Below are 461,373 nucleotides of genomic sequence, written 5' to 3' on the forward strand. Positions count from 1 at the left end.
CGGAACAGCACCAGAAACATCAGCAGGATACCGGCAAAAACCGCACCCAGTGTGAGGATCTGGGATTTGAACAGGCTCTGCAGCATGTTGTTGTACAGCACCAGCATCCCGGTCTGGCGGATGTTGTCAGGCGCGATACCCATTTCATTTTCCGCATAGGCATAGATGCGCTGAATAAGTTCATCCCGGCTCAGGTCGGGATCGGTTTCCATCACGCGCATCGTGATCCGTGCCTCCTGCTGCCCGGGAGACCAGTACGGATTCACCAGTACCTGATTGATCTCCTCCGGCAGGCTCTGGCGTGCCACCGCCAGCTCGAAATCATTCAGGCCACCACCGTTCAGGTCCTGCGCCACCTTGTACAGGGTGGCGAGGGATTGAACTTTGCCGATTTCCGGCTGGGCATCCAGAAAATCGTGTAACTGCTCGATCTGATTCAACCCGGCTACGGTAAACCAGTAGGCATCCGGCGCCTCACTGTCACCGCCGCTGGCGAAGGGATCATCGGACGCGAAGGGGTCCTCTGCGGCAAACGGGTCGGTCTCGTCCATTCCCGTTTCGTCGCTGCCAAAGTCCGCCGCAAACGGATCTTCCTCACCTTCGAATGCCGGCTCCGCCTGCTCCGGCTTACTCAGGACGACATCCAGGTTGATAGTGCCGCCGAGGCGCTGATCGATTACCAGCATGCCCTGGTGAATCTCGGTGGAATCGTCGAAATAATCGATAAACCGGTTTTCCACCTTGAGGCGACTGATACCCACTGCACTGATGACTGCCGCAAGCACCGCCACGCCGAGGACGAGGGCCTTATGGTTTTCTGCAAACCGGGAAAACACCTGGGTAAATGCATGGGACTTGTCCCTACCCTGACCTGCATCGCGCTTCTTCAACAGCATCAGGCTCGCGGGAATAATCAGGAACGACAACACCAGTGCCATTGTTACGCCTATGGTCATCATCCAGCCGAAGTCGATCACCGGGCGAATACCGCTCACCACCAGAGAAATGAACGCGACCATGGTGGTCAGCCCGGTGTACAGGCAGGGCTTGGCCATAAACGCCACGGTGGCGGAAGCCAGCTGAAAACGATCCCACTCCGGGTACTCGGAAAAATACTCCCGATAGCGCACGGCCAGGTGAATGGTAATCGCGAGGGTAATGATCAGCAGCAGTGCAACAAAGTTTGCGGAGATGACCGTCAAGCGCCAGTCGAGCCAGGAAAGAAAACCAAGCATCATCACCGCGGTGGTCACGCAGGTAATCAGCGGCAACAGCACCCAGCGCGGCTGGCGGAAAATGATCAACAGGGTGATGACGATGAATGCCAGGATACCCGCGCCGAACACCACCAGGTCACTTTCGATAAACGAAATCATATCCGAAGTGATCATTGTGAGACCACCCAGGAACAGCTCGGCGTTGTCATCGTACTGGGAGAGGATTGCACGGACTTCTTGCACGCGTTCCCGCGCCGCAGCCTCCTGAGCGGTTCGATGCTGCAGGTACTCTTCACTCACGACTTCCAGCCGCTGGGACTCGGCCTCGCTCAGCTCCCCTTCATTACGCTGCCGACGCAGGGCATCCCGCTCGCGCACCAGGTCAAGACCCTCCTTGTCGAGCTCGAGGTTGAGCATCATGGCGGAGGTCTCGCCGTCCGGGCTCAGGATCAACTCTTTATAAATCGGGCTTTCCAGAAACTCCTTGCGAGCAAGGTCCTTGTCGACACCCGGCGACGAAAGCGTGCGGATGCCGTCCGCCACGTCGGAGATGGAAAGTTTCGGGCTGTAGAGCAGCGGCACATTCAGAATCGACTGCACCCCGGCAACACCGTCCACCATGGCGAGCTCATCCTGCAGGCGACGCAGGGTCGCAAGAGAGTCATCGCTGAACAGGTCGCCATCCTTGTAGCGGTAGGTGACCACCAGGAAGTCACCGGAGTTATAACGCTCGGAAACCTCGCGGAAAAAGTCCAGCGAGTCGTCAGCCTCCAGGGTCAGGGAATCCGCAGATGCATCCAGTTTGAAACGCGGCAGCCCCGCAGCAGCGGCTAGAGTGAGCAATGCCACCAGCGCCAACACCATTTTCGGGTGTCCGAGCACCAGCTTTTCGTACCAGGTCTTCAAGCCCAACAACATAATCAGTTCACTTATATTCGTAATGAAACGTGTGCTCTGCACACGGTGTTTTCCAACGCGGTTATTTGTCGACGTGGCCCAGATCGCGCTCGGGGAATAGTACGTCGCGCACTTTCTGCTTGAGCTCTTTCGGACCGGGGAAGCCGCCATCGCGCTTGCGCTCCCAGATCAGCTCATCCCCCACCTTGATCTCGAAGACGCCGCCGCTACCGGGCTTGAGCGCGACCTGCTCAAGGTCCTCCGCGAAGGTGTAAAGCAGTTCCTGAGCCATCCAGGTGGCTCGCAGCATCCAGTTGCACTGTACGCAGTAGTGAATGGTGACGATTTTTTGCATAGATCTCGCCGGACGAAAACGGTTCAATACTCGCCCCAGGGGGGCAGCAGTGTCTGGTCAATACCGAGTTGGCTCAGGATTCTGGCCACCACAAAATCCACCAGGTCCTCCACCGTGCGCGGCTTCTGATAAAAGCCGGGACTGGCCGGCAGAATCACCGCACCCATACGCGTGAGCTTCAGCATATTTTCCAGGTGGATCTCTGAATAAGGTGCCTCTCGCGGCACCAGGATCAGCTGCCGGCGCTCTTTCAGCGCAACATCCGCCGCGCGCTCGATCAGGTTGTTGGAGGCCCCGCAAGCGACTGCCGACAGTGTGCCACCACTGGCCGGGCACACGACCAGACTGTTGGCGGCGCCCGTGCCGGAGGCAACTGGCGAGAACCAGTCACGCTTGCCAAACAGGGTCAACTGCCCCTCTTCCGCGCCATACAGCTCACGCAAAAATGCCTCAGTACGGCTTTCGTCCTCCGGCAGGGACACATCGGTTTCGGTGTCGATCACGATGCGTGCGGCATCCGAGAGCAATAGCCATACCCGCACTCGCGCCGCCAGCAGGCACTGCAACAGACGCAGCCCATACTGGGCACCAGAGGCACCGGTCATCGCCAGAGTTACTGTTTTGGGAAAAGTCGGCTCAGCCAAAGAGGTATCCGTATTCGCCCCGGGTAAGGGGCTATTTGCCGTATTTCTGTTCCAGCGCCTGGAGCAGGCGCTGGTGCACACCGCCGAAGCCACCATTGCTCATCACAATCACGTGACTGCCGGGGGCTGACAGCTCGAGTACGGATTCTACCGCAGCGTCGATACTGTGGAGAACCTTTGCGGGCACCGTGGAGTGGTGGACCACCTCATCCAGAGACCAGTTCATTCCCTCGGGCTGGTACCAGAGCACAAGATCCGCCCCCGCACAGGCCCGCGCAAGCTGGCCCTGATGGTGCCCCATACGCATGGTATTGGAGCGCGGCTCGATCAGGGCGATGATCTTTTCGTCCCCAACCTTGGCCCGCAAGCCGTTCAGGGTGGTCTCGATGGCCGTTGGGTGGTGGGCAAAATCGTCGTAGACACGGATCCCCTGGATATCCCCCAGACACTCCATACGGCGCTTTACGCCACCAAACTTACCCAGCGCTTCCGCCGCGGTTGCCGGCTCGACGCCAACATGGCGCGCTGCCGCCATGACCGCAAGGCCATTCTTCACGCTGTGCAGCCCGGTCTGCTGCCACTGTACGCTGGCAACCGTGCTGCCTTCCAACTGCACATCAAAGCGGCTACCGTCCGCGGCAATATTCACCGCACACCAGTCACCCAGGCGCACACCATCTTCCGTCTCCACGTCAAAGCGCTGGACCTCGCTCCAACAGCCCTGCTCCAGTACCTGTGAGACCGCGTCTTCCTGAGCTGCGACAATCAGGCCGCTGCCGGGTACGGTGCGCACCAGGTGGTGAAACTGTCGCTGGATGGCCGCCAGGTCATCGAAAATGTCCGCATGGTCAAATTCGAGATTGTTGATAATCAGGGTACGCGGGCGATAGTGGACAAACTTGGAGCGCTTGTCGAAGAACGCCGTATCGTACTCGTCCGCCTCTACCACGAAAAACGGAGTAGTCCCCAGCCGCGCGGAAACATCAAAGTTCTGGGGCACGCCGCCGATCAGGAACCCCGGGTCCATACCCGCGTAATCCAGTACCCAGGCCAACATGCTGGCCGTGGTGGTCTTGCCGTGGGTACCGGAAACCGCCAGTACCCAGCGCCCACCAAGAAAGTGATCACACAGCCACTGGGCACCGGAGGTATAGGCCAACCCCCTTTCCAGTACCGCCTCCACGGCGGGGTTCCCCCGTGACAGTGCGTTGCCAACAATCACCAGGTCCGGCGCGGGCTCCAGCTGGGCCGGGTCGTACCCCTCGGTCAACGCGATACCAGCGCGCTCCAGCTGGGTGCTCATCGGCGGATAGACGTTCGCATCCGAGCCGGTCACTTTGTGCCCCTCGGCTACGGCCAGCTGGGCCAGACTGCCCATAAAGGTTCCGCAGATACCTAGAATATGAATATGCATGCCAGTAGGGTCGCCCTGATTGGTGGAAACAAGAGTCTGTCGAAACAGGTGCCAGATGAGACCGCGCACTCACGCAATCATTCCCACCTGCTCACCTGTATTTTGGCACTTTGGATGCTCCGGCCCGCTTTTTGCTGGCCTTTTCAGGGAGAAAAGGCCGGGAACGAGGCGCCGACAGCAATTGTCGTCAAACCCCGCACACTTAGCGTCGCGCCAGCTTATCACGGGTTTTAACCACAGTAAGTGTCGAATGTCCGCAATTCCATGCAATTGCCATATGAATACATTAGACTTCGCGCCGCGTGAGGTAGCCACCAGAAGCCGCCCGCCGAGACCACGCCCACACGTGACCATTAGACGAGAAGCCATAGGATAGACATGTCGAAGAAGAACGCTTTTTACGCGCAATCCGGCGGGGTTACCGCCGTCATCAACGCCTCCGCCTGCGGTGTCATCGAGACCGCCCGCCAGCATAGCGACAAGATCGGCAATGTCTATGCCGGACTCAACGGTATCGTCGGCGCCCTCAAGGAGGAACTGATCGATGTCAGCCAGGAAAGCCGCGAAACAATTGCCGCGCTGCGTCACACGCCTTCCGGTGCCTTTGGCTCCTGTCGCTACAAACTGAAAAGCCTGGAACAGAACCGCGCAGAGTACGAGCGACTGATCGAGGTGTTCAAGGCGCACAATATCGGCTACTTCTTCTATAACGGCGGCGGCGATTCGGCCGACACCTGCCTCAAGATTTCCCAGCTGTCGGAGAAGATGGGCTACCCCATCCAGGCCATCCACATCCCCAAGACCGTGGACAATGACCTGCCGTTCACCGACAACTGCCCGGGCTTTGGCTCAGTGGCAAAATATGTCGCGGTATCCACCAGGGAAGCCGCTCTGGATGTGGCCTCCATGTGCGCCACGTCCACCAAGGTTTTCATTGTCGAAGTGATGGGACGCCACGCGGGCTGGATTGCCGCCGCCGGCGCCCTTGCCCAGGAGCAGGAAGGTGATGCCCCGCATATCATCCTGCTGCCGGAAGTCGCCTTCGATAAAGACAAGTTCCTGAAGAAGGTGCAACAGACCGTCGACGACAAAGGCTACTGCGTGATCGTTGCCTCCGAAGGCGCCCAGTACGAAGATGGCACTTTCCTCGCTGACGCGGGCAGTGTCGATGCCTTCGGCCACAAGCAGCTGGGCGGCGTAGCGCCGACCCTCGCGCAAATGGTCAAGGACGAGCTGGGCTTCAAATACCACTGGGCCCTGGCCGACTACCTGCAGCGTGCCGCGCGCCATATTGCTTCCGCCACCGATGTGGAGCAGGCGTACGCCGTGGGCAAGGCCGCAGTAGAAGCGGCAGTTGCCGGCAAGAACGCAATCATGCCCACAATCGAGCGCAACGGCAGCACAACCGCCGACTACAGCTGGAGCATCGGTGAAGCGCCGCTGTCCGAGGTGGCCAACGTCGAGAAGTTTATGCCCGAGGAATTCATCTCCGAGGATGGCTTCGGTATCACTCAGGCTGCCCGCGACTACCTCGAGCCGCTGATTCAGGGCGAAGATTACCCGCCATATAAAAACGGGATCCCGCAGTACGCGCGCCTGAAGAAAGTACTGGTCGAGAAGAAGCTGAAAGACGGCTTCGACGTGTAATCACGGCAGCGCAACCAAAAAAAGGCCCCCACCCGTTCCCGGGTGGGGGCCTTTTTTGTTTCCACTGCGGTTGCCTCCCGCACGGACAGGGTGAACTAAACGTTCAGCAACAGGTGCTGCCGCTCCCAGGGCGAAATTTCCCGGTGAAACAGCCGCATTTCTTCATTTTTTACCGCCGCGTAAAGCTGGCAGAAATCCTCTCCGAGCGCATCGCGAACCTCCCCGGCGGCCTCAAAAATACGCAACGCCTCATCAAAGGTACCCGGGATATAAAAGCTGGACTCCTGCTCTTCATCCAGTTCCGATGCCGCCGGTGCGCTGGGCTCCACACCATTCAGCATACCCAGGTAACCACAGACCAGACTGGCGGCGATGGCCAGGTAGGGGTTTGCGTCCACTCCGACCACGCGATTTTCCAGACGGCGATCCTGGACGCCGGAATTGGGCACGCGCAATCCCGTGGCCCGATTGTCGTAGCCCCATCCGGTATTGGTTGGTGCACTGGAATTGTCGGCTCCTTCAAATCGGCGATAAGAATTCACGTTGGGCGCGATAAACGGCATGATTTCCCGTAGGTGCTTCTGGGTACCGCCGATAAAGTAACGGAACAGGTCCGAGGCACTGCCGTCATCCGCGGAAAAGATATTTTTACCACTGGCAATATCCACCACACTCTGGTGAATATGCATGGCACTGCCGGGCTGGTCGCGCATGGGCTTGGCCATAAAGGTCGCGAACATACCGTTTTTCAGCGCCGCTTCGCGAATGATGCGCTTGAAATAAAAAACCTGATCGGCAAGTAGGAGCGGGTCACCGTGAGTCAGATTGAACTCCACCTGCCCGGCACCGTCCTCCTGGATGACAGAATCAATATGCAAACCGGCGGCTTCTGCGTACTCGTAAATCGTGTCGATTACCGGGCCATATTCATCGATAGCGGTCATCGAATAGGACTGCAACGAATTCCCCGAACGACCACTGCGGCCAATCGGCGGCTGAATGGGTTCATTGGGGTCAATGTTTGGCCGGGTTAGGTAGAACTCCAGTTCCGGCGCCACGATCGGCTGCCAGCCCTTGTCCCGGTACATTCCGATCACCCGCTTCAGCACATTACGCGGTGCGCAGGAAATGGGATTGCCATCGAGATCCTGCAGGTCGTGAATAATCTGCAGCGCTGGCGTTTTCGCCCAAGGCACCGCCATCGCGGTGGACATGTCAGGCACCAGTGCCATATCGCTTTCCGCCCACTGGTTTTCAATGTCCATTTCCACATCCTGGCCGGTAATGGTCTGGTAAAAAATGGAAATAGGTAAAAAGATCGGCGTTTGCGGGGAAAACTTGCTAAGTGGCATCGCCTTGCCGCGGGACATACCATTCAGGTCCGGGACAATGCACTCTACCTCGTCCAGGCGGCGACCATTCAGGTATTTCAGGAAGGCTTCGGGCAGGGTATCCAGCCAGGAAGTTACATCGGGCTGAGTCATGCAGGCTCCGGAAAATTGGATTGGGACTCGCAGTGTAAAGGAAACGGCAAGCGGGAAGAACGCATCTTTTCAGACAATACGTGTGCGCGTTCTTCGCGAAGGCACACTGACACCTGAGAGTGCCACATGCGTTGCCAGGTGATCCGTTTCTTTTTAAGAGAGCATGCAAACTGGCACATCGACGTACATGCAATGGCAATGGTTAGCCAACAGAGGGGCCAGCTATTCATGAGTGACCCTGTCGTTTGCCGCCTTTTTTGTCAAAAAGCGTTGCTCGTCTGCTTTATCGGGTACAACGCAAACATCACGTTTACCGAACAGACGATAACGATTGCGCGCAACGCGATCGTAAACCCAGTCCCGCACAGGGCGAGGGATCAGGCGGAAACAGCCCAGTATCGGCCAGGGGAAGGGGAGCTGTTTGATGATGCGCAGCAGCCCATCGGACTTTCCAAACACCTGATTGCCCTCGACCAGGAGCATGGTTTCATATTGATCCAGTGGCAACCCGAAAAAAGATAGGATCGCCTGCCCTTCCTCCGACTGCACGGTGGCCAGCTTGAATCGACATTCGCAGTCGAACCTCAACAGGAAGCGCGCCCAGGCGGAGCACAGACGGCAAACACCATCAAACAGAACCACCCGATCTCCCTCCTGGAGGTAGGGTGCAAGATCTTCCTCATTTCCACTCGACATATAACGCGCATTCCTGATCAAACAACACCGCATTTGTCGAAGCACTTTAAACAAAAAGACCGCTCCGGATAACCCGGGCGGCCTTTCTGTTCAGCGCGTATTCTATGCACTCACTACTGTTTCACTCAGGAGTCCAGCACACTGCGAACGAAGTCGGTCAGTTCCTGATCCTGGCTGTTCTCGAAGAAACAGGCCTGGAAGCGCTCGCCGGACACTGCGGTTTTCACCAGTTCAGGATCGATCGCCTTGAGGCCGTCGAGGTAACTTTTCGCAGTAGCTTCCTTGATATGGTTGAGAATACCAGCGTTGGCTACCTGGGACTCTTTGCGCTCTGGCGGATATCCCTGGCCTTTATCACCGGTAAAGGCTTTCTCGAAGATGTAGCGGATATTTAGCTCCGCACCCCAGCCAAAGCCCTTGGCATAAGGGATTGCCAGCGCATTGCCGTTATTGATCTGGGCGAACAGGTAGGCGTCGGCAGGATCTATACAGTAACCACAGTTCACGCCCGGGTAGGCATTCAGGGACATCAGCGCGCCCTGGCCGGTGCCACAACCACTCACAACAAAATCTACGGCCTTCGAGTTCAGCAGCAGGCTACCCATGATACCCAGGTGGATGTACGTCAGGCGGTGGTCGTTGTCGTCGCTCATACCGGTGTTGTATACGGTGTGGCCCAGCTCGCCGGCGACATGTTGCAGCTCTTTCAGCACGATGGCGTTCTTGGATGCCTGACTGAATTCGTTCATCAGTGCGATTTTCATGAATCGGTCTCCTGTTGCCCTGCGGCGCAGGGGACGGAAAGTATTTCGCCACCGAGGCTGTACGATTTTCATACCAGCCGAGTTCGGTGCGGCTTGTTATCTGTCCGCGCATTATAAGTGTTTGGCCGATTATTAAAACCGGTCAGGCAGGTTTGACACACTGGCGACGGGAGATCAGCGGGCAGTACGCGGGCGATAGCTGGCAACGCTCCCGGTAACCGCCACAGCCACAATCACCAGCAGTGCCGGATACCATGCAGCCCCAAGCACCTTGAGGGTCAAGGCGGATACGCACAACCAGAGTGTCGGCACCAGTGCGGTGAACCACAATGCGCTCCCCCTGAATCCAACAAGCAGCAATCCAAGGGTGACCGCAGCAGTGGGATCAGGGTGCAAACCGAATACCTCTACCGCCGGCCAGCCGTTGCCCATCGCCACTCCCAGTAAAGGGAAGCCAAGCAGGCCACACAGCGCGATCAACAATCCCGCCTGTACCGAAGGGGTCAAGAGCGTGCGGAGCAGCGCTGTGCGCCAATCAGCTCCTGTATCTCGCTCCAAAGCTGTCCCCCACCCGGTCACGGCCAGTAACAGCAGGAGCAAGCCCTGACACAACCATATCCAGCAGATATGGGTACCCGCCCAGTTCAGACCGGAATATCGCTGGGCAAAAAACGCCACCCCGACAAAAGCCCAAAGCGGCGCGAGCAACCCGAGGGCGATCCGCACCCTACCCGTCAGTGACAGGAACAACGCCAGGAATCCCACCAGCAAGGTGACAGACTGCAGTGGCCAAAAGGCTTCCCCCATTCGCGCCAGCAGACGAAAGTACACGTCTGCGGTGAAAGGGATAAAGTCCTGCAGGCTGTAGCTGGCCAGGTCCATCACGGGCACGCTCACAGGGACTCGATAAAGCTGACCATCTGGCGACGGGCGGCAGCATCGGGCATGGAGCCGGTGCCCGCCTGCATGTTTTCGTTCATGTGCGCCACTTGGGACGTGGCCGGGATGGCACAGTTTACGGCGGGATGGCTGACAATAAATTTGAGCAGGAAGTCCGCCCAGGTGCGACACCCGAATTCTTTCTTCGCCCACTCGGGCACCTGCTCCCCCCTGCGCTTCAGTCCCTTGATCAGGCTGCCGCCGTCGTATGGCCTATTGGCAATCACCGCAATCCCTTTTTCCCGCGCCAGGGGCAACAGTCGCTGCTCGGCTTCGCGATGGGTAATGTTGTAGGTGAGCTGACAGAAATCGACTTCTTCGTTCGCCAGTATCTGCTCGAACTCGGAATGACGGCGCCCGTGGGAAGTGGTAATCCCCACATAGCGGAGGTCTCCGGCTGCTTTCATCTCCCGCAATACCGCAAGATGATCGCGCCAGTCGTCGAGATTGTGCACCTGAACCAGGTCGAACTTATCCACACCCCAGCGACGGGCAAGACTCGCGATCTGCTCCCGGGTACTGCCCCCCGCCGGGCTCCAGACTTTTTCCGCAGAAAACAGCGATTCAGGTTTCCCCAGCTGTTTCAGCGCATAACCGATGGTATCCGCAGCGGAACCATACATAGGAGAGGAATCGATCAGGCCGCCGCCGTGGGCAAAGAACGCCTTGACCACCTGCGTGCGCGCGGCGAGCAACTGCGGATCGTCGCCGACATTGAAGGTGCGCCAGGTCCCCATCCCGATAAGCGGCAACGCTTCGCCGCTGTCCGGGATCGGTTTTGCAATCAGAGTGCTCGCCTGTGCATTCGCCTGCCCAGGCAACCCCCAGATACAGGCAGTTCCCGCGGCAAGCAACTTGAGAAAATGTCTGCGCAGATAGCGACCATCCATGGCTTTCTTCCGTCATTCAGTTTGTCGTTTCAGGTCGACGATTCAGGTAATCGGCGCGCCCGGAATGCCCCTGGACGCATCAGCGCCGTGACAAGGATCAGTATAAAACAGCCCAATACGAACACCTTGTTGACGAACCAGTTGGTTCGCCAGATGGTCCACTCGGGCGCGGACAGAAACATCGCAAGCTTGCTGACGATGATAACGATCTCGATCACCGACATGATAATGGCCAACTGCCGCGCATACGCAGCCTGCCTCAGCAGTGCCCAGCCGAGCCACAGGTGTGCCAGCGGCCACAGATCCCAATAGACATGGGTATTCCAATGTTCACCGTTACTGAGCGCATAAGCGACGGGAAACAGGTATTTGATAAACCCTGTCCACGCCGCCAGTACAAACAGAAAGTGGGCGAGAAATTCGTTCCAGCGACTTGGCAAATCAGGCATCGACCCGATCCCGCAATACTTCCGCCGCCAGCTCAAACGAACGCAAGCGCGCGCGATGATCGTAGATGGCACCGGTCACAATCAACTCGTCCACCCGGGTGCGCTCGAGGAAATGATCGATCCACGGGCCGATGGTCGCCGCAGTACCCACAGCACTTTCCGCGAGAGCCTGCGCCACCTGTGCGCGCTCGCTGGGCGAGGCGATCGTGGCCGGATCTGCCACCGGCGGTTTCAGCGGCCCCGGCGTTCCCCGGCGCAGGGCGACGAACTGCTGTTCGATCGAGGTCATCAATTTACGCCCGTCTTCATCGCTGTCGGCGGCAAAGACATTGATCGCCGCCGCCACATAAGGGGTATCGAGATGTTCGGAGGGCTGAAACTGCTCGCGATACAGATGCAGAGCCTGATCCAGCATGGCGGGGGCAAAGTGGGAGGCGAAGGCAAAGGGCAGCCCCAGCGCAGCCGCCAGCTGGGCGCTGTACAGACTGGAGCCCAGTAACCAGATGGGCACCCCCAGTCCGACACCGGGCACCGCGCGCACCCGCTGTCCGGGCTTTTCCGGGGCAAAGTAGTGCAGCAACTCACGCACATCCTGGGGAAACTGGTCCGCCGCACGCAACGGATCGCGGCGCAGTGCGGTCATGGTGGCGCCATCGGTGCCTGGTGCTCGCCCCAAACCCAGGTCCACCCGATCAGGATAGAGCGCCGCCAGGGTACCGAACTGCTCCGCAATCACCAGCGGGGCATGATTCGGCAGCATCACGCCGCCGGCGGCCACGCGGATTTTTTCCGTGCCCGCGGCGATATACCCCAGCGCCACCGCCGTGGCAGCACTGGCAACCCCGGCCATATTGTGGTGTTCCGCCATCCAGAACCGATGGTACCCCTGAGCTTCCGCATGCTGGGCCAGATCGCGGGAATTCTGCAATGCCTGGCGGGCACTGCCAGTGTCGGTGATGGGAGAAAGATCCAATAGAGAGTAGGCGCGCACATCGGCTCCTTACTTTTGGTATATGTTTCAATTTCTCGAGACTAGCTTCTACAAGCTCTGCAAACCATGGTATGACGCAATGTGAACGACAGAAAGTAGGCTGTCGCTTGGACCGCGGGTTTCAGTTTCCGACCCCAGCGTCATCTGGTACCATCGCGCTCGCAACGGCATTGGCAACAGCAGTAGCCAATTGCAGCAACACCTAAGGGGTGGCCTCGGCCTGAGATGCCGCCGGATCGAAAGATCCCGCGCGCAAACCCTTGAACCTGATCCGGTTAATACCGGCGTAGGAATAGGTAGTCCTTAACTAGCCCTCCTTTTCACGTCGCACACCGGGTCTCTCACAGCGTTTTTTACGAGAGAGAGAGCCATGAACTCCAAGCACTGCAGCAAACCATTAGCCCGCTGGATCGATCTGATCACCTGTTCCGCCGCACTTTTTGCCCCTGTCGCAATGGCAGAGACCGCGCTAGAAGAAGTGGTGGTGACCAGCCAGCTGCGCGAAGCAGCGCAACTGGATACCTCCACCAGTGTCAGTGTATTGGACAGTGCCATTATTGAGGCCCGCGGCGCCACCAATCTGGAACAATTGCTGAACCTGGCGCCCAACGTGAATTTCTCCGCCGGAGCTTCCCGCGGCCGCTTCGTGCAGATCCGCGGTATCGGTGAGCGCAGCCAGTTTATCGACCCGGTGAATCCGTCCGTAGGTCTGCTGATTGACGGCATCGACTTTACCGGCCTTGGCCTCGCTGCCAGCACCCTGGATATTGATCAGGTGGAAATCCTGCGTGGCCCCCAGGGCACGGTGTACGGAGCCAATGCCCTCGCCGGCCTGATCACCATGACGAGCAATGCGCCCAGCGAATCCGCGTTTGCCAAGGTCTCAGCAGAAGTGGCGGAATACGGCAGCCATACCCTGTCTGCGGTCAGTAGCGGTCCCCTTACCGACAAGCTCAGTTACCGGGTCGCGGCACAAAACCAGCAGTCCGATGGCTATGTGCAAAACCGACACCTGGGCCGCGACGACACCAACAATATTGATGAATCCGTTGTGCGCGGCAAACTGCGCTACCAGGCGAGTGACGACCTGCACCTGGATTTCTCCCTGCTGCACCTGAATATCGACAATGGCTACGATGCCTTTACCCTGGACAACTCCCGCAACACCCTGTCCGACGCACCGGGATGGGACCGACAGGACACCCTTGCCGGTGCCGTGAGCGGGCTGTGGTCTGGCAGCGACTTGTTCAGCGTAAAATCCGTGCTCAGCGTGGCCAATTCCGACACCGAATATGGTTATGACGAAGACTGGGTTTACGCCGGTTTTCATCCGTGGGAGTACATGTCTACCGATAACTACCTGCGCGACAGAGACAATGTGAGTGTGGATGTGCGCTTTATTTCCACAGAGCAATCACGCTTGTTTGCTGGCAGCACCAGCTGGGTGGCAGGTATCTATGTGCGCAGCGAAGAAGAAGCGCTTGAGCGCAACCAAAGTTTCAACAGTCAGTTCGATACAGAAAACACGGCGCTTTACGGGCAGTTAAACACGGTACTGAGTGATCGCGTCACCGTGATCACCGGCCTGCGTTTCGAGCAACGCGCTGCGGATTACAGCGATTCCCTGGCCGTGTCCAGCAACACCGACGAAGATCTGTGGGGCGGTAATCTCACGCTGGAATACAGCACAGCCGACAACACGCTGCTTTACGCTACCGTATCCCGCGGCTACAAGGCGGGCGGCGTAAACGGGCGTATTATTTCCGCCTCCGCCGGCAACCCGCAGATCGGCAGCGATGTGTTCACTTTCGATACCGAACGTATGCTCAACTACGAGCTGGGGGTCAAAGGTAGCTGGTTCGAAGACCGCCTGCAGGCGCAGGTCGCCGCGTTCTATCAGGACCGCAGCGATGTTCAGGCCAAACAGTCCATCTTCAACCCCGATGACTTTTCCTTTGACGACTTCCTCGCCAATGCCGCCGGCGGCACCGGTACCGGCCTGGAACTGGAAACCAGCTATCAGGCCAGTGACACCCTTCGCCTGTTCGCATCGGCCGGCTGGCTGAACACGGAGTTCGACGATTTCATCAGCACTTCCCATGTGGACGCCCGCAATGACTATACCGGCGAAGTGACGCCGCTCGCTCTCGACGGCCGCGATCTGGCCCACGCACCCAACTATCAGTTCTTCACCGGCGCCGAATACGCAATCACCGCAAATCTGGTGGCGCGACTGGAGCTGGAAGGCAAAGACGACTTCTACTTTTCCAACAGCCACAACGAGAAGTCCACAGCCTATGAGCTGGTCAACGCACGCCTGACCTATCGCGGCGACGACTGGAATATCGCGCTGTGGGGAAGAAATCTCACCGACAAAACGATTTATACGCGGGGTTTCTATTTCAGTAACCAGTTCGGCAACAACCCGGCCAAAGACTATGCCCCGGAAGCCTATTATCAGCTGGGTGAGCCCCGTGTCGCCGGTGTTTCCGCAAGCTATACTTTCTGATTTCCGAAAAAGAACCGGAGCCGAATACGATGGAAACCGCCACTGAACCCACCCTGAAACTGTCCGTGGACATCAGTATGTACCCGCTGCAGGAGGAATACCTGCCGGCGATCAAGGACTTTATCGAGCGCCTGCACAACCATCCGGAGCTGCAGGTCATCAGCAATACCATGAGTACCCAGGTATTCGGCGATTACGATCCGTTGATGGACATGCTGAAGACAGAAATCCGCACTTCCTACGAGCAGTTCGGACGCGCGATTTTCGTGTGTAAATTTATCGATGGCGACCTTAACCCCAGCCTCGGCGTGTAACGGCGGAGTGCAATGATGTTCAGTCCCCAAGTGCGCGAAGCCATCACTACGTCACTCGCGGCCATGTCTCTGTGGGAAGTGGCCGCTGTAGTACTCGCGCTCGCCTACCTGTTACTGGCCATGCGGGAAAACATCCTGTGCTGGTACGCGGCGTTTGCCAGCACCGCTATCTACCTGTTCCTGTTCTGGGATGTCAGCCTGTTGATGGAGTCTGCATTGCAGATCTTTTACCTGCTGATCGCGGTTTACGGCTGGTGGCAGTGGCGAAACCGCACGGGTAGTGGGGAGCCCCTGCATATCCACCGCTGGCCCCTGCAAAGGCATCTGCTCGCCTTCACGGGGATCGGTATTCTCACATTGACGGTCGGCTATCTTCTGGACAATTACACCAGCGCCGCACTGCCCTATCTTGATTCCTTTACAACCTGGGGTGCCGTCGTCACCACCTATATGGTTACGCGCAAGGTACTGGAAAACTGGCTTTACTGGATCGTAATCGACGGCGCCGCGATTTACCTCTATATCGATCGAGAACTGTATCTCACCGCGCTTTTGTTTGTTTTGTACGTAATTCTGGTAATCGTTGGTTTCTTCCAGTGGTCAAGCCTTTATCGAAAACAATCCGGCAACCACACACACCGAGTACCAGCTGTAAATGACGCCCATGCCGGCTGAAGTTTTTCCCGATGACTGGCATCGCTGGAGTGCTGATCAGCCAGTATTGATCCGGCCGCTGACCCGTGGCCTGACAAACCGTAGTTATCTGTTGGCGACGAAGGATACGAGAGTGGTACTGCGCTGGAACTCGCAGATCAGTGCGGAACTCGACCTCGACCGCCGGGCCGAAGAGCAGGTACTGTACCGGGCAGACAAGGCAATGCTGGGTGCACCACTAATCCACTGTGACCCGGATTACCGCTATCTGGTTACCGGGTTTATCGAAGGTCAACCATGGGACACGCGGCGCTCTGGTACCGAAACCGCATTGACACAACTCGCACGGCTAACGAGGAACATTCATCAGCTACCGGTGATCAGCGCGCGGCTGGATATTCACCGCAAGGTATCCAGCTACTGGCAATCCATACCAGCCGATGTAAAGCACTTCCGGCGACTGACGCTACTGGACCAAAAAGCTCGCCCACACATCCACGCCGCTGAAACCATGAACAGCAACGATGTGCTCTGCCATAATGACTTGCAGGCAGCGAACCTGATCAGCGGGAAGGACGGAAAACTTTATGCGATCGACTGGGAGTATGCCGCCACCGGAGACCCTTTTTATGACCTTGCGGTGATTACTGAAGAACACCAGCTGCGCGACGAGGAACTGCAGCAGTTTCTCGCCGAATACCTGCAGCGCCCCCCGTCGGGTATGGACCTGAAGCGCCTGGCCCACTGGAGAATCATCTACGTCTATTTATCGATACTCTGGTACGCAATACAGCACGCCAAAGGCAACCTGCCCGATATTGACCTCGACGCCACGATCACAGCGCAAGGCCAATATCTATCCACGTTGCTCGCAGGTTTTTGATGTGCGAGATACTTTCCTGCCTACATAGTCGAAGTAAACAAACTTCGACCAAATAGCGTCTCACACCTTGATAGAACTACCCGCCCGGTTAGTACCCGCCGCGCCGGAACCGTAGTTCAACTTGCCGTTAAACAGCAAAGACGTCAGTTTGAACCTCTTCACGACGGCAAAGTGAAATAGCATTCCTCCCAGACAAGCACCTACCGCTGACAGCAACATCCTGGCATCCATCGGCATACCTATTCTTTGGAGAACAAACAACAGGAAAGCCACTATGACAAAGTGCACGACATATACCGTGTATGCGGACTGAGCCATTGCTCTGACAATCCAAAAATCCTTATCCAGGAAGCGCGCCCCGAATGCGCAGAGGAAAATAGATAACAGGATAGCGAGCAGGTACTCGTAGATGATTGCAAAAAACTCGATGAAGTGCAGTTCCACACCAGCACCCCGGTAATAATCCTCGACAAGACTCAGCACCACCGACCCGGCGATACAAACCAGCGCCACAAGACCCCAGGTGATATACCCGCTGTTAAATTTCTCGTAAACATCCCGCCAAAGGAACATAAATACGCCCAAAAGGAAGTACGGAAAATGCTGAACTGAAATCAAAATGAATAGGCCAACCAGGTGGATATAGGGGATATCCCACATGAAGCTCGGGAGAATTACTTTGTACGAAAGTGCACATACAACTACAACCGCAGCAAACAGCACAATTCGGGCGGAATTCTCCGGCATAAATTTTGTCAGCCAGCCCACAGATGCTTTCGAAAAACGTACGGTATAAGTCAACACCAGCGTGTACGCCAGCAGGGAAAACAAAAACCAGGCGTGGTACATCCAGAACATCTTGAAGTCTTTACCCGTATTCACTTCACTGTAATATGATGCCATCCACTCGGCAGTAAACGGGGCCAACAGTATGACGCATACCAGAGCGGGAACCGTCAGCATTACCAGCCGCCCCTTCAGGAAAGGAAGCGTTCCCTTACGCTCAATCAATGCCACAGAAAAATAGCCCGATATAAGAAAAAAACAGGCCATTCTGAACGCACCGGATGCATCTCTTACAAAATCGTAATCGCCTGCACCTGCGTCTGCATGTGCTGAACGATAAAAAACCCCGATAAAGAGTGCAAAAGCCCTGAGAAAATCCAGGTGGTATAAGCGACGTTCCATGTCTCCCCCAAAATAACAGCTTAAAAAATAGTGCGACAAGACGCACGTGATCGCGCCAATTCTATAGAAACATCCACATAAAACAGCAACCTGAACCGCATCTTGCCCCCGCAAAAGTGACTTCTGCGCCAATTTTCGGCGGCAAGCCGACCCGCGTCCCCTGAAAGCCCCCCAATGGTTTTACCACAGCCGTGGATGCACTGAATTGCATGCACAATTCCTACCAGAACGTCCAAGCTAGTGCCAGATTTGGCGGTGGGACTCTGATGCGCCACTCACAGCGGGCTCTCAAATGTAGAAATAACGGTTATTTATCCACATGGCGGGTACACGAAAGATGAAAGTGGTTACAGGTTACCCTCACAGGCACTTTCAAAAATTCGGCGGTAGGCACTGGCATCAAAGGTTATCGGGTTACTGCCAGCAGAGGGATCCACGGCGGCCATCTCACCAATTCGCTCTGCCTGTCCGGTATCGATACCGATCTCCGCCAGCGTGTGCGGTATACCCAGATCCCGCCGCAGAAAGAGTACCCAGTCGAGAATGCCGGTAAAGCCTGCACTTGGCAGGGCGAGGTAGCGCGAAAGACGGCTCATTGGCTCCTCGATAGCCTCGCGGTTTGCGCTCAATACATAGGGCATCAGGATCGCATTCAGCAACCCGTGGTGTTTGTCATAAAGTGCACCCAGTGGGTGCGCAAGGGCGTGCATCGCACCGAGGCCTCGCTGGAAGGCTGTTGCACCCATGCTCGAGGCAGTGAGCATTTGCATTCGCGCCTCGAGATCGCTTCCGTTGGCCACAGCGCGCGGCAAGTACACTTTGATCAGGCGCATCGCCTCAAGAGCTATCCCTTCTGCCATGGGGTGAAAATTGGCTGCGCAATAGGCCTCGAGATTGTGGGATAGCGCATCCATTCCCGTGGCCGCGGTGATCGGCGCTGGCAGGCCCAACGTCAACTCCGGATCGAGCACAACAATTCCCGGCAACATACGCGGATGAAAAATGATCTTTTTCAGTTTCGCTTGCTCATCGGTGATCACCGAAGAGCGCCCGACCTCCGAACCAGTGCCAGCCGTGGTAGGTACGGCGATAACCGGCACCATACCCGCAGCATTTACCTTGAGATAATTGTCTCCCACATCCTCAAACGTCCAAATGGGGTGTGTCTGCCCCACCATAAGCGCAATGGCTTTGCCCGCATCCAGTGCAGAACCACCACCAAGAGCGATAACCCCATCGCAGCCATGGGCCCTGAATACGCCGACGCCATCCTGCACATTCTCCCCCGTTGGATTGCCTTTTATGCGGCTGAATACGGCCAGTGGTACGCCGGCAACGAGGCAGTTTTCCACCACTGACTGCATAATCGGCAACGCGGCAAGGCCCGGGTCCGTCACCAGCATCGGCGTTGCCATGCCCATTTCCCGACACAGTCCGGGCAGCTCGGAAATTCGACCGGCGCCAACGCGCATCGCGGTGGGATAATTCCAGTTGGTGGTGTAGCTGGAGGTGTAGTTGGAGGTGTAGTTGGTTGCGCTCATGGTCAGCACTGCAATTTGAAATGGAAAGATTTTGGCCGCGTGAGATGTTCAAAACCGATGCCGGACAGCGTGCAACCACGGCCGGATTTTTTCACCCCTGTCCAGGCCAGTGATGGATCCAGATAATCGCAGCGGTTCAGAAACACCGTGCCGGTTTGCAGCTGCTCTCCGAGTGCCAGCGCGGCTTCCGCGTCGGCGGAATGAATCACGGCGGTCAGGCCGTATTCACTGTCGTTCATCAGCGTAACGGCCTCTGCATCGTCCGCCACCGGCATCACCCCCACCACCGGGCCAAAGGATTCCTCGCTCATCACACGCATGTCATGGTGCACATTGGTAAGCAGCTGCGGTGCCATATAGGCACTGCCACGCCGATCCAGAGAGAAGTCACCGCCGTCAATATGGGCCATTGCCCCCTGCTGCACGGCCTCATCGATCTGGTCCCGTACAAAATCCGCTGAGCTTGCACGCACAAGTGGGCCAAGTGTCGTCGCCGGGTCATCCGGACGGCCGAGGCGGTATTCACGAATCAATGCCGACGCCCGCTTTACGAATGTGTCAAACAGTGATTCGTGCACATAGATACGCTCTATACCACAACAGGACTGGCCGGAATTAAAAAAGGCCCCATCGACGGTGGAAGCCACCGCATGGTCGAGATCCGCATCCGCACGCACATAGGCCGGATCCTTGCCCCCGAGCTCCAGCCCCACCGAAAGGAAACGCCCCGCAGCGGCCGCCTCAACCGCCGCCCCCCCGGCCACAGAGCCGGTAAATGCAACGTGCTGCACACCACTGTTGATGATGATCTGCTCCGCGTCCCGGTGCCCGAGGTGCAGGTACTGGAAAACGCCCTCGGGCAGCCCCACTTCGGCAAAAGCTTCCACCAGGCGCTCGGCACACAGTGGGGTTTGCGCCGAGTGCTTCAGCAGCACACTGTTGCCGGCCAGCAATGCGGGCACTATCGCGTTGATCGCGGTGAGGTAGGGGTAATTCCACGGGGCGATGACAAAAGCCGTGCCCAGTGGCTCGCGACGGATGAAGCGTTTGAAACCGGGGATTTCCGCCGGATAAATATCGCTGAGAGGGCCATCTTCTCGCTCCGCCAGCTCCGCCATATACAGGGCGCGCTCTGCCAGGCCATCAATCTCACCCGCCGCGTAGGCGATGGGACGCCCCATCTGCCAGCAGATTTCCTCGGCCAATTCAGCCTTTTTCTGCTGCAGACCATTTACCGCCGCGCGCACCAGCGCCACCCGCTCTGCTACGGGCACCCTGCTCCAACCCTGCTGCGCCCCCTGGGCGCTGCTCAGGGCATTCTGTATTTCATAACCGGTGGCCAGCGGACGCTCCACGTAAACGCTGCCGTCAATGGGGGATAGGCACTGGAGTTTTTGCATGAATATTTCGGCTTCCTGCCATAGCACGCCCGCTCTTGTCTGGGGCGCTCCAAACTAGATAATTTCGAAGTAACGCTGCAGTTCCCAGTCGCTGATATGGCGGCGGAATTCACGCTCTTCCCACTCCCGGCTCGCGGCAAAATGCTCGACAAAGGCATCGCCGAACAGGTCCCGCGCGGCTTCGGAACGCTTCAGGTTTTGTGCCGCATCCCAAAGGGTGCGCGGCAGTGCCAGTTCTGGGGGATGCTGTTCCGCGTAGGCATTGCCCTCTACCGGCTTGCCCGGCTCCCAGCCCTGCTCCACACCGTATAGCCCGGAACCAAGCGCCACCGCGAGAGCCAGGTAGGGGTTGGCATCCGCAGCCCCCAGGCGATACTCCTGACGCTGGGACTTGTCGCTTCCAGGAATCACTCGCAGGGCCGCCGTGCGATTCTCGACGCCCCAGGTAGCATCGGTAGGCGCCCAGAAGCCAGGAATCAGGCGGCGGTAACTGTTGATACTCGGCGCCATCATACAAAGCAGTTCCGGCATCAGCCTCTGCTGCCCGGCAAGAAACTGCCGTTGCACGGCGCTCATGGAGTGGGGCTGCCCCTCGGCGTAAAACGCGGACCGGTTGTCGGCCTTGTTGCGCAGTGACAGGTGGATATGCCCGCTCTGACCGGGATATTCATTCGACCATTTGGCCATGAATGTCGCCATCAGCCCACGGCGCTCCGCCAGCACCTTGATAAACGTTTTGAACAGCGCCGCTTTGTCTGCAGCCGCCGCTGCGTTATCCACCGTGATGGCCGCTTCCAGCACACCAGGGCCGGTTTCCGTATGCAGACCCTCGATGGGGAAATCCATGCGCTCAGCCAACGCGAGAATTTCATGGTAAAGATCCGCATGCACTGAATTGCGAATCACCGAATAACCAAACCAGCCAGGTGTAAATGGTTTCAGGTCCCGGTAGCCCTTGGCACGAGCCGAATCCGGGGTTTCATCAAACAGGAAAAATTCATATTCCAGCGCGGCAAACGGCGCGAAGCCGGCCTTTTCACAGCGCTCAATCACTCGCCGCAGAAGCGCCCGGGGACAAACCGCCTCTGCCGCCCCAGCAAACTCTGCCAGGAACAACAGCATCCCGTCCTCGAACGGCACTTCACGACAGGTCTGGGGAAGAATGCGCACCGGCGCATCCGGGTAGCCGGTGTGCCAGCCGGTATAGTGTGCGTTGTCATACAGCTGGTCCTGAACATCCCAGCCCAACACCACATCACAGAAGGCAAAGCCATTGTCCAGGGCCGAAAAAAACTTCTCTCGGCTCATGTACTTGCCGCGCATCACCCCGTCGTTATCGAACAGGCCCACTTTGATATGGCTGAGCCCGCGGGCCTCAACAATGCACTTGGCATCAGCGACGGTACTGACCTCACGAGGGCTGGGGACAGAACTGCGGCTAATTGAGTCCGGGGATGACAGGGGGTTCGACGCCGCCGACGAGGGTGGCAGCTCGGTGGATTCGTCCATGCTGGGCTCCATTATTGTGACCGTCCCGTCGCCTCCAGCGGCGGGCGGAATCCTGCAATCAGCATAGTTGAGGCTACGCATGTCTGCCCGAGCGCAGAAACCGCCCCCTGATCAAGTTTTGACCGGTCACGGCGGCAGCTATGTTAGCGCACGCTCTGGGTATATAATCCGCGCTCCCGATTTTTAACCCACCATTTAGTCAGGACCCGCAATGAGCTTCGACAAGGTTTCCCCAGGCAAAGAACTGCCGAACGATATCAACGTAATCATCGAGATCCCCGCCAATCACGATCCGATCAAGTACGAAGTCGACAAGGATGCAGACGCGGTATTCGTAGACCGTTTCGTAGCTACCCCGATGTTCTACCCGGCCAACTACGGCTATGTACCCCAGACCCTGTCTGAAGACGGTGATCCCCTGGACGTACTGGTTGTTGCCCCCTACCCGGTGATGGTTGGCTCCGTAATCCGCTCCCGTGTTATCGGCGTGCTGAACATGACCGATGAGTCCGGTGTGGACGCCAAGCTGCTGGCGGTTCCGCATACCAAGCTGACCAAGCTGTACGATCACGTCAATGAAATTGGCGACCTGCCGGAGCTGCTGATCAAGCAGATCGAGCACTACTTCGAAAACTACAAAGCCCTGGAAGCGGGCAAGTGGGTGAAAGTAGACGGCTGGGCCAACGCTGACGCCGCGCGCAAAGAAGTTATGGCTTCCCGCGAGCGCTATCTGAAAGAAGAAGGCTAATAGCGCTTATCTTCTGATAGATCCTCACAGATCTGATAAAAAAGCCGGCCTTGCGCCGGTTTTTTTGTAGCTACTCGTTAGCAGCCACTAAAGCTGACCAGCAGCGCAATCGCTGACTCTGCGCCTGCCTTCTTTTCACCGGCTTTTGTTGATTCGCCGGGTGCCGCCTCGGCATATTTCCACACCACCACACCATCAGGTTGCAGGCTGATACCAACGATTGACCATTGTCAGCAGACTGCCTAACCTCTAACGCCAGTATTTGCTCCCGGGATCAGGAAGCGCTGCGAGATAAGGCTAAGTCATACAGGGAAATTGTCATGCCCAACACTATCAATGGGCCCGATGGAAAACCCCGTTGCGGGTGGTGCGCCGCCGCGCCAGAATTTTTTGAATATCACGACCGCGAGTGGGGCTTTCCAGTAAGCGACGACCGCCGCCTGTTTGAAAAGCTGTGCTTGGAAAGCTTTCAGTCCGGGCTGAGCTGGCGGACAATTCTGGCGAAGCGTGAAAACTTTCGCAAAGCGTTCTGGAATTTTGATTTCAATAAAGTAGCGCGCTTTACCGAGAAAGACGTTGAACGCCTTTTGCAGGACGAAGGCATCGTACGGCACCGCGGCAAGATCGAGGCGGTAATCAATAACGCCGAGCGTGCGAAAGAGCTGGTCGCGGAGAAGGGATCGATCGCTGCCTACGTCTGGCAGTTCGAGCCTGCAGCTGATGAACAGCTGGTACCACAGAGCGTCTCTAGCTCAGAACTCTCCACAGCCCTGTCGAAGGACCTGAAGAAGCGCGGCTGGAAATTTGTTGGCCCCACCACCGTTTATGCCTTCATGCAGGCCATGGGACTGATCAATGACCACCTGGAAGCATGTAAATCCCGCAAAGAAGTGGAACGCGCGCGCAAAGCATTCAAGCGCCCGAACTGATTCTGGCAACGAGCGCACGCAAATCCAGTGCCTGATTGCAAAACCCAAAACGCGACATCAATATGCAGCTGCAAGCCAAACTACTCTCTTCGCCCCATGAGCTTCCCGCCGTAGCCGCAGTGTTGCTGCAGCTTCGCCCCAAATATACGCTGGAGTCGCTACTCGCACAGATCGAAAAACAGCAGGTACAGGGCTATCAGCTGGCTTACGTTCGTGAAGGGGAAGGAAACCAGGTGTTATGCGTGGCGGGCTTTGTAATCAGTGAAAAACTCGCCTGGGGCAAGCATATCTATGTCGACGATCTGGTTACCGACAGCGCCCACCGCTCTGCCGGGGCCGGCAGAGTACTGATCGACTGGTTGAAACAGCACGGAAAATCCCTTGGCTGCGACCAGTTACATCTCGACTCGGGCGTACAACGATTCGCTGCACACCGGTTTTATTTACGCGAGGGTTTCGATATCACCAGCCATCACTTTGCACTCGGAGAACTCTGAGACGCCGGCCCGCAACCAGAGCGACTCGCGGCAGGCTCGGGATGACAGTTGTCCCCGGGGCGTCAGTCGTCGACTTTGAAAGTCGCGACAGTATTGAGCTTCCAATCCGGCACTTCGACCTGAACCGGCGGCACTGCCGTCCGCTCCGACTCTGCCACCAGGTTACCGCCCTCCGGCTGCAGACTCAGATGGCTCACCGACACTTGCGCAGGCTCCACCTTGCGCCGCTCATTCTCTCTCAGCAGATAGCCCTCCATGGGCGCGAGCGTGAACCCGGAACCGGCAGTCTCTTCCTGCGAAGCCTGGGGCTCGGGGCCATGGGCGGGCGTGTTTTCAGGCTCTGACACGTTCGAAATCGGCGCTTCCGGCTCTGTCCCAGGAGACGCAGAGGCTTCCGCGGCGGGTGCCACGGCCTGATGCCCTTCCGGCTTCAGGGAAGACTGCGCTCCCAGCTTGGTCAACGTAGCCTGCAACTGCTCGGCCTGTGCCTGCCCCAGACCTTTCTTGATTGCTAGCGGGCGGCCGCTAAACAGCTTTTCAACCGTATCCGGGCCGGCTTTGAACAACCGGGCAAAATTCGCTTTGACATCGGCAACGGTGTAACCCGGCTGAAGATCACCGCGAAAAATCACACTGTAGGTCGGTGCGGACATGCTGATACCTCGAACGTGTTGCCAGATTGGCTTGTTTTTATCCAGTGGTTATTCAAACGGATTCAGTCCTCGGAATCCAGTGTCTGGTCCATGGTGTAGGCCGGAGCGCCCTCACATTTACCACCAACGACCCGTGCCGGCACACCGGCTACGGTTGAGTGCTCAGGTACATCCCGAAGCACCAGGCTACCAGCGGCAATTTTCACGCCCTCTCCAATATCGACCGGGCCCAGTATTTTGGCACCAGCGCCGATCATCACACCTCGACCAATTTTCGGGTGGCGGTCTCCGCCGCCACTACCACTCCCACCCAGGGTGACCGAGTGCAAGATCGATACGTCGTCTTCAACCACGCTCGTCTCGCCCACCACCAGGCCAGTGGCGTGGTCAATCATGATGCCGCAACCAAAGCGGGCCGCGGGGTGGATGTCTACCGCAAATTGTTCCGATACCCGGCTCTGGAAATACAGCGCCAGGGTGTGACGCCCCTTTTTCCACAACCAGTGTGCAATGCGGTGAGACTGCAGGGCGTGAAATCCCTTGAAATAGAGAAATGGCATCAGGTACTGATCACACGCCGGGTCGCGATCGTACCAGGCACAGATGTCCGCTTGCATACAGCGGGAGATCTCCGGTTCATCCGCCAGCGCCGACGCGATAACTTCCTGCAATGCAGTCGCGGTGAGCGCCGTATGATCCAGCACCGAAGCCAACTGGTAGGCCAGCGCGCGGTCCAGGCTGCGGTGGCGCAGCACCGTGTTGTGGAAATAGCTTGCCAGTACCGGCTCTCCGGCAGCCGCTGCGGTCGCTTCCGCACGCATGGAAGTCCAGATATCCCGATTGTTCAATTCACTGACGTTGATGATTTCACTTCCCGTGTTCGATCCCATTCTATGACTCCCTGATCCCCGGCCATCGCGGGGGCACAGGTTCAGAGCCGATCCCCCAAATTGGCCGGGTAAGCCGCTTCCGGCACCTCAACGAAGCGGGGATAAATGACCCCCATCTCGCTGCATACGGTGTCCGCAAGGGCCAGTTCGCCGCCCGCCTGACACAACTGTAATTGCTCCCGCAGCAAATCGGGGCAAAGCGCCTGCTGGAACTCTTTTGCGCGCGGCGCGTAACTCAAGTGCCAGCGCTCCGGGGCCACGCCACCTCGATCCTCGGCGTAGGGGCGAAAGAGCCCATAACTTCTGCCCGTGGCAATCTTTTCGTCCAGCCAGCAGTGAAACGGGCCAAACACCCCATCATCTGCCACTTCTTCCGGCGTCAGCTGCACCCGGTAATCCTGCGCAACGGCGGCGGCATCGATAACATCAAAGTCTGTGCCCCAGTGGTGGCGAGAGCCACCCGGCAACGCCGACCAGCGCAATATAGCGAATACAATTTCCTCTGGCGACATGCGCGCCACATCCAGTGTGCGGCCCGCGCTATCGAATACCGGGCGCTGCCCTCCGGCCTTGGCGTTCCAGATCGTGCGCTGGCGTTCAAAATCCCGAAAGCCGGATACCACTTTCGGATCGAAACCCGCCTCCCTCGCGTCCCGGCGTAATTGACTGAATGCGGTAAGGGCCTCTGGGTGCATCAGCTGCCCGGAAACCGGCTCGAGGATGACATGCGCATCCGTCAGCCCAAATAGAATGTTCTTCAGAAGTTGATGCATGAAAGTGGGCCTCAAGTCCCGAAAAGCGTATACACCCTGCAACTCAAATACTGCAAAACCGATTAATACAGACTAGGCTTTTGCTGCGGACGTGACTAATTAGCACAAGTGTGCCCCGTGTTGGCAGCCGTCGCAAATACCGACACAGCGCGAAAGTTCGGTCCACAGAACCGTGGCGACGGGCAGCGCGGTTTGGGCTTTTATTTTTTTATGCTATGTTGCACGCCTGTTGTAAACGGCTCAGGGTTGAGCCGAAAAAGGAATCACTTCAGGGCCGGAACATACGTCGAACATCCTCGGACAGGGTTTGACGGGATGCGCTTGCAGGCCGCAGTTCCGACGGCAGGAGTGAAGAACATGTCGCGGCATGTTGCTATCGCCGCCGACCGTCAACAGTTCAGGGAATGAATTTATGCACCCAAGTCAATCAGAGTTGTTACAACTGAAAAACCTGGGACTCGCCTCCGTCAATATTCTTCATTCTATTGGCATCCGTACCCTGGAAGACCTGAACCGTGTCGGCCCCGTCGAGGCATTCGCCAGCATTCGCCGCCGCGGCATCAACGTATCCCGCGTTCTCCTCTACGCCTTGCAAGGCGCCATTCTCGACGTCCACTGGAACGATCTGGATCCAGACCTGAAGGCTTCCCTGGTAAGCGAGGCAGAACAGCTTATCTCCCGCAAAGACAGCGCCTGACCCTATACTCTCCTGAAATTGTGCCCAACCAGACTTGCAAACGGCACAACTGGACCCTATCTAGCCCAGAACACCCTGCCGCACAGGCAGCGGTATTACCCCGTGCGCCACGGCTCGATAAGCGTTGAGCACAACCGTTCACGCGGCACCCGGGATTGATTCGGTTCACGAAAATTTTCTACGGTTTTCCACAATATCTCTCGGAGAAGTCTGATGTTGCGAATAGGGCTTTTTTTACTCACCAACCTGGCGGTGATGGTGCTGGTCGGCATCATTTTCAACCTGTTTGGGATTCAAGGCATTCTCGACGCCAATGGCGTCAATCTGAACCTGCCCGGCCTGCTGTTGATGTGTGCCATCTTCGGTATCGGCGGCGCGCTGATTTCACTGCTGCTGTCGAAAACCATCGCACGGAGGTCTACCGGGACCCAGGTGATCGACCAGCCCCAGACCGCAGACGAACGCTGGCTGGTGGAGACCGTTCGCGAGCTGTCTCAAAAGGCCGGCATCGGCATGCCGGATGTGGGTATCTTCCCGATGCCCCAGGCCAACGCCTTCGCCACCGGCTGGAACCGAAACAACGCGCTGGTGGCGGTGAGCGCCGGATTGCTGCAACGCTTCAACCGCGACGAGGCCCGCGCGGTGATCGGGCATGAAATCGGCCACGTCGCCAACGGCGACATGATTACCCTCGCGCTGATCCAGGGTGTGGTAAACACCTTCGTGATGTTCTTTGCGCGGCTGGTGGGCTTCTTTGTGGACAGAGTGCTGCTGCGCAATGAACAGGGGCTCGGTATCGGCTACTACATTACATCCATCCTCATGGATATGGTGTTCGGTGTGTTCGCAATGATGGTGGTGGCCTGGTTCAGCCGTCGCCGTGAGTACCGCGCCGATGCCGCTGGCGCGCACCTGGCAAGCCCGGGCGCCATGATTGCCGCGCTGGCGCGTATCAAGTCTGAGTCCGAGGCGGGACGCGAACAGCCGCTGCCGGCGAATATGAAGGCCTTTGGCATCTACGGCAACAGCATGGCCGCCCTTCTCGCCAGCCACCCCCCTCTTGAGGATCGGATCCTGGCACTGCAAAATTCTGCCCGTTAATCGTGAAAAATTGGGGAGCGCCCGCCTGCGGGCGCTCCTGCAACCTCAAAAATCATTGCGCAGGAACACACCGACCGCCATGTATTTGACCAAACCCTTTTTCCGAGCCGCCCTCACCCTTCTACTTCTCTGCCCGGCCTTCAGCGCCCTTGCAGACGCCCGCGTTCCCCAGTTCGCTACCGATGACGAAACCAACACCATGCAGGTGTTCACTTTCGCCAGTCCCTCGGTGGTCTATGTGACCAATGAAACCGTGGTGCGGGACCGCTGGACCCTGAGACTGCACACGGTGCCCAAAGGCGCCGGCAGCGGCTTTATCTGGGATGACCTGGGCCATGTGGTCACCAATTTCCACGTCATCGAGAAGGCGCGCAAGATCACCATTACCCTGCAGGATCGCAGCGAGTGGCCGGCGGAACTGGTCGGTTCGGCGCCGGAAAAAGACCTCGCAGTTCTGAAGATCAGCGCTCCACCGGAACTGCTGAAACCGCTGAAACCGGGGCAGTCCGCAGGGCTTTCCGTGGGACGGAAGGTGCTGGCCATCGGCAACCCCTTCGGCCTCGACACCACGCTGACTACGGGCGTGGTCAGTGCCCTCGGCCGGGAGATCGAGGCTGCGGGCAATCGCACAATTCGCAATGTGATCCAGACCGATGCGGCGATCAACCCGGGAAATTCCGGCGGCCCTCTGCTCGACTCCAGCGGTCGCCTGATCGGGGTGAATACGGCGATCTATAGCCCAAGTGGTGCGAGCGTGGGCATAGGCTTTGCGATACCAGTAGATACCGTGAAAAAAATCGTGCCGGAGCTGATTGCCCATGGGCGCCTGGTGCGGCCAATCCTGGGCATCGAGTCGGCGCCGGACCAGTGGGCGAGCCAGTACGACTTCAAGGGTGTGGCGGTACTGCGCACGGCGCCCGGACTTCCCGCCGAGCGCGCCGGGTTGCGCGGCGTGTACCGCAGCAACCGCGGCGGCTGGCAACTGGGGGATGTGATCGTCGGCATCGACGGCCTGCCGATCAGCAATTACGACGACCTGATGAATGTGCTGGAAAACCGGCGCCCGGGAGACAAGGTACAGGTCGATTACCTGCGCGATGGTGAGGCATACCAAACCTCTCTGGTTCTGGCCGCGCCCTGACAACCAGTCCCTGAACACCAGCCCCTGAAAATGCCCGGACACCAATGAAATTCACGTGTCCGAGCGTAATACGAAGGGGCTGATAGCGGGTACCGCCTCGGCCCCCGGTTAAATTCTCCCGGCGTTTCGGTACACTCTCACGCCAAATTTGAATCAGGCCGGGAGGACCGACCTCATGCAAAAACACTTTCTCTGCGGTTACCAAGACTTGAACGAAGGCGAGTCCAGGGGCTTCTCCCTTGGCGACAACAGCGCAGGCATGGACAATGTATTTGCGGTGAAAAAAGACGGCGAGGTGTTTGCCTACAAAAACACCTGCCCGCACCGGGGAATCAACCTGGAGTGGCAGCCGAATCAGTTTCTGGACTCAGAAAAAGCGCTGATCCAGTGTGCCTCTCACGGGGCACTGTTTGAGATTACCACCGGCGAATGTATCGCCGGCCCCTGCGCAGGTGATGCACTGACGCCAGTACCGGTGGAATATGCGCAAGAGGGCCTTTACGTGCTGCTGGCTGACTGAGGAAGGTCAGTCTGCCGCAGGCAGAAATGGCACCGGCTCGAACAGGCAGATTTCGTCGGCACTAAGGCGCGCGCGGTAAGCGATGACTTCCATCCCGGCCGCCACCGCCTCTTTGAGAGCCGCCGCATAAGCGGGATCGATATCCGCGGCAGCTTCCACTGTCTCAATCCCGGAATGCTGGACGCAGTAAAACAGCACCGCGCGCACACCCGACTCCGCCAGCTTCTGCAACTCCCGCAGGTGTTTGGTACCGCGTGCGCTGACCGCGTCGGGAAACAACCCCCTGGCCCCCTCGGCCAGAGTGACGTTTTTCACTTCCACATAGCAGTCACCACTCTGCCCGCTGAGCAGCAGGTCGATACGGCTGTTCTCTTCACCATATTTGACCTCCCTGCGCAGCTGCGCATAGCCCTGCAGCTCGGTAACCACGCCGCTGTTGATCGCCTCTTCCACCAGCGCGTTGGCGCGCCCGGTATTCACACCGGCCAGTGCGCCTTCCGGTGTGGTGGTGATTTCCAGGGTATGGCGGTATTTGCGTTTGGGGTTACCGGAGTCGGAATACCAGCAGGGTGTGTTTTCCTGCCAGCAGTTTTTCATTGAGCCGGTGTTTGGGCAGTGAATGGTTATAATTTCACCAGACAAAGTTTCTACATCGGCCAAAAAACGCTTGTAGCGACGCAGAAGTTTTCCCTCGGTAAGGGCCGGGTTAATTTTCACGCAAGATCCTGGAAAAAGTCAGTTAAGGGCGGATTGAATGCCGCCCTGCCGAAAAAACGGCCGCCAGAATACACCATCGCACCGATTCTTTACCGGAGGATCGTCCCCGGTGGCTCTACAGGACAACATTTTGTGGCGCAGTTCTGAGAGATTTGATAGTTTCCTCGCCTTGGTCGCAATGGCGGCCTGAAGATACAGCCGGCGGTCGCTTAGGCTTTTTGTGCAGCCTGCTAGGCTTGAATTTGGTTGTAGTGCCCCTATAACACAGGGCCCGAATTACGAGAGAGGCAATGACTATGCCCAATACTGCTGCGAAATCCGATTCTCTGCACGGCTTCGAGCCCTATCAGGAACAGAAGGGCGAGGAGTACATGAATGAGAAGCAGCAGGAGCATTTCCGCAAGCTGCTGCTGGCCTGGAAGGCCGAACTCATGGCAGAGGTGGATCGCACCGTAACTCACATGAAAGATGAAGCTGCGAACTTCCCGGACCCGGCGGATCGCGCCAGCCAGGAAGAGGAGTTCAGCCTGGAATTGCGCACCCGCGATCGCGAGCGCAAGCTGATCAAGAAAATCGATGCCACAATCGAACTGATCGACCAGGACGACTACGGCTTCTGTGAAGCCTGTGGCGTCGAGATCGGCATCCGTCGCCTGGAAGCACGTCCCACCGCCACACTGTGCGTGGACTGCAAAACCCTGGCGGAAATCAAGGAAAAGCAGATCTCGGGCTGACGCCTGCTGTCCGGGCGGCGCTTGAGCCGCCCGGTATTCCGCTACCGCACCGTCTGATTCACTCGTCTCCCGGTTTACGGCATGCCCGAACACTACATCGGCCGCTTTGCCCCCTCCCCGACTGGCCCGCTTCACTTCGGCTCTCTGGTGTGTGCCCTTGGCAGTTATTTCGATGCCATTGCCCACGGGGGACACTGGCTGGTACGTATGGAGGACCTTGACCCTCCACGGGAAATGCCCGGTGCCGCCCAGCGCATCCTGAATTCCCTGAACGCGCACGGCCTGCACGGGCATGGGGCTATCGTGTGGCAGAGCCAGCGACACCACCTGTATCACGCCGCGCTGGAGCAGCTACAGGCACGGGACCTGGTTTACCGCTGCCATTGCACGCGCGAACAAATCCGTCGGGCCGGTGGCCATCAGAGGGAAAACTGCGTCCCGCGTTCCGATGGCAGTCCGTTCGCGCTGCGCTTCCACTGCGCCGGCGCCAGTGAAACCTTTACCGACCTCTGGCACGGTGAGCAGACACAGCGGATCGCGGAGGACCCGATCCTCAAGCGCAAGGATGGACTCTATGCCTACCAGTTGGCCGTCGTCGTGGATGACATCCAGCAAGGGGTGACGTGTATCGTGCGCGGCTCCGACCTGCTGGACTGCACCGGGGTGCAACGGCAGCTGTTCGCGGCTCTGGGGGCCAGCGCACCGGCGTTCGGTCACCTGCCACTGGTAATGAATGAAGCCGGGCAAAAGCTCAGCAAGCAGAATCACGCGACAGCGCTGGACGATTCCGCGCCATCCCTTAACCTGTTCCGGGCACTGCACTTTCTGGGGTTCCGGCCGCATCCCGACCTTGTCGAGGAAACACCCGGTCAGATTCTCAGCTGGGCCAGCGCGCGCTGGCAGCGCCGGCAGGTGGATAGACGCAACCGGCTACTGGAACAGCCGCCTTCGCGGTAATTTTGTTCAATCGGCAGCGGTGCAAGGCGCGCGCGAAGGTGCTGTCAATTATTGGCTCGAGGCAGCCGGTAGTTGAACTCCCCCCCGGCCGCGCATTAACATTTTGCGCCAGATTTCTCCCTTACTGCCTCACCGCAGGACAAACCGACAGGTTTTTGATGAGCAACCGTACCCTGTTAATCCTGCTGGTACTGGTGGGCTACGTATTCAGCCCCACCGTATTCACCTGGATGATCAACCCCTCCGGCGCCTGGTATCGTCCGTTTATTCTGTGGTTCGTACTTATTCTGCTGGCGATCTTCATTCAGCGGAGGCGCAAGCCCGATGACCTTTGAGATCGTCAATATTTCGCTGATCGGCGTCGCCTATATTTTCGCGCTGTTTTTTGTCGCCTTCGCCACCTCCAAAGGCTGGCTGCCAACAAACTGGGTGCGGCACCCGTTTTTTTATGTCCTGTCGCTTGGCGTGTCCCTCAGCGCGTGGACTTACTACGGCATCATCGATCTTGCCTGGCAGCACGGTTACGGCGTACTCGCCTACTACCTGGGTACCGGAGCCATGTTCCTGTTTGCCCCGGTGGCTCTCGAACCCCTGGCGCGGCTGGCCCAGCGCTACCAGCTCACCTCCCCCGCGGATCTGCTGGTTTTCCGTTATCACAGTCGCGAGGCGGGGACACTGGCCACCCTGTTTATGCTGCTTGGACTGTTGCCACTGATCGCCCTGCAGATACAGGCCGTCGCGGAAACCCTGGCGCTGCTGTCGCGCGACGATGCGGCAGCGCTGGCAATTCCCGCCAGTGGCGTAACCAGCAAAGACCTGATCGCATTCCTTTACTGTGTATTGCTGGCGGTGTTTACCAGTACTTACGGCGCATCACGCAAGCGCCGGGCGGGCCTGGCCAGCGCCATGGCACTCGAGTCCATGGTGAAACTGTTGGCGTTGCTGGCCGTCGGGCTCTATGCGGTATTCGGCGTCTTTGGCGGTCTGGGGGAACTTGATCAGTGGCTGGTTCAGAACAACGACATGCAGCAGCTGCTGTACTCTCCGATCAAGCAGGGGTCGTCGCATACACTGCTACTGGTGTTTATTGCCACCGCGGTGGCGATGCCACACATTTTTTACCTGAGTATTGCCGAGCGCCCCGCCACCCAGGGACTGCGAACCGCCAGCTGGGGATTCCCGCTGTTTCTGCTACTGATGGCGCTGCCGATTTTCCCGATCATGTGGGCGGGCTTCGCACTGGATGTGTCGGAGCCGGTGCAGTACTTCACCCTCGCCGTGCCCCGCGCCAGCGGATCCGCGCTACTGACTATCGTCGCGTTTATCGGCGGTCTGTCCGCCGCCACCGGCGCGCTGATCATGATCACCCTGGCACTCTCCACCATGGTGATGAACCACTGGCTGCTGCCGGGCACCCGCTGGCAGTCGGATGACAATATGTACCGGCAACTGCTGTGGCTACGCAGGGCTCTGGTCGCTGCGCTGTTCCTGGCCGGCTTCGGGTTTTATCTGCTGCTCAACAACCGGCTGTCATTATCGGATCTTGCAATCATTGCGTTTATCGCGTCACTGCAGTTCCTGCCCGGTATCTTTGCGGTAATTCACTGGCCCCAGGGTAACCGCCGCGGCTTTATCGGTGGCCTGCTGGCCGGCATGCTGGTCTGGGCCGCGGGACTGCTGTTCCCGGCCATCATCGGGAACAGCGGAATCGCGTTTGGCGAATACCGCATTCCGCTGGGTATGGAGATCTGGCCACAGATCACCACTCTGTCACTTTCAGTAAATGTACTGCTGTTTGTGGGGCTGTCGGTGTTTACCCGCGCAAGCAGCCTCGAACGCTACGCCGCGGACCTGTGCAGTGACGACTCGATCAGCCAGGCCCTGCGCCTGGAACTGGATGTGCAGTCGGCGGCGGACTTCCGGTTGCGCCTGTCCGAAAGCCTTGGTGCTGCTACCGCCAGCCAGGAAGTAAGCCGTGCCCTGCGCCAGTTGAACTTACCGGAAAACGAGCGCAGACCCTACGCCCTGCGTCAGCTGCGTGACAAACTGGAAGCCAATCTGTCCGGCCTGCTGGGACGCGTGCTGGCCGGGCAGATACTGGACCGCCACCTGCCCTTCGTCACCAGTGATCAGCCCGCCAACAAAGACATCAATCTGATTGAGACCCGCCTGAGCCGTTACAAGCACCAGCTCACGGGCCTCGCCGCCGAGCTCAACAACCTGCGCCTCTACCACCGGCAGATGCTCGAGGAACTGCCCATGGCTGCCTGCTCCCTCGGGCGCGACGGCGAGATACTGTTGTGGAACTACGCCATGGCGGACCTCACGGGTGTGAGCGCCAGCGAGGTGATCGGCTCCAAACTGGAATACCTGCCGGAACCCTGGCGCACGCTGGTCACCGAGTTTGCGGAATCGGCCGATGGCAGCCGCTTCAAGCAACAGGTGGAAATGAACGGCAACAGTCACTGGCTCAACCTGCACAAAACACGGCTCAAGCAACGCAGTGGAAAATACGGGCGGGAAAACAGGGAGAGCGGTAAAGATACCCGCAGCGACGGCCAGATGCTGCTGATCGAGGACATCACCGAAACCCAGGTACTGGAGCAGGAACTGATGCACAGTGAGCGCCTGGCCTCCGTCGGCCGCCTGGCCGCCGGCGTCGCCCACGAGGTGGGTAACCCGGTAACCGGTATCGCCTGCCTGGCGCAGAACCTGCAATTCGAATCCGACAACCCGGAAGTACTGGAGACCGCGGACCAGATCCTCAGCCAGACCCAGCGCATCAGCCGCATCGTCCATTCGCTGGTGAGCTTCTCCCACAGCGGCAACCAGGACAGTGAAAAGGCGCCGGTCGACCTCCATGCCTGCGTGGAGGAAGCGGTGCAGTTGCTGTCTCTACAACGGGACAAGACCCAGGTGACCTTCGCCAACCGGGTTCCCGATGACCTGTATGCACTGGGCGACAACCAGCGCCTGATCCAGGTGTTCATCAACCTGCTCAGTAACGCCCGCGATGCCAGCCCCGACGGAGGGCATATCGACGTTGAGGGCTACGTTCGCGCCGGGCTCGCCTGCGTGGCGGTCACCGACAACGGCCCCGGTATCTCGGCCGCACACCGAGAGCGGATTCTGGAGCCCTTCTTCACCACCAAGGAGCCCGGAGAAGGCACTGGTCTCGGGCTCGCCATGGTATACAGCATTGTTGAGGAGCACGGTGGACAACTGGAACTGGTCAGTCCGGCCCACGCGGATACTGGCCGCGGCGCACGTTTTATCGTGCAACTCCCCCTGGAAAGCCCCGAAAACAGGTAAGGCAATGCCCCGCTGTTACAGGTTGAGAGCAAAATCTGGACGTTTTTTGAACACAACCCCCGATTTGGGTTGCATCGAAACGCCCAAAAGGTAAAACTTAGCGTCCCCTGAACAATTTGTAACCAGGCGTAACATATGAGCCACATCCTGATCGTAGAAGATGAAGCCATTATCCGCACTGCACTGCGCAAGCTGCTGGAGAGGCACCGTTATAAGATCAGTGAGGCCGGCTCCGTGCGTGAAGCGACCACCAAGTATCGCATCACGGACATGGACCTGATCATCTCCGACCTGCGCCTGCCCGGCGCCCCCGGCACGGACCTGCTGAAGCTGGCGGGCGACGTACCGGTGCTGATCATGACCAGCTACGCCAGCCTGCGCTCTGCCGTGGACTCCATGCGTATGGGCGCCGCCGATTACATCGCCAAGCCCTTCGATCACGACGAAATGCTCGCGACGGTGCGCCGTGTCATCGGCAAGGCCGAGCAGAATCGGGCTGCCGGAGCCGCCGCTGCCGACAGCAAGAACGAAGGCAGAGCCATCGCCGGCATGATTGGCGACAGCCCGGTCATGCGCGACCTCTACGCGCGCATTCACAAGGTAGCACCCACCGACGCCACCGTGCTGGTACACGGCGAAACCGGTACCGGTAAGGAACTGGTAGCGCGCGCGATTCACGAAGAGAGCAAGCGCAACGGCAAGCCCCTGATCTCGGTCAACTGTGCCGCGATTCCGGAGACCCTGATTGAGGCCGAACTCTTTGGTCACGAAAAGGGTGCCTTTACCGGCGCGCAGACTGCCCGCGAGGGTCTGGTTGCCGCTGCCGACGGCGGTACCCTGTTCCTGGATGAAATCGGCGAACTGCCGCTGGAAGCCCAGGCCCGACTGCTGCGGGTTCTCCAGGAAGGTGAAGTACGCCCCATCGGTGCCATTGAATCCCGCAAGGTCAACGTGCGCCTGGTGGCCGCCACCCACCGCAACCTCCGCCAACTGGCTTCCGAGCGCAAGTTCCGGGAAGACCTTTACTACCGGATCAACGTGGTCCAGATGAGTTTGCCGCCACTGCGTGAGCGCGGCAAGGACGTGCTGTCCATTTCCGAGAGCCTGCTCGAAAAGTTCTGCGCCAAAATCAATCGCCAGACACTGAAACTGTCCCCCGAGGCCATTCAGGCCGTGACCACGTACACCTGGCCGGGCAACGTGCGCGAACTGGAGAACGCCATCCAGCGCGCGGTGATCCTCACCGAAGACAGCAGTGAAATCGACCACCGCACCCTGGATATCGACCTCGACCTGGTTCCCATAGAGGAAGCCGATCCCGAACGCCGCCCGCGCAGTAACAGCCTGCACGCCGACCCTCGCGAGGACCTGTCACTGGAGGACTACTTTGCCCGCTTTGTCCTCGAGCACCAGGAAACCATGAGCGAGACGGAACTGGCCAAGAAACTCGGGGTAAGCCGCAAATGTCTGTGGGAGCGCCGTCAGAAGCTCGGTATCCCGCGGAAAAAAGCCAAACGTGTTGCGGAAGCCTGATTTCCGCCTCCCCCCAGCCGTTTTTTTACCGAAAAGCCCCGGACAGTCACGCTGACCGGGGCTTTTTTTCGCAGGCGACCAGCTTTCCGGGCGCGCTCCTGGCTACCCACGCATCTCGCCCACCGTCACCCACCACGCCCCAGCCCGCGCCGCCTTTACCGGCGGAGCAAAAAAAAGGGCTTAAATATCAAACCCTTACGAAGCTCTTGAGCATACGACCGCGCCGGCAACCTGAGCGGTAACGTGGCGCAAATTAGTAACAAGTGAAAGTGTTACCCCCTCTCACAACCAAGTAACACCTACCGCGCCATGCGTAACGCAAAAGTGTGTTTAGGCGACGTAAAAAAGTTCCAAGAAATGTTAAGTTATTGATTTATAAGGGTTTAATAAAGTTGGCACGCTATCTGCTTTGTATAGGTCAAACAACAATAACAGCCAAGAATAAAAATAAATGACTGTTTAAGCCCTAATAACAACTGACAATAAGCGGGCGCATCACAATAAGAATAAGAGAACGGGCAGGTCGACAATAAAAACCAAAGTGATCGATGCCGGAGCAAAAATTGAGCAATAAAAACAATAAGGCTCAGAACAACAATAAAAATAAACAAAAAGTACTATTTAATAACTAAAAACAACAAATAATAAAAATAAACAATAAGAATAAAGAGTAATAACAAAAACAATAATTTGTAGAAGACAACAAAAATAACGACAAGCACGTGACAAACTGACTGATTGTGCCTGGGAGAGGGTTTGCTGAAAAGCAAATTGTTAGCGCAAGGAAGCCGCTGCCTTCATTCCAAATAAGAATAATTCCCTTCTTTTGTTTGATTTCAATGAATGCACACACTTTGCTGGGCCCCGCACGGAGCGGGACCGGCAGCTGTGCATTGCGCTGTGTGTGTTAGAATCCGCCTCACAATAGTCCGGAACCACGCGCTCCCGGTGACGCGCCCGGAGCAACCCCGGAAAAACACAGCCGCCCGACACAAGCGGGCAGCGGATAACACAGTAAGCCGTATGTTCAATTCCCTGATCAGCAGTATCAAGCGCTGGCACAGCAAGCCCAAAGCCAATGAAGGCTCCGATGGAGATTCCCCTTCAGGCAGTGGCCGCAAGTCCCGGCCATCCGGAAAGCCCTCTCGCAAGAATCCTCGCCCTCCCAAGACCTCCCGCGTTGTCGTTTCACGCAGTGACCATTGCCTGTCCCGCCGGGATGTAAGCCGCGCGGCGCTGACGGTCATGAAGCGGTTGCAGGAGGCCGGCTTTGAAGCCTATATCGTGGGCGGCGGTGTTCGCGATCTGCTGCTTGGAGGGCACCCGAAAGATTTTGACGTGGCTACCGATGCCACCCCGGAGCAAGCCAAGGAACTGTTCCGGGGAGCGCGCATTGTTGGCCGCCGCTTCCGCATCCTGCACGCCCGTATCGGTCGCGAGGTGATCGAGGTCACCACCTTCCGGGGTCACCACAGTGATGGCGAGGCCCACGAGGCGCAGCAATCCGAGCACGGCATGCTGCTGCGCGACAACGTCTACGGTGACCTTGAAAGTGACGCGGTGCGCCGGGACTTCACCGTGAATGCGCTCTACTACACCACCAACGGTTTCGAAATTCACGACTACACCGGTGGCATCCGCGATATCGAAAACCGACAGATTCGCATGATCGGTGACCCCGAGACCCGCTACAAAGAAGACCCGGTGCGCATGCTTCGCGCTGTGCGCTTTGCCGCCAAGCTGGACTTCGACATCGAGCCTGTGACCGCCGCCCCTCTCAAAGAACTGGCCCCCCTGCTGCGCAACATCGCCCCCGCGCGCATGTTCGATGAAGTACTGAAGCTCCTGATGAGCGGCCAGGGCGAGCGCACCTTTGAACTGTTGCGCGAGCACGAGTTGTGGCCGCACCTGTTCCCGGACAACGCCCGCCATCTCGACGCCCCGGAAGCACTCGCGCTCACCCGCCAGGCACTGCGTAACACCGACGACAGGATCCGCAATGATCAGCGGGTCACACCCGCATTCCTGTATGCGGCCCTGCTATGGCCGGCGGTCAATTCCGAGCAGCAATTCCTGGCGGAGAAAGGCATTCCTCCGGTGCCGGCACTGGCCCAGGCCGCGCAGAAGATCACCAGTAACCAGCTCACCCACACGGCCATTCCCAAGCGATTCTCCATGCCCATGCGGGAGATCTGGGATATGCAATCGCGCCTGTCCCGCCGTGGCGGAGAGCGCGCCTTCCGCCTCATGGAAATGCCGCGTTTCCGCGCCGCGTATGACTTCCTGTTACTGCGGGAAGACAGCGGCGAGATTCCCGCAGGCCTTGGGCAGTGGTGGACCGAGTTCCAGCAGGCGGACGAAGAGCAGCGCCAGCAGATGATCCGGGACCTTCCCCGCAATGGTCCCCGGGGCGGCAAGGGCCGCAGTCGCCGCAACCGCGGCGGACGCAGCCGGAACCGAAGCAAGCAGCCAAATAACGGCTCGGAACGCCCGTAAAGTTGAGCGGAATTCCCAAGTGATTCGCTGTTATATTGGCCTCGGCAGCAACCTCGACGACCCGGCGGCACAACTGCGCAGTGCGCTCGACCGGATCGCGGAAATACCGCATACGGCACTGAGTGGCTGCTCCGCGTTCTACACCAGCGCCCCTGTCGGTCCCGAAGGACAGCCGGACTACGTCAATGCCGTGGCCTGTGTCGACACCGACCTGGCCCCGGAGGCGCTACTGGACGCGTTGCAGGCGGTGGAGAACCTGCACGGTCGCGAACGCACCCTGCGCTGGGGAGCTCGCACCCTGGACCTCGACATTCTGCTGTATGGGGACCAAGTACTGGATACCGAGCGCCTGAGCGTACCGCACCCCCGAATGGCAGAGCGCAATTTTGTACTGGAACCTCTGGCAGAGCTGGCTCCCGGCCTCTGTCTGCCGGATGGTACACCGCTACAGGAACTGCAGGCCCAGTGCCCGCCCAACCGGTTACATCGACTGTAATCAGGGACCAACAAGGAGTATCCCGGTGACAAGACTTCCCACTTCCGACACTCTTTCTGACGCGATGCCTGACGACGACTACAGTGCAGAAAACCTCGCCCAGGAGCTCGATCTCGAGGGCAGGACACTGCCTCGATTTATTGCCGTGGAAGGCAATATCGGCGTTGGCAAAACCACGCTGGCGAAGAAGCTCGCAGCCACCTTCAACTACGATACGCTGCTGGAACTGCCGGAAGAAAACCCGTTTCTCGAGCGTTTTTACCGAGACCCGAAAAGCGCCGCACTACCCACCCAGCTGCACTTCCTGCTACAGCGCTCACAGCAGATCCAGGCGCTGCGCCAGGACGATATGTTCAAGCCGGTACGGGTATCCGACTTCCTGATCGAAAAAGACCACCTGTTCGCCGAGGTCACCCTCGATAGCGACGAGTTAACGCTATATCAGCAGGTTTACCAGCACCTTACCCTGGAAGCGCCCAAGCCGGACCTGGTGATCTACCTGCAGGCGCCCTTGAGCGTGTTGCAGGAGCGCATCCACAAACGCGGCATTAGCGCCGAGCGCAGCATCAGCAACGAGTACCTGGCCACTCTGAATGAGGCCTACACCAATTTTTTCCATTACTACGACCAGGCACCGCTGCTGATCGTAAATTGTGCCGAAATCGACATCGTCGACCAGCAAAAAGATTACCTGCAACTGGTGGAATACCTGCTGAATGTCAGCAGCGGCCGCCACTATTACAACCCCGGCAAGTAACTGCGGATACGCCGGATACCTGTCAAAGGAATTAACGGGTTGAATGCCCGCAACGTGAGTCATCGCCATGCCCTATGCACCCAGTGAGCTGACCAGGCCGATTACGGTTCAGACCCTGCGAAAAATGAAGGCCGACGGAGAGAAATTCATCTGCGTCGCGCTCTACGATGCCCCCATGGCGGCCATGGCCCAGAAAACCGGAGTGGAAAGCGTCCTCATTGGCGACTCCCTGGGGATGACGGTGCTTGGATATGACAGCACCATCCCCGTCACCATGGAGCAGATGATCTATCACGTGGAAGCCGTAGCGCGGGGTAACAAAAAATCCCTGGTCATGGGTGACTTGCCCTTTATGACCTACGCCACGCCGGAGCAGGCACTCACCAACGCCACCCGCATCATGCAGGCCGGCGCGCACATGGTGAAAATCGAAGGCGGCGCCTGGCTCGCCCCCACGGTGAAAATGCTCACCGAACGCGGTATTCCAGTATGCGCTCACCTCGGCCTGACCCCGCAATCCGTGCACAAACTCGGCGGTTTCCGGGTGCAGGGCCGCGACGACGATCGCGCCGGGGAAATTCTCGACGATGCCGTACAACTGGACGAGGCCGGTGCAGACCTGCTGGTGCTGGAATGTGTGCCCTCAGAACTGGCGAAACGTATTACCGACACCGTATCCATGCCAACCATCGGTATTGGTGCCGGCCCACACACCGATGCCCAGGTCCTGGTGATCAACGATATCCTCGGGCTCACCGAAAAGCCGCCCAAGTTCTCCAAGAACTTCCTGGCTGAAGCGGGAGACATTCCCGGTGCATTGCGTAAATACGCGGAAGATGTGAAAAACGGGGTATTCCCCGACGCCGATCACAGCTTCAGCTGAGCAGGCCCCGGCAGAGTCCGGTAATGGCCGGTAGAGGTAGGTACCCCGATGGAATTCAATAGCATTCTCGAGAGCGCGCGCAACCCGCAAAGCACCGCGACCATACCCGCTGGCTGGACCCAGGGGCGCGCCACGTTTGGCGGCCTCGCTGCAGCACTGCTTTACCAGCCAGTAGAAGCCGTACTGGAAGCCGCCACACAGGGCACCGTCGCGCAGACGCCGCTGCGCTCAATGACGTTTTCATTTGTGGCCCCGGCGGAACCCGGCGCACTGGAAACCCGGGCGCAGGTGCTGCGCGCCGGCCGCTCGGCGGTCCAGATCCAGGCCCATGCCACCCAGGGCGAACAAGTCGTCACCAGTGCACTTGCCAGCTTTGGCAAACCCCGCGAATCCGCGGTTGCCATATCCCCGGCCCCCACACCGCGCTTCAACGCACCCGACCGGTGTGAGGCCCTGCCCTATATCGAGGGACTGGTGCCGGAATTTACCCAGCACTTCGACTACCGTCTCGCCGCGGGCGCCCTCCCCTTTACCGGCAGCAGCGACCCGCAACTGGGTGGCTGGATTCGCTTCAAGCAATCCGCAGGCCCGGTGACCACCGCCCACCTGCTGGCACTCATCGACGCCTGGCCGCCGGCAGTCCTCTCCCAGCTGAAAACCCTCGCCGCAGCGAGCTCCCTAACCTGGACAGTGGAGATGATGCCCGCAGCCCACCGTATAAAGGCTGATGCCAGCGCAGACAGCGGTGACTGGTGGCAGTACCTGGCGGAAGTGGAACAGTCGGAGGATGGCTATGCCGCGATTCGCGCACGCCTGTGGGACGCCAACGGACAGTTGATGGCGCTGTCGCGGCAGACGGTTTCGGTGTTCGGCTGACGCTGATCGGCACTGTGCAAACGCCCGGGAAGGTGTCGATACCGGGGATCGACACAGGGCCCATTCACAGCCATTTTTTCCGGCGAAAAACCACCAGCTGAATGACTACCGTAATCACCAGTAGCACACTGAAGATCAGAAACGCCCAGGGATTCTCCGATCCCGGAATACCCCCCACGTTGACACCCAGTAGACCGGTCAAAAACCCGAGGGGCAGGAAAATGGCGGCAATGATGGAGAGCACATACATGCGGCTGTTGAGCTGCTCGGACATGCGGCTCATCAGTTCTTCCTGAGTCACCGCCGCGCGCTCACGCACTGCATCAATGTCCTCGATATGCCGCAGCAGGCGATCACTCACCTCCCGCAGCTGCAACCGATCCTCATCCGCTATCCACGCCAGCTTCTCCACCATCAGGCGCGCCAGCGCTTCCCGCTGGGGCGAGAGGTAACGCCGCAGGGTAATGGTCTGCTTGCGCAGCATGGCCAGATCAAGCCTCAGACTTCCACTGGCACCCGCCACCACCCGATCTTCCAGTTCGTCGATGGTGTCTTCGAAGGTATCGACGGTATCGCTCATTCGCCACACCAGCAGGTCGGCCAGCGCCACCACCAGTGCCGAACAGCTGCGTGGCCCGCGACCGCTTTCCAGTTGCTGGCACAGGTCGTTGACGGACAGCAGCTGGCGCTTGCGCGTGCTGATCACCCGATACTCTTCCGCCCACAGCCGGATGGAAACCATATCTTCCGGTTGGGATTCCGGGTTCAGGTTCACACCGCGCAGGGCAATCAGCAGGCCGTTATCAATGCCAGTGGAGCGCGGGCGGGTCTCCTCGGTAAGCAGGGCATCGGCCACCAGTGTATCCAGTTGTGCTGCACCTCGGATCCAGGCCTGCGCCTCGGGGTCCGAATAATCCAGGTGCACCCAAAGCCTGCCCTGCCCTGGTTCCCAGCCCTGCACTTCGGGCCAACTAAGGCGACGCCCGCGGCCATGGCCGTCGAGCAGGTAGGCGTGGATCAGTCCGGATTGCATGGGCTTTTCTCCAGTGTCAGCCACCCGCTTCAGCGGCTGAGAGTCAGGCTGGCGCTCGCCGTTTCACCGGCCTGCAACTGCCAGCTGTTTGCAAAGGCATTGCCATGCTCCACGCATACGAAACCGGCGAAAGCCGCACCGATATCGTCGATGGTGGCGGCAAGATCGGCACCCGGGTTCCAGGTAATTACCGTGTGACAATTTTCACTTTCCGCGCTGATCGGGTTGGGGGTAAGGATTTTCTGGCGCGCGGGCGCCTGCTCAAATACCCGATCCACTTCACCGGAAAAGGCCTGAACACCACTCAAGGTATCGCGTGCGAAGCCGCGGGTTTTGTCCAGGTAACTCACACCGGACAACCCTTCAACCTCGACCTCGCCAATATCTGCCACGGCAAAGTAAGAGTGCAGGGCCCAGCTGTACTCCGCCGGAACGTCCGCAGTATTGGTCAACGAAAGGCCGAAGGAGAGATCCTTGCCCAGGCCGATTTTCAATACACAGTCGAAGCTGGCAGCAAACAGGGCATCCCCGGGGTGCCGGAAACAAAACTCAATGACCACGGTACCATCTGCACGCTCCTCGCTGCCGGCCAGCTCCCACAACTGGTTGCGCACCAGCCCGTGCTTGGGCTTGCCCGGGTCGCTGCGGTTTTCACCAAACCAAGGGAGGCACAGAGGAACGCCACCGCGCACGGCGTTACCTGGCGCAAATACCGTCGTAGGGCTCAACCACAGCAGCGGGGCGCGCCCCCGGGCCGTGAACTCCAGCACTTGCGCACCCTGCAACGAGATCACCGCACGGCACAAGCCGGTTTCCACTACCAGCAGGTCCAGCCCCGGCTTGTCGTAGAGGGTGCCGCTATTGGTGCGGGTGAGGTAATGGGAGGTTTGGTCGAGTGCTGCCACGAAATGAAACTCCGTTTCCCAGATTCAAGTTGACAAGGGGCGGTCGCGGACGCGACGCCCCAAAAGGACATTACTCTGCCTTTTCGATCTGCAGCCAGTCAAACCCTTCCTGCTGGCAGGCAAAAATGCAGTTTGCGGCCCGGTCAGCGGCGTCGGCAAGTGCCGCCCGTGCCAGCTCCACGCTGTTATTTTTTTCACTGATATGTGCCACCACGAGGTGCTGCAATCGATCGCTCCCGACCCGCTGCAGGAAGCCCGCCGCTTGCTGGTTGCTCAGGTGGCCGTATGCACCGCCAACGCGGCGCTTTAGCGAGGGGGGATAAGGGCCCTGGGCCAGCATCTGCGGGTCGTGATTGGCCTCCAGCACCAGCGCATCGCAGTCGCCGTAATGGGACTCCACATGCGGGGTTATGGTACCGAGATCGGTAAGCAGGCCGAGGCTGCTACCGCGGCTGCGAAACACAAACTGTGCAGCCTCGCGGGCATCGTGGGGTACCGCTACCGGCGTTACCTGAATATCCCCCACCGCAAACGGTTGATGGCCTTCAATCAGGTGCACTTCAGGCAGCGCGCCGATATCCCGCGCACGCAGTGTGCCCGGCGTCAGATAGACCGGCAGCCGGTACTTGCGCGCAAACGGGCCGACGCCGCCCATATGGTCGCTGTGTTCGTGGGTAACGAGTATTGCGGAGAGATCCGCGGGGGAGACACCGAGCCGCGTCATGCGCCGCTCGGTTTCCTTGATGGTGAAGCCGCAGTCCACCAGAAGGCAGTGGTCGCTGGAGGCGACCAGAGTACCGTTGCCCTTACTGCCGCTGCCCAGGGAGGCAAATCTGATCGCCATGTACGGTATCCGGTACTCTGTTTGCGCTATGGGATCAGATCAGGTTCTGACGAATGGCCATCAGCATCTCGGAGGCTTTGGCGCGCGACAGAGGCAAGCCGCGGGTGCTGCGAATCCGCACCTCGATGACATTATCCACACCGCGCAGCACCACCAGATAGCCCGGGATGTTGGTGTTGGGCGCACCGCCCAGACCCTGCATATTGGCGAACAAAGCCGGCTCTGCGGTCGATGTCATATCGATATTCGCCAGCACCTGCTGCAGGCTGTAGGCATCCGCCGACTTGGCCAGCTTGTCTCCGCCACTGCCGGAACCCCAGCTGGAGAACCAACCACCTTCCTCGTCGGCAAGCTCGCGCTCCGAGTCATAGGTCACATAAAGGATTCCGATATCGGCGTCTTGCTTGTGCAGACGATAGGCACCGGTGTTGAGCGCATGGCTCACCGTCGCCCAGGCGCGATTCATCGCGAGATCCAGCGCGATATAAGGCTCTTTGCCCGCGGGCTCCATCACCTGAACCTTGACCTTGCCACCACCGATGGCCTGGGCCACCAGCGAGGCCGCCGCGCCAGTAGACTCCGCCGCCAGCGCACCGGACATCTCATCGATCATCCAGCCCTCACGCTCGGGGCTGGAGGACTGGGCCGGCCAGCTCACAGCGCCGTCAACGGGGGCATCCATCGGCACCGAGAGGTGACGAACATGGATTTCAGTGGTATCCGGCTGAACACCGGATTCCACCTGCAGGCGGTACTTGTCTTTGGTATCCGGGTTTTCCCCGAAAGTGAGCCAGGTGGTTTCCATGGTGCCAGCACCGGCGTCAGACATGGCAAGCTGTAGCCCGGTCGAGCGCAGGAAGTAATGCAATTGCGGCCAGACCTCATCCGGGGGCTGATTGACCAGCACCCAGCGACGGTTGCCCAGCTTCTGAATTTTTACCCGGTCCAGGCCAACGTTGACGGACAACGCCTGTGGGCGGGGCACCACAAAATCTCCGCGCTCAACTTCACCGCTGATCTGCGGCACTTCGTACAGCTCTTCCTGGTGTTTGGCGGAAACCCCTTCGGGCATCTGTAGCGGAGGCAGTGTATCTGCGAGCTGGTAGTCGTCGCCGCGGTCGCGGAAATAACCGTCCTGGCCAAAGATGCCACAGCCACTCAGGGTGGTAACCGCAGCACAAAGCACGGCTCCGGCGGTAAATTTTGTCATTATTGGTACCTTGTCGAATCAGTCCCGATCGCAATTATCCTGGTGTGGGAATGGCCAGCTGGCCGGGGCATTAGACCCACCGTTCCCACAGAATTTTGTGCCTGTCAGAGCACGCCCGCACTGCGCAGGGCTTCGCGCACCACACTGTGGTACCCGGATGACAGGCTGGTGAGCGGCAGGCGTATACCGCTATCGATGCGCCCCATTTCTTTCAGCGCCCATTTCACCGGTATGGGGTTGGACTCCACAAACAGCGTTTTGTGCAATATATCGATGCGCTGGTTGATTGCGCGCGCGGTTTCCGCGTCGCCGGCCAGTGCCGCTTCACACATCTGGGCAACCGCTGCGGGGGCCACATTGGCGGTGACGCTGATATTTCCGTGGCCACCCAGGAGCATCAATTCAACCGCAGTGGCGTCGTCACCGGAGTAGACAGCGAAGTCCTCCGGCACCAGTTCGATCACCTGTCGCGCGCGCTCCAGGTCACCGGTCGCTTCTTTGATGCCCACAATATTGCTGACCGCAGACAGGCGCTGTACGGTCTCCGGCAGCATATCCACAGCCGTGCGCCCGGGCACATTGTAGAGGATCTGCGGGATATCGACGGCTTTCGCCACGGTCTTGAAGTGCTGGTACAGGCCTTCCTGGGTGGGCTTGTTGTAGTAAGGAGTCACCAGCAGACAGGCGTCGGCGCCACATTTGGCCGCGGTCGCGGTGAGCTCGATTGCTTCGGTGGTGGAGTTGGCGCCGGTGCCGGCAATGACCGGGATACGCCCGGCTACCTGATCCACAACCCGGCGGATTACTTCGAGATGTTCGTGAACATCCAGGGTGGCGGATTCACCGGTAGTACCGACGGCAACCAGCGCGCGGGTACCCTGCTCGATGTGCCACTCCACCAAATCGTGCAGTTTGTCCCAATCGAGGCTGCCATCTGCAAACATGGGTGTGGCAAGAGCCACCATACTGCCGGAAATCATTGCAACTCCTTCTCCAACCGGCAGGGTGCCGGCCTGTACCACCTAAAAATGAATGCGGTATGTTACTGAGCGTGCCAGTTCGATGCCAGCGTAAAAAGGCCATCCGGCCACATGACTTCGAACCCGCCTCACTTTGATCATTTTTTGCGCTTTTTGCGTCTTCTCTTCTGTGCCGGATAAAAACTGTCCTCCCCCTCGGGCCGCGTCTTGAACCGGCGGTGTACCCACATGTACTGGGACGGATTCTCGCGCATACGCGCCTCGACAAACTGATTGACCAGTACCGCGTCCTTCAGTTCGTCTCCTGACGGAATTTCCTTGATCGGCGGAAACACTTTCACCTGGTAGATGCCCTTTTCCTCCAGGCGGGTCACCGTATAGGCCACCACCTGCGCGCGCCCCACTCGGGCGAAGCGTGAAGTACCAGTCACCGTGGCAGTGGGGATACCGAACAGGGGAGCGAATACGCCCTGTTTGATGCCGTAATCCTGGTCCGGTGCATACCACACTGCGCGCCCCTTCTGCAGGGCCCGCAGCATGCCGCGCACATCCTTGCGCTGGAATACATTGGAATCTTCCCCGTGCCGCTCGCGGCCCTTGCGTTGCATGTAGTCGTACACCGGGTTCTTGTGGGGCCGGTACATGCCATCCACCGGGTGACTCATGGACATGAACGCCGCGCCGATTTCCAGCGTGGTGAAATGCATCGCCATCATCACCACACCCTGACCGCGGCTGTGCGGCTCCTGCAGATACTCCAGCCCTTCGATGGTAAAGCGCTTGCGCAGCCAGCGACTGGAACGGAACCAGGCCATGCCGGTCTCCATCAGTGCAATACCGTTGGAGGCAAAGTTGCGACGCAGCAGCTGCTCTCGCTTGCGCGCGGAAAGCTCGGGAAAGCACAGGGCGAGATTGCGTTCGGCAATGATCCGACGGCTTTTGGCGAAGCGCAGCATCAGTTTGCCGACGCCGCGGCCGAGAGAAATCTGCCACCGGTAAGGCAGTTGTGCCACCAGAAACCAGAGCCCGAACAAAGACCAGGTCAGCCAGTAACGCGGGTGTAACAGGGCGACGCGAAAATGCGGTTTTTCCATAAAGAGCGGACAGCTGCGATCAGGGATTGGGTACCGGGAGGCCGAGGCACCCGGATGAAAACGGCGCATTATAGCCGCGCCTGTCGCCCGGTGGGTACCTCCCCGCACAGACCCGGGACATCCCCGACACAGACACCGACGGCGACCGCACAGTTCCCAATCCCGATCTGCAGCGTGCCCGCCGGGACACTAGTGCCTCAGCAGTGCATCCAGCTCGTCGACAACCTCACACCAGTCCGAGTCTTCGGCAATCGCATCGCGCAAAAACTTGCGCTGACTGTCGCTCCAGAACTGCGCCCGGGACAGTTTCTCCTCCCCGGCAAGGTGGTGCCGGCTGAGAAAGTCCTCGATCGCCGGGTCGTCGGAGCCTAACCCCAGCTGGGCGAAGAGATCATTGAGCGTGTGCTGACCGGTTTCCATACTGCCTCCCGTTGGCAAGGTTGAAAGTGAGTCCGCTATCGCGCGGAGCGCTACCTGCAAGTATAGATAGCACTGCAGATTCCGGCGCCAGGCCGGAATCTGCCTCCATAAACCATGCCTGATACCTGCAGTACGCTTTTTCAAGGGCTGGCTTCCGCGGCAGTGGTGCCACAGTCAGCTTCAGGGTGCCGGGCTGGGGTTCTGCTGGTGAACGGACTCAATGGCCTCCAGCTGCTCTGGACTCAGCAGCAGCGCACTGCTGCCGATATTGCTCTTGAGCTGCTCCATGGTGGTGGCACCGATGATATTGGCGGTGACAAACGGCTGCTGGGAAACGAATGCCAGCGCCATCTGCGCCGGGTCCAGCCCGAAATCCCGCGCCAGGCTTAAGTACTGTTCGGTGGCAGATACGGCGCGCTCGCCGGTATATCGCTGAAAGCGTTCAAACAGGGTCAGCCGCGCAGCCGCCGGCCTGGCGCCACCGAGGTACTTGCCGCTCAGCGTACCGAACGCGAGGGGCGAATACGCCAACAGGCCACACTGCTCGCGAATCGCCATTTCCGCCAGCCCCACTTCGAAAGTGCGATTCAGCAGGCTGTACGGATTCTGGATAGAGGCGACACGCGGCTTGTTACCGTGGGCGGCAAGGCGCAGGTAGCGGTGCATTCCCCAGGGCGTTTCATTGGACAGCCCGATATGCCGCACCTTGCCCGCGTCCACCAGCTCCTGCAATGCCGACAGGGTCTCGCTGATATCAATCCCATCGTCATCGCTATGCTGGTAACCCAGCTTGCCAAAGAAGTTGGACTGACGCTCGGGCCAGTGTACCTGGTAAAGATCGATATATTCGGTTTTCAGCCGCGCGAGGGAAGCATCGCAGGCTTGCAGGATTTGTTCACGACTCAGGCGGGGGCCGCCGCGGATATGCCCGACACCGGAGTTGGCCGCACTGCGTCCGGTTACTTTGGTGGCCAGCACCAGTTCGTCTCGCCTGCCTTTTTTTTGCAGCCAGTTACCGACTATCTCCTCGGTACGTCCGTAGGTTTCGGGTTTCGGCGGTACCGGGTACATCTCCGCGCAGTCGATAAAGTTCACACCGTGGGCTGTCGCGTAGTCGAGCTGTTCGAAAGCTTCCGCCTCCGTGTTCTGCTCACCAAACGTCATGGTTCCAAGGCAGATTTTGCTGACCTTGATATCGGTTTTACCGAGTTTACGGGTTTCCATGAAACAGCTCCTGCGCATCAAGTTTTCTCGATTATGCAGATTTGGGGAAAGGAGTTACAGGAGGAGTCGATGACAGAGGGGACGAAAACGTTGAGTAGCGGCGCTACCGGGTGCAGTTTTGTGAGACACGCCGTAAACCCATCCATGGGGGCCCTGCAAAAACATCCCTGTTTTTGAAGGTCTCACTAAGCTGCACCCGGTACCGCCACCTGCTCGGCAGCCTGAGTGCTTTAAAATACGTTCAAGGCTGCCTTATTTAAAATCGGCTTCCACGATCGGGCTGATGTCCGCCTCGTAATCGACACCGTCAACACCGAAGCCAAACAGCTTGAGGAAGTCGTCGCTGTAACCTTTGTAATCGGTCAGCTGGAACAGGTTTTCCTCGGTCACTTCCGGCCAAAGCTTTTCAATCTTGGCCTGGGTTTCCGGCCGCAGCTCCTTGTCGTCCATACGGAAGCGGTTGGTATCGTCCAGGCGCGGGCTGTCGGTATACAGACCTTCGGTGTAAAGACGGTACAACTGCTCGATACAACCTTCGTGCGTGCCCTCTTCCTTCATCACCTTGTAGACGATAGAGATATACAGGGGCATAACCGGAATCGCGGAGCTGGACTGGGTAACCAGTGCTTTCAGTACCGCAACGTTGGCATCGGCTTTACTACTGTCGGTAATGGCCTTGGCCGCGCGGTCCAGGTCTTCCTTCGCCTTGCCGATGGTCGCGTGACCGTAGATCGGCCAGGTAAGTTTTTCACCAATATAGGTGTAGGCAACGGTTTTGCAGTCGTCGGCCAACACCCCGGCGTCGCCGAGCGCCTTCATCCACAGCTCCCAGTCTTCACCGCCCATGACTTTGACGGTGGCCGCGATTTCTTCTTCGCTCGCCGGGTCAACGCTGATATCCGAGATTTCCAGCTTGTCGGTATTGAGATTTTTGGCGGTGTAGGATTCACCGATAGGCTTCAATACCGAGCTGTATAGCTCGCCGGTCTCCGGGTCGGTACGACGCGGGGAAGCGAGGCTGTAGATCACCAGGTCGACCTTGCCGAGGTCCTGCTTGATCAGGTCGATGGCCTGCGCTTTGATTTCATTGGAGAAGGCATCGCCGTTGATGCTTTTGGCGTACAGGCCAGCTTTGTGGGCTTCGTCTTCAAACGCCGCTGAATTGTAATAGCCGGCGGAGGCGGTGCGCTTTTCGCTCGGCGGCTTCTCGAAGAAAACGCCCAGGGTGTTGGCGCCGCAGCCGAATGCCGCAGTGATACGGGAAGCGAGACCGTAGCCGGTGGATGCACCGATAACGAGGACGTTTTTGGGGCCGTCCTGGATGGCGGGCTGGGATTTGATGTATTCGATCTGTTCACGCACATTGGCGGCGCAGCCCTGCGGGTGGGCGTTGGTGCAGATGAATCCGCGTACTTTCGGCTTGATGATCATGCCGGTCTCTCCGTTGGGTGATTCTTCGGTCTTTCTATTCAGACGGGGTTGGCCGACTGGTTGGCCATAAAGCGGCACATTCTAATGGCTGTTTGGGGGAACTCCCATAGCAGCAGGTCACGGATGGGGATTTTGGTGGCCAGAATTTCCCGCTTGGCGGCCAAATTAGCCAAAAGGTGTGACACCTTTTGCCCTCGAAAGGTGCGTAGCGATCAATAAATGCACAACCATGACCAGCCTGACCCCATGAGTCTCGCCCCCCCACCGGCCCCGTCACTGTGGCGAAGAACACCGGATCTCACTGGTAACGTTACTCAAATACCCCTTGGCACACTTAATGCAAAACCTGCTGTGGCACCGCGAGGGAACGTGGGGCCCTTTTATTTTTTATGGAAAAGCAGCGAGGTAAATTCTCATGAAGTACTACTCACGTCATTTCGTTAAACCCGGCGACCTGAATCCGGCCCAACGTCTGTTTGGCGGCCAGGCACTGGCGTGGATAGATGAGGAGGCAGCTATTTTCGCAGGGTGCCAGATGGGCACCGCAAACATTGTCACCAAACTGATGTCGGAGATCGACTTTGTCAGCTCCGCGGTTTGCGGAGATATCGTGGAGTTCGGTTTTGAGGTGACGGATATTGGTCGCACATCGCTCACGGTGCACTGTGAGATGCGCAACAAGCAGACCCGCGAGCTGATCGTAAGGGTGGAGCGGATCGTGTTTGTTGCGCTGGATGCGCAGGGAAAGCCGGCACCGCACAAAAAGGCTGGAATGACCGCGGCAGAGGCCGCGAATACCTCTTCGGAGGTAAGCAAGCTCGCCAGTTGATACCGCGCCCGTCCAGTTGAGCCATTAAAAAAGCCTGTGGCGGGTAACCGCCACAGGCTTTTTTGCACTGGCTGGCCATCGCGCGCTTTAGCGCAGCAGCAGCAGAGGCTGGTTGGTACCAAGCAGCATTTTCGCGGTCACGCTTCCCAACAGGAGATCGCGCAACTTGCTGTGGCTGAAGGCGCCCATCACCGTAAGGTCAATGTCGTGCTCCTGCTGGTAGGCAATCAGTGACTCTACCGTCTTGCCCTGAAGGTTCGCGCTGATTACCGAAACTCCGCCGTGGCTCAATGCCTCAGCGCCCTCGGCCAGAACCGACTCGGCCCCGTCCCCGACATATACCAGGTGGCAATCCACTGCTTTAAACACCGGGCTAGTGGCCACCATATCCAGCGCCTTGCGCGCCGCTTCACTGCCGTCGTAGGCGAGCATGATCGAACGCGGCGCCTTGAACTCACGGTTTACCACCAGGATAGGCTTGTGCAGTGAGCGCACTACAGTCTCCAGCTGCGCCCCCAGCCCGCGGTTGGCCTCACCGTGCTCCTCACCGCGAATCCCCAGCACCAGAACCCGGATATGGTCCTCCAGTTCTACCAGCGACTCGATCAGGCTACCGTGACGCTGACAGGTGACCACACGCTCTGCGCCGCCTTTCAACGCCCGCTCGCGCGCGCCCTCCAGCATCTGCCGCCCCTGCTCCAGCAGCAGTTTTGAACGCTGCTGCTCCAGTGAAGTCAGCTCCTCCAGCAACTCTTCCTGACTACCCAGGCCAATGCTACCGCTCAGGTCCGCCACTGCCGGCGTCGATACGCGTTCAATGTTGTGGAGGAGTTTGATGGGAGCGGATGCGCGGTTGGCAATCCAGGCGGAGTAATCGCAGACGGCGCCGCTAAAACGGGAACCGTCGATGCAGCTGAGTACGTGGGGATCTTTCTGTTCGGTCATTTATTATTTTCTCTCTATCGCTAGAAATTAACCTTGCCTACCGAACAACCATAGGACAAGGCTCGAAACTAGACGCGAAGCTCGAGTGACGGGGGAGGAATTTCAAAAGCGTCGGCGACAGGGATGTCGCCGACGCAGCGTACAAGGATGTATTCACAGTGGTTTTGAAATTCCTCACCCGTTGCTCGAGCGTCACCGGGCGGAACTACGAAGCACTCAACCACGATGCTAAGTCAGTGCCCCCCAAGTACCTTCTCAATTTCTTCCGGCTTGTCGTGCACCCCGAAGCGGTCAACGATGGTCGAGCTCGCCTCGTTCAGGCCGATCAACTCTACCTCGGCACCTTCACGGCGGAACTTCACCACCGCCTTGTCCAGAGAGTACACCGCCGACACATCCCAGAAATGCGCCCGGCTCAGGTCGATCACCACCTTGTCCAGCGCCTCCTTGAAATCGAACGCCGCAACAAACTTGTCCGCCGAATTGAAGAATACCTGCCCCACTACGGTGTAGGTACGGCAATTCTGCTCTTCATCCAGGTCCGAGCTCACGTACATAAAGTGGCTCACCTTGTTGGCGAAGAACAGGGATGCCAGCAGTACGCCCACAAACACACCAAAAGCCAGATTATGGGTAAACACTACCACAATCACCGTGGACAGCATCACCAGATTCGTCGACAGCGGCAGCTTCTTCAGATCGCGGATTGAGCCCCAGTCGAAGGTACCGATGGACACCATGATCATCACCGCCACCAGCGCGGCCATCGGAATCACCGCCACGTAGTCACTGAGGAACACTACAAGCGTCAGCAGGCCAACACCTGCTACCAGGGTCGACAGACGGCCGCGGCCACCGGATTTCACGTTGATCACCGACTGGCCGATCATCGCACAGCCCGCCATACCCCCGAGCATGCCCGCACCAATGTTGGCAATGCCCTGGCCCTTACACTCGCGGTTCTTGTCGCTGTCGGTATCGGTCAGGTCGTCCACGATGGTGGCGGTCATCAGGGATTCCAGCAGGCCGACTACGGCGAGGCCAGCGGAATAAGGGAAGATGATCTTCAGGGTTTCAAAGTTCAGCGGTACGTCCGGCCACAGGAAGATCGGCAGGGTATCAGGCAGTTCCCCCATGTCCCCCACGGTGCGGATATCCAGTCCCAGAACGACCGCAACAGCGGTCAGCACCAGGATGCACACCAGCGGCGACGGCAGCACCTTGCCCACCACCGGAACGTAAGGGAATAGGTAGATGATGCCAAGGCCCGCTGCGGTCATGGCGTATACGTGCCAGGTCACATCGGTGAGCTCCGGCAACTGGGCCATAAAGATCAGAATGGCGAGTGCATTCACGAACCCCGTGACCACGGCCCTCGACACAAAGCTCATCAGACTGCCGAGTTTGAGGTAGCCAGCGATGATCTGTATCACCCCGGTCAACAAGGTCGCAGCCAGCAGGTACTGAAGTCCGTGCTCCTTGACCAGCGTCACCATCAACAGTGCCATGGCACCGGTAGCGGCGGAGATCATGCCCGGGCGCCCACCCACAAAGGCGATCACTACCGCAATACAGAAGGAGGCATACAGGCCCACCCGCGGATCCACACCGGCGATGATGGAAAAGGCGATGGCCTCGGGGATGAGCGCGAGCGCTACTACGAGACCAGCGAGCACATCGCGGCGGATATTGCCGAACCAGTCGTTTCTGGTGGACGACAACAGGGTGTTGGAGAACTGCATAATCAGATGAGCCTGTCTGGGAAGTCTTTTTAGTTGCCAAATTTTCCGCTGGACCGGCAGCATCGACGCCTGCCGAAAGGCCAGAAAAATGGGCGCGGAGTCTACCATGACGGGAATCTTGACTAAAGAACAGCCAAGTGGATTGGCGCACTGGTCCAGCTCTCCGGCCGCGCCGCTGCCGGGTACAGCCGCCCTCGAACATGCCTCCTTGTCGCTCTTTAATACCCCTGTCCGCTCCTTCGGACACCACCTGTCCGGACACATTTTCCGGACACCTCCGGCCCGTCTGGCCAGTATCTTAAAATTATTTTTTATTTATAAATCAATCACTTAAAGAATATTTTCGTATTGGCACGGCGATTGCGATAAGGGCCCTGCAACCGAAATAAACGGTTTGCATCCGGCCGCAGAAAGCGCCGCGTCACAGTGGCATAAGCAGCAAAAACTGATTGCAGAGATTCAAGAAAACAATGATCAGAGATACCTCCGGGCAGGACGTCCAACTCACACCCGCAAGCCCGTGGAAGAACCCGCGCCTGCTGAAGCGCGCCGGACTCGGCGTCGCCGCGGCCGCATTTGTGGTGTGGGGGCTGATGAGCTGGCAGAGCACCAACGCGGTGGACGCAAGCGTTTCCCTTTCCCGCCTCAACATCGCCGCAGTGGAGCGTGGTGACCTGGTGAGAGACCTGGTAGTCCAGGGCAAGGTAGTGGCCGCCAACAGCCCTACCCTGTTCAGTCCCGCCCAGGGCATCGTCAAGTTTGCGGTAAAGGCCGGCGATACGGTTGAGCAGGGCCAGTTGCTGGCAGAGGTGGACAGCCCCCAACTGCAAAACCAGCTCGCCCAGGAAAGCGCCATGTACAACAAGCTGAGCGTGGAACTGGCGCGGCAGAAAATCCAGGCCAAGCGCCAGCGGCTCGAAAACACCCAGAAAGCAGATCTCGCCAAGGTAGACCTCACCGCGGCACAGCGCGAACTGAAGCGTGCCGAGCTGTCGATGGAAAAGCAGATCATCTCCCAGCTGGATTTCGAGAAAGCCAGTGACGACCTCGCCCGCGCGGAGCTGGAGTACAAACAGGCGGTACAGAATTCCCAGCTGGAAAACGAAGCCCTCACGTTTGAGACCCAGACACTCCAGCTGCAGGTGGACCAGCAGCAACTGCAAGTGGAAGAGCTGCAGCGCAAGGTCAATGAACTCAACATTGTCTCACCGGTAGACGGCACCATCGGTAGCCTCGCCGCCACCCAGCGGGCCTCCGTCGCCGCCAATACCCCGCTGCTCACGGTTGTCGACCTCACCAGCTTCGAGCTGGAAGCCGCGGTACCGGAAAACTACGCCGACGACCTGGGGCTCGCCATGGAAGTGGAAATCAACATGGGCGGCAGGAAACTGCCCGGCGAGATTACCGCCATCGCCCCCGAAGTCATCGACAACCAGGTCGTCGCCCGCGTGCGCTTTACCGGCAACCAGCCGAAAAACCTCCGCCAGAACCTGCGCCTCACCGCGCGCGTACTGCTGGAAAACCGCAGCGACGTGATGCTGGTCAAGCGCGGCGCCTTCCTGGATCAGACCGGCGGGCGCTTTGCGTGGAAACTGAATGACCAACAGCAGGCGGTGAAAGTGCCGATCACCATCGGCGCACTGGGTCTGAACCAGGTCGAGATTGTTTCCGGCCTGAACGAAGGCGACCAGATCATCACCTCGGCTGCGGACGAGCTGGAGAAGGCACAGCTGGTTGCGCTGAAAGATTAATCAATCACAACGAAATCAAATGCGAAGGTGCTGATACCGATTGTTGTTTGCGAGACCTTCTGCGAGAGGGACCTCGCAGAAGAGCCCCCATGGATGGGTTCACGGCGTGTCTCGCAAACAACAATCGGTAGCAGCGCCGCCACAAAACAAGACAGAAACCACGAAGACAAGGAAATTCACAATGCTGAAGATGCACAATATCCGTAAAAGCTATCGCACCGATACGATCGAAACCCATGCGCTTCGAGATTTCAGCCTGGAAGTCAACGAAGGTGAATTCGTATCCGTTACCGGTCCCAGTGGCTCCGGCAAAACCACCTTCCTCAACATCGCCGGCCTGCTGGAAACACCCACCGGCGGTGAGTACCTGCTGGACGGCCAGGAAGTCGGCAACCTGTCCGACCGCGACCGCTCGCGCCTGCGCAACGAAAAAATCGGCTTTATCTTCCAGGGCTTCAACCTGATACCCGACCTCAACCTGTTCGACAACATCGACGTTCCCCTGCGCTACCGCGGCTTCAACGGCAAAGAACGCCGCCGCCGTATCGAAAGAGCCCTGGAACAGGTCGGCCTCTCCGCCCGCGCCAAACACCTGCCCGCACAACTGTCCGGCGGTCAGCAGCAGCGCGTCGCCATCGCCCGTGCCCTCGCCGGCGAACCACGCTTCCTGCTCGCAGACGAACCCACCGGCAACCTCGACTCCCTGATGGCACGTCAGGTCATGGAACTGCTGGAATTCATCAACGAATGGGGTACCACCATCATCATGGTTACCCACGACCCGGATCTCGCACGCCGCGCGCAACGCAACATCCAGATCGTTGACGGCCAGGTTTCCGACCTGCGCCAGAGCATTGCCCAAGACGAAGCTGCAATCGCATAAGCTGAATTAGAAAAAGGACACCGAAATGATCGGCTACTACATCAGCCTCGCCGTGCGCAGCCTGCGAGGCACCCCCATATTGAGTACCCTCATGATTGCCGCCATCGCCGTAGGCGTCGGTGCGTCCATGACCGTACTCACCCTGAATTACATGATGTCGCAGAACGCACTGGCGCATAAAGATGACGTACTTTATGCCGTACAGCTGGACAGCTGGGACCCAAACCAGGCCTATGCTCGCAGCAACAACGAAATCCCCTACCAGCTGACTTATCAGGACGCCACCGGACTACTGCGCTCAGACATCCCCACCCGTCAGGTCGCCATGCACCGCTTCGGGTTCACCGTCACCATGGAAGACTCCGAGGTTCGACCATTTGTCGCCGAAACGCGGGTCACCACTCGTGACTTCTTTTCCATGTTCGACGTCCCAATGCAGTATGGCAACACCTGGGGCAAGGAAGCAGACAGCGCCCCAGTCCAATCCGTTGTTTTGAGCAAGGCGATCAATGAAAAGCTGTTTGGTGGCGAAAACAGCGTAGGCAAAACAGTAACCCTGAACGGCCAGCCCTTTACCGTAAGCGGCGTCATCGATTACTGGAACCCCTCCCCCAAGGTGTACGACCTGAACAACAGTCCGTTCAGTGACTCCGCGGAAATCTACATACCGTTTGGCCTGCATCGCAAGTTCGAGATCTATAGCTGGGGAAACAACAACGGCTGGAACAGCCCGGATAACGGCATCGAAGGCTACGAGGGGCACCTCCAGGGCGAAAGTGTGTGGCTGCAGTTCTGGGTGGAGCTCGACAATGACAAGCAAAAGCAGCAGTACGAAGAGTTTCTGACCGGCTATATTCAGCAACAAAAAGAGCAAGGACGCTTCCAACGCCCCCTCAAGTTCGCACTGACACGCCCCTCGGAATGGCTCGTACTGAACGAAGTCCTGCGCGATGACAACCGCGTACTCGGCTGGGCCTCGCTCGCATTTCTCCTGGTGTGTGTGGTGAACGCTGTTGCCCTGCTACTGGCAAAATTTTTGCGCAAAGCACCAGAGGCCGGCGTGCGCCGCGCCCTGGGCGCCAGCCGCAATGCCATTTTCATCCAGCACTTGATCGAGAGCACTTGCATCGGCGCACTGGGCGGTCTGATCGGTATTGGCCTCGCCCTGCTGGGGTTGTCCGGTATACGCCTGCTGTCCATGGGACAGATTGACCAGATTGCATCGATGGACTGGCTGATGATGCTCGCCGCAGTGGCGCTCGCAATACTCGCCAGCCTGCTCGCCGGCCTGTATCCGGCCTGGCGCATCAGCCGCACCAACCCATCTGTCTACTTGAAAACCCAGTGAGCGGAAAAGGAATCCATCATGTTTGAACTGAAACCCATGTTGTCCGCCCTCTGGCGCAACAAAGTGTCGGCCCTGTTGATTGCTATACAGCTTGCACTCACCCTGGCCATCGTCAGCAACGCGACCGTGATCGTACAGGACCGCCTGAAAAACATCGCGCGCCCCACCGGTATGGATGTCGAAAACATCATCGCCATCACCTTCATGCCAGTTCCCACGGACTACGATATGGCAGGCGCCGTGCGCGCTGACCTGGACATGATGCGCGCGATGCCCGGTATTGTGGATGCCACCGTCACCAACCAGATCCCGGTATCCGGCTCTGGCTCCGCCAGTAGTTATTACCTGGAGCCCAATGCTCAAATTGGCGACGTCGATGGCAACTACTACCAGACCGACCCTCATTTCATCAATACACTGGGATTGAACCTGATCGAAGGGCGTAACTTCCGGCAGGATGAAATGGGTGTGTACGGTTCCAATGAACGCTACGAAAGCAACGTGATTGTTGTAACCAAGCAATTCGCGGATCAGGCCTTCCCCGAAGGCAACGCCCTTGGCAAGTTTTTGTACCATGGCAGCGATGACAAGCCGATGGAGATTATCGGCATTGTCGAGCGCCACCTCGGAGCCTGGCCAAGCTGGTCCCTCGCGGGTAATGTGGTATTCCACCCGCTGCTGATCGAAGAGAACCACAAACGCTACCTGGTTCGCACAGAGCCCGGCCAGCGCGACGCGATTTTCAAACAACTGGAAGACAAGCTCGCCGACAGGGACCCGCAAAGGGTGATCCATCTGGAAACCCTGTCAGAAAACCTCGCGAGCACCTACGTTGCGGACAACATCATGGTTAAGGTGCTCGCTACGGTGATGGCCCTTCTGACCTTCATCGTGGCGCTCGGTATCGTCGGCCTCACTATTTTCTGGATCAACCAGCGCGCCAAACAGATCGGTGTACGCCGTGCCCTGGGCGCCACGCGGGCCAACATCGGCCGCTATTTCCTGGTAGAAAATTCGATGATTGCCGGCACCGGACTGATACTTGGTACAGCGGCAGCGCTGATTATCAACCAGCTAATGGTGAGTGAATTTTCACAACCGGCCTTGTCATTGCCCATGCTCGCGGTGTGTGCGCTAATATTGCTTCTGGTCAGCATTGTCGCGGCACTGATGCCGGCGATGCGGGCTGCGAATATTTCGCCGGCGATGGCAACGCGTAGCATTTAAAAATTGCAACAAAGTTAGTTACCTGAAGGGAAGGTCCCGCAAATAACGACCGGCAGCGGGACCGCCACGGACTTAACTTACAAGGGACCTTAAATTGGACAAAGTCCTGATCATCGACGACAACACAGGCATTATTTCGGCCCTGTCCTTGTTGTTGTCCCTGCACGATATACAGACCCTCAGTGCCATCACCCCCCAGGCTGGCCTGCAGCTACTGCGTGAAAACCCGGACATTGGCCTCGTGATCCAGGACATGAACTTCACTGCCGACACCACTTCCGGCGACGAGGGGCGTGCACTGTTCTTTGCCCTGCGCGAGCTGCAGCCGGACATTCCCGTCATCCTGCTCACCGCCTGGACCCAGCTGGAAATGGCGGTCGAACTGGTCAAGGCCGGTGCCGCCGACTATGTCGGCAAGCCCTGGGACGACAACAAACTCATTGCCACCATCAAAAACCTGCTGGAACTGCACGAACTGCAACAGCAACAGCGCCAGGCGAAAAGTCGTGAGCAACAGGCCCGCGAGCAGCTGCATCAGCAATACGACCTGCAGGGTATTGTGTATCGCAGTAGCAGTGTGCAGAAACTGCTGGAGATGGCCACCCAGGTCGCACACGCAGACGTACCGGTACTGATCACCGGCCCCAATGGCGCCGGCAAGGAAAAGATTGCCGATATCGTGCAGGCTAACTCCAGTGTCAAAGACGGCCCCTATATCAAGGTCAACGTTGGCGCCCTGCCCGAAGACCTGATGGAAGCAGAACTGTTTGGTGCCGAAGCCGGTGCCTACACAGGTGCTGGCAACAAGGCTCGCCAGGGGCGATTCGAAGCCGCCGACGGCGGCACACTGTTTCTGGACGAAATTGGTGAGCTTTCCGCCAGCGGCCAGGTGAAACTGCTGCGGGTGTTGCAGACTGGCGAATTCCAGCGCTTGGGCAGTAGCCAGACCCGCAAGGTCCGGGTCCGCGTGATCAGCGCCACCAACAGCAACCTGCAACAGATGATTGCCGACGGCAGCTTTCGCCAGGACCTGTTCTATCGTCTCAACGTGATCGAGCTCAAGCTGCCCCCCCTGAGTGAGCGCCCCGAAGACATTCTGCCTCTCTCCCGTGCTTTTCTTTCCGATAGCGGCAAACGACTCAGCGGCCAGGCACAGCAGACCCTGCTGCGCTACTCCTGGCCCGGTAATGTGCGGGAGCTTCAGAACGTCATGCAACGTGCCGCGGTATTGACTCGGGGTGATACCATCGAAGACGCAACCCTTGCCCTGCCACAGGAAGAGATACAGAAAGTGCCCGAACACAGCTTCGAACCCAGCCGGGAACTGCTCGAGCAAACCCTCGCCCAGTGCAACGGCATCATCGCCCAGGCAGCCCGCGAACTCGGTCTCAGCCGTCAGGCCCTGTACCGACGCCTGGATAAATACGGTATTCCCTACTGATGCCTCGCACATCCGTCGAAGGCAAAATTTTCGGTGTCGTTCTCATCGCCGTTGTCGTGGGAACGGCAATCCCCTTCCTTTTGCAGAAATGGGGTGCCAACCCACTACTCGCGTGGAGCGGTGGGCTACTGATTGCGCTGGTCGCGGCGCTTGCTCTGGTCCGGCCGGTGACCCGCAACCTGAACCGGGGGCTGAACAGCCTCGAGGGCGGCCTGCTGAATTTCCGCGATGGCGACTTTTCTATCTCCCTGGCGCTCGACCGCAAGGACCAGCTCGGCGAACTGGCAGCGCTGTATAACGAAGTCGGGGAAATCCTGAGGCGGGAACGCGCGCATATCCACCAGCGGGAGCTATTGCTCGACACGGTCATCCAGAGCTCCCCTCTGGCACTGCTGTTGATTGATCACAGCGACCACATCATTTACGCCAACACCAGCGCGCGCCACCTGCTGCACGATGGCAAGGCATTGCAGGGACATCTTCTACAGCAGATCTATCCGCATTGCCCTCCCGAGCTGGCTCAGGCCATCGAACAGAAGCAGGATGGCCTCACCAGTTACCTGGACAAAGAGGACAGCCACACGCTGCACATCAGTAACAGCACCTTTGTACTCAATTCACAGAAGCATCGCCTGATCCTGTTGCGGGAAATGACCAGAGAGCTTACCCGTGCGGAAGTGCAGGTCTGGAAAAAAGTGATTCGCCTGATCAGCCATGAACTGAACAATTCCCTCGCCCCCATTTCCTCTATGGCTCACAGCGGCAAATTGCTGTCGGAAAAAATGCACTCGCAACAGCTCGCCGGTGTATTCGATGTCATTGCGGATCGCTGTCGCCACCTGACGGATTTCACCCAGGGCTACGCACGCTTTGCAAAGTTGCCCGCGCCCTCGGCCGAGGAAGTGTCCTGGAGAAAGCTGGTGGAAAGGCTACAACCACTACAGCCGTTTTCCCTGCGAGGTGAACTGCCCGCCCGCCCCGGCTATTTCGACCCAGCGCAACTCGAACAGGCGCTGCTGAACCTGCTGAAAAACGCCGCGGAATCCGGTAGCCCCGAGAAAGAGATTACCCTGCAAATTGAGACCGATGCTCACGGTCAGTTACTCACGGTATCCGACCGCGGCAACGGTATGAGCGACAACGTTCTCCAGCAGGCATTGTTGCCGTTCTACTCGACAAAACCCCAGGGCGTCGGCCTGGGCCTGGCCCTTTGCCGAGAGATCGCCGATGCCCACGGCGGCCAGGTTCGGCTGCACAACCGCCACGGTGGGGGACTGCAGGTTAGCCTGTGGCTGCCCTGGCCAGACACTCCATGAATTTTATGCACGGCCAGTGCGGAAAAAGAGTGCGTAAATACGGGTGAGGAGTGAAAGGGGAAGACAGGTCAGAATAATGATGATTCCCAGCAGCCCGCGCATCAGGTCACTGCCTTCCCGGTGCTCCTCATCCTTGTCGCCGAGGTAAGCGTTGTAGCAGTGGTCGGGGCCGTCGATGGGGCGAAATGTGAAATCGATGATGCGTTCCATCAATCGCCACCAGGGTCGAAATGGGGTTTCCTTAACACGGGCAAAATACCCGGTGCGGGCGGAGATGCTAGCGTCCGGGTTGCCGCCAGCTAAGGCATTGCCCAACTGGTCAATGGCCACCAGCACGCCTTTCAGCCAGATCATGACCGCCCCTGTCTGTCACCTGTAAATCGACGCCAACACGATGGCGAATTCAGACGTCAACCGCGTGACAACGCAGCCCCTCACTGTACATCCAGCACTTGCCCCCTTCCGGACAGGGCGCATCCACGGCCATCGGCGATGCGCCGGGCGGACACTGTGGCGCGCGTCCGGCGGTACACCAGGCACCAGTGTCGAGTTGATAGCAGACGGCATCGTCGACCAGACAGGCACTTGCCGTGTGTACCTGCGTATCACCCGCAAAGCAATCGCGGGGAAACGCGGGCATCAGGTTCGCCGGTAAAGGGGGTTGGTAATAGGTGGCGGGTGAGCCGCTAAGATCACACCAGAAGCCGTCGAGGCTGGCGGCATTTTCGAGGCTGCCACCAGTACTCGAACAGCCTGCCGACAGGGTGGCTAGCAACACGCAAATCAGGCGCAGTTTCATATCACGTCCTCTGTGATAAATGATCCAGATTACCCCACATGCGAAGCTTCACCAGGTCAGGTACGGCTTACTTTTCGTAAACGATGCAGCGGCGCCCGCCTGAAATTTCGTAGCACTGGGCGGTAGCCGGGCAGATTGAACCTGGCGCAAGCTCCTCGGCATCACCGGGACAGCCGTCGTAATTGGTTTTCTGCTCTGCATGCGCCGGCGCACGGGGGATGGGTGCACTGTTAGGGTAGACCACTTGATCGCGCACACTACTGGTACCACAGGCGGAAAGCAGCGTGGCTGCCGCTAACAGGGAAAAAAGGGTCGTTCGTTTGCGCATGGGGCCTCCTCAATACTCACTAACTCTGGATGGTCCAATCCAGATACTGAAACTGTTCGGGTTAATACACCCGCATTACCGGGAAAAACCAGCAGGCTGAACCAACCTTGTTACTGCTCGCTTCCATTGAACACTGGCGGCTGGCTGCAGGTGGTGCGGCAGCATTGGGGAGATAATTACCCACTTCGACAAAGTCTGCACTCTGGCTCTGGTCATCGGGGTTGAAGAAAAACGGGTCGTAGCTGTGCTCGTTCCCATAGGGAACGAATATACATCCCTGCAAACAAAGTGTGGCACTCACGGCCACTGCGGCTATCCCTGTGCGGTTCATGGCTCAACTACCTCGCGATTTAATCACTGCCTGACCATTACCGGAAAGTCCTATCTCCCGGTATTTACTCACTGTTATTTTCAGTTTAGCGCGCAGGAAGGGTTCGACGACGCTGTACAGGATTTAACCAGAATTAAATACGCGGTAATCAACATTAGTCTGAATTTGCCGCCAGGGCCCTACTGTCGGCGCGTTTCATGCCCGAATAACGTGACACACAGCACAAAGGCCGGCACAAAAAAATACGCAAAAAAAAGCGCCGAAGGGTAACCCCTGCGGCGCTTTTTTAACACTGTGAATCCGAGGATTACAGGAGCAGTCGACGTACGTCAGCCAGTACACCGGCCAGATAAGTAAGGAATCGACCGGCATCACCACCGTTAACGGCGCGGTGATCGTAAGACAATGCCAGTGGCAGCATCTTGCGCGGTACGAATTCCTTGCCGTTCCATTCCGGGCGCACTGCCAGCTTGGAAACACCGAGGATTCCCACTTCCGGCGAATTCACGATCGGCGTAAAGCCGGTGCCGCCAATCGCGCCGAGGCTGGAGATGGTGAAGCAGGCGCCCTGCATGTCGCGGGGCTTCAGCTTGCCATCGCGAGCAGCGATGGCCATCGCGGTGGCTTCTTCTGCCAGCTCGTACAGGCCCTTCTTGTCGACGTCGCGAATGACCGGAACCATCAGGCCTTTCGGCGTGTCGACCGCCATGCCGATGTGTACGTAATCCTTTTTAACGATGTGCTCACCATCGTTGTGCAGGGATACGTTGAAGCTCGGCACTTCGCGCAGCGCGGCAGCGGCCGCTTTCAGCAGGAAAGGCACCGGGGTGAGTTTCACGCCACGCTTTTCCGCTTCTGCTTTCATCGCCTTGCGGAAATCTTCCAGCTCGGTGATATCCGCGTCATCGAACTGGGTAACGTGCGGTACGTTCAGCCAGTTGCGGGACATATTGGCCGCGGTCAGCTTGTGGATCTTGCTCATCGGCTCGGTGGTAACCGGGCCAAACTGGCTGAAGTCGATCTCCGGCATGGGTGCGATACCGATACCGCCACCCACACCACCAGCTGCGCCGCTTTCCGCCTTCTTCACCTGCTCCTTGATATAGGCATGCAGGTCGTCTTTGGTGACACGATTACGTGGGCCGGTAGGCTTCACCTTGTTCAGGGTTACACCCAGCTCGCGGGCCAGCTTGCGCACAGCCGGGCCGGCATAAACTTCGGCGGACGGCGTGAGGTCGCGCTCTACATGCGGGTCTTTCTGCGGAGCCGCGGGCGGCTCCTGCGAGGCAGACTCTGCAGGCGCGGGCGCCGCCGCTGGAGCGGGTGCAGGTGCCGCAGCGGCGGGAGCGGGTGCAGGCGCACCACCGCCAGAAACAGTCTTGATCACACCGATCACGTCGCCGGTGGAAACCTTGTCGCCTTCCTTCACAGAGATGGAAACAATGGTACCGGAAGCGGAAGACGGAACGTCCATGGAGGCCTTGTCGCCTTCCACCACGATCAGGGCATCGCCCTCTTCCACTTTGTCGCCAGCGGAGACGGAGATTTCAATCACATCCACGGCATCGGCACCGCCGAGGTCTGGAACCTTGATCTCTTCTTCCTTCTCTTCACCGGCAGCAGCTGCTGGCGCCGGGGCTGCTTCTGCTGCCGGAGCGGGCGCCGGAGCTGACTCTTCCACCGGAGCGGGAGCAGGCTCTTCTGCTGCGCCACCAGCAGCTTCGGTTTCCATTTCACCGATTACATCGCCCTCAGACACCTTGTCACCTTCCTTGACGGAGATGCTCAGGATCTTGCCGGCTACCGGCGCGGGAACATCCATGGAGGCCTTGTCGCCCTCCACCACAATCAGCGCATCCTCTTCCGCTACCGTGTCACCCACGGCCACGGCGATTTCAATTACATCTACCTGATCGGCGCCGCCGAGATCAGGCACTTTAATGACTTGTTTTGCCATGTTTCTTGCCTTCTTCCTTTTCAGCGGACGTTAAACCAGACGCGGATTTACTTTTTCCGGGTCGACATTGAGCTTCTTGATCGCATCCGCCACTTCTTTCGCGTCAATCACGCCCTGATCGGCCAGGCCTTTCAGTGCTGCGATGGTCACGTAGTTGCGGTTCACCTCGAAGAAGCGGCGCAGCTGCTCGCGGCTGTCGGAGCGGCCGAAGCCGTCGGTGCCCAGCGCGATCACATTGCCGTCGATAAATTCGCGCAGCGGTTCAACGTAGGAGCGGATGTAGTCGGTAGAGATCACCACCGGCGTCTCGTTACCTTCAAACTGCTCGCTGATCCACGCCTTGCGGGGGCTCTCGGTCGGGTGCAGCATATTCCAGCGCGCCACGTCCTGGCCTTCACGGGCCGCTTCGGTGGCAGAGGTCAGGTTCCACACGTCGGAGGTGACGCCGAACTGCTCTTCCAGAATATCCGCCGCGGCGAGTACTTCGCGCAGAATGGAGCCGGCGCCGATCAACTGCACGTGCTTCTTCGCGGCCTTGCCCTTGCCCGGCTTGCGGCAGTTGTTATCCAGCTTGTAGATACCGCGGATGATGCCTTCCTCGACACCTTGCGGCATTTCCGGCTGCAGGTAGTTTTCGTTTTCGATGGTCACGTAGTAGAACAGGTTCTTCTGCTCTTCGTACATTTCCTTCAGGCCGTGGCGCATGACCACCGCCAGGTCGTAACCGTAGGCCGGGTCGTAGCTCTTACAGTTCGGGATGGTGGCGGACAGCACGTGGCTGTGGCCGTCCTGGTGCTGCAGACCTTCACCGTTCAGGGTGGTACGGCCCGCGGTGGCACCGATCAGGAAGCCACGCGCCTGCATATCGCCCGCGGCCCAGGCCAGGTCGCCGATACGCTGGAACCCGAACATGGAGTAATAGATGTAGAACGGCACCATCGGCACGCCGTGGTTGCTGTAGGCTGTCGCCAGTGCCATCCATGCGGACATGGCGCCGGCTTCGTTGATACCCTCTTCCAGCACCTGGCCTTTCTTGTCTTCCTTGTAATACATGATCTGGCCGTGGTCGACCGGAGTGTATTTCTGCCCCTGCGAGGAGTAGATACCCAGCTGGCGGAACAGGCCTTCCATACCAAAGGTACGGGCTTCGTCCGGCACGATGGGCGCGACGTTCTGGCCCATCTTCTTATCTTTTACCAACACGGACAGCGCGCGTACAAACGCCATGGTGGTGGAAATTTCGCGGTCGCCGGAGCCCTTGGTCAGCGCGCTGAAGGCATCCAGTTCCGGGATGTCCAGCTTCGCCACTTCGGTGGAACGGGACGGTACTGGGCCACCCAGCGCCTTGCGACGCTCGGCCATGTACTTCATTTCCGGGCTGTCGGGAGACGGGCGGTAATAAGGTACTTCTTCGATTTCCTTGTCGGTAATCGGGATCGCGAAGCGGTCGCGGAAACGCTTCAGCGCTTCGGTGTCCATCTTCTTGACGTTGTGGGTATCCATCGCCGCTTCACCGGCCGCACCCAGGCCGTAGCCTTTTACGGTCTGCGCCAGGATCACGGTGGGCTTGCCCTTGCTGGCCATGGCTTCGGCGTAGGCCGCGTACACCTTGTACGGGTCGTGGCCGCCGCGGTTGAGCTTCATGATCTCTTCGTCGGAGAAGTCCTTCACCATCTCCTCGAGCTCCGGGTATTTACCGAAGAAGTGCTCGCGGGTATAGGCGCCACCGTTGGCCTTGAAGTTCTGCATCTCGCCATCGACAGTCTCGTCCATGACTTTCTGCAGCAGGCCTTTTTCGTCTTTCTCGAACAGCGGATCCCACAGACGGCCCCACAGAACCTTGATCACGTTCCAGCCAGCACCGCGGAATACGCCTTCCAGCTCCTGAACAATCTTGCCGTTACCGCGCACCGGGCCATCCAGGCGCTGCAGGTTACAGTTCACCACGAATACCAGGTTTTCCAGCTTCTCGCGGCCAGCCAGGGCAATTGCGCCGAGGGATTCCGGCTCATCACACTCGCCATCCCCCAGGAATGCCCAAACCTTGCGATCACCGCGCGGAGACAGGCCACGGGCAGACAGGTAGCGCATGATGTGCGCCTGATAGATCGCCTGGATCGGACCCAGGCCCATGGATACGGTGGGGAACTGCCAGTATTCCGGCATCAGCCACGGGTGCGGGTAAGAGGAAAGACCGTTGCCGTTCACTTCGCGGCGGAAGTTGTCCAGCTGCTCTTCATCGAAGCGGCCCTCCAGGTAAGAACGGGCGTAGATGCCCGGCGCGCTGTGGCCCTGGAAGAAAATCAGGTCCCCACGTTCTTCGCCTTCGTTACCGCGGAAGAAATAGTTAAAAGCAACGTCGTACAGCGTGGCTGCAGAGGAGAAGCTCGCAATGTGGCCACCCAGGCTGTCGCTGTTGGAGTTGGCGCGAACAACCATCGCCAGCGCGTTCCAGCGGATCAGGGAGCGGATTCGGCGCTCCATGAACAGGTCCCCGGGCATACGCTTTTCCGCTTCCGCCGGAATGGTATTGCGGTACGGGGTAGTGATGGCCGCCGGCAACTGAACGCCGGTGTTGGTGGCGCGGTCAGACAGCTGCTTGATCAGAAACGCTGCGCGTTCCTTGCCGCTGTGACGGATGACCGCCTGCAGCGCATCAAGCCATTCCTGCGTTTCCTGAATGTCGGTTTCTTCGTGCATCAAGTGCTCCTCGGCGAATATACGACGTCGAGTCGGTGTTTTTTATGGACAGAATTTTTTGCTGCGCAACAGTACCCCAAACCCCAGGATTTCCCCCGGTTATGCGCCCATGTTCGCCAGATCACCACCTGAAATGGCGGAAAAGCAACGAACATTGGCCAACGTTTCCGCAGCACTACCTACAATAGCTGGCTGAAACACGGAGGGACTGTGCGACCTGAATACCGCCGGCCATAAGGAACCTGATTCACGGCTCGTTAATACCGGCTCGACTTTGAATTCGGCGTTGAATTCTCGGCCCGTCAACTGTAGGGCGGGCACCTAACGGCGCACAGGGATGCCCTCAATTAACCGGCTGCAAGTGCTCAAGCGGGGGCGATTGTAGTATTACTACAAACGTTTTTCCAGATAGGACGATTAGTAACAAATAAAACCAATTTGTAAAACAATTATTTGCCAATTAGCGGTTTTGCCGAAACATATCGCGGAGAAAGCGGTAATTTTTATTACAAAATCGAGTCCGAAAAATCGATTCTGGTCACGCTTGAAGCCCCGTCCGGCGGTGGGGAATACTTCGAGGAGAACAGGCGTACCACGCACGAATAGGACCCGAACAGGACTTGGGAGTGCATCCCTGTGGACAAATCCTGCCGCCGAGGTGCCCGGGTCACCAACACGCGGGCGGGAAAATCGGCCTCAGGGACAGGGTCCGGTGAGACAACCGAGCGCTACAACTGCACCGTCGCCACCTCGTCGATATAGTCCGCGTACACCAGGTATCGCAGTGGCCCCCCTGCATCCAGGGCATCAAACGGGTAGCAGGTAACCAGCAGCAGGCCCGGTGCAGCCGCTACCGGGAGGCGCTCGGTTTCACTGTTGACCACTTTTGCCCCCCTTACACGGTAGGAGTGCCAGCGTCCGCGCCGATCCTGCAGCTGAATCACAGCCCCCGGCTTCAGCCTATCCAGGTTACGGAAGTGTGTATCCCGGTGAGCAGCAATCACAGTGGTGCGCGGCTCGGCCAGGTTGCCGGGCTCACCGGAGCCCGCCATCAGGCCGGGGCCGAATGCCAGAGCCTGGCCACTGGTTCCCTGCAACACCACCAATGACTTTTTCTCCCCCAGCTTGAGTTGTGCGACAGGCCAGGTATCTGCCCAGGGCCAGGGCTTGTAAGGCTCGCCGCTGGCGAGCTGGCGCTGCCAGGAATCGCTGATCAGATACTGCGCTAGCTCCGCCTTTACCAGCAGCCAGGCGCCGCCACCCAGCTGCCAGAGCCCCGCGGTAAGCAAAAATGCCGACAGCCAGGGCGCGAGCCGGGCCGCGCGGCTCACAGTGACATCCCCGAACGGGCAGCGTGGCTGCGACGGCGCATATCCGGAATGACCCCGCGCAACCAGCGGCGCAGCGCACGCTCTGCAGCCGCTTTCCACCGGCGCAACGGCCGCCGGCAACGCACCATTTTTACCGCGCTTTTCGGTCCGCGCTGAGCGAATCGCATCAAGCCACCCAGTGCCAGCAATACCGCGGCGAGAATCATCTGTGCGTAAGCACCCGTTGCCGTGGATGGGTAAGTGAATGACTGCATGACCTGCCCCTTGGCCACGGCATTGGGGACCGGGCTCGACTTGAGCGATTCCGATTGCGGGCGCACCGGAGTTTCCTCCACCGCGACGAAACTCGTGTAAGGACTGGCCAGTTGATAGCCCAGCGCCAGGCCGAGAATGTTTTCGCGCAGTGGATCACCCATTTCGGGATCACTGAGCGGGCCCCGTTCGCGCTGTTGGTCGCGCAACGCGGCAATCTTTTCCCGCGCCCACAGACTGCCGATCCCCTTGCCGGACTCATCCACCACGAGCTGGCTCAGGGACAGGCTGCGGGTAAATCGCTTGCCCGCGAGGCGACCGCTGACGACCAAATCACCGCTGGCACTGTTACCCAGTGCATTGCCATCCACCCGCGCCACCAGCCGCACCGGCTCACCGCGATAAAGGTCCGGCAACCGCTTCGGGTAAGACTCCACTTTTATACCCTGCGGCCACTGCACTTGCAGATCGGTGACCAGCGGGCTTTCCAGCTTTTCGAACAGCGCGCCCATTTTCGACTGCACTTCCGCCAGATCCCCAATCTGCACAAAACTACCGCGCCCGTATTGCGCGGCCTTGGTCATAAAGAAACTGTTGGGCGCAGAGCCAATTCCCACGGTAAACAGGCGCGTTTCCCCAAGGCGCTGACGGATGATCTCAAACAGGGCGCGCTCGTTTCCCACCGAGCCATCCGTAATAAACACCACCTGACGCACAAGCTCACCGACCTGTTGATCCAGTTGCTGGGAAAGTGCCTCCTTTAGGGCCGGGGCCATTTCAGTCCCGCCCCGGGCCTGTAAAGATTCCACCCAGCTGCGCGCGCGCTGGATATTGTCCGGCGTCGCCGCCGCCGGGCGAGGAAAGAAGCTGCGGTGATTGCTGTTGAACTCGATAATGTTGAAGCGATCCATTTGCGTCAGACGCGAGAGCGCCAGCAACAGGCTTTCCTTGGCCTGGCGAATGGAGTTGCCGCCCATGGAACCGGACGTATCCACCACATACACGACTTCCCGGGGCAGTTTGCGCGCGGTCAGGTTTTCCTGCGGTGGTAACAGCAGCAGCTGTACATACTGCGCTCCGGGTTCCGCCGGCATTGCGGTTTGCTCGGCAAACAGGGCCGCGGACGGCATGGAGGAAGCTTGCGGGCGCCAGAACAGCGCGAAGTCGCGGTCCATGGGTACCGAGCCGTTTTTCAGGCCAATCCGGTAGTGATTATTTTCTTCGCGGCGAAAGCGCACCTCGTGATACGGGCTGTGTATATCCGCAAGTGGCAGCCCCATCCCCAGATCGATTCGAATCTCCATTTGGTGACTGCCCTGATGACTGGCCAGCTCGGCGTGCGGCATCATCACTGGCGAGATGAGGTCCGCATCCGGCACCTGATCCGTGGGCAGTGACCAGCCGTGGCTGTTCAGCGCAACGCTTTGCGTAGATGCCACCGGTGCCCCGGGCATATAGCGCGGAGTGAGTGTACTGGGCAGGCGCAGGCTGAACTGTCCACTGTCGAAGCGCAGGGTCTGCAGGTATCGAACTTCCACCGAGATTTCCTCACCGGGTGCGATATTGGCGACGCGACTGGTAAACAGGTTCGGGCGCTGCTGCTCCAGCAGTGCTGCGCGCTTGCCCTCTTGCAGCGCTTTTTTATACACCGCTCTCGCCTCTTCACGCTCGCGCACCTTGCCGACGATGCGGCGCTCGCCGATCACAATCTCCATGCCATTGACCGCAGCATTCTCCGGCAGCGGCAGTACATACACCGCCTCCTGCCAGTCGTTGCTGGTATTGCGGAACCGCTGCGCGAGATTGACCTCCGCAACCAGCCCGCGCACCCGGATATCCGCCTCGGTGCCGAGGTGAATGGCCGGAATATAACGGCCAGGTTCGCTGCCCCGGAACAGCAGGTCGCCGCTACCGGCCTCGTCCATGCCGACGCTTTCGGCCAGTGCTGCGCCTTGAGCGTCCGGCGTTTGGGCCCGCGCACCAACCGCTGCGACCAGTACCGCAAATACCGTTACGACCAACAGCAGCCAGCTGCCCGTGCGACTTTTGCGGTAGCGGCGACGGTAATACTCGTCGTTCGGCAGGATCAACAATTCGCGCGGAATGCGCGGTGGGTGGAAAAAGGGACGGTTCACAGAAGCCTCCAGACCATTAAGTTCTGGAGGCATTAAAAGAAAGTAAGCTGGCGAGGTGTGGGCCGAAATCCGGCCCTCTAAAGATCAAATCGGGCGAATTGTGGCAGCGCCCTTTTCCGAGAGGGTTAGCCGGAGAGGGCTAGACCTGGTTGCGCCGTGTCTGCCAGGTGATCGGTCGCGCGTACTGGTCGACCTTGTCTTCGACACCGAGCAGCATCGCAAACAGCGCCATCCGCACCAGCAGGCCGTTATCCGTCTGGCGGAAAATGGCCAGGCTGGGGTGTTCGTTCAGGTCCGAATCCAGCTCGTTGGCCTCGGCGCGGGAGTCCCGCGGCAGCGGATGCATGATCACCGTGTTGGGTTCCGCATGGCGGGTGAAGATATCCCGGTTCAGACGGAAGCGGCCGCGGTAGCGGTCGGCTTCTTCCTGGGATTCGAAACGCTCTTCTTGAATGCGGGTGGAATAGACGATATCCACAGCCTTGATGGATTGCTCGAGCTGATCGGATACCGTCACCCGGTGGCCCGCCTCGCGCAGTTTCTCGATCACCACGTCCGGCATCGCAAGCTCTTCCGGCGACACAAATACCAGCTGCACATTCTTGAACAGGCACAGGAGCTTGCACAGGGAGTGCACGGTGCGGCCGTATTTCAGATCGCCGATCATGGCGATACGGAAGTTGTCCAGGGTGCCGCCCTTGCCTTCCAGCTCCTTGCGGATGGTATACAGGTCAAGCAGTGCCTGGGTGGGGTGCTCATTGGCGCCGTCGCCGCCATTGACTACCGGTACCCGGCTGGCCGCGGCAAACTCCGCCACCGAGCCTGCCTGCGGGTGGCGCATGCAGATGATGTCGGAGTAACCGGAAAGTACCCGCGCGGTATCGTAGAGGGATTCGCCCTTGGCCAGCGCGCTGGCAGAGATGCCCACCGTTTCGCGCACGGTACCGCCAAGCAGGTTGAAAGCACAGCCAAAGCTCACCCGGGTGCGGGTGCTGGGTTCCAGGAACATATTGCCGAGAATTGCACCCTCGAGTACCCGGGTGACTTTTTCCCGGCGGGCGTAGGGAACCATGGTGTCGGCCACGGCAAAAATTCGGTCGATGTCACCCCGTTCGAACTGGCTGACGGAAAGGATATTGGCACCGATAAAGTCCATTGTTTCTCCACTGTTTGCGCCGGGATCGCCGGCTGCTTTACCGGGCGCGTATTCTACGCGGGAGGCCGCGCCCGGAACAGAGAGACTTTGCGTGACGCGCCACACCCGCCAGGGCGATCACCCCAACAGCGCATCGCCCCAGGCCTCAAGCTGGTCCAGCAGCGCCGCACGATCGGGATACTCCTCCCGCAGGCGGGCAATCTCCTCGAAGTAGGATTCCATGGTAATACTGCCCCCAAGGGCTGGGTCCGTCAGGCGCTGATAGCGCCACTCTTCCCAGCGCTCCGCCTCTTCTTCATTCAGCGTTTCCGGGAAGTTGCGCGCCCTCAGGCGAAAGAGTAGCTCGGGCAACCGCGCATCGGTAAACGGCACCAGCCCCGCCAGCGCCTGCGGGCCGCGACTGCCCAGGGCACTGTGCAACTGGCGGCACAGGTCACGATCGGCGTCGTTCATAAAGCCATCGTAGAGCCGCGCTTCCACATCTTTTGCCGGAAATTCCCCGTCCAGGAACACCTTGTGCAGCTTCTCGGTCAGGTCCAGCCCCTGTAGCGCCTGCCAGTTGGCCTCGCAGGCGGCTTTGTCGATCTGCAGGTCGGCGGCGCGCTGATCAGAGAGCATGTTCGCCGGCGCCAGCACCGGGCAGCGGTTCATATGAATCAGCTTCAGGCCCGCCGGCAGCTCGCCCTCACCCAGTTTGTCGCGGGCGGTGTACAGGCGCTCGCGCAGGGCATCGGCGTCCAGGTCGAGGATCGGCTGAGGGTCCATGGCCAGGTTGGCGCAGATGACCGCATTGCGGTTCACCGGATGCATGGCCAGTGGCAGCACATAAGTCAGATGCCCGTGGGTTGCCGGCACCTTGCCGGAGATGTGCAGCAGTGGCTTGCGGTCGCGCGGGTTGAGGATTTTCGCCACTTCCTGCTTGCGGCGCAGGTTGTACACATAGTCGTACAGCTTGGGCTGCCGCTCGCGGATCAGCCGCGCCATATCGATGGTTGCGCGCACATCGGACAGCGCATCGTGGGCACCCTCGTGGCTGATGCCATTGGCCGCGGTGAGCTCTTCCAGGCGGAACGAGGGCACGGTTTCACCCGCGGCCGTTTCCCGCTGCGGCCACTCAATCCCCTCCGGGCGAAGCGCATAGGTAAGGCGCACCATATCGATGATGTCCCAGCGGCTGTTACCGGACTTCCATTCGCGCTCATAGGGGTCGAGCAGGTTGCGGTACAGGGTGTGGCGGGTGACCTCATCGTCAAACCGCAGACTGTTGTAGCCCACGCCACAGGTTCCCGGCGCACCCAACTCTTCGAGGATGCGCTTGATGAATTCAATTTCCGGCAGGCCCTCGGCCAGCGCCTTCTGCGGCGCCAGCCCGGTCACCAGCGCGGCCATCGGCTGCGGCAGGCAATCGCTGGCGGGCTTGGCGTAGATCATCAGCGGTTCGCCGACGACGTTGAGGTCTTCATCGGTACGGATACCGGCGAACTGGGAGGGCTTGTCTGCGCCCGGGTTCACTCCCCAGGTTTCGTAATCGTGCCAGTAAAGCGTGGTACCAGACATGGTTTCCTCCCCTATTCTTTTCACAGCGGGCCATGTTAACCCAGTGGGCAGATAGCGCGCAGGTTGCAATGCCCCCACTGCCCATTAAAATCCCGCCTTCTCCTATATTGTCCAAGAATCCCAATTCGGATCAGCAACCCCCTATGAATATTCGCCAGCAGCTCAACGACATCTTCCAGGCCGCCATGACTGCCGCCGGCATCCCCGCCGACTGCAGCCCCGCCGTCGCCCCGGCCAAGAAAGCCGGCTTTGGTGACTACCAGGCCAACGGTGCCATGGCCGCCGCCAAGAAAGTGGGCAGCAACCCCCGCGAGCTGGCAGCAAAGATCGTGGACAACCTGGGCGACCAGCCCATGATCGAGAAGGTCGAGATCGCCGGCCCCGGCTTTATCAACATCCACCTGAGCGAAGCCTGGCTGGCAGACACCCTCGCCGCCGCCCGCGCCGACGAGCGTCTGAACATCGCCAGGGTGGACCAGCCCCAGACCGCGGTACTGGACTACTCCCACCCCAACCTCGCCAAAGAGATGCACGTGGGTCACCTGCGCACCACCATCATCGGTGACGCGCTCGCCCGCCTGCTGGAATTCCAGGGCCACAAGGTGATCCGCCAGAACCATATGGGCGACTGGGGTACCCAGTTCGGCATGCTGCTGGCACACCTGGCCGACAAGATGGAAGACCAGGACGCCGAAGTGGCGCTCAAGGATCTGGAAGTCTTCTACCGCGAAGCCAAAGTCCGCTTCGACGAAGAGGAAGGGTTCGCCGACCGCGCCCGCGAATACGTGGTGAAACTGCAGGGTGGCGATGCCGACTGCCTGAAATTGTGGCAACGCTTTATCGATATCTCCATCAGCCACGCCGAGGAGATCTATGACAAGCTGGGCGTCACCCTGCAGCGGGAAGACGTGTACGCCGAGAGCCAGTACAACGACGACCTGCCGGTACTGGTAAAAGACCTGATCGATCGCGGTATCGCGGTGGAAGACCAGGGTGCCATCGTCGCCTTCCTGCCGGAAATGGCCGACAAGGAGGGCAACCCCAGCGTGGTGATCATCCAGAAAAGAGGCGGTGGCTACCTCTACGCCACCACTGACCTGGCGGCCATCCGCTACCGCGCCAATGTACTCAAAGCGGATCGCATCCTTTACGTGGTCGACGCGCGCCAGTCCCTGCACCTGCAGCAGGCGTTTACCGTAGCGCGCAAGGCGGGTTACATCGCCGACGACCAGACCCTGGAGCACTGCGCCTTCGGCACCATGATGGGCGACGACGGCAAGCCGTTCAAAACCCGCACCGGCGGCACCGTAAAGCTGGCCGAACTGCTGGACGAAGCAGTGGAGCGCGCCACTGCGCTGGTGGCGGGGAAGAATCCTGACCTGAGCGCGGAAGAACAGGCCGAGATCGGCCGCGTTGTGGGGATTGGCGCGGTGAAATACGCCGACCTCAGCAAAACCCGCACCAATGATTACGTGTTCAACTGGAACTCCATGCTGGCGTTCGAGGGCAACACCGCCCCCTACCTGCAATACGCCTACACCCGTGTGCGCAGCATCTTCCGCCGCGCCGGCGTGGCCCCGTCAGAGTTGCAGGGTGACATTATCCTCGGCACCGATGCTGAACGCGCGCTCGCGATCAAGCTGAATCAGTTTGGTGAGGTACTGGACCAGGTAGCCAAAGACACCTTCCCGCACGTGCTGTGTACATACCTGTACGAACTGGCGAGTGCCTACATGGGCTTTTATGAAGCTTGTCCGGTATTGAAAGAAGGGGTGAGCGAAGAAGATAAGCAGAGCCGCTTGCAGCTGTGCGACCTGGTTGCACGTACGCTGTCTACCGGGCTCGGCCTGCTGGGCATCGAAACCCTGGAACAAATGTAACGAGCGTCGGAAGTAACGGCAGAAATTCAGGCGCTTTCTCTGGAGAGCGCCTGTTGCAAAACCTGCTGGGCGCTGGCGAGATCTGCATCGTGGATCAGCCAGAGCTCGGAATACCAGTCCAGGGTTCCATGGACGCTTTGTATACCTGCCTGGGACACACTTTGCGCTGGTTCCACCCGGGTTTTCTGGGTCAGTACCGAATAGCCGGCAGACTCCAGTAAATTGCGCAGATAACTACCAAGAAGCTGATCGTTGGTGGTGTAAATTTTGCTCGCCATTGTGCGACTGGTTAACCTTTCTACTACCGGGCTTTTGACCCGGCCTGCTGAACACTGTTGATATAACAGCGACTTCTTCTTCCTTTCGACATTTCCGCGCCCGAGGGTATATCGGTGCGAAATTTGTGTGCAGGATCAATTTAAAGATAGACCAGAGACGCAGTGCACGCCGCTAAAATCGGGAACACGTTCCATCAACTGGCGCGCGCAGCACCACACGATGGTCGAGTGGAAAGCAGGAGTGTGTCGATCAGAACAAGGGAAGCCCGGCCGTGCTGGTACTACCGCGGTTTTGAGGTAACCAGCTCCAGCGGCGTCAAAGCCCCCTTGTCAGGGATTGAATGCTTGGCCGAGGCCTTTACCTGCTCTGACAGAGTCGGCAAGTCCGGCGTGTACAACTGATATTTGTTTTTGCCGTGGCGCTTGGCGTGGTACATCGCCATATCGGCTTTCTGCAGAATAGCTTCCAGGGTCTCCCCCGTTTCATCAACCGCCACCACCCCGACACTCATGGTTACCGTAACCAGGCTACCCTCGATCTTGACTGGCTGCGCGACGGTATTCAGCAGTTTTTCCGCGAGTGTCCGATATGCCTCCGGCTCCTTGATATTCCGCACAAAAACACAGAACTCATCCCCCCCAAGCCGCGCGACAATATCACCACAGCGCATAACACTCAGCAGCCTTCGCGCAATGACACCCAGCAATTCATCGCCGCCCTGGTGCCCCAGGGTGTCATTGACCTGTTTAAAATCATCCAGGTCGATAAAGAAGAGATACCCGCGCTCCGGAACCGACAAGGGCTGGTGCCGAGCGAGTTCCAGATAAAACTCCAGCTGCTCCAGCAGGCTGTATCGATTATCCAGGCCGGTGAGGCTGTCGTGCATCGCGATCTGTTCCAACTGCGCGGTCTTGCGACTCACCATATCGTTCATGTCTTCAAGCTGGTCACAGACCATCAAGCCGGTGTTGTCCAACACATCCAGTTCGTCGAATTTGTCCAGTGACTTGCGCACCGGCCGAATCAGCCGGCGGGCGTCGTCAAAGCGACCATTTGTCAGGAGAGGCAACGCTTCCGCCAGACGACGCAATCGTACGATCGGGCGCCACAGGGTACCGGCAACCGCGGCGCTGAAAATCAGTGCGCCGAGTATGGAGAACAGCAGCAGCAGCTTCACCGATTCGTCAATGTGTTCGACCTGGCCCGACACATCCTCGATGAAGACAAACTGTGCACCCTGCTCATCCACGTCCATGCTCATGGTTCGAATATCGAACTGACGGTTGTCGAGCTCATAAACCTTGGTGCGCCGCAGCCCCGATAGCCCGGAAACCTCGCCCGAAACCCGCTTGAGCAGCGGCAGAACCCGCTCCCGCGACGTCAGGGAAAGCACTTCCCGCCGCCAGCCGTCCAGGTATTTACCGCCCGCCTTCTCCGGGGCCTGCTTTCGCACCGCCGAGAGGATACCGATATCCGAACCCGTCATTTCCCGGAAGCGCCGCAACTGGTTCACCAGCGGGCGATCCACCTGCAGCACATAGTCGCCGCCGCGCGCGCGCATCGGCACAGACAGGCTCTGTACACAGGAGTGTTCACAGTGCACCAGCTCCAGTGGCTGGCCGCGCAAAAGTACCTGGCTCACCTGTTCCGGGCTCAGCGTGCTGTGCGGCGACCCCCAGCTCAGAACAGGTTTGTTGGCGGCGTCGTACACCTTGAGCGAATGCAGGTCCCAACTTTGCTGTAGAAGCTCCCATTGCCGGTCCATGGCTTTGCGCAGCTCGTCCCGGGAGGAGATCCGCCCGCGCGGGCTGAGCGCAATCAGTTCCGCCAGGCGCGCCATTTCCTGTCGCGACTGCTGCAACAGTCCAGATACCTGAAACTGGAAGTTGAGGTGGCGGTGTTCGCGATTTTTGGCGAGAAGGGACTGAAGACTGCCGTTGCCCAGCAGAATAAAGAACAGGCACATCGCCACAACCAGCAGCAGCGAAAATAGGCAGGCCTTAAAGCGCAGGGTGTTGAGTCTGGCGGTTTGCAACACGTTGAAGCCCCGAAGTCCTTGGGATTTGATGTAGTCACTGAGGTGATACGCACGCTGGCGCGACGGAGATCCTTCCCGCTACATTTCTTATTCCGTCAGTATGACGCACAGCTATTTTTTCGCCGCTGACTCTCCCGCCTCGCAGAATAAAATAACGCCAAGGGACTCAAAACAGGATATATGTCACATATTTGCTTCGTATCCAGCACAGATTTGACCCCGTTGGACATGAATTGCCCGTAATCTCGACCGTTGCTAAGATGCGCGCCGGCCGGAACCCGCAGGTATCCCGGGTCACATACAGGCCAACGATACCGGGCCAGGTACACCGACTGGGCAAGCAGACTCTGCCACACCAGTATTACCGGATGCCGATTGTCAGGGCTTCCGGCCGCGGCACCGCGGGTTCGCCCCAGATTGGCGCCCTCTATTCGGCCCACTTTGCTATTTTTTACCGGTACTTTGCCTCCACAGCAGCACACCGGCAGCACACTCAGTGTTTACAGGAATCCATCCACCATGACCCAGCCTTCCCTCAAGCAGTTGGAACAGCACGACGCATTTATCCGCCGCCATATCGGCCCCGATGCCGCGCAGACCAAAACCATGCTGGAATCCCTCGGGGTTGCCAGCCTGGACGAGCTGATTGAAAAGACCGTACCCGCCGCCATCCGCAAGTCAGACGACCTGGATCTGGCGGATGCCGTGGACGAGCAGGAAGCACTGGCGGAGCTGAAAGCCCTGGCCGGCCGCAACAAGATCTTCCGCACCTTTATCGGTATGGGCTACCACGACACCATCACCCCCAACGTGATCCTGCGCAATGTGCTGGAAAACCCGGGCTGGTACACCGCTTATACCCCCTACCAGCCGGAAATCGCCCAGGGGCGCCTTGAAGGCCTGCTGAACTTCCAGCAGATGATCATGGACCTCACCGGCATGGAACTGGCCAACGCCTCCATGCTGGACGAAGGTACTGCCGCGGCGGAAGCCATGGCCATGTGCAAGCGCCAGGTGAAGCGCAACAAGTCCAATACCTTCTTTGTTGACGCCGACTGCCACCCGCAGACCATTGCGGTAGTAAAAACCCGCGCCGAGCACTTCGGTTTTGACGTGCTGGTAGGCAACCCGGAAACCGAACTGCCGGAAGAGCTGTTTGGCGCCCTGTTCCAGTACCCGGGTTCCACCGGTGTGGTGCGCGACCTCACCGACCTGATCGCCAAGGTCCACGACGCTGGCGCCCTGGTGACCGTAGCGGCAGACCTGATGAGCCTGGTGGCCCTGAAAGCACCGGGGGATATGGGTGCCGACGTCGTAGTTGGCTGTAACCAGCGCTTCGGTATTCCCATGGGCTATGGCGGCCCGCACGCCGGTTTCTTCGCCTTCCGCGAAGCCTACAAGCGCTCCGCGCCCGGCCGTATCATCGGCGTCTCCGTCGACAGCAAGGGCAAGCGCGCCCTGCGTATGGCGATGCAGACCCGCGAGCAGCACATCCGCCGCGAGAAGGCCAACTCCAATATCTGTACCTCCCAGGTACTGCTGGCAGTGATGAGCGCCTTCTATGCCATCTACCACGGCCCTGACGGCCTGAAGACCATCGCCGCCCGCATCCAGCGCCTGGCCGACATCCTCGCCGCCGGCCTGAAGGAAAAAGGCCTGAGCCTCACCCACGACAGCTGGTTCGACACCCTGACTGTATCCGTGGGCGACAAGCAGTCAGCGCTGTTCGACTGCGCCATCAACGCCGAGATCAACCTGCGCAAGGTAGGTAGCGACGCGCTGGGCATCAGCCTGAACGAAACCTCCACGTTGCAGGACGTGTCCGAGCTGCTGGATATCTTTGTCGGCGGCGACCACGGTCTGGACCTGGGCAAGATCGACAGTGAACTGGCCGCAAGCGGCGTTGCCGGCGTACCGGCTGGCCTGCAGCGTTCCAGCGAATTCCTGACCCACCCGGTATTCAACACGCACCACTCGGAAACCGAGATGCTGCGCTACCTGAAAACCCTGGAGTCGAAGGACATCGCACTGAACCACAGCATGATCCCGCTGGGCTCCTGCACCATGAAGCTCAACGCCACCGCGGAAATGATCCCGGTGACCTGGCCGGAATTCGGCAAGCTGCACCCGTTTGCCCCCGCCGACCAGGCCGAAGGCTACCGTGAGATGTTCAAGCAGCTGGAGCAGATGCTGGCCGCCTGTACCGGTTACGACGCCGTCAGCCTGCAGCCCAACGCCGGCTCCCAGGGCGAGTACGCCGGTCTCGTAGCCATCAAGAAATACCTGGAAGCCAAGGGCGAAGGCCAGCGCGATATCTGCCTGATCCCCGCCTCTGCCCACGGCACCAACCCTGCCTCTGCCATGATGGTGAGCATGAAGGTGGTCGTGGTTGCCTGTGACAACAAGGGCAACGTGGACGTGGAAGACCTGAAGGCAAAAGTCGCCGAGCACGGAGACCGCATCGCCGCGCTGATGGTCACCTACCCGTCCACCCACGGCGTATTCGAGGAAGGCATTCGCGAGATCTGCGAGCTGATCCACAACGCCGGTGGCCAGGTCTACATCGACGGCGCCAACATGAACGCCCTGATTGGCGTGGCGGCACCAGGCAAGTTCGGCGGCGACGTATCCCACCTGAACCTGCACAAGACCTTCTGTATCCCGCACGGTGGTGGCGGCCCCGGCATGGGCCCGATTGCCGTAGGTGAGCACCTGAAGCCCTACCTGGCCGGCCACCCGGTGACCGAGGTACCGGGCAACGATCCAGCCAACGGCACCATCTCCGCCGCACCCTGGGGCTCCGCCAGCATCCTGCCCATCAGCTGGATGTACATCCGCATGATGGGCAAGCAGGGCATGAAGCTCGCCACCGAGACGGCGATCCTGAACGCCAACTACGTGGCCAAGAAGCTGAGCGAGCACTACCCCCTGTTGTACAAGGGCAGCAACGGCTTTATCGCCCACGAGTGCCTGATCGACCTGCGTCCGCTGAAGGAAGCCAGTGGTATCACCGAGGAGGACATCGCCAAGCGCCTGATGGACTTCGGTTTCCACGCGCCCACCATGTCCTTCCCCGTGGCCGGCACCCTGATGATCGAGCCCACCGAGTCCGAGGCCCAGGAAGAACTGGACCGCTTTGTGGAAGCCATGGCGACCATCCGCCAGGAAGCGGAAGACGTGGCCAGCGGCAAATACACCGCGGAAGACAACCCGCTGCACAATGCGCCGCACACCCAGGACGATGTGATGACCGACGAGTGGACCCACGCCTACAGCCGCGAAGTGGCTGCCCGCCCGGCACACTGGCTGAAGCACCACAAGGTTTGGCCGGCATCCAACCGTATCGACAATGTCTACGGCGACCGCAACCTGATCTGCTCCTGCCCGCCGGTTGAGAGCTATATGGACTGATCGTCCGGGACTTTCGTCCGCAACAAAAAAGCCGGGGCATTGCCCCGGCTTTTTTGTTGTTGTGTATCAGTACCGCGTCGTCAGGACGGCTTCACCACCTCGCCTCCGGCAGCGCACCACGCACCCATGGAGCCAAGGAACACGCCCACATTGGCAAAGCCCGCGCGCAGCAGCACAGACGCGGCGATGGTCGCGCGGGCGCCGCTGGCACACATCACCGTGTAGTGGCGGTCTTTGGCAAGGCCATCCAGCTTCTCCTGCAGCTTGCCCACATAAATCGTTTCAGCGCCGGCAACGATGCCATCGCTGACTTCACCCCGGTCGCGCACGTCCAGCAGAGTCCAGCCCTCCGGTTGCTCACTGACCCGCTCTCGCACTTCCCCGGCATCAATGACCGGCACCGACAGAAACGCCTTGCCGGCGGCGGCCCAGCCGGGCATGGCGGTATTCAGGTAGCCATGTATATCGTCATAACCAATCCGCGCCAGGTTGCGCGCGGCAGCCTCCGCCTGCGTAACACCGTCAGCAATCAGCACCAGCGCATCGTCTTCTTGCAGGTACCAGCCGGCAAACGCCGCAATCATATCCACTGGCAGCGCCAGACTGCCCGGGATATGGGCCCCCAGAAATGCGGCGATGCCGCGGACATCCACCAGAACGGCCTTATCCGCAACCGCCTCGAACTCTGGCACATCCAGCGCCGGCGGGACCATCGATGGAGAGACTGGAGATGCCCCCTCCAGATTGAGGCGCTCCATCACGCGGAAATACGGCGGCTGGTTGTGGTGTTCATCCAGCTTTGCCTGCACGAACTTCTCGCGCTGGTCGATCTGCAGCATGGGGTTGTTGCGGCGCTCGTAACCGAGGGTGGAAAAGTCCCGGTCTGCCATCTTGTCGCCACACACGGATCCGGCGCCATGAGCCGGGTAGAGATTGGCCTGATCGCCGAGTGCGATAATTTTCTGCAGGCTGTCGAACAACTTGCCGGCCACCTCCTCCGCGCGCTCGGGATAGAAATCCGTGCGCCCCACGTCCCCCACAAACAGTGCATCACCGGAGAACACCCCCACCGCCTCATCACCGTAATTGTCGTCGTAGATCGCAAATGACAGGCTGTCGTCGGTATGCCCCGGGGTTTCCAGCACCTTCAGGCGCAAATTGCCAAAACTGAAGCTGTCACCCTCACCGACGATATCCGCATAGGCCACCTCGCCCGCGGCATGTGGCCCATGGTGCACGGCAGCGCCGGTCATCGCCGCCAGAATCGGCGCGCCGGAGATGAGGTCTTCGTTGCGGTGGGTTTCAAAGATATGGGTAATGCGGCAGCCGCGCTCCCTTGCCTTCCTTGCGTAGATTTCGCAGTCTCGTCGGGGATCAATTACCGCCGCTTCACTGCCGTCGCCTATCAGGTAAGAAAGCTGAGCCAGCCCCTCTGTCTTGATGCGCTCGACGAACATTGCGTGCTTTTCCTGTCTGCTGGTTTCCGTCATAGCGGGCGAACACGCCCGATTTAGTAAACCTTAGCAGTTGACGCATGTGGCAAGAAAATAGAGGAGCCGGGCATCCATTCATATTTCAGAAAAAGCAGGAATACCCCGTGAGGCGTCGGATTTTCTCTTCCGCGGCAAAGCCGATTCATACCGGCACTGGCGTTCGATTGCGGTACCAGTGATTGACCCGCAGGGCCATGACAATGATCCCGATGCTAATCACGACGGTTACGCCCCCGAGATGATCACCACTCAGCGCTCCGGCAAAGCCCGGTTCCGGAGTAGTTCCGGTGTGCTGGTAGCTGGCCGCGGCCATGCCGGTGTAGTGCATACCACACACAGCAACGCCCATGATCAACGCGCTTCCAAGTTTCTGCCCTACGCCGTGCAGGTGGAACGCCATCCACAATGCGGCGAAGGCAGCCACTACTGCGATCACGATGGAAATAATCAGGATATTGAGGTTGTACTCGATACTGGCGGGCATCAGCATCGCCTCCATGCCCATGTAGTGCATCCCGGCAACACCGGTGCCCATAAGGATGGAAGTGGGCAGAAGCTTGTCGATGGTGAAACGTCCGGTCCCGACGATAGCCAGGCCGCCGGTACATGCGGCTACCGCAAAGACTACGGAAAGCAGTGTTTTAATCACATCGTAAGACATCGGCATGTGCGACTTCAGCGCCATCATGCCGACAAAATGCATTGACCAGATAGCACCGCCTCCCATCGCCAGACCGGCAAACAGGATGGCACGACGACGATCCGCCTTTACCACCGCCTCCGTAATACCAGTGACGAGCTGCAGGGCTGCAAATGAGCCGACTACCGAAATGATGTAGGAAAGCGCTACCAGCGGCAGGCTGTATTGATCAAGCATTGAGAATTCCCCCAGCGATTGTCTGCAATTGCAGAAAACTGGGGGTTGTACGGGCGGGAATCCGAGACGGATCAGTTCTGCTGGAAGATTTCCGGGCTATCGAGTCGCCGGGTCACGACACTCCCCGCGCACTTCGCCGCCGAGCTGGGATACGACCCGATCAATCACAAAATAGCCATCGCGGCAGAAGCCGGTCTCTTTCAGCTTCAGCTCCAGGGCGTATTCGAACTCTCGTTCGGTACCGCGACTTCCGCGATTACTTCGTGCCAGATCCTGCTGCCGTACCATTCCGCCGCGGGCGGTCGGGTCCTGGGTGTAGGGGCCACGAATCTGAGGTGCGGCCATTTCCAGCGAGTAGGTAAAACGCTTGGAGCCGTTGGCAGATATCTCGGTATGGAAGGACTCTTTCAGGCCCGGGTTGGGAGCCCTCGGTTCACTGGCGCAGCCGGCAATCAATAAAACCGCAGAAAGCATGAGGCATTTCACTTGCAAGCAGCTGGACATCTCTCCCCCCAATACAATTTATTTGAACACCACGGTGCGATTGCCGTGGATAAATACGCGCTCTTCCAACACTAGTTGCAGCGCGCGGCTCAGCACCTGCTTTTCCACATCGCGCCCGGCACTGGCCATGGACTCGGCAGAATAACCGTGATCCACATGAATCACATCCTGCTCGATGATCGGGCCTTCGTCGAGGTCATCGGTGACAAAGTGCGCAGTGGCACCGATGATTTTCACTCCGCGCTCGAACGCCTGCTGATAGGGCTTGGCACCGATAAAAGCGGGCAGGAAGGAGTGATGGATATTGATGATGCGCTTTTTGTAGTGTGCGACAAACTGCGGCGTGAGCACGCGCATGTACTTGGCGAGGATCAGATAGTCCGGCTCATAGCCGTCGACGAGCTGCATTACCTGCTCTTCGTGTTGCGCCCGCTCCAGGCCCTCCGCCGGTAGCCAGTGGAACGGAATATCAAACTTCTCCACTAGCGGCTGCAGGTCTTTATGGTTACCGACCACCGCAGCGATCTCGACATCCAGGGCGCCAGAGTAGCACTTCATCAGGATATCACCGAGGCAATGGGCCTCCCGGGTTACCATCAGCACCAGGCGTTTGCGGCCACTGGCCACCAGCTTGCGCGCGGCACCCTCGGGCAGTGCCAGATCCAGGTCTTCCAGCAGGGTGGCATCATTGAAATTGCCTTCCAGGGCTGTGCGCATAAAAAAGCGGCCCTGGGCGCGGTCGACGAACTCGTCATTCTTGGTGATGTTTAGCTGGTGCTTGTAACAGATGTTAGTGATCTTCGCGATCAACCCTTTGGCGTCGGGGCAGTCCGTCAGCAGTATCTTCTTTTCCATGGCCCAAAATCAGACTAACTATTCAGAAAGCTGACTATACACTATGTGCATTCGTGCACCTGCCACGCAGGTTGATATTTGACCAAATTTTCTCGTGAATTCTAGGGGCGTTATGGACAAGCAACTCTTCAGTGAACACCTGGCCACCCTGCGCAAGCGCTACGACGACATCCTTGAACAGTGCGGTTTCGAGACCCTCAACGTATTCAGCGGCGCGCCATCGGTGCAGTTTCTGGATGACAACTATTACCCGTTTCGGGTGAATCCCCAGTTCAAGGCACTGGTACCGGTCACCGACAACCCCCACAGCTGGGTGATCTACCGCCGCGGCCAGAAGCCCAAGCTGCTGTTCTACCGCCCGGTGGACTTCTGGCACTATGTGCCGCCCGCCCCCCAGACCTTCTGGAGCGACGAGTACGATATCGAACTGCTGGCCAAGCCGGATGAAGCCAAGGACTTCCTCAGTGGAGAAAACGCGGCGTTTATCGGCGAGACCGGCAAACTCGAAGGCTGGGACATTGGCCAGCGCAACCCGCAGCACTTGGTCGACCGCCTGCACTGGGAACGGGCCTACAAAACCCCGTACGAGTTTGCCTGCCTGCGGGAAGCCAACCGCATCGCGGTGCGTGCGCACAAGGCTGCGGAAGACGCCTTCCGCGCGGGCGCGAGCGAATTCGAGATCAATCTCGCCTATATGAACGCCGCCGGCCAGGGCGAAAACCAGATGCCCTACGGCAATATCGTCGGTCTCAACGAGCACGGCGCCATCTTGCACTACACCCACCTGTCCACGGAGCAACTGCCGGAGAGCGAGCGCCGTAGTTTCCTGATCGACGCCGGTGCCGACTGCAACGGTTACTGCGCGGATATTACCCGCAGCTATGCGTACCGCGATGGTGAGTTTGCAGAGCTGGTGGCGGCAATGCACGAAAAGGAACAGGAACTGGTAGCCGGTCTCAGACCCGGCGCCTCTTATGTGGACCTGCACCGCGAGTGCCACAACAAGATCGGCCAGCTGCTGCAGCAATTTGGCGTTATCAAAACCTCACCGGAAAGTGCGGTGGAATCCGGTCTCACTGGCACCTTCATGCCTCACGGCCTCGGTCACTTCCTCGGCCTGCAGGTACACGACGTGGGCGGACACCAGAGCGGGCCGGAAGGCGGTACCACCCCGCCGCCCACGGAGTATCCGTTCCTGCGCACCACACGCACCATCGAGGAAAACCAGGTATTCACCATCGAGCCCGGTCTGTACTTTATCGACAGCCTGCTGGCGGACCTGAAAGAGTCCCAGCTCGCCGATGAGGTGAACTGGGACAAAGTGGAAAAACTGCGTCCGTTTGGCGGTGTGCGCATCGAAGATAATGTCATCGTGCACGCAGACCGGGTGGAAAACATGACGCGGGATTGTTACGCCGATTAATGTCTTTGCAGGGGCCTGCCGGCAGGCCCCTGCCCCTGCATCTTCAAGCTACTTCGGCGCGCACCGTGCGCGCCGCTTCCACCATATTCAGCAGCGCCGCCCCCACCTCTGCCCAGCCTCGGGTTTTCAGGCCGCAGTCCGGGTTGATCCAGAGCTTCTCTTTCGGAATCACTTTCAGCAATTCGCGGGTGCGTTCAACCAGCTCCGCGCGCTCGGGTACGTTGGGCGAGTGGATATCGTAGATACCGGGGCCTATCTCATTCGGATAACCGCCCTCCTCGCCGGCCCTCTCCCCTTCCGAAAAGGCCTGCAACAGGCGCAGGTCGGAGCGGGCGGATTCAATGGTGATCACGTCCGCATCCAGTGCCACGATCGCATCCATGATGCTGTTGAAGTTGGAATAACACATGTGGGTGTGGATCTGGGTTTCTGCGTTTACTTCACTGCAGGTGTAACGGAAACAGCCCACCGCCCAGGCGAAGTAGTCGTTGTGGCCGGAGACGCGCAGTGGCACCCCCTCACGCAGGGCCGGCTCGTCGATCTGGATAATACCGATGCCGGCGGCTTCCAGGTCCAGCACTTCTTGCCGCAGCGCTTTGGCGATCTGCAGGCAACTCACCGCGCGGGGAATATCCTCGCGCGGGAAGGACCAGTTGAGGATCGTCACCGGGCCGGTCAGCATGCCTTTAACCGGCTTCTTGCTCAGGCTCTGGGCGTACTCACTCCACTGTACGGTCATCGGATTCCGGCGGGAAATATCGCCTGCGATGATCGGCGGTTTTACACAGCGCGATCCGTAGCTCTGTACCCAGCCGTTGCCGGTGTGAATAAAACCGGCCAGCTGCTCACCAAAGTATTCCACCATGTCGTTGCGCTCGGCCTCGCCGTGCACCAGTACATCCAGGCCAAGGATTTCCTGGCGGCGGATGGCTTCGGCGATTTCCGCACGCAGATGCTCGTGGTAGTCCTGCGGGGTAATTTCCTGGTTGCGAAACTGCTTGCGCACCTGCCGCAACACGTCGGTCTGCGGGAAAGAACCGATGGTGGTGGTGGGCAGTAGCGGCAACTGCCAGCGCTTCCGTTGCACTTCCGCGCGCTCGGGATATTTTTGTGTACGCCAGGTATTGTCCAGTTCCGCACGCACGTCTGCTTCGCTGCGACTCACGGTTTTTTCGGTGACGGGCAGCGCAGCGGCACCGGGTTTCAGAGCCTGTTGCAGGGTGTTCAGCTCATCCAGCTTCTGGCGGCTGTAGGCCAGTTTCTGCCTGTCGGATTCCGCCAGTGTGGTTTCCGTATCCAGGTCTACCGGGGTGTGCAGCAGGGAGCAGCTGGCAGAAAGCCACAAGCGCTCGCCAAGTTGTTCAGACAGTGGCTGCAGTTCACGCTGCCACCGCGCAAGATCTGTGCGCCAGACGTTGCGGCCATTGACCACACCGACAGAGAGCACCTGATCACCCCTCAGCGCCGCTACCGCGGACTGTAATTCTTCTGGCGCGCGTACCGCGTCGATGTGTACACCGTCTACCGGGAGATCAAACACCAGCTCAAGGTTTTCCTGCAGCTGGGAGAAGTAACTCGCGAGCAACAGCTTGCTGCCGCTGGCGTTTGCCAGCGCCTCACAGGTGGGCGCGAACGCCCTGCGCCACTCAATCGGCAGGTCGAGGCCCAGAATTGGCTCGTCGATCTGCACCCACTGTGCGGCGGCACTGGCGAGCTTCTGCAGCAGTTCGATGTAACAGGGCAGAAGTTGCGGCAGCAGGTCCAGCGCGTTGTCGACACCGCGGCCCAGCCACAGGTAAGTTAGCGGACCGATCACCACCGGTTTTACGTTGTGGCCGAGATTCTGGGCTTCCCGCACTTCGGCCAGCAGCCATTCCACATCCAGGCTGAACGCCTGATCGGCAGTGAATTCCGGTACCAGGTAGTGGTAGTTGGTATCAAACCATTTTGTCATGGCACTGGCGGCCACCGGCGCACCGGACGGGGCGCGGCCACGGGCAAGGCGGAAGTACTGGTCCAGCTTGTTGTCCGCCGCGCCGGTGGCAAACCGCTGGGGCACCACGCCAAACATCAGCGAGTGGTTCAGTACCTGGTCGTACCAGGCAAAGTCGCCCACGGTCGTGAGCGCCAGGCCGGCGGCCTGCTGCGCCTGCCAGTTCTTGCTGCGCACCTGCGAGCCCGCTGCCAGCAGGGCCTGCTGATCAATCTCCCCTTTCCAGTAGGCTTCCTGTGCGCGTTTCAATTCACGCTGCGCGCCGATGCGCGGATAGCCGAGAATATGTGTTTGAGCCATGTCCTTCCCCAAATGGTTTACCGCCCGGCGCCATCCGCGCCAGGCCATGAATTTCGGGGTTGATTCTGAAGGCGCAGTGATATTCAATCAATTTCATACTTTTCACGAAAAACATGAATTTAACTAAAGATGATTGAATTACGGCACCTGCGCGCCATGACGATACTGCGGGAAACCGGGAGCATGGTGCGCGCCGCCGAGCGGCTGCACCTGACCCAGTCCGCCCTCTCCCACTTGTTCCGGGAGATGGAAGACCGGCACGAGCAGGCCCTGTTCGTGCGCAAATCCCGCCCGCTGCGTTTTACCAGTGCCGGCCTGCGGCTGCTGCAGCTGGCCGATGACGTTCTGCCCAGAGTCGCGGTGGCACAGCGGGATATCGCACGGCTGGCCTCGGGGCAGGCAGGCCGCCTGAATATCGCCATCGAATGCCACAGCTGCTATCAATGGCTGATGCCCACGCTCGATGCCTATCGGGACGACTGGCCTGAAGTGGAACTGGACCTCTCCAGTGGCTTTCACTTTGCGCCGCTGCCCGCACTGGTGCGCGGCGATCTGGACCTGGTGGTTACCAGCAACCCGGATGAGTCACTGAAAGGCGTGCATTACGAACCGCTATTCAGTTTTGAAATGTGTCTGGCGATGAGCCGCAAGCACGCGCTGGCGGACAAAAAGTGGATTACCCCTGAAGACCTTGCCGACGAAGTACAGATCACCTACCCGGTCGAGCGCGAGCGGCTGGATATCTTCCAGCACTTTCTCGATCCCGCCGGTGTGGAGCCGGCCTCCATACGCACCGCCGAACTGACGGTGATGATGGTGCAGCTGGTGGTGAGCGGACGCGGTGTGTGTGCACTCCCTAACTGGGCACTGCACGAATACCTGCAGAAAGGCTTTGTCCGCCAGCTGCGGCTCGGCAAGGAAGGGTTGTGGAGTACGCTGTATGCCGCCGTGCGCGAGGAAATGCTGGAGCAGGCGTTCCTGCAGGACTTTTTCGAAACGGCACGCAACACCTGCTTCGGCAACCTTAATGGCATCCGCGCGGCGGGCTAATAAGGAACCCTCAGGGTTCCGACCAGCGCCGCAACAGATTGTGATAAACCCCGGTCTGGGCCACGATGGCATCGTGATCGCCAACCTCCTGGCGCAAGCGGTTGATCGACATATCCAGATCAAACAGCAGGGTGCGCTGGCCGTCGTCGCGCACCAGGCTCTGGATCCAGAAGAACGACGAAACACGGCTGCCGCGGGTCACCGGCGTCACCCGGTGCAGGCTGGTGGACGGGTACAACACCATCGAACCCGCCGGCAATTTTACCGAGTGGGCACCATAGGTATCGTCGATCAACAGCTCGCCACCGTCGTATTCCTCCGGCTCGGAAAGAAACACCGTGCAGGACAGATCCGTGCGGATCTGCCCACCCGTAGGCAAACGCCGGATGGCGTTGTCCACGTGGTTGTTGAAATGCTCCCCGCCCTCATAGCGATTGAACAGCGGCGGGAATACCCGCTGCGGCAACGCCGCCGACATAAACAGTCCATTGGCCGGTAACGCCTTCAGGATCATGTCGCCAAGCTCGCGCGCTACCGGCGAATTTTCCGGTAGCTGACGATTCTGCTTGGCCTGCGCAGACTGGTGTCCGGCGGTTACCCGGCCATCCACCCACTCCGCCTGCAACAGCGCCGCCTTCATGTCGGCGGCCTGCTGCGGGCTGAGGATTTCGGGGATTTCCAACAGCACGTTTCGTTTCCCTTTTTAAGAACTGGTGTTAACAATCAGTAATTGAAATTGACGGACAACAGCGCCGTGCGACCGAGGCCCGGAATAAAGTGGCCACCGCCCACGTAGTCGATGTACTCCTCATCCGTCAGGTTCTGCAGGTTCAACTGCGCACTGAGTGTTTCGCTGAAGGCGTAAACCCCGGAGGCTTCATAGACCCAGTAATCAGGCGCCGAAATCAGATTGCTGGTGTTGTTGAAACGATCATCCACATACTGCGCGCCGACACCAAGCTGCAGTTTTTCCGTGACGATGTAATTGCCCCACAGGTTAAAGGAATGCTCCGGGGAATTCGCCAGCGCATTGCCCATTTCCGCGCTGTCCTTGCTATCCAGCACTTCGGTATCGAGATACACATAACCGGCGTTCAGGCTCAGGCGCTCAGTCAGGGAGCCCGCCATGCCCAGCTCCACACCCTGCACCCGTTGCTCGCCTTCGAGTACCAGCACATCGTTGGGATCGTCCGGGTCCTGGGTGCGCGCGTTCACTTTGTCGGTGCGGAACACTGCCGCACTCAGCAACAGGTTGCCGTCGGCTACCTGCCATTTGGTTCCGAGTTCGATACTGCGGTTCTCTTCCGGGTCCAGATCGGCAATACCCGGCTGGCGGCTGCTGGTGGAAATGGACAGCGCTTCTGCCGTCGGGTTAAAGGAGGTGCCGTAACCCAGGTAGAAAGTGCCCTGCTCCACCGGCTTGAGTACCACACCGGCGCGGTAGCTCAGCATGGAATCGGTGCGCTCCATCAGCGGACTGCCATCCGGGGTGTATTCCAGATCGAAACGGTCGTAACGCAGGCCACCGTTCAACTGCCACTGCTCGTTGATTTTCACCGAGTCCGACAGGAAGGCGGCAACGGTGGTGGAATCTGCGGTGCTGAAGGTACCGGTGCGGCGGTAGTCTTCCAGGCTCGGATCATTCGGGTTCGGGTTGAACAGGTCGGTCGTCCCGGAATCGCCACCGACATTTTCCTGGGTGTAGCGTTTTTCCCCTTCGAGGCTCAGCTCCGCGCCGACCAGAACCTTGTGCTCCCAGCTGCTGCCCGGGTTGATGGTCAGCGACAGGTCCGTCATGTTGCTGATGATGTCATCTTTCTGGTCGCGATATTTCCGATCGGTGCGGCGAATGAGCGCTTCGGTGGTGTCCCTCTCAAAACGCGGCGCCGTGATAAAGGAATCGCGGTAGGTGGTGCCGACGCGGGTCACGTTGCGCAGGCTGGCATTGTCACCCAGCTTCTGCTCAACCTGTACGGTACCCAGAGTGGTTTCGGTTTCTTCGAAGTCCCGCGACTTGAGGCCATACCAGTTTTCAAAGTCCACCGGCGGCGCCTGATTGATGTAATCCTCCAGGCCGTCGCGGGTATCGCGCACCCAGGGAATACCGTAATCCGGCACATTGTCCTGCTCCATATGGAACAGGCTCAGGGTTACTTCGGTATCGGTATTCAGGCCAAACGCCAGAGAAGGCGCCACACCCCAGCGGGAGTTGCTCACGCCCTTGCGGCCGGCCACGTCCTGGTCGTGGGTCATCACGTTGACGCGGAACGCGGCATTATCGACGCCATCCAGCGTGCGGTTTACATCCAGGGTCGCACGGCCGTAGCTGTCGGTGCCGGCAAGAATGTTGGCATTGGTGCTGTCTTCCAGGCGCGGCGCCTTGCTCACCAGGTTGACGGAGCCACCGGTAGAGCCGCGGCCGGAATAATCGGAAGACGGCCCCTTCACCACTTCCACCTGCTCGAGGTTGAACGGGTCGCGGGTGTAACCACCAAAGTCGCGCACGTTATCCACAAAAATATCGGTGCGCGCGTTGTAGCCGCGAATCGCAAACTGATCGCCCGCGGGGGTACCGCCCTCACCGGCCTGCATGCTGATGCCGGACACATTGCGCAGTACGTCTCGCAGGGTCGTGGCCGCGCGCTGCTGTATCAAGTCTTCGGAAATGACATTGATGGTCTGAGTAGTATCCAGCAACGGGCGCGGGAACTTGACCGAGCTGGCCGAGCGCTCCTCCAGCCGGTCCGTGACCTCCATAGTCTCCAGCATAGTCTCCAGGGCCCGGGATTCTTCGGCCGGTGCTTCCTCTGCATGCGCCACGCCCATCAGGCCACCGGCGACAGCGGCCGCCAGAGACAACTGGGAAAATCGGGAAAAATATCCGGCAAGAGGCTTGCGCCGGAATGCATCCGTGGTGGCAGGTATAGCGAGTTGGTCCGTTGTACTCGGCAGATCGGTCATGAAGGTACCCCAAGGCAGGTTATCGATTAAATAAGGAATATCAGGCTCCCCACTCCTGAATGCGAACCATTATTATTTAGATGCGCGAAAACAGCAACCCACCACTGGCACTCAGGCGCTTAAAACAACACAAAGTGGTAACACCCGTCAGAAAATTGCCCGCACAACAGCGGCAGCAGGCGACAAAACCGGGTAAGCTTACCCACAAAAAATGAAGGGGAATTTTTATGTCGAACAACGCCAACAGCTGGAGCTCAGCACTCAAAACCCTGCACTGGGTGATCGCATTTTTTATTCTGTTCGCCTGGGGCTCGGTTGAGCTGCACGAGTTCTATGAGAAAAGTGACCCGATGCGCGGCTGGTGGATGGTGATGCACTACTCCCTCGGGTTTTCCATATTGCTGCTCGGTCTGTTTCGCCTTTACTGGCGCGCCACCCACGGCCGCCCAAAACTCTACGGCAGCCGCTTCCAGAAGCCGGTCTCCCTGCTGGTCGAGAGCCTGATGTACATCATCATGATTGGTATGCCGGTGACCGGCCTGCTGATGCGCCAGTTTGCCGGGCGCGACATCACGCTGTTCTGGCTGATCGATGTGCCCGCCTTCGTGACAAAAAACATCGACATAGCCAAGCAGATTGCGTTTATCCACAAGGAGTTTTTGTGGAATGCATTGCTGGTACTGCTGGTACTGCATATTGGTGGTGCGCTGTGGCATCACCTGATCACCAAGGACAATACATTGCGGCAGATGTTGCCTTTTGGGAAAACCAAATAACAGCAAACGAAATTCGCAGACACAAAAAAAGGGCACCAATTGGTGCCCTTTTTTATTTCACTTGCCGCTCAGTCACGCGTTAGTCGCGCGGCTTTTTCGGCTTGCGCTTTTTCGCAGTGAACGGCTTGTCGCCCTTGCCGCTTCCGCCCTCATCGGCGAACTTGGCAATGTTCATCGGCCGGCCATTTACCCGCACTTTCTTCAGGTGATTGAAGATTTCCTTGGGCATGCCTTCCGGCAGGTCCACGGTAGTGTATTCCGGGTAGATCTCGATACGGCCAATGTAGGAGCTGTCCAGGTCTACCTCATTGGCGATGGCGCCAACAACGCTACCCGGGCGTACGCCGTGCTCGCGACCGACTTCAATGCGGAAGCGCTCTTTACCTTCATCGGGCGGCCCAACGTGCTTTTCTTTGTCAAAACTCTTCTTGCCGCGCTTGCGGTCATCGCGATCGCCACGTTCACGGCGGTCACTGCGGCCGTCGCGGTCGCTGAAGTCTCTCTGCTTCGGCTCGCGCTCGTCCAGCAGCAGCGGGCTGTCGCCCTGGGCCATGGCGGCCAGCGCGGCGGCCACGTTCAGCGGGTCGATGTCGTTGTCTGCCAGGTAGCCTTCGATCAGATCGCGGTACGGCGCCAGATCCTGACGGCCCGCCAGGGTATAGGTGATGCGCTGGCGGAATTTTTCCATACGCGATGCGTTTACAGCCTTGGCGGTGGGCAGTTCCAGGCGCTCGATGGGCTTCTTGGTGGCCTTCTCGATCACGCGCAGCATACGGCGCTCACGGGGGGCCACAAACAGGATGGCATCGCCTTCGCGCCCGGCGCGGCCGGTACGGCCAATACGGTGAATATAGGCTTCGGCATCGTAGGGAATGTCGTAGTTGATCACGTGGCTGATGCGTTTCACATCCAGGCCGCGCGCCGCCACATCGGTGGCCACTACGATATCCAGCTTGCCGCTCTTCAGCTTGTCGATCACCTGCTCGCGCAGGTTCTGCGCCATATCGCCGTTCAGGGCGGCGCTGGCAAAGCCGCGCGCGGCGAGCTTGTCGGCGATCTCGACAGTAGCGTTCTTGGTGCGCACAAAGATGATGGTGCCGTCCACCGGCTCCGCTTCCATAATGCGGGTCAGCGCATCCATCTTGTGCAGCCCGCCCACCGGCCAGTAGCGCTGGCGGATGGTTTCAGCGGTCTCGGTTTTCACCTTGATCTTCACGTCCACCGGGTCGCGCAGGTGGTCGCGGGCAATTTTGGCGATCTCGCGGGGCATGGTGGCGGAGAACAGCGCAATCTGGCGCTCTTTCGGGATCTGCTCCAGCACCCATTCAACGTCGTCAATAAAGCCCATGCGCAGCATTTCGTCGGCTTCGTCGAGGACCAGGGTCTTCAGGCCGGACAGGTCGAGGGTGCCCTTGCGCATGTGATCCATCACACGGCCGGGGGTACCCACCACCAGTTGCACGCCGCGCTTCAGCTGCTGGATCTGGCCGCGGTAATCCGCGCCGCCGTAGATCGGTGCAACGTGAAAGCCCTTGAGGTTGGCCGCATAGGACTGGCAGGCCTCGGCCACCTGGATGGCCAGTTCGCGGGTCGGCGCCAGCACCAGTGCCTGGGGGCGCTTGCTTTTCAGGTCCAGGCCCGCCAGCAGGGGCAGTGCAAAGGCCGCGGTTTTACCGGTGCCGGTCTGTGCCTGGCCCAGCACGTCGCGCCCTTCCAGCAGTGACGGAATCGTCTTTGCCTGGATGGGGGACGGGGTTTCATAGCCAAGTTTGGTAACGGCGTTGAGAATTTCAGACGGCAGGCCGAGCTGGTCAAAGCCCAGTTGCGTAGGGGTATCGGTCATGTTGGAGTTCACTTGAATTTACATAGGGGGCCAAGCCGGGCGATGTACCCTCTGGGGTAACCATAGCGCACGGCTGAGGATTGCTGGGCAAGGCGAAGAAGCCCATTAATAGCACCGCTATTTCAAGCTCATTCAACTCTGAGACAGGGGCCTGTGGCGAGGAGGTCTGTTACCCAATACTACTAGTGTCCCGCTCGGGGCCGCACACTGGCGGGGGGACAAGAGGCTGCGCAGTCTACCAGTTTGGCGGCAGACTGCCAGTATATTTTTTAACCAACGGCAATAATATCAGGCCGCGAGGTAGTCTTTCTCGTCTTCCAGCTGTGGAACCGGGCGTTCGATACCAGAGACCAGGACCGGCGCCATACGCAACCAGGACAGCGCGACCGCATGGTCCATGTCCTTGAAGAAGCTCCCATCCAGCTGGGTGCGTTCGTAGAGGTAAGTACGGAAAGCCCGGAAGAACTCCGGGTCAACCGGCTGCGGGGATTGCCAGAATTCGCTGAGAGTACCCTGGTGCGTCAATCCCGGCTGATCGTAGAGCGCCCGGCCAAGGGTGATTGTGGGCACCTTGTGCAACAGCGCCGAGATACCGACGGTGCTGTTGATCGTAACCAGCCCCCGGGCATGCTTCAGCAATGTGGGCAGGTGCAGGTCGTGACAATACACCACCCGCCCGCGGACCTTGTGCTCGCGCGCCAGGCGGTTGATCAATTTGCCGTAGTGGCAAAAACCGCGATCCATCGGGTGGTGCTTGATCACCAGCAGCTCATGCTCGGCAGCACCTTGCGCAAACGAGCGGACTACCTCACCAATGGAGTCTTCGATGTCATCGAAATCCGAGTGCTCGCGCAGCTGGAAATCGTCCTGTGTCTGCAGCGCGTACAGGTAGTACTCACCGCTGTGACGCTCGACCAGGGATGCGGTGTATTTGCGCTGGGTAAACTTGTACAGCCCCTTGCGGTAGAGGCTTTTCAGCCAGCAAAGCGCCTCCTGCACACAATTGCGCGGGCGATGATGTCGGTAACCGGAAAATTCACGGCGGGAAAAGCAGGAAGTTATGTAATAGGCAATCGCAAACCAGGCGCGCTGCCAGAAGGTCTGCCCGATACGTATCGTGTTGCTGCGGTTGTGCGGGGTGTAGTTGTGTACCGCTTCCGGGCTCCAGTCGGTACCGGAAAACCCATTGACGCCACCCTGTTCCAGGGTGACAAAATCCGGGCGCAGATAGCCCTCTTCATACGCCCAGAAGGAAACACCCTGCGCTTCACATACGGCGCGGGCTTCCCGGTGGTAATAGCGGCAATCGCCATAGACAACGACGGCGCGGATATCGTGCTGGCGCAGATAGCCAGCAAAGTATTCCGGCCAGCCAGCCGGGCCACCGCGATAGTCCACCAGATGGTCCGCCCAGCCAAACAGACGGTCACCACCATTGAAATTGATCTTGTGTGTTTGCAGACCGCGCTCGGAAAAATACCGGGCGCAACGCGCAAAGAAAGGACCGAGTGGCCCCTGCAAGAATACGACCCCTGACATTTATCCCCACTTAGCCCCACGGCAAAACTGCCGCCCCCCGGGGCACAACAAGTGTGCAGGTAGCCCCTGCACCCCCAAAAAACACAAATCGGTCAAAAACGACCCAAAATAAAGCAAAAAGCACTACGAAATGTGAACAACAACACACATTTGGCGCGAGACTATACAGAAACTCGTGGCAGTTGTCTTGTGCTAACGACCGGCAAACCTGGGTTATCGGGTGAATTTCCCGCCAAAATTGCGTTGTTCACCACTGGCCAGCTTGGCCTTGTCGAGCTTGCCCAGCACTTTCGACCAACCCCACTCAAATGCCCGTGCGGTCGGCTCCGGCCACAAGGTGAACAGCGGGTTGAACGGGTTGTCTCGCGCCTGCATCCACACCGTCAGCCGATGGGACTTTTCCGCCGCCTCCCCGCGGCGGTGGAAGCCATATACATTGGCGACCACCAGGGTATTTGCCGGCACACGGAAGACCTTGGGCTGGAATCCCATCGCCTCTAGATCTTCTGCGCTGACACGGAACGACCCGTCCCAGTAGCGGCCCGGGTCGCGTTGCTCGCCGCGCTTGCAAGCCTCCAGGCTCTGCCGGTACTCCCATTTCAAACGGCGCCAGCTCAGGCAATGGGAACCGGGCACATACACAAACGGCCCATTGCGCTCATCCACATCGTCCATATACAACCAACCCTTCACACAGGGGTGGAAGGTATCCGCGTGCATGTCACGCTGCGGGTCCGGCCGCGGTGCTACATTGGCCTGGTTGCACAGGTTTTCCACGTAAAAGAGCGGGCGCCGGTTTTTCGACGAGCAATAGCGCATCAGGCGGTCGAGCCGCGGGCTTTCAATCAGCGCGCGCATTTCTGGCAGCCGTGCGCGCTCGGCGCCGGTGATAAACACCCGCTGGGTCAGAGTGGTGCCCTCCACAAACTCCCGCACATCGCCCTCATAGTTCTGCAATTCACGCGCCAATTTGTCGAAGTCGGCGTCAGGCAAAAAGTTGTGTTTGAGGATAAAGCCGTGTTTGCGGAAGTGACGGCGGTCTTCCGCGGGCACCAGTGGCGACAGCAGCAGCAGACGGAAACGGAACAGTCCGTGGGCAAGCACGATACGCGCAACATGCAGTCCACAGCGGTTCAGCCAGTAATTGCCAATAATCGGATTGTTCTTGAAGCTCTTGCCCCACGAAAGCAGCTCCAGCAGCCACTTCGGCAGTAGATAGATTTTCTTGAAGAAATTCGTGTTCACGTAATGCTCGACCGTGATTATTCGTATTTACAGCACCCGCGCGGGCGACCAGCAGTTTATCTGCGGAAAAAGCGATTACGCACCCGGCGGTACAGCCACTGCCACAGCCCGCCGGCCAACGGTTTTTCCCGCTGCGCCTGCAGGATCTCTACCGCTGACTCCACCTCAACCATATCGCCACTTTTGGGGTCCACGTAGGTGGGGTACAGAATCAGTGTCGCCGCCACCAACTCATCCAGCGTCCGTTTGCGGCCGCGGGCTCTCTGACAACGGCGCACCGCAGATAGTTCACCGAGCGCCTCCGGTGCGCCATCCGCCCCGCCACTCAGCAGCCGATCCTCACTGAGGCCCCAGCCCGCATAAAATGGCAGGCCGTAGGTCACCACCTTTAAGCCCCGCAGCAATGCTTCAAACCCGCTCAGTGAACTCAGGGTGTGCAACTCGTCCACCTGTGCGAGCAGTGCCGGCATCGGCGAATCCGTTACCAGGTGGTCATACAGCGCGCCGCCATCGTCCTCCAGCGCACCGATACGACCACCGGCCACAACATCCGGGTGCGGCTTATAAATGATGTAGGCCTTCGGGTTGGCCCGGCGCACCTGTTCCAGCAACTGGCGATTGGTCTTGAGCCAGGGGGACCCGTGGGCAATGGATGCATCGCTCTCCACCTGCCCCGGCACCAGGATAACGGTGCGCCCCTCTGGCAAAATCAGTGATGGCACCCGCTCACCCACGTTGTACTTGCTCAGCTGCCGTGTAACCAACAGTTCGCGCAGCGCCGCCGCGCGGGTACACAGGTCTGAATCGAATTCCGTCTCGTGCAGGATGGATTCAAGATCGGACGGCTGCGAGGCATCGTAGTAAATCCCCTGACGGTCCAGCACCAGCGAGAGCGGGCGCACCAGGTCCGATCCCAGCCCGACCGAGCGCAGGAAACCATCCTCAAGACGCCAGAGCGGCAGTCGCGCTTTTTTACAGGCAGTCACCATGGAATTCGGCAAGCTGCTGGCCCAGGCCACAACCTGCGCTCCCTCTTCCGCATTGGCGAGCTCCACAGGCTCAATCCCGGCGAATTGCATTCGCTGTGGGCGCCCGAGAAAGTCGGGCACAAAGCTCCGCTTCCAGGGAGAAAAGCCCAGCCCCAGCCACGGCCCCGCAAGCTTCTGGTGCCGCTGCTTCTGCTCGGCAATCAGGCGAATGGTGTCTTCCAATTCACAGCGCTTGCCCGTATAGGGGTTGATGTAGCGGCAGTAACGCAGGTAGGCGGCGGCAAATACCTGCTCGAGTGACCGGTTTTGCCCGCGTCGCGCACACGCCTGTTCATCTTCGGTCAGCCCCCATCCCGCAAAGAACGGCAGGCCAAAGCAGTGCACCGGTTTACCCGCCAGCAATGCATCAAATCCGAACTGGCTGGTAGCCACGTATACCCTGTCGACCGCATCCAACAGTGCCCAGGGCGAAATATCCTGCGACCACAAGCGGCAGCCGTGCTCACGCGCCGCGTCGAGAAGGTAACCACGCTTTTTGCCGGCGATCACATCCGGGTGGACCTTCACCACAACTTCCGCATCCGGGTTATCGGCAATGGCCGACTCCAGCATTCGGGTGAAAGTCGATGCATCGGCGCCACCATAGGTAATCGCCGCATCGCCAAAGGTCTGGTCCACCACCAGCACTCTGGGACGCTCGTCAGGCCAGGTAATGGGAAAGTCAGGGGCAGAATTGTATTTCGACAGGCGGTGCCGGCGCAGCAGCGCGATACCGGCCCGTGCGCGGGCGAGCTCTGCATCCATGAATTCGGCGGAGAGGATCAGCTGCTCCAGATCACTCGGTGCCGTCGCATCGTAATAAATACCGGAATAGTCCACCACCAGGCTGTGCAGCCGCGCGCCCGCCACGCCCAGCCCGTAGGAGCGCAGAAAACCATCCTCCAGGCTGACAAATGGCAGGCCGGCCTCCGCCGCAACCTTGCGCGCGCGCGCCGCGGTGGGCTTGCGCCCCCAGCCGGCAATATGCGTCGTACCCTGTGCCGGGCGCAGCGCAAACCAGTAGCTGTGCGCCTCAAGCAGTGCATCCAGGTAAGGGAGCCGCTTCAACCCGCGAACACAATAACCAATCACAGACACGCGCGGGCCTCACTCAACATCTCTCCCCGGCGGGATTCATCCGCAGCCAGCTGCAAAATGCCATCCACCCAGGCGTTCTGATCCATCGGCAGCAACAGGCCATTTTCCCGATGGCGCACCACCTCTCCGTACACCGGCCCGGCCGCATAAATGCCCACCGCACCGGCCATGGTGATATCCAGAAACTTGGTATGGGCGCGGGCGCGGTTAAAGGGGGAATCCAGCAGGGGCGCCAATCCAATGGAGCGCCCCGGGCGCCGGATCAGCGCCTGGTAGGCCGGCCACTTCATCGGATGCAGAACATGCACCCTGGGCAAACCGCGGAACAGCCGGTTCACGGCCGCATTGCCGATCACCTCAAACACCATGCGCTCGTCCGCCGCCAGTACCTTCTCGATTACCGGGCGCAGCCATTTGAGATCCGCACCGTGGGAGGCGGAGCCGTGGTAGAAAACGGTAATCGGGGCAGACTCTGAACTTACATTTTCGGCTCGCGCCATCAACGGCAGCAGTGCCGCCGGCACCTGCGGTGCCAGTAACTGCGGCTGCCACTCGGAATAACGCTGCTGAAGATACGGGGTAGACACCAGCAACTTCGCACCCATCGCCCGCAACCAGGACTGATGTCGCCAGCTCAGGCGCAGCAGTTTCCACTGGTAGCGCAGGGGCATACGGGCGAAGGCCGGCCAGCTGAACAGGTCGTCATCCATAAAGAAGTGCAGGCCCGCGACCTTATCGCGGTTAGCCGCAATCAGGCGGCGCCAGGCACTGGGGATATAGCGGACGAACAGCACATGGGCGCCGCGAAGCTGATCTGACGTGGGGATATCGGCAAACCGGCGGCGCTCTGTCTGGTGGCCCTGAGCCTGTAGGAAAGGCAGTACGAAGTAGTCGGAAGAGGGGTTAGCGCTCTCTTCCACCACTATCCACCGCCCCTCGGATGGGGAATGATCTGCAGCTATCAAAGTTTTTTCAGTGTGTGTCAGATTGATCGGTTCAGGCTGTAAAGCAACCCGGGTCCAGCGCGCCCCGCCGAATGTGTTGCCTAGCGGTAGAGCGGTATATCCCGTTTTTCATTCAGCCCCAGGGAGAAGTCCTCCCCTACATGCGTCAAAAAGGGGCTGTAATAGGGATCCCGGCCCGGATTATCGAGGAATTCTGGCCAGGCCGCACGCAAGTATCTGGACTCGCGCTCGAACCGAGCACGCTTCTCGCGTGTATTGTCGATGCCGCGGCTAACGGACTCATGGTGGTATAGCTTTGCATGGGGTGTCCAGATATTGCGATAACCGGCCTTCTGGACTTTGAGGCACAGGTCAACATCATTAAACGCCACCTGCAGATCCCGCTCATTAAGACCACCAACGGTCTCGAAAACGGATTTGCGCACCAGAAGACAGGCGGCGGTCACCGCTGAAAATGCCTGCGTGGCCTGCAGCCGATTCATATACCCGGGCGCGTCTGCAGGCAGAAACTTGTGCACATGCCCGGCCAGGCCACCGAGGCCAACCACCACGCCCGCATGCTGGATTCGACCATCGCCGTAAAACAGCTTGGCACCAACGCAGCCTACAGTTTCACGCCGCACATGCCCCACCATCTCACCCAGCCATTCCGGATTGATGACTTCGATGTCGTTGTTGACCAGGCCGATGATGTCACCGCGCGCATGGCGTACGCCGAAGTTATTGATCGCCGAGTAATTGAACGGCGCATCGTAGCGCAGGATGCGGATGTTTGGCCGCTGTTCCAGCTCCGCGAAGTAGGCCAGGGTTCCAGGCTCCACGCTCTGGTTATCGAGAATCAGGATCTCGTAATTGCGGTAGGTAGTCTTCTCCAGAATGCTGTCTACACAGAGCTTCAGTACCGGCAGCATATCCCGGGTAGGGATCAACAGGCTCACCAGAGGAGGCTTTTCTCCCACAGGCCAATGCACAGAACGCAGGCCACTTACCTTGTGGGAGTCGACGGCAACCCCTTCCCGACCTGAGGCCGTAAAATGCGCCTCCAGCACTTCGCGCTCGCGCTCCGGTGAAGTGCCAGCTCCACGCCCTATGTCGAAGAAGCGGTGACGTAACACCCGAGGGATATGCAAAATGGACCCTTCGCGCCCATTGGCCAGCCGCTCCACTCGCAATAGAAGATCAAGGTTCCACGCCGGACTGGAAAAGTCCACAGCCCCCAACTCAGAAACACAGCGGGAAGTCAGCAGAAAAAAATCACCGATATAGTTTCCGGAATACAGCAGATCCGGGTTCCACCCCGACTTGAACTGCGGCGCGGCGCGGCGCCCGGCGGCACTGATGGAATCCTCATCGGAATAGATGAGCCGCGCATCCGGCATCTGCGGCAGCACCTCTGCAAAACATCCCAGAGCCGCGGAAGCCAGAACACCACTTGGCGGGCAAATAACGGCGTGTGCACCCGCTGGCAGCAAAGCGGCAAGACTAACCTTGGCAGATAGTTCACCCACAGCAGCACGAGGATACTGCGCGACGAGCGCAGTGACTGCCGCTCGAAAATCCTCACTCACGCCACGGTCCAGCAGTATCTGCGCCGAACAGAGATCTTTCTTGATCCGCTTCTGGGCAAACACAGATTCGAGAGTCCGCGACAGCCCGGAGATTTCGCTCTGCCCCTCACACAACGGGACCACAACGACAAACTGAACCCCATCGGCAGCAATACTTTGCTCCGGCCACAGCGCCGGCTCAATACGGCGCATCCACTCACCGTAGGAAACGCGAGCGCCATTCGGGTGGAAGGTGAGATCGTAGGCGACCCAGCGGTTTACCAGGCGGGAAGGCACGGGGAGGTAGCGACGGGAAAGGCGAGCCCCCATGCGATTGAGCGCAAAAGGCAGCGAGACACGGACCAGGGAAAGCTTGCGTATGGTGACGGCCCCGTCACAGCACATGGGCACAAAGCGCAGCTGCTCATCACGATGACGCAGCCAGATCAGGCGCTTAGCCAGACGACCGCTGCGCAATGGCAAACGGAAAGTGCGCGAGCGGCCAGTCGTAGTGCGCGCAAGCTCAAACGCACCGTCCATAAAGCTCTGGTCAGACTCGACTTCAACCTCGAGCATATACCAGCCGCGGGCCAAGCTTTTACCGGGAATCTCAAATTCCGGGCGATCAGTCTTTCGGTTCTTAAACCCCACGCTACCGTCGGGCCCATAAACCAATGTATCCGACGCAGAACAGCTCCTGATTACCGGGCGCAGGTCGACACGGGAAATATGGGGAACCCCCCTACCCAATCGTTTCACCTGCCTCAAAAGCCTTACCTCGTCGCTATTGAAAGTTATTTTGTTCTGTTCGGAAAATAGCCGGCGATTGTACAAAAAGTTACGAAACTTTACGATTCAATTGTGTGACCACAAAAACGTCCCCCTGTCAGCGCTAAACTGAGGTGAAAGAGGAAATTGGCCGCGGGCAATGGCAGGATCGCAAAATATTTCCTAACCCTCAGCGATCACGCCACAAATGGCAGCATCCTGTGAAAGTGACTTAACGTAGAGTCTGCGCCACCCTCCCGGAATGAATACTTTTCAGTCACTCTGGATCGGGAGGCGCTATCGAGCCGCTCCCACTTATCCGCAATTTCCCCAGCCAGACTGTACTCGGTACTTGGGGGGCGCACCACGAAGCGCCCATTGGTCTGCGCGATCAGATAATCCGGCTTCTCCGCCGCTACGACGTCAAAGTCGATACTACCCGCGGAATGGATAAAAATGACTTCAGAAAAAACCCGGGAAATATAGTCAAAAAAGCTGTATGAGGAAGACGAACCGAAAATCATGCATTTGGCCGGATACGGCGCCCCGGTATTTCTGATGACAATTACCCGACCCATATTCGGCAGAAAATTGTCGTACTCCACCCACTTTCGGTAATGCGCGCCGGTGAGCACCAGCTCTTTGGCCGACTGGCTCGGAAACACCTTACTTCCAAGGTCCCCAGAGTGCATGGTTTCCTTGTATTTGTCGGCCTCAAACACGGCTGCTGCTTCCACCGGATCCAGCCCCAGCTCCCGGAGTACCGCTAGCAGACCAAGCATTGCGCCTTTCGAGGTCCAATGAGTATCGCACATCCGGAAGGTGCGGAACTCACTGCTCTCGAGTTCAGCCACCGGGTGGACCACATGGTGCTCGGGCCGGGTCAATGCCAACACCTGCTCTACCGGTGAGGTCTTGCCTTTTTTGTGAGGATAAAAATCGGATAGCACCATCTCTTTCGCCGGCGCAATCAACAGGGCATGGCGAAGTGAAAGCGCCTGGGCATTTTTACGCAGGTTATCCAGATAGGTCGACCACTCACGTAGCTCCAGCTTGCCGAGCAGCAAGTTACCCTTGTACTGATCCACGCTCTGGTTGGAATCATTGTCCAGAAAAAGCCAGCCTTCGCGACCTTCAATAATCCGGAGGCTTCCGAGAACTTCGACTTTTACGACATCTATCCTGGCACCGTCTACTTCAAACCCAAAAAAGCCACAGGAGCTATTGACCGGAATATTTTCCTGAAAACCGCATCGCACTTTGGGGTTATTCTCAACAGGCTCTTTGAGAACACGCTCTATAACATCTGTGCGGGTCGCCTCCAGTGGAAGGTACCTGGTATGTGCACCCAAACGGAAATAGGGCTTGGCTTCACACCCCTCTTGCGGAAGAACCCAACCCTGGAAGTTCAGGCCTTTTTCCAGCAACTCAGGCTCTTCAAAGGCCTGCCCGGTTTTTGGGAAATCCAGGCACCAGCGGTATACGCCCGGAATCTTGACCGGCAATGCCGTGACAGAAATCTGATACACGAGGCTTTACTCCCCAGCCATACAATAAGTGTTAATCGCTATCACGGCTTGCAATCCTTCTCACGGTGGGACTCAACCCGTTGGAGCACAAGTGATAACTGTGCTGACAACGCCTTGTGGCCGTAGCGCTGAAGCGCAACCCGGTATCCTGCACTACCCATAGCCTGACGCAGTTCTCCGCTTTGGGACAGGTCCAAAACTCGATCTACCGCGGCATCAACATCGCCGAACGGCACCAAATACCCAGTCTTGCCATCCTCAACCAACTCGGAGAGCGCACCCCAGTCATAGGCAACCACCGGTTTCGCCGCAGCCATGGCCTCGAGCACCGTGCGCCCAAACGATTCCTGAAAATGCGACAGGTTCACCACGATATCAGACTGCTCCAGCGCGACTTCCGGTGACGCGGCGTATCCGGCCAGTCGGATATTTCCCGCGATATTTCCTGCCGCAATCTCGCCTTGCAACGCCTCGATATGGGCGTTGTTTGGACCGAAAATCACACACTGGACATTGGCGTTGTTCTCGCTCAATTTCTCTGCAAGCAGCAGGAAATCGGCAAGTCCCTTCTTGGGCAGGTTGCTGCTGATCAGAGCAACATTTACACACCCTCCAGCGCTTTGTCGCGCAGCGCGAGCGCTCTCGAGCACGGAGGGGTCTACCACGTTCGGCAGGACAATAACATCATCCCGTCCCATAGCGCTCGCTGCCGTCGCGGAGTTGGCGACCAGGATATCGGCCGATGCCCGAATTCGCTTTAGCCACTCTGCGGAATCCGTATGCAGGACCTGACAAAGCGCATCATCCCATTGCGGTAGCTCCCGCACATGGACAACCGTGGGGATGCCTTCCTCCCTGGCAGCGGTCAGGGGTTCGTCCAGTACGGAGGTGTTGGCGTATAGCGCTCGTGCATTACTTTCGCGCAGCAGCTTCCGGAACGTATTGACGGTATCCGCACAGCTATCGAGGCCGGACTTCCACCAGAAGTACGGCAATATTGCCAGTGTCTGTGCCCTGGCGGCCACCGCCTGGACATACGGTAAATTTTCCGCACTCGGTAATGTGACAATGACATTCACCCCAACCTGCTGGAAACCTTCCAGGAGATCGAGCAAACTCCGCTCCGCCCCATACAAGTGCGATCCCGCCTGGTGAGCACACACCATAATGGTCACGGCTTCCGGATGCACCGGTAAATCGCCAGCAACTGTGTCCAATGGGCTGTACCCTTTGCTGGCTCCTTCTCGCAGAAAGTGCGCCAATGCCGACTCGTCACTTTGTACTTCGGGATAGCGGTAACGATAACCGGTAGTACTGAAGCCGGGACCGGGGTCGCGCCCTTCTGCATCACCAGTCACCCGGAAATGCTGCAATGGATCCATAGTGCCATACAGCACATCGGGGTTGTGGGTGAGATACCAGTTGCAGTCAAATAGCCGGCTTTTGATCAGCTCCCGTTGAGATAGAGCAAAACAGTCCGACTCATCGCAGTCTGGCTCACCCCCGGGTATCTGCGCGTTTTGTGCGATGCCTTCGCTACCTTTGCGATCGCGCCACCACTCCAATGCCCGGGCCGCCCTGGCACGCTCCTCCCGACTTACCAGCTCACCGCGGCTATCTCGCCCTTCACTAAGCGCCTGCAATTCCGAAAGTACCGGCTGTTCCAGCCCACTCCAGAGTCGATAATGCAGGACCGCCGCCTTATTGCCGCAGGGTAACCGGCCTTCAGCCAGCCCGCGGGTCGTAAAGTGCAACCAGGGGTCCATCCCGGCATCAGCAATGTCCGGGTAAGCTTGCAGATACCAGGCAGCGTCAAAATCCGCTTCAAAGAACCGGGCGGGAGAGCAAACAGGGGGTTGAGGCTTGCGCCGGGTGCTGAGCCCGGCCAGCCACCGCTTGAGACCGGAGACCATAAATAGTGTCTCTAGCGCTCAAAGCGGCGGGAAGACGGGAAAACAGGATACGAAAGCGGCCGAATCATTCGACATCAAACTCCAGCAACTCCGGCTTGAAGTGCGCGATAGCACTCTTGAATGCCTTGCGCTGCAGCCGCTCTGCAATCGGCAAGCCCAGGAATGCATTGTACAGCCGGCGAGAGTTGTAGCCGGCAAAGGTGCGCGCGGTGAGATCGGTCTCGGCAATTGCCAACGCACCCCAGCCACTCATGCGGTGCTCCCAATAGAACACATCGTTGACATCCACTCCGTGGAGATTGGAGAAGTCGGAGCTGTCGATAAAGTGCTGGAAGCTGGCACGAACAAACGACGAACCCTGCATAACATCGTAGGCACGGGAAAAGGCATCCGCCGTAGGGGATTGAATCTCATGCGAGCGCCCCTGATAGAAGCCACGCAGGATTTCGCCACCAAAACCGCGGGAATAACTCAGGGACTCCCCGGGGAACCGCCCCCGGAAATGTGACATAAGCTGCGCGTTGGAAAACGCACTGTTCAGCCGCGCAAACCCGGTATTCTGGCGGATTATCTGGATCGGTGCGGTAAAGTACTCGGGGTTCAAGCGGGTGAAATCAACCTTGAGCGTTTCGTGCTCCAGCCCCAATGACGAAGCAAGGTCCCGCGCCAGAGCGATATCGGTTGCACTGCCACCGTTCTGGTCCCCCCGATACAGGGTAAATGTATGCATCGGCATCTTTTTGGCCGCCAGAGCAGCCAGCAGCGTGCGGCTATCCAGCCCACCGGTAAGGCCGAACAATTCGCGGTCGTACCGGCTGCGAATATAGTCACCGTAACCATCCAGATATTGGATCAGCTCGCCATCAGGTGTATTGGAGCCCACGCAGCCCTCGCGCGGCCAGTAGCGCTGGGCGCGGTTGCGGAAAATGTTCAGCCGATGGTTGGCCGGGCAATAAAAAATATTCTCGTAAACCGTTCGGCAGCCCGGGAGGTACTTTACATCGCGTTTGCGGTAGGCCTCGCTGATGGTGAAGGACATCACATTGAAGTCCACAGGCTCAGCCGTCACTTCGGCCATCAATCCCGCATGGGAAGCAATTACGCCGGGGAGCTGCGCGTTGTAGTACACCGAACGGGATGAGAAGGCATCGTGATATACAAACCATTCCCGGCCGTGCCGGGCAAGGACAACAAACCGTCCGGAGAGCGCATCCAGCCGATCAAGAAACAAAGGCTCATTGGCTGAGAGTTCACACAGGGAATCGGCAATTGCCTGCGCATCAAACTCTTTGGAAAAAGGATCGAACACCTCACCAATGATCGCCAGCTGGCAGCCAGAGGACTCTGCACACACCAGCGAGGTATCCGGATGGTGCGCCACCACCCAGTCGGACCAGGCGCGTGCCGGCCAGCCATTGATGGTCTTGAGCCGCCCGAGATTGGGCTCCGCGGTGCCATTGATACAAGCAACGAACCCGTATTTGTAGAGATCCGATGACACATCCGCGCCGCTAAAAAAAGCCTCATTATCATCGGGTGAATACAGGGGCACCGGATCCACTTCAAAGCGCGTGTCTACGGGCGAAACCGGCTTGCGCACCCGCCCCTGCATCCAATCAAACATTAAACCACCTGATCAAAAGCGGGGACATCGTCCCCACCATTACTGAAATACACTTTCAGCGCTCCCTGCTGCTCGAAAGTTGATCCATCGCGATTATGTACTTGCTCGAGGCCATCCACCTGCACCACCTGGCTGGGGGGATGCGCCCACAACGCCTCGTCCAGCATCACGACCAGTGGCGCCGTAATCGCAAGGCCAACATGGGCGAACCCGATGCCATGCTGCTGACAAAGCGCGAAAACCTCGTCGGCAATAGTGGCGCCATGCCAGCCGTTATAGTCCGGCCAGTGGAACAGGCAAATCCGCTGCCCACCTGTGACGCGGGACGCAATCGCGCTGAGAGTGTAATCAAGCTTTTCGCCACTTACTGCGAAGTCTGCCACTAAAACGCAATCAAATTCCCGGGGTGTACCGCGGCAAATGCCCAGGGGAATCGGGAATGGACGCGCATCATCCTCCGGCATTACCGGCTTGTTGTCGTTCTGGCGGTGCCACCAGCGCGCGGCCTCACGATAAATTCGGCGCAGACCATAATGGATGGTTTTGACGTGAGTGGCCTTGGTACGGGTAAGCGTTGTATCGTCCGACAGTGCAAAAGACAGCGGCGTACCCGGTAACACATGCACGATGGCCTGGTGGCCGTAGTGGTGCTCCAGCCGCCACAGGAATTCAGTATCCGCGGCAACATTCACACTGTCCCACAGGCCGATAACGTCCAGCGCAGAGCGGCGCACGAGGGCGGAGGAATGGTTCTTTTCTATAAAGGTTTCATTCAACAGCCAGGGCCCCACAAACGTGAGGTCATCCAGCACTCGCACCCAGCTGCTGAACGAAGCGACTTTGCTCTCATCCTTCAGCAGCGGCTGCAACTGGCGCTCAAGCTTCTGCGGGTGAGACCAGTCATCACTATCGTGAACCGTGACAAATCTACCGCGGGCCGCCTTCATACCGTTGTTGCGCGTAGGGTAAGCCCCCATATTGACGTCATTCAGCATGTAGCGGACGCGGGGATCCCGCTCCGCGTAGTCACGCGCCACATCCGCCGTATTGTCGGTACTGCCATCGTCCACAACGATGACCTCCAGAGACCGAAGAGACTGCTCCAGCAAACCGTCCAGAGCAATCTGCAACGTCTCGCCAGCGTTGAATACGGGAATGACCACGCTGACCAGCGGATGCTCCGCCAGCGCCGCCCGGCCTTCAGCAGTGTACTGCTCACCGGAACTCAGGTTATCCAGAGCCAGAGGTGTCGAATCGCACTTGCGCACAACATCCGCGAGCCCAGCGCGGTAGAAAATTTCATTGATAGATGCGAGCCGCTTGGCGTCGTCACCGCGCCAGGCGTTCGCTTGCAGGTAAGGCAGAGTCGCGCCGAGGCGCTGGGCATTTTGCGGATCAGAGAGTAGAGAGTGGAGCGCCCCGTACTCACCGAGCACTGAATAGCACTTACCAAGTCCAACCAGGGCCCTGCGCGAAGCGCCATCGGGAGAATGCGCAATGGACTGGCTCACACGCCCTTGCGCGGCCTCCACGTCGCCGTGCGCAAAAAGCCAGGCTGCAAGGTTCCAGGAAGCGCGACCGTCAAACAGTTGATCGGCCCGTCGCTCAAGTGCAGCCCAGGCAACGTGCATAAAGCCATTCCAGAGCCTGCTGTTGTAACCAGCTGTGGTCTGGGGAGTATGACGCTCCTCGACAGCTTGCGCCCCATGCTTTGGAAGCCGCCCCTCATCCTTACCGTGGCGAATATAGTGCAGAAGCGGGTTAACACCACTAGCTCTTACATCGGGATTAGTATCCAGATACCAGTCAGAATCGAAGCTTGCGCTCGGATCCAGCCCAACTCGTCCCCCTATCCTTAGATAATGCCCTATTGGATCCGTCTCCAAATCCATTCCTTGGTCACTGATAGAGCATTTTTGACTTGAATAAAACTTATAATCGAATAAACCGCTGTCAACAATCTCCTGAACTTCCGCCCGCCCCTCGCAAGAAGCTTTAGCGCGACCCAAAACGCCAAATAAATTACGCCAGGATAATCGACGACGATGACTACTCAACAGCTTTAGCTGCTGGGCTTGCTGGGTGAGCTTCAAATTTTGCGCTTCGATGATCTCCAACGCTTCATCGAGAGAGCCCGGACTGCCGATTCTTGTCATGTCTCAGTAAACTCAAGATTCGATAAAATCGTAATATTCCTGAGGAACACCACAAAAAATAACACTCTCGGAGGGTACGACACTGTACTTAACACACCGGCCCTGAGAAATTGCCAAATTATACATTGGCGCAATATAAAGCTCTTGCAACTGCGCATCGGAACCAAAGCCTTCTTGAAACAGTTCAAAGTAGCGCATGTAGGATGCTATAGAGCGCCAATAATACAACCCTGTACAGCAAAACTCAGAAAGCTCTTGCTTTTCACCAGTGAGGGCGACTGTTTGGCTATCCTTATTTTCCGGGACAACATTACTCCAATTTTTTCCGGATCCAACAAACGTTTCTAAATATCCTTCCACACCATCATCTAAAAAATCAGGGAATCGAAACCCCGGACGAAAAGTATCTATATTAAAAATCGTCAGGGACTCATCACTATTAAAAGAGCTCGCCTTAAGCCCCTGATACACAGTATCAGCCTGACCTTTTGTAGGTGAATCCAATATCACAACCTCAAAATTATCGAGCCCCAGCTTTTGGCATTTCTCGGCAACGAAATCCTTGATACCTGGCTGATCCAACGTAACAAAGAGAAACGCCTGAGAGTTGAAATAGTATGAAAACCCCTTGACGCTATGCTCAAACAACGTCTCGCCTTTTGCTTCCAGCATATATTTCGGTTTATCGAACCCAGCCTTGGCGAAACGACTGGAAAGGCCAGCCATAGGAAAAACAATCATGTTAACTAACCCGATTACGTATCTGAATTTCTAGCTTCCGGTACAAACGAAGCGCATTCGCCAGCATCGCTTTCTGACGATCAGGTCTGTCATAATGCAGAGGCAACATTGAGAGGAATAGATGCACGTTAATCGCAAGGATCTCAACCTCATCAAATCGTCCAGAAGAAAAAAATTCATTTCTAAAGTATTTTTCTATATCAATCAATTCACACTGTGTGGAAAAATCTATCTTCCAAACACCGAGATCCCGATCGACATTGAGCGAGTATCTTCCGGCGACAATAAAGTCGTAAAGGCCGACGACAGAATGATAGAATTTTGAAACATCGTACCTGGAGTCTCCAAAAATGGAAAAATTCCCATCGTAATCGATCCCTCGTGGATCAATAACCTTAATCGCTTGGGTGCGGCTATCGAACAAAAGGTTGCTAAAGCAAAAATCCCCATGAGATATGACCACATGTGAATCATTCGCCTCTGATATAAGTTCAGCAGATCGCTCAGCCATTTGCCTAAGGGAAACACCAGACTCGCCCACCTCTGCGCGGAACTCCTGATCTATCGAAATATTGGATGAATCGCAAAACTGCCTCAATCGCTCAAGGGTCTTTGTCAGATATAGCTTATTAAGGGATTCAAGATTAGGGGCATCGGGACGGTAGTTTGAAAAATCGTCTAGTATCGTTCTTGCCGCCCTGAAAATAGATATCCACGACCGGCCACCCAGGGCGCCAAATACAAACAGATCATTCAGCGGCATCCAGTATTGATACTCAAGACTGTAGCCGTCATCATCAGAAACTCCATGCGATGGGCTAAGCAAATTGGGACAATGAATACGCAAACGTGAAGGCAGGTACTCAAACCAATTCTTCTCTGCAAGGATTTTTTTATTATTACTACTCTTCTTTACTACCGATCTCGAGCAAATACTAAGCTCATTAAATGCACGCTCCGTAGTTAACTTACTTCTTGCTCTAAAGTAGCTGTTAATGTGTCCAAAATCCAACCACTCACCTTCGCAAGATATAGTCATTTCGCAATTCGATGAGTAATATTTCAGAGCCTCTGTAAAATTTCCGGAGTTCTCGATAATACCTTTCATTAAGACATGGGGGGAAGAAAAGGAGAAATACCCGGAAAGTACATCTTCTGATTCACCTGCCCAGACATCACTGAGAATAGGAACACCTTCAACGTAACTAAAAGTCGCGCGCTGGTAGAAACCCGAATTTTTATGCACAGAAAGGGCGTCACCTGTAGGGTAGGCCAAATCACGAAACAAAGTATCCCCATGAAGAACAGCAAGAGACTTGTATTGCTTCCCAGTCAGATTCCAACAGTACAGTATCGATTCACCGAGTGAAATACCTTCTGGTACGCGAAGAATAGAGATGCCCGCGCTTTCCAGCCAAGCCTCATCCACAGGATCGATCTTGAAAGAGCTTGGCAACGACAGGTATTTATCACCCTCCAAGCTGGAAATAGATTCAATCTGGTACGAATATAGTCGGCGATTACCAACGGGGAGAAAAGCTGGAGGCAACCGACCAACCTCTGATGCGAAGTCCTGATCAATATAGGAACCTGAAGTGATCAGTATCATCACACTAACTCCACGGCATCTTTCTCTTTGGCCAGGAGCTCTGAAACCTCTTCTCTCGACATATTGAAAAACTCTGATGGTCGAATCGCCCGATCATCCACATAAAAACCCTCATGCCCGCACCAAGGTTTTCCCACATAGATTTCATCAAAGGGGATATCGTGCTCCTTGAGCCAATCGACAATTATGGGAAGAGTGTTAGCCGCTATCTTCCCCACGTTACCCTGATATGTCCGTACGTTTCGACTTGTATTAATGACGATATCGAACCCAAGCGCCTTGTACTCTTTAATTCGACTAACCACACCCTCTACCGGTCTAGCGTTCCGATAGTCCCCGTCAGTGGTTACTGAAATCGTATGGTCCAAATCGATAATCAATCTTTTCACAAAAACCTACCTTCAATCGAAACGCGAACATGGAAGCCTATAACCAAATTTATTGGCTATATAAGATCGAGCACTCTCTGAGAATTCCCTGGGAATCCGCTTGATTGCATATTTATCTTTTCCCACACTACAATCATCTATAAAAACATCAATCTCTGAACGATCCCACTCCAACGATCTATCCCAAGGTAAATAAGTCACTGTATTACCCAGAACGAACCCTGGAGCATTCCTAGAGACTATTTTAATAGCCAATTGGTACCAAACCTCCTCGGTCGGGTATAAGGGGGGATCGGAACTTAAGCTACAGTATTCGTCCAATTCACCAACAGCATGAAACACGTCATCGACAAATTTTTCGCTAAAAAATGCGCCTTCATGACACCCTTTCATTACACCATCTGTGCGGATATCAAACTCCTCTCCCAAAGCTAAAGCCCCAAAGGACTCCAGCGACCTATGCCGTAAAATTGATTCCCGCCAAAAACCAGCTACCTTCCCTTTTCCTATCCCGGCATCAAATCGCTTGATATAGTCTTCCACACCATACCGAACAAACAGAGAGTTACTTGCCTCAAGCATAAAGTAATCAAATCCTACTCCACTATCTCTAAGCGCCCTTAAATTACTCCCATGAGCCTTATGCAAGCTAAAGGAATCCTTCCCCGTAGAAAATCTATCTGCGGTTATATGTATTCTCGATGCCACATCCGGTCGCAAATTCCCCACCCAAAAGATCAGCTCTTGATACACTGATTCGCTATCTTTATTAACATGCATAACGATAAGAGGATCTGCCAAAAAATTTAAAATATTAAGGCATTGATCGATTATCACCGCAGGCTCTTCATGCGCTGTAATACTAACTGCAACTCTCATAAAACCAACCTAAAAATGTCGGATACATCGCCAAAATGCAGCGACGGCACATCTTAAAATCTAAAAACGCTCTTTTTCAAAACGACCGAGTCTTTCATTTAAAAACCGACAACTCACTTCACTAAGACAATTCTAAAATTTGGAAACTTCGAATACATACTTTCTCGATGAATCATCACCTAGATCTTTGGGGATATAACGAAAATCACGAACCCCTTGACGACTTAAATACTCATTCACCACGCGAAAATGGTTTTCCTTTTGCTCGCCAAGCTGTTTTATCGAAGTGTTATCTCCATGCAAAACGCGGTTGTAGCAAATCTTATTGACATGCTTAAACGGGCCAACCTCGGAGAGCTTGAGGTACATATCGTAGTCGACCGCATTTACGATTTTCTCATCAAAACCTTCCGTCAAATTCCAGGCTCTCGCGGTAAACATACGGAAATGATGGCAAATCATCGCCGTGGTCAATTTTTCTCGGGAATATTGAGGCCAGTTATACCCATTGGAAATCAACTTGCCTTCGGCATCCACGTTCCTATTCGTGGTATACACACAAGCGAGCTTCTTGTCCGCAAAGAACTCACGCAAGCATACTTCAACCGCATCGGGCTCGAGATAATCATCGGAATCCAACTGTCCGATATAAAAACCACGGGTCAACTTAACCGCAGTATTCGACGCCGCGCCAATACCACCATTTTCTCTGGACACGAACCGTACACGCGGGTGACCGCTGTATAGAGATCGCAGCAACTCTCCAGTGCCGTCGGTCGAACCGTCATCACAGATGCACACTTCGAGATCTGATACGGTCTGATTCAACGCACTGTTGACACAGCGCTCAATTGTTTCCTTGCAGTTGTACGCTGGAATATAAATTGATACCAGAGGTACCTTTTTCATGACCGATTGCTTCAGGTCTTCTATCTTGCGATAGAAATAAGGCACCTTCTGCTGAACTATCTTAATTGTGATCTGCTTACCTGCTGCACGATCGGTTTCGTTTTCTTTTCCAGGCGGCTCTTGGTGGTAAGCCATACCACCATCCACAGCGCGGAAGTAACAGCCAGCACGGTACAGGCGATAGCCGAACTCGTTGTCTTCTCCTCCCCAGTGGGTAAACTCCTCATCAAACCAGCCGGCTTTATCCAGCCATTTTCGTGCAAACGCGACATTGCCACCGCTAAAATAGCGAAACGGGGAATCGCACAGGCGAAGATTGTCGGTCTTAGCGAAATGCTCCAGGCGCCAGTCCACTGAAACGGTATCTTTGACCGTATTGCCGACGGTGCTATTGGTTCTCACCTCCGGCAGCGAGGCTAGTAAATCAGGATTTTTTTCGATGTCATCCGCAGTCAGCTCTTCGGTGTCGATATACTTCCTGGGGCCAATCAAAGCCACGTCGTCATTGGAGAGCAACAGCTCCATGTATGACTGGACCCAAATTCTGCCAGGCGCCATGTCGCAATCAAGAATGGAAACATAGTCATATTTCGCAGTCCGAAGACCAAGATTTCGCACTGCACAGAGCTGATAGCCATAATCACGTTGGCGAACGAGCTTTATATCCAGCCGGTCTTCGTATTTACGAACAACCTTGGCAAGATCCTCCTTGCTACCGTCATCGGCCACTATCACTTCGTATGGAAAATCTGTAATCTGGGCTGCCAGGCAAGACAACGTGATGTCAAGTATTCGGGACCGATTGAACGTCGGAACCACAATACTCAAGCCCACATTTTCTGCTCCTTTGGACTCCCGGACAGTTACTCTCTCGTCTGCCCAGGAAAAGTCATTTGTCCCCTCCGGCAGTGGGGCCAGCGTCAATCCCTTCGGCCAGTCTGAAGGGATCGGATTAACGGCTTTATCCCCAAGGTCTTCGGATTTCCGCTTTTTCTGCTGCTCGCAAAACTTATGAATCGATGAAACTTCCGTTTCATCCAACACAATTTCACCGGCGTTATGCAGCATCAATTTCGTTACCGGATCCAATACTGCAGCAGCAACACCTTGGTCACTATTGGCCGCAATCGCTTTCTCACATAGCTCGATATTGAACTTTACAACACAGTCTCCATAGACCTTAGAAGCTTTTTTATACAACCCCAAGGCTTCTCCAAATTTTCCTTTGGAAAAAAGATCGTTTGCAGTTTTTATAAGTCTCATACAATTACACTTAAAACAAAGTCAGGTTTTATAAATTAATTGATTTTTAGTAGGGCGGCGCCCTTCTCGAAGGGTAGGCGCTGGAATGAATATGGAATCTCGCGCTTATCCAGGAGCGCCTTCCACTTTTCAACAATCTCATGCTCTTCAGGACGATCATAGTCATCAAGGATCACGAATATTTCGTGTCCTGCCATATAATCCAGCAACACAGGAAGCGCTGGATAACGCGCATTATCACAAGTTGCTCCTGGGGGACCGTCTATAAGCACCACCACCTTTTGCTTAATACCTTTATCAAGCGCTGCCATCTCGAAAAGCTTTTGAGAACAGTCGTAAAAGATATAGCTCTCCGAATCCACGGTCTGCTCAACCAATGGCGCGTGAACCAGATCCACAAACGCTTGCACGCCATGACTTGCCAAAATATCAGCGGTCTTCTTCAAATAGTCGTCATGATGTTCAAAAGTTATTACTTTTGGGGAGCATTCTTTCTGATTTTCGCCTGCGCCACGATTCCGACTATCCGCTAGCGCCTTCATCGCCTTGGCAAATAGGACGGTGGAAGTTCCACTCCCGAACTCAAGCACCAAGTCGGGGCGTTCTGTACTTACCACTTCCACCAAGTACTGTGCAACGTCACTACTGATCGGCCAACCGTGGAAATTCAGCGCTGGCTCACCGGTCTGGAAGAAGTCCTGAATGCCGATAAAAGCTTCAATTTGCTTTACGCTATTCGCAACAGACCTCTGAATCGCACTCTCAATGGAATGCTTGAAAGCTTTAGCATCTTGCCTCTGCGCATCCAGGCTCTCACTAAACAATCTGGTTATTTTGCATTCCAAATCTTTACGCTCAGTTCTTTCCTGCTCGATTTGCGCTTTTAGCTGAATAATCAAATTTTTCAGCTCTTCATTACCGTCTTTAACTTCCATTCTCATGCTTTCCGTATTGATATTATCAAGAGGTGAGTCATAGCGTGATTACCCTCAAGCAGCCTGTTACCTAGGACATGGTCTAGCGAAATCAATCACATCGAACTAAGCTTCCGCCCCTCGGACTTTCCTGCGATCAGATAGTGCAATAGAGGGTTGATCTTTTCTTGCGCAACGTCCGGGTAGGTATTCAGGTACCATTCCGTCGAAAAATGCGGACTTGGATCTCTTCGGTCTTCCGCGCCATAGAGGAAATAGTGCAATGCGGGGTCAATTCCACTTTCCGCAACGTCCTTGTTTTTTTCCAGGTACCAGACTTCATCAAAAAGTGAACATGACTTTATTAATGACAATTCTTTCGAATATAGATCCACTTTCTGAGATCTCTTTAATAGAGCCTTCCCCAGAATATTGAAAGAACGGGATCGCTCCCCCTGAGAATCAGGTTTAACTTCAGTCACAGCACGAAGCTCCTCGATCTCCACCTCAAGGGCCTGAGCTCTTTCCACGGCCTCTCTCTTTCTCTGACTGAGTTTCTGCAGCTTTTTGTTTTTAGACCTTATCTTCTCTTCCTGGTCCTCGATGGTCTTAGCCTGCTCCTGTGACTTAAGGAAGCAAGACTCGAATTGCTCCTGCACCCCATGTAGCTGAGTGAGCAATCTTTCGTTCATACTGGCAACAGTAGTGGCATCCTTTTCCGCCCGAGCCTTCTGCTCCATCAAGAGTTTGATAGCAGACAGCGGGCCATCCTGAGCATCACAAACGGAAGCACTAGCACCTAGCTCTCGCGTGAGATAGTCGACAATCTCGTTATAGACGGGACGAACTTCATTCAATTCAGATACTGCGGAATCCAACTTCTCTTTCAATGAAGCATTGGCAGCTTCACTCTCTGCAATTCTTTTATACTTCTCGCCCGACTCTATATAAAGTTCTTCCAGACGCTCTTGAACATCGTGAAGCTGAGCTATCAACAGGTCTCGCTCTTTCTCGATTTCTTTCTTCTTCACTTCAATTTCCTGCTTATTTCCCCAAAGACCAAATTAAAAATTTGCGCCCCAAATCCAACACGGACAGAGCCTTGCCTTAAATAAAATTCCCTAGTCGGTACCGAAAATATCTCGGGTATAGACTTTATCTTGCACATCATAAATTTCGGAGGTAAGTCGGTTTGCAAGGATCACATCACATTCTGTCTTGAACGCTCCAAGGTCTTTAATAACCCGTGAATGATAAAATTCATCTTCCTCCAGCACCGGCTCATATACGACAACTTCGATTCCTTTCGCCTTGATCCGCTTCATCACGCCCTGCATGGCGCTAGCGCGGAAGTTGTCCGAACCGGACTTCATGATCAGGCGGTAAACACCCACCACTTTGGGGTTGCGTTTGATCACGCTTTCGGCAACAAAGTCCTTGCGAGTGGTATTCGCTTCCACAATGGCCTGAATCAGGTTATTGGGCACATCTTCATAGTTTGCCAGCAGCTGTTTTGTGTCCTTCGGCAGACAGTAGCCACCGTAACCGAAGGACGGGTTGTGGTAGTGCTGGCCAATGCGCGGATCCAGGCCTACGCCGTCAATGATCTGACGCGTGTTCAGGCCGTGGGTTTCCGCGTAGGTATCCAGCTCGTTGAAGTAGGCAACGCGCATGGCCAGATAGGTGTTGGAGAACAGCTTGATCGCCTCGGCTTCGGTGCTGTCGGTAAACAGCACTGGTACATCCTGCTCCATTGCGCCCTGCTTCAGCAGTTCAGCGAAGGTTTCTGCACGGGCGGACTGCTCTCCGACGACGATGCGGGACGGGTGCAGGTTGTCGTACAGTGCGCGCCCTTCGCGCAGGAACTCCGGTGAGAACAGGATGTTTTCTGTGCGGAACGCTTCGCGTACTTTCTTTGTGTAGCCCACCGGTACAGTGGACTTGATTACCATGACCGCACCCGGGTTTATCGCCATTACATCGTCGATCACGGCTTCGACGCTGCTGGTATTGAAGTAGTTGCTATCCGGGTCGTAATCCGTCGGCGTTGCGATGATGACGAAGTCAGCACCCGCGTAGGCTATTTTCTTGTCTAGGGTCGCACGAAAATTGAGTGCGTCATTCTGCAGAAAGCACTCGATCTCGGTGTCTTCAATGGGGGACTGCTTCTGGTTAATCCGCTCGACTTTGGATTCGTCGATATCCAGTGCAACCACTTCATTGTGCTGCGCGAGAAGTAAAGCGTTTGACAGGCCTACATAGCCCGTTCCTGCAACTGCAATTTTCATTTTAACTGTGTACTTTCTTGCTTTAAATTAATTTCAATAACGTTGTTACGACTGCGACTCACCGGTTCCGTGATGGAGATCGCCTTTTTAACGAGACGGGTCGCGTAGAATCCTTCATCGTGACCAGCATCTGACTTCGAGTTTTGCGGTTTTGAAAAGGTGGATACCGGAGCACGACTTTGCGCCCCGGCAGCTGGCTGTCACCTACCGGCCATTAGAATGACAGTACGGCCGCAGTCCCCACGGCTATACGGTAAAGAATCTCGGTGATGTCTTTGGTCACCTGCAGCTCTCCCGCCTGGATCTTGGGCATAATCATTATTTCATCACCCGCGCGCAGCGTGCCGCGTAAACGGTTGTTGAACTTTCGCTCTTTGATGCGGCTGATGGTGCCGTCCAGATGCAGGACGACCAGCTCTTCAGTGTCCGCGTTATTAGAGAAGCCACCGGCCATCTCTATGTAGTCTTCGAGGGTGTTCGCCTCGTCAAATACCAGTGACGTCGGGAAGACCACTTCGCCTACCACGGAAACCGTCGACGCTCTCAGTGGCACCACCAGTTCATCGCCATCTTCGAGAAGCATTTCGCCAGCGCGATCATTATTCGCGAGCACCACCTGACCGCGAGGCTGCGCCTTGCGGGCTTTACTGATGAACTTCTGAATCATGGCCGCACTGTCTTTCAGGGAAGACTTGTCGGACGAGGTAACCGGTTGGCGGGTGAGCGCCTCCATTTCCAGCGCGTCAAGGGAACGGTTCAGGGCAACCTTCTGCTGCTCGGCCACACTCTTCCGGTACAGCTGGATCGCGAACGGGTCCGCATTGTCGCGGTAGCGGATGCGGTCGATCAGGTCGGCAAGCGTTGCGCCGTATGGCAGTACATAGGCTGCGGGGCCTTCCACTTCGCCTTTTACCCGTACGGAGATGGAGCTGATGTCGCTGTCGCTGACCAGTTCAATATGTGCCCCCGGGTACAGGGTGGCCTGCACTGCCTGATCCAGTGGCAGGTAGCTGGCCTGCTGCTGATCATCAATAATCTGGGTAATGCGGGCGTAGTTGGCGCGCGGCTTGGGTTTTGCCACCATGAGCATTTCACTCAGGCTGGTGGACTGGCCAAGAAATTCTATTTGCGCACTCTGCTGCACATCACCCTCAATCGTGATGTGCCCCTGACGCGCGCCGACCACAATGGAATCGCCGTTGCGCAACTGCAATGCGGGCATCTTGCCCGTCACCAGGAACTGGTACAGATCGACGCGCTGCAGCATTTCTCCCTGGCGCAGAACCCGGATATCAATGTAGCTACCGCTTTCACGCTCGATACCGCCGGCGCTGTCCAGGTAGTACAGCACCGAGTCCGAGGAATAGCCGTTATAGAGTCCCGGGCGCACCACGTTGCCGGTAACAAACACCTTGACCGGCTGGCTGGCCTCCAGGTTGGCATAGGCACTGACGTTGCTCTTGAATACGCGCTTTACGTGGCGCAGTACAAATTCGTTGAGTGCGCCGTTCTCCACGCCCGCCACATGCACCGGCCCGACTTCGGGGATGAAGATATTCCCCTGTGGGTCCACCGGCAGGCTCGCACTGAAGCTGTAGGCACCCCAAAGCTGCAGGTTGATCTTGTCACCAATGGTGATGCGGTAGCTCGGATTGAAGCCGCTGAATGGTTGATCGCGGAAGGCACCCTGGAACAGGGACTCACCAAATACCGGGATCCCACCGTCGCTGCGACGCTGCGGACCCGGTAAGGCCGGAGATGTTTCGCCGGCAATGCCCGCGGCGGCAAGCCGCTGTTCGGTGAGTTTATCGATCTGCTGTGTTTCCAGCGCCTGTACCTGCAACCCAAGGCACAGCATGCTCAAGGCGCTGACGCGATAAAGCCAGTTGATCATTTTTCTCGATGTTTTTCTGTTCATGCAAATACGGGAACTCAAAAGTGAACTGCAGGTTATCCGGTGGCTGCGGTATCAGATCCGGTGATCTTTGATACTCGCGATCATCATGCGAATAACGCCATAGATCAGTAGCAGCACGACTGCCAGGCTGATCAGGTTGTATATTTTCCTTGGGAACCTGGCTTCTTCCGCCATGGACGGGCGGGATACCACTATCAGGTGCTTTAATCGGCTGGATGCCTCCATACGCGCAGTTTCCAGTGCTTTCAGCGCTGCCTGATACGCGTCCATGGCAAACTGGAGGTCCAGCTGCAGGTTCTGGAAGTTGGCACTCAAACTGTTGAGACGCACCCCTGTGTGGTCACCGGAAACACCGACGATACGCGCTTTTTCCTGCTCGATTTGATTTTCCAGGGCGGCAATTTCTGTCTCGATCGAGACGATTTGCGAAGAGCCCGCATTGAGGTAGGTTTTCGAGGCCGAGAGCTTGGCTTTCTGTTCAGACAGGCGGGCCTCCAGCCCCTGGATAATACTGCTGATACCGCGGGTCAATTCTTCCGGGCTGACCACCTCATTTTGATTCTGGAAGTCCAATATTTCCTGCTTGGCCGCGCGCAACTTTTCCTGTGCTCGATCCAGCTCGGTACGCACGAAGTTCACCTGCTTTTCGGCAAGCTCGTTGCTGACTGCATTGACAAAATCTTCGGATTTTCTGGTGATGGTCTGGATCAGTTTGCGGGCAAATTCCGGCTCGAAGGCCTGGACTTCTATACTGACAATGCCCGTGACCTCATCGAAGGAGACTCCGATGTGTTCGCGGTAGTAATCCAGGTAGTCCTCACGGGAAGCGTCCGTCTCCAGGCGCGAGAAATAATCGTACCGATCGCTTTTATAGTAGGAGGCAAGCTCCAGCTCTTCATCCAGGTAAAGCGCCATATCCAGCGACTGGATATAGTTCACCACCAAGTGCGCGTCCTGACTACTTCCGGAAATGCCCGGCATCAGCATGCCGAGGGTGCCATCAACGCTCTGTTCCGCGCCATTTTCCTTTACGATCAGTTGTGTGGTACTGACGTAACGCTCAGATACCCAAAACATGTAGTAGGCCGTCATCAGCAGGAGAGGCAATACCACCACCAGGCCGACGCCAGCCACTGTGCTCATGCGGCCAACTCTGTCCGCAAGCTGGTAGCTTCGGGTTTTCAAACGGACACCGACATTTTTTACGGCTTTCAACACTGGGGGGTTACCACTTTTTACCGGCAAGTTTGATGCTTTCTGTTCACTGTTCATTAGGCTTATTGAATCACTGCTTGTGCACGCGCACTGGCTTTTGGCGCGGGCACGTTGTTCTGGTAAATATCAATTGCTGCCTGGACGGTATCGTGCAGCTGCATTCCTTCCGGCCCCAGGTAGATACCCACATCGCAGTTTTCCCGCAGTGTGGACATACTGTGGGCAACGATGATGAAGTTTGCGGTTTTACGCTTCTCGGCAATCACTTCCCGGCACTTGTGCTTGAAGTGGGCATCGCCTACGGACATCACTTCATCCACCAGATACCAGTCAAAATCGACAGCAATACTCAGGCCAAAGGCGAGGCGCGAACGCATACCAGAGGAGTAGGATTTGACCGGCGCATCGAAATAATTGCCGATCTCGGCAAACTCCTGAACCCGGTCCAGTACACGTCGACGTCCGCTGCCCCAGATACCGTGGAGGCCGCAAATAAACGCGGCGTTTTCACGGCCGGTCATGCTGCCCTGGAAGCCGCCCGACAAGCCCATCGGCCAGGAAATGCGCTGATCGGTAATGACGCGACCGTGGTCGGGATAATCGATCCCCCCCATAATCCGCAGCAAGGTGGACTTGCCGGCGCCATTGCGCCCGAGAATGCCGATATTCTTGCCTTCGGGAAACACGGCATTGACACCCCGGAACAGCGTTTTTCGCCCATGCGGGGTGCGGTAGGATTTGGTGAGGTTGCGCAGCTCAATCATCGGCTACGCACCAGGTCTCGCCACTGGCCACGGTACACCAGCAACCCAAAGGCCAGCGTTACCAGGGCGCTCATCGCCAGGTACTGCAAATCGGCGAACTTGCCGTGGTAGTCCGCATAGAGCCCGCTGCGCGTCAGCTCGATCATGTGCAGCACAGGGTTCCAGGACAGATAGGGGTGGAACTTCTCCGGCAGCTGCTCCAGAGAGAAGAAGACCCCCGAGAGGAAGTACATCGGGCGCTGGATGACAGGGGCAAACTTGGCCGCCTCTGGGTAGCGCTCGCCGACCACACACAGTGTCAGCGCCAGCCCCAGGCCAAAGCCAAGAATTGCCAGGTTCGCGACCACCAACAGGAGGAAGCTGTTAAAGGGCGCGGAAATACCAAACCAGCGGAAGCCAAACCAGAATATGGCAAGGCTGCCGATATAGATGGTGAACTCGAGTAGCACTCGGGAAATGACCGCATCAAACGGGCGCAATTGCCGGTAATTGAACAACCCGCGGTTGGCCGAGACCGCCGCCAGACCTTTGGAAAAGCAGTGACTGAAAAACAGGAATGGGGCGATTCCGGCCAGCATGAACAGTGCTGTCGGGATACCCGGATAGAATTCACGGCCGATAAGACTGAATATGGCCACCAGAACGAGCATGTGCATGGCTGCTTCGAGCAACACCCACGCATAACCGAGACGCCACTTGCCAAAGCGGGTCTTCATCTCGCGGATCAGGAGTGCGCGGATCACGTCACGCTGGATCTGCCAGGGGCTGCGGTGGATGTTTGGATGCATGTTGAGCGTTCGGATTCTTATTACTACTGACGTGCCGCCGATATACCCCAAGGCAGCCCCCCTAATTGGGGAAAATTTCTGTCAAGAGATCCTTCTCGACCACCCATCCACCTAAAATGTGACAGGGTTCCGTGCAACAAGCGCGGAATTGTACAAGAACAGGCGTCTAAAAACACCTGTAACTCGATTACATACCATTACAGACAGCATGGACTTGTAACCGGGTGTAACAGGGAAAACAACGTCCCGCGGCCATTTTTTGACCAGGCCGCAGGAGTTCCCGTCACTCCTTGGAAGACTTTACCAACGGGCTCCACCAGGACTCGCCCTGCAGGTACCACTGGATGGTTTTTTCAATTCCGGAGGAAAAAGACTCCACCGGTTCGTAGCCGAGCTCACTTCGAGATTTGGACGGGTCGATGGCATAGCGGCGGTCGTGACCTGAGCGGTCGGTGACGTAGGTGATCAGATCTGCAGAGCGGCCCTCTTTGGCCCGGCTTGCGTGCGGGAACCGGTCAACCAGATCCGGCTTGCCGGCAAACTCTTTATCGACCAGCTCACAGATCAGTTTGACGATGTCGATATTGGCCCACTCGTTGATACCGCCAATGTTGTAGCACTCACCCAGGCGTCCCTTTTTAATCACCAGCTCAATACCGCGCGCATGGTCTTCCACATACAGCCAATCACGGATCTGCTGGCCGTCACCGTAAATAGGTAGCGGCTTGTCATTCAGGATATTGGTGATGACCAGCGGGATCAGCTTCTCCGGGAAGTGGTAAGGCCCGTAGTTGTTGGAGCAGTTGCTGGTGGTGACATTCAGGCCATAGGTGTGGTGGTAGGCGCGCACCAGGTGGTCGGACGCGGCCTTGCTCGCGGAGTACGGGCTGTTGGGCGCGTATGGGGTGGTCTCGCTGAAGGCGGGATCATTGGGTTCGAGTGTGCCGTAGACCTCGTCGGTAGAGACGTGGTGGAAACGGTGACCCTCTTTATTCAGCCCCTCATCCAGCCAGATTTTCTTTGCCGCTTTGAGCAGGCTGTGGGTGCCGATGATATTGGTTTCGATAAAGGCATCCGGACCAGTGATGGAGCGGTCCACGTGACTCTCCGCGGCAAAGTGCACCAGGGTGTCGATGTGGTGCTCTTTCAGCAGGGTCTCCACCAACGGGGTGTCGCAGATATCGCCGTGGCAGAACACGAAGTTCGGGTTATCCGCTACCGGATCCAGGCTGGCTTTGTTGCCCGCATAGGTGAGCGCATCCAGCACAACGACCTTGTCTTGCGGGTAGGTTTTCATCCAGTAGTGGACAAAGTTGGCGCCGATAAAGCCGGCACCGCCGGTGACCAGTAAGTTGCTCATTTTTGCAGTTCCGTTGTGTTGAGGGCAGCCCGGAGTACCTGACGCCAGTGCTTCAGCTCGACGCCCGCCTCTTTTACCAGTCGACTTTTATCCAGCACGCTGTATGCGGGACGCGCGGCCGGGGTCGGGTAGTCGGCGGTGGCGATGGGGCCAACCTTTACCTGTTTGTCTTGTGGCAACAGGCCAGCCGATTTGCCTTCTTCGAAGATGGCCACCGCGAAGTCGTACCAGCTGGCGGCACCGGCATCGGTGCAATGGTATATGCCTTTGGCTTCGCTGTTCTCTGCCAGTGCATAGATACTTTGCGCCAGGGTGCCGGCCCAGGTCGGGGTACCGATCTGGTCGGCCACTACGCCGAGCTGATCCCGCTCATTCATCAGGCGCAACATGGTGGTTACGAAGTTGCCGCCCTCACGGTCGTACACCCAGGCCGTACGCACGATGATGGCTTCCGGCAGGATGGCCTCGATGGCCTCTTCACCGCGGGCCTTGCTCTCACCGTATACACCGAGAGGTTTACGGTAATCTTCTGGCTTGTATGGGTGGGACTGCTGGCCATCGAACACGAAATCCGTAGAAACGTGAATCAGGCGCGCCCCCAGCTCACGGCATGCGAGGGCCAGGTTTTCCGAGCCACGCGCATTGATCGCGTGCGCCTGTTCGATATCGGATTCCGCTTTGTCTACCGCGGTATAGGCAGCGGCATTGATGACAACGTCTGGCTTTGCCCCACCCAGAACAGAGAACACCTGCTCTTTATTGGCAACATCCACGGTGTCGCGACCGTGGGCGACCAGCGTTACGCCAGCAGGCACCTGTTTTTGAAGCTGCTTGCCCAGCTGACCGTTTTTACCGGTGATCAGGATTTTCATTTTTATCGCGCTCCCGATCCATCAAAGATCATCAAAGACAACGGCATCTTTCAGCAGCTTGCCTTCGGCGTCTTTGGCGGAAAGCCTGGGTTGCTCACCATTGACCAGCGGCCATTCGATGCCGATTTCCGGGTCGTCCCAGCGCAGGGAGTGCTCGTGCTCGGGCGCGTAGTAGTCGGTACATTTGTATACAAACTCAGCGGACTCACTGGTGACGTAGAAACCATGGGCAAAGCCTTCCGGCACCCACAGCTGCCGCATATTGTCGCTGTTCAGCAAGACGCCTACCCACTGGCCGAACGTGGCTGAGCTTTTGCGCAGATCTACCGCAACGTCGAACACTTCACCGGCGGTGACGCGCACCAGCTTGCCCTGGGTGCTCTGGGTCTGGTAGTGCAGGCCGCGCAGGATGCCCTGCCCGGATTTGCTGTGGTTATCCTGTACGAACGTGCGTTCGGCACACTCGCGGTTGAAGAAGTCCTGACGGAACGTTTCCAGGAAGAAACCGCGCTCGTCGCCAAAGATTTTGGGCTCGATGATTTTTACATCGGGGATTGTGGTATCGATTACTTTCATATCAACGTGTGAACCGGTGGTCGCGGCCGGACTCGGCGATCAACTGCATCAAATACTCTCCGTAACCACTTTTCATGAGTGGCTGCGCCTGCTTCTCAAGCATCTCTGCATCGATAAAGCCTTTACGGAAAGCCACCTCTTCCGGGCAGGCCACCTTCAGGCCCTGGCGGCGCTCAATGGTCTGCACAAACTGGGCGGCCTCCAGCAGGTTGTCATGGGTACCGGTATCCAGCCAGGCGGAACCGCGCCCCATCAACTCAACGTTCAGCTTGCCCTGCGCCAGATACATGCTGTTGAGATCCGTGATCTCCAGCTCGCCGCGGTGACTGGGTTTGATTTCACGCGCCAGGTCACAGACCTGATTGTCGTAGAAGTAGAGACCGGTAACCGCATAATTGGACTTTGGCTGGGCCGGCTTTTCTTCGATACTGATGACTTTACCGGAACTGTCGAACTCGGCTACACCGTAGGCGCGCGGGTCGGCGACATGATAGCCAAACACGGTGGCGCCCTCTGTTCGCTGGTCGGCATTTTTCAGCACTTCGTTGAAACGTTCCGCGTAGTAGATGTTGTCGCCCAGCACCAGTGCACTGGGGTTGTTGCCCACATGCTCACGGCCAATCAGGAAGGCCTGCGCCAGGCCATCCGGGGAGGGTTGTACTGCATAGGTAAGGTTAATACCCCACTGGCTTCCGTCATCCAGCAGCTTCTGAAAAAGCGACTGCTCTTCCGGCGTGGTGATAATCAGGATATCCCGGATGCCCGCCATCATCAGCGTGGTCAGCGGGTAGTAGATCATGGGCTTGTCGTACACTGCCATGAGCTGCTTGCTGACACCTTTGGTCAGTGGGTACAGCCGGGTGCCGGAGCCGCCCGCCAGTATGATTCCTTTTCGACTGGATGCATTCCCTGTTTCCATCTACTCCCCCAATTGAGATTTTGAGTACTTATTGGTTGGATAATTTACAGTAATTTGAAGGCTACTTACCTCGACGTAATCACTGCTTTTACTTCCGTGTGTTACTCCCACCATTTAACCGGGAGTTCAATTCCCCCCGCAGTGGAATTCTTGTTCATTTGCGCGGGATGATTCGCAGGCTTTGCCTGCTCACCCCTTCGGGGTCGCTGGTGCGCCAGCCCTGCCGCCTACGGGCGCTCTGCGTCGCCTGCGGCTCCTTGTGAACCGGGAGCTTTACCTCGCTCCCGGGCAGTTCTGCCAAATTAAAAAAGGCCGCATCCTTTCGGATGCGGCCTTTTTTAATTTGGTGGAGCTAAGCGGGATCGAACCGCTGACCTCAACACTGCCAGTGTTGCGCTCTCCCAGCTGAGCTATAGCCCCAAAGTTGCTTTCCTGTTTGGGTTTCCCCCGAAAGCGAGGCGCATTTTAACAGCGGCCCCTCGCGTGTCAACCAGAAAAAACAACTTTTTAATCAAATAGTTAGAGGCGTACAGGAGAAGTTCGCCTGCCGCTCTTTGTGGATGCAGGGTCAGCCGCTGGCCCCGCACCCACCCTCAAAGCAGCTCAGGCCACGGCTTCTTCGCGCTGCTGCTGCCCTTCCAGGAACTCTCGGAGCCCAGCACCGATGTCCGCATGGTGCAGGCCGTACTCGAACTGAGCCTTCATGTAGCCCAGCTTGTTACCACAATCGTGACTGTGACCAACAATCCGGTAGGCATCCACGCTCTGGATCTTCAACAGCTCGTCAATCGCGTCGGTCAGCTGGATCTCACCACCGGCACCGGGCTGAGTTTGCTCCAGCAGGGCCCAGATTTCCGCGGGCAGCACGTAGCGGCCTACCACGGCCATATTGGAGGGGGCCGCATCGACGCTGGGCTTCTCTACCATGCCGTCAATCTTGGCTACGCTGCCTACCTTCAGGTCGGCACCCAGGCAATCGACTACGCCGTATTTGCTGACCTCTTCCCAGTCGACCGACTCCACCATGATCTGGCTGGCACCGGTCTGCTCGAAGTTGCGCACCATGGCAGCCAGGTTGGTCTTGGTCAGGTCGGACGCATATTCATCCACCAGCACATCTGGCAGCAGCACCGCGAAGGGGTTGTCACCCACTACCGGGCGCGCGCAGGCGATGGCATGCCCAAGGCCTTTCGCCTCGGCCTGGCGCACAGAGATTACGGTTACGTCGCGCGGGATGATTGCACGTACTTCGTCCAGCAGCTGGCGCTTCAGCCGGTGTTCCAACTGGGCTTCCAGCTCGAAAGAAGTGTCAAAGTGGTTGGCGATGGCGTTTTTACTGGCGTGAGTAACCAGGACAATTTCCTTGATCCCGGCCTTGACCGCTTCATTCACTACGTACTGGATGAGCGGCTTGTCGACAATCGGCAGCATCTCTTTCGGGATGGCCTTGGTGGCCGGCAACATACGAGTCCCCAACCCCGCAACTGGAATGACTGCTTTTTTCACATTAGTCATATTTTTTCCTTTTTCTTGAAATACTGCTCGGTTAATCCATTAATCCTAGATCTGGTGGAATTCTACCGGCGAAATGTGACAGTTGTCACACAAAATCCCCGGATTGCTACATTTTGTTGCATTTTTGTTCAATTGACCGCCGTTTGCGCATAAATATACACACGCAAAAAAAATGCCACTCCGGGCAACCGGGTGGCATGCGGCTGCCCGCACCTCCGATCGACACCAGAGGTGCGAGCAAGTTTAGGCCAGGCTTGCGTACTCTTTCTCCCAGCGCTTCAGCACCTTCTTGCCCGCGCCGCCGAGCACATCGATGGCCTGGCGCAGGCGCGCGCGGCTGAGATCGGGGCCGAGCAGATCCATGGCGTCCATCACCGAGAAGCTGGCGGTGGTGCCGCTGATGGCCACAAACAGCGGCGCGTTAAAATCTTTCAGTTTGATATCCATCTGCGTGGACAGCTCCTTCACGGCGGCGAAGATGTTGTCCTTGCTCCAGCTGCGCAGGGCTTCGAGCCGCCACAGTGCGAACTGCAGCAATTTCTTCTGCTCATCCAGCTCCAGCTTGTTGCCGGCAAAGCTGTCTTCGGTCAGCGGCAGTTTGCCGGCGGCGAGGAAGCTCACCAGTGGCATAAAGTCACCGAAGGTCTCCATGCGGCCCTTGGCCTGGGGCAGCACCTTGAGCAGGTTGTCGCGGTTCAGCAGCCAGCTTTGCAGGCGGTCCGCCAGTTGCTCGTCTTCCAGCTCGCGGATCCACAGGCCATTCAGCCAGCTGAGTTTTTCCACATCGAATACCGGGCCACCGAGGGACACGCGCTGGATGTCGAAGTGCTTGAGCATTTCGTCCAGGGTGAACTTCTCGCTCTCGTCCGGCATGGACCAGCCCATGCGGCCGAGGTAGTTCAGCAGGGCCTCGGGCATAAAGCCGGCGCGCTGGTAGTAAAGGATCGAGGTGGGGTTCTTGCGCTTGGACAGCTTGGTCTTGTCCGGGTTGCGCAGCAGTGGCAGGTGGCACAGCACCGGCATCTCCCAGCCGAAGTATTCGTACAGCAGCTTGTGCTTGGGGGCGGAGTTGATCCACTCCTCACCGCGCAGTACGTGGGTGATTTCCATCAGGTGGTCGTCGACCACGTTGGCCAGGTGGTAGGTGGGCATGCCGTCGGACTTGAGCAGCACCTGGGCATCTACCTGCGCCCAGTCGATCTCGATGGGGCCACGCAGCAGATCCTCTACCACACAGGTGCCGCTTTCCGGCACGTTCATGCGCACCACGTAGGGCTCGCCGGCGGCCTTGCGCTTCTCCACCTCTTCCGCCGGCAATGCCAGGTCGGAGGGCTTGAGAGTTGCCTTGCCAGACTCCTGCAGTTGCGCGCGCAGGTGATCCAGCTCTTCCGCGGTACGGTAACAATGGAAAGCGTGACCCTTGGCGACCAGCTCTTCGCAGTATTTCTTGTAAATGTCGCCGCGTTCACTCTGGCGATACGGCCCGTGGGGGCCGCCCACGTCCGGCCCTTCCTGCCAGTCGAGCCCGAGCCAGCGCAGGCTGTCCAGGATCGCCTGTTCGGACTCCGGGGTGCTGCGGGCCTGGTCGGTATCTTCGATACGCAGCACAAACTGGCCACCCTGGGCCTGGGCGAAGCACTGGTTGAACAGGGCAATATAGGCAGTACCTACGTGGGGGTCACCGGTGGGGGAAGGAGCGATACGGGTTCTTACGGTCATAAGTCGCCTGATTAGGTTGATTTACATCAATGGCTGGATTTGAGGCGCGGCATTATATCGGTCGGATCAAGGGGCGCACAGTGGGCCAGAGGTTCGAATCGCGTTTCGACAGTCCCCTCCGATGCCAAAACCTGCTTGCAACCCCCCCCATAACAACTATTTTTCATGTAGAGATCGCGCAGTACTCCTACCCACCGACCCACACAATAAGGCCACGCCCGGCAGGAACGCACTTCGATGTTGATTGCGCATTTAGGCGACAAAATTCACCACCCCGAAAACACCCTGCCCGCGTTTGAGGCGGCCCATGGTCTGGGTGCCTGTGCGATTGCCACGGAAGTACAGTTCAGCAAGGAGCAGACCCCGTGGTGCTGCGCCGGCGTTGGCGTCGAACTTTCCCATGCGGGAATCTCAACCCCGCTGCACCTTCTCAAAGACAAGGACCTGTACACATTGCCGGTATCAAGTTTCCGGGACCTGGTGGAATGGGCTATCCGGCACCGGCACCTGGAATGGTTTGTGGAGCTGAGCCCGGAGACGTTGCAGGCCACCGGCGCGGAAACGGCACTTCACCGGCTGCTGGATGAAATTCACGGTTCTACCGATCCGTTCGTGGTGCTCACATCGGATCTGCGCAGCCTGCGATTGGCGCGCAACCTCGGCTTTGATCAGGTGGCCCTGCGCGTTCCCAATGTGGCGCGCAGCCTCTCCGTAGAAGTCGTGACTCTGGCGCCGGATTACCTGTTCATTGACCACGCCACCGTCGATTGCCAGGAACTGCCGCCCGGGCCCTGGCAATGGGTGGTGCACGAGATCAACACGGCGCAGGGCGCGGTGCACTGGCGCCACCGCGGGGCCCACCACATCCTGACGGGGAACCTGCCGCTGTTGATGCGCTCCCGGGAGGCCAGCAATGTCTATGGAATATGATGTTCTGGTTGTCGGCGCCGGTATCCAGGGTGCAGGGGTCGCTGAAGCGCTGACCGCTGAAGGCCACCGTGTGGCCATCCTGGAGCAGGAGTCCATCGCCCACGGCACATCTTCCCGCTCCTCCAAGCTGATTCATGGCGGGCTGCGCTATCTGGAAAGCGGGCAGTTCTCACTGGTGTACGAATGCCTGAAGGAGCGCCGCTGGTTGCTGGCCAACAAGCCGGACCTGGTGCACATGGTGCCCTTCCTGATCCCGGTTTACCGGCACAGCCGCCGCCCCGCCTGGAAAATTCGCCTGGGACTCAGCTTGTACGCCCTGCTGGCCGGGCTCTTCTCTTCGCAGTCGCGCTTTCGCTCCATCAGTCTTCAGGACTACGACGCGCTGTGCGGGCTCAACGGCGACGACCTGTTGGCGGTGTACCGCTATTACGACGCGCAGACAGACGATGCCGCACTCACCCGAGAGGTCATCCAGAGCGCGCTGCGCGGTGGCGCCGAGCTGATCTGCCCGGGAAGCCTTGTGGGCGCCGAGGTCACCGACAAGTTTGTGCGCGTGGATTACTTCCATGAGGGCCTGCTCAATACCCTGCACTGCCGCGCACTGGTGAATTGCTCCGGCCCCTGGATCGAAGACACCAACAGCAAGTGCTCCCCCAGCGCCAAGTTGCCGCCGCTGGAACTGGTTGCCGGCACTCATATCCAGGTGCCACTGAAACTCGCCAACAAGATTTTCTACGTGGAAGCCGAGGACGGCCGCGCGATATTCGTGATGCCCTGGCAGGGCGAGACGCTGGTGGGTACGACTGAGCGCCCCTATCACGGCGATCCATCCGAGGTCGCTCCCACGCTGGAAGAAAAGGCGTACCTGCTGCGCACCCTGAAGCAGTATTTCCCGGAAACCCGCCCGCTGCAGTTGAACGAACTGAGCGACAGCTTCGCCGGCCTGCGGGTACTGCCCCTCGCCAACAGCAACCCGTTCTCCCGCAGCCGCGAGACCATGATCTGCAGTGATAATCCCAAACGCCCTCGCATCGTGGCGGTCGCCGGTGGCAAGCTCACCAGTTACCGGGCAACCGCCCGCAGCGTGGTGAAAAAGCTGCGCCCGCTGCTCGCTGACGAAGAAGACTGGGCACCGGCCGTTGCTTCGCAGGAAGCCGATGCCGAGGTCAGCGCCAAAGAGCGCAACCTGTAGCCCGCGGCTGAAAGCAGGCCGGGTCAGCGCTCGTTATCTTGTTATACTGCGCGCAGTTCTATCGCCTGATCGTTGTTTATGCCCCAGTCTCCCCACACCGCATCGCCCCCTACGCCCATCACCTCCGGAACAGCAACCGCGGTCTCTCACCGCTTCTGCACTGCACCGCTGATGGACTGGAGCGACCGGCACTGCCGCTATTTCTGGCGGCAGTTCAGCAAGCATGCGCTGCTCTATACGGAAATGGTCACCACCGGCGCGATCCTGTTTGGCGACCAGGAGAGCCACCTGGATTTCAATGTGGAGGAGCAACCAGTGGCGCTGCAGCTCGGCGGCAGTGATCCGGAAGACCTGGCACGCTGTGCGCAGATTGCAGAACAGTGGGGTTACAGTGAGCTGAACCTGAATTGCGGCTGCCCCAGTGATCGGGTCAAGCGTGGCCGCTTCGGCGCCTGCCTGATGGCGGAGCCGGATCTGGTGGCGGAGTGCCTGGGTGCAATGAAAAGCGCAGTGTCGATTCCCGTCACCGTGAAGCACCGCATCGGCATCGACGACATGGAAGATTACGCCGGCTTGACTCGGTTTGTGGAAGCCCAGGCCGGCGCCGGTATCACCACCTTTATCGTGCATGCCCGCAAAGCCTGGCTGAACGGCTTGAGCCCCAAGGAAAACCGCGAAGTACCGCCGCTCAAATACGATATGGTGTACCAGTTGAAACGGGATTACCCCGAGCTGGAAATTGTGCTCAACGGTGGCATCAACACACTGGACGAGTGCCGTGAACATTTACAGCAACTCGATGGTGTTATGCTCGGACGCGCGGCCTACCAGACACCCGGTCTGCTCGCGGATGTGGATGCGGCGCTGTTTGGTGGCGAGCCCGGGCCAACCCCGGCTGAGGTCATACACAATATGCTGCCGTATATCGAGCGCGAACTCGCACGCGGGCAGCGGCTGAATCATATTACGCGACATATGATGGGGCTTTTCCAGGGGGTTCCCGGTGCGCGGCGCTTCCGCCGGCACCTGAGTGAGCACGCACACACCGCCGGCGCGGGGCCGGAAGTGCTGGAACAGGCACTGGCCCTGGTGACGGTCGCCGCGTAATCAGCGCACAGAAAGAATCAGTCTTCAAAAAGGAAGTGGGGAAAATGAATAAACTTGATCAACTCAAAAAGCGCAGTCTGGTTGTGGCGGATACCGGCGATATTGAAGCCATTCGCCGCTACCAACCGGAAGATGCCACCACCAACCCCTCGCTGCTGTACAAGGCGGCGCAACTTCCCCAGTACGAGCAACACCTGAAAGACTCCCTCGCCTGGGCCGAGCAGAAAGGCGGCGGTGGGATCTCGCTCGCGTCCATGAAGCTTGCCGTGGCCATTGGCCACGAAATTCTGCAGATCGTGCCCGGGGTTGTTTCCACCGAAGTGGACGCACGCCTTTCTTTCGATACCGCGGCCAGTATCGACTACGCCCGCCAGCTGATTGCCCTGTACGAGCAGGCGGGAATCGGGCGCGAGCGCGTACTGATCAAGCTCGCCTCTACCTGGGAAGGTATCAGCGCTGCATCCGTGCTAGAGCACGAGGGTATTCACTGCAACCTGACGCTGCTGTTCAGCGAGAGCCAGGCCATTGCCTGCGCGGAAGCCGGGGTCACCCTGATCTCTCCGTTTGTGGGCCGTATTCTCGACTGGTACAAGGCCAGCACCGGGCGCGATGACTACACTGCGAACGATGATCCCGGTGTACTTTCCGTCACCAGCATCTACGAGTACTACAAGTCGCGCGAGTACCCCACCATCGTCATGGGTGCGAGTTTTCGCAACACCGGGGAGATCGAAGCGCTGGCCGGCTGCGACAAGCTCACCATCAGCCCGCAACTGTTACAGGAGCTTCAGGACGACACCGGCACCCTCGCCGATGGCCTGAGCAGCGACATCGCCAGCCAGGAGCGCCCCGCCAGTACGATGCAGGAGCCGGAGTTCCGCTACCAGCTCAATGCCGACGCGATGGCGACGGAAAAGCTGGCGGAAGGCATCCGCAACTTTGTCGCCGATCAATTGAAGCTGGAGGCGCTGCTGCAACAGTCGCGGTAACGCCCTCGCCTACGGAATGCCAACGCCATCATTCGCTGTTACTGAAGAAGGAACCTCTACCATGCTGCAACAGATTCGCAAACTGTTCGACCAGATTGGCCGTGGGGAGAGTGTGGAAGTACAGACGGAGAAAGATGTGCGCATGATCAGTGCGGCACTGATGGCAGAAATCGCCACGGCGGACCAGAAGGTGGATGAGCGCGAGCGTTCTGCCCTGGTGCGCCTGCTGCGGGAACACTACCAGCTGGACGAAGAGACCGCCCGCGGGATGGTGGAGCAGGCGCTGACAGAGCGGCACGAGGCCACTTCGCTTTACGAGTTCACACAGACGGTCAACGACAACTTCAGTGAGCGGGACAAGTATCTGCTGGTGAAGCAGATGTGGGAGGTCGCCTTCGCGGATGGGGAGATCGACGCGTTCGAGGAACATCTGATCCGGCGCGTATCCGAGCTGATCTACCTGCCCCACGGGCTGTTTACCCGCGCGCGCGCCGAGGCCCGGGATGGTGGTCTCACCGAGTAAAGGTCATCAATTTGAGAAAATGGGGTAACAGCGAGATGCCGAACGGCATTTAGTGATTGACCACTGACTTGGCGTCCTGTGCGTCTTGCTCTGTCTCCAGCGCATGCACCAGGTCCCGGAACGTAGCTTCGTTCTGCTCGTTCATACTCATCAGCACACGGTGCGCTTCCAGCACCATGTCGCGGGCGGTGTGTTCATCCGGCGCATTGCACTTTAGTGGTGCAGGCTCCACCTGGTATGCATCATTATCGGCATCACTGGAAATATCCATCAGCTCTTCGAAGCCCATGGAGTCCAGCAGGTGCAGGAGACCGCGATCTTCACAAAGCACAAGAGGCTTGCCGCCGTTGCGCTCTGCGCTGCGGAAAGCGATCTTAGCCATCAACCCCAGCGTGGTGCTATCGACACCATCTGTGTCGTGCATATCGAACACCACACCGCGGAATTCGCCGTGGGAAAACATCTTGTCGATAAAATTATCAAAAGACGTACATAGATTTAGGCGTACGTCGCCCACCAGTTTCACCACGTAGATGCCCTGGTGGTCGCCAACCATTATCTGCCCGGACTGCATAGTAACCTCTAACGCACCCTGCTCTTGTCCCGAGCCAGGGGCGAGTGGATGATTTGCGGCTTGTGGCCGCGGCACAGTTCCTTGTGCAAGCCTAGCCCAAAAGCCGCCGATCCGTAGATCCGTGCGAAGGGCCAGAAGTTGGGCGGAGCTTACTCCTGCCCACAGGTGCTGACAAGACCAGTGTGAACCAGTTAACAGGTGTGACCGGAAAGTCCGGTAGTTTATGTTTCCGGGCTATCCACACACCTCAGAAAAACCTGTTCACGGGGCCAGTTTCCGATACATTTCATGAACAGCCCATGAATATCAGCACCCCGTACTTACGGCAGGCCGGAATGTATCAGGCGCAATTGCACTGGTCAGGAACGAAAAAGGTCCAGCAAGAAACGGGCCTGTTTGGCGCTTAACGCTCGTCCTGGCGCAGGGTAAGAATGGTAATGTCGTCGGGGAAGGATTCGGCGGTATCGACTTTGAGAGCGGCGCACAGGCTGCCGAGGTCGCCACGGCTGCGGTCGATTGTCTGCAGCAGGCATTCTTCTTTCTGCAGCAGGTCGCCGGGCAACAGCTCCAGTACGCCGTCGGAGCAGGCTACCAGCCGCCAGCTTGCCGGCAGGCTACAGTGGCGCACCTCCCAACCCCCATGCTGAAACAGTCCCAGCGGGCGTCCTTTTCCACCGAGCCATTCGGCGCCGTCACTGGTCACCAGAACGGGCATGGGCACCTGCCCCGCTACCGCATAGTGCAACTGGCGAGCACGGCTATCCACCACGCCCACAAACATACTGGCATGCTTGTCGAGCCGAGTGGAAAGCAACTCGCGGTTGATCATTTCAAGGATTTCGGTGAGATCCTGGTCGAGGGTATTCAGCTGGCTGAACAGCGGACGCTCGCGCAACAGGTGCATGATGCTGTGTTTGATCAATGCGGTGACCAGCGCGGAAGAAACGCCGTGCCCGGATACATCCACCAGGTAAAAAGCGACAAAACGCTCACCGAACAGGCCGTAATCAATGAAGTCGCCACTCAAATACAGCGACGGCAACAACCGGTATTCGGCTTTGATCCCCGCCGGATACTCATAGGGTGTGCGCGGTAGCAGGTGTTGCTGTAACTGCCGCCCGGCCTCGTGGTCCCGCTGTAACAGTTCTATGTGCTCATTCAGCTCGCGGTTGCGCGATTCCAGCTGCTCGCGGTATTTACGATTCTCCGCCGCGAGATCGCGCGCCTCCATGATTCGCGTTACCGCGTGATCAATCACGCCCTCGTCGGCGATGGGTTTGAGCAAGTAATCACTCGCGCCCAGACGCAGAGCCTGCACCACGTCGTCCACTTCACTGTCCGAAGCCAGCACCATTACCGGCGTATCCGGCGACAGGTGTTTCACCTTGCGCAGCACTTCCAGCCCGCCCATATCCGGAAGGTGCAGGTCGGTGACTACCAGCTGGTATTCTTCCGAGGTGAACTCGCCGATAGCCTGGACGCCATTATCTCGCACAGTTACGGCATACCCGAGCCGCTCCAGCGCACTTTGCACCAGCTTGCAGGGCGGAGAATCCGGGTCAATCAGAAGTAAGGTATGACGTTCGCGGTCCGGCTGAGAGGTGCCGGTAGAGGGGGAAGGGTCAGAGGTGCAATCATGCGTCGGGGCGCTCATAACGGCGCCCCTGCGATAGGAAATGGCTGACACCCGCAAGCTATGGGTGACGGTAGCATGAAGTGCGAATCAGAAATCGTATTCATCCAGGTCGCCACCAAAGTCGTCTTCCTGCTCGCCATCGTTGATCAGGAATTCCCGCCGCTGCAAATACGCGTCGCGCATCAGCACGTAGCGATCGCCCTGAAGCAGGGCCTCGGCCTGCAAATAGCTCGCACGGGTTTGCAGCAGATCGACGGTTTTGAACGTGTATTCTACGGCGTTGTCATCAACATAGCTGAGCGGGTTGGTATACCACTCAACCACCTCACCGGGCACATCGCGCACGGTGGACGGCCCCAGGAAGGGCACCACCAGATAGGGTCCGGATGGCATGCCCCATACCGCCAGTGTCTGCCCGAAGTCTTCACCGTCACTGGGTTCCAGCCCCATATGCTGCGCGACATCAAACAGCCCGACAAGGCCGACGGTGCTGTTTACCAGGAAGCGGCCGGTATCATTGCCCGCCTGCCCCCACTTCCATTGCAGGACATTGTTCAGCACGTTATTGATTTCGTGCAGGTTGGAGAAAAAGTTGGAAATCCCGGTCTGCATGAAAATCGGGGTGACCTGACGGTAGCTGATTGCCGCAGGCTTCAGGAACCAACGATCCGCGGTGTCATTAAAGCGGAACATGGCGCGATTAAACCCTTCCCAGGGATCGCGATCTTCCGGCTCCTCTTCGCTGGAAAACTCGCCGGCCGGGTCAAACCCGTACTCATCTTCAAACTCAGAGGCGAAGTCATCTTCGAATTCTGTTCCGGTACCCGCTTCCTCGGCCTCCCCCTCTGAAGGGGCGCCAAAATCATCAACTTCAGCGGCATCGGAAGCAGTTTCTTCGGAAGTGGTTTCACTCTCCGGCTTCTTGGGAGAGGTGGCGGCGGGAGCATCGTCCGGGAGCTCCTCAAATGGATCCGACGCGTCCTGCGCCATGGCCAGGGGCGCCGACAATATGGCGGCCAGCACCCAGGCAATTACGTGTGTGCGCTCAAGCAATTCCCTGCTCCTCGCAAAATTAATTCGATTTTTCAAACCAGAATCTGTATTTCCGTTTTCGCAATATTACCATTGGCCGCCTAGCCAGCATAGCAGGTGGCAGTTTTGGCCAAGCGCGTTGGTCGATTAAATAGCAACGGTCGACTTGTTGCCGTTTATACAGGCCCAGGCCTGGGGTTACCCCCGCCTGAAGCCTGCGAGGATGTCCAGGCTGTGCAGTTTTTTCAAAATGTCCTTGCCAAACGCCACCAACTGCTCCGGTTGAGGATGGTGAATATCCGCAGCGAGACGCTGCAGCAGCGCTTGTCCTGTTAAGGCATCGGATGCCGGCTCGCCACTTCCCTCACCGTGCGACTGAATCAGCGACAACAAGTGCGAAGTGACGGCATTGGCCTCAAGGAACGCGACTGTATCAGCACGGTTGCGGTAAACAACCAGAAATGTGGGGGTTTGCGGCGGATCGACGGGCTGACATGCCGGCCCCAGGTGATGCACCGGGAACTGGTAAGTGAGGTTCCACGCCAGGGGCGAGGCAACCGGCACCCAATTCAACAACTGCTCATCGGTGTATTCACGCGCCAGATCGCCGGGGAATTGCTCTTCGCTTACATCCAGCGCCAACTCCACCCATTCATAGTGCGCAAGCTCGAGCATAAACGGAGGGTCCTGCTTGCTCGCCGGGCTCGTCGCGCGCTCGCTCTGTAGATACTGCAGGAACTCTTCACTGATCTGCAGAAAATACGGGCTGCGGGAATGATGCCGATGCACAAAGTCGCGCACCATCGCGTGCCAGCGCTCATCATCGAAAATACTGCGCAATACTGGAAAGCCGCTTGCGATGAAAGATTCGATGTTGTTGTAAATCAGGTCCCGGTAAATGCCCATACGGCGCTCTTCAATACCCGCCGGTGCCGCCACCTGATCCGGCGCTCGCAGATGCGCGGTAAAGTAGCCCTGCATCAACTGGAAGCCCGCTTCCTTTTCAGCGCCCATGGGACACCTCCGCTGCGGGACGCAGCAGGTTCGCGCCCCGCGCACCGCACGCCGCGGACGCCTGAAAACTGCGAATGCGCGCCACTTCCTCACACAACTCCGGCAGTGGGGGAATATTAAAATCCCGCTCCAATAGAGTCGGGATTGGGCCGAACGCCCGATAAGCGCGCTGAAGCAGCTGCCACACGGGGTCGATCACCGGTGAACCGTGGGTGTCCACCTTGAGATCTTCTGCCTCATCGAAGTGCCCTGCCACATGGGCATAGCGAATGCGCTCCGCGGGCAACCCCAGCAGGAAGGCTTCCGGGTCATAGCGATGGTTGATGGCGTTGACGTAAATATTGTTAACGTCCAACAGCAGGTCGCAATCGGCCTCTTCTAATACCGCATTCAGGAACTCCAGCTCGGACATTTCCTGCCCGGGAGCGGCGTAATAGGAAACGTTCTCCATGGCGATACGCTGCTCCAGAATCTCCTGCACCCGCCGTATCCTGCCTGCCACATAGTGCACAGCCTCCTCGGTAAAGGGGATCGGCAACAGGTCATACAGGTGACCCTGGTCGGAGCAATAACTCAGGTGTTCGCTGTAACAGCGGATATTGTGATCCCGCATAAACTGTTTGATGGCATGCACAAGCTGCTCATCAAGCGGGTCTGGCGCACCAATCGACAGGGAGAGGCCGTGAATGACAAACGGAAAGCGCTCGGTGAATTCACGAAACCAGCGGCCATAGGCGCCGCCCACGCCGATCCAGTTTTCCGGCGCAACTTCGAGAAAGTCGACATGCTCAGGGGTCAGGATTTCTCCCTTCATGGAACGGCGCAGGCCCAGGCCGGCGCCCTGAACGGGGTACTGGTGCGATTCACTCATTGCGGGAGCCCCGGTTCCTGTTCTCTCACCCCATTAACGCGGGGCGTTATTTTTCACTATCATTAATTCGACAACGGCCCGGCACCAGGCCGGACCGTGACCGATACCTATTGAGAAAGGGTGATCAGCCGCCACAAGTCCCCTCTTTCTTTTTACCTTCGCCACAAGTTCCCTCTTTCTTTTTACCTTCTCCACAAGTTCCCTCTTTCTTTTTACCTTCTCCGCACTTGCCTTCTTTTTTCTTACCCTCTCCGCATTTACCTTCGCCGCACTTACCTTCTTTTTTCTTGTTCTCGCCACATTTTCCTTCGCCGCACTTACCTTCTTTCTTCTTACCGTCGTCATCGGCCATTTTCAGGTTGTAGCCGGCGGTCAGCTCGGTCGCGGTGAATGGGTTAGCGGCCGCAGAGGCGCTCATGGTGGCGGAGGCAATAAAGGCAGCGCTCACGGCGGCTGCGATCGGCAGGTTCTTTTTGTTCATGGTTGATCTCCTGTTGGAATTCCAGTTGTTGAGGACTCTTCACTTCACGCATACGGCGCGAAAACCGCCGCTCCCGGATTATAGTTTCCCGAGACTGATTTGCCCCCTCAGTCAGACCAGCGGTTCAGAATACAGGTTCAATGCCTTTCCCCATAGTGTGAACCAGGTCCGAAAGTGGCCATCTCAGCAGCGACCTCTTGTTCAGTCGCTGCTGCAAAGGCTTTCTTACACCGGCAACTTACGAAAAAAACAGCAAACTGGATGATCAACCATTCCGGTCCGCCCAGAACTTGCGCAGGCGCTTGATGGAAACCGGCATCAGGGTTTTCAGCGATTGCGCGAACAGGGATATGCGGAACTCTTCCAGCATCCAGCGGTACTGGACCATTCCGGCATCGCCGGCCATCAACACCGGTTCCGATTTACTCGCAGCGGCCAGGTAGGGCTCCTCCGCCTCCTGGAATTCAGCGGTGAGCACCCGGTCGCGGTTGGGATCAAGTGCGGCTTTTTCCAGCCGCAGCTCGATCCCTTTCAGGTAGCGACCGTACTGACGCAGCATTTCCAGTGGTGTATGGAAGAGTACCCCGCGATAAAACAGGCCGCTTAGCTGGCGATTGATATCACCGACCGCCATCGCGACGGCGAGGTTTTTCTGTTGTTTGATCTGCTTGCGCAGGGGTACCAGCTGGGAAAGCGCCTTAACCAGCAGGTCGGCGAACTCCTGGGCGACACCAACCAACTTTTCCCGCGGCGCCAGCGCAGCGAGAAACGCTTCCTGGGTGCGCGGCCAGTTCTCATCGGCCCAGAAACATTCGCGTACCGCGGCCATCAGGATGTCGTCTGCCACCGCTTCCCGGCGTCCCAGATCGGCAGCGCTCAGGCCGAGTTCCTTGCCCTTCAGCAACTCCTTGCGCAGGTACTTCACTGGCTCCGGCAGGTGCAGGATAGCCAGGCGGCAAATGCCCGCGCGGGTGTGTCTCTGTGCCTCAACGGGGTTGTCGAGCAATTTCAGGTCCACGCTGTCTTTCCCAGCGATCAATGCCGGATAGGCACGCACCTTGAGGCCGCCCTGATCGAGCTGGTGGGTTTCTGGCAGATTGCCGAAATCCCACTCGGTAATACCCTCGCGCTCGAAGTCGTCACCGGCGCTGGCCAGTTCCTGCTGTACCCGGTCGCGGTAGCGCGCCTGCAGAGCTTCCAGATCACGTCCCTGGTCCAGCAGCTGGCCTTTTTCATCCAGCACCTGGATATTGAGGCGATAAAAATCTTCTACGCCCTGCTCTGCCTGAAGCCAGGCGTCTTCCGGTAACTCCTGGGCGGTCTGGCGTTTCAGTTCGTGGGCGAGCGCCTGCCACAGCGGAGTATTCCCGGGCTGCATACGCGGCAGCGCTTTATCCACCGCAGCGGGTACCGGCACGAAATATTTGCGGTATTGCTTGGGCAGGTTTTTTACCAGTGCGATGCACTTGTCGCGAAGAATCCCCGGCACTACCCACTGCAGGCGCGCGGCGGGGACCTGGTGCAGCGCTCCGACGGGCACCTGGATACTGACACCGTCCTCAATACTGCCGGGTTCAAAGTGGTAGCTGAGGGGGTATTCGATACCGCCACTGGTCAGCGAATCCGGAAACTGTGCCTCGCCCACGTGTGCGGCATCCTGCAGCATCATCAGGTCCCGCGGCAGGAATAGCAGCTCCGGGTCTTTCTGTTCCGCCTGCTTGCGCCACTTTTCGAAGCCGGCAAGATTGACCACTTCCGCCGGCACACGCTCGTCGAAGAAGCGGAACACCACCTCGTCGTCCACCACGATGTCGCGGCGGCGGGATTTTGCTTCGAGATCTTCCAGTTCTTCCAGCAGCGCTTTGTAATGCCGGAAAAATTTGCCCTTGCCGCGGTAGCGCTGTTCCACCAGTGCCTCGCGAATGAATACCTCGCGCGCAACCACTGGATCGAGCTTGCTGAAGTGAATGCGCTGTTTATCAACAAGGACCAGGCCGTACAGGGTGACTTTCTCAAACGCCATCACTGCGCCGGAGCGCGGATTGTAGTGGGGCTCAAAGTAGTTGCGTTTGACCAGGTGTGCGGCACAGTCGAGCACCCAGTCCGGCTCGATCTTGCCCACGGTGTGTGCGAACAGGCGGCTGGTTTCCAGCAGCTGAGCCGCCACCACCCAACGTGGAGGTTTCTTGTACTGGCCGGAGCCGGGGAAGATATGGAAACGCCGGTTACGGCAGCCGAGAAACTCCTTGTTCTCATCACGCACGCCGATGTTGTCCAGCAGCCCGGGCAGAATCGCCTTGTGCACACTGGCGTAGTTCGCGGGCTCCCGGTTTAATTTCAGGTCGAGGTCGCGTATGGCGAGACGCAGCTGGTGGTGAATGTCTCTCCATTCGCGCAGGCGCAGCCAGGACAAAAAGTTTTTCTGGCACCACTTGCGCAACTGATTCTGACTCAATTCCTGCCGCTGGGCTTCATAGCCATCCCACAGGTTCACCAGGCTGAGGAAGTCCGATTGTTCGTGCTGCCACTGCTTGTGCTTTTCATCCGAGGCCTGACGTTTTTCTGCCGGGCGCTCGCGAGGGTCCTGCACGGCCAGCGCGCTGACAATAATCAGCAACTCGCGCAGGCTGCCGGCGGGTCCGGACTCCATCAACATACGACCGAGGCGCGGATCCAGCGGCAGTCGCGACAGTGCGCGCCCGAGCTGGGTGACCTTGCCCTTGCCGTCCACCGCTTGCAGTTCCTGCAATAGGTTGTAGCCGTCGTTGATCAGGCGCTGGTCCGGCGGGTCGACAAACGGGAATTCGCGGATATCGCCGATGCGCAGTTGCAGCATTTGCAGGATTACGGCCGCAAGGTTGGTGCGCAGGATTTCCGCATCGGTAAATTCCGGGCGCTGGATAAAATCGGTCTCTTCGTACAGGCGAATACAGACACCGGCACTGACCCGGCCACAGCGACCGGCGCGCTGGTTGGCACTGGCCTGGGAAATGGCCTCTACCGGCAAGCGCTGTATTTTGCTGCGATAACTGTAGCGACTGATGCGCGCGGTTCCGGGGTCAATCACATAACGGATGCCCGGTACGGTAATGGAGGTCTCGGCCACGTTGGTGGCCAGCACAATACGCCGCCCTTTGTGCGGCGCGAACACCCGACTCTGCTCGGCGAGACTCAGGCGGGCATATAGCGGCAGCACTTCCAGGTGGGGCAACTGCGCATCCCGCAGCGCTTTGGCGCACTCGCGAATTTCCCGCTCACCGCTCATAAAAACCAGGATGTCACCGCCGCGACGAGGGGAGGACCTCTCCTCATGCAGTAACTCTTCCACCGCACCGATAATCTGCTCATTCAGGTCCGCATCGCTATCGGCCGGTGGGCGGTAGTGGATATCCACCGGGTAGGTACGCCCGGACACCTCGATGATCGGCGCATCATCGAAGTGTTTAGAAAACTTCTCCAGGTCGATGGTGGCAGAGGTGATAATCAGCTTGAGGTCGGGGCGCCGCGGCAGCAGGGTTTTCAGGTAACCGAGCAGGAAGTCGATATTCAGGCTGCGTTCGTGGGCCTCGTCGATTATCAGGGTGTCGTAATTGTTGAGCAGCGGATCCCGCTGGATTTCCGCCAGCAGGATACCGTCGGTCATCAGCTTGATGTGGGTGTGCTCTGTGCTCTGGTCGGTAAAGCGCACCTGGTAACCAACCGAATCACCGAGCGACTGCCCCAGCTCCTCCGCAATACGGTTGGCGACCGTACGTGCGGCAATCCGGCGTGGCTGGGTGTGACCAATCTGGCCAAAGATGCCGCGCCCCAATTCCAGGCAGACCTTGGGCAACTGGGTTGTCTTGCCGGAGCCTGTCTCGCCCGCGAGCACCACCACCTGGTTGGCGGCAATCAGTTCGGCGATTTCCTTTCTTCGCGCCACCACCGGCAGCGCCTCCGGCCACTCCACCTTGGGGAGCTTCTGCCGGCGCGCCTCGGCGAGCGCCACCGACGCGGCCACCCGGGACTCCAGCTGTGCCAGCATCCGGTCCGCAGGCTTGCCCTCCTTCAGGCGCCGGCGGGCATTCTTGAGGGTGCGCTGCAGCTCAAAACGGTCGCGCCCCATGCACTGGGGAAGCAACTGTTCAACTTGCTGCAGATCGGAATTGGCGGACTCTCGACTCATATGACTGCTTATTCAGAGGAAAACGGCAAACCGGCGATTATACCCGCTGGGGACTACCGGGGTCTGTGCCTAAACTTGCGAACGTTACGCCTGACCTATACTCAGATCAATGGCGCGCATTACACCCCTCATACCGGGCCCTGTGCGCGACACTTTTCCAATTGATGCCAATACGTGAGCCGTGATTACCACTGCTTAACACTCTCTACCAACGTGGGCAGGCTGTCGCCAGCGCGAGCAATCTACAGGAGTACCGATGCAAGACCTCAAGCCAAGACCTCCGGCCAGCGCCGGGGAGATGATGGGGCACCCCAAGGGGCTGTACCTGCTGTTCGGAACCGAGATGTGGGAGCGCCTGAGCTACTACGGTATGCGCGGGATCTTCGTGTTCTACCTCACCTCCACAGCGGCGGCAGCGGCCTTTGGCTGGGATGCGCTTTCGGATACCGAGCTTCAATCCAAGGCTCTGAGCTATCTGGGTACCTACGCCATGCTGGTGTACCTGACGCCGATCATTGGCGGCTGGATGGCGGACAACAAGTGGGGCCAGCGGCGCTGCATCATGTTCGGCGGGGTGCTGATGATGCTGGGGCAGTTCGCCCTCGGCTTCCCCCACAAGTGGCTGCCGGACGGCACCGAGATCTACGGGCTATGGCTCGGGCTCGCGCTGATGATCATCGGTAACGGCTTCTTCAAGCCGAATATTTCCACCATGGTGGGCGACCTCTACGACGAGGGCGACAAGCGCCGGGATACGGCGTTTACGATTTTCTACATGGGGATCAACCTGGGTTCGATTCTTGGCTATCTGGTGATTGGCTGGATCGGCGAGAAGGTGGACTATCAGCTGGCATTTTTTGTGGCCGGCCTTGGTATGTTGCTGGGCCTGATCCTGCAGATGACCCAGGCAGACAAGATGCTCGGCGAGATCGGCAATCAGCCTTCGGCGAAGCTGGGACTGAAGCCGAACCTTGGCGGCGAAGAGAAAAAGCGCCCGCTAACGGTGGAGGAACGCGACCGCATCAAGGTAATCCTGGTACTGGGCCTGTTTACCGTGATTTTCTGGGCCGGGTTTGAACAGGCGGCAGGTTCGATGAACCTGTTTGCCAAGTACAACACGGACCTGCACATTTTCGGTTTTGAAATTCCGGCGAGCTGGCTGCAGATGGTCAACCCGCTGTTCATCATCATCCTTGCGCCGATTGTGGCGAGCATCTGGGTTGGCCTTGGCTCCCGCGAGCCGACCTCGCCTGGAAAGTTCAGCCTGGGCCTGATTTTCCTCGGGCTTGGTTTTCTAGCGATGGTGGGTGCGGCGATGCAGATCGGGGATTCGGAAACCGCAAAGGCGAGCCCCTGGTGGCTGGTGGTGGCGTATATTTTCCACACCATTGGCGAGCTGTGCCTGTCACCGATCGGGCTGTCGATGGTGACGAAGCTCGCTCCGCTACGTTATCTGAGTGTGATGATGGGTTTGTGGTTTGCCTTTATCGGCATTGCCAACAAGGGTGCGGCGGAGATCGGTAAGCTGGTGGGCGAATCCGGTCCGCTGGCGACCTTTGGTGGCGTTGCCGCGGCAGCGATTCTCGCCGGGGTGGTTCTGTTCTTTATCCGTGAGAAACTGGTCGACTGGATGCACGGTGCGGAAGAAGAGCATACCGTGGTGAAAGACACCACCCAGGAAGAAATCGGCATCACCGCCGACCACGATGTGGCGCCTCAACGGAAGTTTGGGGAGTAACACTCCAACCTCCGCGAAGTGCAGGATAGCCCGTGGCGGCCAGGCACCGGAGGAAGGTTTTCAGGACCGCTGTGTATACATCCCTGTACGCTGCGTCGGCGACGTCCCTGTCGCCGACGCTCCTGAAAACCTTCCTCCGGAACCTGGCCTTCAGCAAACCATTTTCCCTGTAATCTGTAAATTTTGGCTCGTAGTGAAGGCTTAGATATGAAGGCGGAGTGCCGGGTACGGGTTTTCAGGAGCGTCGCAAACAGGATGTTTGCGCCGCAGCGCCCAGGGATGGGTTCACAGCGGTCCTGAAAACCCGTACCCGGTGCTTGGCCGCCACTAGAGGAATTCAAGCCACCCACCCAAGGTCCTCAGCGCCCCTTAACCAGGTAAGCAATCGCCCTATCCAGCCCTTCAATCGTCATCGGGTACATATGCCGGTCTACCAATTTCTGGGTCATGCCAATACTGGCGGTGTACTGCCAGTACTCTTCCGCCGTGGGGTTTAGCCACACGAGTTTTTCGTAAGTGTTGGTGACCCGCTGCATCCAGGCCGCACCAGGCTCTTCGTTCATGTGCTCAACACTGCCGAAACGGCTGGTGATTTCGTAGGGGGCCATGGAGGCGTCGCCGACGAATATCACCTTGTAGTCTTTGCCATAGGTCCGCAGTATTTCCACCAAAGGAGTGGACTCTGAATAGCGGCGGTGGTTGTCTTTCCACACATGCTCGTACACGAAGTTGTGGAAATAGAAATATTCCAGATGCTTGAACTCGCTGCGGCAGGCGGAGAAGAGTTCCTCGCACTGTTTCACGTAGGGGTCCATGGAACCACCGACGTCGAAAAAGATCAGCACTTTCACCGCATTGTGGCGTTCCGGTACCATTTTGATGTCCAGCAGGCCGGCGTTGCGGGCGGTGGAGCGGATGGTGTTGTCGAGGTCCAGTTCTTCCGCGGCACCGCTGCGGGCGAACTTGCGCAGCTTGCGCAACGCTACCTGAATATTGCGAGTGCCGAGGCTGACGCTATCGTCCAGATTGCGGAACTGGCGCTTCTCCCACACCTTGGATGCAGACTTGTTGCGACTCTGCCCGCCCACGCGGATACCGCCGGGATGGTAACCGCTATTGCCAAAGGGACTGGTGCCACCGGTGCCGATCCACTTGTTGCCGCCGCTGTGCTTTTTCTTTTGTTCTTCGAGCCGCTTTTTGAATTCCTCCAGCATCTTTTCAAGCCCGCCCATGGACTCGATTTTTGCCTTTTCTTCTTCACTTAGCTGCTTCATGAATTCAGCACGCAGCCAATCTTCCGGAATCATCTGCTCGAGGATGTCGTCCAGCGATTCCAGGTCCTTGAAGTAGGCGGCAAAGGCGCGGTCGAATTTATCGAAATGTTTTTCGTCCTTGACCATGCAGGTGCGGGCAAGAAAATAGAAATCATCCAGGTTGGCGTACACCAGCCGCTGCTGCAGGGCTTCCAGCAACGAGAGCAGCTCGGTGATGGATACCGGAAGGTCATAGCGGCGAAGGTTCAGGAAAAATCCGATCAGCATGGGCTTCCCTGTGCGCGTTAGCGGTTTTCTCTGCGGGCCATAAATGCCAGGCGTTCCAGCATATGCACGTCCTGCTCGTTTTTCAGCAGGGCACCGTACAGCGGTGGAATAGCGGAGCTGGTATCCCGGTTCTTCAGAACCTCTTCTGAAATATCATCGGCCATCAGCAGCTTGAGCCAGTCAATCAGCTCAGAGGTGGAAGGTTTCTTTTTCAGGCCGGGCACATCGCGGATCTGGAAGAAGATATCCATCGCCTCCGCAACCAGCGCGTTCTTGATATCCGGGTAGTGCACATCGACAATTTTTTGCATCGTCGCACGGTCGGGGAAACTGATGTAGTGGAAAAAGCAGCGGCGCAAGAATGCGTCCGGCAACTCTTTTTCATTGTTGGACGTGATGATGACAATCGGGCGCTGCCTGGCCGTAATCGTCTCGCCGGTTTCGTATACATAAAACTGCATACGGTCGATTTCCACCAGAAGGTCGTTGGGGAATTCGATATCCGCCTTGTCGATTTCATCAATCAGCAACACCACTCGCTCGTCGGCCTCAAAGGCCTCCCACAGTTTGCCCTTCTTGATGTAGTTGCCAATATCGTGCACCCGGTCCACCCCCAGCTGGGAGTCCCGCAGGCGCGATACCGCATCGTATTCGTAGAGGCCCTGCTGGGCCTTGGTAGTGGACTTGATATGCCACTGGATCAGCTTCAGACCAAGACTGCTTGCCACCTCTTCCGCCAGCAGCGTCTTGCCGGTGCCGGGCTCCCCCTTGATCAACAGCGGGCGCTGCAGGGTAACTGCTGCGTCCACCGCCATTTGCAGATCGTCCGTGGCAACGTAACTGTCGGTTCCGGTGAATTTCATAGCCGCTCCGAATTCCTGTGGTCGAAAAGCAATCATGGTAAAGGAAGCACGGGGAGGCGCCAAAGGCGGAAACGGTCAGATTAAATGACGGCAGCGGCCGCATCCGGACGAAATGCGACCAAAATAGAATAAGCAGTCACAGACTGCCAGGAATGAAGAACCGGGCGACGATCAGGCGACCTCGGCGCGGCGGCGGCGAACCACCTGGCGGCCCTTGTCGGTGATGTACCAGCGGATGCCCAGATGACTGTGAATTTTACCCACCATCTCCAGCACCAGCAGGCTGTTGAGTGCACGGGCTACGGAGTTGGTCTCCATATTGCCTTCCTGCACCATGCCAGCGAGCGAGCGGAAAACACAGTCGCCGTTATTCAGCAGGCTCAATACATGCAAAGCATTGTCATCCAGCTTACGGATCTGGTTGAAGTCCAGCGTCGGCCCCTGGTCCGGGTCCCCTTCAATCTCGTGTTCGAGCAGCGGCATCATTTCAAGCTGCATCGCGCGGATTTCCTGCTCGAGGTTTTCCACCCGCGCACGCGCAATGCTCGCGTCCCGCAACTGCCGGCGGGCGGCATTGAAAACGAACATACGTGAGGCGATGGCAGCGAGCAGGCAGTACCCGGTGAAGATCAGAAGACGGGATGGGTCGCCCTGAATTTCGATCAACAAGTCACTCTGGGTGAATTTGAGGAAAATGGGCACCATCAGGGCGCCGCACAGGCCCATGATCAGGCAGCGCGCCAGACCTGCCGGGTCTTCCTCGGTAAATAGCATCTGGTAGTAGTTGACCAAGCCACCGAGGATACCGGAAACCAGCATAACGGCGGTCAGTATAAGCAGGTGATCGAGCATCCCTGTCCCTTTATCCCATGCACTGCAGGCACTATTGTGTTTTGTGCGTTTTTCTTCGGCTTCCAGGCCGTTTCCGATTTGTGCGTCCTGGCGTAAGTGCCATTCGGCGCCGCACTGTCGAAGGCTCCAACGGCGAATAAAGGCGGAGGAGATTGCTGCGGGCTCTATTAGATATAGCAGTTAGTGCGATGGTCGGAAGCTGCAGAATACAGCGGAGGAAAGGAATTGGCGCCAGTTATCGCCTACGCGGTTAACTGGCGCCGATTAAAAGATATGGACAATCAGTACTGGTCACTCTCAGTCATTGGGCGGTCTTTGCGTCGGCGCACCATCAGCATCATGATGCCCACAATCAACATCACCGCGAAAGCCCCGGCAGCGGCAAACACCAGGCTGGCGGATACCTCCGGTGTTGCGCCCTCTTCCTCAAACACGGTCTGGTAGACAAACAGGGGCAGAACCGGGGTCAGGGGACCATCGGGCGCGGTACCACGGGCCGGGACCAGTAACAAGGTGGCCGCTTCCAGCAGAATCAGGTTACGCACCCAGGACCAGCTCCAGTTGCGCATAAACCACCAGCCCGCGGCCAGCAGGATAACCACGCCGCCTGCGTATACTGCCCAGGCAATTTTGAATTCTTCCGCCATGCTTTGCTTCGCTTTTGTATTTCCACGTTGGTAAAGGTTTTTCCCGGTAATACGGCCGGGTGCCGTCAGTCGTCGTCTACCCAGGTAATAATGTAATCCTCGAAGTCGTCCGGGTTCACACCCTCTTCGCTGATCACCTTGTCCTGCACCGAAATACCAGCCCTATGCACGCTATCCGGATCACCGGATACCAGTGGATGCCAGTCCGGCAACTGCCCACCCTGCGCAAGTATGCGATAGGCGCAGGTGGCCGGCAGCCAGGTAAAGCCCGCGGCGTCCTCCGGCGTTAGCTGAATGCAGTCCGGGACCTGTTTTTTTCGATGTGGATAATCGCTACAGCGGCAGCTGTGCGTATCCAGTAATTTGCAGGCCACGCAGGTGGTAAACACCTCACCGGATTCTTCCTCTTCCAGACGGTGCAGGCAACAGCGGCCACAGCCGTCACAGAGGGACTCCCATTCCGCCGCGGTCATTTCCGCCAGGGATTTACGCTGCCAAAACGGCCGTTGGCTTACCACAAATAACCCGCTCAGCCCCGGGGGAGCTTGCTGTTCTGCGCGGCAATCGCCCGCATTTCATCGTCCACTACCGGCGGCATCTGCAAATAGTAGCCTTGATCCTGCACCGCATGCATGACCTTTTCCACATCCGCGCGTGCAAGTTTACGTTCGCCAGTGAGCAACATGGTGGTGACGTGCACCGGCTTCCCGAACAGCGCCAGCAATTTTTCCGGCACACCACTCAGCCCCTGCTGCTTTTCCACATACAGGTACATTTCTTGTTCCCGCGGGCTGCGGTAGATATCACAGAGGACTTTCACTGGCTTTGTCTCAGGGATTGCAGTTCTTCAAGCAGGGGCTCGCCGACGATCGCACGGCGCCAGCCTTGCAGGCGGCCTTCCAGCTCAGGCTTATCCGCCTGCACCAGAAGCTCCAGTTCTTTTTTCCGCACCAGGATCTCTGGCGGCAAACCAGCGGCTTCAGCCAGCGCGTTGACCTTGTTGCGCAGTAACTTCAGGACTTCGCCCTGCTCGCGATTGAGCGGTTGCGGCAGGCGCGGCGGCAAATCGTCGCGCTCACTGGCCCGGTTGATGATCTCGAGCAGGGTGTCGCCGTACTTGCGCAAGGTTTTACCTTCCAGCCCCGGCTGCGACAGAGTGGCCAGATATTTGGGCATGGCCTGGGCCAGGCTCATGCACACATTTTCTTTCAGCAGATGGTTGCGAGGCATATTGCGTACGCGCGCTTCCCGCTCCCGCCAGGCACACAGGTCCTGCAGTACCGCCAGCTGATTGGGGCGCAGCCGCCAGGCACCTTTGACCTTGCGGTAATACGACTCCGGGGATTCTGGTGTGTGGGCGGCCTGAACAATCGCGTTACAGTCTTCCCACAACCAGTCCAGCCGATCCTGTTCGCGCAGTTTTTTCAGCAACATGGCATAAACCAGCGGCAGCCAGGCAACGTCTAGTGCGGCGTAATTCTTCTGGGATTCGCTGAGCGGCCGCTGCAGCCAGTCCGATCGGGTTTCGCTCTTGGGGAGGTCGATCTGCAACAACTGGCTGACCGTGGCTGCGTAGCCGAGGCCGGCCCCCATTCCGCTGATGGCTGCAGCTATCTGGGTGTCGAAAATCGGTTCCGGTACCACCCCCAGTAACCGATCCAGAGTTTCCAGGTCTTCGCTGCAGCTGTGCATGATTTTCACCACACGGGAATCCAGCAACAGCGCACGCAGGGGCTCAAGGTCATCGATGGCGAGGTTGTCGATCAGGTAACAGCGCTTGCCATCCCCCAGCTGCACCAATGCCGGCAGCGGGTAAAAAGTACGGCTGCGCATGAATTCCGTATCCAGCGCCACCGCACCCTGCGTATGCAGCCGGTCACACAGCTCTTTGAGCTGTTCATCGCTGTCTATCCAGACTGGCGCGGTATCGACCAGTTTCCGCTCAAACACCGGAGTGCTTTTTTTCTGATCCATCATTACAACACCGTGCGGCTGTTGAAGGCGTGCGCCAGGGTGCCGCCGTCTATGTATTCCAGTTCACCGCCGATCGGTACACCGTGTGCGATGCGGCTGACCGCCACCCCTTTGGCGCGGGCGCGCTCGGCAATGAACTGTGCGGTTGCCTCACCTTCGACCGTCGGGTTGGTGGCAATGATCAGTTCACTGATACCCTGCTCCACTTGTTCCCCAAGCCGTTCACCCAGCAAATCCAGGCCAAGGTCCGCGGGGCCGACACCGTCGATGGGAGAAAGGTGCCCGTGCAACACAAAATACAGCCCGTGATAATTCCCCGCCTGCTCAATCGCGAGCACATCCGCCGGTGTTTCCACCACGCAGAGCAATGTGTGATCGCGGCGGGGGTTGTGACACAACGAACAGACATCCTGTTCCGTCAGTGTACGGCAGCGGCTGCAGCGGCCGACCTTCTCCACTGCCTGCTGCAGGGAACTGGCCAGCAGGCCCGCGGCATCCCGGTCTTTTTCCAGCAGGTACATGGCCATGCGCTGGGCGGACTTGGGACCGACACCGGGAAGGCAACGCAATGCGCGGATCAGGTCTTCAATCAGGGGGCTGAACATAGTGTGTGTTCGATAATAATAAAAAGAAAAAGGGCCCATGCCGGGCCCGGGAATTTCATGGGCAGAGTGCGCTTCAGCCGAAGGGGAATTTAAAACCTTCCGGCAGATTCATACCTGACGCCAGGCCGCCCATCTGTTCTTTCTGCAATTTCTGCGTCACTTCCTCTACGCGGCGCACGGTGTCATTGACCGCAGCGGCCAGCAGGTCTTCCAGCATCTCTTTGTCTTCGCCGAGCAGACTCTGGTCGATACTGACATCCACCACGTCGTGACGACCATTCATGGTGACCTTGATCATACCCGCACCGGACTCACCGGTTACGCGCAGCTCCGTCAGTTCTTTCTGCATTTTTTCCATGCGTTCCTGCATGTCGGCCTGCATCTTCTGGGCCTGCTGCATCAAATCGCCAAAACCTTTCATCTTGGAACCCACCGTTCACTCAACACATTCATAACGTTCATCAATTGCTGTACCCGGGCTACGACTCTGTGCCCGAGACAGAATTCAGCCGAGAAACTCGACCGACTCGGGGACCAGTTGCGCCCCCAGTTCGGTTTGCAACTCATGCACCAGGGGGTCTTTATTCAGCGCATCGCGGGCGGAAAGCAGCTGTGCTTCCCTGGTCGCAGCAATCAGTCGCGCGGGTGTGCCACCGTGCACTTCGCCCACCTGAATCTGGACTGTGACCGGCTGGCCGAAGAAATCCCCGAGCACATCCGCCAGACGGCGCTGGTGGCCTTCGTCGTACAGACTGCTGAAGGACTGATCCAGGGTAAAGGACAGTATATTGTCCTGCCGCCCCAGTAACTCCAGGTGCGAGGCAATGGAGTGGAGGATACCGGTCACACCAACTTGTGGATACATCGCCGGCCAGCTGCCGGGAGACAGCGCATCAAGGCGCGCAGCGGGAACCGCCGGAACCTCTTCAACGGCGGGTTGCGGTGCAACCTCCACTTCCGGCTGAAACGCCTGGCTCGGTGTCGATTCTACATTCGCCACCTGCTGACGCAGGCGCTCGCGCATTGCCGCACGGTCGTCCGCCCGATGCGGGGCAGCACCAACCGCCCCGACATCGGCAGTCGATGCCTCCGCAGGCGCCTCTACTTCCTGAGGCATTCTCTGCGGTGGTTGCGGCACGGGTGCCTCCGCCGCAGCGTACTGCGGCGGAGCATCAGCTACCGGCTTTTTTTCGTGGGCGCCCTCCCCGGAAGACGACATTTGCGGCTCGGGATCCTCAGACCAGGGAGGCGCGTCGTCTACCGGTACCGGAGCAGATACGGGCGCCGCCTGTTCTGCGCCCGGGGGTGCTGCTGGCACTGGCGCCTCGCACGGCGAAATATCTGCGGATGACACCTGTGGGGGCTGGGGAGCCTGCTGCGGCATGACTTGCGCACCAGTATTAGCGGCTTGCGCTGCCGGTGTCATTTCTGGCGATGGTGCGGCACCTTCGGCAGGCCGGGCAGCTGGCGCCGCCTGGGGGGCAGGCTGGCCTGCGCCCGACAACGTTGCCGTGGGTATGTTCGCGACCCCCTGCGGCTTGAACGCGAGCATCCGCAACAGTGCCATCTCAAACCCGCCGCGGGGATCCGGCGCCAGGGGCAGGTCACGGCGTGCCAATAGCGCCATCTGGTAAAACAGCTGTACGTTCTCCCCTGCCATGGAGGCGGCATGATGCTGCAGCTGCTCGGCATCACCCAGCGCATTATCAATCGCCCCGGGCAATACCTGGGCGATTGCAATACGGTGCAGAATGGCGGCGAGCTCTGCCAGCGCCGCACTGTAATCGGGGGCCTGCTGGGAGAGCTCGTCAACCGCCGCAAACAGGGCCGACGGGTTTTCTTCAGCCAGTGCCCTGATCAGCTTCCACACCAGCGTACTGTCGAGGGTACCGAGCATCGCCCGCACCTCGGCCTCACTGATCTTGCCACCACCAAACGCGATCGCCTGATCTGTGAGGCTCATAGCGTCACGCATACTGCCGTCTGCGGCGCGCCCCAGATGCCAGAGTGCGGCCTCTTCAAACGGCACCAGCTCTTTTTCCAGCACGAAGCGCAGATGTTCTACCACACGCTCCGGGCTCATATTCTTGAGGTTGAACTGCAGGCAGCGGGACAGCACGGTCACTGGCAGTTTTTGCGGGTCGGTGGTGGCCAGCAGGAACTTGACGTGGGGCGGCGGCTCCTCGAGCGTCTTCAACAGCGCGTTGAACGAGCTGTTGGAGAGCATGTGCACCTCGTCAATCAGGTACACCTTGTATCGGCCCCGGGTGGGCGCGTACTGGACGTTCTCCAGCAGCTCGCGGGTATCTTCCACCTTGGTGCGGGACGCGGCATCCACTTCAATCAGGTCGACGAAACGGCCGTCGGCGATTTCCGTACACACCGAACATTGACCGCAGGGCTCGGAGCTGACGCCGGTTTCACAGTTCAGGCACTTGGCCAGGATCCGCGCGATGGTGGTCTTGCCCACCCCCCGGGTACCGGCAAACAGGTAGGCGTGGTGCAGGCGATTGTTATCCAGGGCGTTGATCAGGGCCTGTAGCACATGCTCCTGCCCCACCATCTCCCGGAACAGTCGCGGCCGCCATTTACGCGCCAGTACTTGATAACTCATTCGCTCTCCGCACCTGTTGGTGCCACGGTTTAACACGGTTTAAAGGATATGTGCCGGTGCCGGCATCCAAGAAGTCGGCCATTATACCGGCATCAACGCGCAGGAATAGTGACCCGCCACGGGTCCTGCCAAATGCGCTGCCAGACTGGCTGCCGGCCACGCGCCTTGCCATACCCTCTAAATGAAGCAGCTTCTCTGTTCCGGTCATCTCGTCGTGTCTTAACGACCACTCGTCGATTGCTGTACGCCTGTGTTATAACTTGCCCGAGCTCGCAACAAAGCAACCAGAACAACAATCACGACGAGCGCTGTATGGGGATTCCGCTGACTGATGAATAAAGCCCGGAAGACACTTCTGGAGAAGCTGTTTGCCGATCACGGCCAAGCACTGGTGCGCTTCATTACCCGCATTGTGCGCAGCACCGAAGACGCTGAAGATATTGCCCAGCACGCATACTTGCGCCTGCAGAAGCTCAGTGACGAGAAAGATCTCGATAATCCCCGCGCCTACCTGTTCCAGATCGCCAACAATCTGGCTGTGGATCAACTGCGCCGGGGCAAGCTCCATATCGAGTACATTAATCAGCAATTGCCGGCGGAAGGCGCTACTGCCACCGACGACGACCATGCGTTCCATCAGTCGCCCGAGCGGGTCCTGGCCGCCCGGCAACAGCTGCAGGCCATCCATGAGGCCATGGACAGCCTGCCCCTGAAATGCCGCCAGGCATTCCTCCTGCACCGCAGCCGCGGACTCTCCTATTCCGAAATCGCCCATGAAATGAACATTTCCGTGAGCAGCGTGGAGAAGTACATACTGCAGGCCCTGAAGGCGTGCCGAAAAAAAGTCGGAAACTTATAGTCCACTACCGCATCTCAACCATCGATTCATAACGTCACACTACCGGGCCAGGCAAGGCGTTGGCTGCGCGTAAATACGCGCTGAACAACTTTGGCGCACTGAACCAGATGAGTGCACCGCCTTGCAGCAAATAATATGGAAATTGTTTGAGGGAGTAAGGCGATGGTTCGTCTTACTTATGAGCAACGGTATCCAAGCAAGAAAATACGGACTCCGTAGACAATATGTGCTAAATTTTATGGCGATTTATCGCAAAAATTGCACAAGACAGATAAAAAGTTGATTTGAGCGCCACCAAAGAGCACCATATTGGTGCAATTGGTCAAAAAATGGCGTCGGAAAGTGCCGGGAGGCATTAATCCTTCAAATGACAACTTTGACAGGCAGTTAAACTGATTATCGGAACACAAGGTATTAAGTGCGGTGAACTCTCAGGAAGTACAACATGTACCCACGGAAGACAGGCTGGATCAGGCATGCGCCTGGATCGCTCGCCTGCGTTCCGATGCGCCCAGCGCTGCTGACCGCCGTGCCTTTGCCGAATGGATGTCCGAATGCGCCGCCAATCGCCAGGCCTTTGACGAAATGGCGGAGCTCTGGGGCGACCTCGGCGTCCTTTCACACCTTCCGCTGGATGAACTCTATCCCGAAAGCGTACCCAGCTCCGAACACCGCGAGCAGGTGAAACCCGAGCGCCCCGCGCGCGCTTCCCGTGCCGCTAACGATAATACAGGCTGGAACCTCCCCCAGTGGTTGATGGGCGGAAGCGCCGTAGCTGCCTGCCTGGGCATTGCGCTCTGGATCGGCAACCAGTGGCTTCAGCAGGCTCCGGTTCAACAACAAATGTACACCACCGCCATCGGCGAAACCCGCACCATCGCACTGGCCGATGGATCCGAGGTCAAACTGAACACCAACTCCGAGCTGATCGTCAATTTCAGCCGGGATGAGCGCCGCACCCAGCTGCTGCGCGGTGAAGCCTTCTTCGACGTCGCGCGCCAGACCTCGCGCCCATTTACCGTGGCTGCCGGCAGTGCGAACATTCGCGTACTGGGAACCCAGTTCAACGTAGAGCGCAACCCGGACAACACCCGGGTATCCGTCACCGGCGGCACCGTCGCGGTGAGCGAAGCTCGCACCGCCAGCGGCCTGCAGCCTGAGTCCGTCAAACTGACCCGCAACCAGAAAGTGAGCGTGTCCAACAACGGCCTTTCTACGGTAGGCCACACATCGCCGGAGGAAGCGCTGGACTGGACGCACGGCCAGCTGGTCTTCGATGAGACACCACTCAGCGAAGCCCTGGAAGAACTCAACCGCTACCTGAAGGTTCCGGCAGCAGCAGCTCCCGGAGTCAGCGACCAGACCCTGTCCGGCACTTTCGAGCTGACAGACCCGGAAAGCACCCTTTCTGCGATCGCCACGGCGCTCGACCTCGCGCAGGACCACAGCGACCCCAACCTGACTCTCTTGTCAGCCAAGCCCAACTAAGATATAAATCCCACCCCGGGTGATCGTTCTTTTTTTAGCCAAAAGCTTGCCGATCACCCACACCACACTATTAAACAGAAATAAACTGCTGTATCCGGCCGCCGATCGCACCGGATTTGCGGGTGGGATGAGAAGAATTGAACTTCAGGCACTGGGCAGCACTGTCATTGACCGGTCTGCTGGTACTCACTAAGAGTGCCGCTGCTGCCTGCCCGGAATCCGGGGTTCAGATCGCCAAAGGTCCGCTTTCCCGTGCCCTGATCGCCCTCGGCCGCGAATGCCGGGTGTCCCTGGTTGTCCAGGACAACAGCGCCGCCTCTATATATATCCCCGAGCTACACCTCGAGACGCCCGATGGCAGCATCGCCCCCGCACTTCACCAGTTGCTGGAGAGGACGACGCTGACCTTCACCCACACCGGCACCAATGCGATTGCCGTTGTGGCCCGCAGCGAAGATTCAGAGGACGAGGCTGCCGAGTCCCCCCTGCTGCCGGCTGAAGAAGTCACCGTGACCGGCCGCAACCTGACCGGTAGCCACCTTCGCCACCTGAAGCTGGACAGTTACGCCCCTATCGATGTGCTCGCCCAGCCAGAACTGGAAATTACCGGTGCCCAGACCATTGCGGAACTGCTGAAATTCTTGCCCGCGGTATCCGGTAACTCCACCAGCACTTCTGTCACCAACGGCGGCAACGGCACCGCCACCGTGACCTTGCGCGGTCTGCCCGCCAGTAACACACTGGTTCTAATCAATGGCCGCCGTATCGTCAACAACGGCTTCGGAGGCGAAGCGGCCGACCTGAACACCATTCCGCTGTCGGCCGTCGACCGTATTGAAGTTTTGAAGGACGGCGCCTCGGCGGTATACGGATCCGATGCCATTGCCGGGGTAGTCAACATCATCCTGCGCAGGGATTTTGACGGTCTCTCGGTCAACAGTTACTACGGCCAGGCGGAGCGCGGTGACCAGCAGACCAACTCCTACAGCGTGACCTGGGGAGCGGGGGACGACGATCGTCATCTTATGTTCAGCCTGGCGGATTACCGCCAGGGCGAAATTTACAGCCGCGACCGCGCCCTTTCAGCCTCGGCGGACAACCGCGCACGGGGCGGTACCGACCTGCGCTCCTCTGCCTCGCCCCAGGGATATATCGCGCTGTCCGACGGTGTAGTGACCAGCACGGAAAATGGTTACGACACCTGGACCCCGGAAGACCTGTATAACTTTCGCGAGTACACCTCCGCACTGGTGCCGTCAGAAAGGCAATCCCTGTATGTCGCAGGCAACCAGAACCTCAGTGAATCCGTGGAAGCCTACGCGGAGCTGATGGCGATACGCACACGCTCCGAATCCACCATGGCGGCCACACCGGTATTCACCCGATTCGACAATGGCGACCTGACGATATCTGCCGATCAAATCCACAACCCGTTTGGTGAAGAGATCACTGACGTGCGCAAGCGGGTACTGGAGCTCGGCCCACGGGTGCAGTACAACAGCACGGATACCTGGCGCCTGAACACTGGCCTGAAAGGGACGGTGGAAGACTGGCAGTGGGAACTGACTGCAGCGGCGCATTACACCCGCGCAAAAGAACGCCTCAGTAACCTGATCAATCCAAACCGGCTCTCCACTGGCCTGAAAGGCGCCGACGTCTGCAATGCAGACGCCGGTTGCGTTCCGGTAAACCTGCTGGGTCCTTCAGGCAGCATCGACCAGGCGCAGCTGGATTACATTCGCGGAGAAAACCGTGTCAGCGGCGCCACCCGCATGGCCTCCCTCACCTATGTCGCCAACGGCCCGCTGGGGCATAATCGCGCCGGCGATATACTTGCGGCAGCCGGCGTGGAAATTCGGCGCGAAGCCATCGACTTTACCTCGACGGATGCCAGTGGGCTGTCCCTGATTGGCGGTGTCGCCTCCGGCGCGGCACAGGGAGAGCGCCTGATCGGGGAAGCCTTCGGCGAGATCTCCGTGCCGTTGATCGCGAAATCCCTGTGGCTCGATGGCGCCGTGCGCTATTCCGATTACAGCGATTTCGGCAGTACTGCCAATCCCAAAATGGCATTGCGCTGGCGCCCATGGCCATCCCTGCTGTTACGCGCCAGTTACGCAACCGGCTTCAAGGCACCGACACTGGTCGACATGAACCAGACCGGATCACAGAGCCAGGAGTTTCTTTTTGACCCCTGCACCAACAGTAATGCAGCCTCGTTGCCGGGATGCAATGGCCGCGCAGACCAGGCCCGTATCCAATACCTCACCGAGTTTGGTGGTAACCCGGACCTTCAACCGGAAACCTCTGACAACCGCTCGCTCGGCATCGTGTGGACACCGGGAGACTTTACCGGCTTTCACGCGAGTCTCGACCTGTTTGATATCCGCCAGAACGACGTTATTGATACCAACCCCCAGTACCTGATCAACCAGAACGCGCTAAATGGCCTGTTCAGCGATCGCGTGCTGAGGGATGACAAGGGTGACATCACCCGCGTGGTTGCCACGCGCCTGAATATTGGTGCACGCGAAGTCCGGGGTGTGGACGCCAGCATGCGCTACCAGTATCAATCCCGGGAGCTGGGGTTGATCCGCTGGTCTATTAACAGCAGCCACATGGCCAGCTACCTGAACCAGCTGGCCCCCGGGAGCCCTGTCGAAAACCTCGCTGGCACCTTTGTCGATTCCGCCAGTGGCGGCGCCGGTTCCCTGCCGGAATGGAAAGCCAACACCGGCATTTACTGGAAGCGTGGCCGCTGGGAAGGCGGCTACACCGTGCACTACGTCGACGAGCTTGAAGAAAGCTTCACGCTTAACAATGAGTCCGTCACCCGCTCTATCCACAGTTGGTCGACGCACGATCTGCAACTCGCCTATGGCGTCCCCCTCGGATTCCGTTTCGCCATCGGTATCGACAACCTGCTCGATAATGCCCCCCCCTTTGCCGCATCGGCATTCAATGACAATTTTGATGCGCGCACCTATGATTTAGCCGGTCGCTACTGGTACACCACATTCAGCTTCAACATGTGAAGCAAGCACCGCCAATCGATTTCACAACATCCCATTTTCCCCCCTATCCTGATTGCTGACCTCCTTACCCTGGAGCATTCACAGTTCTGCCCGGCCGACGATTTTTCGCCGGTATTTCGCTGATTTCGTTGTTCCGGAGCGATTAAGCGATCGCACAGATACCCAAGCGACGGGCTCAATGGCCTCACTGCCCACCTTCCAATAAAAACCAGCGCACATGCTGTTCGCATTTCTCACCTTTTTTGACGTCACAATCGGCCCCCAAGAACCAAAGGCGCAATTTCATTCACGAATATCCTTGAATGAAGAAAAATTGTTCTAGGGTTGATAGCAAGCCTCTGTTGATAGAAGTGTGCAGTTGTCAGGGAGGGCATGGCCATATTCGGCGAACATCACCGGTATCAGGAGAGGTATACCATGGACAAAACCCGTCTTTCTCGGGCAATCAAGGGCGCGATCGCAGCTGCCGCCGTCACATCCAGCTTTTCTACCGTTACTATTGCTCAGGATGTACAGGCGCAGGTTGAGGAAATTGTTGTAACCGGTTCTCGCATTCAGCGTGCGACGGACGCCAATAGCGCCACCCCGATCAGTGTCTTCGACGCAGCGCAGCTGGAACAGTCAGGCCAGACAACTCTGGAAGACTTCCTGCAGGACATCCCATCCATGACAGGTGGCCAGCTGGGGTCATCCGTCAACAACGGCAGCGCCGGTCTCGCGACCGTATCTCTACGCGGCCTTGGCTCATCCCGTACATTGATTCTGATGAATGGCCGTCGACTCAGCTCATCCGGCGGAGCAACCGGCGTGGTGGACCTGAACACCATTCCCACCTCCATTATTGAGCGTGTTGAAATTCTCCGCGACGGCGCATCCACCATTTACGGTTCCGATGCGATTGCCGGGGTAATCAACATCATCACCAAGAAAGGGTTCGAAGGTGCAGAGTTGACCTTCGACTACGGCTCTTCCACCCACGGTGACGGAGACGAGTATCTGGCGGCGATGACCCTCGGCGCGTCCAATGACCGCGGCCATGTGATGCTCAATGCCCAGTACACCAAGCGCGATGAAATCGGCCAGGGGGATCGCAGGTTTTCAGAGTGCCCGCTGCGAGAAATTGGCGGCAATGTGGTGTGCGGCGGTAGTGCGACCACCACACCGGCGCGCTTCTCTCCTACGGCAAATTCCGATCAGCTGATCGTTGACCCCATTACCGGTGAGGTTCGGGACTTCAATGCCGCCACCGACGCGTATAACTTCGCCGCGGTCAGTTACCTGATCACGCCGCAGGAAGTCGCCTCAATGTACGGCTACGGCACCTACGAACTGTATGACTGGAAGGACGTCACGACGTTTAACGCGTTCAGCGAGCTTTCATTTGTAAACCGCCGCTCAGACCAGCTGCTGGCAGCCGAGGGTACCTTCTGGGGCCCCGAAGTGCCCATCACCAGCCCCTATAACCCGATTGGCGAGCCGGTCAACATCGGTCGCCGCCTGGAAGAGACGGGCGGCCGGGCCTTTTCCCAGGACCTGAACACCTGGCGTGGCGTTGTTGGCCTGGAAGGTGAGTTCTGTAATGAGTGGACCTGGGATCTCTCCTACAACTATTCGCGCTGGGTCGACACCCAGATCGATCGCGGCCGCGGCAATACCGTCCGCTTCCAGAACCTGCTGGATCCCGTCGCCTGCGCGGCAGATGAAGAATGTTCCGCAGCGCTGGCAGATTCTGGCGGTGTACCCGCCTGGAACCCCTTTGTGGAAGGATCGCTGACCCCGGCCATGCAGGATTATGCGCTGGTTACCAACTCACCAGTGGAGCGCTCCAACCTTCGCAGCTTCCAGGCCAACCTGGTCGGCGACTTTGGGGACTGGAGCCTGGCGAGTGAGGCACCGCAGTGGGCAGTCGGTTATGAAAATCGCGCAGAGCGCGCTGAAATTGTTCCGGACGGCGCAGCGCAAATCGGGCAGATCTACTTCGTGAGCGGTGATGCCTGGGGCGGTAACTACAGCGTCGACGAGTTTTATGGCGAGGTACGGGTACCCATTCTGGACGGACGCCCCTGGGCACAGGTCCTGGCCTTCGAAGCCTCCTTCCGCTACTCGGATTACAGTACTATCGGCGATGACACCACCTTTGGTGTTGTACTTGAGTACGCGCCACTGGATCAGCTTCGTTTCCGCGGCACCTATTCAGAGGGCTTCCGTGCACCGGGCCTGGACGACCTGTTCCTGCCCCCCACCGTCTCTGCGGAAACTTACGCAGATCCCTGTAATGAATACGGTGCAGGCGACAACGCCAACGTGATCGCCAACTGTCAGGCGGACGGTATCGCCCCAGGCACCACGATTGCCTCTACCCAGGCCACCGGCCTGTTCGGCGGCAACCCCGACCTGGAAGCGGAAAAGTCCGAAAGCTGGACTCTCGGCATTGTATGGACCCCGACGTGGACCGACGACCTGGGCTTCACCGTGGACTACTTCGATATCAGTATCGACGATGCGATCGGCACCCTGACCACCAACACCATCGTGCAAGGCTGCTACGAAAGTGCCAACTTCAGCTCGCCGCTGTGTGACCTGATTACCGGCGCACCGGCAGTGGGCACCAGCCCGTCACAAGGAGCGCCGACCCGACGCGCCTCTGACCTGACCATTGCAGGCCAGCTGTTGAACAGCCAGAACGTCGCCACCTTTGAAACGTCCGGTGTCGACCTCGGCTTCGACTACAGCATCGACGCAGGACCCGGTGTAGTGACCGTCAATGCAACAGCAACCTATTTGCACGAATGGAAGTACCGTGGCAGCTCCGAAGACCCCACCGTTGACCTGGCGGGCTACTTCGGCGCAGACCCGGTGACCACCGCCATCGTGGCCTTCCCCGAGTGGAAGTTCTACGGCACCGTGGGCTATGAGTACGACTGCTGGAGCGCCTTTACCACCGTGCGCATGCTCGGCGAAGTGGACGACTTCGACCCGTCCCCCGGTGACCTGGCCACTCACATCGATACCACCTGGTACCAGGATGTGAACTTCAACTATTTCCGTTGGGAAAACGTCACCTTGACCGGTGGTATCCGCAACGTATGGAATCAGCAGCCTCCGTACGTCACCAACAATGACGACATGAACACCCTGATGAGAAGCTACGACACCGTCGGCCGCTTCTTCTACGGTAGCGTGTCCCTGAAGTTCTAAAACTCTCCGGCCCCGCCACTCTGGCGGGGCCTCCTTTCTCCCCCTCTCTTACTATTCCCGGCCCCCCTCGATCCAATTCAGAAAATTAGACGATCGTCCCCAGATCAGGAAGGCCATGCATGCCTTACCTGTCATTTGTTCCATGCTTATTATTTTTTGAATTTCTTTTGAGGGAACTTATTCCTCATCCGTTAAATACTCGTTGGGAAGAGAATGACCGCTTGGGGGTAGTCGTTCTCACACACGCCAAATCTGGCAACACAATATAAATCCAACGATCAAGAGAGGATTTACAATGAAAAAGAACCTTCTGTCCGCAGCGGTAACTGCTGCGATCCTGGTTCCTGCTATGCCCACGTTTGCGCAGCAAGACGCACAAATGGTAGAAGAGGTTGTCGTTACTGGTTCACGTATCAAGCGCCAAGACTTGGAATCAGTTAGCCCCTTCACTTCTATCAGCTCAGAAGAATTCAAAATCTCCGGCAACCTGAACGTCGAGCAGAAGCTTGCGGAACTGCCGCAGACCATGCCCAGCTTTGGCCCTAGCTCCAACAACCCGGGTGACGGCACCGCTCGTGTCGACCTGCGTGGTCTGGGCTCTTACCGTACCGTCGTTCTGGTAAATGGCCGTCGCTACATCCCGTCTACCCAGACTGGCGTTGTCGACCTGAACACCATCCCGGGCACCCTGCTCAAAAATGTTGACGTTGTAACCGGCGGTGCTTCCGCGGTATACGGTTCTGACGCACTGGCAGGTATTGTCAACTTCCAGATGGTTGACGACTTCGAAGGCGTACAGATCACTTCTCTGCACGACGTAACTACCGAAGGTGATGGCGCCAAGTCCAACATCGACCTGACCATGGGCGGCAACTTTGCCGATGGCCGTGGTAACGCCGTAGTCTACGCCTCCTGGTCTGAGCGTGAGTCCGTAATGCAGGGCGACCGCGACTTCTCCAGTGTTGCACTGACTGAAAGCGGTGGCCAGCTGATTGCCGGCGGTTCTTCCGGTATTCCTGGCACCCTGGTATTCGACACCGGAACCACCTTCAACTCCGACGGTACTTCCCGCGCTTTCCAAGATCCGGCTGACCGCTTCAACTACGCTCCAGACAACTATCTGCAGCTGCCGCAAGAGCGCTTCCTGATCTCCTCCTTCGCGCACTACGACATCAGCGAAAATGCCACCGCCTACGGTGAAATGGCATTCGCGCACAACGAAGTGCCTCAGGAACTGGCCCCGACTCCGGCGTTTACCACTATTTCTGTAAACCCGAACACTCCGTTCTTTGATGCCGCTTACCAAGACGAGCTGCGCCAGATGAACATCGATGCTGGAGTGGACGTCAACACTCCGGTTGATCTGTTCGTTGGCCGCCGCATGGTTGAGAACGGTTCTCGTCAGTCCCTGGACACCCGTGATGCCTTCCGCATCCTGGCCGGTGTTCGCGGTGACATTAACGATGACTGGTCTTACGACACCTACTACAGCCACAGCAACCTGGAAAATACCAACCTGCTGAACAACGACGTTGCAGCGTCTCGTTTCCGTCAGGCGCTTCTGGTAACCGATGACGGCATGGCGTGTCAGGACACCTCCAATGGCTGTGCTCCGCTGAACATCTGGGGTGCCGGCAACATTTCCCAGGAAGCAATCGACTTCATCAATGTTGGCGCCACCAACAAAACCAGCATCACTCAGGAAGTATTCTCCGCGAGCGTATCCGGTTCCCTGGCAACCCTGCCAACCGCAGATGAGGCGGTCGGCGTCGTATTCGGTATCGAGCACCGTAACGACGAGTCCACCTACCGTCCGGACTCCTTCCTCTCCGCTGGTGACGTACTGGGCTTCAACGCCGGTAAAGCCACCGTTGGTAGCTACAGCGCCGACGAAGTCTTCACCGAAGTTAACGTACCTCTGGTACAAGGCAAGGCGGGTGTTGAGAGCCTGACTCTGTGGGGCGCTGCGCGTTACTCCGATTATTCCAACATCGGCGGCGTAACTTCCTACGCAACTGCTCTGAACTACGCACCGATCGACATGGTGAAAATCCGTGCTGGTTTCCAGCAAGCGGTTCGTGCTCCTAACGTTTCCGAGCTGTTCCTGGGTCAGTCCAATGGCTTCCCTTCAGCTGACGACCCCTGTGCAGCTGGCAACGTGACCGCTGAAACTGATACTGCTCTGTGTTCCGCCACTGGCGTGACCGCTGGCAGCTTCAACCAGGCCAACTCCCAGATTGAAGGTCTGTTCGGTGGTAACCCGGACCTGCAGGAAGAAACTTCCAACACCTTCACCTTCGGTGTTGTGGTTGAACCGATGGACGGCCTGGACGTAGCACTTGACTACTACAACATCGAAATCGAAGACGCGATCGACGTTCTCGGCGGTGGTGTAAACAATGTTCTGGACCTGTGCTACAACGTTGTTAAGGACATCAGCTCTCCGTTCTGTCAGGCGATTACCCGCCGCAGCGATGGCAACGTTCAGATCGTAGAAGTTCTGAATGAAAACATCGGCTTGATCGAAACCAGCGGTATTGACCTCAACGTCAACTACGGTACTGATCTGGCCTTCGGTATTGATGGCGGCTCTTACCTGAGCGTTGCCTTCAACAGCACTTACCTGCTGGACTTCGATCAAACTCCGATCGCTGATCTGCCTGAGCGTGTAAACTACTGTGCAGGCTCCTTCGGCAACACCTGTGGAGCTCCGCGTCAGGAGTTCAACTGGAACAGCCGTATCACCTGGTCCAGCGGCCCGCTGACTCTGTCCGCACTGGTTCGCTACCTGGGTGAAAGCGATGACGATGTGATCGCGAACAGCGACGTTGCTGCTTCCGACCTGGTTGTACCGACTATCGATGCAGAAACTTACCTGGATCTGAGCGTTGGCTACGCCATGAGCGAAAACCTGGACCTGAACGTTGGTATCAAGAATGCCCTGGACACCGAACCGACTCCGCTCGGCGATGCTCAGGAGCAGGCAAATACCTTCCCGTCCACTTACGACCTGCTGGGTCCGCGCTACTTCCTGAGCGCGAGCTACAAGTTCGACTAAGTTGAACCTGTAACCTAAGGTAGTATGGAAACGGCGAGCTTTGCTCGCCGTTTTCAATTCCAATGAACACAATGAAGAATCAACCGATCAATCCAGCGCTACTTAATCAACTGTTTGCACTCATCAACAGCGGACAGTCCAGAGCGGCTCTGCCAGAGATACACCGGCAATTAACGCTGTCGCCCACCGAGCCAAACCTCTTGCACCTGGCGGGAATCGCCAGCGCTGCTACTGGCAGGAACGCTGAAGCCCTTTCCTATTTCAAAAAATCACTGCAATCTGCCCCGAATCAGCCAGCGGTTCTCAATAATTTGGCGAATTTGCTCAAAAAAATGGGAGAGATCTCAAACGCCAAGATCCACTTTCAGAAAGCAGTATCACTTAGCCCGAATTTCCTGGAAGCCCAACTTGGCCTGGCCACCCTTGAGTATGACCAGCAGTCCTACGGCGAAGCACGCAAAATAGCGCTATCGGCACTGGACGCGCACCCAAAGAACCTTCCCGTACTGAACCTACTCGGAAACATCAGCAAGAAGACTGATGAATTCGAAAAAGCGATAACATTTTTTGAGCAGGCGTTGTCGATCAAGCCGGAGTACGTCCCCGCCATTTATGGTCTGGCGGCAACGTATTCAGAAATAGCCCTCGATGAAAAAGCACTGCCACTATTTGAAAAGGCATCCAGGCTACGCCCGAACACAGCAGAGATTGAATACTCCCTTGCGCTCACTCAATTAAATCTGAACAGGTTTGACCAGGCAGAAGCAAACCTTAAGAACCTGATTGCGATTCACCCGCTTTATATCGACGCGCACAAGACCCTTAACGAGATTTACTGGCAACAAGGCAAGAAGAGTGCGTTCTGCGCGAGCTACGTTGCGGCGCGATCCAGTAACCCGAAGAGTACTGAACTGACCATTTCGCACGTTGAAAGCCTGTTAGCTGCGGGCGACGTCGCCGAAGCCGAACATGCCCTTGAGAGTGACTGGGCAGACTCCTCGAACCCCAACATACAGTTCTTAAGGGGAAAAATCGCCGAAGGACGCTCCCAACTTAGAGAAGCCCTTCCGCTCTATGAGTCCTCCTACGAACAACTAAAAACGACAGACATTGCCAAACAGCTGATTACTGCTCAAATCCAATGTCAGCAATTTGACAAGGCCCAGGAATTGCTTACGCAACACCTGCGTCGATACCCTGATGACCAGCTATTATGGGCCCTACAGGGAACATGCTGGAAAATGACGGACTCTGAAAAATACGAATGGCTAATACAAGACAACCGATTCATCCAGGAGTTTGAAATACCGACTCCCGATGGCTTCGCCTCTCTGGATGATTTCCTGGACCAATTGAAAGAACACCTTTTGGCCATACACAATCTTGAAGCCCAACCGTTAAATCAGTCCGTTAGAGAAGGCATTCAGACCCCCGGCAGACTGTTACACAAACCCAACCCGGTCATTCAGGCCCTGAAAGCGAGCTTCACCGAGGTCGTCAGCCATTATATCGAGTCAATGCCTACCGACACTTCACACCCTTTGCTACGGCGCAAATCCAGTGATTTCACGTTTTCAGGGTCGTGGTCGGTGCTATTGAGGGGCGGCGGGCACCACGTTAGTCACGTCCACCCGGCCGGCTGGATCAGCTCCGCGTTCTATGCGGCGGTCCCACCCAACGCATCCAGGGATAAACTGGCTGCGGGCGACATCTATTTCGGGCAATCGCCGTATCAGCTTGGGGAGCGTGACGATATTGAGTGTCATTTAACACCCACTGCAGGAAAACTCGTTTTATTTCCTTCGTTCACCTGGCACGGAACCGTTCCCCTGCCACTGGAAAAGAACGCCCCGAAGAGGATAACAACGCCCTTTGACGTTACGCCAAGAAGCGGTCATTTAAACTAACTGGCATCCGTGTCTCGCCGCAGCCAACCGGTAATGGAGTAGCGGCTGGTTGCGGCAAACGGGGTGACATAGGACACGGAATGCTTTTGGGGGACTTTGAATACATTGATCGCATTAAATGCAGGGACCAAGCTCCCTACAACGTTCTCTTCCCCATCAAAAAGGTGGAACAGCCCACCCCAGTCCGGACTCCAGTTTTTTGTCAGGTTGATTACATATGCAGCAACACGATTTTTCCCCGAGACATTGTCGTCATGGATTTTCAGAAAGTGCCCTCGGTCATAGCTGGTCGCCTGAACGTCAGCAAACGCTATTGACTCTTCACCGGTCAAAATTCTCATGAGCGAAAGGAAGGGCTTGCTGTTCACCAGCTCATATAGATTATTCAGTGGATTGCCTGGCAATATATTATTCTTATAAATATCGAACACAGGGATACTCTTGTAAAAATAGCCAAAGGTATCCGTAGCACTCTGCCAAATATATTCGTTCAGGGCCTTTTTCTGTTCTTCACTCCAGGAACAGTAATCCCGGTAACTAAGATCGACATGCTTCCCCTGGCGATTGAACACCAGGTTCCACTCACTCTGCGATTCCAGCAATTCCCAAAGCGCATTTGCCGATTCATTATTGAGAAATTCAGAGATCTGAACGAACCCCCGCTTTTCAAAATCTGATGAATAGCGCCGAATATCCAAAGAATCACTAATGTGGTACATTTCAGAGTTACACCGAAAAAATAAAAGCACTCAACTTTCGAACATATCAGGGGACTTCCCCGCCTATTCGAAACCGAACCGACCATTCGCATTGTACCAGAGTAGCCACAGAATCATGAACCAGCCCGACTTATTTGAATCGGCAAAACGCGCCATCAAAAGCGGTAACCTCGGAGAAGCTGAGAAGCTACTCAGGGACAACCTCGGGAATCAAGCTCAGTTCGAAGTTACCCGGCTGATGCTCGCTGAAATTCTAATTCAACGAGGTGACAGCAACTCGGCACAATCGCTGCTACTTGATGTGGTGGAAAAAACTCCAGGCAACCCACACAGCCACATATTACTGGCACATATTTCGAGGCTCAAAGAGAATCGTCCCCAGGCCCGGAAACATCTTCAAGCCGCTTTAAAATCAAGCAGCCTGACCCAGGAGAACCTTAAGTTCATTGCCGACGAATGCGTAGCCATTGAAGATTTCCATACTGCTATTCACGTGCTGAATCACGTAAATCCGATGGATGGAAAGAGCTTCCATAATCTGGGCTACTCTTACTTCCGAATTGGCGAAACAGGCAAGGCACTGCCGATATACCGGAAGCTTTTTGCCAGCTACCCGAAAAACCCGAGAATTGCGAGAGAGCTTTCACTCGCAGCGGCCGCATTTCGAGAATACGATACGGCGGTCGAGGCCTATGAAGCCTATATGCGTAATATTCAGCCCTCAGCCGCAGACTACCTCAAGTTTGCCGACCTTGAGTTGATGAACCATAACGTGGAAAAAAGTGAGCGCCATCTCCAGAAGTCGATATCGCTTGGAGAAAACAGCGCGGCAGCCAAGTTACTCCTCGCCAGAATCTCCCGACTGAAGGGTGACTACCCCCTTGCCCTTAACCTGGCAACCGAAGTGACCCAGGCGTCCCCGGGAACTGGGACAGCCTGGAGCCTTATCGCAGAGCTCACTCACAAGGAGGCAGTTGACAGCCAACTGATCGCGTCACTGGAATCCGCGCTCACACTCCCGGAGATATCCCCAGAGGACCTGGAGCTATCTCAATTCGCTCTTGCCGATCTTTATATAAAAGCTGGCGATTTCCCCACTGCATATCACTACATGCATGCGGCAAACCGCACCAAGGCCGCACAGTTAAAGAGACAGGGCACCCAATATAATCCCGATTTAGCCGAACAGCACTTCAACGAACTAAAATCGGCGTTCACCGATAGCAGTGACTTATGCAATTCTGAATGCAGCCACCGCCCGGTATTTGTGGTCGGCATGCCCCGCTCCGGCACGACCATGATCAACCGAGTCCTTGATGCATCCGGAAAATTTAACTGCATCGGTGAAAGTGAGGCACTCCCATATATTTTTGCGCAAACCCGACGTACCGGTGGCCCATTGAGAGACTATCTCACTCAGGCAAGCTCCGAGACTTGGAATAACGCAGCAAATGAGTACCTCAGGCGCATCAAACACAGTGACAGACCGTCCGTGGACAAGATGCCCAGCAACTTCCTGTACGTCGGCTATATATTATCAATGTTTCCTCATGCGCGAATAATCCAGATGCGCAGAAACCCTTTTGATGTCTGCCTGTCAATCTTTTCCAAGCCCTTCCCCGAGGGACACAACTACGCGTGCAGTCCCAATGATGTGGCGCACTACTACTATCAGGCAAATTCACTTATGGATTTCTGGTCACAAAAATTTCCGGAAAACATTTTTGAAATTGATTTTGACCAGTTCCTGGAAAAGCCGAATGCCATCGGAAAAGAGCTCTATGAATTCCTGAACGAAGACTGGTCTGAGGACAACTTGCTGCCACCTGAAAATTCCACTCAGGCCTTCACCTTTAGCGAAATCCAGGTGCGCCGTAAAATCAGCAGGCAGGAGAGTATGAAGTGGCAACCCTTCAAAAAAGTTGCAAACGACCTTATGGATGCCATTAAATTACAAGCTAAACAGTCTAAATAGACCCTTTTCTTCAGACGTTGACCAGCATGATGTACAAACTGCAAGACAACTTAAACCTCGAGCACTGGAGCGAAGTCTTCCAGCAGGATATGCGTTGCCGGGTCATCGACCTGATGCCAGAGAAGTCCGCTCAGTCAATGCTGGAGGCAATCCAGCTACACGCTGAGTTCAAACAGGCTCATATTATTGGCAACCAGTACCGGGAGATAACTAAAGCCGAGTTCTCAGAGCTATCTGTATCTGAGCGCTCCCAACTTGTCCGCGATGTTTACAGGCAAGCACAGAATGGCATTGGCTTCTGGTACGGGCGCAAGGGCCTGGACTCACAAACAAAAACGCCCCTTGCAGATATCTATCGATGGCTAAGCAGTCCTGAGGTGATCGCGGCGGTGCAGGCCATTACCGGGAACCCTAACCTTACGGGCCCTTCGGCACAGATCACATCATTTGCACCGGGAGATTTCCTGACCAGGCACAGGGATGAAGTGACAGCCGAGCGCAGACGTATCGCCTTTGTGCTAAACCTGAGCCAAAACTGGCACCCCGATTGGGGAGGCCTCTTGCAGTTTTTCCGCGATAATGGCGATACGCGGGATGCATGGACTCCGACATTCAACAGCCTCTGCCTGTTCGACGTCAAGCATGTGCACTCTGTGACCGCTATCGCGCCATTTTCTCCAAAGCCCCGCATTGCTATCAGCGGCTGGTTTCACAGTTAATCTCCTCCGCATTGGCTTCCAAGGCCAATAAAACCACTGCAGATAAGCATGCACTTTTTAGTCCTGGCGTGCTTACCTGCCTGCGATTCCCAAGATCCAGACTTAAACTCTAACAGCACGATCTTTCCGTACGCGGTGCAGTCCACGTTACAATTTGACCAGTTCCAACTCAAAAGCGCCGTTTCCCAAAGGGAATTACAACTAACCTCCACTCAAACGCATACTTTATGGATACATTAACCGCCTTCCTTACCCTCCTCTTTGTAATGGATCCACTGGGTAATATTCCGGTATTCCTCGCTGCACTGAAGAACGTGCCGCCGAAGCGCCAGCTGTATGTGATCATGCGCGAGCTGATTTTTGCGCTGATTGTGCTGCTGGTGTTCCTGTACGCCGGCCGCTTTGTACTGGCGTGGCTAGGGCTTTCTCAGGAGGCGATCCGCATTGCCGGTGCCATCATTCTCTTTTTGATCGCGATCCGGATGGTGTTTCCGATAGAGGGCGGAATTATGGGGGAGCGGCTTGAAGGGGAGCCCTTCTTCGTTCCGCTGGCGGTACCTCTGGTTGCGGGCCCCTCCACCATGGCCATTCTTATGCTGATGACTAATAGCGAAGGAGAGCAACTGTGGAACTGGACGCTGGCGCTACTTGGCGCGTGGGCGGTGTCCGCGGTAATCCTGCTCGCCTCGTCTCCGCTCGCCAAGTTGCTCGGCACCCGCGGTCTGATTGCGGTGGAGCGATTGATGGGCATGGTTCTGGTGATGCTCGCGGTACAACTTTTCCTGGACGGGATCAAACAGAGCCTGGCCTGATTCTTTTCGATTTAGAAAGAACAAAAAATAAACAGAATTCATTTTTTTATTTTTCTCTGGGGGCGACGCTCGCCCCTAGCGCTTTAATCTGAAACTTTATTTATGTGCCAAATTAAGTTCGGATTCATACTCTAAAAACCCAGCATCGAACAAAAACCAGCCAACCGAACTCCTTTCTCCTCACCAGAAACCGCCGTTTTAGCTAGACTCATCCTAATAAATAAATGTTTAGTGCAAATATTTTTCGAACGAGCGGCCATCATCAAGATATCAACACTTTCAACCGTTCACAATTTGCCCACAACGATCACAAACGGAACAAATAATCCATTTGCAACAAGATCTCACAATGTCAGGTTAGTTCCACTATCAACAATCATCCTTTAAAGTCAGCCCGCACTAAAAATACAACAAAACCTAAAAAGTGCCTCTAAATACATAAAGGATGCATTTATGATCAAGACCAAGTTGAGCATTGCTATCGCAGCATTCGGCACCATCGCCGCTACCGGTGTTTCCGCGCAGGAAGCCGTTCCCGGCCCGACCGTCGAAGAAGTGATTGTTACTGGTTCCCGCATTGCGCGCGACCCGCTCTCTACTACTGGCCCTATTACTATCGTGGATTCCGAAGCCATCAGCCGCTCCGGCGTTGGCACCATCGACGAACTGCTGAACCAGCTGCCGTCCATGGGCACCACCGGTATCAACGCAAATGACAACAATGGTGGCCAGGGCCTCGCATTTGTTGACCTGCGTAACCTGGGCTCCGCCCGTACCCTGGTACTGGTAAACGGCCGCCGCTTCGTATCTTCCGCTTCCGGCGTCAGCTCTGCGGTAGACATGAACAACATTCCCGTTGAAATGATCGACCGTATTGAAGTACTGACCGATGGCGCATCTGCGGTATACGGTTCCGACGCCGTTGCCGGTGTGATCAACGTGGTCATGAAAGACTCTTTCGACGGCGTTCGCATTAATGCCCGCGCGGGCTCTACCTCCGATGGTGGCGGCGAGAATGGCGATATTTCCCTCACTTTTGGTAACGAAGGTGAGCGCGGCAGCTTTATTGCCAACATCAGCCACAGCCAGCGTGACGAGATCACCTTCAACGATCGCGACTGGGCCGGCTTGACCAGCTCCATGGGTCCGAACGGTAACATCTTCACCAACTACGGCAGCTTCAGTGTTGGCGAAGATGGTGTAACTCTGGGCGACTACGCCGGTTACGACATCGGCCAGCACATGTGGCTGTCTGGCGCCATGGAGCGTACGTCCGCAACCGCATCCGGTAAGTTCTCCATCACCGACAGCGTTGAGCTGTGGGGTGAAGCCAGCTACACCACCAAAACCACCAACCAGCAGCTCGCGGCTCAGCCAATGTACGCTGGCAACGGTTTCGTTCTGGACCCGGAGCAACACCTGCCAGCTGAAATTCAGTCTCAACTGCAGGACGCCTGGCAAGAAGCCTATGATGCCTGGGTAGCGAACGGTTCCGATCCTGAAGACAAAGTGAACCCGTTCCCCGGCGCAACCTGGGTTGAAGGTTTCTCAGACTTCCGTATCCGTCCGGTAGCCGGTGGCACTCGTTCCTATGAGCAGCAAACCGATACCTACCGCCTGGCCGCTGGCCTGGACGGCGATCTGGCAAACGGCTGGAGCTGGGACACCTTCTTCAGCTACGGCAAAAACGAAGGCGATAACGTAACTGCCAACTCCTACAATAAGACTCGCCTGAACGAGATCTTCAGTGGTGAAGCGGGTCTGGACTATGATTTTGCCGGCGGCATGAGCCCGGAAATCATGGACTACTTCCGCTACGACGACCGTGAAAACAACGAATACGAGCTGGTTAACATCGGTGCGTCCCTGTCCGGCGACATTGAAGCAATTCAATTCCAGGGCGGTGCACTGGGCTTCGCTGGCGGTATTGAATACCGTGAAGAGTCCGGCGAATTCAATCCGTCTCCGGAGACCCAGAGCGGTGAGACCTTCGGTAACCAGCAAGACGCCACCGGCGGTGACTTCGACGTTGCGGAAGTATTTGCGGAATTCAACCTGCCGATTCTGGCTGGTGTTCAGTACGCTGAAGAACTCTCTATCGACGCTGCGGTTCGTTACTCCGACTACAGCACTTTCGGTGGTGAAACCACTGGTAAAGTAGGCCTGGTTTACGCGCCTATCGAAGACGTGCGCTTCCGCTCCAGCTACTCTACTTCTTTCCGCGCACCTGGCATCTATGAGCTGTACAGCGGTTCTGCGCAGAGCTACGAGACTCTGACAGACCCGTGTAGCACAGGCACCAGCAACCCTGAAGGGCAAGGCGCCAACTGCGACATGGTCAGCCCCGGCTTCGAGCAGGCAGGTAACCAGGTACCAACCAACATCGGCGGCAACCAGGAACTGATGCCTGAGCAGGCAAAAACCTTCACCGCTGGTATCGTGTGGACTCCGAGCTTCGTAGACGACCTGTCCATCACCCTGGATTACTACGACATCAGTGTCGAGGACGCGATCACTTCCCCGGATCTGCAGCGCATCCTGGATGACTGTTTCCGCGACGGTATCGCCAGTGCCTGTTCCTTCGTAACCCGCGGCGCCGGCGACCAGATCGTTGCACTGGAAGGTGCGAAGATGAACATCGGTCAGATCGATACCCGTGGCGTTGACATCGACGTAGTGCAGAACCTGCACTTCGACGCTGGCCGTCTGGCTATGCGCGCTCAGGCAACTCGCATGCTGGAGTACAAAGAGTTCAACGAGCAGTCCGGTACTGAGTCCGACTACCTCGGCGAAGTCGGTATTACCGGTGGTCTGTACGTAGACTGGCGCGGTCTGGCGAGCGTTACCTGGTACGGCAACGATTGGGATGCAGGCGTTGAAGCCCAGTACTTCGACGGTGGCGTCAGCTCCTCTCCCTACTCCGTTGATATCGACAGCCAGACCTACCTGAACCTGCGTGCGGGCTGGGACGTGAATGACAACCTGCGCGTGTCCACCGGTCTGGACAACGTAACCAACGAGGAGCCGCAAGACACCTCTGGTTACAATGACTGGAACAGCTTCTACGACTTCCAGGGGCGCTACTTCTGGGCTGGTGCTTCTTACCAGTTCTAAGTTGTCGACTCGACGTCGCTGACGTTACGTAGACGAAAAAGGGGGATGCCATTGGCATCCCCCTTTTTTTTAGTACTTACTGCACTATTTTTACCTTTCCCATTTTCAAAATCTTCCTGGCAAGCCCAAGGGGTCAACGTTGATAATGCCCGGATCCCTATGTCGCAGCCTAGACCGCCCTTCTTTTTGATCACCCAATCCGCTTTTATCCATCAGTTCCAGCTTTCGCATATATACCTGCCTGGCCGTAGAATTGCCTGCGAGATGGAATGCTTCAAAGAAGTGATCGCGAGAGTCTTTGTAGTCGCCCAAACGATAGCTGGTCAGCCCCATCAGAAAATGAAAGCGGTGATCGTTTTCATACTGCCAGATGGCGCGCTTCAGCTGCCGCTTGGCACTTTTGAAATCTCCGTGCTCATAGGCGTTACGTGCCTGGTAGTAGAGGTAATAGGGGTTGCGCTGGCGGTGGTAGCGGGCTTTGTCCGCATAATAGTTGGCCAGCTCGAACTGCTTTTGCTTACGATACAGGCGCTCGAGGTTGCTCATGGCGATGGTGTGGCCGCTGTCGAGCTGAAGTGCCTGCAGGTAACTTTTTTCCGCAGCTCCATATTTTTCATTACGACTGTAAAAGGCCCCCAGATTGGCCCACAGGTCGCTGTCCCCGGGACGCAATTCCAGCGCCTTGCGCAGATAGCGGAATGCCTCGCGCATCTCGCCCTGTTGCATCCACTCCAGTCCGCGGTTGCTGTAGTACTGGGCGAAGGCTGCTTTATCGGAGAGACGGCGCTGGTCATAGATCGGGTCGTAGGCGGCGAGGTTGAAGTCCACCACGCGGCGTCCTTGGGGGCTTTCACTCACCATATTGATGTGGCGATAGACCACAAAGGTATGCTCCTCGTCATGCCCCCACACCGGTGGCACCTCTACCTGATTGAAGTAGGCATCCGCACCGAGCTCCCGCGCCATGGCCACCATCATTACTGTAAAGGCCATGCAATTTCCGACTTCCTGGCGGTAGGTCTCCGCGGCGGTTAGGGTCTGATCGGCCCGGTACTCGACGCGGAACTTGCGGCTCTCAAATCCGCGCAGCAGGGCGGCAAGACGCTGCTGCGGGCTGGCGCCCGGCGCCACTTGCGCGAGGTAGGCACGCATCTCGGGTTCCAACCCGAGAATATCGTCTTCCGGCAACTCATCCAGGGATACCGGCCCACCGAAAATGGCGCTGCCAGATAACAACCAGCCGACATCTACCGGCGAGCTTTGCTGCGGAGGCGTACCGGCACAACCACCGATCAGCACCAGACACAGTCCCAAAGCGAGAGATTTCCCGAGCCAACGGCGGGCCAGTGACCGCTTCGCCACTGGCAGCCCAGAATATTCCGGGGTTTTCATCGTCATTCTCCCCATATCGTCTTCCGAATCCCTGATTTTCCACGATTCTTGTCGCGAAGGAATACCTTTCGCAGGTTCATTTCCTGTTTCATCTGTAACCATTCGCCAGTTTTGCAGACCGCTGTTACACTCGGGAGGGTCTCATTTAAAGCTATAACAAGTTAAAGATATAACAATCGGAACAACTGATATGTCGTCACTACCGCAACAGAACAGCGATGGCTTTTTTGGCCATCCTAAAGGGCTCTCGACCCTATTCTTCACCGAAATGTGGGAGCGGATGAGCTACTACGGTATGCGTGCGCTGCTGGTCCTCTTTATGACCGCAAGCCTGCAACAGGAAGGCCTCGCCTTTACCGTAGCAGCTGCCACCGCCATCTACGGCCTCTACACCGGTGCGGTGTACTTCCTGGGTCTCCCGGGTGGCTGGATCGCCGACCGCCTGCTCGGCGGCCAGAGGACAGTCTGGTACGGCGGCATCATCATTATGTGCGGCCATATCGTGCTGGCTATTCCCAGCGACCACACCTTCTTTATAGGCCTGATTCTGGTCGCGACGGGTACCGGTCTGCTGAAACCGAATATCAGCGCCCTCGTCGGCCACCTCTACGCCGAAGATGACGTGCGCCGGGACAGCGGCTACGCGCTGTACTACATGGGTATCAACATCGGCTCCGTGCTGGGCTACATGGTGTGCGGCTACTTTGGTGAAAAAGTGGGCTGGCACTGGGGCTTTGGCGCCGCTGCCGTGGGCATGGCGATTGGCCTGATCCAGTACCGCAAAACGATTGGCAACCTGGGCGACGCCAGCCTCAAGCCGGAACACCCCATGACCACCCAGGGCGCGAAAAAAGCCTGGGGTACCATCTGGACCGTTGTTGCGGCGGTGATTGCAGTTACCGCGCTGACCATGAGCGGCATCATTGCTTTTGACCCGGTCGTTGTGGCCAAGTATGTAGCAGTCGCCTTTACCATCATTTTCTTTGCCTACTACGCCTACATCTATTTCGGAGGCAACCTCAACCAGACCGAAAAGCGCCGCATGTGGGCCCTGTTCCTGGTGTGTGTGGCTTCCGCCTGCTTCTGGTCCGGCTTCGAGCAGGCGGGTTCTTCCCTGAACCTGTTTGGCCGTGACTACACCGACCGCCTTATTGGCTCCTTCGAGATCCCGGCGTCCTGGTTCCAGAATGTGAACCCGATGTTCATCATCATCCTGTCGCCTTTCTTCGCCGCTTTGTGGATCAATCTCGGCAAGCGCATGATCACACCGTCCTACGGCATGAAGTGCGCCATTGGCCTGATCATCATGGCGACCGGCTTTATCGTCATGTTCTTCGCTGCCCAGCAGGCGGCACAAGGCCTGAAAGTAGCGCCGATGTGGCTGGTAACCACTTACTTCCTGCACACCGTGGGTGAGCTCTGCCTGAGCCCGGTAGCCCTGAGTGCGGTAAGCAAGCTGTCTCCGCGCCGCTTTGCCGGCCAGATGATGGGTGTGTTCGTACTCACCTACTCCATCGGCAACATCATTGCCGGCCTGCTGGCGGGCAACTTCGACCCGAACAACGTCTCTGAACTGCCGAATCTTTATATCCAGATCGCCATCTTCAGCATTGGTATCGGTGCTGTGATTGCACTGATCAGCCTGAAGTCCAAGGCCTGGGAGAAAGGTGCAGAAGACGACCATATCGAACCGATCGAGCCGGCCGAGGCGCCCGGCAAGACCGTGTAATCATCGAGATCGTTTGATGTAAAAAAGGCCGCTGCGGGAAACCGCAGCGGCCTTTTTATTTGCTCCCACAATGGGTGTGTCAGCTTGCCAGTACCGAGTAGTTCAACCAGATAAATCGCACGCCGATAATGAACAGCAACCCTGCAAAACAGTTTTTAAGCAGCTGTGGCGACAGCTTGTGTGCCAACAGTGCCCCCAGGCGGGCAAACCAGGTACTGGCGAGGACGATGCCCAGGAACGCCGGCCAGTAGATATAGCCGCTGCTCCATGCGGGCAACTGTGCGTTGCCCCAGCCCTGCACTGCAAAGCTCGCCGCCCCGGCTACCGCAATCGGCAGCCCGCAGGCCGCTGAGGTGGCCACGGCGCGCTGCATGATCACATGGCAGCGGGACAGGAACGGCACGGTAAGCGAGCCCCCACCAATGCCGAAAATAGCGGACGCCCAGCCGATAAAGGCGCCCACAACGGAAAGCCCTACCTTGCCCGGCAGCCGGCTGCCGTCGGTGGGCAGCGCCGCCTTGCGCAAGCCGTCAGCCCACATTTTAAACGCGATACCCACGGCAAAAATTCCAATCAGGAATTGTAGCCAGGCACCGCTCAGCCAGTCTGCAGTCATCCCGCCCAGCCAGGAGCCAAGCAGTATCCCCGGGGCCATGGTGGCGACAACCTTCCAGTCCACGGCGCGCTTGCCGTGGTGTGTGCGGATAGAGCTGATGGAAGTAACAATGATGGTGGCAAGCGATGTGCCCACCGCCATGTGGGTAAGGATTTCCGGGGCGACGCCCTGCGCCGTGAACACCAGCACCAGGGCGGGCACGATGATCAGGCCACCACCAACACCGAACAGGCCGGCGATGGTACCCGCGCCCATGCCCAGTAACAGGTAAATCAAAAGCACTTCCATAACGTCCCCAACAAATTTCAGGCAAAAAAAACGGTGGCATCTAGCCACCGCTTTTCTAATGCAATCCCGCGCCTTTCAATGAAAGCGCGGGGCGGTGAGGATTACTCCTCGCCAGTAGCCTCATCCGCCTGCTCGGCTTCTTCGGCTTTGGCTTCCTTGATGGACAGCTTGATACGGCCGCGCTGGTCCACGTCCAGCACCTTGACCTTCACCATCTGGCCTTCGCTCAGGTAATCGGTAACCGCGTTTACACGCTCTTCGGCGATCTGGGAGATGTGTACCAGACCGTCTTTACCCGGCAGGAAGTTCACGAATGCACCGAAGTCGACGATGCGAACAACCTTACCTTCGTAGATGGCGCCAATCTCGGCTTCCGCAGTGATTTCCTCGATGCGGGTTACCGCCGCTTCCAGGCTCTCACCGTCTTCACCGAATACCTTGATGCTGCCATCGTCTTCGATATCGATGGAAGCACCGGTCTCTTCGGTGATGGAACGGATGGTCGCGCCGCCTTTACCAATCACGTCGCGGATCTTGTCCGGATGGATCTTCAGGGTGGCGTAGCGCGGTGCATTCTCGTTCACCACGGAGCGGGACTCACCGATCACCTTGTTCATTTCCGCCAGGATATGCAGACGTGCGTGCAGGGCCTGCTCCAGAGCGGTTTCCATGATCTCTTCGGTGATTCCTTCGATCTTGATGTCCATCTGCAGCGCAGTCACACCAGAAGCGGTACCGGCTACCTTGAAGTCCATGTCGCCCAGGTGGTCTTCGTCACCCAGGATGTCGGTCAGAACGGCGAAGCCTTCGTCTTCCTTCACCAGGCCCATGGCGATACCGGCTACCGGTGCTTTCAACGGTACGCCCGCATCCATCAGCGCCAGGCTGGAACCACATACGGATGCCATGGAGCTGGAACCGTTGGATTCGGTGATTTCGGAAACCACACGCAGGGTGTAAGGGAAGGATTCCGGATCCGGCAGTACCGCAGCGATACCGCGGCGGGCCAGGCGGCCGTGGCCGATTTCGCGACGACCGGTAGCGCCTACACGACCCGCTTCACCTACCGAGTAGGGAGGGAAGTTGTAGTGCAGCATGAAGTAGTCTTTGCGCTCGCCTTCCAGGGCGTCGATGATCTGGGCATCGCGAGTCGCACCCAGCGTGGAAACGACCAGCGCCTGGGTTTCACCACGGGTGAACAGTGCGGAGCCGTGACCTTTCGGCAGCACGCCCACTTCTACGCTGATCGGACGTACGGTTTTGGTGTCGCGGCCGTCGATACGAGGCTCGCCGCGAACCACGGCACCACGCACGGTTTTCTTCTCAAGCTTGCCGAAGTAGCTCTTGACGGTACCTTCGTCGACTTCGTCGCTCGCCAGGGCTTCCGCCGCTTCGTTGCGCAGCTCACCCAGACGGGTGGTACGCTGCTGCTTGTCGGTAATTTTGTACGCTTCGGCAACTTTTTCGCCAAACTGTGCTTCCAGGGCGGATTTCAGCTCTTCGTTCACCGCTTCCGGCTGCCAGTCCCAGGTAGGCTTGCCTGCTTCAGCCTTAAGTTCTTCACAGACCTTTACCACCGCCTGCATTTCCTGGTGAGCGAACAGCACCGCGCCCAGCATGATGTCTTCAGGCAGCTCTTTGGCTTCGGACTCAACCATCAGTACCGCATCTTTGGTACCGGCCACAACCATGTCCAGCTCGGATTCTTTCAGCTCGCTGTAACGCGGGTTCAGCAGGTAGCCGTCTTTCTCGGAGTAACCTACGCGCGCAGCGCCGATCGGGCCGCTGAAGGGAATGCCGGACACAGACAGTGCCGCAGAAGTACCGATCATGCCGGCGATATCCGGATCTACGTCTTTTTCCGCGGACAGTACAGTGATCATTACCTGTACTTCATTCATGAAGCCATTCGGGAACAGCGGACGGATCGGGCGATCGATCAGACGGGAGGTCAGGGTTTCTTTCTCTGACGGGCGGCCTTCACGCTTGAAGAAGCCACCGGGAATTTTGCCGGCCGCGTAGGCCTTTTCTACATAGTGCACGGACAGCGGGAAGAAGCCCTGGTCTGGCTTGGCTTCCTTGGCACCAACTACGGTACACAGCACTACGGTTTCACCCATGGTGACCAGCGCTGCGCCTGTTGCCTGGCGTGCGATACGGCCGGTCTCGATGGTGACCTGGTCTTTTCCGTACTGGAAGGTTTTGGTTACTGGATTCACTAGTATCTTTCCTGTTTCCTTTGCGTGCTGGCCCATTCCAGCAACGCTTTGCCTACATGTGATGAACAAACTCGCTGTTCATCCTGCGCTGCGTACCCACACTGCGGACCACACAAACGCCAAAATCCGCTGACGGCGGACCGACAGCGGAAATTGTTTCGGGCTTTCGCCCTCGGTTCCCGGGTACATCTGCTGCGTACTTCAGGAACCCGAATTCTATATAGAACAATGCCCGCCGAGGGGCGGGCATTGCAGGGTCTTAGCGACGCAGGCCGAGCTTGGCGATCAGCTGTGCGTAACGGCTCAGATCCTTGCGCTTCAGGTAGTCCAGCAGCTTACGACGCTGGTTTACCATGCGGATCAGACCACGACGAGAGTGGTGGTCTTGCTTGTGGGAAGCAAAGTGACCCTGAAGCTTGTTGATGTTGGCAGTCAGCAGGGCTACCTGGACTTCCGGAGAACCGGTATCACCTTCAGACTGGCCATGCTCTTTCAGGATGGCTGCTTTTTCGTTTGCAGACAGTGCCATAACGAATTACCTCGTTCGTAACATGCTTTGAAAATTCGGCTGGCCCGTGCATGTTTACAGACCAGCTAGTCATGAAAAACCGGATCCACCTGCAAGCAGGCCGTTTCCGGTTTATTTTACCAACCGACGGGGTGCAACCCGTCCGTCATCAGTAATCTCTCCAACGCCTAGAAATTCACCACTTTCCAGGAAGAGGCGCACCATATCACCTTCATCGCCCAAGCGGTAGACCTGCAGATCCATTACCGGCTGTCCCTGACGCAGATAGTAACCTGTGTCATCCGCGAGGATCATCTTGGGCAGGCCTGAGGCGGGTGAATCCGCCGGTAGCAGGTGGTGATCCAGCACTTCCGCGCGGTCTTCACCGCGCTCCTCGGTCAGTTCGTCCAGAGTGACCGCATCTTCCTCCAGATAGGGGCCGGCGGCGCTGCGGTGGAGTTTTTCCACAAACGCGCCCACACCCAGCGCCTTGCCGAGATCCTCGGCCAGGCTGCGGACATAGGTGCCCTTGGAGCAGTGCACCTCGACCTCCGCTCGCGGCAGCTTGTCGGGCGCCTCCGCCGCAGGGATGAACTTCAGCAGCTCGTAGGAAAAAATCTCGACTTCGCGCGCTTCCCGCTCTACCTCAATGCCCTGACGCGCCAGCTTGTACAGCGGCTGGCCATTGTGCTTGAGGGCGGAGTACATGGAGGGCACCTGGCTGATGGTACCGCGAAATGCCGCCATGGCATCCCGCACCTGCTGTTCAGTAAGTCCGGATGCGTCGCTGGTTGCCACCACATTACCATCGGCATCGCCGGTTTCCGTGGTCATGCCGAAACAGAAAGTGCTGCGGTAGCGCTTGTCCGCGTCGAGCAGGTACTGGGAAAACTTGGTCGCCTCACCGAAACAGATCGGCAGCACACCGGTTGCCAGGGGATCCAGCGCACCGGTATGCCCCGCGCGGTTGGCGAAGAACAGGCGCTTGGCTCTCTGCAGGGCGTCGTTGGCAGAAATGCCGGCGGGCTTGTTGAGCAACAAAACCCCGTCGATCTGCCGGCCCCATTTAGGTCTGCGGCCCATCAGTCGTCGCTATCTTGGTCGACATCCTGGTCGCCGTCTTCTGATTTGCTCTTGTCCGACTTGACCGCCTTTTCGATCAGCGCCGAGAGGTGCTGGCCGCGCACGGAGGTTTCGTCATAGCGGAAATGCAGACGGGGGATCGAGCGCATCTGGATCTCCTTGGCGAGCTGGCTGCGCAGGAATCCCGCGGCTTTGTTCAGCGCCTCCATGGAGATATCGATCTTGCTGCGGTCGTCCTCACCTACCAGGGTCACAAACACCTTGGCGGTGGCGAGGTCGCGGCTCACTTCCACATCATTGACATTGACCATGCCAACACGCGGGTCGCGCACTTCGTGCTGAATCAGCCGGGCCAGCTCGCGACGCATGGCGTCGGCTACCCGGTCAGCACGATGAAATTCTTTGGCCATTTTTTACCTATTTACCTACGGAAAAAACCGTTCTCCCGGAACGGTTTTATCGTCGCCTGAAAGCTGCAGGCGCAGTTACCAGGAACTGCTGACAACCGTCAGGCTCACGCCGGCAGCTTGCCGGCGGCGGCACCTCCATGTGCCGCCCATCATCTGAACCTAACCCAGCAAAAACTCAGAGTTCGCGGGCTACCTTGACGATGTCGAAGACTTCGATCTGGTCGCCAGGCTTGACGTCATTGTAGTCCTTAACGCCGATACCACACTCCATACCGTTGCGGACTTCCTGGACGTCGTCCTTGAAGCGACGCAGGGACTCCAGTTCGCCCTGGTAGATCACCACGTTATCGCGAAGTACACGGATCGGCTTGTTGCGGTATACGGTACCCTCAGTGACCATACAGCCGGCAATTGCGCCAAACTTAGGCGAGCGGAATACATCCCGCACCTGTGCGATACCGACGATCTCTTCGCGCAGCTCCGGATCCAGCATCCCGGACAGGGCCTGCTTCACTTCGTCCAGCAGGTTGTAGATCACGCTGTAGTAGCGGATTTCCACGCTCTCGGTTTCCGCCAGCTTGCGCGCGGCAACATCCGCACGGGTGTTGAAGCCGATCACGATTGCGCCGGAGGTCAGTGCCAGGTTGATATCGTTTTCGGCAATACCACCCACGCCACTGGATACCACATTCACGGACACTTCTTCGTTACCGATTTCCGCCAGCGCGGACTGGATGGCTTCCAGAGAGCCGCGCACGTCGGCTTTTACGATAACCGGCAGTACTTTCTTCTCACCGGCTTCCATGTTGGCAAACATGTTTTCCAGCTTGGCGGCCTGCTGGCGCTGCATGCGCTCGCGACGCTCTTTGTCCGCGCGCTGCTCGGCCACTTCACGGGCCTTGCGCTCGTCTGCAACCACCAGGAATTCGTCACCGGCATTCGGCGTGGCATCCAGACCCAGCAGTTCGACCGGGGTGGACGGGCCGGCTTCCTTGACGGATTTGCCCAGCTCGTTGGTCATCGCACGTACGCGACCGTAGCTCTGGCCTGCCAGCACGATATCACCGCGCTTCAGCTCGCCGTTCTGGACCAGCAGGGTGGCAACCACACCGCGGCCTTTTTCCAGGCGGGATTCAATCACCACACCGCTGGCCGGTACTCCGACCTTGGCTTTCAGCTCCAGCATTTCGGACTGCAGGGAAACCGCTTCCAGCAGTTCATCGATGCCCTGACCGGTGTGCGCAGACACCTCGATAAACTGGGTATCGCCACCCCAGTCTTCCGGGATAACGTCTTTCGCGGCCAGTTCGTTCTTCACACGATCCGGATCGGCCGATTCCTTGTCACATTTGTTGATCGCGACAACCAGCGGCACACCCGCCGCCTTGGAGTGGGCAACCGCTTCTTCGGTCTGCGGCATGACACCGTCATCTGCCGCCACCACCAGGATGACCACATCGGTAGCCTTGGCACCGCGGGCGCGCATGGCGGTAAACGCCGCGTGTCCCGGGGTATCCAGGAAGGCGATCTCGCCCTGGCTGGTCTTCACCCGATAAGCACCGATGTGCTGGGTAATACCGCCGGCTTCGCCAGATGCCACTTTGGTCTCGCGGATGTAGTCCAGCAGAGAGGTTTTACCGTGGTCGACGTGACCCATTACGGTCACTACCGGTGCGCGGGACACCTCTTCGCCCTCGATATCCTGGGACTGGGCGACCAGTTTCTCTTCCAGCTCGTTCTCGGAGCGCAGGACAACCTTGTGACCCATCTCTTCGACGATCAGGGTCGCGGTATCGCGATCCAGGCTCTGGTTGATGGTGACCATTTCGCCCATTTTCATCATGCGCTTGATCAGTTCACCGGCTTTGACATTCAACTGCTTGGCAAGATCGCCGACGGTGATCGTCTCACCCAGTTGCACTTCGTACACTTGCTTTCCTGTCGGCCGCTTGAAGCCGTGTGTGTTCTTTACTTTCAGCGTCGGGCGAGACAGCGAGCGGGTGCTGCGCTTCTCTTCCTCGTCACTTTCAAAGGCTTCCAGTGCAGCATCGTACAGAGAAGTCTTGCTGGACTTCTTGGGGCCACTCTTGCTGCGACGGCTGCGGCGCTTGCGCGGCTCGTCGTCGTCGCGATCAGTGGTCGCTTCCGCTTCCACTTTACGACGCAAACCGGGTTTGGCCGCGGCAGCGGTGGTAGCGGCCTCTGCTGCCGGCTTCTGCTTGGCCTGTTCCGCGCGGTCTTTCTGCTCTTGTTCAAGACGCGCACGCTCGGCTTCTACCTTGGCCTTCTTCTCTTCCAGCTCGGCCGCTTCGCGCTCGTTTGCTTTTTTACGACGCTCCATCGCGGCAATACGCATGGCTTCTATATCATCGACATAGGTAGAGCGAATTGGCGTGGGCTCGGGCTTGGCGGGTTTTGGCTTGGGCTCGGCCTTGGCCTCTACCGGCTCTTCGGCCTTCTCAGGTTCGGCGCTCACGGCAGCCTCTTCGGCGGCTTTGGCTTCCGCTTCCTGCTTGGCCTTGGCAGCCTCTTCCGCTTCCTGCTTGGCCTTCGCCTCTTCTGCGGCGCGGGCCTTGGCATCGGCTTCGGCAGCCTCTTGCTCAGCGAGGGCGCGCTCGGCGGCTGCTTTTTCCGCCGCTGCCAGCTCTTCCTCGGCCTTCTGCAGTGCGGAGGTATCCAGTTCAGCCTCGCTTTCTGCACCTGCGCGTTTTACATAGGTGCGCTTCTTGCGGACTTCCACGTTCACGGTCTTTCGGCCGGTGCCAGATCCGGTCTTGAGCGTCGTAGTGGTTTTTCGCTTGAGGGTAATCTTCTTCGGTGCAGCAGCCTGCTCCCCGTGACTACTTTTCAGGAAGTTAAGCAGGACCTGCTTCTCTTCTGCGGATACGGTCGCATCTGCTGAAGTGTGGGGCAAACCCGCTTCCTGCATCTGCTTGAGCAGACGCTCTTCGGTGGCACCTACCGATTTGGCGAGTTCGCTAACTGTTACTTCGGCCATTCTTTCTCCTAAAAAGTCGCTTGTGGCGGAGCAGTATTAGTTCATTTTACTGCTCCACCCTTGGCCTGCTGAGCAGGCAATTCGGGGCGCACACACAGCACAGTGGTGCGCGGGGCCGGGCTCTCGCCCGGCACTCGGGCATTAAGCCTCTTGGTCACTGTCGTCGGCGAACCAGGGTTCGCGAGCTTTCATAATCAGCGCTGCGGCACGTTCCTGGTCCATACCTTCAATGTCCAACAGGTCATCCACGGCCTGCTCTGCGAGGTCTTCCATGGAAGCCACACCACGGCTTGCCAGCTGGAATGCCAGCTGACGATCCATGCCTTCCATATTCAGCAGGTCTTCCTGCGGCTCTGAAGCGTCCAGCTCCTCTTCCGAGGCCAGCGCCTGAGTCAGCAGGGCGTCTTTCGCACGGGCACGCAGTTCTTCGGCGATCTCTTCGTCGAAGCCCTCGATACCGAGCATTTCTTCCAGCGGTACATAGGCCACTTCCTCGAGAGAAGTGAAGCCTTCGTCTACCAGCACGCCGGCGACGTCTTCGTCGATATCCAGGCGCTCCATGAAGACTTCCATGATGCTCCCGGACTCGGCTTCCTGCTTGGCCTGCCAGTCTTCAATGCTCATTACATTGATCTGCCACTGGGTCAGCTCGGACGCGAGGCGCACGTTCTGGCCACTGCGGCCGATGGCCATGGCCAGGTTTTCTTCTGCGACAGCAACGTCCATGGAACCGGCATCTTCATCCACCACGATGGACTCGATTTCTGCGGGCGCCATGGCATTGATCACGAACTGGGCGGGGTTGTCGTCCCACAGCACGATATCGACACGCTCGCCAGACAGCTCATTGGAAACCGCCTGAACCCGTGCACCGCGCATGCCAACACAGGCGCCTACCGGGTCGATACGACCGTCATTGGTGTTCACGGCGATCTTGGCGCGCAGGCCCGGATCACGTGCAGCACCGCGGATCTCGATCACCTGCTCGGAAATTTCCGGCACCTCGATGCGGAACAGCTCGATCAGCATCTCCGGGCAGGAGCGGCTCAGCATCAGTTGCGGACCGCGGGCTTCCGGCTGAATCTCCAGCAGGATGGCGCGCACGCGGTCACCCAGGCGGAAAATTTCACGGCCGACCAGCTGATCACGCGGCAGGCGCGCTTCGGCGTTGTTACCAAGGTCCACCGCAATAAAGTCGCGGGTTACCTTTTTCACGGTACCGCTTACCAGGTCGCCGACTCGATCGCGATATTCATCGACAATTTTGGCGCGCTCGGCTTCGCGTACCTTCTGCACGATCACCTGTTTGGCGGTCTGCGCAGCGATACGACCGAACTCGACGTTTTCAACCTGCTCGCGGTAAACATCACCGGCTTTCAGCTCGGTATCCTTCTCGTGGGCTTCTTCCAGAGTGAACTGGGTGCCCAACTCCGCGAGGGTGTCGTCGTCTACTACTTCCCAGCTACGGAAAGTATCGTAGTCGCCGGTCCTGCGGTCGATGATGACCTCGATGGTGGAATCTTCGTCGTAGCGCTTCTTGGTGGCCGTTGCAAGGGCCGCCTCAATTGCCTGGAAAATAATATCCCGGTCAACGCCTTTCTCGTTGGAAACCGCCTCGGCTACCAGCAAGATTTCTTTGTTCATTCAGCTGCCTCTTCAAAAACGCTACGTACTGACTATCCAATGCTTCGGTGACCGCTGTTACGACAGCGCCGCCGGCTACTAATGCATTGCCCTTACTTCTTTCCGCCCTCGAACGTCGGGACGATATTCGCTCTCTCGATACTATCGATCGGCAACAGATATTCATTTTCGCTGTCGATTCGCAGGACTATTTCATCCCCCTCCACGCCAGCCAGCAGGCCGCGCCATTTACGCTGCCCATCCAGAGGCATGCGCAGTCGCAATTCCACCTGCGCGCCGATAAAGCGCTGGTACTGCTCAAGCTTGTACAGCGGCCGATCCATACCCGGGGATGACACTTCCAGGGTGTAGCGGCTGTTGATCGGGTCTTCCACGTCCATTACCGCACTGACCTGGCGGCTGACCTTCTCGCAGTCTTCCACGGAAATTCCACGCTCCGCATCGATATAGATCCGCAGCAGGGCGTTGCGGCCGTGGGTCTGGTAATCGATCCCCCACAGCTCACAATCCAGTGACTCGACCACCGGAGCCAGAAGCTCTTCCAAAATTTCGCGCTTGCTTGCCATATCACCACTTTGGCCCGGCGATCGGCCGGGGCAGATGTGCAACGGCATCTGCACGTTGCAAAAACAAAAAATGGGCAGCGAAGCTAGCCCCACGGTCCGAATGAGAAACCGCGGCGCCGACTCCCGGCCCATTCGGATGGCAAACCAGGACAGGCCTGTTTGCCGCAGATACGAAAAAGCCCCTAACAGGGGCTTTTACTGCGTAGTCACATATTACTACATGTGGCTACAGAATTTGGTAGCGGGGGCAGGATTTGAACCTACGACCTTCGGGTTATGAGCCCGACGAGCTACCAGGCTGCTCCACCCCGCAACAACTCTAGGGTTTGGCGACCGCTTAGACCTCATGAAGTATAAGCAGAATTTGGTAGCGGGGGCAGGATTTGAACCTACGACCTTCGGGTTATGAGCCCGACGAGCTACCAGGCTGCTCCACCCCGCACCAACGACCCTGGAAACCGCCCCTGGTAAAGTTCGGTTTCCTGCGGTGGGTTGCCCCAACCGCTCAGAGGCTGCGCATTCTATTGACCGCCCCCCGGGGAGTCAAGCCACATTTGTCATTTCTTCCGCCACCCGGTGAATGCGACTCGCGCGTCGTCACACCACACCCTCGCAAGGCCATATATTACGCCACTCTCGCGCTCGTTCGAGACGGTGGAGAGGGCACGAAAAAATATTTACACCATCGCAATTGATATCAATTCTCATTTTCTTTAGTATCTCGCCAAATCATCACAAACGCGACGTCCAGCCACCGGAGCAGCCCGCCCCGAGTGCCGGATACGCCGCAACCGCGGTGCGGCCTGAAGTCCTTGCTGCCCCCGACTTATATAAATTCACACAACATCGTATTAGGAGCCCCGCATGCGCTGCCTGAAGACTTCTATTGCCCTGGCCATTGCGACTGCCAGCACAGCCACCTTCGCCGCGGAAACGGATTCCCTTATAGAGGAAGAAGTTGTCGTAACAGCCAGCCGTACCGAAAAGCCCCTGAGCGCGATCCCCAACACCGTCACCCTGATCGACCAGCAGGAACTGACCAGCCAGATGGCCGCCACCAGCGACCTGTCGACCATTCTCGGCAACCTGATCCCCAGCTTCTCCCCCAGCCGTCAAAAGATGACCAGCTCCGGCGAGAGCCTGCGCGGCCGCAAGCCGCTGTACCTGATCGACGGCGTGCCCCAGTCCAACCCGCTGCGCAATGGCGGGCGCGACGGCCACACCATCGACCCGCTGGTACTGGAGCGCGTGGAAGTGATCCACGGTGCCAACGCGATTCACGGCATGGGGGCTTCAGGCGGCATCATCAACCTGGTTAGCCGCACCCCCAGCGACGAGTTCCAGCAGAGCGTGCGTGTCGAGTCTGCACTTCAGAGTGAGGACTTGGGTGAATCCGCGGGATACAACGGCAGCTACAGCCTCTCCGGCAAAGTGGACGCAGTGGATGTACTGGCGAGCGTTACCTACCGCAGTAGCGGTGTCGGCTATGACGCCAATGGCGATATTGTCGGTTTCGACAATACCCAGGGCGATACCATGGACAGTGAAACTACCAATGCCTTTATCAAGACTGGCTACAGCTGGGACGACCAGCGCGTACAGCTGACCGTCAACCGCTTTCTGGTGGAGGGCAACAACAACTGGTTGAGCGTGGACGGCGATATCGCCGCCGGCATTGCCACCACCGCCGTCGAAGCCCCGGTACCCGGCGATGCGCCCTCCAACGAGGTCACCACCATCAATCTGCAGTACAGCAACGAAGACCTGTTCGGCCAGAAAGTACGTGCCCAGGTATTTTCCCAGGACTTCGCCGGCACTTACGGGGGCGGCACCTTCGGTACCTTCCAGGACCCCGCCTACGGCGATGAAATCTTTGACCAGTCCCAGAACAACTCGGAAAAGCGCGGCCTGAAACTGACCCTGATCAAGGACGATATCGCCGGCAGCGCAATCAGCCTGGCCTATGGTGTCGACCTGCTGCAGGACGAAACCTGGCAGCAGCTGGTACAGACCGGCCGCGCCTGGGTTCCACCAACCAAGTACAAAAGCACGGCACCTTACGCGCAGGCCGAATTCAGCGGGATCGAGCAGGTGACCATCACCGCCGGCGTGCGCCATGAGCGCTCCAAACTGAACGTCGATGACTTCACCACCCTGGCCTCCTATGGCAGCCAGTTTGTGGAAGGTGGCAACCCCGAGTTCAGCGAAACCCTCGCCAATATCGGCGCAACCTACGCGGTAACCGATAGCCTGCGCATCTACGCCAACTACTCCGAAGGTTTCTCCATGCCCGACGTCGGCCGGGTACTGCGCGGCATCAGTGAGCCGGGCCTGAATGCGGAGAGCTTCCTCGAACTGAAACCGATCCTGACCCAGAACCATGAACTGGGCCTCGACTTCAACAACGAGCGCTTTGGAGCGCAGGTCGCGGTTTACTCCTCCGACTCCGATTTTGGACAGCGCCTGGCTCTGGGCGATGACGGCATCTACAGCGTAAAGCGTGAAAAAACCGACATCGATGGCGCCGAGCTGCGTGGCCAGTGGTTTGCGACCGACACCGATACCCTGGAAGTCCGCTACGCCTACACCAAGGGCCGCTACGACAACGATGGCGACGGCAAGGTGGATACTGACCTGGACGGTCGCAATATCTCTCCCAACCGCTTCAACCTGAGCTGGGCACGCAGCTGGACCGAAAACCTCAGCACCCGCCTGCAGGCCAACTGGCTGCTGGACCGGGACTTTGAAAACAGCACCGGTGAAATTACTACCGAATTCAACGGCTACACCATTGTCGACGCGAGCGCACAACTGAAGGCGCTCGGTGGCGAGTTTGCCCTGGGCCTGCAGAACCTGACCAATGAAGACTATTTCACCTACTACTCCCAGACCGCGGGCAACAACACCCGCAACTTCAAGGGACTGGGGCGCAGCGTGAACCTGTCTTACTCCAAGGTATTCTGATCGGCGGTAGCCGCGAAAAATGTTCGCCTGCCCTGCAGGCGAACCAAAACAAGCTCTTATCCATGCGCAAAACATTTTTCATCCTGCACAAGTACGCCGGCCTGTTCCTGGGCCTGCTGCTTTCACTGATCGGAATCACCGGCAGCCTGCTGGTGTTCGATCATGTGCTGGATGAAACCCTCGCGCCGGAAACCGTCACCTTCCGCCCCTCGACACACCCGGCCAGCTACGCGGAAATCCTTGCCGCGGCCCAGGCCGCCGTTCCGGGCAACCCCTCCCCTACCCGGCTGATGATCCAGCGGCAGGCCGGCAGCCCGCATGTGGTCCGCTTCCCGAGGCCGGAGGGCGCTCCCGGACCTGTCGAGGTTACGGTGTCGCCTACGGATGCGGAGGTGCTCGCCGTGCGCGGCTGGGGCACACCCGAGTACACCATGACCTGGATTTATCGCCTGCATTACACCTTGCTGGCCGGTAAAAACGGCAAGACCGTGGTCGGGCTGATGGGGCTGCTGTTGATGGTGTTCTGCGTAACGGGCGCGGTGTTGTGGTGGCCAAAACGGAGCAGGGCAAAAAGTAACGGCAAAAACGGGCAGCGCGACTGGAAGCGCGCCTTCTCGATATCCCGCAGTGGCAACCGCTTTCGCTTCTATTTCGACGTGCACAAAGTGTTTGGAATCTATTTCCTGCCGCTACTGCTGATGATCAGCTTTTCCGGTGTGACCCTGGTATTTCCGCAGCAGGTGGAAGCCGTGGTCGGCAGCCTGTTCGCCACCGAGCCACGTCCGGCCCTGCCGCCATCGCGCACCGACCGCGGCGTGCCACTGACCGCCGACGAAGTGGTTGCCATCGGCGAACGCGCCTTCCCCGGCGGTGTGCTCAAGCGTATCTACCTGCCCCGCAATGAAGGCGACAGCTACGGCCTGACGTTTCGCGCCGATGGAGAGGCGTGGACCAATTATGGTGCGAGTATCGCGCGGGTGGACCAGTACAGCGGCGAGCTGTTGATGACACAGAACGTCACCGAGATCCCCCTCGGCAACAAGATCCTGCGCTGGCAGTTCCCCCTGCACAATGGCGATGCCCTCGGTATTGTTGGACGCTGGCTGGTACTTTTGGCAGGCTTGGTTCCGGCGCTTCTGTTCGCCACCGGCAGCTACCTCTGGTGGAAGAAACGCCGGCTTCAGCGCCAGAAGGCATCGACGGCGTCCGGCAATGCCCGGATACGCCAGACTTCTGCCGCCTGAATCAACGCTGGCAGCGTCAAGGTTCAACTGCTAGTTTGAATCCACTCCCCGAACGAAGATAAGGAAATCCACCGTGAAAGCCATCGGGCTGCATCAGTACCTGCCGATCGACAAAGAAGAGTCCCTCGCTGACCTCAACATAGACCGCCCCACGCCCGGCCCACGCGACTTGCTGGTGTCGATCAAGGCCATTGCGGTCAACCCGGTAGACACCAAGGTACGCGCGCCCAAGGCCACGCCTGTCACCGAAACCACCCCCAAAATTCTCGGCTGGGACGCAGCCGGCGAAGTGGTCGCGGTTGGCAGTGAGGTGAAAAACTTTGCCGAGGGCGACCGGGTTTTTTACGCCGGCGATATCACCCGCCCGGGCTGCAACAGCGAATTCCAGCTGGTGGATGAGCGTATTGTCGGGAAAATGCCCCGCACCCAGGACTTCCAGGCCTCGGCGGCACTGCCACTGACCAGTATCACCGCATGGGAAGCACTGTTCGACCGGCTGGGTATTTCGCCCGAGGGCAAAGACAGCGGGAAAACGATTCTGATCGTCGGTGGTGCGGGTGGAGTGGGCTCGATTGCCATTCAGCTGGCGAGCACACTCGCCAAGCTAAACGTCATCGCCACCGCCTCACGAACAAAATCCAGCATGTGGGTGAAGGAAATGGGTGCCCGGCATGTGGTGAATCACCGCAACCCGCTGGACCAGGAGCTGAAAGACATCGGCTTTGAAAACGTCGATTATATTCTGTGCCTGAACAATACCGACCAGCACTTTCCAGCGATGGCCAGTGCGATCAAGCCCCAGGGGAAAATCTGCACCATTGTGGAAAATACGGCGCCCCTGGAAATCGGCCTGCTGAAAGCCAAAAGTGCGACGTTTGTGTGGGAGTTCATGTTCACCCGCGCCATGTTCCAGACCGAAGACATGGAACAGCAGGGCGTATTGCTCAACCGCATCGCCGAACTGATCGACCGGGAAACGCTGGTGACCACGGTGGGAGAAACCATCGAGCCCATCAATGCCACCAACCTGCGCCTCGCCCATCGTCAGCTGGAGACAGGAAGTACGATTGGAAAGATTGTGCTGGCGGGGTGGGAGTGACCCCACCCCGCACCGTTAAAACTTACCCACCATATTGATAAAGACGCCCTGGCTGTCGTAGTCCAGGTCGGTCAGGTCATCGGAGAAGTCGGTGAAGTTGTAGCCGATGCCCGCCTTGAAGTTACGCCCCATCTGACGATACAGCGCCAGCAGTGCGCCGCTCTTGCGGTCGCCGGCGTCCGGCAGGTCGAGCAGGCGGCCCTCGATGAGCAGGTCCCACTTGTTGACGAAGTGCCAGTCGGCGCGCAGCACATACAGGCTGGCGGCACTGTCGAAGAACTCCGGGTTATCCCGTTCCATACTCAACTGACCGAGGCGATAGGCGTACTTGGCACCGATGGTCCAGCGCTGGGTGAGATCGTAGTTGGTGTCCACCGAGAAGATATGGCTCTTCTGCACAAACTCGGTCGCGCTGTTTCTGCTGTTGGATGTCACCAGCACCTGATCGGTAGTGGGCACATTGTAAAAGTAGGTGTACTTCAGCAATGTGTTCCAGCGGTCGTTCGCCACCGGGCGGTATGCATAGCCCATCACGCCCTCGGTGAACTTGCCGTCGTAGAACTCGCCCTGTGAGCTCTGGCTGTCGGAGTAATTCAGCTTGCCCACAAGGCGCCAGTCCGGGCTGATCTGGAAGCTCAGGGCGTTTTTCAGTAGCCAGGTCTTGCGCTCGTTTTCCAGTACCGTGTCCGGATCGGATAGCGTCTGCATATTGTCCACGCGGTATTCCACCGCACTGGACAGGCGCAGGTCGCCGTCATTGAAGCCCATGCTGGCCCCCACCGCGCGACGCTCGGTTTCAGCACCGGTGCGTGGGTCCTCTAACGTGCCCGCTTCCAGGCTGGTGCCGTAATTCCATTTGTCGCTGGGCGCCAGGTCCACACCGAGGGCGTGGGTCAGGCCGGTGGAGACATCCCCGTGGGTATAGCGCTCCTCACCATAGATACTCGTGGTATCACTGAAGCGGCTGCGGAAACCGCTGTTGAGGTTACCCTTGCGCGCGCGCACACCGGTATCGGTGCGCTCATTGTCGAGGGTGTAATTCAGGTAAAGGTTGGTGCGATCGGTCACCAGGAAGTCGGTGCCGAGGCGTGCCGCGGTGCCGGTATCGCCACCGGAGAGCTCACTGTCCAGGGTCAGGCGCTCGCTCACCCGGTAGGCGCCACCGAAACCGACGCGGTTGTTTTCATCGCGGTTGCCGGAAATCTCGGCGGTACGCTGCACGAATCCGAACGCGCTCCAGTCCGCACCGGAGTCGTAACTGGCCTGCACAGCCACATCGGTACGATCACCCTGCTTCTGGGTAACCGGCACTATGGGCGAAAGGTCCTCACGGGAATCGGAACGAGCGGCAGCGGCGAGACGCCAGCGCTCACTCAGGCGATAACCCAGTTCCACATCGGTCGCTTCCGTCTGCAGGCCCTGCTGCTGCTCGCGGGTGTCGGCTTTAAGGCCCACATCAAAGCGCTCGCCGATCGGAAGGTTCACAGCGGCACCATACTGCTCGGTTTCGCGCGTTGCGAGCATACCGGGACCGGCGAAGCCCGCATCCCGTTGCTGCGCATACACGGACGCCGAACCCCGTGCGCCCTCGAAGAAATCCCCCACCTGCACGGCGGCTTCAAACTTGTTGGCACCCGCCTTGGCGTTGGGATCCAGCGGGGCCTGGTCAAAACTGCCCTGCTCGAAACTGCCCGGGTTGAAACTGTAGCCGCCGTCGAGTGAAGACAGGCTGTCGAGGGTGTTGCCCTGACTCTCGGCAACCTCGATTTTCATCCAGGTTCCGGCGGTTTTGCGCAGGATGAGATCGACACCATTTAAAGAAGATTCATTGTCTTCCTCGTCCTGCTGGCTGGCGCTTACGCCGATCTTGACGTGATCACCGGCCCAGTAATGGGCGCGACCGCCCACGGCAAGGGTGTCGAGATCATCAAAGCCCGGAGTGTACTCGTAGCGGGCCACCAGGTACTGCGGGTTACCGTTGTAGGATCCGTCCTGCACGATCAGGTTGTCATTGGCAATGGCAGACAGTGGGCGGTTCAACAGTACCCGCCCCTGAATGTAATCCACATCGTAGTCGATCACCGGAGTGAGGTTTTTCACCCCGAGCACGATGCCGGAGTTCTTGTCCCGTACCTCCACCCGCAGGCGCTCGGAACCGGTCAGGATATCCTGGTGCCGCATGTAATAGAGGGAGCCACCGGTTCCGCGGAACTCGTCGCGCCCGGCGATGGTGCCCGGCTCCGCGCTGAAGGCGTCGATCTGGAAGCGTTTTTCACCGAAGTCGGTTACGTCATCGGTTTCAAAGTGGAAGTTGGCCCCGTAAAGCGCGCGGTCGATGTGAGCCAGTTCATTGTCGGTGTAGGACGCATTGAAGTTACCCCACAGGCCGTAATCGTCGTAGTTTTCCAGCTTGATATAAAACTTGCCGGACGTGGGCGCATCTTCCACAACGGTGGAGTCGTCACCAAAGGTCGGGTAGTAAAGATCACTGTCCAGACGACGGAAAAGTGCGTCCGGGTTCTTTTCCATAAAGTTGGTAAACAGATCTTCGACCGGCCCCTCTTCGGTATCAGCACTGGCAGAAAGCTGCCAGCCGTCGCCAAAGCTGCCGCTGGTGTAAAACGCCAGGCGGCCATCGTAACTGGCGGAGTTGTCGTAGTGGGTTTCATCCCCGGTAACCAGAGCCGCGGGGCCATTGGTATCGTCGCGGGCAATGGTCACGTCGGCGATACCCACGGTAAACCAGTCGTCGCGATTGAACTCCAGGTCCCGCAGGAACAGCTCGCCGTTGCCACTGTCATCCAGCACCGCCACTTCGACGGTGTGCAGGCCCTTGGCAAAAATTTCTTCGGCAACAAATTCACCGCTGTTGCTCACCGGAATCTCGCGCCCGGCCAGCCACACACTGTGATTGGAGGGAATATCCGCACCGTTCACCAGCACCGCATTGCCGTTCACCGGAATATTCTGCTCGGCAAGGCGATTTTCCCCGTAACCGACCAGCAGTTCTTTCTCAATGGTGGTTTCCTGCAACTGCGGTTCGAAGTTGTCCACCAGCCACAGGGTCTGTGGGCGGGTTTCATCAAAGCGCTGCTTCCAGTCGTACACGCGCAGAACGTACTGCAGTTTTTTCAATGGCGCCTGGTAGGCCTCGAAATCCGCGTCCCAGCTGCCCTCGCCATTCTGGTCCAGGGTGACCACCGCCAGCGGCTCGTCGCGCAGGGACTGGTCTTCCTCGAAGATGCGCACTTCCGCGCGGGTGATGAACGACGGATAGTTGGTGTAGCGCTTGAACTGTACCCGGCTGTCGGCAATTTCCGTTTCCGGATCGTCCGCGTAGCGGATGGTGCTGGGGAACGCGGTGATGTTCAGGCGCGGCTGCATGGTCTGGTTATCGAAGCGGAACTGGATATTGGCATTTTCCAGGGCCACATCAGTACAGCGCTGCAGGTCGGCGGAGTTCTTGTGCGGGTCATACTCGGGCGCACCGTCCACGGTGATCCGCATCAGGTTCAGGGCATAGGGGTTGTGGGCCTCTGCCTCTTGCTGAATACGCTCGATCTCCAGCCGGTCCTTCTCCGCCAGCACGGCCAGCTCGTCGTAGAGCACCTGCACTTCTACCCGCGCGCCGTCCATATGGATAAAGCCGGTCTGCACCACATCCTTGGATTCCACAAAGCCGCGGCCTTCAAATTCCACCTGCGCGTCTTCGAGGCCGAGATGCTGCTGAACCGCGCGCATGGTTTTTTCCGCACGCGCAGAAGACAGACCCACGTCATCGCCATAGACCATGGCCTCGCGGCGCTCCATGCGCTCGTTATCGCTGTAGCCGATAAAACTCAGGCGCACATTCTGTTTGCCCGCCACCTCATCCATCATGCGTTGCATCTGTGCCAGCTGCGCGCCGGAGATCTGGGGCTCGCCGCTGTCCAGGAAGATCGGCGGGACATCACCGGTGGGGGATTCGTGGGCGATGGTAATGGTTTCCGCCGCGGCGGACTCCGGGCACGCCTGCAAACCGTCGGCCGCGGTTTCCAGCAGATCGTCGTACCAGAATTCCACTTCCACACGGTGGTTCAGGGCGCGACCCTTGGCGGTATCGTTGGCGGCAATCGGCTGGCTCGAGCCTTTACCGCTGCTGGTCACCATATAACCCGGCATATTCAGTTGATCGGCTACCGCCAGTGCGACCCGGCGCGCTTCCGCGCGCGACAGCGCCATCTGGTCGTCGTAGAGTTCCGCCGGCCCTTCCGGTAGCGGCTTGCCATCGGTATGGCCGACAAAGTGGATAGTGAGATTGGGCTTGTCCAGAAGGGTGTTGCGCACCTCCTGGATACGGCGCACAAACGCCGCGGGCAGATCCACCTGCCCCGGCTGCAGGCGCAGGGGTGACACCAGGTTTTTCAGGCGCGCGCGCTTGTCCGAGCCCGCGGTATAGCGCAGCTTGCACACGGTTTCCTGACGACAGACCTGCACGCGGTTGAGCTGTGCCGCCTCGGCGCGACGCTGTGCATCGCGGGCTTGCTGGTCCAGTTCAAAATAACGCAGCTTCACGTCGACGCGACGATTCAGCACTCGCCCTTTTTCGGTGATGCTTTCCGTAAGTGGCTCGCTGTCGCCGCGCCCTTCGAACAGTACCGCCTGTTGCGGCAGCTCGAGTACTGTCTGGAAATATTCTGCCACCTGCCTGGCGCGCGCTTCGGTAAACGCCGCCTTGTCTTCGAACGCACCCAGCTGCTCTTCCGACAACGGATCGCTATCCGTGTGACCAGTGAAAATCAGCTGTAGCTCGTGGGCGTCTTCCAGCGCAGCGAGCTTTTCCTTGAGTTGCTCTACCAGCTCCGGATCGATTTCATCATCGACCTCGCGATAGAGCAGCGGTGGTAGCGCGTCGGCTTCCACGACCGGCTCTTCCGGGTCGATAAAGGCTTCCGCATCCTGTACCCACAACTGGCCAGCGGCCGGGATCAGGGTGGTCTCGGTGTTGCTGCCGAGTGGTTTATCGCTGTAATCGCCGTTACGTTCGACCCCGGGTGACAGGCCTGGAATAAGCTGCCACCAGGCGCTTTCCGCCGCGGTCTGCTCACCCGCACTTCCCCCGGGGGTTTCCTGTGCGAACACGGACACACTGGCGGAAAGTGCAATGGCAAACGCGCAACCGGGCTGGATCACTCGCTTCAATTTATAAAAACGGTTAGAAGGACGGGACATCAGTGAAATCCTCCCTGGTCGCCATCATTACCTAATGCGCGATCCACACTGCGTTTAAGGCCATCGAGCAACCCGCCCCGGCTGGGCGGCGCGCCACGGCGCCAGAATATTTCGGTTTCAATATTGAGCGGATAACAGCAGTCGAGCGCTGCCCAGTCCTCTGCTATCCGCGCCTTGATGGTTTCAAGACGCGCGTCTACCAGTCCCGGATCTTCATTTTCCGCCAGGTAGGACAGACGCAGTACGGACGGTGCATCCTGCAGTTTTTCCAGCAGCAGCTCCGTGCGGGAATGCCACTGCGGACGCAGCTCGGTAGAGCCCGGCTCGAACACGGCTTCCGCCAGATCCAGGCGTACGACGCGATGCAGGCTGGTACCGAAATTGAACTCCAGCATCTTGCCTCGGGTGGCGCGCTGTACCCGCGGGTTTTCCGTGGTCAGGCGATAGCCGCTGGGCAGGCTGCGGTCATCCAGTTTCAGTACGAAGTTGGAACCACGGTCCGGGTTCGGCACCGCCGCACAGGTAATGTGGAAACGGCCGTGGGCATCGGTGGTCGCGCGCAGGCCCTGGGCCGTTACCACGCGGGCACCGGGCACACCGCCCTCACCGCTGTCCTGGTAACCGTTCAGGTTCTTGTCGTCGTAGACCTTGCCGATCACATCGGTACAGTCGAAGGTCGGGTCGGGAACCACACGCACCGTGGCAGAAGCTTCACCGGAAGCCTGCTGACCGGAAAGTTCGTTGAACATGCGCGCGCGGTTCACGTATTTGCCTTCACCCACACCGGAACCAACCACCAGCAACAACTTCATGGTGCGGGTCTGCTCGCCTTCGGCACGCAGGTGCGGCCATTGCAATTGCAGACCATTCACTTCCGGTTCCGTCGGTACGCCGTCCAGGTTTGCGGAACCGGCCACGTACTTGAAGCCCGCGGGGAAGTAGTCCACCAGCTGCAGGTCGGTGAGCGGCACCGGCATGGTGTTGGTGAAGGTGATGGTGTACGGCACCAGCTGGCTGCGGGTCACATTGGTCATGGCCGAGGTTTTGGTCAGCGCCAGCGCGCCTTCGAGCTGCGGATCCAGGGCAATGTGGTTGTTGAACAGCTGGCTGCTGCCGGGCTGGTTACTGTCATCCAGGTTGAGGCGCAGGTAGTAGTCCGTTTCACCGGAGCGCGCGTCCATGTCGATGGATGGCGGCAGCTCGGTGAGCTGGATTTCACAATGATCCGGGGTACCGGGAATCACATCCGCGGCGCTGCCGAGGCAAGCACCCACATCAAAGCTGCCGGTCTCGCTGCCGGTCTGCGGCGGGATGATCTGGGACGGGCCGGACATATAGTCTTCGTTCGGCACTTCCACCTGGATCAGGTAGTCCGCATTCACCGCGCAACCAGCACCACTGAAGTTCAGGTCGAACTTGTAGTAACCGCCGGGCAGGGTCACCTGGTTCTGCTGTGCGGGATCCGCGAAGCAGCTGTCCGGTACTGCCTGGCCACTGGAGGCCTGCAGCAGGCTTACCCGGGCACCAGCGATAGGTGCGCGCAGCACGGAATCGTAAATCACCCCATTGGGCGTGATCGGCAGATTCAGGTTCTGCGGGTTGGCACCGGAGCCAATGTAGATATCGCGGATATTCTGCGGACCATTGGTGTAATCGGAGCTCGCCGTACCCAGAGAGGCCGTGGACTCCGCCGCATTCGGGGCCAGATAACGCAACTCGTAGCTGGCACCGGCCATGTCCGCGCCATCCATATTGGGCACCAGACCGGCAAACTGGAAGTAGCCGTTTTCATCGCTCTGTACGGTTTCCAGCAGTGCGTTATTAAAGTACAGGTTCACGGTCCAGTTAGTGAGCAGGCGCTCTTCACTGTCGGCGGTTTCACTGAAGTTCACATCGTGCCAGAGGTAACCGCTGAGGTTCGCGATACCCGGGGTACCACCGATATCGATCGCTACCGTGGCCTCGTTGTAGGCCGGTGGATCATTCCATTTCACCTGCGCGGTGTTTACCACGGAGTAGCCCATGGCCAGGTTTTCGCCCAGCTTGGCTTCAAAGCGCAGGGTGATGGTTTCGCCCGGCTGCAGGTCACCATAGTTGGTGCTGTAGTCGACGGTGATCAGCGAGCCATCCACCATCACGCCGTCGGGCTGGCCGTTCAGGCGCGCGGAGTCTTCCACGTAAGTGAGCACACCCTCACCGGCGGTAAGCAGGTCATCGTAAATGGTGACCAGGCTCGCCGGTACGGCGCTGATGTTGGTGACGCGCACGATGTATTCGAGCACCTTGCCGGATTCCGCAGCACCGCCACCGACCACGGCAACTTCCTTGGTAATGTTCAGCTGCTGCGCGTCGCCCACCACCACTTCAGTGGGCTGCGCTCCATTGCTGCTGTTACCGTCGGCATCCGACAGGGTCAGCGGCAATTCCAGGCTGTACACACTGCCCTGGTTGCTGATGATGGTGCCCCGCTCGGTATCGGCGTTGACCATCACTTCAAACACGATGGTGGCGGTCTGCGCGGTGGTGATCACGCCTTCCCCATCCGCGGGCAGCGGCAAGGTCAGGTCCTCACTACTGATGGCAATACCATTGACCAGTGGCGACGCGTCGCCGTCATCCGGCACCGCGTTTTCGTTCAGCTGAGTACTGCCGGCAACATAGGTGGTGTACTCCGGCACCAGGTCCACCAGACGCGCTTCGCTCGCATCCTTGCCACCCATATTGGTGACGGTAATGGTGTAACGCAGCACGTCTTCCGGATCGACAATACCGGCTGTCATATTGTCCACCGCCAGTTCCACGGTCTTCTGTACCCGCAACAGGGGCACGTTACCGACGATATCGATGGTGGGATCGTCAGCGACTTCGGTGGTGGGGTCATCAGAAGGCTTTTCGTCCAGCGGCATATTTTCACCACCGGCACCGGCGCCGTTGGCGAAACCCTGGTTGGATATCACGGTGCCATCGTTGACGTCATTGATGATCACATCGAAGGTGATGATTGCCGCCTGGCTACCCGAGGCATCCGGATCAGCCAGCAGCTCGCCTTCCTGCGCACCTGGAGTCTGGATCACCAGGGTCTGCGTCAGTGGTGTAGTGCCATCAATGTCATCCAGCGCGGCGCCGTTCAGGGTGGTGGAGCCGGCTACATAGGTGGTATTCGCCGGAACCTGGTCGCGCAGGCTGGCTTCCACGATGTCTTCGTTGCCGATGTTTTCCACGCGCAGGGTGTAGCGCAGGGTATCCCCCGGCATCAGGCTGTCCGGTTCACCGGTGAGGTCCTCTGAAGTTTTCTCCACCTTGAACAGCGGCGCAGACTCAATAATGACCTGGGTCGGATCTTCATCGCCCGCAATCTGCGGGTCCGCAGCATCGTTGATGTTCGGGTCGTCACTGTTGATCAGCGGCTGGCCCGGCAACTGTACCTGGGCCTGGTTCAATACCGCAGTGGCACTGTCGATCACATTGACCAGCTGCACCTGGTACACCAGCTGGACTTCTTCGGTGCCGCTGCCGGCGGCACCCAGGGTCAGCTCACGCACGTCGACCAGACCAGTACCGTTGGCGCCGCCAGCGGCGCTGGTGGCCGTGGAGTCGCCACCGCTTGGTGAACTGATCAGCTGCAGGGTGCCCGCCGCAAAATAGGCCGGTGCATTGAGGCGATCCAGCTCATCGGTGATTGCAATGTTCTGCACATCCAGATCACTGAGGTTGCGCAGTGTCAGGGTGTACTGGAGGACATCGCCGGGCGCGGCGGTAGTCGCCGGGATGTCGCCAGAGGTAATGTTTTCCACTACTTTTTCGAACACCACACTGGGCACTGCCGCAATCACCGTAAACACGTCCTCGTGGTCTTCCACAGACGGCGTGCCATCGGGTGGATCCGCGGCGTAAGTGCGCTCATAAACACGGGCGTCCGGGGCAGTGCTATCCCAGCTGTACCAGCGCTCGGCGCCAGCCACGTTATCCAGCTCGGTACCGTCTACGGTGTTTTCATCCAGCCAGGCATCGTAGGCAAACTGCACATGATGATCCGCAGCCACCGCCGCATTTCCGCCGATGGTGGTGAAGGTCAAGGTGCAGTTTTCCGCATCAAACGCTGCAGTGAAATCACTGCCCTCGCTCAGGGTGGCCACCGTATTGCCGGCGCCATCGACAAGCAGTGCCGCAAAATTGGCCGGTGGCGTTTCACACATGCCCCCCTGCTCGGTGCTGGGCAGGAAGTCGCGCACACTCAGGTCCCACGCGGGGCCGGTGCCGCGGTTGTGCACATCGAGCAGGAAGCGGCCCGGGACACCCGCCGGGACCTGGGCATCGCCGGACTTGGTCATGACCAGCTCGTAGGGCTCGACAATCTCAATGGCTGCCGAGTACTCACTGACTTCGCCCATACCGCGGCCCGCATTCGGGTCGTCGTTGGCGTAGCTGTAGCTGTAACCGGCGCGGGCAGTGAAGGATTTACCGAACTGGTTGAGCGCGGTATCGCGCAAGCGCAGGGTGACATCGATCACCGCTTCATCACCGGCCTCCACATCGATGCCGCTTGTAGAGTCTGTGATCGTCAGCAGTCCGCCATCCACACTCCCCTGCGGATTAAAGGCAATATTGCCGGAGACCTGCTCGGCACTGACATAGGCCAGGTCCACCGGGTCGATACCCGAATCCGCCAGGTCCATCTGTATAGCGACATCGTGAAGCGCACCCACCGCCGGAATCGTCAGGCGATAGACAAACGGCTCGCCAATGGAGGCCTGCTCGCGGGTTGTCGGCTCCACCGCAATCATCAGCGGTTGCGCATCCGGTGTACTGAACAGAACGCTGACCGCATCGCTCGGGCCATAGGGCTGGCGATTATCGAGCACGGCACCCTCGGGGATCGCGCTTTCACCAAACGAGTAGTACCACTCCACGTAGGCATTGTTCGCGACCTGCAGGCCCGCGGCGAGGTCGCTATCAGTGGTCACCCGGTACACCACTTCCAGGGTTTCACCCGCGGCAATTTCATTACTGAACTGCCACAGGGTTTCGCCAGTAGCAGCGTCGAATGTCGGCTGCAGCAGATTGGCGGTACTGCCGTTGATAGAAATAGTTTCCACCCCACCCTTGCGCATACCTGCCGGGATCTGGTCCCGCAGGACGATGTCATAGGCGGGTGCCGTGCCATTGTTGGTAATGGTCGCGGTAAAGGTAATCTCTTCGTCTGGCGTCAGGGCCGCGGTGCCATCGGGCACTGCCGTCAGCGCAAATGCGAGGTCGGGCTGTAACAGATTCAGGGCCTGCTCAGCCAGCAGCGGAGTACTGGGTCCGGCGGCAGTATCGAACTGGAAGCTGGCGGCGTTGCGCAGCTCGATACTGGCGGCGTTCAGCGGCAGAACATCACGCTGCACGCGTGCGCGGTAGGTGATCACCAGCTCTTCGCCAGCCGTGTTTACCAGGGTACCGAAATTCCAGGTGACGGCGCCCGCGGCCTCCGCCATCGGCTCCTCAGCAAGATCATAGGTCATACCACCGGCCGCGATGGAAACCGTATCCACAAACACCATGCCCTCGGGCAAGGTATCGGTGACAACCGCATTGGGCAGGGTGCCGCGCTGCACGCCAAGGCGCAGTTCGTAAGTCACCAGGTCGCCAATACGCAGTTCGCCGTCGTTGAGCGGGGCCGTTTCACTGACCACATTTTTCGCCAGCGTTGCAGTGTTGTTGATCGCCAGCGGCGGCAACTGTTCTGGGCCGAGGAAATAATTGTTCAGTGCAGTCGGGTCAGGGATACCGGAACCATCGCGCTCCACATGTTCAGGGGCACCGGCCTGGCTGGTCCACTGTACGGTGGTGCTGCCGGTGAGTTCCTGGCCGGCGAGCACGCTGTCGAGCACGCGGACATCGAACTCCAGGGTACGCGCTTCACCTGCGGGAATATCGGTGTTGGCGACCGCATTCCAGCTCAGACTCTGGGCAGTATCGATACCGTTGCCGGTAACAGAGGGATCCGCAATCACTGCGCCATTAAAACTGGCGGTGCCGGGCTCATAGGCCCAACCGATGCTCAGTTCTTCCAGTACGGAAAGATCGTAAGCGGCGGAACCATTCGCGCCCTGCTCCGAAAGCGCCAGGCTGAAGCGGTAGATATCACCGGCCACCGGCTCGGCGTTGCCGCTCTGGTTGACTGCGCTCTGGGTCAGCCCCAGTTCCGGCTCGACGATAGTGATCGTCGCAGACTGGCCACCCATTTCAGTGACCACACCGGCTTCTTCGTAGCTGTAAGTAGCGCTGATGTCATAAGTCTGCCCGGACTGGGCAGCCTCGACGTTGGCGATCCAGCCGGAGAACACAATTTCACGCACTTCGTTGGGCGGAATGTCGCCCACGTCGATGGTAAACATCTCACCGTCGGGAACGGTTACCGGCTCACCATTAACGGTGACGGTATCCAGGGCGATCACGGTGTCGCGTCCCTGAAGAACATTCTCGACTTGCACGTTCGCCAGGGTGGAGCTCGCAATCGGGCTTGCCGGCACGGTAATCCGGTAGCTCACCGGCTCACCGATCGGTGCGCGCCCATCGGCCGGCTCCATCAACTGCAGGGTGAGATCTTCAGGATCCGCTACCGAAGTCATCAACTGGAAGCAGTTGGCCGAAAGCGTAGCTTCACAGGCCGGTGCATCGCTCTCGTAAAGGCGACTACTGGTGCTATCGATGTCGGTGGAAACGTATTTATCGATATGGAAGCGGTTGTACCAGGTGTGACCACTGGGAATGCCCTGGTCCAGGCCGACTTCGTAATCGATCTGGATAGTGGCATTTTCCGGTACCACGTCGGTCAGGGTGAATTCGATGATGCCCGCGTTCACGGTGTGCGTGTAGTTTGCGGCCAGACCATCGATCAGCACCTGGGTTACATTCACCGTAGCCTCATCGAACTCCGGGTTTGCCGGATCGATATTCAGGGTATCGGCTATCACCATACCGTAGGCAGGTGCGCCACCTAGGTTCTGCGCCTGTAAGCGGAAGTTCATCACCTCATTGACAATATCCACCACGGTGTGGGGGCTGGTAACGCCGCTACGGGTGTCGGTTTTCTGCAGGTCGGTGATATTTGGCTGAACCACCCAGATACTGGCCTGATCCTGCAGCAATGCGGTGGCGCCGTCGTAGGTCAGCTCGGCGCTGTTGGCGCGCTCGATTTCGCCACCACCGGCAGGGAACACGGTTTCATCGTCGAGCACCACCGCGGTATACACGATGGTGAATGGCGGAGTGGAATCACTTTGCGCGTCGATATCCCCCAGTTGCCACTGCAGTGTGCCGGTGGCACCGGGCGCAGGCTCGACCGGCGTCTGGGAACAGGCAAAGCCGTTCACGCCGCAATCAATACTGTCCACGGACACCAGTTCCAGGCCCGCCGGCAGTTCATCGGTAACCACAACGTTGCGGGTAATACCCGGCTGGATACCGAGGTTCAGGGTGTATTGCACCGTATCGCCGATACGCGCGCGATCCAGCGCACCCCAGGCATCCGAGACCGCCGTTTTGGAGAAATCGGTGCTGTCCTGGGTGGCTACGGTTTCATTGATAAAGGTGCAGTACTCGTTCGGCGCGACCGTATCCGGACACCCCTCACCGTGGCGCTGGTATACGCCGGGATAGGTGTCCTGCCCCGGAACACCGTGATCCAGCGAGGTCCAGTCCACGTGCACGATATTTTCAATCTCGCTGCCGAAGGCCGACAGCACGGTGGTGTTGTAGATCAGCGTGAGGGTTTCACCGGGGGCAATGTCCAGGCTGTTATCGTCATTTTCACGGCCCCAGACAAAGGCACCGTCCGCGCGGGTACCCGGCATATAGTCGGCGCCGTTGATGGTCGCGCTGTCGAGACGCAACTGCTCTGGCAACAGGTCCGAGATATTGACGTCGTACGCGGTGGAAACATTGGCACCGGAGGCGTTGGTGATCGCAATGGTGTAGTCGAGGTTATCCCCGCTCACCGCACTGGCCGCACTCGCAGTTTTGGTTACCGTCAGCGCGGGTTCGGCTACTTCGATCGGGCCGGCATCGGCTGTCAGCGTGGTCGGTGCGTTCAGGTAATCCAGTTCAGCGCTGTTGGAAAGTGCAGTACCGGCGACAATACTGCCGGTGTTCTCGATACGGGCAACATAATAAATGTGGATAACCGGATCGATGGCACTGGTAGCTCCGTCACCGGTGTCGTCCTCGGTTTCGGTCTCGACCTTGCCGATATTCCAGGACAGAACCCCGGTGTCACCGTTCTGCGGCAACGTGCCAGCAAACTGACCGCAGGCGGCATCCGGGGCCACGTCGTTGATGGTGCGGATAGAGCTGTCGTATTCACAGCGGATTTCGTAACCGTGTGCCGGATCGGCAATGGCGTAGCCGGAAGACATGGAGTCCGTCACCACCACATTTTCGGTCACACCTTCCGGCAGGCTGATATCGAGGCGGAAAGTGCGATGGGCACCGATCGCACGGGATTCCGGGGTGGTGCCATTTTCGGTGATATCTTCTTTTACCAGCGCCAGCCCCGCCACATCGGCATTAACGGTATTGCTGTCGGTTTCGTAGTCGTTGATCGCATCGTCGGCGTGGGGCAACGCACCAATGCGCTGGCCATCCAGAGCACCATCAACGCCAATCTGGCCGCTTGGATTCAGCGCGGTATTTTGTCCGGGCAATGACGTCCACACTGCTTCCGCAGTATTTTGCAGCTGCTGATGCGGCTGGGCCGTGTCATCCACCGTCACCTCGAAGGTGAATTCGCGGCTTTCACCGGGCGCCAGCGGGTTTTCCGGGTTCCACACAAATACCGGCTGATTGGGACCGAAGGTGGTGGTATCCACGCTGTCCGGCGGATTGCTGCCGGCATCACTGCCGGAAACAAACGTCATGTCAGTATCCAGCAAGTCGTCCCGGATACGCAGGTTATAGGCGTTGGCGGTACCGTTGTTGGTGGCGGTCAGGGTGATGATAATGGTGTCCGCAGCATCCACATCTCCGCTTGGGGCATCCCAGCTCTTGGTCAGTGCGATCAGAGGCTCGGTAACCTGCACTTCCACCTGGCCATAATCGAGACTGTGATCGGTGCCGCTTTCGTCGCGCCACTCGAGAGTGGCGTTGGTCGCCGGCACCCCATTGATCAGCGGGATGCCATCATTATTGTCTGCGCTGTTCTGTACCCGCGCGATAAATTTCAACTCAAACGTGAAGCGGTTGGGATCGCGATCCGCCGACGGGTTGGAAAGCACCACGTCACCGAAAGACCACTGCACCTGATTATCAGAACAGATCGGCGTGACATCCCCAATATCCGTGAGATCGGGACGCTTGAAGCCGGCCGCATTCCACGGCGCATCATTGGAGAGATCAATGGTCGGCGCATCCGCACAGATCAGCCCGGCAGGCAGTTGATCGGTTACGGTCAGGTTACGCAGCTGGGCTACCGGAAGTTCTGCGGTGAGCGTGTACTCAATTTCCTCGCCAATCTTTACCGGCTGCACGCCGCTGCCAGCCAGCGGAGTTTCCGACAGGGCGGTAATGGTTTTCGGCTCGGTGGCCGGCTCGCTGAAGGTCAGGGAGGCAAAAGCATCGGTACTATCAGCCGGTGCCGGATAGACACGGGCACCACCCAGCTCGCCGCTGCCCGGGGTAACCACGGTCTGATTGCCGTGCTCGTTATCGCTGCTACCTTCCAGAGAATCGTAGTAGGTAACCTGTACAGTATTCGTCAGGGTTTCTGATGGCGCGATGCGATCGTCCGGGTCCACACGGTAGTACAGGGACACACTGGCACCGGATTCCAGACGGCGCAGGCCGGTACCATCGACCCCCTGAGTGTGGGAGAAGGTAATCGTGGTCGGGTTGCCGTCGTTCATGACATTGCCGACGATCACACCTTCTTCGCCGGGCTCGTCGGTGTTGCCGTCGCCGTCATTGTCAATGCCGTCGCTGTCCAGGTCTTCAATAAACAGCAGGTCTGGCAGGGTATCTTCTACGGTCAGGTCATACACCGGCGGACGTGGATGACCGTCTGTCGCGCCTTCACTGGTGACGGTAAGACGATAGATATAGTCACTGGTGGTGACAGCGCCCTGGTAATTGTCTGTCCAGCCGGCACCACAGGATCCAGTGCCGTTATCAAAATCCGAAGCCGCACAGATTTCCTTCACCACACTGATCAGGGGTTCGGTAACGACCACGTCGACCCGGCGGATAGGCTCCTTCGGGTAGCCGACGGTTTCACCACCGCCATAGCTGCCAAACTCGTAGGTTTCCCAAACGCCGGTATTGTTGTTGAAGAAAATCCCCTTGAACGAGGAGTCCAGCACGTTGGCACTGTTGAGACCGTGCGCGTTGGGTGCAGCGCGGTCGTTCAGCATCTTGTTGAGCAGACGGCTGGTGGTGTTGATGGTGAACCACTCGTCGATATCGACAATATAGCTACCTTCATCCGGCGCCCCGCTGTAACCGGAATTCTGATTACCGGTAAAACGCCAGCCAAACGGGCTGAGCTCGCTTAGTGCCGATGTGGTGGGATCATTGGGCGCCTGGGTGGCACCAGAAATTTGCGAAGTGACCTCTGGAGGCGTACTGGAGATAAAGCTCTGCCCGTCCGGAATCAGATCCAGCACCTGGATATCCCGCACACCAATAAAGTTGAAACCGCGGGAATCAAACCCGAACCAGCCGCCGGTCTGGATGCGCACGGTACATTCTTCACCAATCTGCACATGCTCGGCGGGCTTGGTCTGGCCAGGGAAGGTGTCGGCCGGCGCGCTAGTGACCATGGAAGTGTTTTCGTTACACACCCCGAGATCCGGCACACCACCAAAATTGCCCGAGCTGATATCGCCTTCTGCTACCTGGTCCTTTCTCAGGTTAAAGCCGATACCCCGGGACCAGTGCGCGTCGAGAGAGTAGAGGTTGCCGCGATCCACTTCACCATCGGTACGGGTATTGCCCGCACTGCCTGGCGCCGGGAACCAGAGCGGGTTGCCGTTGGTTATCGCCGTGGGGTTATTGGTGGTGACGGAAGAAATAGTGCGGTTACCACCATTGTTCACCTGGTCCACATTGGTAGTGGAAACATTGACCTGGGTTGCCGCAATATCAAAATCACTGAGAGTGAAGATTTCACCGACCACATCTGCACGGAAGGTGAGGTCATCGGCCGCAATCCCCGCGGGGTCCGTTGTCTTGTTAACCTCGAAATTGAAGGTCGCGCTGCTTCCGGCCGGGAGCGCGGCATTCAGTGGTGCACCTGTTGGCTCACACTGGTAAATAGTGCCGTCGCTGGGAAGCAGCATGTGCATCTTGTTGACTTCATCCGGCGCCGGGTTGACCGCCCACACCTTGTAAGGATCGGGGTGCCCCATTGGGCGGCCGTTGCCGTCGGTGCTGGTTTGGTTGACCGTAGTCTGCGCACAGCTAAAGCCTGGCGGCGACGTGGTGCTCACCACATTGATGGTCGCACCGAAGCTGACGAACACACGGAAGTCCCGCGCTTCAGCACCGCCCCGGTTTGACAGGGTGACGGACAGCGGCGTTGTCTGGGTGCGGTCGTCGGTGATGATGAAAGTGGGTTCATTGATATTGACATCGAGGTCTTCCGGAGCGAAATCGACCGGAGCGCCCGCATCATTTGCGGCAAAGGTGTCATTCAGGCCATTGCCTGTCATGGTCGACTGGATTACACCCTGAGTATCACACAGCGTCTTGACCTGCACTTCCAGAGTATTATCCAGGCTGGAGAAGCCGGTCAGGTCGGGATCGGTTTTCTCCGGACGCTGATTCAGATCGATGGTGGGGAGCTCTTCCAGAACATCCAGATCCCCCGCGCGGTCGAAGTAGAGCGCATCCTTCATCACTACGGCGAATCGGATAACGACCACGTCGCCATGACGCATCAGGCCGGTGCTCTCTTCGGCCTGGTCGGCATCGGGGTCTACTGAGCTGCTGGTCAGCTTGAATTGCGGTTGGGAGTTATCCAGGTAACTGGTCGAGTCACTGGTATTGCCCGGAATATCACCATTGGCATTCACCCACTCCAGAGTGTCTACGCGGCCGGGGTAACCGCCGTAGAGCGAGTGTGCACTCTCCATAGTGGGGGCGAAACTCGGGTCCACCACATATTCGCTGGGCAGCGTATTCTGCAGATGCCAGGTCATGTTCGGGTCAAACCAGACAGTGCCACGCCCCTCGTTGCGCAGGGTAATGGTCATCAAACCGCGCGTACCCACTGCCCCGCTTCCGGTAATACCCGTCAGCTGACGCTCCACCTGCAGCGCATTGGTACCACCGCCCAGGCCGTAAAAGGTGTCGAGCAGCGCAGTTTCGCTCTGGCCAGAGTCAATCCCACCGGGCGGTGTCTGCACCGCACAGCCAAACTGCACATCCTCGAAGCTGTTAGTCAGCCGACCCGCGGTACAGGAACCGTCATCGTGAATCTTGCCCACCACGTACAGGTTGATATTGCCACCCACGCGAATATCGATGGCATCAGAAGATGTGCCCGAGCTCACCGCATTCACAGTGTTTGCGTAAGGGGATGGAATATCGTCATTGTGACCAAACGGCGCATCCAGGTCCCAGTTATTCAGCACGGCACCGGTCACCGCATCGGTCGCCACACAAGTAGAACCGGCGGGCAGGGAGCCGTTCTGAGCCGCGATCGCGTCCGCCGCTGCTGCTGTAGGACAGACATAGTTTGCGTCCATCACGTCCGCACGGCTCAGCAGATCGTCGATCCGCAGATCCTGCAGCGGGGCACGGCCAGTGTTCTCGATGTTGATCCGCCAGACGATGTCGTCGTCATTGTGACCAAACACCTGGTCACTGCGGGTACCTTCGCGCTGGCCACTATCGTAGTTCCAGCCCTGTTTATTGAGGGCAATACCCGGCTGGCGGACATCAACACCCGCGCTGTGCTGACCATCGGGACGGCCATAGTCCTGCCAGAAATCCGTAGGGTAATTATCCGGATCCTCTGATCCCGAGCAGCGGTTGCCGCCGCAGCCGTCATACCAGGTGTTGTCATTCCGGAAGTTTTCACTTTGACCGGGGTTATCGCTACAGCCATCCGCCATGGTATAGGCGATAGTGGCAGCGGCCTGGGGAGTGGTACCGAAGAGTGACTCGGGGCTATTGGTGGGTGGACGGTGCACCGGGATACGCAGAGTGACCGTCTGCCCGGGGGGCAGATCCGACATGTTGTTGACGAAAACGGTACTGGTACCACTGAGCGTGCCGCCCAACGGAAGTGATGCGGACGCACCGGTGTAAAGCTCCAAACCATCAGTGAGCTCAAGAGTCAGGCCGCCGGAATTATTGAAATTTAGAGACGGATTAGACGAGCCGTAATCGGAATTGCGACGACTTTGGGTTCTAGTATCGCCATTAATGGTGACCACACGTGTTTCATAGGGCTGATCGCCATCGGCGGCATTCGTGCCCGCCCGATAGGGGTTGGAAATCTGCACCTCTACGTAACCATAGCTACAGAAGTCACAATAGCTGTTCTGCACTGTGACCAGATTGCCTGTCGGGTTCTGCTCGCCGACCACACACATATTGGTGTATGCGGCCAAGGCCTGGCCAGAACTCAACAGCAGCGCAACTGAAAGCAACCACCGCACTGAAAAGCCCAGTGTCGCCAGTGCACTTTTGATGGTTTTTTGTCCTGCTACTTCAGACTTCATCGCTTTCCGCTGCCAGTCAAATGTGATGGTTACGCTCTGCCGCACACGCGGCAGCACCGGGGAGGAGCCGGTCGCGGAACTTTATTGGAAGGGGGGCGTCGGCACCGTGAAGCAAGTCATACTTGCGGCGCCATGAGGGGAACTTTTTCTACGTTTGCCAAACAGTTCTCAAGTAAAGCTCAGGTACTTTCTTAAGAACCGTATGAGCGAGCCACCGCACCGAATGTTCAGTGCAGCGGCTCGCTCGCTACGACTTACGCCGCGGGCAGGAAGTCGATCGGGTACAGGATGGTGATGGTCGGCACACCCTCCTTGGGCCCGAAGTTGAACCGCTTCACACGGGTAACAATCTTGCTGTCGAGTGTGGGCGAGTCCATATCACTGTTCTCAACCTGCGCCAGCGAGACCGAGCCATCGGGCTCGATGGTGATCTTGAGCACCATCTTGCCTTGCAGCGCCGGGTTGTTACGCAGCTCGCGGTTGTAGATCCGGTACAGTGCCGACTTGTAGCGGTCAAACACAATCTGGATCTCTTCGTCGGTACGGGACGGGCCCATACCGTCGCTGAGCGGCCGCTCTTCGCCGGCGAAATCACCCTCGGTACCGATGCCACTGGAAACCCGCGAGAAGCTGACCCCGTCGAGGGCAGTACCCACGCCACCGGCGTTACGACTGAGCGCGGCGGTATTGATGCCGTCCGACCCGGTTTTCGCGGCCGCGGTGATCAGCGAGCGCTGACTGCGGTTTTCCTTCTTGCCTTCAGTGCTCAGCTGAGTCTGCTGACCAAGGCGCTTGTCCAGGTCATCCTGGATCAGATCCTGGAAGTTGTCCTTGAAGGCCAGAACCCCGGAACGCTCAACCTTTTTGCGCACCTGCTTCTTCTCAACATTGGAGGGCTTGGGTTCTTCCTTGGCCACCTCCTGCTTGGGCTTCTCGGGCTCTTTCTTCTTCTCTTCCGGCTTTTTCACCACCTGCTCGGGCGGCGGCTTGGGCTTGGTCTTTTTCTCCAGCACCAACTTGGCCAGGCGCTCGGGCACCTCCACCACCTCGTCTTCATCCGGCTCTGGCAGCTGCCAGACATGGATACCGAAGCCGAGGAAGAAAGCCATCAGCAGACACGCCAGCAAACTGCGGCGGAAGCGCCGCTCATCATCGCCATTGGTGTTCCACGGCATGACGGCGTTGCGGAAGGCACTGTCACCGAGTTCCCGGGTAATTTCATACTCGTAGTGGACATCCTCTTCCGCCTGGCGAATCTCACGGAACTCCGCATCCAGCTCGAACAGATCGTCCCGGCAGTCTTCCATCCGATCCTGGATCTTGCGCTTGCGCTCAAGCAGCAGATCCAGGTTGGCGTGATAGATGCCGACCGTTTTCTGCAGGCGGTGGATCAGCGCCTTGGACGCATCCTGCTTGTAGTGCTCGGCCCAGAAAAGATCCCCCGCACCGGCCTCTTCGAGCTTGCCGAGGCGATCGGAAATCTCGTCGAGCAACTGGTGCTTGGCCTCATCCTCGCGCAGCGAGTCCAGCTTGCCATCAACCTGGCTGTACTCGCTTTCGAGTTCAGCCAACTGCTGGCGCACAGTTTCCTGCTTCGCTGTCAGTGCCTGTTTTTGTTGATGAAAATTATTCACAAAGGCTCACTAACTCTGAGATGCTTTTTGAATCACCGCCAGGGAAATTCGCGTGTATCCAGCATTGGTACAGCTGGACATAACCTTTTTCAGCACACTGAAAGGCACAGTGCGGTCCGCAAGGATATTCACTTCCGGAGGCTCGGCCAGCAGCTCTGCGGCTTCCTCGGTGACATCCTCACCGGCAGCGGCGCGCTCGGCCAGCGCCAGCTTGGCCTCTTCCAGTTCGGTGTCGGCCATGGTGATGGCCTTGCCCACCGCTTCGATCATGCCCTGCTGAATAGCCTCCACCACCAGTTCTTCACTCTGGTAAAGGTCTTCAGTTTTCATGATCGGCTTGGTCTCGATCAGCACCTCGTCGTGGGTAACCATGAGGGTAACGGTTTCCCGCGGCTTGGATTCCACCACCGAGTCGGGCAGCGTAATCACCTTGGGCGCCTCGATGGCCTCATTGCTGGCGCTATTGGTCAGCAGGAAGAACACCAAGATGGTGAACACGTCCATCAGCGAGGTCAGGTTCATACCCGCCGACTTGCGCTTGCCGCTGCGCGCCATGCGCTTCATGCGTCTGCTTTCACGTTTCATGGCGCATCTCCCAGGGAAATATCGGGGAAGAGTTCCAGTGTTTCCGGTGTCGCTTCGGGATCCGGTTGCATGCCCTCTTCCACTTTCGGCATAACCTGCGCACTGCGTACCGCGTCCATAACGCCCACGAGGTGCTCATAGGCCACGTCCTGCTCCATCAACAGAACCGAATCCGTTTTATCCGGGTAGGCCTCCTTGATGCGTATCAGGTGCTCCCGCAGCTTCGCCAGGTCGTACACTTCTTCCGTGGGCAGAATGACCGGCAGACCGTTCTCATCCAAGGGGACGTCTTCTTCGGCAGCGCCTTCGGCGGCAACCGCGGCTCCGGCTTCCGCCCCCTCTTCCCGGTTCAGATTGGGGAAGCGGGCGATGACCTTGTCACCGTCACTGATTTCCAGCACCTCTTTGCGAACAACCACTTCGAGGGTCACTCCCGGGTCCTCTGCTCCACCCCCGGCACCGGCGGGCATATTCAGCTCCAGGATGGTGACCCGGGAAAACACTGCGGAAACCAGCAGAAACGGCACCAGCACCACCATCAGGTTAAGGAAGGCGGTGATATCCAGTTCCGGGGCTTCTTTTGTTCTACCGTGACGCCTGCTTCTCATTACGCAGATTCCGCTTTGGACTTTTCTTCGGTAGCGGCTTCAGTTTTGGATGCTTTCTGCTGAGCCTGCTGAGTCTGCTGCACATCGCGGTTTACCGGCTTGGTGGACTTGGACTCGGCCGCACTCTTCTCGTCTTTGGCCGCGTCGCTGCGACGACGGGTACCGGAAGACATGATGTTGAGCGCCTTGACGGAAACCATTTCGAGACTGTCGACGATCTGCCCGGTCAGGGAGTTGAGCAGCGCGTGGACCACCAGCAGCGCAATACCAACCATCAGGCCAAAGGCGGTGGTGTTCATTGCCACCGAGATACTGGCGGAGAGCAAGTCGGCTTTTTCCGCCGGGTTGGCGTTGGCCACGGCGGTGAAGGCTTCGATAAGACCCATGATGGTACCGAGCAGGCCAAGCAGCGTGGCGATGTTGGAGCCGAGCGCGACGTACGGGGTACGCTTTTCGAGCTGCGGGATGCTCTCCATGATGCTCTCTTCCATGGCGATTTCGATGTCTTCACGGCGGCGTACGGCGCCCTGGCGCTCGAGCCCCATGGCGAGCAGACGGCCTACACCGGTGTTGTCGTCTTTGACCAGATTGCGCGCGCGGTCAAAGTCACCGGCATTGAGTACCGGCTGCACTTTTTCCCAAGTGGCGCGGTTGGTGCTGCGTTCGTACACGAGGCGGATATACCGTTCGATCGCTACCGCGGTGCCGAGCGCGAATACCACCAGAATGGGGTACATGAAAATACCACCAGTCTGAAAAAACGCGATTACGCTGTTAAAGAAATCCATCATTTGCCCTCTTGGTTTTCTTTTGGAAACAACAGTTGCACTGCGGTTTCGATCTACCTTCCTGCGAAGGTTATTGGTTTTTGTTTAGGTTAATCTTCGCCCGGGAGGCTGAGCTCGTAAAACTCAAGCTCCCGCTCAAATACTTCTTTGTCCAGCGGCTGCAGACTCGGATCCAGCAGGCTGGAATTCAGTCCGCTTTCGACACCCACTTCCGAACTTTTCCACGGCACGATATACAGCGACTTGGGCGCTTCCTTGTTACCGATAATGGAGATACCGGAGAGTTCCTTCACTTCCTTATCGACTTTCTTTCCATTATTACTCTCTTCGTCCTGGGCAAACGCGGGCGAGTGCACCAGAGACAAAAGTAACAAGGGAAAGACAAACAATTTTGCGTGTGTGTTTCGAGTCATCAGTTGGCCCGCCGCTTCAGATCTGCCACCCAGATGGAGACTTTGGGATCTTCAGGTTGATAGTTCAGGTACTGCTCGAATTGTGCGAGTGCACAATTCACATCCTGAAGGTACAGGTCGCACAAAATACCGAGATTCTTGATCAATGGCAGATGCGCCGGATGGAGCGCGAGTGAATCGGTATACATTTTGCGAGCCTCATCAAATCGGCCCTGATGGCGGTAAAGCACGGCCAGCTCATTGCTGGCAACCGGATCCAGGGGGGCCGCACGCAGGGCCTCGAGAAACGATTCCTCCGCATGCTTTTCGTCACCGGTTCTGAAATAGGCAATCCCCAGATTTACATAGGGTGCGGACAATCGCTGCTCACGGGTTACCACATCCTGAAGCAGTTCGATGGCTTCCGGATAGCGCTCGCCCTGCATATATTCCACCGCCTGGAGAAAGTCGCGGTTTACGCCACCAGCCACTTTGACGTTCATGGGGTCTACCGGACGGTTGGACGTTTTCGGGCCACTGGCGCAGGCGCTGAGCAGCAAGACCACAACACAGGCGATGCCAGTGAGAAGGTGCCTGGTATTCATCATCCTTTATCCTCCTCGGCTTCATTTTCCGCAATCACGGTGGACTCTGCCGACTCGGGCTGCGCGACCTCAACTTCCGATACGCGGTCTTTCCCGGCCACAGCTTTGTCCTCGGCCACGGCATCGTCCTCGGTCACGGCATCGTCCTCGGTCACGGCGTCTTCCGGCACTTCCGCTACCGGCACGATCGACGTGACGATATTACCGGCGTCTTCCGGTCGGTCGTATCGTGCAGGCACCAGGCCGGCGAGCTGGCCAATACTTTTGCCTACCCAGCGGTTGTAGATACCGGCCGCCATCAGGTCGATGTTTTTCTCGTGCACGGAGATGGCACGCTCTTCAAACGGGTAGATCTGTTCTTCCAGTGCCAGCTCGTACTCTTCCAGCTCCATCGCATTCAGGTTTGTCGGGCGCTCGGAGTCTTTCAGTGCGCGACTGAAGTGCAGGTAGATTTCACCGAGGTAGTAGGTGGCGGCGGCGGTGACGTCGGCAACCTGGTAATCGATCAGGTCACTGAATGCGGCCACGGCCGCTTTCATCCGGGTGCGCTTGGTGTTCAGGTTGCGTTCCAGAGGCGCGACCAGGGCAATCTCGCGGAAGGCTTCGAACTTCGGCTCCGCGAGCTGGAGCGCCGCGCTGCCTGCCAGGTAGCGGGTGCGGTCATTGCGCTCATTGCCGCCGCGGGCTTCGATACGCACCATTTCTTCCAGAGTATTGAAATAGGCTGTGCGGTTACCGCTGTTGTTGTAGATATCGGCAATCCGCTGCCGGGTTTCCAGTGCCGGTTCCATCGGATTCGGGAAGAGTTTGACATAGCGGTTCAGTACCGCGAGCGCCTTGTCGTTACTCTTGGCCGCCGCGTACAGGTCGGCGGCCTGGGTGAGCGCTTCGCGGCGCACGTCTTCATCTTCGGACTCGCGCTCGATGCGTTCAAATTCGGCACCGGCCAGTAGCAGTTGGCCGCTCTCCTGATAGACCACCGCGAGCTTTTTCGTGACTTCTTTCTGCAGCTCATGCTGTGGGTGGTTTGCCCGGAATGCCTTGAGCACACCCGCTGCGCGGGTCCAGTTTTCCAGCTGGATCAGGGCGGCGGCGGCATCGTATTCGGCGGTCGCGAGAATCGAGGCTCCCGGCGCGGCAGTGCGGATACGCAGGAAGTGCTCGGCGGCAGCCAGGTGATCTTCCGCGCGACGGGCCACATCACCCTGCTGATAGATGGCACCGGCCAAATTGTCGATCAAGTCCGCGCGATCCTTGGCATCCACCGCCGTCATGCTGAGTGCTTCGCGGTAGCCCGCTTCCGCTTCTACGTAGGCTTCGGTATCGAAGGAGGCGTGTGCCACCAACAGCCAGGCGGAGCGACGAATTTCAAGTTCCGCAGTGGGGAACTTCTCCAGCAGCACCCGACCGTTCTGGATGGTTTCCGCAAAGCTCTTCAGCTTGTACAGGTCGTCCACCGCACCCAACAGGATCTGCGGCGCCTTGCCGTGTGCGGGGAAGGTTTCTGCAAACGTCAGGGAGGAACGGATGATCTCTTTCTTGATCGCGGTCTTTTGCGCGGTGCTGCCCGTGCCGAGATCGTTCTTCAGGTGCTCGCGGTAAGCAAACACCGCAGCGTAGCCGGCTTCGCTGGCATTTTCGTTGACCGCGTGCCCCGTGTATTGATACGCGGTGCGCTCGTATTCCTGGGCGGCATTAAGAAAATCCTTGTTCTCCAGCATCAGGCCTGCCAGCTGGTAGTTGATCTCCGGCGCTTTCGGCTGATCCGCGAAGGACTTCAGGTAGCGACGATACCAGTGGATCGCCTCTGCATAATTTTCGCTGCGCTTCTCGGCGAACTTCTCATCTTTGGGCTTCACGTTCTGGTAAGCCGCGTGGTAGTGGCTCGCCAGATCGATCAGGTTGGTCTGCAGGAACTCCACCACGGTGGCGTATTCCTGGATCTCAAACACGGTCCAGTACTTCGCATCCAGGGCGTAGGTATTGGCAAACTCTTTTTTCGCTTCCAGCACCAGGCGTGGGAAACCGCCCTTCTGGTATATCTCGATCACGCGGATGGAGAAGTCCGGCGAAACCCGGTGCAGCGGATTGCGCTCGACGAAAGTGTCGTAGGCCTTCGCCGCATCCTGGTAACGGCGCTTGTCGAGATAGTACTCACCCAGGTGACTGTAAACGTAGGACTCGTAATCCCGCGCGCCCTTGCGGGTGAAGTAGTCGACAATCGATTCCGCCCCGCCCAGGTAGGAGAAACTCAGGCTGATAACGCGGAAGGTATCCTCGATATGCTTGCGTTCGGTTTCGTTGCTCTGCTGTTCGAAGTCGTAGCCCTTGGTCACCTTGTAGTCAAGCATGTGCACGAAATCGTCCAGTGCCATCTCGTACATGTCCTGCTTGAACAGTGCCCAGCCGCGCTTGTACAGCGCGAGCTCGTAGAAGCTGGAGCGCTCGCCCATATCGATGACGCGTCCGTAGGACTCTTCGGCATCGAGGTATTTTTTGCGGGTAAAGTAATATTCCCCGAGGCGGAAGAAGGCTTCGTCCAGATGACGGGAGGCCGGGTACTTGGCCACCAGCTGGCGCAGGACGGTCACCGCCTCATCGATCTCACCGGTTTCTTCATAGGCCCGGGACAGCTGGTACATCACCTGGTCGTTGCGCTCGTACAGCGGGTACTGCACCAGCAGCTTTTTATACAGGGCAATGGCCTCGCGGGCATTGGCCGCGAGCAGTGCATCCGGGTCATCCCCGGGCAGGCTGCCGCTGATGTCGGCGCCCTCGATTTCCGCGGATGCCGTTGCGCGCGCTTCGAAATCGGCCTGGCTTTCACCGCCGGTACGGGCAACGCTGTCGAGTGCCGTATCCGCGGCCTCTACGGGCGCAGTTACGGTTGCCGCCTCTGGAGCATCGAGCTCAGCCTGGCCGGCAACTGCCTTGCGTGAACCGGCAGCGCTGACCGCCGATGCCACTTCCTCTTCGGAAAGAATGCGCGTTTCCGTCGAAGACGTGTAAGCGCCCGCTTCCGCTCGGTGCGCCTGCTTGATCTTGAGGTCCGCAATACGGCGGATCGCTTCCGGGGTCAGCGCGGTTTCCGGGGTTTCCTGCAGGTACTTCTGGTAGCTGGCAAGGGCCTTTTCCAGGCTGCCGTCGATGCGGGTCTCCTGGATTTTGATATCCACCTTCTGCAGGCTGCCGATGGTCTTGCCACTGTTGCTGACACAGGCGCTGAGCAGCAGCGCTGCCGACGCTGCGGAGACTATCGCAACACGGTTGATATTCCGACTGAGCAGGTGCTTTCCGGGCTTGCTGTTATTCATCGTCCGCACCCTCCCCGCTTTCTGTTTCGGGCTCCGGGGCTTCCAGTTCCGGCGGGTTGTCGGTGGGCAGGGGCTCACCATCGGGGTTACCGGCGGGCTCTGCCTGCTCTGGCGGGGCCTGCTCGGGCGCAACCTTTTGCAGTTGCTCCACCTGCTCGCGGTACTGCTCGACCTTGCGCTCGTTCTCGCGCTGCTCCTGCAGCTCGTTGGCGCGGTCGTAACTGTCGGCGAGGGCGAAACGGGCTTTAATCTGGTAGCTCTCCAGCTGCGCGCGACGCTGGTCCAGCTCGTGAATGGCGAGCTGTTCGAGCATGCTTCCCTGCCGCGCCATCAGCCGGTCAATACGGTCCTGGGCGCGATTGAGGCCACCGCGCAGGCTGGCGATCTGGTCGGTATAGCCCTCGTAACTGTGCGTGGCCGCCTGGCGGGTACGCACGTAGCGCCGGTAGGTTTCCTGTAGCGTGGCGATCACACCGTCCAGTTCCTGCAGGTTTTTATACGCAGTGGTGAGACGGTCATCGAACTCGCGGGACAGGCGGAATTTCAGCACGCCTTCGAGACGCTCGATACGGTCCCGGGTTTCTTCACTACTCAGGTTGGGGTTGTACGTGAGGATTTCACGCATCTGCTCCAGAATCAGGCGGGCTTCGGTCTCACTGCTTTTGGCCAGCAATTCGGGGCGGCGGTTAACCAGCAGGTTGTCGATACGGGCGGCCAGACGCTGGCGCTGCTCCAGGCGCATCTTGATGCGCGCATCAATCTGGCGGAAGGCCACATCCAGCCCCGGCAGGATCGGTTCGTAGTAGCTGCGGCGCAGGGCGATGATTTCTTCGAACGCATCCAGGCTCTGCAGCCAGTCGCGGTTGCGCTCGAACAGGTTGTTCAGGTCCTGGTAATTGCGCAGGAATTCCTGATAGTCGTTGGAGGCCATCAGGTCCAGCAGGTAATGGGTTTCCGGGGCACCGGGCAGCTTGCGCAGTTCCACCACCCAGTTTTTCACCTGACTGGCCTCTTTGCGGCGTAGCGCTTCCAGCAACTTGCCTTCGCGGATACTGGTAATGGAGTGGGTGAGCACATCAACCTGCTCACCAAACAGATCCAGAGCCTGGCCGTAGTTCACCGCTGCAGTGCTGTGTACATCCAGCTTGCCGTAGGCATAGGGCACCGCCAGCATGGCTTCATGCACCGCCGCGCCGGTGTTGCGGCGCTGTTTCAACATCTGCCAGGGCACCAGTGCGCGGTCGTAGCGCCCTGCATTTGCCTCGACCCAACCGGCACCCAGCAGCGCCTGATCGGAAAATGGACCGGACAGCTGCACACGGTCAAAATAGCTGCGCGCGCGGTCGTACTCTTCCGCCTTCATCAGCTGGTTGCCCAGCAACAGGTTGGTTTTGTCCTGCAGCGCCTGCCTGGCATGGCCATTACCGGCGTCACGACCCAGGCCATCCAGCACCAGCACACCCTTCTCGGTCTCACCGGCCTTTAACAGCGCGATGCCCAGATTGTATTCGACAAAGCCCTGCAGGGATTTTTCGCCCTTCAGGTCTTCCAGCAGCGCCACCGCCTCCTCGAAACGGCCGAGCTGCATATACACGCGCGCGCGCAGAAACAGTTCCTGCGGGCGCACCCGCTCGGGCACGCGCCCCTGAATCAGCTCCAGCGCGTGCAGGGCATTGGCAAACTGCTGCTTCTGGTAGTGGATTTTTGCCAGCCGGTAGGCGGCCTCATTCTTGATTGGCTGCGCCACATTACCCTGCAGCACCTGCTGCATGGCCCGCCCGGCCTCCCGATGCATTCGGTAGGAGAGCTCCAGATCGCCCACGGCAAATTCCGCCTGACCGAAGTGCAGGCTGAACGGGTCCAGCTCGGGGTCATCCAGCAGGCGGTACTGCTTCAATTCGGTATCGAGGCCCGCGATCGCGTCGACATAGTTGTCCTGATAGGCGTTGAACAGCGCCTCACCAAAGAACAGGTCCTTGAGATCGTCGGTATACAGCGCCCCCGGATCCGCAGGCGCTTTGGCCTGCACAGGAATACTGTGCAGAGAGGTCAGTGCCGACAGCGTAACGCCGGCTATTGCGCAGGCCAGACGGGGGAACATGCTTACCAGTCCTTGAAATTGATGGCTGACTGGGTTCCGGCGATCTGGATTTCAACGAATTTAGGCCCTACCGCCTTGTCCACGCTGTAGCTGGCCGTACCGCGATACTCCTTGCCGGACTTGGACTTGCCCAGGTAGCTGACGACCAGTGGGTGTGCACCGGTCTGTACGTTGGCGGTATGGATACGCTGCACGCCGCCCTGCTGCAGGGCTTCGATTTCGCGATAGGTATACAGGTGGTGGGCGACAACCTGATTGCCGAGCTTGACCTCGACGGACTCAAGACTGAACTCTTCCCCGCTGGCACCATCCGCCAGCGAGATAAAGAACGCGGCCTGGGTATTGGAGGGGAACAGCAGCTTCTCTTCCAGCCGGTTGAGCTCGGAAGTCAGGCTGATAACGTCTTTCTTGACGTCCTGGATCTGTTCATCGAGGCCGCGGATTTCCTCACGGCTGACATTCTGGGCACTTGCCAGAACGGAGAGTGACAACAGCCATGCTGTTGCCAGAGCGATCAGAATTCTACTCATATCCCTAATACCTCAAACCCCACCCCTGATTTGGAGATCGCTCCCTGACTGAAGGAAGGAGCGACTAGCCGTGGGATTGTATGGCAATAACGGTAGGGGGATATGTGAGGCGATTCAAAACTCACGCAGAGAGTTGGAGAAGAATTTTTTCTTAAAATTCAAAGGACAAGCGGATAAATCTCGATTATGTGACAGGTTTCACGCACGCCGCGCTGGATGAAAACGTGACCCATTGCACAAAGCCACGTGCATTTCGAGAAACAGGTCAAATTTTGGGCAAACCCAGTAGTTCATATCACGAAAACTCGGGGCTCGCGGAACAGCGAGCACTTACCAACGTTTCATTGCTGCGGGCTCACCATTTTTTTAACGCGGTTTCGTCACTGCTGCGGGCCTCCACCCAGGCCCCGGCTTCGCCGCCCTTGCCCACCTCTTTTTTCCAGAAGGGGGCGCGGCTCTTCAGGAAATCCATGATGAAGGCGCAGGCATCAAGTGCAGCCTGACGGTGAGCGGATGTAGTACCCACAAACACGATTTCTTCACCGGCATCCAGCGGGCCATAACGATGGATCACTCGCACCCGGCCGAGCGGCCAGCGCTCGGCGGCCTGGCTGGCGATCGCAGAGAGTGCGGATTCGGCCATGCCCGGATAATGCTCCAGCTCCAGCACCGCCACCTCCCGGTGTTGTCCGGATTCATCAGGGGAGAAATCCCGCACATTGCCCACAAACATGGCGGTGGCACCGTCGGAACAGTTTTCGCTGCGCAGCCGGTTGTATTCGGCTCCGGGATCGAAGCCTTCCGCCTGAACCGAGATGGAAATTTGCACGGCCATGTTCATGCTCCGCTAACCGCCGGTAACCGGCGGGAAGAAAGCGATCTCATCGCCGTCATGGACCGCCGCGTCCATGCTCGCGAGCTCCTGATTTACCGCGACCTGCAGTTGCGCATGGGACAGCGCGGTGCGCCAGGAATCCCCCTTCCCTTCGAGCTGGCTGCGCAGCTCGGACACGCTGGCGAACTGATCCGCCGGCACTTCAAGCCCGTCACACCCCAGCTGCTCCCGCAGGCTGGCAAAAAACAGCACCTTGATCACGATTTCGTCTCCGCTGCGTCGGATGTCCAGTGGCCGCGTTTGCCTCCGGTTTTCTCCTGCAGTTTTGTCGGCCCGATAACCATGGCTGGATCGACGGCCTTGCACATGTCGTAAATGGTCAGCGCGGCGACGCTGGCGGCGGTGAGCGCTTCCATTTCCACGCCGGTGCGGCCGGCGAGGCGACAGTAGCTGCTGATATGGACTGTGCTGGCTGCTTCGTCCAGCTCGAAATCCACCTGCACTTTGGTGAGTGCGAGCGGGTGGCACAGGGGGATCAGGTCGGCGGTTTTCTTGGCGGCCTGGATTCCGGCAATGCGGGCGGTGGCGAGCACATCGCCTTTTTTGTTGTTACCGGCTTTGAGCTGCGCGAACGCATCCCGGGACATGGCGACGGCGGACTGGGCACGCGCGGAGCGGTCGGTGATGTCTTTGTCGGTGACATCGACCATGCTGGCTTCGCCCTGTTGGTTCAGGTGTGTGAGGGTCATGGCGATCTGGGTACTTGCTTATTTAGTGAGGTAGCCGACGAAGTTGCACGGCATATGGCTTGCGGTGAGCTGTTCCTGCAGCAGTTTGCTCCAGCCGGTTTTGCAGGCGCCGGTGGAGCCGGGCAGGCAGGCGATGAGGGTGCGATTGGCAAGGCCGGCGAGGGCCCGGGACTGGATGGTGGAGGAGCCGATTTCCTCGTAGCTGACTGCGCGGAAGATTTCGCCGAAGCCGTCGATGTGTTTGTCGAACAGGGGGGCGAGGGCTTCGGGGGTGGAGTCGCGTCCGGCGAAGCCGGTCCCGCCGGTGGTGAGGATGACCTGAATTTCGGGGTCGGCGATCCAGGCGGACACTTTGGCGCGCAGCAGGTATTTGTCATCGATGACGATGGCCTTGTCGGCGAGGTTGTGACCGTCGGCCTGCAGGGCTTCTACCAGGTATTTACCGGAGGTGTCGCTTTCTTCGGTTCTCGTATCGGAGACGGTCAGTACTGCGATGTTGAGTTTTTGATTTGGATCTTTTGGGGCGTGGCTCATGGTCTGGTGCTCCGTAGCCTTGAGTGCTCTGTTCTTGGTTTTTTGGCGGCTGGTCACCGGGGGCGGGTTTTCAGGACCGCTGTGGATACATCCCTGTACGCTGCGTCGGCGACGTCCATGTCGCCGACGCTCCTGAAAACCCGCCCCCGGCACCCAGCCTTCTATTACGGGTAATTTACTTCGTAAGTGTTAAAAGCTATCCACCAATGATGGATAAGTTTTGCGTTCCCCCGGTATTTCCCTGCTGCAGATAGTGGCTGACTTCTTTATTGCCAATCAGCGCCCTCACCTTCTCCGCCAGCGCATCGGCGTCGCTGGTGCGGATGGTTTCGCGCAGGTCGAGGCCGGCATCGGAGAACAGGCACAGGTGCAGTTTGCCCTGCGCGGAGATGCGCAGGCGGTTGCAGCTGTTGCAGAAGTCTTTGCTGTAGGGGGTGATCAATCCGATGCGGCCGGCGTAGTCCGGGTGGACGTATTCGCGGGCGGGGCCGGCGTCGATGGGTCTTGGGAGTAGTTGCCAACCGTTTTCGATCAGCTGGCTTTCGATGTCGGCGCCGCGCAGGTGGTTGCTGGCAAAGTAGTCACGGTTGTCGCCGGTCTGCATGAGTTCGATGAAGCGGAGGGTGACCGGGGTGGTTTTGAGCCAGCCGAGGAACTGCTGCAGCCGAGGCTGCGCACCATCACTGAGCAGCACGGCGTTAACCTTGGTCTGGACGCCCAGTTCCAGTGCGCGATCAATGCCGGTGAGAATTTTTGGCAGGCAGTCGTGACCGGTGATGCGGGCGAATTCTGCCGCGTCGAGGCTGTCGATGCTGATGTTGAGCTGGTCGAGGCCGTTCTGTTGCCAGGCGTCGATGACGCCGGGCAGTTTGTAGCCGTTGCTGGTGACGGCGACACGGCGGATGCCAGGGGTTTTTGCTGCGGCCAGGATCAGTTCGGGCAGGTCTTTGCGCAGGGAGGGCTCGCCGCCGCTCAGGCGCACCTTTCTGGTGCCAAGCTGGGCGAAGGCGCGCATGACGGTGGAGGCCTCGGCCACAGACAGGTCTGGCAGGTTGTGGCTGGCCCGGTAGCCGTCTGGCAAACAGTAGTCGCAACGGAAGTTGCACACATCTGTAACCGACAGGCGCAGATAGTAGAAGCGACGGCCGTGACCGTCTTCCAGTATGTTGTTTTGTTTCATCACCTTTCCAAATACGGGAGGCCGTTCGGTTTCCCTCGCGACCCTGGCGGGCTGGCTTAGCCGCCCGCGGCCACATGCTCTTATTCAACGCAAAGGCCGTTGAACTTAGCGCCTGTGGCTCGGTGTTAGTTAGTAGTAAGAGTATCTGTGTGTTGTTTTTCCCAAAGTTGTTCGCTCGCCGCCCCGGCAATGGAGGGCGCGCATTTACGCAAAGATATACAGCACAACGTATCAGGAGTCCCAGACTTTGTGCAAATTGGCGGCCAATTCATCAAGTTGGGGCGAGGGGCCGGTTTTCAGGTTCCGACCTCGAGGATTTTCAGGGTGTTGGTGCCCCCGTGGGACTGCATCAGGTCGCCGCGAATGAGAATGACCTGATCGCCGGACTTTACGATTTCGCGGGCCTTAAGGGTGTCCAGCGCGCGCTGGTTCAGCTCCCGGTCGCCTTCCTTTTCACCAGGCACAAACAGGACGGAGATAACACCGCGGTACAGGGCCATACGCCGCTGAGCGACGGGCTGGTGGGCGAGGCCGACGATGGGAAGGCCGGAGCGGATGCGCGAGGCGATAAGCGGGGTGTAGCCGGTCTGGGTCATACAGGCGATGGCGGTGACGCCTTCCAGATGGTTGGCGGCGTACATGGCGGACAGGGAGATGGTCTCGTCGATGCGGGTAAACCCCTGGTGCATGCGGTGGCCGGATTCCTGTGCGGAGCGCTCGCGCTCGGCGCCCAGGCACAGGCGATGCATGGCCTCCACCGCCTCCACAGGGTAATCGCCGGCGGCAGTTTCTGCGGACAGCATCACCGCGTCGGTACCGTCCAGCACCGCGTTGGCCACGTCAAACACTTCCGCGCGCGTGGGCAGGGGCGCGGTGATCATGGTCTCCAGCATCTGGGTGGCGGTGATCACGGCGCGGTTGAGCTGGCGGGCGCGTTTGATCATACGCTTCTGCACACCGATCAGCGCCGCGTCCCCGATCTCCACCCCCAGGTCGCCGCGCGCTACCATCACCGCCTCGGAGGCGAGAATGATCTCGTCGAGGGTGTCGTCGTCGGCCACCGCCTCGGCGCGCTCCACTTTGGCGACCAGACCGATATCTTTGCCGGCCTCACCGAGCAGCTCGCGGGCCTCGCGCATATCCTCCCCGCTGCGCGGAAAGGACACGGCCAGGTAATCCACACCGATGTCGATGGCGGTTTTCAGATCGGCCTTGTCTTTCTCGGTCAGCGCCGCGGCAGACAGGCCGCCGCCCTGCTTGTTGATGCCCTTGTTGTTGGAGAGGCGCCCGCCCACGGCGACGGTGGTCAGCACATGACGACTGGTCACCTGCTCCACATTCAGGATCACGCGGCCGTCGTCCAGCAACAACACATCCCCGGCGGCCACATCGCGAATCAGGTCCTTGTAATCGCAGCCCACCCGCTTTTCGTCGCCGTCGTCGGTGTCCAGTTCCATATCCAGCACAAAGGATTCGCCCTCGCGCAGGGTGACCTGGTTGTCGCGGAAACGGGCAATGCGGATTTTCGGCCCCTGCAGATCTCCCAGAGCGGCAACGGTACGGCCCTGGCGATCGGCGATTTCCCGCACCTGTTGCAGGCGGCGGCGATGGTCGTCGGCAGTGCCGTGAGAGAAATTAAGCCGTACCACATCCACGCCGGCGTGGATCAGCTTTTCCAGCACTCCGGGTTTGTCGCTGGCGGGCCCCAGGGTGGCGACTATCTTGGTGCGGCGCAGTGGATGGGCGGTGCGCTGGCTGGCGGGGATCTGGGTCATACGACTCTCTTTAGCTCTCGGGCAATTTGTGACCGGGGTTCGGTGTTATAGACACAGCTTAGCCAGCAATCTCATGCCCCAAGGGCCACAGCGTTATTTATGCGCCACAGGTAGCACCAGAATTGCGCGGAAATCGTTGACGTTGGTCCTGGTCGGCCCGGTGACAATCAGGTTGTCCAGCTCGGCAAAAAAACTGTAGGCGTCATTGTTGGCGAGATAGTCGTCGGGGTTCAGCCCCTGGGATTGCACCCTCCCCCAGTCGTCCGGCGAAAAAAGTGCACCCGCATTGTCTTCCGAGCCGTCGATGCCATCGGTATCCACGGCGAGGCCATAAATACCCGCCGCGCCTTCAAGTGCGTTAAACAGCCCCAGCAGGTATTCCACATTGCGGCCGCCGCGGCCGTTGCCGGTTACGGTCACGCTGGTCTCGCCGCCAGACAGGATCACCAGCGGCGCGCTGATTTCGCGCTGGGTATCCAGCGCCAGGCGGGCGTGCTCGGCACCGAGTTCGCGGGCCTCCCCTTCCAGGTCATCGCCCAGTAACCGCACCGCAACACCGGCGCTCTCTGCCGCCTGCTTTGCCGCCGCCAGCGCGTCGGCCGCGGTGGCCAGCATGTGCACCTCGTCGCGGGCAAACGCTTCGTCTAGCGGGTGGGGCGCAGGATTGTTCGCCTCGAGGTGGGCGCGCACGTTTTCATCGATGTCGATGCCATAGCGGCGCAGAACCGCCAGCGCATCCGCCGGGGTGGAGGTATCCGGCAACGACGGGCCGGAGGCAATCAGGGTCGGGTCATCACCCGGCACATCGGAAATCAGGTAGGTCACCACCCGCGCGGGGTGTGCCGCTGCAGCCAGCCGGCCGCCCTTGATCGCCGACAGGTGGCGACGCACGGTATTGATGTCGCGGATGGGCGCGCCGCTGCGCAACAGTGCCTTGTTGATGGCCTGCTTCTGCGCCAGGCTCAGCCCGGGCGCGGGCAAGGTCATCAGCGCCGATCCGCCACCGGAAACCAGTGCAATCACGAGATCCTCGGACGTCATCCCCTGCACGGATTCGAGCATGCGCTGTGCTGCCACCTGTGAGAGGTCGTCCGGCATCGGGTGCGAGGCTTCCAGTACCTCGATGTGCCTGCAGCGGGCGCCGTGGTCGTAACGTGTGACCACCAGCCCGGTGAGCGGCTGGCGGTAACCATGCCGGGCCCAGGCGGCCTCGAGCGCCGCCGCCATCGCCGCGCTGGCTTTGCCCGCACCGATCACCAGGTTTCTGGCGCCGGGGCTGGGCAGGGAATCCGGGATCAGGTTGTTCGGGTGCACCGCGGCCACGGTAACCTCGGCCAACTGGCGTAGCCACCCGGTCACCGACTCCGGGCTGTTGGCGCTATCGGCGAAGTCATCGAGGGAGGGTAAGGGTTTCATTGGCGGTTCTCTGTTTTGTTTTGCTTTGTTTTGCTCTGCTGGGTTCGATTTATTGTATTGCGGCACCACGTTATCAATCGACTTGACCAATACCTGGATCACAGTGGTGCACTGGCAACTGTGTTGCAAAATCGGTTCCCACTGCGAGTGTCGCGGCATCACCATGAAGCAAAACCGATTACAGAAATGCGAATTTCGCGAGAAAAACCGCACTCAGGATATACAGGCTCAATGACACCTGCCGGTGCTGGCCGGTACACAGCTTGAGCGCCGTGTAGGTGAGGAAGCCGAGCGCAATCCCGTTGGCGATGGAAAAGGTCAGCGGCATCATGATCATGGTGACCACTGCCGGTATCGCGTCGGTCAGGTCGTCCCAGCGGATCTGCGCCATACCGCCCATCATCAGCATCGCCACATAAATCAGTGCGCCCGCGGTGGCATAGGCGGGAATCATCCCCGCCAGGGGCGAGAAAAACACGCACAGCAGAAACAGCGCGCCCACTGTCACCGCTGTTAACCCGGTGCGACCACCGGCGGCTACCCCGGCGGCGCTCTCCACAAAACTGGTGACCGGCGGGCTGCCCACAAACGCCCCCAGCACACTGGAGGTACTGTCTGCCTTGAGCGCCCGCGGCAATTTCTCGATCGATCCGTCCGGCTCGATCAACCCGGCGCGGTGTGCCACCCCCATCAAGGTGCCCGCAGTGTCGAAGATATTGATAAACAGGAACGCGAGGATCACGCTCACCATACTCAGGTCCAGCGCACCGCGAATATCCATGGCCATCCAGGTTGGCGCCAGGCTCGGCGGTGAGGACACCAGCCCCTGATAATCCACCAGCCCCAGCGCCCAGCCGATACCAGTGACCACCAGGATACTGATCAGGATTGCCCCGAACACCCGCCAGAAACTGAGCGTGGCAATCATCAGAAAACACAGTGCCGCCAGCAGCTTGGGCGGCTCACGGAAGGAGCCGAGCGCAAGCAATGTCGCCTCACTCGGCACCACAATGCCCGCCGACTTCAGCCCAATCAGCCCGAGGAACAGCCCTACCCCGGCGCCCATGGAATAGCGCAGGCACAGGGGAATACTCTCCATGATCCAGGCGCGCACCCGCGACAGACTCATCAGCACAAACAGCACACCGGCGATCAGCACCGCACCCAGGGCCACCTGCCAGCGGTACCCCATCTCGCCCACCACCGAGTAGGCAAAAAACGCGGTAAGCCCGATACCGGGCGCGAGCCCCACCGGCCAGTTGGCGTAAAAGCCCATCAGGAAACACGCCACCGCGCTGCCAATACAGGTGGCGACAAACACCGCACCGTGGTCCATGCCGGTATTGGCGAGCATGTTCGGGGTAACGAACACCACGTAGGCCATGGTGACGAAGGTGGTCAGCCCCGCCATCAGCTCCTGACGTACGCTGGTGCCGTGGTCGCGCAGGGCGAAGATGCGCTCGATAAGAGGTTGCTGGTGCAATGGCGGCTCCACAGGCCGGGACAAGGTTCAAAGGGAATCGGGTTTGTACCCTATTGTGGCTCACCGGCAGGATTCCGCCCACACAGCCGGCGCGGCGCCCCCTCGCCATGCCGCCGGACCATCAAAGCATCGAACGGCTTCTATTCCCCCCGGGGCCCCAGTAAAATCGCCGATCTAACGGATACCCAGAGATACCGGAGCACCACCCCATGGGCCGAGCCTACCAGAACCGCAAAGAATCAATGGCCAAGACCTCGAACATGAAGGCCAGGGTCTACAGCCGCTACGGCCGCGAGATCTACGTGACCGCAAAGTCCGGGGGCACCGACCCCAACGGCAACCTCGCCCTGCGCAGCCTGATCGACCGCGCCAAGAAAGAGCAGGTGCCCAGTCACGTGATTGAAAAGGCCATCGACAAGGCCAAGGGCGGCGGCGGCGAAGACTTCGCCCGCGCCCGCTATGAAGGCTTCGGCCCCGGCGGCTGCATGGCCATCATCGAGTGCCTCACCGACAACCCCAACCGCACCTTCGGCGACGTGCGTCAGGCGTTCACCAAAACCAAATGCAAGATCGGTACCGAAGGCTCCGTCAGCCACAGCTTCGACCACCTCGCCATCCTCGTATTCAAGCACGACGACGAAGAAGCGGTGCTGGAAGCGCTGATGGAAGCGGACGTGGATGTGACCGACATCGAAAACGAAGACGGCAAACTCTCAGTCTTCGCCCCGCATACCGATTACAACAAAGCAAAGCAGGCCTTGATCGAAGCGTTTGGCGAGATCGATTTTGACGTAGACGAAATCCAGTTTGTGCCTCAGACCTACACCACCGTGAGCGGGGATGATGTGGCGCTGTTTGAGAAGTTCACCGCGATGCTGGATGACCTGGAGGATGTGCAGGCGGTTTATCACAATGTGGAGAATGTGTAACTGACCGCAGGATTGATCCGCTTCACTGGGGGAGCGAACTTGACCGCTCCCCCTCCCCTCCTTACTAGCCCTCCCCACTCGCGGAAATCAAAGTCATCGAATAAGTGCTTTCTGCGCCAACCTCACCAAATTGGTACTGGCGTAAAGGGACTCTCTGCCGTTACGGGTGGTATTTTTCCGATTTTCCACAGGGCCTACTTATGGGAACTCAAAAGCAAGCGCTCCTCATTTTGAGTATCTTCGTGATTTCAGCGTGTAGTAAAAGCACCGCATCAAGTAGTCACGAGACCTCCAAAGAAGCCCAGGATTTTCGAAAGTACGCTACCGCAATCTGCCTCGGTTCCTCTTTTGGTGAAGCATCAGTGAAGGCCGACGCCAATCGTTCAGCCAATGTTTATTTGGGTAATGTGGATCTCCAGGCATACGAATCCCTAAGAAGCCAACTGCAAAGCTGGAGACCAGATGGTTTCGCCACCAAGAATGGTCCTCAAGCCGCTATCGCTCGGTGTATGGAATTTTCCGAATCCGATGCAGTGAATCAGGTTTTTCGGCGGTTTGACCCCTGCAAAAATCAAGATGTCTGGCTCGATCAGAAAGATTTCAAAACCCAGTGCAACTAAACGCTTAAATGTTTGAATGGAATTCGCTGTAGCGATTTCCACGCCTACTTAGTTCCGCTGAATACCACGCCATAATCCCCCCGGCACTACCGTGTTGGTAGAGTGCCGGGAAGCCCTGTGGTAGAACGTATCCAATAACAATAATCAAAGGATTGAAGGCGATGGCGATGAAAGAACCGGGAGAACGTCACGGACGCCCTGCGTTGTGGCTGCTGCCAATTTTGCTGGCGACACTGCTCTCAGGCTGCGGCTCTGATACGCAGCAGAACCCCACCGCGCAAACCGCAGGAGATCCGGTGGTGGCGCGTATCGATGAGAGCGCGATCACCCTGGCAGAAGTAGACCAGAAGATCCGTCTCGAGCGGCACGATCTGGCACTGGACGAGTATCAGCTGCGATTCAACACGTTGAAATCGATGGTAGACGCCGAGCTCACCACTGCTGCCACCACCGACAAGCAGCCCGCCGTCGACTGGCTGCTTCCCCACCCCACTCCTCCCCGACTGGAAATCGACACCGCCGGGCGCCCCCTGCGCGGCAATCCCGAAGCGCCCGTGACTCTCGCGGTATTCTGCTCCTACCAGTCGGTGCACTGCGCAAGCACCAACCTGGTATTGCGTGAATTACTGGAGCGCTATGCCGGCTGGATCGCCGTAGCCCCCTTCGACTTTCCCATGCACTACCACCGGCAGGGCATACAGGCGGCCACAGCGGTGCATTGCGCCAGCCAGCAGGGCACGCCTTGGGGCTACGCGGATGGTCTCTATACCCGGGCCAAAACAATGGAGGCCGACGTCTTCCCCCAGCTCGCATCACAGCTCGGATTTGCGCAGGACGCATTTGACCGCTGCCTTGGCGAACCCGACGGCAACGACCGGATAGCCGCCGATACCGCCCTGGCCCGCACTCTAGGCCTGCAGAGCGTGCCGGTGGTGTTTATCAACGGACTGTACGTGAAGGGCCCGAAGACCTCAGAGCACTACGCCATGTGGATTGACGAGGAACTCGCGCGCCTCGGTCATGATCCCGCAAGCCCTCACGCCGAAGCCGCGCGCTGGCGCCAATCCTCGGACGGTATTGCCGAGACCGACCTGCCATTGCAGCTGAGCGGCACCAGCGTGTCCTCACAGCCCGAACAATCCACCGCGCTCATTCGCATCCGCGATGCGTCTGCCAGCCGTTTCTCACCCGGGGACACCCTGATGCCCGGCGCCACCCTAAAACAGGTGCACGAGCGCCATGTCATCCTGCAGGTCGACGATCGCCTCGAGCGGTTATCCCTCCGTGGCGATGACGGCGATACGGTACACGTGCCCAGAACCGACACCACGCCGCGGGACGAGGCCACCATGCGGCGCATCGAACAGCCGGAAGGCGAATCCCGTAAACTGATCCCGCCTTCCGGGGTGCTGCCGCTGGGGCAGGAGTGGCTGGAAAAACAGCTGGCGAATCGCGCCGAGCTGGAAAAGAAATTCGTTAATGCAGAGCACGTGGTCGATGGGCACAACCTGCAGCGACTCGAAGGCATCGAGAACAGCGAGTTCTTCACCGCACTTGGGTTCGAGGAAGGCGACGTGGTGGTGCGGGTAAACGACAGCTGGGTGCACAGTGGCCAGAACCAGCTCTGGGATGCGCTCACCAGTGGACAGGTAGTTGATGTGACGTTTATGCGTAACGGACTGCCGCAGCGGGTGCAGTATGTGGTGCAGGAGAAAGGTTATTTCGAGGAAAACAACGGCCAGAAGAACTCTGGCAGTGACGACAAAACCGACTGATGCCTCCCCGTCGGCCAGTGTAGGGCTCCCTGAGGAGCCCTGTTCACCGCCCGGGATTTACGTATCCTGAATAATGTCTTTTAAAAGATTTATTTGTCCGGGTTACCGTTCCACATCAGGTTCGCCACGGTGTTCTGCCCACGCACGCTGGGGTGGAAGCAGTCACCACCATCAATATCATCTTTGCCGAACTGGAAGGTACCCACATTGGACTGGTTGGCCCCGGAGTACTCCGCAACCACTTCCACACCATTGGTGCCGTTGTAGGCAGCGGCCTCCTGCTGCAACACCTCGTTGTAGAGCCGCTGCGCCGTATTAATTCCCGCATAGCGTGTGGCAAACGATTCACCGTTCATGGTGCCACCATTGGTGGCGATCCGGCAGATACCAAAGGTAGACCAGACACTGCCGCAGTTAACGCGCCAGTTACCGGACTGCTTGGCAAGACCCGCGGCGCGCAGATCCTGTACCCGCGGCACCGAGCCCAGCACTACCGTGGAGCCATTGGGCAGGCCTCCCACCAGCTTGTCGAGCCCCGCCTTTACCGCCCCGCGCCACTCATTCTCGGTCAGCAGTGGATCCGAGCAATTGGCCGGGTCGACACAGTCGCGATTGCAGATATCGTTGCCGCCGAGGACCACCTCCACATGATCCGCGACCAGGGTTTGGGAAAGAATCCTGTCCGCCTGCACACTGAAACTGTCACCACCACCGCGCATCTCGGCACCGGACCGGGCGGCATTCTTGTTGGCCGCAACGTTGGGGTCTATGGCCTTGTACTTGTCGTGCACACTGTTGACGCGGCTTGAGTAGCCGTCAAACCAGCTGTGCTCCGGCTGGTCTCCGCCCAGAAGGCAGAAAAAACCGCCGGTAAAGAAGGTATTGCCGGTACAGTCCGCCGCGAACCCCATGGTAATACTGTCACCGGCAGCCGTGCCTTTGGCTGGTGCCGCCGTGGTACCCATGGAACAGAGCGCGGATGTAATGGCGAGGGAAACTAATAGACGAGATTTGAGCATTAGGTTATCTCCGATCATCGATTTATGGCTTATTTTTGTTAATGCGGTGAACGGATACAGGTTAGTCGGTCACACTAATACCTAAGGGAATAGACGCGGGATGGAACATTTGGTGTTACAGTCTGAGAGGTAATTCTCAGAATTGTCGCCGGAAGCTTTTGCGGCACCGGCAAGCCCAGGAGCGATTATCGCCATGCGTCTTCACCCTGACCTATCCTCCAAAGACCCTGTGCCCAATCTGCCCCAGCAGTAACAGTCCACGCAGTCTGCCCCATGTCTATTTACCGCAAAATCCAGAAAAATCACGCCGGCAGGGACTTCGTCGTCGGCGATGTACACGGGCACCTGAAACAACTCCAGAAACAGCTGGATGCACTGGGATTCGATACCACCAGCGACCGTCTCTTCTGCCTGGGTGACGTGGTAGACCGCGGGCCCGACAGCATCGCCATGCTGGATTTGATCGACCAGAAAAGCGTGTTCAGCATCCTCGGCAACCACGAAGCCATGATGATTGCCGGCTTCGAAAGCCCGGCGGATGTACAGCTGCACTTTGCCAATGGCGGCGAATGGTTTTACGACCTGAACCGCAGCGAACAAAGCCGCCTGGTGGACAAGGTCCGCCAGTGGCCCTGGGCAATGGCGATTGATACCGGCCAAGGCACCGCCGGGCTGGTGCACGCAGACGTGCCAGACAGCAGTTGGGAAAAGGTAGAAAAACTCACGCAGTTTGCCGCCAAGGCCTGGGCCGCGGGCGCGGCCATGTCTGAGCCGCATATCGCAACCGCGGCGCAGCCATTGCTGTGGAATCGCGGGCTTATTCGGCGGCTGTATCGGGATGTACTGGGGCTGGATCGTGGGAAAATGACCGATGCTGAATATGAGGATGCCTTTCGGCAGTGGACTGCAAAACTGGCGGATGCTGATTCAGAGCAGTGCCGGCCGTTCCGGATATCAGGTATTGACTCCGTGTACCTGGGCCATTCTTATGTGCCGGTTGCTACGAGTATTGGTGACTGCCGGTTTCTCGACTCGTTTCGTGGGGAGGCTGGGGAAGAGTTGAGCGTGGTCTGTATCAATAGCGATTGAAGAGAACTCACCACGGCAGGGAAAGGCGCACACAGTAATGGGAACACGCCCTCAGAAAATAAACTTATTAGGACTCTAATGCAGTCTCTTGAGCCCTGCTTGCCGCTGCCATAGCTTCAGTAGGGGCGAGAATGTACATGCCGTCGACACTACTTTCTTTTGTTAGCCCATCAATGCCCTTGTAAAACGCTGACGGAGTAATCTTGTTTTCGAGAAAGCACTCGTACTGGGATTTGTAGCCCTCCAAAACGGAACTACGCGCTACGAGATTATGCATAAACACAACTTGTTCCTTTTCGCCCTCATCCAACCCGCTACTAAACAAGCCCTTTATGCGGGCTACGCTGGACTCAGAATAATTCGATCTGAGAGTGTCAATCCAGGCAATGCCACGATTCTCTGCATGGGCAAAGTCCATCCATTCGGCAAGCTTTGCCGAAGGCAAAATTTCCACATAGTCTTTCTGTAAAAACCTCTCCGGTCCGTCTCCAAGGATCATACCCTTGGCAATGCGCTGGCCTTCTTTCAACCAATCAGTTGTACCCGCATTGAGTTCCCTCACCGCATTGTCGAACATACCCAGCTCCGCGCTACACCTGGCGCGCATGAGAAATGCCGTACAAAAAAAGTGCTGATAGGCCATTGCTTCCATAAGATCATCGGCACTTTCCAAGTGTTCCCGATAATGCATGGAGGCGTGGCCAAGGCGCTCTCTGGAAGAATGAAGGATATGTGTCCGGTGCGCGGTATCATCCGGCAGTGATGACAGCTCATCTGCAGCGAGCAACAAAGTCGCTCGGCGCTCTGATTCAAGGAAAATCTTTATCCAGGATACTTTCTTATCGATGGCTTTAACCCGCTCATCGACTTTCTTGAGACTGTTATAAAGCACCGCAAAACCGACCGCACTTACAGCGAGGTTAAGACCCGATAGCGCCATCGTAGCCTGACTCATACCAACCAGTTGCTGGGTGGTCTTGGCGATATCACGAAGCTGGAACGTATTAAAAATGTCAAACGGGGCGCTGATTAAACCCATCGGATTAAGGGCGGTACTCGCGGCAGGCACAAGGTGCCGCACGATTCTTCCACCAACATCCCGAATCACTCCACCGTGTATAGAGTATTTTCCGCTCAGAACCCCCATAGCAACGGACTCAGGGATACTGCGCTCGAGAGTAAATAGATTCTCTATCATGGGCCTAAAATCTAATTTTTATTGCTCGTCATCATAACGTGTTAGCCAGACCAAAACATCATCCCGCAATTGTCGTATAAGAAGCAGGCAAGTAAGTGGTGGCGGCTCAGCCCCGACCTTTCAGTTCCCGGCACTTCAGAAGGTATTATGCCTGGAGCTGTCTAGACCAATCAAAAGAACGCTATGAAACAGGCAGCGATTCTGGAATGGTGTCCACCCCGCTTTCGCCAATCGTAGAAGCTCCATCTACAGTAACCCCATCGCAGCCGAGCTTTAGTAGTCAAAAGTGGGGGTACATCAAACTGACTAGCAGGATGCTCAATCGGATCGTGAACATCCCTCGACATGAGTATGACCTAAGCCGGCACTGAGCTGCCCCAGCCTACCAGACACATCCTGCCGCCAAATAGCGCTGGCGCCAACGATCAGAGCAAATGAGGACTGACACCCCAGAAACACGAAAGCCCCGCAATGCGGGGCTTTCCGGGCTGCTTCAGACTTCTGAAGACTTTGATGTGGTGCCCAGGGCGGGACTTGAACCCGCACGAGCATAGCTCACTACCCCCTCAAGATAGCGTGTCTACCAATTCCACCACCTGGGCAAAAACTTTACAGTTTTTGATTTCAGCCTTGCGGCTTACTGAGGCTGTTCCTCAGTCTCCTCTTCGCTACCGGCTTCCGGCAGTTCGGCCTGAGGGGCTTCTTCTGCGGAGGGTAGCTCGCCTGCGGCCGGGGCTTCTTCCTGAACTTCAGGGATGTCGCTGTCGGTCGCGGCTGGCTCGCGGGATTCTACGGTAGCCGGTACTTGCGGCATGCCTTCGACTTCGGGAGCTACGTCACGGCTGGCGAGGATGGCCAGACCGAAACTGGTGACGAAGAATACCGTCGCCATTATTGCAGTCAAGCGGGAAAAGAAATTTCCGCTGCCCTGGCTGCCAAATACGGTGTTGGACGCACCGGCACCGAAGGAGGCACCTGCTTCCGCACCCTTACCCTGCTGCATCAGGATCAGACCGATGATGCTCAGCGCGGTGAGGATGTGTACGATTAAAACCAGTTTTTCCATTGTCCAGAAAACCTGCTAGGGGCGTGTGCCCTTGCTCAAAAAATTTAACCTGATGCGTGGCTCAGTTGGCCGCGCAGCAGATTTTGATAAATTCGTCTGCCTTCAATGAGGCTCCGCCTACCAGTGCGCCATCAATGTCCGCTTTGGCAAACAGCTCGGCGGCATTGGCGGCCTTGACGCTGCCCCCGTAGAGGATCTGCGTTTCGGCGCCCGCTTCGCCCAGTTGCTGGCGAATAAACTGGTGCACTTCCTGCGCCTGCTCCGGGGTGGCGGTCTTGCCGGTGCCGATGGCCCAGACAGGCTCATACGCCACCACGGCGCCCTGCCAGGTATTCGGCAGACCCAGGGCAATCACGGCCTGAATCTGCTCGGCGACCACTTCCAGCGTTTTGCCGGCTTCCCGCTCTTCGAGGGACTCGCCCACGCAGAGAATCGGGATCAGGCCGGCGGCCTTGGCGGCGGCGTACTTGGCGGCGACCAGTTCGTTGCACTCCCCGTACAGGCTGCGGCGCTCCGAGTGGCCGACGATCGCGTAGCGAACGCCACAATCCAGCAGCATCTCCGCAGAGACTTCACCGGTGTAGGCACCGGAGGGCTGCTCGCTGAGGTTCTGCGCCCCCAGCATGGCCTTGCCGATCGCTTCGCCGACCACACCCAGATAAGGGTATGGCGGGCAGATCACCACCTGGGTGGAGCACTCGCCGGACTTGAGTCCGCTGTTCAGCTCGGCCAACAGTTGCTCGGCAAACGCTTTGCTGCCGTGCATTTTCCAGTTGGCAGCTACCAGGGTTTTACGCATCGGTGCTCCTCCAAGGGGCGCAAATCTTAGCGGTATTGCCGGTAACATACAACCAGCGTTTTCGGATATTTCTTGGTTTTTGTGTCGGTTTTTCTATTGATTTTCTATTTACGAATCAAGGGCTTCCGGTGGCCCGCGCTGAGTGCGGGAGCCACCGGCGGCGCATCAGGCATTGCCTACCCGCTCGACGACCTTGGCGATGTCGCCCGCAAGCTGCTTGACGACTTCGGGGTCTTTGCCCTCAACCATGACCCGGATGAGGGGTTCGGTACCGGAGGGGCGCAACAATACCCGGCCGCTGCCCGCCAGTGTTTTCTCTACCTGGGTGACCGCATCCTGTACGTCGGCGTGCTCCAGCACACCGTCGCGGCTGGCGAGGCGCACGTTGATCATGTGCTGCGGCAGCATTTCCATTTTGCCGGTGAGCTGGTCCAGTGATTCGCGGAAGTCACTCACGGCGCGCAGTACCTGTAGCGCGGAGATGATGCCATCACCGGTAGTGGTGACGTCGGTACAGACGATATGCCCGGAGGATTCCCCGCCCAGGGTCCAGCCGTTCTTGTACATCTTCTCCAGCACGTAGCGGTCGCCGACCTTGGCGCGGGAGAAGGGAATGGCGCGGTCTTTCAGCGCCAGCTCGAAACCGTAGTTGCTCATCTGGGTGCCGACCACGCCGCTGCAGCCGCCGAGGAACTGCTGGCGGTGGATGGCGATCAGGAACAGCAGCTGGTCGCCGTCGACCAGGTTGCCATCCTTGTCCACAAACATGACCCGGTCACCGTCGCCGTCGAAGGCTATCCCCAGGTCGGCGCCGCGCTCCACCACTTCTTTCTGCAACTGCTGCGGCTTGGTGGAGCCGCAATTCAGGTTGATATTAAGCCCGTCCGGCTGGATACCGATGGCGTGCACCTCCGCACCCAGCTCGCGAAAGACTTTGGGGGCAATGTGATAGGTGGCGCCGTTGGCGCAGTCGAGCACGATATTCAGTCCCTCAAGGGAGTAGCGCCAGGGGGTGCTGGCCTTGCAGAATTCGATATAGCGGCCCACGGCATCGTCAATGCGCCACGCCTTGCCCAGGTCTTTGGCGGTCTCCATCGGCAGGTCGAGGGCGGCTTCGATATCCGCTTCCACCTGGTCCGGCAGCTTGCTGCCATCGGCACTGAAGAACTTGATGCCGTTGTCCTGGTAGGGATTGTGCGAGGCGCTGATCACGATGCCCGCCTGCGCGTGGAAGGTGCGGGTGAGATAGGCGATGGCCGGGGTGGGCATGGGGCCCAGCAGGCCGACGTCGACACCGGCGTTGATCAGGCCGGCTTCCAGCGCGGCTTCAAACATATAGCCGGAGACACGGGTGTCCTTGCCGATCAGGATACGGCTGCGGCCACTGCCGGTTCTGGCGCCGAGCACCTTGCCGGCGGCATAGCCGAGGCGCAGCATGAAGTCGGGAGTGATGGCTCCCTCACCTACCAGGCCGCGGATACCGTCGGTGCCGAAATATTTTCTGGTCATCTTACTTCTCTTTTCTTTTTACCGGGCGCACTTCACCGTGCCCGGCCTACGGATCAAAATTTAGGCGCAGTCTATAAGCCGGCGCATTTTAAGCACATCTGCAGTGGCTGCAACATCGTGTACACGGATGATGTGGGCGCCCCGCTGGGCGGACAGCATGGCCAGCGCCAGACTGCCGGGCAGGCGTTCGTCCACGTTGCGGTCCAGCAGGCGGCCGATCATGGATTTGCGCGACAGCCCTACCAGCAACGGAATGTCGTCCGGGGCCAACTGCGGCAGGCCGCGCAGCAGGGCCAGGTTATGTTCGTCGGTTTTGCCGAAGCCGAAGCCCGGGTCGTAGATCACCCGCTCGCGCGGGATGCCGGCGTCGATGCAGGCCTGCAGACGCTGATCGAGGTAAGCGCGCACTTCCGCCACCACGTCGGTGTATTCAGGGCTGGACTGCATGGTGCCGGGTTGCCCCTGCATGTGCATGACACAGACCGGCAACCCCGTGGCCGCTGCGGCTTCCAGCGCACCGTGGCGAGTGAGTGCTCGCACATCGTTGATCAGGCCGGCACCGACGGCGGCGGACTCCCGCATTACGGCCGGGGTGCTGGTGTCCACGGAAATCACCACGTCCAGGCGCTGGCTGATGGCTTCCACCACCGGCACCACCCGCTGAAGCTCTTCCGCTTCAGACACCGGCTCCGCGCCCGGACGGGTGGACTCGCCACCGATATCGAGGATGGACGCGCCGTCCTGCACCATCTGCTGGGCCTGCTGCAGCACCAGGTCGAGATCCAGACCGCCGCCGGCATAATAGCTGCCGCCGTCGGAGAAGGAGTCCGGCGTGGTGTTCAGGATGCCCATGACCTGGGGTCGGGACAGATCCAGTGTGCGGGTTCCGCAGAGCAACTTCATAGGCGTGAGGGGCGTATTCTTCGAATGGAATAATTCGGGCAGTTACACAAAGCGGGCCCTGAGGCCCGCTTTGCATTCGGTGTGATGATGTTCACCGCCAGACAGGGACTTCGGTCAGTGGCCGTTAACCGGGCCACCCACCGTGCTGTCGCCGTCTTTGGATTTTTCATCGGCTTCCGGCACTTCGTCTGCGGGGCCGCCACCGGTGTAGTCGTTATCGTGCCAGTCTTTGGGCGGGCGCACCTTGCGGCGGGCCATCAGGTCGTCCACCTGCTCGGCATCCAGGGTCTCGTATTCCATCAGCGCGTCTTTCATCGCCTCCAGAATATCCCGGTTTTCTTCCAGCAGCTTGTTGGCGCGCTCGTAACAGCTATCGATGATGCGGCGCACTTCCTCGTCAATCTCGTTGGAGGTTTTGCCGGAGATCGGGTTGCCGTGGCCGGGCTGGCCGGTCTCGTCTTCACCGTAGTGCAGCGGGCCGAGTTTTTCCGACAGGCCCCACTTGGTGACCATGTTGCGGGCGATATCGGTGGCGCGCTCGATGTCGTTGGAGGCACCGGTGGTCACACCATCTGCACCCAGGGTCATCTCTTCGGCGATACGGCCGCCGAACAGGGAGCACAGCTGGGATTCCAGCGCGCGCTTGGACAGGCTGTACTTGTCTTCTTCCGGCAGGAACTGGGTGACACCCAGCGCGCGGCCGCGGGGAATGATGGTGACCTTGTGCACCGGGTCGTGCTCCGGCACCAGGCGGCCGATGATGGCATGGCCGGCTTCGTGGTACGCGGTGTTGGTCTTTTCCTTCTCGTTCATCACCATGGACTTGCGCTCGGCACCCATCATGATCTTGTCGCGGGCGCGCTCGAACTCGTCCATGGTCACCATGCGGCGGTTGGCACGGGCGGCAAACAGTGCGGCCTCGTTCACCAGGTTGGCGAGGTCGGCACCGGAGAAGCCTGGGGTGCCGCGGGCAATGGTCTGCGGGTCCACGCGCTCGTCCAGCGGCACTTTGCGCATGTGTACTTTCAGGATCTGCTCGCGACCGCGGATATCCGGCAGGCCGACAAATACCTGGCGGTCGAAACGGCCGGGGCGCAGCAGCGCGTTGTCCAGCACGTCCGGGCGGTTGGTGGCGGCGATGACGATCACGCCCTCGTTGCCTTCAAAACCGTCCATTTCTACCAGCAGCTGGTTCAGGGTCTGTTCGCGCTCATCGTGACCGCCGCCCACACCGGCACCGCGGTGACGACCGACAGCGTCGATCTCATCGATAAAGATGATGCATGGGGCCTGCTTCTTGGCCTGCTCGAACATATCGCGCACGCGGGAAGCACCCACGCCGACAAACATTTCCACGAAGTCAGAACCGGAAATCGAGAAGAACGGCACCTTGGCTTCACCGGCAATGGCCTTGGCCAGCAGGGTTTTACCGGTACCGGGAGGGCCCGCCATCAGCACGCCGCGGGGGATGGACCCGCCAAGGCGCTGGAACTTGGACGGGTCGCGCAGGAACTCCACCAGTTCCTGCACGTCTTCCTTGGCTTCATCCACGCCCGCCACATCGGCGAAAGTGGTTTTGATCTGGTCTTCGCCTAAAAGACGCGCCTTGCTCTTGCCGAAGGCCATGGGGCCGGAACGGCCACCGGCGCCGCCCTGCATCTGGCGCATGAAGAACATGAACACGGCAATGATGATCAGGATCGGGAAGCTCGCCACCAGCAGCTGCTGCCAGATGCTGGGAGACTCCGGCTCGCGGCCGTTGAACTGGACGCCACTGCGCACCAGCTCGTTGGTGAGCTCGTCGTCGATGATCTGGGGCTGAATGGTCTTGAAACGGCTGCCGTCCGCCTTTTCACCGGTGATGACCAGGCCATCCACCAGTGCTTTCTTCACCTGGCCGGACTGCACGTCCTGCACGAACTCGGAATAGCTGACGGACTCATCCCGGGATTGCGGCTTGAAGTTCTGGAAGACCATCAGCAGCACCGCAGCGATGATCAGCCACAACACCAGATTCTTTGCCATATCGTTCAAAGGGTTTGCCCTCTTGCCATTGCCTTAGCAGGTAATTCCATTCCACCCAGTATAGGCGGCGAAAATCGTAAATCTGTCGCCCCGGTCATCCCGGCCCCGATGGGGGCGCAAAGCGGGGCCATTCGGCACTTCTGCCGACTCACTTTTACCACAATGGGGCACTTGACCCAAATAGGGAACAGTGGGTAATTCGGGGCCTGTCTCAGCCCTTGAAGCCGCGCGCCACTACGTAGACTTCACGCGAGCGGGGACGGGATGCACCGGGTTTGCGGGTAACTACGGTCTGGTATTGACTGCGCAGGTCGCGGATCAGTTCATCAAAACCTTCGCCCTGAAACACTTTGGCGACAAAAGCACCGCCGGGTTTCAGGACCTGCCTCGCCATATCCACTGCCAGCTCTACCAGATACATGGAAGCTGGCTGATCCACAGCGCGCACTCCACTCATATTGGGGGCCATATCGGAAATCACAAGGTCGGCGCGTTCTTCACCGAGCTTTTCCAGCAACTCGTTAAAGACTTCCTCCTCGGTGAAGTCGCCCTGCACGAATTCCACACCCGCCAGCGCATCCATCTCGAGGATATCCGATGCAAGGACCCGGCCCTTGTGGCCCACCAGCTCCGCCGCCACCTGGGACCAGCCACCGGGCGCGGCGCCAAGGTCCACCACCGTCATACCCGGCTTGATCAGGCGGTCCTTCTGCTGCAGCTCCTGCAGTTTGTAAGACGCGCGCGAGCGGTAGCCCTCTTTCTGGGACTGCTTGACGTACTGGTCATTGAAATGTTCACGCAGCCAGCGGTGGCTGCTCTTTGATCGGCCCATCAGTTACAATACATCGCTGAAATCCGGGAGTACCTGCAGGCTAGCCTTACAGATAACCGGGATTGGGGTTGATAGAGGCGGGCAAACGCAACGCTGCTGCTGACCACATTTTCATATGACAGCGGGCACTGCACCTATCAATAGTGATGCACTGTCTGCCCACATCGGCAGCCTCTGCCGTGTTTAAGGATGGAGTATTGTATGCCTTTAACCGCCGACCGCAAAAAAGCCTTGCGCACACTGGGTCACAACCTCAAACCTGTAGTGACTGTAGCCGACAAAGGATTGACCGAGGGTGTCGCCGAAGAGCTTAACCGCGCCCTTAACGATCACGAGCTGATCAAGGTCAAGCTGGCGGTCAACGATCGCGACGCACGCCGCGAGCTGATTGCCGAGCTGTGCCAGCAGAGTGGCGCCGAACTGGTGCAGGAAATCGGCAAGATCGCGCTGATCTTCCGCAAGGCGGACAAGCCCAACGCGCGCCTGTCCAACCTCCTGCGCCCCTGACGCCCCTGCCGGGCCGGACACCTGATCCGGCCCTACACCCTCGTTATTCCAGCGGCTCCGTCACTCTGAAGCCGCCAGAACCCGTAGACGAAATCAGTATTTGAGCGCCAGATGCTTGGGATCCGGGGTACGCAGGCGCTCGCTCAGCGGGTGTTCGCGCTTGCGCAGTTCCGCCAGCACCAGCTGCGCCACTTCACGCGCGCCCATGTGGTTCAAGTGGGTATCGTCGCGCACGCCCACCGGGTAGTTCGGGTGCATGCCCGGCGCAATATGCATAAAACGCAGGGCGGAATCGCGCTCCCCCATGGCCTGGAAGTATTCCCGGGTCACCACTTCCATATCGATAAATTCGACTTTTTCACTGCTCGCTACTTCGCGCACCAGCGGTGCATACGGGTGGGTGTGCTCAATGGTGTTTTCACCATCGAAGTAGCGACGGGTAATCGGCGACATCAGGATCGGCTCGGCACCGGCCTCGCGCACGTCGCTGATAAAGCGTGACAGGTTCGCCTTGTACTGCTCCGGGGTGGTGTAGCGGTCTTTCTTGCTTTCGGACTCGTCGTTGTGGCCAAACTGGATGATGACGTAATCATCTTTCTTCAGCTCGTCCATGATGCCCTTCCAGCGCCCCTCCTCGATAAAAGTGCGGGTGCTGCGGCCATTCATGGCCCGGTTTTCCACCTTGATGCCATCTTCAAAGAACACCGCGAAGGGGACACCCCAGCCGGTTTCCGGGTAGTCCTTGACCTCCTTGATGGCCATGGTGGAGTCACCGGCCATGAAAATCGTGGTTTCGTTATCTGCAGCGACTGCGCCACCGGCGACAGCGAGGGCGCTCGCGGCCGCCCAGTGTTTCAGGAACCTCATAACATCCCTCGTCATCGTTGGTGGATTACTGTTGATTGAATCCAGCGTTGCTCTCGTGAATCTTTTGTACCCGGTAATCAGAAGCGCGTCGGCGGGATAAAGCTGCGCGGGCGCTCATTGGGCATGGGGACCGTCTGGCTGGGCAGCGGCGCAGCAAAACGCAGCAAGCCGGACTCGCCGACACAGGCCGGGCTCAGGTTGTCTCCCCAGCCCTCACCGGCGCACAACGCCACCGGCGTGAGGTTTTGCAGGTGCGCATTCGCATCCGCCCAGGCTTCCGGCAGCAGCCCCTGTACCGCGGTGCTGGCGCGCGCACGAATGCGCTCGCTACCAATGCGGCCACGCACGCCCTGGTAGACCTGGTAATCGTTCGCCGAGGTGGGGTTGAAGGGCTTGTTGGTTACCGCAATGTCGCGCTCGATGCCGTAGCGAAGGCTCATCATGGTCTCCTCGAACAACATCGCGGTGTCTTCCCACGGCGTGGTGTAGCTGTAGAAGTCGCTGGCAGTATCCGGGAAGAAGAACTCGGAAATATCCCGCGGGGTATATGCGATCTGCTGTGCGGTGGCCTCTTGACCGCGGTAACGTACATCCGCCAGAGCATACAGCTCCTGCGACATCAGCCCGTTCACGGCGCTCACGGATTCGTTAACCACGGCTCCGCTTGCCACCTGGTTGAAGAAAATGTCCTCGCTATCCAGTCCGCCGTTAATTTTCGCCGGAGACAGGGCGTCGTTGGCATGCGCCAGCTCGTGATACATCAGCGAGCCCAGGTCCGCTTCCAGCTCACTGAACAGGCGCGTGTAACGGTCCGCGGCATAGTAGTTGCTGAACGCGTAGCGGTTACCTTTGACGTAGCGCCAAGGCGTTACGAAATTGAGCGAAGAGCCAAACCCGCTGCGGTAGTCCGGCTGCTCGTTGATGACATCGCGCTCTCGCGGGGTCAGCCACAGGCTGTCCGGATCCAGGTAAATGGCGCCGGTAAGCTGCCAGTAAAAAGACGGACGCACATCGCTGGAAATCACCACGGCGGTAGTCGCGCGCAGTAGCCGGGCAAAATCGCCATGCGGGTCCAGCTCGCTGAGGAAACGCTCGAACCGCTCCCCCATCCAGTCGTGAGAAACCAGCACGTGGTCCATGACCTGGTCAACGGTGGGGTCGCTGCTGTACATGCCGATCACCGGCAGCTCACCCAGGGTGCACAGGTTTTCATCGGTGAGCTGGTTGGAGTAGACGCAGTCCGCGAGGTTATCCCGGTACGGACTGTCGGCACGGTAGCTGTACACATTATTCAGCGGTGCACTTTTCGCGCAGTAGTCGCCATCACCATCACAGAAATATTCGCTGGTTACTTCCGGCCGATCCTGCACCACCACGTAGGCAATATCGGAAAAGGACCCGGCAGTGGTATTCAAGGTCGCCTGGAACGTCAGCACCTGGTCACCGGTCACTCTGGGGGCGGTGACAAACAGTACCGGCTGGCCGGAGTCATCCTCCGTCAGCGAGGCCTGCGGACCAGACAACTGTTCGAAATTCCAGGAGTTGACCGTGCCACTGTACTGGCTGGCATTGAGGCGCAGGGAGAACTGGGCCCCCTCACTCACCGCGCGGTCCGCGCGCAGCTGCACACTGGCGTCGGAACTTATGCTGTTCACCGCTATATCGAACGTTTCCACCTGCTGCTCGCCATCCGGTTTGCTGGCGGTGAGCTGGAAGCGGTAACTGCCGGCGAATACCGCATCAAAACTGATGCCGGCAGTGCCATTGCCCGCAAGTGGCTCCACATCCGGCCCGGCCAGCTGTTCCCACTGAAAGCGGTTGTAGCCCTGCTCCGACAGGCTCGCGACGATGCCCACGGAATCGCCACTTTCCGCGGTGCTGTCACCGCTCAGGGTGAGCACTCCCGGTGCCGGGGTAATCGGCGGCGTGCCGCCATTATTTCCCCCATTACCCGACCCTCCGCCATCGCCGCCACCGCAGGCGGTCAGTACAGAGAGTGCAAGGATGCTCAGGGGAGCCTGAAGGTAGCGCAGTACGCGCGAGGAATTTCGGGTGCGGAGTATTCGGGATATGGCGGTCATGCTTGGATCTTTTTTATAGTTGATTGTGCTTATTCGTACTTTGGCGCCATAGGTTACCACCGGCCTGACCAATGGGCGAGAGTCTGGCTCGGTGGATTCCAACTGCCTCCCGCAGCGGCCGGCATAAAAAAAGCGGCCACCTTGCGGGGCCGCTTTTTGACTGTTTTTCAGTCAAATCCGCCTGAAAAATCAGACCGGAGTCAGCTTGCCGAGAACGCTCTGCAGGCTGTCTTTGGCATCGCCGAACAGCATGCGCGAGTTCTCTTTATAGAACAGCGGGTTGGCTACGCCGGCGTAACCGGAAGCCATGGAGCGCTTCAGCACCACCACTTTGCCGGCCTTCCACACTTCCAGTACTGGCATACCGGCGATGGGGGATCCGGGCTTCTCAACCGCATCCGGGTTGACGGTGTCGTTGGCACCGATCACCAGCACCAGGTCGGTTTCCGGGAAATCGTCATTGATCTCTTCCATCTCCAGCACGATGTCGTAGGGCACGTTGGCTTCCGCCAGCAGTACGTTCATGTGCCCGGGCAGACGGCCCGCGACCGGGTGGATACCGAAGCGCACAGTCTTGCCGGCCTTGCGCAGCTTGTCGGTGAGGTCGCTCACGGCCTGCTGGGCGTGGGCCACGGCCATGCCGAAGCCCGGCACGATGACAATGTTCTTGGCCGCTTTCAGGTCGTCCGCCAGCTCGTCGTGGGTGGTGGCTACCGCTTCACCTTCTTCTTCCCCATCAGAGCTGGCCACGGTGCCGTCGGAACCGAAGCCACCCAGGATCACGCTGATAAAGGAACGGTTCATGCCGCGACACATGATGTAGCTGAGGATGGCACCGGAAGAGCCTACCAGGGCGCCGATCACGATCAGCAGGTCGTTGCTGAGCATGAAGCCGGTGGCCGCCGCGGCCCAGCCGGAGTAGCTGTTCAGCATTGAGATCACTACCGGCATGTCGGCACCGCCGATCGCGGCGATCAGGTGGATACCCAGCAGCAGCGCGATACCGGTCATCACCAGCAGGTTGATGATGGTGGCATTGCTCACGTCAGCGGGGATGAACTGGGCACCCAGTACCACACAGATCACCAGCGCGATCAGGTTCAGCCAGTGGCGCGCCGGCAACATCAGCGGCTTGCCGGAGATCAGGCCCTGCAGCTTGCCGAAGGCAACGATGGAACCGGTCAGGGTGATGGCACCAATGAATACGCCAATATAGATCTCGGAGTTGTGCACGATGTGCGCCGCACCTTCGAGGTTGATCCGCGGATCCAGGTAGCCGCCCCAGCCGATCAGCACTGCGGCGAGACCGACAAAGCTGTGCAGCAGGGCAACCAGCTGCGGCATGGCGGTCATTTCGACCTTGCGCGCCAGATGGAGGCCAATCACGGCGCCCACACCCATGGCGATGCCAACGGGCAGGTAGGCGCCAGAGGTGATACCGGCCACGGTGGCGATGATGGCAACCGCCATACCGACCATGCCGTAGTAGTTGCCGCGGCGTGCGGTCTCATGGGTGGACAGTCCGCCGAGGCTCAGGATGAACATCACCGCGGAGAACAGATAAGCCATGGAAATTACACTATTCATGTCTCTTTCTCCTTAGCGACGGAACATTTTGAGCATGCGGTGGGTAACGAAGAACCCACCGAAGATATTGATGCTGGCAAACAGCACCGCGATAAACGCCATGATGGTGACGATGAAGGAACCGGTGGCCCCCACTTGCAACAGCGCACCAATAATCACGATGCCGGAAATGGCGTTGGTCACACTCATCAGCGGGGTGTGCAGGGCGTGGGATACATTCCAGATCACCTGCCAGCCGATAAAGATGGACAGTACAAACACAGTGAAGTGGGCGACGAAGTCCGCCGGAGCGGATTTGCCCAGCGCCAGCAGCAGCGCACCGGCCACGGCCCAGAAGGCCACCAGCGACAGCGGGGAGGTCTTTTTCTCCGGCTTCGGCTCCACTTCAATCTGCGGCTCGGTTTTTTTCTGCGGCGGTGCGGCAGAGATTTTCGGCGCGGGCGGCGGCCAGGTAATTTCACCTTCCTTCACCACGGTGGCACCGCGGATCGCCTCGTCTTCGAAATTGATGTCGATCTCGCCATTCTTTTCCGGTGTCATGTCGGTGAGCAGATGACACAGGTTGGTGGCATACAGCGTGGAAGACTGGGTGGCCGCGCGGCTCGCCAGGTTGGTGTAACCGAGGATGGTTACGCCACTCTTCACTACTTTCTGGTCGGCTTCGGTAAAGTCACAGTTGCCGCCCATTTCCGCCGCCAGGTCCACAACCACGGAACCGTCGGCCATAGTTTCCACCATGTCCGCCAGCCACAATTTCGGCGCCGGTTTGCCGGGAATGAGTGCGGTGGTGATGACGATGTCCACTTCTTTGGCCTGTTCGCGGAACAGGGCCATTTCAGCGTCGATAAATTCTTTCGACATCTGCTTGGCGTAACCGCCAGTACCGGAGCCGTCTTCCTCGATTTCCACGGTGAGGAATTCCGCCCCCATGGACTCCACCTGCTCGCGTACTTCCGGGCGGGTGTCGAAGGCACGCACGATGGCACCCATGCTCTTCGCGGTACCGATGGCCGACAGGCCCGCGACACCGGCGCCGATCACCAGCACCTTGGCCGGGGGAATCTTGCCCGCGGCGGTGATCTGGCCGGTAAAGAAACGGCCAAACTCGTGGGCTGCCTCGATCACCGCGCGGTAGCCGGCGATATTGGCCATGGAGCTGAGCGCGTCCATTTTCTGTGCGCGGGAAATACGTGGAATGGATTCCACCGCCAGCGCGTTGATGTTTTTGTCCGCCAGCTTCTTCAGCAGCGCTTCGTTCTGCGCGGGCTTGAGGAAGGCCACCAGGGTGGCGCCGCTGGGGATCAGATCCAGTTCAGCGTCGTTGGGCTGCTGTACTTTGAGTACGATGCCCGCCTGACTCAGGCACTCCGCTGCGTTGGCACACAGTTTGGCACCGGCCTGCTCGTATTCCGCGTCGGGGAAGCTCGCTGCTTCACCGGCCCCCTTCTCGATGACAACGTCAAAGCCCAGCGACTGCAAACGCTTTACGCTGGCTGGCGATGCCGCGACCCGCGCCTCACCCGGCGCGGTCTCCTTTGGTATGGCAATAATCACCGTTTGTGCTCCCGTTTTATAAATTGTCGTTGTTATAAAGCTCAGCAATTGAGCTGCCCGATTTAATGGGCGATTTGTGTACCGCTGATATTTAATCCCGAATAACGTATCCCGTCATTAGAGTGCGCTTACTTTGGCGCGAAAGCGAGCGCTTCCGGGAAAAATAATTTCTCCCGGAAAAATTAAATCCGTTTCGGTAGGACGATGCATTAAAGAGAATAAATATGGCTAACGGAAATAGAGGATTCTTATTACTCGTTTAGTGGTTTTCTATCAGAAATAATGGAAATCGCTTAAAAAACAGCAGAATTAGTTACTCGAGTAACAAAAAATACCGCCTTACACATGACTTTAATGACAAAACAATAAAACAGATGTCGAACAAGCGCAAAAACGGGAAATAAAAAATACCCCCGAAAATATCGATTCCCGTTCATATAAGAGAATATTTAATTAAGTATTCCAAATAGTTTCCTAATTGAGACTGGGGATAATAACGCTTTGATATGGTAATAATTCAGCATTGGAATAGGTAACAATTAAAACCATTTATGATGACAAATTTAATTGGATTTAATTGAAACCTTTTCTGCTGAAACCGGTTATTTTACGCGCCATTTTCGATGCGCCCGCCAATACCAATCAGCGAACACCCGGCGAAGATGTTTTTGCCGCCAGAAACCCCAGCCCTTCCAGTTTTTTCTGCACTGGCTCCGACTGCAAATACTGCAGCAGGCGGATGGCCAGAGCCCGCTCGCGGGTTTGCCGCAAAATAACCATCTGCTGGTGAATGGGGGGGTGGAAATGAGACGGGATACGCATGAACTGGCCCTGGCTGCCGGTGGCAAGTGCCTGCCCGTAGGGAATAAGGCCCATGTCCCCCTGCCCCTGGTGCAACAGGATCTGGGCGTGGCCCGCGTGGCCGGCGTACACCACCCGCCCACGCAGCCGCGGCCACAATCGCAGCTTTTTCAGCATGCGCACCGCCGCATCCCCGTCCGGGGCCAACTGGGGGTCCGCTACCACCACTTTGTGCTTGCCACGCCCCAATAACAGGATCAACTGTCGCGGTGTGAGCGTGGAGTCGGTACGCGCGAGGTTCGCCGCGAGTACCGAGAACCCGGAAGATTTGTCCGTGGATATCTGCCGGCTAACCCACAACGCCAGCTGCCCGCGCGCGTAAGTCTGGCGGCTCGCCGGCACCGTCAGCCCGGCCTTTTCGAGCAACACCGGGCGCGCGCTATCCGCGGAGAGAAAAAGGTCGAAGGGCTCGCCGGCACGAATCCGGCTATACAGCAGGCCGCTGGCACCGGCGGTGATTTTGAGCCGGCAGCCACATTCGCTTTCGAATCCTTCCCGTAGCGCCTCCACCGCCGGCTGGAAAGCGGCATCAACCGCCAGCCTCAGCTCCGGGGGCTGGCGCTGGCCGCAGCCGCCATGTAGCAGCAGCAATGCGCAAACCAGTAATCCTGCCAATAGACCTGTTAGTCGCCGCGTTGCCATGGACACCTACCTCTCTGTCCCGGGAATCCTGATTCATCCCCCCTGTACCCCGAGACCGTTAACCGTCCGGCTACAACGCCAGGCGCCGAAAGTCCTCCGGCCGGTTCACGTTCAGGTGCCAGTCGCCGTCCGGTACCGGCAACTGCAAGCAGCCGAGGTAGCCAAACAGCGCGCGCATGGAGGCAATGGCATTGCCTGTTGCCGCCGCGTCGAGGTATTTCCTGCAGCGGCCATCCAGGGGCAGCCAACAGGGCAGGTAAAAATCGCCGATACACACCGCCTGTTCCACCGTCTGCCCGGCCACACACAGCTGCCGCAACAGCGCGGGGCTCAACAGCGGCATATCCACCGGCACCACCAGTAAGGCATCGCACGGCAGCTCCCACTGGTCCAGGTGCCCGGCAACCGCATGCAAGCCGCCCAGCGGCCCCGCTGAGGGAACCCGGTCCGGGACGCCGCCCGGTCGCGCACCACTGACCAGCGTTGGCATCAGTTCAACGCCCTCGGGCGGACTGAGTACATCAAACACGCTTTTGGCCTGCTCCAATAACGTGCGCCCATTGGATAATTTTAGCAGTGCCTTGTCTTTTCCCATGCGACTGGACTGTCCGCCGGCCAACACCACCGGACACACGCGCTTGAGGCCCGCCGCATCGCGCCCCTGTCCACTGGATAACTCGGTATTTGCTGTCATCTGATTACATCGTTCCTGTACCGCATCGAGTACAACTGAATGAGATGGATACCCTGTGATGCCCTATCTTGTCACACATGAATGGAGCCATCCCAGTGAATCGCACCACTACGGCGCACCCAGTTACCCTGCCTGCACCTGCAGCGTGCAGGCATCCACCGGGATACGGCCACCATTTCCGGGCATACCAGCTTATGTAGCAGCCTCGCAAAGCCCCCGAGTACTTGGTACGAGTTTTGATTGTCCAATGCCATCGGCAAAGAAGCCTGGTCGCACCATCCGTGCCGCCGGGCTTTTTTTATGCCCACGAAAAATACCCGGGAGCACGTCATGCTTTCAAGTTCGAGGCGAGCACCGCTTCACCGCTGCTTCTGGCATCAAGCTTGCAGCGACCTTTCTTAAATTATATAGCGATCGCAATAGCCTGGATTACGGCAACGGACCGGGCCCAGTCGCGACCTGTGCCATAACAAAAATATCGGGCCGCTCGCCAGATCTGACCCACACCCTGCTGACAACTATCAGCAGAGGCATGAATAAGTTCTGGCTGCAGTCCGAAGTGAAGTTCTAAAGAGCGATGACGACGACACCCATCAGTATCCTGCTGGTCGATGACCAGCCAGAGCGCGCCGCCATGGTAGCCGGGCAGTTAACCGCCGCCGGCTACAATCTACTGGCACAACTCTCCAGCGCCGAAGGCCTGCTCTTCCAGGTCGAAAGACACCGGCCCGATATCGTATTGATCGATATTGAATCTCCCGACCGCGACATTCTCGAGAGCCTCGCGGTCATCAACCAGCATAACCCGACGCCTGTCGCCATGTTCTCCGCGCGCGGCGGAGCCGACTTCATCACCAGCGCGGTGGAAGCCGGGGTCAGCGCCTATATGGCAGAGGGGCTTTCCGCAGACCGGGTCGCCCCAGCGATCGAGATTGCCATGGCCCAGTTCCGCAGTTACCAGCATCTGCGCCAGTCCCTGGAGCGCACCCAGCAACAGCTGGATGAACGCAAGGTGATCGAGCGGGCTAAAGGATTGCTGATGGCCCGTAAAAACATCAGTGAACAGGCCGCCCACCAGACGCTGCGCACCCTGGCCATGAACAGTAACTCGACCATGCGCAATGTGGCCGAACAGATCGTCACACACCTGCAATCGCCAGTGAAATAACGCCTCAACCTTGATTGAGTGCGGCCCGATAAATTGAAGAATTCGAGAGTATTACCGTGAGCAGCCTGCAAGCAGAAAAGCCCAATCTTAAACTCCTGTACCTGCGCCTGACCGACAGCGCCCCGCTGATCATTGCCCATGAACTGGGGTACTTCGAGCGCTACGGCCTGAACGTGAGCCTTCAGCGTGAGACCTCCTGGGCCACCCTGCGCGACAAGCTGATCGGCGGCGCCGCCGATGCCGCAGCAATACTCGCTCCCATGCCGCTCACCCTGAACCAGACACTGCCCAACTGTGACGAGTCCCTGCTCAGCGGGCTGATTCTCAGTTGCAATGGCAACGCCATTACGCTCTCACGCACTCTGTACGAGTCTCTGGGAATCAACGACAGCGATGCTTCCGGCCAGTTGCCTGACATTGGCGCGGCACTCAAGTCACATATCAGAGCCCACGGCGACAACGAATTACCGCTGACCTTTGCCAGCGTGTACCCCTTTGCCAGCCATACCCTGCAACTGCGCCACTGGCTGACCAGTGCAGGCATCAATCCGGATACGGATGTACGCCTGGTCGTACTGCCACCGGAGCAGATGGTGGATCACCTGCGCCGGGGAGACATCGACGGCTACTGTGTGGGCGAACCCTGGAACACCCTGGCGGTGCAACAAGGCATCGGCGTGATTGCCACCCCCAGCAATGCGCTGATGCCGGCCATGCCGGAAAAAGTGCTGGCAGTAACCCGCAGCTGGCACGAAGCCAACCCGGCCACCCACCTGGCACTGCGCGCCGCGCTACTGGATGCCTGTGGCTGGCTCAGCGACCGCAGCCAGCGCCAGGATGCCATTTCGATTCTGGCGCGCCCGGAATACCTGGATTTGCCAGAAGCAACCATTGCCGCATCGCTCAACGATGAACTGATCACGGCGGATGGACAGCCGCCAATCAAGAATCCGGGCTGGCACCTGTTCGCGCACCCACAGTCGGAACACGGCCGCCCCACTGAGAAAAAAGCCCGCGAGTTGCTGACGCTGTGCAATGAAATCGCCCCCACCGACTGCGCCGCGGCGGATGTATTCTGCTCTGACCTGTACCAGCAGACCCTGGACTTTATCCGCCACAAGACCCTGCAGCAGACCCACACCGCCTAGCCCGTATTGAAACAGCGCCGCCGGTCGCACCCGGCGCGCGACAGAGGTGCATCCGTTGCACCGTGGTGCACAGAAAACCCCAAAACAGGGCGCAACAGAAACCGGTTGCGGCCCGGTTGGTGCCTGGCAAAGGGGGGATACCCCCCGAAATGCGTCGGTTTCCCCCTTTTTGCCCCAATAGTTTCCTGCGGCTTGCACCATATTCTCGCCGGCGCCCGGATATGGCACAGAACTTGAATAACTATTTAGTGAGCAGATGGTGTGCCGGTATCGCAGGCATACCCGGAAACGCACGATCGCAGAGACTCGAGCCACCGTTGGCACCAGTTACTCCGGGCCAGCTTTTTCGGCCGCGCTCTGAACTGCAACAAACATCGTTCGGACATCGAAGTCCACCGGCTACAGCCTGACTGTGCCCGTGGGCTTTTTTTATGTCTGTAATTCGGGCTGCGTAACGCACCCGAAAATGCATTTCCTCATCCTGAAATTCGCGAGCCAAAACAAACGGAATTCGACAATGTCCAGTGAGTCCTTAAACCTGTTTTCCTTCAAGGGAAAAATCCGGGTGCTGCACCTGACCTGGATCGCTTTCTTTATTACCTTTTTTGCCTGGTTTAACCACGCACCGCTGTTAATGGCGATTGCGGACAGCCTGTCGCTCACCTCCGAGCAGGTGAAGACCCTGTTGATCCTGAACGTGGCGCTGACCATTCCAGCGCGCGTGATCATTGGCATGCTGACCGACAAATACGGTCCACGCCTGACCTACTCCCTGCTGCTGGCCGTTGGCAGTATTCCATGCTTCATTTTCGCCCTGGCCGACAGCTTTATGGCGGCGGCGATTGGTCGCTTCCTTCTCGGCTTTATTGGCGCCGGCTTTGTAATCGGTATCCGCATGGTGTCCGAGTGGTTTCCGGCCAGGCAGCTGGGTACCGCGGAAGGAATTTACGGTGGCTGGGGCAACTTCGGCTCCGCGGCCGGCGCCATGACCCTGCCGACCATTGCCCTGTTGTTTGGCGGTGAAGATGGCTGGCGCTATGCCATCGGGATCACCGGCATCATCGCACTGGTGTACAGCGTGATCTACTACCGCTCGGTAACCGACACACCCAAAGGTGGTACCTATTTCAAGCCGAAAAAAATTGGCGGAATGGAAGTTTCCAGTCCATCTGACTTTGTCCTACTGCTGATCATGAAAGTGCCGATGTACGCGGCACTGGCACTGCTGACCTGGAAGCTGTCGCCAGCCGGAGTGGGCATGCTGGCAATGCCGGTAGCCATTGCCATTTATCTGTCGCTGACGGTGCTGTACATCTTCGACGCAAAAAAATGCTACGACATCAATAAAGAAATTTTCGTCAAACTTCCGGATCCCATCCACCGCTACAAGTTCAAACAGGTAGCGGTGCTTAATATTCTGTACTTTGCCACTTTCGGTTCCGAACTTGCGGTGATTTCCATGCTGCCGCTGTTTTTCTCGGAGACATTTACCCTGGACCCGGTGAAGGCCGGCCTGCTGGCTTCCGCTTACGCATTCATGAACCTGATGTCTCGCCCCGCTGGCGGGTTGATCAGTGATCGCTTCGGACGCAAAAGCACACTGCTGATCCTGACCGCAGGCCTGGCACTGGGTTATCTGACCATGAGCATGATCGATGCGGAGTGGCCGCTGTATCTGGCCGTCGCTGCGGCAATGGCGTGCTCCTTCTTTGTGCAGTCTGGTGAGGGCGCGGTGTTTGCGGTGGTACCGCTGATCAAGCGCCGCCTTACCGGACAGATCGCGGGTATGACCGGTGCATACGGTAATGTCGGTGCCGTTTTTTACCTGACCGTACTCAGCATGGTGTCCTATGAGACCTTCTTCCTGGTGATTGCCTGCACCGCGTGCCTGGGCTTCGTCACCTTGCTGTTCTTGGAAGAACCGGAAGGCCAGATGGCCGAGGTAATGCCGGACGGTAGTGTTTCGCTGATCGATGTGGCCTGATTTTTGTTAAGGAGTATCCTTTGAGATCGTTTCGAAGTACCGGCACGGGATACTCTTCAGCATTGGGCAAACTATTTTGAACTACACCTGCGAAACCACAGAAGTGTCAGACTCCGACCATCGGGCGTCCAACTCGGAGAGCCTGGAGTTCGCCACCGCCACCGAATGCGGCAAGCGCGACTATAACGATGATGCTGTCGCAGTGTACCGGGCGTCCGGCAACGAATTGCGTTACCGCGGCTCACTGGCGGCGATTGCCGATGGCGTGGGCAGCGCAGAGGCCGGCGGCGCGGCAGCGCGTGCGGCGGTTAGCGGGTTTATTTCCGACTACTACAGCACGCCGGATTCCTGGTCGGTAAAGCAGGCGGCGGCGCGGGTGTTACAGGCTCTGAACAGCTGGCTGTACCGGCAGAGCGGCGGCGCAGATGAGGTACAACGCGGCTGGCTGACAACCTTTTCGGCGGTGGTGCTGAAAGGCTCCACTGCGCACCTGATTCATATCGGGGATTCACGAATCTATCGTCTGCGCGCAGGTAAACTGGAATGCCTGACCCGGGACCACAGCCGTGCGCTCGGGCCGGGACGGACCTTTCTGAGCCGGGCGCTGGGAATGGATGCGCATGTTGAGGTGGATTACCGGCAGGAGCCACTGGAGGTCGGGGACCTTTTCTGTGTGACCACCGACGGCATTCACGATTGCCTGCCGAAAGTGCAGCTTACCGAAATTCTTTGCCAGCATGGGGTTGAAGCCTCGACACCACTGATTACCGCCGCAGTCGAGAACGGCAGTGGCGACAACCTCAGCCTGGCCCTGTGCCAGGTAAACGCGCTGGATGGACTGGAAACAGACGACTTGCTGCTCGCCACGAGCGAGCTACCCTTCCCTCCCCCCTTGCGCCCCGGCAACAAGATTGAAAACTACGAAGTCCTGCAGGAGCTGCACGCCAGCAGTCGTAGCTACCTGTATCTGGTGCGGGACATGGAGTCCGATCGCAACGGGGAAGGTGAAACACTGCGGGCATTGAAGGCGCCGTCGGAAAATTTTATCGACGACCCGGCCTATATCGAGCGTTTTATCGCTGAAGAATGGACCGGACGGCGGCTGGAGCACCCCGCCATTGTCAAGATTTTTCCCCCGCGCAAAGAGCGAAAGTTCCTCTACCATGTGATGGAGTATGTGGACGGCCAGAACCTGCGCCAGTGGATGCAGCTCAACCCGCAGCCACCGCTCGACCAGGTGCGCAACCTGGTGCAGCAACTGGTCAGCGCACTGCGCCGGCTACAGCGGCTGGAAATCGTGCACGGCGACCTGAAGCCGGAAAACATCATGGTAGACCGCAACGGCCGCCTGAAGCTGATCGACCTGGGCGGCGCCAATGCTGCGGGATTGCAGGAACTACTGCGTTACCAGGACAGCGCACCGCCGGGCAGCAAGAATTACTGCGCGCCGGAATATTTCATGGGAGACGCCGCCAGCCACCGCTCGGATATATTTTCCCTCGGCGTGATCGCCTATGAGCTACTCACCGGCCACTACCCTTACAAAGAGCGCTTTGGCAGTAGCCAATACCAGCTGAAAAACTACGCGAGCATGCGCTATATCAGCGCGCGCAAGTACCGGGATGACTTGCCGGAATGGATCGACGGCGCCCTGCGTCGCGCCTGTGCACCGGATCCCAGAAGTCGCTACCCCGCCCTGTCCGAACTGGTTCACGACCTGAGCACACCGAACAAAAAGTTCATCAACCAGAAAAAGCCGCCGCTGATGGAGCGCAATCCTCTGCTGTTCTGGCAGGTGGTCGCCGCTCTCGCGACACTCTCCCACTTTCTGTATTTCCTGTAAGCAGTGCCTGCGCTGAAATACACTGTGTTCCGGCCTCTGCTCTACCGGCACCCCGCACCATGCGCGTGCCAACTTGGGGCGCGCACCACGAAAGCGCACCAATTTGTCGCGCACCTGACTGCCAATTTATACCGCGTTTTCTCTAAAACCCGGTGAACATTGCGGTACCCCCAAGGGCCGGGCTCGAGCCACGAGTTGGCATAGAGATTGAATACCATTAGTCACAACCCGAAATTCTTTTAGCAAGGCAACGGCGCCTGACACTCTTCGACAGAAGAGGGGACGCCCGTGCAGCCTCCAGCTTCCCCGGCCCCCCCAGCGCTTTTCTTCTGTCGCGAACCTCAGGCACCAACACCTGGTACTAGACCTCGCAAAACACGGCAGAGATTATGGTTAAGCAAAAAATCGTCGTCATCGGCAACGGCATGGTGGGTCACCACTTCCTGGAACAACTGGCAAACCGTCCCGAACGGGAATTGTTCGACGTGCTGGTATTCTGTGCCGAGCCCCGCCCCGCCTACGACCGGGTACACCTCTCTGAATACTTTGGCGGCCGCACTGCGGACGACCTCGCCATGGGCAAGGTTGAGCAGTACCGTGAATGGGGTTACGACCTGCGCCTGAACGATGCCGCTGTGGGCATCGACCGCGAGGCCAAGGTGGTCACTTCTGCGAGCGGCGCCACCGAATCCTACGATCACCTGGTACTGGCTACCGGCTCCTATCCTTTTGTTCCGCCGATCCCCGGCCACCAGCACGAGAAGTGCTTTGTTTACCGTACCATCGAAGACCTCGACAAGATCCAGGCCGCAGCCAAAGACGGCAAGGTTGGCGTTGTGGTCGGTGGTGGCCTGCTCGGCCTGGAAGCAGCCAACGCTCTGAAGCAGTTGGGCCTCGACGCCCACGTGGTGGAATTCGCACCGGGCCTGATGTCCGTTCAGCTGGACGAAGGCGGCTCCAAGCTGCTGCGGGAAAAAATTGAAGAACTCGGCGTAACCGTACACACCAGCACCGCCACCGAGCTGATTGAAGAAGTCGACGGCGGCCGCCTGCGCATGAACTTCAAGGGCGACACTTCCCTGGATACCGACCTGATCGTGTTCTCCGCCGGTATCCGCCCGGAAGACAGCCTGGCGAAATCCGCCGGTATCGAACTGGGTGAGCGCGGCGGTATCGTGATCGACAATAACTGCCGTACATCCGACAAGAATATTTTCGCCATCGGCGAGTGTGCGCTGTTCAATAACTTCATCTTCGGCCTGGTAGCCCCCGGCTACACCATGGCACGCACAGCCGTATCCCTGTTGTGTGGTGAGGCAGCAGAATTCAACGGCGCCGACATGAGCACCAAGCTGAAACTGCTGGGTGTAGAGGTAGGCTCCATCGGCGATGCGCACGGCCGCGCGGAAGGCTCTGCGGCGATCACCTTTGTCGACGAACAGACCGGCGTTTACAAGCGCATGATCACCGACAGTGAAGGCAAGAAGCTGCGCGGTGCGGTGCTGGTAGGTGACACCGGTGACTACGACACCCTGCTGCAATATCACCTGAACGATATGGATCTTCCGGAACATCCGGAGCAACTGATCCTGCCGTCTCTGGATGGCGCAGCTCCGGCACTGGGCGCAAACGCGCTGCCAGATACCGCCACCATCTGTTCCTGCCACAACGTGAGCAAGGGCGATATCGTCGGCGCGGTTCAGGGCGGCTGCTGCTCGCTGGGTGATGTAAAGGATGCAACCAAAGCCTCCACCGGTTGTGGTGGCTGCGCGGCGCTGCTGAAAAATGTGGTGGATACCGAGCTGGCGGCACTGGGGGTCGAGGTTAACAACAACCTCTGTCCACACTTCCCTTACACCCGCCAGGAAATTTTCCACATGGTGCAGGTGGAAGAGATCAAGACCTTCGATGAGCTGCTGCACAAGCACGGCAGTGGCAAGGGCTGTGAAATCTGTAAACCGACCGCGGCTTCCATTTTTGCCTCCCTGTGGAACGAGCACATCCACAAGAAGCCGCACGTTGGCCTGCAGGACACCAACGATACCTTCATGGCCAATATGCAGAAAAACGGTACCTACTCCGTGGTTCCGCGTATCGCCGGCGGTGAAATTACCCCCGAGAAACTGATTGTGCTCGGCCAGGTGGCGAAGAAGTACGACCTGTACACCAAGATCACCGGCGGCCAGCGTATCGACCTGTTCGGTGCGCGCCTGGAAGAGCTGCCGGAGATCTGGCGCGAGCTGACCGACGCGGGCTTTGAGACCGGCCACGCCTACGGTAAGTCCCTGCGCACGGTCAAATCCTGCGTGGGCAGCACCTGGTGCCGCTTCGGGGTTCAGGACAGTGTTGGCATGGCGCTGACCGTCGAGAACCGCTACAAGGGCCTGCGCTCCCCGCACAAGATCAAGATGGCGGTTTCCGGCTGTACTCGTGAGTGCGCGGAAGCACAGAGCAAGGACATCGGTGTGATTGCCACCGAGAATGGCTGGAACCTGTATGTCTGCGGCAACGGCGGTATGCGCCCGCGCCATGCGGATCTGTTCGCCACCGACCTGGACGACGTAACGCTGATCAAATACATCGACCGCGTGCTGATGTTCTACGTGCGCACCGCGGACAAGCTGCAGCGGACGTCAGTCTGGCTGGAGAATCTGGAAGGCGGTCTGGATTACCTGCGCGAAGTGGTTATCGAGGACAAGCTGGGTATCTGCGAAGAACTCGAGCGCCAGATGGGCAATGTGGTCGGCACTTACCAGTGTGAGTGGAAAACCGCGATCAATGACCCGGAGATGCTGAAGCGCTTCCGTCAGTTCGTGAACACCGACGAGAAGGACGAGAAAATCGTGTTCGTGGAGGAGCGCAAACAGCGCCGCCCGGCCACCCAGGAAGAAATCGTCAAGATTGCCGAGCCGGCTTAAGTCTTAGAGAAGCCCGCTGGCGGTGGAGCACCGGGCGGGAGGTTTCAGGACCGCGGTGAACCCATCCCTGGGCGCTGCGGCGCAAACATCCTGTTTGCGACGCTCCTGAAACCTCCCGCCCGGCACTCCACCTTCGCATCTACCTTCAGTGGGTAGAGCGCTAGTAAAGAATTATTAATTTTTCACCACCCTTAATTGTGGAGAACCAGAATGAGCGAAGTTGCCATAACCCGCGCCGAGTGGCTGCAAGTCTGCAAGCGATCAGATCTTGTAGCCAATTCCGGAGTGTGCGCTCTTGTGGGCGATCGTCAGATTGCCCTGTTTTTTTTACCCGACCAGGAACCCCAGCTGTACGCCATCGATAACTGGGATCCTATTGCCAACGCCGGTGTGATCGGCCGCGGGCTTGTTGCCGAGATCGACGGTGAACTGACCGTGGCTTCGCCTCTGTACAAACAGCACTACCGCCTCACCGACGGCCAGTGCCTCGAGGAGGAGGAGATCAAACTCGCTTCCTTCGCGATCGCGTTTGAAGGCGACGATGTATTGATCCAGATCGATCAGTAAGCGCAACAAAAAACACAAAAAATAAGCAGTGGAAGATGGCTTTAACAGAACTGTTCTCGGCGCGTAAATCCTGCACGACCTGTCCTTACTGTGGAGTAGGCTGCGGGGTGGCGGCAACACAGGAGTCGCAACCGGGCGGCGGCGAGGCCGTTATTCGCATTCAGGGTGACGAGCAACACCCCGCGAACAAGGGCAAACTGTGTGTTAAAGGCTCCTCCCTGGCGGATACCCTGGGCAATCATGGGCGCCTGTTGAAGCCGCGCTTGCACGGCGAGGATTGTGATTGGGAAACGGCGCTGGATTACGCAGCGTCGCAGTTCCGCGAAACCATCGATACCTATGGGCCGGATTCGGTCGCGTTTTACCTGTCCGGCCAGCTGCTCACCGAAGACTATTACGTTGCCAACAAGCTGATGAAAGGCTTTATTGGCACCGGCAATGTCGATACCAACTCCCGCCTGTGCATGTCGTCTGCGGTGGCCGCTTACAAACGGGCACTGGGCGCGGACGCGGTACCGTGCAATTACGAGGATCTGGACGAGGCGGAGCTGGTGGTGCTGATCGGCTCCAACGCGGCCTGGACCCACCCGATTCTGTTCCAGCGTATGCAGGCCGCACAGGCCAAACTGGTGGTGGTGGATCCCCGCGGCAGTGCCACCAGCGAAATGGCGGATATGCATCTGGCGATCACGCCGGGGAGTGATGCCGCCCTGTTCAATGGTCTGCTGCACTATCTCACCGAGTTCGGTGCGCTGGATCAGGGGTTTATCGACAACCACACCGAAAATTTTTCCGATACCCTCTACGCCGCGGCGGAATGGACACCGGAGAAAGTCGCGGACTACTGCGCGGTCGATCTCGATGAGCTGCTGGCGTTCTACGAGCTGTTCCGGTCGACTGAAAAGACCACCAGTTTCTATTCTCAGGGCGTCAACCAGTCCAGCAGTGGTACCGATAAGAACAATTCCATTATCAACTGCCACCTGGCGACCGGCCGCATCGGCAAGCCGGGTTGCGGTCCCTTCTCCATTACCGGCCAGCCCAACGCCATGGGCGGACGCGAGGTGGGCGGTCTGGCGAACATGCTCGCTGCACACATGGATTTCACCGAAGACAATATCGATCGTGTGGGCCGATTCTGGAATGCCGCAAAAATGGCCCAGGGCCCCGGCCTGAAAGCGGTGGAGCTGTTCAATGCGGTGGAAAGTGGACAGATCAAGGCGGTGTGGATCATGGCCACCAACCCGGCGGTGAGCATGCCGGATGCGCGCCGGGTCGCCGCGGCACTGAAAAAGTGCCCCACGGTGATCGTCTCCGACTGCGTGGCGGACACCGATACTGCGCGCTGCGCCGACCTTCTGCTGCCCGCGACCACTTGGGGCGAAAAATCCGGCACCGTCACCAACTCCGAACGCCGCATCTCCCGCCAGAAAAGCTTCCTGCCCAAACCCGGTGAAGCTCGCCACGACTGGGAAATCATCTGTGACGTGGCCAAACGCCTGGGCTACGGGGAAGCGTTCGATTACCAGGGGCCCGCGGATATTTTCCGCGAGCACGCGGCCCTCTCCGGCTTCGAGAACAATCGCGATCAGGGCCGCCGCGCCTTTGATATCTCCGCACTCGCCACGATCAGCGACCAAGAGTACAACTTTTTCACGCCGCTGCAGTGGCCGGTGAATGCCGCCAATCCCAACGGCACCGCACGGCTGTTCAGTGATGGCGATTTTTATACCCCCAACGGCCGCGCACGTTTCGTCGCGGTCGATCCCCAATGCCCGAAACAGGAAACCCGCGACGAGTACCCGCTGATCATGAACAGCGGTCGCCTGCGCGACCAGTGGCACACCATGACCCGCACCGGGCGCGCGCGCAAACTGCTCGACCACAGCGAAGCGCCGGAGGTGCATGTGCACCCGCAGGAAGCGCAAGAGTTCGGTATTGAGGATGCGCAGCTGGTACGTGTGGAAAGCGAAAAAGGACAGTTCTTCGGGCGCGCCCGCGTCACCGCCAGCCAGAAGCCGGGGCAGCTGTTCGCCCCTATTCACTGGAGCGACAGCCTCGCCCACAATGCCACCGTGAGCGCGCTCGCACTGCCATTCACCGACCCGCTCTCCGGCCAGCCGGAACTAAAACAGGTCGCGGTCAATATCGCCCCACTGAACGCCCACAGCTATGCCTGCCTGCTGCTGCGCACCAAAACCGCCGAGGAACTCCACAGCCGATTGCAGGCCGGAGACAAACCGCTTCGGCAAACCATCCTGCACTGGTACCGGGTACCGGTGGAAGGCGGCTACCGCTTCGAGCTTGCCCTCAGCAAACAACCCGACTGGCAAGCCATCGCCGACAATCTCTTCGCCCTGCACGGCAAGCAACTGAATCGCCAACGGCTTCAGCTGCCCAGCGGCGAACGCTGGCTACTGCACAGTGAGCAGATGGAACTGCTGGTCTTCACCAGCGCCGACTGGCAGACGCTGCCGGACCGCAAAACCCTGGAAGATGCGCTCAACAAGCCGCTCCCGGCAATGCCCGCCCAGCTGCTGCAGAACGTCCCTGCCGGCGCACAGATGGTATGCACCTGCCTGCAGGTTTCGCGCAAGCAAATCGAAGCGGCCATTGCCGATGGCGCGGCATCGGTTGACGAGCTTGGCGAGCTGCTCGGCTGCGGTACCAACTGTGGTTCCTGCAAGCCGGAGATTTCCGCATTGCTGAACACTAACCTCGCGGTAGCCGTCGGTTAGCCCTTCCTGGTCCAGTCATCGCCACCCAACACTTGGCAAACCATCCTCCCGCCAGCTATCTTCCGGACCAAGCAGACAAGAAATAAGGGAATAGCGATGACCGATGCCTGTGCAGAAAATGGCCTCCGTTCCGTAGAAACAGCCAAACAGGAGCTGATCGACAGTATTGCTCCCATCAAGGGCTCCGAATCGATTCCCCTGGCCGAGGCCTGCAGTCGCGTACTCGCAGCACCGGTACTGGCCACACTGGACCTTCCCCCCTGCGATAACTCCGCCATGGACGGTTATGCACTCAGTGGTGAACACGAAAGCTACACCGTCATAGGCAAAAGCCTCGCGGGCCACCCCTTTAGCGGAGCACTGGAACCCGGCCAGGCCATCCGCATCACAACCGGCGCCGCCGTACCTGCAGGTGCCGACCGGGTCCAGATGCAGGAGAACTGCACGCTGGACAGCGACCAGCTCACCATGAGCCGCCCAGCAAAACCCGGCGAGAATATCCGCCGCCGCGGCGAAGACGTGCATATTGGCCAGAGCCTCATTGCCGTCGGCAGCAAAATCAAAGTCCCCCATATCGCCCTGCTCGCCGCCGCCGGCGTGGCGAAAGTGACCGTCACCCGAAAAATAAAAGCCGCGCTGCTCTCCATCGGCGACGAACTGAAACCCATCGGCACTCCCGCCGCGGAACTCGGCGACGGCGACATCTACGACAGTAACCGCATCGCCCTGAACGCGGCGCTGGAACAACTGGATGTGGAAGTTCTGGACCTCGGCTGCTGGCCGGATCAGCCGGATAAAATCCGCGAGGCATTCGTGCTGGCAAGGGACAATGCGGATTTCGTGATCACCAGCGGCGGCGTTTCCGTGGGCGAAGCGGACTACACCAAAACCGTTCTGCAGGAACTGGGAGAAATCGGCTTCTGGAAGCTTGCCATCAAGCCCGGCAAGCCGTTTGCGTTCGGAAGGCTCCCCAGAGCCGATGGCGAAACCGTCTTCTTTGGCCTCCCCGGCAACCCGGTTTCCGCCATCGTTACCCTGTACCAGCTTGTGGTGCCAGCCCTGGAAAAGCTACGCGGTACCGCGGAGGAATATCGCCAGCCGCCCCTGCAGGTGCGCGCACGGCTGTTAAACCCTATCCGCAAAAAGCCCGGACGGACCGATTACCAACGAGGGTTTACCTATCGCGACGAAGATGGGCTTCAGGTCGTCGGCACCCGCGGCATCCAGGGCAGCCATATTCTTTCGGGCTTCGCCCAGGCCAATTGTTTTGTGGTACTACCGCGGGAAGGCGGCGATTGCGAGACCGGTGACTGGGTTACGGTGGAACCATTTCTTGCCCCACTTAAGTAACCAAAGTAACCAAAGTAACCAAAGTAACCAGAGCAATCAGAGCAATCAGAGCAATCAGAGTAACCGGAACACATCGCTCGAAACTGACAGCCCCGGATAGCTCGAAGTCACAAACAAAAACTCGCCCGAAAGAAGGCACCTGCCCGGTCACCAAAGGGGGTTCCGGGTGCGATCGAAAAGAGGAAACCACATGTTGATCAATGCCGATTTCTCCCGTCGCGCTGTCGTCGCCGGTGACCAATATCACTGGACAGCCTCCCCCCAGGAAGGCGTAGAACGGGTCATGCTCGACCGTGTGGGGCGGGAAAAAGCGCGGGCAACCAGCATCGTGCGCTATGCACCGAACTCGCACTTCCCCCGCCATGAACATCCGGGCGGTGAAGAAATACTGGTCCTTTCCGGTACCTTTTCCGACGAAGATGGCCACTACCCCGCGGGCTGGTATCTGCGTAATCCACCAGGTTCCAGTCACCAGCCATTCAGCGATGAAGGTTCCACGATCTTCGTCAAGCTCCGGCAAATGGACAGTGATGAAGACAGCCGGGTGCGTATCGATACCCGTGATCCGCAAGCCTGGCAGCAGCGCGATGGGCGCAATACCTGCCCTCTATACTCTGGACTCCGCGAAATCGTCAGTTTGCAGAAGCTCAAGCCCGGGGAAAGCCTGTTCACCACACCGGTGGATGGCGCCGAGTTACTGATCCTCGAAGGCGAGCTGGTGTCCGAGGGTGGACCCCTGGGCCAGGGCAGCTGGCTGCGCCTGCCTGCGGGGGAATATCCAGCGCTTGCTGCCGGCCCACAGGGCATCACCTATTACCTGAAGACAGGCCACCTCCCCGAGACAGGCAGCGTATAGTCATGCACAGCCTGCGCATTGCCATCGTTGGCGCCGGTCTCAGTGGCTTATACGCCGCCTACCGACTCGAACAAATGGGGATCAGTGACTATGTACTAATCGAAGCACGCGATGTTGTCGGAGGTCGCATCGCCTCTGGAAACCACGGGCAAGATCGCTTCGACCTGGGGCCCACCTGGTTCTGGCCGGATATCCAGCCACAGCTTGACGCGCTGATTCACGAACTGGCCCTCGAGCGCTTTGCGCAATTCGAGGACGGCGACACATTGATCGAGCGCACGCCCGGCGTACCTCCGACGAGAATCCAGGGGTATGTCAATGTACCGGCATCCATGCGCCTCTCTGGTGGTATGGGACAGTTGATCGAAGCCCTTCACCAGCGAATCGACCCAGCACGAGTGGTCACCGGACAGGCCGTGCGCCAATTGAAAGCAACCGATCAATCCGTAGAGCTGCTATGCGAGAACAGCTCGGGGAGCAGCACCCGCTGGCAGGCCGGGCAGGTACTGATGGCCGTACCACCACGCCTGACCATGGAGCACATCGCATTCTCCCCGGCGCTGCCGCAGGCGCAAGCGGAACAATGGCGCGCGACCGCTACCTGGATGGCGCCCCACGCAAAATATATTGCGACCTACACAACCCCGTTCTGGCGGGAACACGGACTGTCCGGCGAGGCCCGCAGCGCAATCGGGCCTCTGAGCGAAATCCACGATGCCTCCACACCCGGTGACAGCGCTGCATTGTTCGGTTTTTTTGGGATACCAGCGGAGGTCCGTAAATCAGTGCCGCCGGCGGTTTTGCGCTCCCACTGCCGCGCTCAGCTTACGCGCCTGTTCGGCCCGCAGGCAGCCACGCCCAGCGCGGAATTTATCAAGGACTGGGCGTGGGATATTTACACCGCGAGTAGCGCCGACCGCAATGAAGCGGGACAACACAGCCAGCCCCCGGTCCCGACGATCCCATCCGGCCCCTGGTGCAATAAAATCGTCGGCATTGGCAGCGAATGGTCGCCACAGTTCCCAGGCTATGTTGCCGGCGCCATCGACGCAGTAAACCGGGCGATGCAAGGATTGTCGAATACCTCCGGCAACGAGTTGAAGTAAACGCGCCCAGCACAGGACCGGCAAAAAAGTGAATATTCCAATCGACGAAAGCAACCTGCTCGACGACGAGCCCGGGGGAAAGCATGATTCTTGAAGTGGCAATTCTGGACGTCAAGCCCGGGCAGCATGAGGACTTTGAAAGCGCTTTTTCAAAGGCACGCAAAATTATTTCATCGATGCCCGGTCACATCGATCACCAGCTACAAAAGTGCCTGGAAAAAGAAAACCGCTACATTCTTCTGGTCACCTGGGAAAAGCTCGAGGACCACACAGAAGGCTTCCGGAAATCTCCCGAGTACCAGGACTGGAAAGCCCTCCTCCACCACTTCTACGATCCCTTCCCTGAAGTCGAGCATTACACACTTGTAGAACACTAAAGCCCCTGATGCTAAGGCAAAGTGCCGGGTACGGGGTTGCAGGAGCGTCGGCGACAGGGACGTCGCCGACGCAGCGTACAGGGATGTATACACAGCGGTCCTGAAACCCGTACCCGGTACTTTGCCGCCACCGGGCTACCCAAGCAGGTACCCCGATTCCGGAGTGCTATAATCCGCGGCCAGAAAAGAATCCATTACGAAAGAAGTACCATGAGCCGCGCCCGCTACGAGAAATTCAAACAGGTGCTCCGTCAGCGCCAGCACGACATGACCCTGCTCACCGACCAGGTGCACAAGGGCCAGAACATCTCCGCCATGCTGCGTACCGCCGACGCCGTCGGCATCCCCGAAATCCACATGGTACAGCCCAGTTACGGCCACCGGATTTACCACAACACCGCCGGCGGTAGCGGCCGCTTTACCGGCAACGCCGTCTATCCCGATATCGAAGCCGGCATGTGCGAACTCAAAAACCGCGGTATGCACCTCTACGCTGCCCACTGGTCTGACCGCGCCATCGACTTCCGCGAAGCTAACTACACCAGACCCTTCGCCCTCATCATGGGCGCCGAGAAACACGGCCTCAGCGACTACGCCGCGGAACACGCCGACGACCATGTGACCATCCCGATTATCGGCATGGTAGAAAGCTACAACGTGAGTGTTGCCGCTGCCATCATCTTGCAGGAAGCCATGCACCAGCGACAGCAGGCGGGCATGTACGACAACAAAACACTCGACGAAGGCGACCCAGCGATCAAAGAAATCCTGTTCCGCTGGATGCATCCGAAAATGGTGAAGTACTGTGAAAAGCACGGGTTGCCGTTTCCGGAAATGGACGAGGATGGGGATATGATTCCGCCAAAGGATCCGAAATATCGTCAGCCTAACGGCTAAGTCGCAGGGCAAATTCAGATTCAGCGATACGAGCTGGGTGATGGATTCGCTTGATGTGAAGGTATAGCCGGTAGCTGTGCCGCCACCCATCTATCCAACAACCGCCCACCTCCTCTGCGCGTTGCGTTGCCACTCCCTCCGCACTAATCTGTGCACACCTAATCAGAAAGCCCTTTCTCCAAGGAGGACACAGTGCATACCGAGAATATCGAATACACCGTCGATGGCGAATCTTTCACCGGCTACCTGGCCTACGATGAAACCATCGACGGCAAGCGCCCGGCCATCCTGCTGGTCCACGAATGGTGGGGCATGAACGACTTCACCCGGGAAGAGGCCGAACGCCTCGCCGCTGAAGGCTTCACCGCCTTTGCCCTCGACATGTACGGCACCGGCGTGGGCGCCGACAACCCCACCGATGCCGCTGCACTGATGAATAAAACCCTGGAAACCGAAGGTGCCCCCCTCAAACGCTTCCAGGCCGCCCTCGACCTCATCAATCAGCACGAAACCGTCCAGCCCGGTGAAATCGCCGCCCAGGGCTACTGCTTCGGCGGTGCCGTCGCCCTCACCATGGCGCGCCTTGGACTGCCACTGAAAGGCGTTGTCAGCTTCCACGGCGATCTGCAGACCGAAGTGAAGATCAAGCCCGGCGACGTCAAAGCCGAGATACAGGTCTACACCGGTGGCGATGACGACATGATCCCCGCCGAGCAGGTGGCCAATTTTGTGCAGGAAATGCAGACCGCCGGTGTGCGATTTGACGTCATCAGCTACCCCGGCGCCAAGCACGGATTTACCAACCCCGCCGCCACCGGCCGCGGCGAAAAGTTCGGTATTCCACTGGCTTACAATGAAGATGCCGCCAACGACGCCTATGAAGGCGCCGTGGCGTTCTACAACAAAATCTTCGACTGGTAATCGTACGGCTTCCCCCTTCCGTCCCAATTGCAGTGGCACCCGGTCCACGCTTCGGGGCACAATGTGTGCCGCAATTTATGGCACTGCCAACAAGGGGGAAGCGTGCAACCCATCATTTCCATTCAGGGCGTGGGCAAAACCTATGCCGGTGATTTTACCGCACTCAATTCCGTCGACCTCGACATCCAGCGGGGAGAAATCTTTGCCCTGCTCGGCCCCAATGGCGCCGGCAAGACCACGCTGATCAGTATCATCTGCGGTATCGTCAATCCCACTCGCGGAACGGTTACCGCCGACGGCCACGATATCCAGCGCGAATTCCGCGCGGCGCGCAGCAAGATTGGCCTGGTCCCCCAGGAACTTTCCACGGATTCTTTCGAGAGCGTGTGGAACACGGTCAGCTTCAGTCGGGGCCTGTTTGGCAAGGCGCCCAATCCCGCGTACATCGAGAAGATCCTGCGGCAACTTTCCCTGTGGGAGAAAAAAGACAGCAGGATCATGGCGCTGTCCGGCGGCATGAAGCGACGGGTAATGATCGCCAAGGCACTTTCCCATGAACCCTCCATCCTGTTTCTCGACGAACCCACCGCCGGGGTGGATGTGGAGCTGCGCCGGGATATGTGGGAAATGGTGCGCGGACTCCGTGAAAACGGGGTAACCGTGATTCTCACCACTCATTACATCGAGGAAGCGGAGGAAATGGCGGACCGTATCGGCGTGATCAATCACGGTGAGCTGGTATTGGTGGAAGACAAGCACACCCTGATGCGCAAGCTGGGCAAAAAGCAGCTGACCATTTACCTGCAGAACCCCGTAGAGATATTGCCGGATCCTCTTTCCCAGTTTGGCCTGGAAATCGCGGACGACGGCAATCAGCTGGTTTACACCTTTGATACCCAGCATGAGCACACCGGCATCGCGGAACTGTTGAGGAATCTCAACCAGCAGGGCATCGAGTTCAAGGACCTGCACTCCAGTGAAAGTTCGCTCGAGGAAATTTTCGTAAACCTGGTGCACCAGAACCAGGATGAAAGGCAACAGGCCGGGTGAGAAAGGAAGTATCGCAATGAATATTTACGGCATCCGCGCCATCTACAAATTTGAAATGGCCCGCACCGCGCGCACCCTCATGCAGAGTATTGCGTGGCCGGTGATATCCACCTGCCTGTACTTTATCGTATTCGGCACTGCCATCGGCTCGCGACTCGGTGATATCGAAGGTGTCAGCTACGGGGCCTTCATCATTCCCGGGCTGATCATGCTGTCGCTGCTGAGTGAGAGTATTTCCAATGCCTCGTTCGGGATTTTCTTTCCGAAATTTTCCGGGACGATTTACGAAGTACTGTCGGCGCCGGTATCCGCGTTCGAGATTGTCGCGGGCTATGTGGGGGCAGCCGCGACCAAGTCAGTGGTCATCGGTCTGCTGATCCTGATCACCGCACGCTTTTTTGTGGATTATGAGATCGCCCATCCTTTCTGGATGTTTGGATTCCTGATCCTGACTGCGATCACCTTCAGCATGTTCGGATTCATCATCGGCATCTGGGCGGATGACTTCCAGAAACTGCAGATTATCCCGCTGATGGTGATTACCCCGCTGACGTTTCTCGGCGGCGCCTTCTATTCCATCAATATGTTGCCAGAGTTCTGGCAGAAGGTGACCCTGTTCAACCCGGTGGTGTACCTGATCAGCGGTTTCCGCTGGGCCTTCTATGGAGTGGCGGATGTAAATGTGGGGATCAGCCTGGGCATGACCCTGTTCTTCCTGCTGCTGTGCATGAGCGGAATCTGGTGGATTTTCCGTACCGGTTACAAGATTCGCAGCTGACCCGCTACCTGAATGCAAAAAAAAGCCCGCTGGTGTTTTCCCCGCGGGCTTTTTTATGGGCAAAGCACAGAACTACGCTGGCACAGGTCGATACGCCCGGGTGAACACCCGCACCACTTCCGCTACATGCAGGCGTATTTCCGGCTTGCCAGGCGGCTCACTACAACCCAGCATAATCTGGATGTGCGTGCAGCCGCCCTGCAACATACCGAAGAACAACTCCGACGCCCGCTCCGTATCTGCCACCTGTAGCTGGCCCAGCTCACAGGCACGGTTCAGGAAACGGATCATTTCATTGCGGGTACGCTGGGGGCCCGCCTCGTAGAACAGGTTCGCCATGGTCTGGTCCTGAGCACCGACAGCGCTGATCAGGCGCATCAGCTTCAGCGAATCCTCGTGGTAGAGCATATCCAGAAAGGCCTCGCCGATCTTCTGCAGCATTTCCGCGACCGGCACCCCCTGCTCCAGGGTAAACATCACCACCGGCATCTGGCTGCAACACTTGGCCTCGATGGCGGCGCTGAACAGCGTCTCCTTATCGGAGAAGTGGCTGTACACCGTCAGCTTGGAGACGCCCGCCTCACTGGCCACCGCATCCATACTCGTGCCGGTAAAACCGTGGGAAAGAAACAGGTGCTTGGCCGCTTCCAGAATCGCCTGCCGTTTGGCGGGGTCTTTCGGGCGGCCACGGCTGGTGGATGCTGGGGTCACGTTGGGTGAAATCTGTTCGCTCATGGGCTTTCATCGTCATTCTGTCGCACTTCAACAATGAAATGTTGAAGCACGCGCTCGCTGCCACTCAATTAGTGGACTCGCGAGTTCATTATACTTACTATACTTTCTAAACCTTCCAGTTCAGTAATAACCAGTATAGCAATGGGCGCCAGTGCGGTGTGGAACACGGTGGCAATGCAGACAACTGTACCAGTTTCCGCATCCGACCCCACCCCCAAGTGCGCTCTGCCCCGTGAACCACAAGGAATGAGGTATCCATGAACAGTGTCCTTCCCTGCCGTCTGGCCACGCTCCGGGTGGCAGCCACGCTTGTCTCCCTTTTCAGTCTTGCCGCCTGTTCGGCACCGGAAGCCGAGAAAACCAAGCCCCCGCGCCCGGCCATCGTGGTCCATCCCACCGCTGCCGGTAGCCAGCTTGCGGTCTACCCGGGTGAAGTACACGCACGGCACGAACCGGCACTCGCCTTCCGGGTAGGTGGCGCGGTCACCCGCCGACTGGTCGAGGAGGGAGACCGGGTCAAGCAGGGCCAGCCGCTGGCGGAACTGGATGCTCAGGACCTGCAACTGCAGCGGGATGCGGCACGCGCGCAACTGGAGGCCGCAAAGACCGAAAACCGCAATGCCAGTAATGAACTGACCCGCTACCGTGGACTGCTGGAGCGCAAGCTGATTGGGGAGTCCCAATTTGACGCGGTAAAAACCCGCTACGACAGCAGCGTCGCGCAACTGGAACGCGCCCGCGCCCAGTGGAAAGTTGCGGACAACCAGGCGCAATACGCGGTATTGAAAGCCCCCGCCGACGGCGTCATCACCCGCCGCAACATCGACGCGGGCCAGGTGATCAGCGCCGGGCAGACGGTTTTTGTGATGGCGGCCGATGGCGAACGCGAGGTGCGCATCGACCTGCCGGAGCAGGAAATGCCACGCTTTGCCGTCGGCCAGCCGGTGACCATTGAAATGTGGTCACAGCCGGGTACGCCGATCGACGGCCAGGTACGCGAACTTTCCCCCGCGGCCGAAGCCGGCCTGCGTACCTTTGAAGCGCGGGTCGCGTTCTCTGCCGATGACCCGGGTACAGCGACAAAGCCCCAGCTGGGACAAAGCGCCCGGGTGTACGCACGCACCGCACAAACCAGTGACAGCCGCCCCGCCCAGCGCCTGCCCATGTCTTCCATTACCGCCGACGGCGTTGACGCGCATGTATGGCGTATGGACCCGGACAATTTCACCCTGCACAAAGTGGCGGTCACCGTTTCCAGCTACGGCCATGAATACGCGGAAGTTCTATCGAGCCTGCGCCCGGAAGACTGGGTGCTCGCGGCCGGTACCCAGCTGGTGCGCGAGGGACAGCGGGTGCGCCCGGTGGATCGCCAGAACAGACCGATCGAATCCGATGACAGGCTGGCGCAAAGCCTTTGAGAAGGATGTGAACCGCCGCTGCGGTTCACAGGATAACAATCCCCAGTCCCTTCACTAGCGAAAATTCCTGTATCTACCGACCACGGACAAACCAAGATGCAATTCAACCTTTCCGAGTGGGCGCTGAAGAATCGCCCGCTGGTGCTCTACGCCATGCTGGTACTCGGCCTTGCCGGCGCGCTCTCCTATACCCAACTGGGGCAAAGCGAAGATCCGCCGTTTACTTTCAAGGTGATGGTGGTCAACACACTGTGGCCGGGAGCCAGCGCCAGCGAGGTATCCCGTCAGGTAACCGAGCGCATCGAGAAGAAGCTGATGGAAACAGGCGAGTACGAGCGCATCACCTCGTTCTCCCGCCCCGGCCAGTCACAGGTGATGTTTGTCGCCCGCGACAGCATGCACTCCGCAGAGATTCCCGACCTCTGGTATCAGGTAAGGAAAAAAGTGGGCGATATTCGACACACCCTGCCGCCGGATATTCAGGGGCCGTTTTTCAACGATGAATTCGGCACTACCTTTGGCAACATCTACGCACTCACCGGCCAGGGTTTCGACTATGCACTGATGAAAGACTATGCGGACCGCCTGCAGCTCGCACTGCAACGGGTGGACGATGTGGGCAAGGTGGAACTGCTGGGCCTGCAGGACGAAAAAATCTGGGTGGAAATCTCCAACGCCAAGCTGGCATCCCTGGGCATTCCACTCTCGGCAGTGCAGTCTGTGCTACAGGCACAAAACCAGATGGCGGACGCAGGCATCGTGGAAGCGGTCAGCGACCGGGTGCGAATCCGGGTCAGCGGCCAGTTCCGCAGTGTGGAGGAAATCCGCCAGTTCCCGATACACGCCAATGGACATACCTTGACGCTGGGTGATATCGCCAGCGTACAACGAGGGTTCAGCGACCCGCCGCAACCGCGCGTGCGGTTTATGGGGGAAGACGCCATCGGTATCGCGGTTTCGATGAAGTCCGGTGGCGACATTCTGCAACTGGGCGAGCGGCTGGACGCCGCGATAGAAACCCTGCAGCAGGACCTGCCGGTGGGGCTGACCCTGAGCAAGGTCTCCGATCAGCCGGCGGCGGTGAAAAGCAGTGTAGGGGAATTCGTCAAGGTACTGGCGGAAGCTCTCCTTATCGTCATGCTGGTGAGCTTTTTCTCGCTTGGGTTCCGCACAGGGTTGGTTGTGGCGCTTTCCATCCCGCTGGTGCTGGCGATGACCTTCGCACTGATGAATTACTTTGATATCGGCCTGCATAAAATTTCACTCGGGGCTCTGGTACTGGCACTGGGGCTGATGGTGGACGATGCCATCATCGCGGTGGAGATGATGGCGATCAAAATGGAACAGGGCCTGAGCCGGCTGAAAGCTGCCGGCTTTGCCTGGAACAGCACCGCCTTCCCCATGTTGACCGGCACCCTGATTACCGCAGCGGGATTCCTGCCCATTGCCACCGCACAATCCGGCACCGGTGAATACACCCGCTCCATTTTCCAGGTGGTCACGCTATCGCTGCTCGCCTCCTGGGTGGCCGCAGTCATTTTTGTGCCCTACCTGGGCAATCGCCTGCTGCCGCAGCGCAACGGCCACGGTGGATCAGCCAGTCATACCGACTCCCACAATCCCTACAGCAAACCGTTTTACCAGCGCTTCCGCCGGGTACTCCACTGGTGTTTGAGCTATCGAAAATCCGTGCTGTTGCTGACCGCGCTCGTTTTTGTCGGTTCGATCTTTCTGTTCCGCTTCGTTCCCCAGCAGTTCTTCCCCTCATCCGCACGCCTGGAGCTGATGGTGGATCTCAAGCTGAATGAAGGCGCTTCCCTGCACGCCACCGAGGAACAGGCCGCCCGCCTGGAGGGCCTGCTTTCGCAGAATCCACTGGTGGAAAACTACGTAGCCTATGTGGGCACCGGGTCCCCGCGTTTTTACCTGCCCCTGGACCAGCAACTACCGGCCGCCAGCTTTGCCCAGTTTGTGGTGCTGACCCGCAACGTGGAAGAGCGGGAGCAAGTGCGGCTGTGGCTGATCTCCGCCCTGCGGGAACAGTTCCCTGCAGTGCGCTCGCGGGTATCGCGCCTGGAAAATGGCCCGCCGGTGGGTTACCCGGTGCAGTTCCGGGTTTCCGGGGAACATATCGGCGAGGCGCGCCGTATCGCCCGCGAGGTAGCGAAAATCGTGCGCACCAATGACGATGTGGCGAACGTGCACCTGGACTGGGAAGAGCCGAGCAAGGTGGTGAACCTGGCGCTGGACCAGGCGCGTATCCGGCAGATGGGCGTGAGTAGCGCGTCCCTCTCCCGCGCGCTGCAGGGATCCCTCTCCGGCACCGCGGTAGGCCAGTACCGGGAAGACAATGAACTGATTACGGTCGCGGTTCGCGGTGAGCAGCGGGAGCGGCAGGCACTGGCACAACTGGGCAACCTGGCGGTACAGACCGACACCGGCGATTCTCTGCCACTGAACCAGCTGGCCACCCTCGATTACGGATTTGAGGAAGGGGTTATCTGGCATCGCGACCGCCTGCCAACCGTAACGGTGCGCGCAGATATCTACGGTAGCCAGCAGCCGGCAACGGTGGTGGCGGATATCTGGCCACAACTCCAGGCGCTGCGCGATACATTGCCGCCGGGCTATTTGCTGGAGATCGGCGGCAGTGTGGAGGCGTCTGCGCGCGGCCAGAAATCCGTCAATGCCGGCATGCCGCTGTTTGTACTGGTGGTGTTTACCCTGCTGATGTTGCAGCTGCGCAGCTTCTCCCTTTCCACCATGGTGTTTCTCACCGCACCGCTGGGTGTGATTGGGGTGACACTGTTCCTGCTGCTGTTCAACAAGCCGTTTGGCTTTGTTGCCATGCTCGGCACCATTGCCCTGGCGGGCATGATCATGCGGAACTCGGTAATCCTGATAGACCAGATCGAACAAGATATCCGCCAGGGGCTTTCCCCCTGGGAGGCCATCATCGAGTCTACCGTGCGTCGCTTCCGCCCGATCGTGCTGACGGCACTGACCGCGGTACTGGCAATGATTCCGCTTTCCGGCAGCGACTTTTTTGGCCCGATGGCGGTCGCGATTATGGGCGGGCTGATCGTGGCTACCGCACTCACCCTGCTGTTTTTGCCGGCGCTTTACGCCGCCTGGTTCCGGGTCAAAAACCCGCTTGATGCAACCGGCAAGCCGGTGACTGCCGGTTCGGATATAGCGCCCGCGCACTGAACCGAACGGCAGGCAAAAAAAAGGGCAAGGTACTAACTATAGGTACCTTGCCCTTTTTTATTTGCGTAGCCTTACTGCTGCTTGAGCGAGTCGTATACGATCCCGGTCCAGACATCCGGTTTCATAAAGCCCTGCCCGTAGTGCTCATCAAATTCTTTCGTCGGCTTTGCGGCGATTACCTGCTCTCTGGTATTCCCCGCGTCCACCAGCGTCTTGATTTTGCTGCGCAGGCGCACCAGCAGATCGTGGTACTGCTGCAATCCTTTTTTGTCGGTCAGCGGACCGTGGCCGGGAATGATCTTGGTCTTGTCATCTGCCAGCTCCAGTACCCGGCGCGCATTTTCGATCACGCCATCGACGCTACCACCCGCGGACAAATCGACGTAGGGATAACTTCCATTAAAGAAGGTATCCCCCATATGAATCACATTGGCCTGTTTGAACAGAATGATCGAGTCGCCATCGGTATGCGCCGGGCCCACATGCTGTACCCGTACTTCATCCCCGTTCCAGTGAAAGGTGGTGACGTCGGTGAAGGTGATGACCGGCAGCGCCGCCGCCGGGGATGGCGGGGTGGTACGGTCCCACAGCTTGGTGAACTGCTCGGTGCTCATACGTTTGCGCACATTTTCATGCGCCACAATCAATGCACCCGCCTTGCCCATGTTTTCATTGCCACCGGTATGGTCGCCATGCCAGTGGGTGTTGATGACAAAACGCAGCGGCTTGTCGGTGAGCGTTGACACCGCGGCGAGAATTTTTTCACTCAGCGGCGCGAACTGGTCATCCACCATAAAGGCGCCGTCATCGCCGGTAAACAGCGCAATATTGCCCCCGGCACCGGTCAACATGTACAGGTTGTCTGCCACTGGCTGGGGCTCGATTTCCACCTGTGAGAAATCCCGCTGCGCCTCGGCCTGCATCGCGGTCGCCGCAAGCAGTCCCACCGTTAGCAGGTGTCTCAGAATCGATTTACTCATTCACTCATCTCCTGAAATTCCTGTATCTCTTCAATTACTTTTATCAGCCGATCGGGACGGTCAGTCATGATGCCGTCGACCCCCATCTCAATCAGGCGACGCATCTGCAGCTCGTCGTTGATTGTCCACACATCGACACGCACCCCGTGGTTCTGTGCCTGCGCGACGGCGTTGGCGCTCACCAGGTTGATACCGTCGTATTCAACCGGAATATGCAACGCCTGGTAGTTGGGGCTCAGAAGCCGAAAGGCGCCCACCCTTGTGGCCAGCGCAAACACTTTTACGTCGTCGCCACCGGCACCGGTGGCGACGTGGCCGCAGTCCCTGCGAAAAGCATCGATGGCTTGCTGGTGGAAGGAAGACACGATGACCTGATTGCTTTTGTTGAACGCCTTGAGCTTGCGACACAGGGATTGCGCCGCATCCTCGCCGGGGCTTTTCAGCTCGATCACCATGGGGTATTTGGGATACTGCCTGAATACCTCATCCACCGTGAGAATACGCTGCGGACTGTCGCGATAAGGGTAGCTTTTCCCGTCCCGGCTCCAGTTATACGCTACGTTGAGTGTTTTCAGATCTGCCAGGGTCTTATCGACGATTGCGCCCTCGCCATCCGTGGTGCGATCCACCGTGGCATCGTGCATCAGCACCAGCTCATTATCCGCAGTGGCATGGACATCCATTTCCAGCACATCCACTTTCATCGCCGCCATCTGTTGCAGAAACACCGGCGTATTTCCCGGGTAAAGCCCGGCCCCGGAGTCATCCGCATGGGCAATAACCAGGGGCCGGCGAAAGCCCTCGGTTTGATGGTGTGGAAACTGCAGCCCGGTATCGGCTGCGGGCCGCGCGGCAAGGTAGCGCCAGCCGACAAAAGCCAGCAGGGCGAGCAGTAACAACAGCAGTAAACGTTTGATCATTCAGTTATCCAGCATCGACAGCAGCCTGTCGGGTCGGTCGGTAACAATTCCGTCCAGACCCAGGACTGTGTATTTTTTCATGGATTCAACCTCATTTACCGTCCACACGGCAATGTGCAGGTGACAGCGGCGCGCCGCGTGCACAAACCGCGCGGTGTACACGGGCAATCCATAGTAACGGGTAGGCAACTGCATGGTTTGGTAGGCGGGCCTGAGCAGCTTCTCGGCAAACACACACTGGGCGGCGAAAAAGAGCAGCGCCTCGGGCAGGGTCGCGCCGGTAGCCACCTGCGGGCACAGGCTGCGGAATGCACGGATCACCCCACCGTGGAAGGACGATACGATCACCCGGTCATGACAGCCGGCCTTCTCGATGGACCGGGCCAGTATTTGTGCCGCGCGGCGGTCTGAATTTTTGAGCTCAATGATCATCGGGGTCCGCGGAAATTCGGCAAAGACCTCGTCGATGGTGACCAGCGGCAGCGGGTTGTCGCGATAGGGAAACCGCTCGCCATCCGGCGACCAGTGGTACGCGGCGTTTAGCCCGCGCAGTTCCTCCAGGGTCTTGTCTTGCACCGAGCCCTTGCCATCGGTGGTACGCTCCAGCGTGGCATCGTGGAGCAATACCAGCCGACCATCGGCCGTGAGATTCAAATCCATCTCCAGTGCGTCCACGCCGAGTGCGACCATTTTCCGCAGGTACAGCAGTGTATTGCCCGGGTAGAGACCGCGCCCGGCTTCGTCGCCATGGGCGATTACCAGCGGGCGCGAACGACCGGGCGTCAGCCAGGAATCAGTGGCGCTCAAGGCTATTCACGGCAGGATTTTTTCCAGCCGTTCCAGGTCGTTGACCACGCGCCAGCTACCCCCGCCCTGCTCAACTTTTTCCTGCCATTGCTGCAGCCGGCCCAGGTATTCACTGGGGTCCACATTGTCGCTGTTGAGCTTGGTTACATTCAGTGCAACCAGATCAAACCCATTCAATTCCAGCGGCAGGTCGCGATTGTAGCCCTGTTTTATCTCTTCCTTGAGGTCCGAGAAAATCAGGATGGTTTTTCGCCCCGGCTTCTTTTCATTGAGGAATTCCACCGCCTGCAGCAGGCCGCCGGTGATGTCCGTGTAGGCCGCCGGTTGTGCGCCCGCAACAAAGGCATCGATACTCTGCTGGAATGCCTGCTTCTGCCGATTGGCGACGCTGGGCCGGTCGTCGAAGGTGACTTTGGCCTGAATATTTTTCTCGCTGAAGCTGCCGGTGTTGATGCTGGCCACGGCAAACGTATCCCCGGGATTCAGTCTGGCCAGGGTGAAATTGATCACCTGCTGCGCCTTGCCGAGTTCCTCGGTGTAGGTGCCCGAGGTGTCGATCAACATATAGACACCCTGGTTACGCGCCACCGGCTCTCCACACCCGGAAAGGATCAGTAACATGCACAGTGCTATCGCTTTTTTCATGTTGTCTGCCCCTCCAGAGTGGAAGCGGTTTTTGAAGATGCTTTTGAAGTCCGCTTAGGTGCCGTTTTTGCAGACGCTTTCGAAGCCGACGGAGAAGCCTGCTCGGCCGATTTCTCGGCGATCTGCTGGCGCCAGCCAATAAAGCGTGCCTCCAGCCAGAGCGGAAGGAAGATGAGGATATCGTAGGCCCGTACCAGCAGGGTTCCGCACCGCAGGAGACCAGTGCCGGTGAGACGCAATACGACCGACAGCAAGCGCAGGGTAAACGCGCTAACAATTCCGATGACGGTGCGTGTGGAGGCGATAAAGTTTTCCAGCGGTATGGCGACGAACGTCAGTGCAAACGGCAGAATGAACCCCATCCCCATCTGTGCGGCAGTGGTAATCCAGTAAACGCCGCCGTCCACCGTCGCTACTTCGGCACCGCGCAGCTGTGCGCTCACCGCCAGGTCTTCCTGCATCAGCACCTCGCGCATAAAGGCCAGCCCGGCCTCCACGGTGGCAAGGAAAAACAGCAGCACCAGGGCCGCCCACATCATCTGTGTTCGGAGCTTGTCACTGAGCGCGCTGATCACCGGGAAAAGGCGCGTGATCCGCAGGCACTCCATCACAAACAGCCCCATGGTGATCTCCACCAGGATAATCACCAGGGCGGATATATCGGCGACCTTGAAATTACCAATATAACTGGTCCCTCCCACCATCTCGGTCATTGGCCGCGCAATCAGGTGGAAGTTGATCAGCGCACCGCCAACGGCGATGGCGAGCACGAAGGCGGAAATAAAAAACTGACTCAGCGAGGAAGACGACAGCATGCGCTGGGCGCGGTCGCTGCCTTGCAGGATTTCCTCGTACCGCTCCATGTGACCATCCACCACCCTGGCGCGCTGCTGTACGGTAGTAACGGTTTTATTCACCTTGCCCAGGCTTTTCAGGATAGAGCGCCACGCCGGCATCATGCGCTTGAGCAGCTGGTGGCGTTCGCGGGCGGATTCCCGATAGGCCTCGAGTGCCTTGCCCTCTGCCTTGCGCATGGACCCGTGAATGGTTTCCAGCACATCGCCAACCACCGGGTCCTGCTTGGCCGGGATCTCGGCCACCGCCTTGATGGCCTTGGCCCAGTTGGTGGGCTCCGGCGGTACTTCGGCGCTGCGTACGTAGTCCTCATCGATGGCGGTGAGCTGCTCGCACAGTTTGCGATGTAGTGCCGGGTACTGGGCCAGCTCCTTTTTCATCGCCGCTTCGATACGGTCAAATTCACGCTCGACATGTCGCTCGGTGGCTTCGCGCCCCGCCGCGAGCAGTACTTCCCGGTTGCGTAATTGCAGGCGCCCTTCCGCGGCGGCCACCGCGTTGGCACCGAGGCGCAGGGACTGATGAAAAAAACGCGCCAGGGCAAGGATTCCCTGGTGAACAGGCTTGCGCGCCAAAAACAGCGCAACCAGTGCGATAACAAACCACAACCACGGTGGCAGGCTCTGGAAGATTCCGGTCATGGTACAGCTTCCTCCCTTGCTGACAGGCAGCAACAGTTAACGTACGTACAGACCCGACCTCAGTCTTGTAGTGGGCTGGTGGCACCTAATGCCACCAGAAATAGAGAAGTTCCTCCACATCCTACCAAGGCTGGGCGGCGGTTTCCTTTATAGAGTCACAAATACGGTGAGAATCGGCACGCCAGTGTGGTGAAAGTGTCTGGCAGGGAGGGGGGTGCGCAGGGAAAGTGGGCTGGACGTTGATATAGGCGCCAACCGGATCAATCCAGCCGTTTGCGAAACCGTAGAATGGCGAGTGTCATCATCAGCAGGATAAACCCGATCAGTGCCACAAGGTCCGGCCACAGCTCAAGAATTCCCGCGCCGCGCAACATCACGCCGCGAATCAGGCGTATAAAGTGCGTCAGCGGCAGCAGCTCCGCCAGCCATTGGGCCGCATGTGGCATTCCGTCGAAGGGAAACATAAACCCGGACAGCAGGATAGACGGTAGGAACACGAAGAAGGTCATCTGCATCGCCTGGAACTGGGACTGGGCGCGCGTGGAGATCAACAGCCCCATGGCCAGGTTGGCGAGAATCAGCAGTAGCGCGGCAATATACACATCCAGCAGGCTCCCCCGGATCGGCACCTGAAACAGAAACTTGCCGAGTAACAGGATCAGGCTGGTCTGGATCAGGCCGATCATGCCGTACGGCAGTATTTTGCCAATCATCAGCTCGGCACTGCTCACCGGCGTGGCGATCAGCAATTCCATATTGCCCCGCTCCCGCTCGCGTACGATGGCCACCGAGGTAAACATCACCATGGTCATGGTGAGAATGATACCGATGAGCCCCGGCACGATATTGATCGCCGATATTCGCTGGGGGTTGTAGAAGCTCACGATGCTTACCGGGCGCTGTGGCAAGGGTATTGAGGACTGCCTGTCCGGCAAGCGGGTGTTGTTTTCCGGTGGCGGCTCGCCCACCGGTACCTGGGCTAGCTGCGCTGCTGCACTCTGCACAACGGTATCGCTGCCATCCACCAGGATCTGGATGGCCTCCTGCCCGCGCGCGAGGCGACGCTCGTAGTCGTAGGGAATCGCAATACCCACGCTGATCTCGCCGCGACGCAGCAGCTCCATCAATTGCTCGGGCGTCTCTGCATCGGCAACCGGCTCGATCACACCAGTGGCCAGCATGTCCATCACTTGCCGGCGGGAAGCACTGGTGTTGGACTGGTCGGCGATTGCCGCCGGCAGGTTGCGCAGGTTGAGGTTGATCGCATAACCGAACAACACCAGCTGCATGATGGGGATACCGATAATCATCGCCAGGGTCATCCTGTCCCTGCGCAGTTGCCGGAACTCCTTGACCAATACCGCGAACAGTCGACGCCAATTCAAGGCCCGGATTCCTTTGCCAACGCATCACTCCGGGCCTGCTGGTGGGTAACGGCGACAAATACATCTTCCAGACTCGGCGTTACCGGCCCTACCCGCGCATCCAGCCCCTCCCGCGCCAGCACCTCCTCGATCTGGTGCTGATCAACCCTTTCCCCATCAATCAGCACACGCAGGCTGTTGCCAATCTGCGCCGCACTGATCACCCCCGGTATTGGCAACAAGGCACGCTTCGCCTGCCGTTGCCGGTCTGTCTCCACCAGCAGGGTGCTGCCATCCAGGTCGCCGGTGAGCTCGGCGGGGCTGCCATCCGCGACAAGCCGGCCACGATCGAGAATGGCGAGCCGGTGGCAGCGCTCGGCCTCGTCCATGTAATGGGTCGATACGAGAATCGTGGTACCCGCGTCAGTAAGTTCAAATAGCTTCTCCCAGAAGTCCCGCCGCGACTCCGGGTCAACCGCACTGGTGGGCTCGTCGAGAAACAGGAGCTCCGGCTTGTGGATGATGGCGCCCGCCAGGGCCAGGCGCTGTTTCTGGCCACCACTCATGGTCCCGGCGAGTTGATTCGCGCGCCCTTCAAAGTGGTATTCGGTTAACAGCTCATCGACGCGGGAACGCGCCTTTTTCGCGGGCATATTCTGCACTGCGGCGAGAAACTCCAGGTTTTCGCGCACGGTAAGATCGGTAAACAGGGAGAATTGCTGGGTCATGTAGCCGATATGCTGGCGCAATACCTCGGCCTGTTGGGGGATGGCCAGGCCCAGGACTTCGATTTCACCCGCGGTTGGCGTAAGCAGGCCGCACAGCATCCGGATACTGGTGGACTTGCCGGAGCCATTCGGGCCGAGAAACCCATACACCTGACGACGGTGCACCGTAAGGTCCAGATCATCGACGGCCTTCAGGCTGCCGAAGTGTTTACTCAGCCCCCGCGCCCTGATCGCGGTGTCACTTTCCGCCATCGTAGGGCCCATATTCGTCGGCGTGCTGATCCGAATCAGAGTGTGTTCCGCGGCCGGCCGGCTGTTGCGGCGGATCCCGGTCGCCCGGGTCGCGCAAGGGTTGAGGCCCGGAGTCTGGACTTCTTCCGGCAGTGGCGACACCGGCATTCAAAAATGTCGCCTTGAGCGGCACCCCCGCCGGCAAGTGCGCAGCATCCTCGCCCAGCTGTATTTCCGCGATATAACTGAGGCGAGTGACGTCGTCCCCGGTGAGGGCATAGTACGGTGTGAAGCTGGGTTCATTACGCACCATGCGGACCTTTCCCGAAAAGGGGCCAACTCGACCAGCTGGCGCACCGCCCTCTCCCCTGCGCTTGCCCAGCCCCTCAAGATGAATCTGCGCGCCCCCGCCGACCTGTACATCCAGTCGCACTCGCTGGGGAACATATACGCGGGCGTAAGGCGTTTCTCCGGTCAACATGATGACGAGAGAACCACCCACCGGCGCTTCGTCGCCCAACTTGAAAGGAATACTGTCGACAACGCCGGGCTGCGGCGCGCGCACCGTGAGTTTTTCCAGCAGCACACGCTGCGCCTGTGCCTGTGCGCGCGCCTCCGCCAGTGCCGCCTGCCCCTGCTCGATATCTTCCACACGCGTGCCGCGCTCCAGCTCCAGCAACTGCTCCTGCGCCACACGCACCTGGGCCTGGGCACTCTCTGCCGAAGCCTGGGCGGCATCAATATCCGACCTGGATGCGTAATTCTTTTTGCCCAGCTCCTGCAGCCGCCGGTAATCTGCGAGCCGGTCCCGGGCCTCGGCTTGTGCCGCTTCGACCTCCGCCCTGGCGCGCGCGATCTCTTCTACCCTGGGGCCGTCGTTCAATTCGTCCAGCGCCGCGGCCTGACGTGCCGCTGCCGCTTCAGCGGAACGCAAGCGTGCACGGGTTTGTTGGGGATCCAACTGCAGCAACACCTGGCCCTGCGCGACACGCTGCCCCTCACGCACGCGAATTTCGACGATTTTCTCCGCCACTGGCGCAGGCAGCGCTATGCGATCCCATTCCAGAGTTCCGAGTGCCACATCTTTCGGCTCGCTGCAGGAGGCGCCGAAAAACAGGACCAACAGGGCAAAGCCATACCAAAAGGATGACCCCAAAAGCGTTCGCATCAAAGATTTCTTCTCAAACCTCCACACAGAGCTCAACAAAGAATCCTACCTTGTCGCGACCATCAGCGAAAAGCCGTTTTACAGCAGCGTAAAAATCCCCCCAGGATTGCACGGTAAAAAACATTCCCAAAAATTATAAAAAAATTAACCCGCGAACAAAGCCTTCTTAAAAGAAGCATTTTTAAGAAAAAAAATTATGTAACGAGTGTCACCTTATTAAGCAGTTCCACCGGGATTCCCGTCTACACTCCATACAAATTTCTCAAGGAATGAGATTTTCCACGTATTCGGGACGGCACAGACTCCTAAAATCGGGAAGAAAAAAATTTTCGGACCAAGAAGTAACAATAGGAGTATTCACAGGGGCTTGAATCCGCCTATTTCTGGAACGCTGGTCTCACCTTGAGCACGCCATTGATTAATTACTGGGGTCATCTATGCCGTTTCTCTTTTTGAGCGATTCCGGCCTTCACGGGGACTTGCTGTTCTCTCTCATTTCAGAGCAACTCCCACTCAACTGGGAAAAATCAGAATTTGGAAAGCAGAAGCACTGCCTCAACACCTACGACGCGATTGTCGTTAATTGCTTTGTGCTTACGTCTAAATCCACACCGTGCGCAGAATTCAACTATATAAGAAACATCAACCACCCGAAAGTCCTACTGATAAATGTTCCCTGCGATTTATCCACCCATATCTCCGGACCACTGGAAGAACGGAAATTCGCATTCCTTTGCGACAGCAATACCGGACAACAGGAATTAATCCACCGGCTCGAGTCAGGACTACGAAGCTCTCGACCACAGGAAGATCCGGGCTACCGCACAAGACTACTACTGACCAAGCGTGAACAGGAAATTCTTGCCCAGCTCACGACCGGGGAGCCGAACAGTATTATCGCCTCGCGCTTGCACCTGAGTGAGCACACCGTAAAAAACCACATGTATAACATTTTTCGGAAAATAGGTGTGAAGAACCGCCTGCAGGCTAGCAATTGGGCAAAACTGCATTTAGAGGTTGAGAGGACATGAAGAGCCTCCTCTGGGTGGTTCTCCTTCTGGGATTAAGCACCCCTCTGGTCACCAGATCGGACGATATCGCGCCACTGGAAGAAGCTCCGGAAAAGCCCAGTAGCGGTCGCATTGAAGATGAAATTAGCGGGTTCAACGTGGATCAAACCATAACCCGAACCGGGCACGATTTCGCACGCTACATGAGTGAGTACCGAAATCTGAATTATCCGGATAGCGAGTACAACCTCACCATCAGGGAGCGCCCCTCGGCCCGCTGGGGAAACCTCATCTGGATTACGTATAACAACGACACCGTCTTTCGGCGCTTTGTCAGCCCCAGCACCAACAACATCAAGGCGCTGGCGGAAGAAGCGGCAACAATGATTCACGAAATGGTGCTGCAGGAAAAAATCCGTCAGGCGTTCACCGATCACTATGACCTAGGCAAGGATGAATTCTAATGAAGAGCAAAATAGCGACCGCCATAACACTGGGTTCTTGCGTGGTCCTCGTCGGTACCAGCGCATTCGCCACAGAGCTCGTGTATGAGCCTCGAAACCCTAACTTCGGTGGCAATCCCCTGAACGGCAACTACCTGATTTCCAATGCCCAATCCCAGGATGATCACAAAGACCCGGATCGCCCCGAAGACCTGTATAAGCAGCCGAGTGCGCTCGACCGGTTTACCGATTCCCTGGAAACCCGACTGCTCAACCAGCTGTTGACCGACGTGGGCAACGGCAATAGCGGCGAACTGATAACCGACGATTTTATTGTCCAGATTGTGGATAACGATGGCGTACTCACGGTACTGGTCACCGATCGCGCTACCGGCGATACAAGTGAAATTGTCGTCAGTGGCCTCAACCCGACCAACTAATACTCACAGGCAAATCAGGCAGACGTACAACGAGGTTTGACTATCAACACCAAGTCCCCATAGAAGCATCCCGGACTGACTCGTTCATCCTGAATAATCGCGAATAAAACTGGAGAAAGCGTGATGTTTAAAAGAGGTTCCATAATCGCTACCGCCTTGGCTTTTTTAGTGACGTCGAGTGGCTGCACCATGGTCAAGAACACCGGCGACGCCCTGTTCGGCCCCGGGCTTGAGGAAGCCAAGCTGACTCCGCGGAATGACACCTATCGCGACTTGCTAAACCTCCCCCAGCCCAAGGGAAAAATCCTTGCTGCGGTATACAACTTCCGCGACCAAACCGGTCAGTACAAGCCCGCACCCGCCAGTAGCTTTTCCACCGCGGTGACCCAGGGCGCCGCGTCCATGCTGATGAATGTACTGAACGAGTCAGGGTGGTTTATTCCGCTGGAGCGGGAGGGCCTGCAAAACCTGCTCACCGAGCGGAAAATCATCCGTGCAGCACTGGCCAAGCCCGATGCACCTGAAAACAACCTGATGCTCCCCTCACTGGTTGCCGCCAATATCCTGCTCGAAGGTGGAATTGTGGCCTATGACACGAATATACGCACCGGTGGCGCTGGCGCCCGCTACTTCGGCATTGGCGCCGATGAGCAGTACCGGGTAGACCAGATCACGGTGAATCTGCGCGCGGTGGACATTCGCTCCGGCCGGGTACTCCACTCCGTATTGACCTCGAAAACCGTCTATTCAAAGGCCATCAGTGCAGACGTATTCCGCTACGTGAAATTCAAGCGACTGCTGGAAATTGAACTGGGAACCACCACTAATGAACCCGCCCAGTTGGCACTGCTTTCCGCGATGGAATCGGCTGTCATTCATTTGATTGGCCAGGGCATCGTCAATAATTCCTGGGCGCTGCAGAACCCGGATGAGATCAACAATCCGGTGCTGCAGTACTACCTGAATGAAAGCATCGCCATTCTGTAATCAATAAAGGGAAATAATTCCCGACTTACGCGAGAGTCAGAGTTTCCATGCCAACAAAAGCTTGCCGCGCCCAAAGAACCTGCGCACTGATCTCACTGATTTACGCATGCACTGCGTTCGCGCATCTTGCTCATTCCGCTGAGGTGAATGAAATCTCTGAACTGGAAGCGAGCAGCGAGCTGGAATTGTTCGGCGCCTATTCCATCGCTAACCTCGCCATCATCAATCAGGAAGGCAATTTCAACCATATTTCCGCAGAGCAATCCGGCACCATCAACTTTCTCTCGGCTCAACAGATAGGCTTCAAGAATCTTCTCTTGATTACGCAGGCGGGCGAAGCGAACAGCGTCATCGCGCAGCAGCTTGGAGACAGCAACATTGCCGCGCTACTGCAGGCCGGATACGAGAACATGATTCTGCTTGAGCAGACAGGATTCGGGCACAAGGCGGGCATTACTCAATACGGCGTGCGGAACTCCGCCACGGTGGAGCAGATTGGGCTGTCAAACCAGGTAACAATCAACCAGCGCGGCAACGGACTTCACACTTCGGTCACCCAGTCCGGGGTTTCCATGAATACCACCATCAATCAGTACGACTGATGGCCGGGCAAGATTCTGAGCAATAGACATGCGCGTATCCAGGTTTCTGAATTCAAAACTGCCTTTCCGCTTTTGCGCAGCACTGATGGTTTCTTTTGCCGCCAGTGAAAGCTCGTCAGAGGAAAACACCGCTTACCAGTATCAGGATGGCCTCGCGAACCTGGCAATATCCGAGCAGGCGGCACCCGACTCCCGCAAGAATATGTTTGAACAGGAACAACAAGGGGTCGGTAACATCGCGGAGGGTACCCAGAAGGGAGAAACCAGTAGCCGAATTTCTCAAGTTCAGGACGGCACCTATAACACTATCCGCTCCCAGCAGCAGTTCGGATCTGCCAATACCATCCAGAACCTGCAGGTGGGCGCAGAGAATACCGCCAACACCTTGCAGTCCGTGTCTTACGACAATGCGGTAACTGCTCGCCAGAGCGGCTTCGGCAACCTTTCCGACGTGAAGCAATTAAACAGTAACTACAACAAAGTACAGGTCACACAAGTCGGTATTTTTAATCAGGCCGACATCTCCCAAAGCACCAGTTTTTACGACCGGGCTTTCGTCGAACAGCGTGGCAATGACAATGAAACCAATGTGGACCAGAGGGGCTTTGTGCTGTTTTCAGCGATTACGCAGCAAGGGGCCTTCAACATGGTCAGCGCGCGACAGAGCGGCACCCAACAGGAGGTAGACATCCTGCAAACCGGGTTTGCCAATCAGACCAATCTGATGCAGGTTGATAACAACAATAATATTAGCGCCACCCAAAGTGGCTCCTTCAACCAACTGGGCGTCATGCAAAGTGGTGCTTTTGGGCTGGGCGGTAGCCACCAGTCGGTGATCAGCCAAGTCGGTAATTTCAACGCCACTGCCATCTTGCAGACAGGCACGTCATCCACTGCGGTCGTCACCCAATTCGGCAATGGCAATTCCGTCTCGCTGACCCACTGATTGCCACATCTCTCCGGGCGTCACTCCCTTTCCTCACGCACTGCACTTTTCCCCAAAAGGGAAAATGTGCGCCATTTTTCGCAATTTCAGTTATGAAACCCAGCGAACGGGAATAAAAACTGATTAAAAATTGTACTTTCTTCCTAGGGTTTCATGACTTCCGTCCTATAGCGCCCCACCCTCTCACCTACAACACTCTATACATCAAGGTTACTTTTCACCCAACCTGATTAAATATCAACCAACTTAAAGCTGTGCTCAGCGAACTCGATTGTCACTGGAAATCGATGAATACAGAGAGTATCGGGAGGCCGTAAGCGCTTGAACAGTCAGCCGCAAACACGACCTACCCCACACGAATATGGCGCTGCCTTCAGCACCATAATTAATCAGCACCCCCGGGGCTGGTTGTATTAACGTCCGAAGTAAAGGAGCAACTCATGAAGACGTTTTCCCCCATCGCCGCAGCAGTCCTACTGGCCGTGAGCGGAGCAGCTTTTGCGGGTGGTAACACCGCAAACCAAACTCAGGTCGGTATTGTCAACGATGCCGACGCAGTCCAGACCGGCCCGGCCACCTGGTTCAACACTATTAACCAAACCCAGTTTGGCTTGTTCAACGACGCCTATGCAGAGCAGGACGTACAGCTGCTCAGCACCATCACACAAACCCAACTCGGTGCCTTCAACGACGCTAACGCATTGCAGCAGGTTGGCGCCTTCAACAGCAGCACCAGTCTGCAGATCGGTATTGGTAACGATGCCTTTACCTTACAGCAGGCAGCCCTGCTGAACAGCGCTTCAATCTTCCAGGCAGGCGCCTTCAACGCGTCAGGCATCGTGCAGCTACTGGCTGTCGGTAACTCCGCCAGTTCTACTCAGGTAGGTGCAGGCAACCTTCAGGGCACACTGCAGGTTGCCAGCTTCGGCTCGAATGCAGACACCACCCAACTGGGATTGTTCAACGTCGCAGGCACCGTACAGACTGGCATCGCACAGGATTCTGACATCCTGCAAGTCGGTGTTGCGAACGTTGCAGGCGTACTGCAGGGTGGCCTGGGCAACTCGTCCAGTGTTAACCAGTTTGGCGCTTTGAACCTGGCCGGAGTGTCTCAAGCTGGCGCATTTAACAGCCAAACCACTACCCAGATTGGGCTCCTTAACGGTGCAGGTACCGCGCAACTCGGTATTGGCCACGACTCTACAACCACTCAGGTTGGCCTGCTGAACGGGCACCTGACCACTCAGGTTGGCCTGTTTGAAAATGCCACTGCTCTGCAGGTCGGTATTGGCAACACCGGCAGCATCATGCAGTAAGCCGGAAGCCTGTCTTTCAAGCTACCGGGGCGGCCGCAAGGCCGCCCATCTTTTAGTGAAGACAAGGCAGCCTCTCCCGCAATCTCCCTTTGAGGTAAGCAGTAAAGGAGATTCTAGTGAAATCCGTAATTCCTCTCACGGCAGCGGTACTTCTCGCCACAAGCGGGATGGCCATCGCTGATGAAAACACCGCGATTCTTAACCAGAATGGCGTAGCCAACAATGCGGTAGCGGACCAGGATGACGCCGGAGCAATCGGCAATACCATTCTGCAAAACCAGACCGGCTTTTTGAATGAAGCCTATGCAGAACAGGTGTCGGTATCCCAAAGCACCATCATGCAAGTGCAGGAAGGCGCATTTAACAATGCCTATTCCCTGCAGTCCGGCGGCACGGACCACACTGCGATCATTCAGCAGGGTGGCGCAGGAAACAGCGCAAATACCTTCCAGTTTGGTGGCAGCGCAAATACGGCGATAATTCAGCAACAGGGCTTCAGCAATGAAGGCACTGTTTTACAAATCGCCGGCTCCGGTAACACCGCAATGATTCAACAGACAGGCACATTGCTCAACGCCTTTATCGGCCAATATGGGAGCCTGGATTCTGATGCGTACATTATTCAAAGTGGGGTCGATAACGAAGCCGAAATCGCCCAGGTCGGCGTCGGTCATATCGCGACCATTACCCAGAGTGGCCTGCTGAATTATGCCGCCGCCAATCAGGCGGGCTTCTACAACAACGTAGACATAATGCAGGATGGTATTGGCAACCGGGCTTTGGTTTTCCAGGCCGGATGGTATCACTCTGCCGTTTTGGATCAGATTGGCCAATTCAACAGTGCCGTAATCAATCAGCTGGGACTCGGGCATTCCGCTATCGTGAGTCAGTCTGGCCTTCTCAACGACGCCTATATTAGTCAGACGGGCATTGCCGAAACGGCAATCATCAATCAGGTGGGCATCGGCAATACTGCCACGGTGTTACAGTAATCTTTTAGACATCTGCAAATAAAATAAGGCGGCCAATGGCCGCCTTATTCTTTAAGAGAGGATCGCAAAGGTCAGATATGCTCTACCGCATCGATTTCATATTCGATGGTACCGGACGGCGTTTGCACCACTACCACATCACCGACCTCTTTACCGATGAGCGCACGGGCAATAGGTGAGTTCACGGAGATCTTTTGTTTCTTCACATCCGCCTCATCGTCACCCACGATCTTGTAGGTCACTTCAGAGTCGTCTTCCGTACGAATGATGGTAACGGTAGTGCCGAAAATTACCTTGTCCATGGGCTCGATGCTTTTGACATCAATAACCTGCGCCATAGACAGCTTGGCTTCGATTTCCTGAATCCGGCCCTCTATGAAGCCCTGCTTTTCGCGCGCCGCATGGTATTCGGCATTTTCTTTCAGGTCGCCGTGTTCACGGGCTTCAGCGATGGCTTGAACGACAGACGGGCGCTGGACTTTCTTCAGGTCGTCCAGTTCTGCTCGCAGGGCTTCTGCGCCTTCAACAGTCATAGGTACTCGGTTCACAGGAACCTCCAGAATCTCGGTTTTCCACGACGGTTCACGGCCAGTCGCGATGGTTATTTAGAGTATTTCTTTAACAAAAAAGCTCCGCCACACGGCGGAGCTTTCAGAATTGGCAGCCCCCGGGGCCACCGTTATAAACGCTCGATCAGTTTTGCAGACGCACTACACGCTGATGTAACTCCTGCAGGCTGCGAACCTTGTGTGGCTCGGCAATCTGCATGGCCATTGCCATGGCGCGGGCCGCAGCCAGGGTCGTGGTGTAGCAAACCTGGTGGTTCTCGGCGCTGCGACGGATGTCCGCAGAATCGCGAATGGCCTGACGCCCCTCAGTGGTGTTTACCACCAGCGCAATTTCGTCGTTTTTGATCATATCGACGATGTGCGGGCGGCCTTCGCTCATCTTGTTTACCGTTGTAACGGTAATGTCCGCTTCTTGCAAGACCTTGGCGGTACCGCGGGTAGCCACCAGGTCAAAGCCGAGGCCGGACAACTCGCGGGCCACATCCACTACGCCGGGCTTGTCCACATCGCGTACGGAGATGAATACCTTGCCGGATTCCGGAAGCGCATCGCCCGCACCGATAAGCCCCTTGTCGAAGGCCTCGGCGAAACTTTCGCCTACCCCCATCACTTCGCCAGTGGACTTCATTTCCGGGCCGAGGATCGGGTCTACTTTCGGGAACTTGTTGAACGGGAACACCGACTCTTTGACGGAGTAGTAATCCGGCACGATCTCGGTCGTGAAGCCCTGCTCTTTCAGGCTGGTACCGGCCTGACAGCGCGCGGCAATTTTTGCCAGGGAGGTGCCGATGCACTTGGACACGAACGGCACGGTACGGGATGCGCGCGGGTTCACCTCGATCACGTAGATCTCGCCGTCCTGGTAGGCCAGCTGGGTGTTCATCAGACCAACCACGCCCAGTTCGCGCGCCATGGCCTTGACCTGCTCGCGCATCTTGTCCTGCACATCGGCAGGCAGACTGTACGGCGGCAGCGAGCACGCAGAGTCACCGGAGTGCACACCACACTGCTCGATGTGCTGCATGATGGCACCGATCACGACATCCTGACCGTCGGACACGGCATCGATGTCCACTTCGATCGCGGAGTGCAGGAAGTGATCCAGCAGAACCGGCGCCTCGTCAGAGACTTCCACCGCTTCCTTCATGTACGTCTTGAGTTCGTCTTCCTTGTAGACGATCTCCATGGCGCGGCCACCCAGAACGTAGGACGGGCGAACCACCAGCGGGTAACCCACCTCTTTCGCCTTCTGGATGGCTTCGTACTCGGAGCGCACAATGGCGTTCTGCGGCTGCTTGAGGCTCAGGCGCATGATCATCTGCTGGAAGCGCTCGCGGTCTTCCGCGCGGTCGATCTGTTCCGGGGTGGTACCGATAATCGGCACCCCTTCGTTGGCCAGGAAGCGCGCCAGGTTCAGTGGCGTCTGGCCGCCGAACTGGACGATCACGCCCACCGGCTTTTCCTTGCGCACGATTTCCAGTACATCTTCCAGGGTTACCGGCTCAAAGTAGAGACGGTCGGAGGTGTCGTAATCGGTGGAAACCGTCTCCGGGTTACAGTTGACCATGATGGTCTCGTAACCGTCTTCGCGCATGGCGAGTGCCGCGTGTACGCAGCAGTAATCAAACTCGATGCCCTGGCCGATCCGGTTGGGGCCACCACCGAGCACCATGATTTTTTTGTTGTCGGTCGGCTCCGCTTCACACTCCTCATCATAGGTGGAGTACATGTAGGCGGTGCTGGTTGCGAACTCCGCAGCACAGGTGTCCACCCGCTTGTAAGAGGGGAACACACCCATTTTGTGGCGGAACTCGCGCACAGTCTTCTGGCTCACGCCCAACAGGTCGGCAAGTCGCTTGTCGGAGAAACCCTTGCGCTTAAGGAAGCGCATGGTCTTCGCGTCCAGAGCAGAAGTTGGCATGGACTTCAGCGGCTCTTCGATGTCCACCAGCTCCTTGATCTGCACCAGGAACCAGGGATCGATACCGGAGAGCTCGTAAACCTCGTCGATGCTCATACCCATACGGAAAGCGTCACCGACATACCAGATACGCTCGGCACCCGGCACCGAGAGTTCGCGGCGCAGGTTTTCCATCGAGCCGACATCGGCCGGGTCGAGCTTCGGCTCAAACCCGAAAGAGCCCACTTCCAGACCGCGCAGGGCTTTCTGCAGGGATTCCTGGAAGTTGCGGCCGATGGCCATGACTTCACCCACGGATTTCATCTGGGTGGTCAGGCGCGCGTCCGCCTCACCGAACTTCTCAAAGGTGAAGCGCGGGATCTTGGTAACGACGTAATCGATAGACGGCTCGAAGGACGCCGGGGTAGCACCGCCGGTGATGTCGTTCTGAAGTTCGTCCAGGGTGTACCCCACCGCCAGCTTGGCCGCCACCTTGGCGATCGGGAAGCCGGTGGCCTTGGAGGCCAGTGCGGAGGAGCGGGACACCCGCGGGTTCATCTCGATCACCACCATGCGGCCGGTTTTCGGATCCATACCGAACTGTACGTTGGAACCGCCAGTTTCCACACCGATCTCACGCAATACCGCAATGGATGCGTTGCGCATCAGCTGGTATTCCTTGTCGGTCAGGGTCTGCGCCGGCGCCACGGTGATGGAGTCACCGGTGTGTACGCCCATCGGGTCGAAGTTCTCGATGGCACACACGATGATGCAGTTGTCATTCTTATCGCGAACCACCTCCATCTCGTACTCTTTCCAGCCGAGCAGGGACTCGTCGATCAGCAGTTCGTTGGTGGGAGACAGATCGAGGCCGCGTTTGCAGATCTCCTCGAACTCCGGCCAGTTGTAGGCGACACCGCCACCGGAACCACCCATGGTGAAGGACGGGCGGATGATCACCGGGAAACCGAACTCTTCCGGCACCTTCTTCGCCTCGTCCATGGTGTGGACGATCTTCGCGCGCGGGGTCTCCAGGCCGATGGACTTCATCGCCTTGTCGAACAGGTCGCGGTCTTCCGCTTTCTCGATGGCGTTCTTGTCGGCACCGATCAGCTCACAGCCGAACTTCTCCAGCACACCATTTTTATCCAGGGCCAGCGCACAGTTCAGCGCAGTCTGGCCACCCATGGTGGGCAGGATGGCGTCGGGACGCTCCTTCTCAATGATCTTGGCAACCGTCTTCCACTCTACCGGCTCGATATAGGTCGCGTCCGCCATGGACGGGTCCGTCATGATGGTGGCCGGGTTGGAGTTCACCAGGATCACCCGGAACCCCTCTTCGCGCAGGGCCTTACAGGCCTGGGCACCGGAGTAGTCAAATTCACAGGCCTGACCGATGACGATGGGGCCTGCGCCGATGATCAGAATGCTTTTAATGTCTGTGCGTTTTGGCATCTTTCTTCCGTATCTAGCCGGCCTTGGCCGGTGGATAAAATTCTGGTCTTCGTTTCAGGAGGCTTTGCTTAGCGGCGCGCTTCCATCATCTCGATAAACTGGTCGAACAGTGGCGCCACATCGTGTGGGCCCGGGCTCGCTTCCGGGTGGCCCTGGAAGCTGAAGGCCGGCTTGTCCTTCAGGCGGATACCCTGGAGCGTGCCGTCGAACAGGGATTTGTGGGTAACTTCCACATTCTCTGGCAGTGAGTCGACATCCACCGCAAAACCGTGGTTCTGCGCGGTGATCATCACCTTGGAGCTGTTCAGGTCCTGCACCGGGTGGTTACCGCCGTGATGCCCGAACTTCATCTTCGCGCTCTTGCCGCCTACGGCGAGACCGAGCAGCTGGTGCCCCAGGCAGATGCCGTAGGTGGGCAGCCCGGTGTCGAGAATTTCTTTGATGGCCTTGATGGCGTAATCGCAGGGCTCGGGATCGCCGGGGCCGTTGGACAGGAAAACGCCGTCCGGATTCATTGCCAGCACTTCGGAAGCAGGCGTTTCCGCAGGCACCACAGTGATGTTGCAGCCGCGATCCACCAGCATACGCAGAATATTGCGTTTCACACCGAAGTCGTAAGCGACCACTTTGTATGGCTGTGCCGCCGGCGCCGGCTTGTGGCCCTGTCCGAGTTCCCAGGTGCCTTCGTTAAAGTCGTACTTCTCTTTGGTGGAGACGACCTTGGCCAGATCCATGCCCTTGAGGCCGGCAAACGCTTTTGCCTTGGCCAGCGCGGCCTCCTCGTCGATCTTGTCGTTAGGAGAGCCTCCGGCGACAATGCAGCCACTCTGCGCGCCCTTATCCCGCAGAATACGGGTCAGGCGGCGGGTGTCGATATCGCCGATGCCGACAATATTGCGCTCCTTGAGATAGTCTTCCAGCGACTGTTCGCTGCGAAAGCTACTCGCCAGCAGCGGTAGGTCGCGGATCACCAGGCCGGCGGACCAGATCTCGGCACACTCCTCATCTTCCGAGTTGGTGCCGGTATTGCCGATATGCGGGTAAGTCAGGGTAACGATCTGGCGGGCGTAGGAGGGATCCGTCAGGATTTCCTGATAACCCGTCATGGAGGTATTGAAGACTACCTCGCCGACAGTTGTGCCTTCGGCGCCAATTGCACGGCCGCGAAAGACACTGCCATCGGCAAGCACCAACAGGGCCGGGGTGGTGCTGGGCATCAGGGATTCCGGTTTGGGAACAGTGTTGTTCAATTCAATCTCCAGTCGTCAGGACAGCTTCCGGGCGGGGTGAGAGGGCGCGCTTTTTGCGAGCACGACCAGTGCAGTTTCAGGTGCAACTTTTTACCAGAAGCCTTTTATAAAAAAGCGAGATGAAACGGCTGCTTCATCTCGCTTTTTTATAAAGTTATTCACGGTTGGCTCACTGAGGCTTTCACCTGGGCTCTCACTGTGTGGCCGGCAGCCAATATTGGGGGCTGTACGGGCGGAACATCCCGCCATCTCCGGCGCTTATTCAAGGCTTGGAAGCCACGGGCCCTGCGACCTGATCCTGTGGAAATTGAAACCTCCAACAGACCTTCAGAGGGTGCGGGCGACTACGGTGGGACCTTTCCAAGCCGGGCGCAGATTCTACGGGAAACTGACGCCGATCGCCAGTATAAATTTACGCCATCTCTCCCGCAGGCGCGGCAATTCATGAATAGGTATTGGGGCGGATAACGCAGGCCTGTGACACGACCGACAACGGAGGGGAAAACGGCGATTGCTGGCCGCCCTGCGCTCTGGAAAGGAAGCCGACGGAACCGGTTTGCGCACTCGTCGCCTAGTTTACCTGCCGACTCAGCCGAAACAGGCTGCTTCCCACTTTCAACTCGGCCCGGTCCAGACGGGTCTTGTTCAGCTGCAGGGCCATATTGGCGCCACTGCCGGCAAACTCAACCATCCCCCCGAGAAGCGCAAAACGGTTTATATCGCTGACCGTCAGCACCGGGAAGAACTCCAGCGCCCCCACGGCGGCCGCCATTTGTTCGGCGCCCATATCCCCCATCACCATGATCTGGCAACGGCGCGCGCGCAACATTTCACCATCGTTTACCCGCTCCAGCTCCACCATCCGCCCCTGTATCCGGTGCCGGTGAAACCGGGCAGTCAGTGGCGCCACCAGCTCATCGCTCCCCATCAGGCAAATCCGGAAGGGGGCACCGGTGCCACTGAACACCTCGATCGGCCATTGCACGTGGTGCGCGAAATGAACGATGTAGTCCACCATCACCTTGCGCCCGAGATCGCTATCCGAAAGGTGGCCGCTGGCCTCAGCGCGCGCGGGGGCCACCGCCAAAAACAGCAGAGGCAGCAACAGGGCGCAGAGGAGAGATTGTGTGTGACGCCGGCTGCCCGAGCCAGCGTTACGCGGCAGGACATGAATTTCGGCGGAATAGGAGCAGGAATCTGACTTCGACATCGTTAAGGGTCACCGGCGCGCTGGAATACCGCCCGCGTCGAGAGCCGACCTCAGGCTGAGATCCCACGGGACTAACCCAAGGTTAGTACCGGGCCCTGCCACCCACCAACGGAGAGCGGCAGCGGCGCGCCAGAATATGTGGGTCAGGTCCCCGTATGTTCAGTCGGAGACCTCGGGGGGCAGGGAATCGCCCGTCGCTATTGCCGGGCGCCACTTCAGCGCCTTTTCAATCGCCATGATCATGGAGCCAGCCACATCTTTGCGGGTAGCGCTCTCGATTCCCTCCAGCCCCGGAGACGAGTTCACCTCCAGCAGCAATGGCCCTTTCTTCGAGCGAATGATATCCACGCCCGCCACTTTCAGGCCAAGCACCTTCGCCGCCTTGATCGCCAGTTTGCGCTCTTCCGGAAGCACCTTGACGATGGATGCAGTGCCACCCTGATGGATGTTGGCGCGGAACTCACCCGGCGCTGCCTCACGCTGGATCGCGGCAAACACCTTGCCGTCCACTACGAACAGGCGCAAATCCTTGCCCTGGGCCTCGCGGATGAACTCCTGCACCAGCAGGTTCACTTTCAGCGACTTGAAGGCATTGATCACCGATTCCGCCGCCTTGCGGGTTTCCGCCAGCACCACCCCGCGTCCCTGGGTTCCCTCCAGCAGTTTCACAATTAGCGGGGCGCCGCCGACCATATCGATCAGCTCGTTGGTGTCCATCGGCGAGTTGGCGAAACCGGAGATCGGTATATTCAGCCCGCCCTCCTGTAGCAACTGCAGGGAATAGAGCTTGTCCCGCGACTGACTGATCGCCTGAGAGCCATTCAGGGCATACACCCCCATACTCTCAAAGTGGCGCGTGAGCGCACACCCATAGAAGGTCTGGCTGGGGCGGATACGCGGAATCACCGCATCCAGGTTGTTGAGAATACGGCCGTCCCGGTAGTGCACCTCCGGCTCCGCGGAATCCAGCTTCATATAGCACTGACGGATGTTCAGAAATGTCATGCGATGCCCGCGCTCGGCGCCGGCCTCCATGATCCGCTGGTTGCTGTACAGGTCCGGATTGGATGCCAGCACGCCAATACGCAGTCCCGTGCCCGCCATATGATGCTCGTCGTGGTAGTACTCCTCCAGCTGGCTGGGAGGAATTTCACCGAGACAGAAGCTTTCGGAGGGATCCACCAGCATGCGTCCCATCATCGCCTCGCGTCCCAGCAGCATTCGGTAGCCCATGGAATCGCGATTGGTCAGGGTGAGTTCGATATCCCACACGCTGCCGCCAATGCTGATGCTGGTCTTGATCACCAGACGCTTTTCCGAATCACCGGAAGAGCTGCGCACCGTGCGCTTGTCGAGCACACGCGCTTCACAGCGCACCCGCGGACGGCGCAGGTTCTGCAGCGGGTGTGCCTCAAAGCTCACCCAGGCCTCACCGCCGCGATTGAATGGCTGAATATTGTATGCGTGCAGGCAGGACGTCTTGGCCCCGGAATCCACCCGCGCCTTGATCGCGGGAATACCAAGCCCCGGAAAAGCGCACCACTCTTCGCTACCAACGATGATTTTCTTGTCCAAGCAAAAGCTCCTGAAAGATTGGCCGTGTTATTTCAACGCCAGAACGTCGCGCATATCGTATTGCCCCGCTGCGCGACCATTTAACCAGACCGCTGCGCGCACTGCGCCGCGGGCGAATGCCAGCCGACTGCTGGCCTTGTGGGTAATCTCGATGCGTTCGCCGTCAGCGAGGAACGAAACCGTATGCTCGCCAACCACGTCACCACCGCGCACGGTAGCGAAACCGATGGTTTCCCGCTCCCGGGCGCCAGTCTGCCCTTCGCGGCCATAGACCGCCACCTTTGCAAGATCCCGGCCGAGTGTATCGGCAATAACCTCACCCATACTGAGCGCAGTGCCCGAGGGCGCGTCTACCTTGTGGCGGTGATGGGCCTCGACAATTTCGATATCCACATCATCCCCCAGAACCCGGGCAGCGGTTTCCAGTAAGTTAAAGCACAGATTCACACCGGTGGAGAAATTGGTGGCGAAACACAGCGGGGTTTTGTCACCGGCACTGAGCATCTGCGCCTTTTGATCTGCATCGAACCCGGTGGTTCCAATCACGATAGCCTTGCCATGCTCGGCGCAGAAAGCCGCATTTTCAAGCGTCGCCAGGGGAGAGGTAAAGTCGATCAGCACATCAAAGTCTGCCTGCGCCAGGCTGTCCACAATAGAAAGCCCGTTGCGCCCGATGCCGGCCACTTCACCGGCATCGGCCCCGACCAGACTGGAGCCCGGACGTACGATGGCGGCAGACAGCTTTGCCGCACCGTCTTTTTCAGCCTGCTTCAGCGCTTCCGCCAGCACCCGGCCCATACGACCGCCAAATCCCGTGATTGCTATATTTACTGCCATGATTCCTCTCCTTACGGCCGGGCTTGAAAGGCGCGGATTCTACCCCGGTTTCGGTAACGGGCAATACTGACATCCCGACGACCCTCGGCCTCCAACATAACAGACCTGTGACTACCGGGTACGCCTTGCGGCGCCGAAATCCTCTACTACGCTTTGGGTAACCCGTAGATTGGAGCGCCAAGCATGCCCCCGGAATCCCGCGACCCATTCTGGTCTTCCCTTTCTGCCGCCCTCTTTGCCCTGCTGCTGTTCACTGTGGTGTCGACCGGCAAGGCCGTGGACACCTCCGGCCTCGGAGATGATTTCTGGGAAAAGTACGATGACATCACCGACTGGGTATCCCTGCGCCTGAAACTGACGCCGGAACAGGAAGACCAGGCGCTACCGCTAATCGAGAACAACTTTGAGCAGCAGCTATCGCTCCTCAGGGAGTATGGTTTCGCGCGCGGCAAAATGCCGAAGCTTACCCGGGAACAGAAGGAAGAGCTCGATGCGAAGATCATTGGCGTGCGCGCCGCCACGCGAGCAGAAATGGTCAAGATCTTGAGTGCAGAACAACTGGAAGAGCTGAAAAAAATCCAGCAGGAGTACCACGACGAATTCCGTCGCAGGTTGGCCAAAAATTGAAGCGCAGAGAAAAGTATCGGGAATTAAAAACCGGGAGCGCGGACGCGCTCCCGGTTTAGCATTCAGCCCTGGATCAGGCCGAGAAGCTCTTCGGTCTTGGCCTTCATCAACGCCTCGTCCCCGCGGGATTCGACGTTCAGGCGAACCACCGGCTCAGTATTGGACATGCGCAGGTTGAAGCGCCAGTCGTCGAACGCGATGCTGAGCCCGTCCACATGCTCAACACTGTTGGCACCCGCCGCATATTTTTCTTCCGCCGCTTGCAGCAGGGCCTTGGGATCTTCCACTTTGGAGTTGATCTCGCCACTACAGGGGAAGGCGGCCATGCGCTCACCCACCAGCTGGGACAGCGTCTTGCCGCTGCGGCTTACCAGTTCCGACACCAGCAACCACGGAATCATGCCGCTATCGCAGTAGGCGAAATCACGGAAGTAGTGATGCGCACTCATTTCACCGCCGTAAATGGCGTCTTCCTTGCGCATACGCTCCTTGATAAAGGCGTGACCGGTCTTGCTCTGCACCGGCTCGCCTCCGGCACTCCTGACGATATCTTCGGTATTCCAGGTAAGGCGCGGGTCATGCACCACTTTTGCACCGGGATGCTTGACCAGGAAGGCTTCCGCCAACAGGCCGACAACATAGTAACCCTCGATAAACTCGCCGTTCTCATCGAAGAAGAAGCAGCGATCAAAGTCACCATCCCAGGCAATACCGAAATCGGCACCACTCTCGCGCACCGCCGCGGCCGTGGATTCACGGTTTTCCGGCAGGATCGGGTTGGGAATACCGTTGGGGAAATTACCGTCGGGCTCGTGGTTCACACGCACGAACTCAAGCGGCAGGCTCGGCGCGAGCGCATCAACCACCGCACCAGCACCGCCATTACCCGCATTGACCACCAGCTTCAACGGCTTCAGTTTGGATACATCCACATAGCCCAGCAGGTGTTTCACAAAATCGTCGCGGTGCGCAAAGGTGTGCAGTTCACCGCGCTTTTCCACCGCCGCAAAATTGTTTTCTTCGGCCAGGCGCTTGATATCCAGCAGACCAGTATCGCCGCTGATCGGACGGCTGCCCGCGCGCACAAATTTCATGCCGTTGTAATCCATCGGGTTGTGGCTCGCGGTCACGCAGATACCACCGTCGAAGTCCCCGTGGAAGGTCGAGAAGTAAATTTCTTCCGTGCCGCATTCACCGATATGAAATACATCGGCACCCGCATCGCGCAGGCCGTTCGCCAGCGCCTCGGTCAGTTCGCCGCTGGTAAGCCGGATGTCGTGCCCCACGACCACGCGCCGGGCATCCAGAAACTGAGCGAAGGCGCGGCCTACACGGTAGGCAACATCGGTGTTCAGTTCGTCGGGCACTCGGCCGCGTAAATCGTAGGCTTTAAAACAGGTTAATTCAGACATCTCAGCCCTTCTCCCCAGGTAAATAGATATTTTTGTAAACGTGATTGGTGGCTTCGACAAAGCCATCCACGGAACCGCAGTCGAAACGGCGTCCCTTGAAGCGGTAGGCCAGCACACAGCCGCGCTTGGCCTGGGTAAGTAGTGCATCGGTAATCTGCACTTCACCATTCTTACCCGGTGGGGTCTCGCGGATCAGATCGAAAATGTCCGGCGTGAGAATATAGCGACCAATAATCGCCATATTGCTCGGCGCATCTTCCGCTTTGGGTTTTTCCACCATGTCGGTGACCTGATACAGGCCCGGCTTGATTTCATTCCCCGCAATGACCCCGAACTTGTGAATCTGCTCTTTCGGCACTTCCTCGACGGCGACGATGCTGCAGCGGAACTGCTTGTAAAGCTGCACCATCTGCCCGAGAACCCCCAGTTCCTCGTTCAGACACAGGTCGTCAGCCAGCACGACACCGAAGGCTTCATCCCCGATCAGGCGCTGCCCCTGCAGGATCGCATCACCCAGTCCTTTCATCTCGCCCTGGCGGGTATAGGAGAAGCTGGCGCTGTCGATGACTTTGCGTACGCTGTCGAGGTAGCGCTCTTTGCCCGTTCCGGCGATCTGCTGCTCCAGCTCAAAATTGGTATCGAAGTGGTCTTCGATGGCGCGTTTGCCACGCCCGGTCACAAATCCGACCTCGGTGAGCCCCGCCTCAATGGCTTCCTCCACGCCGTACTGGACCAGCGGCTTGTTGACCAGCGGCAACATTTCCTTGGGCATCGCCTTGGTTGCCGGCAGAAAACGGGTTCCATACCCGGCCACCGGGAAAAGACATTTTTTGAGCATCGCGCCCCCTTATCAAAATTCGGATCCAGCGCCGTCCTGCACCGAATTGCGGCAAGTTATCACAAAAGTATCGCAAGAATCAGTCCAGCTTTGCACCGCAGCCCACACCGCCGAAAAACCAGAGCATTCGGGCGCTGCACACTGGTCAAGGGCTAATTGGGACAGTTCCGGTCACAAAAAGGGTTATGACCGACTGGACAAGCTATCCTTAGCCCTTAGAATGCCGGCTCGTGTAAAGATTGCCCAGAATCGGGGACCCAATGAGTAATTTCGTTCAAAAAAGCAGCTACACCCGTGAAGAACTCCTGGAATGCAGCCAGGGCAAAATGTTCGGCCCGGGCAATGCACAGCTGCCCGCACCCAACATGCTGATGCTGGACCGCATCACCCACATCGCCAAAGACGGCGGTGAGTTCGGCAAAGGGGAGCTGATTGCCGAACTGGATATCACACCCGACCTGTGGTTCTTCGACTGCCACTTCCCGGGTGACCCGGTCATGCCCGGCTGCCTCGGCCTCGACGCCATGTGGCAGCTGCTGGGTTACTTCCTGGCCTGGAAAGGCAACCCCGGCCGCGGACGCGCCCTGGGCTGTGGTGAGGTGAAATTCACCGGCCAGATCCTGCCGACCAACAAGAAAGTCACCTACCACATCGAGATGAGCCGCCTGGTCGAGCGCAAGCTGGTCATGGGCATTGGCAACGGCTCGGTATCCGTTGACGGCCGTGAAATCTACACCGCCAAGGATCTGCGTGTCGGCCTGTTCACCCGCACCGACAATTTTTGATCCTGCAGGCCGTCATACAGGGCACTGTTAACGACAAACACTGTCACATAAAAAAATAACAATTCACTCTACAAGTTTTATTGGAGATCACTATGCGCCGGGTAGCCATCACTGGAATGGGCATCACTTCCTGCATCGGCAACAACGCACAGGAAGTGCTGGCCTCCCTGAAAGCCGGCCGTAGCGGCATCCGCTACATGGACGAATACGCCGAGCTGGGCCTGCGCAGCCAGGTCGCCGGTGTAGTCGATATCGACTTCAAAGAGCATATCGACCGCAAGCACCTGCGCTTTATGGGCGACTCCGCGGCCTACGCGTACATTTCCATGGCCGAGGCAATCAAGATGTCGGGCCTGGAAGAATCGGACGTATCCAATCCGCGCACCGGCCTGGTGATGGGTTCCGGCGGCACCTCCACCGCAGCCATCATCGAGTCTGCCAACATCCTGAAGACCAAGGGCGTGCGTCGCGTCGGCGCTTACCGGGTGCCCCAGGTTATGGGCAGCACCGTATCCGCGTGCCTGGCCACCCCCTTCAAGATCAAGGGCGTGAACTACTCCATTTCCTCGGCCTGTGCCACCTCCGCGCATTGCATCGGTAACGGTGCGGAACTGATCCAGATGGGCAAGCAGGATGTGGTATTTGCCGGTGGCGGCGAGGAACTGGCATGGAGCCTGACTCACCTGTTTGACGCCATGGGCGCGCTGTCATCCAAGTACAACGATGCCCCCACCACGGCATCCCGCCCCTATGACGCGAACCGCGACGGCTTCGTGATCGCCGGCGGCGGCGGCTGTGTGGTACTGGAAGAAATGGAGCACGCCAAGGCGCGTGGCGCCAATATTCTCGCCGAACTGGTAGGTTACGGTGCAACCTCCGACGGTTACGACATGGTAGCTCCCAGCGGTGAAGGCGCTGCGCGCTGCATGCAGCAGGCGCTGGCCGGCATGGACGGCAATGGACTTGAGGGCGGTGTCGATTACATCAACACCCACGGTACCTCGACGCCGGTGGGCGACGTCGCTGAGCTGCGGGCCATGAAGGAAGTGTTTGGCGACAAGGTGCCGGCATTTGCCTCCACCAAGTCCCTCACCGGCCACTCACTGGGCGCTGCCGGCGTACAGGAGGCCATCTACACCCTGCTGATGATGCAGAACGACTTTATCGCCGCCTCTGCCAATGTAGAGACCGTGGATGAAGCGGCCGCAGGCCTCGACCTGGTCACCGAACTGCGCGAGACCGAAGTTCGCCGGGCCCTGTCAAACAGCTTCGGCTTCGGTGGCACCAACGCCAGCCTGGTTTTCGACAAGGTCTGAGACCGACCAGAAACCAGGCATTAAAAAGGGCGAGTCGCATAGCGGCTCGCCCTTTTTTCTGGCTGGCGGCAATCAGTCACCAGCGTATCATCCCGGAAGCCACGCCTGAGCCTAAACCTCAGCCTAAACCTCCGGCTTCTGCAGTCGCTCGAGCCAGAGCTCAACCTGACGAGTCAGACCCTGCCTCCAGCTACGCTGCTGGATACCGAACACATCCCGTAACCGCCCACAGCTCAGCACCGAGGATCGATCCTCTTCGGCCGGCGCCAGCACCGCCAGTTCTGCAGCAAAGTCCTCGCCGTAGAGCGAGCGCACGCGATCAATCACCTCACGGCCGAACTCCATCGCCGTACAGGTATCCGCCGAGCCGTAGTGGTACAGACCCGATTTGGGGCCGCCGCTGGCCAGCTGCTGGGTAATCGCTACCGCGACCCGCACCAGATCCGCTACGGTCACCGGGTTGCCCTTGCTGGTGTCGTCGAGGATCACCGGCCTGCCCTCCAGCAGGCTTCGCAGGATACGCCCCAGCAAGGCGTCCTCACTGCGATCAACCTGCCAGCCAAGGCGCAGGATACTGACGTTGTCTACCGCAGAAAGTATCTCCTCGCAGGCGAGCCAGTCTCGTCCGCGTTCGGACGAAGGAGAAGGCTCCTCCTCCTCGTCAATTTTCTTGCGGCGAGCACGCCCGAATACACCGTATGACGAGAGGTGCAACAGCGCCGTGAACGGCAATCCCTTCAGCGCTTCGCATACCGCCCGAGCCTCGGCCATCAGGGCGCCGCCACCACAGCTGGCAGCATTGATGACGATGGTGCCCGAGCGGGCGGGAAACTTCTCTGCCGTCAGCTGCTCGCGACCGACCAGCTGAACCCGGAAACCCACTTTCTGCAAACCCTTCTGCAGGGCGCTGTCGATGGCATTGCCGGCGCCGATCAGCGCCACCGTATCCGGCTGATAACCCGTGTGATGCATGGCGCTGTCGCCTCCGATCAGAACGGAATATCGTCGTCGAAGCTGTTATCGAAGCCACCCGCCGGCGGCTGGTTGCCCGCAGGCTTGTTCTGGGGCTGGCCTGGCTGGGGCTGATTGGAAGGCGCCATCGGGGACGGTGCGGAGCGGCCCTGGGAGTACTCGTCCTGGTAGCCGCCACCCTGCGGTCCCTGCTGGGCGTAACCACCACCCTGCTGCTGGAAACCCTGACCGCCACCCTGCTGGTAGCCACCACCCTGCTCACCGCGGCCGTCCAGCATCTGCATTTCGCTGGCGACAATCTCGGTGGTGTAGCGGTCCTGGCCGGAGGTCTTGTCCTGCCATTTGCGCGTGCGCAGGGAACCTTCCAGATACACTTTGCTGCCTTTGCGCAGATACTCACCGGCGATCTCGGCCAGGCGATTGAAGAACACCACGCGGTGCCACTCGGTGCGCTCCTGCTGTTGACCGGTCTGCTTGTCTTTCCAGGTTTCGGAAGTCGCCACGGTGATATTGGTAACGGCGCCGCCGCTGGGCAAATAGCGGGTTTCCGGGTCACCGCCCAGGTTGCCAATCAGAATTACTTTGTTTACGCCCCTGGCCATAAGCCTCTCCTCTACGTGAGCCTCACCCGGGTACAGATGGAGGCCCGTTCTGTATTCAAAAGTTCAAAATCGGGAAAGGCGGCGGTGGACGGACCTTCCGGCCAACCCACCGCCGCCAACAGTGTATTTATATCCAGCAGCATACAACACTCGCCCGGGGGGCGTCACCGCCGCCAGCCGCCAGCATCGCTCGCCGGAGAGATCGCCTATCAGCTGCTCGCAACAGGAAGGGGCTTACCGCGCAGTTGCCACCAGGCCAGCGACCACAGCACCAGTACGCCCAGCGCCAGTGTCGCCACTGCACCCGCGCCACCCTGCCCGAAAACCACGCCGCTGAGGCTGCCGCCGACGAAGGCGCCGAGAAACTGCATGGTCGCGTAGAGGCCGGTGGCAGCACCGCGACATTCCGCCGGAGCGATACGGGTCAGCTGCGCCGGCAGCAGCGCCTCCAGCAGGTTGAAGGCGAGGAAAAACAGCCCCAGGCAAAGAATGATCCAGCCACCGTGCACCTCTGGCATCAGGGCCACGCCGCCAAATACCAGCCCCAGTAACGCCAGGCGCATCGCTGCCGGCACCTTGCTGCGCTTTTCCGCCAGCCGCATCAGCGGCAACATGAGCACAAACGCCCCCAGCATCAGCGGGCCATAGAGCTTCCAGTGCTGCTCGCTGGGGAGCTGGAGCTGGTCCACCAGCAATATTGGCAACGGCACGAACAACATGGTCAGCAGCAGGTGCAGGAAAAACACCCCGCACACCAGCCGCCACACATCACCCTGCGCCAGCAAGCGGGAGAAGTCGCCTTTTCGGGGCGCCCTGCGCGCAGATGCCTGCGGCGTCGGCACCAGCCGCCACACCAGCAGCATGCCCAGCAGGGCCAACAGTGCGGTCAGCCAGAAAATCGCCGACAGGCCGCCGAAACTGGCAATCAGTGGGCCGAGAACCACCGCCAGCACGAAGGCAACGCCGATGGAGGCACCGATCACCGCCATCGCCTTGCCCCGGTTCTCATCCCGGGTCAGGTCGGCGGCCAGGGCCATGGTGGCCGCCGCAATGGCGCCGGCCCCCTGAAGAATTCGCCCGGCGATCAGCCCGAACACCGAGTCCGTCAACGCCGCCACCATGGAACCGAGCGCGAATACCGCGAGACCGAGGAAAATCACCGGCTTCCGGCCCCAGCGGTCGCTCAGCACCCCCAGGGGAATCTGCAGCAGCGCCTGACTCAGACCATAGGCTCCCAGCGCCAGCCCCAACAGGGCCGGCGTGCTGCCCTGGTAATCGGTGCCGTACAGGGACAGCACCGGCAATACCATAAACAGGCCCAGCATGCGGAAAACGTACAGGGAGGCGAGGCCGGCCAGAGCGCGGCGTTCAGTGGGGTTCATGCAAAATTCCGGACACAGCGAAAAAACGGCCCGCATTGTAGCAGCGCAGGCGACGGAGGTTGATCCCCCGTCACCTAACGGCAGGATAGAGCGAATCTATGACTGGCAAGACATCAATTGCGGCCGTATTGGTCCTCGATACGCACGATGTCGTCTTCACCAAGGTAGCTGCCAGACTGCACCTCGATCAATTCGAGGGGAATGGTGCCCGGGTTCTCGAGGCGGTGAACCACACCGAGAGGAATGAACGTGGACTCATTTTCCGTCAGCAGTATCTGATCTTCACCGCGCGTCACCTTGGCGGTGCCGCGCACCACAATCCAGTGCTCGGCGCGGTGATGATGCATTTGCAGGGACAGCTGGCAACCGGGCTTGACCACAATGCGCTTGACCTGGAAGCGGGGACCGGCATCGATGGAGTCGTAATAACCCCATGGACGGAACACCTTGCGGTGGTTTTCCGCTTCGCTGCGATTGCTCTGCTTGAGCCGCTGCACCAGGGTTTTAACCTCCTGGACCCGGCTTTTGTCGGCCACCATCAGCGCATCATCCGTGTCCACGACCACCAGGTCTTTGACTCCCAGTATGCCCACCAGGCGATCACCACCGTGCACCAGGCAGCCGGACGCGTCCTCGGCGAGGACATCACCGCGCAAAAGGTTTTCATTTTCGTCGCGCTCGGCCAGTTCCCACAGCGCCGACCAGGATCCCACGTCACTCCATCCCGCCTGCATCGGTACCACCGCGGCGGATTCGGTTTTTTCCATTACCGCGTAATCCACTGAGTCCGAGGGGCAGCGGCTGAAGGCCTCGGCATCGATACGGGTGAAATCGAGATCCCGCTGGGCACCGGCGAACGCCGCGCGACAGGCTTCGAGCATGTCCGGGTGGTGTTGCGCCAGCTCTTCCAGGTAACGTGAGGCGCGGAACAGGAACATGCCGCTGTTCCAGTTGTATTCGCCGCTGGCGAGGTATTTTTCTGCGGTCGCCAAGTCCGGCTTTTCCACAAACTCTGCGACTTTCCAGCCCTCCGCCACCGCATCACCGCTGCGAATGTAGCCATAACCGGTTTCCGGGCTGGTGGGAACAATCCCGAAGGTCACCAGATGCCCGCTCTCCGCCAGCGCCGTTGCGGCGGTCACCGCCTTGCGGAAGCCCTCGTCATCCGCAACCACATGGTCGGCCGGCAGAACCAGCAACATCGGGTCATCACCCTGCTCAACCGCCGCCAGGGCCGCCAGTGCGATGGCCGGGGCGGTATTTCGCGCACAGGGCTCGAGCAGGATCGACTGGGCAGCCCGATCCACTTCCTGCAGCTGCTCCGCCGCGGCGAAGCGGTGATTCTCGTTACACACCAGTATCGGTGCCTGCACGCCCGCGAGACCGTCGAGTCGCAGGGCCGTGGCCTGCAGCATGGTCTGGCTGCCGGCGAGGGGCAGGAACTGTTTCGGATAGGCTTCGCGCGACAGCGGCCACAGGCGCGAGCCGGTACCACCACAGAGAATGACAGGGATCATGATTTCCGTATCCACACTGAATTATTCATTTGGGTTTATCCCCTCTGGTTGAGAGCACAACATTTTCGCACAGTGGCACGCCAGATTATACTTGACCGTTTTCCCCCGCCCGGTTCAACAACGAACCGGGCCAGCGACACAACAGGACGCCCAGTGGACACGATTTACGTCAGAGGTGCGCGCACCCACAACCTCAAGAATATCGACCTGGATATTCCCCGCGACAAGCTGATCGTGATTACCGGCCTGTCGGGGTCTGGTAAGTCCTCACTCGCCTTCGACACGCTGTACGCCGAGGGCCAGCGGCGCTATGTGGAGTCGCTCTCGACCTACGCCCGCCAGTTCCTGTCGATGATGGAAAAACCGGACGTGGACACCGTAGAGGGCCTGTCTCCGGCCATCTCCATCGAGCAGAAGTCCACGTCCCACAACCCCCGCTCCACCGTGGGCACCATTACCGAGATCTACGATTACCTGCGCCTGCTGTTTGCCCGCGTGGGCGAACCGCGCTGCCCGGACCACCACGAACCGCTGCAGGCGCAGACCGTGAGCCAGATGGTGGATCAGGTACTCGCGCTGCCGGAGGGCAGCAAGATCATGCTGCTGGCACCGGTAATCCGCGACCGCAAGGGTGAGCACCTGCATGTATTCGAGCAGCTGCGCCGCGACGGCTTCGTGCGCGCACGCATCGACGGCACGGTGTGCGACCTGGATGACACCCCCAAGCTGGATAAACGCAAAAAACATACCATCGAAGTGGTGGTGGACCGCTTCAAGGTGCGCGACGACCTGCAGCTGCGCCTGGCCGAGTCCTTCGAGACCGCACTCAATCTCACCGACGGCATCGCCTCCATCAGTTTTATGGACGGCGACCAGGAAGACCGCCTGTTTTCCGCCCGCCACGCCTGCCCGGTATGTGACTACTCACTGGACGAGCTGGAACCGCGGCTGTTTTCGTTCAACAACCCCGCTGGCGCCTGCCCGGCCTGCGACGGACTCGGTGTAAAGCAGTTCTTTGACGAGGACAAAGTGATCCTCGATGCGGAGAGCAGCATCTCCGAGGGCGCCATTCGCGGCTGGGACCGCCGCAACATCTACTACTACCACATGCTGGATTCCCTCGCGGAGCACTACGACTTCGACCTCGACAAGCCGTGGAAGAAACTGCGCAAGCGCGATCGCGAGGTCATCCTGCACGGCAGCGGCGACACCCCTATCGATTTCAGCTATGTCAACGATCGCGGCGACGTCACCATCCGCCGCCACACCTTTGAGGGCATCATCCCCAATTTCCAGCGCCGCTACCGGGATACCGAATCCCAGTCGGTGCGCGAGGAGCTGGCCAAATACCTCAGCACCCAGAAATGCCCCGACTGTAGCGGCACCCGCCTGCGCCGGGAGGCGCGCAATGTGTTTGTCGACAACCGCACCCTGTCGCAAATCACCGAGTTGCCGGTTGGGGATGCCTTCGAATACTTCGCCAACCAGCTGAAGTTCAAGGGCGCGCAGAAGGAAATCGCGGACAAGATCCTCAAAGAGCTGCGCGACCGTTTTCGTTTCCTGGTGGACGTGGGCCTCAATTACCTGACCCTGAACCGCAGTGCCGAGACCCTGTCCGGCGGGGAAGCCCAGCGTATTCGCCTGGCGAGCCAGATCGGCGCCGGCCTTGTCGGCGTGATGTACATTCTCGACGAGCCCTCCATCGGCCTGCACCAGCGGGACAACGAGCGACTGCTGAATACCCTCACGCACCTGCGCGACATCGGCAACACCGTGATTGTGGTGGAGCACGATGAAGACGCGATCCGCGCGGCAGACTTTATCGTGGATATCGGCCCCGGTGCCGGAGTGCACGGTGGCGAAGTGGTCGCCGCCGGCACCCATGAAGAAATCGCAGCCTGTGAACGCTCACTTACCGGCCAGTACCTGTCCGGTGTGAAAGAGATTGCGATCCCGAAAAAACGCAACCCCGCCACGGGCGAGGTACTGCGCATCAAGGGCGCCACCGGCAACAACCTGAAAAATGTGGACCTGGAAATTCCGGTGGGGCTATTCACCTGCGTGACCGGCGTCTCCGGATCCGGCAAGTCCACCCTGATCAACACCACCCTGTACCCGCTGGCGGCCACCGCGCTGAACAAGGCCACCACGCTCAAGGCGTCGGCGCACAAAGACATCGAGGGGCTGGGCCACTTCGACAAGTGTGTGGACATCGACCAGAGTCCCATCGGCCGCACGCCGCGTTCCAACCCCGCCACCTACACCGGTATTTTCACTCCGATCCGCGAGCTGTTTTCCGGAACCCAGGAAGCGCGCTCCCGCGGTTACAAGCCCGGTCGTTTCAGCTTCAACGTCAAGGGCGGTCGCTGCGAAGCCTGCCAGGGCGACGGTGTGATCAAGGTGGAAATGCACTTTCTGCCCGACATCTACGTGCCCTGCGACACCTGCAAGGGCAAGCGCTATAACCGCGAGACTCTCGAGGTGCACTACAAGGGCAAAAATATCCACGAAGTGCTGGAAATGACCGTGGAGGATGCGCGGGAGTTTTTCGACCCGGTGCCGTCGATCGCCAAGAAGTTGCAGACCCTGATGGATGTCGGCCTTTCCTACATCAAACTCGGCCAGGCGGCGACCACCCTGTCCGGCGGTGAGGCGCAGCGGGTGAAACTGTCCCGCGAACTGTCCAAGCGCGATACCGGCCAGACCCTGTATATTCTCGACGAGCCCACCACCGGCCTGCACTTCGCCGATATCCAGCTGCTGCTGGACGTTCTGCACCGCTTGCGCGACCACGGCAACACCATCGTGGTGATCGAACACAACCTGGACGTCATCAAGACCGCGGACTGGATTGTGGACCTGGGCCCGGAAGGCGGCTCGGGGGGCGGCGAGATCATCGCTACCGGCACCCCGGAGCAGGTCGCCAAGGTGAAGGGGTCACATACCGGACGTTTCCTGAAGTCCATGCTCAAGGCCCGCTGATCGCGCAATCTATCCCTTTACAGGCAGAACTATCCATTCGCAGGGACGCAAATGCTGAAAATAAAAAACTCCCTGAGTATCGGCCCCGCCGCCATGGTGGCGGCGGCCTTTATCGGGCCCGGTACGGTGATTACCGCGAGCCTTGCCGGCGCCAACTACGGTTACGCCCTTTTGTGGGCACTGCTGTTCGCCATGCTGGCGAGCATCATCCTGCAGGAAATGGCTGCGCGCCTGGGACTGGTGACCGGCCGCGGGCTCGGCGAAAACATCCGCGACGCGTTGCAGCGGCCACTGTGGCGCTGGCCCGCGATGGCGCTTGTGGTCAGCGCCATCGTTATCGGCAACGCCGCCTATGAAAGCGGCAACCTGGCGGGAGCCAGTGCCGGCCTGAAACTGCTGACAGAAGCCGGCGCGGAGCCCGCCGACACCGGCACCCTGTGGCCTATAGCAGTCGCAGCAATTGCCGCCGCGCTGCTCTGGAGTGGCAGTTACCGGACGATCGAACGGGCATTGATCGCTCTGGTCGCGCTGATGAGCCTCGCTTTTCTACTCACCTTTGCGCTGTCGCGCCCGGATATGGGTGCCCTGTTATCCGGGCTGCTGGTTCCCTCCCTGCCCGCCGGCGCAACACTGACCGCCATCGCGCTGATCGGTACCACGGTGGTGCCCTACAACCTGTTCCTGCACAGTTCGAGTGTCAGCCAGAAATGGCAGTCCGCCGAACAGCTGCCGCTGGCACGCCGGGATATATTTTTCTCCATTCCACTCGGCGGACTGATATCCATCGCGATCGCGTCGACGGCCGCATCGGCCTTTTTCGCCCAACAGCTGTCCATTTCCAGCGCCAGTGAAATGGCGCGCTCGCTGGAGCCCCTGTTCGGCACCAGTGCACGCTACTGCATGGGAGTCGGGTTATTTGCGGCAGGAATATCCTCGGCGCTGACGGCACCGCTGGCGTCGGCCTATGCCCTGTGCGGCATACTCGGCAAATCGCCGGACCTTAAGGCGATACACTTTCGCGCTATCTGGCTGGCGATCATCGTGATTGGCGCTCTGGTGGCGATCCAGGGGATCCGGCCGCTGCGCCTGATCTGGTTCGCACAGATCGCCAACGGACTGCTGCTGCCCATCGTCACCGCCTTTCTGCTGTGGACAATGAACAGCTCCCGACTCGGCCTGTACCGCAACGCCTGGTGGCAGAATGCCCTGGGTCTACTGGTACTGGTGATTTCAGTCGTGCTCGGCGGACGCAGCCTGCTCGCCGCCTTCGGCTGGCTGTGATCGCGCAACCGGAATCACCACCCACGCAAATACGGAGATGTAGACGGAATTACCATGCACACCATTGATATCAACTGCGACCTGGGTGAAGGCGAGACTGCGGAGGACTGCGCGCGGGACGCGCGGATCATGCCGTACCTTTCCCGCTGCAATATTGCCTGTGGCGGTCATGCCGGCAACGCGACCACCATGGCACTGTCACTGGAAAATGCCCGCAAAGCCGGTATCGCCGCGGGCGCGCATCCGGGCTACCCGGACCGGGAAAATTTTGGGCGCATCTCACCCGCGCTTTCGCGAGAGTCCCTGCTGTCCTCCGTGGGAGAGCAGATATACACCCTGCAAAAATATGCGGCGGCAGCGCAGGTAGAGCTTACCCATATCAAACTGCACGGTGCGCTCTACAACGATGCCGAGGCCGATACGGGTCTCGCGGAAGACTTGTTGCGCCTGATCTCCCGGGAGTTCGCCAATCTCAAGGTTCTGGTACTGGCCAATGCCGCCATGGAGCGGGCCGCGAGAAAGTACCGCCACCCGCTGTTGCGCGAGGGCTTTATGGATCGACGCTATCTGGACTACAACCAGCTCGCTCCCCGCAGCATGTCCGGGTCGGTCATCCAGGATTTCGAACAGTGCCTGGCGCAGGCTGTGGCGCTCACAACCGGCAAATCGTTTTTATCCATTGACGGAAGGCCGCTGCAGTTTTCCGTTGACAGTATCTGCCTGCACGGCGATAACCCGGAGGCGGAATCCATCGCCCAGTCGTTGCAGCAGGAGTTGCTGTGTGCCGGAATCCACACATGCTGAAAGAGCGGATGTTTGAAATTCAGCCGAATGGTGACGCGGCGCTGGATATCCGCTTTGACCAGGCCCCCGGCGAGTTGCTCAGTGAACGGATCATCGCCCTCGCCGACGCCATCGAGTCAGCATCGATCAGGGCGGTCACCGAGCTGGTGCCCGCCTACCAGTGCCTCACGGTGTGTTTCGACCCACTGCGACTTCCCGGCGCCGGTTCCGGCGCAGCGGAAATGTCAGAACTGGAAAACACACTGCGCGCGCTGACAAACCAGATACTGTCTCAGGAGACATATGCGCACAGCGGTCGTTCCCTGATCCGGATACCGGTGTGTTACGACAGCGAATTTGCACCGGACATGCACACCGTCTGCGAGCAGTCCGGACTCACCGCACAGGAGGTCGTCAGCCGCCACACGGCGCCCAGGTACCTGGTGCACATGCTCGGCTTTACCCCGGGGTTTCTCTACCTCGGCGGCCTGGATCAAAAGCTGCACTGCCCACGCAAGGCGCGGCCGGCGCTGAATGTCCCGGCGGGGTCAGTGGGTATCGGCGGAGCCCAGACCGGAATCTATCCCCAGGCGACCCCCGGCGGCTGGCAGATCATCGGCCGCACGCCACTCGCGCTGTTTCGCCCGCAGCAGCAGCCCGCCTTCATCGCCCGCCCCCTGGACCGGGTACAGTTTGTCGCCATCAGCGCGGAGCAATTCGCCGCGATCGACCCGCTGACCGCGATGGAAAAATTCCCGCTGGACGCCCCCCTCCCCCCCTCGGAGGCCGGGTGATGGCCTTGCGTATTATCAAACCCGGATTGCAAACCACGGTGCAGAACGGGGGGCGACCGGGCAATCTCCGCTGGGGACTTTCCCGCGGAGGCGCCGCGGATACCTTCGCCATGGCCCTGGGTAACCTGCTGCTGCGCAACCCGGCTTCACACCCCTGCCTGGAGGTGGCGGTGACCGGGCCTGAAATTGACGTTACCGACGACGTGTCGATTGCGGTGACCGGTGCCCGCTTTGATCTGTTCCACAATGACAGCCTGGTGGAAAACGACGAGGTGATTCCACTGCGCGCCGGCGACCGGCTTCGTTTCGGCGCACTCAGATCCGGCGCGCGCGCCTATATTGCGCTGGCGGGGCAAATGGACCTCACTGCCAGCTTTGGCAGTTTTTCCACCCATGTAATCTCCGGGTTTGGCGGACTGCACGGGCGGGCACTTCGCGCCGGTGATCTGTTGGCACTGCATCACTGCCGCGCAGAATCACGGCGGGCACTGCCCGCGCAGTACCGCCTGGACTATCGGGCCCGCCCCCTGTTGCGTGTGGTACCGGGGCTCGAGGCACAGTACTTTTCCACCGCCACACTGGCGCGGTTTTACGGGGGCGGCTTTACGGTTTCCCCCCAGAGCAACCGCATGGGCATCCGTCTCGAAGGCGCGCCCCTTCCGGTGGCGGATCTGCCGCAGCAGATTTCCTCCGGGCTGTGTATGGGGACGGTGCAGGTCCCCCCAAATGGCCTGCCGATTGTCAGCTTTGTGGAAGGGCAGACCATCGGCGGCTACCCGAGAATCGCCCATGTGATCAGCGCGGACCTGCACCGTCTGGGGCAGCTGACGGCCGGTGCGCGGCTGGATTTTGAAGTCGTGTCGCTGCGCAGTGCCCACCGCATCCTCAAGGACAAGTCCCGACTGCTCGACCAGCTCGCAAACCTGCTGTGAAACCCGGCGCATCGTCCTGGCCTCGTCGCCAGTGTCGTGCCAGCGATGTGCCAGCCCGGGCAGCCCGTCACGGAATTGGCGCTCTATCCCCTTCCACCCGGCAAGTGCTTTCGCTAACTTCTCCCACGCGAATGACAGCGCTGTCAAAGCGTTGCTTAAGCGACAAAAGAAATAAAAATAAATGGAGAAGACATGCTCACTCGATCCCGGCCGATGGCCATATCCACAACCAATGTATCAGCAAGAAAACACCGCACGAGCACCTTTTGCGCCCTGCTGCCACTGCTTGCCCTGGTCTCCGTGCCAACCAACGCTGCGCTGCCAGCAGAAGCCTACGAGGCCGGACAAAGCTATTCCGGCGGCAGCCTTGTGTGTTATCAACAGGACCTGTTCCGCGCCCAGTGGTGGGCGGGACCGGGCGACTCCCCGGAAGACGCCTACACCGCCACCAACAGCTGGGATAGCCCCTGGGTTGTCGACAAACCCGGAGCCTGCCTCGATGACGGCAGCAACCGGGCACCCGTCGCCAGCGCCACCGCCACACCCGCGGAAATAACCGGTGCCGGCAGCATCGCGCTGGACGGGAGCCTGTCCACTGACCCGGACGGCGACGCGCTTAACTTTACCTGGGCACAGATCTCTCCGCAGTCCCCGCTCGCGACGATCCACGCTCCGGGTGCGAGCGGCACCCAGGTGGACCTTCCGGAGGTCGAAGCCGACACCCTCTACGAGTTCCGGCTTACCGTGGCGGACGCCACAGAATCCGATTACGCCACGACTACCGTACTGCAGCGAAGCGGCACCACCGTTCCCCGGGTGACCGAAGCTGTGATTACCGCGCCGGGATCCGTTTCCGGCTGTCCGGCCAGTGTCACCCTGAGCGCAGAGGGTTCCAGCTACCCCGAGGGAGAGACCTTCGTCTTCTCGTGGCGCCAGACCGGTGGACCGGCGGCAGAAATCCTTTCACCCAATGCCACAACCACACAGGTGAACCTGCCGGATCCCGGCACGGAAGCGTCCTACAGTTTTGAACTGCAAATGACCAACGGCGAGCTAGTGGCAACCGATTCGGTTGTGATCGAGCAGCGGTGCAGTCAGGATGGCTTCACCATCCCGTTGAGTACGCTCGAGGCCAGGGAATCTGAGCTGACTTCCAGCCCACTGTTTTCCCAGGTAAAGGCATCCATCGTAACGCGGGAAAATTCCGCGGTAGAAGCCGTTGTTCCCGGTAGAGCCGAAAACCCTGCGAATGTGCAGCGAGTCGAATCCATCGTCGACAACTCGGACTGGGACTTCCTGTTTCCGGTGCGCGCGGCAGAGTATTCCTACAGCAACTTTTTACGTGCGGTGGCGAAGTTCCCCGCTTTTTGCGGTGACTATAATGATGGCCGCGATGCCGACGCGATCTGCCGTAAATCCCTCGCCACCATGTTCGCGCACTTTACCCAGGAAACTGGTGGCCACACACCCCACTGGAGCGAGCCCGAATGGCGGCAGGGTTTGTACTTCATCCGCGAACAAGGATGGAGCGAGAGCATGCCGAATGGCTACGGTATCTGTGACACATCTACCTGGCAGGCACAGCAATGGCCCTGTGCGACCTTCGCCGACGGCAGCTACAAAAGCTATTTTGGTCGAGGCGCCAAACAGCTGAGCTACAACTACAATTACGGCCCGTTTTCCGCTGCGATGTTTGACGATGTGGGCGTACTGTTACAGGAGCCCAACCTGGTTGCGGACACCTGGCTCAATCTTGCCAGTGCGGTCTTTTTCTTTGTTTACCCCCAGCCCCCAAAACCCAGCATGCTGCACGTGATCGACGGCACCTGGCAGCCCAACAGCCAGGACTTGAACAGCGGCCTGGTGCCGGGGTTCGGGGTCACTACCATGATCATCAACGGCGGGATCGAATGTGGCGGCAGCAATGAGCATGCGCAATCGCAAAACCGAATTGACTACTACCGCAACTTTGCCGATTACCTCGGCGTCGCGATTGATAGTAGTGAAGTTCTGGGTTGCGCGGGTATGGACCGCTTTGCCGTGGGCGGCGCCGGGGCGCTGGATATTTACTGGGAGCAGGACTGGAGCTGGGATCCGCAGTATCCAAACGGCAAAAGCTATGCCTGCAAACTGGTTGGTTACCAGACGCGCTTTTCTGCATTTATCGAAGGTGACTATGCACGCTGCGTGGATCACTTCTTCGAGGTGAATATCGATTACAGCCGATAACCTCAGCGAATCATCCAGATAGATAAGAGGCCGGTAGCATCCGGCCTCTTTTCTCTATGCAAGTGTAGCGGCGCTGCTGTATTCAAAACTGGACAATCGCTACCGCTCCACGAAGAAATCGTGTTGCGTCAGAGGTGCTTTAGCACAAGCGCTTCGTAGGCGCCTATTGCACCAGTTGAAGGCGTATATGGTTGCAACGCTCGACGCAACCTTCAGGAATCCACCCAGGTAATGCGCTCGTCTTCGTGCTTGTCCGCACAGGGAGTCGCCTTTGGGGGCACATATCCCACGCGGGATTCCGGATCGGCATGGCGCTGCTCCCAGTGTGCAACTGCTTCTCCGCACAACGATCGCTGCTGGTCAGTCAGGGCAACGCCATTTGGCCACTTGCCAAGCTCTATGGCGCGCTTCAAGCTACCAACAACCTGAGGATTCAGGATTTTGAGCAAATCGTCCAGGGAATGGAACATCACCACTTCCTCAAATAAGTATGCTTCTGAAACAAGAAAAGCCGGTCGATGACCGGCTTTCCTTTGCTCGGGATCTGCAACCTGCAAATACCGATAACCTTAAAGCGAGACGCCTCAGGCTTCAGCTGCTTCCGCAGTCTCGTCCGCTACCGGACGATCCACCAGCTCCACGTAGGCCATCGGAGCCTTATCGCCTGCACGGAAACCGCATTTCAGAATGCGGATGTATCCGCCCGGACGGGCTTCGTAACGGGGACCCAGTTCGTCGAACAGCTTGCGCACGGCATCCTTGTCACGGATACGAGCGAAAGCCAGACGGCGGTTGGCAACACTGTCTTTCTTGGCCAGGGTAATCAGCGGCTCAGCAACGCGGCGCAGCTCCTTGGCTTTGGGCAGTGTGGTTTTGATCAGTTCGTGCTCTACCAGAGAGGCGGTCATGTTTTTGAACATGGCCTTGCGGTGAGAGCTGGTACGACTGAATTTACGGCCACTATAACGATGACGCATAACTCAATTCCTCACGACTTCGATTGCTTTCTCAGCAAGTCGTCTGGGAGCGGTGCTTGCAGGTCGCGCACACCACTCGGTTTTCTTCACGCGGGCGGGCAAGGCCCGCGCCACAAACGCTTTACAGGGAGCTCAGCTTGCTGTCGCCCTTGAGGCTGGCCGGCGGCCAGTTCTCGAGGCGCATACCCAGGGACAGACCACGGGAAGCCAGAACGTCCTTGATCTCTGTCAGGGACTTCTTACCCAGGTTCGGGGTCTTCAGCAGCTCTACTTCGGTACGCTGAATCAGGTCGCCGATATAGTAGATGTTTTCCGCTTTCAGACAGTTGGCCGAACGCACAGTCAGTTCCAGGTCGTCTACCGGACGCAACAGCACCGGATCAACTTCCTCTTCCTTCGCTTCCGGCTGGGCATCCTTCTCGCCTTCGAGGTCCACGAATACTGCAAGCTGTTGCTGCAGAATCGTGGCGGCGCGACGGATTGCTTCTTCAGGATCCAGAGTACCGTTGGTCTCCAGGTCCAGAACCAGCTTGTCGAGGTCGGTACGCTGCTCTACACGCGCAGATTCTACGCTGTAGGAAACGCGACGAACCGGGCCGAAGGAAGCGTCGAGCTGCAGGCGGCCGATGGAGCGGGTCTCTTCTTCGTCTTCACGGCGAGCGTCGGCGGGCTGGTAGCCACGGCCGCGCGCGACGGTCAGACGCAGGTTGAGTTCCACGTCACCGGTGATGTTGGCGATCACGTGCTCAGGGTTCACGATTTCAATGTCGTGGTCCACCTGAATGTCGCCAGCAGTCACGGCACCCGGGCCTTTCTTGCTAAGGCTCAGCACTGCCTGGTCCTTGCCGTGCATCACCACCGCAATTTCCTTCAGGTTGAGCAGGATTTCGATTACGTCTTCCTGCACACCCTCAATTGCGCTGTACTCGTGCTCAACACCGTCGATCTCAACTTCAGTGACGGCGCAGCCCGGCATGGAGGACAGCAGGATGCGGCGCAGCGCGTTGCCTAGAGTGTGGCCGAAACCACGCTCCAGCGGTTCCAGAACCACTTTAGCGTGGTTCTGGTTGTACTCGGTGACGTCAATACGACGAGGTGTCAAAAACTCGTTGACAGCAGTCTGCATAGCCATACCTGTATTACAGTTTTATTCCTTAAATGGAACAGAGCCTTACTTGGAGTAGAGTTCCACGATAAGGTTTTCATTGATCTCTGCCGGCAGATCCACGCGATCCGGAACACGCTTGAAGGTACCTTCCAGCTTGCTCGCATTCACGTCTACCCACTCAACGTCACCGCGCTGTGCAGCGAGGGAAACGGAGTTCTGGATACGCATCTGCTTTTTAGATTTCTCACGGATAGCGATCACATCGCCTTCCTTAACCTGGTAGGAAGGGATGTTAACGGTGCTGCCGTTTACCAGAATCGCCTTGTGGGAGACCAGCTGACGCGCTTCAGAGCGAGTAGAGCCGAAGCCCATGCGGTAAACCACGTTATCGAGGCGTTTTTCCAGCAGCTTCAGCAGGTTTTCACCCGTTGCACCTTTCAGGCGCGCCGCTTCCTTATAGTAGTTACGGAACTGCTTTTCCAGCACGCCGTAGATGCGGCGTACTTTTTGCTTTTCACGCAGCTGAACACCGTAGTCGGACAGGCGACCGCGACCGGCGCCATGAACGCCAGGCTTGGTTTCCGCGCGGCACTTTGACTCGTGCGGGCGAACGCCACTTTTCAGCTGAAGATCGGTACCTTCCCGACGGGAAAGCTTACATTTTGGTCCAATATATCGTGCCATTTCGTCAACCCCCTCTTACACGCGACGTTTCTTGGGCGGACGACAACCGTTATGCGGAATTGGCGTCACGTCGGTGATGTTGGTGATCTTGTAGCCGCAGTTGTTGAGAGCGCGAACGGCAGATTCGCGACCCGGGCCGGGGCCCTTAACTTCGACATCAAGGTTTTTCAGGCCATACTCCTGAGCGGCAGTACCTGCGCGTTCAGCAGCAACCTGGGCTGCGAATGGGGTGCTCTTACGCGAGCCACGGAAACCGGAACCACCAGCGGTAGCCCAGCTCAGAGTGTTGCCCTGACGGTCAGTGATCGTCACGATCGTGTTGTTGAACGATGCGTGGATGTGGGCAACACCGTCGACAACGGTCTTTTTGACCTTTTTGCGAACAGTAGTTTTTGGCTTAGCCATACCTGTATCCTAAATCCTATACGTGTGAAGACTTGCGCGACGCAGTAACTGAAACAGTTACTTGCGAATCGGCTTGCGCGGACCCTTACGGGTACGGGCGTTAGTCTTGGTGCGCTGACCGCGAAGCGGCAGACTGCGACGGTGGCGCAGACCGCGGAAGCAACCCAGGTCCATCAAACGTTTGATGTTCATGGATACTTCACGACGCAGATCACCTTCAACGGTCAGTTTTGCAACTTCACCGCGGATGGTTTCGATCTGGTCTTCGGACAGATCACGAAGTTTGGTGGATTCAGCGATACCTACCGCTGCCAGAATAGATTTCGCCGTAGTGCGACCGACACCATAGATATGGGTCAGGGAGATCACGGCGTGCTTGTGGTCTGGTACATTGACACCAGCAATACGTGCCATAGAGGCGTACTCCACGTATTGTGAACCAGCGCTGTTTTGGTAATGGCGCGGCTCAATTCTCGATTCGGCGCTGACAGCGAATAAAAAGCCACCAGCACCACCAAAAAGGCGCGCAAGAATAGCTTTTCATACACCAAATTGCAATAGCCCGCCTTCCCGGAGCCGAAACCCAAGGTAAAGCGGACGACAGTCAACGCCCCCTGTTTGAGACTTTCAAAGCCAACCTGGGTCGACTTCTGGGTCTCGTCCACGAGCCGGGTGACTCGCGGTGGTGCCTTTTAGCACGGGGCTGTGCCAAAAAGCAAATTCTTTCACGAACAATTGGTGCCACTGCATTCCATCCCTGAGGGCGGACACCACCCCGGCCATCCTTGGCGGGGTCGCTATTCGGTAAGCACAGCGCAAGCTGTGCTATCCCGATTAGCCCTGCCGCTGCTTGTGACGCGGCTCGGCGCTGCAGATTACCCGCAGAACGCCTTTGCGACGTACGATTTTGCAGTTACGGCAGATCTTTTTTACAGAAGCGCGTACTTTCATGACCTTACCTCAATTCAATCCTGCTGCTGTGGATACCGATCAACGGCGGCCGTAGCTTTGCAGATTCGCCTTTTTCATCAACCCTTCGTACTGGTGAGACAACAAGTGCGACTGCACCTGCGCCATGAAGTCCATCACTACGACCACAACGATCAGCAGCGAAGTACCTCCCAGGTAGAAAGGAATGTTCAGCCCGACCACCAGGAACTGCGGCAGCAGGGATACCAGCGCGATGTAGCAGGCACCCACCAGTGTCAGGCGAGTCAGAACGCTGTCGATATAACGCGCGGTCTGCTCTCCGGGGCGGATACCGGGCACATAGGCACCGGATTTCTTCAGGTTGTCCGCTACTTCGTTGGGGTTGAACATCAACGCCGTATAGAAGAAGCAGAAGAAGCCAATCAACAGTGCGAACAGAATAATGTTCAGCGGCTGACCGGGGCCCAGCTGGAGCGCCATCCACTGCAGGATCTGCGCACCGATACCTTCACCACCCTGACCGAACCACTGCGCCAGAGTGGCGGGGAACAGCAGGATACTGCTGGCAAAAATCACCGGAATAACACCGGCCATGTTTACCTTCAGCGGCAAGTGGCTGGACTGTGCAGCCGGCGCCTGCGAGTAACGACCCGCCTGGCGCCGCGCGTGATTGATGGTGATACGGCGTTGACCGCGCTCCATAACCACTACGAAGTAGACCACTGCAAGCGCCACAAAACCGATCGCCAGTAACATCAGGACATGTAGCTCGCCCTGACGCGCCTGCTCGAAGGCCTGTCCGATTGCACTGGGCAGCCCGGCAACGATACCGGCGAAGATCAGCATGGAAATACCATTGCCTACACCGCGCTCAGTGATCTGCTCTCCCAGCCACATCATGAACACCGCACCGGTTACCAGTGACACAACGGCCACAAAATAGAAACCGAATGCCGGCTCAGCAGAGTAAGCCAGATTCTGACCGGCCAGACCGAAGGTCATACCGATACCCTGGATCAGCGCCAGCAAAACCGTCAGATAACGGGTGTACTGGTTGATCTTGCGGCGCCCTGCGTCACCTTCCTTTTTCAACGCCTCCAGAGAAGGCGTTACCGCGGTCATCAACTGCATGATGATGGACGCGGAGATGTAAGGCATGATTCCGAGGGCCAGAATACTCATCCGCTCCAGTGCGCCACCGGAGAACATGTTGAACAGGCCAAGGATGGTTCCCTGGTTCTGATTAAACAGGTTCGCCAGCTTTTCCGGATCAATACCGGGCACCGGAATATGAGTCCCTAAACGATATACAAGTATCGCGAGAAACAGAAAACGAAGGCGAGCCCAAAGCTCGCCTAATCCCTTGCCGTTACCCAGGGAGTTAACACCAGATCCTGGTCGTGCCATTGGGGCCTCGATTTAGTCTTCTACTTTTCCGCCAGCAGCTTCGATGGCCGCTTTAGCACCTTTGGTGACGCCCAGACCTTTCACGGTTACCGCTTTGGTCAGCTCACCGGAAAGGAACACTTTGGCGCGCTTAATGTGGCCGCCGATAATATCGGCATTTTTCAGCGCTGCCAAATCAATCGTGTCACCTTCTACCTTCGCCAGCTCCGCCAGACGCACTTCCGCAACAAAGCGGCCAACGCGAGAGGAGAAACCGTACTTCGGCAGGCGCTTCTGCAAAGGCATCTGACCGCCTTCGAAGCCCGGACGAACACTACCACCGGAACGGGCCTTCTGACCCTTGTGACCACGGCCGCCGGTTTTACCCAGGCCGCTACCGATGCCGCGACCAACGCGCTTGGCGCTGTGCTTGTGACCCTCAGCGGGAGACAACTCGTTTAAACGCATGTTACGCCTCCTCTACTTTTACGAGGTAGTTCACTTTGTTGATCATGCCGCGCACAGAGGGAGTGTCTTCCACTTCCACAGTGTGACCAATGCGGCGAAGACCCAGACCAGCGACGCACGCCTGATGATTTTTCAGACGACCAGCGACGCTCTTGACCTGGGTGACTTTGATGGTCTTCTTAGCCATGACTCATTCACTCAAAGCAAGTTCAGAACGGGCCGCAACGATTCTGCTACTGCGACCCGAAACCGAATCAGTTCAGGATTTCTTCCACAGACTTGCCGCGCTTTGCAGCAACGTCTTCTGGGCTACTCATTTTACCCAGCGCACTGAAGGTGGCGCGTACAACGTTTACCGGGTTGGTAGAGCCGTAGCATTTTGCCAGTACGTTGTGGACGCCAGCCATTTCCAGTACGGAGCGCATAGCACCGCCAGCAATTACGCCGGTACCCTGGGAAGCGGGCTGCATGTATACCTTGGAACCACCGTGGCGACCGTTGGTAGCGTACTGAATGGTGTCACCATTCAGGTCTACCTGGATCATGTTGCGACGCGCAGATTCCATTGCCTTCTGGATGGCAACAGGCACTTCACGAGCCTTACCACGACCGAAGCCAACACGACCATTGCCGTCGCCAACTACGGTCAGAGCGGTGAACGCAAAGATACGACCACCTTTTACGGTTTTGGCAACACGATTGACCTGGACCAGCTTTTCCTGGAGGCCTTCGTCGTTGCTCTTCTCGACTTTATCTCTAGCCATAACTCAACCCTTAGAATTTCAGACCGGCTTCACGGGCAGCGTCTGCCAGGGCCTTAACACGGCCATGGTATTTGAAACCGCTGCGATCGAAGGCTACCGCTTCAACGCCAGCGGCCTTGGCACGCTCAGCGATCAGGGTGCCAACGGCTTTTGCAGCGTCGACGTTACCGGTTTTGCTTTCACGCAGGTCCTTGTCCAGAGTAGAGGCAGCGGCCAATACCTTGTCGCCGTCGGCAGACAGGATCTGTGCGTAAATGTGGCGAGGAGTGCGGTTCACTGTCAGGCGAACGGCGCCCAGCTCACGGAACTTGGCGCGGGCACGACGTGCACGACGCAAGCGAGATTGCTTCTTAACGTTCATATCTATGCCTTACTTCTTCTTGGCCTCTTTGCGATACACGCGCTCATCGGCGTAACGGACACCCTTACCTTTGTAGGGCTCCGGCGGACGGAATGCGCGGATCTCAGCGGCCACTTGACCTAACAGCTGCTTGTCGCTGCTCTTCAGTACGATTTCAGTCTGGCTCGGGGTTTCGGCGGTAACGCCTTCCGGCAGTGCGTAATCTACCGGATGAGAGAAACCGAGAGTCAGGTTGACGGACTTACCGGATGCTTTCGCACGGTAACCTACGCCGTTCAGCTGAAGTTTCTTTTCGAAACCCTGACTGACACCGACCACCATGTTGTTAACCAGCGCGCGAGTGGTACCCGCCAGAGCACGTGACTGCTTGGAGCCGTTACGCGCGGAAAAAGTCAGCTGGTTTTCTTCCTGCTTAACTTCCACATCGCTGTGGATATTGAAGTTCAGATTGCCATTGCCACCTTTTACAGCGATATCCTGACCTTTCAGGTCAATGGAAACGCCAGCGGGGATCTGAACTGGATCATTTGCTACTCGAGACATTTCAACCCCCGCTTAGAATACGGTGCAAAGCACTTCGCCGCCGACACCAGCCTGACGGGCCGCGCGATCAGTCATCACACCGTGAGAGGTGGAGACGATGGCGATACCCAGGCCGCCGCGTACAGAAGGCAGCGCTTTTTTACCGGCGTAGTTACGCAGGCCCGGACGTGAAACACGATCCAGCTCAGCGATAACCGGCTTGCCCTGGAAGTATTTCAGTTCAATAGTCAGCTCAGGCTTGGCGCCTTCGCTAACCGCTACACCAGTAACATAACCTTCGTCTTTCAGGACGTTGGCTACGGCTACTTTCAATTTGGATGAAGGCATGGATACAGTGCCCTTTCCGCGGCCCAGGGCGTTGCGGATGCGGGTCAGCATATCTGCCAACGGATCTTGCATACTCATTACTTAAGACTCCTCAAGTCTGCCGTATTACCAGCTGGACTTAACCAGGCCGGGGACATCACCACGCATGGCTGCTTCACGCAGTTTGTTACGGCACAGGCCGAATTTGCGGTAGACAGCGTGGGGGCGACCAGTGATACGACAGCGACGTTGCTGACGTACCGGGCTTGCATCGCGCGGCAGTTGTTGCAGCTTGAGTTGAGCCTCCCAACGCTCCTCTTCAGAAGCGTCGGCACTGGCGATGATCGCCTTCAGCTCTTGACGCTTTTCGGCGTACTTAGCTGCGGTTCGAGCGCGCTTGTTCTCGCGCGCAATCATGGATTTCTTCGCCATGGAATCCTCTTAACCCTTGAACGGGAAGTTGAATGCTTTCAGCAGTGCACGACCTTGGTCGTCGTTGGCTGCTGTAGTAGTGATACAAATATCCAGACCGCGGATCTTGTCTACTTTGTCGTAGTCGATTTCCGGGAAGATAATTTGTTCTGTTACACCCATTGAGAAGTTACCACGACCGTCGAACTGCTTCGGGCTAATGCCACGGAAGTCGCGGATACGCGGAATTGCGATGCCAACCAGTCGCTCCAGGAACTCGTACATGCGCTCACCGCGCAGAGTTACCTTGCAGCCGATCGGCCAGTCTTCACGGATTTTGAAGCCCGCGATTGACTTACGCGCCTTGGTCACAATGGGTTTTTGACCAGTAATCGCAGTCATGTCACTGACTGCATGTTCCAGTACCTTCTTATCACCAATGGCTTCACCGACACCCATGTTGACGGTGATTTTGGTGATGCGCGGCACGGACATTACGTTCTCAAGTCCCAGCTCTTCTTTCAGCTTGGACGCGAGTTCTTTGGTATAGAGCTCTTTAAGCCTTGCCATGTTTTCCACCTGACTTATGCGTCAACGGCTTCGCCGCTGGATTTGAAGACGCGAATCTTAGTCCCGTCTTCCAGTACTTTGAAGCCTACCCGGTCAGCTTTTTGGGTGTTCGGGTTAAAGATGGCTACGTTGGAAACCTGAATAGCGGCTTCTTTCTCAACAATGCCACCAGCTACGCCCATTTGAGGGTTTGGCTTCTGGTGTTTTTTGATCATCTGTACACCGGACACGATCAGGCGACCGTCGTTCAGCACCTTACGTACGGTGCCACGCTTGCCTTTATCGCGACCGGCGATAACGATCACTTCGTCGTCACGCTTGATCTTGCGCATAACTCTTCTCCGCTCGTGGCTTAGATAACTTCGGGAGCCAGTGAGATGATCTTCATGAACTTCTCACCGCGCAGCTCGCGAGTTACCGGGCCAAAAATACGGGTGCCAACCGGCGCATGTTGCTGGTTCAGCAGTACCGCTGCGTTATCGTCAAATTTGATCAGGGAGCCGTCCGGGCGACGCACACCTTTTCTGGTGCGAACCACTACCGCGTTCATTACCTGACCCTTTTTCACTTTACCGCGAGGAATTGCTTCCTTGACGGTTACCTTGATGATGTCGCCAACGCCAGCGTAGCGACGGTGGGAGCCGCCCAGCACCTTGATGCACATGACACGGCGAGCCCCACTGTTATCGGCTACTTCTAAGTAGGATTCCGCTTGAATCATCGTTCCTCTCCGAAACTCTTCAATGCGCTAGGGGTTAAACCTTCGCCGCACGCTCTACAATTTTCTGCAAGGACCAGGACTTGCTCTTGGACAGCGGACGAGATTCTTCGATGGTTACAACATCACCGATGCCGCAATCATTGTTTTCGTCGTGTGCCTTGAGCTTGGTGGACTTGCTCACGATTTTGCCGTAGATCGGGTGCTTAACACGGCGCTCGATCAAAACGGTGATGGTTTTATCCATCTTGTCACTCACGACCTTACCGGTCAGAGTACGCTTCAGTTTTGCTTCAGCCATGATTAATTACCTGCCTTCTCGGTCAACACAGTCTTAATGCGAGCAATGTCGCGACGAGTCTGCTTCAGCAGATGAGTCTGAGTCAGCTGACCAGTGGACTTCTGCATACGCAGCTTGAATTGTGCTTCAAGCTGGCTAAGGAGTTCCTGGTTCAGTTCCTCAACTGACTTTGAGCGTAGATCTGCAGTCTTCATTACATCACCGAACGCTTAACGAAAGTTGTCTTTACAGGCAGCTTGGCTGCGGCGAGCTCGAAAGCTTCGCGAGCCAGATCTTCGGATACGCCTTCCATTTCATAGAGGACTTTACCCGGCTGGATCTGAGCTACCCAGTATTCTACGTTACCCTTACCTTTACCCATACGAACTTCGAGGGGCTTACTGGAAATGGGCTTGTCCGGAAACACACGAATCCAGATCTTACCGCCACGCTTAACGTGACGAGTCATTGCGCGACGAGCCGCTTCGATCTGACGCGCAGTAATGCGTCCACGACCGATGGCCTTAAGGCCGAACTCGCCAAAGCTCACTTTAGAGCCGCGCTGGGAAAGACCGCGGTTGCGACCCTTCTGTACCTTGCGGAATTTTGTACGCTTTGGTTGTAGCATCTGCGCACCCCTTATTTAGCAGCTTTTTTGCGAGTCTTCGCCGGCTTCTCTTCGGGGATTTCGTCACCGATGACTTCGCCTTTGAAGATCCAAACTTTTACACCGATGATGCCGTACGTAGTGCTGGCTTCAGCGGTGCCGTAGTCGATGTTGGCACGCAGAGTATGCAGAGGCACACGGCCTTCGCGGTACCATTCAGTTCGCGCAATCTCAGCACCGCCGAGACGACCACTTACCTGAATCTTGATACCTTCGGCACCCTGGCGCATTGCGTTCTGTACGGCGCGCTTCATAGCACGACGGAACATAACGCGACGCTCCAGCTGCTGAGCAACGTTCTGACCAACCAGAGTGGCATCCAGGTCAGGCTTACGTACTTCTTCGATGTCGATGTGCACGGGCACACCCATCTGGGAAGTAAGTTCGTTGCGCAGACGCTCTACGTCTTCACCTTTTTTACCGATCACGATACCCGGACGCGCAGTGTGAATGGTCACACGAGCGGTGTTGGCCGGACGTTCGATCTCGATGCGGCTCACGGAAGCGTGGGCCAGTTTTTTGCGAATGTATTCGCGAACTTTCAGATCCGTGTACAGCTTGTCTGCGTACTCGTCACTGCCGGCATACCATACGGAGGTATGCTTTTTAACGATACCCAGACGAATGCCGGTAGGATTGACTTTTTGTCCCATGGTTTTCTCGCCTGCTCTCTTATTTCTCGGCTACTTTCACAGTAATGTGACAAGTACGCTTCAGAATACGATCAGCACGACCTTTAGCACGCGGTTTAATGCGCTTCATGGTCATACCCTCATCCACGAAGATGGTGGAAACTTTCAGTTCGTCAACGTCAGCACCGTCGTTGTGCTCAGCATTGGCGATTGCAGATTCCAGAACCTTCTTGACGATCGCAGCACCCTTCTTGTGGCTAAAAGCCAGGATATCCAGGGCTTCTTCGACACCTTTGCCGCGAATCTGATCAGCTACCAGACGCGCCTTTTGTGCCGACAGACGAGCACCGCGTAATTTTGCTTGTACTTCCATCTCTATAACCTCGGCTTAGCGCTTCTTCGCTTTCTTATCCGCAGCGTGGCCACGGTAAGTGCGGGTAGCCGCGAATTCGCCCAGCTTGTGGCCAACCATTTCTTCGTTGACCAGAACGGGCACGTGTTGACGACCGTTGTGAACGGCAATCGTCAGTCCAACCATTTCCGGCATAACCATGGAACGGCGGGACCAGGTTTTAATCGGTCGACGATCATTTTTCTCAATCGCCGCCTCCACCTTCTTGATCAGATGAAGATCAATAAAGGGACCTTTCTTTAATGAGCGTGGCACTGTCGATTCCTCTCTAGCAGCTCAGACATCGCGCGGCTTATTTGCCGCGACGACGTACAATCATGTTATCGGTGCGCTTGTTCTTACGCGTTTTCTTACCCTTGGTCGGCACACCCCAAGGCGTCACAGGGTGACGGCCACCAGAGGTACGACCTTCACCACCGCCGTGCGGGTGGTCTACCGGGTTCATCGCCACACCGCGAACGGTAGGACGAACACCGCGCCAGCGTTTGGCACCTGCTTTACCCAGCTTGCGCAGGCTGTGTTCAGAGTTGCTCACTTCACCCAGGGTGGCGCGGCACTCAGACAGAACTTTACGCATTTCGCCAGAACGCAGACGGATAGTCGCGTACTGACCTTCACGGGCAACCAGCTGTACAGAGGCACCGGCAGAGCGGGCCAGCTGAGCACCTTTACCAGGCTTCAGCTCGATGGCGTGAATCACGGAACCAACCGGGATGTTACGCAGCGGCAAAGTGTTACCCACTTTGATCGGTGCAGCGTCACCGGACTGGATCTTGTCACCCGCCTTCAGGTGCTTCGGCGCAATAATGTAACGGCGCTCACCATCGGCGTAGCAAACCAGCGCGATGTGCGCGCTGCGGTTGGGGTCATACTCCAGACGCTCAACGGTGGCAGGAATGCCATCCTTGTTGCGCTTGAAATCCACTACGCGGTAGTGATGCTTGTGACCACCACCGATATGACGAGTGGTAATGCGACCGTTGTTGTTACGGCCACCGGACTTGGACTTCTTCTCCAACAGCGGCGCGTAAGGTGCACCCTTATGCAGGTCGGTGTTAACAACCTTAACAAGGTGGCGACGGCCGGCAGAGGTCGGTTTTGCTTTTACAATAGCCATTGTAACTTTCCCCTTTACTCAGCAGCTTCAAAGTTGATGTCGCTGCCTTCGGCCAGACGAACGTAGGCTTTTTTCCAATCATTGCGCACGCCCATACCGTAGCGGGTGCGCTTGGTTTTGCCTTTAACGTTCACGGTGCGAACCTGCTCAACGGATACGTTGAACAGCTTTTCTACCGCGGCCTTGATCTCGGCTTTGGAAGCGTCGGTGGTCACTTTGAACACTACCTGGTTGGCGGCATCCGCCAGTACAGCAGCCTTCTCGGAAATTACCGGGCCCAGCAGGACTTTGTAGATTCGCTCTTGGTTCATCCCAGCACCTCATCAATTTTCTTCAGTGCAGAAACGGTAACCACGACCTTGTCGAAACGAATCAGGCTTACCGGATCGATACCCTGCACATCGCGAACATCGATCTTGTGCAAGTTGCGCGCGGCCAGGTAGAGGTTTTCATTTACCTCTTCGGTCACGATCAACGCTTCGGACAGATCGAACTGGGCAAGCTTGGTTACCAGCTGCTTGGTTTTCGGCGCTTCCACGTCGAAAGACTCAACAACAACCAGACGCTCCTGACGAGCCAGCTCAGAGAGAATGCAGCGCAGTGCAGCGCGGTACATTTTCTTGTTCAGCTTAACGCTGTGATCGCGCGGCTCAGCGGCGAAGGTTACGCCACCTGAACGCCACAGCGGGCTGCGAATGGTACCAGCGCGTGCGCGGCCGGTGCCCTTCTGGCGCCACGGCTTTTTGCCGCCGCCGGAAACCGCGGAGCGGTTTTTCTGAGCCTTGGTACCCTGACGAGCGCCAGCCATATAGGCGACAACTGCCTGGTGCACCAGGTCCTGATTGAATTCACGACCGAAAGCCACTTCAGAGACTGCAACAGTGCCTTTAGCGCCTTCGGGAGTAGCGATATTCAGTTCCATATCTATTTCCCCTCAGACTTAGGCTTTAACTGCCGGACGAACGATTACGTTACCGCCGGGCGCGCCAGGAACGGCACCTTTAACCAGCAGCAGATTGCGTTCGGCGTCCACACGAACCACTTCCAGATTTTGCGTGGTAACACGCTCGGCACCCATGTGACCGGCCATCTTCTTGCCTTTCCACACACGACCAGGAGTCTGGCACTGACCGATAGAACCGGGTGCGCGGTGAGACAGAGAGTTACCGTGGGTAGCATCTTGCATGCTGAAGTTCCAGCGTTTGATACCGCCCTGGAAACCTTTACCTTTGGAAGTGCCAGTTACATCAATCTTCTGGCCAGCTTCAAAGCTTGCAACAGTAATTTCAGAACCGATTTCGAAGGACTCTTCAGAACCGTCAGTACGCAGTTCGAAAAGAGCAGAGCCAGCCTCAGTGTTGGCTTTGGCGAAGTGGCCCGCTTGGGGCTTGGAGACACGGGAAGCCTTACGAGAACCCACAGTAACCTGTACCGCGGAGTAACCGTCAGTTTCCTGAGTTTTCACCTGAGTGACGCGATTTGGAGCTACCTCGATAACAGTTACCGGGATAGACGCGCCATCTTCAGTGAAGATGCGAGTCATGCCGCTCTTGCGGCCGACAATACCTATAGTCATCTTTTCAACCTCTCAGTGCACGGGGCTTTAACCCACTGCGGCCGCCCAATTTCAGAGCGTTACACTACCCGAACCGTTTTCGTTCGGGATTCGGTAGTTAATTTGAAGTGTTAGCCGAGACTAATCTGAACCTCAACACCAGCCGCCAGATCGAGCTTCATCAGCGCGTCAACGGTTTTTTCGGTGGGCTCAACAATGTCCAGCAAACGCTTGTGAGTACGAATCTCGTACTGATCGCGCGCGTCTTTGTTGACGTGCGGAGAAATCAGCACGGTGTACTTCTCTTTACGAGTCGGCAGCGGAATGGGACCGCGTACCTGGGCGCCAGTGCGCTTGGCCGTCTCGACGATCTCCTGAGTAGACGTGTCGATCAGCTTGTGATCAAACGCCTTCAGGCGAATTCGGATTCGTTGACCCTGCATGGAATCAAACTCCAGTTGTAAATCTAAAGAACGTCCTCTTACGCAACCCCGAGGGCGGGCGAAAAGGAGCGCGAAGTCTACGGGCGATTTTTTGGCCTGTCAACCACTTATCCGAACACCTTTGTTGCAGCTGCTCTCCGCACCCGCGCGGCGCGAAACTACACTTGAGGGCAACCGCGAGAAATGCGCAGAACAGGAGGGAAACGCCATGACTGTAGCCAGTACCGTCAGTCAATTCCTTGGCGACCATTCAGTCAACTATCGGGTTATCCCCCACGAGCACAGCGCCACCAGCCGCGAGACAGCGCGCAAGGCCGGTGTACGGGAAGACCGGGTCGCAAAAGCGATCCTGTTAAAAGATGACCAGGGCATGCTGATGTGCATCATTCCAGCAAGCAACAGCCTCGATATGCGGGCGGTCCATGACGAAACCGGACGCAACCACCTGGAAATGGTCGAAGAGGCGGAGTTCAGACAGGTTTTCAGTGACTGCGAAGTCGGCGCACTGCCGCCACTTGGACCAGCTTACGGATTGACCACCCTGGTCGATACGGGACTGGATAGTCGCGACACGATCTATCTGGAGTCCGGTGACCACGAAGGCCTGATTGCTGTAGATGGGCGCGATTTTGACCAGCTTCTGCAGAACTCCCGTCACTGCAACCTGAGCAGGGATTGGTTCTAAGCAAAGGCAGCCCACAAGCCGCTCCCCGACAATCAACTCACACAAGAGCACAGCCCAGGGGCCCTGAAAAGGCCCCTCACCCCTCGTGCGCATAGATCACTATTTGTACAGGCAGGAGACGAAAAGGCCCCAGGTAACCGCTCAGGCGGTTTCTGGCACACGCCAGTAGTCTTCCCGGGCAACAAAAAAGCCGCAGTGTCACCACTGCGGCTTTTTCGTGCTTCGAACCAGGACTAAATTATAAATTAGTCGAGGATCTTGGCTACAACGCCAGCGCCAACGGTACGGCCGCCTTCACGGATTGCGAAGCGCAGACCTTCTTCCATGGCGATGGGAGCGATCAGCTCAACTTTCATCTGAATGTTGTCGCCCGGCATAACCATTTCAGTGCCTTCCGGCAGCTCAACCGCACCAGTTACGTCGGTAGTACGGAAGTAGAACTGCGGACGGTAGCCCTTGAAGAACGGGGTGTGACGACCACCTTCGTCCTTGGACAGGATGTACACCTCACCTTCGAACTTGGTGTGCGGGGTGATGGAGCCTGGCTTGGCCAGTACCTGACCACGCTCAACTTCGTCACGCTTGGTGCCACGCAGCAGTGCGCCGATGTTCTCACCCGCACGACCTTCGTCGAGCAGCTTGCGGAACATTTCAACACCGGTACAGGTGGTTTTGGTGGTGTCTTTGATACCAACGATTTCAATCTCGTCGCCAGTATTGATGATGCCACGCTCAACACGACCAGTTACTACGGTACCACGGCCGGAGATGGAGAATACGTCTTCGATCGGCATCAGGAACGGCTGGTCGATAGCACGCTCCGGCTCCGGGATGTACTCGTCCAGGGTTTCAACCAGCTTCTTAACAGCGGTGGTACCCAGCTCGTTGTCGTCTTCGCCGTTCAGCGCCATCAGGGCAGAACCAGCGATGATCGGAGTGTCGTCACCCGGGAATTCGTACTGGTCCAGCAGCTCACGCAGCTCCATTTCAACCAGTTCCATCATCTCGGAGTATTCTTCAGAACCAACACCGCCGCAGTCTTCTGCCAGCAGGTCAGCCTTGTTCAGGAATACAACGATGTAAGGTACACCTACCTGACGAGACAGCAGGATGTGCTCGCGAGTCTGCGGCATAGGACCATCGGTCGCGCCACATACCAGGATAGCGCCGTCCATCTGGGCAGCACCGGTGATCATGTTCTTCACGTAGTCGGCGTGTCCCGGGCAGTCAACGTGCGCGTAGTGACGGGTCGGGGACTCGTACTCAACGTGAGAGGTAGCGATGGTGATACCACGCTCACGCTCTTCCGGTGCATTGTCGATACCGTCGAAAGCAACAGCAGCGCCGCCCCATACTTCTGAACATACGCGAGTCAGCGCTGCGGTCAGGGTGGTTTTACCGTGGTCGACGTGACCGATGGTGCCCACGTTTACGTGGGGCTTGGAACGTTCAAACTTTTCTTTTCCCATCTTAGAGATCCTCTAGCTAAAAGTTTGCCGAAACTCCCCGGTCAAACACCGGGGAGTTTCAAGTCAAAGGAAATTAACCCTTGTTTTTGGCGATGATTTCGTCAGCGACGTTTTTCGGCGCTTCGGCGTACTTCAGGAATTCCATGGTGTAGGTGGCACGGCCCTGGGTCGCAGAACGCAGGTCAGTGGCGTAACCGAACATTTCGGCCAGCGGCACTTCAGCGTTCACGATCTTACCGGAGGCACTGTCTTCCATACCCTGGATCAGACCGCGACGACGGTTCAGGTCACCAACGACGTCACCCATGTTCTCTTCCGGGGTAACCACTTCAACCTTCATCATCGGCTCGAGCAGTACCGCGCCGCCAACCTGGGCCAGCTTCTTGGTTGCCATGGAGCCGGCGATCTTGAACGCCATTTCGTTGGAGTCCACATCGTGGAAGGAACCGTCATACAGGGTAGCCTTCAGGCCCAGCAGCGGGTAGCCAGCCAGAACACCGTTTTGCATCTGCTCTTCGATACCCTTCTGCACGGCCGGGATGTATTCCTTCGGAACCACACCACCCACGATCGCGTTCTCGAACACCAGGCCTTCACCGGACTCGTCTTCCGCCGGCTCGAACTTGACCCATACGTGACCGTACTGACCGCGACCACCAGACTGACGAACAAACTTGCCTTCAATCTCGGAAGTGTTGCGGATAGTTTCACGATAGGCCACCTGCGGCTTACCGATGTTGGCTTCAACGTTGAATTCACGACGCATACGGTCAACGATGATGTCCAGGTGCAGCTCACCCATACCGGAGATGATGGTCTGGCCAGTCTCTTCGTCGGTCTTCACGCGGAAGGACGGGTCTTCCTGAGCCAGCTTGCCCAGTGCGATACCCATTTTTTCCTGATCCGGCTTGGACTTCGGCTCTACCGCTACGGAGATTACCGGCTCCGGGAACTCCATGCGCTCGAGAACGATCTTGGCGTCTTCAGCACACAGGGTGTCACCAGTGGTCACGTCTTTCAGGCCGATCGCTGCAGCGATGTCGCCCGCCAGAACTTCCTTGATCTCTTTACGGTCGTTGGAGTGCATCTGCACCATACGGCCGACACGCTCTTTCTTCTCTTTCACGGAGTTGTACACCGCGGTACCGCTTTCCAGCTTACCGGAGTACACACGGAAGAACGTCAGGGTACCAACGAAGGGGTCGGTCGCAATCTTGAACGCCAGTGCGGCGAAAGGTGCGTTGTCGTCCGCTACACGGGTCTCGACGGTTTCAGCCTTGTCCAGCAGAGTACCTTCGATCGCCTTTACTTCGGTCGGTGCCGGCAGGTATTCAATGACTGCGTCCAGCATAGCCTGTACGCCCTTGTTCTTGAACGCAGAGCCGCCCAGAACCGGTACGATTTCATTGGCCAGGGTACGCTGACGGATCGCTGACTTGATTTCTTCTTCGGTCAGCTCACCTTCTTCAAGGTACTTTTCCATCAGCTCTTCGTTGGCTTCCGCCGCCGCTTCCACCAGGAACTCGCGCATCTCTTCGCACTCGTCCTGCATGTCGGCCGGGATGTCGGCGTAGTCAAAAGTCATGCCCATGTCTTCTTCGTTCCACAGGATGGCTTTCATCTTCACCAGGTCGACAACACCCTTGAACTCGTCTTCAGAGCCAATGGTCATCTGCAGCGGAACCGCGTTCGCGTTCAGGCGGGTTTTCAGCTGGCCCACAACCTTGCGGAAGTCCGCACCGGCACGGTCCATCTTGTTCACGAATACCATGCGCGGTACTTCGTACTTGTTGGCCTGACGCCATACGGTTTCGGTCTGCGGCTGCACACCGGAAGAACCGCACAGAACGACAACGGCGCCGTCCAGTACACGCAGGGAACGCTCCACTTCAATGGTGAAGTCAACGTGTCCGGGGGTGTCGATGATGTTTACGCGGTGCTGCGGGAACTGCTGCTGCATGCCAGCCCAGAAACAGGTGGTTGCTGCAGAAGTAATGGTAATACCACGCTCCTGCTCCTGCTCCATCCAGTCCATGGTGGCTGCGCCTTCGTGCACTTCACCAATTTTGTGGGACAGACCGGTGTAGAACAGTACACGTTCGGTTGTGGTGGTTTTACCGGCGTCTACGTGGGCGCAGATACCGATATTGCGATAGCGTTCGATAGGCGTTTTACGTGCCACAGTTGTATCCTCGATATAACGGCAAAAGGCAGCTCGGTAACTTCCTTGCTGCCTTTCGGTATTAATTTCCGATGTGGGTAATCATCAGAGTCAGAAGCATCACTATCTTAGAAACGATAGTGAGAGAACGCCTTGTTGGCTTCCGCCATACGATGCACGTCTTCACGCTTCTTGACCGCGCCGCCCTTGTTCTGGGAAGCATCGATCATTTCGTTGGCCAGGCGCTGGGCCATGGACTTCTCGCCGCGCTTACGGGAGAAATCTACCAGCCAGCGCATTGCCAGCGCAGTACGACGCGAGGGACGCACTTCCACCGGTACCTGGTAGGTAGCACCACCAACACGGCGGGATTTTACTTCCACCATCGGGGCGATGTTTTCCAGGGACTCTTCAAAAATTTCAATCGGATCTTTGTTCAGCTTTTCTGAAACCAGATCCAGTGCACCGTAAACGATGCTCTCTGCCACGGACTTCTTACCAGAGATCATGACATGGTTCATGAACTTGGCCAGAGTCACGTTCCCAAACTTGGGATCGGGCAGCACTTCGCGCTTGGCGACTACACGTCTTCTTGGCATGGGATTGCCTCTCTTCAGGGTTACTCCGAGACGCCGCCGTAAATAAATACAACTCGGCGAGCTCAGCCTTACTCCGGTTATTCGTTAAACCGAAACGCAATATTGTCTTTGGGGCAATTAAGCCTTAGGACGCTTGGCACCGTACTTGGAACGGCCCTGCTTGCGATCGTTTACGCCGGCACAGTCAAGTGCACCGCGTACAGTGTGGTAGCGCACACCCGGCAGGTCTTTTACACGACCGCCGCGAATCAGCACCACGCTGTGTTCCTGCAGGTTGTGGCCTTCACCGCCGATGTACGAAGTTACTTCGTAACCGTTGGTCAGGCGCACACGACAAACCTTACGCAGTGCAGAGTTCGGCTTCTTCGGTGTAGTGGTGTACACACGAGTACAAACTCCACGGCGCTGCGGGCTAGCTTGCAGTGCAGGGACGTCGCTTTTTTCAACTTTGCGTTTTCTCGGCTTACGAACCAACTGGTTGATCGTTGCCATTAAAAATCACTCCAAAATAAAACGCCCCCACCTTTACAGCAGTGAGGGCCTATCGTCAGTGCACGATACATCCGGTTTGCCCGAAGACCAACCGGCAATCGCACCCCATTAGCGGGGGCCGCATTCTATAAGCGGGAACACCCCGAGTCAATCACAAACCGAAGTAAACACTTACGCCGCCTGGTGATTGCTGTCCGGAACTGACCCGGGGTCTCTCCCGCAGGAGGGACCTCCCGGTCAGACTGCTCCGTTCTGTCGACCTTATTCCCCGGAAGATTTCAGGGCTTCGGTCAGCGCCGCTTCCACCTCTTCCGCAGAAGGACCCTCGGCATAGCCGTGGGTCAGCTGCTGGGTGCGTCTGCGCTTGCGCTCGGCGTGGTAGGCGAGACCAGTACCGGCCGGGATCAGACGACCCACTACCACGTTTTCTTTCAGGCCACGCAGGCTGTCTTCCTTGCCGGTTACCGCCGCTTCGGTCAGTACCCGCGTGGTTTCCTGGAAGGAAGCCGCGGACAGGAAGGACTCGGTCGCCAGAGACGCCTTGGTGATACCCAGAAGCAGGCGCTCGAATTGTGCCGGCTGCTTGCTTTCGGCACGCAGGCGCTCGTTCTCTTCCACCACGCGCTGGTATTCCACCTGGTCGCCTTTGATGAACTCGGAGTCGCCCATCTCAAGGATTTCGACCTTGCGCAGCATCTGACGCACAATGGTTTCAATGTGCTTGTCGTTGATGCCTACACCCTGGAGGCGGTAAACCTCCTGGATTTCGTTGGTGATGTAGCGCGCCAGCTCTTCCACGCCCTTGAGGCGCAGAATATCGTGCGGATTGGACGGGCCGTCGGAAATGACCTCACCCTTCTCTACCGTTTCACCTTCGAACACAGTCAACTGGCGGTGCTTTGGAATCAGTACTTCGTAGTGATCCTTGCCATTGGCCAGCGGCTTGCCGTCTTTCGGGGTGATCTGCAGGCGAACCTTGCCCTTGGTCTCTTTACCGAAGGAAACGGTACCGGAGATTTCCGCCAGGATGGACGGCTCTTTCGGCTTACGCGCTTCGAACAGGTCGGCAACCCGCGGCAGACCACCGGTAATGTCCTTGGTACCGCCGGATTCCTGCGGAATACGGGCGATTACGTCACCGACATTCACCTTGTCGCTGTCTTTCAGGCTCAGAATCGCGCGCGGCGGCAGTGCGTAGTGCGCCGGTGCGTTACTGTTCGCCAGGGTCAGCTCTTCACCATTCTCGTCGACCAGGGTCACCGCCGGACGCAGGTCTTTACCCGCTGCAGGACGCTCTGCCGGGTCGATCACCTCGAGGGAGGACAGACCAGTCAGCTCATCAGTGGTTTTGCGGATGGACAGGCCGTCTTCCATACCAGACAGCTTCACCCAACCGGCAACCTCGGTAATGATCGGGTGGGTGTGCGGATCCCACTTGGCAACAATCTGGCCACCGTCGATGGTAGAACCTTCGTCAACGCTGATCACAGCACCGTATGGCAGCTTGTAGCGCTCACGCTCACGACCAGCGCTGTCGGCAACCGCCAGCTCACCGGAACGGGATACCGCGACCAGGTTGCCGCTTTCGGCTTTAACAGTCTTCACATTGTGCAGACGTACAGTACCCGGCTGCTTCACCTGGATGCTGTCCGCCGCAGAAGCACGGCTCGCCGCACCACCGATGTGGAAGGTACGCATGGTCAGCTGGGTGCCCGGCTCACCGATGGACTGTGCCGCCACAACGCCCACGGACTCACCCGGGTTCGCACGGTGGCCACGGGCCAGGTCACGGCCGTAACACTGGGCACAGATGCCGTGTGCGGTTTCACAGGTAATCGCGGAGCGTACGATCACTTCGTCGATACCCATGCCTTCAATGCGCTCAACCCAGGCCTCGTCGATCATGGTGCCGGCGGGCACGGCGATCTCGTCACTGCCCGGCTTGGTCACGTCGCGCGCGACTACACGGCCGAGGATACGGTCACCGAGGGACTCGATCACGTCGCCGCCTTCAATTACCGGCGCCATGGTCAGACCGTCGTCGGTGCCACAGTCGATCTCGGTGATCACCACGTCCTGCGCCACGTCGACCAGACGACGGGTCAGGTAACCGGAGTTCGCCGTTTTCAGTGCGGTATCCGCCAGACCTTTACGCGCGCCGTGAGTCGAGATGAAGTACTGCAGTACGCTCAGACCTTCACGGAAGTTCGCGGTAATGGCGTTCTCGATAATCGAGCCATCCGGACGCGCCATCAGGCCACGCATACCGGCCAGCTGACGAATCTGCGCCTCGGAACCACGCGCGCCGGAGTCGGCGTACATGTAGACCGAGTTGAAAGAATCCTGCTCGGTTTCTTTACCATCGCGGTCGATCACCGGCTCTTTCTTGATACCGGCCATCATCGCCTGGGTCACCTTGTCGTTGGTACGGGACCAGACGTCGATGACCTTGTTGTATTTTTCACCCGCCGTCACAAGACCGGATGCGAACTGGGTTTCGATTTCCTTCACTTCCTCTTCCGCGGAAGCGATCAGGTCAGCCTTGGCCGCCGGGATCTCGAAGTCGTTCACACCAATGGAGGAACCGGACTTGGTGGAGAAGTCGAAACCGGTGTACATCAGCTGGTCAGCGAAGATGACGGTCGCCTTCAGACCTACGTTTCGGTAGCACTCGTTCAGAACGCGGGAAATCGCCTTCTTCTTCATCGGCTGGTTAACGTGCTCGAAAGGCAGGCCTTCCGGTACGATGTTCCACAGCAGTGCGCGACCGACAGTGGTGTCGTAGATGGTCCGGGTAACCTGCTTCTCACCGTCTTCACCGATGGAAGTTTCGTCGATACGTACCTTGATCTTCGCCTGCAGGCCAACCTGCTTGGCGTAGAAGGCGCGGCTCACTTCCTTGATATCGGAGAAGAACATGCCTTCGCCTTTATCGTTCACGCGCTCACGGGTCATCCAGTACAGACCCAGTACCACGTCCTGGGACGGTACGATGATCGGCTCACCGTTGGCGGGCGACAGGATGTTGTTGGTGGACATCATCAGCGCACGGGATTCCAGCTGCGCTTCGATGGTCAGCGGTACGTGTACCGCCATCTGGTCACCGTCGAAGTCGGCGTTGTACGCCGCACACACCAGCGGGTGCAGCTGAATCGCTTTACCTTCAATCAGTACCGGCTCAAACGCCTGGATACCCAGACGGTGCAGAGTCGGTGCACGGTTCAGCAGTACCGGGTGTTCGCGGATCACCTCATCGAGGATGTCCCATACCACCGCCTCTTCGCGCTCGACCATTTTCTTGGCCGCCTTGATAGTGGTGGCCAGGCCGCGGGTTTCCAGCTTGCCGAAAATAAACGGCTTGAACAGTTCCAGGGCCATTTTCTTCGGCAGACCACACTGGTGCAGGCGCAGGGTCGGACCAACCACGATCACGGAACGACCGGAGTAGTCCACACGCTTACCCAGCAGGTTCTGACGGAAACGACCCTGCTTACCCTTGATCATGTCGGCCAGGGATTTCAGCGGGCGCTTGTTGGAACCGGTGATAGCACGACCGCGACGGCCGTTGTCCAGCAGCGCGTCCACAGACTCCTGCAGCATGCGCTTTTCGTTGCGCACGATGATGTCCGGCGCGTTCAGCTCGAGCAGACGCTTCAGACGGTTGTTACGGTTGATCACCCGGCGGTACAGATCGTTCAGGTCGGAGGTCGCGAAGCGGCCACCGTCCAGCGGTACCAGAGGACGCAGATCCGGCGGCAGTACCGGCAGTGCCTGCATGATCATCCACTCCGGCTTGTTGCCGGACTTGTAGAACGCTTCCAGCAGCTTCAGACGCTTGGACAGCTTCTTGATCTTGGTCTCGGAGTTGGTCGCCGGGATCTCTTCGCGCAGGCGCTGAATCTCGGACGGCAACTCGATATCGTTCATCAGCTCCTGGATCGCTTCCGCACCCATCTTGGCTTCGAACTCATCGGCGAACTCTTCCATCGCTTCGAAGTACTGCTCGTCGTTCAGCAGCTGGCCGCGCTCCAGGGTAGTCATACCCGGATCGGTTACCACGTAGGATTCGAAGTAAAGCACGCGCTCGATATCACGCAGGGTCATATCCAGCAGCAGGCCGATACGGGACGGCAGGGACTTCAGGAACCAGATGTGCGCAACCGGGCTGGCCAGCTCAATGTGGCCCATGCGCTCACGGCGCACCTTGGCTTTGGTCACTTCAACGCCGCACTTCTCACAGATGATGCCGCGGTGCTTCATGCGCTTGTACTTGCCGCACAGACACTCGTAGTCCTTCACCGGGCCAAAAATCTTGGCACAGAACAGGCCTTCGCGTTCCGGCTTGAACGTACGGTAGTTGATGGTCTCCGGCTTCTTCACTTCGCCGTAGGACCAGGAACGAATCATGTCCGGCGAAGCCAGACCGATACGGATAGCGTCAAATTCTTCGAGCTGATCCTGGGCTTTCACCAGGTTTAACAAATCTTTCAAGGCCTTTCCTCCACTAGGGGGTAGTCAACCCGGCCAACTGCGCTTGGGGCCGGGAGCGCCGGCGGCACTCTTTTTAATCAAGAGCCGCCAGCCTCTGTCTACTAAATCCGATTGTTACCGGTCTTACTCGTTTTCCAGCTCGAAGTTCATACCCAGCGAGCGGATTTCCTTGACCAGTACGTTGAAGGATTCGGGCATGCCCGGCTCCATGCGGTGGTCGCCATCCACGATGTTCTTATACATCTTGGTACGACCTTCAACGTCATCGGATTTGACCGTGAGCATTTCCTGCAGGGTGTAAGCGGCACCGTATGCTTCCAGTGCCCACACTTCCATCTCACCGAAACGCTGACCACCGAACTGCGCCTTACCACCCAGCGGCTGCTGGGTAACCAGGCTGTAGGAACCGGTAGAACGCGCGTGCATCTTGTCGTCTACCAGGTGGTTCAGCTTCAGCATGTACATGTAGCCCACGGTGACCGGACGCTCGAAGGCGTCGCCGGTACGTCCGTCGTACAGGGTGATCTGGCCGGAGTCCGGGATGTCCGCGAGACGCAGCAGCGTCTTGATTTCGGACTCATCGGCACCGTCGAATACCGGAGTCGCCATGGGTACACCGCGACGCAGGTTTTCGGACATAGCCATCACTTCTTCGTCGGACAGCTCGTCCAGCTCCTCTTTGTTACCGCCGGTAGAGTTGTATACCTCTTCGAGGAAACCACGGACCTTCGCTGCTTCCTGCTTCTCCTTGATCATGCGGTCGATCTTCACACCCAGACCTTTTGCGGCCATACCCAGGTGCATTTCCAGTACCTGACCCACGTTCATACGGGACGGTACACCCAGCGGGTTCAGAACCACATCCACCGGCTCGCCGTTTTCGTCGTACGGCATGTCTTCAACCGGCTTGATCACGGAGATAACACCTTTGTTACCGTGACGGCCGGCCATCTTGTCACCGGGCTGGATGCGACGCTTGATCGCCAGGTAAACCTTGACGATTTTCAGTACGCCCGGCGCCAGGTCGTCGCCGGATTCCAGTTTCTTCTTCTTGTCTTCAAACTGCTCGTCGAGCAGCTTGCGACGCTCGCTCAGCTGTGCTTCCGCCTTTTCCAGCTGCTCGTTCAGGCTCTCTTCTGCCATACGCAGTTTGAACCAGTCTTCGCGCGGCAGGCCGGACAGGATCTCGGCATTCAGCACATCGCCTTTCTTGACGCCTTTACCACCGGCAACCTTCTGGCCTTCCAGTGCCGCCGCCAGACGTTCGAAGGTAGCGCCTTCAACGATGCGGTACTCTTCGTTGAGGTCCTTGCGAACTTCGTCGAGCTGCGCCTTTTCGATCGCCAGAGAGCGCTGATCTTTCTGCAGGCCGTCGCGGGTGAATACCTGTACGTCGATCACGGTACCGCGCGTGCCGGAAGGTGCACGCAGTGAGGTGTCTTTCACATCAGACGCCTTTTCACCGAAGATCGCACGCAGCAGCTTTTCTTCCGGTGTCAGCTGGGCTTCACCTTTCGGTGTCACCTTGCCAACCAGAATGTCACCGGCGCCAACTTCCGCACCAATGTACACAATGCCGGACTCGTCCAGCTTGTTCAGTGCAGACTCACCGACGTTGGGGATATCCGCGGTGATTTCCTCACTGCCCAGCTTGGTGTCACGGGCAATACAGGTCAGTTCCTGAATGTGGATGGTGGTGAAGCGGTCTTCCTGTACCACACGCTCGCTCACGAGGATGGAGTCCTCGAAGTTGTAGCCGTTCCACGGCATGAACGCGATACGCATGTTCTGGCCCAGTGCCAGCTCACCCAGGTCCACGGACGGGCCGTCGGCCAGGATATCGCCACGCTCTACCACGTCGCCGGTTTTCACGATCGGACGCTGGTTGATACAGGTGTTCTGGTTGGAACGGGTGTACTTGGTGAGACCGTAAAGGTCCACACCGGCATCACCGGCTTCCACTTCCTCGTCGCGCACACGCACAACCACGCGGCTGGCATCGACACGCTCGATCACACCACCGCGCTTGGCCACCACACAGACACCGGAGTCGCGCGCCACGGTGCGCTCCATACCGGTACCTACCAGCGGCTTTTCGGCGCGCAGGGTCGGCACCGCCTGACGCTGCATGTTCGAACCCATGAGTGCGCGGTTGGCGTCATCGTGCTCGAGGAACGGGATCATCGCCGCAGCCACGGACACTACCTGACGGGCGGACACATCCATGTACTGGATTTCATCCGGCGTCTTCAGGGTAAATTCGTACTGGTAACGCACGCTGACCAGATCGTCGGTGAAACGGCCGTTTTCATCGACCGCCGCGGACGCCTGCGCCACAACAAAGTTGGCTTCGTTGATCGCGGACAGGTATTCAATTTGGTCGGTCAGCTTGCCGTCGATCACCTTGCGGTACGGACTCTCGAGGAAACCGTAGTGGTTGGCGCGCGCGTAGGTGGCCAGGGAGTTGATCAGACCGATGTTCGGGCCTTCCGGCGTCTCAATCGGACACACGCGACCGTAGTGGGTCGGGTGCACGTCCCGCACCTCAAAGCCGGCGCGCTCGCGGGTCAGGCCACCCGGGCCCAGTGCGGAAACACGGCGCTTGTGGGTAACTTCTGACAGCGGGTTGTTCTGGTCCATAAACTGGGACAGCTGGGAGGAACCAAAGAATTCCTTCACCGCAGCCGCAACCGGCTTGGCATTGATCAGATCCTGCGGCATCAGGCCTTCGGACTCTGCCATGGACAGGCGCTCTTTCACCGCGCGCTCTACACGCACCAGGCCCACACGGAACTGGTTTTCGGCCATCTCGCCCACGGAGCGCACACGGCGGTTACCCAGGTGGTCGATATCATCGACCATGCCGCGACCGTTACGGATTTCGATCAGGGTCTTGAGCACATCGACGATGTCTTCCTTGCTCAGGGTGCCCTGGCCGGTCTCGTCTTCGCGACCCAGACGGCGGTTGAACTTCATGCGGCCTACCGCAGACAGGTCGTAGCGCTCGTCGGAGAAGAACAGGTTCTCGAACAGAGACTCTGCAGATTCCTTGGTGGGCGGCTCGCCGGGGCGCATCATGCGGTAGATTTCCACCAGCGCTTCCAGCTGAGTGCGGGACGGGTCCGCACGCAGGGTATCGGAGATGAACGGACCGCAATCCAGGTCGTTGGTGTAGAGGGTTTCAACACTCTTCACGTTCAGGAGGCGCAGCTTCGCAACGACTTCATCGGTAATTTCGGTATTACACTCCACCGCGACTTCACCGGTAGAGTCATCGATGATGTCGTGCGCCAGGACGCGGCCGTTGAGGTAAGTCAGCGGTGCTTCCAGGTTTTCAACGCCGGCTTTTTCCAGCTGGCGGATGTGACGCGGGGTAATACGGCGGCCTTCCTCAACGATGACCTTGCCCTTGCCATCCTTGATGTCGAAGGAAGCAACATCACCGCGCAGGCGCGACGGGATCAGCTCGAGGCTGACAGTGTCGTCTTCCAGGGTGAACTTGCTGGTTTCGAAGAACATTTCCAGCATTTCCTGGGAGGCATAGCCCAGGGCGCGCAGCAGAATGGTCGCCGGCAGTTTACGACGACGGTCGATACGTACGTATACGAGGTCTTTCGGGTCGAACTCGAAGTCCAGCCAGGAGCCGCGGTAAGGAATCACCCGTGCGGCGTACAGCAGCTTACCGGAGGAGTGCGTCTTGCCTTTGTCGTGATCGAAGAATACACCCGGGGAGCGGTGCAGCTGGGAAACGATAACGCGCTCGGTACCATTGATTACGAAGGTACCGTTTTCAGTCATGAGCGGAATTTCGCCCATGTAAACTTCCTGCTCTTTAATGTCCTTGATGGACTTATTCGCAGATTCTTTATCGTAAATAATCAGACGCACGCGAACCCGCAGCGGACACGCGTAGGTGACGCCACGCAGGGTACATTCCTTGACATCAAACGCAGGTTTGCCGAGGGTGTAGCTCACGTACTCCAGAGCGGCGTTGCCAGAATAACTGACAATCGGAAATACAGACTTGAACGCCGCCTGCAGGCCAATGTCCAGGCGCTCATCCGGGCGCGTGTCGGCCTGCGTGAATTTGCGATACGAGTCCAGCTGTATCGCAAGCAGGAAAGGTACGTCCATGACCTTAGGCAGTTTGCCGAAATCCTTGCGGATACGTTTTTTCTCAGTGTATGAGTAAGCCATTCATATTCCCCAGCTTGATCAGTGACAAGACTTCATCAGAGCGGCGGTCAGGTTTCTGACGATACGCAGCCCATCCGGGCGAGAAGTCTCTGCACATTGCGCTACGCTTAAAACAGATGGTTAAAAACCGTACCGCTTTGTGCGCAAACCTCTCGAGTTTTTCTGCCGTTTGGCGGATTCAGAGTTTTCCCCTTGGCGGGAAAAAGCCCCATGCCGCAAACGGCAAAAAGGCCGGCGGACAAATGTCCACCAGCCTTGCCGTCAGTGGTCGATTTCGCAGCCACTGACGGTGGTGTGTAGAACCGAATTACTTCAGTTCTACAGTAGCGCCAGCTTCTTCCAGCTCTTTCTTCGCTGCTTCGGCTTCGTCCTTGGACACGCCTTCTTTCAGCGGGCTCGGAGCGCCGTCTACCAGAGCTTTGGCTTCTTTCAGGCCAAGACCAGTGATACCGCGAACAGCTTTGATCACGTTCACTTTCTTGTCGCCAGCAGAGCTCAGGATTACGTCGAATTCGTCCTTCTCTTCTGCAGCAGCTTCGCCTGCAGCCGGGCCAGCCATTACAGCGGCAGCCGCGGTTACGCCGAACTTCTCTTCCATAGCTTCGATCAGCTCAACAACGTCCTTAACGGACATTTCGGCGATCGCATTGATGATATCTTCTTTAGTCAGAGACATGAGTTAGTACCTGATTTCGTGTGAGCAGCAAACTGCTCGTAATTTCTTTAAAAGTTGAAAACTGCCATTTCGCTTTAGCGAAACAGTTACGCAGCTTCCTGCTCTTTTTGGTCGCGAACGGCCGCAATAGTGCGAACCAGTTTGCCAGCAGAGGCTTCTTTCATGCAGCTCATCAGCTTAGCGATTGCTTCATCGTAAGTCGGCAGGCTTGCCAACAGAGCGATGTCAGTCGCTACGCCTTCAAAGGCGGCACCTTTCAGCTCCAGCTTGTCATTGCCCTTGGCGAACTCTTTCAGGATGCGCGCGCCGGCACCCGGATGTTCGTTGGAAAAAGCAATGATGCTGGGACCTACGAAGTTCTCGATGAGACATTCGAATTCGGTACCGGCCAGAGCGCGACGCGCCAGAGTATTGCGAACGACTTTCAACCAAACGCCGTTTTCGCGAGCCTCTTTGCGCAGGGCAGTCATGTCGTTTACGGTAACGCCGCGGGAATCCGCAACCACCGCCGACAGGGCACCCTCAGCAGCCTGCTGGACTTCCGCGACAATCGCTTTCTTGTCTACGAGTCCAATAGCCATAGTGTCACTCCTGGATTTGAATGAAGGCCGGGAACTACATGTAATCCCGGCCCGTTCCGGTGCATAAAGCTCAAATCCAGTAAAAATACTGGTTTGGGCGACACCGTCTGCGTAGGCTCAATCTCCCAGGCAATAAACCTGAAGGCCAACCTGGCCGGAGACTTGGATTAAGCAGCAGATATTTAAACCTCAAATACCCGCCACACCTACGGTCTTTGACGGCCCACCTCCCCCGCCGAAGCAGGTGGTGGACCCCAAAGTTCTTTTTACTGAACGAATAACTTCCCGAGAAGTTACTTAACGTCCAGTGTGGCCTGGTCGATGGTCAGACCCGGGCCCATGGTAGTGCTCAGGGTGATCTTCTTCAGATACACGCCTTTCGCAGAAGCCGGCTTGGCCTTTTTCAGGTCAGCAACCAGTGCTTCCAGGTTTTCCTTCAGCGCGTTAACGTCGAAGCCAACCTTGCCGATACCACCGTGAATGATGCCGCCTTTGTCAGCGCGGAAACGCACCTGACCAGCCTTGGCATTCTTGACCGCGGTAGCAACGTCCGGGGTCACGGTACCGGTCTTCGGGTTCGGCATCAGGCCACGCGGGCCGAGGATCTGACCCAACTGACCGACAACACGCATAGCGTCCGGAGAAGCCACAACCACGTCGAAATCCATCTTGCCGGCTTTTACTTCAGCAGCCAGCTCATCCATACCAACCAGATCGGCGCCCGCTTCTTTAGCGGCATCGGCATTGGCACCCTGGGTAAATACAGCAACGCGTACTTCTTTACCGGTACCGTGCGGCAGGGTGGTAGCACCACGAACAGCCTGGTCGGATTTACGCGGATCGATACCGAGATTGATGGCAGCATCAACGGTTTCCGCAAATTTTACGTTGGAGAATTCTTTAAGCAGCGCTACGGCTTCGTCGATGCCGTATGCTTTGCCAGATTCCACTTTCTCAGCCATAGCGCGCTGACGCTTGGTCAATTTAGCCACTTACAGACCCTCCACTTCGATACCAGCACTGCGAGCAGAACCAGCGATGGTGCGCACCGCTGCGTCCATATCGGAGGCAGTCAGGTCTGCTTTTTTCATTTCCACGATCTCTTCGAGCTGGGCACGGGTCACTTTACCGACTTTCTCGGTGTTCGGACGGCCAGAACCGCTCTTGATCTTGGCAGCCTTGCGCAGCAGTACCGCGGCGGGCGGGGACTTCATGATGAAAGTGAAGGAGCGATCGCTGTAGACAGAGATCACTACCGGCACCGGCAGGCCCGGCTCCAGGCTCTGGGTCTGTGCGTTGAACGCCTTACAGAACTCCATGATGTTCACACCGTGCTGACCCAGTGCAGGACCAACGGGGGGACTCGGGTTGGCCTGACCGGCCTTCACTTGCAGCTTGATATAAGCTTCAATTTTCTTAGCCATTACAGCTTCCTCTTTAACTGGGTATTAGCGCCTGCGCTGTACACTCATACAAACGTGCAACGCTCAGCTCCCCTGTTTACCCTGTACCCTGCAACCCCCAAAAGGGCTTACACGGTTTTCAGGGACGCGAAAGCCCCCTTCCACCAGCGGCGAAAGAGGGCCGAATCCTTTCAGCTCGAACTCAGTTCTTTTCTACCTGACCGAATTCCAGCTCAACCGGCGTGGAGCGACCGAAGATCAACACCGCCACCCGCAGGCGACTCTTCTCGTAGTTGACCTCTTCGACCACACCGTTGAAATCATTAAACGGACCGTCGATAACACGCACCATCTCGCCCGGCTCGAACAGCGTCTTGGGCTTGGGCTTGTCGACAGAGTCATCGATGCGATTCAGGATAGCCTGCGCTTCGCGATCGGTAATCGGTGCTGGCTTGTCAGCCTTACCACCAATAAAGCCCAGCACACGCGGCGTTTCTTTCACCAGGTGCCAGGTATCATCGTTGAGCTCCATCTCCACCAGCACGTAACCGGGGAAAAACTTCCGCTCACTCTTACGCTTCTGGCCGGCACGCATCTCTACCACCTCTTCGGTGGGCACGAGCACCTCACCAAACAGGTGATCCATTTCGTGCAGCTCAATGCGCTCCTTGAGAGAAGTCTTTACGCGCTTCTCATAGCCGGAGTAAGCCTGAACCACATACCAATGCTTTGCCATGGATTAACCTTTAACCAATAATCTTGGAGGCAGCCCAACCGAGACCGGTATCCAGTGCCCAGAGAATAACTGCCATCAGCAGCACGAACACCACCACGATCAACGTGGTCTGGGTCGCTTCCTGACGAGAGGGCCACACCACCCGGCGCACTTCATTCTGCGCCTCCCGCAGCAGATTCCAGAAAGCATTACCCTTCTCGGTCTGCACTGCTACAAATACGGCCGCCACGCAAAGCGCAACAATTGCCAGTACACGATACAGCAGGGGGATTTCGGCGTAGTAGGAATTGCCCGCCACAGCAGCACCAACGAGCAGCACCACCAACAGCCACTTCAGGCCGTCAAGACGAAAGGTTTTCGCCTCTACTTTAGCATTCATACAAAGAAGCCTTTAGCGCGCCTATCACTGCAAGGCGCCTTTATTGCCAACGACCACAAAGAGCGACAGCAGTACAGGATAGCCCAACTGCAGGCCCCTTGCGGGCATCTGAAAGTTGGCAGGCCAGGAGGGACTCGAACCCCCAACAGCCGGTTTTGGAGACCGGTGCTCTACCAATTGAACTACTGGCCTGGAACACCCGGATACATGGCTACAGACGCCAGCACCGGAAAAAACGAGGGGCGGATCATACCACCCACCCCAGCGTTTGCAAGCGTGACCGCCAATTCAGGCTGGCGGCCACACTCGACGCATCGATTACTCGATGATCTTGGCTACAACGCCAGCACCAACAGTACGGCCACCTTCGCGAATCGCGAAGCGCAGGCCATCTTCCATGGCGATCGGGGCAATCAGGGTAACAACCATCTGAACGTTATCGCCCGGCATTACCATCTCGGTACCTTCCGGCAGCTCACACGCACCGGTTACATCGGTGGTACGGAAGTAGAACTGCGGACGGTAGCCCTTGAAGAACGGGGTGTGACGACCACCTTCATCCTTGGACAGTACGTACACTTCCGCTTCGAACTTGGTGTGCGGAGTGATGGAACCCGGCTTCGCCAGCACCTGACCACGCTCAACTTCGTCACGCTTGGTGCCACGCAGCAGTGCGCCAATGTTCTCACCCGCACGACCTTCGTCGAGCAGCTTGCGGAACATTTCAACACCGGTACAGGTGGTGGAAGTGGTGTCTTTAATACCAACGATCTGAATTTCGTCACCAGTGCGGATAATGCCACGCTCTACACGGCCGGTTACTACGGTACCGCGACCAGAGATGGAGAATACGTCTTCGATCGGCATCAGGAACGGCTGGTCTACTGCACGCTCCGGCTCCGGGATGTACTCATCCAGGGTTTCAACCAGCTTCTTAACAGCGGTGGTACCCATTTCGTTGTCATCTTCGCCGTTCAGCGCCATCAGCGCAGAACCGGTGATGATCGGAGTGTCGTCACCCGGGAACTCGTACTGATCGAGAAGTTCGCGAACTTCCATCTCTACCAGCTCCAGCAGCTCTTCGTCGTCGACCATGTCGGCTTTGTTCAGGAATACCACGATGTACGGTACACCTACCTGACGAGACAGCAGGATGTGCTCACGAGTCTGCGGCATGGGGCCGTCAGCTGCGGAACATACCAGGATAGCGCCATCCATCTGGGCAGCACCGGTGATCATGTTCTTTACGTAGTCGGCGTGTCCCGGGCAGTCAACGTGCGCGTAGTGACGGGTCGGGGACTCGTACTCAACGTGAGAGGTAGCGATGGTGATACCGCGCTCACGCTCTTCCGGTGCGTTGTCGATACCGTCGAAAGCAACGGCAGAGCCGCCCCATACTTCGGCACATACGCGAGTCAGCGCTGCGGTCAGAGTGGTTTTACCGTGGTCGACGTGACCAATGGTGCCCACGTTTACGTGGGGCTTGGAACGTTCAAACTTTTCTTTTGCCATTGCGGGCCTCCCAATATAAGCGTGAGCCGAACTAGCGACTTTACCCAAGAACAGCCCCCGGGCAACTATCAGACACCTAACAGCAATCTATCAGGAACCTAACTCGGGAACCGATGCACCCAGGCCCGCCTGACGGCAAAAAAGCCGGATACAAATAACCGCGGAGACACAGGTCACCGCGGCTACGAATAATGGAGCTCATGGGCGGATTTGAACCGCCGACCTCACCCTTACCAAGGGTGTGCTCTACCCCTGAGCTACATGAGCTTACTCCGAAAATCAGCAGATTCCTGCTGATGCGCAAGCGGGGCTGCCTGCGCTACATTCAACCCAAGGCCGAATGAAAACCAACCAAGCTCCGCACAAAAGAATGGAGCGGGCAGCGGGAATCGAACCCGCATCATCAGCTTGGAAGGCTGAGGTTCTACCATTGAACTATGCCCGCGCTATCGCGTGCGAAACCTCCAAGCAGAAGAGCAATCAACCTCTTCTACCTTCGATGCCAGCACACAGACATCTAAATAATGGTGCAGGGGGGTGGATTCGAACCACCGAAGCTTGCGCGTCAGATTTACAGTCTGATCCCTTTGGCCACTCGGGAACCCCTGCTCGAAAGCGGTGCGTATTTTCTACAGCGACCACTTCGATGTCAACAATTTTTTCCTTCAAATTCACACACTTACCTGAACTTCTTCAGCAGCCTGCGAACAGGGAGGAAATGGAGCTGGCGAGAGGAGTCGAACCCCCGACCGGCTGATTACAAGTCAGCTGCTCTACCAACTGAGCTACGCCAGCATCTCCAGATAGGCCTGATTCAGGCCTGCCCACATCCGGGTTTGTTGACACCCCCTGAAGTGGAGGCGGGATTCTAGGGGAAGTGCCCGTGACAAGCAACAGGGTATTGTCGCTTTTCTTCACCCTCGATAGATCTCGCCGATGGATTACTCTTCATCACCGGAACGTATCTCACTACACAGATTCTGGCGGCGCTCGATATCCGGATAATCCAGCTGCAACTGATCCCAGAAGTCATCGGCGACAGTCTCAGGAGAAACACCGCCCGCCCCACTCCCAAGCACAACCCAGCGCTCCAGGTAAGTCTGGGGTTCCTCCCTGAACTCAGCCGCAAAGCCGCGCGACTGCAGATCCTTGGTCAGGGTCTCTGCGCGCTCCATTTCAGAAAAGATCCCGAACGATATCCCGTTTTCCAGCGACCCCTTCGGGATGACGTAGCTGTCAACCCCCGCCGCCTGCAGTTCACGCAATTTGCGGAACGCCTCCTGCGACGAGTTCAGCGGTGCGAGGAAAACCCAGTAACGCATCTGGCCCTGCATCTGGATTTCCTGCAGGGACGCATCCACCTGCAGCGCCTGCAGGCGCCGCGCCACATCCTCACCCTGGTAAACCTCATCAAATGGGCCCACCAGCGTGCACAGTGCCTCCGAGGCGCCTGCAGACTTCTGAACTGGAGCCGATGCTTCGGGCCTGGGCTGCTCTGTCGCTCGCGGAGCCGGCTCCGTGGACGCCAGCTGCGCAGGGTCGACCTCACTCACCAGTGAAATACTGGCGGTATTGTCCCCCTGCACCACAGGGGCAACACGCACCGCCGAAGGTGTGTCGTTTGACATGAACCAGGCGAAAAGACTGATATTGGCCACCGCCAACAAAATAAATATCCAGCGCATAATTTCTTCAGACAGTTGAAACCGGAGGGCATCAGAGGATACCGGGCCGTTGAACAGTGCGCATTCTAGCTAACTACGCCACCTTTCTGGCAGCTACCAGCGCACACCGATGGCGAAACACCTGCACGTCAGGGGTTGGTGAGCGCCAACCCCTCCATGACCAGGTCGTCAATCACCTGTAACGGGCGATCACACCAGGGGGCAAGCAACCCGGCATCCCCGCCACAAAGCAACAGCCGGGGGGCAACCCACCCCTCCACCGCACTGCGATGGGCCAGGGTGTCATAGGCACGCTCGAGCGCGCCCAGCACCATCAGCGGCAAGCCGCGATTTACAGCGCCTGCGGTATCCTGCGCCGGCTCGAGAGAAACCACCGCCTCATCCGGCGGCGCCACCTTCACCGCATCAGTGTCGCTGTACAATGCGCGACGCATCAACCCCAACCCCGGGACGATATATCCCCCCAGGTGGTCGCCGCCCTCCCCGAGAAGATCCAGCGTTACGGCGCTGCCGCAATCCACGATCAGCGCCGGCGATGATGCGCGCTGAAATGCGGCCAGAACTGCCAGCCAGCGATCCACACCGAGCCGGGAAGTATCTGCATAGGCGCAACGTACGCCAGCGCACTGCGGTGTCACCCGGGCAAACTCGGTCGGCACCCCCAGCTCCGCCAGCAGGCGAGCGGCTATGGACTCCGCAACCGGGGCGCCAGCCACGTTCGCTGCCCTCACCCGCTCCGGCGCATACTCCGCCCACGCAGCAGGTAGTGATTTCGCGGCCCACCACGGGCCGGGTGCCAGGATGCCCCTAGCGATTACCTGTAGCGACTGACCATCACCTGACGCGGCAAGCAGCCGCCATTTCGCGCGGGTATTCCCCTGGTCCAGTTCAAGAATTATCACTCTAAACCCTCTCTTTCAGCCGTCGGCCGGGCGCAGGGAAACTTCACCCCCGTGAAAGGCTTTAAGCGTACCGTCGACGTCCAGCAGCAGTGCACCACTGCCATCGACACCGCGTTCGATACCACACCAGCGCTGCTGGGCGGATTGCAGGCACACCTGCGCACCGGCAAACTGGTCCAGAGCGAGCCACTCGTCGCGCCAGCGCCCGAAGCCGTCGTCGGGATATCCGGCCAGCATCGGCAAAAGCTCGTCGAGCATCGCGGCCACCAGCGAGTTACGCGATATCCCCGGGCGCACCTCAGCGAGATCGATCCACGGCTGGCCTATGGACTCCGCTGCCGCCCGCGGCAATCGCATGTTCAGCCCGATCCCCACCACCACAGCACAGCGGTCGGTCAGGTCGCCACTCAGTTCAAGCAGCACGCCAGCGAGCTTGCGTCCACGACACCACACGTCATTGGGCCATTTCAGACGGACATCCGGCACATCGAATTTCGCCAGCGCCCGCGCCAGTGCCACCCCCACAGCGAGGCTCAACCCCTCCAGCAACTGAACGCCGCCACTGAACTGCCAGCCAATGGACAGGCTGATACCAGCCCCGAAGGGACTCTCCCAGGTGCGACCACGGCGACCTCGCCCGGCGGTCTGCTGTTCGGCAAGCACCACCTGCCCATGGCCAATACCAGATTCCAGGCCGGCAAGAACCCGCGCGTTGGTGGAGTCCACCTGGTCAAATATCTGTAGTTCACGCAACAACGGTACCGCACCGCTCGCCAGTTGTTGCCGGATCGCGTCCGCCAGCAACAGATCGAGCCCACCGGTAAGGCAGTAGCCGCGACCTTTCACCGACTCCACCTGCAGTCCCAATGGCTCCAGTTTCTGTAACTGTTTCCAGACCGCAGCGCGACTAACGCCGAGCACCTCCCCCAGGGACTCTCCCGAGTGCACCTCGCCATCAGCGAGGAGCTGCAACAGGGGCCGCAGGCTTGCCAGCGAGCCGACGGACACTTCGGGTGTTGAACGCGAGGCCAAGATGTACTCTCCAAAATAAATAACGGCGAGAATATTCGGACAAGAAAACCAGTCAGCAATACTGCCGGCAGTAGCGGTGGCCGAGGGAGGTCAGGATTTCGTAACCGATGGTACCGGCCGCTGTGCCCACGTCATCGACCGTGACAGATGCCCCAAGCACCTCGATCAACGCCAGCTGCGAGCGCTGCGTCTCACTGAGCGCCGACACATCGAATATCGTCGTGTCCATGGATACCCGCCCCAGCATCGGCACCCGAACCGCTTCGTTTCCGACAACAGCCATGCCGTATCCGCGCCCGCTTTGCGCGCGCAAAATACCGTCGGCGTAACCACCCCGAACCACCGCCAACCAGCTCCCCGCGACAGCGGTCTGGGTCGCTCCGTACCCGACTGCGCAATCACTGCTGACCTGGCGCAACTGCAGCACCGGCAAGCGCAAATTGACCACGGGTCGCATGGGATTGGGCTGCGCCGGTACCGGATTGACTCCGTACAGCGCCGACCCGGGGCGCACCAGATCAAACTGAAACTCCTCACCGAGACAGATGCCGGCAGAGTTCGCAAAGCTCGCTCGTACCTGCGGGCACACCTTGCGCAATTGCGTCAGCATGCCGGAAAACACCTGCAACTGCCGGACATTCTGGGCATGATCCGCTTCGTCCGCGCAGGCAAGATGGCTGAGGAAAAGCTGCAGGTTTGCACGGCGCAACAACCCAGTCTGTGGCAGCAGCGCGGCAAATTCTTCGCCCCCCATGCCGAGGCGCGTCATACCGGAATCCACCTTGAGCGCAGCCGGTGCCGCGAGGGACGCATCGCCACCCATACCCATCGTGAAATCACACCAGCGCTGCACTTGTGCTGTCGTCACCAGCACCGGGATCAACCCGGCCTGCGCGCATGCCTGCTCACAGCCCGGGCGTACGCCGGTCAGTACGTAGATGGTCGCCTCAGGGGGAAGCAGCGAGCGCAGCTGCTCTCCTTCGCGCTGGGTAGCCACAAAAAAACTTCGACAACCCGCGGTGAACAGCGCCGGGGCCACTTGGGCCACGCCGAGACCATAGGCATCGGCCTTCACCACCGCACCGCATTCGCTGGCGCTGCGCAACTGCCCGCGCAGCCAGCGGTAATTGTCCACCAGCGCTCCGAGGTCGATGGTGAGCAACCCCTCGCGTTCCTGTTCTGAAATTGTCACTCGCAATGCCTTCTATACAAAAACTGGGCTCAGCTGGCCGACAGCAAACTTTCCCGACGCAGGGCCCGGGCACCCACCAGAACCGCCGCCACCACCAGTGCGAGGGTGACGAGCGATCCCGACAGCATCCAGAACGGGGGCACCGCGTCACCAATCAGCAACCCCTTGAGCCATTGCTGGTGGCCCACCAAAGGCAGCAGCTGCCAGTGATCCGCCAGTTTCACCTGTGCGATATCGAGCATCATGAGCATGACCAGCGGTGCTATCTGGAAAATACTCAGCTGGGTCTGCGCATCCTTGAAGGACTGCGAGCGCAGCGCCAGCAGAATCTGCATTACCGCCACCAGTAATGCCAGCGGCAGCATGATCAGGCCCATGGCGACAACCCCGCCGACGGTGGTAGCGCGCTGAATACCCAGCTCCGCCAACGGCATTAGCGGCATCAGCAGGATCAGTGCGGCAATGGCCAACAATGAGCCCAGCCAGCCCAGACTCGCCACCGCGACGGTCTTGGCGGTGATGACCTGCCAACCGGGCATCGGCTGCAACAACAGCGGCTCCAGGCTCAGGCGTTCGCGCTCGCCGGCGGAAGTGTCGACCGCCGTGGCGAGACAGGCGATAAACAACGTCATGATCAGTAGCCCGGGCACCGTGGCCAGAATCAGCGCACCGCGACTGGAAGGCGTGCTTACGTCACGGGTCTCGACCCGCCAGGGTGCCAGCAGCTGCGGCGCCACGCCCCGCGCGGCCAGACGCTGGGTGACCACCAGTTGCTGCATCGCCCCCAGCCGCTCCTGAATATCGCGCTGGGCACGCCCGCTGCTGGACTCGGAGCTGTTCACGTAGAGATACAGCTGTGGCGCACGGAAGTCCTGGTAGCGACGGGCAAAATCCTCGGTAAATTCGACCACCACATCGTAGTCCCCGGCGAGCAGCTCACGCGGCACACCGCTGTCGAGTGACGCCACTTCCAGGTCCGGTGATTGAAGCCGCTCGCTGATCAGCGGCGCGCGCTCGGCCCCCAGCAACGCCACTTTGGTCACCTCTTCGCTCTGCTTTTTCACCATGAAAATGGTGCCACCGGCCAGCAAAACAGGAAACATCAAGGAAAAACACACGGCCATGATCAACGCGCGGCGATCGCGCCAGGCCTCCAACAGTTCCTTGCGTAGCAGCGGAGCCATCCGCCGCCAACCCTGAACAAAAACTTCTGGATTCACGCTGGCTCTCCTTCTACTGGCGCCGCCACCGGCCGCTGCCCGTAAGCCAGCGCCACAAAACTGTCCTCAAGACTGCTGCAGCCGGTCTCCGCGGCCAGCTCCCCGGGGGTACCTGCACCGACAATCTGCCCTGCCGCCATCACCAGAACCCGGTCAGACAGCTCTGCCACTTCCGGCATCACATGACTGGAGAACAGGATGGTGGTGCCGGCCGCGCGCAGACGCAGCAGCGTCTTGCGCAGTAAGCGTACCGCCAGCACGTCCAGGCCCCGCGTAGGCTCGTCGAGAATCAGATGCTGGGGACGGTGTACCAGCGCGCGCGCCAGGGAAACCTTCATCCGCTCACCCTGGGAAAAGCCCTTGGTGCGGCGATTCCACAACGCGTCCAGCTCCAGCTCATCGCGCACCGCTTGCAGCGCTTCCTGCAGTGCAGCGCCCGAGAGCCCCTGCATCTCGGCAAACACCGACAGGTACTCACGCACCGTCAGGCGCTCGTAGAGCCCCTCCCGGTCGCCGACCACCCCCAGCTGGCGGCGCACCGCCATGGGGTCGGTGGAGGGGTTCGCATCCCCCACCAGCACCCGTCCGGAATCCGCCTGTAACAGACCGCAGACGATGCGCAGACAGCTCGTCTTGCCCGCGCCATTGGCACCAAGCAACGCGGTAATACGACCATCGGGCACATCAAAGCTCAGGTCGCGCAGCACCGGCTGGCCTTCGAAGGATTTACAGATTTTTTCAACGCGAATCATTGCGGATCACCTCCTGCAACCTCTTCCCCGGGGCGATCCCCCTGCTCCGTATCACTGCCTCCGGACTCCCCGGGCTGCGGCCCGGCCAGCAGAGAATCCGCTTCCGGTATCGTCGGTTCCGGCGACAGCGCGGGGCCGAATGCACCGGCGGTGAACGGCGGGCGCCTGATGTCGGCGAGGCAGCTGTCGTCCAGCGCCGCTGCGGGCTGGTCCAGGAACTGCAGGATCAGGTCGGGAACACAGCCACGCGCCGAATTGATATGCCCGCCTCCCTGAACAACGAGATGTTGCTGGTTGGGCAGGTACGCCAGTTGCTCATTCGCATACAGCGGTGGCGTAATCGGGTCGGCGGTACCGGAGATCAGCAACACCGGATGATCGCGCGACTGCGGCTCGTCATACGGCTGGGCCGGTACCGGCCACACTTTGCAGCCCTCGACAAAAATGCGGATAAACATATCGCCGATAAAGGTACCGGCCGAATCGCTGGCAATATCCCCGGCATCGATCCGATTCATTTCCTCGGCGCAGGCCACCGAGTAGGTCAACCCCATCGACATCGCCCCTTCCATACCCGCAAACAGACCGAGAATGCCGGACAGGGGCGCGTAGTTGCCACGGCTCGCCTCGCTCACCGCATAGGGCAACTGGGCCGCGGCGGCCGGATCGTAGAGCGCCGTGCGCACCGCACCGGCCAGCATCCAGGTTTTCACCGGCTCTTCCGAGGCGCGGCCGGTAAACGGGTCGGGAAAGTTGCGCGCCTGCTCGTCGCTCCAGTTGGCCAACAGGGTGTCCAGCTGGCTGCGCCAGTCGCCAAACCCGGCGCATACCGGGTCTTCACTACAGGCCTGTTCGAGTTCTTGCAGAGCGGATTCTGCGGCGGATGCAGCGAGAAATACTTTGGTTTCAATCGGGGCAACGCCGTCGAGCACCAGGCTCTGCAGCGCGTCCGGATACCACTGCTGGTACAACAGCGCGGTGCGCGTGCCCCAGGAGCCGCCCCACAGAGAGATACGCTGATGCCCGAGAGCCCGCCGCACGGTTTCCAGGTCGTCCACGGTCTGGCGGCTGTTGATGGTCAGCGGGCGCTGGCCAGCGCCGATGTAACAGGCCGCCAGCTGGGCGGTAAAGCGTTCGATACTGCTCGGGGTGCTCTCGCCGAAACCGCAGTCGAAAGCATCGGAGCGACCGCCGCCGCGGCGATCGACCATCACGATGTCCCGCTCCCGGTTCAGTTTGCGCAGGGCGTTCAGCAGCCCCGCCAGGTCACTGGCGGCCTGCCCCGGGCCACCGGCCAGTATATACAGCGGCTCATGCTGACCACCGTTTACCGCCGGCGCCACCAGCACCGACAGCGCAACGTCGCCGCTCCCATCGACTGGAACGCGGTAACAGCGCAGGGATTCCGACCAGCCATCGGCGTAACAGGTCTCGCTGGCGAGTCCCTGGGCCTGTTGGGTATCGGTTTCCCCGGCGTGCGACCCGGCGATCACACTGGCACTTAGCGCCCCTCCGATGAAAGAGAGCCCCAGCCAGAAACACAATCTGCGGGGAGTTATCGGCTTCCTTGATTCCAATGCACACTCCTGCTTTTTACTGCCTGATTTCAGTCCGTACTTGCCGCTACCACCCCTCTCGGCTGGCCGGCAAACCCAGCCAGTCTACCGGACTTTTTCCGCGCCCGCCCATGGTTTGCGGGGCGCCGGAGGCATTAGTCGTGGCACCCCGGCACGCTCGGTGGTATCGTTTGCGGTCGCTTGGATATCGAATAATTTATACAACACACCGACACCCCACCTAAAAAAATGAGCTTTTCAGACAGAGAAAAACAACTGGTACGGGCAGCATTTGCCTGGGGGCAGATCACACAGAAAGAAGGCTATACGCTCTCCGATCTGGAAATCGAGAAGTCGGTGCTATTCCGCCGCCTGTTGGCCGGCCGGCCACCCCTGGCTTTCCCACCGCCCCTGCGCCACGGCTTCCCCTGGTACGAAGTGATCGAGGGCCGCAGTGAGCACATAGTGAATGCCTCCGAAGCCTCCCCCGAACACAGCATCATCGCTCCGGGCAGCAAGCCCGGGGATACCTGCATCCTGATCGACGGTGCTTTCTGGCGCGTGGCGGAGACTATCCGCGAGCGTGAGGAGTATCTGGTGGAGTGGGGGGAGTACCCGATGCAATGGCGACTGTGCAAGCAGTGGGAAGTGAATTACGAGATGACCCAGCAGCTGCACAACTTCCGCAAGGAAAATCCGCAGGCGAACGTAAGTCTCGCCAGCCGCGGTGGCCAGAAGGAATACAGCGAGTTCCGCGTGGATGACGACCAGACCGTGTGGCTCTCCGAGTGGCACCTGACCCGTATCGGCCTGCCGGGCTGGGTCTGGGTTGGCATGGAGGTCGATGCTGAACCCTCAGTCCGGGATCTTACGTCCCTGTGCCAGGACCAGCAGGGTGCACTGGTACTTGGTGTATCCGGTGCCGAACGCGGTCCGGGCTGGCTGCGCATCGAGACCGCCGGTAGCGATGCGCGCTTTATCAAGCTGGGCGACGAGCTGGAATACAAGTCAGCCATCGCCTCTGCGTTGACCGAGTTCGACCGACTGCTGCACGGCATTGCTGACGACGAGCTGGAAGTCATGGACCGCCGCGATGGCGAACTGCTGCGCTGCTACCGGGTTTCCAGGCAACTGGCACCGTTAGAGCAATTTGACCTCGGCGACGTCAATTACGATATCGTGCCCGAGAACGCCTACGTCGGGTGATCGCCACCGTGAAATTTCTGGTGCTCTGCGCATGGCCGATTGGCGCGGGGCACCGGGAATGGGGCTACCGCCAGCGTTGTAGCCAGATTCCCGGTGGCAGGGCTGTCATCGGGCGGGCTTAATACCGAAGCACCGCTGAGGCGCGGTCAATCTACATCCCGCCCACGCCCGGCCCGCAGTAATTCGAACCACTCTTCCCGCCCCAATTCCATTTCCAGTGCAGCCAGCGCCGCCACCAGACGCTGCAGGTTGCCACTGCCAAGCACTGGAACAATGTTCGCCGGGTGTCTCAGCAACCACGCCACCGCCAGCTGCATTGCCCCCGTTTCGGTTTCCAGGCCGCGGGATTCACACATTGCGTGCAGGCCTTTCTGTACCCGTATTGCATCGGCATCGTCCGCACTGAACAGTCGGCCACCCGCAAATGGCGACCAGGCCATAGGAATCATCCTGTGCTGCTGGCAATGGTCGAGCTGGCCATCGAACATAGGCAGCGAATGCAACAGGGACACCTCCACCTGATTCACCACCAGCGGCAACGACAGGCGAGACTGCAACAGGTCTACCTGGTGCGGGAGGAAATTCGATACACCCAGGTGCTTTACCTTGCCTTCGGCCACCAGCTGCTCAAGGACCGCTGCCAATGCCTCCGCATCCATCAGCGGGTCCGGGCGGTGTAGCAGCAACAGGTCCATCTGCTCGATGCCCATATCGCGCAGGCTGTTTTCAACCGCACCGCGCACATGGGTACCGCTGGTGTCATAGTGGTTGATACGTGCACCGGAAGCCTCGCCCGCGAGCCGGATGCTGCACTTGCTGACAATTTCCATGCGCTCACGCAGCTGCGGTTTCAATTTCAGGGCCTCGCCGAAAAACCGCTCGCAGCGGTAATCACCATAAATGTCGGCCAGGTCGAACGTGGTTACGCCCAGATCCAGCATCTGCTCGAACAGCGCCACACGTTCCGCCGGCGAGTATTGCCAGTCGGTCAGCCGCCAGAGACCAAATGCGATACGTGATAAAGAGAGGTCGGAAACAAGAGTGGACGCGATGCGCTGCATAAAAAAATCCGCCGGTTCGACAAAGAAGCGGCGGATTTTCGCATAGTCCGGCAAGGTTTGGATCCGCCCCGGACCGGGGCGGGGTCACAATAACCGGCAAACGCTATCGTTTACTGCGGCAAGTTCAGTGTCTCGGCAATATCTGCCCAGGACACCAGCTTGAAGTTCTGGGTCTGGCTCGGCATACGATTGCGACCGTCCTGCACCACCAGCAGGCCCTGTGGATAGTCACTGCTAAATGCTGCACTGGACACTTCGAGGCCGTCGGTTTCCGAGCTGCCATCGAGGTTCTTGTCCAGGTTGATATCCACCTTGAAGTGGCCGACAAACTGACTGCCATCGCGACTGAACAGCGCGTAACTGTTGTTGCCCTGACTGGAAACGACCAGATAGCTTTTGTCGCCGGCGCCCTCCTGGTTATTCACGTAGAGCCCCATGCCTTCCACATCCGCGGCCAGGCGTTCGCCATCCACCGCGGCAATCAATTGCGGTTTGGCTTCACCACCCAGGAAAGCGGCGATGTCCAGTCGCCAGATCCCGCCGTCTTCCTCACCGAAAAACAGCATCTGCATTTCATCATCTACCACGCAGCCCTCTACCTGGCTTGCCACCGCCAGCGTGGCAACCTTCTTCAGGCTCCAGTCGACATTGCCGCTGCCGGGCACGATCTGCAGCAACTGCACAGGGCCCTCCTTGTCGGACACCCAGGCCATCAGGTCAGCACCTTTGCGGTATACGCACAGGCCGTAGGGGTCGTCCATCTCCAGGTTGCGCAGGCCCAGGTGCTCCACCTGCCCATCGGCAGTGATTCCGAACAAGCTGACACCGGGGTCAGTGCGATTGGTGGCCGCGGCAATAGCGACAAACTTGCCGTGCTGCATCGGGCGCAGGTCGACGTTGTTTACCCGGCCAACGGCAAAGTGCTCGAGCAACTTGCCGTTCAGGTCATAGACGCTGAGGCCACTCTTTTTGTCGGTACCGAGGATCAGGCTGGCAGCGGGATTGGCCGGATTGACCCAGATTGCCGGATCGTCGGCGGCGTCACCACCGGACTGAACCGGTACGGTCTGGCCGCTGGCGCGCACCCGTGGAATTTCTATCGGTCCCCGGAACGCCTGCATCTCGGGGGCGGGTTCCGGCAGCGCAACCGCGAAGCGGTGTATCTGGTCACTCTCTTCTTCCAGAGCCAGTAGTGCGCCCCGCTGTACCGCGGCCGACACCGGCTCCATATTCGCCAGCACCTCTGCAAAATGCGGCTTCTGGCGAGGAGTGTTGATATTGAATGCGAGCACTTTGTGCCCGGCGGTCAGCCACAGGTTGCCGCTGACCCCATCCAGCCACAACCCGCCGAACGCTTCCTCGGCGAGCTCCGCGGAGGCCGCGAATACCTCACGCGCCTCATCCATTTCTGCATCCGCATTCAGGCTCCAGATACCCAGTGGCGGCTGCGCCACCAGCAACTTGCCGCTGCGGTCGTCAACCACACAGGACGAGACCTGCTCACCAAAATACAGCGGGCGCACGCCGGTGAATTGCCAGGCCTGTTCGCGGGGGTGCACCACGTATTCGTGGCCGAGACCATTTTCGTCGATGGCAAACAGGTGCGTACGACCCGCCTGACGGGAGAAGCACATCGCCACCTGGGGCGCGCTGGTGGCCATGGCCCCGAGGTAGCGTATCCGTGGACTGCCCTCCTCCAGGTCCAGCAGGCGCAACTGTAACTCGCCGCTATCTTCGTCGTAGACCGCAATCAGCCAGCTGTCCTGCGCCTGCTGCTGCAGCGCGAAGCGCTCCACTGTGCCGCCGTCGAGGGCGAGTTTTTCACCACCCTCCGCATCTACCAGCACCAGGCCGCGCTTCTCGCTGGCTAGCAGCAGGTAGTCGCTGCCGCCCAGCTGTAGCGGGGCCAACTGGCTGGAGACTACATCGCGCAACGCCAGCGCGTTGTCGGCGGTGATCGGTTCGGGCTCCGCGGTGGTTTTATCTATTTGCGGGCCACAGGCACTGATCAGGCCGACCATTGCCAGCACCACAACGCCGCTTAGAAAAGCTTTACACGCCATATCAATATCGTTCGTTAACACGTCTGTCTGTCATTTATCGGCAGTTGCAGCCACCACTCCGACCACATATGCGGCAAAAATACGCGCGCCACATGTCGATTTCATGTCAAACAGATGACCGTTGAATCCAATATAAAAAATAGCAGAAAGCCCGGGCACGCATCAGTCAGTGCCGGGCCCCCTGCCGCGGTTTTGGGGCGGCTCAGAACATTAGAAGGTTGAGTACGTCACTCCCAGCACGTAAGCCGGACCGTACTCCTCGTACTGGCCGTTGAAGCCACGACGGTTGGCGTAGAAGGGTTCGTCGGTGAGGTTCACCCCGTTGAAGAACACCTGTACGCCATTTTCGAAGCGATACCTGGCCGACAGGTCCATCTGCATGTGCTGGTCTTCGTAGAGGTCAAACGCCTCATCTTCCAGATCCACTTCCAGCAGGCGCTCGCCCTTGTAGGCCGTCGACAGGCGCAGGCTCAGGGCATCGCGCTCGTAGCCGACGATAAAGTTGGCCACCAGATCTGCCTGCGACGGGAGTGAGATCCTGTTGCTGCGCCCGGCGTCCGTACCCAGCCCCAGGTCCGCTTCGGAGTCGGTGAAGGTGGCGTTGGCACGCAGCAGGAAGCCGTTGTCGAAACCGCGGGTCCAGGTCATTTCAGCGCCGGTGAGGGTCGCCTGGTCACCGTTGATGGGCTGGAAAATTTCCGCTTCTTCCACCGCCAGGCTACCTACGTACAGGCTGTAGTCGGCACTGCTGGCGACGTCGGCGGTAACCACAAAATTGTCGATCTGCTTGTGAAAGGCGCCGAGAGAGAACATCCCCAGGGAATCGGCGTAGTATTCGAAGGAAACGTCGTAGTTACGCGCCTCGTAGGGATCCAGTGCCGGGTTGCCCGCTTCCACTTCCAGCTCACCCTCATCGTATTCGATGGCCTCCGGCGACGGATTCAGGTCACCGAAAGACGGACGGGACAGGGACTCGGTATAGGCCGCGCGCAGTACCACGTTTTCGCTGTAGTCGTACTTGACGTTCACGCTCGGAAACAGGTTGTGGTAGTTGCGCTCATACGCGACCGCGGCCGCGTACACGTCTTCAGCCAGTTCTTCTGATCCGGGAATCGGCGCGCCGGACTCGGCCACACGGTAACCCTCGGCACTGAAGTCAGTCGCTTCATAGCGCACGCCGTACGCCAGGCTGGCACGTCCGAAATCGATATCGTTCATTACGTAGAACGCGGAGATATCTTCGTTCATTACATAATCGCGCGCAGAATCCAGCGCTGTGCTGGTTTCATCAATTTCGAAGTTACCCAGGTTCTGGTTGATAAACGTGTTGAGCGCGCCCTTGTTCACGCCCGGGCCAAAGTTGCCAAGGCCGTACTCGACACCGGTAAGGGCAAAGTCTGCGAGGGTGAAGTCACCACCAAAGCCATCGTAAACCGTCGCGTTCAGGTCACCGGTTTTCTCGCGACGGCGCTCGTGTACACCGAACTTCAACTCAGAGGGGTTGCCGGCCACTTCGAGGTCACGACGGATATCGATGCGAAAGCTCAGCTCTTCATCGTCGGTGTAGTTGTCTTCGACTACCAGCTCATCCAGCTCGTAGCTGCCGGCATCCGTGGCGCTGGCGTCAGCGGCGAACATTTTCGGAGTTTTACCGGCGCGGGTGTAGCCCAGCTCCAGGCCTTCCTGAACGAAGGTGGTATCACGACGGAACGGTTCGGACTCTTCGGCGTGGGAGAAACCGAGTGCATATTCCACCCCCCAGGTGTCCAAGTCGTGGGTGCCGCCCGCAACGACAGAAAGGATTTCCTGCTCTTCGTAGCGGTCTTTCAATTCCTTCTCCAGCGCCGCATCAGACCAGGTCACAGAGCTTCCCGAAATGGTATCCGGATCGTCATTTTCCTCGTCCAGCTTGTAGGAGTTACGCTGGCGCTCCTCGGTATCGGAGAAATCAGAATAGAGCGTGTGCAGGTACAGCTGACTGCCCTCGGAAATTTCGAGGTCAAAGTTTGCCGCCAGACCGGTGCGTTCGCGGGTTACGGTATAGTCGCGCTCCTCGATTTCCGCGGCAGTGATACCTTCGCTCCCGTCCAGTGCAGTAAATTCTTCCCATACACCGTCGGTCTCAATGTTTTCCGAGCCAAAGTTGCGCTCGTGGTGGGACGCGGCGATGGCAACGCCGAGCCTACGCTCGCCGAGCTCAAACTGGTTGGTGTAAGTGCCGGCAATTTTCGGGCTGTTTTCTCCCTGCAGTTCGCTGTAGCCATTTTCCACGCTCACCTTGTAGGTCTGACCGTCATGTTCCAGTGCATTGATGCTCTTGATCTCGATGGCGCCACCAATGGAATCGGCACTCATGTCCGGCGTCAGGGTCTTGAATACTTCGAGGCTTGCCAGCAGGTCCGATGGTATTACGTCCAGGGCTACGGCGCGGCTATCGGTTTCCGGGGCCGGCAGGTTCATGCCGTTGATGGTGGAGGCATTCAGGTTGGGATCAATACCGCGCACCCCTACAAAGCGCCCCTCCCCCTGGTCGCGGGCGATAAATACGCCAGACATGCGCTGCAGGGCTTCGGTCACGTTGGCATCCGGCAATTCGCCAATGGCTTCGGACGTCTGTACTGCGACAACCTTGTTGGACGCACGCTGGCGCTCGATATCACTGCGGGCATTGGCGGCCTGAGCGGTGACCTCGATGGTCTCCATCAGCTCCCCCTGCTTTTCCGGTGATTCCTGCGCCGCGGCATTTACACAGATGATTGCGGCGGCAAGAGGTGCCACCATTTTCAGGTTCAATACTGACTTGGTCATAGGTCCCCGTTTCCCTTTTACCCGTTTCCACCAGAAAGTGGTTTTTACTGTTACAGAAGCAGTTGTCTGGTCGTTTGTCGGCGGGGAAATACACAGCACTTCGCCCTACCGGTTGATTTGAGGGCGCAGGCTAGTCCTGACTTGTGAAATTTGCGTTACGCTTTTTTTAAAATTGTCATATTGCGCCGCTAACCTCTGCTTCACGAAGAGGGAGTCGGCACGACGGGCAACGACCAGCTCGCGCCGAAAGAAAAATGAATTTTTGGTTACCAAGTGATGACAGACAGCAAACACGTTTCCCCGGAAAAGCAGGCACCTGACAGCCCGCACAGACGCACCCTGTTCAAGGCAATCGGCGCAGCGACCGCCGCCACCGCCGGTGCCACGGTGCTACCGGGCTGCCTACAGGACAAAAAGAGCAACGCCTCGGCAAACCTGAAGTTCAACGAGATACCGCACCGGCTGGACTTCAAGCACCATGTACCTGAAGGCTACAGCGCCGACCGGGTACTGAGCTGGGGGGATCCACTGGATGCGTTCGCGGGGAAATTCAAACCGGAGCAACTGAACGCTTCGGAGCAGGCCAGGCGCTTCGGCTACAACAACGACTTTATCGCCTATATGCCCCTGGCCAATGACGCCGGCCCCGGCGAGGGCGAGAAACATCGTCAAAGCCGGAATAGCGAGCACGGGCTACTGTGCATCAACCACGAGTACACGCAGCCGCATCTGATGTTTTCCGGATACACGGAAAAGAGTTCCAACCGCGGCACCCGTGACGAACATATTGCGGTCGAACAACAGGCCTGTGGGCACACGATTGTTGAGATAGAAAAAACGCCAGACGGTTGGCTGCCGGTGCTGGGCAGCCTGTACAACCGCCGACTCTCCCTCACCACGGCCATGAACATTGTCGGTGTCGCCGCCGGTGACCGCCGCCTGCAGACCAACGAAGATCCCACGGGCACGCGGGTATTGGGCACCGTGGGAAATTGTGCCGGCGGAAAAACCCCGTGGGGGACCGTGCTGATTGCCGAGGAGGGTTTTGGTGGCGCCTTTCAGGGGGACCCGGACAATGTGGCGGATGAAATCGAGGCCCGCAATCACCACGCGTTTGGCATTTCTCCGGGAAACCGCAACTGGGGCGATTATGACCGCCGCTTCGATATTACCGTGGAGCCGAACGAACCAAACCGGTTTGGCTGGATGGTGGAATACGATCCGTACGATCCGGAATCCACACCACGCAAGCTGACCGGTCTCGGGCGCTTTGAGCACGAGGGGTTCACGCTGGTGAGCAAGCCGGGAAAACCCATCGTTGCCTATGGCGGTGACGACGACGAGCACCAGTTTGTGTATCGCTTTGTATCCCGCGGTGTTTATCAGCCGGGTGACGATGTACGCAACCGCGAATTGCTGACCGAAGGTACGCTTTATGCGGGCCAGTTTTCCGAGGGCGGCATTGGCCGCTGGCTACCGCTGCTACACGGCCGGGGCCCACTGACGCAGGAAAACGGATTCAGGAATCAGGCTGACGTGCTGGTAGATGCCCGGCGTGCCGCCAGGCTGCTCGGCGCGACACCGATGGACCGGCCAGAGGACGTAGAGACAAACCCGGTCAATGACTGCACCTACGTGATGCTGACCAAAAACAAAAAACGCAAACCCGATCAGGTAAATGCGGCCAATCCCCGCGCGCGCAACACTGCGGGGCATGTTCTTGAGATAGTGCCGCCCGGACGCAGCGGCGCAAGGGACCATGTCAGTGATACCTTTCACTGGAATACGTTTCTGCTGGGCGGCAACCCCAATGCGGAGGATCCGGCCGAGCGAGGCGCCTACGGCCAGCAGCACACAGGCAATATTTCTGCCGACGGCTGGTTTGCCAACCCGGACAATGTGGCGTTCGATCAGCGCGGCAATATGTGGATCGCAACCGACGGCTGTGAGAGCTTCGGGTTTCACGATGGACTCTGGGCCATGGCCACGGAAGGTGAGCTGAGAGCCGCACCGAGGCACTTCTTTGGCTGCCCGCAAGGTGGTGAAATCTGCGGCCCCGAATTTACCCCGGATGGTAAAACCCTGTTTGTTTCTGTTCAGCACCCGGCGGATGCGGACGGCTCCACATTCGATAACCCGCTACACCGCTGGCCGGATAACGATCCTGACCTTCCCCCAAGACCGACGGTACTGGCGATTCGCCGAAAGGATGCAGGGGTCGTAGGAAGCTAGGGCGTTTTGGTTTGCACTGGCGCGGGTCGGGTGGCAGGACCGCTACCCGGCCCGCTCACTGCCAGCGCGCAACGGCCAGTCCAGACCTACCAGCTGCGCAAGGATCTAACCCAGCGCACCACAGACTGCCGTCGCCAGATCAGCAGAGCCAGGGCGATGGACAAATAAATCGCGGGCTCAATCCAGCCGCTCTTCACCGACCACCAGAAATGCCAGCAGACCAGCAACACGACCGGATACAGCACGCCGTGTAGCTTCTTCCAGTTCTTCCCCATCTTGCGCATCAGTACCGGCAGTGAGGTGACTGCGAGCGCAAGCAACATCAGCCACGCGGTGAAACCGAGCAGGATATAGGTGCGTTTGACCAGCTCGCTGCCAATGAGAGACCAGTCCAGCGCCAGGTCCAGCGCCAGCCAGGCACTAAAGTGCAGGCTGGCCCAGGTAAAACACCACAACCCGAGCGGTCTGCGCACTCGGTTCAATTGGCCGAAGTGCAGCGCACGCGCCAGCGGTGAGACCAGCAGTGTAAGCAGAAGCAGGCGCAGGGCCCCCATACCCAGGTAATGGATCAGCTCCTTTACCGGATCGCCGCCAAGGTCACCGCGATTGATGGCAACAAACAGCCACAACAGTGGCAGCAGCGCGCCTGCGTGTACGCAGACCTGTAGCACAATCACCAGCCGCTTGCGCCACGCCGTTTTATTCTCAGGGCGGCTCATCAGTAAAACTTTTTCAGGTTCATACCGGTGTAAAGGTCGGCCACGGCATCCGCGTATCCGTTGAATGGCAGCGTCTTCTGCCGCTTGGCCGCGAACAGGCCGCCGGGACCGATAAAGCGCTCACTGGCCTGAGACCAGCGCGGGTGATCCACCGCGGGATTCACATTGGCGTAGAAGCCGTACTCCTGTGGAGCCAGCTTGTTCCAGCTGGTCGGCGGCATACGCTCCACCAACTTGATTTTGACGATGGACTTGATCCCCTTGAAGCCGTACTTCCAGGGGACGACCAGGCGGATGGGCGCGCCATTCTGCGGCGGCAAGGTTTTGCCATACAGGCCCACGGAAAGAATGGTCAGGGGATGCATGGCTTCGTCCATCCGCAGGCCCTCCACATAGGGGTAATCCACCCCGCCCCCCACATAGCGATTGCGCTGTCCGGGCATCTGCTGCGGATCGTAGAGGGTCTCGAAGGCGACATATTTGGCGCGGCTGGTGGGAGCGAAGCGCTTCAGGAACTTGCCAAGTTCAAACCCCACCCAGGGAATCACCATGGACCAGGCTTCCACACAACGCATCCGGTAGATACGCTCTTCGAGACCGGATTCCTGCATCAGCTTCCATACATCCACCGTCGCCGGTTTCTCTACCTCGCCCTCCACGCGCAGGGTCCAGGGCTCCAGCTTCAGGGACTGGCTGTTCTCCGCCGGATCGGTTTTGCCGGTGCCGAATTCGTAAAAATTGTTGTAATTGGTGACCTTCGCTTCCGGCGTCAGAATCAGGTCCGGCGGCGGTTTGTGGGGGGAGAATGTGAGTGGCTTACGCACCGCAGCCTCTGTCTTGTCCGCCCCGAACAGGTCCAGGGCATGGGCATTGCGCGCGAGCAACAGACCACCGATACCGGCGCAAAGCCCCTTTATAACGGTGCGGCGGGAAACATACGCAGACTCCGGTGTGGTCTGCGCTTCAGTCAGGCTATGTCGCGGCGGTGATTTGATCAGCACGATATCTCTCCAGCGTGTCACAAATTAGAGCAGTACTTGTTGGTCGATTGAGCCGTGTTTTTCTTACAGCGGGCCTTGTAGCGCCTCATCTAACAGGCCTCACGGATGCCACAGTGCTTACGGATGATAGGTTCGAAGCGCCTGTTCTGGTCCTGTCTAAGAACCTTTCCCGATAACTTGGTTCAGGATTATTCCCGATTGCAATGCAGAACATTTTTCTTGGTGACCGGGGAAAATACAGTCTAATGTTTTAGAACCACGGTCACCTTCTACAGAAACCGTCGGGTGGCACTACGCGGACGGTGCTATCAGTAACCGCATCCACCGCGGCAGCCTGCCGAAACGCTGTGAAGCCGTGGCCATTGGCCCGACATAGCCAACCCCCCAACACTGACCCTATGAGGTAGCAAACATGCTTGAGACGATTATTGTCATACTTGTCGTGCTCTGGCTGCTGGGGCTCGTGAGCTCTTACACCATGGGTGGCTTTCTGCATGTATTACTGGTTATCGCCGTAATCCTGCTGATTCTACGCCTGGTGCGTGGACGCGGACCATAGCCTGATGCAAGTGCCCGCATTGCGGGATAAACCATAAAAAACGCCGGTGATCCGGCGTTTTTTATGGTCCGGGGAAAAGCAACGGCTCAGGTCATAAAAAATTGCTGCAACCCCACCAGAACATTGGTGGTGGCCACGGACGCGAGAATCAGGCCCATCACCCGGCTGACGATGCTGGCGCCGGAATTCCCGATCCACCGGAAGATCCAGTTCGCGGTCAGCAGCAATATCATTACGATACCCAGCACCGCGAGCATGGCGCTGGCAGTATTCGCCTGGTGAATGGGGTCGAAACGGTGATTGTCGGTGAGGACCACCGCCGCCAGCATGGCGCCGGGCGATGCGATGGAAGGTACCGCCAGCGGAAAGATCGCGGTCTCGTGACCCTCGCGGATGATTTCCACTTCCCGCTCGGGCTTGCCCTCGCCAAAGATCATAGTGAGGGCAAACAGAAACAGGACGATGCCGCCGGCCACCTGAAAGGCAGACAGGGGTACGCCTATCGCCTCCAGCAGATACTGCCCGAGCAACAGGAAAAACATGAGAATACCGGTAGCGACGGCCACCGCCAGAATCGCAATCTTGCGCCGTTGCCATTCACTGTGACGGCTGGTCACCGCAATAAAGACCGGCAGGGTACCCACCGGATCGATTACCGCAAAGAAAAAGACAAAGCTACTGATCCAATCGTCCAAGTGATCCCCCAGTTGCCCGTGCTACCATGCGCGAGATGGTATGAGCTTTGTTCCAATTGAGTCTAGTGCATGACAAACCATTCCCCGACCGCGCGCCGTATTGCAAAAACCATTCTCAATGGGTTTGATGCCTATTTTGCCGACTTCCAGAACATTACCCTGGGGGCCAAGGCGCGTTTTGAAACGGCGGCCTGGGCGGCGGTGCACGAGACCAACAAGGAGCGCATCGACCTCTATAAGGAAAAGGTCAATCAGGTACTGAAGCTGGTGCACTCGGTGACCAGCAAAGATACAACCCAGCTCGAACTCTGGGGACAGGCCAAGGCCACCTACGCCCAGCTGATTGCCAATAATAACAATTACGAAATAGCCGAGACCTTTTTCAACTCGGTGTTCTGTAGCCAGTTCCAGCACGCCAACATTCACGACAGCCATATCTTCGTGAAGTCCTCACGCGCGCCGGATGAGAAGCCCCTGCGGGACTACAGCATATACATCAGCTACAGCGGCCGCGACGGCCTGGAAGCGATGATCGAGGATATCCTCGCCGACTACAGCTTCTCCATCCCCTGGGAAGAGATGTCGCGGGACGTGAAGAATGTCTGCGAGGCCCTGCGCGACGGCCCGCTCGCTGGCAAACTGGAGAGTGAAGACGACGAACACCGGTTGCGGGTGGACATGCTGGAATCGGTGTTCTATCGCAACAAGGCTGCCTACCTGGTAGGGCGACTGATGTTTTCCGGCGAGGTGATCCCACTGATACTGCCGTGCCTGAATAATGGCCGTGGCAATATATTTGTGGATACACTCATCTACGACAACGATTCCACCAGTATCATTTTCAGTTTTACCCGCTCCTATTTCATGGTGGATGCGCCGATTCCCTCGCGCTTTGTACGCTTCCTTTCCACCATCATGCCACTCAAGGAAAAGTCGGAGCTTTACAACTCCATCGGCTTCCATAAACACGGTAAAACGGAGTTCTACCGGCACATCCTGGCGCACATGAAGGTCAGCAACGACAAGTTCATCATTGCCCCCGGTATCAAGGGAATGGTGATGAGCGTATTTACGCTGCCTTCCTACCCGGTGGTATTCAAGGTCATCAAGGATAAGTTCGACAATCCGAAAACCGTCACCGAAGAGATTGTGCGGGAAAAGTACAAGTTTGTATCCCGCGCCGACCGGGTGGGACGCATGGCGGACACCCAGGAATATACCAACTTTATTTTTTACCGGAATCGCTTCAGCGAGGAACTCCTGCACGAACTGATGACGCTCGCACCTTCCAAGCTCCACGTGGATGAGAAATGGGTCATCATCCGGCACCTGTATGTTGAGCGCCGTATGGAGCCGCTCAACCTGTACCTGGATGAGGCCGACGAGCAGCAGACCATCGAAGCCATGGAAGAGTACGGCAACGCCATCAAACAGCTGGCCGCTGCGAACATTTTCCCCGGCGATATGCTGCTGAAAAACTTCGGGGTCACCCGTCACGGTCGCGTGGTGTTTTACGACTATGACGAGCTATGCCCGCTGACCGAGTGCAATTTCCGCAAAATACCCGAGCCCCGGACGGCGGAGCAGGAGCTGGCGGACCGGCCCTGGTACACCGTGGCAGAAGCAGACGTATTCCCGGAGGAATTCCGCCTGTTTTTCTCTGGGAATCCGGTGGCTCGCAAAGCGTTTGAAGATCAGCACAGCGATCTCTACGACTACCACTACTGGCAGCGGCTACAAGAGCGTATTCGCGCCGGCCGGGTGGAGAGTACCTTTCCCTACCGTCGCAAGGTCCGTTTTCATCGCTTGCCGATCAAACGCACTGCGCGTTGAAGCACCGTCTACGCTTGCCCGGGCGTCCCAGATTCAGTAAAAATGACGAACCGGTTTTCGGTTGGACAATAATCACGAGTAGTGATGACCGCTCATTCGCCAGAAAAATAATAAGACCCTGGGAGCAGTGATGGACTTTGACGCACGCCTGATTCCCCTGCACCGCCACCCGCTGGGGTTTATCGAGGTTTTCAGCGAGCTCGGCGCCCCGCTCACGGCCCTGCTCAAAGGCACCGGCATTTCCCCCACCATGTTCGAAATGCAGGAAGCCCGCATCAGTTATCATCAGTGGCAGGCCCTTCTCAGCAATGGTGTTCGCCTGTGTCAGCACCCGCAACTGGGGCTGATCACAGGACTGAAGTTTCACTGGAGTTTCTGGGGGCCACTGGGACGAATGGTCGACTGCAGCCCCAGCCTCAAGGACATCGCGGAATCCTTCCGCCGTTACATGGTCGCGGTGCAGCCGTTTTACGCGCTGCATGCAGCCCGTTCGAATTCCTATCTGGACAAGGGCAATCGTGTCGTAGAGCCTATCAACTACGCCACATCACAGGACGCCGACCCGGTTTTGAGGGATTTCGTGCGTCAATTCCGCCTCGCTACCACACTGCGTCTCTGGGACGAATGCGGCAATAAATCCGTTGCAGACCCGGATATTCATGTGCGCCTGGATTTTCCGCAGCCTTCGAGTTACGAGTTTTACCAGAAGCTGCCGTGCCAGTCCCTACAGTTCGGTTGCGAGGAATCCTCCATATCGGGAAGTATCGAGCTGGTCTTCAAAAAATTCCGCCCCCTGCGCCTGCGCACTTATGAGCGACTGCAGCGAGAGTGCGAACAGGAGCTGGACCAGTTTTCCGGTAACTTCAGCTTCGCGGAACGGGTGCGCTGGCATATGCGGTCGAATTTCACCCCAACTCTGGAACTGAACCAGGTTGCAGAGCAGTTACAGATTGCACCGCGCGCCCTGTCGCGCCGGCTAGCCACCGATGGCGAGACATTCCGTTCACTGCTGCATGAAATCCGCATGGAAATCGCACTGCACCACCTGCGTCACTCGTGTCTTGCGGTAGAGGAAATTGCAGACTATACCGGATTCTCCTGCGCCTCGAGTCTGCGTCGAGCGGTAAAAAACTGGAGCGGAAAAACCGCAAATGAGCTGCGCACCGGCTGACGGTGGGCAATCACAGGCTATAGTTAGATAAGCGGATTGGTACCGATGGAGGTAGTAAGTGCGGTATTTCGGCTGTGGCGCCCTGTGCGTCGGTGTGACGCTGTGGGGCCTGTCGATGAGTGGGTGCGGATACCTGCCCAGCGAGATGGAGCCCGATCCCAAAACCGACAAGTCAAAGCCACCGGAGGCTGTGGCCGGTGTGTACATGCATGCCGCCAGCTGTGCCACCCGTGCCAAGGGTTACAAGTTACTCAACTTCGAAGACCTCTACGACGCGACCGGCGACCCGCGCCATCCATTTCGGCCTGCTGCCGGCGTGCCCAACAAATACGATGTGCGCGCCTATGTCTGGGGATACGACAACTGCCTGGAAAAAGGGACTTGTCAGCACGGCGACCATTACTGGCTGATCAACCGCGGGCCGGATGGGGACTTTTCCACCTGGGTGGTCACGCCACAATTCCCCCGTATCACCATCGAGTCACGCTGCAAGGATCAGCTGAAAGTAGGCAAGCGCTACCGGCTATCGTTTGATAACGGCAAGCTGGTCGGCTTCAGCCTGAACTGATCGCTGTTACACCTCAAGCTTCTTCAGGTAACGATAGATCGCATCCTGTGAGCGCACATTGCGCTTGCTGTTGCGGTTAGCGATACGACCGTTGCTCTGATCCTCGTCCAGCACCCGTGCTTTCTGGTTGTCTTGCCACTGTAATTCAAGGATATCCAGCACGGTTTTGCGGTGTGCGGCGGACAATAACGGAAATGTCACCTCGACCCGGTGATCCAGGTTGCGCGTCATCAGGTCAGCCGATGACAGGTAAACCCGTGCATCACCACCGTTGTGAAAAGCGTAAACCCGCGCATGCTCCAGGTACTTGTCTACCAGGCTGATGACCTTGATGTTGTCAGACAGGCCTTTGGTCTGGCACAGCAGTGCACACATGCTGCGCACGATGATGCGGACCTGCACCCCGGCAATACTGGCGCGGTACAGGTGGTCGATAACTTCCGAATCCACCAGATTGTTGCACTTGATAAAAATCTCCGCGGGTTCGCCGGCGGCCGCCGCGGCAATTTCCCGGTCGATGCAGGCCAGTATGTTTGGCCGGTTGGTGTGCGGTGACATCCAGATATGGTGATAATCCGGCTGCAAGTGAGGCTGTTGGATAAAGTCGAAAACCCGGTACGCATCTTCACCCAGCTTGTCGTCGCTGGATAGCAGGCTGAAATCGCAGTAAAAGCGCGCGGTGCTTTCGTTGAAATTGCCCGTACCAAAATGACTGTAATAGCGGTCGCGACCACCCTCCTCGCGCACAATGGAAATCAGTTTGCAGTGCACTTTGAGGCCGGGCACACCATAGATAACCTCGACGCCGGCATCACTCAACTCATTCGACCAGTGGATATTGGCCTGTTCGTCGAAACGTGCCTGCAGTTCCACCACGGCAATCACCCGCTTCTGGTTGCGCACGGCATTCACCAACGCCGCCACCACCCGCGAGTTCTGTGCCACCCGGTACAGATTGATACGGATTTCACGTACCTTCGGGTCAATCGCTGCTGAGGCCAACAACTTGGTGATCACCCGGAAATCATGATACGGGTAGTAGCAGAGCCGGTTACTCTCCCGCAGCCAGTCAAAGATATTGGCGCTGTCAGGCAGCGTAGGGAGGGGTTTGATTTTCCGATAGGTATGCTGCTTCAGGTCCGCCGGGAAGCTCATAAAATCTTTCGAATTGTGATAGCGGCCACCGGGGGTATAGCTGTCGTAACGCCCCATTTTCAGCTTTTTCTTGATCAGCTGTAACAGCACTTCCGGCATGGTGGAGTCGTATACCAGGCGAACCGGCTCGGCCTGCTTGCGCTTCTTCAGTGACTTTGCCAGTCGATCGACAATATTCTGGGTGACGTGCTCCCCCAGCTCCAGCTCCGCATCACGGCTGATCTTGAAGGTGTAGGCTTCGGCCCTTTCGATCGGCAGCACAAACCGGAACACGTCCACGAGACAGGCGCGGATCACGTTGTCGAGCACGATATACACCTTCTCATGGCAATTCTCCCGATGTGGAATCGCAACGAAGCGCGGGAGGATATCGGTAGGCAGCTCAAGACCGGCAAAGCGCAGGCTGCCGTCTTCAAGTTCCAGGTAAATCCCGAAGTAAATGCTCGCTTCGTTGAGAAGCGGCATGGTATCCCGGTCATCGATAAAAAACGGCTCCAGCTCCGGCAATACCTCGCGGTGGAAGTACTCCTCGACATACACGCGCTGGTTGTCGGTGAGCTGGCGCTCGTTGATGACGTGGATATTATTGTGGCCCAGGTCTTCCAGCGCCTTGGTATAGGCGCTGCCAAAGCGGGCCTGCAGGCGCAGCACCTTCTCGTTGATATTGCCGAGCAGTTCGGAGAAATGCTCCTTTTTCTTGCTGCCCTTGGCAAATGTGGCCAGGCGCCGCACATCCGCCACCCGCACCCGGTAGAATTCGTCCAGATTGTTGGAGAAGATGCCAAGGAAGCGTACCCGCTCAATTATGGGCACGCTCGCATCCTCCACCTCCTGCAGCACACGCGCATTGAAGGAGAGCCAGCTCAGCTCCTTGGGGTACAGGGGAATGTCTTTTGCCATACTCTCTACTGCATTCTCCGGTGAACCCGCCCCCATGCGCCCCTCTTCGGAGCTGGACAGGGCTGTTGGCAGAGCAAAGTTGTTGGGTTTCAAACTGTTGGACGCTCTCAAAAGCCATAGGTCATGACTGCACAGTTTGCTACATTTTTGTTACAACATTTTGACAACCATAAACATGACAGCCGATACCGCCCCTGAAACCAGTCACGAACGCTACGCCGCCCTGGATCTCGGGTCCAACAGTTTTCACCTCCTGCTGGCAGAATTTCGCGATCAACGCATGGTCCGCCTGCACACCGACCGGGCCATGGTGCGCCTGGCAGAAGGGCTGGACAGCGAGCGCAACCTTGCCCCGGAGGTGGCCGAGCGCGCGTTGGAAGCTCTGCGCCGCTTCGCCCCGGTGATCCAGGATCTGCCACTCGACAATGTACGGGTAGTGGGCACCAATACTCTGCGCGCCGCCAGCACCCACGCCGACGGGTTTCTTGAGGCCGCGGAGGCAATCCTCGGCGCGCCCATCGAAATCATTTCCGGTATAGAAGAGGCACGCCTGATTTATTCGGGGGTAATGGCCGCAGCCGAGGGAACACCCAGCCTGCGTTGCGTGGTGGATATTGGCGGCGGTTCTACCGAACTGGTGCGTGGCGTGGAAAAGCCCAGGTTGCTGCAAAGCATCAATATGGGTTGCGTGGCGTTCAACCGACGATTTTTTGAAAGCGGAAAAATTGACGCCAGCAAACACAATAATTTTGTGCGCGCACGCCGCGCCGCCCAGGCGGAGCTGCAGGAGCTGCAGCATATGGCCGATGACGCTCTGGTAATGGGCGCCTCCGGAACCGTCAAATCCGTGGCGCGGGTACTGAACGACGGCGAGTTACTGCCGATACAACGCGACGATCTGGAAAAGCTCGCGGGCAGGGTTGCGGCATGCAAGACTGTCGAGGCAATCGATCTTCCCCATCTAAACCCACAGCGGCGCCCGGTGTTTGCCGCCGGGCTCGCCATCCTGCACGGTATTTTTCGCGAACTGGATATCCAGCAGATGCATATATCGCCCTACGCCATTCGCGAGGGTATCGTCCATGACCTGGCTGGCCGCGCCGCCGGTGGGGACCGCCGCGCGGATACAGTGACCAACCTGATGGAGCGCGGCGAAATCGATCCCGACCAGGCAAAGCGCGTAGCCAATACCGCTCTGCAATTTCTCGGCCAGCTCAACCCACATTCCCTGGTCGCCCAGCGGCGCCTGCTGCACTGGGCCGCGGACCTGCACGAGCTCGGCCTTATCCTCTCCCATAGCAGCTTCCGCAAACTGGGGGCCTATATGATCGAGCACGCCGATATGGCGGGTTTCAGCAAAAGTGAACAGGAAAACCTGGCTTACCTGGTGCGCAACCAACGCGGCGATATCAAGGTAATACAGGAGCACTATGGTTTTCACCCCGGTAACGAGCTGCTACTGTGCCTGCGTCTTGCCTGCATCGTGCACCGGGATCACGTGGACCGCAGCATCGACAGCCTGCAACTCTCCGCCGACGGCCCCGGCTTTCGCCTGGAAGTTCCCGAGCGCTGGCTGCATGAAAACCCGGCGATTGAGGACCTTCTGGCACTGGAAGTGGAATGCTGGGAAGACAAAAACATCAAACTAACCCTGAAACAAACCTAGGCAGCTCGTGAGCAAACCCGGCCCCAGCAAGAAATCCCTCAAGCAACTCCACCTGCAGCATCATTACGCAGACCTTGGGGAGGTATTCGGCACCTTTACCGCCCCCACGCCGATACGCAATCCACATATCATTCATATCAATAAATCGGTGATGCGCCTGCTGGGCATTGATCCGGCCGAGGCAGATAATCCCGACTGGGCGCAGCTGACTTCGGGAAACAAGCTGTTTTCCGGCAGTAAGCCTTTCGCCATGAAATATACCGGCCACCAGTTCGGTGGCTACAACCCGGAGCTGGGTGATGGCCGCGCGTTGTTATTGGGCGAAGTGGAAAACGAAGGCAAACGCTGGGATCTTCACCTGAAGGGCGCCGGGAAAACTCCCTACTCCCGCTTTGGCGATGGTCGCGCGGTATTGCGCTCGACCATTCGCGAATACCTGGCCGGGGAAGCGCTGACGGCGCTGGGCATCCGCAGTACCCGCGCACTCTGTATTGCGGGAAGCAGTGAACCGGTTGCGCGGGAAACAATGGAAACCGGCGCGGCTCTGATACGTGTGGCCCGGAGTCATATTCGTTTCGGGCATTTCGAGTACCTCTTTTACACGCGCCAGCTGGAGGCGCAGAAGAAACTCGTGGAGTTTGTGTGCGCAGAGTTTTTGCCAGAGTCGATCGACAAACCCATTCAGGATCAGGCGGAAGCACTGCTGCGTTTTACCGTACGGCGCAGTGCCGAACTGGCGGCAGGCTGGCAGTCGGTGGGTTTCGCCCACGGGGTACTGAACACGGATAATATGTCGATCATTGGCGATACCTTTGATTTCGGCCCTTACGGTTTCCTGGACGACTACGAGCCGGGCTTTATCTGCAACCACTCCGACCACACCGGCCGCTATGCATTTGATGCGCAGCCGGGCGTGGTGCTGTGGAACCTGAACGCCCTGGCCCATGCATTTTCTTCCCTGCTGGATACGGAAGTACTGAAAGACTGCCTCGGGCAGTTTCAGCCGCTGCTGATCGAGCATTACGCGGAATTGATGCGGGCGAAGATGGGCCTGGCGGCGGAGGACGATGGCGATCAGCAGCTGTGTGCCGACCTGTTGCAGCTGCTGGAGCAGGGACGCGTGGACTACTCGCTGTTTTTCCGCGCCCTCAGCCACTACAGCGGCGAGCGCCCCGCGGCCACACTGGAATCACTGGTCCCGCCATCGGAGCACGACGCGCTGGGGAGCTGGTTGCGGCGCTACGACCAGCGCCTGCAAAAAGAGACGCGCCCCGCGCAGGACCGCAGTCGCGCGATGCTGGCAACCAATCCCAAGTTTGTGCTGCGCAACTACCTGGCGCAACGCGTCATCGAGGCCGCAGAGGCTGGCGATTACCAGCCCCTGGGGATTCTCTTTGACCTGCTGCAGGCACCGTTTGCAGAGCACCCCGGGTTCGAGGCATGGGCGGAAGCGCCGACCGACGCCGGCAAGCATTTGCCGATCAGCTGCTCTTCCTGACTGACGTTTTCAAGCCGGCAATTGCGCGGTACGCCTGCTTGGGGTTCCCATCCCGGTCGAAGAGCAACGGGTAGTTGGTGCGCCCCCTAACCGGCCAATCATTCTTCCAGGACTCCCCGTCTGTGGTACCCCACAGGGAAACCCGGCGGATCTTGTCCTTGTGTTTCAGAAACAGACGGAACAGCGATTCATACCGCGCCGCCAGCTCGTCCACGACATTTTGCGGAAGCCCCTCGGCGAAGGGGTTGAGTTCGTCGGAATATTCAAAATTGGTAGAGATCTCGGCCCCCATGTAGTCGTAGGCCTGGGGCAGCACATCCACATCCAGTTCGGTAATGTGCACATCCAGGCCGGCGGCGGCGATGGTTTCGATACTCGCCTCCAGCCTGGCAATTTCCGGGTCGCTAAGGTGCACGTGTGCCTGCATGCCCACGCCGTGAATGGGCATGCCGCGGCTGCGGAATTTCGTAATCTGCGCCAACGCGAAATCCCGCTTCGCCGGTATCGTCATGTTGTAGTCGTTGTAGAGCAGCTCCGCATTCGGATCCACCTCCCGCGCCAGGTGGAAGGCGCGCGAGAAATAGTCCTCGCCCTGGGACTTGTACCAGTGGCTCTCGCGCCACTGGCCTTCGTCGGTCACCGCCTCATTGACCACATCCCAGGCGTGGATCTTGCCGCGGTAGCGCCCGGCCAGGGTGGCGATGTGGGTTTCCATGGTTTTATTCACATCCGCCGCCGGACGCAGCCGGCCGTGGCCGTCGACAAACACCGACTCCGGTATCTGCGAGTGCCACACCAGGGTGTGGCCGATGTTGTACATGCCGTTGCGGTGGCCATAGTCGACAAAGTGGTCCGCACGCTGCCAGTCCCAGGTTTCCGCGTCCGGGTGCACCTCCTCCCACTTCATCGCGTTTTCCGCCGTAATGGCACTGAACTCCCATGCCACCAGCGCCTCGATATCCGGGTTTTGCCCCAGCAGTGTGGTGTTGGACAGGGCGGTGCCCAGCTTGAAGTCACCGGAGAGGAGCCCGGCCAGCCCGGTGCCTTCGCTCCTGCCGGAAGCTGCCTGCGCCAGCAGGCGACCCGGCATTGCACTGCCGGTCACCAGCCCGACCGCCGCCGCGGACAGCATGGTGCGCATAAAGCGGCGCCGCTGGTGGTTCAGGTCGCCGCCCGGTTTACCGGTTGCTGAATTAGTCACTGAATCTCTCATCGCATTTCTTCCATCATTCGATTGTTTTGCTTATTTATTGATCGCTACGCGAAAGGATATCGCCGGGTGTAAAACGCTAGACAGCCCGGACCGCTGTGTTATAGTCAACAAGACTATTATGATAATCCGTTGAAAGCCACCACAAAATATCCGCCGGTTCAGCCTCGGCTGTGAGACGATCAACTGGATAGCAGAAACAATAACAACACCGGCTCGGGCAGCCATGCGCTTGACTCACAGACCGGTAGCGATCGAATTAGCGATCGATAAAAATAAAAAAACTGAGAGAAAACCATGCAATCGTCAGCGATCAGTATCCGCGAGAAAATCGGCTACGGCCTGGGTGATACCGCCAGCAACATTGTGTTTCAGGTGGTGATCAATTTCCTGCTGGTGTTTTACACCGATGTGTTCGGCATCTCAGCGGCGGCCGCAGGCACCCTGCTGCTGGTGGTACGCATCTTCGACGGCATTACCGACCCGGTAGTCGGCGGCATGGCGGACCGCACCCGTTCGCGCTGGGGACGCTACCGTCCCTACCTGCTCCTGATGGCCCTGCCCTATGCCGGGCTGGCGGTGCTGGCCTTCACCACCCCGGACCTGGGGGAAAACGGCAAGCTGGTTTACGCCTATATTACCTACACCCTGCTGATGACCGTGTACACCGCGATCAACATCCCCTACTCCGCACTCGGCGGGGTGATCACCGAAGACACCACTGAGCGCGCCTCCATCCAGTCCTACCGCTTTGCCATGGCCATGGTAGGCGGCGCACTGGTATCCGCGCTGACCCTGCCGCTGGTCAACCTGCTGGGACAGGGTGACAAAGCCTTCGGCTACCAGATGGCCATGGCGGTGATGGCCGCGGTTGCGGCCCTGTGTTTCTTTGTGTGCTTCTGGTCCACCCGCGAGCGGGTACAACCGGAGGCCGACGAGAGTGGCGCCGACAAGTTTAACGTGAAGAATTTCGCCGGGGATTTTTTCAACCTGTTCCGCAACAGCCAGTGGGCAATCCTTGCCGGGGCTACATTCTTCCTGCTGGTCCTGGTGGCCATGCGCGGCGCGGTTACGCCTTTCTATGTGACTTACTACTTCCAGTCCGAGAGTTTGGTCAGCATGTTCGTCACCCTGCCCATGCTGGCGGGCGTGGCGGGCGCCGTGAGTACCAACTTCCTGACCAAACGTTTCTGTAAGGTGCGACTGTTCAACTGGTCGATGATCGGCGTGATCGTTACTCACGCGGCGCTACTGCCTCTCGGGCGCAACCAGGTTTACGTGGCGCTGGCGCTGGCCATGGCCGCCAACTTCGTCCATATGATTGCCATCCCGCTGGTGTTTTCCATGGTGCCGGATGCGGTGGACTGGTTTGCCAGCAAGGGACATGCGAAAAAAATGGCCATGGCCTATTCCGGTCACCTGATGGCACTGAAACTCGGCCTCGCCGTTGGCGGTGCCTGCGCGGGCTGGCTGCTGGGTTATTTCGACTACGTACCCAACGCCGAGCAGAGCGAACGCACGCTCAACGGCATTGTCCTGATTTACGCGGCGGGCCCGGTGATCTGCACCCTGATCACCATGGCTATTTTCCGTCGCTACCTTCTGACCAACGCGGTCATGGCAGCCGGCGAGTCCGATGTGCAGGCAGCGGATGACAACGACAACCCACCCAAAACTGCCTCTGCGGTTTCCAACTGAACCTGATTGTAGAAGTAAGGACGTGATGAACAATCCAATTCTGAAAGGCTTCAACCCCGACCCATCCATTATTCGGGTGGGCGAGGACTACTACATCGCCACCTCCACCTTCGAGTGGTACCCCGGCGTTCAGATTCATCACTCGAAGGATCTGGTGAACTGGCGGCTGGTCAGCCGGCCGCTGAATCGGGAAGCGCTGCTGGACATGCGCGGCAACCCCGACTCCTGCGGTGTGTGGGCGCCCTGCCTTTCCTACAGCGACGGCCTGTTTTACCTGGTGTATACCGATGTAAAACGCTTCAATGGCAGCTTCAAGGACGCGCACAATTACATCACCACCTGCGACACCATCGATGGCGAGTGGAGCGATCCGACGTACATCAACAGCAGTGGATTCGACCCGTCGCTGTTTCACGATGACGACGGCCGCAAATGGTTTATGAACATGGTGTGGGACCACCGCAGCGGCAAAAACCCGTTCGGCGGTATCCTGCTGCAGGAGTATGATCCCGTTGAGAAGAAACTGGTGGGACCCATCACCAATATTTTCCGCGGTACCGAGGCGGGCCTGACCGAGGCTGCGCATATCTACCGTCGCAACGGTTACTACTACCTGCTTACCGCCGAGGGCGGCACCGGCTACGAACACCGCATGACCTTTGCCCGCTCGGAGAAAATTGAGGGGCCCTATGAAGTAGACCCGCAGGGTTATTTCCTGACGTCTGTGGATAACCCGGACCTGGTGCTGCAGCGCTCCGGTCACGGCGACTTTGTGGAGACGCCCCAGGGAGAGATTTTCGCGGTGCACCTGAGCGCCCGCCCACTGCCGGGGCTGAAGCGCAGCCCCATGGGTCGCGAGACCGCCATCCAGCGCGCAGTGTGGAGCGACGATGGCTGGCTGCGTCTGGCCCACGGCAACAACCAGCCCCGCGCCACGGTGGACGCACCGGACCTGCCCCCGCACCCCTGGCCCGAAGACCCGGCACGGGACGATTTTGACAGTGCGGAACTGCCCATGCATTACCAGTGGTTGCGCTCGCCCTATCCGAAGAATTTCTACAGCCTGGATGACCGCCCCGGCCATCTGCGCCTGTTCGGCAAGCAGTCGATTGGCAACGAGTTTGAGCAGGCGCTAATTGCGCGGCGCCAGCAGGCATTCTGCTACACGGCCACTACCCGGGTTGAATTCGAACCGCAGACGTTCCAGCAGTTGGCCGGTATCACCTGCTATTACAACGGGCAGAAATTCCACTACCTGTATATCTCCCACGACGACGAGCACGGCAAGCACCTGGGCATCATGAGCCACAGCGAGGGCGAGGTTACCAGTGTGCAGTTCCCGCTGGGGAATTACGGTTCCGGTGACGAGAAAGTAGTTCCGGTACCGACAGGCACACCGATTTACCTGCGCGCGCAGGTTGCCTTTGAAAAGCTGGATTTCCTCTGGTCAACCGATGGGGAAAACTGGCAGAAGGTAGGGGAAACGCTGGATTACAGCATCGTCTCCGACGAGGCGGGTCGCGGCGAGGGCGCCAGTTTTACCGGCGCTTTTGTGGGCATGGCCTGCCAGGATATTTCCGGGGCCAACTGCCCCGCCGACTTTGATTTCTTCGAGTATCTTGAGCAGTAAAAGGCTGGTTGAAATCAAGGCCTGAAAACTTCCCAGTTTTCAGGAGCTACTGGTGAGTAGTCTCTCTCAAAGACCTGTTGCCCGGAGCCTGACCGCTCCGGGCTTTTTTGTTGTTCCCGCACGTCCTACACTTCGAATACGAAGCCCTGCTCGGTCAGGTCCTTGTAGACCCTGAGGTCGAACCGGTACAGGTTTGCCGCGCGATAGCTCACCCCGGACTGTTTCTCATCGGTGGAGACCAGCAGGTTCATTTTCATCATCTTGCGACGAAAATTGGGCTTGTCGAGGGTGATATCCAGCACCGCCTCATACAAACGCTGCAGTTCCAGCAGGGTAAATTTTTCCGGCAACAGATTGAAGCCGATAGGTTCGTGGCGCACCTTGTGTTTGAGCCGCGCCAGCGCCGCTGTCAGTATCCGCTGATGATCAAAAATCAGCTCCGGGGTTTCCCGCACATTCACCCATTGCGCGTCCATTTCTGACTTACCCGCTGACAATACATGTGCATCGGAACGTACCAGGGCAAAGAAAGCCACGGTGATAATACGCTCACCGGGATGCCGGGTTAGCTCGCTGAAGGCGTGCAGCTGTTCGAGGAAAATATCTTTGACGCCGGTGCGATCCTGCAGCACCCGGCTGGCGGCCTGTTCCAGGGTTTCGTCCAGCTGCAGCCAATCTCCCGGCAGCCCCCAGCGGCCGCGACTTTCGCCCTCGCCGTGTTTGACGATCAGCACTTTCAGCTCGCCGTCGTCGAAGCCAAAAATGACATTGTCCACTGTAAGTGCGTGTTTCGGGGTATCCATATTTCTATTAGAGAGATCCGCTTGTGGCCATGTCTCCGGCATACACTTCGCCGGCGCGTTATTTTAATTGCGTAAAACTGCGGATTATTCCACAGATACCGGTACTTGGCAGCGCCAGCGATATTTCGCTCCGGCACCGGCACCGTGAACATCTACACTAAAATGGAAGCCCCGAGGCAGAAACCGACCAGATAAGGTGTTATGGTCACACCTTGTTTTAGCGATGGACCCCACTATGAAGACTCTACTCATTGCCTTTACATCCCTGTTGTTTACCACCCAGCTGGCGTTTGCCGATGTGGTGGGACGCTGGAAGACCATTGACGACGAAACCGGACAGGCCAAGTCAATCGTCGAGATCTACGAACAGGACGGCAAGTACTTCGGGCGCGTTGTGGATCTGCTGATGAAACCGGACGATACCGTGTGCGACGCCTGTCCGGGCGACAAGAAAGGCAAGAAGATTGTTGGCATGAATATCGTCACCAATATGGTGAAGAAAGGCGACGTCTACGAGGGCGGCCAGATTCTCGACCCGACTAAAGGCAAGGTCTACGACTGCAAGATGTGGGAAGAAAACGGCAACCTGATGGTGCGAGGATACCTCGGGTTCTTCTATCGCACGCAGACCTGGTATCCGGCCAAATAGGCACGCGCTCCCCGGGAGCGCTGGTGGCGGCCGGGCACAGGGCCGCCAATGGGCTTCCAGTGGATAGCGCTAAGCTCCCACCGCAACGAACGTTGCGGTGCGTCATCCATGCCGGTCCGGATTTCTCAACAAAAACACCAGCGGCATCGCCAGCATGTTGATCCACATCAGCATCTGAAAATCATTCACGTAGGCGATTTCCGCGGCCTGCCGCGTTACCTCTTCCATTAACGCACCCGGTAGCGCCGCGATCGAGTCGGCCGCCGGCAGGCCGTTCAATGTTCCCGCTGGCAACTGCACCCGTTCACCCAGTTGCTGCTGGTTGATCCACAGGTTGCGCGTCAGTGCCGCCATGACGATGGACACGCCGATACTGCTGCCCAGGTTCCGCGACAGGCTGAACAACGCCGTCGCCTCACCGCGGAAACGCGGTTCAAGTGTCGCGTAGGCCAGGGTGGAAATCGGAACAAAAACCAGCCCCAGCCCGAGTCCCTGCACCACCCCGGTATAAATAAGGTCACGCTGGCCCACCTGCAGGTTAAACCCGGTCATTTCCCACAGGGAAAAGGACACCAGTCCCATCCCCAGCAGAATCAGCGCGCGCGCATCAAACCGTTGCATCAGCTTGCCGACCACCATCATGGATATCATGGTACCGACACCGCGCGGCATCAGGACCAGGCCGGTGGTAACCACCGGGTAGCCTTTCCACTGCTGCAAAAACGGCGGCAGCAGCGCCATGGTGGCGAGAAGGATAATGCCCACGATAAAAATGAAAATGAGCCCGGAGACATAATTGCGGTCGCGAAAAAGTTCCGGTGACAGGAACGGTGTGGACGTGGTGCGCGAATGCACCAAAAACAGGTACAACCCCAGTACCGCGGCAATGGCGTACAGCTGGATTTCCAGCGCCTCGAACCACTCCACCTGCTCACCGCGGTCCAGCAACATTTGCAACGCACCCACTGCGAGCGCCAACAGGCCAAAGCCAAGACCATCAAAACGCTGCCTGCGGGTTTCACTTTCCGGCACACAGAAATAGATCCCGAGCATGGAAAGAATGCCGAATGGCAGGTTGATGTAAAACACCCAGCGCCACGAGTAATACTCGGTGAGCCAGCCACCCAGTGTGGGGCCGAGCACCGGCCCGATCATCACACCCACGCCCCAGATACTCATGGCGGATGCATGTCGCTCTTTGGGGAAGGTGTCCAGCAAGGTGGCCTGGGACAACGGCACCAGCGACGCACCGAACAGCCCCTGCAGCAGTCGCCACAGGATCATTTCGTTCAGGCTGCCAGCCTGGCCGCACAGCATCGAGGTAACGGTAAAGCCACCCACAGACCACAGGAAAACCTGTCGGCGGCCGAAACGCTGTGCCAGGTACCCCACCGGTGGTGTCATGATCGCCGCGGCGACAATGTAGGAGGTAAGCACCCAGGTGATCTGGTCACTGCCAGCACCGAGGCTGCCCTGCATGTGCGGCAGCGCCACATTGGCGATGGTGGTATCCAGCACCTGCATGATGGTGGCAAGCATGATGCTGACGGTGATCATTGCCTCGCCGCCAAATGCCCTGCGCTGTGTGCCCGGCGCCGTGATGGTGCCGGCCTGTGCCTGCTGACTCATAATGCGGTCACAGCACTACGCGGCCGCCATCGGCGCCGGTCGCGCGCGCCGAAACCAGCTTGTGGTCTTCGGAAATGTTGATTTCCACTTCCGCACTCATTCCGGCGCGCAGCACCGGCCTGCCTTCTGCCGGGAGCAGGCGCAGGCGCACGGGCACGCGCTGTACCACCTTCACCCAGTTTCCGCTGGCGTTCTGTGGCGGGATCAGCGCAAACTCACTGCCGCTGGCGCCACTGACGCTATCGACCAGAGCCTGGAATTTAACGCCAGGATACGCATCCACTGTCACTTCCGCCTGCTGCCCTGTGCGCACTTTTTCCAGCTGGGTTTCCTTGAGGTTGGCCTCGATCCACATATCTTCCGTGCCCAGCATACTGACCACCGCGAGCCCCGCCGGCGCCATCTCACCGACCTGCGGCGCATCGTTGGCGATGACACCGGCAACCGGCGCGACGATACGTGTACGCGACAACTGGTAGCGCGCTTTATCCAGCTGCGCCTGGGCGACCATTACGTCCGCCTGCTGCTCCAGCGGTACCTGGGAGTTACCACCCAGCTCCGCACGCAGACTGGCGAGCTTTTCGGAGCTGATCGCAATCAGCGCGCGTGCCTGGTCCAGCTTCTGGCGGGATTCATCCAGCTGCGACTCTGACAGCGCCACTTTGCCGAGCTTTTCATTGCGCTCCAGCTGGCGGCGGTAGAACTCAGCATCGGTCTGCGCCTGTTGCAGTTCCGCCTCGGCCTCCGCGTAATCCGCCTGACGCGCGCGGGTCTGGTTTTTTACCTGCGCCAGATGCGCTTCGGCCTCGGCCACTGCCAGGCGAAAAGCAGTGTCGTCCAGCTGCAGCAGCAACTCCCCCTTGCTAACTCGCTGGTTGGCCTTGACCGCGACCTGCGCGACGATGCCGCTCACTTCCGGTGCCAGGGAGATCTTGTCGGCCTTCACGTAGGCATTTTCGGTATGCACGGTGCTGCCGCCGCCCCAAATGGACCACGCCGCCACCGCGCCGGCCACCACGATGCCCAGGGCGAAGCCGATACGACGGGACTTCTGTTTTCCTGCGGGGTTCATTTCCGACGCCTTGTTGTCCACTGGTTCACTCACTTGCCATCTCCTCTCGGCCCAGGTTCTTGCGCACCCGGCTCAACAAATTCATCAATTGCCGCTGCTCGTCCGCAGATATGCCTGCCAGCGCCTGGCGGCGTGTTTCCGCGGCAAGTCCTTGCAGTATCTCGAGTACCGGCGCCGCGGCGCTGGTAAGAAAAATCCGGAAACAGCGCCGGTCCTGGGGATCGGGCCTGCGCTCGACGAGCCCTTCTGTCTCCAGCAAATCGATCTGCCGGGTCAGGGTGATCGGCGCCACGTCCATGCGCTCGGCCAGCTCCGCCTGTTTCATGCCCTGGTCTTTATTCAGGATCCACAGCACCTGCCAGCGGGCGCGGGTGAGGCCATGGGTCTTGGCGCGGCGGTCGAAATTGCGCTTCAGCAGGCGCGCGGCGGTGTGCAGTTCGAACCCCAACTGCGCCGCAGTATCGGATGTATTCATGCTTCCCCTTTAACGAAGGTCGGCCGCTCTGGGCAGCCGATAAGGGGGATTATTGTAAGCATGCTTACTAATTTGGCAAGTCACCACCGCGCCCATAAAAAAAGCGACCCGGAGGTCGCTTTAATCGTCGGCTGGGAAGCTCAGGGCTACTTGCTCTGCACTTCCACTTTATCCACCTTCTGGAACCCGCGCGGCAGCTTGTTACCACGGCGGCCACGCTCACCCTCATAGTGCTCCAGCTCCGAGATCTTGATCTTGGTGTGGCGCTTGCCGGCATGGATCAGCAATACGTCGTTGCCTTCCAGCACCGCGACACCCACCACGATTTCCTCGCGGCTGGCGGCGCGTGCCGCAGGGATGTTGATGATCTTGTTGCCCTTGCCCTTGGAAAGCTCCGGAAGCTCGGACACCGGGAATACCAGCATGCGTCCTTCGCTGGTGACCGCCGCGAGCAACGCCTGTTCCGGATTCTCGATTTCCTGCGGCGGCAGCACGCGGGCATTCTTTGGCAGGCTCAGCATCGCCTTGCCCGCCTTGTTGCGCGACTGCAGGTCGGCGTATTTGGCGATAAAGCCATACCCGGCATCGGAGGCCAGCAGCACCTTCTGGTCGTCATTGCCCATCAGCAGGCCTTCGAAGGTCGCGCCCGAGGGCGGATTGATACGACCGGAAAGCGGCTCGCCCTGACCTCGGGCAGAAGGCAGTGAGTGGGAGGCGATCGCGTAACTGCGCCCGGTACTGTCGAGCAGTAGTGCGGGCTGATTGCTCTTGCCGCGGGCGGCGTACTTGAAGCCGTCGCCGGCCTTGTAACTGAGCGAGGTGGGGTCGATCTCGTGGCCCTTGGCCTGGCGAATCCAGCCCTTGCTGGACAGCACCACGGTAATCGGGTCGCTGGTCAGCAGCTCGGTTTCACTAAAGGCCCGGGCTTCTTCGCGCTGGACGATGGGGGAGCGACGCTCGTCACCGAACTCGTCGGCGGCGGCCAGCAGCTCCTTCTTGATCAGGGTCTTCAGGCGGCGCGCGCTTTCCAGGGTTTTGGTCAGCATCTCCCGCTCTTTTTCCAGCTCCGCCTGCTCGCCGCGGATCTTCATTTCCTCAAGGCGCGCCAACTGACGCAACTTGGTGTCGAGCACGTATTCCGCCTGTACCTCGGACAGCTCAAAGCGGCGCATCAGCTCCTGCTTGGGCTCGTCGTGGGTACGGATGATCTCGATCACTTCATCGATGTTGAGGAAGGCAATCAGCAAACCATCCAACAGGTGCAGCCTTCTCTCGACCTTGTCGAGGCGGAACTGCAGGCGACGCCGTGTGGTAACGGTACGGAAGCTCAGCCACTCGGTGAGGATCTTGTCCAGGGACTTCACCTGTGGGCGGCCGTCGATGCCGATCATGTTCAGGTTGACCCGGTAGCTCTTCTCCAGGTCGGTGGTGGCAAACAGGTGATTCATCACCTGCTCCAGATCCACCCGATTGGACTTGGGTACGATCACCAGCCGCGTGGGGTTCTCGTGGTCGGATTCGTCGCGCAGGTCGCTGACCATCGGCAGCTTCTTCGCTTGCATCTGCGCCGCAATCTGCTCCAGCACTTTCGAGCCGCTGGCCTGGTACGGCAAGGCGGTGATGATGATATCGCCGTCCTCTTTGCTCCACACCGCGCGCATTTTTACCGAGCCCTTGCCGGTCTCGTACATTTTCTGCAGATCGGCGCGGGGCGAGATGATCTCCGCCTCGGTGGGCATGTCCGGGCCCTGGATAAACTCGCACAGCTCACTGACCGTGGCCTTGGGGTTTTCCAGCAGATGCACGGTGGCATCCACCACCTCGCGCAGGTTGTGCGGCGGGATATCGGTGGCCATACCCACGGCGATGCCCGTGGTGCCGTTCAGCAATATGTTTGGAACCCTTGCCGGCAGTACCGCGGGTTCGTCCATGGTGCCGTCGAAGTTCGCCTGCCAGTCCACGGTGCCCTGCCCCAGCTCGGACAGCAGTACCTCGGAGTATTTGCCCATGCGCGACTCGGTGTAACGCATGGCGGCGAAGGATTTGGGATCGTCCGGCGAGCCCCAGTTGCCCTGGCCGTCCACCAGCGGGTAGCGGTAGCTGAAGGGCTGCGCCATCAGCACCATCGCCTCGTAGACGGCGCTGTCGCCGTGCGGGTGATACTTACCGATCACGTCGCCCACGGTACGCGCGGACTTCTTGTACTTGGCGGTATTCTTCAGCCCCAGTTCGCTCATGGCGTACACAATCCGGCGCTGTACCGGCTTGAGGCCGTCGCCGATATTGGGCAGGGCGCGGTCGAGGATCACGTACATGGAATAATCCAGGTACGCCTTCTCGGTGTAGTCCGCCAGATGCTGGCGTTCGGATGCGTCGTAGACTGAAGGCTCGGTCATACTGCGAGAGTCTCGTTATTCTGCGGAAAGAGCTGGATTATGGCGGAGTGGCGCAGCGGGTTCAAAGGGCGTTCGCCCGCAGTGCGTCAATTAGCGCAAACCGTGCATTTTTTGACCGCAACCCGCCGGACCAGAGCGGCACAGGCAAACCGCACATCTGCCGCAACTCGCCACGTTTAATCGACAGCTGTGATAACTTGTCCCGCGGCAAACAATCCCTAAACAACCCCTGGGGCAGATACGGTATTGGCAACGCTCGCAATCAAAAATCTCGCCATCGGCGACCTGAAAAATATTGAACTGGAGGTGGCTGCGGGCGAAATCGTCTGCCTGTCAGGCACTTCCGGCTCCGGAAAAAGCCGGCTGCTGCGCGCCATTGCCGACCTGGATTTGCATAGCGGCAGCGTGCAACTCGGGGATACCCGCCAGAGCGATGTGCCGGGCCACCGCTGGCGCCGTGCGGTGATGCTGATACCGGCGGAAAGTGCCTGGTGGCACGACACCGTGGGCGAGCACTTTTCCGAAACCTCGGACGAGACCCTGCAACAACTCGGCCTGGAAGCGGACGCCTTCACCTGGCCGGTGACCCGCCTCTCTTCGGGAGAGAAACAGCGGCTGGCGCTGGCGCGCGCCCTGTCCCACAAACCGGCGGCGCTGCTGCTGGATGAACCCACGGCAAACCTCGACAAAGACAGCACCGAACGGGTGGAGGCCTGGCTGCGCGATATCATCCGCCAGCAACAGTTGCCGACCCTGTGGGTCGCCCACCACGAAGACCAGATTGCACGAGTAGCCGACCGTCACTTCCATATTGTGGATAACGGCATAAAAGAACAGGAGATGACACAGTGAACGTCATCGAACTCTCCTGGTGGCAACTGGCACTGGCGGCACTGCTGGTGATCGCACTGGCCGCGTGCACCTTTCTGGCGCGCCTGGGTGTCGGCAAGCCCCTGCTGATTGCGGCCGCCCGCACCGCGATTCAACTCACCCTCGTCGGTCTGGTACTGGAAGCCCTGTTTTCGGTCGGCAGCCTGCACTGGGTCGCGCTGATGGGCATCGGCATGTTGCTGCTCGCGGGACGCGAAGTGGTGGCGCGGCAGAAGTACCCCCTGCTCGGAGGATGGAGCTTTGGTATCAGCACGCTGTCGATGTTTATCTCCGCCTTTGCCGTCACCGTGCTTACCCTCGTCGTGGTGATCAGCCCCTCCCCGTGGTACACACCACAATACGCCATTCCCCTGCTGGGCATGCTGCTGGGCAATACCATGACCGGCATCGCCCTGTCCCTGGACCGGCTGACAGAGAGCGCCCATCGCTCCCGCGCCGTCATCGAAAACCGGCTGATGCTGGGAGAAACGGCGCAGCAGGCACTGAGCGAGTTCCGCCGCGACGCCATGCGCGCGGGCCTCACGCCCATCATCAACGCCATGGCTGCGGCTGGCATCGTATCCCTGCCGGGGATGATGACCGGCCAGATACTCGCCGGCACTTCTCCGGCACTGGCGGTGAAGTATCAGATACTGATTATGTTCACCATCGCCGCCGGCACCGGCTTTGGCACCTTTGTGGCAGTAGAGCTGTGCGCGCGAAGATTGTTTGATGGGCGGGAGCGGCTACGGCTGGACCGGCTGCGCAGCCCCAGCTAGCCGCGTGCCGCTTATCCGGTCATATTCCGGCTTATATTTCCCAGTTCACCTGGAACTGCACGGAATCCTCCAGCCCCTGGTCGCCGGAGTACTGGTACAACGCCAGGCTGCCATTGACTCGCTGGTTGAATGCGAGTTTCACGAAGGGTTTCAGGTAGGTATCACCGCTGATGTAGATATTTTCGCTGTAGCAATCGCTGCAGTTGGTAATTTCGCGGCTCATATCCAGGTGGCGATACCCCGCATTCAGGCCCACCAGAAAACGCCGGCTGTCGGTCAAGGGAAACTGTACACCTGCATCTACCATTGCGGTTAATGCACTGATGGAGGAACTCTCGGTGGAGCGATCGCCGCTCCAATCATATTCCACCTGCTGGGAAAACTCGTCTTCGTCGTCCACCAGAATGGCGCCGATCCCGATATTGAAATTAAACAGGCCGTATTCGCCGGCGTAGCCAGCACCGAGACCAAAACCGGTATCGCTCACACCATCGTAATAGGCCTCGACCGGGTCAAAATTGAACAGCTCACCGTTGATACCCCAACTGCCCTGGTAGTACACATCGGACGGCATGGATTGCGGCATTTCTTGTGCGCTGGCGTTTACCGCCAGAGCCGCGGTCACAGCCGCCCCCAGCCAATACAACTTAAATCTGGTCACTTTTCCCCCAAGACATCTTTCTATCTACGAAACCCAATTACAACTTGCTGGATTAGCCAAGAAATTTTCTTAGTAGGAAAACTTAATACTTAACTAAACCCCGCTGTCGATCCTAACAGCTGACGCCATATCTCACCAACTTGCACAAGCGCATCAATGTCCAATTTCAGCATTACACGCTCAATCCTGAACGGCGTCTGCCAGCGCATATTGTTCTGTCGCTTCCGCCAGATCGGACAATCCAAGCTCCCGCAACTTACTCACTACGCCCTCTATATCCTCGGATTTACGATTCTGCCCGAGTTTGAACTTTCCCTGAACCTCGGTGATTTCCACTTCAATACCGACAATCGCGTTTAGCATGGCCTCGTTGTAGGCGGGTACCCAGGGCACTGGAAACTGCTTTTCATATTTGGCCGTAAGGCTTTCCACTACCGCCATCAACCTGTCTCTATCGTCGAATACCCTGGCATACCCATAAATATGAACGGCCTGGTAGTTCCAGGTAGGGACGCCCGGGTTCTCATACCAGGATGGCGAGACGTATCCATGAGGCCCCTCCAGAGTGATAAGTACCTCCTGCCCGTCTATCTCCTTATGCTGTGGATTGGCCTTGGCCACATGCGCCACAATATGCTTTCTGTCGCCTGACAAGAGCACAGGAAGGTGAGTAGAAAATATTCTTCCGCCCACATTGGAGACAAGCTGGCCGAATGCATTCGCTTCTACAAAGTTAAAGATTTCCTGGTCGCTATCTACGCGGAAGTTCCTGGGTATGTACATGTTTTACTATCTTTTAAAATGACGCTATTCAGGGTCTACCGTAACGACAATCAATACCGTACTCGTATGGTGAAAAATCGGGCGGTCATAGAATATCGGTTTTCTATAGCCCTTCGAGGTGTCTACTAAACGTGGGGAAGTCTTTCATATAACGTTGCGAGCAGCGGCAGCTTGCTTTGGGCGCTTTATGCGCGAAAATTGGAGCGAAGCGACTGCGCAAAAAGTGCGCAAAGTAAGGCGTCGGTCTGCCGCACCTTGTTATGCGATTACCCCTGTTCTACGAACACTATTTCCGGTTCAGAGTTATGGCAATAGTCCCGGCAAACTAAGATATATTGGAGCTCTTTGCCATCTGAATATAGGGTCAAATCATAAGCGAAATAATCTGGTATTGAAAATCTCATGTTGGCACCAAATACCCTCAGGTGATACAAGTGCTTAAGATTGCTTTCAATGCCAAATATACTTTTCAATTTTTCATTAAATCTATCTATTTGAAATGAATGCAGCTTTTCAAATGCTACTGGTCCGAAATTATCTGAAGATTTATATTTTCCTAGATCAGAAATGATCTCAACATTCCCTTTAGAAGATAGATAAACAGATTCTCCAGACAACCCTTTCCACTTATGCCCATTGGCAGGAACTATGACTTGCCCATTTCCATTTTTCTGAATTTCAATCCACCCGGAAATTGGATCTTTTAAGACTTGCTTCTCCAAAAGCCTTGGATTCAATTCATAGGAGCTGAAACTGGGTTGGCTTGCAACAAGCAAGACAATTGTAGCTATTAGCTTCTTAATCAAAGAATAAGCCCTCTACTGCGCATAACGCCTCAATAATGGGGCGGAGCACACAATGCGGAGCCCCAGCCCTATAGGGGCAACATTCATTGACTTGTTAGCTTTGACTTAAACTCTTTACTGAAACCTTTAATATAAAAAGTTGGTTCAATAAATTTTTTAATTGATAGTTGTGTATCTTTCATTGCTGTGGCAAACAAAGCCAGAATTGGTGAACCAAAAATAAATGCTGCTTGAACCGGCAAAAGCTCTGGTCCAATTAATATTCTGACTATTATTGCCAAAACAAATACTGCCCACGAAATATTCGCAACCCTGGCCCACTTTGTGGTTTTATTAGAGCATGCTGAACATTGACTGAAAGTGGTTTCTGCCTTTCTACGGCATACGAAATATGCAATTATTAAAGCAAGGGGGCTTAATAATATCCAAAAGAATACTAAAGGGTTAACGTAATTTAAATGGTCTTGCGACTCATTTAGGCCTGAAGTTTGCGCACATCCTATACATACTTCTGGTAAATGTGCAGGGCTTTGAACCTTTATATACTCCCCGTCCCACTCAAATGCATGGCGATTCTGCAAAGCGCTCTCTGGGCTAGAATAGATAGATTTTTCAGTCATAATTTCAATTTCCTCTAGGAAGCTAACGCCCACGGCAGGGGCGGATTACCTTATGCACGATTTGCGCGAAAATGGGAGCGTAGCGACCGCGCAAAACGTGCATAAGGTAAGCCATCCCGCGGAGGCCCGAAGGGCCGGAGCTTCACTGCCCGTGATTGTTATGTTTTTTGTGCCGCCTCGCTCAATAATTTTGAGAGACGAAGTGCTTCCGCCTTAGATAATGAAATGGGCTTCATATTGAACCCGGCAAAGAACTTCTCTTTTATTTCAATGCCTACAAGTTTCTGCGGCTTGCTTTGAGACACAACATGAACCGTAATCTCGGTTGTCTTTTGCCCCTTTTTATAGACCACCCGATCAGAAATCGTCTCCGTGATGGTACCCCCTAGCGCACGACCTCTACCACTTTTCGTGAAATGCTGCCAAATGGCTAGCGCGAAAATTCCGATAACTACAAAATGAAGCAGGCTAATTTCCATCTACAACTCATTTTTCTCTATGAAACATAACGCCGCCAGCACAGGCGGAGCACGCAGTGCGGAGGTCCAGCCCCGAAGGGGCGATTGTGCGTGGCTTTGTTAGCACTTTACCTGGCCTCCTGCTCGGTGAATAGAGGGAGTCCGGAAAGCTCTTTGTGGAGTTCTTCGATTTTACCCGCGAAGTAGAGTTGAAAAGTACCCTCTACTGTTTGCTGTTGCTCTGCAATATAAATGGATAGCCACCGAACCTCTTTTTCTTTGCCGAAGCCAAACATGGTTTTAACCATTTTGGGCTGAACAATACCGACTAAGTAGACATACTCATTGGGCTTTCCAATAACTGAAACCCAATAATCAACTTTACTTTCTTTGTTTTTAACAGAGATGGTTGGTTCTGATCCACCAGTATTTTTTCCTACCTGCTGTTTCCATGGAAACCTGCGAAATTCTTCTATGAAGATTTCATAGGAAGCTTCACCCTTGAGGTCATATTGGTCAAAGTCATAGCCTGCTTGTTGGATGTCGTAGGTATAAGAGCCTGCCATAGTGCTTGTAGCCAGAAATATTGTGATTATTGCTAATAGTGCTCGATTCATAATGGGTGCTAACGCCCAGCGCGGGCGCAGCCAACGCGGAGCACCTTTTGTGTTAATGTTTGAGCGACAGCGAGTAACACAAAAGGTGCGTAGTGTTGGCTGTCGCTCTGCCGCTGTTTGTTATGTGAGGGCGATCTCTAAAGCATCGTAGGCCCAAAAATAAAGGTAAGCTATCAATACAAAAAACATCATCACGAATGATGTAAAGAACAGGAACCACATATAACTTTGAGACTCACAAACCTCAACGACTTTTTGTAGTTCTTTAATATCTTTAGATTGCTTATAGAACCTACTGAGAGTTTCTTCATTGAGAATGGACCAAGAAGCCACCATCAAAGATACATGCCAAGCGATCACAACATAGGAAAAATTTACGGGTGACACTAGTTCCGGAACATTAAATATACATAAAACGATGATTGGCAATGCGGCCAAAACCAGTTCGATCTGAAATGAAATATCGACTAGTTCGACACTTCGTCCTCGCCCTAGGTGGGTATATCTGATAACTGGGCCATAAACTACCCAAGCAAATATGTAGCCCGCCCTAGCCCGCTCAGTCAATGGTTCTTCTATTTTTGCTTTACTGCTCAATGCATTCTCTCTGTTTTAGTATTCACATAACGCCCGCAGCAGGGGCGACCAATGCTATGCACATTTTGTGCGAAACTGGGAGCGCAGCGACCCGCACAAAATGTGCATAGCGTTGGGCGTCCCGCGGAGGCCCGAAGGGCCGGAGCATACTGCCTGCGTTTGCTAGAGTTACGCCTTTATATGGCAGCATTAATATCGCAGCTTTTCACATATTTTTCTTTTAAAACGATAGGATCTCCACGTTCCCAAGACCAAGACTCACTATCCAGCCAAGAAACAGATCCTACAGAAGAGCATAAGGGAATATATATTTCCTCTCCTTGCACATCTCCCTCAATTATTTCTGCCTTAATTTGTGGACAAATTCCATAAGTCCCAAATCGTTGCATAATAATATGGTTAATGACGATTTGCGTACCTGACTTTACGGAATAAACAGCGTCCCCTACAAAGCAGTCATCATAATCATCCGGAGATAAAACAGGACTTCCGATCTCCCAGCATACGCTCTTTCTAGCTCTCATATCTAATTGAAGCGAATAACAAGAGCCAACCAATTTCACGTATTCGCTATCTCTAGAAATATTTTTAGTACCTACGCAACCCAGTAGAAAATTCGCTACCGTTAATTGTAGTACGACCTTGAATTTCATACTTACTCTAACGCCCAGTGCAGGCGCAGCCAGCGCGGAGCGCGTTTTGTGTTAATGTTTGAGCGCCAGCGAGTAACACAAAAGGTGCGTAGCGTTGGCTGTCGCTCTGCCGCTGATTGTTATGCATTTGGACTCAGGAAGTAGCTAAATTTCTGCTTGTGAATGCATGGTTGTGCCTGCGCCTCAAACTGCCATTTACTCACAACTGGAACTACGCTTTTTTCAAGAAATCCATCAAAAGAAATATTTGTTCTATCTCTAATTGGCTTATTCTCAGATTCTATAACTTTTACATCGCTGACGTAGCCTGTTTTCTCTACAGTAAACTCAACTACTACATAACCCTCTACAAATATATGCATGTAAGACGTACCTGGAAGGTACTCCCTAACCTGCTCTGGAAGTGGGTATGGTGGATAGGGAGCACTTATTTTCCTTAAACCCTCACACTTAATCTCTTGGGCAGTTGCTATTGCAGAAAAAAATGCCAAATATAAAGTGATTAGCTTCTTCATAGTGATGCATAACGCCTCAATAACCGGCAGCTGGAACGAAGCGAAGCGTAGTGTAAGCTGCCCGGCGCCGAAGGCGCGTAGTGAATTGATTTGTTAAGAGCCTTACTTGAGCTGGAACTCAACGTAAACCTCCGATGACACTTTTACGTTGCCAGGCTTAAACTCGTACGGAATGCTTTTTATATTTGAGGCACTTCTTTTTTGAGCGGTTACTACAATTTCTTCGAGGCTGTACTGGCGGCGTATATTCTGCTTGCCAATTTGATGCACCTTATCCAGTTTTGCGCCGAATTGTTTAGCTAAGAACTCGGCGTTGGATCTTGCAGATTGAGCAGCACTAGCCAATGCCTCTCGCTTTAACTCTTCATAATTAGAGACATCTGGCTTAACGCTATCAATTTCGGATACTTGGCTGTCTACTAAAGCTTGAATTACGTCACCGTAGAGGCCGATGTCCCGAATGACGATATCAATATCTCTGCGAACTACGTGGCCTATGATGGAAGCATTGCCATTGTCATCGTAATCTTCGGCTGTTTCGATATTTAGAGATGAAGATGTTATATCTTGTTCGGAAACACCTAGATTTATGAGTTTTTGCACAGAAACTGATGATATTTCATCGACTTTCGCTTTGGCTTTAGATGGATCATCTTTGTGTAGATTGAATACGTTGTAGCTAATACGTATGAGATCAGGCACGGCCTCGACCATACCTGAGCCTTCAACAGCAATTATCCGTTGTTCGGCAATTGAGAAAGTGCTTAGTAAGGATAATATTACTAATGTAGCTATTTTATTCATTCTTATTCCTTGCTCGATGCTGTGCTCTTAACGCCCACGGCAGGGGCGGATTACCTTATGCGCGTTTTGCGCGGAAATGGGAGCGAAGCGACCCGCGTAAAACGTGCATAAGGTAAACCGTCCCGCGGAGGCCCGGAGGGCCGGAGGGCCGTAGCTCTACTGCCCGTGATTGTTATGGTTTTTTGGCACTCGCCACCTACTCACCACCGCCCTTTACGAGCTTGGAAAGTATCAACTCCTGTGTTTCGAGGCACAAAGCGCTCCCTGTGGTTACTGCTCCATTGCCGTTTAATTTTACCGATGGCCGCGGCTTTACATTTAGAAACACGCGCGAATTCTCTATGTATCTCTTTGATATGCACATAGACAGAAGCACATTGCCGAAGCCTGGGCGCTCCAATTCTGGAGAGACTTCAGCTACTACTTTATTGCTCTCATCAATAATATTTAAGTACGCAGAATCAATATATCTATTCTTAGTTTCTATAAACTCACTGAGAAGTATCTGAAAGGATGTGCAAGCCTGGCCTTGATGCTGATATACCTTGACATCTCGAACAAAACTGTCCACATCAGACTCTTCACATGCAAAGCCATGATTTGCAAGAACAGCAAAGATCCCAAACAGTATATTTCTCATTGTGCTCTCCATGAACCATAATGCCGCGCACAGGGGCGGCTTACTTTATGCGCGTTTTGCGCAAAAATGGGAGCGTAGCGACCTGCGCAGAACGTGCATAAAGTAAGCCGTCCCTTTGCTGCGCATTGTTAAGTGACTGGGACTACGCCACTACAATTAGAGCTGCAATACCAAATACATACGCGACCCAATACCATGCTCCAGCTCCCTCAAGATGATCTAAAAGCTTGAACACACCTAAAGCAATGGCGAATGAAATAGCAGCACCAATAATCGCGCCCAGCTGAACTCCGCCGAAGATAAAACTCAACAAAAGTACACCAACACCCCAAAAAATCGCCGCATTCAGCCAATTCGAAGAGCGGGCAAAATATGTCATCACTGCTACTAGCAAAATTACTTTTATGATCAATCGACTACTCTCATCACTTAACGCCGCCAGCAGGGGCAGCTTACCTTGTGCGCGTTTTGCGCAAAAATGGGAGCGCAGCGACCTGCGCAAAAGGTGCGCAAGGTAAGCTGTCCCGCGGAGGGCCGAAGGCCCGGAGCCTTGCTGCCTGGCTTTGTTAACTGAGGTCCTCGTAGTGCGCTATGTGCCCAGCGCCGAACTCTCTTAAACTGGACAAATAGATGTCTAATGATGAACAAATTTTTGAAAGACGACCAAAGGGGTACCGCTGATCTGACCATATGCTTCCGGCTTCAGGCCCATTAAATACGTAAATATGATACCCCTCACAGCCAGTATTACAGATACGAATTGCACCGCATAACAGCCCTTGAACTGTAGTGGAACTACCATTGAACGGAGCCGAAAATACTACTGCATCTATTTCATCCGCCTCATATGGCTGAAGCCATTCGTCTTGCGGTGAAAGCTTGTAGTCACCAACCAACTTTGGATCATTGAGTGCTTCAAACAATTTTGAGGGGATATTTTTTATCCACATATTCAGTTAACGCCCCTATAACGGGCCGGAACGGAGAAGCCAATTTTGTGTTAGTAAAACACAAAATTGAGCGCCGCAGTGGAGGTCCGAGCCAGCTTGCTGGCGGGCGTTGATAGGATTGTTATGCATAAACATTAATCTAGCACCCTCTTTATAAACCATTTTTTTGATCACACTTTTTTTTCAAAAAGGGATGTCATCACTTTCCCATCGAGCTTGATCTAAATATTCAGCAATTTTGACACCCTCAGCACTCAGCTTGAACACGTAATAATCTTCCTTAAATTCTTTCTTGGTAGCTAAACCAAGCCTTTCGATAGAAAGCCAAGCTTCATATTCTTCACCTTCCTTTCTAGTGTTATAGAAATTTCTATCTTCATCACGAGTAAAATCCGAACCTTTTATGGCTTTTATAATAAGGCTAGCCTGATAGTCGGACAAAAATTTAGCTTTATGTTTTAAGAAGTCTGACATTATTCTTAATCGCAGTATTTTCAATTACCAGGTGCATAACGACGCAAGCAGCGGCAAAAAAGTTCGTAGCGGTTTTTTTCCACTGACTTGCCTTGTTAACTGTGTCTATTGCCTCTCTCCTTTAGCCACAATTCGGCACCCATTGAATCAACGCTATCCCCCGATGCGATGGCCCGGATTAGTTCAAGGCAGCGCGCCCTTTGTTCTTTGGTGATTTTCTGGAACTCCACCACGGTAAACGCTACCCATGGTCCAGCAACTTTATTGTCAAGAAGCTCTAACAATTCCTCAGTCCGCCCAGACTCGACAAATCGATTAGTGATGCTCCTCATTGAGTCCGCAGCATTATTTCCAGCTTTTACACTAGACGGATTTCCATACTCTATTGAGGCGTGCACTTTAGACAATTCTATAAATTCTTTAAGATCAGATTTCATGACAGTTAACGCCCAAAGCAGCGGCGCGCATTAGCGCGTCCAGCCCGTAGGGCGATGCTGCCTTTGCTTGTTAAATGTTTGCAGCTACAGGCAGTCACTGTATACATAACATGCACCGACAATTGTTAAAAACCAACTTGCTGGTAGAGCAAGAACAAAGTATCCAATACTTACAGGCCAGCCCCCTTTCAGGAAATGACATGCCGTTGCGCCTATGAACGAGACAAGAGCTAGTACGCTATAGGCAACAAAAGCTGAGCTAAAGTTGAAGCCGTATGCGAACGGCAGCCAAGTAATAATTGGCAGCAATGGTGCAGCCACTACAATCAAATACAATACCAGCTTCTTGCTATTTGGCACTCATTCTTCTAGACATTTAACGCCGCCAGCAGGGGCAGCTTACCTTGTGCGCATTTTGCGCGAAAATGGGAGCAAAGCGACCGCGAAAAAGGTGCACAAGGTAAGCTGTCCCGCGGAGGGCCGAAGGCCCAGAGCTTTACTGCCTGGCTTTGTTAGGCTTGAACGACACGCAAGTAAGAAAAACATGAGTTACGCAGTAAAAATCATCTATTTCTATTCTCATGCTCTTCTGTGCAATAGACACTCTGCGGCCTACATACCTCTTTCGTTACCTTTTTATCGACCACACCAGAGAAAACTTTTGATGTAAGAGTGCAAGATTGGATCGATCCAATAATAAGTAAAATAGTGAATAAGCTACTACTTTTTTTCATCATGGGTAATTACCTAGCCTAACGCCCGCAACAGGGGCGACCAATGCTATGCACCTTGTGTGCGAAACTGGGAGCGCAGCGACTTGCACAGAACGTGCATAGCGTTGGGCGTCCCGCGGAGGCCCGAAGGGCCGGAGCATCCTGCTTGCGTTTGTTATGTGATTTCCCCTCTGAGCAAAGTAGGACACTCATCTGAGCCATACCAAACTTGTACCTCACCACCAATAAACATTCCTGGAGCTGAGAATATCTGTGTCGCAGCCCTTTCCTCATCAGCAAAAGGTAAGCTAAGCAAAACAAGGAAGAAAGGCTTTTCCTTATCCGTTTGTAACAATTGTGCAGATTTTATTTTCTTCCCATCTATAAACGTTGGTGCAGAAATATCAATCTGATCCATTCTCTCCGAGATTGTTGTTGTAATAATCTTCAACAGATTAGGATTCGCTATTTCAGCTACTGGAGGCTGCTCACACGAATCAGCAAATGAAGAAATTGGCAAGAAAATCAAAACTAATAGTGCTAGAAATTTCATTTCTTCGGTTTCACATAACGCCGCCAGCAGGGGCAGCTTACCTTGTGCGCATTATGCGCGAAAATGGGAGCGGAGCGACCTGCGCAAAATGTGCACAAGGTAAGCTGTCCCGCGGAGGGCCGAAGGCCCGGAGCATTCTGCCTGGCTTTGTTAAATGAGGACCTCATGACGAAATCCGAAGCCCGCCGCACTAATTATTCTTGTACATTGTTCTAGAAACTGAAGAGCATCAGAGCTCGGCTTATGCTTGCAAACAACTGAGATTTCCACATTTTTGCCCTTTGCATTAGGGTACGAGCTATAAATCTCGCCCGATTCAATAAATGCTAGATACTTATTGATTTTTTCCTGCAATAAAAACAGGCTGCTCTCACTCCATTCCAAGTGATTGGAAATGGTGAGAACAACGGTTCCGTCATTAGCGACTCCGATTACATCTACTACGCTTTGATCTTCAATGCTCATGACATTTAACGCCGCCAGCAGGGGCGGCTTACTTTGTGCGCTTTTTGCGCGAAAATGGGAGCGAAGCGACCTGCGCAAAATGTGCACAAAGTAAGACGTCCCGCGGAGGGCCGAAGGCCCGTAGCATACTGCCTGGCTTTGTTAAATGCTGACTCTTGCCTCTAGCCTCGGACCACAGAGTTCTTTCGAGTATGCGGCAGTTACTGCAGCCTCTAGAAATGGAGCAGTGATTGCAAATTGACCTTTTGCGAAGCCTCCATCTACCTTGAAAGCCAAAGGAGCTGCTAGCTCTCCAGAGACACCTTTAGTTTTTGGGTAAGCCCACAATGTCACTGACTCCAAAGAATTTCCTTCTAACTTTTCTGGCACAGAGAAGTTAGTAACCCCATGCTCGGTTTCAAGAACAATTTTTTCGTTATTTAGCGGCTCGTAGTTTGAACATGTAAGGGCATTCGCGAGACTTGTCAGCAACATTAGGAAAATTAATGCGATAGCTTTCATAGGCATTTAACGCCGCCGGCAGGGGCAGCTTACCTTGTGCGCATTATGCGCAAAAATGGGAGCGCAGCGACCTGCGCAAAATGTGCACAAGGTAAGCTGTCCCGCGGAGGCCCGAAGGGCCGGAGCAAATTGCCCGGCCTTGTTATGGATTTTTACCCGCCGCTTAGCCCTGGAGCTCAGGATGCTCTTGGCTCTCCTTCCATTTTTTGTACTCGGATTTTAAACAGCGGCCGCAGGGGCGATAACCGGCTGCAATTGCGACAGATTCATTAGCAAAGAAAACCCTGTAATTTTCATAGATATTATTGCCAAGTGCATTATTCGCAGCCGTACAATCAAGCGTACCGTAAATTTTTTCTCGAGAATTTCCGCCCAGTTGGCCTTTCTCCGCGCTTTCATATACTTCGCCATCAGAATTCAATAGCTTATACAGCTTCATTCTTTTCCCTTGATCCATAACGCCGCGAGCAGCGGCAGCTTGCTTTGGGCGCTTTATGCGCAAAAATGTGAGCGAAGCGACCTGCGCGTAAAGTGCACAAAATAAGCTGTCCGGTGGAGGCCCGCAGGGCCGGAACGAAATGCCTCGCCTTGTTATAGCTTGTAGCCCCACTCTGGCGCGAACAGTGAATATTCTGGATACCGTAGCTTAAATTTTTCAATTAATGCGAGGCCCCCTAGCGTGATGGTATCTTCGTGTGACCAATATACAAGGTTTTTTAGGCTTGAATCTGCGATGCATAATTCAGAGTACCAGTAGCCATAATCTTCTAGTGATTCCTCCAAATACGGCGGGTCGTTCTCAGGAAAAGCGTAAACGGTGTTTCCAGAAAAAAATGTCCCTAAGAATTTTTTGAAATCAACTTCAGGAATCTTATTTTCTAGCTTAATAGAATCAAGAGCGAGCAAGTCCGTTCTTCGCGCAGGCGCCAAGGGATAAAAATAATATTCATCCCATCCCCACAGTTCTTTTAGCGCAATTTTTGCTCTAACTAATTTTTCCATTTCTCAGTGAGCTATAACGCCGCGAGCAGCGGCAGCTTGCTTTGGGCGCTTTTTGCGCGAAAATGGGAGCGAAGCGACCTGCGCATAAAGTGCACAAAGTAAGCTGCCCGGTGGAGGCCCGCAGGGCCGGAACGGAATGCCTCGCCTTGTTATGTATGTATTTTCTGTGAATCCTAGCGGCAACCGATTTCTATTAAGTTATTTAAGAGTCTTTTTACCCACATTACTAGAGTCAAACTCAAGTTCTAGAACAGAGAGCTCTTTGAGTCGTTCTTCCAATTTAAACATTCTTTTGTGTGCTAGACCTGCGACAATAAACCCCGCTATTCCAAACATAAGACCTATAAATTCCACTTTCATTTACCTTGCTAAAATACATAACGCCCACGGCAGGGGCGGCTTACATTATGCGCGATTTGCGCGAAAATGGGAGCGGAGCGACCCGCGCAAAACGTGCATAAGGTAAGACGTCCCGCGGAGGCCCGTAGGGCCGGAGCTTCACTGCCCGTGATTGTTATGTGGCTACTCTCCGCCGCTACTTTCAAAGTCACCGGTTTCTCCACCGGACGAACCCTCATAGTTACTTGAAAGAAGCCCGCCGTTCAAATTATTTTGAGCATACTCTTGCTCACTTAGCTCAATATGCGAGCCAGATTGGGATGGCCAATCAAAAAATGGAATGATACATAGAGGTAACCCAATACCGAAACCAATCAGAAATATTGGAATGCGCCAAACAGCTGAGTCGCCTTGATAATACTGAACACCGATATCAACTAGTCCGCCCGCTAACGAAATGAAACCTAGTGCAAATCCGAGTATTTGTAGCTGACGTTTCATTCTCAGACTCCTGTCACATAACGCCCAGCGCAGGCGCAGCCGGCGCGGAGCACATTTTGTGTTAATGTTTGAGCGACAGCGAGTAACACAAAAGGTGTGTAGCGTTGGCTGTCGTTCTGCCGCTGTTTGTTAGGGCTGCTGGAACCTCAACCACCCGGTCTCGGAGCCCACAATAGGAACAAAAAACAGTGCCCCGACGGCTCCGTTTTTCTTAGCTAAAATCAAAGCGTTTCCACTTTTGGAGAAACTATACCTTACCCACTGCTTTCCAATAGCGCCTTCTTTGACTAGAAATTCGCCTCGCTCTATGACATAGCTTCCGTTGTTACAGCTAAGTTTTGATTCTGAAGTAAAGTTAGCGCTTTTTATAGGCTTAGAGTCATCAAGTAATGTGATCTCGAAAGAGCTACTTTCTCTGGAATTGACAATTTTCACATAATCCACTGATGATGGATCTTGTTCCTTAGGGAAAAAAACTGATGATAGATATACTTCTTTCTGCTTTGAGTTTTCGCCAAGGTTGTTATATAAGCCAGAAATATCTTGGCAGCCTCCTGATTTAGCATGGGCTACCGGCTCCCACTCAGATGGGTACTCATCTTTGAGAACACAACCTGCAGTTAATGACAATAAAGACAAAATTAGTGCTATTTTTTTAATGATGCTCTCCTTGCCCTAACAGTTATATCGTGGGCGTGTGCATATATAGACACCCGAAAAGTGTCTATATATGCACACAAAATATCTACATATACACACGTACCCGAAATGTTCCTATAGATGCACACATCCCCTATCTAGCCACAAAATGATACTTGCGTCACGTTTTTTGCGAAACAGGCTCATTACACGCCATTACAGCGCCTGTCTTGCCCACCCAATTAGCCTTACTTGGCCAAGGCATACACAACGTTGACGGCAATAAAAAAGGCCACCCTGCGCGATGGCCTTTTTTATGCTGAATACCGGAATGATGTAACCGTATTTGGATCATCGCAGTGGCAAGACACAGATTCGAATGACCGCTCACGATCGTCTATGCGCGGGAATGTCACTCGTTGGTGGTTCGCTGAGAGCGCGCGCTGCAACCATCGCCGCTAAGAGTAGTGCGCACTCCCAACACTGGGCGGCGCCCGGTTGGTGGGCACGGCACATTGAAGACACTGACGCGTAGTTATATAAGGGCGACGGTCAAAGCTGTTTATTCATTGCCCTTTTCATTACGCACTTCATTAATCAGGCCACCGGCGATGACCGTGGCCACCTCTTCCTCGCTCATATTGTGAGTGACGGTTAGCGTCTTGCCGCCCGGTATTTGAACTTCTACTTCCCGCCCGTTTTGCAGTTGCTTGGGAAGGTCGTGTAGTTCCAGCATGTCGTCCTGGTTAAGGCGCGCCAGGTCTGCCGGCTTTTTGAACAGCAGGGGCACGATACCGAAATTGATCAGGTTGCGGCGGTGGATGCGCGCCATGGAGACGGCGATCACCGCGCGTACGCCAAGGTAGCGCGGTGAGATGGCGGCGTGCTCGCGGCTGGAGCCCTGGCCGTAGTTATCGCCACCGATCACAAAGCAGTCCGCATTGTGCTTCTTGGCGCGCTCGTAAAACGTTTCGTCGATGCGGGAAAAGGTGTAGTGACTGATGGCCGGGATATTCGAGCGCAGGGGCAGGATATCTGTACCCGCAGGGAGGATTTCGTCGGTGGATACATTGTCACCGGCCTTGAGCAGGATGGGGCCACTGAGCACTTCGGGCAGCGGGTCGAAATCCGGCAACGGCTGAATATTGGGCCCCTTCTCCAGCTCCACGGGAATTTCGTTCGAGGTATCCTCGGGGGCCAGTATCAATGGCCGCATATCGTTCAGCTTTTCTGGCTCGGAATAGTCCGGATAGTCCATATCCATATCGCGGGGGTCGGTAATCTTGCCAGTGAGTGCGCTTGCGGTAGCGGTTTCCGGGCTGCACAGGTACACCTGGTCTTCCTTGGTGCCGGAGCGGCCCGGGAAATTCCGCGGCACGGTGCGCAGGCTGATGCGCCCACTGGCCGGGGCCTGCCCCATGCCGATGCAGCCGTTACACCCGGTCTGGTGAAGCCGCGCACCGGCCTGCAACAATGTGTTGAGGTCGCCCGTGCGGCTGATCTCCTCCAGCAACTGGCGGCTGCTGGGGTTGATATCCAGTGATATTTCTTCCGGGATACTTTTGCCAGCAACCATTTTTGCGGGAATCACGAAATCCCGCAGGCCGGGGTTGGCGGAGGAGCCGATGTAACTCTGGTAGATGGGCTTGCCGGCCACTTCGCGCACGGTCACCACATTGCCCGGGCTGGACGGGCAGGCAATCATGGGCTCGAGCTTGGACAGGTCCATCGTCTCGCGATGATCGTAGTCGGCGCCCTCTTCCGCCTGCATTTCGACGAAATCGTCTTCACGCCCCTGCTGCTTGAGGAACGCTCGCAGGATGTCATCCGCCGGGAAGACACTGGCCGTCGCGCCCATTTCCTGCCCCATATTGGCGATCACGTGGCGGTCCATGGCGGTGAGGTTGTCGAGGCCGGGCCCGTAATATTCGAATACCTTGTTGACGCCCCCCTTCACATCGTAGCGCCGCAACATTTCCAGGATCACATCCTTGGCACTGACCCAGGGCGGCAGTTTGCCGGTGACCTCAACGCCGACCACTTCCGGCATAACCAGCGAGAATGGTAGACCGGCCATTGCCAGCGCCACCTGCAACCCGCCCGCGCCCATGGCGAGCATGCCCATGGCCCCTCCGGCACAGGTGTGGCTGTCTGACCCCAACAGGGTTTTACCGGGAATGCCAAAGCAGGCCATATGGACCGCGTGGCTGATGCCATTACCGGGGCGCGAAAACCAGATGCCCCACTTGCGGCTGGCACTGCGCAGGAAGAGATGATCGTCGGCATTTTTAAAATCCGCCTGGATCAGGTTGTGATCCACATACTGCGCGGAGAGCTCGGTTTTGACGTTCGGGAAACCCAGCGCCTCAAACTCGAGCATCACCATGGTGCCGGTGGCATCCTGGCACAGGGTCTGGTCGATTTTGAGATGAATCGCTTCGCCGTGCGTCATTTTTCCATCGAGTAAGTGTTGCTCGATCAGCTGCTGGGTGAGATTTTTGGCCATGATGCCTCTCCTGATTTGCGATCGGTAATGTGTGCCACGGGTGTTTCAGTTGGAAAACTCCACTCTCGGCGCATCAGAGTCAGTGCCGATATAGTCCGGTGCGCACTGAATGAAATCCTCCTGGTCGAGACCGGCGTCAACCAGGAATTTCTGCACATGGCGACTGCGACGATTCGACAGTCGCAATAGCTCCTCGCGGATACCGCGCGGCGGTTCTTTGTAAAGCTCGTCGCGAGCTTCTCCCGCACCACGTACGGCGCCAACTTCGAGGGGGAACATGTTTTCAAGGTCACGCGCCGTCGCCACACCGCAGATTCCAGGTCGCGCTTTGGGGTTGTCGCGCATTTTTGCCAACATGCCATTGAGCTGCACTTTCGCGGTTTCACTCAGGGTATCGCTGCCGGGCGCAAATTCAAGGTCGGAGAAACTGACCGCGCGGAATCGCGCCCATGCCAGTTTGGCCAGGCTGTATACGCCCACCGGGGTGAAGTAGGCAAACAGCGCCTCCAGAATCGCGCGCTGCAACAAATCACTGAAAATAAAGCTGAAGGAGAATTTGGGATCGGTTAGTTCGCCAGTTACCGGCATGTCAAAGTGCACGTCGCCATCGCCATCTTTCAACAAAGCCAGTGCAATTTTGAGAGGGATCAAACTTTTTTTGCCCTCAAGGTAATCACTATCGCGCACGTGTCGCACCTTGATTTTCTCGAGCTCCATGTGTGCCAGCGCGTCAACCTGGTTGTCATCGACCTTTATATTGACGTCGGCATCCAGCTGCCCCTGCAGGATCTTGAAGCCCAACAAGCCGGCCATGTATGGCGTCGCAGGGATCAGGTTGGCAGCCTCCACATATCCCAGCAACCCCGCATCCCAGTGGTTATTTTCCAGCAGGTTTATGTTTCCAGCAAAGTGCATGTCGCTATAGCCGCCGGGGCTGCCATTGACTAACACCAGTGCCGGCGGATCTTCCTGATAATTGCTCAACCCACGCACCAGGGCGTTTATACGCCGGATTGGCAGCCTTGCCATATAGTCCTGGGAATTATCCAGCCACAGGAAATCCCCCCGGTCCACATATACCTGGCGAACCCGGTAGCGAAAGCGGTTCGCCGTCCGCGCAATATCTCCGCGCCGATATCGGTAGTTCTCTACTTCCGGTATTTCGCTACGAAACCGCTCCCAGGCACCGAGCTTTCCGTCCCGGTCGCGCGCCAGAATGCTGCGTGGGTGAATGAGGTCTACGGTATCAACCTGCAAGATTTTTTCCGGGGGAAAATACTCGAACTGGTTGACCTGCAGGGATTCAATTTCGGTATTCCACTGATGATTGACATATTCCTGGGCGCGCTCATCCCGGCGAAACAGGCGACTGTCGGCGACGTCCAGAAACATCAACCGTATAACCTCCCTGGCCACGGTTAGCTCGCGCATTTCGATAAATTCACTTTCCAGCACCTGGCCGCCGTCGATATCGAGCACCAGCAGCTGGCCGAGTTGCGCCAGTGTCAGTTCCAGTCGACGTTGCTCGAAGCTGAACGTTCCGGACGTGAGCACGCTTTTCAGGTTAAAGCAGTGGCGAACATGGTTGATGTAACCGTCTGGTACACAGCTGCTCACATTTTCCAGTTGCAGGTTCTTCCCCTCCAGCTCGCGCTGGCCAAAACCGAGCAGGTCGGCGCGCAGTGTGGCGATGTGGAGCAACTCGGAAGGCAAGCCTGCGGGGAAATCACGCTGGGTAACCCGCAAACCATCCACCGTGATTTCACGGAACTGTCGCTGCGCATTGCCACTCCGCAAATCGCTCAGCAGCACCTTGTGCTCACTCACCACCGTTATGCGCCCGACTTCATAGCAGGGTGACAGCGGCTTTTCTCCCAGCTGGACCGGACTGAGGCAACCACTGAGACCGCTAAGCTCACCGCGCTGCAGCGCCAGTGCGGTTGGGGAAAACACCAGGCCGTTCACCGCGAGATTTGTGAAACCCAGGCGCTTCTGCTCGCCCCGACGGTATTCAAAGTCCGCCAGCGTGATCGGTCCGGTGGTACGCAGCTCTTCGCCCAGCGCGAGTTTCTGTTTTCCGGAAACCAGCAGCTTGCCGAAGGAAATGCACGGCGGGGCCTCATTAGACGCCGGCGCTTGCGGGCGCCCCGGCAGGCAACCGGAAAAGTCGCGCGCGTCCAGGTCTTCGACCCGTACCCGGGTACCACCGGGCCATTGCATGGATTGCCACTGCAGCTGGGCCAGTTGCAGCGACGGCGCCGCGCCAGTGGCCGGCGCCAGTTTCACATCGGAAAGTTGCAACGGCCCCAGTGCAAGGCGGCTGAAATTACTTTCCCCGGTTTTTTGCTCGCCGCCTCCGAGGCTGACAAGGTTGTCTCCGCTCAGGTGCAGGCTTCCGGATGACAGGCAACCGCGCCAGCGGGCACGGCTCTCGCCCCGCACCTGCGCAGCTGCAAGCCAGTCGTTGAGCCCGCATCCGCTGACGGACTGCAGGCGCACATTGTGCAGGTTGAGCTGAACCGGCTGGCTGGGCGGTGCGGCCTGCACCAGCCCGAGCTTTTCGATCTGTAGCGCCCCAAGATGCAGCTGCGGCGGATCACTCAAATGCTGGTGAAGCGCCAGGTCGGCTACCGCCAGACCACCATTGCCGGAACTCAGTTTTTTTCCGCGTACACAACGCGGCAACATGCGGTCGGACTTGTCGCGCTGTGGCCAGCAGAGTTCGACCACCTGGGCCTGGAGCTGCTCGATTTTCCAGTCTGCCCGCGCCCCCGCCTTGCGCGGCAGGTTCGCCTGCAGCGAAAGCCCCTGCAGTTTTTCGACCGCCAGCGTGGTATCGCGCTCGCTGCCGCTCAGCGTGAATTGGTCAAGCGTCAGGTTATTGAGGTCCGCAGCAAAGCGGTCGCGACCGTAGTCCAGGGTGAAATGGTCGCCGGTACGCAGGGTTTGCAGATCCACGCAGCGCGCCTTGCCAAAACAGAAGGCGGCCGTGTCCAGCGCGGCACCGGGCACATCGAGCTGGAGGCGACCCGGGTGCGATTGCAGGCGGAAGTCCGCCTTCGGCAAGCGCAATTGCGACACACTCAGCAGCGAATGCTCCGCGGCACTGGTGACGTCGGCGGTTTCGACGCTGAGGTCCGCTGCAGAAAACATCATACGCAGGCGGGAGCCACCGTTGGCGCTGGTGTTACGCTTCCGGGCCAGCACAAGGTTCAACGGCGCTTGTTGGCGCAGGTTGTGTACCGAAAAGCATTCCGCTCGCTGTTCCGGGTTTCCGCCACCCGCCAGGGCCTGCCAGGAAAGCGGAAGACAGCCTTCCAGCTCCGTCAGTGACAGCGACGCAAGCTCCACCTCGGTCTCGCGCGCAACGATTTCACTGCCAATTGCCTCACCGGTATGGCCCGGTGCGCTGCCGTCTGGGTCTGCATCTTCGGCCAGCAATTCAGCGGGCAGGCGGCCTTTTTCCACACCGGTGTCATCGTCTTCGTCGGCACCTGCCTCACTTTCATCAGAAAACCAACCGTGTGCATCCTCGCTGGCAAAGTATTCCCCGGGCTTGAGTCGCTGGCTGCGCAGCCGGAAAAAACCGGTGCCGGTGGCAAGCTCGCGCAACACCAACCCGGTCTGCGCCGCAGGGTCGGTGTCGAGGTGATCGGACAGTAGCAGCGACGCCAGCGTCAGTTCACCAAGCACCAAGTACGGTGATGGCGCCAAGGCAAGGATAAAGTCCCCGTTGCCGTGGAGCTGATCAACGCGGCTGCACAGGGGAGAAAGGCGTTGCGGCAGCAGTCCGTCGGGCGCACAACCCTCGATTTTTTCGAGGTTGACGTCTTCCACCAGGTACTGTTTTTTCTGGGGCGCAAGCTCCACCCGGCTCCAGTCGAGTCCGGCCAGTATCAGCTGCTGTTCGGCATCCACCTGCCCGGGGTTCAACTGGAGCTTGTCCAGTGTTAGCGGCCCGCTATCCAGCGCCCAGAACTGAGCCGGCAGGATCCCTCGAGGTGTTTTTTTGGGCGCCTTGCGCGGAAACTGCAGGGAAAAATCTTGCGGGATCTGCAATTGCGTAAGCAGCAGACACTGATCGCCACGCCCCCAAAGGTCGCCCGGCACGCAACCGGTGGCGCCATCGAGGCTCAGGTCTTGCAGTTGCACACGACGCTGGTCATTACGGTACTGCAACGCGCCCAGGCGCAGGGTATTGGTATTCAGCGGGTTCTCTGGCGGTGTCTTCGCATCCAGGTCGATCACCGTGCCTTGTGTGAGGACGCCCTCGGCAAGGTCTACGCGAAAGCCCTGCTGCCACTCGAAGGTCGTGGGCTGCGGAAGCCGCAGGCTACCCGCACGGATACAGTAATGATGGCGCCCGGTACGGGAAGGCCCGGTGCGCAGGCGATTGGGGCACCAGGAAAAACCGCTGGCACCAGCGCTCTGCCACGTCATGGATTTTGTACCGCGCACAAAACCAAAATCATTGATGGCAATGGTCTCGGTGTGCCAGTTGGGGTGACGTCGGTTCTGATACCGCAGGCGCAATTCCTGCCCATTAATACGGTGCCAGGCAATCTCGGACTGTTTGCCGAAGGAAAAGCTCGCCGGCCCACGCACCTGCAAGCGGCGCGTGGTGGCACAGTGACCGGTAACCCGCCGCAAGCCGGGTATCGCTTCTGCCAGCCGCTGCGGGGGGCAGACGGCAAATTTACGCGTCGATGCCTGGGTCAGCGTCAGCAGGTTACCCGGGCGTTCAAAACGGATATTGCGGGTTTTCAGGCGTACCACAGCGGCGATGGGATTTTCTCGCGCAGACTTGCGCATGTCGCCCTCACCCGGCTCCTGGGTTCTTCCGCCGGGCCCGCTTCCGGAATCCTCTTGCGGGTGCTCATCCCACGCCAGCAGGTTTTCCAGTGCCATGTTGTCGGCACCAATGGAAAACTGAAGCGGCTCACCGGCTATTTCCCGATGCCCGGCAACAAACAGGTCTTCCAGTTCCAGGTACCCGATATCCGCACAGGTCGGTGATTTCCACTGGGGTTTGTGCTGATAGCAGACAACCGTGTCGCGCAGCGTGGTGGAAGACAGGTCCACACGCCAGCGCCTGGGCTTTTTCTCACCTCCTTCTTTCAGTCCCCAGCCACCAATCTCCCACACCCGCCCATACTCGCCGGGCGCAGATTCCAGGTCCATGTAAGCGCCTTCAAGATCCACCATCTTTACGTGGATCTTGCCCCGCAGCAGCTGTAACCAGCTGAGGCCTAGCGTGGCCTCACTTACGTTGAAGCCGCGTTCGAACTCGTTGCGCACCTGCACACCGCGCAGGTGCGCGCGCAGGCGCGGCAGTGAAACCTCCATGTGTTCAATCTGCGCTTCCAGTCCTCGCTCGTGCAACCAGCGCTGCACTGCGCCGGGCAAAATAATCGAAACGAAGATATTCAGTGCGCCAATAAACAGCAGAACGAAAACCAGCAGCCATAGCAGGCGGCGGGATCCTCGGGATTCAGCAGAGTGGTTCGCGGGCGAAGTGGACATCTAAACTCAGCGCACAAGAAGTTTCGCGCAGCCAGTTTTGTGAAATTGGGGGCTGCACGCCTCCTACAGTAAAGACCAGAGCGCTACTGCCCGATGGCGCAGATCTTCGCAAACAGCACTTTTTATTGCCGGTAGATTCCCCGAGCCGACTACTTCCACATATTTCGGCGCCACATGCATCAAACCTGCGCCTTCAGTCCGTGCTAAACCGCACGGCACCGTTACACTGTTTATATTTCAACCAAATTGGTACGGAGTTGCAGGGTTAATTCCGGTGAGGATTCGCGCCCGTGGCGTAAACCGGATCTGGTGAAGGTCACAGACATTACCCCGCAAATTCGCAGCAGAGAATCAGGGCAGGTCTCGGTGAAAGAGTCAGGTAAGCAAACCATGGGGAAACCTCCCCATTATCAGGACATCGTGCTGGTTGGCGGCGGTCACAGCCATGCGGTCTTTTTGCAGTTGTGGGCAAGAAGTCCTCTCCCCGGCGTGCGCCTTACCCTGGTATCGCCACAGGTGCTAAGTGCTTACGCGGGCATGTTGCCGGGCATGATCGCCGGCCACTATGGCTTCAGCGATATCCATATCGACCTGCCGAGGCTCTGCCGCGCATCCGGCGCGCGGTTTATTCAGGCGTGTGCACACCATATAGACCCGGTGGAGAAAAGGGTTTCACTGCTTGGACGCCCCGACCTGGAATACGACCTGATTTCCCTGGATGTCGGGGCAACCCCATGCCGGGATATCCCCGGATCGGAACTTGCCATTCCGGTTAAGCCCGTCGGCCATTTCCACCGCTACTGGCAACAACTCACGCAACAGGTGCACTCCAATCACCAGCCCCTGCGCCTGGGCGTCGTGGGCGGAGGCCTGGGCGGCTGCGAACTTGCTATGGCCATGTCCTGGGCACTGGAAGAGCCGGTCTACAGTGGGCGGGTGGAGATTCACCTGCTTCAGGCGGGCAACAAAGTTCCCCCGGACTTCCCGCTGCTGGTGCGCAGAATGGTAGCAAGGGAACTCGGCCGCCTGAAAGTACAGGTGCACCGAAACTGGCGGGTTGCAGAGATTACCCAGCGGGGAGTGTACAGCGATGAGGGGCAGTTCCTCTCCCTGGATAAGGTGTTGCTATGTACCGAAGCCGGCGCACCACCCTGGCTGGCACAATCCGGCCTTGCCCTGGACGGGCAGGGTTTTTTGCAGGTGGACGAATACCTGCGCGCAGAACAGCACCCTTCGGTGTTTGCCGCCGGTGATGTCGCCAGCCCGGCCCATACCAATACCGCGAAGGCGGCCAGAAATGCGCTGGATCAGGGGCCAATACTGTTTCACAACCTCCGCGCCACGCTTCTCGAGCAACCACTCAAGCCGTACCACGCGCAAACGAAAACTTTCAGCCTGTTTTCATGCGGCAGCCAGAGAGCCATGCTCACCCGCGGCGGTTTTTCCGCTGTGGGGGAAGCCTTATGGCACTGGAAGGATCACTGTGATCGCGGCTTTATGCAGCGCTTCGATAACTTGCCGGTACCCGCAAGAAAACCACCGTATTCTTTTTTACGCAGCCTGTTGAAACCCGAGCCCCACGGGCTGGATCAGCGCAACAACATGTCTGTGGCGGGCCTGCGCAATCATGGGCCCGGCGCAGTGGTTGGGAACGAACTGCTGAACCGCACGCTCGCAACCCTGCCACAGCCGCAGCCCGCGACCATCACTCGCGCCCGTGTAGACGACGCCGCCGTGATCAAGCTCCCCACCGGAAAATTGCTGGTACAGAGCGCTGCGCAGTTGCGGGCCCCGGTCGCGGACCCCTGGCTTTTCGGCCGCCTGACGGCGCTACACTGCCTCTCACATTTGTTTGCCCGGCACGCACAGCCGGTCACCGCGCAGGCGCTGGTCACCCTGCCGCCCGCGGCCCCGGAGATTACCGCGCGAGACCTGCAACAGCTGCTGGACGGCGCCGCGCGCGAGCTCAATCAACACAACTGCGCACTGAGCGGCGGTACCACTTCCGAGGGTAGCGAGTTGCAACTCGGCCTGACGCTGGATGGCGTGGCGGAAGCACAGCAGTTGCAGAGCCCGTTCAACCTGCGCGCGGGCGATTGCCTGATTACCACCAAGCCGCTTGGTATTGGCACCCTGTTCGCGGCCGAGTTGCAGGGCAAGGCCCGCGGTCGCTGGCTGCAGCAGGCACTGGAAGTGATGTTACACAGCAATGCCACGGCGGCGGAAATCTTCGCGGGTAACCATGCCCACGCGGTGAGCGACATCAAGGGTACGGGGCTGCTGGGCCAACTACTGGACATGCTCCAGTGGCAGGGCGACCATGCGAAGCTACCTGTCCGCGCAGAGTCCGGTGACGGGCAGTATCAGCTGCCGTTGGGGGCCCGCCTGTTTGCGGATGCATTGCCCCTGCTGGCCGGCGCCACCTATTGTGCCGAGCATGGCCTGCTCTCCAGCCAGCATCAACACAACGCCCGTGCTTATGCCGCCCTGCAAAACCCGACAGCCTGGCGGGCGGAGCCACTACTCCCCCTACTCGTCGACCCCCAGACCTGTGGCGGGCTGCTGGCATCAGTCCCTGCCGAGTACGCGGAAGGCTGCCTTGCCGCACTGCAGGCGGCCGGTTGTCGTCATGCCGCGATCATCGGGTTTGTCGACGAGCTTCCCGCCCCGCGTGAGCAACTGCTTTACGCCCCACAACCGGTGCACCTCGCACGAGGTGGGGACTGGAAGAAACTGGCCCAGCGTCATACGGAAATGATTTCCTGACCACCGGAATGTTCTTGCGACATAAAAACCCTTACCGGTGAAACCAACTCGCCGTTGCCAATCAGGCTGAGTGCGTTAGTATTGCCCCCCATAGAATCAAAGGAAGGGCAATGCAGCCTTCCATCCAGGTCCTCACAGAGACCGCCGCCCGATTACAAATTTTTTTCGACACCTATTGGTCCGACCACTGACGTCAGGACAAATACGGGCGCGCGAAGAGCACGATTTTTTTAGCTCTACAGGAAATCTCTGTCATGAAGAAAATAGTCATTGTCGGCGGCGGCGCCGGCGGACTGCAGCTGGCCACCAGCCTCGGCCGCCACTTCTCCTTCAACCACTTCCACCGCCGCAACAAGTCTCCCGCCGCGGAAGTTACCCTGGTCGACAAGAATCGCACCCATATCTGGAAACCCCTGTTACACCAGGTAGCCACCGGTGCACTCGACTCCAGTCTGGACGCTCTCAACTACCAGGTGCACGCCCGCGCCAACGGTTTTCAGTTTGAATTGGGGAGCCTGCAGGGACTGGACCGGGAGAAAAAAACCATCGAGCTCGCGGAAGTCTGCGATGGGGATGGCAATCCGCTGGTACCTCCACGCAAACTCGAGTATGACTACCTGGTGTTTGCGCTCGGCAGCCAGAGTAATGACTTCAATACGCCCGGTGTGCGGGACAACTGCCAGTTCCTGGACAGCGCCGAACAGGCACAAAAATTTCACACCCGCTTACTCGACCAGTTCCTGCAACTGGAAAGTCGTGTGGCCGACAAGGTGGAGATTGCGATTGTCGGCGGCGGTGCCACCGGTGTGGAACTGGCGGCGGAGCTGGTGGATGCCGTGCATGAGATGGGTCACTACGGCCGTATCAAAAACGGCGACCTCAAGGTAACCCTCATCGAGGCCGGCCCTCACCTCCTGCCGGCACTGCCTCCGCGTCTGGGCAACAGCTCGGAAAAAGAGCTCACCAATCTCGGCGTGCGCGTGCTTACCGGCACCCAGGTCGCGGAAGCAACCGCGACCGGTTTCGTGACCAAGGAAGATGAGGAGATTCCAGCGGCCATCCGTGTATGGGCTGCAGGCGTCAAGGCACCGGACTTTCTGCAGCAGATGGACGGGCTCACGCTGAACCGCCAGAACCAGATCGAAGTCGAGCCTTCCCTGCGCAGCAAAACCGACCCGGCGATTTTTGCCCTTGGCGACTGCGCCGGCTGTATCGACGCCGCCGACCACAAGGTACCGCCGCGGGCCCAGTCCGCGCAGCAAATGGCCAAAACCGCACGCGACAATCTGATCGCGCTGGTGGAAAACCCGGACGCTGACTTGCAAGCGTTTACCTACAAGGACCGCGGTTCACTGGTCTCCCTGTCCAAGTTTGATGCCGTGGGCAGCCTGATGGGTGGACTGGTCAAGGGTAGCTTCACCATCGAGGGCCGCCTCGCCGGACTCGCCTATCGCTCGCTCTACCGGATGCATCTGGCAGCACTGCACGGCTGGCCCAAGGCCATGCTGCTGTACCTGATCGGTCAGGCCAACCGTTTTGTTAAGCCGCGACTGAAAATGCACTGAGCGACCCAGACCAAAGGCTGTTGCCCGGACAGCCCGGCCGGTACCATAGTGGGTACCGGCCCCTTCTCTAAACGCTTTTCCGCTGCTGACCAGAACCTGATTGCCTCCACAATGACGATACCCACGCTGTTCGCCGTTTATCTGAGCTCGCTTGCGACGACAACCCAGCACCTCCCCACCAAGTCCGGGCACAACCTCGAACAGGTTACCGTCACCGCAACCCGGGACGAACGCCAACTGAATGAACAGGCAGAGGCGCTCTCGGTCGTGGACGCGGCGGCATTGCAAATGGCCAATGCGGTCCACCCAAGCCAGGCACTGGCTGCGGTACCGGGCACACTGATCAGTCGCGGCAACGGCCAGGAGAGCCTGATTGCCATCCGCTCGCCGGTACTCACCGGCGCCGGCAGCTGTGGTGCTTTCGCGATTGCCCAGGACGGGGTACCGGTGCGCGGTACCGGCTTTTGCAACGTCAACCAGCTGTTCGACACAAATTTCGAACAGGCCGGGCGCATCGAGGTACTGCGCGGGCCGGGTACGGTGTTGTATGGCTCGGACGCCCAGCACGGTGTCATCAATGTGTTGAGCGCAGACCCGGTGGACGGTGTTGAAACCACGGCACTGATCGAGGGCGGCGCCAATCAGTATCAGCGCGTAAAACTGGGTTACAGCCGCGGAGATAACCAGGGCGGTTTCCGTATCGGCTTCAGTGGTGCGCGCGACGGCGGCTACAAGGATAACTCAGGCTTTGACCAGCAAAAGCTGCAGTTGCGCGGTGATGGTCAGCTGGCGGACTGGTCCTACCAGTCTCTGCTCAGCCTCGCCAACCTGAATCAGGAAACCGCCGGCTACGTCACCGGGTTGGATGCGTACAAAGATGACGCGCGCAAGCGCGAGAACCCCAACCCGGAAGCCTTCCGTGACAGCCGCTCGGCACGGGTGCAGGTGCGAATGGAAAAGCAGCTTTCGCGTGGCGGCAGTCTGCAGATCACACCTTACCTGCGCCATACCGAAATGGATTTTCTGATGCACTTCCTGCCCGGGACACCCCTGGAAGAAAATGGTCAGCGGGGTGTGGGGATTCAAACGGCCTACCGGTATCCCCTCGCCGAAGACCTGAATATGATCAGCGGTATCGATCTCGAATATACCGATGCCTGGCTGAAGCAGACCCAGGACGGCGGCTTTTCTGTATTTCCCGCAGGCAAGCACTATGACTATCAGGTAAATGCGGCCCTCGCCGCGGGATTTACCCAGATAGAAAAAACGATGCGCGCGGCCACAACACTCACGCTGGGTGGGCGTATTGAACACCTGCGCTACGATTACGATAACCGCATGATCGCTGGCGACACGACCGCAACAGGAGAGATCTGTGTCAGTGGTTTCACTGGCGCTATTGGTTGTCGCTACACACGTCCCGCGGACCGCCGTGACCATTATGAAAACTTCTCCATCAACGGCAGTGCTATCCACACATTTTCAGATCGTGTCACTGGAACGCTGCGCCTGGCCCATGGGTTTCGCGCACCACAAGCCAGCGAGCTCTACCGACTGCAGAATGGCCAGATGCAGGCCGACCTGGATTCGGAATCCGTGGACAGTATCGAATTCAGTCTGCGCCACAGTGACGAACGGCTGCTCCTCGGCGTGACCGGATTCTATATGGAGAAAGCAGACGTTGTATTCCAGTCCTCCGACCGTCTCAATCTCAGCGACGGTGAGAGTCGCCACTACGGACTGGAATACGATATTGACTGGACGCCGGCTGATCATTGGCGCCTGCAGCTTGCCGGCACGATTGCCCGCCACCAGTACACCAATAACGTCAGCGCGCCCGGCTCGGAGATAATCGTGAGTAACGGCAATGACATCGATACCGCGCCGAGGCATCTGCACACCCTGAACCTGACCTGGCAACCGCGCGAGGGATCCCGGGCCAGCCTGCAATGGCAATATACCGGTAGCTACTATACCGATATCGAAAACGCCCACCGCTACGGCGGGCATGCGCTTTTACACTTGCGACTGCAACAGGCACTGGGCCCTGCGACCACGGTGGGACTGCGTATCGAGAACCTGGCCAATACGGACTATGCCGAGCGCGCCGATTTCTCGAGCCTCGGCGGTGGGGATCGGTATTTTATCGGCGAGCCCCGCAGTGTTTACGCGGACATCCGCTTTCGCTTTTAACGTTCGCGTTCAGGGCCGCACCACGACCGGCCCACCAATGTTAACCCCGGGCGCTTTCCACGTTTCGTCCCAGAAGAGTTTCCAGCGCATCGGCCAGGTGATTGCACACACAGTCCCCTCTTGCGCAAAGCGATAGTTTGCACAGGGATAATTGAGGTCGGTGGTACCAATTTCCGTGTAGGCAGGCTGACGATAAGCGTAGTGATCGATCAGATAGCGCAGACCATCGTCGAACTCCAGGTAACGCCAGCGTATTCGGATCGGTGTATTGGTGGTTCCGGTTACGCCCTCCCCCTCGCGGAACCAGCTTAACAGTTGGCCGTCAGCCCCGTAGGTGCGGGTTATGAGCAGGCGGCCTTGCAGGTCGTCACTGCCGTTGTAGCTGGAGATTTCCGTTTCTCGTAACTGTCCACGGCTGTTGTAGCGGTACTCGCTGACGGTCCGTGCATCGAACGTACCGTCCGCATTGCTGTCCAGGGTCATCTCTTCGCGGAACAGGTCTCCGTCGCTGGTATAGCGATAGGCGAAGGTTCGGCGGGAATCCACCGCGCCATCGGCATTCAGGTCGAACGCCCAGGTCTGCTCCCGCAACTGGCCATTGCTCAGGTAGACATATTCGAAAATGTTTTCCCGATCGACGATACCGTCGTCATTTTCATCGATTCGCTGGGTTGTACGCAGTAGTCGCTCGCCGCTACTGTACCGGTAGACAACCTCCGTGCGCACATCGATCACACCATCGACGGCGGCAAGCGCACCGTCGTCCAGTGTGTCCACCAGCTCCAGCAACAGGCCGTCGCGACTGTAGCGGAACTCGAAGCGCCGGCGCTCCTCGATGATACCGTCAGCGCTCAGATCCAATTCCTGCTGGCGCCAATCCAGTAAACCGAGGTCAGTAAACACGCTCTCCACCCGGTAGAGTGACTCCAGCAGGCCATCGGCATTGTTATCCTGCTCGAAGGTAAAAAAGCGGTTGTTGCCACCGTCGTCGTATTCGAACCGGTACACCCTTCGCGCTGCAACCTCCAGCTGACCGTCTTCCTCAATGACTTCCACCAGAAAGCCACTGCGGCTGTAGAAGCGCTCCGAGCGATAGAAAAAGTCTACGGTGCCATTTTCATTCCTGTCGGTTTCCCGCAATAAAAACACACGGCGCCCAAGGCTATCGTAGTCATAGCGCAGCCGTTCACGCCAGCTGCTGGCCGTTTCCGGGAGCACGGTAAAAAATAGTTCCAGCGGCAGTCCCAGTTCGTTGTAATCCCAGCGCACCTCCTGCTCGATATCCTCGTCATCATTGATGTCGCGCGTTTCACGTATCGGTAAATGCACTGGAACCATAATCGCCAGGGCATCGTAGAGGTACAAAAGCGGCGCATCCAGTGGCAGCTGATACTTGATGGAAAAGGCGGTCTTTATCGCGGGCAGGGAGTCTGGCCCACGCCGGAATGGAAACGCATAGAGGTCGTAATAAAAATCGACGTGGTAGTCGGTCAGTTCCGCGTCCCAGCCGGTCAGGTCGATGCCATTTTCCGGGTCCTGGTCCCGGTCGAGAATCAGCAACAACCGCATTATGTTGGAAACCAGGTCCAGCGCATCCACTCGCTGGTGATTCTCCAGTGCAGCGCGCAACTCGGCCTCTTCCGCATAGGGTGTGGAACCCACAAGGTCGAACGGCGTCAACTCCTCGGCACCGCGGGCAGAGCCCAACGTAATACCGCCGAGAGTGAATTCCACGGTTTCCCCATCGCGGTAGCGGAATGTGCCACTGCTGTCAGTAAGTCCGGAGAAGCTCGGTGTCTGGTAGCGCAGACCTTCCACATTCCCGGACATGAAGATACCGGTGCTTTCTTCCCCGGTGCCGCCACCGGAGCTGCTACTGGAACTGGAGCTGGAGCTGCTGGAACCTCCGGAGCTACTACCGCTGCCGAGGGCGCGCGAGCTGGAATCGCTGCTGAAGTCACAGGCCGCGAGGAACAGGCACAGGAGCAGGCAAACAAACTTCGCCACCCCGGTACTCAAGTACAGGGGCAGGGAAACGACACCCGGTATCGCGAGCCTCAATGGCACTGGGTACTCCTTATCGAACGGCGACAACAACAAACAACAAACAACAAACAACAACGAATTTTCGGCTTCAGAAAAGTATTGTTGAAAACCGCCAGCGGAGTTTTGGAATTGCGTGGGATTTTGCGGATTGACGTGAAATAGCCGGGGTTTTGCGGCAACACAGCGATTCCTATGCCAACCGCCGTTCACGTTGGCGGGAATTGAGCAATCCCCCAAAAGAAAGCCCCCGGCAGCTGGGACTGCCGGGGGCTTCGCGCGTAGTCGTCAGGGCTTCACTGCCCCGATGGAACGAACAATCGGAAAATCAGATTTTCCAGCTTTGCACTTTTTCCAGACCATGCTCGGCAACCCACTGATTCAGCTGCTTGGGATTGCGCTTTTTCTTCTCAATGGTGGCGTTGGTGTACGGGTTGCGATAGTGACCGGTTTCCAGCTTGGGCTCTGCGGGCTTGGCGGAAGCGGCACGACGGGTGGTACGACGGGGGGATTCCCCCTCGCGCTTCAACGCGCGAGCGACACGAGCTTTGAGGCTGCGCACGTAGTCTGGCGCGTCTTCATTGCCGAGCTGGCCAACCAACCAATCAACTATTTGATCGCCACGGGCGGCGTACAGCTCTTCCTCTTCCATTTCATATTCGGCGGCCAGGTTGACCAGCGCCTTGTCGAAAGCGATCACGCCCTGTTTTTTGCGCTCAGCTTTCGCCATCTGCTCCTGCAGCTCTTCTATTTTGGCCTGGTGTTCAGCGATTTGCTGTTCAATCTGGTCGTATTCCTGAAACATATATATTGAGCCTCTATATATTAAGGTTGTTGTAATGAATAGATCGTATTGCGCCGGTGAATATTCCCCGGCACTTCAAAACTTTATTGATAACGCGTCGCAGTAACCTGACCAACTCCGCGGTTAGGCGCAGGATTAAAAAGCTGCCTATTCCGGTGTTTATAGGACAAGCCCGAATCAAACCGGCAATATCCACAATTTAACGACGGTATATATGAAACCGCCAAATCATGGAAAAACCACATAAAACTCCGGAACTTTCTATACCAGTATGTAAAACACACAGCGATTGATATAAAAAATAGACTATATCGATGCGACAGACAGGGCGAATTTGATATACGCCAATTGTATTCAGGCAGATTACTTTCTTTGATGTATCTTTAATGTAAAACGGCACCCGCAACACAATGGTGCCATTTGCCGACATTTCAACTGGATAAACGGGTTAAATCTGAACCGGGGGGAATTAAAGCAGACCAGTGCGGGTCCCACCAGCGAATGCCGCGCATAATACTGCGATATTTTTGATTCGCCAACTGGTCGGATATCTTTTTATCCTTGAGAGCCAGCTCCATTCATTGTTCTATTCTTGTTGATGATTCGGAGTCCTTTATTCCGGATCAGGCACCCAGTCAGGGGAGTTCAGACCATGTCGAAAATACGGGATATTCATCATATGCCGACTCTGGCGGCGCTGATGACGCCATTTCCTTACCATATCGATATCGAAGCACCCATCGAGGACGCCGAGGCCTTGATGGATGAGCACCAGGTACACCACCTGCCGGTTACCCGGGACGGCGACCTGGAGACCATCATCTCCCGAGGAGACATCGAGCGCGCCCAGTCACCGGGGCACCGGCTCGAGGAGCAACAGTTCTACGTGCGCGACCTGTGTGCCCGGCGCCCCTATATCGCAGATATTCACGATCCGCTGGACAAGATCCTGCTGGCCATGGCGGATACCGGTATCGGTTCTGTTCTGGTGATGAAGGAGGGAGAGCTGGCAGGCATCATTACCGTTACCGATGCGCTGCGCTTTTGCGGTGAATTTCTCGCCGATCTCACTCGGCCGGTGGATGATTCGGTGGCCTGACCCCCTCACAGGGGCCATACCCACAGCAGCATCGGCACCGCTACTGCTACCACAAGCACTTCCATCGGCAGGCCCATGGGCCAGTAGTCGCCGAAATTAAATCCCCCGGGCCCCAGGATCAATGTATTGTTCTGGTGCCCTACCGGTGTGAGGAAGGCGCACGAAGCTCCGATGGCCACCGCCATCAGAAAGCTGTCCGGGTTGACGTCAAGCTGCCCCGCGGCGCTCAGTGCAATGGCGCACATCACCGCTGCGGTGGCCGCGTTATTCATGAAGTCCGACAGTGTCATCGTCACCACCAGAATCAATACCAGCGCGATTACCGGGTTCCCCCTGGCAATGTTGTCGAGCATTGACTTGGCCACCACATCCGCGGCGCCGGTGGATTCCATCACCCCCGCTACCGCAATCAACGCGCCCAGGAGCACGATCACCGAGCCGTCGATGGCTTCGTACACGTTGCGCAGCGGCACCACCTTCAAGGCCATAAACGCCAGCGCACAGGTGGCAAAAGAAATCGCCGCCGGCAACAGGCCAAATGCCGCTCCCGCCACCGCCAGTGCCATGGCTACCAGTGCCACATAGGCCTTTTCCTTGTTGGGAATGGAGATATCCCGCTGCGCCAATGGCACGCAGTGCTGTTCATTGGCGAAATTCCGCAGATTCGCCTCGGTCCCCATCATCAACAGCGCGTCGCCCGCCATCAGCGGGGTGGATCTAAGGCGCTTTACTGACCGCCGCCCTTTTCGGGACAGGGCCAGAAGGTTGATTTCGTAGCGCCCGGCGAGACGCAGGTTTTCCGCACTGCGCCCGATCAGGAATGAATCCGGCATGACGACCAGCTCACGCAGGACCAGATCTTCGCGGGCGCGGGCGCGCTTTTCTTTCTCCTGACGCTCGTCACTTTCTTCTTTCGTCTGTTCTTTCTTGCCTGAGCTGGCAGCCTCCAGATTCTCAGACCCGGTATCCGGTTCGGGTGAACCGGCGCTCTCTTCCGTACGCACGAGCTCCGGGGGAATCGCCATATCGCCGGCATCCGCTTCTTTGCGTCCACCCGCCAACTCAGCCGCCTGCTTTATCAGCGCCTCTTCCTGAGAGCGGTTTCCGGCACTGCCTGGTTCCTGTACAGCTTCTGACTCGCCGCCGTTCCGGCCGGCGTCCTTGTCGTCAGCTGACGCCTCAGCACCGTCCTCCTTTTGCTGTTTTTTGTCCGGGGCTTTTTCCTTTTCTTTTTCGTCTGCCTCCGGGGCCGCCGCCAGTGTAAGCCCGAGATTCGACAACACCGCGGACAATGATTCCGGCTCGGACTCGATCACCAGAATATCCCCGGTCCGCACCCGCAATCCGGGCATCGCGGTAGAAACCCGGGCATTGTTATGTACCAGGCCAATGACCTGGGCGTCTTCATCACCGATCATTTTCACCAGCTCGGCCAGGGACTTGCCGACCGCGGCACTTTTTTCCCCGACCAGCGCCTCGGTAAGGTAAGTGCCGGTATCAAAGCTGGCGGCACCCGCCTGTGTGCGCGCCGGCACCAGTCGCCAGCCGATGAGGGACACAAACACGATCCCGACCAGGGCGACCACCACCCCCACCGGCGTAAAATCGAACATGCCGTAACTGCCGGCACCGGCACTGGCGCGGAAACCGGACACGATCAGGTTGGGGGGGGTGCCGATCAGGGTCGTCATGCCACCGAGAATGGTGCCGAACGAGAGCGGCATCAGCACCTTGCCTGGGGGCAGCTCATAGCGGTCGGCGAGGTCTGTGGCCACAGGCATCAATAGCGCCATGGCACCCACGTTGTTCATAAACCCGGACATGCCCGCGCCGAGCGCAGTGAGTGCAGCGATCGCGAGGGTAATGCCGCCGCGCTTGGGCACCACCTTCTGCGCCAGTGCATCCATGGCGCCGGTGTTCTGCAGTCCGCGGCTCAATATCAGCACGCAGGCCACGGTGACCACTGCCGGGTGGCCAAAGCCGGTGAACGCATCCACCGGCTCGATCAGACCGGTGAATACACAGGCCAGCAGGGACGCCAGCGCGACCATATCGTGCCGCCAGGGCCCCCAGATAAACAGGACCACGGTCACGGCAAGAATGAGCAGGATAGCGATCTGTTCGAGGGTCATGGAAGAAAGGGGTTCCCGGTACGCAGCACCCGAAGAGAATCATCGGGTCAGTCACAAACATAGTGGATTTGTGACGGGATAGCAGGGTGACAATGCCGCTACCGGACCTGAAAAAGCACTACTGATTCGACAGGTGCAGTCTTTTCAGGCCGAAGCGTTTTGCCAACAACCTGTCGCGCAGCCAGCGCGGCAACCAGCGGGCCACCCAGGGCAGCAGGCGGCTCTTGTTGCCTATCCGCAGCAGGGTTGCAGGGCGTTTACGCAACAGCTCCGCCGCCAGCCGCTTGGCCAGGTCACGCGCCAGGGTGGCATTTTGCTGAGACTCAACAGCCCTCGCGCGCACATGATCCTCACTGCGCTTGTACCAGGAGTCCGGCGCCAGCAGGCCGCGCAGGGAGGACTCCGCGTGGCGCCCGAACTCGGAGGCGATCGCCCCGGGCTGCACGGTAACCACACGAATACCAAAGGGCTTCAACTCGAGACGCAGCACGTCAGAAAGCGTATGCAGAGCGGACTTGGATGCACAGTAAGCGCCGGAAAATGGCGTCGGCATGACGCCGGACACCGAGCCGATGTTGCAGATAACACCGTGGCGACGGGATTTGAGCAGTGGCGCGCAGGCACGCGCCAGCGCCATGGGAGCGAATACGTTCGTGCGGAACTGGGCTTCCAGGGCGCGGGTATCCAGTTCCACCAGCGGCCCCATCTGTCCGTAGCCGGCATTGTTGACCAGGATGTCCAGGCGACCGTAGGCGGTCTTGATGGCATGAACCACGCGGTTGATATCGGCCTGGGAGTTGACGTCCAGGGCCTCGGTGGCAATACCCACGTCCGCCAGTTCCAGCAGGCTTTCCGCGCGCCGGGCAGTGGCAATGACGATGGTTCCGCGACTGTGCAGCGCCAGCGCCAGTTCGCGGCCGATACCGCTGGAGCAGCCCGTAATCAGCGCCACGCGGTCCGGCACCACGTACCCGCGACCAATCTGCGCCAGGCTCTCAGCGGCAAAGCTGTGGTCGGAGGGGCGAAACCGGTTGGCTGGGGGCTTGCTCACTTTACTGCTCCAATACTGCGTCCAATAAACTCGGTCCGGGTGGGTTCAGGTCAGTGTGAAATGGGGGTTTTCGATCAACCCGAAGACATTGCCGAAGGGATCGAGGAAACTGGCCATCAGTATCCCCTCCCCGACATCGACGATCTCGCCGTGCTGGCGTGCACCGAGGCTGTTCATCCGCTCTACCTGGGCGGCGATATCCTCGACGCCCCAGTAGGCTACAACACCATCGGCACGGCTGGTCACATTCCGGGCATCCGGATCCAGTCCCAGCTCGAAACCGCCGACATTGAAGCCGACATAACACTCGGCCTCGAAGTAAGGTTCAATTTCCAGCAGCGTGGTATACCACGCTTTGGCTTCTTCCAGGTTGCCTACGCCGTAGATAATACTGCGTACCCCTAAGAACTGACTCACCTCAGACCTCCTGTTGGAGATTTGTTTCCTGCGCTTCGGCAATTTTGAAGTGCATTGTCACCGGCTTATTCTTGTTTGCTTTTTGATCGACCTACTGCAGTTCCTGCTCAAGCTGTTCCAGCAGATCCAGGGGCTCGATCTCTTCCCCTTCCATTTGTGCGTTCCAGTTGATACCGACCAGCAGCACGTCTTCATGCATACCGGTAAGCCAATCGTCCATAAACTCTTCGAGGTCGACGGGGACTACCTGGTAATCGGCCCAGCCATCTACGACGTGCGCTTCCGCAAACTCGCGCTGGGACCAGAAGGGCATGACATCGGTGTCAGCATGGCGCTCTGACTCACACAGCGCGAACCCCTCTTCTCCTTCCAGGGCCCAAACACAGCCCTGCTCTACCGCTTCCGGTAAAAATCGGTCGCAGTTTTCCTCAAAATCATCCCCGAGTGGTTCCAATTCCATACCGGCTAGCCTTAAAAGTGATCTGGGGAGTTTACGCCAGATTGGGGCGGATAAGTAGAATCTTGCGCTGGGCGCTAGAGTTGCAAAGTGTGGCCATTCTCTTTCAGCCAGCGGCGCAGCCGTTTGTAGTCGGGACAAAGGCTTTGTACCAGCGCCCAAAATTCCCGGCTGTGATTGTGGTGGCGCAAATGACAAACCTCATGGATTACCAGGTAATCCACTACCGGCTCCGGGGCCAGGCAAACCAGCCAGTTGTATTGCAGCTCACCGCGGATGGTGCAGTGGCCCCACTTGCTGCGGGTGCGTCGCACTTTTACCGAGGAAAATGCCAACCCCAGAATCCCGGCGAAGTAAGCGGACTTTTCACTTAACAACGAGAGCGCTTCCCGCTGATAGAGCTTTTGCAGCGCAGACTGAACCTGCGCATCGTCCGGCTCACGCACACGGCTGTACAGCTGAATATATCCGTCGCGAATACCTGCATCTGCAGCACAGGCGGCGCGGTCCAGCTCCAGGGAATTTCCCAGCCAGGGGAAAGAAGCCCCAAACGCAAAATGATGTTCCGGAACCTGTGACTGTCGCGCAGCGACGCCACGCAGCTGATCCCGGACCCACTGGATATTGTCCCGCAGAAACTGGTGCCCGTGACGCTCCGCGCAGCGCTGGGGAATGCGCACCTCCGTGCCCTTTTCCGTGACTACCAGCCCCAGCCGCTTGCGGCGTGGAGAGCGAGACAGTCGATAGGCAACCTCCTCGAAGGTATAAAGCTCCCCACTCACAACAGCCACAAAACCCTGAAAAAATAGATTATTTGGAAGGCACCGGCACCACCGCCATGGTGATACGGGAAATACAATTGAGCTTGCCGTTCGGGTCGCTGATCCGGATTTCCCAGACCTGGCTACTACGCCCGATATGTACCGGGCTCGCCTTGGCGGTAACTACACCCTCAGCAACCGGTCGCAGGTGGTTGGCGTTGATCTCCTGGCCTACACAATAAAATTTACTGTTATCCACTACCAGGTTGGCACCAATGGAGCCCAGGGTCTCCGCCAGTGCCACACTGGCGCCGCCGTGCAGAATGCCAAACGGCTGACGCGTGCGCTGATCCACCGGCATGGTACCAACCAGATAGTCGTCACCGACCTCGGTAATCACCATGCCCAGATGGCCAGGCATACACTTCGCCCCACCCTGATTCAATAAATCTGTTGTCGGCTCACCGTGCCAGATTGCCATAATTCACCTTCTCATATTCACAACGAATAAACGCCTGTGAATATCAGTAGAAAAGTTGTGGATTGAAAGTACCAAAGCCGCCAAAGGCCATCATCTCAGCTTCCAGCTGGCGCATATCCCGCAACAGGCTGCGGCGCTGGCTGCGCAGGGCTCTCCGCTCTTTTTTCGATTCTGCCTCTTCCAAAGCCCGCTCCACGCGGTAGACCTCGCGCTCGGCCGCCTCGTACTGGCTTACCAATGCCGCGTACTGCTGCTCGGCCTGATAGACCGCCAGTCCACGTTCATAGTTGGCCAAAAACAGGTCCGCGGTGGGGCCGGTGCAGACCCCTTCGTAGTCGCGTCCACGGCGGCCGACAACAAAACCGTTTTCCGGGGTGCAATACTGCTCCACCCCTTCCTCGTAACCCCGCTGCCAGGCACCGGTGTCGGTACGCACGCCGTACTCGTGACATTTCTGGGCGATCTGGTAGACAGTCGCCTGACTGCGGCCACGGGCACCGTCTTCGATGCCACGCTCGTACCAGAGACCCGCCTGGCATTCGTTTTCGGAAATTACTGCGCAGCCACTGGACAGGGCCAGGGTTGCAGGAATCGATATAAGGGTGAGCAGTTTCCAGAGTTTCATTTTGTCATCCACGGGTTGCACGCCGTTATTACATTCCCTTCCCCGTGAACCTGTGCTGAATCAGCCAAAACGCTTATCCGCCACGAACGGGTTGGTCTGGCGCTCCTGCCCGAAGGTGGACATGGGGCCGTGGCCGGGAATGAACTTTACCTGATCCCCCAGTGGCCAGAGTTTTTTGGTGATGGAGTCGAGCAGGTCCTGGTGGTTGCTCATGGGGAAATCGGTACGGCCGATGGATCCGGCGAACAGTACGTCCCCCACCAGCGCGAGGTTGCTGGGGCGATGGAAGAAGATGACGTGACCGGGGGTGTGGCCGGGGCAGTGAATGACTTCGAGCACTTCGTCGCCAACGGTGACGGTGTCGCCGTCGTGCAGCCAGCGATCGGGAGTAAAGGTTTCCACCGGGGGGAGGCCGTACATCTGCGCCTGGACTTCGATCTTTTCGATCCAGAACTGGTCGGCTTCCTGTGGGCCCTCTACCGGCAGTTTGAGGTCGCGGGCCAGGGGGGCCGTGCCGCCCACATGGTCGAGATGGCCGTGGGTAAGGAGGATTTTCTCGAGCTTGAGGCCGTGCTCTTCGACGGCGGCGAGGATACGGTCCACATCACCACCCGGGTCCACTACGGCCGCGCGCTTGCTGTCGTCACACCACAGCAGGGTGCAGTTTTGCTGGAATGGGGTAACGGGAACCGAGTGAAATTGCAGAGCCATGGGAGTACCTGTTTAGTCTTCGGTGCCGAGTATAACGCTCACTTTCTTATCCGGCTAAGGTGGCTCTTGTGCTTCGTGGCTGGTTGGGTGGCGGTGCAGCTACCGGGTGGGCCCTCGTGAGACACGCCGTAGACCCATCCATGGGGGCTCGGCTGCGGCCGTCCTGGCCGCAGACGGTCTCACGAGGGCCCACCCGGTACCAACACCTTCGATTGTGGCTTCAGAACACTAAATAGCTGCCGCAGTCGCCCTCTGCAGTGGGCTCGGCCGGCGCGAATTCGACTTTTTCAGTAGCTCGCGCACATCCTCGATCAGGGCCTTCTGCACCAGTTCGCTCTGCCAGTAACCATCGTGAGACACCAGTTGCGGCCCCCAGCTGGCGGCGCTCCAGTCGGCGAGAGGACGGGTTTCGTAATCGCGGTAGACGGCCTGGTTGTAGGAGGGGCTGAGTGGCTTGAGAGGCCAGCCGAAGAGGTCGTCGGGGTTGTAGAAGTTTTTCCAGCGGAAGTTGTAGCCGCGGGTGTCCGAGGTAACGGCCTGGATCTGGTCGCGGGCCATGCCGGCGGTCCACAGGGGGTTGCTGGCGCCGAGGGTGTACCAGTGGGCCAGGGTCTTGCCGCGCTGGAAAAGGTCCTTGGCGGAGCCCTTGTGGACACCTTTGGGGCCGCCGTCGCGCCAGATACCGTGGCTGATCGTGGGGCGCTGGGCGTCCCAGAGATAATTCGACAGGATGCTGCAGCCAATGGAGTGGCTAAGCAGGATGACAGGGGCAGTGTCGCTGGTGGCTTTGGCGGCGCGCTCGAAGGTCTGGTAGATGGCCTGCTGGGTTTTGTCGTAGTTGCCGCCGCGCTGGTCGATATCCGTCATCTGGGATGCGGCTTCGGCAAGTCCGTAGAGCATGAATTTGCGCGCGCGCAGGTAGTCCATATCGCGCTTCTGCATGGCTTCGAATACCCGCTCGAGGTTCGGCTGCAGGTGCCCCTGGCAGAGGACGGTATCGGCGTGGATGCGCGACCAGTCGTCGCCCAGTTCGCTTTTGAGTGCCTGAAACAGTGGCTCGGCAAAGCCTTCGTCCACGGCGCCCATACCCGGTGCCGCCAGGATGACCAGATCAGCCATTGTCACTCCCCTGAAATGTTCTTGTGTGCGTTCTTATTGGATGCGATTTCCGCGCCAGGGTTTTCCCGCGCATCGATTTGGCCTGAGCATTTTGTGAATTTGTGCTGTTGTTCCAATGACGAACTGTGACTCATGCACCACAAACACGAAAAGCTACCACCCTCTGGTGGTAATGGGAAGAAATGCGCCACAGATGAGGATTTAGGCGCCAGAATGACACCCATGGCAGTGGATTACGTAAAAAAATACGATTTTTTCGCGCCTCCCCCGGAACTTCCGCGCCAGGCCTCCGTCAAAGATACCAGTTCCCCTGATCACATCGTTTGAACGCGTGGTGATCGAACTCTCTCATCGTATCTCTGCTTTAAGCCGGCCTTGCGCCGGCTTTTTTCTGCCTTGTGTCTGGAGTATCAACTTTTCGGCGGCGCGTCGGAGCGGCGCCGGATCAGGGTGAAATCCAGCTGCACCTGCTGGCCATTTTCTGCCTCGCCGGCGCGCATCGCGCGGACTTTCTTTACCAGCAGGTCCACTGCCGCCCGGGACATATCCACAACCGGTTGATGGATGGTGGTCAGCTCCGGCCAGATGGTCGTAGCGAGCGCGGTGTCATCGAACCCGCAAACGGTCAGATCCCTGGGCACATCGAGGCCCCGGCGCTGGGCCACGGAGACGGTGGCCGCGGCCATTTCGTCGTTACTGGCAAAGACCGCGGTAGGTGGCTGCTTCAGGTTCAGCAGCTTTTCCGCACCGGCAAGCCCGGAGCGGTAGGTAAAAATCCCCTCCTCAATCAGCTCGTCCACCGGCGTCAAACCAGAGTCTTTCAGCGCCTGACGATAGCCTTCCAGACGGCGCTGGCTCACCTGCTGGCCGCGGTCACCAGTGATGTAACCGATACGCCGGTGACCGAGGGAGGCAATATGCCGGGTCATTTCGTAGGCGGCCTGGTAGTCGTCGATCTTGACCACCGAGATGTTATTGCGGGGCTGCTCAGCGGCCATCAGCACCGCCGGCGTTTCACTGGACTCCAGCACTTCCAGTACTGCCGGCAGATCCGACAGTGGCGGCGGCAGCAGCACGGCCTCAACACCGCCGCTCAACATCCGCGCCACCACGGCTTCCGCATTCAGCTCCACATCACAGTGCTCAACCACCAGCTGAATATTGTAGCGGCTGGACTGTTCCAGGGCGCCGATCAGAAAGGCGCTGAGGTAGGAAGCGTTGAGGTGACTGTGCAACAGACCAATCTTGATCTGGGCGCCGCCCGCAAGACTGCGCGCGGCACTGTTGGGGGTATAGCCCAGGGACTTGATCGCCGCATTGACGGTCTCGCGGGTGCGCGCGCGCACGTTGTCCTCGCCATTGATCACCCGGGAAACGGTCATCGGCGAGACGCCGGCCTCGCGGGCTACATCGGCAATGGTTGGCCCGCTGCCCTGGCGGCGGCTCTGTTTTGGTTTCACGCTGTCACGACCCGGTCAATTTCACAGACCCACAATGATCCACTGTTAACGCAATACGACGCAAGCGGTCACGCGGAAACGGGGTCACCGGCATGGCAGTACTGACGAATAAAGGCATGGTGCTCCGGCAGTGCATTCACACTCTGTGCAACGCGGGCGCGAAGTCCGGTTTGCAGCTGCTGCATTTCCTGCCGGGTCATCATTTGTGTCACCGGGTGGCAGCTTTCAGGCTGAAGCCCCTGCCCCAGCATTACCTGTACCCAGGAATCCACCCGAAACAGTTCGTCGTTATTCTGGTAGGCGTGGGCGCGCTCGCGGAACAGTTCGATACGCTGGGCAAGACTGTCGGGAATCGCCATCTGCCGGCAGTGATCCCAAAAGGCATCACCCTCACGCTGGTTGACGTGATAGTGCAGCACGATGAAATCGCGAATATCTTCCATTTCGACCCGGGTCTGGCGGTTGTACTCCTCTTGCAGCGAAGACTCCACACCAGTGAATGGAAACAGCTGCATCAGACGCACAATACCGGTCACGATCAAGTGAATACTGGTGCTTTCCAGTGGCTCGATAAATCCGCTGGCAAGCCCCAGGGCGATGCAGTTGTTCTTCCAGGCGGCTTTCCTCCTGCCGGTGGTAAAACGGATCACCCGGGGATCGGTCAATGGCTCGCCATCTACCCGTTCGAGCAACAGTGCAGTGGCATCCTCATCCGAGAGGTATTGGCTGGAGTAGACCAGCCCGTTACCCACGCGCTCCTGCAGCGGAATCCGCCAGCGCCAGCCGGCGGACTCGGCGATGGAGCGGGTATAGGGCATGGCCGGGCCGGTGGCCCTGGTCTGCAGGGGCACCGCGCTGTCGCTCGGTAACCAGTGGGTCCAGTCCTCAAAGCCGCTGCCCAGCGCCTTTTCGATCAACAGTCCGCGAAAGCCACTGCAGTCGATAAACAGGTCACCGGCAATCTCCTCGCCGCCTTCCAGCAGCAGGGATTCGATATCACCGCTGTGGGCATTCTGCCGGACATCACAGATTTTGCCTTCGACCCGGGTCACCCCGTGCTTTTCACTGATAGTGCGCAGAAACGCGGCATAGCGCGTCGCGTCCAGGTGATAGGCAAAATTGAGTGGCGACTTTGGCCCGGTGGCGAAGCGGCCGGCTTCCGCGGCCTGGTGCTCGACACAGAACTCACCAAATTCGGAATCGAACCCCATCTCTTTTCCGCGCAGCCAGAAATGGTGAAAATCACACATCCAGGCGCTGGTTCCAGTCTTGCCAAAGGAGTGAATATACCGCTCCCCTTCCCTTCCCCAGTTTTCGAATGCGATCCCCAGTTTCGCAGTGGCCTGGGTTGCGCGCATAAAAGCCTGCTCATCGATACCCAGCAGGTGATGGAAAGTGCGCAATGGGGGAATGGTGGCCTCCCCCACGCCGACAGTACCGATCGCATCGGACTCCACCAGCGTGATGTCCAGTAGCTCGCCAAGCTTCGTCGACAGTGCGGCGGCAGCGACCCAGCCGGCGGTACCACCACCGGCGATCACTACCCGCCTTATCCGATTTTTTCCGCTGTGTTCGCCTGCAGCAGAATTATCCATCGCAGCCATCCAACCACCTCTTAGCGATTCAGTTTATTGATCAACATCGCGCGTAACTGACGGGCGCTGTTGTTATCGAGTTTCCCCAGTACGCCGCGCGCCTGCTCCGGCAGGTGCTCTCCGGCGCGGTCTCCGGGGCCGAACACGTAATACTCAAACAGCTGGCGCCAACCTTCCTTTTCATGCTCCGGCTTGTCCCGCAGGGTTAAAATGCCGTGATACAGGGCATTCATACCGGAACCGGTATACAGCGGGGCATCGTCCCACCAGTAGTTCACCAGAATATTGAAAGGGCTCAGTCCCTCCACATGGTGCATCCACATACTCGGTATATAGATCGCATCCCCGGGTTCGAGCTCTGCCACATACCCGGCGGCCAGCGCGTCGCGGAAGCGCGGGAAGCGTTCGAAATCCGGGTTGGAAAAATCCACCATGCTGATCGCCTGGCCACCGGGAGTAAGATCCAGTGGGCCAAAGTAAAGGTTGGGGAACTGCTCCGGGGGAAAAATGGTAAAGCGGCGCCGGCCAGCGACACAGCAGGCGATATTGTCCAGCGCATCATAGTGGCAACTGGCCACGGACCGGTTGCCAATCCAGATTTTCATTTGCGGCGACGCTACCGGGTAGGTCCGCTCCTGACGCGGAATTTCCAGGTCATTATCTTTGCGCAAGCCAGGAAGGTGGCCATCGACGGAAGTGGAAGAAATGTAGTAGGAATGGTACGGGTTATCCGGATCACTGGCGTCATCCGGTTCCAGAGTCTGCAGTATTTTTACCAGTACCTCATCGATGGGCGCGCGCAGGGTATCGTAATTCAGGGTGCGTACGTCTTCATCGTAAAAATACCGCCCCTCCATTTCCCGTCGGCCAAAATTGACCAGGCAGGGCTTACCGTTGTAGTGACTGACCAGGTAATCCACTGCTGCCGCCGGTGAACGCCTTCCCTCCTCGACCAGCGGCCAATGGTCCACCAGCCCTTTCAGCACCACCGGACGATTGGCCGACAGGATTTCCGGAGGAATCTCTCCACAGGAAATCCCCTCCAGTGTCACGATGGGATTACAACCGTGCATTTTTCAGTGCCACCAGCTTTTCAATATTGCCCAGTGAAGACAACATCAGAAAAACCCCGCGCAGATATCCTGCCTGATTCAGGGCGTGCAGAGCCTCGCCATCGAGCGCATTCAAACGCTCTTCACTGACCGTGTAATACCCGGAAAGCTGGTGCTTGTCGCCATTCTTCAGATCGATATTGATGGAGACTGGCTCGATCAGACCGAGCTCGTCCAATGCGGAAAACATCGTACGCCCGACGCCCCCGCCCTGATGGATGGTGCGCAGCACGCCGGAGATATATTCGAGGTAGGGACTGTTGCCGCCGAACTCCAGAAAAAGCGGAGTACCCTCACTGCGACTCAGCTTGTTGCTACTGAGATCCACATAGATCATCGGCTGCGGCGGTTCGCCGCTATCTTCTGCAGCTTCCTGAAAGCCGATGATAAATGGGCCCCGGGCAATCATGGCCGGCACATAGTGCCCTGTCCAGCCATTGCTTTCCGCTGCCGTGCCTCCCAGAAACAGGTTTTCCCCTTTCTGCAGGCCAAGGATAGCCACGGCCTGATAGTCGCCATCATCGGGGGTTTTTCGCAGAAGGATGGGGTATTCCCGCTGGATATTTTCGAATTCGGTGGGAAAAGTAATGACCGCGGCGGCGCCATCACCGCTGTCAGGGGAATAATGTTCCAGAACTTTAAGATCGGCGTGTTCGACGTTGTTGAGCAACACGTAATTATTCTGCATGGCCTTCTGCATAGTCACCTCACTATTTTCGTTATTATTTTGCAGTTTGCTATTTTCTAGAATAAGGGCTTCATAGTAACGGTATTTCCAGTAAACAAAAAGCCGCTGTTTCCAGCGGCTTTTTGCACTTCTCACTAGCTGAGATTCACCACAAATTCTTCATCAGAATTTGTAGGAAGCTCCCAGCTGGTAGCGAGCACCCAGGTCATCCATGTAGCGAACCATACGCTCGTTACGGTTGTACTGGGTGATGTCCTCGCCAGTAATGTTGATACCCTCAAATGCCAGAGAGATCTGATCGGTCAGCTCATAGCCGATGCTCATATCAATCTGTGAAAAGGTATCCACATAACGCGGGTTACGAGAGGAACCCTGGTTGGTGGCGGTGAGGAACTTGTCGCGCCAGTTGTAGGCCAGTCGTGCCTGCAGACCGAAGTTTTCGTAAACCAGCACCACGTTGGCGGTGTCACTCAGGCCGGTCAGGGCAAACTGGTTCTCAGTAGGCAGACCCAGGTTATCGAAACCTACGTCACCGCGCACGATGGTGTAGTTGGCCTGGATACCAAAGCCGGTCTCACCGAAGAAGTGCTGCGCGGCCAGTTCGGCACCGTGAATTTTCGCTTCACGGTTGTTGATCGGCTTACTGGTGCGGAACACCATTTCCGGATCGCCCGCTTCCGGAATCACGTCCCAACCTTCCGTCTCACCCAGCAGCAACAATTGCTCGTTGGTACCTTCGAAAACACCGTTAGGGAAAATGTCCGGGTTATCAGTAATGGCCTCCGGATGCTCCATCAACACTACCATTGCGTAGAGGTTGGTGTCGTCGGTGGCAAGGCCCAGATTGTCCAGCTCGGCGATGGCCGCATCAACACGCGGGCCTGCGGTCTGGTCGAGGATACCGAAGTGGGTCTCGTCTATCTGACCGGTACCGATAAAGTTGTCCACACGTTTCTCGAAGAAGCCGAGGGAAACGTAGCTGGAGTCACCGTAGTACCACTCCACCGACAGATCCAGGTTGTTGGATTCCAGCGGCAGCAGTCCGGGGTTGGAAGAAGTGGCTGTGGGGATAGCGCCGTTGATAGTGGATCCATCCAGGCCAAAGTTACCCGGCGCCACTTTCAGGTCGCTGTAACCGGCGCGCGCGATCGACTTGCTGTAGGAGAAACGACCCACCAGGTCATCGGTGAACTGGATATCAAAGTCGAGACTCGGCAACAGGTTGTCGTAGCTCGCATCGGCGGACCACGCCTGCTGATCACCCGCCGCACCCGGCGCGAAGTCGTTGTTGTTTTCCCAGACCAGGTACGGAATCGGGTTCACCAGGGACTGGGAGTCCACATCGGTGGTTTCGTAACGCGCGCCAGCGAGGAAGTTCACCGGCATATTCGCCAGCTCACTGTTCAGGCCAACCTGGAAGTAGACCGCAGAGGTGTCTTCTTTCAGGATGTCTTTGAAGGAGTTGGTGTCGGAAACACACAGGCAGGTATCCGGGTACAGGGTGTTGGCATAACGGGTAAGCTCAACCGCATCGCCACGGAAACCGATCACCGGGCTGTCGCCGGTATTGAAGTCTTCAAACTGGCTGGCCACATTGATGGCATCGAGCATTCCCGCAGGGAATTCACCCGGGTTGGCAATACCCCAGTTGCCCAGCGCCTGGTTCACGCCGGAAGTCTGGTAGGCATTCATTTCCATCTGACGGGTTTCAACACCGAAGTCGAAACGGCCGTTGTCAAACTCGAAGCTACCGTCAAATTTCGCCTGGGTAATGTCGTTGACGGAACCGGCACCGCGCACACGCAAAATGGAGGAGCCTACGTTATCTGCGGTCAGCGCATTACCCGGCACGCTGGTGCTGTAGCTGTACTGCGGGGTGCTGCCGGAAAAATCGAGGGTTTTACCGGTTACGGTGGGGGAACCGAGGCCGATAGCCACTTCACCGGAGCGATCCGGCCCGGTGGGCAGACTTTCCATGCTGGAATCGTGTACGTCGAACGCCAGGGTCAGGCTGTCATTAACCTCGAACTCCACGTTGATACCGAGAGAGTCCAGGGTATTGCTCTGGGAGCGGAACTGCTGCTCGTAACCCACATCCACGGTGCCGCCGTAGGCTTCGGTGATGCTCAGCGGCGTGGCAATTTCGGAGTCGTCAAATACAATGCGCGCAACGTTGGAGCCGTTCTGGATCCAGTTGGTTACTTCACCGCGATGCTCTTCGATATCGTTGTCCGCGTAGAGATAATCAACCGTCGCTGTGATTTTCTCGGTGGGCTTGAATTGCAGGGTCAGCTGGCCGTTGAGGCGTTCGCGCTGGGTATCGGAGAAGGCGTAGCGGAAGTCATTCGGGCGCGCGTAGAGCTGGCCATCCTGCGGGGCGTTTACGATTTCCGCCTTGTCCGCGTCGGGCACACCACCCTGATTGTAGAGGTCATCCTGCCCCCACACACCGATATTCCAGTTGTTCACGGTTACGCCGGAGTAGCCGGAGTCACGCTGCTGGTGGCTCAGCGCCAGGGCGGCACCCCAGGTTTCGTCTTCGTTGGCAAAGCTGAGGATGCCGGAAACTTCCGGAGTAATGTCATCGTTGTAACGGTTGGTCGAATCCGCAACCGCTTTCACACCAACATTGGCAGTGAGGCCCGGGTTATCCAGGGGACGCATGGTGTCGATATTGATAGTGGCGCCAATACCGCCGGTCGCCACGTTCGCCTTGCTGGTCTTGTACACCTGGACACCGCTGATGTTGTCGGACGCCAGGTTGGCAAAGTTGAACGCGCGGCTCCCTTCGGCGCGAGTCGTGCCGTCGCCGCCACTGCCGCCGCCGTAGGTGGTGCCCGTCGGCATGGTGCGGCCGTTCAGGGTCACCATGTTGTTATCCGGGCCGAAACCGCGCACGGTCACTTCCGCGCCTTCGCCGTTCACCCGGTTGATGGACACACCGGTAATCCGCTGCAGGGATTCCGCCAGGTTGGTGTCCGGGAATTTACCCATATCTTCTGCTGAGATGGCATCCACCACACCGGTGGACTCGCGCTTGATGTCCATGGCGCGATCCATGGAGGCGCGGATACCGGTGACGGTCACCTCTTCCAGGGCGCCGTCCTGAGCCAGTGCAGAGGCACAGGTCATCGAGGCGATGGCAGCTACCACTGCACCCGAAAGTTTTTTGCGTTCGAACATTTTGGATTTCCCTCTTCGCATTATGCCGCGGCTGACGCTGCTCGACTGGACCACTTCGAGAAGGACATGGCGGCTCTTATTGGTTTTGTTGAATTTGTGATCTTTATGGTACCGCTACCATAATATTGATACGCCTCTAGACTCTGCGAGTCAAGTGGTTTCTCTCCTATCTATTGAGAAGACGAATGATTGAATGGGATAGTCCCCCCGCCACCGAAAAATTTGCGGTGAGAATCCGCCAAAGCGTGTGAATTGGCGGCATCCCCGCTCCTCGGCTTACCCCGTGAGCGGGGTCCGGGGGAGGCAATGCGTTAGTGGCCCGGCGCCCAGGGGTATTCCACGGCCTTGTAGTACTCGAGGGTTTCTGGCGGCGGGGACACGCCTTCGGGGAGCGGCCGCCGGGAGACGGACTGAAAATAGGCGATGGATGCGTCGCGCCACCACTGCGCCTCGCGCTCCTGCACTGCCAGCAGGCGCGCGGTTTTGTCGAACCTCCCGGCGTCGATCAGCGGCTCAAGAGACCGCCACTGCGTGCGCATCTTGCCGACGGCCTGCACGCCGCGATCGTAGCGGTGGGCCAGCTCTTCCCAGAGGTCGCGCCCGGAAGGCATGGGGTAATCCCAGGGCAAATGGTGGAACCAGAGCAGCAGGTCATCTCCCACCGCGCTGCGGCTGGCAAACTGCTTTGCTACCGCGGGGGCGTATTGCGAGACCGCATCGCTACCCTCACTGGTGCGGTCGAAGCCGATACCGTTGCGGTCTGCGCGGTGGTAATAGGCGGGGTTCCACTCTGGCCGCGCCAGGTCCGACACCCAGGGGCCGGGGCCGTAGTGGTGCCCGGTGGCCATCAGGTGGGCAAGCCCCAGGGGAGTCATGTAGTCCACCACCGCCTGGCGCGAGGCCATCATCATCGCCAGTCCGGTTTCGAGTATGCGCGGGTCGCGGCCGAAGGTTATCTGCAGCCACTCGCGGGCAATGGCCTCCGCCCCCAGCTCCGGATTCCACGCCATGCGCCCGAACACATACCAGTTGGCCTGATTGAATATCGACCCGGTCCAGTCGCGGGCACTGCCGATATTGGCCACCCCGGCGATACCCGTGAGCCGGTGATTGTGCAGGTTGCCGTCGATGACCTTCGCCACCGTGGAGCCCGCACCTTTGACAAAAGTATCCGCGCGCAGCACTTCTTCATACATGGGCCCCAGGTAGGCCAGGTGCGAGGCGAAGCCCAGGTATTCTTTGGTGATCTGGAACTCCATCATCAGCGGCGTTGAGGGCATGGCGCCGAACATGGGATGGAAAGGTTCCCGGGGCTGGAAGTCGATGGGGCCGTTTTTGACCTGCACGATGACGTTGTCATCAAACTGGCCATCCAGTGGCACAAAGTCGCTGTAGGCCTGCTTGGCGCGGTCCTCCGGATTGTCCTGCTGGTACACGAAGGCGCGCCACATCACCACGCCGCCATGGGGCGCCAGCGATCGTGCCAGCAGGTTTGCCCCTTCTGCGTGGCTGCGCCCGTAATCCTGTGGGCCCGGCTGCCCCTCGGAATTGGCCTTCACCAGAAAGCCGCCGAAATCCGGAATCACCCGATAAATTTCATCCGCCTTGTCCTTCCACCAGCGCTGCACCTTCGGGTTTTTCGGATCCGCAGTATCGAGCCCGCCGATTTCCACCGGCGCACTGAAGCGTGCGGACAGGTACACGCGGATACCGTAAGGGCGAAACACATCCGCGAGAGCCGCCGCTTTGGCGAGGTAGCGCGGGGTGAGACTGTCGGCACTGGCGTTGACGTTGTTCAGCACCGTGCCATTGATGCCGAGGGTCGCGTTGGCGCGGGCGTAATCGGTGTAACGGGGATCGAGCAGGTCCGGCAGGTTCCACCAGTCCCAGATGGACTGACCGGCATAGCCGCGCTCCACCGTGCGGTCGAGATTGTCCCAGTGATTGAGCAGGCGCAGACCGATGCGCGGCTGGGAGGCGATGTCTACATCGGCAAGCGGTGTGTTCGTCTGCAGCAGGCGCAACAGGTGGAAGCTGCCGTAAAGCAGGCCGCGCTCCGTGTTGGCCGCGACCACGGTACCTTTGTGGCCGTCCAGGGTCGCGGAGCGGATCAGGTAGCCCTCGTCACCCAGGTCTCGCAGGGGAAGTCCTGCCCCGCGGATTGCCCGGGACGTCTGCGGGGTGGCCACCAGCACAAAACCATCGCCCTCTATCCGCTCGCGTAGTTCCGGCGCGCTTGCCAACAACCCGCCTACGCCGCGCACCAGCTCGCGCTCGATGGCCTGCAAGGTTTGCGAGCGCTCACGCTCGGGGATGACCAGCTGCCGGAGCTGTGGACGGTAACGCTCGCGGGTATCCGCTTCCAGTGGCGGGTAGCGCAGCCACAGGTCGTAGCCATCTTCGGCGTTTACCGGCACTGATATCAGTGCGGCAGCCATCAGCAGCAAGCCCAGCAAAGAGGCCAGAAACAGGGTCGGGGATTTGCCGATCACATCGCTTTTCATGGTTTTCACTCGATGTTTTTATTATTCCGCGGTCGCCACCTCTTCCTAATGAGGGTGGTGCAAGGCTAAAATGGTAGCGCTATCATAACTACGATAACACAGAATTTCACCTTGAGCGCTAGTTGAAACAACATCCAGCTACGCATGCTCTATCGCGGCTCTATAGGGAAAACGGCATGCTGAAAATACAATCCGCCCGGGTCATTACCACCTGCCCCGGACGCAACTTCATCACCCTGCAAATCGAAACGGAAGATGGCACCCGCGGGCTCGGCGATGCGACCCTCAATGGCCGCGAGCTGGCGGTGGCCAGCTATCTCGAAGAGCACATCATCCCCTGCCTGATCGGGCGCGATGCACACCAGATCGAAGATATCTGGCAGTACCTCTACAAGGGGGCTTACTGGCGCCGGGGCCCTGTCACCATGTCGGCGATTGCCGCGGTGGACATGGCGCTGTGGGATATCAAGGGCAAGGTCGCCGGCCTGCCGCTGTATCAGTTGCTCGGTGGCGCCTGTCGCAAAGGCAATATGGTGTACGCCCATGCCAATGGCGAAAGCATTGAAGAGACCATTGCCGAGGCAAAGAGATATATCGAGCAGGGCTATCGCGCGGTGCGCCTGCAGTGCGGCGTACCGGGGCTGAATTCCACCTACGGTGTGAGTAAAGACAAGGAGCGCTACGAGCCGGCGGACTCAGACCTGCCCTCGGAAAATACATGGTCGACGGAAAAATACCTGCGCGTTGTGCCGGAGCTGTTCGCCGCCGCGCGCGAGGAACTGGGCTGGGATATTCACCTGCTGCACGACGCCCACCACCGCATGACACCTATTGAGGCCGCGCGACTGGCCAAGGACCTGGAACCCTACCGCCTGTTCTGGCTTGAAGATGCGGTGCCGGCAGAAAACCAGGCCAACTTCCGCCTGATTCGCCAGCACAGCACAACGCCGCTGGCGGTGGGCGAAGTGTTCAACAGTATCTGGGACTGCAAGCAGTTGATCGAGGAACAACTGATCGACTATATCCGCGCGACGGTAGTACACGCCGGCGGCATCACCCACCTGCGCCGCATTGCCAACCTTGCCGCACTCTACAATGTGCGCACCGGCTGCCACGGTGCCACCGACCTGTCACCGGTCACCATGGCCGCGGCGCTGCATTTCGGTCTGTCGATTCCGAATTTCGGTATTCAGGAATATATGCACCACACGGATGAGACCAACGCGGTATTCCCCCACGGATACTCGTTTAGCGACGGCTACCTGCGCCCGGGAGATCAACCGGGGCTGGGAGTGGAAATCGACGAGGAAATGGCAAAGGATTTCCCCTACCAGCGCGCGTACCTGCCGATCAACCGGCTGGAAGACGGCGGCATGCACGACTGGTGATCGGGCACATCCGCCCACAAAAAAAGCCAGCGGAAGTCCGCTGGCTTTTTTGTATTTGCCGGTTGCTTAACACGGGAATTTACTCACACACATTCCCGGTAACCTCCGGCACTTCGGCGCTGCTGCCGCCTTTGTTGCCCTGCATACCAAAGCTCACCGTCTGGCCGGCACCAATGGTGTCGTTCCAGCCCATACTGCTGGCTGTGAACGGACCCATGCCATTGACCACGGCATTCCAGGTATTCACCAGCGAGGTACCATCGGTATAACCCCACTCTACCTGCCAGCCGCTGACCGGTTCGCTGCCGGTATTGGTCAGGCGCACTTCCGCGGTGAAGCCATTGTTCCACTCATTGGAAACCACATAATCACAGGCAACTCCGCTACCGGCACTGCCCCCGGAGCTGGAGCTGGAACTGGTGCCTCCGCTGGACGAACTGCCACTGGACGACGAGCCGCCGGAAGAACTACTGGACGAGGAACTGCTCGACGATGAACTGCTGGATGAAGACGAACTGCTGGAAGACGACGAGGAAGAGCCTCCGCCAGAACCGCCACCGTCAAACGCCACATCCACACAGCCGTGGAAGCGCTCCCAGGTAAAGTAGTTACGGCCCCATTCACCGTAGATGATATGTCGCCCTTCCCGCTCCGGCACTTCACAAGTGGTGTGGAACAGGTTGCTTGCCTTTTCCGCGACGATGTTCGGGTTGGCGGCGGGATTGGCGTCATCGTATTTCAGTACACAAAAAGCGTCTTCTTCGAAGTCGTCCCAGGTCAGGGTACCACCCACCTGGTAATCGAAATCCGCTTTGGTAATCCAGTAGCGGAATTCCTCGGTGTCATCCCAGTGCGGCCCCCAGCTGATATTCCAGCTGAAGGTCTGGGTGCCGGCGCTCATGGTGCTGGTGGGCCAGTCGAGCTGGTAATCCCAGGGCGTAGGGCCGCCGTTCCAGGTTTCACTGTCAAAACCACAGACATTGGTGCTTTCCGCCTGCGCGCGCCCCTGAGCGTGGGTGAGCACACTCATGAACTGGTAGCTACCACTGAAATCCTTTTGCGCTGCCTCGATACATGCGGGAGTGGTGGCCTGATCCGGCTTTTCGTTGAGGCCACAATGGGCATTGCGCGATGGCGGCTCCACAATCAGACCGTGACCAAAGGCCACGCCCGCCACCAGAGCCAGCCCGACTACGCCCAGGCCATTTTTCAATAGTCGTTTATTCCACACACGGTTTCTCATCGTCGCTGTCCTCTTTTTCTACGTTTTATGGGTTTACTGCTGAGGAAGTGACGGGTGGGCTTTTTACTTGGGCCCCACGAGACTGCGACAAGTTGTCACAGTGTGGATACCATCAAACTAAACGGGTGAATCAGGCGCAGTGGCCGGCGATAAATTCCCGGTGTGAAGGCATGGCGGCGACAGAGCGCTCGACCACGGATTTGATCTCGCGCATACGCCCCGCAAACATCTCCTGCGGCATGGCATCCACCAGTGGGTGGTAGCCGCGCGGGATTATTCCCTGCCCCAGCATTACCTCCATCCAGCTCAGCTCGTTGAACAGTTCGTTGTTGGCGCGGACGATGCGGCCATTTGCGCGGAAATGATCGAGTTTCTGTTGCAGGGTATCGGGAACATCCATGGTACGGCAGTAATTCCAGAAATCACTGTCGTCGCGCTCGGTGGCACAGTAGTGGAGAATCAGGAAATCGCGGATGCGGTCCATCTCGAAATGGGTCTGGCGGTTGTACTCGTCGATGTCGACCGGGTCAAAATCGCGGGTGGGGAACAGGCTGAGCAATCGCGCAATGGCAGACTGCACCAGGTGAATGCTGGTGGATTCCAGCGGCTCCATAAAACCGCTGGCGAGGCCGAGGGCCACACAGTTTTTGTGCCAGAACGCATTGCGCTTGCCGGTGGTAAAGCGCAACAATTTTGGGTCGGCCAAAGGCTTGCCGTCGAGATTATTCAGCAGTATTTCGCGCGCGTCGTCTTCGTCCATAAAGCGGCTACTGAATACGTGGCCGTTGCCGATGCGGTGCTGCAGCGGAATACGCCACTGCCAACCCGCCGGACGGGCCGTGGAGCGTGTATAGGGGAGCGGGTGTTCATCGCCCTCACAGGGCACCGCCCAGGCGCGGTCGCAGGGCAGCCAGTGACGCCAGTCTTCATAACCGACCCCCAGGGCTTCACCAATCAGCAAGCCGCGGAAACCGGAGCAGTCGATAAACAGGTCGCCTTCAACCGCCCTTCCGTCTTCCAGTTTTACCGACTCGATAAAGCCGCTATTTTTTTCCAGCGCGGTCTGCACCACTACCCCTTCGGTGCGAATAACGCCACGCTGCTCCGCGTACTCCCGCAAAAACTGCGCGTAGAGACCGGCATCAAAATGGAACGCATAGGTGATATTGGAGAGCGGCGAATTGCCGGCGTTGATCGAGCGCATAAAGCGCCCCTCCAGTGCCGCCAGTGCGGTGAGGGTGTACTCGCCGATATCCTGACTACCTCCGGCGAGATGCTCTTTCAGCCAGTAGTGGTAAAACGGAATGCCCTCCATATCCTTGCCTACTTCACCGAAGGCGTGGATATAGGAATCGCCCTTCTTGCCCCAGTCCACAAACTGGATACCGAGCTTGAAGGTACCACGGGTGTTGCGCAGGAACTCGTCTTCATCGAGACCGAGCATCTTGTTGAACACCTGAATCTGCGGGATGGTCGCCTCACCGACACCGACGGTGCCAATTGCTTCCGATTCCACCAGTTCTATGTGCGCGCTGCCTTTCAGCACTTTGGACAGCGCCGCCGCGGCCATCCAACCAGCGGTGCCGCCACCGACAATCACGATCTTGCGAATATTATTATTGTGCATGGGCCGTCCGTTTTTACTTCGCGCTTTCGCTCAAACTTACCGCCCGCGTAACAAAACATCAAACAAAAACGCAATAAAAAAAGGCGCACTGCGAACAGTGCGCCGACGAGAAAGCACAACAATATCCTGTGAGAGGAAGGCGTGCAAAAGGTGATATTTAATTAAAAGTTCGCGCGTACAATCAGTGCATAACGTCGGTCCTGAATGAACCAGGAACGTCCGGCTTGGGTACCCTGGTTGTCCAACTGCATGATGGTTTCCGTCTGGGTATCCAGCAGGTTGGAGGCCTGCAATCCCACGGTTACCCCGTTGTCGAAGTTATAGAACACGGAACCGTCCATATACCCGGCATCGTCATTGAAGATCGGATATTTACTGATGGTATCGCGGGTAGTCAGCAGATACTTCGAACGCCAGTTGTACGCGAGGCGCGCGGACCAGGGCCCTTTCTCGTACATACCCACCACATTGAACGTATGCTCGGAAACACCGCGCAGTGGCAGCAGGGAAATATCCGGCAGCGGATAGCGGTCAAAGGCCTCCTCTTCTCCAGTAGTAGGCTCCCCAGCCCCCTCAACACCACTGTTGCTGAGGCCGGAATCAATCCAGGTGTAGTTCAGCTGCAGACCAACCCCATCAAACGGCGCCGGCAGGAAATCGTAGAACTGCTGATAGGCCAACTCCACGCCCTGCATAAATCCGTCACCGCCGTTGACGGTGGATTCGAAGTCCACGGTCTGCACCTGGCCGGTTTGCGGGTTGGCGAAGTCGCGTGGGAAAGCACCCTTGATAAAGGTATCGCTCAGGTCCTTGTAGAACAGCGAGGTGGTGAACGAGCCTACATCGGCAAAGTACCACTCCACAGAGGCGTCGTACTGAATAGACTCCATCGGCCACAGGTAGGGGTTGCCGCCGGAACCGGTCCAGTCTACCGGCGCCACCGACACGATATTGGTACCGGTATCTTCCGTTTCTTCACCGTCCACCGGAGGCTCGACCGGGCCATCTTCACGTACCACACCCAACTGGCGGGCACCGATCACAGCCTGGTTTTTTACTTCCGACATATCCGGCAGGGCAATCGCCTTGGAAACCGCAAAGCGGGCCAGCAGATCTTCGCGCAGCTCCAGTTTCAGGTTGACGCTCGGCAGTACGGTACTGTATTTGCTCCACGCTTCTTCGGTGCTGAAGGCGTCATTACCAAAGGCCTTTTCTTCCGGTGTCAGCCAGTTGTTGGCATCGCGGGCATAGGCCATGGCCTCTCTCTCGGTGGCGAAGCGCTCATCCAGAACCGCCTGGGTAGCCCACTCTTCAATGGAGTCGTAGTCATTCAGCACCACCGGCGCGCCATCCGGATACGGCAGGCCGACAAAGTCCGGATACTGCACCGAGCCCAGCGCCTCGCGCTCCAGCTCTACATAACGCAGGCCGACATTACCGGAAAAACGCAGCGCGGTTTCATCGGAACCGAAGTCCAGACGGACATAGGCGGCACGATTGGTCTCGGTGGTGTCAAACACTTCCGGTGCCTGGAATATACCCTTGGCGATAATGTCGTCGCGGGTCGGGTAGGGTTCCCAGGGATCGCCGTCGGAGGAAATAAACAAGTCGCGGTTACCCTGGATCACGCCTTTCACATAATCCGCATCCGGGAACAGGAATCCGCCGCCGGGCACACTGAGTACACCGCCGCGATGGAAGTCGCTGAAGTTGACGTATTCGTAGGGCTGGTTGGCCACTTCCGGATCATTGAGGTAGTACGGCGTATTCCACTCCGCGCCGATGGTGCCCCAGTTATAGGAAGTGATGCGCACCGTCTGATCCCGCTGCGCCATGCGCGCACCGAACTTGGCCGCGCGCAGCAGACCCAGAGGCTCTTCACTGAAGTAGTAGGTGCCGTCAAAGCGCCCGGCGATGGACTCGCCCTCGGAGCGCTCGTAGTGGTCCATGGCGGAGCGCCACCAGTAATTCTGCGGATCTTTAAACCAGTTGGGGTCACTGCTGCCGTCATAGGGCTGATTTGGATCGCCCACCACCAGGGTGGGGGTATCCCCGCTGGCGTCATAGGTCTGGGACATCCACTGGCCGAGAGCAACCTGCAGATCGTCATCCTGGGTTTCTGCCTGGATATACTGCAGGTCGAAGCTGTACTCCCAGTTTTCATTGGGCGTAAGCTGCAGGTTGAAGGCGACATCGTCCACCACAGTGTGGGTATCCTTGACCCGGGTGTCGGTCTGGAACTTGGAGCCGTACTGATCACCACCCGGGGCATAGCCACCGCGCCAGCCGGCCTCGGTCACCATGGAACCCTGCTCGAAGACACCGTCATCGTCGAAGGAGAACTCCGTACCAGCCAGCGGGCCGACGGTGCGCGCCGCATCGTAGGAGTCACCCTGGTATTTCACCGCATTCTCGGCCCAAGACAGGCGAGAGTCCGAGCGCATGAACTGCGCGGTTGCCAGAATCGTTTCGTCGGCACTGGCCCACTGGAAGGCGCCTGCATAGCCTTTGCGCTCGCGGTCGTCGCTTTTCTGGAAGAAGTTGGACGCATTCGGCAACCAGACGGTGTCGAAGCCTTCCGCTCCGGCAATGCCTTCGGCGTCGAAATTGAGGTAGGTGTCGGACTGGATGCCGTGAGACGTGCCTTGCAACTCGGAGTGGGCCACGTTGAACAGCACACCGAACTCACCGGCTTCTGTCGTCCAGCGGTCGCTGTAAAGCGCGGACACGCTGGGCGTGCTTTTTTCATCCAGGTCACCCTGGGAGTAGTCGGCCGAGACTGAAAAGGTCTGCTCCGGGCTGTCGAAGGGTTTACGGGTACGCAGGCTGACGGTACCGCCGATACCACCCTCGATCATGTCCGCAGACTGGTTTTTGTAAACATCCACACCACCCATCAGCTCCGGCGGTACATCCTGGAAGGACAGCCCGCGGCCTGAATTGGCAGTAAAGGAATCGCGCCCATTGAATTCGGAGCGGGTTGCGGTCATACCCCGGATAACGGCACCGGAGCCCTCGACACCGAAGTGGTCCGGGTCATCGGCGCCGGAGAAGCGCTCGATCGACACCCCGGGCATCCGCTGCATCGCCTCCAGCACACTGCGGTCCGGCAGTGAGCCCATGTCCTCGGAAGAGATGGAGTCGACGAAGGTGTCGGCGTTGCGCTTGATCTCCTGTGCGCTCTGCAGGTTGTAGCGCACTCCGCTGACCGAAACCTCCTCCAGTGCGCCGTCGTAAGCGGGGCTGCTTAGTTCACTATCGTCACTATTGGATTGTTGTTGAACAGCCTCACCCTGCTCACCCTGCGATGCTTCGACCTCACCGTCCTGGGCATACGCGAAGCCCGGCCCCGCCACTGCGGTAGTGGTTGCCAGGGCGAAAATGACTTCCGAGAGCCGATTTTTCTTGAATC

379 protein-coding genes, 9 tRNA genes, 1 pseudogene and 2 riboswitches (2 of these 391 running past the window's edge) are annotated in these 461,373 nt (G+C 58.0%); of the genes and pseudogenes, 114 read left to right on the forward strand and 275 right to left on the reverse strand.

Translation table 11 applies throughout. The features are described from left to right. From GTQ55_RS13340 to mpl, 4 genes are all read right to left on the reverse strand, one after another. Nucleotides 1-2,135, reverse strand: the 5' portion of a protein-coding gene (locus GTQ55_RS13340; RefSeq protein ID WP_161859184.1) for an efflux RND transporter permease subunit. The gene continues 472 nt to the left of window position 1, outside the view; 2,135 of the gene's 2,607 nt are visible here — the first part of the coding sequence; its start codon is at nucleotides 2,133-2,135; its stop codon lies beyond the left edge, outside the window. 61 nt (nucleotides 2,136-2,196) lie between these two features. Then, nucleotides 2,197-2,469, reverse strand: a complete 273-nt coding sequence (locus tag GTQ55_RS13345) for an Rdx family protein (RefSeq protein WP_161859185.1) — start codon at nucleotides 2,467-2,469, stop codon at nucleotides 2,197-2,199. A gap of 23 nt (nucleotides 2,470-2,492) precedes the next feature. Continuing rightward, nucleotides 2,493-3,074: a flavin prenyltransferase UbiX gene (locus GTQ55_RS13350; RefSeq protein WP_237567929.1), complete on the reverse strand. Its 582-nt coding sequence runs from the start codon at nucleotides 3,072-3,074 to the stop codon at nucleotides 2,493-2,495. Nucleotides 3,075-3,144: 70 nt separating this feature from the next. After that, entirely contained in the window at nucleotides 3,145-4,527 is a 1,383-nt protein-coding gene (gene mpl, locus GTQ55_RS13355) for a UDP-N-acetylmuramate:L-alanyl-gamma-D-glutamyl-meso-diaminopimelate ligase (RefSeq protein WP_161860165.1), read from the reverse strand. Nucleotides 4,528-4,905: 378 nt separating this feature from the next. Between mpl and GTQ55_RS13360 the strand changes: the two genes are divergently transcribed. After that, the gene (locus tag GTQ55_RS13360) at nucleotides 4,906-6,174 is read left to right on the forward strand and encodes a 6-phosphofructokinase (protein WP_161859187.1); all 1,269 of its coding nucleotides are present in this window, start codon (nucleotides 4,906-4,908) and stop codon (nucleotides 6,172-6,174) included. A gap of 95 nt (nucleotides 6,175-6,269) precedes the next feature. Here the strand turns inward: GTQ55_RS13360 and GTQ55_RS13365 are convergent, their stop codons facing one another. From GTQ55_RS13365 to GTQ55_RS13395, 7 genes are all read right to left on the reverse strand, one after another. Next, nucleotides 6,270-7,658 (reverse strand): glutamine synthetase family protein, encoded by a 1,389-nt coding sequence (locus GTQ55_RS13365; protein WP_161859188.1) that lies wholly within the window; start codon nucleotides 7,656-7,658, stop codon nucleotides 6,270-6,272. Nucleotides 7,659-7,880: 222 nt separating this feature from the next. Beyond that, nucleotides 7,881-8,300, reverse strand: a complete 420-nt coding sequence (locus GTQ55_RS13370) for a thiol-disulfide oxidoreductase DCC family protein (RefSeq protein ID WP_237567678.1) — start codon at nucleotides 8,298-8,300, stop codon at nucleotides 7,881-7,883. 179 nt (nucleotides 8,301-8,479) lie between these two features. Continuing rightward, on the reverse strand, nucleotides 8,480-9,118 hold the full coding sequence (locus GTQ55_RS13375) for an RpiB/LacA/LacB family sugar-phosphate isomerase (protein ID WP_161859190.1): 639 nt from the start codon (nucleotides 9,116-9,118) through the stop codon (nucleotides 8,480-8,482). Nucleotides 9,119-9,292: 174 nt separating this feature from the next. Continuing rightward, complete coding sequence (locus GTQ55_RS13380) at nucleotides 9,293-10,000, reverse strand: DUF6064 family protein (RefSeq protein WP_237567930.1); 708 nt, start codon at nucleotides 9,998-10,000, stop codon at nucleotides 9,293-9,295. Between the two features lie 11 nt (nucleotides 10,001-10,011). After that, nucleotides 10,012-10,947: an aldo/keto reductase gene (locus GTQ55_RS13385; RefSeq protein WP_161859191.1), complete on the reverse strand. Its 936-nt coding sequence runs from the start codon at nucleotides 10,945-10,947 to the stop codon at nucleotides 10,012-10,014. Between the two features lie 29 nt (nucleotides 10,948-10,976). Further along, a complete protein-coding gene (locus tag GTQ55_RS13390; RefSeq protein ID WP_161859192.1) occupies nucleotides 10,977-11,396 on the reverse strand; it encodes a hypothetical protein in 420 nt (139 codons plus the stop codon). Then, on the reverse strand, nucleotides 11,389-12,387 hold the full coding sequence (locus tag GTQ55_RS13395) for an LLM class flavin-dependent oxidoreductase (protein WP_161859193.1): 999 nt from the start codon (nucleotides 12,385-12,387) through the stop codon (nucleotides 11,389-11,391). Before GTQ55_RS13395 ends, GTQ55_RS13390 begins: the two co-directional genes overlap by 8 nt. A 195-nt stretch (nucleotides 12,388-12,582) precedes the next feature. Further along, a riboswitch (TPP riboswitch) is annotated at nucleotides 12,583-12,697 on the forward strand. Between the two features lie 60 nt (nucleotides 12,698-12,757). Between GTQ55_RS13395 and GTQ55_RS13400 the strand changes: the two genes are divergently transcribed. The 4 genes from GTQ55_RS13400 to GTQ55_RS13415 are packed head-to-tail and all read left to right on the forward strand — an operon-like array spanning nucleotide 12,758 to nucleotide 16,747. Continuing rightward, nucleotides 12,758-14,896, forward strand: a complete 2,139-nt coding sequence (locus tag GTQ55_RS13400; RefSeq protein WP_161859194.1) for a TonB-dependent receptor — start codon at nucleotides 12,758-12,760, stop codon at nucleotides 14,894-14,896. A 29-nt stretch (nucleotides 14,897-14,925) separates the two neighbouring features. Beyond that, nucleotides 14,926-15,210 carry a hypothetical protein gene (locus GTQ55_RS13405; RefSeq protein WP_237567679.1) on the forward strand — a complete coding sequence of 95 codons (285 nt, stop codon included), beginning with the start codon at nucleotides 14,926-14,928 and terminating at the stop codon, nucleotides 15,208-15,210. Nucleotides 15,211-15,225: 15 nt separating this feature from the next. Then, on the forward strand, nucleotides 15,226-15,885 hold the full coding sequence (pnuC, locus tag GTQ55_RS13410; protein ID WP_161860168.1) for a nicotinamide riboside transporter PnuC: 660 nt from the start codon (nucleotides 15,226-15,228) through the stop codon (nucleotides 15,883-15,885). Next, a complete protein-coding gene (locus GTQ55_RS13415) occupies nucleotides 15,875-16,747 on the forward strand; it encodes a phosphotransferase (protein WP_161859195.1) in 873 nt (290 codons plus the stop codon). The genes pnuC and GTQ55_RS13415 overlap by 11 nt, the downstream gene beginning before the upstream one ends. Nucleotides 16,748-16,807: 60 nt before the next feature. Here GTQ55_RS13415 and GTQ55_RS13420 read toward each other — a convergent pair whose 3' ends face one another. The 4 genes from GTQ55_RS13420 to GTQ55_RS13435 all read right to left on the reverse strand — a co-directional run bounded on the left by GTQ55_RS13420 (nucleotide 16,808) and on the right by GTQ55_RS13435 (nucleotide 22,385). Further along, nucleotides 16,808-17,935 carry an acyltransferase family protein gene (locus tag GTQ55_RS13420; protein ID WP_161859196.1) on the reverse strand — a complete coding sequence of 376 codons (1,128 nt, stop codon included), beginning with the start codon at nucleotides 17,933-17,935 and terminating at the stop codon, nucleotides 16,808-16,810. A 347-nt stretch (nucleotides 17,936-18,282) separates the two neighbouring features. Beyond that, nucleotides 18,283-19,476: an iron-containing alcohol dehydrogenase gene (locus GTQ55_RS13425; protein ID WP_161859197.1), complete on the reverse strand. Its 1,194-nt coding sequence runs from the start codon at nucleotides 19,474-19,476 to the stop codon at nucleotides 18,283-18,285. Between the two features lie 2 nt (nucleotides 19,477-19,478). After that, nucleotides 19,479-20,876, reverse strand: a complete 1,398-nt coding sequence (locus tag GTQ55_RS13430) for an aldehyde dehydrogenase family protein (RefSeq protein WP_161859198.1) — start codon at nucleotides 20,874-20,876, stop codon at nucleotides 19,479-19,481. Nucleotides 20,877-20,930: 54 nt separating this feature from the next. Then, complete coding sequence (locus GTQ55_RS13435; RefSeq protein WP_161859199.1) at nucleotides 20,931-22,385, reverse strand: glutamine synthetase family protein; 1,455 nt, start codon at nucleotides 22,383-22,385, stop codon at nucleotides 20,931-20,933. A gap of 211 nt (nucleotides 22,386-22,596) precedes the next feature. Here GTQ55_RS13435 and ppa point away from each other — a divergent pair, with 211 nt between their 5' ends. From ppa to GTQ55_RS13450, 3 genes are all read left to right on the forward strand, one after another. Continuing rightward, nucleotides 22,597-23,133: an inorganic diphosphatase gene (gene ppa, locus GTQ55_RS13440; RefSeq protein WP_161859200.1), complete on the forward strand. Its 537-nt coding sequence runs from the start codon at nucleotides 22,597-22,599 to the stop codon at nucleotides 23,131-23,133. Nucleotides 23,134-23,453: 320 nt separating this feature from the next. Continuing rightward, nucleotides 23,454-24,062 (forward strand): DNA-3-methyladenine glycosylase I, encoded by a 609-nt coding sequence (locus GTQ55_RS13445; protein ID WP_161859201.1) that lies wholly within the window; start codon nucleotides 23,454-23,456, stop codon nucleotides 24,060-24,062. A 35-nt stretch (nucleotides 24,063-24,097) separates the two neighbouring features. Continuing rightward, nucleotides 24,098-24,559: a GNAT family N-acetyltransferase gene (locus GTQ55_RS13450; RefSeq protein ID WP_202620622.1), complete on the forward strand. Its 462-nt coding sequence runs from the start codon at nucleotides 24,098-24,100 to the stop codon at nucleotides 24,557-24,559. 62 nt (nucleotides 24,560-24,621) lie between these two features. Here GTQ55_RS13450 and GTQ55_RS13455 read toward each other — a convergent pair whose 3' ends face one another. From GTQ55_RS13455 to GTQ55_RS13465, 3 genes are all read right to left on the reverse strand, one after another. Next, nucleotides 24,622-25,212, reverse strand: a complete 591-nt coding sequence (locus GTQ55_RS13455) for a hypothetical protein (RefSeq protein WP_161859202.1) — start codon at nucleotides 25,210-25,212, stop codon at nucleotides 24,622-24,624. Between the two features lie 62 nt (nucleotides 25,213-25,274). Then, nucleotides 25,275-26,102, reverse strand: coding sequence for a serine O-acetyltransferase (cysE, locus tag GTQ55_RS13460; protein ID WP_311736362.1), 828 nt, complete (start codon nucleotides 26,100-26,102; stop codon nucleotides 25,275-25,277). Between the two features lie 41 nt (nucleotides 26,103-26,143). Then, on the reverse strand, nucleotides 26,144-26,875 hold the full coding sequence (locus GTQ55_RS13465) for a M15 family metallopeptidase (RefSeq protein WP_161859203.1): 732 nt from the start codon (nucleotides 26,873-26,875) through the stop codon (nucleotides 26,144-26,146). Between the two features lie 412 nt (nucleotides 26,876-27,287). Here GTQ55_RS13465 and GTQ55_RS13470 point away from each other — a divergent pair, with 412 nt between their 5' ends. The 4 genes from GTQ55_RS13470 to GTQ55_RS13485 all read left to right on the forward strand — a co-directional run bounded on the left by GTQ55_RS13470 (nucleotide 27,288) and on the right by GTQ55_RS13485 (nucleotide 30,334). Beyond that, nucleotides 27,288-27,572, forward strand: coding sequence for a TfoX/Sxy family protein (locus tag GTQ55_RS13470; RefSeq protein ID WP_161859204.1), 285 nt, complete (start codon nucleotides 27,288-27,290; stop codon nucleotides 27,570-27,572). A gap of 213 nt (nucleotides 27,573-27,785) precedes the next feature. After that, nucleotides 27,786-28,673 carry a protease HtpX gene (gene htpX / locus GTQ55_RS13475; RefSeq protein WP_161859205.1) on the forward strand — a complete coding sequence of 296 codons (888 nt, stop codon included), beginning with the start codon at nucleotides 27,786-27,788 and terminating at the stop codon, nucleotides 28,671-28,673. Between the two features lie 79 nt (nucleotides 28,674-28,752). Next, nucleotides 28,753-29,814, forward strand: coding sequence for a S1C family serine protease (locus GTQ55_RS13480; protein ID WP_161859206.1), 1,062 nt, complete (start codon nucleotides 28,753-28,755; stop codon nucleotides 29,812-29,814). Between the two features lie 175 nt (nucleotides 29,815-29,989). Continuing rightward, complete coding sequence (locus GTQ55_RS13485; RefSeq protein WP_161859207.1) at nucleotides 29,990-30,334, forward strand: Rieske (2Fe-2S) protein; 345 nt, start codon at nucleotides 29,990-29,992, stop codon at nucleotides 30,332-30,334. A gap of 6 nt (nucleotides 30,335-30,340) precedes the next feature. Here GTQ55_RS13485 and sfsA read toward each other — a convergent pair whose 3' ends face one another. Then, nucleotides 30,341-31,051 (reverse strand): DNA/RNA nuclease SfsA, encoded by a 711-nt coding sequence (gene sfsA / locus GTQ55_RS13490; RefSeq protein ID WP_161859208.1) that lies wholly within the window; start codon nucleotides 31,049-31,051, stop codon nucleotides 30,341-30,343. On the opposite strand from sfsA, the gene GTQ55_RS17775 reads away from it, so the two are divergent. The 11 genes from GTQ55_RS17775 (at nucleotide 30,950) to GTQ55_RS13535 (ending at nucleotide 43,095) form a co-directional block, all read left to right on the forward strand. After that, nucleotides 30,950-31,198, forward strand: coding sequence for a hypothetical protein (locus tag GTQ55_RS17775; RefSeq protein WP_183946685.1), 249 nt, complete (start codon nucleotides 30,950-30,952; stop codon nucleotides 31,196-31,198). The genes sfsA and GTQ55_RS17775 overlap by 102 nt on opposite strands. A 149-nt stretch (nucleotides 31,199-31,347) precedes the next feature. Next, complete coding sequence (gene dksA / locus GTQ55_RS13495; protein WP_161860171.1) at nucleotides 31,348-31,785, forward strand: RNA polymerase-binding protein DksA; 438 nt, start codon at nucleotides 31,348-31,350, stop codon at nucleotides 31,783-31,785. A gap of 81 nt (nucleotides 31,786-31,866) precedes the next feature. Then, nucleotides 31,867-32,742, forward strand: a complete 876-nt coding sequence (gluQRS, locus tag GTQ55_RS13500; RefSeq protein ID WP_161859209.1) for a tRNA glutamyl-Q(34) synthetase GluQRS — start codon at nucleotides 31,867-31,869, stop codon at nucleotides 32,740-32,742. A gap of 158 nt (nucleotides 32,743-32,900) precedes the next feature. Then, the gene (locus GTQ55_RS17780) at nucleotides 32,901-33,077 is read left to right on the forward strand and encodes a hypothetical protein (RefSeq protein ID WP_010130964.1); all 177 of its coding nucleotides are present in this window, start codon (nucleotides 32,901-32,903) and stop codon (nucleotides 33,075-33,077) included. Continuing rightward, on the forward strand, nucleotides 33,067-36,054 hold the full coding sequence (locus GTQ55_RS13505) for an ATP-binding protein (protein WP_161859210.1): 2,988 nt from the start codon (nucleotides 33,067-33,069) through the stop codon (nucleotides 36,052-36,054). Before GTQ55_RS17780 ends, GTQ55_RS13505 begins: the two co-directional genes overlap by 11 nt. A 135-nt stretch (nucleotides 36,055-36,189) precedes the next feature. After that, entirely contained in the window at nucleotides 36,190-37,587 is a 1,398-nt protein-coding gene (locus GTQ55_RS13510; protein ID WP_161859211.1) for a sigma-54-dependent transcriptional regulator, read from the forward strand. Between the two features lie 1,023 nt (nucleotides 37,588-38,610). Beyond that, nucleotides 38,611-40,083, forward strand: a complete 1,473-nt coding sequence (pcnB, locus tag GTQ55_RS13515; RefSeq protein ID WP_161859212.1) for a polynucleotide adenylyltransferase PcnB — start codon at nucleotides 38,611-38,613, stop codon at nucleotides 40,081-40,083. A gap of 22 nt (nucleotides 40,084-40,105) precedes the next feature. Beyond that, the gene (gene folK / locus GTQ55_RS13520) at nucleotides 40,106-40,579 is read left to right on the forward strand and encodes a 2-amino-4-hydroxy-6-hydroxymethyldihydropteridine diphosphokinase (protein ID WP_202620709.1); all 474 of its coding nucleotides are present in this window, start codon (nucleotides 40,106-40,108) and stop codon (nucleotides 40,577-40,579) included. 64 nt (nucleotides 40,580-40,643) lie between these two features. Continuing rightward, nucleotides 40,644-41,336, forward strand: coding sequence for a deoxynucleoside kinase (locus tag GTQ55_RS13525; protein ID WP_161860172.1), 693 nt, complete (start codon nucleotides 40,644-40,646; stop codon nucleotides 41,334-41,336). Between the two features lie 67 nt (nucleotides 41,337-41,403). After that, nucleotides 41,404-42,219 (forward strand): 3-methyl-2-oxobutanoate hydroxymethyltransferase, encoded by an 816-nt coding sequence (panB, locus tag GTQ55_RS13530; protein ID WP_161859214.1) that lies wholly within the window; start codon nucleotides 41,404-41,406, stop codon nucleotides 42,217-42,219. A 48-nt stretch (nucleotides 42,220-42,267) separates the two neighbouring features. Further along, nucleotides 42,268-43,095 carry an acyl-CoA thioesterase gene (locus tag GTQ55_RS13535; RefSeq protein ID WP_161859215.1) on the forward strand — a complete coding sequence of 276 codons (828 nt, stop codon included), beginning with the start codon at nucleotides 42,268-42,270 and terminating at the stop codon, nucleotides 43,093-43,095. Nucleotides 43,096-43,159: 64 nt separating this feature from the next. On the opposite strand, the gene zntB is transcribed toward GTQ55_RS13535, so the two are convergent. From zntB to fabV, 9 genes are all read right to left on the reverse strand, one after another. Beyond that, nucleotides 43,160-44,128 carry a zinc transporter ZntB gene (gene zntB, locus GTQ55_RS13540; RefSeq protein WP_161859216.1) on the reverse strand — a complete coding sequence of 323 codons (969 nt, stop codon included), beginning with the start codon at nucleotides 44,126-44,128 and terminating at the stop codon, nucleotides 43,160-43,162. Nucleotides 44,129-44,157: 29 nt separating this feature from the next. Then, nucleotides 44,158-45,033 carry a D-hexose-6-phosphate mutarotase gene (locus GTQ55_RS13545; RefSeq protein WP_161859217.1) on the reverse strand — a complete coding sequence of 292 codons (876 nt, stop codon included), beginning with the start codon at nucleotides 45,031-45,033 and terminating at the stop codon, nucleotides 44,158-44,160. Between the two features lie 70 nt (nucleotides 45,034-45,103). Further along, nucleotides 45,104-45,877, reverse strand: coding sequence for an MBL fold metallo-hydrolase (locus GTQ55_RS13550; protein WP_161859218.1), 774 nt, complete (start codon nucleotides 45,875-45,877; stop codon nucleotides 45,104-45,106). A gap of 34 nt (nucleotides 45,878-45,911) precedes the next feature. Continuing rightward, nucleotides 45,912-47,087 carry an outer membrane protein assembly factor BamC gene (bamC, locus tag GTQ55_RS13555; protein WP_161859219.1) on the reverse strand — a complete coding sequence of 392 codons (1,176 nt, stop codon included), beginning with the start codon at nucleotides 47,085-47,087 and terminating at the stop codon, nucleotides 45,912-45,914. A gap of 104 nt (nucleotides 47,088-47,191) precedes the next feature. After that, a complete protein-coding gene (gene dapA / locus GTQ55_RS13560) occupies nucleotides 47,192-48,067 on the reverse strand; it encodes a 4-hydroxy-tetrahydrodipicolinate synthase (protein WP_161859220.1) in 876 nt (291 codons plus the stop codon). Between the two features lie 137 nt (nucleotides 48,068-48,204). Beyond that, nucleotides 48,205-49,161 carry an LpxL/LpxP family Kdo(2)-lipid IV(A) lauroyl/palmitoleoyl acyltransferase gene (gene lpxL / locus GTQ55_RS13565; RefSeq protein ID WP_161859221.1) on the reverse strand — a complete coding sequence of 319 codons (957 nt, stop codon included), beginning with the start codon at nucleotides 49,159-49,161 and terminating at the stop codon, nucleotides 48,205-48,207. A gap of 189 nt (nucleotides 49,162-49,350) precedes the next feature. Continuing rightward, complete coding sequence (locus GTQ55_RS13570; protein WP_161859222.1) at nucleotides 49,351-49,581, reverse strand: DUF2789 domain-containing protein; 231 nt, start codon at nucleotides 49,579-49,581, stop codon at nucleotides 49,351-49,353. 180 nt (nucleotides 49,582-49,761) lie between these two features. Further along, entirely contained in the window at nucleotides 49,762-50,805 is a 1,044-nt protein-coding gene (locus GTQ55_RS13575) for an NADP(H)-dependent aldo-keto reductase (protein ID WP_161859223.1), read from the reverse strand. A 252-nt stretch (nucleotides 50,806-51,057) separates the two neighbouring features. Next, nucleotides 51,058-52,236, reverse strand: coding sequence for an enoyl-ACP reductase FabV (gene fabV, locus GTQ55_RS13580; protein ID WP_161859224.1), 1,179 nt, complete (start codon nucleotides 52,234-52,236; stop codon nucleotides 51,058-51,060). A 415-nt stretch (nucleotides 52,237-52,651) separates the two neighbouring features. On the opposite strand from fabV, the gene GTQ55_RS13585 reads away from it, so the two are divergent. Continuing rightward, on the forward strand, nucleotides 52,652-53,065 hold the full coding sequence (locus GTQ55_RS13585) for an acyl-CoA thioesterase (protein WP_161859225.1): 414 nt from the start codon (nucleotides 52,652-52,654) through the stop codon (nucleotides 53,063-53,065). Between the two features lie 87 nt (nucleotides 53,066-53,152). On the opposite strand, the gene GTQ55_RS13590 is transcribed toward GTQ55_RS13585, so the two are convergent. Then, nucleotides 53,153-54,010 carry a universal stress protein gene (locus tag GTQ55_RS13590; RefSeq protein ID WP_161859226.1) on the reverse strand — a complete coding sequence of 286 codons (858 nt, stop codon included), beginning with the start codon at nucleotides 54,008-54,010 and terminating at the stop codon, nucleotides 53,153-53,155. A 233-nt stretch (nucleotides 54,011-54,243) separates the two neighbouring features. Next, nucleotides 54,244-55,752: a SulP family inorganic anion transporter gene (locus tag GTQ55_RS13595; RefSeq protein WP_161859227.1), complete on the reverse strand. Its 1,509-nt coding sequence runs from the start codon at nucleotides 55,750-55,752 to the stop codon at nucleotides 54,244-54,246. A 470-nt stretch (nucleotides 55,753-56,222) separates the two neighbouring features. Between GTQ55_RS13595 and GTQ55_RS13600 the strand changes: the two genes are divergently transcribed. From GTQ55_RS13600 to GTQ55_RS13625, 6 genes are all read left to right on the forward strand, one after another. Next, a complete protein-coding gene (locus tag GTQ55_RS13600) occupies nucleotides 56,223-57,503 on the forward strand; it encodes an efflux RND transporter periplasmic adaptor subunit (RefSeq protein WP_161859228.1) in 1,281 nt (426 codons plus the stop codon). 181 nt (nucleotides 57,504-57,684) lie between these two features. Then, the gene (locus GTQ55_RS13605; RefSeq protein WP_161859229.1) at nucleotides 57,685-58,386 is read left to right on the forward strand and encodes an ABC transporter ATP-binding protein; all 702 of its coding nucleotides are present in this window, start codon (nucleotides 57,685-57,687) and stop codon (nucleotides 58,384-58,386) included. A 25-nt stretch (nucleotides 58,387-58,411) separates the two neighbouring features. Beyond that, nucleotides 58,412-59,734 (forward strand): ABC transporter permease, encoded by a 1,323-nt coding sequence (locus GTQ55_RS13610; RefSeq protein ID WP_161859230.1) that lies wholly within the window; start codon nucleotides 58,412-58,414, stop codon nucleotides 59,732-59,734. A gap of 18 nt (nucleotides 59,735-59,752) precedes the next feature. Continuing rightward, nucleotides 59,753-60,961 carry an ABC transporter permease gene (locus GTQ55_RS13615; protein ID WP_161859231.1) on the forward strand — a complete coding sequence of 403 codons (1,209 nt, stop codon included), beginning with the start codon at nucleotides 59,753-59,755 and terminating at the stop codon, nucleotides 60,959-60,961. A 94-nt stretch (nucleotides 60,962-61,055) separates the two neighbouring features. After that, nucleotides 61,056-62,402, forward strand: coding sequence for a sigma-54-dependent transcriptional regulator (locus GTQ55_RS13620; protein WP_161859232.1), 1,347 nt, complete (start codon nucleotides 61,056-61,058; stop codon nucleotides 62,400-62,402). After that, nucleotides 62,402-63,718 carry a sensor histidine kinase gene (locus GTQ55_RS13625; RefSeq protein WP_161859233.1) on the forward strand — a complete coding sequence of 439 codons (1,317 nt, stop codon included), beginning with the start codon at nucleotides 62,402-62,404 and terminating at the stop codon, nucleotides 63,716-63,718. Before GTQ55_RS13620 ends, GTQ55_RS13625 begins: the two co-directional genes overlap by 1 nt. Before the next feature lie 3 nt (nucleotides 63,719-63,721). Here GTQ55_RS13625 and GTQ55_RS13630 read toward each other — a convergent pair whose 3' ends face one another. The 10 genes from GTQ55_RS13630 to sbcB all read right to left on the reverse strand — a co-directional run bounded on the left by GTQ55_RS13630 (nucleotide 63,722) and on the right by sbcB (nucleotide 76,264). Continuing rightward, nucleotides 63,722-64,072, reverse strand: coding sequence for a hypothetical protein (locus tag GTQ55_RS13630; protein WP_161859234.1), 351 nt, complete (start codon nucleotides 64,070-64,072; stop codon nucleotides 63,722-63,724). Between the two features lie 49 nt (nucleotides 64,073-64,121). After that, entirely contained in the window at nucleotides 64,122-64,517 is a 396-nt protein-coding gene (locus tag GTQ55_RS13635) for a hypothetical protein (RefSeq protein ID WP_161859235.1), read from the reverse strand. A gap of 67 nt (nucleotides 64,518-64,584) precedes the next feature. Next, nucleotides 64,585-64,845 (reverse strand): hypothetical protein, encoded by a 261-nt coding sequence (locus tag GTQ55_RS13640; RefSeq protein WP_161859236.1) that lies wholly within the window; start codon nucleotides 64,843-64,845, stop codon nucleotides 64,585-64,587. Between the two features lie 61 nt (nucleotides 64,846-64,906). After that, nucleotides 64,907-65,176 carry a hypothetical protein gene (locus GTQ55_RS13645; protein WP_161859237.1) on the reverse strand — a complete coding sequence of 90 codons (270 nt, stop codon included), beginning with the start codon at nucleotides 65,174-65,176 and terminating at the stop codon, nucleotides 64,907-64,909. 307 nt (nucleotides 65,177-65,483) lie between these two features. Beyond that, nucleotides 65,484-67,133, reverse strand: a complete 1,650-nt coding sequence (gene aceF / locus GTQ55_RS13650; RefSeq protein ID WP_161859238.1) for a dihydrolipoyllysine-residue acetyltransferase — start codon at nucleotides 67,131-67,133, stop codon at nucleotides 65,484-65,486. A 30-nt stretch (nucleotides 67,134-67,163) separates the two neighbouring features. Then, nucleotides 67,164-69,833, reverse strand: coding sequence for a pyruvate dehydrogenase (acetyl-transferring), homodimeric type (gene aceE / locus GTQ55_RS13655; protein WP_161859239.1), 2,670 nt, complete (start codon nucleotides 69,831-69,833; stop codon nucleotides 67,164-67,166). Nucleotides 69,834-70,561: 728 nt separating this feature from the next. Further along, the gene (locus GTQ55_RS13660) at nucleotides 70,562-71,164 is read right to left on the reverse strand and encodes a class GN sortase (protein WP_237567680.1); all 603 of its coding nucleotides are present in this window, start codon (nucleotides 71,162-71,164) and stop codon (nucleotides 70,562-70,564) included. After that, entirely contained in the window at nucleotides 71,161-73,551 is a 2,391-nt protein-coding gene (locus tag GTQ55_RS13665) for a marine proteobacterial sortase target protein (RefSeq protein WP_161859240.1), read from the reverse strand. Before GTQ55_RS13665 ends, GTQ55_RS13660 begins: the two co-directional genes overlap by 4 nt. A 139-nt stretch (nucleotides 73,552-73,690) precedes the next feature. Further along, the gene (locus GTQ55_RS13670; RefSeq protein ID WP_161859241.1) at nucleotides 73,691-74,707 is read right to left on the reverse strand and encodes an aspartate carbamoyltransferase; all 1,017 of its coding nucleotides are present in this window, start codon (nucleotides 74,705-74,707) and stop codon (nucleotides 73,691-73,693) included. Nucleotides 74,708-74,824: 117 nt separating this feature from the next. Continuing rightward, nucleotides 74,825-76,264: an exodeoxyribonuclease I gene (sbcB, locus tag GTQ55_RS13675; protein WP_161859242.1), complete on the reverse strand. Its 1,440-nt coding sequence runs from the start codon at nucleotides 76,262-76,264 to the stop codon at nucleotides 74,825-74,827. A 143-nt stretch (nucleotides 76,265-76,407) separates the two neighbouring features. Here sbcB and argS point away from each other — a divergent pair, with 143 nt between their 5' ends. After that, nucleotides 76,408-78,144, forward strand: coding sequence for an arginine--tRNA ligase (gene argS / locus GTQ55_RS13680; RefSeq protein WP_161859243.1), 1,737 nt, complete (start codon nucleotides 76,408-76,410; stop codon nucleotides 78,142-78,144). Nucleotides 78,145-78,170: 26 nt separating this feature from the next. Here argS and GTQ55_RS13685 read toward each other — a convergent pair whose 3' ends face one another. Both GTQ55_RS13685 and GTQ55_RS13690 read right to left on the reverse strand, forming a co-directional pair. Beyond that, nucleotides 78,171-78,422, reverse strand: a complete 252-nt coding sequence (locus GTQ55_RS13685; protein ID WP_161859244.1) for a putative signal transducing protein — start codon at nucleotides 78,420-78,422, stop codon at nucleotides 78,171-78,173. Between the two features lie 281 nt (nucleotides 78,423-78,703). Next, nucleotides 78,704-80,458 (reverse strand): diguanylate cyclase domain-containing protein, encoded by a 1,755-nt coding sequence (locus GTQ55_RS13690; RefSeq protein ID WP_161859245.1) that lies wholly within the window; start codon nucleotides 80,456-80,458, stop codon nucleotides 78,704-78,706. Nucleotides 80,459-80,980: 522 nt separating this feature from the next. On the opposite strand from GTQ55_RS13690, the gene gcvP reads away from it, so the two are divergent. Continuing rightward, nucleotides 80,981-83,872: an aminomethyl-transferring glycine dehydrogenase gene (gene gcvP / locus GTQ55_RS13695; RefSeq protein ID WP_161859246.1), complete on the forward strand. Its 2,892-nt coding sequence runs from the start codon at nucleotides 80,981-80,983 to the stop codon at nucleotides 83,870-83,872. Nucleotides 83,873-83,952: 80 nt separating this feature from the next. Here gcvP and GTQ55_RS13700 read toward each other — a convergent pair whose 3' ends face one another. From GTQ55_RS13700 to purU, 4 genes are all read right to left on the reverse strand, one after another. Further along, nucleotides 83,953-85,329, reverse strand: a complete 1,377-nt coding sequence (locus GTQ55_RS13700; RefSeq protein WP_161859247.1) for an MBL fold metallo-hydrolase — start codon at nucleotides 85,327-85,329, stop codon at nucleotides 83,953-83,955. 178 nt (nucleotides 85,330-85,507) lie between these two features. Continuing rightward, the gene (locus GTQ55_RS13705) at nucleotides 85,508-86,242 is read right to left on the reverse strand and encodes an MHYT domain-containing protein (RefSeq protein WP_161859248.1); all 735 of its coding nucleotides are present in this window, start codon (nucleotides 86,240-86,242) and stop codon (nucleotides 85,508-85,510) included. Between the two features lie 96 nt (nucleotides 86,243-86,338). Next, nucleotides 86,339-86,716, reverse strand: coding sequence for a hypothetical protein (locus GTQ55_RS13710; protein WP_161859249.1), 378 nt, complete (start codon nucleotides 86,714-86,716; stop codon nucleotides 86,339-86,341). Between the two features lie 48 nt (nucleotides 86,717-86,764). Then, entirely contained in the window at nucleotides 86,765-87,601 is an 837-nt protein-coding gene (gene purU, locus GTQ55_RS13715) for a formyltetrahydrofolate deformylase (RefSeq protein ID WP_161859250.1), read from the reverse strand. A 112-nt stretch (nucleotides 87,602-87,713) separates the two neighbouring features. Between purU and pepQ the strand changes: the two genes are divergently transcribed. Continuing rightward, nucleotides 87,714-89,024, forward strand: a complete 1,311-nt coding sequence (pepQ, locus tag GTQ55_RS13720) for a Xaa-Pro dipeptidase (RefSeq protein ID WP_161859251.1) — start codon at nucleotides 87,714-87,716, stop codon at nucleotides 89,022-89,024. Nucleotides 89,025-89,067: 43 nt separating this feature from the next. Here the strand turns inward: pepQ and metE are convergent, their stop codons facing one another. Further along, entirely contained in the window at nucleotides 89,068-91,317 is a 2,250-nt protein-coding gene (metE, locus tag GTQ55_RS13725) for a 5-methyltetrahydropteroyltriglutamate--homocysteine S-methyltransferase (RefSeq protein ID WP_161859252.1), read from the reverse strand. A 129-nt stretch (nucleotides 91,318-91,446) separates the two neighbouring features. Here metE and GTQ55_RS13730 point away from each other — a divergent pair, with 129 nt between their 5' ends. Next, a complete protein-coding gene (locus GTQ55_RS13730; protein ID WP_161859253.1) occupies nucleotides 91,447-92,367 on the forward strand; it encodes a LysR family transcriptional regulator in 921 nt (306 codons plus the stop codon). Between the two features lie 10 nt (nucleotides 92,368-92,377). Here the strand turns inward: GTQ55_RS13730 and GTQ55_RS13735 are convergent, their stop codons facing one another. Beyond that, the gene (locus GTQ55_RS13735) at nucleotides 92,378-93,055 is read right to left on the reverse strand and encodes a Fe2+-dependent dioxygenase (RefSeq protein ID WP_161859254.1); all 678 of its coding nucleotides are present in this window, start codon (nucleotides 93,053-93,055) and stop codon (nucleotides 92,378-92,380) included. Nucleotides 93,056-93,090: 35 nt separating this feature from the next. Beyond that, the gene (locus GTQ55_RS13740; protein WP_161859255.1) at nucleotides 93,091-95,328 is read right to left on the reverse strand and encodes a TonB-dependent receptor; all 2,238 of its coding nucleotides are present in this window, start codon (nucleotides 95,326-95,328) and stop codon (nucleotides 93,091-93,093) included. 227 nt (nucleotides 95,329-95,555) lie between these two features. On the opposite strand from GTQ55_RS13740, the gene GTQ55_RS13745 reads away from it, so the two are divergent. Continuing rightward, nucleotides 95,556-96,104 carry a cytochrome b gene (locus tag GTQ55_RS13745; RefSeq protein WP_161859256.1) on the forward strand — a complete coding sequence of 183 codons (549 nt, stop codon included), beginning with the start codon at nucleotides 95,556-95,558 and terminating at the stop codon, nucleotides 96,102-96,104. Nucleotides 96,105-96,183: 79 nt separating this feature from the next. Here the strand turns inward: GTQ55_RS13745 and GTQ55_RS13750 are convergent, their stop codons facing one another. The 29 genes from GTQ55_RS13750 to gltX all read right to left on the reverse strand — a co-directional run bounded on the left by GTQ55_RS13750 (nucleotide 96,184) and on the right by gltX (nucleotide 133,997). Further along, complete coding sequence (locus tag GTQ55_RS13750; protein ID WP_183946655.1) at nucleotides 96,184-97,947, reverse strand: DEAD/DEAH box helicase; 1,764 nt, start codon at nucleotides 97,945-97,947, stop codon at nucleotides 96,184-96,186. Nucleotides 97,948-98,235: 288 nt separating this feature from the next. Further along, nucleotides 98,236-99,486, reverse strand: coding sequence for a capsule biosynthesis protein (locus tag GTQ55_RS13755; protein ID WP_161859257.1), 1,251 nt, complete (start codon nucleotides 99,484-99,486; stop codon nucleotides 98,236-98,238). Nucleotides 99,487-99,699: 213 nt separating this feature from the next. Further along, entirely contained in the window at nucleotides 99,700-100,731 is a 1,032-nt protein-coding gene (locus GTQ55_RS13760) for a phytanoyl-CoA dioxygenase family protein (RefSeq protein ID WP_161859258.1), read from the reverse strand. A 56-nt stretch (nucleotides 100,732-100,787) separates the two neighbouring features. Beyond that, entirely contained in the window at nucleotides 100,788-102,857 is a 2,070-nt protein-coding gene (locus GTQ55_RS13765) for a capsular polysaccharide biosynthesis protein (RefSeq protein ID WP_237567681.1), read from the reverse strand. Next, nucleotides 102,848-103,777, reverse strand: coding sequence for a glycosyltransferase family protein (locus GTQ55_RS13770; RefSeq protein WP_237567682.1), 930 nt, complete (start codon nucleotides 103,775-103,777; stop codon nucleotides 102,848-102,850). The genes GTQ55_RS13765 and GTQ55_RS13770 overlap by 10 nt, the downstream gene beginning before the upstream one ends. Before the next feature lie 125 nt (nucleotides 103,778-103,902). After that, nucleotides 103,903-105,963, reverse strand: coding sequence for a glycosyltransferase family 2 protein (locus GTQ55_RS13775; RefSeq protein ID WP_237567683.1), 2,061 nt, complete (start codon nucleotides 105,961-105,963; stop codon nucleotides 103,903-103,905). Between the two features lie 371 nt (nucleotides 105,964-106,334). Further along, a complete protein-coding gene (locus GTQ55_RS13780; protein WP_161859260.1) occupies nucleotides 106,335-107,666 on the reverse strand; it encodes an alginate O-acetyltransferase AlgX-related protein in 1,332 nt (443 codons plus the stop codon). 41 nt (nucleotides 107,667-107,707) lie between these two features. Next, nucleotides 107,708-109,579, reverse strand: a complete 1,872-nt coding sequence (locus GTQ55_RS13785) for a glycosyltransferase family 4 protein (protein WP_161859261.1) — start codon at nucleotides 109,577-109,579, stop codon at nucleotides 107,708-107,710. A 64-nt stretch (nucleotides 109,580-109,643) separates the two neighbouring features. Further along, nucleotides 109,644-111,203, reverse strand: coding sequence for an asparagine synthase-related protein (locus GTQ55_RS13790; RefSeq protein WP_161859262.1), 1,560 nt, complete (start codon nucleotides 111,201-111,203; stop codon nucleotides 109,644-109,646). Beyond that, on the reverse strand, nucleotides 111,203-112,834 hold the full coding sequence (locus GTQ55_RS13795; protein ID WP_161859263.1) for a glycosyltransferase family 2 protein: 1,632 nt from the start codon (nucleotides 112,832-112,834) through the stop codon (nucleotides 111,203-111,205). The genes GTQ55_RS13790 and GTQ55_RS13795 overlap by 1 nt, the downstream gene beginning before the upstream one ends. Before the next feature lie 537 nt (nucleotides 112,835-113,371). Then, the gene (locus GTQ55_RS13800) at nucleotides 113,372-114,100 is read right to left on the reverse strand and encodes a glycosyltransferase family protein (RefSeq protein ID WP_161859264.1); all 729 of its coding nucleotides are present in this window, start codon (nucleotides 114,098-114,100) and stop codon (nucleotides 113,372-113,374) included. A gap of 1 nt (nucleotide 114,101) precedes the next feature. Beyond that, nucleotides 114,102-115,712, reverse strand: coding sequence for an aminoglycoside phosphotransferase family protein (locus GTQ55_RS13805; protein ID WP_161859265.1), 1,611 nt, complete (start codon nucleotides 115,710-115,712; stop codon nucleotides 114,102-114,104). Further along, complete coding sequence (locus tag GTQ55_RS13810) at nucleotides 115,709-116,098, reverse strand: HAD family hydrolase (protein WP_161859266.1); 390 nt, start codon at nucleotides 116,096-116,098, stop codon at nucleotides 115,709-115,711. The genes GTQ55_RS13805 and GTQ55_RS13810 overlap by 4 nt, the downstream gene beginning before the upstream one ends. A gap of 12 nt (nucleotides 116,099-116,110) precedes the next feature. Next, nucleotides 116,111-116,977, reverse strand: coding sequence for a hypothetical protein (locus GTQ55_RS13815; protein ID WP_161859267.1), 867 nt, complete (start codon nucleotides 116,975-116,977; stop codon nucleotides 116,111-116,113). 132 nt (nucleotides 116,978-117,109) lie between these two features. Further along, a complete protein-coding gene (locus GTQ55_RS13820) occupies nucleotides 117,110-119,149 on the reverse strand; it encodes a glycosyltransferase family 2 protein (protein ID WP_161859268.1) in 2,040 nt (679 codons plus the stop codon). A gap of 35 nt (nucleotides 119,150-119,184) precedes the next feature. Next, nucleotides 119,185-120,084: an O-methyltransferase gene (locus GTQ55_RS13825; protein WP_161859269.1), complete on the reverse strand. Its 900-nt coding sequence runs from the start codon at nucleotides 120,082-120,084 to the stop codon at nucleotides 119,185-119,187. A gap of 95 nt (nucleotides 120,085-120,179) precedes the next feature. Further along, nucleotides 120,180-121,094 carry a coiled-coil domain-containing protein gene (locus tag GTQ55_RS13830; protein WP_161859270.1) on the reverse strand — a complete coding sequence of 305 codons (915 nt, stop codon included), beginning with the start codon at nucleotides 121,092-121,094 and terminating at the stop codon, nucleotides 120,180-120,182. A gap of 90 nt (nucleotides 121,095-121,184) precedes the next feature. Then, nucleotides 121,185-122,351: a nucleotide sugar dehydrogenase gene (locus tag GTQ55_RS13835; protein ID WP_161859271.1), complete on the reverse strand. Its 1,167-nt coding sequence runs from the start codon at nucleotides 122,349-122,351 to the stop codon at nucleotides 121,185-121,187. A gap of 214 nt (nucleotides 122,352-122,565) precedes the next feature. Beyond that, nucleotides 122,566-124,245 (reverse strand): polysaccharide biosynthesis/export family protein, encoded by a 1,680-nt coding sequence (locus GTQ55_RS13840; RefSeq protein WP_161859272.1) that lies wholly within the window; start codon nucleotides 124,243-124,245, stop codon nucleotides 122,566-122,568. Nucleotides 124,246-124,320: 75 nt separating this feature from the next. Beyond that, a complete protein-coding gene (locus GTQ55_RS13845; protein WP_161859273.1) occupies nucleotides 124,321-125,412 on the reverse strand; it encodes a KpsE/RkpR family capsule polysaccharide export protein in 1,092 nt (363 codons plus the stop codon). 134 nt (nucleotides 125,413-125,546) lie between these two features. Next, the gene (locus GTQ55_RS13850; protein ID WP_161859274.1) at nucleotides 125,547-126,248 is read right to left on the reverse strand and encodes an ABC transporter ATP-binding protein; all 702 of its coding nucleotides are present in this window, start codon (nucleotides 126,246-126,248) and stop codon (nucleotides 125,547-125,549) included. Next, the gene (locus GTQ55_RS13855; protein ID WP_161859275.1) at nucleotides 126,245-127,036 is read right to left on the reverse strand and encodes an ABC transporter permease; all 792 of its coding nucleotides are present in this window, start codon (nucleotides 127,034-127,036) and stop codon (nucleotides 126,245-126,247) included. Before GTQ55_RS13855 ends, GTQ55_RS13850 begins: the two co-directional genes overlap by 4 nt. A 283-nt stretch (nucleotides 127,037-127,319) precedes the next feature. Continuing rightward, complete coding sequence (rfbB, locus tag GTQ55_RS13860) at nucleotides 127,320-128,396, reverse strand: dTDP-glucose 4,6-dehydratase (RefSeq protein WP_161859276.1); 1,077 nt, start codon at nucleotides 128,394-128,396, stop codon at nucleotides 127,320-127,322. Further along, entirely contained in the window at nucleotides 128,393-129,268 is an 876-nt protein-coding gene (rfbD, locus tag GTQ55_RS13865) for a dTDP-4-dehydrorhamnose reductase (RefSeq protein WP_161859277.1), read from the reverse strand. The genes rfbB and rfbD overlap by 4 nt, the downstream gene beginning before the upstream one ends. Before the next feature lie 21 nt (nucleotides 129,269-129,289). Beyond that, complete coding sequence (gene rfbC / locus GTQ55_RS13870; RefSeq protein ID WP_161859278.1) at nucleotides 129,290-129,844, reverse strand: dTDP-4-dehydrorhamnose 3,5-epimerase; 555 nt, start codon at nucleotides 129,842-129,844, stop codon at nucleotides 129,290-129,292. Between the two features lies 1 nt (nucleotide 129,845). After that, the gene (rfbA, locus tag GTQ55_RS13875; protein ID WP_161859279.1) at nucleotides 129,846-130,763 is read right to left on the reverse strand and encodes a glucose-1-phosphate thymidylyltransferase RfbA; all 918 of its coding nucleotides are present in this window, start codon (nucleotides 130,761-130,763) and stop codon (nucleotides 129,846-129,848) included. A 344-nt stretch (nucleotides 130,764-131,107) separates the two neighbouring features. Then, nucleotides 131,108-131,183: transfer RNA gene (locus GTQ55_RS13880), tRNA-Ala, on the reverse strand. Between the two features lie 183 nt (nucleotides 131,184-131,366). Beyond that, nucleotides 131,367-132,278 (reverse strand): UTP--glucose-1-phosphate uridylyltransferase GalU, encoded by a 912-nt coding sequence (gene galU / locus GTQ55_RS13885; protein WP_161859280.1) that lies wholly within the window; start codon nucleotides 132,276-132,278, stop codon nucleotides 131,367-131,369. A 243-nt stretch (nucleotides 132,279-132,521) separates the two neighbouring features. Next, nucleotides 132,522-133,997 carry a glutamate--tRNA ligase gene (gene gltX / locus GTQ55_RS13890; RefSeq protein ID WP_161859281.1) on the reverse strand — a complete coding sequence of 492 codons (1,476 nt, stop codon included), beginning with the start codon at nucleotides 133,995-133,997 and terminating at the stop codon, nucleotides 132,522-132,524. Nucleotides 133,998-134,234: 237 nt separating this feature from the next. Here gltX and GTQ55_RS13895 point away from each other — a divergent pair, with 237 nt between their 5' ends. The 5 genes from GTQ55_RS13895 to GTQ55_RS13915 all read left to right on the forward strand — a co-directional run bounded on the left by GTQ55_RS13895 (nucleotide 134,235) and on the right by GTQ55_RS13915 (nucleotide 138,738). After that, nucleotides 134,235-134,927 (forward strand): PI-PLC domain-containing protein, encoded by a 693-nt coding sequence (locus GTQ55_RS13895; RefSeq protein WP_161859282.1) that lies wholly within the window; start codon nucleotides 134,235-134,237, stop codon nucleotides 134,925-134,927. After that, complete coding sequence (locus GTQ55_RS13900) at nucleotides 134,911-136,119, forward strand: glycerol-3-phosphate dehydrogenase/oxidase (protein WP_161859283.1); 1,209 nt, start codon at nucleotides 134,911-134,913, stop codon at nucleotides 136,117-136,119. Before GTQ55_RS13895 ends, GTQ55_RS13900 begins: the two co-directional genes overlap by 17 nt. Before the next feature lie 171 nt (nucleotides 136,120-136,290). Next, the gene (gene dusA / locus GTQ55_RS13905; protein WP_237567931.1) at nucleotides 136,291-137,226 is read left to right on the forward strand and encodes a tRNA dihydrouridine(20/20a) synthase DusA; all 936 of its coding nucleotides are present in this window, start codon (nucleotides 136,291-136,293) and stop codon (nucleotides 137,224-137,226) included. Between the two features lie 44 nt (nucleotides 137,227-137,270). Continuing rightward, complete coding sequence (gene tal / locus GTQ55_RS13910; protein WP_161859285.1) at nucleotides 137,271-138,215, forward strand: transaldolase; 945 nt, start codon at nucleotides 137,271-137,273, stop codon at nucleotides 138,213-138,215. 61 nt (nucleotides 138,216-138,276) lie between these two features. Beyond that, nucleotides 138,277-138,738 carry a tellurite resistance TerB family protein gene (locus tag GTQ55_RS13915; protein WP_161859286.1) on the forward strand — a complete coding sequence of 154 codons (462 nt, stop codon included), beginning with the start codon at nucleotides 138,277-138,279 and terminating at the stop codon, nucleotides 138,736-138,738. A gap of 49 nt (nucleotides 138,739-138,787) precedes the next feature. Here GTQ55_RS13915 and GTQ55_RS13920 read toward each other — a convergent pair whose 3' ends face one another. The 7 genes from GTQ55_RS13920 to hrpA form a co-directional block, all read right to left on the reverse strand. Then, entirely contained in the window at nucleotides 138,788-139,312 is a 525-nt protein-coding gene (locus GTQ55_RS13920) for an STAS domain-containing protein (RefSeq protein WP_161859287.1), read from the reverse strand. 403 nt (nucleotides 139,313-139,715) lie between these two features. Beyond that, complete coding sequence (locus tag GTQ55_RS13925) at nucleotides 139,716-140,966, reverse strand: PP2C family protein-serine/threonine phosphatase (protein WP_161859288.1); 1,251 nt, start codon at nucleotides 140,964-140,966, stop codon at nucleotides 139,716-139,718. A gap of 69 nt (nucleotides 140,967-141,035) precedes the next feature. After that, nucleotides 141,036-142,001 (reverse strand): MlaA family lipoprotein, encoded by a 966-nt coding sequence (locus GTQ55_RS13930; protein WP_237567684.1) that lies wholly within the window; start codon nucleotides 141,999-142,001, stop codon nucleotides 141,036-141,038. Nucleotides 142,002-142,178: 177 nt separating this feature from the next. Continuing rightward, nucleotides 142,179-142,994: an HvfC family RiPP maturation protein gene (locus GTQ55_RS13935; RefSeq protein ID WP_161859289.1), complete on the reverse strand. Its 816-nt coding sequence runs from the start codon at nucleotides 142,992-142,994 to the stop codon at nucleotides 142,179-142,181. Then, entirely contained in the window at nucleotides 142,984-143,865 is an 882-nt protein-coding gene (locus GTQ55_RS13940) for an HvfB family MNIO-type RiPP peptide maturase (protein WP_161859290.1), read from the reverse strand. Before GTQ55_RS13940 ends, GTQ55_RS13935 begins: the two co-directional genes overlap by 11 nt. A 124-nt stretch (nucleotides 143,866-143,989) precedes the next feature. Beyond that, nucleotides 143,990-144,346, reverse strand: a complete 357-nt coding sequence (locus GTQ55_RS13945) for an HvfA family oxazolone/thioamide-modified RiPP metallophore (RefSeq protein WP_161859291.1) — start codon at nucleotides 144,344-144,346, stop codon at nucleotides 143,990-143,992. Between the two features lie 265 nt (nucleotides 144,347-144,611). After that, nucleotides 144,612-148,511, reverse strand: a complete 3,900-nt coding sequence (gene hrpA / locus GTQ55_RS13950) for an ATP-dependent RNA helicase HrpA (protein WP_183946657.1) — start codon at nucleotides 148,509-148,511, stop codon at nucleotides 144,612-144,614. Nucleotides 148,512-148,767: 256 nt separating this feature from the next. Between hrpA and GTQ55_RS13955 the strand changes: the two genes are divergently transcribed. Beyond that, nucleotides 148,768-150,249 (forward strand): peptide MFS transporter, encoded by a 1,482-nt coding sequence (locus GTQ55_RS13955; RefSeq protein ID WP_183946659.1) that lies wholly within the window; start codon nucleotides 148,768-148,770, stop codon nucleotides 150,247-150,249. A gap of 359 nt (nucleotides 150,250-150,608) precedes the next feature. On the opposite strand, the gene GTQ55_RS13960 is transcribed toward GTQ55_RS13955, so the two are convergent. The 10 genes from GTQ55_RS13960 to dnaX form a co-directional block, all read right to left on the reverse strand. Next, nucleotides 150,609-151,790 carry a vWA domain-containing protein gene (locus GTQ55_RS13960; protein ID WP_161859292.1) on the reverse strand — a complete coding sequence of 394 codons (1,182 nt, stop codon included), beginning with the start codon at nucleotides 151,788-151,790 and terminating at the stop codon, nucleotides 150,609-150,611. A gap of 17 nt (nucleotides 151,791-151,807) precedes the next feature. Beyond that, on the reverse strand, nucleotides 151,808-152,653 hold the full coding sequence (locus tag GTQ55_RS13965; RefSeq protein ID WP_161859293.1) for an AAA family ATPase: 846 nt from the start codon (nucleotides 152,651-152,653) through the stop codon (nucleotides 151,808-151,810). A gap of 171 nt (nucleotides 152,654-152,824) precedes the next feature. Then, nucleotides 152,825-153,505 (reverse strand): YEATS-associated helix-containing protein, encoded by a 681-nt coding sequence (locus GTQ55_RS13970; protein ID WP_161859294.1) that lies wholly within the window; start codon nucleotides 153,503-153,505, stop codon nucleotides 152,825-152,827. Between the two features lie 281 nt (nucleotides 153,506-153,786). Then, entirely contained in the window at nucleotides 153,787-154,152 is a 366-nt protein-coding gene (locus GTQ55_RS13975; protein ID WP_161859295.1) for a hypothetical protein, read from the reverse strand. Between the two features lie 65 nt (nucleotides 154,153-154,217). Next, nucleotides 154,218-154,670 (reverse strand): YcgN family cysteine cluster protein, encoded by a 453-nt coding sequence (locus GTQ55_RS13980; protein WP_161859296.1) that lies wholly within the window; start codon nucleotides 154,668-154,670, stop codon nucleotides 154,218-154,220. 11 nt (nucleotides 154,671-154,681) lie between these two features. Continuing rightward, complete coding sequence (locus GTQ55_RS13985) at nucleotides 154,682-154,972, reverse strand: YcgL domain-containing protein (protein WP_161859297.1); 291 nt, start codon at nucleotides 154,970-154,972, stop codon at nucleotides 154,682-154,684. Continuing rightward, complete coding sequence (rnd, locus tag GTQ55_RS13990; RefSeq protein WP_161859298.1) at nucleotides 154,969-156,129, reverse strand: ribonuclease D; 1,161 nt, start codon at nucleotides 156,127-156,129, stop codon at nucleotides 154,969-154,971. Before rnd ends, GTQ55_RS13985 begins: the two co-directional genes overlap by 4 nt. Beyond that, nucleotides 156,129-156,731: a recombination mediator RecR gene (gene recR, locus GTQ55_RS13995; RefSeq protein ID WP_161859299.1), complete on the reverse strand. Its 603-nt coding sequence runs from the start codon at nucleotides 156,729-156,731 to the stop codon at nucleotides 156,129-156,131. The genes rnd and recR overlap by 1 nt, the downstream gene beginning before the upstream one ends. A 73-nt stretch (nucleotides 156,732-156,804) precedes the next feature. Then, nucleotides 156,805-157,152 (reverse strand): YbaB/EbfC family nucleoid-associated protein, encoded by a 348-nt coding sequence (locus GTQ55_RS14000; RefSeq protein ID WP_161859300.1) that lies wholly within the window; start codon nucleotides 157,150-157,152, stop codon nucleotides 156,805-156,807. Between the two features lie 84 nt (nucleotides 157,153-157,236). After that, nucleotides 157,237-159,345: a DNA polymerase III subunit gamma/tau gene (gene dnaX, locus GTQ55_RS14005; protein ID WP_161859301.1), complete on the reverse strand. Its 2,109-nt coding sequence runs from the start codon at nucleotides 159,343-159,345 to the stop codon at nucleotides 157,237-157,239. A 331-nt stretch (nucleotides 159,346-159,676) separates the two neighbouring features. On the opposite strand from dnaX, the gene GTQ55_RS14010 reads away from it, so the two are divergent. The 6 genes from GTQ55_RS14010 (at nucleotide 159,677) to GTQ55_RS14035 (ending at nucleotide 172,887) form a co-directional block, all read left to right on the forward strand. Next, entirely contained in the window at nucleotides 159,677-160,204 is a 528-nt protein-coding gene (locus GTQ55_RS14010) for an RNA polymerase sigma factor (protein WP_161859302.1), read from the forward strand. A gap of 423 nt (nucleotides 160,205-160,627) precedes the next feature. Continuing rightward, nucleotides 160,628-161,692, forward strand: coding sequence for a FecR family protein (locus tag GTQ55_RS14015; RefSeq protein ID WP_161859303.1), 1,065 nt, complete (start codon nucleotides 160,628-160,630; stop codon nucleotides 161,690-161,692). A gap of 137 nt (nucleotides 161,693-161,829) precedes the next feature. After that, the gene (locus GTQ55_RS14020) at nucleotides 161,830-164,724 is read left to right on the forward strand and encodes a TonB-dependent receptor (protein WP_237567685.1); all 2,895 of its coding nucleotides are present in this window, start codon (nucleotides 161,830-161,832) and stop codon (nucleotides 164,722-164,724) included. 417 nt (nucleotides 164,725-165,141) lie between these two features. Beyond that, nucleotides 165,142-167,922 (forward strand): TonB-dependent receptor plug domain-containing protein, encoded by a 2,781-nt coding sequence (locus GTQ55_RS14025; RefSeq protein ID WP_161859304.1) that lies wholly within the window; start codon nucleotides 165,142-165,144, stop codon nucleotides 167,920-167,922. A gap of 295 nt (nucleotides 167,923-168,217) precedes the next feature. Beyond that, entirely contained in the window at nucleotides 168,218-170,980 is a 2,763-nt protein-coding gene (locus GTQ55_RS14030; RefSeq protein ID WP_161859305.1) for a TonB-dependent receptor plug domain-containing protein, read from the forward strand. Nucleotides 170,981-171,051: 71 nt separating this feature from the next. After that, a complete protein-coding gene (locus GTQ55_RS14035) occupies nucleotides 171,052-172,887 on the forward strand; it encodes a tetratricopeptide repeat protein (protein WP_161859306.1) in 1,836 nt (611 codons plus the stop codon). Here the strand turns inward: GTQ55_RS14035 and GTQ55_RS14040 are convergent. Then, nucleotides 172,884-173,606, reverse strand: a complete 723-nt coding sequence (locus GTQ55_RS14040) for a 2OG-Fe(II) oxygenase (protein ID WP_161859307.1) — start codon at nucleotides 173,604-173,606, stop codon at nucleotides 172,884-172,886. The genes GTQ55_RS14035 and GTQ55_RS14040 overlap by 4 nt on opposite strands. 115 nt (nucleotides 173,607-173,721) lie before the next feature. Between GTQ55_RS14040 and GTQ55_RS14045 the strand changes: the two genes are divergently transcribed. The 4 genes from GTQ55_RS14045 (at nucleotide 173,722) to GTQ55_RS14060 (ending at nucleotide 180,226) form a co-directional block, all read left to right on the forward strand. Continuing rightward, nucleotides 173,722-175,581, forward strand: coding sequence for a tetratricopeptide repeat-containing sulfotransferase family protein (locus GTQ55_RS14045; protein WP_161859308.1), 1,860 nt, complete (start codon nucleotides 173,722-173,724; stop codon nucleotides 175,579-175,581). A 26-nt stretch (nucleotides 175,582-175,607) separates the two neighbouring features. After that, nucleotides 175,608-176,300, forward strand: coding sequence for a 2OG-Fe(II) oxygenase family protein (locus GTQ55_RS14050; protein ID WP_161859309.1), 693 nt, complete (start codon nucleotides 175,608-175,610; stop codon nucleotides 176,298-176,300). Between the two features lie 227 nt (nucleotides 176,301-176,527). Further along, nucleotides 176,528-177,112: a MarC family protein gene (locus GTQ55_RS14055; RefSeq protein ID WP_161859310.1), complete on the forward strand. Its 585-nt coding sequence runs from the start codon at nucleotides 176,528-176,530 to the stop codon at nucleotides 177,110-177,112. Between the two features lie 453 nt (nucleotides 177,113-177,565). Beyond that, nucleotides 177,566-180,226 carry a TonB-dependent receptor plug domain-containing protein gene (locus tag GTQ55_RS14060; RefSeq protein ID WP_161859311.1) on the forward strand — a complete coding sequence of 887 codons (2,661 nt, stop codon included), beginning with the start codon at nucleotides 177,566-177,568 and terminating at the stop codon, nucleotides 180,224-180,226. Between the two features lie 105 nt (nucleotides 180,227-180,331). Here GTQ55_RS14060 and GTQ55_RS14065 read toward each other — a convergent pair whose 3' ends face one another. Continuing rightward, nucleotides 180,332-181,618, reverse strand: a complete 1,287-nt coding sequence (locus tag GTQ55_RS14065) for a tetratricopeptide repeat protein (protein ID WP_161860180.1) — start codon at nucleotides 181,616-181,618, stop codon at nucleotides 180,332-180,334. 190 nt (nucleotides 181,619-181,808) lie between these two features. On the opposite strand from GTQ55_RS14065, the gene GTQ55_RS14070 reads away from it, so the two are divergent. Next, nucleotides 181,809-183,347 carry a peptide MFS transporter gene (locus GTQ55_RS14070; RefSeq protein ID WP_161859312.1) on the forward strand — a complete coding sequence of 513 codons (1,539 nt, stop codon included), beginning with the start codon at nucleotides 181,809-181,811 and terminating at the stop codon, nucleotides 183,345-183,347. Between the two features lie 79 nt (nucleotides 183,348-183,426). On the opposite strand, the gene GTQ55_RS14075 is transcribed toward GTQ55_RS14070, so the two are convergent. The 10 genes from GTQ55_RS14075 to GTQ55_RS14120 form a co-directional block, all read right to left on the reverse strand. After that, nucleotides 183,427-184,251 carry a sulfite exporter TauE/SafE family protein gene (locus tag GTQ55_RS14075; protein WP_161859313.1) on the reverse strand — a complete coding sequence of 275 codons (825 nt, stop codon included), beginning with the start codon at nucleotides 184,249-184,251 and terminating at the stop codon, nucleotides 183,427-183,429. Nucleotides 184,252-184,352: 101 nt separating this feature from the next. Then, entirely contained in the window at nucleotides 184,353-186,470 is a 2,118-nt protein-coding gene (pnp, locus tag GTQ55_RS14080) for a polyribonucleotide nucleotidyltransferase (RefSeq protein WP_161859314.1), read from the reverse strand. A gap of 259 nt (nucleotides 186,471-186,729) precedes the next feature. Further along, complete coding sequence (rpsO, locus tag GTQ55_RS14085) at nucleotides 186,730-186,999, reverse strand: 30S ribosomal protein S15 (protein ID WP_161859315.1); 270 nt, start codon at nucleotides 186,997-186,999, stop codon at nucleotides 186,730-186,732. A gap of 111 nt (nucleotides 187,000-187,110) precedes the next feature. Further along, the gene (truB, locus tag GTQ55_RS14090; RefSeq protein ID WP_161859316.1) at nucleotides 187,111-188,061 is read right to left on the reverse strand and encodes a tRNA pseudouridine(55) synthase TruB; all 951 of its coding nucleotides are present in this window, start codon (nucleotides 188,059-188,061) and stop codon (nucleotides 187,111-187,113) included. Then, entirely contained in the window at nucleotides 188,061-188,471 is a 411-nt protein-coding gene (gene rbfA / locus GTQ55_RS14095) for a 30S ribosome-binding factor RbfA (protein WP_161859317.1), read from the reverse strand. Before rbfA ends, truB begins: the two co-directional genes overlap by 1 nt. Before the next feature lie 175 nt (nucleotides 188,472-188,646). Beyond that, nucleotides 188,647-191,469, reverse strand: a complete 2,823-nt coding sequence (infB, locus tag GTQ55_RS14100; protein ID WP_161859318.1) for a translation initiation factor IF-2 — start codon at nucleotides 191,467-191,469, stop codon at nucleotides 188,647-188,649. Nucleotides 191,470-191,610: 141 nt separating this feature from the next. Continuing rightward, nucleotides 191,611-193,113, reverse strand: coding sequence for a transcription termination factor NusA (nusA, locus tag GTQ55_RS14105; protein WP_161859319.1), 1,503 nt, complete (start codon nucleotides 193,111-193,113; stop codon nucleotides 191,611-191,613). A 92-nt stretch (nucleotides 193,114-193,205) separates the two neighbouring features. Then, nucleotides 193,206-193,679, reverse strand: coding sequence for a ribosome maturation factor RimP (gene rimP / locus GTQ55_RS14110; RefSeq protein ID WP_161859320.1), 474 nt, complete (start codon nucleotides 193,677-193,679; stop codon nucleotides 193,206-193,208). Nucleotides 193,680-193,915: 236 nt separating this feature from the next. Continuing rightward, nucleotides 193,916-193,992 (reverse strand) — tRNA-Met (locus GTQ55_RS14115). Nucleotides 193,993-194,044: 52 nt separating this feature from the next. Continuing rightward, nucleotides 194,045-194,121 (reverse strand) — tRNA-Met (locus tag GTQ55_RS14120). Between the two features lie 422 nt (nucleotides 194,122-194,543). Here GTQ55_RS14120 and GTQ55_RS14125 point away from each other — a divergent pair. The 3 genes from GTQ55_RS14125 to GTQ55_RS14135 all read left to right on the forward strand — a co-directional run bounded on the left by GTQ55_RS14125 (nucleotide 194,544) and on the right by GTQ55_RS14135 (nucleotide 198,986). Continuing rightward, nucleotides 194,544-196,643 carry a TonB-dependent receptor gene (locus tag GTQ55_RS14125; protein ID WP_161859321.1) on the forward strand — a complete coding sequence of 700 codons (2,100 nt, stop codon included), beginning with the start codon at nucleotides 194,544-194,546 and terminating at the stop codon, nucleotides 196,641-196,643. A 62-nt stretch (nucleotides 196,644-196,705) separates the two neighbouring features. Continuing rightward, nucleotides 196,706-197,887, forward strand: a complete 1,182-nt coding sequence (locus GTQ55_RS14130; protein WP_161859322.1) for a PepSY-associated TM helix domain-containing protein — start codon at nucleotides 196,706-196,708, stop codon at nucleotides 197,885-197,887. A gap of 73 nt (nucleotides 197,888-197,960) precedes the next feature. Beyond that, nucleotides 197,961-198,986: a zinc-binding alcohol dehydrogenase family protein gene (locus tag GTQ55_RS14135; protein WP_161859323.1), complete on the forward strand. Its 1,026-nt coding sequence runs from the start codon at nucleotides 197,961-197,963 to the stop codon at nucleotides 198,984-198,986. A 15-nt stretch (nucleotides 198,987-199,001) separates the two neighbouring features. Here the strand turns inward: GTQ55_RS14135 and GTQ55_RS14140 are convergent, their stop codons facing one another. The 19 genes from GTQ55_RS14140 to GTQ55_RS14230 all read right to left on the reverse strand — a co-directional run bounded on the left by GTQ55_RS14140 (nucleotide 199,002) and on the right by GTQ55_RS14230 (nucleotide 236,432). Continuing rightward, on the reverse strand, nucleotides 199,002-204,197 hold the full coding sequence (locus tag GTQ55_RS14140) for an OmpA family protein (RefSeq protein WP_161859324.1): 5,196 nt from the start codon (nucleotides 204,195-204,197) through the stop codon (nucleotides 199,002-199,004). Then, a complete protein-coding gene (locus GTQ55_RS14145) occupies nucleotides 204,197-217,903 on the reverse strand; it encodes an isopeptide-forming domain-containing fimbrial protein (RefSeq protein ID WP_161859325.1) in 13,707 nt (4,568 codons plus the stop codon). Before GTQ55_RS14145 ends, GTQ55_RS14140 begins: the two co-directional genes overlap by 1 nt. Before the next feature lie 254 nt (nucleotides 217,904-218,157). Beyond that, on the reverse strand, nucleotides 218,158-219,537 hold the full coding sequence (locus tag GTQ55_RS14150; RefSeq protein ID WP_161859326.1) for an AgmX/PglI C-terminal domain-containing protein: 1,380 nt from the start codon (nucleotides 219,535-219,537) through the stop codon (nucleotides 218,158-218,160). 9 nt (nucleotides 219,538-219,546) lie between these two features. Then, nucleotides 219,547-220,122 carry an ExbD/TolR family protein gene (locus GTQ55_RS14155; protein ID WP_237567686.1) on the reverse strand — a complete coding sequence of 192 codons (576 nt, stop codon included), beginning with the start codon at nucleotides 220,120-220,122 and terminating at the stop codon, nucleotides 219,547-219,549. Continuing rightward, nucleotides 220,119-220,730, reverse strand: a complete 612-nt coding sequence (locus GTQ55_RS14160) for an ExbD/TolR family protein (protein ID WP_161859327.1) — start codon at nucleotides 220,728-220,730, stop codon at nucleotides 220,119-220,121. The genes GTQ55_RS14155 and GTQ55_RS14160 overlap by 4 nt, the downstream gene beginning before the upstream one ends. After that, nucleotides 220,730-221,521: a MotA/TolQ/ExbB proton channel family protein gene (locus tag GTQ55_RS14165; RefSeq protein ID WP_311736363.1), complete on the reverse strand. Its 792-nt coding sequence runs from the start codon at nucleotides 221,519-221,521 to the stop codon at nucleotides 220,730-220,732. Before GTQ55_RS14165 ends, GTQ55_RS14160 begins: the two co-directional genes overlap by 1 nt. An 86-nt stretch (nucleotides 221,522-221,607) precedes the next feature. Then, nucleotides 221,608-221,931: a hypothetical protein gene (locus GTQ55_RS14170; protein ID WP_161859328.1), complete on the reverse strand. Its 324-nt coding sequence runs from the start codon at nucleotides 221,929-221,931 to the stop codon at nucleotides 221,608-221,610. Further along, the gene (locus tag GTQ55_RS14175) at nucleotides 221,931-222,518 is read right to left on the reverse strand and encodes a tetratricopeptide repeat protein (protein ID WP_237567687.1); all 588 of its coding nucleotides are present in this window, start codon (nucleotides 222,516-222,518) and stop codon (nucleotides 221,931-221,933) included. The genes GTQ55_RS14170 and GTQ55_RS14175 overlap by 1 nt, the downstream gene beginning before the upstream one ends. Then, nucleotides 222,515-225,829, reverse strand: a complete 3,315-nt coding sequence (locus GTQ55_RS14180) for a tetratricopeptide repeat protein (protein ID WP_161859329.1) — start codon at nucleotides 225,827-225,829, stop codon at nucleotides 222,515-222,517. The genes GTQ55_RS14175 and GTQ55_RS14180 overlap by 4 nt, the downstream gene beginning before the upstream one ends. Continuing rightward, nucleotides 225,822-227,930: a tetratricopeptide repeat protein gene (locus GTQ55_RS14185; protein ID WP_161859330.1), complete on the reverse strand. Its 2,109-nt coding sequence runs from the start codon at nucleotides 227,928-227,930 to the stop codon at nucleotides 225,822-225,824. The genes GTQ55_RS14180 and GTQ55_RS14185 overlap by 8 nt, the downstream gene beginning before the upstream one ends. 2 nt (nucleotides 227,931-227,932) lie before the next feature. Further along, nucleotides 227,933-228,460 (reverse strand): lipid-binding SYLF domain-containing protein, encoded by a 528-nt coding sequence (locus GTQ55_RS14190; protein WP_161859331.1) that lies wholly within the window; start codon nucleotides 228,458-228,460, stop codon nucleotides 227,933-227,935. 355 nt (nucleotides 228,461-228,815) lie between these two features. Continuing rightward, complete coding sequence (locus GTQ55_RS14195; protein WP_161859332.1) at nucleotides 228,816-229,295, reverse strand: molybdenum cofactor biosynthesis protein MoaE; 480 nt, start codon at nucleotides 229,293-229,295, stop codon at nucleotides 228,816-228,818. Nucleotides 229,296-229,307: 12 nt separating this feature from the next. Beyond that, nucleotides 229,308-229,556, reverse strand: a complete 249-nt coding sequence (gene moaD, locus GTQ55_RS14200; protein ID WP_161859333.1) for a molybdopterin synthase sulfur carrier subunit — start codon at nucleotides 229,554-229,556, stop codon at nucleotides 229,308-229,310. Beyond that, nucleotides 229,553-230,044, reverse strand: a complete 492-nt coding sequence (moaC, locus tag GTQ55_RS14205) for a cyclic pyranopterin monophosphate synthase MoaC (RefSeq protein WP_161859334.1) — start codon at nucleotides 230,042-230,044, stop codon at nucleotides 229,553-229,555. The genes moaD and moaC overlap by 4 nt, the downstream gene beginning before the upstream one ends. An 18-nt stretch (nucleotides 230,045-230,062) precedes the next feature. Continuing rightward, nucleotides 230,063-230,578, reverse strand: coding sequence for a molybdenum cofactor biosynthesis protein B (moaB, locus tag GTQ55_RS14210; RefSeq protein WP_161859335.1), 516 nt, complete (start codon nucleotides 230,576-230,578; stop codon nucleotides 230,063-230,065). A 196-nt stretch (nucleotides 230,579-230,774) separates the two neighbouring features. Beyond that, entirely contained in the window at nucleotides 230,775-231,758 is a 984-nt protein-coding gene (moaA, locus tag GTQ55_RS14215; protein ID WP_202620625.1) for a GTP 3',8-cyclase MoaA, read from the reverse strand. After that, nucleotides 231,743-231,895, reverse strand: a riboswitch (molybdenum cofactor riboswitch). Its footprint overlaps the gene before it by 16 nt. Before the next feature lie 159 nt (nucleotides 231,896-232,054). Then, nucleotides 232,055-233,533 (reverse strand): pyruvate kinase, encoded by a 1,479-nt coding sequence (gene pyk / locus GTQ55_RS14220; RefSeq protein WP_161859336.1) that lies wholly within the window; start codon nucleotides 233,531-233,533, stop codon nucleotides 232,055-232,057. 93 nt (nucleotides 233,534-233,626) lie between these two features. Beyond that, nucleotides 233,627-234,949, reverse strand: a complete 1,323-nt coding sequence (locus GTQ55_RS14225) for a glycerate kinase type-2 family protein (RefSeq protein WP_161859337.1) — start codon at nucleotides 234,947-234,949, stop codon at nucleotides 233,627-233,629. A 178-nt stretch (nucleotides 234,950-235,127) separates the two neighbouring features. Then, nucleotides 235,128-236,432: a solute carrier family 23 protein gene (locus GTQ55_RS14230; RefSeq protein ID WP_237567688.1), complete on the reverse strand. Its 1,305-nt coding sequence runs from the start codon at nucleotides 236,430-236,432 to the stop codon at nucleotides 235,128-235,130. A gap of 209 nt (nucleotides 236,433-236,641) precedes the next feature. Between GTQ55_RS14230 and GTQ55_RS14235 the strand changes: the two genes are divergently transcribed. The 3 genes from GTQ55_RS14235 (at nucleotide 236,642) to GTQ55_RS14245 (ending at nucleotide 239,756) form a co-directional block, all read left to right on the forward strand. Next, nucleotides 236,642-237,361: a YebC/PmpR family DNA-binding transcriptional regulator gene (locus GTQ55_RS14235; protein WP_161859338.1), complete on the forward strand. Its 720-nt coding sequence runs from the start codon at nucleotides 236,642-236,644 to the stop codon at nucleotides 237,359-237,361. Nucleotides 237,362-237,561: 200 nt separating this feature from the next. Next, nucleotides 237,562-237,981, forward strand: a complete 420-nt coding sequence (locus GTQ55_RS14240) for a hypothetical protein (RefSeq protein ID WP_161859339.1) — start codon at nucleotides 237,562-237,564, stop codon at nucleotides 237,979-237,981. 161 nt (nucleotides 237,982-238,142) lie between these two features. Continuing rightward, nucleotides 238,143-239,756 (forward strand): thioredoxin domain-containing protein, encoded by a 1,614-nt coding sequence (locus GTQ55_RS14245; protein ID WP_161859340.1) that lies wholly within the window; start codon nucleotides 238,143-238,145, stop codon nucleotides 239,754-239,756. 89 nt (nucleotides 239,757-239,845) lie between these two features. Here GTQ55_RS14245 and GTQ55_RS14250 read toward each other — a convergent pair whose 3' ends face one another. Next, nucleotides 239,846-240,775 carry an SGNH/GDSL hydrolase family protein gene (locus GTQ55_RS14250; protein WP_161859341.1) on the reverse strand — a complete coding sequence of 310 codons (930 nt, stop codon included), beginning with the start codon at nucleotides 240,773-240,775 and terminating at the stop codon, nucleotides 239,846-239,848. Nucleotides 240,776-241,048: 273 nt separating this feature from the next. On the opposite strand from GTQ55_RS14250, the gene GTQ55_RS14255 reads away from it, so the two are divergent. Continuing rightward, nucleotides 241,049-241,864 (forward strand): metallophosphoesterase, encoded by an 816-nt coding sequence (locus GTQ55_RS14255; protein ID WP_161859342.1) that lies wholly within the window; start codon nucleotides 241,049-241,051, stop codon nucleotides 241,862-241,864. A 67-nt stretch (nucleotides 241,865-241,931) separates the two neighbouring features. Here the strand turns inward: GTQ55_RS14255 and GTQ55_RS14260 are convergent, their stop codons facing one another. The 8 genes from GTQ55_RS14260 to rlmE form a co-directional block, all read right to left on the reverse strand. Then, nucleotides 241,932-243,011, reverse strand: coding sequence for a hypothetical protein (locus GTQ55_RS14260; RefSeq protein WP_237567689.1), 1,080 nt, complete (start codon nucleotides 243,009-243,011; stop codon nucleotides 241,932-241,934). 567 nt (nucleotides 243,012-243,578) lie between these two features. After that, nucleotides 243,579-243,664 (reverse strand) — tRNA-Leu (locus GTQ55_RS14265). 35 nt (nucleotides 243,665-243,699) lie between these two features. Next, nucleotides 243,700-244,128 carry a preprotein translocase subunit SecG gene (gene secG, locus GTQ55_RS14270; RefSeq protein ID WP_161859344.1) on the reverse strand — a complete coding sequence of 143 codons (429 nt, stop codon included), beginning with the start codon at nucleotides 244,126-244,128 and terminating at the stop codon, nucleotides 243,700-243,702. A gap of 61 nt (nucleotides 244,129-244,189) precedes the next feature. Then, on the reverse strand, nucleotides 244,190-244,927 hold the full coding sequence (gene tpiA, locus GTQ55_RS14275) for a triose-phosphate isomerase (protein ID WP_161859345.1): 738 nt from the start codon (nucleotides 244,925-244,927) through the stop codon (nucleotides 244,190-244,192). 165 nt (nucleotides 244,928-245,092) lie between these two features. Further along, nucleotides 245,093-246,436 (reverse strand): phosphoglucosamine mutase, encoded by a 1,344-nt coding sequence (gene glmM, locus GTQ55_RS14280; protein ID WP_161859346.1) that lies wholly within the window; start codon nucleotides 246,434-246,436, stop codon nucleotides 245,093-245,095. A gap of 60 nt (nucleotides 246,437-246,496) precedes the next feature. Beyond that, nucleotides 246,497-247,339, reverse strand: coding sequence for a dihydropteroate synthase (gene folP, locus GTQ55_RS14285; protein WP_161859347.1), 843 nt, complete (start codon nucleotides 247,337-247,339; stop codon nucleotides 246,497-246,499). A gap of 114 nt (nucleotides 247,340-247,453) precedes the next feature. Continuing rightward, entirely contained in the window at nucleotides 247,454-249,364 is a 1,911-nt protein-coding gene (gene ftsH, locus GTQ55_RS14290; RefSeq protein WP_161860186.1) for an ATP-dependent zinc metalloprotease FtsH, read from the reverse strand. Between the two features lie 211 nt (nucleotides 249,365-249,575). After that, entirely contained in the window at nucleotides 249,576-250,196 is a 621-nt protein-coding gene (gene rlmE / locus GTQ55_RS14295; RefSeq protein WP_161859348.1) for a 23S rRNA (uridine(2552)-2'-O)-methyltransferase RlmE, read from the reverse strand. Nucleotides 250,197-250,397: 201 nt separating this feature from the next. Here rlmE and GTQ55_RS14300 point away from each other — a divergent pair, with 201 nt between their 5' ends. Beyond that, a complete protein-coding gene (locus GTQ55_RS14300) occupies nucleotides 250,398-250,703 on the forward strand; it encodes a YhbY family RNA-binding protein (RefSeq protein WP_161859349.1) in 306 nt (101 codons plus the stop codon). 93 nt (nucleotides 250,704-250,796) lie between these two features. Here GTQ55_RS14300 and GTQ55_RS14305 read toward each other — a convergent pair whose 3' ends face one another. The 6 genes from GTQ55_RS14305 to mobA form a co-directional block, all read right to left on the reverse strand. Further along, nucleotides 250,797-251,570 (reverse strand): rhamnogalacturonan acetylesterase, encoded by a 774-nt coding sequence (locus GTQ55_RS14305; RefSeq protein WP_237567690.1) that lies wholly within the window; start codon nucleotides 251,568-251,570, stop codon nucleotides 250,797-250,799. 77 nt (nucleotides 251,571-251,647) lie between these two features. Next, entirely contained in the window at nucleotides 251,648-253,651 is a 2,004-nt protein-coding gene (locus tag GTQ55_RS14310) for a hypothetical protein (protein ID WP_161859351.1), read from the reverse strand. 189 nt (nucleotides 253,652-253,840) lie between these two features. Then, entirely contained in the window at nucleotides 253,841-255,238 is a 1,398-nt protein-coding gene (gene pntB, locus GTQ55_RS14315; protein WP_161859352.1) for a Re/Si-specific NAD(P)(+) transhydrogenase subunit beta, read from the reverse strand. A 12-nt stretch (nucleotides 255,239-255,250) separates the two neighbouring features. Beyond that, nucleotides 255,251-256,792: a Re/Si-specific NAD(P)(+) transhydrogenase subunit alpha gene (locus GTQ55_RS14320; RefSeq protein ID WP_161859353.1), complete on the reverse strand. Its 1,542-nt coding sequence runs from the start codon at nucleotides 256,790-256,792 to the stop codon at nucleotides 255,251-255,253. Between the two features lie 642 nt (nucleotides 256,793-257,434). Then, nucleotides 257,435-258,295: a molybdate ABC transporter substrate-binding protein gene (modA, locus tag GTQ55_RS14325; RefSeq protein ID WP_161859354.1), complete on the reverse strand. Its 861-nt coding sequence runs from the start codon at nucleotides 258,293-258,295 to the stop codon at nucleotides 257,435-257,437. 70 nt (nucleotides 258,296-258,365) lie between these two features. Beyond that, on the reverse strand, nucleotides 258,366-258,989 hold the full coding sequence (gene mobA, locus GTQ55_RS14330) for a molybdenum cofactor guanylyltransferase (protein ID WP_161859355.1): 624 nt from the start codon (nucleotides 258,987-258,989) through the stop codon (nucleotides 258,366-258,368). 247 nt (nucleotides 258,990-259,236) lie between these two features. Between mobA and GTQ55_RS17985 the strand changes: the two genes are divergently transcribed. The 16 genes from GTQ55_RS17985 to GTQ55_RS14405 all read left to right on the forward strand — a co-directional run bounded on the left by GTQ55_RS17985 (nucleotide 259,237) and on the right by GTQ55_RS14405 (nucleotide 278,690). After that, nucleotides 259,237-259,560: a hypothetical protein gene (locus GTQ55_RS17985; RefSeq protein WP_237567691.1), complete on the forward strand. Its 324-nt coding sequence runs from the start codon at nucleotides 259,237-259,239 to the stop codon at nucleotides 259,558-259,560. Between the two features lie 6 nt (nucleotides 259,561-259,566). Then, nucleotides 259,567-260,157 (forward strand): ANTAR domain-containing response regulator, encoded by a 591-nt coding sequence (locus GTQ55_RS14335; protein ID WP_161859356.1) that lies wholly within the window; start codon nucleotides 259,567-259,569, stop codon nucleotides 260,155-260,157. A 56-nt stretch (nucleotides 260,158-260,213) separates the two neighbouring features. Continuing rightward, nucleotides 260,214-261,305 (forward strand): CmpA/NrtA family ABC transporter substrate-binding protein, encoded by a 1,092-nt coding sequence (locus GTQ55_RS14340; RefSeq protein WP_161859357.1) that lies wholly within the window; start codon nucleotides 260,214-260,216, stop codon nucleotides 261,303-261,305. Nucleotides 261,306-261,822: 517 nt separating this feature from the next. Further along, nucleotides 261,823-263,289 carry a NarK family nitrate/nitrite MFS transporter gene (locus GTQ55_RS14345; protein WP_161859358.1) on the forward strand — a complete coding sequence of 489 codons (1,467 nt, stop codon included), beginning with the start codon at nucleotides 261,823-261,825 and terminating at the stop codon, nucleotides 263,287-263,289. Between the two features lie 103 nt (nucleotides 263,290-263,392). Next, entirely contained in the window at nucleotides 263,393-265,132 is a 1,740-nt protein-coding gene (locus GTQ55_RS14350; protein WP_237567692.1) for a bifunctional protein-serine/threonine kinase/phosphatase, read from the forward strand. Nucleotides 265,133-265,521: 389 nt separating this feature from the next. Further along, a complete protein-coding gene (gene nirB, locus GTQ55_RS14355) occupies nucleotides 265,522-268,050 on the forward strand; it encodes a nitrite reductase large subunit NirB (protein WP_161859360.1) in 2,529 nt (842 codons plus the stop codon). A gap of 210 nt (nucleotides 268,051-268,260) precedes the next feature. Continuing rightward, nucleotides 268,261-268,617 carry a nitrite reductase small subunit NirD gene (nirD, locus tag GTQ55_RS14360; protein WP_161859361.1) on the forward strand — a complete coding sequence of 119 codons (357 nt, stop codon included), beginning with the start codon at nucleotides 268,261-268,263 and terminating at the stop codon, nucleotides 268,615-268,617. Nucleotides 268,618-268,652: 35 nt separating this feature from the next. Next, nucleotides 268,653-271,355, forward strand: a complete 2,703-nt coding sequence (locus GTQ55_RS14365; RefSeq protein ID WP_161859362.1) for a nitrate reductase — start codon at nucleotides 268,653-268,655, stop codon at nucleotides 271,353-271,355. Nucleotides 271,356-271,451: 96 nt separating this feature from the next. Next, nucleotides 271,452-272,705, forward strand: coding sequence for a molybdopterin molybdotransferase MoeA (gene moeA / locus GTQ55_RS14370; RefSeq protein WP_161859363.1), 1,254 nt, complete (start codon nucleotides 271,452-271,454; stop codon nucleotides 272,703-272,705). A 190-nt stretch (nucleotides 272,706-272,895) separates the two neighbouring features. Further along, on the forward strand, nucleotides 272,896-273,561 hold the full coding sequence (locus GTQ55_RS14375) for a cupin domain-containing protein (RefSeq protein WP_161859364.1): 666 nt from the start codon (nucleotides 272,896-272,898) through the stop codon (nucleotides 273,559-273,561). A gap of 2 nt (nucleotides 273,562-273,563) precedes the next feature. Beyond that, a complete protein-coding gene (locus GTQ55_RS14380; protein WP_183946661.1) occupies nucleotides 273,564-274,667 on the forward strand; it encodes a flavin monoamine oxidase family protein in 1,104 nt (367 codons plus the stop codon). A gap of 83 nt (nucleotides 274,668-274,750) precedes the next feature. Then, nucleotides 274,751-275,044: an antibiotic biosynthesis monooxygenase family protein gene (locus GTQ55_RS14385; RefSeq protein ID WP_161859365.1), complete on the forward strand. Its 294-nt coding sequence runs from the start codon at nucleotides 274,751-274,753 to the stop codon at nucleotides 275,042-275,044. Nucleotides 275,045-275,254: 210 nt separating this feature from the next. Next, nucleotides 275,255-275,941: a tRNA (guanosine(18)-2'-O)-methyltransferase TrmH gene (trmH, locus tag GTQ55_RS14390; RefSeq protein WP_161859366.1), complete on the forward strand. Its 687-nt coding sequence runs from the start codon at nucleotides 275,255-275,257 to the stop codon at nucleotides 275,939-275,941. A gap of 192 nt (nucleotides 275,942-276,133) precedes the next feature. Next, a complete protein-coding gene (locus GTQ55_RS14395) occupies nucleotides 276,134-276,862 on the forward strand; it encodes a dienelactone hydrolase family protein (RefSeq protein ID WP_161859367.1) in 729 nt (242 codons plus the stop codon). A gap of 102 nt (nucleotides 276,863-276,964) precedes the next feature. Continuing rightward, entirely contained in the window at nucleotides 276,965-277,912 is a 948-nt protein-coding gene (locus GTQ55_RS14400; RefSeq protein WP_161859368.1) for an ABC transporter ATP-binding protein, read from the forward strand. A 16-nt stretch (nucleotides 277,913-277,928) separates the two neighbouring features. Beyond that, entirely contained in the window at nucleotides 277,929-278,690 is a 762-nt protein-coding gene (locus GTQ55_RS14405) for an ABC transporter permease (RefSeq protein ID WP_161859369.1), read from the forward strand. 72 nt (nucleotides 278,691-278,762) lie between these two features. Here the strand turns inward: GTQ55_RS14405 and GTQ55_RS14410 are convergent, their stop codons facing one another. Next, nucleotides 278,763-279,425 (reverse strand): TetR/AcrR family transcriptional regulator, encoded by a 663-nt coding sequence (locus GTQ55_RS14410; protein WP_161859370.1) that lies wholly within the window; start codon nucleotides 279,423-279,425, stop codon nucleotides 278,763-278,765. Between the two features lie 257 nt (nucleotides 279,426-279,682). Here GTQ55_RS14410 and GTQ55_RS14415 point away from each other — a divergent pair, with 257 nt between their 5' ends. Both GTQ55_RS14415 and GTQ55_RS14420 read left to right on the forward strand, forming a co-directional pair. Then, a complete protein-coding gene (locus GTQ55_RS14415; RefSeq protein WP_161859371.1) occupies nucleotides 279,683-280,843 on the forward strand; it encodes an efflux RND transporter periplasmic adaptor subunit in 1,161 nt (386 codons plus the stop codon). Nucleotides 280,844-280,939: 96 nt separating this feature from the next. Next, entirely contained in the window at nucleotides 280,940-284,053 is a 3,114-nt protein-coding gene (locus GTQ55_RS14420) for an efflux RND transporter permease subunit (RefSeq protein WP_161859372.1), read from the forward strand. 71 nt (nucleotides 284,054-284,124) lie between these two features. Here the strand turns inward: GTQ55_RS14420 and GTQ55_RS14425 are convergent, their stop codons facing one another. From GTQ55_RS14425 to GTQ55_RS14460, 8 genes are all read right to left on the reverse strand, one after another. Then, the gene (locus GTQ55_RS14425) at nucleotides 284,125-285,033 is read right to left on the reverse strand and encodes an MBL fold metallo-hydrolase (RefSeq protein ID WP_161859373.1); all 909 of its coding nucleotides are present in this window, start codon (nucleotides 285,031-285,033) and stop codon (nucleotides 284,125-284,127) included. Further along, nucleotides 285,030-285,953, reverse strand: a complete 924-nt coding sequence (locus tag GTQ55_RS14430; RefSeq protein WP_161859374.1) for a glycerophosphodiester phosphodiesterase family protein — start codon at nucleotides 285,951-285,953, stop codon at nucleotides 285,030-285,032. The genes GTQ55_RS14425 and GTQ55_RS14430 overlap by 4 nt, the downstream gene beginning before the upstream one ends. Then, nucleotides 285,954-286,760 carry a glycerophosphodiester phosphodiesterase family protein gene (locus tag GTQ55_RS14435; RefSeq protein WP_161859375.1) on the reverse strand — a complete coding sequence of 269 codons (807 nt, stop codon included), beginning with the start codon at nucleotides 286,758-286,760 and terminating at the stop codon, nucleotides 285,954-285,956. It abuts the gene before it with no gap. Between the two features lie 6 nt (nucleotides 286,761-286,766). Next, nucleotides 286,767-287,405 (reverse strand): vWA domain-containing protein, encoded by a 639-nt coding sequence (locus GTQ55_RS14440; RefSeq protein WP_161859376.1) that lies wholly within the window; start codon nucleotides 287,403-287,405, stop codon nucleotides 286,767-286,769. Then, on the reverse strand, nucleotides 287,402-288,901 hold the full coding sequence (locus tag GTQ55_RS14445; protein WP_183946663.1) for a hypothetical protein: 1,500 nt from the start codon (nucleotides 288,899-288,901) through the stop codon (nucleotides 287,402-287,404). The genes GTQ55_RS14440 and GTQ55_RS14445 overlap by 4 nt, the downstream gene beginning before the upstream one ends. Nucleotides 288,902-289,161: 260 nt before the next feature. After that, on the reverse strand, nucleotides 289,162-290,286 hold the full coding sequence (locus GTQ55_RS14450; protein WP_161859377.1) for an ABC transporter permease: 1,125 nt from the start codon (nucleotides 290,284-290,286) through the stop codon (nucleotides 289,162-289,164). Then, nucleotides 290,283-291,245, reverse strand: a complete 963-nt coding sequence (locus tag GTQ55_RS14455) for an ABC transporter ATP-binding protein (protein ID WP_202620627.1) — start codon at nucleotides 291,243-291,245, stop codon at nucleotides 290,283-290,285. Before GTQ55_RS14455 ends, GTQ55_RS14450 begins: the two co-directional genes overlap by 4 nt. Beyond that, nucleotides 291,232-292,380, reverse strand: coding sequence for an HlyD family secretion protein (locus tag GTQ55_RS14460; protein WP_237567693.1), 1,149 nt, complete (start codon nucleotides 292,378-292,380; stop codon nucleotides 291,232-291,234). Before GTQ55_RS14460 ends, GTQ55_RS14455 begins: the two co-directional genes overlap by 14 nt. Nucleotides 292,381-292,829: 449 nt before the next feature. Between GTQ55_RS14460 and GTQ55_RS14465 the strand changes: the two genes are divergently transcribed. The 8 genes from GTQ55_RS14465 (at nucleotide 292,830) to GTQ55_RS14500 (ending at nucleotide 299,128) form a co-directional block, all read left to right on the forward strand. Further along, the gene (locus GTQ55_RS14465) at nucleotides 292,830-293,423 is read left to right on the forward strand and encodes a helix-turn-helix transcriptional regulator (RefSeq protein ID WP_161859379.1); all 594 of its coding nucleotides are present in this window, start codon (nucleotides 292,830-292,832) and stop codon (nucleotides 293,421-293,423) included. Next, complete coding sequence (locus GTQ55_RS14470; protein WP_161859380.1) at nucleotides 293,420-293,866, forward strand: curli production assembly/transport protein CsgE; 447 nt, start codon at nucleotides 293,420-293,422, stop codon at nucleotides 293,864-293,866. Before GTQ55_RS14465 ends, GTQ55_RS14470 begins: the two co-directional genes overlap by 4 nt. Then, nucleotides 293,866-294,285 carry a curli assembly protein CsgF gene (locus tag GTQ55_RS14475; protein WP_161859381.1) on the forward strand — a complete coding sequence of 140 codons (420 nt, stop codon included), beginning with the start codon at nucleotides 293,866-293,868 and terminating at the stop codon, nucleotides 294,283-294,285. Before GTQ55_RS14470 ends, GTQ55_RS14475 begins: the two co-directional genes overlap by 1 nt. Nucleotides 294,286-294,474: 189 nt before the next feature. Beyond that, on the forward strand, nucleotides 294,475-295,272 hold the full coding sequence (locus GTQ55_RS14480; protein ID WP_161859382.1) for a CsgG/HfaB family protein: 798 nt from the start codon (nucleotides 294,475-294,477) through the stop codon (nucleotides 295,270-295,272). 47 nt (nucleotides 295,273-295,319) lie between these two features. Next, nucleotides 295,320-295,874, forward strand: a complete 555-nt coding sequence (locus tag GTQ55_RS14485; RefSeq protein ID WP_161859383.1) for a hypothetical protein — start codon at nucleotides 295,320-295,322, stop codon at nucleotides 295,872-295,874. A 28-nt stretch (nucleotides 295,875-295,902) separates the two neighbouring features. Next, nucleotides 295,903-296,820, forward strand: coding sequence for a hypothetical protein (locus GTQ55_RS14490; protein ID WP_237567694.1), 918 nt, complete (start codon nucleotides 295,903-295,905; stop codon nucleotides 296,818-296,820). 440 nt (nucleotides 296,821-297,260) lie between these two features. Further along, the gene (locus GTQ55_RS14495) at nucleotides 297,261-298,136 is read left to right on the forward strand and encodes a hypothetical protein (protein ID WP_161859385.1); all 876 of its coding nucleotides are present in this window, start codon (nucleotides 297,261-297,263) and stop codon (nucleotides 298,134-298,136) included. 116 nt (nucleotides 298,137-298,252) lie between these two features. Then, the gene (locus GTQ55_RS14500) at nucleotides 298,253-299,128 is read left to right on the forward strand and encodes a hypothetical protein (RefSeq protein WP_161859386.1); all 876 of its coding nucleotides are present in this window, start codon (nucleotides 298,253-298,255) and stop codon (nucleotides 299,126-299,128) included. 71 nt (nucleotides 299,129-299,199) lie between these two features. Here GTQ55_RS14500 and greA read toward each other — a convergent pair whose 3' ends face one another. From greA to dapB, 7 genes and pseudogenes are all read right to left on the reverse strand, one after another. Further along, nucleotides 299,200-299,676 (reverse strand): transcription elongation factor GreA, encoded by a 477-nt coding sequence (gene greA / locus GTQ55_RS14505; protein ID WP_161859387.1) that lies wholly within the window; start codon nucleotides 299,674-299,676, stop codon nucleotides 299,200-299,202. A 145-nt stretch (nucleotides 299,677-299,821) separates the two neighbouring features. Continuing rightward, nucleotides 299,822-303,052, reverse strand: a complete 3,231-nt coding sequence (carB, locus tag GTQ55_RS14510) for a carbamoyl-phosphate synthase large subunit (RefSeq protein WP_161859388.1) — start codon at nucleotides 303,050-303,052, stop codon at nucleotides 299,822-299,824. A gap of 68 nt (nucleotides 303,053-303,120) precedes the next feature. After that, on the reverse strand, nucleotides 303,121-304,269 hold the full coding sequence (gene carA, locus GTQ55_RS14515) for a glutamine-hydrolyzing carbamoyl-phosphate synthase small subunit (RefSeq protein WP_161860189.1): 1,149 nt from the start codon (nucleotides 304,267-304,269) through the stop codon (nucleotides 303,121-303,123). A 604-nt stretch (nucleotides 304,270-304,873) separates the two neighbouring features. Continuing rightward, entirely contained in the window at nucleotides 304,874-305,512 is a 639-nt protein-coding gene (locus GTQ55_RS14520) for a YfiR family protein (RefSeq protein ID WP_237567695.1), read from the reverse strand. A gap of 159 nt (nucleotides 305,513-305,671) precedes the next feature. Beyond that, nucleotides 305,672-306,601 carry a 30S ribosomal protein S6--L-glutamate ligase gene (gene rimK, locus GTQ55_RS14525; RefSeq protein ID WP_237567932.1) on the reverse strand — a complete coding sequence of 310 codons (930 nt, stop codon included), beginning with the start codon at nucleotides 306,599-306,601 and terminating at the stop codon, nucleotides 305,672-305,674. 132 nt (nucleotides 306,602-306,733) lie between these two features. Next, a pseudogene (locus GTQ55_RS17990) lies at nucleotides 306,734-307,087 on the reverse strand (ATP-dependent zinc protease family protein); the annotation flags it as partial. Between the two features lie 27 nt (nucleotides 307,088-307,114). Beyond that, the gene (dapB, locus tag GTQ55_RS14530; RefSeq protein ID WP_161859390.1) at nucleotides 307,115-307,924 is read right to left on the reverse strand and encodes a 4-hydroxy-tetrahydrodipicolinate reductase; all 810 of its coding nucleotides are present in this window, start codon (nucleotides 307,922-307,924) and stop codon (nucleotides 307,115-307,117) included. 183 nt (nucleotides 307,925-308,107) lie between these two features. Between dapB and GTQ55_RS14535 the strand changes: the two genes are divergently transcribed. Continuing rightward, nucleotides 308,108-308,551: a hypothetical protein gene (locus GTQ55_RS14535; protein WP_161859391.1), complete on the forward strand. Its 444-nt coding sequence runs from the start codon at nucleotides 308,108-308,110 to the stop codon at nucleotides 308,549-308,551. Nucleotides 308,552-308,613: 62 nt separating this feature from the next. On the opposite strand, the gene GTQ55_RS14540 is transcribed toward GTQ55_RS14535, so the two are convergent. Then, nucleotides 308,614-309,963: a phosphohexomutase domain-containing protein gene (locus GTQ55_RS14540; RefSeq protein ID WP_161859392.1), complete on the reverse strand. Its 1,350-nt coding sequence runs from the start codon at nucleotides 309,961-309,963 to the stop codon at nucleotides 308,614-308,616. A gap of 1 nt (nucleotide 309,964) precedes the next feature. Next, complete coding sequence (gene galU, locus GTQ55_RS14545; RefSeq protein ID WP_161859393.1) at nucleotides 309,965-310,801, reverse strand: UTP--glucose-1-phosphate uridylyltransferase GalU; 837 nt, start codon at nucleotides 310,799-310,801, stop codon at nucleotides 309,965-309,967. A 260-nt stretch (nucleotides 310,802-311,061) separates the two neighbouring features. Here galU (GTQ55_RS14545) and fabA point away from each other — a divergent pair, with 260 nt between their 5' ends. Both fabA and fabB read left to right on the forward strand, forming a co-directional pair. Continuing rightward, nucleotides 311,062-311,586: a 3-hydroxyacyl-[acyl-carrier-protein] dehydratase FabA gene (gene fabA, locus GTQ55_RS14550; RefSeq protein WP_161859394.1), complete on the forward strand. Its 525-nt coding sequence runs from the start codon at nucleotides 311,062-311,064 to the stop codon at nucleotides 311,584-311,586. 92 nt (nucleotides 311,587-311,678) lie between these two features. Continuing rightward, nucleotides 311,679-312,902, forward strand: a complete 1,224-nt coding sequence (gene fabB / locus GTQ55_RS14555; RefSeq protein ID WP_161859395.1) for a beta-ketoacyl-ACP synthase I — start codon at nucleotides 311,679-311,681, stop codon at nucleotides 312,900-312,902. A 123-nt stretch (nucleotides 312,903-313,025) separates the two neighbouring features. Here the strand turns inward: fabB and GTQ55_RS14560 are convergent, their stop codons facing one another. The 4 genes from GTQ55_RS14560 to GTQ55_RS14575 all read right to left on the reverse strand — a co-directional run bounded on the left by GTQ55_RS14560 (nucleotide 313,026) and on the right by GTQ55_RS14575 (nucleotide 317,375). Then, the gene (locus tag GTQ55_RS14560; RefSeq protein ID WP_161859396.1) at nucleotides 313,026-313,874 is read right to left on the reverse strand and encodes a sugar nucleotide-binding protein; all 849 of its coding nucleotides are present in this window, start codon (nucleotides 313,872-313,874) and stop codon (nucleotides 313,026-313,028) included. A 17-nt stretch (nucleotides 313,875-313,891) separates the two neighbouring features. Continuing rightward, a complete protein-coding gene (ssb, locus tag GTQ55_RS14565; RefSeq protein ID WP_161859397.1) occupies nucleotides 313,892-314,476 on the reverse strand; it encodes a single-stranded DNA-binding protein in 585 nt (194 codons plus the stop codon). 209 nt (nucleotides 314,477-314,685) lie between these two features. Further along, complete coding sequence (locus GTQ55_RS14570) at nucleotides 314,686-315,858, reverse strand: MFS transporter (protein WP_161859398.1); 1,173 nt, start codon at nucleotides 315,856-315,858, stop codon at nucleotides 314,686-314,688. Between the two features lie 113 nt (nucleotides 315,859-315,971). After that, nucleotides 315,972-317,375 (reverse strand): mannose-1-phosphate guanylyltransferase/mannose-6-phosphate isomerase, encoded by a 1,404-nt coding sequence (locus GTQ55_RS14575; protein ID WP_183946681.1) that lies wholly within the window; start codon nucleotides 317,373-317,375, stop codon nucleotides 315,972-315,974. A 153-nt stretch (nucleotides 317,376-317,528) separates the two neighbouring features. Here GTQ55_RS14575 and uvrA point away from each other — a divergent pair, with 153 nt between their 5' ends. The 6 genes from uvrA to GTQ55_RS17785 all read left to right on the forward strand — a co-directional run bounded on the left by uvrA (nucleotide 317,529) and on the right by GTQ55_RS17785 (nucleotide 326,376). Then, nucleotides 317,529-320,357: an excinuclease ABC subunit UvrA gene (gene uvrA, locus GTQ55_RS14580; protein ID WP_161859399.1), complete on the forward strand. Its 2,829-nt coding sequence runs from the start codon at nucleotides 317,529-317,531 to the stop codon at nucleotides 320,355-320,357. A gap of 51 nt (nucleotides 320,358-320,408) precedes the next feature. Further along, complete coding sequence (locus tag GTQ55_RS14585; protein WP_161859400.1) at nucleotides 320,409-321,638, forward strand: Nramp family divalent metal transporter; 1,230 nt, start codon at nucleotides 320,409-320,411, stop codon at nucleotides 321,636-321,638. 54 nt (nucleotides 321,639-321,692) lie between these two features. Continuing rightward, a complete protein-coding gene (gene pxpA, locus GTQ55_RS14590; RefSeq protein ID WP_161859401.1) occupies nucleotides 321,693-322,442 on the forward strand; it encodes a 5-oxoprolinase subunit PxpA in 750 nt (249 codons plus the stop codon). Next, entirely contained in the window at nucleotides 322,436-323,215 is a 780-nt protein-coding gene (gene pxpB / locus GTQ55_RS14595; protein WP_161859402.1) for a 5-oxoprolinase subunit PxpB, read from the forward strand. Before pxpA ends, pxpB begins: the two co-directional genes overlap by 7 nt. Next, nucleotides 323,215-324,147, forward strand: a complete 933-nt coding sequence (locus GTQ55_RS14600) for a 5-oxoprolinase subunit C family protein (RefSeq protein ID WP_161859403.1) — start codon at nucleotides 323,215-323,217, stop codon at nucleotides 324,145-324,147. Before pxpB ends, GTQ55_RS14600 begins: the two co-directional genes overlap by 1 nt. Before the next feature lie 192 nt (nucleotides 324,148-324,339). Further along, complete coding sequence (locus GTQ55_RS17785) at nucleotides 324,340-326,376, forward strand: glycoside hydrolase family 19 protein (protein ID WP_202620628.1); 2,037 nt, start codon at nucleotides 324,340-324,342, stop codon at nucleotides 326,374-326,376. A 212-nt stretch (nucleotides 326,377-326,588) separates the two neighbouring features. On the opposite strand, the gene GTQ55_RS14610 is transcribed toward GTQ55_RS17785, so the two are convergent. The 30 genes from GTQ55_RS14610 to rpsJ all read right to left on the reverse strand — a co-directional run bounded on the left by GTQ55_RS14610 (nucleotide 326,589) and on the right by rpsJ (nucleotide 341,113). Then, entirely contained in the window at nucleotides 326,589-326,846 is a 258-nt protein-coding gene (locus GTQ55_RS14610) for a DUF1315 family protein (RefSeq protein ID WP_161859404.1), read from the reverse strand. Between the two features lie 114 nt (nucleotides 326,847-326,960). Further along, entirely contained in the window at nucleotides 326,961-327,353 is a 393-nt protein-coding gene (gene rplQ, locus GTQ55_RS14615; protein ID WP_010133817.1) for a 50S ribosomal protein L17, read from the reverse strand. A 121-nt stretch (nucleotides 327,354-327,474) separates the two neighbouring features. Then, a complete protein-coding gene (locus GTQ55_RS14620) occupies nucleotides 327,475-328,479 on the reverse strand; it encodes a DNA-directed RNA polymerase subunit alpha (RefSeq protein WP_066967158.1) in 1,005 nt (334 codons plus the stop codon). 45 nt (nucleotides 328,480-328,524) lie between these two features. Beyond that, nucleotides 328,525-329,145 (reverse strand): 30S ribosomal protein S4, encoded by a 621-nt coding sequence (rpsD, locus tag GTQ55_RS14625; RefSeq protein ID WP_161859405.1) that lies wholly within the window; start codon nucleotides 329,143-329,145, stop codon nucleotides 328,525-328,527. Nucleotides 329,146-329,160: 15 nt separating this feature from the next. Further along, nucleotides 329,161-329,550: a 30S ribosomal protein S11 gene (rpsK, locus tag GTQ55_RS14630; protein ID WP_043320820.1), complete on the reverse strand. Its 390-nt coding sequence runs from the start codon at nucleotides 329,548-329,550 to the stop codon at nucleotides 329,161-329,163. A 57-nt stretch (nucleotides 329,551-329,607) separates the two neighbouring features. After that, on the reverse strand, nucleotides 329,608-329,964 hold the full coding sequence (rpsM, locus tag GTQ55_RS14635; RefSeq protein WP_010133823.1) for a 30S ribosomal protein S13: 357 nt from the start codon (nucleotides 329,962-329,964) through the stop codon (nucleotides 329,608-329,610). Then, entirely contained in the window at nucleotides 329,916-330,215 is a 300-nt protein-coding gene (locus tag GTQ55_RS14640) for a hypothetical protein (RefSeq protein WP_161859406.1), read from the reverse strand. The genes rpsM and GTQ55_RS14640 overlap by 49 nt, the downstream gene beginning before the upstream one ends. Nucleotides 330,216-330,384: 169 nt before the next feature. Next, nucleotides 330,385-330,501 (reverse strand): 50S ribosomal protein L36, encoded by a 117-nt coding sequence (gene rpmJ / locus GTQ55_RS14645; protein ID WP_010133825.1) that lies wholly within the window; start codon nucleotides 330,499-330,501, stop codon nucleotides 330,385-330,387. Between the two features lie 39 nt (nucleotides 330,502-330,540). Further along, a complete protein-coding gene (gene secY, locus GTQ55_RS14650; RefSeq protein ID WP_161859407.1) occupies nucleotides 330,541-331,887 on the reverse strand; it encodes a preprotein translocase subunit SecY in 1,347 nt (448 codons plus the stop codon). Nucleotides 331,888-331,899: 12 nt separating this feature from the next. Then, nucleotides 331,900-332,334, reverse strand: coding sequence for a 50S ribosomal protein L15 (rplO, locus tag GTQ55_RS14655; protein WP_161859408.1), 435 nt, complete (start codon nucleotides 332,332-332,334; stop codon nucleotides 331,900-331,902). A 1-nt stretch (nucleotide 332,335) separates the two neighbouring features. Beyond that, nucleotides 332,336-332,521, reverse strand: coding sequence for a 50S ribosomal protein L30 (gene rpmD, locus GTQ55_RS14660; protein WP_105101954.1), 186 nt, complete (start codon nucleotides 332,519-332,521; stop codon nucleotides 332,336-332,338). 67 nt (nucleotides 332,522-332,588) lie between these two features. Next, nucleotides 332,589-333,098 (reverse strand): 30S ribosomal protein S5, encoded by a 510-nt coding sequence (rpsE, locus tag GTQ55_RS14665; protein WP_161859409.1) that lies wholly within the window; start codon nucleotides 333,096-333,098, stop codon nucleotides 332,589-332,591. A 10-nt stretch (nucleotides 333,099-333,108) separates the two neighbouring features. After that, nucleotides 333,109-333,459, reverse strand: a complete 351-nt coding sequence (gene rplR / locus GTQ55_RS14670) for a 50S ribosomal protein L18 (RefSeq protein ID WP_161859410.1) — start codon at nucleotides 333,457-333,459, stop codon at nucleotides 333,109-333,111. Nucleotides 333,460-333,468: 9 nt separating this feature from the next. Further along, entirely contained in the window at nucleotides 333,469-334,002 is a 534-nt protein-coding gene (gene rplF / locus GTQ55_RS14675; RefSeq protein WP_161859411.1) for a 50S ribosomal protein L6, read from the reverse strand. Nucleotides 334,003-334,014: 12 nt separating this feature from the next. Beyond that, complete coding sequence (gene rpsH, locus GTQ55_RS14680; protein WP_161859412.1) at nucleotides 334,015-334,407, reverse strand: 30S ribosomal protein S8; 393 nt, start codon at nucleotides 334,405-334,407, stop codon at nucleotides 334,015-334,017. Between the two features lie 27 nt (nucleotides 334,408-334,434). Then, complete coding sequence (gene rpsN, locus GTQ55_RS14685; protein WP_161859413.1) at nucleotides 334,435-334,740, reverse strand: 30S ribosomal protein S14; 306 nt, start codon at nucleotides 334,738-334,740, stop codon at nucleotides 334,435-334,437. A 9-nt stretch (nucleotides 334,741-334,749) separates the two neighbouring features. Continuing rightward, nucleotides 334,750-335,289 carry a 50S ribosomal protein L5 gene (gene rplE / locus GTQ55_RS14690; protein WP_161859414.1) on the reverse strand — a complete coding sequence of 180 codons (540 nt, stop codon included), beginning with the start codon at nucleotides 335,287-335,289 and terminating at the stop codon, nucleotides 334,750-334,752. A gap of 14 nt (nucleotides 335,290-335,303) precedes the next feature. After that, nucleotides 335,304-335,621 (reverse strand): 50S ribosomal protein L24, encoded by a 318-nt coding sequence (gene rplX / locus GTQ55_RS14695; protein WP_161859415.1) that lies wholly within the window; start codon nucleotides 335,619-335,621, stop codon nucleotides 335,304-335,306. Nucleotides 335,622-335,641: 20 nt separating this feature from the next. Continuing rightward, nucleotides 335,642-336,010, reverse strand: coding sequence for a 50S ribosomal protein L14 (gene rplN, locus GTQ55_RS14700; protein WP_161859416.1), 369 nt, complete (start codon nucleotides 336,008-336,010; stop codon nucleotides 335,642-335,644). A 34-nt stretch (nucleotides 336,011-336,044) separates the two neighbouring features. Continuing rightward, nucleotides 336,045-336,308, reverse strand: a complete 264-nt coding sequence (gene rpsQ / locus GTQ55_RS14705; protein ID WP_161859417.1) for a 30S ribosomal protein S17 — start codon at nucleotides 336,306-336,308, stop codon at nucleotides 336,045-336,047. 2 nt (nucleotides 336,309-336,310) lie between these two features. Continuing rightward, complete coding sequence (gene rpmC / locus GTQ55_RS14710) at nucleotides 336,311-336,502, reverse strand: 50S ribosomal protein L29 (RefSeq protein WP_043320803.1); 192 nt, start codon at nucleotides 336,500-336,502, stop codon at nucleotides 336,311-336,313. Next, nucleotides 336,502-336,915, reverse strand: a complete 414-nt coding sequence (rplP, locus tag GTQ55_RS14715) for a 50S ribosomal protein L16 (RefSeq protein ID WP_067087034.1) — start codon at nucleotides 336,913-336,915, stop codon at nucleotides 336,502-336,504. The genes rpmC and rplP overlap by 1 nt, the downstream gene beginning before the upstream one ends. 11 nt (nucleotides 336,916-336,926) lie before the next feature. After that, complete coding sequence (rpsC, locus tag GTQ55_RS14720) at nucleotides 336,927-337,607, reverse strand: 30S ribosomal protein S3 (protein WP_161859418.1); 681 nt, start codon at nucleotides 337,605-337,607, stop codon at nucleotides 336,927-336,929. Between the two features lie 19 nt (nucleotides 337,608-337,626). Next, the gene (rplV, locus tag GTQ55_RS14725; RefSeq protein WP_078084422.1) at nucleotides 337,627-337,959 is read right to left on the reverse strand and encodes a 50S ribosomal protein L22; all 333 of its coding nucleotides are present in this window, start codon (nucleotides 337,957-337,959) and stop codon (nucleotides 337,627-337,629) included. A gap of 15 nt (nucleotides 337,960-337,974) precedes the next feature. Beyond that, nucleotides 337,975-338,253 carry a 30S ribosomal protein S19 gene (gene rpsS, locus GTQ55_RS14730; RefSeq protein ID WP_010133844.1) on the reverse strand — a complete coding sequence of 93 codons (279 nt, stop codon included), beginning with the start codon at nucleotides 338,251-338,253 and terminating at the stop codon, nucleotides 337,975-337,977. Between the two features lie 37 nt (nucleotides 338,254-338,290). Next, nucleotides 338,291-339,115 (reverse strand): 50S ribosomal protein L2, encoded by an 825-nt coding sequence (gene rplB / locus GTQ55_RS14735; protein ID WP_161859419.1) that lies wholly within the window; start codon nucleotides 339,113-339,115, stop codon nucleotides 338,291-338,293. Between the two features lie 14 nt (nucleotides 339,116-339,129). Next, on the reverse strand, nucleotides 339,130-339,426 hold the full coding sequence (gene rplW, locus GTQ55_RS14740; protein ID WP_161859420.1) for a 50S ribosomal protein L23: 297 nt from the start codon (nucleotides 339,424-339,426) through the stop codon (nucleotides 339,130-339,132). Next, on the reverse strand, nucleotides 339,423-340,037 hold the full coding sequence (gene rplD, locus GTQ55_RS14745) for a 50S ribosomal protein L4 (RefSeq protein ID WP_161859421.1): 615 nt from the start codon (nucleotides 340,035-340,037) through the stop codon (nucleotides 339,423-339,425). Before rplD ends, rplW begins: the two co-directional genes overlap by 4 nt. An 18-nt stretch (nucleotides 340,038-340,055) precedes the next feature. Beyond that, entirely contained in the window at nucleotides 340,056-340,691 is a 636-nt protein-coding gene (gene rplC / locus GTQ55_RS14750) for a 50S ribosomal protein L3 (protein WP_161859422.1), read from the reverse strand. 110 nt (nucleotides 340,692-340,801) lie between these two features. Then, nucleotides 340,802-341,113 (reverse strand): 30S ribosomal protein S10, encoded by a 312-nt coding sequence (rpsJ, locus tag GTQ55_RS14755; protein ID WP_066967210.1) that lies wholly within the window; start codon nucleotides 341,111-341,113, stop codon nucleotides 340,802-340,804. A 208-nt stretch (nucleotides 341,114-341,321) separates the two neighbouring features. Between rpsJ and GTQ55_RS14760 the strand changes: the two genes are divergently transcribed. Further along, nucleotides 341,322-341,798, forward strand: coding sequence for an aminoacyl-tRNA deacylase (locus GTQ55_RS14760; RefSeq protein ID WP_161859423.1), 477 nt, complete (start codon nucleotides 341,322-341,324; stop codon nucleotides 341,796-341,798). A 245-nt stretch (nucleotides 341,799-342,043) separates the two neighbouring features. Here GTQ55_RS14760 and tuf (GTQ55_RS14765) read toward each other — a convergent pair whose 3' ends face one another. The 25 genes from tuf (GTQ55_RS14765) to GTQ55_RS14885 form a co-directional block, all read right to left on the reverse strand. Continuing rightward, nucleotides 342,044-343,267, reverse strand: coding sequence for an elongation factor Tu (tuf, locus tag GTQ55_RS14765; RefSeq protein WP_161859424.1), 1,224 nt, complete (start codon nucleotides 343,265-343,267; stop codon nucleotides 342,044-342,046). A gap of 73 nt (nucleotides 343,268-343,340) precedes the next feature. Continuing rightward, nucleotides 343,341-345,449 (reverse strand): elongation factor G, encoded by a 2,109-nt coding sequence (gene fusA, locus GTQ55_RS14770; protein WP_161859425.1) that lies wholly within the window; start codon nucleotides 345,447-345,449, stop codon nucleotides 343,341-343,343. A gap of 107 nt (nucleotides 345,450-345,556) precedes the next feature. Further along, nucleotides 345,557-346,027 (reverse strand): 30S ribosomal protein S7, encoded by a 471-nt coding sequence (gene rpsG / locus GTQ55_RS14775; RefSeq protein WP_161859426.1) that lies wholly within the window; start codon nucleotides 346,025-346,027, stop codon nucleotides 345,557-345,559. Between the two features lie 117 nt (nucleotides 346,028-346,144). Continuing rightward, on the reverse strand, nucleotides 346,145-346,519 hold the full coding sequence (rpsL, locus tag GTQ55_RS14780) for a 30S ribosomal protein S12 (protein ID WP_066967222.1): 375 nt from the start codon (nucleotides 346,517-346,519) through the stop codon (nucleotides 346,145-346,147). A 261-nt stretch (nucleotides 346,520-346,780) separates the two neighbouring features. Beyond that, the gene (gene rpoC / locus GTQ55_RS14785) at nucleotides 346,781-351,010 is read right to left on the reverse strand and encodes a DNA-directed RNA polymerase subunit beta' (protein ID WP_161859427.1); all 4,230 of its coding nucleotides are present in this window, start codon (nucleotides 351,008-351,010) and stop codon (nucleotides 346,781-346,783) included. Nucleotides 351,011-351,133: 123 nt separating this feature from the next. Next, the gene (gene rpoB / locus GTQ55_RS14790; protein WP_161859428.1) at nucleotides 351,134-355,207 is read right to left on the reverse strand and encodes a DNA-directed RNA polymerase subunit beta; all 4,074 of its coding nucleotides are present in this window, start codon (nucleotides 355,205-355,207) and stop codon (nucleotides 351,134-351,136) included. Between the two features lie 307 nt (nucleotides 355,208-355,514). Then, nucleotides 355,515-355,883 (reverse strand): 50S ribosomal protein L7/L12, encoded by a 369-nt coding sequence (gene rplL / locus GTQ55_RS14795; protein ID WP_161859429.1) that lies wholly within the window; start codon nucleotides 355,881-355,883, stop codon nucleotides 355,515-355,517. An 86-nt stretch (nucleotides 355,884-355,969) separates the two neighbouring features. Then, nucleotides 355,970-356,464 (reverse strand): 50S ribosomal protein L10, encoded by a 495-nt coding sequence (gene rplJ, locus GTQ55_RS14800; protein WP_078083380.1) that lies wholly within the window; start codon nucleotides 356,462-356,464, stop codon nucleotides 355,970-355,972. Nucleotides 356,465-356,757: 293 nt separating this feature from the next. Further along, a complete protein-coding gene (gene rplA, locus GTQ55_RS14805; RefSeq protein WP_161859430.1) occupies nucleotides 356,758-357,456 on the reverse strand; it encodes a 50S ribosomal protein L1 in 699 nt (232 codons plus the stop codon). Beyond that, nucleotides 357,457-357,888, reverse strand: a complete 432-nt coding sequence (gene rplK / locus GTQ55_RS14810; RefSeq protein ID WP_161859431.1) for a 50S ribosomal protein L11 — start codon at nucleotides 357,886-357,888, stop codon at nucleotides 357,457-357,459. Nucleotides 357,889-358,069: 181 nt separating this feature from the next. Further along, nucleotides 358,070-358,603, reverse strand: coding sequence for a transcription termination/antitermination protein NusG (gene nusG / locus GTQ55_RS14815; protein ID WP_078083382.1), 534 nt, complete (start codon nucleotides 358,601-358,603; stop codon nucleotides 358,070-358,072). A 10-nt stretch (nucleotides 358,604-358,613) separates the two neighbouring features. After that, nucleotides 358,614-358,982, reverse strand: a complete 369-nt coding sequence (gene secE / locus GTQ55_RS14820; RefSeq protein ID WP_161859432.1) for a preprotein translocase subunit SecE — start codon at nucleotides 358,980-358,982, stop codon at nucleotides 358,614-358,616. A gap of 116 nt (nucleotides 358,983-359,098) precedes the next feature. Further along, nucleotides 359,099-359,174 (reverse strand) — tRNA-Trp (locus tag GTQ55_RS14825). Between the two features lie 126 nt (nucleotides 359,175-359,300). After that, entirely contained in the window at nucleotides 359,301-360,494 is a 1,194-nt protein-coding gene (gene tuf / locus GTQ55_RS14830) for an elongation factor Tu (RefSeq protein WP_161859433.1), read from the reverse strand. Nucleotides 360,495-360,686: 192 nt separating this feature from the next. Then, nucleotides 360,687-360,761, reverse strand: a tRNA-Thr gene (locus GTQ55_RS14835). Nucleotides 360,762-360,865: 104 nt separating this feature from the next. Next, nucleotides 360,866-360,939 (reverse strand) — tRNA-Gly (locus GTQ55_RS14840). Nucleotides 360,940-361,019: 80 nt separating this feature from the next. After that, nucleotides 361,020-361,103 (reverse strand) — tRNA-Tyr (locus tag GTQ55_RS14845). Between the two features lie 110 nt (nucleotides 361,104-361,213). Continuing rightward, nucleotides 361,214-361,289: transfer RNA gene (locus GTQ55_RS14850), tRNA-Thr, on the reverse strand. A 146-nt stretch (nucleotides 361,290-361,435) separates the two neighbouring features. Continuing rightward, nucleotides 361,436-362,179, reverse strand: coding sequence for an SPOR domain-containing protein (locus GTQ55_RS14855; RefSeq protein WP_161859434.1), 744 nt, complete (start codon nucleotides 362,177-362,179; stop codon nucleotides 361,436-361,438). Between the two features lie 128 nt (nucleotides 362,180-362,307). After that, entirely contained in the window at nucleotides 362,308-363,081 is a 774-nt protein-coding gene (locus tag GTQ55_RS14860) for a type III pantothenate kinase (protein ID WP_161859435.1), read from the reverse strand. Between the two features lie 15 nt (nucleotides 363,082-363,096). Beyond that, nucleotides 363,097-364,113: a bifunctional biotin--[acetyl-CoA-carboxylase] ligase/biotin operon repressor BirA gene (gene birA, locus GTQ55_RS14865; RefSeq protein ID WP_221296308.1), complete on the reverse strand. Its 1,017-nt coding sequence runs from the start codon at nucleotides 364,111-364,113 to the stop codon at nucleotides 363,097-363,099. 52 nt (nucleotides 364,114-364,165) lie between these two features. After that, entirely contained in the window at nucleotides 364,166-365,305 is a 1,140-nt protein-coding gene (alr, locus tag GTQ55_RS14870) for an alanine racemase (RefSeq protein ID WP_161859436.1), read from the reverse strand. A gap of 29 nt (nucleotides 365,306-365,334) precedes the next feature. Further along, on the reverse strand, nucleotides 365,335-366,525 hold the full coding sequence (locus GTQ55_RS14875) for an ABC transporter permease (protein WP_237567696.1): 1,191 nt from the start codon (nucleotides 366,523-366,525) through the stop codon (nucleotides 365,335-365,337). Further along, nucleotides 366,522-367,277 carry an ABC transporter ATP-binding protein gene (locus GTQ55_RS14880; RefSeq protein WP_161859437.1) on the reverse strand — a complete coding sequence of 252 codons (756 nt, stop codon included), beginning with the start codon at nucleotides 367,275-367,277 and terminating at the stop codon, nucleotides 366,522-366,524. Before GTQ55_RS14880 ends, GTQ55_RS14875 begins: the two co-directional genes overlap by 4 nt. After that, nucleotides 367,274-368,770: an alpha/beta fold hydrolase gene (locus tag GTQ55_RS14885; protein ID WP_237567697.1), complete on the reverse strand. Its 1,497-nt coding sequence runs from the start codon at nucleotides 368,768-368,770 to the stop codon at nucleotides 367,274-367,276. Before GTQ55_RS14885 ends, GTQ55_RS14880 begins: the two co-directional genes overlap by 4 nt. Before the next feature lie 312 nt (nucleotides 368,771-369,082). Between GTQ55_RS14885 and GTQ55_RS14890 the strand changes: the two genes are divergently transcribed. Further along, nucleotides 369,083-370,039 carry a hypothetical protein gene (locus GTQ55_RS14890; protein ID WP_161859438.1) on the forward strand — a complete coding sequence of 319 codons (957 nt, stop codon included), beginning with the start codon at nucleotides 369,083-369,085 and terminating at the stop codon, nucleotides 370,037-370,039. 146 nt (nucleotides 370,040-370,185) lie between these two features. Here the strand turns inward: GTQ55_RS14890 and GTQ55_RS14895 are convergent, their stop codons facing one another. The 3 genes from GTQ55_RS14895 to GTQ55_RS14905 all read right to left on the reverse strand — a co-directional run bounded on the left by GTQ55_RS14895 (nucleotide 370,186) and on the right by GTQ55_RS14905 (nucleotide 375,971). Continuing rightward, on the reverse strand, nucleotides 370,186-371,100 hold the full coding sequence (locus tag GTQ55_RS14895; RefSeq protein ID WP_161860196.1) for an aldo/keto reductase: 915 nt from the start codon (nucleotides 371,098-371,100) through the stop codon (nucleotides 370,186-370,188). Nucleotides 371,101-371,210: 110 nt separating this feature from the next. Further along, nucleotides 371,211-373,184 (reverse strand): phytase, encoded by a 1,974-nt coding sequence (locus GTQ55_RS14900; protein WP_237567698.1) that lies wholly within the window; start codon nucleotides 373,182-373,184, stop codon nucleotides 371,211-371,213. Between the two features lie 189 nt (nucleotides 373,185-373,373). Continuing rightward, a complete protein-coding gene (locus GTQ55_RS14905) occupies nucleotides 373,374-375,971 on the reverse strand; it encodes a TonB-dependent receptor (protein WP_161859440.1) in 2,598 nt (865 codons plus the stop codon). Nucleotides 375,972-376,247: 276 nt separating this feature from the next. Here GTQ55_RS14905 and GTQ55_RS14910 point away from each other — a divergent pair, with 276 nt between their 5' ends. Then, entirely contained in the window at nucleotides 376,248-378,203 is a 1,956-nt protein-coding gene (locus tag GTQ55_RS14910) for a PhoX family protein (RefSeq protein ID WP_161859441.1), read from the forward strand. A gap of 86 nt (nucleotides 378,204-378,289) precedes the next feature. Here the strand turns inward: GTQ55_RS14910 and GTQ55_RS14915 are convergent, their stop codons facing one another. Continuing rightward, nucleotides 378,290-378,922 (reverse strand): protein-methionine-sulfoxide reductase heme-binding subunit MsrQ, encoded by a 633-nt coding sequence (locus tag GTQ55_RS14915; protein ID WP_161859442.1) that lies wholly within the window; start codon nucleotides 378,920-378,922, stop codon nucleotides 378,290-378,292. Next, complete coding sequence (gene msrP, locus GTQ55_RS14920) at nucleotides 378,922-379,944, reverse strand: protein-methionine-sulfoxide reductase catalytic subunit MsrP (RefSeq protein ID WP_237567699.1); 1,023 nt, start codon at nucleotides 379,942-379,944, stop codon at nucleotides 378,922-378,924. The genes GTQ55_RS14915 and msrP overlap by 1 nt, the downstream gene beginning before the upstream one ends. A gap of 391 nt (nucleotides 379,945-380,335) precedes the next feature. Here msrP and GTQ55_RS14925 point away from each other — a divergent pair, with 391 nt between their 5' ends. After that, nucleotides 380,336-380,482, forward strand: a complete 147-nt coding sequence (locus GTQ55_RS14925) for a lmo0937 family membrane protein (protein ID WP_161859444.1) — start codon at nucleotides 380,336-380,338, stop codon at nucleotides 380,480-380,482. 86 nt (nucleotides 380,483-380,568) lie between these two features. Here GTQ55_RS14925 and GTQ55_RS14930 read toward each other — a convergent pair whose 3' ends face one another. After that, nucleotides 380,569-381,177 (reverse strand): MarC family protein, encoded by a 609-nt coding sequence (locus GTQ55_RS14930; RefSeq protein ID WP_161859445.1) that lies wholly within the window; start codon nucleotides 381,175-381,177, stop codon nucleotides 380,569-380,571. Nucleotides 381,178-381,246: 69 nt separating this feature from the next. Here GTQ55_RS14930 and aceK point away from each other — a divergent pair, with 69 nt between their 5' ends. The 3 genes from aceK (at nucleotide 381,247) to GTQ55_RS14945 (ending at nucleotide 384,749) form a co-directional block, all read left to right on the forward strand. Continuing rightward, nucleotides 381,247-383,010, forward strand: coding sequence for a bifunctional isocitrate dehydrogenase kinase/phosphatase (gene aceK, locus GTQ55_RS14935; RefSeq protein WP_161859446.1), 1,764 nt, complete (start codon nucleotides 381,247-381,249; stop codon nucleotides 383,008-383,010). Nucleotides 383,011-383,140: 130 nt separating this feature from the next. Next, a complete protein-coding gene (locus tag GTQ55_RS14940; protein ID WP_161859447.1) occupies nucleotides 383,141-384,181 on the forward strand; it encodes an AraC family transcriptional regulator in 1,041 nt (346 codons plus the stop codon). A gap of 58 nt (nucleotides 384,182-384,239) precedes the next feature. Beyond that, entirely contained in the window at nucleotides 384,240-384,749 is a 510-nt protein-coding gene (locus GTQ55_RS14945; RefSeq protein WP_161859448.1) for a hypothetical protein, read from the forward strand. Between the two features lie 6 nt (nucleotides 384,750-384,755). On the opposite strand, the gene ppk1 is transcribed toward GTQ55_RS14945, so the two are convergent. Next, nucleotides 384,756-386,897, reverse strand: a complete 2,142-nt coding sequence (gene ppk1 / locus GTQ55_RS14950) for a polyphosphate kinase 1 (RefSeq protein ID WP_237567700.1) — start codon at nucleotides 386,895-386,897, stop codon at nucleotides 384,756-384,758. A gap of 82 nt (nucleotides 386,898-386,979) precedes the next feature. On the opposite strand from ppk1, the gene GTQ55_RS14955 reads away from it, so the two are divergent. Beyond that, complete coding sequence (locus GTQ55_RS14955; RefSeq protein WP_161859449.1) at nucleotides 386,980-388,470, forward strand: Ppx/GppA phosphatase family protein; 1,491 nt, start codon at nucleotides 386,980-386,982, stop codon at nucleotides 388,468-388,470. 7 nt (nucleotides 388,471-388,477) lie between these two features. Beyond that, nucleotides 388,478-389,968, forward strand: coding sequence for a protein adenylyltransferase SelO (locus GTQ55_RS14960; RefSeq protein WP_161859450.1), 1,491 nt, complete (start codon nucleotides 388,478-388,480; stop codon nucleotides 389,966-389,968). On the opposite strand, the gene GTQ55_RS14965 is transcribed toward GTQ55_RS14960, so the two are convergent. After that, complete coding sequence (locus tag GTQ55_RS14965) at nucleotides 389,952-391,169, reverse strand: endo-1,4-beta-xylanase (protein WP_237567701.1); 1,218 nt, start codon at nucleotides 391,167-391,169, stop codon at nucleotides 389,952-389,954. The genes GTQ55_RS14960 and GTQ55_RS14965 overlap by 17 nt on opposite strands. Before the next feature lie 306 nt (nucleotides 391,170-391,475). Here GTQ55_RS14965 and GTQ55_RS14970 point away from each other — a divergent pair, with 306 nt between their 5' ends. Together GTQ55_RS14970 and GTQ55_RS14975 are read left to right on the forward strand one after the other, a co-directional pair. Then, nucleotides 391,476-392,876 (forward strand): glycoside-pentoside-hexuronide (GPH):cation symporter, encoded by a 1,401-nt coding sequence (locus GTQ55_RS14970; RefSeq protein ID WP_161859451.1) that lies wholly within the window; start codon nucleotides 391,476-391,478, stop codon nucleotides 392,874-392,876. A gap of 25 nt (nucleotides 392,877-392,901) precedes the next feature. After that, a complete protein-coding gene (locus GTQ55_RS14975; RefSeq protein WP_202620630.1) occupies nucleotides 392,902-394,506 on the forward strand; it encodes a glycoside hydrolase family 43 protein in 1,605 nt (534 codons plus the stop codon). A gap of 125 nt (nucleotides 394,507-394,631) precedes the next feature. Here GTQ55_RS14975 and GTQ55_RS14980 read toward each other — a convergent pair whose 3' ends face one another. Next, on the reverse strand, nucleotides 394,632-395,309 hold the full coding sequence (locus GTQ55_RS14980) for an NUDIX hydrolase (protein WP_237567702.1): 678 nt from the start codon (nucleotides 395,307-395,309) through the stop codon (nucleotides 394,632-394,634). Nucleotides 395,310-395,544: 235 nt separating this feature from the next. On the opposite strand from GTQ55_RS14980, the gene GTQ55_RS14985 reads away from it, so the two are divergent. Beyond that, the gene (locus tag GTQ55_RS14985; RefSeq protein ID WP_161859454.1) at nucleotides 395,545-395,958 is read left to right on the forward strand and encodes a DUF2147 domain-containing protein; all 414 of its coding nucleotides are present in this window, start codon (nucleotides 395,545-395,547) and stop codon (nucleotides 395,956-395,958) included. A 102-nt stretch (nucleotides 395,959-396,060) separates the two neighbouring features. Here GTQ55_RS14985 and GTQ55_RS14990 read toward each other — a convergent pair whose 3' ends face one another. The 4 genes from GTQ55_RS14990 to parC form a co-directional block, all read right to left on the reverse strand. Next, nucleotides 396,061-397,587: an MDR family MFS transporter gene (locus GTQ55_RS14990; protein WP_237567703.1), complete on the reverse strand. Its 1,527-nt coding sequence runs from the start codon at nucleotides 397,585-397,587 to the stop codon at nucleotides 396,061-396,063. 7 nt (nucleotides 397,588-397,594) lie between these two features. Beyond that, nucleotides 397,595-398,692, reverse strand: a complete 1,098-nt coding sequence (locus GTQ55_RS14995; protein WP_202620632.1) for an HlyD family secretion protein — start codon at nucleotides 398,690-398,692, stop codon at nucleotides 397,595-397,597. Further along, nucleotides 398,685-399,134: a MarR family winged helix-turn-helix transcriptional regulator gene (locus GTQ55_RS15000; protein ID WP_161859455.1), complete on the reverse strand. Its 450-nt coding sequence runs from the start codon at nucleotides 399,132-399,134 to the stop codon at nucleotides 398,685-398,687. The genes GTQ55_RS14995 and GTQ55_RS15000 overlap by 8 nt, the downstream gene beginning before the upstream one ends. Nucleotides 399,135-399,280: 146 nt before the next feature. Further along, complete coding sequence (gene parC / locus GTQ55_RS15005) at nucleotides 399,281-401,530, reverse strand: DNA topoisomerase IV subunit A (RefSeq protein WP_161859456.1); 2,250 nt, start codon at nucleotides 401,528-401,530, stop codon at nucleotides 399,281-399,283. Between the two features lie 246 nt (nucleotides 401,531-401,776). Between parC and GTQ55_RS15010 the strand changes: the two genes are divergently transcribed. Both GTQ55_RS15010 and GTQ55_RS15015 read left to right on the forward strand, forming a co-directional pair. Continuing rightward, the gene (locus tag GTQ55_RS15010; RefSeq protein WP_161859457.1) at nucleotides 401,777-402,382 is read left to right on the forward strand and encodes an ABC transporter ATP-binding protein; all 606 of its coding nucleotides are present in this window, start codon (nucleotides 401,777-401,779) and stop codon (nucleotides 402,380-402,382) included. Next, entirely contained in the window at nucleotides 402,379-403,179 is an 801-nt protein-coding gene (locus tag GTQ55_RS15015; RefSeq protein WP_161859458.1) for an ABC transporter permease, read from the forward strand. Before GTQ55_RS15010 ends, GTQ55_RS15015 begins: the two co-directional genes overlap by 4 nt. A gap of 31 nt (nucleotides 403,180-403,210) precedes the next feature. On the opposite strand, the gene GTQ55_RS15020 is transcribed toward GTQ55_RS15015, so the two are convergent. The 23 genes from GTQ55_RS15020 to GTQ55_RS15125 all read right to left on the reverse strand — a co-directional run bounded on the left by GTQ55_RS15020 (nucleotide 403,211) and on the right by GTQ55_RS15125 (nucleotide 424,936). Then, entirely contained in the window at nucleotides 403,211-403,804 is a 594-nt protein-coding gene (locus GTQ55_RS15020) for an outer membrane beta-barrel protein (RefSeq protein ID WP_161859459.1), read from the reverse strand. A 216-nt stretch (nucleotides 403,805-404,020) separates the two neighbouring features. Beyond that, nucleotides 404,021-404,623 carry an FMN-binding negative transcriptional regulator gene (locus GTQ55_RS15025; protein WP_161859460.1) on the reverse strand — a complete coding sequence of 201 codons (603 nt, stop codon included), beginning with the start codon at nucleotides 404,621-404,623 and terminating at the stop codon, nucleotides 404,021-404,023. A 266-nt stretch (nucleotides 404,624-404,889) separates the two neighbouring features. Further along, entirely contained in the window at nucleotides 404,890-405,429 is a 540-nt protein-coding gene (locus GTQ55_RS15030) for a hypothetical protein (RefSeq protein WP_161859461.1), read from the reverse strand. A gap of 83 nt (nucleotides 405,430-405,512) precedes the next feature. Beyond that, complete coding sequence (locus tag GTQ55_RS15035; RefSeq protein ID WP_161859462.1) at nucleotides 405,513-406,049, reverse strand: hypothetical protein; 537 nt, start codon at nucleotides 406,047-406,049, stop codon at nucleotides 405,513-405,515. Nucleotides 406,050-406,207: 158 nt separating this feature from the next. Further along, nucleotides 406,208-406,528 (reverse strand): hypothetical protein, encoded by a 321-nt coding sequence (locus GTQ55_RS15040; RefSeq protein ID WP_161859463.1) that lies wholly within the window; start codon nucleotides 406,526-406,528, stop codon nucleotides 406,208-406,210. Nucleotides 406,529-406,635: 107 nt separating this feature from the next. After that, nucleotides 406,636-407,073, reverse strand: a complete 438-nt coding sequence (locus GTQ55_RS15045) for a hypothetical protein (RefSeq protein WP_237567704.1) — start codon at nucleotides 407,071-407,073, stop codon at nucleotides 406,636-406,638. A gap of 171 nt (nucleotides 407,074-407,244) precedes the next feature. Further along, the gene (locus GTQ55_RS15050; protein ID WP_161859465.1) at nucleotides 407,245-407,721 is read right to left on the reverse strand and encodes a hypothetical protein; all 477 of its coding nucleotides are present in this window, start codon (nucleotides 407,719-407,721) and stop codon (nucleotides 407,245-407,247) included. Nucleotides 407,722-407,897: 176 nt separating this feature from the next. Then, nucleotides 407,898-408,374 (reverse strand): hypothetical protein, encoded by a 477-nt coding sequence (locus tag GTQ55_RS15055; RefSeq protein ID WP_161859466.1) that lies wholly within the window; start codon nucleotides 408,372-408,374, stop codon nucleotides 407,898-407,900. 119 nt (nucleotides 408,375-408,493) lie between these two features. Then, a complete protein-coding gene (locus GTQ55_RS15060; RefSeq protein ID WP_161859467.1) occupies nucleotides 408,494-408,889 on the reverse strand; it encodes an energy transducer TonB in 396 nt (131 codons plus the stop codon). Between the two features lie 102 nt (nucleotides 408,890-408,991). Further along, nucleotides 408,992-409,693, reverse strand: a complete 702-nt coding sequence (locus GTQ55_RS15065) for an SIMPL domain-containing protein (RefSeq protein ID WP_161859468.1) — start codon at nucleotides 409,691-409,693, stop codon at nucleotides 408,992-408,994. Nucleotides 409,694-409,889: 196 nt separating this feature from the next. Further along, complete coding sequence (locus tag GTQ55_RS15070) at nucleotides 409,890-410,333, reverse strand: hypothetical protein (RefSeq protein WP_161859469.1); 444 nt, start codon at nucleotides 410,331-410,333, stop codon at nucleotides 409,890-409,892. A gap of 142 nt (nucleotides 410,334-410,475) precedes the next feature. Then, nucleotides 410,476-410,745 (reverse strand): hypothetical protein, encoded by a 270-nt coding sequence (locus GTQ55_RS15075; RefSeq protein WP_161859470.1) that lies wholly within the window; start codon nucleotides 410,743-410,745, stop codon nucleotides 410,476-410,478. Between the two features lie 721 nt (nucleotides 410,746-411,466). Next, nucleotides 411,467-411,757 (reverse strand): hypothetical protein, encoded by a 291-nt coding sequence (locus tag GTQ55_RS15080; RefSeq protein WP_161859471.1) that lies wholly within the window; start codon nucleotides 411,755-411,757, stop codon nucleotides 411,467-411,469. 95 nt (nucleotides 411,758-411,852) lie between these two features. Continuing rightward, entirely contained in the window at nucleotides 411,853-412,194 is a 342-nt protein-coding gene (locus GTQ55_RS17995) for a hypothetical protein (protein WP_237567705.1), read from the reverse strand. Nucleotides 412,195-413,082: 888 nt separating this feature from the next. Continuing rightward, complete coding sequence (locus GTQ55_RS15085) at nucleotides 413,083-413,460, reverse strand: hypothetical protein (RefSeq protein ID WP_161859472.1); 378 nt, start codon at nucleotides 413,458-413,460, stop codon at nucleotides 413,083-413,085. A 150-nt stretch (nucleotides 413,461-413,610) separates the two neighbouring features. Further along, a complete protein-coding gene (locus GTQ55_RS15090) occupies nucleotides 413,611-413,925 on the reverse strand; it encodes a DUF6572 domain-containing protein (protein ID WP_161860201.1) in 315 nt (104 codons plus the stop codon). A gap of 141 nt (nucleotides 413,926-414,066) precedes the next feature. Further along, a complete protein-coding gene (locus GTQ55_RS15095) occupies nucleotides 414,067-414,426 on the reverse strand; it encodes a hypothetical protein (protein WP_161859473.1) in 360 nt (119 codons plus the stop codon). A gap of 163 nt (nucleotides 414,427-414,589) precedes the next feature. After that, nucleotides 414,590-414,865: an Ada metal-binding domain-containing protein gene (locus tag GTQ55_RS15100; RefSeq protein WP_183946667.1), complete on the reverse strand. Its 276-nt coding sequence runs from the start codon at nucleotides 414,863-414,865 to the stop codon at nucleotides 414,590-414,592. 152 nt (nucleotides 414,866-415,017) lie between these two features. Next, on the reverse strand, nucleotides 415,018-415,428 hold the full coding sequence (locus tag GTQ55_RS15105) for a hypothetical protein (protein ID WP_161859475.1): 411 nt from the start codon (nucleotides 415,426-415,428) through the stop codon (nucleotides 415,018-415,020). Nucleotides 415,429-415,950: 522 nt separating this feature from the next. Next, nucleotides 415,951-416,268 (reverse strand): hypothetical protein, encoded by a 318-nt coding sequence (locus tag GTQ55_RS15110; RefSeq protein ID WP_161859476.1) that lies wholly within the window; start codon nucleotides 416,266-416,268, stop codon nucleotides 415,951-415,953. Between the two features lie 129 nt (nucleotides 416,269-416,397). Continuing rightward, on the reverse strand, nucleotides 416,398-416,907 hold the full coding sequence (locus GTQ55_RS15115) for a hypothetical protein (protein ID WP_161859477.1): 510 nt from the start codon (nucleotides 416,905-416,907) through the stop codon (nucleotides 416,398-416,400). 562 nt (nucleotides 416,908-417,469) lie between these two features. Further along, a complete protein-coding gene (locus tag GTQ55_RS15120; protein ID WP_161859478.1) occupies nucleotides 417,470-419,413 on the reverse strand; it encodes an aconitate hydratase in 1,944 nt (647 codons plus the stop codon). 45 nt (nucleotides 419,414-419,458) lie between these two features. Then, entirely contained in the window at nucleotides 419,459-424,936 is a 5,478-nt protein-coding gene (locus GTQ55_RS15125) for a DUF748 domain-containing protein (RefSeq protein ID WP_161859479.1), read from the reverse strand. Nucleotides 424,937-425,326: 390 nt separating this feature from the next. Between GTQ55_RS15125 and selD the strand changes: the two genes are divergently transcribed. From selD to GTQ55_RS15140, 3 genes are all read left to right on the forward strand, one after another. After that, nucleotides 425,327-427,702, forward strand: coding sequence for a selenide, water dikinase SelD (gene selD / locus GTQ55_RS15130; RefSeq protein WP_161859480.1), 2,376 nt, complete (start codon nucleotides 425,327-425,329; stop codon nucleotides 427,700-427,702). Between the two features lie 254 nt (nucleotides 427,703-427,956). Next, a complete protein-coding gene (locus GTQ55_RS15135) occupies nucleotides 427,957-429,267 on the forward strand; it encodes an NAD(P)/FAD-dependent oxidoreductase (protein WP_161859481.1) in 1,311 nt (436 codons plus the stop codon). A 111-nt stretch (nucleotides 429,268-429,378) separates the two neighbouring features. Then, the gene (locus GTQ55_RS15140; protein ID WP_161860202.1) at nucleotides 429,379-431,460 is read left to right on the forward strand and encodes a TonB-dependent receptor; all 2,082 of its coding nucleotides are present in this window, start codon (nucleotides 429,379-429,381) and stop codon (nucleotides 431,458-431,460) included. Between the two features lie 9 nt (nucleotides 431,461-431,469). Here the strand turns inward: GTQ55_RS15140 and GTQ55_RS15145 are convergent, their stop codons facing one another. From GTQ55_RS15145 to GTQ55_RS15155, 3 genes are all read right to left on the reverse strand, one after another. After that, nucleotides 431,470-433,527: a hypothetical protein gene (locus tag GTQ55_RS15145; protein WP_161859482.1), complete on the reverse strand. Its 2,058-nt coding sequence runs from the start codon at nucleotides 433,525-433,527 to the stop codon at nucleotides 431,470-431,472. A 304-nt stretch (nucleotides 433,528-433,831) separates the two neighbouring features. Further along, nucleotides 433,832-434,308: an ABC transporter C-terminal domain-containing protein gene (locus tag GTQ55_RS15150; RefSeq protein ID WP_161859483.1), complete on the reverse strand. Its 477-nt coding sequence runs from the start codon at nucleotides 434,306-434,308 to the stop codon at nucleotides 433,832-433,834. Nucleotides 434,309-434,739: 431 nt separating this feature from the next. Beyond that, complete coding sequence (locus tag GTQ55_RS15155) at nucleotides 434,740-434,886, reverse strand: hypothetical protein (RefSeq protein WP_161859484.1); 147 nt, start codon at nucleotides 434,884-434,886, stop codon at nucleotides 434,740-434,742. A gap of 74 nt (nucleotides 434,887-434,960) precedes the next feature. Between GTQ55_RS15155 and GTQ55_RS15160 the strand changes: the two genes are divergently transcribed. After that, a complete protein-coding gene (locus tag GTQ55_RS15160; RefSeq protein WP_237567706.1) occupies nucleotides 434,961-435,407 on the forward strand; it encodes a CBS domain-containing protein in 447 nt (148 codons plus the stop codon). Nucleotides 435,408-435,412: 5 nt separating this feature from the next. Here GTQ55_RS15160 and GTQ55_RS18000 read toward each other — a convergent pair whose 3' ends face one another. The 15 genes from GTQ55_RS18000 to GTQ55_RS15235 all read right to left on the reverse strand — a co-directional run bounded on the left by GTQ55_RS18000 (nucleotide 435,413) and on the right by GTQ55_RS15235 (nucleotide 453,703). Continuing rightward, nucleotides 435,413-437,539: an SLC13 family permease gene (locus tag GTQ55_RS18000; RefSeq protein WP_161859485.1), complete on the reverse strand. Its 2,127-nt coding sequence runs from the start codon at nucleotides 437,537-437,539 to the stop codon at nucleotides 435,413-435,415. 118 nt (nucleotides 437,540-437,657) lie between these two features. Further along, entirely contained in the window at nucleotides 437,658-438,590 is a 933-nt protein-coding gene (locus GTQ55_RS15170; RefSeq protein WP_161859486.1) for an SDR family oxidoreductase, read from the reverse strand. 45 nt (nucleotides 438,591-438,635) lie between these two features. Continuing rightward, a complete protein-coding gene (locus tag GTQ55_RS15175) occupies nucleotides 438,636-439,007 on the reverse strand; it encodes a VOC family protein (protein ID WP_161859487.1) in 372 nt (123 codons plus the stop codon). A 91-nt stretch (nucleotides 439,008-439,098) separates the two neighbouring features. Continuing rightward, nucleotides 439,099-439,467, reverse strand: coding sequence for a DUF2750 domain-containing protein (locus tag GTQ55_RS15180; RefSeq protein WP_161859488.1), 369 nt, complete (start codon nucleotides 439,465-439,467; stop codon nucleotides 439,099-439,101). 74 nt (nucleotides 439,468-439,541) lie between these two features. Beyond that, the gene (locus GTQ55_RS15185; RefSeq protein WP_161859489.1) at nucleotides 439,542-440,246 is read right to left on the reverse strand and encodes a M48 family metallopeptidase; all 705 of its coding nucleotides are present in this window, start codon (nucleotides 440,244-440,246) and stop codon (nucleotides 439,542-439,544) included. Between the two features lie 28 nt (nucleotides 440,247-440,274). Then, entirely contained in the window at nucleotides 440,275-440,706 is a 432-nt protein-coding gene (locus tag GTQ55_RS15190) for a hotdog fold thioesterase (RefSeq protein ID WP_161859490.1), read from the reverse strand. A gap of 43 nt (nucleotides 440,707-440,749) precedes the next feature. Then, nucleotides 440,750-441,331, reverse strand: coding sequence for a DUF2799 domain-containing protein (locus GTQ55_RS15195; RefSeq protein ID WP_221296311.1), 582 nt, complete (start codon nucleotides 441,329-441,331; stop codon nucleotides 440,750-440,752). Between the two features lie 60 nt (nucleotides 441,332-441,391). Next, on the reverse strand, nucleotides 441,392-442,042 hold the full coding sequence (locus tag GTQ55_RS15200; protein ID WP_161859492.1) for an MBL fold metallo-hydrolase: 651 nt from the start codon (nucleotides 442,040-442,042) through the stop codon (nucleotides 441,392-441,394). A 228-nt stretch (nucleotides 442,043-442,270) separates the two neighbouring features. Further along, nucleotides 442,271-443,161 carry a hypothetical protein gene (locus tag GTQ55_RS15205; protein WP_161859493.1) on the reverse strand — a complete coding sequence of 297 codons (891 nt, stop codon included), beginning with the start codon at nucleotides 443,159-443,161 and terminating at the stop codon, nucleotides 442,271-442,273. Nucleotides 443,162-443,571: 410 nt separating this feature from the next. Then, the gene (locus tag GTQ55_RS15210; protein ID WP_161859494.1) at nucleotides 443,572-444,621 is read right to left on the reverse strand and encodes a LacI family DNA-binding transcriptional regulator; all 1,050 of its coding nucleotides are present in this window, start codon (nucleotides 444,619-444,621) and stop codon (nucleotides 443,572-443,574) included. Between the two features lie 68 nt (nucleotides 444,622-444,689). Next, a complete protein-coding gene (locus GTQ55_RS15215) occupies nucleotides 444,690-446,225 on the reverse strand; it encodes a tryptophan halogenase family protein (protein WP_237567707.1) in 1,536 nt (511 codons plus the stop codon). Between the two features lie 11 nt (nucleotides 446,226-446,236). After that, entirely contained in the window at nucleotides 446,237-447,289 is a 1,053-nt protein-coding gene (locus tag GTQ55_RS15220; protein ID WP_161859495.1) for a cupin-like domain-containing protein, read from the reverse strand. Beyond that, the gene (locus GTQ55_RS15225; RefSeq protein ID WP_237567708.1) at nucleotides 447,276-448,028 is read right to left on the reverse strand and encodes a SapC family protein; all 753 of its coding nucleotides are present in this window, start codon (nucleotides 448,026-448,028) and stop codon (nucleotides 447,276-447,278) included. Before GTQ55_RS15225 ends, GTQ55_RS15220 begins: the two co-directional genes overlap by 14 nt. A 150-nt stretch (nucleotides 448,029-448,178) precedes the next feature. Beyond that, nucleotides 448,179-451,199 (reverse strand): TonB-dependent receptor, encoded by a 3,021-nt coding sequence (locus GTQ55_RS15230; protein ID WP_161859497.1) that lies wholly within the window; start codon nucleotides 451,197-451,199, stop codon nucleotides 448,179-448,181. A 311-nt stretch (nucleotides 451,200-451,510) separates the two neighbouring features. Next, a complete protein-coding gene (locus GTQ55_RS15235; protein WP_161860205.1) occupies nucleotides 451,511-453,703 on the reverse strand; it encodes an alpha-glucuronidase family glycosyl hydrolase in 2,193 nt (730 codons plus the stop codon). Nucleotides 453,704-453,879: 176 nt separating this feature from the next. On the opposite strand from GTQ55_RS15235, the gene manD reads away from it, so the two are divergent. Beyond that, the gene (gene manD, locus GTQ55_RS15240; protein ID WP_161859498.1) at nucleotides 453,880-455,091 is read left to right on the forward strand and encodes a D-mannonate dehydratase ManD; all 1,212 of its coding nucleotides are present in this window, start codon (nucleotides 453,880-453,882) and stop codon (nucleotides 455,089-455,091) included. A gap of 79 nt (nucleotides 455,092-455,170) precedes the next feature. On the opposite strand, the gene GTQ55_RS18005 is transcribed toward manD, so the two are convergent. From GTQ55_RS18005 to GTQ55_RS15255, 3 genes are all read right to left on the reverse strand, one after another. Next, nucleotides 455,171-456,334, reverse strand: coding sequence for a lytic polysaccharide monooxygenase (locus GTQ55_RS18005; protein ID WP_161859499.1), 1,164 nt, complete (start codon nucleotides 456,332-456,334; stop codon nucleotides 455,171-455,173). Nucleotides 456,335-456,464: 130 nt separating this feature from the next. Then, nucleotides 456,465-457,961, reverse strand: a complete 1,497-nt coding sequence (locus tag GTQ55_RS15250) for a tryptophan halogenase family protein (protein ID WP_161859500.1) — start codon at nucleotides 457,959-457,961, stop codon at nucleotides 456,465-456,467. Nucleotides 457,962-458,122: 161 nt separating this feature from the next. Next, on the reverse strand, nucleotides 458,123-461,373 hold the 3' portion of the coding sequence (locus GTQ55_RS15255; RefSeq protein WP_161859501.1) for a TonB-dependent receptor. Its footprint extends 46 nt past the window's final position; 3,251 of the gene's 3,297 nt are visible here — the last part of the coding sequence; its start codon lies beyond the right edge, outside the window; the stop codon is at nucleotides 458,123-458,125.

It is taken from the genome of Microbulbifer hydrolyticus (assembly GCF_009931115.1).
Lineage (GTDB): Bacteria > Pseudomonadota > Gammaproteobacteria > Pseudomonadales > Cellvibrionaceae > Microbulbifer > Microbulbifer hydrolyticus.

Coding starts and splice junctions, on each gene's coding strand:
- GTQ55_RS14160 (WP_161859327.1), bottom strand. CDS start 220,730: ATGAGAAGCAGGCGTCACGGTAGAACAAAAGAAGCCCCGGAACTGGAT.
- rpsL (WP_066967222.1), bottom strand. CDS start 346,519: ATGGCAACGATCAACCAGTTGGTTCGTAAGCCGAGAAAACGCAAAGTT.
- GTQ55_RS14855 (WP_161859434.1), bottom strand. CDS start 362,179: ATGCGCTGGATATTTATTTTGTTGGCGGTGGCCAATATCAGTCTTTTC.
- GTQ55_RS14165 (WP_311736363.1), bottom strand. CDS start 221,521: ATGATGGATTTCTTTAACAGCGTAATCGCGTTTTTTCAGACTGGTGGT.
- GTQ55_RS14495 (WP_161859385.1), top strand. CDS start 297,261: ATGAAGACGTTTTCCCCCATCGCCGCAGCAGTCCTACTGGCCGTGAGC.
- dapB (WP_161859390.1), bottom strand. CDS start 307,924: ATGGCAGTAAATATAGCAATCACGGGATTTGGCGGTCGTATGGGCCGG.
- rpsQ (WP_161859417.1), bottom strand. CDS start 336,308: ATGGCTGAAGCAAAACTGAAGCGTACTCTGACCGGTAAGGTCGTGAGT.
- GTQ55_RS13970 (WP_161859294.1), bottom strand. CDS start 153,505: ATGCTCGATCACCTGCTTATACTGACCGCCGTTATGCTGGTTTCCGGT.
- GTQ55_RS13965 (WP_161859293.1), bottom strand. CDS start 152,653: ATGAAATTCACCGGAACCGACAGTTACGTTGCCACGGACGATCTGCAA.
- dnaX (WP_161859301.1), bottom strand. CDS start 159,345: ATGAGTTATCAAGTACTGGCGCGTAAATGGCGGCCGCGACTGTTCCGG.
- GTQ55_RS15105 (WP_161859475.1), bottom strand. CDS start 415,428: ATGGAAAAATTAGTTAGAGCAAAAATTGCGCTAAAAGAACTGTGGGGA.
- GTQ55_RS15025 (WP_161859460.1), bottom strand. CDS start 404,623: ATGTACATACCCAGGAACTTCCGCGTAGATAGCGACCAGGAAATCTTT.
- GTQ55_RS14985 (WP_161859454.1), top strand. CDS start 395,545: ATGAAGACTCTACTCATTGCCTTTACATCCCTGTTGTTTACCACCCAG.
- GTQ55_RS14440 (WP_161859376.1), bottom strand. CDS start 287,405: ATGAAAAAAGCGATAGCACTGTGCATGTTACTGATCCTTTCCGGGTGT.
- rplF (WP_161859411.1), bottom strand. CDS start 334,002: ATGTCTCGAGTAGCAAATGATCCAGTTCAGATCCCCGCTGGCGTTTCC.
- GTQ55_RS14050 (WP_161859309.1), top strand. CDS start 175,608: ATGATGTACAAACTGCAAGACAACTTAAACCTCGAGCACTGGAGCGAA.
- GTQ55_RS14405 (WP_161859369.1), top strand. CDS start 277,929: ATGAATATTTACGGCATCCGCGCCATCTACAAATTTGAAATGGCCCGC.
- GTQ55_RS14170 (WP_161859328.1), bottom strand. CDS start 221,931: ATGACTCGAAACACACACGCAAAATTGTTTGTCTTTCCCTTGTTACTT.
- lpxL (WP_161859221.1), bottom strand. CDS start 49,161: ATGGAAAAACCGCATTTTCGCGTCGCCCTGTTACACCCGCGTTACTGG.
- moaC (WP_161859334.1), bottom strand. CDS start 230,044: ATGACCCTCACACACCTGAACCAACAGGGCGAAGCCAGCATGGTCGAT.
- GTQ55_RS13585 (WP_161859225.1), top strand. CDS start 52,652: ATGAAGTACTACTCACGTCATTTCGTTAAACCCGGCGACCTGAATCCG.
- GTQ55_RS13750 (WP_183946655.1), bottom strand. CDS start 97,947: ATGACCGATACCCCTACGCAACTGGGCTTTGACCAGCTCGGCCTGCCG.
- GTQ55_RS13815 (WP_161859267.1), bottom strand. CDS start 116,977: ATGAGAGTTGCAGTTAGTATTACAGCGCATGAAGAGCCTGCGGTGATA.
- rpmD (WP_105101954.1), bottom strand. CDS start 332,521: ATGGCTAAGAAGACCATCAAAGTCACCCAGGTCAAGAGCGTCGCTGGT.
- GTQ55_RS14190 (WP_161859331.1), bottom strand. CDS start 228,460: ATGAGTAGAATTCTGATCGCTCTGGCAACAGCATGGCTGTTGTCACTC.
- dusA (WP_237567931.1), top strand. CDS start 136,291: ATGGACTGGAGCGACCGGCACTGCCGCTATTTCTGGCGGCAGTTCAGC.
- manD (WP_161859498.1), top strand. CDS start 453,880: ATGCTGAAAATACAATCCGCCCGGGTCATTACCACCTGCCCCGGACGC.
- GTQ55_RS14155 (WP_237567686.1), bottom strand. CDS start 220,122: ATGAAACGTGAAAGCAGACGCATGAAGCGCATGGCGCGCAGCGGCAAG.
- GTQ55_RS13730 (WP_161859253.1), top strand. CDS start 91,447: ATGATTGAATTACGGCACCTGCGCGCCATGACGATACTGCGGGAAACC.
- GTQ55_RS14025 (WP_161859304.1), top strand. CDS start 165,142: ATGGACAAAACCCGTCTTTCTCGGGCAATCAAGGGCGCGATCGCAGCT.
- GTQ55_RS14600 (WP_161859403.1), top strand. CDS start 323,215: ATGGCCTTGCGTATTATCAAACCCGGATTGCAAACCACGGTGCAGAAC.
- GTQ55_RS13700 (WP_161859247.1), bottom strand. CDS start 85,329: ATGTTCGTCGAGCGCATCAAGACAGAGGGGCTGGCTCAGCTTTCTTAC.
- secE (WP_161859432.1), bottom strand. CDS start 358,982: ATGAATGCTAAAGTAGAGGCGAAAACCTTTCGTCTTGACGGCCTGAAG.
- GTQ55_RS14305 (WP_237567690.1), bottom strand. CDS start 251,570: ATGAGGTTCCTGAAACACTGGGCGGCCGCGAGCGCCCTCGCTGTCGCC.
- carB (WP_161859388.1), bottom strand. CDS start 303,052: ATGCCAAAACGCACAGACATTAAAAGCATTCTGATCATCGGCGCAGGC.
- ftsH (WP_161860186.1), bottom strand. CDS start 249,364: ATGGCAAAGAATCTGGTGTTGTGGCTGATCATCGCTGCGGTGCTGCTG.
- GTQ55_RS13400 (WP_161859194.1), top strand. CDS start 12,758: ATGAACTCCAAGCACTGCAGCAAACCATTAGCCCGCTGGATCGATCTG.
- pcnB (WP_161859212.1), top strand. CDS start 38,611: ATGTTCAATTCCCTGATCAGCAGTATCAAGCGCTGGCACAGCAAGCCC.
- GTQ55_RS14180 (WP_161859329.1), bottom strand. CDS start 225,829: ATGAATAACAGCAAGCCCGGAAAGCACCTGCTCAGTCGGAATATCAAC.
- tuf (WP_161859433.1), bottom strand. CDS start 360,494: ATGGCAAAAGAAAAGTTTGAACGTTCCAAGCCCCACGTAAACGTGGGC.
- GTQ55_RS14940 (WP_161859447.1), top strand. CDS start 383,141: ATGGACTTTGACGCACGCCTGATTCCCCTGCACCGCCACCCGCTGGGG.
- fabA (WP_161859394.1), top strand. CDS start 311,062: ATGAGTAATTTCGTTCAAAAAAGCAGCTACACCCGTGAAGAACTCCTG.
- GTQ55_RS13640 (WP_161859236.1), bottom strand. CDS start 64,845: ATGCGCAAACGAACGACCCTTTTTTCCCTGTTAGCGGCAGCCACGCTG.
- rplC (WP_161859422.1), bottom strand. CDS start 340,691: ATGACTATAGGTATTGTCGGCCGCAAGAGCGGCATGACTCGCATCTTC.
- carA (WP_161860189.1), bottom strand. CDS start 304,269: ATGCCCAGCACCACCCCGGCCCTGTTGGTGCTTGCCGATGGCAGTGTC.
- GTQ55_RS13795 (WP_161859263.1), bottom strand. CDS start 112,834: ATGCACGTTGCCTGGGCTGCACTTGAGCGACGGGCCGATCAACTGTTT.
- GTQ55_RS14570 (WP_161859398.1), bottom strand. CDS start 315,858: ATGAACCCCACTGAACGCCGCGCTCTGGCCGGCCTCGCCTCCCTGTAC.
- rpmJ (WP_010133825.1), bottom strand. CDS start 330,501: ATGAAAGTACGCGCTTCTGTAAAAAAGATCTGCCGTAACTGCAAAATC.
- GTQ55_RS13940 (WP_161859290.1), bottom strand. CDS start 143,865: ATGAGTGAATCGCACCAGTACCCCGTTCAGGGCGCCGGCCTGGGCCTG.
- GTQ55_RS14075 (WP_161859313.1), bottom strand. CDS start 184,251: ATGGAAGTGCTTTTGATTTACCTGTTACTGGGCATGGGCGCGGGTACC.
- GTQ55_RS13365 (WP_161859188.1), bottom strand. CDS start 7,658: ATGACTCAGCCCGATGTAACTTCCTGGCTGGATACCCTGCCCGAAGCC.
- GTQ55_RS13630 (WP_161859234.1), bottom strand. CDS start 64,072: ATGATCTGGCTGAAAGGCGTGCTGGTGGCCATTGACCAGTTGGGCAAT.
- GTQ55_RS13895 (WP_161859282.1), top strand. CDS start 134,235: ATGTTGATTGCGCATTTAGGCGACAAAATTCACCACCCCGAAAACACC.
- rplK (WP_161859431.1), bottom strand. CDS start 357,888: ATGGCTAAGAAAATTGAAGCTTATATCAAGCTGCAAGTGAAGGCCGGT.
- GTQ55_RS14915 (WP_161859442.1), bottom strand. CDS start 378,922: ATGAGCCGCCCTGAGAATAAAACGGCGTGGCGCAAGCGGCTGGTGATT.
- fabV (WP_161859224.1), bottom strand. CDS start 52,236: ATGATCATCAAGCCGAAAGTACGCGGATTCATCTGCACCAACGCCCAC.
- rplX (WP_161859415.1), bottom strand. CDS start 335,621: ATGCGCAAGATCAAGCGTGACGACGAAGTGATCGTTATCGCCGGTCGC.
- GTQ55_RS17985 (WP_237567691.1), top strand. CDS start 259,237: ATGCCATCGGCAAAGAAGCCTGGTCGCACCATCCGTGCCGCCGGGCTT.
- GTQ55_RS15045 (WP_237567704.1), bottom strand. CDS start 407,073: ATGGCAGGCTCTTATACCTACGACATCCAACAAGCAGGCTATGACTTT.
- GTQ55_RS14310 (WP_161859351.1), bottom strand. CDS start 253,651: ATGACCGCCATATCCCGAATACTCCGCACCCGAAATTCCTCGCGCGTA.
- GTQ55_RS13605 (WP_161859229.1), top strand. CDS start 57,685: ATGCTGAAGATGCACAATATCCGTAAAAGCTATCGCACCGATACGATC.
- GTQ55_RS13345 (WP_161859185.1), bottom strand. CDS start 2,469: ATGCAAAAAATCGTCACCATTCACTACTGCGTACAGTGCAACTGGATG.
- GTQ55_RS14990 (WP_237567703.1), bottom strand. CDS start 397,587: ATGAGTCAGCAGGCACAGGCCGGCACCATCACGGCGCCGGGCACACAG.
- rplB (WP_161859419.1), bottom strand. CDS start 339,115: ATGGCTATTGTAAAAGCAAAACCGACCTCTGCCGGCCGTCGCCACCTT.
- aceF (WP_161859238.1), bottom strand. CDS start 67,133: ATGGCAAAACAAGTCATTAAAGTGCCTGATCTCGGCGGCGCCGATCAG.
- GTQ55_RS15055 (WP_161859466.1), bottom strand. CDS start 408,374: ATGAAATTCAAGGTCGTACTACAATTAACGGTAGCGAATTTTCTACTG.
- GTQ55_RS14485 (WP_161859383.1), top strand. CDS start 295,320: ATGCCAACAAAAGCTTGCCGCGCCCAAAGAACCTGCGCACTGATCTCA.
- GTQ55_RS18000 (WP_161859485.1), bottom strand. CDS start 437,539: ATGACCCTCGAACAGATCGCTATCCTGCTCATTCTTGCCGTGACCGTG.
- metE (WP_161859252.1), bottom strand. CDS start 91,317: ATGGCTCAAACACATATTCTCGGCTATCCGCGCATCGGCGCGCAGCGT.
- GTQ55_RS13755 (WP_161859257.1), bottom strand. CDS start 99,486: ATGTCAGGGGTCGTATTCTTGCAGGGGCCACTCGGTCCTTTCTTTGCG.
- trmH (WP_161859366.1), top strand. CDS start 275,255: ATGAGCCGCGCCCGCTACGAGAAATTCAAACAGGTGCTCCGTCAGCGC.
- GTQ55_RS14890 (WP_161859438.1), top strand. CDS start 369,083: ATGAGCTTTTCAGACAGAGAAAAACAACTGGTACGGGCAGCATTTGCC.
- GTQ55_RS14455 (WP_202620627.1), bottom strand. CDS start 291,245: ATGGCGGAAAGTGACACCGCGATCAGGGCGCGGGGGCTGAGTAAACAC.
- GTQ55_RS15095 (WP_161859473.1), bottom strand. CDS start 414,426: ATGAAAGCTATCGCATTAATTTTCCTAATGTTGCTGACAAGTCTCGCG.
- GTQ55_RS13445 (WP_161859201.1), top strand. CDS start 23,454: ATGCCCAACACTATCAATGGGCCCGATGGAAAACCCCGTTGCGGGTGG.
- GTQ55_RS14365 (WP_161859362.1), top strand. CDS start 268,653: ATGGCTTTAACAGAACTGTTCTCGGCGCGTAAATCCTGCACGACCTGT.
- GTQ55_RS13935 (WP_161859289.1), bottom strand. CDS start 142,994: ATGGGCGCTGAAAAGGAAGCGGGCTTCCAGTTGATGCAGGGCTACTTT.
- GTQ55_RS14175 (WP_237567687.1), bottom strand. CDS start 222,518: ATGATGAATACCAGGCACCTTCTCACTGGCATCGCCTGTGTTGTGGTC.
- GTQ55_RS13820 (WP_161859268.1), bottom strand. CDS start 119,149: ATGAGACTTATAAAAACTGCAAACGATCTTTTTTCCAAAGGAAAATTT.
- cysE (WP_311736362.1), bottom strand. CDS start 26,102: ATGGGATCGAACACGGGAAGTGAAATCATCAACGTCAGTGAATTGAAC.
- fabB (WP_161859395.1), top strand. CDS start 311,679: ATGCGCCGGGTAGCCATCACTGGAATGGGCATCACTTCCTGCATCGGC.
- GTQ55_RS15040 (WP_161859463.1), bottom strand. CDS start 406,528: ATGGAAATTAGCCTGCTTCATTTTGTAGTTATCGGAATTTTCGCGCTA.
- pnuC (WP_161860168.1), top strand. CDS start 15,226: ATGTTCAGTCCCCAAGTGCGCGAAGCCATCACTACGTCACTCGCGGCC.
- selD (WP_161859480.1), top strand. CDS start 425,327: ATGGGGAAACCTCCCCATTATCAGGACATCGTGCTGGTTGGCGGCGGT.
- GTQ55_RS14375 (WP_161859364.1), top strand. CDS start 272,896: ATGTTGATCAATGCCGATTTCTCCCGTCGCGCTGTCGTCGCCGGTGAC.
- rplJ (WP_078083380.1), bottom strand. CDS start 356,464: ATGGCTATTGGACTCGTAGACAAGAAAGCGATTGTCGCGGAAGTCCAG.
- GTQ55_RS14585 (WP_161859400.1), top strand. CDS start 320,409: ATGCTGAAAATAAAAAACTCCCTGAGTATCGGCCCCGCCGCCATGGTG.
- rplE (WP_161859414.1), bottom strand. CDS start 335,289: ATGGCAAGGCTTAAAGAGCTCTATACCAAAGAACTCGCGTCCAAGCTG.
- gltX (WP_161859281.1), bottom strand. CDS start 133,997: ATGACCGTAAGAACCCGTATCGCTCCTTCCCCCACCGGTGACCCCCAC.
- pxpA (WP_161859401.1), top strand. CDS start 321,693: ATGCACACCATTGATATCAACTGCGACCTGGGTGAAGGCGAGACTGCG.
- GTQ55_RS15060 (WP_161859467.1), bottom strand. CDS start 408,889: ATGAAGAAGCTAATCACTTTATATTTGGCATTTTTTTCTGCAATAGCA.
- GTQ55_RS14535 (WP_161859391.1), top strand. CDS start 308,108: ATGCCCCCGGAATCCCGCGACCCATTCTGGTCTTCCCTTTCTGCCGCC.
- GTQ55_RS15100 (WP_183946667.1), bottom strand. CDS start 414,865: ATGAAGCTGTATAAGCTATTGAATTCTGATGGCGAAGTATATGAAAGC.
- aceK (WP_161859446.1), top strand. CDS start 381,247: ATGACAAACCATTCCCCGACCGCGCGCCGTATTGCAAAAACCATTCTC.
- GTQ55_RS13425 (WP_161859197.1), bottom strand. CDS start 19,476: ATGAGCGCAACCAACTACACCTCCAACTACACCTCCAGCTACACCACC.
- rpsN (WP_161859413.1), bottom strand. CDS start 334,740: ATGGCGAAGAAATCCATGATTGCGCGCGAGAACAAGCGCGCTCGAACC.
- GTQ55_RS14480 (WP_161859382.1), top strand. CDS start 294,475: ATGGTCAAGAACACCGGCGACGCCCTGTTCGGCCCCGGGCTTGAGGAA.
- rplN (WP_161859416.1), bottom strand. CDS start 336,010: ATGATTCAAGCGGAATCCTACTTAGAAGTAGCCGATAACAGTGGGGCT.
- rpsK (WP_043320820.1), bottom strand. CDS start 329,550: ATGGCTAAGCCAAAAACTACTGTTCGCAAAAAGGTCAAAAAGACCGTT.
- GTQ55_RS13635 (WP_161859235.1), bottom strand. CDS start 64,517: ATGAAACTGCGCCTGATTTGCGTGTTGCTAGCCACCCTGTCGGCAGGC.
- pntB (WP_161859352.1), bottom strand. CDS start 255,238: ATGAATAGTGTAATTTCCATGGCTTATCTGTTCTCCGCGGTGATGTTC.
- rplW (WP_161859420.1), bottom strand. CDS start 339,426: ATGAACCAAGAGCGAATCTACAAAGTCCTGCTGGGCCCGGTAATTTCC.
- rpsJ (WP_066967210.1), bottom strand. CDS start 341,113: ATGCAGGGTCAACGAATCCGAATTCGCCTGAAGGCGTTTGATCACAAG.
- mpl (WP_161860165.1), bottom strand. CDS start 4,527: ATGCATATTCATATTCTAGGTATCTGCGGAACCTTTATGGGCAGTCTG.
- GTQ55_RS13380 (WP_237567930.1), bottom strand. CDS start 10,000: ATGGACCTGGCCAGCTACAGCCTGCAGGACTTTATCCCTTTCACCGCA.
- GTQ55_RS15160 (WP_237567706.1), top strand. CDS start 434,961: ATGTCGAAAATACGGGATATTCATCATATGCCGACTCTGGCGGCGCTG.
- GTQ55_RS13375 (WP_161859190.1), bottom strand. CDS start 9,118: ATGAAAATCGCACTGATGAACGAATTCAGTCAGGCATCCAAGAACGCC.
- rplV (WP_078084422.1), bottom strand. CDS start 337,959: ATGGAAGTACAAGCAAAATTACGCGGTGCTCGTCTGTCGGCACAAAAG.
- GTQ55_RS13390 (WP_161859192.1), bottom strand. CDS start 11,396: ATGCCTGATTTGCCAAGTCGCTGGAACGAATTTCTCGCCCACTTTCTG.
- GTQ55_RS14070 (WP_161859312.1), top strand. CDS start 181,809: ATGTCGTCACTACCGCAACAGAACAGCGATGGCTTTTTTGGCCATCCT.
- GTQ55_RS13845 (WP_161859273.1), bottom strand. CDS start 125,412: ATGAGCACAGTGGCTGGCGTCGGCCTGGTGGTGGTATTGCCTCTCCTG.
- GTQ55_RS13420 (WP_161859196.1), bottom strand. CDS start 17,935: ATGGAACGTCGCTTATACCACCTGGATTTTCTCAGGGCTTTTGCACTC.
- GTQ55_RS13945 (WP_161859291.1), bottom strand. CDS start 144,346: ATGAACAAAAAGAACCTGCCGATCGCAGCCGCCGTGAGCGCTGCCTTT.
- tuf (WP_161859424.1), bottom strand. CDS start 343,267: ATGGGAAAAGAAAAGTTTGAACGTTCCAAGCCCCACGTAAACGTGGGC.
- rplL (WP_161859429.1), bottom strand. CDS start 355,883: ATGTCTCTGACTAAAGAAGATATCATCAATGCGATCGCCGAAATGTCC.
- GTQ55_RS14235 (WP_161859338.1), top strand. CDS start 236,642: ATGGGCCGAGCCTACCAGAACCGCAAAGAATCAATGGCCAAGACCTCG.
- GTQ55_RS15110 (WP_161859476.1), bottom strand. CDS start 416,268: ATGAAACGTCAGCTACAAATACTCGGATTTGCACTAGGTTTCATTTCG.
- nirD (WP_161859361.1), top strand. CDS start 268,261: ATGAGCGAAGTTGCCATAACCCGCGCCGAGTGGCTGCAAGTCTGCAAG.
- GTQ55_RS13535 (WP_161859215.1), top strand. CDS start 42,268: ATGGAATTCAATAGCATTCTCGAGAGCGCGCGCAACCCGCAAAGCACC.
- GTQ55_RS14335 (WP_161859356.1), top strand. CDS start 259,567: ATGACGACGACACCCATCAGTATCCTGCTGGTCGATGACCAGCCAGAG.
- rlmE (WP_161859348.1), bottom strand. CDS start 250,196: ATGGGCCGATCAAAGAGCAGCCACCGCTGGCTGCGTGAACATTTCAAT.
- GTQ55_RS17780 (WP_010130964.1), top strand. CDS start 32,901: ATGAGCAACCGTACCCTGTTAATCCTGCTGGTACTGGTGGGCTACGTA.
- GTQ55_RS14065 (WP_161860180.1), bottom strand. CDS start 181,618: ATGAAAACCCCGGAATATTCTGGGCTGCCAGTGGCGAAGCGGTCACTG.
- GTQ55_RS15225 (WP_237567708.1), bottom strand. CDS start 448,028: ATGCAGAAGGCCATGCAGAATAATTACGTGTTGCTCAACAACGTCGAA.
- GTQ55_RS14880 (WP_161859437.1), bottom strand. CDS start 367,277: ATGATTCGCGTTGAAAAAATCTGTAAATCCTTCGAAGGCCAGCCGGTG.
- GTQ55_RS15035 (WP_161859462.1), bottom strand. CDS start 406,049: ATGACTGAAAAATCTATCTATTCTAGCCCAGAGAGCGCTTTGCAGAAT.
- rpsC (WP_161859418.1), bottom strand. CDS start 337,607: ATGGGACAAAAAGTCAATCCTACCGGCATTCGTCTGGGTATCGTTAAA.
- GTQ55_RS13825 (WP_161859269.1), bottom strand. CDS start 120,084: ATGGAAGTTAAAGACGGTAATGAAGAGCTGAAAAATTTGATTATTCAG.
- GTQ55_RS14425 (WP_161859373.1), bottom strand. CDS start 285,033: ATGAGTAAATCGATTCTGAGACACCTGCTAACGGTGGGACTGCTTGCG.
- GTQ55_RS15235 (WP_161860205.1), bottom strand. CDS start 453,703: ATGAAAAGCGATGTGATCGGCAAATCCCCGACCCTGTTTCTGGCCTCT.
- rfbC (WP_161859278.1), bottom strand. CDS start 129,844: ATGAAAGTAATCGATACCACAATCCCCGATGTAAAAATCATCGAGCCC.
- GTQ55_RS14010 (WP_161859302.1), top strand. CDS start 159,677: ATGAATAAAGCCCGGAAGACACTTCTGGAGAAGCTGTTTGCCGATCAC.
- rpsE (WP_161859409.1), bottom strand. CDS start 333,098: ATGGCTAGAGATAAAGTCGAGAAGAGCAACGACGAAGGCCTCCAGGAA.
- GTQ55_RS15250 (WP_161859500.1), bottom strand. CDS start 457,961: ATGCACAATAATAATATTCGCAAGATCGTGATTGTCGGTGGCGGCACC.
- GTQ55_RS13590 (WP_161859226.1), bottom strand. CDS start 54,010: ATGACCGAACAGAAAGATCCCCACGTACTCAGCTGCATCGACGGTTCC.
- GTQ55_RS13505 (WP_161859210.1), top strand. CDS start 33,067: ATGACCTTTGAGATCGTCAATATTTCGCTGATCGGCGTCGCCTATATT.
- GTQ55_RS14260 (WP_237567689.1), bottom strand. CDS start 243,011: ATGGGGGTTCTGAGCGGAAAATACTCTATACACGGTGGAGTGATTCGG.
- GTQ55_RS13920 (WP_161859287.1), bottom strand. CDS start 139,312: ATGCAGTCCGGGCAGATAATGGTTGGCGACCACCAGGGCATCTACGTG.
- GTQ55_RS14975 (WP_202620630.1), top strand. CDS start 392,902: ATGAACAATCCAATTCTGAAAGGCTTCAACCCCGACCCATCCATTATT.
- GTQ55_RS13430 (WP_161859198.1), bottom strand. CDS start 20,876: ATGCAAAAACTCCAGTGCCTATCCCCCATTGACGGCAGCGTTTACGTG.
- rnd (WP_161859298.1), bottom strand. CDS start 156,129: ATGATGGATCAGAAAAAAAGCACTCCGGTGTTTGAGCGGAAACTGGTC.
- GTQ55_RS14045 (WP_161859308.1), top strand. CDS start 173,722: ATGAACCAGCCCGACTTATTTGAATCGGCAAAACGCGCCATCAAAAGC.
- moaB (WP_161859335.1), bottom strand. CDS start 230,578: ATGAGCCACGCCCCAAAAGATCCAAATCAAAAACTCAACATCGCAGTA.
- pyk (WP_161859336.1), bottom strand. CDS start 233,533: ATGACCCAGATCCCCGCCAGCCAGCGCACCGCCCATCCACTGCGCCGC.
- GTQ55_RS13385 (WP_161859191.1), bottom strand. CDS start 10,947: ATGGATGGTCGCTATCTGCGCAGACATTTTCTCAAGTTGCTTGCCGCG.
- GTQ55_RS14465 (WP_161859379.1), top strand. CDS start 292,830: ATGCCGTTTCTCTTTTTGAGCGATTCCGGCCTTCACGGGGACTTGCTG.
- dapA (WP_161859220.1), bottom strand. CDS start 48,067: ATGATTTCCGGCAGTATGGTGGCTCTTGCCACACCCATGTTTGCAGAT.
- GTQ55_RS13480 (WP_161859206.1), top strand. CDS start 28,753: ATGTATTTGACCAAACCCTTTTTCCGAGCCGCCCTCACCCTTCTACTT.
- GTQ55_RS13570 (WP_161859222.1), bottom strand. CDS start 49,581: ATGGAAACCGGTCAGCACACGCTCAATGATCTCTTCGCCCAGCTGGGG.
- GTQ55_RS14140 (WP_161859324.1), bottom strand. CDS start 204,197: ATGTCCCGTCCTTCTAACCGTTTTTATAAATTGAAGCGAGTGATCCAG.
- GTQ55_RS14300 (WP_161859349.1), top strand. CDS start 250,398: ATGCCTTTAACCGCCGACCGCAAAAAAGCCTTGCGCACACTGGGTCAC.
- GTQ55_RS13485 (WP_161859207.1), top strand. CDS start 29,990: ATGCAAAAACACTTTCTCTGCGGTTACCAAGACTTGAACGAAGGCGAG.
- GTQ55_RS13960 (WP_161859292.1), bottom strand. CDS start 151,790: ATGCTGATCGGATTTTTCCTGAACCTTCGCCGCTATGACCTTCCGGTA.
- GTQ55_RS14380 (WP_183946661.1), top strand. CDS start 273,564: ATGCACAGCCTGCGCATTGCCATCGTTGGCGCCGGTCTCAGTGGCTTA.
- GTQ55_RS15080 (WP_161859471.1), bottom strand. CDS start 411,757: ATGTCAGACTTCTTAAAACATAAAGCTAAATTTTTGTCCGACTATCAG.
- parC (WP_161859456.1), bottom strand. CDS start 401,530: ATGACCGAGCCTTCAGTCTACGACGCATCCGAACGCCAGCATCTGGCG.
- GTQ55_RS13855 (WP_161859275.1), bottom strand. CDS start 127,036: ATGCATCCAAACATCCACCGCAGCCCCTGGCAGATCCAGCGTGACGTG.
- nirB (WP_161859360.1), top strand. CDS start 265,522: ATGGTTAAGCAAAAAATCGTCGTCATCGGCAACGGCATGGTGGGTCAC.
- GTQ55_RS15220 (WP_161859495.1), bottom strand. CDS start 447,289: ATGCACGGTTGTAATCCCATCGTGACACTGGAGGGGATTTCCTGTGGA.
- GTQ55_RS14980 (WP_237567702.1), bottom strand. CDS start 395,309: ATGGATACCCCGAAACACGCACTTACAGTGGACAATGTCATTTTTGGC.
- GTQ55_RS15085 (WP_161859472.1), bottom strand. CDS start 413,460: ATGAAATTTCTAGCACTATTAGTTTTGATTTTCTTGCCAATTTCTTCA.
- rpmC (WP_043320803.1), bottom strand. CDS start 336,502: ATGAAGACTGCAGATCTACGCTCAAAGTCAGTTGAGGAACTGAACCAG.
- GTQ55_RS14540 (WP_161859392.1), bottom strand. CDS start 309,963: ATGTCTGAATTAACCTGTTTTAAAGCCTACGATTTACGCGGCCGAGTG.
- GTQ55_RS14490 (WP_237567694.1), top strand. CDS start 295,903: ATGCGCGTATCCAGGTTTCTGAATTCAAAACTGCCTTTCCGCTTTTGC.
- aceE (WP_161859239.1), bottom strand. CDS start 69,833: ATGCACGAAGAAACCGACATTCAGGAAACGCAGGAATGGCTTGATGCG.
- GTQ55_RS15180 (WP_161859488.1), bottom strand. CDS start 439,467: ATGGAATTGGAACCACTCGGGGATGATTTTGAGGAAAACTGCGACCGA.
- GTQ55_RS13835 (WP_161859271.1), bottom strand. CDS start 122,351: ATGAAAATTGCAGTTGCAGGAACGGGCTATGTAGGCCTGTCAAACGCT.
- GTQ55_RS14195 (WP_161859332.1), bottom strand. CDS start 229,295: ATGGCCGTGCAAATTTCCATCTCGGTTCAGGCGGAAGGCTTCGATCCC.
- GTQ55_RS14225 (WP_161859337.1), bottom strand. CDS start 234,949: ATGAAACCCTTACCCTCCCTCGATGACTTCGCCGATAGCGCCAACAGC.
- GTQ55_RS13625 (WP_161859233.1), top strand. CDS start 62,402: ATGCCTCGCACATCCGTCGAAGGCAAAATTTTCGGTGTCGTTCTCATC.
- recR (WP_161859299.1), bottom strand. CDS start 156,731: ATGTTCAGCCCCCTGATTGAAGACCTGATCCGCGCATTGCGTTGCCTT.
- GTQ55_RS14955 (WP_161859449.1), top strand. CDS start 386,980: ATGACAGCCGATACCGCCCCTGAAACCAGTCACGAACGCTACGCCGCC.
- GTQ55_RS14185 (WP_161859330.1), bottom strand. CDS start 227,930: ATGTTCCCCCGTCTGGCCTGCGCAATAGCCGGCGTTACGCTGTCGGCA.
- nusA (WP_161859319.1), bottom strand. CDS start 193,113: ATGAACAAAGAAATCTTGCTGGTAGCCGAGGCGGTTTCCAACGAGAAA.
- gcvP (WP_161859246.1), top strand. CDS start 80,981: ATGACCCAGCCTTCCCTCAAGCAGTTGGAACAGCACGACGCATTTATC.
- GTQ55_RS14575 (WP_183946681.1), bottom strand. CDS start 317,375: ATGATCCCTGTCATTCTCTGTGGTGGTACCGGCTCGCGCCTGTGGCCG.
- mobA (WP_161859355.1), bottom strand. CDS start 258,989: ATGACAGCAAATACCGAGTTATCCAGTGGACAGGGGCGCGATGCGGCG.
- GTQ55_RS13600 (WP_161859228.1), top strand. CDS start 56,223: ATGATCAGAGATACCTCCGGGCAGGACGTCCAACTCACACCCGCAAGC.
- modA (WP_161859354.1), bottom strand. CDS start 258,295: ATGGCAACGCGGCGACTAACAGGTCTATTGGCAGGATTACTGGTTTGC.
- GTQ55_RS13915 (WP_161859286.1), top strand. CDS start 138,277: ATGCTGCAACAGATTCGCAAACTGTTCGACCAGATTGGCCGTGGGGAG.
- moeA (WP_161859363.1), top strand. CDS start 271,452: ATGACCGATGCCTGTGCAGAAAATGGCCTCCGTTCCGTAGAAACAGCC.
- rpsM (WP_010133823.1), bottom strand. CDS start 329,964: ATGGCACGTATTGCTGGTGTCAATGTACCAGACCACAAGCACGCCGTG.
- GTQ55_RS13615 (WP_161859231.1), top strand. CDS start 59,753: ATGTTTGAACTGAAACCCATGTTGTCCGCCCTCTGGCGCAACAAAGTG.
- GTQ55_RS14410 (WP_161859370.1), bottom strand. CDS start 279,425: ATGAGCGAACAGATTTCACCCAACGTGACCCCAGCATCCACCAGCCGT.
- GTQ55_RS15150 (WP_161859483.1), bottom strand. CDS start 434,308: ATGTTTCAGGAATACGACCAGATTGAACAGCAAATCGCTGAACACCAG.
- GTQ55_RS13840 (WP_161859272.1), bottom strand. CDS start 124,245: ATGATCAACTGGCTTTATCGCGTCAGCGCCTTGAGCATGCTGTGCCTT.
- GTQ55_RS13670 (WP_161859241.1), bottom strand. CDS start 74,707: ATGGACTTTATCGGTGCCAATATCCTTTCCGTCAGCCAGTTCGAACGG.
- GTQ55_RS15155 (WP_161859484.1), bottom strand. CDS start 434,886: ATGGAGCTGGCTCTCAAGGATAAAAAGATATCCGACCAGTTGGCGAAT.
- rpsO (WP_161859315.1), bottom strand. CDS start 186,999: ATGGCACTGTCTGCAAACGAAAAAGCAGCCATCCTGAAAGAGCATGGC.
- GTQ55_RS13900 (WP_161859283.1), top strand. CDS start 134,911: ATGTCTATGGAATATGATGTTCTGGTTGTCGGCGCCGGTATCCAGGGT.
- rpsH (WP_161859412.1), bottom strand. CDS start 334,407: ATGAGTATGCAAGATCCGTTGGCAGATATGCTGACCCGCATCCGCAAC.
- rfbB (WP_161859276.1), bottom strand. CDS start 128,396: ATGAGCAACTTACTGGTCACCGGCGGTGCCGGCTTTATCGGCGCCAAC.
- pepQ (WP_161859251.1), top strand. CDS start 87,714: ATGGACAAGCAACTCTTCAGTGAACACCTGGCCACCCTGCGCAAGCGC.
- GTQ55_RS13705 (WP_161859248.1), bottom strand. CDS start 86,242: ATGCTTGATCAATACAGCCTGCCGCTGGTAGCGCTTTCCTACATCATT.
- GTQ55_RS17995 (WP_237567705.1), bottom strand. CDS start 412,194: ATGAAATCTGATCTTAAAGAATTTATAGAATTGTCTAAAGTGCACGCC.
- rimP (WP_161859320.1), bottom strand. CDS start 193,679: ATGGCAAGCAAGCGCGAAATTTTGGAAGAGCTTCTGGCTCCGGTGGTC.
- GTQ55_RS15215 (WP_237567707.1), bottom strand. CDS start 446,225: ATGGCTGCGATGGATAATTCTGCTGCAGGCGAACACAGCGGAAAAAAT.
- rpoB (WP_161859428.1), bottom strand. CDS start 355,207: ATGGCTTACTCATACACTGAGAAAAAACGTATCCGCAAGGATTTCGGC.
- GTQ55_RS14420 (WP_161859372.1), top strand. CDS start 280,940: ATGCAATTCAACCTTTCCGAGTGGGCGCTGAAGAATCGCCCGCTGGTG.
- GTQ55_RS15205 (WP_161859493.1), bottom strand. CDS start 443,161: ATGGCTGATCTGGTCATCCTGGCGGCACCGGGTATGGGCGCCGTGGAC.
- rfbD (WP_161859277.1), bottom strand. CDS start 129,268: ATGAAAATCCTGATCACCGGTAAAAACGGTCAGCTGGGCAAGCAGCTT.
- GTQ55_RS13790 (WP_161859262.1), bottom strand. CDS start 111,203: ATGTTTGATTGGATGCAGGGGCGGGTGCGCAAGCCGGTTTCGCCCGTA.
- rpsD (WP_161859405.1), bottom strand. CDS start 329,145: ATGGCACGATATATTGGACCAAAATGTAAGCTTTCCCGTCGGGAAGGT.
- GTQ55_RS14470 (WP_161859380.1), top strand. CDS start 293,420: ATGAAGAGCCTCCTCTGGGTGGTTCTCCTTCTGGGATTAAGCACCCCT.
- rfbA (WP_161859279.1), bottom strand. CDS start 130,763: ATGGAAACAGGGAATGCATCCAGTCGAAAAGGAATCATACTGGCGGGC.
- rplQ (WP_010133817.1), bottom strand. CDS start 327,353: ATGCGTCATCGTTATAGTGGCCGTAAATTCAGTCGTACCAGCTCTCAC.
- GTQ55_RS13595 (WP_161859227.1), bottom strand. CDS start 55,752: ATGCAGTTCTCCAACACCCTGTTGTCGTCCACCAGAAACGACTGGTTC.
- GTQ55_RS15125 (WP_161859479.1), bottom strand. CDS start 424,936: ATGTCCACTTCGCCCGCGAACCACTCTGCTGAATCCCGAGGATCCCGC.
- zntB (WP_161859216.1), bottom strand. CDS start 44,128: ATGCAATCCGGACTGATCCACGCCTACCTGCTCGACGGCCATGGCCGC.
- GTQ55_RS13850 (WP_161859274.1), bottom strand. CDS start 126,248: ATGATTGAGCTGCGCAACCTCACCAAATCCTACCGCACCCCGCATGGG.
- GTQ55_RS13470 (WP_161859204.1), top strand. CDS start 27,288: ATGCACCCAAGTCAATCAGAGTTGTTACAACTGAAAAACCTGGGACTC.
- ppa (WP_161859200.1), top strand. CDS start 22,597: ATGAGCTTCGACAAGGTTTCCCCAGGCAAAGAACTGCCGAACGATATC.
- GTQ55_RS15120 (WP_161859478.1), bottom strand. CDS start 419,413: ATGGCCAAAAATCTCACCCAGCAGCTGATCGAGCAACACTTACTCGAT.
- GTQ55_RS14145 (WP_161859325.1), bottom strand. CDS start 217,903: ATGAAGTCTGAAGTAGCAGGACAAAAAACCATCAAAAGTGCACTGGCG.
- panB (WP_161859214.1), top strand. CDS start 41,404: ATGCCCTATGCACCCAGTGAGCTGACCAGGCCGATTACGGTTCAGACC.
- moaA (WP_202620625.1), bottom strand. CDS start 231,758: ATGAAACAAAACAACATACTGGAAGACGGTCACGGCCGTCGCTTCTAC.
- GTQ55_RS13550 (WP_161859218.1), bottom strand. CDS start 45,877: ATGGCGATCAGATTTGCCTCCCTGGGCAGCGGCAGTAAGGGCAACGGT.
- GTQ55_RS14060 (WP_161859311.1), top strand. CDS start 177,566: ATGATCAAGACCAAGTTGAGCATTGCTATCGCAGCATTCGGCACCATC.
- GTQ55_RS14055 (WP_161859310.1), top strand. CDS start 176,528: ATGGATACATTAACCGCCTTCCTTACCCTCCTCTTTGTAATGGATCCA.
- GTQ55_RS13785 (WP_161859261.1), bottom strand. CDS start 109,579: ATGGTCTCCGGTCTCAAGCGGTGGCTGGCCGGGCTCAGCACCCGGCGC.
- GTQ55_RS13360 (WP_161859187.1), top strand. CDS start 4,906: ATGTCGAAGAAGAACGCTTTTTACGCGCAATCCGGCGGGGTTACCGCC.
- GTQ55_RS13465 (WP_161859203.1), bottom strand. CDS start 26,875: ATGCATCAACTTCTGAAGAACATTCTATTTGGGCTGACGGATGCGCAT.
- GTQ55_RS13405 (WP_237567679.1), top strand. CDS start 14,926: ATGGAAACCGCCACTGAACCCACCCTGAAACTGTCCGTGGACATCAGT.
- GTQ55_RS15200 (WP_161859492.1), bottom strand. CDS start 442,042: ATGGCTCTGCAATTTCACTCGGTTCCCGTTACCCCATTCCAGCAAAAC.
- gluQRS (WP_161859209.1), top strand. CDS start 31,867: ATGCCCGAACACTACATCGGCCGCTTTGCCCCCTCCCCGACTGGCCCG.
- GTQ55_RS13575 (WP_161859223.1), bottom strand. CDS start 50,805: ATGGAAACCCGTAAACTCGGTAAAACCGATATCAAGGTCAGCAAAATC.
- GTQ55_RS13955 (WP_183946659.1), top strand. CDS start 148,768: ATGCAAGACCTCAAGCCAAGACCTCCGGCCAGCGCCGGGGAGATGATG.
- galU (WP_161859393.1), bottom strand. CDS start 310,801: ATGCTCAAAAAATGTCTTTTCCCGGTGGCCGGGTATGGAACCCGTTTT.
- GTQ55_RS13455 (WP_161859202.1), bottom strand. CDS start 25,212: ATGTCCGCACCGACCTACAGTGTGATTTTTCGCGGTGATCTTCAGCCG.
- dksA (WP_161860171.1), top strand. CDS start 31,348: ATGCCCAATACTGCTGCGAAATCCGATTCTCTGCACGGCTTCGAGCCC.
- GTQ55_RS13710 (WP_161859249.1), bottom strand. CDS start 86,716: ATGCTTTCTGCGGTTTTATTGATTGCCGGCTGCGCCAGTGAACCGAGG.
- GTQ55_RS14415 (WP_161859371.1), top strand. CDS start 279,683: ATGAACAGTGTCCTTCCCTGCCGTCTGGCCACGCTCCGGGTGGCAGCC.
- hrpA (WP_183946657.1), bottom strand. CDS start 148,511: ATGAGTCGAGAGTCCGCCAATTCCGATCTGCAGCAAGTTGAACAGTTG.
- GTQ55_RS14125 (WP_161859321.1), top strand. CDS start 194,544: ATGCGCTGCCTGAAGACTTCTATTGCCCTGGCCATTGCGACTGCCAGC.
- GTQ55_RS14910 (WP_161859441.1), top strand. CDS start 376,248: ATGACAGACAGCAAACACGTTTCCCCGGAAAAGCAGGCACCTGACAGC.
- argS (WP_161859243.1), top strand. CDS start 76,408: ATGAATATTCGCCAGCAGCTCAACGACATCTTCCAGGCCGCCATGACT.
- GTQ55_RS13415 (WP_161859195.1), top strand. CDS start 15,875: ATGCCGGCTGAAGTTTTTCCCGATGACTGGCATCGCTGGAGTGCTGAT.
- infB (WP_161859318.1), bottom strand. CDS start 191,469: ATGGCCGAAGTAACAGTTAGCGAACTCGCCAAATCGGTAGGTGCCACC.
- GTQ55_RS18005 (WP_161859499.1), bottom strand. CDS start 456,334: ATGAGAAACCGTGTGTGGAATAAACGACTATTGAAAAATGGCCTGGGC.
- GTQ55_RS15190 (WP_161859490.1), bottom strand. CDS start 440,706: ATGGCAATCTGGCACGGTGAGCCGACAACAGATTTATTGAATCAGGGT.
- purU (WP_161859250.1), bottom strand. CDS start 87,601: ATGGAAAAGAAGATACTGCTGACGGACTGCCCCGACGCCAAAGGGTTG.
- GTQ55_RS14430 (WP_161859374.1), bottom strand. CDS start 285,953: ATGATCAAACGTTTACTGCTGTTGTTACTGCTCGCCCTGCTGGCTTTT.
- rplO (WP_161859408.1), bottom strand. CDS start 332,334: ATGCGTTTAAACGAGTTGTCTCCCGCTGAGGGTCACAAGCACAGCGCC.
- GTQ55_RS15090 (WP_161860201.1), bottom strand. CDS start 413,925: ATGAGCATTGAAGATCAAAGCGTAGTAGATGTAATCGGAGTCGCTAAT.
- rbfA (WP_161859317.1), bottom strand. CDS start 188,471: ATGGCCAAAGAATTTCATCGTGCTGACCGGGTAGCCGACGCCATGCGT.
- GTQ55_RS13525 (WP_161860172.1), top strand. CDS start 40,644: ATGCCTGACGACGACTACAGTGCAGAAAACCTCGCCCAGGAGCTCGAT.
- GTQ55_RS13975 (WP_161859295.1), bottom strand. CDS start 154,152: ATGGCGGAAGAATTCAAAATTGCCTGGGCAGTATACGCAGGCGGCGTG.
- GTQ55_RS13800 (WP_161859264.1), bottom strand. CDS start 114,100: ATGATTGTTTTTCCTATGGCTGGCCTTTCCAGTCGTTTCGCCAAGGCT.
- bamC (WP_161859219.1), bottom strand. CDS start 47,087: ATGACAAAATTTACCGCCGGAGCCGTGCTTTGTGCTGCGGTTACCACC.
- GTQ55_RS14130 (WP_161859322.1), top strand. CDS start 196,706: ATGCGCAAAACATTTTTCATCCTGCACAAGTACGCCGGCCTGTTCCTG.
- GTQ55_RS15000 (WP_161859455.1), bottom strand. CDS start 399,134: ATGAATACATCCGATACTGCGGCGCAGTTGGGGTTCGAACTGCACACC.
- folP (WP_161859347.1), bottom strand. CDS start 247,339: ATGAAGTTGCTCTGCGGAACCCGCACACTGGATCTGTCCCGACCCCAG.
- sbcB (WP_161859242.1), bottom strand. CDS start 76,264: ATGTCTGGTACCACGCTTTACTGGCACGATTACGAAACCTGGGGAGTG.
- GTQ55_RS14040 (WP_161859307.1), bottom strand. CDS start 173,606: ATGTACCACATTAGTGATTCTTTGGATATTCGGCGCTATTCATCAGAT.
- GTQ55_RS14250 (WP_161859341.1), bottom strand. CDS start 240,775: ATGCTCAAATCTCGTCTATTAGTTTCCCTCGCCATTACATCCGCGCTC.
- pxpB (WP_161859402.1), top strand. CDS start 322,436: ATGCTGAAAGAGCGGATGTTTGAAATTCAGCCGAATGGTGACGCGGCG.
- GTQ55_RS13740 (WP_161859255.1), bottom strand. CDS start 95,328: ATGACCGATCTGCCGAGTACAACGGACCAACTCGCTATACCTGCCACC.
- GTQ55_RS14385 (WP_161859365.1), top strand. CDS start 274,751: ATGATTCTTGAAGTGGCAATTCTGGACGTCAAGCCCGGGCAGCATGAG.
- GTQ55_RS13435 (WP_161859199.1), bottom strand. CDS start 22,385: ATGGACGAATCCACCGAGCTGCCACCCTCGTCGGCGGCGTCGAACCCC.
- rpsG (WP_161859426.1), bottom strand. CDS start 346,027: ATGCCAAGAAGACGTGTAGTCGCCAAGCGCGAAGTGCTGCCCGATCCC.
- GTQ55_RS14620 (WP_066967158.1), bottom strand. CDS start 328,479: ATGCAGACTGCTGTCAACGAGTTTTTGACACCTCGTCGTATTGACGTC.
- secY (WP_161859407.1), bottom strand. CDS start 331,887: ATGGCACGACCAGGATCTGGTGTTAACTCCCTGGGTAACGGCAAGGGA.
- GTQ55_RS14000 (WP_161859300.1), bottom strand. CDS start 157,152: ATGAAAGGTTTTGGCGATTTGATGCAGCAGGCCCAGAAGATGCAGGCC.
- GTQ55_RS14560 (WP_161859396.1), bottom strand. CDS start 313,874: ATGCATCACACGGGTTATCAGCCGGATACGGTGGCGCTGATCGGCGCC.
- GTQ55_RS15230 (WP_161859497.1), bottom strand. CDS start 451,199: ATGTTCGAACGCAAAAAACTTTCGGGTGCAGTGGTAGCTGCCATCGCC.
- GTQ55_RS14905 (WP_161859440.1), bottom strand. CDS start 375,971: ATGACCAAGTCAGTATTGAACCTGAAAATGGTGGCACCTCTTGCCGCC.
- GTQ55_RS13610 (WP_161859230.1), top strand. CDS start 58,412: ATGATCGGCTACTACATCAGCCTCGCCGTGCGCAGCCTGCGAGGCACC.
- GTQ55_RS14895 (WP_161860196.1), bottom strand. CDS start 371,100: ATGCAGCGCATCGCGTCCACTCTTGTTTCCGACCTCTCTTTATCACGT.
- galU (WP_161859280.1), bottom strand. CDS start 132,278: ATGACTAATGTGAAAAAAGCAGTCATTCCAGTTGCGGGGTTGGGGACT.
- GTQ55_RS15065 (WP_161859468.1), bottom strand. CDS start 409,693: ATGAATAAAATAGCTACATTAGTAATATTATCCTTACTAAGCACTTTC.
- GTQ55_RS13925 (WP_161859288.1), bottom strand. CDS start 140,966: ATGAGCGCCCCGACGCATGATTGCACCTCTGACCCTTCCCCCTCTACC.
- GTQ55_RS14245 (WP_161859340.1), top strand. CDS start 238,143: ATGGCGATGAAAGAACCGGGAGAACGTCACGGACGCCCTGCGTTGTGG.
- GTQ55_RS14475 (WP_161859381.1), top strand. CDS start 293,866: ATGAAGAGCAAAATAGCGACCGCCATAACACTGGGTTCTTGCGTGGTC.
- GTQ55_RS15070 (WP_161859469.1), bottom strand. CDS start 410,333: ATGAGAAATATACTGTTTGGGATCTTTGCTGTTCTTGCAAATCATGGC.
- htpX (WP_161859205.1), top strand. CDS start 27,786: ATGTTGCGAATAGGGCTTTTTTTACTCACCAACCTGGCGGTGATGGTG.
- GTQ55_RS13685 (WP_161859244.1), bottom strand. CDS start 78,422: ATGGCGAGCAAAATTTACACCACCAACGATCAGCTTCTTGGTAGTTAT.
- GTQ55_RS14610 (WP_161859404.1), bottom strand. CDS start 326,846: ATGTTCCATTCCCTGGACGATTTGCTCAAAATCCTGAATCCTCAGGTT.
- GTQ55_RS14970 (WP_161859451.1), top strand. CDS start 391,476: ATGCAATCGTCAGCGATCAGTATCCGCGAGAAAATCGGCTACGGCCTG.
- GTQ55_RS14240 (WP_161859339.1), top strand. CDS start 237,562: ATGGGAACTCAAAAGCAAGCGCTCCTCATTTTGAGTATCTTCGTGATT.
- glmM (WP_161859346.1), bottom strand. CDS start 246,436: ATGACCAGAAAATATTTCGGCACCGACGGTATCCGCGGCCTGGTAGGT.
- GTQ55_RS13645 (WP_161859237.1), bottom strand. CDS start 65,176: ATGAACCGCACAGGGATAGCCGCAGTGGCCGTGAGTGCCACACTTTGT.
- GTQ55_RS14030 (WP_161859305.1), top strand. CDS start 168,218: ATGAAAAAGAACCTTCTGTCCGCAGCGGTAACTGCTGCGATCCTGGTT.
- GTQ55_RS14760 (WP_161859423.1), top strand. CDS start 341,322: ATGACTGTAGCCAGTACCGTCAGTCAATTCCTTGGCGACCATTCAGTC.
- GTQ55_RS14345 (WP_161859358.1), top strand. CDS start 261,823: ATGTCCAGTGAGTCCTTAAACCTGTTTTCCTTCAAGGGAAAAATCCGG.
- GTQ55_RS17785 (WP_202620628.1), top strand. CDS start 324,340: ATGCTCACTCGATCCCGGCCGATGGCCATATCCACAACCAATGTATCA.
- rplD (WP_161859421.1), bottom strand. CDS start 340,037: ATGGAACTGAATATCGCTACTCCCGAAGGCGCTAAAGGCACTGTTGCA.
- GTQ55_RS15140 (WP_161860202.1), top strand. CDS start 429,379: ATGACGATACCCACGCTGTTCGCCGTTTATCTGAGCTCGCTTGCGACG.
- GTQ55_RS13510 (WP_161859211.1), top strand. CDS start 36,190: ATGAGCCACATCCTGATCGTAGAAGATGAAGCCATTATCCGCACTGCA.
- rplP (WP_067087034.1), bottom strand. CDS start 336,915: ATGCTACAACCAAAGCGTACAAAATTCCGCAAGGTACAGAAGGGTCGC.
- ssb (WP_161859397.1), bottom strand. CDS start 314,476: ATGGCCAGGGGCGTAAACAAAGTAATTCTGATTGGCAACCTGGGCGGT.
- truB (WP_161859316.1), bottom strand. CDS start 188,061: ATGGGCCGCAGACCTAAATGGGGCCGGCAGATCGACGGGGTTTTGTTG.
- GTQ55_RS13350 (WP_237567929.1), bottom strand. CDS start 3,074: ATGACCGGTGCCTCTGGTGCCCAGTATGGGCTGCGTCTGTTGCAGTGC.
- GTQ55_RS14445 (WP_183946663.1), bottom strand. CDS start 288,901: ATGACCGGAATCTTCCAGAGCCTGCCACCGTGGTTGTGGTTTGTTATC.
- GTQ55_RS14035 (WP_161859306.1), top strand. CDS start 171,052: ATGAAGAATCAACCGATCAATCCAGCGCTACTTAATCAACTGTTTGCA.
- GTQ55_RS14925 (WP_161859444.1), top strand. CDS start 380,336: ATGCTTGAGACGATTATTGTCATACTTGTCGTGCTCTGGCTGCTGGGG.
- GTQ55_RS14520 (WP_237567695.1), bottom strand. CDS start 305,512: ATGTCGAAGTCAGATTCCTGCTCCTATTCCGCCGAAATTCATGTCCTG.
- GTQ55_RS15135 (WP_161859481.1), top strand. CDS start 427,957: ATGAAGAAAATAGTCATTGTCGGCGGCGGCGCCGGCGGACTGCAGCTG.
- GTQ55_RS15195 (WP_221296311.1), bottom strand. CDS start 441,331: ATGAAACTCTGGAAACTGCTCACCCTTATATCGATTCCTGCAACCCTG.
- rplR (WP_161859410.1), bottom strand. CDS start 333,459: ATGAACGTTAAGAAGCAATCTCGCTTGCGTCGTGCACGTCGTGCCCGC.
- secG (WP_161859344.1), bottom strand. CDS start 244,128: ATGGAAAAACTGGTTTTAATCGTACACATCCTCACCGCGCTGAGCATC.
- GTQ55_RS13745 (WP_161859256.1), top strand. CDS start 95,556: ATGTCGAACAACGCCAACAGCTGGAGCTCAGCACTCAAAACCCTGCAC.
- nusG (WP_078083382.1), bottom strand. CDS start 358,603: ATGGCAAAGCATTGGTATGTGGTTCAGGCTTACTCCGGCTATGAGAAG.
- GTQ55_RS14255 (WP_161859342.1), top strand. CDS start 241,049: ATGTCTATTTACCGCAAAATCCAGAAAAATCACGCCGGCAGGGACTTC.
- tal (WP_161859285.1), top strand. CDS start 137,271: ATGAATAAACTTGATCAACTCAAAAAGCGCAGTCTGGTTGTGGCGGAT.
- tpiA (WP_161859345.1), bottom strand. CDS start 244,927: ATGCGTAAAACCCTGGTAGCTGCCAACTGGAAAATGCACGGCAGCAAA.